Origin of the sequence: Enterococcus sp. AZ009, from assembly GCF_050548785.1 — a bacterium.
GTDB lineage: Bacteria > Bacillota > Bacilli > Lactobacillales > Enterococcaceae > Enterococcus_D > Enterococcus_D entomosocium.
Map to the genome: position 1 here is coordinate 288,358 of NZ_CP172960.1, position 406,643 is coordinate 695,000.

Consider the following 406,643-nt stretch of genomic DNA (forward strand, 5'->3'; position numbering starts at 1 on the left):
ACAGCTCATCCAGAAGGATTGTATTTGGTTCACGTTGCCTATGAATAAGGAAAAACACAAGCTTCGCTGCTCTTGTCCAACAAGAGAAAGCGAAAGCTTGTGTTTTTATTTTTTCTCAGGCAAAACAGGGGCTGTTTCTTGCCAATCTTCAGTCCTTTCCGCAGCGTTTTTAGGCGCAGCAGTGGTGGGTGTTTTTTCTAAGGTACTGGCAGCGACTAAGGCAGCGATCGCTACTAAAAATGCAAAAAGCAAGTAAAGCAGCCAGCTCCAAGCAACGTGATAGCGATTGCCGATGCCTAAAAAGACCATTTGACCGACGGGTCCCCCTAGCATCACAATGGTGGAAAAGATCCCGCTGCTGATGGCGAGATGTTCTTCATCGATCTCACGAATCAGATGTGCCGAAAAGCGGGGATTGATTTTTCCAATCAGATAGCCTTCAGCAAAGAGCAGCACAATCATGAGCCAACGGTTATGCAGGAAGAGAAAATTCAAGGTCAACAGACATAAAACGAAAGAGGTATACGCAATCAAGCGAACCAAACCGGTATTCTTGAACCAGTCGGCAGCAAACAAGGCGCCAGCGACCATACCGATCGAAGTAGCGATGCCTGCCATCGCAACGGTGTTGCCATAATTGGCAAACCAAAGCGCAAGGTCATCCAACAGCTGGAGATTTAGTAGACCGCTCGTACTAGCAGCTAAGGTATTGATCAGTAAGGCAAAGAGGATCATCTTTTTAAGAAAAGCCGTACCAGTCAATAATTTAAAAGTATCCGAGAAATTCTGAAAGAGTGGTGTTGCTGCTTGATTGATTTTCCCTGGCACCGCATAGAAGAGCGAGCGGTTCAGGAAGATCACGATCGCGGCTAAGAAAAACGTCACGGCATTGATCAAACCAAAAGCCGCAAAGTTATTATTCAGTAAAATGATCCCCCAAGCACCGATGCCTTGAAAGACGATTTGAACGGTGGTTTGACACGCCATTTGAAAGCCCATGGCACTGTCTAAGGAATCAGCAGGCACAAGACGGCGAACATAGGGCAGCTGTAACCCAGAACAATAAGCGCCCAAACAATCAGATACAATGTTGATGCCTAGCAAAAGGAAGAAAGACCATAAACTAGGCGGCAGTTGGATCAAAAAAGCGAGTGCCACAAAAAGGACTCCTTGTAATAGTCGACTGCTGATCATCCATTGCACTTTGTTTTTGGTACGATCGGCTAGATAGCCGGTCAGGATCCTTAAGAGATCAGGGACTAACAGTGCCATGGAGGCTAAGGAAACAGCAAGGGCATTAAAGGGTAATGTACTGGCATAAACTACAAAGACGATATTAAATAAACTCATGCCGATGCCGCTGAGTAAGGCGGCGTTGACTAAGGCACGATAGCCGTTGTTTTGTTGATATTCTTTCATCGAAATCATCCTTTCACGTTCTACGTTGTAAAATCAGTATAGGATGCTTTATACTAAGAAGAGAAAATAATCCACTATAGTGGAATTTAAATGTACCAGGAGCGTACCAGAGGTTACTGTCACGAGTGGTTAACAGCTAAAAGAGTGGCATGTAAATAAGGTGCCGCAGATTTTGTTCCTCAACATTTTATAGGTTTGAATCTAAATTTGAATCTAGAACAGGAAAATTTAATTGCGGAGCTTCATTCGTGAAGTGGGATTGGTTTGGTGTTTGTAGACCGATCGTTGTGAGGAGGATGGTTATGGAAGAAGGAAAACTGTACCGACAATTGCGCAAAGAGCGCGGCTATACGATCGCTCAAGTGGCGGATGAACAAAACAGTCGCTCGTTTATCAGTAAATTTGAGCAAGGTGCTTCAAGTATCAGTATTCATCGATTGGAACGCTTATTAGAAAATATCCATGTCACAGTGGAGGAGTTTTATTATTTGCGTGCGCAACAAAAGGGCGTAAAAGGTCACGACAACCTGATGAGCTTTCCCAGCTATATGACGAGCGAATTTATGGATTTACTGGATCGAATTTTAGGGATCAACAAAGAAGCTTATTTGAGTAACGCCCACGCCCAGAGAAGCAAAGAAGGGCTGGAGGAAATGCGTAGCGAACTGATCGCCGCTTCCAAACAGCATTCTTTTGTTTTTCTGTACCTTGAGATCACAAAGGAGATACATGAAATCAATCTCTCAGGTCCTAAACCCGATCACTCTTCTGGCGACTATATGGAAAAGCTACGCACCAAAACCCGCCCCGTCATTTCCTACCTTACGAAAGTAGACAACTGGGGCGTTTATGAGATTTTGCTGTTTCGTTATTTTCAATTCTTGTTTCCTGTCGAAACCTCCTATCACTTACTGCAGATCGCTATCTCTCGCACAAAAAAAGAACAAGGTTTGTCCTTGATGCGAGAAATTCAAATGGATTTGATTTTTAGTTGTTTTACGACGTTTGTCAATTTTCGCCGCCTGGAGTGGGCAAAAGAGGTGTTGACCATTTCAGAGGAATTATTGGCAGATCGCGGAGACATGCTAAACAGTACGCATCTTCTTTGCTATCAAGGATGGTACTGGTATATTTATGGCGATCAAGAAAAAGGACTGTTGAAAATCGATCAAGGGCTTTCGATCTTTCGCGTCTTAAAACAAACCAAAATGGTTAAATTATGGGAGCGATCGTTGCACTCCATCAAGAAAAATGCGGAAGAACCCAACAGTTATCTTATGTTTCGCTAAACGCTCTAAGGGCTAACGGGCTAGGCATTGCTCCCCGAATCGAAGGGGATCTAGCGGGTAATGGATGCTAAGACCACTAGAGCGAACAACTGCGGAACCTGAGCACAAAAAAGAACCAAACTCACCGATCATTGAGCGACACCCATAAGTCAGCTTTTGCTCTAACTTAAGGAGATCGCCTCAAAAAGACGAGTTGGTTCTTTTTCGATTAGGTTTCTGGTGGTTGATCCATGAGTTGGCGTTGGTTGTCCAAGACTTGCTTTTTGGCTACTTGTTTCTGGTAAAACCAAGCAAACAAGATAAACAATGCGATGCAGCCAAAGAACAAGCAAACACCGATAACAAAGCCTTGCGGTAAGAAGGACAGTTCCAAGTGATGGGTGCCACTTGGGATCGTCACACTGATAAAGCCATCTTGAAAGGCCGTGATTGGGACTTCTTTGCCGTCAAGCGTAGCAGTCCAGCCCTTGTCATAAGGGATGGTTGTTACAAGCTGCTGCTCTTTTTCAGTCGTGATGTCGGCTTTGGCACTGCGTTTGCCGACAGTCATAGCGACCCCTCGTTCTTGGATCGCATCAATTGCTTGTTGGTAGGCGTTGGTATTCAAGGTCACGACTTGCGGGTTTTGGAAGGAGATTTCAGGCGTTCCGTAGAAGCTGACGGTGAATTGAACCGTCGTATCGGTCTCATAATGTCCTAAGTCGTAGTATTGACCGTTGATACTGATTTGCGTTTCTCGCTGCTGACCGTTGACTGTCACGGTGGCAGATGAGCTTTCCAATTCTCCGAAGTTGGCAGGGAAGAGACTCAAGTACGCTTGCGAGTTCGCCGGAACCTCCACTTGCCAAGTCACTTCTTTTGCGACATTGCTTTCTTGCTCAGTAAATTTCATATACATGCCGTCATTGGTGATATCTGTATTTTTACTATGGATCACCGTGATCGGCTGAAAGGCAAAATACTCTAAATTTAAATCGGCCAAGCCATTGAAAAGATTTTTCTGGCTCGTCAAGTTGTCGTTTTGCGGCTGTTCAATCGATTCGATGGTCGGTTCAGCCAAGAAACCTAGAGGTAACGCATTTTGATTTTCATAGAGCTTGTATTCACCAGATTCTCCGACTCGTTGAAAGCCGTATTTGGTGAGATTTGGCTTGGAGATATTGTATTTGATTCCTGTAAAAGCATCCATCAGCAAGGTATTATTCGGATAGCGGATATTTAAATTGGTGCCGCGAGACCGAAAGCCCAGCTTATCCAGGTAGCTTGAGGAATTGCGGTTACGAATTGAAGAAAACATGCTGACCCCGCTGTAGCCATAATTGATACTGTCGTTGGAAGAAACAGGATCAAGGTTTTCTAATCGGAAAAAGGTATCATTGTCTTCGTTGGCTTGAGTGACTAGTTTTTTGATGTCCGGATAAGGTTCTGTATACAAACTACGAGAAGCATAGTTCCAATCATTCAAAATTCCGCGAACCATGCCGCTCGTATTGACGGCCATTTCTCCGCAGACGAAGATCAGCATCAAGATCGTCACTCGTTTTTGTGTTAAAAGACCTAATTGCCCGAACCCAATACATAACAAGTAAAGAACAAAGAATACGATCGTTAGCGCAAAGGAAGTAGCGGAAACATATTCATAGGTTCCGGCTCCTTTCAATGCGTAGGAGAGGGCAAATACCACGATCGTAGAAAGACCAATAATGAGAAACAATCCGCGATCTTTTTGCTGAAGTTGCTCCCATCCGTATCCCGCCAGCATGATCACTAAGAAGGAGAACAAATAGGCATAGCGGAAAAGGAACATATTTGGGGCATGCATCCCATGCCAAAAAAGATTCATCGGCACGATATAAAAACTGGCGATCAAAACAGCAAACATGCCAGCGTATAAGAATTTATCTTTCAAGCGGATTTTCTTCGAAACAAAATATAAAATACACAACAGCAACGGCAATAAGCCGATATAGATGAAGGGAATGGAGCCGTATTTTGTCGTATCGTAAACACCGATCATGTTTTTCATCACGAGATCAAAGACATCGGTGGCTTCGGTTTTAAAGGAAGAAATCGTCGTCAATTCTTCCCCGTTCGACCGCAAATCTAATAAGGCAGGTAAGATGATCACCATTGAGGCGCCGCCAGCTAACAAAGAGGTGATGCCGTAAGGAATGATCGCCCCGCGAGCTTGCTTCCAGTTGCGACCCAATTGAACCAAGAAATACATCACGGAAAAGAGACCGATCATAAAGCCCATGTAAAAACTGGATAAAAATAACAGCAGATAACTGATAAATAACACGACTGTTTTTTTCTTTTTCACTAACCGGTCAATACCTAAAATCACTAGCGGTAGATAGATCATGGCATCAAGCCACATGATCAGTTCCGAATGGGCGGTGATGAAGGACATCAAGGCATAACAGACTGCTAAGGTCACATGCTGCCAACGTTGGATCTTAAAGGTTTGGCTGGCATAGAACCAAAACGCCAAGCCCGCACTGCCGATTTTGATCAAGGTTAAAAAGTACAGCGCATCTGGCATTAGCTGATTTGGGAAAAATAAGACGAGGGGAGTGAAGATTCCCCCTAAATAATAGGAGATCAATGCCAGATAATTTAAGCCTAAAGAGGCGTTCCATGTATAAAAGATACTTTGCTTGCCTAAGAGCATATTGCGAAAGCTGGCATGAAAGTTTGAGAATTGCGAAAAGGCATCACTGGCTAAGACACTGCGGCTGCTGCCGGGGTAGATACCGATGGTCAAATAGATCACTGCCATGATAAGAAACGGCAAGAAGAAACTAGCAAGCATATAAGGCCAATGTTGTTTGGCAAATGTTTTTATTTTCGTCACAAGAAGTCACCTGTTCTTTATCAATTTTTTCTTAGTTTACCACAGGTGAATCGATTAAAAAAACAAAGACCTATTTTCTTTAATGAAAACCTAAGTGAAAGCGCACCAAAGAAAAAAGGGTACAAAAAAAGCCGTTCAAAACGAACGGCCGAAAAGGTCTAATTATACGCGCTCAACTTTTCCAGATTTCAAAGCACGAGTTGACACCCAAACTTTTTTAGGTTTTCCGTCAATCATAACGCGAACTTTTTGCAAGTTAGGTTTCACAGTACGTTTTGTCGCATTCATTGCGTGAGAACGATTGTTTCCACTTGCAGTTTTACGTCCAGTAAAGTAACAAACTTTAGCCATGTGGTTATTTCCTCCTTTGCCTTGATGTTGGAGCGCTATTTCAGCTCATACCATCTGAATTTATCACAGAAAGGTGAAAAAAGCAAGAGTAATCTTCAAGAAACATTGACTTTTCCCAGTAAACATTGTAAATTAAACAAGGTCGAAATGCAAGACGTTTGGTCAGAAAGCCCCTTTTCATATGTCTCATCCTTTTATTTGCGGTACAGCTATGATAAAATATGTAAGAAGAAAGATGGGTCATGCCCATTGAAGGAGGCTATAAAATGGCTGTAAAAATTCAAACCTCATCAGGTATTATTGAAATCAGCAATGAAGTCATTGCAACAGTGGTCGGAGGCGCAGCAACAGATGTGTTCGGCATTGTTGGTATGGCTAGCAAGAAACAAATCAAAGATAACATCAATGAAATTTTACGAAAAGAAAATTATTCTCGCGGTGTCGTTGTCCGCCAAGAAGAAAACGGCATTGCAGTGGATGTATACACGATTGTTAGCTATGGAACAAAAATTTCCGAAGTTTCCCGCAACGTGCAGGAAAAAGTGAAATACAACTTAGAAACGATGCTAGGTGTATCTGCGAACTCGGTAAATGTATTTGTTCAAGGCGTACGTGTACTGCCAGATTAGGCAAGGGATCCGTTCATGGCGGATGATTTTAAGGAGGACTATCTAAGTGAAGGTAACGAATATCAGCGCAAGTCAGTTTCAAGAAATGGTGCAGGCAGGCGCGGCTCGTCTACAAGTTAATGCAGAGTTTGTCAACTCATTGAATGTGTTTCCTGTTCCAGATGGAGACACCGGGACAAACATGAATCTATCCATGACCAGTGGAGCAAAAGCTGTCGCAGATGCGACTTCAGAAAACGTCGGCGATCTTGCCGCTACACTTTCAAAAGGACTATTGATGGGCGCACGTGGGAATTCCGGCGTCATTTTGTCTCAATTATTCCGCGGTTTTTCTAAAGCTATCCCGACCGCAGAAACACTCACTGCACCAGAATTGGCTCAAGCCTTTACTCATGGAGTAGAAACCGCCTATAAAGCAGTCATGAAACCTGTGGAAGGAACCATCTTGACTGTGGCACGCATCTCAGCTGAATATGGCGAGAAAAAAGCACAAACTACCGATGATTGTATCGAAGTGATGAAAGCCGTGGTTCACGGCGCAAAACGTTCATTGGCGAAAACCCCTGATCTATTGCCCGTCTTAAAAGAAGTCGGCGTGGTAGATAGCGGCGGTCAAGGATTGTTGTTTATCTATGAAGGCTTCTTAAATGCATTGACTGGGGAATACCCAGCCGATGAAATCTTCGAACCTTCCCCAGCGGCTATGGACGAAATGGTCAATGCCGAACATCATCGCAGCGTTCAAGGGCACTTAGCGACAGAAGACATCACCTTTGGTTACTGTACAGAAATCATGGTGAAGATCGGTGAAGGTCCGACTGTAGATAGTGAATTTGATTATGAAACATTCCGTAATTACTTAAACGAGTTAGGGGATTCCTTATTAGTGGTCAATGACGATGAGATCATCAAAGTCCATGTCCATACGGAACATCCCGGCGAAGTTATGAATTATGGTCAAAAATTTGGCTCGTTGGTGAAAATCAAAGTCGATAACATGCGTCTTCAGCATGAAACGATCTTGGAACACGATCAGCAAGAAGCAAAAACTGCACCAGTAAAACGTCCGCGGACACCATTTGCGATCATCGCGATCGCGGCTGGCGAAGGCTTGAAAGAATTGTTTACTAGCCTAGGCGCTTCTTATGTCATCAGTGGTGGCCAAACGATGAACCCAAGTACAGAAGACATTTTGGTGGCAATCAATGAAGTCAATGCTGATCAAGTGATCGTATTACCGAACAACAAAAATATCTTTATGGCTGCGCAGCAAGCAGCGGAAGTTTCCGAGATTCCAGTAGCGGTTGTTGAAACACGGACGATCTCTCAAGGGATGACGGCGATGCTAGCCTTCCACGAGCAATCCACACTAGCTGAAAACCAGCAAGCGATGACTGATGTCTTAGCAAGTGTTGTCAGTGGCTCAGTGACCCATGCGATCCGTAATACATCAATTGATGGCATCGAAATCACAGAAGGCGACTTCTTAGGAATGGTGGACGGCAAAATCGTTGTTTCTGTTCCCGATCGTTTCTCTGCTTCTATGACTACCTTAGAAAAAATGATCACAGAAGATACTGAGATCGTCACCATCATTATCGGTGAAGAAGGCAAAGCCAAAGAAGCAGCGAAAATCGAAGAAGCGATCGTTGAACTGCATCCTGAGATCGAAGTAGAGATCCATCAAGGAGATCAGCCGGTTTATCCATATCTTTTCTCAGCAGAATAAACAAATTAGGCGGCGGGGGCAAAAATCATAGATGATTTTTGGCTCCGTCTTTTTCTATGAATGCAGGAACCTCTGCAATAAACAAAATCACTTTGGAAAAGGAGGGTACCTATGCTAAATCAGCCACTTACGGTATTAAAGGGTGTCGGGGAAAAACGCGCCCAAGACTTGGCAAGTTTAGGGATCGAAACCATCGAAGACCTGCTGAAGTATTATCCGTTTCGTTATGAAGACATTCAAGAACGGCAATTAGCGGAGATTCAAGACCAAGAAAAAGTAACGATCAAGGGGATCGTCGTTTCCCCGCCGGTCGTCAATCGCTTTGGTTATAAGAAAAGTCGGTTGCAATTTCGCATGATGCAAGACCACGATGTCTTTAATGTCTCCTTTTTCAATCAGCCTTATTTGAAGGATAAAGTAGAGGTTTCAGAAGAGATCGCCGTCTATGGCAAATGGGACGCCAAACGCAAAGGACTGACGGGGATGAAAATTCTCGGCAGCAAGAGCGCAGAAGACTTTGCCCCAATTTATCATGTCAATAAAGTCGTGCGTCAAAGTGTGTTGATCGAACTGATCAAACAGGCATTTCTTGATTTTGGTGATCAGATCACAGAGATCTTGCCTTTGTCATTGATCGAAAAATATCGCTTGTTGGATCGGAAATCCGCGATGTTTGCAATGCATTTTCCCAAAGATCCCCAAGAGAGCCATCAAGCGAAGCGTCGGGTGATTTTTGAAGAGTTCTTTTTGTTCCAAATGCAGATCCAAGGACTGAAGAAAAGCGAAAAAGCCGAGAAAAACGGCTTGGCGATCGATTATGATGTGCAACGCTTGAAAGAATTTACTCGTAAACTGCCCTTTGAATTGACGAATGCGCAAAAGCGCGTGACCAATGAAATCTGCCATGACCTGAAAAGTCCGCAGCACATGCAGCGGCTCTTGCAAGGAGATGTAGGGAGCGGGAAAACAGTCGTTGCGGCGATCACCCTCTATGCTACGATGACGGCTGGCTTTCAGGGCGCACTGATGGTGCCGACTGAAATTTTGGCCCAACAGCACCTAGAAAGCTTGAATCAACTCTTTGACCCCTTAGAAGTGACCACCGCTCTTTTGACAGGCTCGACCAAACCAAAAGAACGGCGGGTCATCTTAGAACAATTAGCAGCCGGGGAGATCGATATCATCGTTGGGACCCATGCGCTGATCCAAGAAGGGGTAGACTTTGCACATCTTGGCTTAGTCATCACCGATGAACAACACCGTTTTGGGGTCAATCAGCGAAAAGTCTTAAGGGAAAAAGGCTATCTGCCTGATGTGCTCTTTATGACCGCCACACCAATCCCACGTACGCTAGCGATCACGGCTTATGGCGAAATGGATGTTTCGGTGATCGATGAGATGCCGGCAGGACGGATTCCTGTAGAGACGCGCTGGGTCCGGCCACCGCAGTTTGAATCGATCTTAGAGTGGGCGCAAAAAGAATTGGCCCAAGGGCATCAGATGTATGTCATCTGTCCTTTGATCGAAGAATCCGAAATGCTGGATGTCAAGAATGCCACGGAGATTTATGAGCAGCTACAAAGTTATTTTTCCCCAACCTATCAAGTAGGGATGCTGCACGGGAAAATGAAGAATCAAGAAAAAGACACTATTATGGAAGCATTCAAAGAAAATCAACTGCAGATCTTGGTTTCCACGACGGTCATCGAAGTAGGGGTCAATGTTCCCAATGCGACAGTGATGCTGATCATCGATGCTGATCGTTTCGGATTAGCCCAGCTCCACCAATTACGTGGACGGGTAGGACGCGGCGCCGATGCTTCTTACTGTATTTTGATCGCGAACCCGAAAAATGAGACGGGGGTCGAACGAATGAAAATCATGACAGAAACCACCAACGGCTTTGTAGTCAGCGAAAAAGACTTGCAGTTGCGGGGGCCAGGAGAAGTCTTCGGCAATCGACAATCGGGCTTGCCAGAGTTTGCGGCTGCCGATTTGGTCGCGGATGCCCATATTCTAGAAGTGGCACAAGTCGAAGCTACCCAGCTTTGGCAAAAAAACGGCTGGCAGCTGTTGCCAGAATTTTCGGCATTGGCGAACTATTTGGCAGCAAAAAAAGCAGACAAACAATTTTTTGATTAAAGAATATGCTATACTGATTGGGAAAATGAAGGGAGTGGCAGCGAGATGCGGATTGCTGTTGATGCAATGGGCGGAGACAACGCCCCAAAAGCGATCGTAGAAGGAGTCATGCTGGCGAAAAAAGACTTTCCAGAGATTGAATTCCTCCTTTACGGAAAAGAAAATGAAATCAAAAAATACATGACGGATGATAAAAATGTCACTATCATCCACACAGATGAAAAAATCAATAGTGATGACGAACCCGTCAAAGCAATCAGACGGAAAAAAACCGCTTCAATGGTCTTAGCGGCACAAGCAGTGAAAAATGGCGAAGCAGATGCGATTTTTTCAGCTGGAAATACCGGTGCCTTGTTAGCGGCTGGTTTGTTTATTGTCGGTCGGATCAAAGGAATCGATCGTCCAGGATTGATGTCCACAATGCCAGTGATCGGCAAAGATGCTGGCTTTGATATGCTGGATCTAGGTGCCAATGCCGACAATAAACCAGAACATTTGGCAAACTATGCCGTCTTAGGATCCTTTTACGCCCAAAAAGTTCGTGGGATCAATCGACCACGGGTCGGCTTGTTAAATAACGGAACGGAAGAAACCAAAGGTAGTGAATTAACGAAAAAAGCCTTTGAACTGCTGTCAGCGGATCCTACGATCCACTTTATCGGCAATGTCGAAGCCCGGGAATTACTGGATGGTGCAGCTGACGTCGTCGTGACAGATGGCTTTACTGGGAACGCTGTTTTGAAATCGATCGAAGGAACCGCCTTGAACTTGATGGCGTTGTTGAAACAATCGATTCTTGATTCAGGTACCAAAGGAAAATTAGGCGCATTGTTACTGAAAGATGCATTGCGGAAAGTGAAAAATGAAATGGATTATGCGAAACATGGCGGGGCCGTATTGTTTGGTTTGAAAGCACCAGTCATCAAAACCCATGGTGCGACAGGACCAGAAGCGGTAGCGTACACCATCAAGCAGATCCATACGATGCTAGCAACAGATGTCGTGGCACAATTGGTCGCCCACTTTGAAGAAATGCCGGCTGCAAAAGACGAAACGCAATCATAATGCAATCATTGTAATGAAATTGCAAAAAAATCTAGACAAAAAGCATAGAAAGCAGTACAATGTTTGTTAGCCATTCTATGTTTTGTGCAAACGCGTGGAGGTGAAGCCAGTTGACACGAGATGAAGTATTCAAGAAAGTTGCGGTCGTGATCGCCAATCATTTTGAAATTGACGCAGAGAACGTAACGGATACGATGAGCATTAAAGACGACTTGAACGCTGATTCGATCAGTGTGATGGAATTCGTCCTTGAACTAGAAGATGAATTTGGTACCGAGATTTCTGATGAAGATGCCGAGCAGATCGAAACAGTCGGTGGAGCGGTTGATTATATTTCAAGCCATCTTGCTTAAGACAGACATAAGAGCTAAGTCCTAGATGACTTAGCTCTTTCTTTCTCATAATTGATCCGCTGTGATTTGGGCGGCTTTTCATTAGAATCGAAATCAAAAAAACGATCGTTAAACCTGACATGACGGCGTTGGAAGCGTAATGTAAATTTTCTGAAAATTCAGTGTATTAAGTTTTCTGGGACTTGCATTATTGTTAGCATTTCTATATAATTATTAAGAATATATTATACAATGTTAAGAAAGCTTTTGGAAATGAAATGCATGTTCCTTCTTTTTTACATTAAAACGCAAGACATCTTAGAAAGTAGAGAGGGGTATTCGATTGTCCAGAGATAATCAATTACTAGATGTTCAAAACCTTCACACAGGTTTTCGTATCAAAGACGATTACTATGACGCAGTAGATGGTATTTCTTTTACACTGGATCGTAATGAGATCTTAGCAATCGTAGGAGAATCTGGTTGCGGAAAAAGTACGTTGGCTACAACGATCATGGGGCTACATGACCCAAACAACACGAAAATCACTGGGGAAATCTTATATAAAGATTTAAACTTGTCAAACTTAAATGAAACGTTATACAACAAAATTCGCGGAAATGATATTGGGATGATTTTCCAAGATCCGTTGTCTGCACTGAATCCGTTGATGCGGATCGAAGACCAAATCAAAGAAGGTTTGTCTTATCATACAGATATGAATGCCGAACAGCGCCAAGCACGAGCATTAGAATTATTAGAACAAGTTGGGATTCCAAATCCGCCACGTGTAGGACGTCAATACCCTCATGAATTGTCTGGTGGGATGCGTCAGCGGGTCATCATCGCGATCGCGATTGCTTGTAAACCGCCAATCATCATTGCGGATGAGCCAACGACAGCGTTGGACGTGACGATCCAAGCACAGATCCTTGATCTACTAAAAGATTTGCAAGAAGAAACGCAAACGGGGATCATTTTGATCACCCACGATTTAGGTGTCGTAGCAGAGATGGCCGACCGAGTAGCCGTAATGTATGGGGGACAGTTTGTGGAAGTCGCATCAGCCGAAGAGTTGTTTGCCAATCCGAAACATCCATACACCCGCTCATTGCTTAACTCGATCCCTCAAGAAAATTCTCAAGACAGTGAACTGCATGTGATCGAAGGGGTGGTTCCTTCCTTGAAAAATATGCCTCGGACTGGTTGTCGGTTTGCTGCACGGATTCCTTGGATCCCTGAAAGCGACCACGAAGCAAACCCAGTCTTGCATGAAGTAGCACCTGATCATTTGGTCCGTTGCACATGCTACAAGCATTTTCATTTTAGAGACGAAGAAGGAGAAGTGTAGATGACAGAATTAATTACAATCAAAGATCTGAAAGTCCACTATCCTATTCGCAGCGGATTCTTCAACCGCGTCACGGATCACGTGTACGCCGTTGATGGTGTGGACTTCGTCATTGAAAAAGGAAAAACCTACGGATTGGTTGGTGAGTCTGGTTCTGGTAAATCCACAACTGGGAAAGCTATCGTTGGGTTAGAAAAAATCACTAGCGGCGAAATCATTTATGATGGGCAAGACGTGACTAAACGTTCTGTCCGCAAGAAAATGAACTACAACAAAGATGTCCAAATGATTTTCCAAGATTCAATGTCTAGCTTGAATCCTAAAAAACGTGTGGTGGACATTATCGCAGAACCATTGCGCAACTTTGAACGCTTAAGCGATCAAGAAGAGAAAACACGTGTGAAAAGTTTGTTGGATATCGTTGGGATGCCAGAAGATGCCCTATACAAATATCCTCATGAATTCTCTGGCGGACAACGTCAACGGTTAGGGGTTGCCCGTGCGGTAGCTTCCAATCCAAAACTGATCGTCGCCGATGAGCCGGTTTCAGCTCTTGACTTATCCGTGCAAGCACAGGTACTGAACTTTATGAAACGGATCCAGCAAGAATTCGGCTTAAGTTTCTTATTTATCTCTCATGACTTAGGGGTCGTAAAACATATGTGCGACAATATCGCCATCATGTACAAAGGCCGCTTCGTTGAGATCGGGACTCGGGAAGATATCTACCAAGACCCGCGTCACATCTATACAAAACGTTTATTATCAGCGATTCCTCAAATCGACGTAAAAAATCGCGATGCTCACAAAGAAAACCGCCGCAAGGTCGAGTTGGAATATGTGACCCATCAAAAAGATTACTACGACGAATCTGGCAGAGTGTATGACTTGCGTAAAATCACCGAGTCGCACCAAGTCGCATTGAAAAACGGGGGTGCTGAATAATGTGGAAAACAATTCTACGTCGTTTGTTGTTGATGATCCCACAAGTCATTATTTTGAGTATCTTGATTTTCTTGATCGCACAAGCAATGCCTGGGGATCCATTTACTGGTTTGATCAATCCAAACCAAGATCCAGCTGTTATTGAGCGGATGCGTGAAGCCGCTGGTTTGAATGACCCATGGTATACCCAGTATTTCCGTTGGATCGGAAATGCCTTAAAAGGGGACTTTGGACAAAGCTTCATCTTTAAATTGCCTGTTTCAACATTATTAGCAGGACGTATCAGCAATACATTGTGGTTATCTTTATTGACGGTCATTTTGACTTACGTGATTGCCATTCCTTTAGGGATGTGGGCAGGACGTTACCAAAATTCATTGCTTGATAAAGTCGTCGTTGTTTACAACTTCTTCAGTTTCGCCGTACCGTTGTTTATCTTTGCGTTGATCGCATTGTTCATCTTCGGTTACCGATTGGCTTGGTTCCCAACGGGTGGTTCCGTTGCACCGGGGGTCAGCGGCATGGCTGAGTTTTGGAGTCGCTTGTATCACCTACTATTACCGGCAATCACTTCTGCATTATTAGGAACAGCAGTGACGATCCAATACTTGCGAAGTGAAGTCATTGATTCGAAATCATTGGATTTCGTTCGTACCGCTCGTTCAAAAGGGGTACCAACGAACAAAGTCTTCTCACGTCACGTTTTCCGGAATGCATCGTTGCCGATCGCATCACAAATGGGCTACGAGATCACGTCATTGATCGCAGGTTCTGTGGTCATTGAGAAAATCTTCGCCTACCCAGGTGTCGGAAAACTGTTTATCGATAGTATCGTCCAACGGGACTATGCCGTGATCACTTCACTGACATTGATCTTAGGACTAGCGACCTTGATCGGTACGCTGCTGTCAGATATCATCATGAGTATTGTCGATCCAAGAATCAGAATCCAGTAATAGGAGGGGATAAATGTGTCTGAAAAGAAAGAAAAAGTACTAAAACAAGAGAGCATCCCGCCTATGGGATTGAAAATGATTTTTCGCGAATTCTTAAAAGATAAAATGGCGATCTTTTCATTAGTTTTGTTAGTCGCAGTTTTATTATTCGTGTTTATCGGCTCGGCAGTTATCGATCAATCACAAGTGATGCGTGTCAGCATCCTTGATAAATACGCTGTACCTGGCGCGATTTCGCCAAACGGCGGCACCTACCTTTTAGGGGCGGATGAAGGTGGCCGTGATGTTTGGGGACAATTGATCATCGGTGCGCGTAACTCAATCTTGATTGGTTTTTCAATCACGATCATTACGTCGATCGTTGGGGTCGGACTAGGGATCATCTCAGGTTACTACGGCGGCATCATTGATAACATTTTGATGCGTATCGTTGACTTCGTTATGATTTTGCCGATCATGTTGATCATTATCGTTATCGTATCGATCGTACCTCGTTATAACGTTTGGACCTTTATATGGGTCATGAGTGCCTTTTACTGGGTCGGAAAAGCAAGGCTCTTCCGAAGTAAGACCCTTTCAGAAGGCCGTCGCGACTATGTTAGTGCATCGAAAACCCTCGGAACCAATGACTTTGTCATCATGTTCCGCGAAATCATGCCGAACCTTAGCTCATTGATCATCACCAACTTAACAATGAACTTTGCAGCGAATATCGGTATTGAAACGACACTAACATTCTTAGGTTTTGGTCTGCCGACCAATGTTCCAAGTTTGGGAACACTGATCGGATATGCCAGCAGCGGTGATGTGCTGGTCAACAGACAGTGGATCTGGTTACCCGCATCAATTCTAATTTTAGTCTTGATGTTGAGTATCAATTACGTTGGTCAAGCATTTAAGCGTTCAGCGGATGCGCGTCAACGACTAGGATAAACAAGGAGGATACAGGATGAAGAAAAATATTTTTGGTATGGTCACTCTTTTGTCAGTGTTAGCATTGGCAGCTTGTGGCAGCAACGGCGGCGGAACCGATTCTTCTGGTGGCGGCAATGCAGCAAACGATACGGAAGATGTAAGCAACTTCCCAATCGAAGTTAGCAATGATGCAGAGGCAATCGAAGGTGGTACTTTGGATGTTGCAGTAGTGATGGATACGCAATTCCAAGGGTTGTTCCAAACAGAATTTTATCAAGATAACTATGATGCACAATTTATGTTGCCAAGTAATGAAAGTTTATTCGTCAATGACGCTGATTTCAAAATTGTTGACGGCGGGGCTGCAAATCTTGAGCTAGATGAAGACAACAACACAGCAACAATTACTTTACGCGACAACCTGAAATGGTCTGATGGCGAAGATGTTACGGCAGATGATATCATCTTCACATACGAAGTAATTGGTAACAAAGATTATACTGGTATTCGTTATGATAGTAACTTTACTAACATTGTTGGTATGGAAGATTACCATGATGGCAAAGCTGATACTATTTCTGGTATCACCAAAGAAAGTGACAAAGTCGTTAAAATCGAATACAAAGAAGTTCACCCTGGTATGATGCAAGCAGGTGGTGGTATTTGGGCTTCTGCATTACCAAAACACGCCTTTGAAGGAATCGAAGTCAAAGATATGGAATCAAGCGATCAAGTTCGTAAAAATCCAATCGTCTTCGGACCATATGTAATGTCAAATATCGTAGCTGGTGAATCCGTAGAGTACGTTCCAAACGAATACTATTATGGAGATAAGCCAAAACTAGATAAATTATCATTTAAAGCAGTTCCAACTTCATCTATTGTTGAAGCGATGAACGCAAAACAATATGATATGGCTTTATCAATGCCGACAGATACGTATCCTACTTATAAAGATACTGATGGTTATCAAATCTTAGGCCGAACAGATACTGCTTACACCTATTTAGGTTTCAAATTAGGTAAATGGAATGCTGATGAAGGAAAAGTAGAATATAATCCTGATTCAAAAATGGCTGACAAATCATTGCGTCAAGCAATGGGGTATGCATTAGATAATGATGCTGTCGGAAGCCGTTTCTACAATGGCTTGCGTACAAATGCAACGACATTGATCCCACCAGTATTTGGCTCATTACACAATACAGATGTTGAAGGTTATACTTTAAACATCGACAAAGCAAATCAATTACTTGATGATGCTGGCTACAAAGATGTCGATGGCGACGGTATGCGTGAAGACAAAAATGGTGAGAAATTGACCATCAACTTTGCTTCAATGTCCGGTGGCGAAACAGCACAACCGTTAGCAGATTACTACATCCAACAATGGAATGAAATCGGACTTGATGTACAATACACAACAGGTCGCTTGATCGACTTCCAAGCATTCTATGACAAATTGGAAAATGATGATCCTGAGATTGATGTTTACCAAGGTGCATGGAATACTGGCTATGACCCATCACCAATGGGCTTGTATGGACCTAACTCTGCGTTCAACTACACTCGTTTTGAATCAGAAGAAAATACGAAATTGCTAGAAGCAATCGATTCAAAAGATTCGTTTGACGAAGCAAAACGTAAAGAAGCGTTTGATGCATGGCAAGAATATGCTGCTGATGAAGCATTTGTTATCCCAACACTTTACCGTAGTGCGGTGTTACCTGTATCAAATCGTGTCAAAGACTTCACATGGGCCTATGATGTGAATTACAATCCTTGGGCAACAATTTCAGTTACAGCTGAATCTCGTTAATCAATGATCGATGAAAAGACGTCCTTTCTGGGACGTCTTTTTTCTTGTTTTTTTGCAGGTATCTGAGGAAAACAGGCTTTTTTTATACAGGAGAAGAATAAGTAGATAAAATTTTATTACGGTCTTTCCAAGAATTTGGAGGAAACATTTCATAATTCGGCAAAAACCAGTATAATAGGGAAGTGTCGATAAACTAATGAAGGAATGTGACAAATGAATACACAATTAACGAAAGAACTAAAAGAAAAGTTTGATATTGTGTTCCATGATGTAGATCTGCTTGAACAAGCGTTTACGCATTCATCTTATGTGAATGAGCACCGCAACTTGCACTTGTCAGATAACGAACGTTTAGAGTTTTTGGGCGATGCTGTCTTAGAGTTGATCGTTTCACGGTATTTGTATCGTGAATTGCCAGATCTGCCCGAAGGTAAGCTGACGAAGCTACGGGCGGCAATCGTTCGCGAAGACAGTTTATCCATGTTTGCCAAAGATTGCCGATTCGATGAATACATTCGTCTAGGCAAAGGGGAAGAAAACTCTGGCGGTCGTAAACGACCTTCTTTGCTTTGTGATCTATTTGAAGCCTTTTTAGGTGCGTTATACTTGGACCAAGGACTGGAAAGTGTCAGCGGCTTTTTGACGAAAGTTGTTTTTCCAAAAGTAAAAGCAGGTGCTTTTTCCCATGAGATGGATCACAAGACCCGCTTGCAAGAAGTCTTGCAGCGTGGCGGCGATGTTTCCATCAACTATCGTTTGATCAAAGAAGCAGGCCCCGCCCATGAACGGATTTTTTGGACGGAAGTCTATTGCGATGATACCTTGATCGGAAAAGGACAAGGAAAATCGAAGAAATTATCAGAACAGGACGCCGCGGCGAATGCCTTGGCAGATCTTGAACAGTAAGAGAGGACTGGCGGAGTGTATTTAAAACGAATAGAGATTGCCGGCTTTAAATCCTTTGCCGACCGCACAGTCATTGATTTCGAACATCGTGTGACTGCAGTCGTCGGACCAAATGGCAGCGGCAAGAGCAATATTACCGAAGCGATTCGTTGGGTTTTAGGAGAACAATCTGCCAAAAATCTACGTGGTGGCAAAATGCCTGATGTTATTTTTGCAGGTTCTGACACCCGCAGAGCGCTAAATATAGCGGAAGTGACGATCGTTTTAGACAATAGCGATCATTACTTACCGATGGATTACAGTGAGATCAGCGTGACTCGCCGCTTGAGAAGAACCGGCGAAAGCGACTTTTTCTTAAATAAACAAGCTTGTCGCTTAAAGGACATCCAAGAGTTATTCATGGATTCTGGGTTGGGGAAAGAATCATTTTCGATCATTTCCCAAGGCAAGGTAGAAGCAATTTTCAGCAGCAAACCAGAAGACCGTCGTGGGATTTTTGAAGAAGCGGCGGGGGTATTGAAGTACAAACAGCGGAAAAAGAAAGCCGAGCAAAAGTTGTTTGAAACCGAAGACAATTTAAGCCGTCTACAAGATATCATTTATGAACTAGAAGATCAGTTGGTGCCTTTGGCAGCCCAAAGTGACGCAGCCAATCGCTTTTTAGCGTTAAAAGAAAAATTGACGACGGTTGATGTGGCCTATGCGGTCTTAGAGATCACGAAAGCAAAAGAAGCGTGGGAGACAGCCAAAGCTCAACTGAGTACCTTTAACCAAGAACTGGCGCAGATTTCCGAAAAGATCAACCAAGGGGAACTGTCGCTACATTCTTTGCGGCAACAACGTACCGCCTTTGATGAAACGTTGGAGCGTTTGAATCAGCAGCTTTTAGAGGTCACCGAAGGACTGAAGCAAGCCGAAGGGCAAAAAGAAGTCTTAGATGAGCGATCAAAACATACGCAAAAAAGCTCCGCGGAATACCAAGAAACCCTAGAGGAAGTTACGGAACGGGTCACGCTTTTAAATGAAGAAAAAGCGGAACTGATTGGCTTGCTTTCACAAAAGAATCGGAGTGTGCAGGAAGTTGAAGCAGCGATGCTGGCGTGTCAGCAAGAGCAGGAAAAGTACCAACGTTCAGCAAAAGAAATCATTGAAGAATTGCGTAGCCAATATGTCGAAGCCATGCAAGAGCAGGCAACGATCGGAAACGAATTGAAATACTTGGAGCGTCAATACCAGCAAGAAGCCGCGAAAAATCAAACGGCGTTGAGCAAGCAGACGCAAATGAATACGTCGTTGAAAGAAAAGACGACGGAAGCGCAAATCGTGGAAGAACAGCTAACGCAGGCTAAGGCGATTTTAGAAGAACAACGCAAGCAATATATCCATCTTCAAGAAAAAGCTCAAACCAACAAAAAACGCTTTGATGAAGAACAAAAGAAAATGTATCAGTTAATGAGTCAAGTGCAGCAAGTACGTGCGAAACAGCGCAGTCTGCAAGACATTCAAGAAAATTATAGCGGTTTTTATCAAGGCGTTCGCTTGATTTTGAAAAACAAACAACAGATCAGCGGCATCGTTGGCGCAGTAGCGGAGTTGATCGATGTGCCACAAGACTATACCGTGGCGATCGAGACCGCACTAGGCGCCGCTGCACAGCATGTCGTCGTTGAAAATGAACGAGATGCACGGGCAGCCATCACGTATTTGAAAGAAAATCGCGGCGGTCGTGCCACTTTCTTACCGTTGACGACCATCAAAGCCCGTCATTTGCCAGATTATGCCCGCAATCAAGCCAAGCAAGTGTCTGGCTTTATCGGTGTTGCCAGCGAATTGGTCCAGTCGCCTGAACACGTCCAAACCATTACGGATAACTTGTTAGGCAGTATCTTGATTGCCGAAGACTTGCAAAGTGCCAATGCGTTAGCACGGGCATTGAACTATAGCTATCGGGTCGTTTCCTTAGAAGGGGATGTCATGAATGCTGGCGGTTCCATGACAGGTGGCGCAACGAAGAAAAATGCCGGTAGTTTGTTTAGCCAAAGCAATGAGCTACAACAATTGACGGCACAAGCGGCGCAATTGGATGAGCGGCTTTTAAAAACAGAAAAGCAAGTCCAGCATTTTGAAGCAGCGACCAAAGAAGCACAAGCAGCACTAGAAGAATTGCGGACGCAAGGGGAACAGGCTCGTATGACGGAGCATGAGCTGCAAAGCCGCTTACAAAATCTTGAGAATGACCTGAGCCGCTTGAAGCAAGAGCAGCAAGTGTTTGATTTTGAACATCGCGAAGTGCAAGCCTTCTTTGAAGAATATGATGAGAAGAAGACGAGTTTGGAAGAACAGCAAAAGAATATTGCGGCGCAATTGGCGAAAATCGATCAAGATATTCATCAAATGAATGCCGAAGAAGACTTGATCGAGGAAAAACGCCAAACCTTAGCACAAGAAAGTGCGCGCTTGCAGGCAGCTTTCGCCGTTCAAAAAGAACAAGTGGCGCATTTGCAGCAAAAAATTGCCGCTACGAATCAAGCATTGGAAGAAAACGAAGCGCGTCAGCACTCCTTAGAACGGCAGTTAGCTGCCTTGACAAGTAACGTCAGCGATCATGAGTTTTCAGAAGAAAACATTCTTCAGCGAATTGAAGCATTCACAAAAACCAAGCAGCAGGTAACAGCGGAATTGACGGTGATTCGTGAACAACGGCAAGTGGTTCAACAAGAAATCGGCGCATTAGACGAAGCCCTGAGTGCTGAAAACTTAACGCAAAAAGAAAAGCTGTCAGAAAAAACTGAAGTTGAGATCGAAAAAAATCGCGCAGAATTGGTGATGGACAATCGTTTGTTGTATTTACAAGAAGAATACAATCTCACCTTTGAAAAGGCCGCGCAAGATTTCCTTGAAATCGAGGATGCAGAACAAGCCAAAATCGACATTCAGGAACTAAAACATGCGATCGAGCAAATTGGTCCAGTCAATTTAAATGCGATCGAACAATATGAACAAGTCAATCAACGGCATTTGTTCTTGACGAGCCAGCGAGATGATCTGCTGTCGGCTAAAGCACAGCTGTTTGATACGATGTCTGAAATGGATGAAGAAGTCAAAACCCGTTTCGGCGAAGTCTTCGATGCGATCCGTCTGCAATTCAAACAAGTATTTCCTAATATGTTTGGCGGCGGTCATGCGGAATTAGTCTTAACAGATCCGAAAGATTTATTGAACACTGGGATCGAGATTGAAGCCCAACCACCGGGCAAGAAATTGCAAAACCTCAGCTTGCTATCAGGGGGCGAACGGGCGCTGACTGCGATTGCGTTATTGTTTTCCATTATTCAAGTTCGTCCAGTACCATTTTGTGTGCTTGACGAAGTGGAAGCAGCATTGGATGAGGCCAATGTCTCTCGTTTCGGTCATTACTTGAGTGCTTTCCAAAATGATACGCAGTTTATCGTCGTGACCCACCGCAAAGGAACGATGGAAGCCGCAGATGTGTTGTATGGTGTGACCATGCAAGAGTCTGGAGTGTCGAAGACCGTGTCCGTGCGCTTAGAAGAAGTGCGTGAAGGCGGTAGTTTTGCAGCAGATCAAGCATAGAGGAGGAATGGTATGATTAAACTGATTGCGATCGATTTAGACGGAACGTTATTGAATGACAAAAAAGAAGTGACTCCTCGCAACAAAGAGGTACTTGCTCGTGCCAAAGCACAAGGCGTAAAAATCGTCATTTGTACGGGACGTCCATTACGGGCGATCCGTCCCTATTTAGAAGAATTATCGCTGAAAGAACCCGGCGACTATAGCATCACCTTTAACGGCGGTTTGGTTCAAAAAAATGAGACTGGCGAGATCATTGAAAAAGCAGCGATGCAGCTGGCAGATATCCATGAATTGGTTTCAGTGGCGGAAGACTTAAATTTGCCTTTAGACGTGGTATCAGAAGAGATCGTCTTGAGTTTGCCGACTTCAGCAGCGCATCCATCGATTTATGGCTCCTTGAATCCTTTATTGGATTGTCGTCCTTTTGCCGTAGCTGATCTGGATGAATCGATGCTCTATAATAAAGCGGTGATCGCCTACCATCAGGAAGTTTTGGATCCTAAGATCCCTGAGATTTCCTCAGAGATCCGCGAGAAATATGAAATCATCAAAAGCCGGAATAACCTGTTGGAATTTATGCCTAAAGGAATCACCAAAGCCTATGGTATCAGCCTATTGGCGCAAGATTTAGGGATCAAGCAAGAAGAAGTGATGGCGATCGGTGATGAAGAAAATGACTTGCCGATGATTCGCTATGCAGGGATTGGCGTAGCGATGGCCAATGCCGTGCCAATCATTAAAGAAGCGGCTGACGTTGTCACCCTTTCAAACCAAGAAGACGGTGTAGCAGCAGTGATTGAAGAATATGTCTTAAAAGGAGGTGCGTAAGATGGGATTTTTTGACAAAATCAAAAAAGCGCTGATTGGAGAAACCAAAGAAGCAGAGCAAGAAATCGACAAACCGATAGTCGATGCTGACTCACCAGAGGCACAGCGTTCAGAAGAAAGCCAGCCAGCACAAACTCCTGCTGAACAAGGCGCTTCAGAACCAGTGGCACCTGCAGAAGCCGCCGACTCCAGTGATTTGGAGGCAGAGCAAGAAACTGCGGAAGTGTCCCCGCAGCAAGAAGCAACGACAGCGAATAAAGGAGAAGAGGCACCAAGTATTCCAGAAGAAGTGGCTAAGGATACACCATCAGAGGAAGTACCAGCTTCTGAACCAATCCTTCAAGCAGCGCCAGAGACGGAAAGTGTGCAGGACAAATACACCAAAGGATTGACGAAATCACGGAAAACCTTTGGGCAACGGATGAACGAATTGTTTGCCAACTTCCGTACGGTGGACGAAGACTTCTTCGAAGAAGTGGAAGAAACGCTGATCGGCGCAGACGTCGGCTTTGATGCGGCGATGAAGATCGCGGATGCATTGAGACAAGAAGTCAAATTGCGTAATGTGAAGAAAACGGCAGATGTCCAAAATGTCATCATCGAAAAATTGGTTGACCTATATGGGGAAGCGGGTGTCGGTGAAGTCAACGAGTTGAACATGCAACCGGGGTTGACCGTCATTTTATTTGTTGGCGTGAACGGTGTTGGAAAAACCACCAGCATCGGGAAATTAGCCCATCAATTCAAAGCCGAAGGCAAGAAAGTCTTATTGGCTGCAGCGGATACTTTCCGTGCCGGTGCCATCGATCAATTAGTGGTCTGGGGTGAACGGGCTGGGGTTGAAGTCGTTCGTGGCAATGCAGGAGGCGATCCAGCAGCGGTTGTGTTTGATGCGATGGAGCGCGCAAAACGAGAAAATGCTGACGTTTTATTAGTAGATACCGCTGGTCGTTTGCAAAACAAAGTCAATTTGATGAACGAATTAGAAAAAATCAAACGGATCATTCAGCGAGTGGACCCAACGGCCCCTCATGAAGTCTTGCTCGTGTTGGATGCAACAACGGGGCAAAATGCCATGAATCAAGCAAAACAGTTTAAAGAGACGACGGATGTTTCTGGCCTCGTCTTAACCAAACTTGATGGCACAGCTAAAGGAGGGATCGTCTTGGCGATCCGTAACGAGCTGCGGCTGCCAGTCAAATTAGTGGGACTTGGAGAAGGCATCAACGATTTAGAACCATTTGATCCAAATGAATTTGTCGTCGGCTTATTCAAAGGCTTGATCAAAGAATAAAAAAAGAAGAGCCCTGTGTCAGGTCAAATACCTGCACATGGCTCTCCTTTATTGTTGCTTTTGTGAGATCAAAGGGAAGAGAAAACGGGTCGTCGTCTCTTTCCATGAGCTTGACTTGTGACGGAAAGCTGAGAACACTTGGCGTGGCAAATGTGGGTACAGCGATGCACGACTTTGCCAAAAATCAGGAAAAGCAGTTTGAACGATTCGTTTTCTTCTGCGCTGTCTAAAAACTTTGGGAAGTATCAGGCAGAATACAACGAGTTGAACGAGGGGGAAAGATTATTTCTTAAGTTCCCCTTGGCGCTCAGTGATCATTTTTTCCAAGTTGTTCAACGTATCGATATCTTTATTGGTTTCGATAAAGTTCGTAATCAAATTCAATAAAGATTGATCAGACAATTCTGCTGCTAAGAAGTCTTCTTGGGTCACATTCGGAGAATACAACCGAGTCAAAACAGTACCGCTGTAGCCGATATCTGCTACTTTCAATAAGTCGTGGTTTTTTAGTTTACGTACGACTGCTTGAATGGTATTCTTGCTTAGATCTTGCTGTTGGACAGCAATGTCATTTGCAGAAAGAGGTTTGTCTGAATTCCAGAAGATATTCATGATTTGACGTTCGCGTTTGGTAAGATTAAGTGGCTTCATTCACTATTCTTCCTTTCAAAAAGAGTAATATGGACATAATAATTTACTGTTCTATAAGCAGTATACTTTATTTTGAAGGTAAATATCAAATTTATTCAAGTATTTTATAAATTCTTGGTAATTTTAGTAAGAGATATTACAAGTGAAGAGCAAATTTCTGCATTTTTCACCATTTTTCACTATAATAGATGGAAAGAAACAGAATATAAGAAAAAAATAGTAGAAGAACATAGAGGGCAGTCGAATGAAAATAAAAACATTGTTATCACATAAAGAGCTTTTTCCCTATTTATTGAAAGGACGCTATGGGATTGAGCGTGAAGCGCAACGGGTGCGGCTCGATGGGACGTTCGCGGGAACCGATCATCCGAAAGCGCTGGGCAATCGGCGCTTCCATCCGTATATCCAAACAGATTTTGCGGAAAATCAACTGGAACTGATCACGCCGGTCGCTGATTCAGTGGATGAATTGTTCCGTTTTTTAGGGGCTATTCATGATGTGGCGTATCGTTCGATGTCAGCAGAAGAAATGCTCTGGCCATTGAGTATGCCACCGGCTTTACCAGAAAAAGAAGAAGACATCGTCATTGCTAAATTAGACCAATTTGAAGATGTGCTCTACCGCCGCTATTTAGCCAAAACTTATGGTCGCCGCAAGCAAATGGTCAGTGGGATTCATTTCAATTTCGAATTTGCGGAAGACTTTTTACAGCAGCTGTATGCTTTGTCTGAAACGAAGGAAAGCTTCCAGACATTTAAAACGGCACTTTATTTGAAAGTAACTCGCAATTATTTGCATTATCGCTGGTTTTTGACGTATTTCTTTGGGGCGACCCCTGCTTCAGAAGCCAATTATTTTACGACAGAAAATGGACCGCAAGAACCAGTCCGCAGTATTCGCAATAGCCGTTATGGCTACACGAATCACGAAGACGTCAAGGTATCTTATGCTTCGTTAGAGACCTATCTTGCAGATATTGCCAACTTAGTGGAGACGGGAAAGCTTTCAGAAGAAAAAGAATTTTATGCGCCAGTGCGTTTGCGTGGGGGAAAACGGGTCGCAGATCTAGCCTCAGCTGGTATCCGTTATATTGAGTTAAGAAATATTGACATCGATCCCTTTGCCCGCTATGGGATTTCCAAAGAGCAAGTCGCGTTCTTGCATTTCTTCTTATTGTTTTTAAGTACAAAAGAAGAAGGCAACGATGCCGATGAGTGGATCGAAGAAGGCAATCAGAAAAATGATCAGGTCGCATTAGAACACCCACTTGCACCATTGACTTATCAGCAAGAAGCGCAAGCGCTGATTGCTGAAATGATGGACTTTGCCCAAGCCCTTGAGCTGCCGCATCCGCCATTTTTGGATCAGCTTTCTGAGATGCTGGCTGAACCAGAAAGAACCTTCGCTGGACGTCTTTTCTCAGCGAGTCAAGCAACCAGCCAAGCGCAGACAGCAACATTGCTGGGACAAAAGTATCATCAAGCTGCTTGGGAAAAACCGTATCAATTAGCTGGCTTTCGAGCAATGGAATTGTCGACCCAGATTCTCTTGTTCGATGCGATCCAAAAAGGAATCGAAGTGACGGTACTGGATGAAACGGATCAGTTCTTGAAATTAGCCGTGAAAGACCACATCGAATATGTTAAAAATGCCAATATGACTAGTAAGGATCAGTACATCGTCCCATTGATCATGGCGAATAAAACGGTCACCAAAAAAATCTTAGCCGAAAATGGCTTTCATGTACCAGGTGGTGCTGAATTCGCTTCGACAGAAGAAGCGATCGCGTTTTATCCGCAAATCGCCCACAGCGGGTTTGTGGTAAAACCGAAAACCACCAACTATGGGATCGGTATCTCGATTTTCAAAGAAGGCGCCTCTTTAGCGGATTATCAAGCGGCGGTCGCCATTGCCTTTGCGGAAGATGATTCGATCCTCGTTGAGACCTTTTTATCAGGGACGGAATATCGGTTCTTCGTGATCGATGGGCGAGTCGATGCGATTTTATTACGTATCCCAGCCAATGTCGTGGGTGACGGCAAGCGTACGATCACGGAACTCGTCGCAGAGAAAAATCTCGATCCATTGCGCGGCACCCATCATCGGACTCCATTAGAGTTGATTCAATTAGGGGAACTGGAACAACTGATGTTAAAAGAGCAAGGGTATCAAGTTGATTCAGTGCCGGAAGAAGGGCAGATCGTTTATCTGCGAGAAAACTCGAATATCAGTACTGGCGGTGATTCTATCGATGTAACGGATGACTTCAACGATGACTACAAACAAGTAGCAGTCGATGCGGTCGCCGCATTACAAGCGTCTATCAGTGGAATCGATCTGATTATTCCAGATAAAACCAAGCCAGCCAATGAACCGGGGGCTTATGGAATCATTGAAGCCAATTTCAACCCAGCGATGCATATGCACGTTTATCCATACAGCGGGAAAGGCCGCCGCTTAACTATGTCTGTTTTACGCCTGTTGTTCCCTGAAGTCTTCGAAAGCTGATGGAAGCTTAGAGAGCAAAGAACTGCACACTCTGGAAGGTGATTCCCTTCGAAAGTGTGCAGTCTTTTTTATTAGGATTCAAAAGCAGCGATCTCAATCGTTTGTTTTGTTTCTTCCACCTTGAGACCCGTTCGGGCTTCCCACCATTGTTTCATTTCTTTTTCATACGTGGTAGGAAAACGTTGGATCAAGGTCAATAACGGTACGCCTTGAATCGAGGCATAGGGAAAGTTTAAAACGAGATTGTACTTCAGTTCCGACAGGAGGCTATAATATTGAAACATCATAAAGTTCATTTCATTCTGATCCTCCAGCAGGAGCACTTTCGGAGCGCGATCCAGCATAAAACCCAAGCTGCGCATCATGAACAATACGCCATCTAGATGGCTGGATTCGATCGTAGGGGCCGTTTTCAACAAATCGATATGCAGATCCAAAGCATCAAGCAGTTCTTTCTTTAATGAAAGGTAGGGCGGTGTTGATTGTTCCATGATAGTTCCTCCTTTTAATGGAAAAGTCGTTTCCAAAATGACATTTTCTCTGGTTGTTCCTGCTCTTTATCCGATGGAGCGGCAGCTGCAGGGTATTTTTTTTCGATATCGATGACGTCTTGATTGACGGCTTCTTTCCCGGCAATCAGCAAGCCAATACTGTCTGGATCGGCATCTTGGGCATCGGAGACGATCCGAAATTCCATCTGTTGTTTGGTCAGTAAAGTGATGTAATCGGTCTGGATCGATTCTGGCAATTTTCCGTTGAGCAGCACGAGTGCTCCTTGATAATCTGGTAAGGCGTTTAAGAGCGTTTTCTGGTTGTCCTTCTTCTTCATTTCTGTTACTGTCATACTAAGATAACACCGTTCACGAAACGTGCCTAAATACTTGCGCTGTTCATCTGGGTTGACGCGAGGCGTCCCATACATTCCTGTATCAAGGCGTTTTTCTAATTCGTCTGACATTGAAGTATCCTCCTCAAAGCGTTTACTTATGCTTATTATAGCATATCCAACAAATAGCAAAAGAGGGGTGCGATCGTGAGAGAGTTCTGATAGAAAGTAGGGATCCTATGACAACAAAAGAACGACATTTGCTATTATTAGCAGAAAATCAGCGGTTGGAGACACCGAGGCTGCTCTTGCGCCCCGTTTCCTTGGCAGATGCAGCAGACATGTTTGCCTATGCAAATGATGAAGAAACGACGACCTTCGTCTTTGCTAGACATGGGTCGGTTGACGAAACAAAACTGCGCATTGCCGAGTATTTTGTTGCTGCACCTTTAGGGAAATATGCGATCGAAGAAAAAGACTCAGGCAAAATGATCGGGACCATCGATTTACGGGTGGAATCTGAAAAAGAGATCGCTGAGCTTGGTTATACATTAAGTCGCGATTACTGGGGGCAAGGGATCATGCCAGAAGCGGCAATGACACTGCTGCATTTTGGTTTTGAAACACTCGAATTGATTCGGATTTTTGCTCGACATGATGCCCGAAATCCCAAGTCTGGACGGGTTATGGAGAAAATTGGGATGAAATTGGAAGCAACGATCCCAGCTGCCCGCAAATCGGGTGAAGAAATCATCGATGAAGTCACGCGCGGCATCACCCTTGAGGAATGGAAAAAACGTATTATGTAAAGGAGGGCTCTCGTCATGGAACTGAACATTGAGCCAGCAGCAATTGAAAAAATAACCCCTTATGTGCAGCCAGACGATCGTCTCTATTTGGATTTTGAAGACGGCGTCGGTCCGTTTCCCGCAACGGAGATCACCTGCCGTTTGGACATCCATTTTCGCCTGATTATCGTGCCGCAAAGCTATCCAGAAGAAGGATTGGCGATCTATGACACCCCTTTAACGACACCATTAGGCACGATTTGGTTGAAGCAAGGGGCACAGGTGTATTTAGAAGAACAGACCCGGTTGCAGGTGGAACCGACCTATCAACGGTTGCAATTGATTGGAAATAGCGGGATCTTAGCTAACGATGTCCAATTGTTACGGATCGAAAAGCAGACGGCAGGCCACTGATATGGGCACGCTGGCGGTTATTAGCGACTTGCACGTCGATATCAACCAATTATTCGACCCCCATCTGAAGCTGATCGCTGATTATTTGCAGCAAAATCAGGTGACCCATCTGCATCTGGCAGGAGATGTGGCGAATAAAAAGCAACGGCTATTAGACGTGGTCGCATTTTTTCAAAGTCGACAGGTGCCAACGACCTTTCACTGGGGCAATCATGAAATGGTGGACTTGACGGAACAAGAGATCGAGGCTTTCGATGATCCCGCCTTTCTTAATTTTCAGACGTATCGCTTATCAGAAAAAACACTGCTGTTGGGAATCAATGGCTGGTATGACTACCAATATTCTGATCTGACCAGTGAATCTGAGATCTTGCGGCTGAAAAATTTGTTTTGGTATGACCGCATGATTCAGCGAAAGGGATCGGATAAGGAAATCAGCCAAGCCATCAATGAGCGTTTAGCGGAAACATTGGCCCGTTTGCCGCAAGACCAAGAAATTCTTCTTTCTACCCATTTTGTGCCCCAAGAAGCGTTTATTGTTCGTCAGACCGGCAAGTATGCCCGCTGGAACCACCTAAATGCGTTTTTAGGGTCGCCCGATTTTGGCGCAGTGATCGACCGCTACGCCAATGTTCGGGCAGTCGTCTTTGGGCATACCCATCGACGCTTTGAGAAAAAAGAACTTGCGGGAACCAGCTACTATTGCCGCCCCTTCGGCTACTATTATGAATGGCAGTTGACCCGACGATTCGTTTTGGAAAATCACTTAGCAGAAGCATATTCGCCAACGAAAGTTCGGACGCTGCTGCGAAACCATCATGAGGCATTTGAGGACTATAAAACGACGCATCTTTTAGAAGAATTGGCGCAAGCGATCACACTACTGCCGTATTAGCGCAGCAACCGAGTCCTGCTTGTTTTCGTAATTGAATTTCCAAGCAATTTAAACCATTAGAAGAAAAACACAAAGGAGAAAAATTATGACATTTGAAGAAATCTTACCAGAATTAAAAGCCGGCAAAAAAATCATCCGTGAAGGTTGGGGCGGTTTTGAACTTTATGTGACATTCGTTGAAGGGGAAGTGTACGACAATGCCCCAGTCACCCCATACTTTTTGATCAAAACAGCAGATGAGGGATTCTCGAGTTTCGCACCGACTGTTTGCGACATTCTTGCGGAAGATTGGAAAATCGTGGAATGACAGCATCGTGGATCGATGACAAAACGATTGTGTTTGTCACAGGAGCTGCTTCAGGCATCGGCAGAGCGCAAGCAGAGGCGTTTCTTGCAGAAGGCGCTCAAGTATTTGGGGTTGACTGCCAATCGTTTCCTGATACGCTTTTAGCCCAGCCCCGCTTTTTCGGCACGTGTTGCGATTTAGCGGTGGAAGAAAATTGTCTTGCAGCGATCCAAGCTTGTGTTACACACTTTGGTGGCATGACGATCTTGTTGAATACAGCCGGGAAACTAGATGGCTATCATACGATCGCTGAGACGACCTCAATGGAGTGGGAGGAGATATTTCAAACCAATGTCTCCAGCATGTTTTATTTAACGAAAGAAATTTTGCCGCTGATGCAAGCCAATGGTGGCGGAACGATCATTAATATGGCGTCGATCGCTGGAATGGTCGCAGGTGGAGGTGGGATCGCTTATACAACCGCAAAACACGCGATCGTCGGGTTTACCAAACAGTTGGCATTGGATGTTGCAGATCAAGGGATCTCGGTGAAGGGCATCGCGCCAGGTGCGATTCAAACGCCGATGAATGCGGCTGATTTTGCCGGTGACGGAAAAATGGCGCAATGGGTGGCAGAGGAGACGCCGGTCAAGCGTTGGGCGCAACCAGAAGAAGTTGCAGCGCTGACCCTTTTTCTTGCCAGCCCGCAAGCTAGTTACTTGCAGGGGGCGATCGTGCCCATCGACGGTGGTTGGACCTTGAAATAACTAGCCTGAGCCCATTAGAGGAGGACGCCAATGAAGGAACAAGCGATCCAGAACTTGTTTGCAAAAAATCGTGAATGTCGACAACTGCTTACGATCATTGAAGCGTTACAGCTTCCGGATTGCTGGCTGTGTGCCGGGTACCTGCGGAATTATTTATGGGGTTTTCTCAGCGGAAAAATAGCGGAGGTGCCGATAACCGATATTGATGTCGTGTTTTATGATCCGACTGTAAGCTTAGAAGAAACAGCAGCGATCGAAGCGCAACTGCGCCGTTCGTTTCCCGAATTTCCTTGGGAGGTTCGAAATCAAGCATTGATGCACCAGCACAACTTTGCCGAGGAACCCACTTATACAAGTACCTTCGATGCTTTAACGAAGTTTCCAGAGCGTTGTACAGCGGTGGCGGCACGAATGAAACAAGGCGAGATTGAATTGATGGCGCCTTTCGGTTGGCAGGATGTTTGCAGTTTTCGGGTGCGTCCAACACCGCATTTCGCCCAAAATGACCAGTACCTTGCGGTTTACCGACAACGCCAAGCGATGAAGCAGTGGCAGAAAGTTTGGCCGCAGTTGTTGATTGAAGAGATCGACAACTAAAAAAGAACACTCGCGTGATGTGGCGATTTCCAAAAGTTAGACGAAAAAGCTAACTGATGGGAATCGCTGCATATGACGCGAGTGTTTTTTATTAACGTAAAGCCAATGGTTGCGCCAAGCGGTTTCTTAAAAAGATACCTAGATAAGCTGCGGCAACGGCTTTGATGATCCCGGGGATAATAAACAAAACAAAACCACCGTTAAAAGCCGCCGGCCATGCCATGCCAGTGCTCCATTTCAGCCATAATGTACCAAACAACAAAGTTGCCAGCGCACCGACAATATTGCCGATCACTGCTCCTGTGTAGCGAAACGCCGTTTTTTCTACGACCAATCCAGTAAGCAATCCGTTAAAGAGGAAGCCGACTAAATAGCCTCCGGTTGGTCCTAACAAAACACCGACACCGCTGGAAAAACCAGCGAAAACGGGCAAACCGATCAATCCTAACAGCAAGTAGATGATGATCGCCATCGTTCCTGTTCGCGTGCCGAGGAAAGTCACCGCCAGTCCAATCGCAAAGGTTTGTCCTGTCAATGGGATCAAACCTAACGGAATCGTCAATTGGGAAAGAACAGCAATAATGATCGCAAATAATGCGGCATGGATTTGTTCACGTAATGATAATTTCATCGAATCCTTCTCTCTAGTAATAATTTCGTTAACCTAAAAAAGATTTATTTGGTTAACGAAATTATAAACGGTGGTTTACCAAAAGTAAAGAAGAATCTTGTTTTTTTAGTGTCCTTTTTTTAATAGGACAAGTAAGTTCTTTGAGGAGAGGAAAGGGGCGATTTCTTCCAATTCATCTGTTGAGAAGGGCAGTGCTTGAACGAGACGGCAGATCGTTGCTTCTGTCAGAAACGGCAGCAGTTCTTCGATTTCATCATAAGACAAGCGTTCTGATGCGGTAACGTTTGGCTGTTCCAGGGCCGTCTGCAGGAGTTCATCCAGATACGGTGCAGGTAAAAAGGGAAGCAGTTCTTCAATCTCAGAAAAGCGAAAGTCAGGGGTTTCAAGCCAACCTTTGATTTCTCCCGCCAAAAAGTTGGGGGTTAAAAAGGGCGCCGCCTCTTCCCAAAAAGCCATGGAATAGTGGTTGCCTTTAAGGAGCTCTTCTATTTGGGGCTTTTTCAAAAACGGCAAGAGTTCTTCCATGACATCTTCTGGGATATTTTCGGCGCCATTAAGCAAGTGCTGCAAGTCAGCACTATTCAAATGAGGAGCTAGTCTAGGCAATAAGTCTAGGTCTAAAGAAGATTCTTGAAACGGTTCTTCTTGAATCAGTGCCGATAGTTCTTGCGGTTTGATCAGCGGAGCTAGTTCGGCGATTTCTTTTGGCTGCGCGGTTCCTGCTTGATAATGTTGAATCGCAGCTGCTGGCTTCCCTAACAGCTCATCGATCGATAGGCCTAAAATCGCCGCTAGCTGCGGCAATTTTTCTATGTCCGGCAGTGAGTTGCCCCGCTCCCAATTACTGACCGCCTGATAGCTGACAAGTAATTGGTCTGCCAAGTTGCTTTGGGTCAGATTTTTTTCTTTGCGTTTGGTAGCGATCTGCTGACCAATTTTTCTCATGTTGAATTCACTCATAAATGAATTCCCCCTTTCATGCTCTAAGTATAGTTTCTCAGAAGGTGGAAACGCAATCAAGCTGCGGTTGAGCAGGCAAATGCCGACTCAATCACAGCTTGAGTTTACGAATGGATCAGCTGAAGGAGGTGTTCACCAAACGCTTGTGTCGTTAAACAGACCGCTTCGGGCATCAACTGTGCGAAGTCGGCAGTGACGTGTTGATTTTGCAAGGCTTGTTCAATGGCTTGCGTCAGTATTGCAGCAGCTTCCGGCCAGTTCAAATGTTCTAATAGCATGCACGCCGATAGCAGCAGTGAACAGGGATTGGCTTTGCCAAGTCCTGCGATATCCGGTGCCGTTCCGTGGGTAGCTTCAAAGATGGCTGCCCCAGTATCGTAGTTGATATTGGCGCCGGGGGCGATCCCGATGCCGCCAACTTGTGCAGCGAGTGCATCAGAAATGTAGTCGCCGTTCAAATTACAAGTGGCAATGACATCGAATTTTTCTGGATACAAAAGGATCTGCTGTAAAAAGTTGTCGGCGATCACATCGTTAACAACGATCTTTCCAGCCGCTTTGGCCGAGGCAAGGGCGGCTTCGGCTGCCTTTGAACCATTTTCTGCTTTGATTTTGTTGTATTGATTCATTGTAAAACACTGGTCGGCGTACGTGGTTTCTGCAAGCTGATAGCCCCAGTTTTTAAAGCCGCCTTCTGTAAATTTCATGATATTGCCTTTATGCACCAGTGTCACCGTGGGCCGCTTTTGAGTAATCGCATACTCAATGGCAGCAGCGATCAAGCGCTGACTGCCTTCTAAAGAGATCGGCTTGATGCCAATAGCGGAAGTTTTAGGAAAACGAATCGCCTTGACGGCAAAGTCTGCTTGCAGTGTCTGGATCAAACGCTGTGTTGCGTCGTCGTCTTTGGCAAATTCGATGCCAGCATAAACATCTTCAGTATTTTCGCGAAAGATCACCATATCGGTTTTTTCTGGCTGTTTTAAAGGCGAAGGGACCCCTGTAAAATAGCGAACAGGTCTGACACAGGCATAAAGATCCAGCGTCTGCCGTAAGGTGACATTCAAGGAGCGAAAGCCCTCGCCAATCGGGGTAGTCAACGGTCCTTTCAAGGCGTATTGCTGGGCCTTGATCGTATCGATGGTTGCTTGCGGCAGCCATTCCCCTGTCTGTTCAAAGGCGGCTTCTCCAGCGAAAACTTCCAGCCACTCGATGTGGCGCTGATTGTCATAAGCTTTATTCACAGCTGCATCAATCACAGGTTGCGCAGCCTGCCAAATCTCGGCACCGATGCCGTCTCCTGCAATGTAAGGAATGGTGATCGTCGTTGCTTCATGGGTTGTTTGGTTAGACATGGGCAGCTCCTCCTAATTCCGCTTTTTTTCGAATGACCATTGGCAAAATTCCTTGATGCTTCCAATAGCGAATATCTGCCGGGGCATCAAAGCGTAGACGGGTCATAAAGGAGACAGTCCCTCCGTCGGTCCGTTGCGCAGTGACTTCGACCAGCTGCTTGACCGCTGGCTCTTCTGGCAAAGCGATCGAGAATGTTTCGCTGCCATCTAAAGAAAAAGAGGTGGCACTTTCACCAGCCAGATATTCAAGAGGAATGATCCCCATCATGACCAAGTTGCTGCGATGGATCCGTTCGAAGCTTTCTGCTAAGACGACTTTAACGCCTAACAATTGTGTCCCTTTGGCGGCCCAGTCGCGAGAAGAACCCATGCCATAATCTTTACCAGCTAAAATGATACAGCTTTGGCCGGCTTTTTGGTAATTCATAGCGGCGTCAAATATCGACAAGGTTTCCCCAGTTGGAAAATAATGCGTGACACTGCCAGTACTGCCAGGAACCAGCTGGTTTTGCAGACGGATGTTGCCGAAAGTCCCCCGCATCATAATCTGATGATTGCCGCGCCGCGAACCAAAGGAATTGAATTCACGATATGGAACTTCTTTTTCTTGTAAAAATTTTCCAGCTGCTGAATCCATACTGATGCTGCCGGCAGGAGAAATATGGTCAGTGGTGACGGAATCACCCAATTTTGCCAAGACTTTCAGATCGGCTAAGACATCTGCTTTAGGCAATTCTTTGGTCAATGTTTCAAAGTAGGGTGGATGAGCAATGTAAGTAGATTGTTCCTCCCATTCATAACATTCGCTCGTGGTGGTTTCGATCGCATTCCAGCGTTCATTGGCATCAAAAAGATGCTCATAGGCAGCGCGAAATGCTTCTGGTCCGACGTATTCTTGAACGTAAGTATTGACTTCTTCATTGCTAGGCCAAATATCAGACAAATACACCGGCTCGTCATTGACGATAGCTAATGGTTCTTTTGTAAGATCTTTGCGAGTGCTGCCAGCGATCGCATAGGCAACAACTAACGGCGGCGAAGCCAAATAATTGGCTTTGATCTGTGGATGGATTCTTCCTTCAAAATTCCGATTGCCTGACAGAACCGACGCCACCAGTAGATTTTCCGCCTCAATTGCTTCAGCGACCGGCGCTTCTAAAGGACCGGAATTTCCGATACAGGTGGTACAACCGTAGCCCACTAAATAAAAGCCGAGTTGCTCTAAATACGGCAGCAAACCACTGTTTTGCAAATAGGTGGTCACGATCTGGGAGCCAGGTGCAAGGGAGGTTTTGACCGTACGAGGGACGGTCAAACCTTTTTCAATGGCTTTTTTGGCCAATAAGCCTGCAGAGAGCATGACGAAAGGATTGCTAGTATTCGTACAGCTAGTGATCGCCGCCAAAACGATATCGCCGGTCTCTAATTTGTCTGCTGCAGCATCTGGCCAAGTAACGCTGGTTTCTTTTTGCCATTCATCCTCCGAAAGTCCAAAGCCCTTGGGACCAACGGCTGCCGTGACTGATTGTTCAAAATCCTGACGGACTGCTGGAAGCAAAATCCGATCTTGCGGGCGTTTGGGGCCCGCTAATGCCGGCTGAACTTCTGCTAGATCAATGGTGATCGTCTTAGTATAGGTCGGCACGGTCGTTTCATCATAAAAGAAATGGTTGGCTTTGGCGTAAGCGGTAACGAGTTCGATCAGCTCGCTGGAGCGCCCGGTCGTTGCCAAGTAGTTCAAGGTCTCTTGATCGATCGGACAAAAACCGCAAGTGGCACCATATTCAGGGGCCATGTTCGCTAATGTCGCCCGATCGGCTAAGCTCAAATGACCATAGCCTGGGCCAAAGTATTCGACAAATTTTCCAACCACTTTTTCGATCCGCAGCACTTCGGTTACTTTTAGTGCTAAATCGGTTGCTGTGGTACCTGCAGGCATCTCGTTGATAAATTTCACCCCGATGACTTCAGGTGTAGGAAAGAAAGAAGGTTCGCCAAGAATCGCAGCTTCCGCTTCAATACCGCCAACCCCCCAACCGAGGACCCCCAAACCGTTGATCATCGTGGTGTGAGAATCGGTTCCTTGCAATGTATCAGGAAACAGCAGACGTTGGTCTTCGTGTGTTTTTTGCAAGATCACATCAGACAATGATTCGATGTTGACTTGATGAATGATCCCTGTTTCAGGCGGAACGACTTCGAAATTGTCGAAAGAACCTTGTGCCCATTTCAAGAATTGATAGCGTTCTGCGTTGCGTTCAAATTCCCGCTCCGTATTAAAAGCGATCGCCCCAGGCGTACCGGCTTGATCGACTTGCACAGAGTGGTCGACGACGAGTGTGACGGGGATCTCAGGATTGATGTCTTCTGCGGCACCGCCTAAAGCGACCATCGCATCCCGCATGGCAGCCAGATCAACGACTGCAGGCACCCCAGTAAAGTCTTGCAAGACGACCCGCTCTGGTTTGAATGGCACGACACCGGTAGGGCTTTCTGCCTGCCAATTCGCTAAAAATGGTAAATAATCCTCTGTAATTTCCTCGTCTTGATGACGAGCAACACTTTCCAATAAAACTCGAATGGAGTAGGGCAAGCGAGATAAATCAGCCCCTAAGTCTTGGGTGATTTTCGCTAAGTCAATATACGTGTATTGGGTGTCATTGACGGTGAGTTGAGTTTGCCACTTCATAAGAATCCTCCTTTTTACGAAGATAATCGTACTTATTAGGAATAATTATACGTTGATAATTTAAAAAATCAATTAAATTTATGAAAAATATTTCATTTTCTAAACATCGTGCTATAATGTGTGAAAGTTTGTTAAAAAGCAACGATTTTATATGATGACTATTTTAACGATGTTTGTATACGGTTAAATAACATTGTAGTCGATAGTTTGTAGAAAGATTGGAGGTAACATCACCGTGGAAAGATTAGAAAAGAAAGAGAAATTGTCCTATCTTGCATCGCAATGTCAGAAATACAATTTGATAGATATGAATCTTTATTCAGAATATGATGTAAAGCGTGGACTGAGGGATTTAAATGGCACGGGGGTCTTAGCAGGTCTTACGACGATCTCCACCATTTATCCAGAAAAAATCATTGCTGGCAAGCCAGTTGAAGCTTGTGGCGAGCTGCGTTATCGCGGAATTGACATCAATGAGTTAGTAGCAGGGTTCGTCAATGAGAAACGTTTTGGCTTTGAAGAAATTGCATATTTATTACTTTTCGGCGAACTGCCAAACAAAACAGAACTTGCGGCATTTCATTGCCTATTAGCAGAAAAACGTACTTTGCCGACCAATTTTGTTCGTGACGTCATTATGAAAGCACCTTCTTCTGATATCATGAATAGTTTATCTCGCAGTATCTTGACACTGGCAAGTTATGATCCGCAAGCAGATGACATCAGTATTGAAAATGTGTTGGAACAAAGTCTGATGCTGATCAGTGTCTTTCCACTCTTGGCAATCTACGGCTATCATGCCTACAATCATTACAATCAAGGGGAGAGCATGTACATCCACCGCCCGACCGAAGAGTTGAGTACAGCTGAAACGATTTTGACTATGCTGCGTCCAACGAAAGAATATAGCTTCCAAGAAGCCCAAACATTGGATATGGCACTTGTTTTGCATATGGAACATGGCGGCGGGAATAATTCGACCTTTACGACACGAGTCGTTACCTCCAGTGGGACGGATACCTATTCAACGATTGCTGCAGCGCTAGGTTCTTTGAAAGGACCTAAACACGGTGGCGCCAATATCAAAGTGACGGAAATGATGGGAGATTTGAAGCGCAACGTTGCTGATATTACCGATGAACAGGCCGTCCGCACTTATTTGGAAGCAGTCCTAGATAAAGAAGCATTTGACCGTAAAGGATTGATTTATGGCATGGGCCACGCGGTTTACAGCGACAACGACCCTCGTGCGGCGATCTTTAAAAATTATGTAGCCAAACTGGCACAAGAAAAAGGATCAGAAGCTTGGCAAGAATATCAATTGTATACGATGGTCGAACGCATTGCTCCTCAAGTCATCAATGAAAAGCGCAAAATCTACAAAGGAGTCAGTGCCAATATCGACTTTTTCAGCGGGTTTGTTTATAACATGTTGGATCTACCAGAAGAACTGTATACACCAATGTTTGCTATTGCACGGATCGTTGGTTGGTCCGCCCATCGGATCGAAGAGCTGGTCAACGCACAAAAAATCATGCGCCCCGCCTATAAAGAAGTGTCAAATGATCGCGAATATATCGATATAGAGTCAAGATAGATCAAAACAGCAGGGAGGACGCTCGCTGCTGTTTTTGTTTTGGACATTTGAAAAGATGGTATTGAGCTGTTTTTGCGTATTTTTACTAGAGAGCAAATGAATGGCTTGGATCATTCATTCGTTAGAAAAATCAAGTATTTCTCCTTTTTCATATAGGAATGCAAAAATTGATTACAAAGTTTCTTGCATTTTTTGTATGATAGAGGGAGGAATAAAGGAGGAAAGTTCACGAATGAAAATAAAGAAATGGATGGCAATTGCCATTATTACCAGTCAATTTTCAACATTGCTGCCAGTATCAGCGGCTGCGGCTGTTTTAACGAGCGAGTCTACTGCTGGTCAAAATACAGCTGAGTCAACGGTTCCGGGAGTGAACGGGCCAACAATGGGCTTGGTCCCTGAAGATGCCGCAACGGTACCAGGAGAAAACGGCGAAGTAGTTCCAGGAGAGTCAACACCTGTTCCTGAACAGCCAACACCAGAACCATTGCCAGAACCGGAACCAACCCCGACGCCAGAACCAACACCAGAAGAACCGGTACCAAATCCTGATCCAGAGCCGAATCCAGAGCCGAATCCAGAGCCAGAACCAACACCTGAGCCGGCGCCAGAACCAGAAGAACCAGCACCAAACCCAGAACCAGAGACAACACCAAATCCAGAGCCAGAATCAACACCAAGCCAGCCTTCGCCTGACATCAAAGAAGTACCGAACGTACCAGAGTTGACGGTAACGCCGCCGCAAGAAGATGAGCCAGCAAAATTTGAAGTCACGCCAGTCAAAGAAACGTGGGACTTTATTATGGAGATTGGAGAAGATGCTCGTAAAGTTGGACAAGAAGAAGATCTTTACGCATCGGTCATGATTGCACAAGCGATTTTAGAGTCTGGTAGCGGAAGAAGTCGTCTGAGCCAGGAGCCTTTTTATAACCTATTTGGTATTAAGGGACTTTATGAAGGGAATGGGATTTCCTTCCAAACGCAAGAAGACGATGGTTCCGGTAATTTATACACAGTTCATGCCACGTTTCGCCAATATGACAGTATCGAATCTTCTTTGAAAGATTATGCGAAATTGTTGAAAGAAGGATTGGACCACAATCCGAATTTTTATAAAGGTGTTTGGAAATCAGAAACGGAGTCTTATGAAGATGCCACGGAATATCTGACCGGGCGTTATGCATCAGATACACAATACAATGAGAAGCTAAATGCGCTGATCGAAGCATATGCTCTGACGAGTTATGACAAAGAGAAACCAGAATTACCGACAGGCAGCGAACAGATGATCTATCCTGTCAGCAATCCAGTTGTCTCTTCTGTCTTTGGTCCACGAGGCAATGGGTTTCATCGTGGAGTGGACTTCGCCGCCCCGCAAGGAACGCCGATCATGGCTAGTCTTTCAGGAACGGTGATCCGCTCAGAATATCATTCTTCATGGGGGAATTATGTTGCTATCGAGCACAAAGATGGGCTGACGACATTGTATGCGCACAATCATCGCAATTTAGTGGAAGTCGGTCAAACGGTCGAACAAGGCGAAGTGATTGCTTCCATGGGAAGTACGGGGAACAGTACAGGTCCTCACTTGCATTTTGAAGTTAGTCTTTCACCTAGTTTAGCCCGGCATCAACTGGTTGATCCATTAGATGCCTTGTCAAAATAACAAAGAATAAAAGAGAGCAGTGTAGCTGCTTTCTTTTTTTTGTCAAGAAAAACGAATCATTTCAAGAAAATTATGCTTCGAGATTTTTTTAGCGCATTCATTTTATCTTGCACGATAAATTTATTCCGAAAACAAGTGTTTTTCTTTGTAAAAAAAACAAAAAGAATTTATGCTAGAAAGGTAGGGAAAAAAACTCCCAAGAGGAATGTCCACTTTAGACAAGGTCGTGTATGCGACTTTGCGATGTCTCTAGTATCCTTTCTTATTTAACCAAGGAGTGTGAAAAATGACTGACGATCAGCAAACAACGAATTTGTCTAATGAAGCAGCGCAAGCAAGTCCACTGTCCTTTGAAGAAAAAGTCATTGAAACAATTGTTGGTGTCGCTTTGCAGTCAATTGATGGCTTGATTAGTGTAAATGGCAGATTTCTTTCAGATATGACCGAAAACCTTGAAGAACAGCCGCAAGTCGCTTCTGGCATCGATGTGGAAGTTGGCAAAGAAGAGGTTGCAGTTGATTTGGAAGTAATCGTGGCTTACGGCAAAGATATCCCTAAACTCTTTGCGCAAGTCCAAGAAGTGGTTTTAGAAGAAATCAGTCGCTTGACTTCTTTAAAAGTTAAAGAGATCAATATTCGAATCGCCGATATCGTCAAACAGGAAACGATCGATCAAATCGAAGGTTGAGCACCACGCAAAAAATCGAAGTACATCAAAGAGAAAGGAAGAATAAACAAATGATATCACTATATACAACACCCAGCTGTACGTCATGTCGTAAAGCCCGTGCATGGTTGACCGAAAATGAACTGCCATTTAAAGAGAGAAACATTTTTAGCGATCCATTAAATAGTGATGAACTAATGGAGATTCTTTCTTTAACAAAAAATGGAACGGAAGACATTATATCTACTCGTTCGAAAGTGTACCAAAAGTTAGACATCGATTTAGAAGAGTTGAAGCTAGAAGAGCTGCTTTCATTGATCGAACAATACCCGAACTTATTGAAACGGCCAATTATCTTAGATGAGAACAAGCTCCAAGTGGGGTACAATGAAGAAGACATTCGTAAATTCGTGCCACGAAACTTACGAAAGATCATTTTCAAACGACGCCAAACAGAGCTGCTCATGTTTAATTATCGCCAAAAGCAAGAAGAAGGCGAATCTGTTGCGAACTTTATCTAATAATAGGAACAAAACCGGCAAATGAATACAGCGATGTATCATTGTCGGTTTTTTTGGTATTTTTTCAAGGGTCTTCTTAAGAGGATCAGTAAATCCGTTGATTCCACAAAAAAACACGATTCCAAAAAGGAATCGTGTCGGTTGAAATCTTAAAGTTTTTGGTTGTAGAATTCAACGACTAGTGCTTCGTCAACTTCTGCAGACAATTCATCACGCTCAGGTAAACGAGTTAATGAACCTTCTAATTTTTCGCTATCAAAGCTTACAAATGACGCGCGGCCAGCTGTTGCTTCAACTGCTTCTTTGATTGTTGAAATGTTTTGTGATTTTTCACGAACGCTGATGACTTGTCCAACTTCAACGTGGTATGAAGGGATATCAACGCGTTTGCCATCAACTAAAACGTGACCGTGGTTTACTAATTGACGTGCTTGACGACGAGTAGTTGCTAAACCTAGACGGTAAACAACGTTATCTAAACGTTGTTCTAGCAAGATCATGAAGTTAACACCGTGTTTACCTTCTTTGATTTTGCTTGCTTTGATAAACAATGTACGGAATTGACGTTCGTTCATGCCATACATATGACGCAATTTTTGTTTTTCAGTTAATTGCATGCCGTATTCTGATTTTTTGCCACGGCTGTTTGGTCCGTGTTGTCCTGGAGCGTAAGGGCGACGTGCCAATTCTTTTCCAGTTTCTGATAAAGAAATTCCTAAACGACGAGAAATTTTCCATGATGGTCCTGTATAACGAGACATAATTTAGTTCCTCCAATAAAATAGTTTGGAGTAAAATAATCCGTTGAAAAACTCACATTCGTGCAGTTCGTTCTTCAATCTTCACCTTTGCAGCCGCGGTTACGCAATTGCACCCGAGGGGCAACGAACTGGTGACGAGCTGTTATTTTCCTGCTGCATTATTTTACACAAGGAATAGTATACGACAAACTAGGGGCAAAAGTCAAGATGGAGCTGGCTTTGGATTTGATGAAAACAAATCTTGAAATTTTTCATTAATTACTTATATTTTCAAATATCTCTTTACAAAACAGCTTTTCGTCATTAGAATATGAAAGTATTGTGCAAATGATAACGAAGTGAAATTATTCATAAAAGGAGTAGAAAAAATGAATCCAGTATCCCCATTATTTGAGAAGATCGATTCTTCCATAGAAAAGAAAATCGATCTGATCAAGAGTAGTTATTTGCGTTACGCTGTACGTGCGATGATGGCTTGTTTATTCTTGACCCTCGGAACAGCTATTGCTTTTGCGATCGCTATGAAAGGTGAATCGATGGTTCACGGGTTAGGGAAAATTCTATATGCATTTATGTTTAGCTGGTCTTTAGTCATGATTCTTTATATGAACGCAGAATTAGGAACATCAAATATGTTGTATATGACTGTTGGGGTTTATCGTAAACGTCTAAGTATTCCTTTGGCATTGAAAATTTTGCTTACGTGTGTCTTGTTCAACTTGATCGGCGGGGTGATTTTCGGCTCAATCGTTGCACTGACAGGTCCTTTTCAAGGGCTGACCGCAGACAACTTTATGCTGACCTCGATCACTGCGAAATTAGAAAAATCGACCATCCAAATTTTAGTAGAAGCGATGTTCGCCAATATCGTTGTAAACACAGCTGTGCTAGTAAGCATGCGGATGAAAGACGATGCCGGAAAAGTTGCAGCAATCATTTTCATCATCTTCATCTTTGCTTTCTTAGGATTCGAACACGTTATTGCTAACTTCCCAGCGTTTACCTTAGCTTTCTGGGCTTCAGGCGGACACTTGGCAGGTATGACTGTCGGCAGTGTGATCCATAATTTAGTTTTTGCCTTTATCGGTAACTATATCGGCGGTGGCTTGGTCATGGGGCTGGGCTATGCATGGTTGAACAACTCAAAATCGACCTATGTCGACTAATTAGAACCTACCAAAAGAAGCAGCGATGCTTCTTTTTTTTCTTTTCTCTAACATTTCTCCAGGAAGAAGCCATCATCCCTTAACGGAGCGTTGAAATCAGCGCCTATTTATGTTAAGAATAAGTATGTACGGTTTTTCTTGCTGTTTTTTGTAAAAATGACCGCAACCAAGACCAAAATCTTAGTTACTTCTTAATAGAAAGCGAGCCTTAACCTTTTATGAATCGGAAATTCTTTGCCTTTGATATTGATGGAACCTTGCTTGACTCGAACAAACAGCCACTCGACAGTACGCTAAAAGCCCTTGATCTTTTACGAGATGCTGGCCATTTCGTGACCGTTGCCACTGGACGCAGTCGTTTCCACGCTCAAGATATTATTCGTTCGTTGTCCTTTGATAATTACATTTTATGTAATGGCGCAGCTGCTTTTCTTTCGCATCAGCAGGTGTATAAAAACTTACTCGATGAAACGCAATTGGCTGCTTTCGTGGCAGAAGCCCAAGAGCTTGGGATCGACACGGCATTTGTCGGGATGGATACAGCGAAACGAGCGTCTTCTTTGGATATTGCTAAAATGGAAGCAGCGATGCATTCTTTTGGTGCCCAACTTCCTGAGTTGGACATGGATTTTCCCGAAGAAAAAGAAGTCTATCAAGCATTGGCTTTTTACGGAAAAGAGTATGAGCATTTCTTTGACGAGAAATACAGCAAACTGCGTTTTGTGCGTTGGCATGAAAACAGTGTGGATGTCGTTCCAAAAGAAGGCTCCAAAGCAGCAACGATCCTGTGCGTCGCGGAACAATTAGGGATAGCGCAAGAAGATGTGATCTGTTTTGGTGATGGCCAAAATGATCGTGAAATGCTGACTGCCGCAGGTGTCGGTGTGGCAATGGGCAATGCGGTCCCTGAGATCCAACAAGTCGCAGATATGGTGACCGCTAGCAATGATGAAGATGGCATCTGGTTAGCCTTGAAAGAATTACAACTGATTTAAAAAGGAATCCTTTAGACATAGCACAGTCGGTTTACGGCATCTGTGCTATGTTTTTTTGTTTTTTCTCGGTCGCAAAGAAAATAAATTGGTACAATAGAAAAAAGGGGGAATGCAGCAAATGAAAATCGCATTGATTGCTCATGATCGAAAAAAAGATGTAATGGTAAAATTAGTGACTGCCTATCGAGAAATTTTAGCGCAGCATGAACTTTTCGCAACAGGAGCTACGGGGAAGAGGATCGAAGAAGCAACCCAGTTGCCTGTCCACCGCTACAAATCAGGGCCGCTGGGAGGAGATCAGCAAATTGGCGCCATGATTTCGCAAGATGACTTGGACATGGTGATCTTTTTGCGCGATCCTTTAGCCGCGCAACCCCATGAACCAGATGTAACGGCATTGATTCGCTTGTCAGACGTGTACGAGATTCCTTTAGCTACCAATATGGGAACGGCAGAAATCTTGTTGCGGGGGTTAGCAGCTGGCTTTGCTGATTTTCGACAAGTGATCCACGAAACGGACAATCGTCCCTTGTCGTTATAAAGATAGTAGAAGAATTGAAGAAAAAGGACGTGCAGAATTGAAAGCAATCTTAAAGGATTTTTTGACCTATGCAAAAATGAATACTCGCTCAGATGCGACGAGTCAGACCATCCCAACGACGCCGGGACAAGTTGAGTTGGCTCTTTTATTGAAAGATCAGTTGATCGAGATGGGGGTAGCGGATGTTGCTTACTATGAAAAGAATAGTTTTGTGATCGGACGTCTACCTGGTAATCCTGAAAAAACGGCGATTGGCTTTATTGCCCATGTAGACACGGCAGATTTCGAAGCTGAAAATATTCAGCCGCAGATCCATGAAAATTACGATGGTAAGGATGTTTGTTTAAATAAAGAAAAAGCCATTTATATGACAACTGCTGAATTTCCTAATCTCAAAGACTATGTCGGCGAAACGCTGATCACAACGGATGGAACGACCCTGCTGGGTGCAGATGATAAAGCTGGTATCGCAGAGATCATTGACGCGCTGCGAATCTTACAAACGATGGATGCGCATAAACGTGGCGATGTCTGGGTCGCTTTTGGGCCTGACGAAGAGATCGGGACTGGCGCTGATCGCTTTGATGCGGCGGATTTTCCAGTGGCATTTGCTTACACGATGGACAGTGGTCGTGTGGGGCATATGGAATATGAAACCTTTAATGCTGCTCGTATTGATATAACGATTGATGGTACGAGTGTGCATCCTGGAACTGCTTACGGTCGTTTGGTCAACGCCTTGAAAATCGCGCATCAAATCGACGATGCCTTACCAGCAGAGGAAGTTCCTGAACGCACCCGCGGGTATGAAGGTTTTTACCTACTGCACAATTTGACGGGACATATTGGTCGAGCAGAAGTTTCTTATATCATTCGTGATCACGATCATATGCTTTTTGAACAGCGAAAAGCCAACATCGTGGGGATCATTGACGAATTGAACACAGCCTATGGGCAAGAACGCATCACCTATACGCTGTATGACCAATATTACAATATGGGGGATTTGATCAAGAAAGATCCCCGCAGTATCGAAGCTGCCCGAGCAGGGATGCAAGCGATTGGTGTGACACCGATCGAAGCGCCGTTTCGTGGCGGGACCGATGGCTCGAAAATCACCTATAAAGGCATTCCAACACCGAACTTATTTGTTGGCGGTGAAAACTTCCATGGCCAGTATGAATTTATTACCGTGGAAGCGATGGAAAAAGCCCGTGATTTGATCGTGGCGATCGTGGAACATGTCGGGAAAGAAGACACTACCGTTTCCTAGAGAACGCGGCAACACGCTAGACTAAAGCGAAAAAGTCTAGCGTGTTTTTTTGTTTTGCTGCAAGGAAGAACAGCAAGTGAAAGAACCTTTTTTTTCTGGACCAAAACCCTTATAATAGAAAAGAAGCTAAAAGAGAAGAGGAAAAATGTGTGCGGGTATTATTCATTGGAGATGTAGTTGGTTCATTAGGAAGAGAAACAATCACGGAGTACCTTCCCAAATTAAAGAAGGCGTATCGACCACAGGTGACGATCGCGAACGGCGAGAATGCGGCGGCGGGTCGTGGGATCACTGGTAAAATTTATAAGAAATTTTTGCAAGATGGTGTCGATGTCGTGACATTAGGCAATCATACATGGGACAACCGTGACATTTTTGAATTTATTGGCGATGCGAAGAAAATGATTCGTCCAGCCAATTTTCCAGAGGGAACACCGGGGGTCGGCATGGTGTTTGTGAAAGTCAACACCATTGAGTTGGCGGTGATCAACATGCAAGCTCGCTCGTTCATGGTAGACCTTGATGATCCGTTTCGCAAAATGGATGAATTGGTTGCGATTGCCCGCAAACGTACACCGTTTATCTTTGTGGATTTTCATGGGGAGACTACTAGCGAAAAACAAGCGATGGGCTGGTATTTGGATGGCCGAGTTTCGGCAGTCGTCGGCACGCATACCCACGTCCAGACCAACGATGCGCGGATTTTGCCCCAAGGAACGGCTTATTTGTCAGATGTCGGCATGACTGGTCCTTATGATGGGATTTTGGGAATGAAACGCGAACCAGTCATTGAAAAATTTTTGACGGCGTTGCCGCAACGGTTTGAAGTGATTGAAAAAGGCCGCAGTATTTTGTCGGCTTGCTTGCTTGAGATTGATGAAGCCACTGGTAAAGCAAAATCGATCCGTCCGATCCAAATCAGTGAAGATCGCCCGTTTACAGAATAGGAGAAGCATGGAAGAGCAATTAACCAAAGAATCAAACGTTGCCCAAGAGTTGGCTGCTTTGCAAAAGCTTTTGTCTAATCATCCGATCGTTCAAGAATTTCAAGAAATTCAAGTACGAGCCTTGCAAAACCAAGGGCTACTGGAGTTGGAAGAAGCGCTGAAGCAAGCGCAAAAAGAAATCGTTCAATTTGAGCATTATGAGAAACCCGAAGCAAAAAAAGCTGCGGAGCAGCGTTATGCGTCATTGACAAACGAATACGAGCAGCACCCCTTAGTGGTTGCTTATCGCCAAGCGTTACTGCAAGCAGATGAATTGCTGCAATATGTCACGACGGAGATCCAAAAGAAAATGAATAAAGCCATCGAGGAGGATGAAACCAATGCCTCAAAAAACTAAAAATACCCCGATGATGGAACAGTATTTAAGCATCAAGGCTCAGTACCAAGATGCTTTTTTATTCTATCGTTTAGGAGATTTCTATGAATTATTTAATGAGGATGCTGTCAAGGCAGCACAAATTTTAGAACTGACGTTAACCAGCCGCAACAAAAATGCGGAGGAACCGATCCCTATGTGTGGGGTGCCTTACCACGCCGCCAGCAATTACATCGACACCTTGATCGAGCAAGGCTACAAAGTAGCGATTTGTGAGCAAGTGGAAGACCCAAAAACCACCAAAGGAATGGTCAAACGCGAAGTCGTTCAACTGATCACGCCGGGAACGGTGATGGACAGTAAAGGCCTATCCGCCAAAGAAAACAACTTTTTAACAGCTGTTTTGCAGCAAGGGGAGCGTTTTGGCTTTGCCTATGTCGATCTAAGTACCGGTGAATTAAAAGCAGCGCAATTGGAAGATGAAGAAGCCGTCGTCAATGAGGCCGCCGCTCTGCAAACGAAAGAAGTCGTTTTGTGCAGCGAGATCCCTGAGTCATTGCAAACAACACTGACCAATCGCTTGAATGTCGTGTTTTCTAAGCAAGAAACGTTGGAAGAAAATGCCGAATTTCAATTTTTAACGGAACCTCTCTCCCAAGGGTTAGAAAAAGTAGTCACAGGGAAATTGCTAAGTTATTTGGCGATCACCCAAAAACGCAGTTTAGCGCATATTCAACAAGCCGTGGAATATCAGCCCGATCATGCCTTGAAAATGGATCATTATTCCAAATTCAACTTAGAATTGACGCAGTCGATTCGAACTGGCAAAAAACAAGGGACTCTTTTGTGGTTGTTGGACGAGACAAAAACCGCAATGGGGGGACGTTTGTTAAAGCAATGGTTGGATCGTCCCTTGATCCAGCCAAAGAAAATCACTGCCCGCCAAGAAATGGTCCAATCGTTACTGGACAGTTTCTTTGAGCGAGCGGATCTGCAAGAAGCGTTGACGAAAGTCTATGACATGGAACGCCTAGTCGGACGGGTCGCCTTCGGAAATGTCAATGGCCGCGATTTGCTGCAGTTGAAATCTTCTTTGGAGCAAGTGCCTTTGATCGCGCAATTGCTGCAGGGGATCAACCGTGGCGAGTGGAATGACTTGCTGCTGGAATTAACGCCTTTAGATGATTTGGTTGCACTGATCGAAGCGGCGATCGATGAAGATGCCCCGTTGCAGATCACAGAAGGCAACATCATCAAAGACGGGTTCCATCAACAATTAGATGAATACCGTACGGCGATGCGTAACGGCAAGCAATGGTTGGCGGAATTAGAAGCCAACGAACGTCAAGCGACGGGGGTCAAAAACCTGAAAGTTGGGTTCAACCGCGTCTTTGGCTATTACATTGAGATCACGAAAGCCAATCTAGTGAATTTAGATACCTCTCGCTACGAGCGCAAGCAAACCTTAGCCAATGCGGAACGCTTTATTTCACCCGAGTTGAAAAAACTGGAGACTTTGATTTTAGAAGCCGAAGAAAAATCGGTGGATTTGGAATATCGCCTCTTTCTTGACGTTCGTGAAGAAGTGAAAAAGAGTATCACACGTCTACAAAAGTTAGCCAAAGCCGTCAGTGCGGTCGATGTCTTACAAAGTTTCGCCACGGTTTCGGAACGCTACCAATACGTGCGGCCGACAGTAGCGAAAAAACGAGCAGTATCGATCATCGATGGCCGTCATCCTGTAGTGGAAAAAGTCCTTGGTCACCAAGAGTACATTCCAAATAGTATCGTGATGGATGAAGAAACAGAGATCCTGTTGATCACAGGACCAAATATGTCTGGGAAAAGTACGTACATGCGGCAGTTTGCCTTGCTAGTCATTATGGCGCAGATCGGCTGTTTCGTACCCGCACAATCTGCAGAGATGCCGATTTTTGATCGGATCTTTACTCGTATCGGTGCCAGCGATGACCTGATCGCCGGTCAAAGCACGTTTATGGTGGAGATGATGGAAGCCAACCAAGCGCTGCGTCATGCAACGCCTAACAGCTTGATTTTGTTTGATGAGTTAGGGCGTGGGACTGCGACCTATGATGGGATGGCATTGGCACAAGCCATCATTGAATATATCCACAAAGAAGTTCATGCCAAAACACTTTTCTCCACCCATTATCATGAGCTGACGGTTTTAGATGAGGAATTGGCGCAATTGCGCAATGTCCATGTCGGTGCCGTTGAAAAAGAAGGCGAAGTCGTCTTCTTGCATAAGATGATGGAAGGGCCCGCAGATAAAAGCTATGGGATCCATGTAGCCAAAATCGCTGGACTGCCAAGTGCACTCTTACAGCGCGCAGCCACGATCTTAAAAGCGCTGGAAGAACATGAACCGACGGTACAACCAAAACCCGTCGTCGAAGAAAGTCAGCAGTTGTCGTTGTTTAGTGAAGTATCTACGGAAGAAATCGGCGTCATCGATCAATTGAAGAAATTGAATCTGTTGGAAATGACCCCGATGGATGCTCTGAATACATTGTACGAGCTGCAAAAACGAATTTAGAAAGAAGGTCAGCAGATGGGAAAGATCCAAGAGCTATCCGAACGTCTGGCGAACCAAATCGCGGCAGGAGAAGTTGTTGAGCGACCGGCTTCTGTCGTCAAAGAATTAGTTGAAAATGCCGTGGATGCCGGCAGTACCCAAATCGATATTTTTATTGAAGAAGCAGGCTTGCGTAAAATCCAAGTCATCGATAATGGCGAAGGAATTGCAGAAGAGGATGTCTTGACTGCCTTTAAACGCCACGCCACCAGTAAAATCCACAATCGAGATGACTTGTTTCGAATACGTACCCTCGGGTTTCGCGGGGAAGCTTTGCCTAGTATCGCTTCGGTTTCGATCCTCTCGATTGAAACGGCAGTCAAAGGCGCCCAACAAGGCTCCTTTGTGCGCTTAAAAGGCGGCGCTGTTGAGGAGCATCTGCCTGCCAACTTGCGACAAGGAACCAAGATCACTGTCGAAAACCTCTTTTACAATACACCGGCACGTTTGAAATATGTCAAGACGCTGCAAACGGAACTTGCGAACATCGGCGATATCGTCAATCGGATCGCCCTGAGCCATCCAGAAGTGGCTTTTCGCCTCGTTCATGAAGGCAATAAGATGTTGAGCACCACTGGAAGTGGGCAGTTAAAACAAACCATCGCCGGGATCTACGGAGTGGAAACGGCCAAAAAAATGATTGCGATCGATACTGAGGACCTCGACTTTAAAGTCACTGGCTTTGTGTCACTGCCAGAAGTCACCCGAGCCAGCCGCAACTATTTATCCACGATCATCAATGGTCGTTATATTCGCAACTTTGCTTTGAATAAAGCGATCGTAGCCGGTTACGGGTCAAAATTGATGGTCGGTCGTTTTCCATTAGCTGTCCTTGAAGTCAAAATGGACCCCTTATTAGTCGATGTCAATGTCCATCCGACTAAGCAAGAAGTTCGTTTGTCAAAAGAAGAAGAGCTAACGAAACTAATCAGTAAAGCCATCAATGAGGCGCTGCGGGAAATCAATTTGATTCCTAACGCGGCTGACAATCTGCGGTTTAAGAAAAAAGTTGCCGATCAGCCAAAAGCCCAGCAGCTTGGCTTGGAACTGGAGTCAGCAGGAAATTCGACTTCTGGGTTGTCTTATAATCGCGAAACCGGGAAATTTGAGGTTCAGGGCAGTACTTATCAACAGACTGTGGATAACTCTGTGGAAAAACCTGTGGAGGAAGGTGGAAAACTTCCAGAAATGCCACAGGAATCTAGCGAAAACCTGTTGGAAGAAACCGAGGAAACCTTTCGCAGTTTGGAAGAGACGCTGCCAAATAAGCCTGTCCGAAAACCATTTGTGGAAGACCAGACGGAAACAAAAGCGCCGCTGCCAGAAGCGCCAGCCTTTCTCCCAGATGAGACACCAGAGCTTACGGCGCAAGATCTGCAAAGTCAAGCGACTCTGCACCCTGAAATGCATGGGGATGACCGCAACTACCTGAAAACGGTCGAACGGTTGCTGGAAGAAGAACCAGCGAAGGAGCGTTTTCCCCAACTGGATTATTTTGGGCAGATGCAGGGGACCTATTTGTTTGCCCAAAGCGAGGCGGGGCTCTATATCGTCGACCAGCATGCGGCACAGGAACGAATCAAATATGAGTATTACCGCGAAAAAATCGGCGAAGTGACCAATGACCTGCAAGAGTTGTTAGTGCCGATCGTTTTGGATTATCCCAACAGCGATGCACTGCAATTACAAGAACAAAGCGACAAGCTGGCAGAAGTCGGGATCCATCTGGAATCTTTTGGGACCAATAGTTTCATCGTCCGGGCGCACCCGACGTGGTATCCTAGCGGTGAAGAAGAAGCCATCATCCGCGAAATGATCGATATGTTATTGACCACAGGAAGTGTCAGTGTCAAAAAGTTTCGTGAAGCAACCGCGATCATGATGAGCTGCAAACGATCCATCAAAGCCAATCATTATTTGAATGAAGCACAAGCCCGGATCTTGTTGCAAGATTTAGCGAAATGCGAGAATCCCTTCAACTGTCCCCATGGTCGCCCGGTGCTGATCCATTTCACCAACAGCGACATGGAGCGGATGTTCAAACGGATTCAAGATCCTCATCGAGCAAGGAGTGGCATGGAATGATTATTTTGGCTTCACAGTCGCCGCGACGCAAAGAATTATTAGCGGAGTTAGTCCCGGAATTTGCGGTCATACCAGCGGATATCGACGAGTCGGTCCGACCAAACGAAGCGGCGATCCCTTATGTCCAACGGATGGCAGCAGAAAAAGCGGCGGCTATTACGCAAGCATATCCTGAAGATCTGGTGATCGCGAGCGATACCACGGTCGTGGTGGATGAAGAAATCTTAGGAAAGCCAGCCGACCGTGAAGATGCTCGGTCGATGTTACGAAAAATGAACGGACGGACCCATTGGGTGCATACCGCCGTCGTTTTACAAAAAGGCAAACAACAGCGCCAAGCAGTGGTTTCGGCGGAAGTTGTGTTTCGTCCTTTGACGGATCAAGAGATCGACCAATATCTTGTCTTAGATGAGTACCAAGACAAAGCGGGCGCCTATGGGATCCAAGGGGCGGCCAAAGTATTTGTCTCATCGATAAACGGCGATTTTTATACAATTGTGGGGTTTCCTGTCACTACGGTCTATCAGTTGTTGCAAGAGTTTATGGAGGAGGAATAAGGATGGATGTTTCTGGTAGTTGTCTTTGCGGCAAAGTCACGATTGACTTGACTGGAGTTTCGAAAGAAATCACGGTTTGTCATTGTAGTCTCTGCCAGAAATTTCACGGCGGACCGATGTTTGCTCTTGCGCCATGTTCTGAGAACCAGATGGCTCTTCAAGGAGCGAAGTGGCTGCGACGTTATGATTCTTCTAAGTGGGCACAGCGAGGATTTTGCAGTCAATGCGGCTCGAGTCTGTTCTTTTACCTCAAAGAAGCACACACCTATTTTTTTGCGGCCGGGTTATTTGGCAACTTGCCAGAAGCTGTCTTAACCGAAGAAATCTATACAAAAGACCAACCGCAGTTTTACCATTTTGCGGAACCAACGACTCGTTGGGAAAAGCTGCAAAACCCTTAAATAATTTGAGCAAGTCATTTTACATTCGCTAAGAAAAAAGGCATGATAGAGCATACAGGATGAGTCTAGAGGGAAAGCAGGTGAAAAAATGACAGATAAAAAAGAATTAAAAGAAAAATTGTCACCGATCGAATATGCGGTGACCCAAGAAAATGCAACTGAACGCCCCTTTACTGGCGAGTATGATGATTTTTATGAAAAAGGGATCTATGTTGATATCGTCAACGGAGAACCATTGTTTGCTTCTACTGATAAATATGACGCCGGTTGTGGCTGGCCTTCCTTTTCGAAGCCGATCAGTCGCCAAGATATTCAAGAAAAAGCCGATTTTTCTCACGGTATGCATCGGGTAGAAGTCCGCAGCAAAGAAGCTGACTCTCATTTAGGACATGTTTTTTCAGACGGTCCTCAAGACAAAGGCGGTTTGCGCTATTGTATCAACTCGGCAGCATTGAAGTTCATCCCTTTAGCAGAAATGGATGAAAAAGGCTATGGCGAATTCAAATCACTCGTTGAGTAAGTATTAGGAACTGTGTGCGAAAAAAAAGATGCAGCAGCATGTCTCGTTTGAAAAAATGCGACTGAAACAACGGTTTTTCCTCCGTTTGTTTCCTGCTAAGCCTTTTCCTTCGTTCACAGTCCTTTTTTTGCCCTCTCGTCTGTGCTACAATAAAGGGAACATATGTACAGAAAGGAAAGCACATGTACGAATATATCATAGGGAAAGTAACGGATATCTTTCCGGCGTATATCGTCGTTGAGACCCATGGCATCGGCTATCAGATCGCTTTTGGCAATCCGTATTCATTTAGCGGCAAGTTAAACCAAGAAGTAAAAATCTATCTGCACCAAGTGATTCGTGAAGATGCCCATAGTCTCTACGGCTTTGCCACGATCGAAGGCAAGCAGTTGTTTTTAAAATTGATCAGTGTCTCAGGCATTGGACCCAAGAGTGCGTTAGCAATTATGGCCAATGAAGACCATACAGGGTTGATCACAGCAGTCGAAAATGGGGACGTCAACTATTTGACTAAGTTCCCAGGTGTCGGTAAAAAGACGGCGCAGCAAATGATCCTAGACTTGAAAGGCAAAGTGGCTGAACTGGTTGGAGAAGAAGCGATCGTTCCTCTAAGCGTGGCAACGACTGCTTTAGATGAAGCGATGGAAGCCTTGAAAGCATTGGGTTATAGCGAAAAAGAAGTCAAGAAAGCCGAAAAACAATTAGCGGCGAATACGACAAAATCGACGGATGAGTACTTGCGGGAAGCTCTCCGATTGATGATGAAAAAGTAAGGAGCAAGTAGACGATGGATGAACGAATTGTTTCGCCAGAAAGTACTGAACAAGAAGAGATCATCGAAAAATCCTTGCGTCCGCAAACCCTTGCCCAATATATCGGACAAGACAAAGTCAAGCAGGAGCTTTCGATTTATATCCAAGCGGCGAAAAATCGAGAAGAAGCGTTGGATCATGTCCTCTTATATGGTCCGCCAGGCTTAGGGAAAACGACGATGGCAATGGTGATCGCCAACGAGATGCAGGTGCAAATCAAGACGACCAGCGGTCCTGCGGTCGAAAAACCGGGGGACTTGATTGCAATCTTGAATGAGCTGCAGCCGGGGGATGTTCTGTTTATCGATGAGATCCATCGCTTGCCTCGTGTCGCCGAAGAAATGCTTTATTCGGCAATGGAAGATTTTTATGTGGATATCATGGTGGGGCAAGGAACAACGGCTCACCCGGTTCATTTTCCGCTTCCGCCATTTACCTTAGTCGGCGCAACGACGCGGGCGGGGATGCTCTCGGCGCCACTACGGGATCGCTTCGGAATCATTTCTCATATGCAATATTATGAAGACCATGATTTAAAAGAGATCGTGCAGCGGACTGCGTCGATTTTTGAAACGGATATCGTGGAAGAAGGGGCGATCGAAATCGCCCGCCGATCTCGAGGCACTCCACGGATCGCCAACCGTTTGCTTAAACGAGTTCGCGATTATGCGCAAGTGCAAGCAGATGGATTGATCGATCGCACCGTTGCTGACCAGGCATTGGCGCTTTTGGCAGTCGATCATGCCGGCTTGGATTATATCGATCAGAAATTGATCCGCACGATGATCGAATTGTATCAAGGCGGCCCGGTGGGATTAAGTACGATCGCTGTCAATATCGGGGAAGAAACCGAAACAGTGGAAGATATGTACGAACCGTTTTTGATCCAAAAAGGATTTTTGAAACGCACCTCGCGTGGGCGGATCGCAACACCGTTAGCGTATGACCATTTTGGCTATCCCCAAAGAAGTGAATAGAACGAAGCAGCAATCAACGATGATTGCTGCTTTTTTGTGCTTTTGGTGAAACGTTTCTTTTTATTTTTTAATAATTTCTGAGAATCAATAGATGTTGAAAAAATACATTATTTGTGAAATTTGATTAAACGGAAGTGTTTGGAAAAATGATTTCTTATGAAAATGTTGATATAATAGCTTTTGTGTTTGTGAGGAACTCAACGAAATTTGTGAAAAAAGAAAACCTGAAAAAAATAATTGGAAAGGCTTGCATTTTCGAATGGCAGCGGATATAATCTTTTTGTAGAAACGTTTCACCAAAATGTGGAGATATACGTAGTGTTGCGAGGATAGAAAGAAGGAGATTTTGTGTATGAGTAAACTGCAAAAGTTTTATAGTCAACGGCAGCTTCACTGGATGGTTTTTCCCGGCGTGGCATTTATGATCGTATTTAATTATATTCCGATCTACGGAATTATAATCGCTTTCAAAAACTATACGGTGATTGACACGATTTCATCAGCACCATGGGTTGGGTTAGAGAATTTCCGTATCATTATGAATGACAGTTTTTTCTGGGAAGCAGTTAGAAATACGTTAGCCATCAGCTTATTGAAATTAGGATTAGGTTTTGCGATCCCGATTGTGTTAGCCATTATGATTTTTGAAATGCAAGATGGCCGCTTGAAGAAATTTATTCAAACGGTTTCATACATTCCCCATTTTTTTTCATGGATCGTGCTAGGTGGGATGATGATCTCTTGGCTGTCAACGAACGGCTTTATCAACCAAGTGTTGATGTCCGTAGGATTGATGGACAAAGGGGTCAATCATCTATTGGATCCAAGCAAATATTGGTGGATCGCGGTCCTTTCTGATCTATGGAAAGAAGTCGGCTGGGGAACGATTCTTTACTTGGCAGGTATGTCGCGGATCGATCCAACGTTTTATGAAGCCGCACGAATCGATGGTGCCAGCAAGCTAAGACAGATTCGTTCGATCACATTGCCATTACTGACACCGATCATCTCCTTAAACTTGATTCTGAATGTGAGCGGTATCTTAGGGTCAAACCTAGATCAAACATTAGTTTTAATGAATTCACAGAACCAAAACCGTTCAGAAGTCATCAACTCCTTCGTTTATAAAATGGGGTTGACGCAAGGTGATTTCTCTTATGCAACTGCTGTCGGCTTGGGGATCGCGGTCATTTCCGTCATCTTATTGGTGATCACGGATCGAGTGACCCGCAAGTTGAACAACGGCAATTCAGTTATCTTATAGGAGGAAAAAACATGATCAAAAGAAAAGCAAAAGAAAACACGTGGTTTTACTTCTTCAATACCGTGATCTTGATTTTATTCTCATTGATGATTATCGTACCGATTTGGAATATCTTGGTTTCCTCCGTGTCTTCTAGTTCTGGATTAGCGGGCAACGGCCTCGTGTTATGGCCCAAAGGCTTTACCTGGGAAAACTATCGGAAAGTTTTTTCCGACGCAAGTATCCCCCGTGCCTTCTTGATCTCAGTGTTAAAAACGGTTCTTGGGGCTGCGACCCATACCTTGTTTTGTGCGATTGTGGCTTACGGATTGAGTAAATCACGCTTGGTTGGCCGCAACATTTATACAACGATGGGGGTCATCACCATGTACTTCAGTGGTGGGATGATTCCAACGTACTTGCTGATTCGCTCGCTAGGATTACTGGATTCTTTCTGGGTCTACATTATTCCAGCTTTGTTCAGCTATTATGATGTCGTGATTTTAATGAACTTTTTCCGTGAGATTCCGCCTTCACTCGAAGAATCGGCGAAGATCGACGGTGCAAGTGAATTCCAAATCTTTTATAAAATCTTCTTACCATTAACGAAACCGGCATTGGCAACCATCATCTTGTTCAACGGGGTTGGCCAATGGAACGATTTTATGACAACAAAACTGTATATCACAAAAGAGTATCTCTATCCGCTGCAAATGAAGATTTATGAAATCATCGTCCAATCCAACTTGAGTACGATGACTGAAAGCGGTAGTACCGACTTTATCGTCCAAGCAACGACCCGTGGGGTTCAGTTGGCTACGATCGTCATCACGACAGTGCCAATTTTAATTATATATCCATTGCTTCAAAAACACTTTATCGGCGGTATGATGGCCGGTGCAGTAAAAGAATAGAAAGAGGGATAGACATGAAAAAAGTAGTAGGCGGTTTATTGGCAGCATCAGCATTACTCAGCTTAGCAGCATGTGGCGGCAGCTCAGACAATGCCAGCAGTTCGGATTTTTCTATCAAAGATCGGTATGAGTTAGATGAAAAGACACCAGCATGGAAACTCGATACCAAAGAAGAACCAACCAAGATCACATGGTACATCAATTCAGACTGGACAGCATTGCCATTTGGTGAAGATGTGACGACAGCCCAAATCAAAAAAGATTTGAACATTGATATTGAATTTATTTCAGGTGATGATTCGAAATTAAATGCTTTGATTTCAAGTGGTGATATGCCTGATATCGTGACGTTGATGGATAAAACCAGTCAAGCAGCCACAAAAGCTGATAGCTGGGCATACTCATTAAACGATTTAGCGGAACAATACGATCCGTATTTGATGAATGTCGTGACCGAAGATACCTTCAAATGGTTTGCTTTAGATGATGGCAAAACTTATGGCTATCCAAACTATTCCAACACAGCAGCGGACTACGAAAGCGGCAATATTCCCGTCAACGACAACTTTGTGATCCGTGAAGATGTCTATGAAGCATTGGGCAAACCAGATGTTTCGACTCCAGAAAACTATGTGAAAGTCATGAAAGAAATCAGCGAGAAATTCCCTGATTTGACACCGATGGGCTTCACAACGATCGGCGAAACAGCAGGACCATTCTTAGATAAATTGCAAGACTTCTTAGGTGTTCCGTTAGAAGATGAAGATGGTGCTTTCTACGATCGTAACTTAGATGAAGAATATATCTCATGGTTGAAAACCTTTAATCAAGTGTATCGTGACGGCAACATCAGTGATGACAGCTTTACCGATGACGGTCCAACCTATGATGAAAAAGTAAAACAAGGGGACTATGCAACGATCTTAGTAGCAGGAACGAGCGGACAAGGTGGGAACTTCACCGAATTCATGAAAAACTCTGACACGCGTTACATCGCAATCGACGGACCTGCCAGCACTTCTGGTCGTGAAGCAACCTTGAACCAAACAGGAATCTCTGGCTGGTTGATCAACTACATCACAAAAGATGCGGCGGATCCAGCAAAAGTAACTCAACTCTTCACGTACTTGATCGATGAACCAGGACAAATTTTGACAAAATTCGGTGTTGAAGGCGTGACGTATGAATACAACGATGAAGGCAAAATCGATTACTTGCCAGAAATCAAAGAAATGGAACAAACCGACAACGAAGGCTACAACAAAAAATATGGTATCAGCCGTTTCAACTACTTTAACAACGACCGTGTCAATGCACTGAAAGTCAAAACCGAAAATGCGTTGACTCAAATGCAAGAATGGGGCGAAGGCAAATTGTATCCACACTTTGTGATCGAAAATACGGATCCAGATGCCGGAACTGCAGAAGCACGTTCAAACACAGCCATCAAAACCAAAATCAACAGCACGATCATCTCATTGATTCGTTCAAAAGATGAAGGAACATTTGACAGCACACTAACCGACTTTGAAAGCTTCTTAGATTCAAACAACTGGGACGCAATCAAAGACATTAAAACTGAAAAAATGGCCGAAAACCGCGAACGACTAGAATAACCCCCATAGGAGAGGAAAGGAAGCCAAAAAAAGACCTTTCCTCTCCCTTTACTTTGAATCACTGCGATTGGCTCACGTAGTGAGACAGAGCAGATGATGAAAAGTACTAGGCGACCGCAGGGAGCGTAGTGTCCATACAAAGAAGCACTGCGATTGGCTCGCGTAGTGAGACATGCAAGCTGCACTTAGTGTGTTTTACTTAGTGCAACTGTAGGCGAAGCGAAAGCGGAGACGAGCAGATGATGAAATGTACTAGGCGACTGTAAGGAGCGTAGTGACCAACCAAAGAAACACAGGTTTTGCGCGCACTTTGCGCAAAATCTGATGTTTCAAAGTACTAGGCGACCGCAGGGAGCGTAGTGTCCATACAAAGAATCACTGCGACTGGCTCACGTAGTGAGACCTGCAATCAAGAAAACGGTACGATGAGAAACGACCCAAAATCACAAGAAGGCAAGAAACAAGTTTACGCAGCACCCGCAGCACAAATCAGCAAGTTTTGATTGGAGGATCATAATGAATCGACTATTTTCTTATGAAGGATGGTACTATCGGGTCTTTGCTTTTTTAGCAGATATGATCATTGTTAGTTTTCTCTTTATGATTCCAGCAATGACGCTGATTCTCGCAGGGCCAGCATTGATCGCGCTGTATCAGACGATCGATCAATTGTACAAGGAACGAGATGTCCCGATTTGGCAACGATACAAGCAAGCATTCTTAAGCAACCTCAAACGTGGTCTCTTCTTAGAAGGTCTTGTTATTGCGTATGTCGCAGTCTTTGCCGGTTTGATCTATTCCTTGATGATGCTTACACCTTACTTTGGCGTTTTAGCCGTGATCCTCGTCAGCTTGGCTGCGCTGTATCTCGTCGTGTTCGTTCTCTTGTACAGCTTGTTTGCGCAATCATTGCAAGAAACAGCGAAAGAAACGGCGTATGCGGTTCTTAGCAGTACGGCGAATGCGATCATTTTACTGGTGATCCCAATCATTGTTTTTGTATTGTGCAGCAAAGTAAACCTATTCTTATTTGTTTGTTTAGGCATTTCAGGATCAGCCTTTGTACAGGTGTTGTTTTTCAATAAAGTATTAGCGAAGGGGGAAGAGACAAATGACTGAATCGACCGCAATTGATCGATCCTGCTTTTGGGCTTCGGTCCAACAAGAACTTGACGCCCTTCCGCTAGCCTTTGAAAGAACCAAACAAGCGCCTTTGCTGAAAGGGATCGATTGTTTTACGATTTCTTTTCAAAGTCTTGGTAATGAAACGATCTATGGGCATCTGCTGCTGCCAGAACAAGCGGCAGATTGTCCAATCGTGATTGATTTTTTAGGCTATATGAATCATGTGCAAGAACCGTTCCAATTCGCTCATTGGTTACTGATCGGCTGCGGCTGTCTTGTCATCGACAATCGTGGACAAGGAGGACGCACGCAAGATCAGGTTCCCTATGAAACCACGCAGCATGAAGCACCTTTTGGACGCGGCATCTTGAAAAAAGAAGATTTTTATATGAAGCGATTGGTCGCAGATAGTTTGCGCACACTAGAAGTCCTTCAACAGATACCGGAAATCGATCCGCAGCGGATTATTTTAAGAGGCGGCTCGCAAGGAGGCGGCATCGCCTTATTGGTCAACGCATTAACGAACGTCCCGATTTTTGCGACGTTTGCCGATGTGCCAAGCCACTCCAATCTTGTCCATCGGATCGAACAAAAAACAGGAAGTTACCATGTGATTCAAGAGTATATCGAACAATTTCCAGAAATGCGGGAAACGATCTATCAAGTCATGAGTTATTTTGATTTGAAGTATTTTGCTCATCAGATAACTGGTCCTGTTTATACATCGGTCGGCAGTGCTGATCCAATCTGTCCCATGGAAGATTTCTTCGTTTCCTATAAAAAGATTCCTGGACCGAAAGAATTGCGTATTTACTTAAATAAAGGGCATGGTGGCGGCGAAGCGAAACAAATCCGTCGTGAAATGCAGCAAATCAAAAAATTACTCAAAGGAAATGAATGAAGATGAAAGTAGCAACCTACAATCTACGAGTCGATACCGACTATGACCAAGAATGGCAATGGCACTATCGATCGGAGGCGGTTTGCTCCTTGATCGATTACTACGACTGGGATGTTCTGGCGATCCAAGAAGCTCGTCCCAGCCAATTTGCAGATTTAGCAAAGTTAGCGCAGTATGCTTCCGTCACGGCTGAACGAGATGGTGATGGCTTAGGCGAAGGCATCGGACTGTATTATCAAAAAGAGACTTTCGAGTTATTAGCTTCAGGTTCGTTTTGGTTGTCATTGACACCGACTGAACCAAGTATTCATCCAGAAGCTGCGTATTCACGCTTATGTGTTTGGGCAGTCTTACAGGAAAAAAAGAATCCGCCGTTTCTTGTCATCACGACCCATTTAGATAATATTTCAGAAATGGCTCGTTTTGAAGGGATGAAAGTGATCTTTGAGCAGCTGGCAGATCAGATCGAACGCTATCCTGTATTACTAATGGGCGACTTGAATGCGGAGCCAACCGAGCGGGTGCATCGGTACTTAGAGCAGCATTTTCGAAATGCCAAAGAACACGGACAAAAGCCTCATCACGGACCCAAAGGCTCCTATCAAAATTTTATTTATACGTTACCATGGCAAGAACTAGAAGAAATTGATTATATCTATACGAAAGGCTTCACGGTGGTCAAAACCGCCTGTCTAACGGATTCTTGTGATCGTCGTTTTCCTTCCGATCATTTCCCTTTAGAAGCAGAAGTCCAATTTGAAGAAAGCAAAGGATGAATAAAAATGGAACAGCAGAAATTAACCGAACTACTTTCAGAAATGACCTTAGATGAAAAAATCGATCAGTTGCTGCAACTGGCAGCGGCTTTTTATTCAGATAAAGCAGAAGAGAAAACCGGCCCAATGGGCGACTTAGGACTGACACAAGAGAACATCAACAATGCGGGAACAACGCTAGGTGTTTCTGGTGCAAAAGAAGCGATCCGCGTCCAAAAAGAGTATATCGAAAATAACCGCTTGAATATCCCGACGATATTGATGGCGGACATCATTCACGGCTTTCGGACGATTTTTCCGATTCCATTAGGATTAGGTAGTTCATGGGATTTGGCAGCAGCGGAGAAGATGGCGGAAGTATCTGCCAAAGAAGCAGCTGTTTCTGGCTTGCATGTGACCTTTTCACCGATGGTGGACTTAGTAAGAGACCCACGCTGGGGCCGTGTTATGGAATCAACGGGGGAAGATCCTTACTTGAACAGTCGCTTCGCTGAAGCCTTTGTCAAAGGCTATCAAGGGGATGATCTGCGAACGGATTTCAACCGCGTGGCTGCTTGCGTCAAACATTTTGCGGCTTACGGTGCGGCTATCGGTGGTCGCGACTACAACACGGTCAATATGTCAGAACGCCAACTGCGAGAAAGTTATTTGCCAGGCTATAAAGCAGCCCTTGATGCTGGTGCCAAGCTGGTGATGACCTCCTTTAATACGGTAGACGGCATTCCAGCCACGGCCAATCGCTGGCTTTTCCGTGATGTTTTGCGAGAAGAATTCGGGTTTGAAGGCGTTGTGATCTCTGACTGGGCAGCAATCAAAGAAGTGATCGCTCATGGCGCAGCGGAGGATGAAAAACATGCCGCTGAACTAGCCATCAAAGCTGGGGTCGATATCGAGATGATGACGACTTGCTACACTGATAACTTGAAAGAGCTGATCGCAGAAGGCACCGTTGAGGAAGCCTTAGTCGATGAAGCCGTGCTAAGAATCTTGACCTTGAAAAATGAACTAGGTCTATTTGAAAATCCATACCGCGGCGCTGATGAAGCCGCTGAAGCAGCCACTGTTCTGTCTCAAGAACACCGAGAGATCGCCAGCGATATCGCAAAGAAATCAATGGTGTTGTTGAAAAATGAAGGTGTCTTGCCGTTGCAGAAAACCGAAAAAGTGGCGATCGTGGGCCCAGGTGCTCACTCCCGTGATCTATTAGGGGCTTGGTCTTGGCAAGGGAAACAAGAAGAAGTAGTGACCTTAGTGGAGGGTGCTCAAGCCTTGGGTGCGGATCTGTTGATTGGTCAAGAGCCCTTTGATTATTTTGCACCGTCTGAAGCGGCGATCCAAGAAGCGATCGAATTAGTGAAGGCAGCCGATAAAGTGGTCCTAGCACTAGGAGAGCAGGAATGGATGAGCGGCGAAGCTGCCAGCCGCAGCGACATTCGCTTGCCGCAAGCCCAATTGTCCTTGGTTGAAACCTTGAAAGAATACAACGAGCAATTGATCGTAACCCTTTATAACGGTCGTCCTCTTGATTTGCAAGGGGTTGATGCAGCCAAAGCGATCGTTGAGGCTTGGTTCCCTGGAACCGAAGGCGGAAACGCACTTGCTCAGATCCTGTGGGGAGAATACAATCCAAGCGGCCGCTTGAGTATGTCATTCCCAGAAACCGTTGGACAAGTTCCTGTGTATTACAACGTTGACAATACCGGTCGTCCTTATGAAAGTGCACCGGATGAAAAATATGTCTCAAAATATTTGGATGTCTCCAATTATGCCAAATATCCATTTGGCTTCGGCTTGAGCTATAGCCCAGTTGCGTATTCTGCGGTGACGTTGGATCAACCGACCATGACCAAAGATCAAACAGTCACGGCATCCATCACGGTTACGAACCAAGGAACAGCAGCGGTCTGGGAAACGGTCCAATGCTACATTCGCGATTTAGTCGGTGAAGTGGTTCGCCCAGTGAAAGAACTGAAAGGCTTTAAGAAAATTTGGCTAGAGGCTGGCGAATCAGCAACCGTTCAATTTGAGATCACGGAAGAACTGCTGCGCTATGTCCACAGCAACCAACAAGCAAGCAGTGATCCAGGGAAATTCCACATCATGATTGGTGGGAACAGCCGAGACACCCAACAAACAACCCTGCAATTAGTTAGGTAAGATAGGAAGGTTTCTATGACGAAAAAAATAGTGATGAATAACGCAAATACGACCGTGACATTTTTACCAAACGGTGATTTATATGAGATCCAAAGTCACGGTGTGATGATCAATCAGTTGAACGGAAATGCGCTAGATGGCAGTTTGAATCAAATCTATCTACGTCTGCGTGAGGCGGGGGAGTTGTCCTTTATTCCCTTGATCGGTTCAAATGCTAACAGTGCCTTTGCTTACTCAGACAAACAGCTGACTTGGACTGGAACGTACCAGTCTATCAGTTACCAAGTAGATTTCCAATTGGCACAAGATTGCTGGTTCTGGCGAGTTCAATTGAGTGGTTCTGGGGAAGCGGAATTGGTTTACGGACAAGATCTTGGTAACGCAGCCAAAGGTGCTGTTCAATCCAATGAAGCCTACGTTTCGCAATATATCGACCATCATGTTAGCCATGATAAGGATCAAATCGTGCTATCTTCTCGCCAAAATCAACCACAAAATGGTCAATTTCCATTGGTGGAACAGGGCAGCTTCCAAGCCTTAAAAGGCTTCTCGACGGATGGCTATCAATTTTTCGGTCGCAGCTACAAAGAAACGAATCAACCAACTGCACTCAGCCAAGAGACATTAGCCAATGAAGTGTATCAATACGAATTTGCCTATACGGCACTGCAAACGCAATGGTTGACAATAAGTGAGACACCTACGGAAATCGTTTTTTACGCAGCGGTCAAAGCCAATCAAGTGACGGCAGTCAATGAACCGCAGTTTGCACTTGAAACGTTGAAAGAAACGTATCAAGCCTTGTCCTTCGACTCGTTGCAGGCAACGGCGCAGGCTCGAAAAAACTTCGGTCGACCGCTCACAGGGCTGACATTTTCCACAGAAGAAATCAACGTGCGGTTCCCTCAGCAAGAAGCAGTGGAAATCGTTGACGAACAGCTGTATTCCTTTTTTACCCCTGACTATCACCATGTCGTGTTGAAGGAAAAGGAAGGACAGATGGAACGCTCCCATGGGCATATTTTGTTGAGCGGACAAGATCTGATCGTCGATCAACCCATTTTGAGCACGACTGTTTACATGACGGGGATGTTTAACTCCCAAATCGTATTAGGCAATACAAACATGAACAAATTATTGAGTAATAGCCGCAACTCATTGAATCTTTTCAAACGTTCCGGTCAGCGGATCTATCTGAAAGACGGCGATCAATGGCGGATTTTAACGATGCCATCTGCTTTTGAAATGGGCTTAAATTCGGCGACGTGGTACTACAAAACAGCCGATGATGTCATTCAAGTAACGACCTTCACGAAAGCAAATGGACGCACGATCGCAACCACCATCACTAGTGAACAAGGTCGTGCCTACACCTGGGCCATCACTAATCAATTTGTGATGGGGATCGATGAAGCGGTACCGACTGTTACCATTACGCAAGATCAACAGTTGCTCACCATCAAAGGATCAGCGGATTCACCGATTGCAGAAACATATCCAGAATTGACGTATTATCTCCATGCGGCTCAACCTTTTGAACTGACCGATGAAACGATTTTCAATGTGGCAGCCGACGATAGCACGACCGTATTGACCTTTGCAGAACAGGCGACGGTTTCCTTCGTGATCCAAGGCACACTGACTGGTGAACCCTTTGTTTCCGAAACGTTAGATCGCCAGCAAGAAGACACTGCCTATACGGCCTTTGTCGATGATTTGTTGAATCAGTTTGAATTGAAACATTCGCAGGCGGATGTCGCATCCTTCAATCATTTGGCACGTTGGTACACCCATAATATGCTTGTTCATTACTTGTCTCCTCATGGTCTTGAACAGTACGGTGGTGCTGCTTGGGGGACTCGAGACGTTTCCCAAGGACCGACTGAGTATTTCTTAGCACTTAATCGTCCTGAGATGGTGGCGTCCATCATCGAGCATTTGTTTGAAAATCAATTTGCAGATGACGGCAACTGGCCACAATGGTTTATGTTTGATCGCTATGAGAAACAAAAAGCCGATGAGAGCCACGGAGATGTGATCGTCTGGCCAATGAAAGTCGTTAGTGACTATCTCGAAAAAACCAAAGATTTTGCGATTTTGGAAAAAGAACTGCCTTATACGGATCGCGCAACCTTCTTGAAAACCAAGACCAAAGCTTCTTTGTTTGATCATTTGAAAAAAGAAGTGGCGTATATCGAAGCGAACTTCTTGGAAGGAACGTACCTGTCTTGTTATGGTGATGGCGATTGGGATGACACCTTGCAGCCGAATAACAGCAAGTTGAAGAAACAAATGGCCAGCAGTTGGACCGTTGCCTTGACCTATGAAGTATTGAAAAAATTAGCCAGCCAGTTGCAGTCAGTTGACCCAGAGTATGCCAAACATTTAACGGAACTGTCTGCGGGAATCAAACGTGACTTTGAAAAATACATGTTAGCTGATGGGACTTTGCCAGGATTTGTCTATATGGAAGATAGCGAGCACGTGGAACTGATGGTCCATCCGACTGACAAGAAAACCGGTATCCAATACCGCTTGCTGCCGATGCAGCAAAGCATGATCGGTGAGCTGTTATCTCCCGAACAAGCCGAGCATCATGTGGCGATCATCAAGGAGCATTTGCAATTTCCAGATGGGGTGCGCTTGATGAATCGTCCAGCGACTTATGAGGGGGGTGTCAGCACCAACTTCAAGCGGGCAGAACAAGCAGCCAATTTTGGACGAGAAATCGGTTTGCAGTACGTTCACGCCCACATCCGCTTTACAGAGGCCATGGCGAAATTAGGTCGAGAAGAAGAGACTTGGCAAGCACTTGGGGTCATTAATCCGATCCAAATCGCTCAACGGGTCGAAAATGCGGAAATCCGTCAAGCAAATGCGTATTTCAGTAGTTCTGATGGCGATTTCAAAACAAGGGTTGAAGCCCAAGAAAATTTTGGTAAACTTAAGGAGGCAACAGTCGGCGTCAAAGGCGGCTGGCGCATCTATTCTAGTGGACCGGGGATCTATATGAATCAGTTGATCAGCAATGTGTTAGGCATTCGGACCTTTGTTGATCACGTTGAACTTGATCCCGTCTTGCCAGCGGAATTAGCAGGATTGACACTGACGTATCGACTCTATGATCGGCCGGTCGAAATCGTCTATCATTCGTCAAGTACGCCGAAAATATTGATCAACGGCGAAGAAATGTCCACTGGGTTTGCGGAAAATCGCTACCGCCAAGGTGCGTTTGTCCTGAAGAAAGCAGCGCTTTGCGCCAAATTAAACGAAAACCGAACCAATACGATCGATATCTATCGTTAAGAAAGGAGAAGCCATGGTAGGAATCAAAGATATTGCCCAAAAAGCGGGTGTCTCCATATCCACCGTTTCGTATGCATTGAATGGCAGTCCAAAAGTGACCGAGGAAACCCGTGCGCGGATTCAAGCGATCGCAAACGAATTGAACTATGTTCCGAACATGGCTGCTCGCACACTGAAACGCAGACAAACCAACATCATCGGTGTTTATCTCGCCGATTATGCCGGAAGTTTTTATGGGGAATTGCTAGATGGCATCAAGAAAGGGCTGGAACTTTTCGGCTATGAAATGATCGTCTGCAGCGGCAAGAAATCACACTTGTTTATTCCTGAGCGGATGGTGGACGGTGCCATCATTTTGGATTGGACGTTTCCAGCAAAGGAAATCGAGCAATACGCCCAACGAGGGCATCAAATCGTCGTGTTAGACCGTGTCTTGTCTCATGAAAATATCCATCAAGTCTTGTTAGACAATAAAGGAGGGGCGGCGCTGGCGATCGATCGCTTGATCGCTGGACAAAGCCAAAAAGTCTTCCTCTTAGCAGGGCCAGAAAAAGGCTACGACAGTCGGGAGCGCTTGGAAGCCAGTACGAAAGAATTGACGCGCTTTGGTATTCCTTATGAAGTCATTCCTGGTGACTTCACGGAACCTTCTGGTTATCGAGCGGCAAAACAGCTCTTAGCAAATGAACCCCAGTTTCCCATTGATATCTTTGCCTTCAATGATGAAATGGCGATCGGTGTCTACAAATATGTCCGCGAGACCGACTATCGCATCGGAAAAGAGATCCGCATCATCGGGTTTGATAACACGGAATTAGGCGCTTTTGTGCAGCCGCGCTTAGCGACGATCTCCTATTCGAAACATCGATGGGGGATGGTTGCAGCTGAGAAAATCGTACAATCGATCCAAGGGGAACCAGTGGCGGACGAGCATATTTATACCACTTTTGTGGATGGTGGCTCGTTTTAACAAGCAATACAAAAAAAGTATTAAGCAGTGAAGACTGTTTGATACTTTTTTTGTTTTATAAATATCCGCATTTCTTAAATATTTATATAATACATCATCCTAAAAGTATTTTTGCAAAAAAAAATATTTTTTTTTTTTGTTATTTTAAATATAGATGATTAAAAAAACTCTCTAATTATTGTTGTAACATTATAACCATTATATTGTTTAGGGCGAGTAAGGATTGATTGAGTACTAATTATTAGTTAGTTTTAGCTATTTAAATTATAACTGATGTTCTATTTGTCAATTTTTTTGGATTTTAATTTATTTTTCTAATGTAACGCTCATTTTCTCTCTTGATTTATTCCTCGTTTTTTGTATTATCTGTAAGGATGAATGAATCCTTGATACTCATTGTTTGCAAAAAAAGGTTTTTAAAATAGGTTTTCTTCAAAGAAGTTTTTAAATTAAAAATAAGTTCATTATAAATGGAAATTGTTAGATATTTTTAATTATGAAAAAACAATTATAATCATAATTTTGAGTGGGAGAAAAAAAGAATTATAATTTTTTTTCTTGAAATCGCTAAACTAAGAGTTGTAACACAGGGCGTGCACTGCGCGATACGTTCATTTTTTTAGATAGGAGGGATAAAGTGAAACGGTTTTTAACAACTTTGCTTGTTTTTCTACTAACATCAGGTCCTTGTTTTTCATATGCAATGGTAGTGGCACAAGCCGAAAGTGTTACAAAAACAAGTGAAGAACAAATGATTTCTTCTGCTGAGCCGGTCGCTTCATCAACCGACAATCAGGAAGAAACCAATCAAACGGAAATACAAGAATCTAGCGAAGCTGCTTCGGCAGATTCGACTGCAGCAACCACTGAGACATCTTCTTCTGAGACAGAAGAGTCATCCGAAGCTGTAGAAGAAGTCCAGGTGACCTTTCTAACAGATACTGAGCATGTATTTGCTACCAGAAAAACTCGCATCCAGATCAGCAAAAATAAAGGGGAAGCATTAAAAGAAAGTGAACTGCCGGCTTTTGAAGATGATAGGAATTTTGAAGGATGGGCGTTAGACGGTACGGTCTATACAAGTCAAGCGCTGACCGAATTGATTCTCACGGAGAATCAAACCTTGACCGCTGTTTTTAAACCGACTGTTAAGGCAAGAGCGGCGGACATCTCGTTGGCAGAACAATCGATCAAAGAGATCATTGCAGAAGCCGATAAAACGAAAGTGATCGCTGTACCAAGTCCAGCTGGAGATGATTCAGCATATGCAGAATACACCAATAGTGCTGAAGGGATTCGTCAAGCGTTGTTTGATATGTATCAAAACGGCAATGGTCAAGAATTTGCTTTGTATGTCGGCTCTGGCTCAGCGTTACTGAATTTGCCAACGAATCTGACTTCAAAAACGATTCCAGATACAGTGGATAATACCAACATGACTTTTTATGCACTACAAGGAAAAGTCAGCCGCTTGATCATCACAGGGCATAGTGATGATCCCATCGCAGATGCAACAACGTTGACTTCTGGTAGTCGAACAGTTGCACTTGGCACGGATATCTACTTCGGTTCTGATGTAGTGATTCGAAACCTCAACTATACGGGGACGAGAATGTACATGAATGGACATAGTCTTTCCTTGAACGGTGGTTCCACCGGCAATGGCCTTTCTATTTATGGAGGAAGTAACAATGGCGACCTTACTGGAAATCCGACGATCACTGTAAATGCGACAGGCTCTGGAACTTGGAACATCTATGGTGGGAATCAAAGCGGTGGTACATTGACTGGGAATACAGCGATTGTCGTAAATAATACGGTGGGCGGCATCAGTACGATTGCAGGAGGTGCCAATATTGGTACGATTGATGGGAACACGAATGTTGCAATCAATCGCTTGAATGGGACATTAGGCAGTTATTATGGCGGTGGTCTTGGAACAAATGCTTCCAATACAGCCAATGTGACAGGAAATGTTGAAACGACGATCCAGACGACCAATACAAGCTTTCGCTTAAGTGCTTTTACTGGTGGCGTTCAATATGGAAATATCGGTGGCACCATCCGTAGTACGATCTCTGGTGCAGGCGGTTGGTCAGGCACAGCCAATCGTTTCATAGGCGGTTCATTTTATGGCAACATCGGCTCTGATCGTTCTAAGGATGCCATCGTGACTAACCTAGATGCTAGCAGTTATTCCACTGGACGTAGTGATTTTGAAGGTGGCAATCGGAATACTGGTACCATCACAGGGAACATCGTTAACACCGTGAAAGCAGGACCGAGTGCGAGCGTCGGTGGGATTGGTGATTTTAACGGCGGCGGGGGAAACAACGTTAGTACCTTGACTCAAAGTTCAATGGGGGCTTCGAATACGACGACGTATGACAATTATACCCCGGAACAACGAGCAGCACTGGCAGAAGCAGCGGCAAGTTTTAAAGTTTATGGCGATATCACTTCTCATCTAGTCAGTGGTTCCTTTTCAAATGGCGCGATTTATTCGACGGCAGCTGGTCGAGGCGGCTATGTTGAAGGAAATACGACGATTGAAGTTGGCACGATCACTTCGGATGGTAGTCCTGGTGGAGATGGGATTGCTTACACAGGAACCAGACCAACGAATCTAGATTACTCAACAACCAACAAAACAAGAGGAAACGCCTCTGGTTGGGACATCGTTGGTGGCGGTGGTTATCCTGGTACGGCTTGGGATATCTATATTAAAGGAAATACCAAAACGATCTTAAATAACACGGTTGCTCGCTGGACCTACGGTGGCTCCTTCTCAGGTGTCATTGAGGGGAATTCTTCCAATACTTTGAATTCGGGGATCGTCGATACGCTAGAAGGAACAGGGTATACTGGACGCCGCGTTTACGGAGATGGACGAACGACAGTAAATAATGGGCAAGTAGACTGGTTTTTATCTGGTGGCGGCTGGGATGACTTATTAGTGACCGGCAATGTCGCAGTAACGGTTTATGATGGGGTGATCAATGCTTCACTCGGTGCCTCTTATGGTGTCGCTTCTTCCCACACTATTAACGGAAACTCAGATAATCGAGTGTTTGGCGGGAACTTCTCAGGCACCCCGCGTACAGGGTCTAATGGTTTTTCAGGCGGTGTTACGAACAATGGACGGTTATTAGGAAATGCTAGTTTGACATTGGATTTGAGAGATTACGATGGTGAGTTTGCCCTTCCTTCAGGAACGAATATCTCAGGAGGTAATCCGTTTAACAGTACGAATATCGTTGGGACCGACAGCTCCAATACGATTACATTGAACATATACACAAAGCCGGGCTCAGATGCACTGAATGGTGCAACGATCTATGGCGATGGTGGACGGACTGCTAGCAATACAAGAAGCGGTAAAATTTATATGAATATCCAGGCAGAAGGATCAAGTATCGGGAATTTATACACCACGTACTATTCCAATATTTCTTCCAGCCAAATTTTAAGAGATGTCGAAATGCGGGTTCAAGGAGCCAAAAGTATCAATGGGATTTCAGGCGGAAATGCGTCAGACAACTTTACGAACACGATCGTAGCCAACAGCAGCAATCAAGTGAAGATGAGCTTTGGTGAAAATGTCGATGGGACAGCTTCTTATCAAACTGATCCAATCGCTGTGACGGGTCTGGGAATCGTCAACTTTACCGAATTGAATGTGACAAACGGCATCAAGCTAATGGCCAATGGGGGAGACATCAAGAATGGCCGTTCAGCCACTGCTGTCAATCACGCAACGACCTATCATCAGTTCGGTGACATCCATCTTTCCAAGGATGCCGGTATCGGTATTTCTTCTGCAACGAATTTGATTTCAGGCGCGAAGTTAACGGTGGAAGACAAAGGGACGATTGAGTCACCGCCGGGAACGGGGCGAATCAATCTTTCAGATTTCGCAACACCAGATACGGACAAAGATCATTTAACGTGGCTGAAAACGACGACCAATGATGCAGGTTCTCGAGTCAACAGTCAAGGGACGTGGTTTGGAGCGGTTAGTGCCTATCAAGTACTGACTATAAATCCAACTGCTGCTAATGCTGCAGCGATCACGCCAATCAACTTCAGCGGGATCGAAAAAGCGACTGGGAAAACCTTCATCGGGGACAACGATGTGACCAATGCAGCCAACGGGTACGGTATTGCGATACCAGGTTCGATCATTAACTACGAAGTCGAAACACCGGGAGTCGCTAACGGGATTGGCGCCATTAGTCACAATGTAACGGCAGTCAAAGAGAACAATACGCCGCTGACCTTGCAAGCATGGGGAACTGAGCAGGCGGGGACACAGGTGCAAAAAGGGCGTTTATTGATTCCCTACACGGTAACGGAATTGCCAACATTGACGTTTACACCAGAAACCCAAACGTCCGGTTCATGGGTCTATGCGGGGCAAATCAAATCCAGCAAGCTGGATAGCACGGATCAGCAGTTGACGGAACAACCAGATTCAGAGCCAGTTGACTGGACGAGTCCTGATGGGGAGTATAGTTACGATATTAGTGTCCGCTACTCAAATAAGGCGGAAGTCCAAGCCCGCAATGTGATCCTTACAGAGCAAGAGGCACAATCGCTGACCAAAGAACAAGCCGTGACTTATCTCGAAGCCAGCGGGCGTCCTTTCTTTAAGGATACGCTGACAGATGAGGTCTTAGCTGCGATTCAAGAACCGTTAGAAACAGCGGTCTACCGCAAACAAGCGATCACTTTTTCAGTAGGGGAAAACGATCAGAATCAGGAAGAAACTACCGTGAATCTGGTGGTGGTCAAAAATGAAAGTGTCATTTCTGCTGATCGGCAATTTGCCGTCTATGCAAAAGATGTCCGTTTGACCTTACCAGAAGCAACGGCGCTGACAGATGAAGCCGCTTTGGCAGACTATACCCAAGCAACCACGATTTTTGCAGATAATCGAGCAAATATACCACCGACTGTCGATCCGCAAGCTTTTGCCGCGATCCAGCAAGCAACGGAAGATGAGCTGTTGAAAAATGTATCAACGGCTTACCATTATGAAGCAGGCAGTCAACGGGCAGAAAAAGTCGTCAATGTCGCAGTTGCCGGCGAGCTTATTTTAAGCAGTGTGCCAACAGACTTTGATTTTGGGCAGCAGAAAGTTGCCACAGAAACACAAGATTATTGGCCAACGATCACAGGTGAGCTAGCGGTGAAAGATACGAGAGGGTCCGAACGGAGTCCATGGCGCTTGACGGTCAAAGAGCAACAGCCATTAACGGATGGGACAGATCAATTAACCGATGTCTTCCGCTTTGTGACAAACGGTCAAGAACAGATGATAACCAGTGGGGAAATGATCATCGAGGAAACGGAATTGACAGAAAATGGCACATACGTCGTGAATCAGCACTGGGGCGAAAGTCAGAATGAAGGAATCAAGCTTACCGTTCCAGTCGAACAGCAAAAAGTTGGGGACTATCAAGGAACCCTGAGCTGGCAGCTGGTTTCGGCACCTGGCAACCCATAAAGGCAGGAAAACAAATGAAAAAAATCATGATCGGTATTATTGCTGGCTGTCTATTAATATTTCCTCAGCTCGTTTCAGCAGCCGAAGCAGGTGCTTATGACAGCAATGGCATTACTTCCTTTTTCGGCGTCTATGAAGAACCAGTTGAGGAGCCAGAAGAGCCCGTAAAAGAACAGCCAGGGAATAAACAAGTTAATCAAAAAGGCAACAATATTCTGCCGGCAACAGGATCAGATCACTTCAATAGCTATCAAAGCAGTGGTCTTGTCGTTTTGTTGGCAGCAGGAATCATTTTAATCAAAAGGAGAACAAAAAATGAAAAAACTTTTCTTGACGGCAGGCATTCTATTGATGAGCACTGCTCTGTTACCAACAACCGTTAATGCCGCTGAATACACTTCAAATGGAGCAATCACTTTTGAAGCGGACCCGAATCCAACCAATCCAGTTGATCCGACCGATCCAGAAAAACCAGTGGATCCCGTCGATCCAACCGATCCAGATGGACCAAATCCTGGAACAGCTGGACCATTATCGATTGATTTTGCTTCAAGTTTTCAATTTGGCAACCAACTGATTACTTCTGAAACAAAAGATTATTACGCACAGCTGCAAGAGTTCACAGCTGGCGCTGCTGGACCAAACTATGTGCAAGTAACAGATAAACGAGGAACGCAAGAAGGTTGGTCATTGAGTGTTGTGCAAAACGGACAATTCAAAACGGCTGATGACGAAGAGCTAGTCGGCGCTTCATTATCGATCGCCTCAGGTGCAGCAACTTCAGTCACCGATATGCAGTATGCACCAACAGTTACTGCAAGTCATACCTTTGTACCCGATAGTGAAATCACCTTGGTCAATGCACCTGTCGGAAAAGGAATGGGAACTTGGATTTACAAGTTTGGGAACGATGCAACGGAAGGGTCAACGGCAGTAAAATTAAACGTACCAGGCAGTTCCGTAAAATTAGCCAAAGAGTATCGGACGACATTGACTTGGAATTTAAAGAATGTCCCTGAAAGCAATTAAAATCACTGATTTTCAGTAAAAAAGATAAAGGAGTGTCAAATAGAAATGAAAAAAACAGCATGGGTCTTTTTAAGTCTTGCCGTATTGGCAGCAGCGAGTGCAGCAACCGAGGTTTCAGCAGCCGAAGCGGCTTCTTACACCTCAAATGGGGCGGTTGATTTTATTCCAAATACCGATCCGACGAACCCAGTCAATCCAGAAAACCCAGATCCAGAAAACCCGGTCAATCCTGTGGATCCAACCGATCCCGATGGACCAAATCCTGGAACAAATGGCCCGTTATCGATCGATTATGCCTCTAGCTTAGATTTTGGTGTCAATAAAATCTCCAATAAAAACGAAGTTTATTATGCACGAGCACAAGGGTACTTGAATGACGATGGCACAGCTTCTACATTAAAAACTGCCAATTATGTCCAAGTAACTGATAATCGCGGTAGTAATGCCGGTTGGCGGTTGTCTGTGAAGCAAAATGGACAATTTAAAAATGAATCGACGTTGAATCAAGAATTGACTGGTTCTGTCATCACCCTAACAAGCCCTGCCGTTAAATCAAATGCGATTGGCGTCACTGCTCCAGTGGCAGAAGCAACGATCACGTTGGATGCAGCCGGTGCTGAATCAGTGGTGATGACCGCAGCAAATCAAACAGGTGCTGGGACATGGGTCAATGCTTGGGGAAGCGTTGAGTCGATCACTGAAATAGACAAAGATGATCAAGAAGTACAAGCCGATATTACCAAAGCAGTCGCACTTTCTGTACCAGGCAGCACCCCAAAAGATGCCGTTAGCTACACGACTACATTGACTTGGGTATTATCAGATACACCAGGAACGGAAGGATAAGGAGTATAGACATGAAAAAAACACTAGCATTTCTCTCAGTATTAGGCTTAAGCCTAGCAGCACCAGTGCTGGCACAAGCAGCGGACAGTGCAGAATACAACTCAAATGGACAAATCACCTTTGAACCAAATACGGATCCAACTAATCCAATCAGCCCAACGGATCCAGATCCAGAAAATCCAATCAAACCAGTGGATCCAACGGACCCAGATGGACCAAATCCGGGAACGAACGGACCGCTATCGATTGATTTTGCTTCAAGCCTTTACTTTGGCACACAAAAAATCACCTCAAAAACAGAGATCTACCATGCGGAAACTCAAAAATATGTGGATTCAGTTGGTGATAATCAAGAAGGACCGAATTTTGTCCAAGTGACAGACAATCGGGGAACAGAGAGCGGTTGGACATTGAATGTTCGCCAAAATGGTCAGTTCAAAACAGCGGAAGATCAAGAATTGACTGCTGCGCAAATTCGTTTGACGAAGGGAACTGTGGTAACTCCTTCATTGTCACCAAAACCATCAAATGTGAGCGCAACGATCACATTGAATCCAAATGGTGCCCAATCCTTAGTGATGAGTGCCCAAGATGGCGAAGGGGCAGGGACCTATTTAATGAGCTGGGGCGATAGTTTAGCTGCAGCCATGGATAGCATTGAGTTGGAAGTTCCAGGCTCAACGACGAAATATGCCAGCCAATACAACACCACATTTACTTGGTTACTAACAGACACACCAACCAACCCATAAGTACCAGCTTTCTCCTTGAACCTCGAAAGGGTTCAAGGAGAATACATAGAAAGAAGGGACATCCATCATGAAAAAAATCAAACAGCTTTTGGCGCTCCTATTCGCAAGTATTTTCTTTTTTGTACCAACCATAGGAACCGCTTCTGAATTTAACTTTGCCGTCAATCCAGTGATTCCAGAGAATCAAATCGATAAAGAAAAGACTTATTTTGACTTGAAAATGGAGCCAGGAGCGGTTCAAACTGTAGAAGTCCAATTGCGCAATGACACCGATCAAGAGGTCGTCATCGCGCCAGTGATCGCTTCTGCTACTACGAATCTAAACGGGGTCGTGGAATATGGCGAAAACGACATCGAAGCGGACGAAACCTTGCCTTATGATATGGCTGATTTGATTGAAGTGGAGGAAGAGATCACGATCCCGAAACAATCCCAAATCACCTTACCCTTAAAGATCAGTATGCCCTCAGAATCGTTTGAAGGGGTTATTGCCGGTGGTTTGACCTTGAAAGAAACGACAGCGGAAACCGATACTGCTGACAGTGAAGAAGACCAAGGGTTAGCCATCAAGAATGAGTATGCCTATGTCGTTGCGATTTTACTCCGTCAAAATACAACAGAAGTCACGCCGGATCTAAAACTGCTGGATGTTGGACCGGGACAAGTCAACGCTCGCAATACCATCAATGTTACGTTGCAAAATCCTGAATCAGCTTACTTAAATTCCTTACGGTTGATCAATGAAGTGAAGAAGAAAGGCGATAGTGACGTCTTGTATGCTTCAGATACCTCACGAATGCAAATGGCACCTAATTCAAACTTCTCGTACCCAATTTCCTTGGAAGGACAACGTTTAGAAGCAGGGACCTATGTGTTGACTTCCGTGGCCTATGGTGGGAAAAGCGATGAAGGACAATACAAAGTGGAGAATGAAGAAGGCGAGGAAGAAAGCTATCTCTATAAATGGAGCTTCGAAAAAGAATTCACAGTGACTGGCGATGTTGCTCGTGATCTTAATAAGAAAGATGTGACGATCGAAACAGATTACACGTGGCTTTACTTCTTGATCGGCGGTCTCTTGCTGCTGCTCGCCTTACTGCTGCTTTTATGGTACCGACGAAAGAAAAAAAATGAAACGGATGAAGCGTGAGCACCTTGAGAAATACTTGATCGATGGCTTGATCATCGCAGGTATCCTCTTGTTGGCACTTCCTTTTTTAAAAGAAAGCATCGTCAGTTGGCAATTACGCACAAGCGAATTGACGATAGCGACCCAGCTGCCGACAACGATTCCAGAAGAAGAAACGATTCAAATGCCGGCTCTAGGGGATGTATTGGCTCCGCAGTCGGCAACGATCACCGGGTACGGCTTTGTTGCAATTGAAGCGATCGAGTTCCAGCAGCCGCTATTGGTGGGGATAACCAATCAGCAGCTGCTGAAAGGCGGTGTCGTGATGTTTCCGGAACGTTTGTTAAAAAATAACAATTTTGTCGTTTTAGGGCATCATCTCGGTAGACAAAGTTTGTTATTTGGTCAATTGCTAGAAGCACAGGTGGGGATGGAAGTGTCCGTAACCTACCTCGAGGAACGCCAGCAGTATATTATTATCGATAAAAAAGTCGTAGATGAATCCGACTTGTCGGTTCTAACAGATGACCAGACACCAAAGTTGACATTGATTACTTGTCCCACACCTACTCGAACAGAAGAACGCTACGTGCTGACAGCGATTCCTGTTGAGCAAGCAACTGCCGGGCAGTCGCAAAACACAGCGACCATGGGCAGTACGTCACAAGGCGCAAGAGTGTTGGCTCAAAAACAAGAAATGTTATGGAAACAACAATCTGAAAAAAATTGGTTTCTTTTATTTGTTATTTTATTTATAATTAGTGGATGTCTGCTTGGCGTTCACAAACTGTTGAAACGTTCAGCGCCGTAGAAAGAGCATCAAAAAGAAGCTCTGTTGATAAGGAGGGTGAAGAAATGAAACGCAGATTTGGTTTTGTCATTGGTGCCTGCATGATTATTGGAATGATCGATCTTGTCACAGAACAAGTTGTTTTTGCGACTATCTATAATCCGCTAGACCCCTCAGAAGAAATCGTCCCAACGGATCCGCCAGAAGGAAGTACGGAAAAAGCAGATGAACCGCCTGCAGAAAAGGAAGAATCCAAAGAATCGCCGGCTCCTGAACCGGAACCTGTTCCGAAAAAAGAACAGGAACAATCCGCATTTCCAGAGAGCAGTTTTTTGGAAAAACAGAAGCACTTAGCACAACGAGTCATGTTAGAAGATGTTTTTGCGTCGGATCGTTTGGCTGTCGATTTAGCACTGCCGGGAAATAATACGGATGGTGACGGGGATGACAAACCTTCGTATCTTGCCAGCTTATGCTATCTATTTTCAGGAAACGTTCTTTATGGCCAAAAAAATAACGGAGGCTTGAAAACGCATGTTTGTGACATTTTTGAATAAGGCGGACAAACGAAAATTGATGATGCTGCAATATTTGGAAAACGCAGTCGCTCTTTCTGAAACGAAGGAAACATTGATGGACCAATTGACCATGTCGGAATTTCTGATCAATAAGACCGTTCAAGAATTGAATCTTGATTTTTATGAACTAGGATTGAATGAGGAATTTGAGATCGTGACCGATGGGACGGTCATTAAACTGAATGCCTCCGGGCTGGCAACTTCAGACACACTACTGACCTATTATCTAGATCAAGCGTTAAAATTTTCTATGTTGAAAGAATGCTTTTTTGAGCAATTGTCTTCTTTATACGAATTTGCTACCAATCACTATCTAAGTCATAATCCCGTCTATAAAGAATTTAAACAGTTTAAACTGATCTTGAAAGAATACGACATTGAAGTGACGAAAGAGTTTCAGCTGGTGGGTGAAGAAAGTGAGATTCGGGAGTTTATTTTTCTCTTTTTTATGAAGGAATATTATTTGAACCATTCCCCTTTCCCAAAAGGTATCTTGGACAAAGAAAAAACCTTTGATCGATTCAATGAAAGTACTTGGCTGAATCCAGAACAGTCTGCCCGCATGCGGATTCGCAAGAAACATTATCTAGGTATTGTTTTGGCGCGGATGTCTAAAGGACATTACATGCAAAACAATGTGGAAAATGATTTAGTCTTACCCAAACATTTAGTGATTATTGAAGAATTGAAGCGCTGGTTACAAGAGATCTTGACGATCACCGATCAAGAAGTCCTAGAACGTGAGGCACGAGATATTTTGCGCTTCTTGATCGTTGAAGGCTGGTTGATCGACAACAATAGCTACATCGACCAAGAACAAACCTATATCCAACAATTAAACGAGCAGTTTATTCAGGCAGTCCAACAGCAGTTTTCGCTAGCCACGGACACGTTGGCACTGCTTCATGCCGAAACGACTACGATTCATTACCAGCTCCTGTCGTTTTCTTTTAGTTCTCGCTATGAGTACCAATACATGGATGTCACGTATTTTCTTGAGACGTATCCTGAATATGCTGCCTTTTGCCGCAACTATCTGGAAGAAAGTCGTAATCGACCGATCTTATGGAACAATAAAGAGTTTTTGTTTTTTAGATACCTTATTTTATTAGTTTCTACGATTCCATTAAAAGAGATTTTGGTTCCTTTATATGTCTGTGTTGATTTTTCATTTGGTGATTCCTACAACCAGATGATCAAAAAGAATATTGAAAAAATTCTCGATTTGAATGTGCAATTCCAGAGTTACCCAGATGATCACACGCACCTGATTCTTTCAAACCTGCCATTTTATGGTGCGTTGGGGATCGACCATATTTTATGGCTAGCACCACCTAGACCCATCGATTGGGCCAATTTTACTGAAAAAATCAGCGTGATTCGCAGAGAACAATTTCAAACCAAAATGGCACAGTGAGCATCCTGCCGTTTAACTATCAAAAGCAGCGTCTGCCTCAAATGAAGGCAGGCGTTTTTTGCAGAAATCTGCCATATGCAAAAAGCACACAGGGATCTATTGCCCTGACGAAGTGTTCGGATAAGGTCTGTGAAAAAGGACCATTTGATAGGATTTTTTTTTGCTAGAAAATTTGGTATGATAGAAAGAGAAGAAAAAGAGGTGCCCTATGATGGATGGGAAACAAACGAAGGCTGTGATTGGCCAGACATTGATCACCCTTTGTGAGACCAAAGAAGTGAATAAAATCAGCGTACAGGAGATCGCCGAAAAGGCGCAAGTCAATCGGCAGACGTTTTACTACCATTTTCCTGATAAAAAAGCTTTGATCCAATGGATCTATCGGCAAGATGCCCTGATTTTTTTGACGACAGAAGATGTCTCCCTTGATAACTGGGAAGAAGCCGCCTTGCGCATGCTGAAAGCAATGAAACAAGCGCCGGCCTTTTACCGCAAATCACTGGCTTATGACCGCGAGATCTTAATGAACGGTTTTTTACAGATCACAGAACCGCTTTTTCAGCGCTTGTTCTTGGAGGTCGATCAAGAGCAGCAATTGACGAAACAAGACATTCTATTTTATAGCCGATTCTTTTCCTACGGCTGCGGAGGCATTTTGGAAAATTGGATTCACAACGACTTTCCAGAGACCCCATTAGAGATTGCGACGCAATTGTTTCGTTTGGCGAAGGATGTGGAATTTTTTGGCCACCAAATCTATGAAAAAGAGGAGCAGTAAGCGATGACGAAAGTTTTATTTGTTTGTTTAGGTAATATTTGCCGTTCCCCCATGGCAGAAGCTATTTATAAAGCAGAAATAGCAAAACACAAGTTGGATTGGCAGATCGATTCGGCAGCGACCAGCTCATGGGAAGTCGGACATTCTGCTCATCCCGGAACCAAAAAAAGACTGCGTCAAGCAGGGATCTCTAGTGACGGTCTTATTTCAAGGCAGATCATTGAAGCGGATTTTGCCACATTTGATTGGATCATCGGCATGGATGCGAACAATGTTGAAACACTTCAAGCGCTAGCACCTGCCGATACGACCGCAAAGATCCGTTCGTATTTGAGTGTTGTTCCTGGCAAAGAGGCTGAGGAAGTACCAGATCCTTATTATACAGGAGATTTCGAAGAGACCTATCAACTGCTGCAAGAGGGGATTCCTTATTGGCTAGAGGTTATTTCTTCTGAAAAATAAGGCGTGTTCGCTTGTATTTTATCAAAAATTTGCTAAAATAGAACCATGAAAATGCGAACGTATGTGTGGTTTTAGAAACTGCTGCAACGCGCAGAAAGGAATGTCCAATGGAAAAGAAACCATCGCCCATCAAACAATTGGGCAAACTCATTGTGATGACATCCACAACGTTGCTGGATACCTTTTTCAGTGATGATGCTGACAAGAAGAATCAGTCTGAGAAAGTCAAAGAAATCCGGCGAACGCTGCAAGAGGCAGCCGCTGCCAAGCATCTGGTCGTGCTGCAAGTAAAAACAGAGAAATTGGGTGGTTTTGAAACCGTTACCGGCTGGATCGTCGGCAAAACGGTAGCAAAAGAACAAGTTGTCTTGAAATTACAAAGCGACCGTCAGCAGCTGCGGATTATTCCCCTGCATCATGTGCTGAAAGTTAGCACCTTGAATACAAAACCCGGCTTGTAAACAAGCCTGTGCATAGCAAAAAAACCGCTGCGTCATTAGACATAGCGGTTTTTTAATTGCTAGTTACGCGTGCTTGTTTTTGACTTCTGCGAGTCGCCAAGCGGTCATCACAGCGATCAGTTCGTAAGGGATCGGCTGTGCAAAAGAAAACTGGACCGCCCCTTTACTGGTCTTGTATGGTTGTAAGTCCTCTTGGAAGGCCGTGATCGCAGAAGGCGTGGGATAAAAGCCTAGATGCTGTTTGGCGCAGGCAAAATGTACGATATTTTCTCCCTGATGATAGGTAGGCATTTGATAACTGATCTTTTCAACCGCTTCAGGTAAAACGGCTTTGATGGTTTGACGGACCTTTCTTAAAATCGCTTGTCGTTCTGCTGGAGCTGCTGCAATGTATTGGTCAACTGTCGTAATGGCTGTTGTCATAGGCCACCTCCTGCCTTTAGTATACGGCAAACCCCGTAAGAAAAAAAGGAGCCTGTCAGTGGGTAGCTGACAGGCAAGGAGTAAAAATGAAAAGTGTTAGTTAGGGTTGTTTGTTGGGTTATGTATACTATACTGTCCAAATATGAATTTTTTGTGGAGAAAAGATTGGAAAGTGTTTAAGTTTGCTGCTGCGAAAATAAGTAAAAAAAGACCCGTCGGTGGGTGGCCGACGGGAAGGAGTTAAAAATGAAAAAGTGTTAGTTAGGGTTGTTTGTTGGTATACATAGAGTATACGAGATAAATATGAATATTCTGTGACAAATCTTTTCGGAAGTTCTTAAGAAACCGTAACGGTTTGGTTACAGAGAAAGGTTCTTTTCATCAAAACGGTTTTTCAACGTACGATACAAATCAATGTATTGCCGATCGTCTGCCGCATAATCCCAAATATAACTCATTTTTTCTGGTTTGAGTTTTTTCATCAACTGATTGGAACTAACGATGACATCATAATTTTCTTGCTGGTTTAGATCATAAGGTTCTGCTGCTACGAAGGTCAAGTCATGTAGGAATTGATTCAATCCTTGAACGACTAAGAAATTATCTTCTAACGCAACCCCTACCCGTAAACGATTCGAATAACGGATTTGATCATAAAACGGCAGCAGGGCGTGGGTATACATCGTTGCCATCTGCTCTTGGTTTTCATCATTAATATAGTCCACCGCTGATTCTTCGCGATAGTTCGTTAAGAATTCATCAATTTTTTGCTGCAGCTGCTCTTCAGCAGACCCGCGATTGATCGAGGGTGTCAGCAAGCGATAGATATTTGGAAACGGCTGACGGAAAACGTAGTTGCCGAAAGTCACATTGATTAAATTACCCACGACCAATGGCTCGTCTAACAGGCCAGGTTGTGAAGCAAAGAAGGTTGCTTTCATCTCTGCTAACAAGTCTGCGACTAACGGATAAACTGGGTTTTGTTTGCTTGAAAAGAATTGCAAGGTTTGTTGCAAAGCTTCTTCTTCAGGACTCAAGTAGAATGGGAAGATTTGCGCCATCAAATAAATAAACCCTGATTCGCCTTTTAATTGTTTGTCTGTCATTGAAACTTCAGGATCAACGACTTGTGTCAAACGCTCAAAATCGAAATATGGATTATTTTTCATCAGGAAATTGTACCGCTTGTCGTATTTGGCAAAATTCCCTTTTTTGATTCGTAAAAGAATCAAGGCGGCGAAATACTTCAACTCTAATCGGCCAAGATAAGAATGAGTCATTGGGAAATACTCCGTGAATCGATCCACCATTTTTTCTGTCTCACTCTCAGCGATCGCAAATGGCCATTCTATTCCACGAGTACCTAACCAAATGATATTGAATAGGGAGAGCCGCACAAGACGCTCATCGCCCACTAAGTTTGATTCAGTGTACGTAAAGCGAAGCTGAAATTGCTTCAAATGTTTTTTTAGATGTTCAAATTTGCGAGACACCGTTGAACGACTGACATCGTATTTTGCACAAAAATCCGTGATCGTAGGATTGTCTTCATTCAGCATGTAAAGAACATATAAGAACGGAACGCTTTTATTCAATAAATAGAAGCGGTATTCATCGATCGTTACCGCGATATTCTGAGGCTGTAATTTACCGCCACGACCGAGTATCGACATATGATCCGGAGTTAACTCAGTTAGATCTTGGTCGATCTCAGTCAACTCTATAAAAGCTTGTTGGTAGCTTAACTCCATTTCCTTTGCCAATTGTGCGATTGGGTGGCTAGGGTTTTGCAGAGTCAGCATACGCCGGAATATTTTAAATTTAATTAATGTTTGCGGGTCCATCATAAGTTCTTCATAAAACATAGGTATCCTCCTTTGTGGCTCTATTGTATCTTTTTTTTACGAAACTGTCAGTCTTTTTAATCAAAAAAATAGCCTACCCTTTAAAAAAAGGTAGGTTATTTTCATCTTTTTAACTAATTTAGGCTGAAACAGGGTCTTTTTTGAACCACGACCATAGCAAACCGATCAAAAATCCGATCGCAGCTGGTACGACCCACCCCATCCCGATTTGGAAAAAGGGCAGATAATCTGACGCAAAAGACAAGATACCTTGCACGAAAGCGTTGTTGGTAATCACTGCAGGACTCGCATTTAAGCCGTCGATGATTGCAGCGATCAACGTGAAGTATGTCGTCATTCGATAGACACTGGCACGATGGTTAAATAATGGACTGATGATCGCCAACAAAATCAAAGTGATCGCCAGTGGATAGATAAACATCAAGACTGGAATAGAAAACTCGATGATATTGGTCAAGCCGACATTAGCGAAGATCGCTGGTAAGATACTTGTCAAAGCGATAAAGAATCCGTAGCTTTGCTTTGGAAACAATCCAGCAAAGGTTTCGGAAAAGGCCGTGATCAAACCAATGGCGGTTTTTAAACAGGCAGAGATGACGATCAATGCCAATAGCAGACTGCCGACAGTGCCAAGGTAATGGTTGGCGATTTGTGCCAAAGCGATCCCACCGTTTTCGCTGATGGGAAACTGGCCTAAACTTTTGGTTCCCATATAAGAAAGTAAGGTATAGATGATCCCCATCAACACGATGCTGACAGAGCCGGAAAGGATCGTGTCTTTTGCGACCGTCGCAGGTTTCTCAACCCCCATATTGCGAATCGTTGAGACGATGATGATCCCGAAGGCTAAAGATGCCAGCGCATCGAGAGTATTGTAGCCGTTTGTGAAACCAGTAAAGAAAGCATCGCTTTGATAGCTAGGATAGATCGGCGCATCGCTGATGGTTCCTAGTGGTTGCCAAAAGGCAAAAAAGAGCAAAACTCCTAGTAAGACCAGAAACAAGGGATTTAGAAACTTCCCTACATAATCTAAGATTTTGCTAGGTTTGCGTGAAAACCACCAGGCAGCTCCAAAAAATAGGGCAGAGAACAACGCCAATAACCAAGTTTGCATGTCTGATGAAACATGGGGAGCGATCCCGATCTCATAAGAAGTAGTAGCCAAACGAGGCAGAGCAAAGAATGGCCCAATCACTAAATAAAGCAAAATCGTAAATATCATTGCATAGCGGCGATTGATCCGAGAAGCTAATTCAAAAACACCGCTGCTTTGGGAAACGCCAATAGCAATGACCCCTAAAAATGGCAAGCCGATCCCTGTAACTAAAAAGCCAAGGTTGGCTAAGCCGACATTCGCGCCCGCTTCTTGTCCCATGTGAACGGGGAAAATCAGATTTCCGGCACCAAAGAAAAGACCGAAAAGCATTGATCCAACATACATATAATCCTTAAACTGTAACTTTTTTTCCATAAATGAAAGCTCCTATAATTCCTTAGTTTTAAAAAAAATAACAAAGTTTCTAACAAATAGCAATGGTTTTTTGTGATTTTTTGATAAATTCTGACAATTCCTCCTCCTGCAATAAAAAAACACTTAGCATTGAATTCTTCCAAGCTTACTGAAAAAGGACGAAAAAGCTCGGAAGAAGACCGCTAAGTGTTTCAAGACAGAAAATTAATTCAACACACGGGAAAGGAATTCTTTGGTGCGTTGCTCTTTTGGATGAATAAAGATATCTTCAGGCGTCCCTTGTTCGGCAATGACACCTTGATCCATAAAGATGACCCGATCAGACACTTCTTTGGCAAAGCCCATTTCGTGGGTAACGATCACCATCGTCAAGCCAGTATGAGCTAACGTATTCATGGTCTTCAACACTTCACCGACCATTTCTGGATCTAGCGCAGAAGTCGGCTCATCAAACAACATGACATCTGGATTCATCGATAAGGCACGGGCAATGGCTACCCGTTGTTTTTGTCCACCTGAAAGCTGGGAAGGCTTGGCATTGGCATATTGAGCCATACCGACTTGCTCCAGATTTTCTTTGGCAGTCGCTTCTGCTTCTTTGCGATCACGTTTCAAAACAGTGACTTGGCCCGTCACGCAGTTTTCTAATACATTCATATTGTTGAATAGGTTAAAGGATTGGAAAACCATTCCTAGATGCGTACGGTATTTCGGCAAGTCATAGCCTTTTTCCAGCACATTTTCACCTAAGTAGATGATTTGCCCACTGGTTGGTTTTTCTAATAAGTTGATGCAGCGAAGAAGTGTAGATTTTCCTGAACCAGAAGAACCGATGATCGTGACAACTTCTCCTTTATTAACAGACAAACTGATGTCTTTTAAGACTTCGTTGTCGCCAAAACTCTTTTTTAAATGGTCAATTTCAATGATTGCTGACATGTTCTTCCTCCTTATTCGTTCGGGTTGATGTCTTCTAATTTGACATACGCACTGGGACCATCCATTTTGCGTTCAACAAAGCGCAAGATCTGGGTGGCACTGATGGTCAAGACTAAGTAGATCACACCGATGATCGCAAATGTTTGGAAGTATTGGAAGTTCGTTCCAGCGGCTGATGTACCTTGGAAGAAGAGGTCTGCAACACTGATAACACTTAAGACGGCAGTATCTTTGATATTGATAATGATCTCATTCCCGGTAGCTGGTAAAATGTTGCGCATCACTTGCGGCAACACGACCTTGATCATGGTTTGCCAATGGGTCATTCCGATGGCTTGAGCTGCTTCAAATTGACCGTCATCTACAGCAAAAATCCCCCCACGAACGATTTCAGACATGTAGGCACCCGTATTGATAGAAACGATCAGCACGGCTGCCAGCGTGCGATTCATGGAGACACCAAAGGCTAGAGCAGTTCCGTAGAAAATAACCATTGCTTGAACCATCATTGGGGTGCCGCGGAAAACTTCGATATAAATGGTCAGTAAACCATTGACGATTCGTTGGAAGAAACGTCCTACTGGATTTTCTGAAAGCGGCAATGTCCGGAAGATACCGACTAAAAGACCGATAATCAATCCGATGATCGTTGAAAGGATCGCGATGAATAAGGTCAAGCCAGCGCCTCGTAAAAAGAGCATGCCGTAATCATCAATGATTTTTTTAAAATCAGCGATCAGACCTTGATCCGCCGTTTCTCCGCTAGCATCTGCAGGTTGATCTAAGACTGCTTGATCCATCAGGGAAACCCGTTCTTCTTCAGAAATTCCTGCAAGAATCTCATTGACTTTTTCAACATCAGGATCGCCTTTGCGCATTCCGACTGCTACTTGGACGTCTTCTGGATTGGTTTCAAAACCGGCGCCTTCATCGAACTCGACCATCTTCAAATCAGGATTTGCACCGACGGCAGTGACGCCTTCTGGACGTTCGCTGACGTAGCCGTCAATGATGCCCGAAGCTAAAGCAACGCGCATGGAGGAGAAGTCCCGCATGGCTTGTTCTTTTTGGACCTCAGGGATTTGATCTATGACGGTATAATGGAAAGTATTCAGCTGGGCAGTGATTTTTGCCCCCGAAAGATCAGCGAGGCTTTTGGCATCGGCGAACTCGCCATCTTTACGAACCACTACCACCAAATCTGATTCATAGTAAGGATCGGTAAAATCAATTTGCTCGCGACGTTCGGCCGTTGGTGACATACCAGCGATCACGGCATCGATAGTCCCCGCTTGCAAAGCTGGCGGCAAACCGTCCCATTGAGTTTTGACGATCACTAATTCTTTGCCTAAGCCTTCAGCGATTCGTTTGGCGATCTGGACATCGTAACCGCCGGCAAACGCCGAGCCTTCTTCCCCAGAAATCGGCACGGCACCATTGGCGTCCGTCGTTTGCGTCCAGTTAAATGGGGCATAGCCTGCCTCCATACCGACACGGAATTGTTCCGCAGGCGTTTGGTCATCCGCTTGCACGGTTAGGGGCAGCTGAATGAGGGTTAGACAGAGGGCGAAGACCGCCCAGATCCAATTACTTTTTTTCATTTTTTCTCTTTCCTTTCACGAGTTGGACAAGCAGGTAAGGATGAAAAAGCAAAAAAACAGCCGTACTCCATGATTGGAAAACGGCTGTTGACAGGTCATCGTCGACAAACCTTTCACAAAACATAGCGCAACTTAGACAAGCTAAGACAGTCCGCAAATTGTTCATTTGCGGCCCAACAAAATCGATGCAAGCAAAACCGACCTTGTTTCGGCGATGTTCCCTAGCTCTGCTGTAAACGTGTTGCTTCACTCAGCAGGATTAATGAACCTCGCGACCTCTACCTAAATGTTAAAGGGTACTCGTATTTAATTTGATTCTTCTCAGAGTTTAGAAGAAAAGCACCCAAATGTCAATTCTTTTTAACAAAAAAACGACCATTTCCCTATTTTTATCAAAGAGAAAGCGGATCGTTTTTACGAGTGTCTATTGGAACCCTTAAGCGACTTTCGCTTTTGGTTCACGGCCTAAAACAGCTTGGATGACTGTCAAAGCAAGCAATAAGCCAAGTGCTAGATAGATGAGGCTTGAGTATTGTGTAACGCCCCAATCTTGTCCGAAGGTACGGTAAACCACAAGGACGATGGCTTGAATGATTGCTGTGATGACATTTAAAAAGCCGAATGCCCATAAATTGCCATTTTCTTTACGTGCTAAATAGAAGATAGAGAAATATAAGCTGACTGCCAACCAACCGAAACTGATAATGATCATTGCCCAATAAATAATAGCTGCTACCAATGTATTTCACCTCACTTTGATTCGTGACTAGTTTACCACGTTTTTTGTTCCTTGTCATGAAGGAATCTCTTTCTTTGTGAGGCAAAAAACAAAGAGCAAAAGCAGTAATGAAAAGATCATCTGCTATTGGTTGGTTTGCTGAAAAGGGACGGTTTTTCTAGATCGGTTCATTTTCAGCTGTGTATAATAGAAATAAACTGTTTTTTGGAGAAAACTACGAGTTAAGAATCAATTAATAATTAGTTAATAGCTGATTTAGATCTGCTTGCTAGAATGAGCACAGAAGCAAGCAAGGAGGAAGTAAAAATGGAAAATGTTCTTAAAATCAAAGGATTAAACAAACGTTACGGCAAACAGCAGGCGCTACATGATGTCGATCTAACGATCGCTAAGGGAGATATTTATGGATTGGTGGGGAGAAATGGCGCTGGGAAGACGACCCTATTAAAAGCGATCGTTCAGTTGATCCAACCAACTAGTGGCAGTCTGCAGTTGTTTGATGTTGAAGGCGGCAAAGTGTACACTCAGATGCTGAAACGGGTCGGTAATGTGATTGAGACCCCAGTTGCTTACGACCAATTGACCGCAGAGCAAAATTTGAACTATTATTGCAAAATCAGCGGGGTGGTGGAACCTGAGGCGGTCAGTAAAGCATTGGCGTTTGTCGGATTGACCAATGTTGGCCACAAGAAATACCGTGATTTTTCTTTGGGTATGAAACAAAAGCTAGGCTTAGCCATCGCTTTATTGAACCAACCGGATTTTCTAATACTAGATGAGCCGATCAATGGCCTGGATCCTGTAGCGATCGTTGAGTTTCGGGAGCTGCTTTTACGATTGAATCAAGAACGCGGCATGACGATTTTGATTTCCAGTCATATTTTAGAAAAGTTGTACTTAGTCGCTACACGTTTTGGGGTCATTAGTGAGGGGCGTCTGATCAAAGAGATGACCAAACACGAATTCGATCTGATGGCGAAACGGTTTATTCAATTAGAAGTGGATGATGTAGCCACAGCTAGCCGCTTGCTAGAGAGTCAGCTGATTTCCGAATATAAAGTCGTCAGTGACCACAAAATTCATATTTATCAAGAGAATGTGTTGATTCGTGACCTGGTCCGTCAGCTGGTTTATGAAGGGATCGCTATCGACCGGATTTCTTTTGAAGGGGAAAATCTAGAGTCGTATTTCAAAGAGTTAGTAACAAGTGAAGGGGGAAATTAAGATGTTGAATTTTATTCGAGCCGATTTGTATCGTTTATCAAGAAGTAAAAGTTTTTGGATCACAGAAGGAATTATTTTATTGTTGGTGATTTTATCCGTTGTTTCCAATGGTAGTGTAGGGGTCACTCTTGGGGATAGTACGCAAACAGCAGGCAGCCTTACGGAAATGACTGGCTTTCTGGCGATCCAGACCAGTCTGTCTTCCATGTTGCTGTATTACTCCTTGCCATTGGTGATGCAGGTCTTAGGCAGTGAGTACACGAAAGGGACCATGAAGAATATCATTACCGTTGGTGTCTCCAAACCCGCTTATCTTTTTGGGAAATTCTTGGTTTATACATTGGTGCTGGTCTTACAGATCGTCGCGATTTGTTTGGTGAGCTTTGTAGCGGGAACGGTTATTGGGGGGATTGGTTATAATGACCTTTCACAGATAGAAAACTTGTTGTATTATTTCGTTAGTTTTGTACTGATTTTATTAGCGACTTCCTCTTTTGCAGTGCTAGTTTTGTATTTGACCAAAAATACAGCGGTCAGCGTGTTGGCGACGATTTTTATTCCGATGGCCTTTGCGATTGCCCGAATCTCTTTACCCAACTGGAAGTTTTTAGAATACTTGGACTTTCAAGGCGGGTTAGAGATGGTGACCATGACTACTTTCCAAACATGGGAAACAGTCCAACCCATTTTTCTTGGGAGCCTGATCAGTTTATTGCTTTGCCTCTTGGCTGCGCATCTGGTGTTTAAGAGACAAGAATTGTAAGAGCAGAAAAACGCCCAACCGTATCGACTAGTGAAGGTCGAGCGATTGGGTGTTTTTTGTGTATAGCCATGAGTTAGTGGGGTTCAACGGACTGCTGCCAAAAAAGGGTCAAACGAAACGTCTCTTCGGTTGTATCCAATTGGATCTTGCCGTCTAATGTATTAGTCAATGCCGCGATGATATACAGACCAAGTCCGGCTTGCTGTTTATGCCGTGAAAGGTCTTCCGTATAAAAGCGGTGAGTCAATTTTTCTGGGTGCTGGATCGGTGTCCTCAGCTGATTTTCTTGTTGGAAAACGATACGATCTCCTTGCTGATTCAAGCGGATCGTCCCCGTTTCACTGCCATGTTCCAGCAGGTTACCAAGGACATTTTGGAAAATTCGTTGCCAGCTTTTTTTATCTGAAATGATCATGATGTTGGGTTGGATCGCAACCGTCAGTGATAAATGGTTTTCCTCAAAAGAAGGATAAAGCTGGAGCAGTTCTTCTTCCAATAAACGAGAAAGATTGAATTCTTCCAAAGTCAAAGCGAGCTGATTGTCTTTGAGACGCTGATAGGTCAACAACTGTTCCAGATGATTTTCGACTTTTTCTAGGTTGCTGCTGACTTTATCCAGCAGCTGTAGTTGTTGCGGGGTGAGGGTCGCATCGGCTTGCAGCAGTTGTGTGTAGCCGCTGGCGACCGTCAAAGGTGTGCGTAAGTCGTGAGAGATATTTTGAATGGCTTGTTCCAACTGCTGGTTTTCTTGCAGCATTTGATAGTGTTGCTGCTTATTTTTTCTAAGTATCTGATTGTTTAACAAGGCGATCGCTTTTAAAGCGGGGACGCGGGTCTGTAAATGGATCTCTTGATTTGTTTCGATTTCGCTGATTCTTGTTAATTGCTGGTGGTACTTTTTTAGATCATATAGTAAGAAAAACCAATAGCCAAACAATAACACAACGATCAGAGCGGCGAAAAACTGAAGTATATGCATGAGGTTCCTCCTTTTTAAGCTAGCTTGACGCCGATGCCCCAGACAGTATCGATATACGCTTCATCTGGATCGAGTGTTTTGATTTTGCTGCGTAAATGGCTGATATGGACATTGATCGTGTTTTCTTCACCGTAGTAAGGTTCTTGCCAAACAGCTTCATAGAGCATTTCTTTGGTATAAACTTTTTTGGGGTTCGCTAAGAGCAGGGAAAAAATCTCAAACTCCTTTTTCTTTAACTGAACCGTTGCCTCTCCTCGTTGCAGCTGAAACGAGTCAGGCAACAGTTGAATGTTTTTATACGAGTGGCTGCTGGCAACTGGAGGGGGTTGTTTATTTGTTCGCAATTGAACAATGATACGTGCCTTTAATTCTTCGACATTGAAGGGTTTGGTCAAGTAATCATTGGCCCCCGCCAGCAAAAGGGTGGAAACATCGGCTGGTTCATCTAAGGCAGTCAAGATAATGACGGGGACCGTGGAGGTTTGGCGAATCTCTTGCAAGACTTGTGTCCCATCTTTACCGGGGAGCATTCGATCTAGCAAAATCAAGTCGAAAGCATCTTGCTGAAAAAGCAGCAGACCTTCCGTGCCTGAATAGGCTTGCTGGACGGTATAGTCAGCTGCTAAAATAGTAGCCAACATTTCGCTGATCTCATTGTTGTCTTCGATAATCAAAATTTTCATTTGGTTTTCCCATTCTTCTTGTATTTATTGCATTTATTATAAGCAATTCCGCAAGAAAAAGCATTAGTTGCTTTTAAAAAAGAAAATGGCTGATTTTTCGCAAAAACGGTTCTTTTTCGGTTAGAATAAGAGAAAAGCCATAAAGGAAGTTAGAACGATGAAGGTATCTATTGAGCAAGCAATCGCAACGGTCACCGCCGCATCATCCGTGACCTTTTTGACGGGTGCCGGTGTTTCAACCCCATCGGGCATTCCTGATTACCGTTCCTTAAAAGGGGTCTATCAAGGACTGGTCCAGCCAGAGTATTTGTTAAGCCATGACTGTTTAGAAAACGAACCGGAAACATTTTATCAGTTCGTCAAGCACCTCTACCATCCTCAGGCCCAGCCGAACATCATTCATCAAAAAATGGCTGCGCTGCAAACGAAAAAAACAGTTTGGGTCGTTTCACAAAACATCGATGGACTGCATGAAAAAGCGGGGAGTCACCAAAGAATCGATTTTCACGGCTCCTTGTACAACTGTTATTGCCGAAAATGCGGTAATCCGGTACCTTGGCAAGCGTATTTGCAGGATTGGCACCATGCAGGATGTGACGGTCAGATTCGGCCGGCGATCGTGCTTTATGGGGAAGGATTTACGGATGAAACCATTGAGGGAGCCATTCAAGCCGTTGCTCAAGCCGACCTGACGGTGGTCGTGGGGACTTCGCTGCAAGTCTATCCTTTTGCAGGGCTAGTCGATTACAGCCAGCAGGTGTTGGTCATCAATAAGGAACCATTGGCGATCCCGAATGAATATGGCATGTTGACCGCAGCAGCCGAAACGTTTTTCCAGAAAATTGAATGAAGGAGTTTATGATATGACACAACGTACCGAAAAAGAGAAAATGATTGCTGGCGAATTGTACTTTTCCCCAGATCCAGAATTGGTGGCAGACCGGAAATATGCCCGTGAACAAATGAACCTGATCAACCAAGAAACTGATACAAAAATCAAAGAGCAGTTACTAAAAGAAACTTTCGGCTCTGTGACTGGTCGAATCTATATCGAACCGAATGTCCGCTTTGATTATGGCTACAATATTTCTGTCGGCAAAAACTTCTATGCTAACTACGACTGTGTGCTATTAGATGTTTGTCCAATTACCTTTGGTGACAACTGTATGCTGGCACCCAATGTTCGGTTGTTTACGGCGACTCATCCATTGCATCCGGTCAAACGAAATAGCGGCTTAGAATTAGGGGCACCGATCGTGATTGGCGATAACGCGTGGATCGGTGGCGCGGCCACGATTTTGCCGGGGGTGCGCTTAGGTAACAATGTCGTGGTGGGGGCTGGCAGTGTGGTCACAAAATCATTCCCAGACAATGTTGTGCTGGCGGGAAATCCGGCACGGGTCATCAAGACGATCGACTTGGAAGAAGAAAACAACCAGCAAGATCCTTTGGCTGTTCAGCGAGCGGCAATCGATGACATTGATTGGCAGCTCACGCATCTTTTAGAAAAACGCATGAGTACAGTTAATGAAATCGTGCAATTGAAGAAAAGTAGTCAGTTGCCGGTTTTAGATGAAAATCGTGAAGAGAAAGTGCTGGAAAATATTCGGCAGGCGATTTCAAATCAAGCCTATGAGGAAACGATTTTAGCCATGTTTCAATCAATTATGAAACACTCAAAAACCTATCAAGAGAATCAATTGGAGGAATGAGTATGGATGGAGCAACACGTCGAGAAACGATTTTAGCGGCATTGAAGCAAGCGGACAAAGCGATCAGTGCCAGCAAACTGGCAGAATCACTAGGAGTCAGTCGCCAAATCATCGTTGGGGACATTGCCTTGCTGCGAGCAGCCGGTGAAGCGATCGCGGCCACTGCTCGCGGCTATCGACTGCAAGCACTGTTGAATGAGGCGGGGCATGTCAGCAAGCTAGCGGTGCAGCATCGGCCTGAACAAACCGAAGAAGAATTGCGGATTTTTGTCGCTTGTGGCGTGGAAGTGGTCGATGTCATCGTTGAACATGAAATCTATGGAGAGATCACTGGCAATTTGCAGATTCAAACAGACCAAGACGTGACTGATTTCATCAACAAAACCAAACATGCAGAAGCCCGCTTGCTCTCAGATTTAACCAATGGGGTACACTTGCATACGTTGCGTTACACCGATCCTGCGGCTCTGGAAAAAGCCAAACAACAGTTAGCAGAAAAAGGCATGCTCTATCAAAATTGAGGCGTAAACCATTCTGGCAAGGACGCTATCGGCAGTCTTGGGGAACACTTAGATGAAAAAATTGTGATTTTTTGTTGACAAGACGTTCATTTTCCAGTAAAGTACAACTCAACAAGAATAATGAATCTGTTGAGAAGGAAAGTAACCGCGGATACTTTAAAGAGAGACTCTGGTTGGTGGAAAGAGTCAAGTCAGAAGCGATGAAAAATGGCCTTGGAGGATTGATTGTCGATAAGTAGGCAATCACGGATGCGCACTACCGTTACAAAGTGCACCAATCTCTAGCACGGCTAGACGTTGGGTTGAGGGAAGGGAAACCTTCTAAACAAAAGGTGGTAACACGAGTATTCGTCCTTTTACTAGCAAACGCTGGTAAAAGGACTTTTTTTATACACAAAAATCAAATAGCACCACACACGAAGAATTGGTAAGTACAAAAGCACGTTTTTTCAACAGAGAGCTTCGGTAGCTGAAAAGAAGCATCAAACGACTTTTAGAAAATGGCCAAGGAGTGATTCGTTCCGAGCAGTAGTTTGCAAGGCGACGACGGTAGCGACCGTTATCTGGCTAGAGTATGATCGTACTCGAAAAGGAGCTGTATGCGAGTACAGCTTAAACTGAGGTGGTAACACGCAAAAAGGCGTCCTCAAACAAGTCACAGGTGACTTGTTTGAGGATGCCTTTTTTTTATTGAAAAAGACAAGAACTAGGGGGAAGACGATGATTTCATTAAAAGATATATCAGTAACATTCAATCAATCAAAGAAACCCGCGATCCAAGCGGTCAAAAACGTATCGATCGAGATCGACAAAGGGGACGTGTACGGCATCGTGGGTTACTCAGGCGCCGGGAAAAGTACACTCGTCCGTGTGATCAACTTATTGCAGCGCCCAAGCAGCGGCAGCGTCGTCGTCAACGGCACGGAGCTGACCACACTTTCTGCGAAAGACCTGCGAGAAAAACGGAAAACGATCGGAATGATCTTTCAGCACTTCAACTTGATGGACAGCCGCAATGTTTTTGATAACGTGGATTTTTCCTTGAAATATGGGGGACGGTCCAAACAGGAACGTCATCAAAAAGTAACCGAGCTGCTGGCGCTTGTTGGATTGGAAGAAAAAGCCCAAGCGTTTCCTAGCCAACTATCTGGAGGGCAAAAGCAGCGGGTCGCCATTGCCAGAGCTTTGGCAAATGATCCAGAGATCTTGCTGTGCGATGAGGCAACTAGCGCCCTTGATCCGAAAACGACCTTACAGATATTGGCTTTGTTGAAAAAATTAAATCGGACTCTCGGTTTGACCATCGTGATCATTACCCATGAAATGCAAGTTGTCAAAGAAATCTGCAACAAAGTGGCAGTGATGGAAGACGGTGAAGTTATTGAGCAAGGTTCGAGCGTTCAGATTTTTAGCCAACCAGAAAAACCATTGACCAAAGATTTCATCCGAACGGCGACGCACATCGACCAAGCCTTAGAAACGATCCTCGGCAGTTCGAAGTTTTCTTCCTTGGCACCGAATGAATGGCTGGTGGAGCTGTCCTACGTGGGGGATCAAACCAATGAACCACTGATCGCCCAATTGTACAGTCGCTACAAAGTGACCACCAATATTCTTTACGGTAACGTGGAGATCTTGCAAGAAGTGCCGATCGGCAGCTTGGTCGTTAGCTTATCCGGAGAGTACCAACAGCGCAAACATGCCTTAGAATATTTGAAGTCTCAAGGAGTGTACACCAATATTTTAAAAGAAAATCATGCAGAACCATTAAACAATGTGATTAAAGGAGGATTCTAGATGGCTGCCTTATTAGAAAGATATTTTCCCAATGTTGTTGCGATCCAAGATGAATTTGTCGCAGCAACGATCCAAACCTTATATATGGTTTTTTGGACCTCTTTGATTGCGGGCATCTTAGGTATCTTGTTAGGGATCGTCCTAGTAGTGACGCGACCGAACGGGATTTTAGAAAATCGACCGCTCTTTGAATTTCTCGATAAAGTCATCAATGTGGTCCGCTCGATCCCTTTCATTATCTTATTGACGTTACTAGGAACCTTTACCCGATTTCTTGTGGGAACGACGATCGGCGAAACAGCAGCATTGGTTCCTCTGATTGCTGGGATCATTCCTTTCTTTGCTCGGCAGATCGAGATTGCCTTGCTAGAAGTTGACCCCGGTGTCGTGGAAGCAGCCGAAGCGATGGGCACCAGTCCTTTCGGCATCATTTTTCGGGTCTATTTGCCAGAAGGCGTGGCGGGAATCATTCGGGTCTCTGCATTGACCGTGATCAATGTGATCGGATTGACCGCCATGGCAGGAGCAGTTGGCGCTGGCGGTTTAGGTAACTTAGCCATCACCCGCGGGTACAACCGATTCCAGACCGATGTCACGATCATGGCGACCTTGATCATCTTAGTATTCGTTTTTATCAGTCAATTTGTCAGCAACCTACTCATTAAACGAGTATCACACTGACCACCACTTACGTACAAATAAAAAAACAAGCAAGTCTATGGAGGAAGAAAAAATGAAAAAAATCGTACAATCAATCGTCTTAGGGGCAGCATTATTATTTATTACCGGATGCGGAAACAATGGCAGTGCCGCAGCCACTGATCAAGAAGAAGTCACTGTGAAATTAGGAGTGATTGGCGCGGACACCGATGTCTGGGATGATGTCAAAGATCGTTTAAAAGATGAAGGCATCAATTTAGAATATGTCCAATTCTCTGATTACAATCAACCCAACGCAGCATTAGCTGATGGTTCCATTGACCTCAATTCATTCCAACACCAATTTTTCTTGGACAATTATAATAAAGAATTTGGTACCGATCTCGTATCGATCGGCAATACAGTCAACGCGCCATTAGGCATTTATTCCGACAAAGTGACGGATGTCAACGACTTGGCTGAAGGAGCTAAAGTTGCGATCCCGAATGATGTGACCAATGGTGGTCGGGCATTGCTCTTGTTACAATCAGCTGGATTGATCAAAGTGGATGAAGCAGCCGGACAAACACCAACGGTCGCGGATATTACTGAAAACCGTTTGAATTTAGAAATTTCGGAACTTGATGCAGCGCAAACAGCCCGGGCACTTTCCGATGTCGATGTTTCTGTTATCAATAGCGGCATGGCGGTAGATGCAGGATTTGTGCCTACCGAAGATGCAATCTTTTTAGAGCCTGTTGATGAAACGGCCCGTCCTTACGTCAACATCATTGCCGCCCGTAAAGAAGATGAAGACAATGAAGTTTACCAAAAAGTGGTTGCTGCTTACCAAACAGAGGATACGAAAAAAGTCATCGAGGAAACGTCAAAAGGATCAAGTGTTCCTGCTTGGGAAACCTTTGGAGCAAAATAAGTGCTATGTAATTTGATAAAAACACTGAAAAAAACCATGTAAGAAAAAGGAGAGATTTGATTATGACAACAGCAACTATTACAAAAGCAACGATTAAACCATTTATCCAAGAGCGTTTAGCCGCTTATCAAGCCTTGGCATTAGATATCCATAATCACCCAGAAGTCAGCAACTATGAGTTTTACTCAGCCGATGCCCTGATCGCCCAATTAGAAAAAGAAGGCTTTGCTGTTAAAAAGGATGTCGCAGGACATCGCACCGGCTTTGATGCCCGCTATGTCAGTGGAAAACCGGGCCCGACGATTGCCTTTTTAGCTGAGTACGATGCGTTACCAGGGATCGGTCATGCTTGTGGGCACAATCTCTTCGGGACTTATTCCGTCTTAGCAGCCAGTGCCCTGCAACCTTTCATCGATGAGCTAGGCGGGGAGATTCGAGTCTATGGGACGCCAGGAGAAGAAGGTGGGGAAAATGGTTCCGCTAAAGGCAGTTTTGTCCGTGAAGGGTTCTTCAATGATGTCGATGCCGCTCTTTGTGTCCATCCAGCCCATCGCTATGGCAAAACGACAGCGTCATTAGCCAATGATCCAGTGGATATCAAGTTCTATGGTCGAGCTTCCCATGCGGCAGCTGCACCAGAAAAAGGCATCAACGCGTTAGAAGCATTGCTGCAAGTCTTTAACGGGATCAATGGATTGCGTCTGCACTTACCAAAAGACGTCAATATTCATGGTGTGATCACCGATGGTGGCGTGGCAGCCAATGTCGTGCCAGAATATGCAGCCGGTCGTTTTTATTTACGAGCAGCCAATCGTGCGACCTTGAACGATGTCTACGAGAAAGTCGAAAACATCGTCAAAGGAGCCGCTTTAGCCACGGGAGCGACCTATGAATTCGGCTTGTTCCAAAACTCCGTCGACGATGTGATCGTGACACCAAGTTTTGACGAGATCTTCTTTGCCCATGCCCAAGAAGCGGGCGTACCTGCCGATGAGATCGATACGGAAGCCAAAACAAGTCTTGGTTCTTCTGATGTCGGCAATGTCAGTCAAGTGATCCCGACGATCCAACCCACCGTTTCGATTTCAGATGACTACATTGCGGGTCATTCGGAAGAATTCAAAGCCGCTGCCAAGAGTGAAAAAGGCTTGCAGTCGATCGCTATCGCGGCTGAACTTTTAGCGCTGACCGCGTTAGATCTTTTTGAACAACCGGCGTTATTAGAAAAAATCAAAGCCGATCATCAAGAAAGCCTAGCAAAAGGCAATTAACGCCAAAACCTTGAAGGAAGATATCCAGAGGATACTCAATAATATAGAAGAAAAAAAGTCTCTGCCGCAAAATGTCGGTAGAGACTTTTTAGTTAGTCGATGACTAAAATGCCTTCTTTCAATGAAAAAGGATTTTGTTGATTGATATGATCGTAGAACATGACCCCGTTCAAATGATCGATCTCATGCTGAACGACGATCGCAGGATAGTTCTTTAAACGAACTTTTTTCTTTTTGCCGTTGATGTCGTAATAGCTGATCGTGATCCGGGCATGGCGTACCACGTAGCCAGGGACTTCACGGTCCACGGACAGGCAGCCCTCGCCTTCACCCAAACAAGCTTCTTGCACGGAATGACTTAGAATTTTAGGATTGTAAAGAACATCTTTAAAATCAGGTTCTGCTTTTTCTGGGTCGCTGCTAGGGACGAGGACCGCTGTGATTCGTTTTGAAATATCTAATTGAGGAGCTGCTAGACCAACACCACCTCTTAATTCGAGTTCTTCTGCCTTGACTGGGTCTTGGCTGTTTTCTAAAAAGGTCATCATTTCTTTTCCTAGTGCGATATCTTCTTCGCTCAAAGGAAAAGGTACTTCTTTTGCTACTTCACGCAAGGTTGGATTGCCTTCGCGAATAATATCATCCATTGTAATCATTGATGATGTGATTCCTCCTACTATGTAAAAATGACGAAAGCAAGTTTCGTTCCTAATAAAGTGTACCACAAGTGCAGAAAGAAGGGCATAAGAAAGTTTAAACGGTAAAGCTTTCTTATTAAATGAAACGATATTTCTATATTGATGATTTAATTATGAAATATAGTTGCGAACAGGAAGAGAATCAGTTATAATGCTTTTATAGAAAACGGTATCACGAAAGTGACTCACCAAGGAGGCAAAGAGATGTTCGGCTTTTCTGTATTTATGAACGAAGACTTGACGGCAGCAGAACTTGAGCAGATGACTGCGATGGCATCAGGCTTTAAAGGGATTTTCACCTCCATGCACATACCAGAAGACGATCGCAGTACCTATCGGCAGCGTCTGACGGACTTGGGAGGTTTCGCAAAAGACCATCAGCTGTCTTTAATGGTAGATATTTCTGGAAACGCCTTAGCAGAAGCGGGCTTTTCCATCGACAATCTGGCGGAACTAAGGGAGATCGGTGTCACTGGTTTACGAATGGACTATGCCATCGACAATCAACAAATCGCTGCTTTTTCAAAAGAAATGACCATTAGTTTGAATGCCAGTACATTAACGGAAAAAGACATTCGAGAGCTGCAGACGTATGGAGCTGATTTTACTCGTTTGGAAGCTTGGCACAATTATTACCCCCGACCAGAAACAGGACTGGATGCTGACTGGTTTCAGGAGAAGAACCGCTGGTTGAAAGCACAAGGCTTTTTCGTCCAAGCCTTTGTTCCAGGAGATGCCAAGAAACGCGGACCGTTATTTCAAGGATTACCCACACTGGAAAGACACCGCAACTGGTCGCCTTTTGCCGCAGCGATCGACTTGTTGGCTACTGGCTCAGTTGATGCTGTTTACATTGGTGATGGGATGGTTTCTGCAAAAAGTGCGCAGCAGTTTGCGACGTATCTGCAAGAAGCGCGGATCGTTTTGCGGGTCAAAGATCTTGGTTCTACTTACTTTGAACACGTACTAGGGGATCACCAGAATCGTTACGATGAAGCTCGGGATGTCTTGCGCAGTGCTGATGCCCGTTTCAATGCCATTCCAGAAGTCAAACCTGAACTTAGTCAAGAGCGGACAATTGGTGCTGTGACGATCGATAACCAAGAGTATTTGCGCTATATGGGAGAGATTCAAGTGTGCAAACGTCCTTTGCCAGCAGACCCAAAAGTCAACCTCGCCGCTCAGGTGATACCAGCTGATCTGCCTTTGATCCAACAAATCAAAGCAGGGATGCGATTTAAATTAGAAAGAGATGATTCCAATGAATAAAATCAATTTAGACAAATTAACGACTGAACGACGCAATAGCGAAACGAGTAATTTAGATGAAATGACAATTTTAGAAGCGTGTCAAAAAATGAACCAAGAAGATCAAAAAGTTGCCTATGCGGTGGAAAATGAAATTCCTAGTATTGAAAAAGTGATTGAACAAACTATCGCTGCTTTTAAAAAAGGCGGACGCTTGATTTATCTTGGCGCTGGGACAAGTGGTCGATTAGGCGTCTTGGATGCGGCCGAATGTGTCCCAACCTTTGGGGTATCACCTGAGATGGTGGTCGGTCTGATCGCCGGTGGCGAAGAAGCGATGACGGTTGCTGTCGAGGGAGCAGAAGACTCCTTAACGCTAGGGAAACAAGACCTTGTCGATCTGAAGTTGAACCCAAATGACATGGTGATCGGGATCGCTGCCAGTGGTAGAACGCCTTACGTGATTGGGGCTCTTGATTACGCCAATGAGCTTGGTGCCACAACGGCTACGATCGCTTGTAACAAAGATGCGGAGATCTCTCAACATGCCAGCTTTCCAATTGAAGTCGATTGTGGCCCAGAGTTTCTGACGGGTTCGACTCGTTTGAAATCTGGGACTGCCCAAAAATTGATTTTGAATATGATATCGACGTTATCGATGGTAGGGATCGGTAAAGTCTACAATAATTTGATGGTCGACGTGAAAGCGACCAACGAAAAATTGGTGGAACGCTCAAAACGGATCATCATGCAGGCAACTGAAGCTGATTATGAAACAGCCGCCGCGGCATTTGAAGAAGCAGATCAGAATGTCAAATTGGCGATCGTGATGCTGTTGACGGATAGCACGAAAGACGGAGCACAAGCAAAACTTGCCACGGCACATGGGTTTGTCAAAACGGCGTTAGGAGGAGAAAAGTAATGGCAAAAGAAACACTGACGGTAGAAGAGCTAGCGGAGAAGATTTTTCAAGAAGCCGGCGGAATGGACAACGTAGAAACAGTCAATCACTGTATGACTCGCGTACGAATGACCGTCCGCGACCACGACAAGGTCGATCAACAAGGGTTAAAAGAGATTCCCGGTGTGATGGGTGTCGTCAATGACGAGCAGCTGCAAGTCATTATCGGACCAGGGAAAGTCAACAAAGTAGCCAACGCAATGGTGGCAAAAGCCGGTGTTGATTTAGGGCAAGAGATCCCGCAGCAAAAATCAGGCAAAGAGGCGTTATCAGAAAAAACGGCAGAGATGAAAGCAGCCCAAAAAGCCAAACAAAAATCATCACCATTGAAGTCGCTGCTGAAAGACATTTCAAATATCTTTGTTCCAATGATTCCAGCCTTCGTTGGTGCAGGACTCGTTGCAGGGATCGCCTCCGTTCTGACCAACATGATCACTGCTGGAACTTTAGATGGAGACACTTGGAATTATTATGTCATGATTTTAAACGTCCTAAGAAATGGGATGTTCACCTATTTAGCGATCTTTACTGGGGTCAATGCTGCGCAGGTCTTTAAAGCCAATCCAACCCTTGGTGGAGTGATCGGTTCGATCATCTTGCTGACAGGTATGAACCCAGAAGCCCCGATCCAAAACTTGTTCACTGGCGAAGCTTTAGCTGCCAACCAAGGGGGGATCATCGGTGTGATCTTCGCTGTATGGCTTTTGGCGAAATTAGAGGCAGTGCTGCATCGAGTGATTCCTGAAGCGATCGATATTATCGTGACCCCAACGTTGTGTTTGTTGATCATCGGTTTGACGGAGATTTTCTTGATCATGCCATTGGCAGGTCTGATCTCTGACAGCTTAGTCGGTTCAATCACTTGGGTCTTGAATGTGGGCGGTGCGTTTTCTGGGTTTGTCTTAGGGGCGGCCTTCCTACCAATGGTCATGTTTGGTTTGCATCAAATTTTGACCCCGATCCACATCCAAATGATCGAGGCAACAGGCAGCACGCAATTATTACCGATTTTAGCCATGGCTGGGGCCGGTCAAGTCGGAGCAGCTTTCGCCTTATGGGTACGACTACGTAAAGACAAAGAGCTTTCTGAAATGATCAAAGGTGCATTGCCAGTTGGGATCTTAGGCATCGGCGAACCATTGATCTACGGAGTGACATTGCCATTAGGTCGACCATTTATCACTGCTTGTATTGGTGGTGGGATCGGTGGTGCGGTCATTGGCGCTTTGACAAATATCGGCGCAACGGCGATTGGACCATCAGGGCTAGCTTTGATTCCATTGATTGCCAACGGCCGTTGGATGGGTTATATTTTCGGCTTGTTAGCAGGCTATGCTGGCGGCTTCGTTGCCACCTACTTCTTTGGGATTCCTAAAGATCGCTTAGAAGCAGTCAAAGAAAGCGAGGCAGAGGAGGCAAAACCAGCTGCAACCGTCACTGTGCAACCGCAACCAAAAGAAACGAGTGAAACGGCTGCAAAGGAAACGGCAGCAAATTCATCAGCAACAACGATCGATACACCCTTATACGCAGTAGCAACAGGTACGACAAAATCGATCAGCGCGTCAAGTGATCCGGTATTTTCGCAAAAAATGATGGGCGACGGGTATTTTGTCTTGCCAGACAATGGAGCGATCTTTGCACCAGCAGCAGGAACGATCACGACGATTTTCCCAACGAAACATGCATTGGGGATCAAGACTGCCAGCGGGCTAGAGATTCTGCTACACATGGGTGTCGACACCGTGGAATTGCAAGGAGCACCTTTTGAAATCCTGGTGGAGGAAGGCCAAGCCGTGACACCAGCCACCCAAGTTGCCCAAGTCGATTTGGCGCAGTTGACAGCTAAAGGCAAAGCTTCTGAGATGCTTGTCATTATCACCAATATGGACCAAGCTGCCAACGTTGAACTGTTACCGATCGCGGAAACAAACGCAGGTCAAGCAGTCATGCATGTGGCAACGATAAAATAATGGTAAAACCTCTATCTGATAAAGATGGAGGTTTTTTTTAAGAAGTTACTAAATTGATTGCGGAAACGAGGCCTTTATGTTACAGTTTCGTTACAAAGGGAGAAATCCCATTCGAGGAGGCAATGACGATGAAAAAAATAATTTGGTTCGGACTAATGACGCTGGCATTTTCACCAATGATGGTTCATGCAGATGAAACGGCTACGAGTGGAAGTGACAATCCGGTTGCCGTTAGCGAGACGCTTTCATCAGAAGGGCAAACAGACAGTGAGCAGATTCAAAATTCTGCCCAAGAAAGTACAGATGAAAACCAAGAAACGGATCAATCCGCTACTTCAGAAACTACAGCTGACGAGAATCAAGAGCCAGTCGATTCCGAAGCCGTTATTGCCTCGATCCAAGCAGAGACAGGGACGCAAAACGTCAATGAGATCAACACGTTAGCCGATGAACCTAGTTCGCTTCGTAGCGCCTTAACCCAAGGGATCACTGAAGGCAGTGTGACCGCATTTACCCAAGAACAGTTGGACCAGTTGACAGATGAAGAATTGACCAATGGCAATCGCCTAGCGTTACGTTATTCTAGTGATGCGATGGGCTTTGATATTGCTTACTTGGCAAAAATCATCGGTGCCTTGTTTGTCGATCAGACGTTATCCTGGGAAGCCATTGAGCCGCAACTGGCTTTTGATGCGAATAGCTACGCCAGTTTTGCTGACTTGATTCCTGTCGTGGATCAGTTGCAGGAATATTTAAGGGTCGTCTATCCAGCAGACGGAGTCTTTTTACATTTGAATCAAGCCGTTTCCAACGAATGGATGATTTCAATTTTGACCAATTTGAATCAGATGGAACAAGAGATGCAAGTTGATCCAGGTGCCTTTGTCCCAGGAAGGATCTCTTATATCATTCAAGCGGCAAATGATTCCATGTATCTGCCTACAGGCACGCAAACGAGTACGACTGAAGAAGCGACGGCAACATCGACGACTGCTCAAGAAACAGCGACAACGACTTCTTCGAAAGAGGCCAACGCTACTGCCGATGGTGAAAAAACATTACCTAAAACCAATGAAGCGCCAAGCTATACCTTACTGATCGCCGGTGTTATCCTGCTGCTGATCGTTTTCTTGATTTTATGGCGCCGAAAGAAAAAATGATCGTTATTTATAATCGGCAGAATGAAAAAATAGCAACCTTCGTTTTCCATCAGGGAAACGAAGGTTTTTTATTTTCAGAAATTTCACTCGTGATTTCTTTTCAAATAACGCCTTTTATAAAAAGACCAGAATTGATTCCTTCATAAAAAAGTCAAATTTAAATTCTTGCATTCTCTGGTGAGGGGTGTATAATGACACAGTGTCATATGACATCGTGTCATATCGAGAGCTGTGATTTATTTTAAATTAGAAAGGAGTTGCTTGTGATGCCGACCGATACATTTTTTCACTTGCCGCCAGAAAAACAAAAGCGCATCTTAAATGCGGCGAAAAAAGAATTCTCAAGACTGCCGCTGAAAGACGCCTCGATCGCCAACATCATCAAAGATGCCGAGATTCCTCGCGGGAGTTTTTACCAATACTTCGAAAACAAAGAAGATCTTTATTACTATTATTTCCATACGTTGAAAAAAAATAGTCAGCGAGATCTGCTGAAATCGATCCAACATGAAAACGGGGATCTGTTTGCGGGGTTCGAATGGTACTTTTCACGGATGATCGCCGAGGTTTTCAAAGGCAAAAACGCAAACTTTTACCGCAATTTATTTATGAGTATGGATTATCGTTCCTTCCATAAAGTCGTGCCAGAGATGCAGCACAAGATGCATCAAGAACACAAAGCCGATCGGCAGAAGCAGCAAGCCATCTTTTTGTCAGAGGTCGACAAAGATTTATTGAAAGTCAAAGACGACCATGAGTTGAAAATGCTGATCCAGCTGCTGATGCATACCGTCTTTTCGACGATTGCCGAAGCCTATCGCCAATCAGCATTTGATCCAGACTATGATCCTGCCGAAGCGATCGCTGATTTCAACAGTAAAGTCCGCTGGTTAAGAGAGGGCGCAAAAAAAGAAAGAGGGGAAACCTATGATTAAGCTGATAAAACGCGTATCCCTCATTTCCATAATCATGGCAGTGGTGTTTATGGTGATCCAAGTCGTTTCTGATTTGTATCTACCGACATTGACTTCCAATATTATCAACAATGGGGTGGCGACAGGGGACATTGATTACATTTGGAAAACCGGCTTTTACATGATCGGCTTTTCATTGATCAGTATCATCGCCGCTTTAGGAAATACGTATTTCGCAACAAGAGAATCACAAAAATTAGGACAAAAACTACGTTCGGACATTTACCAAAAAGTTGAGAATTTTTCTTCTCGTTCTTTCGATAAATTTGGGACCGCATCATTGATCACACGAACCACTAACGACGTCAACCAAATTCAAATGGTGACGCAAATGTTTTTACGTATGATGATCAATGCACCGATCACACTGATTGGGGCGAGCTTCTTGGCCTATCAAAAAGATGCCCAATTAACACGAATCTTTTTAGTCGTTATTCCTATCATGCTAGTATTAGTTGGCGGTATTATGTATTTTGCCGTTCCTTTATTCAAAAGTATGCAAAAGAAAACTGACCGTTTGAACTTAGTCTTTCGTGAAGGCTTGACGGGGGTCCGCGTTATTCGGGCATTTGACAAGACGGATTATGAAGCGAATCGCTTTGATCAAGCCAACAAAGATTACACCCACACCGCGATCAAAGTAAATACCATCGTGGCCTTGATGATGCCTTTGATGACGTTGATCATGAGTGGAACGAACATTGCCATCACATGGTTTGGTGGTCATTATATTGCCGAAATGACCTTAGAAGTCGGGAACCTGATTGCGTTTATGACTTATGCGATGCAAATTTTGATCAGCTTTATGATGCTGTCCATGATCTTCGTGATGGTGCCAAGAGCCCAAGCATCAGCTGACCGGATCAACGAAGTCTTAAATGAAGAAGATGAAATTCTCGATCCAAAAACACCAGCGACATTGAGCTTACAAGGGGATCAAGCAACCTTGACTTTTGACCATGTGGCGTATCGCTACCAAGGCGCTGAGAAATTGGCGTTGGAAGATATCGACTTCCAAGCAAAATCTGGTGATTTTGTTGCCATCATCGGTGGGACGGGCTCAGGGAAAACGACACTAGTCAATCTCTTGCCTCGTTTGTACGATGTGGAGTCTGGTGCAATCAAAATCAATGGGGTCAATATTGCAGAAATCACCCAGCACAATCTACGAGAAGTCGTGGGCTTTGTTCCGCAAAAAGCGGTACTGTTTTCCGGTACCATTCGTGAAAATATGAAATACGGAAAACCTGATGCGACAGACGAAGAAATCTGGCAAGCATTAGAGATCGCCCAAGCCAAAGATTTTGTCTCCGAACTGGCAGATGGCTTAGATAGCCGTGTAGAACAAGGCGGCGGCAACTTCTCTGGTGGACAACGTCAACGTTTAGCGATTGCTCGTGCGTTAGTGAAACAAGCAGATGTCTATGTCTTTGATGATTCCTTCTCCGCATTGGACTTCAAAACCGATGCAAACTTACGAGCAGCGCTGAAACGCGACATGCAAGACAGCATCATGGTCGTGGTTGCCCAACGGGTCAGCACAGTCATGGATGCCGATACGATCTTAGTATTAGATGAAGGACAACTCGTAGGGAAAGGGACCCATGAATCATTAATGGCAGACAATGAAACCTATCAAGAAATCGTTTCTTCACAATTGAGAGAGGAGGATCTTGCATGAGTGAAAAGAAAACAACAACACAACACCGTGGCGGACCAATGGGTGGCGGCCCGGGCCGTAACATCGGTGCCAAAGGACCAAAACCAAAAAACTTTTGGGGGACGGTCAAACGGCTTTTCGGGTACATGTCGAAACGCTCCATCGCTATCATTGCCGTCTTCGTTTTAGCGATCGCAGCCGTGATCTTCCAAATCCAAACACCGAAAATTTTAGGGGAAGCGACCACTGAAATTTTTAAAGGGGTCATGATCGGTACGCAGCAGATGCAAGCCGGCCAACAGGTGACAGAATTTCCTATCGATTTTGAGAAAGTTGGTCAAATCATTTTGATCGCGATCGGCATGTATGTGATTTCAGCCGTCTTCAACTTTCTACAACAGTTTATTATGACCCGTGTCTCTCAACGAACGGTTTATGAGCTGCGTCGAGACTTAGATGAAAAAATGAACCGCTTGCCGATCTCTTACTATGATACTCACTCAAATGGGGATATCATGTCACGGGCAATCAATGATATGGATAATATCGCAAGTACCCTGCAACAAAACTTGACCCAATTTATTACGAGTGTCGTGACCTTTATCGGGGTTTTGTGGATGATGCTGACGATCAGTTGGCAACTGACTTTGATTGCTTTAGCAACGGTTCCTTTAAGCTTGATCGTCGTGATGATCGTCGCACCAAAATCGCAAAAATTCTTTGCGGCCCAACAAAAAAGTTTAGGATTGCTCAATGACCAAGTCGAAGAAACTTACGGCGGTCATACAGTAGTCAAAACCTTCAACCATGAAGCTGCCGATCAAGTCGTTTTTGAAGAAGAAAATGACCGTCTGTATTCTGCTGGTTGGAAAGCCCAATTTATTTCAGCGATCATTATGCCCTTGATGAACTTCATTAAAAACTTAGGCTATGTCTTCGTGGCTGTCCTTGGTGGGATCAAGGTGGCCAATGGGAACATGACGTTAGGGGATGTGCAAGCATTCTTGCAATACACCAATCAATTCTCTCAACCGATCACTCAAATCGCTAGCTTGCTAAACACCATCCAATCAACCGTTGCATCTGCCGAACGGGTCTTTGAAGTCTTGGATGAAGAAGAAATGAATGATGAGCCTTCTGGTTTACCAGTGGAAGACAGTGAATACAAAGTTCGTTTCGATCATGTTCAATTTGGTTATGCCCCAGACAAATTATTGATGACCGATTTTAATTTGGATGTCAAAGCTGGTGAGATGGTGGCTATCGTAGGACCAACCGGCGCTGGGAAAACCACGCTGATCAATCTCTTGGAACGTTTTTATGATGTTTCTGGCGGTAGCATTCGTTATGATGGCAGAGATACCCGAGACTTGACTCGTGATGAATTGCGTAGTAATATCTCGATGGTGCTGCAAGATACGTGGTTGTTTACCGGCTCCATCTATGACAACATTCATTATGGAAATGAAAAAGCGACCAAAGAACAAGTGATTGCTGCGGCGAAGGCTGCCCATGTGGATGATTTTGTTCGCAAATTGCCAGAAGGCTATGATACGGTCTTGAATGAAGAAGCCAGCAACATCTCCCAAGGTCAACGTCAGCTGATCACGATCGCCCGCGCCTTCTTAGCGGATCCGGACGTCTTGATTTTGGATGAAGCAACTTCTAGTGTCGATACGCGGACTGAGATCTTGATCCAGAAAGCAATGGGGCGTTTGTTAGAAAATCGGACCAGCTTTGTGGTTGCTCACCGTCTCTCTACGATTCGTGATGCTGACAATATCATCGTGATGAATCACGGATCTATTGTTGAAACTGGAAACCATGAGGAATTGATGGCGCAAAACGGTTTCTATGCAGACCTTTATAACAGTCAATTTTCAGAAGAAGTGGCGTGATCCACTGTTTGTAATGAAAGAAATTCTTCCCCAAATGATGATAAACAGACCGCCAAAGGTTGACTGAAAGAAAGCAGTGATTGTCACTGCTTTCTTTTTTTTATGAATTTATATGGCTTTATTTTAAATATTTATTGCAATTATCTAGATAAAAATGTATATTAATACATAATTTCGAATGATCCAAGACAAGGAGTGAAATCAATGAGCCATCTTTTTCCTAATTACAGTCGTTTGCCCATCGATATCCAGCAAGGCAACGGCAGCTATGTGGTAGATTCGCAAGGGAACCAATATTTAGATTTAACAAGCGGCATCGGGGTCGTTAATCTCGGTTATGGGCATCCCAAAGTGCAAGCCGCGTTGATGACCCAAGCAGAGCAAATTTGGCATGTGCCGAATTTGTATGACAGCCAGCTGCAAGAAGAAGTTGCCCAAAAGCTGACCCAAAATCAAACGAGCGCCTCAGACGAGCCGTATCTGGCTTATTTTTGCAATAGTGGCGCTGAGGCGAACGAAGCTGCTTTAAAGCTGGCTCGCAAAGCGACTGGCCGTAGCAAAGTCATCAGTTTTGAACAATCTTTCCACGGTCGGACCTTTGGCGCGATGTCTTTGACTGGGCAAAGCAGTATTCACGATGGGTTTGGTCCGCTGGTACCAGAGATGGTTTATGTACCGTTTAATGACCTTGAGGCATTGCAAGCCGTTTTAGATGAGCAGACGGCAGCCGTGTTTTTAGAATTGATCCAAGGCGAAGGCGGCGTGATCCCTGCCGAGGTGGCGTGGGTCCAAGGGGTGGCAGCCCTTTGTCAGGAGCAGGGAGCACTGCTGGTGGTGGATGAGATCCAAACCGGGATGGGACGGACAGGAACACTGTTTGCTTTTGAAGGATATGGCATTGAACCTGATCTTTTTACCGTAGCAAAAGGGCTTGGTAACGGGATCCCTGTCGGAGCAATGCTAGGCAAAAGTCATTTGCAAACGGCTTTTGGACCCGGTAGTCACGGTTCGACCTTTGGTGGCAATAAATTAGCGATGGCCGCTGCTAGTGCCGTCTGCAGTGTGTTGCAAGAAGAGGACATTCAAGTCAATGTTCAATTGCGTCAGCAGCAGTTTTTCGACGGATTGCAAGGACTATCTAAGGTGCAGGCGATTCGTGGGAAAGGATTGATGATTGGTATCGAATTAGCAGATTCGGAAAGCTTGCAATCCGTGTTGACTCAACTGCGGAACCAAGGCCTCCTCGCATTAAAGGCGGGTACCAAGGTTTTGCGCTTGCTGCCACCCTTAACGATCTCGCAAGAGGAAACGAAAGCAGCCTTGGCGATTTTACAAGCGATCTTAGCATAATTGTATAAAAATAGATTTTTTGGGCATTTTTTCTTATAAAAACCGAATAACAGCGAATTTATTTTGAATAGTTTTATAAATAATCATTGACAGAGCAATGGGAGTTTCTTATAATCTTAAGTAAATTCTTTTGAGGAGTGACGTGTTTGAAGGCAGCAATCGTTGGTGTAACAGGGTATACCGGAATTGAATTGATTCGTTTGATCCAGCAACATCCCCAATTGGAGGTGGGCACCTTGCATAGTCATTCTATGCATGAAAATTCATCAGTTTTGTATCCTCATCTAGTTGGGCTGACAGAGCAGCTGATCGAACCTTTTGATGCAGAAAAAATCCAAAAGGAAAATCAACTCGTGTTTTTTGCGACTCCTGCTGGAATCAGCAAAGAACTCGCAGCGACTTTTGTCGCAAATGACTTTCCAGTGATTGACCTTTCTGGTGATCTGCGATTGAAGGATCGGGATAGCTATCAAAAATGGTATCACCAAGAAGCTGCCCCTGCCGAGTTGTTGGCACACGCGACCTATTCGCTGCCTGAGTTTGCAACGACTCCTGGCAATTTGATCGCCAATCCAGGCTGTTATGCGACTGCTGCCATTTTAGCTGCTGCGCCGTTGGTTCAGCAAAAACTATTCAGCGGTACGTTGATTTTTGATGGCAAGTCGGGTTTGTCGGGTGCTGGTAAGAAATTGACGGACAGCAGTCACTTTGCAACCGCTGCGGATAACATGACGATGTATAAGCCAAATCAGCATCAGCATATTCCTGAGATCATGCAGCAGTTTCAGCAATGGGATCAGGCAATGCCGCCGATCCAATTTTCTACCAGCTTACTGCCTGTCAAAAGAGGGATCTTTATGACGCTTTATGCGCCTATCAAAGACGCGATTTCGCAAGAGGACATCTATGAGCTGTACGTAAAAACGTATCAAGACCATCCGTTTGTCCGAGTGCAACCGTTAGGAAAGCTGCCCGAGCTGCGGCAAGTGACGGGAACGAATTTTTGTGACATTGGCCTATGTTTCAATCCGCTGACCCAAGTGTTGACCGTTGTCGCAGTGATCGATAATTTAGGCAAAGGGGCTGCTGGCCAAGCGATCCAAAACTTCAATCGATGGGCAAAGATACCAGAAACGACTGGTCTTATGCAAGCACCGTTATATCCATAAAATAGCCAACAGACGCGTGAGGATACTCGTGTCAGCCAGTGGACAATCCGCAAAAAGGTGACAGTAGGAGGAAAGAAAATGAAAGAAATCGAAGGAACGATCGCAACCCCCAAAGGTTTTTTTGCCGACGGTCTGCATTGCGGTCTGAAGAAAGAGAAAGTCGATCTTGGTTGGATCGTCTCTGAAGTGCCAGCCAGTGCTGCGGCAGTCTTTACCACCAATCAAGTACAAGCGGCACCCATTCTCGTTACAAAGGAAAAAATGCAAGCAGGCACCTTGCAAGGCGTGATCGTCAATGCGGGCAATGCCAATGCTTGTACCGGGGAGCAAGGTTTAAAAGATGCACAAGAGATGGCAGAATTGGCAGCAGCCCAGCTGCATACGAGTCCCGAAGCCTTTGCGGTAGCCTCCACCGGGATCATTGGTAAGAGCTTACCGATGGAAAAAATCACGGCAGGGATTCAGCAACTAAACAGGCAAGGGGATGCCCACCGATTTCAAAGAGCAATTTTGACGACGGATCTGACTGAAAAAAGCAGTGTCATCCAATCAACGATCGCTGACAAAACGGTGACTGTTGCGGGCTGTGCCAAAGGGTCTGGTATGATCCATCCTAATATGGCCACGATGCTGGCCTTTGTTACGACGGATGCAGCGATCTCGTCAGCACTCTTGCAAACACTGCTGAAAGAGTTGACCGATGTCACCTTTAATCAAATCACGGTCGATGGTGATACATCTACCAATGATATGGTGTTAGTTTTAGCCAACGGGTTAGCCAAAAATCCAACGATCGAAGCCGATACGCCAGCTTATCATGAGTTTAAAGGGATGCTTAAAGCAGTTCTGACCGCCTTAGCCAAAGCAATTGCGAAGGACGGAGAAGGCGCCAGCAAATTGATCGAAGCTCACACGAGTGGAGCTGTGACCGATGAAGCAGCCCGCATGATCAGCAAAACCATCGTCGGTTCGCCGCTGGTCAAAACAGCCCTCTTTGGCAAAGACCCAAACTGGGGGCGTATCTTATGTGCAGTGGGTTATAGTGGGCAACCCATCGATCCAGCAACGGTATCGATCGCATTAGCCGACATTCCCGTCTTTGTCCAAGGGACGCCGGTAGCTTTTGACGAAACCATCATGCAAGAACAGTTGGCGGAAAATGAAGTCAAAGTCGCTGTTGAGCTGAAAGAAGGGGCAGGTGTTGGCACCGCTTGGGGCTGTGATCTGACGTATGACTATGTGAAAATCAACGCACTATATCATACCTGAAACAAATCAGGTACTAGACAAAAAGGAGCGAGTAGATGGAAACGATCGTAGTAAAAATCGGCGGTGTCGCCTCAGAAAATTTAACCCCGTCATTCTTTGAGACGATAGCAGATTGGCAAGCTGCGGGCAAAAAAGTGGTCATCGTCCATGGCGGTGGTCACTACATCTCAGAAATGATGGAGAAAATGGCGTTGACAGTCAAAATCAAAGACGGCTTGCGGGTGACCGATCCCCAGACGCTTGAAGTGACTAGAATGGTCCTTTTGGGACAAGTTCAACCGCTGATTACGACTGCTTTCCAGCAAGCTGGCTTCCATGCCGTGGGACTGAATGCTGGCTGTGATCAGCTGATCCAAGGAGAAGTTATCGATGAGGAGAAATTAGGGCAAGTAGGGAAAGTTCAGCGAATCAACGCCGCCTTCTTGCAGCTCTTGACAGAGAAAAAACATGTCCCGATCTTGGCCCCACTAGGAATTACGCCAGAGGGGCAATGGTTGAACATCAACGCGGATGAAGTGGCTTGTCAGGTCGCAGCCAGCTTACAAGCCGAAAAACTGTATTTGTTGACGGATGTCCCTGGGATCAAGCAAGAAAGCAAGTGGTTGTCGGCTGTTTCTTTTGAGGAGATCCCCCAACTGATCGCCGAAGAAGTAGTCACGGGCGGCATGCTGCCAAAACTAAAAAGTGCTCAGAAAGCCTTAAAAGCAGGGGTAGCTGCCGTTTGTATCACCGATCGGATCGATCGTTTAGGAACCCAGATCCTCGCGGCAAGTCCAGCAGCAGCTGGCTGTAGTTGAAGCCATTAGCGACACCCAAGCGCCTCCTCTCTACTCATAAAAATGCAAAATTCTGACTTTTCTGTGCGTTTCTTCTTATTTTCTCTAAAAAAAGAATAAAAGAGATAGGGATTTCATTTGCTAGAATTTCGTTTTATCAGTACAATGAGTACATATGTAAGTAGGGGGAGAAACAATGACAGATTTCTTATTGGGGAGCAGTACGAAGTTGCTGACTGTTGCAATTCGGGTAAAAGACCGCGATCAAGCGATTGCCTTTTATCGCGATGTACTTGGCTTTGAGCTGAAAAGAGAAGAAAATGAGTTGGCCATCTTTGGTCTAAAAGGATTAGATAGAGAAGTTTTATGGTTGGAAGAAAGCCCGCGTGCCAACGACCATTTCGGTGAGATCAAAAAGATGCAGCGCATCGTTTTAGCCGTATCCTCGCTAGAAGAAGCGGCAACTATCGCGAGCAATGCCCAACAAAAAGCGATTGCTTTCGAAGTAGCTCGTTATGAAGCGAATCAATTAGGCTTCCTGATAGCTGATCCAGAAGGAAACAAAATCGAAGTCTTATTTACAGCACCCGCAGGAACTGCGGTACCAAAAGACGAAGCAGAATTGATCAAAGCGGCACCTGCAAAAGCGGCTGGCTTATCAAAAGAAGCTCATTTTGGCAAGCTGTATTTAAACGTCAGTAATCTAGCCAAAGAGCAGCTTTTCTTAGAAGAAAGCTTAGGCTTGAAAACAAAAGAAGCCGAAACGAAGGAATTTATCCTCAATGATGGTGACTTCCAAGTTGGCTTGACGGAAGCACAAGGTGGTACGATCGATTTACCGACCCATGAGGTGCTTGGCTTAGACTTCTTGAAAATCTCCATCAGTCAAGAAGATATCGATACATTGGAAAAACACTTGTCTGAGAAGAATCAAGAGTTTTTCATCGACAAAAAACGGCAATTGTTGACGACCTACGATGCGATCGGTATCGAATGGTGGTTTATCGTTAAAAAATAATAGATTATGAAAGAAAAAGCAGAGAGGGCGATTCTCTGCTTTTTCTTTTTTTTGTCAAAAAAAGAAACTTTTGTTTTTATTTCGCACGAAAGAGTGTAAAAAACTGTTACATCGATTCGAAGACCAATCATTGAAAAAACGGTAGTTTATCTGCATTAGTAGAACAGGTCCAATCTATTTTGAATTTCTTATTTAGTTATTTAATATTTGAAACGCCTGTCTTAAAACTTAATATAATAGCCATTATGATTCAAAAATCGCAAACATTATATTGAATTGTGGTTATTCTTAATTTATAATAAAAAAGAATCGAGATTCGATGGCTCTGGACGCAGAGGTTATTTGTTGTTATTAATGTATGCGGTTTCTTTTGGTGGTGAGCAGTAACGGGAAGACAAGGAGTAGATGTGATGGAAAAAAAGTGGATACACCGATATTTTGCTCAGTGGGATCTGCAGATGATGGTACTGCCGGCGATCTTACTGGTAGGCATTTTTAGCTATATCCCAATGTACGGGATTTTGATGGCATTTCAACAGTACAATATTTTTGAAGGTATGACAGGCAGTCCATGGATCGGCTTTGATAATTTTCGGCGCTTTTTTAGTGAACCACGTTTTTGGGAAATTTTACGGAATACCATTATGATCAGTGTGCTAAAGATTGCTATTTGTTTTCCAGCACCGATTTTGCTGGCGTTGATGCTTAACGAGGTCAAGAACGTTGCATTCAAACGTGTGGTGCAGACGATTACTTATCTCCCGCACTTTTTATCATGGGTGATCGTGGCGGGGTTTACGATGTCGATTTTATCGATGGATAACGGTAGTTTAAATATTGCTTTGGAAAGTTTAAACCTGATCGATGAACCAATCAACTTTTTATCGATCCCTCGCTATTTCTGGACGATCATCGTTACGACAAATCTTTGGAAATCGATTGGCTTTGGCTCGATCGTCTATATGGCAGCCATTGCTGGGATCGATCCGCAGTTGTATGAAGCAGCATCCTTAGATGGTGCGACGAAATTTCAGCAAGTTTTTTTGATCACGTTGCCTTCGATCGTTCCAATCATTACGATCTTCTTGATCTTAGAAATTGGCAACTTGTTGAATGCGGGCTTTGAAGATTTGCTTTTACTGGGGAGCAATCCAGCTCTTAGAAATGTGGCGGATGTCATTGATACCTATGTGTATCGGGTAGGGATCAGCAACTCTCAATATTCATACGCAACAGCTGTTGGTTTGTTCAAAGCAGTCATTAGTGTCACTCTTTTGAGCGGAGCAAACTTTTTCGCACGCAAAGTGGGTCACAGCTTATGGTAATCAGCAGAGGAGGAAATGAACAATGAAGAAAAATTGGGGCGACCAAGCGATGATGATTTTTATCTACCTTTTCTTGATAACGCTTGCATTCTTGACATTTTATCCCTTCTGGAATTCACTGGTGATTTCCTTTAATTCTGGACGTGACACGGTGACCGGTGGGATCACGTTTTGGCCAAGAGAATTTACGTTGGAAAACTATCAGATCGTCTTTCAAGATCAGCGCTTGATGAATGCCTTTTTCATCAGTGTCTTACGGACAGTGATCGGGACGTTTTCATCGATCATGCTGACAGCGATGGCAGCATATGGAATGTCAAAAAGAGAACTGATAGGGCGAAAATTTATTACGATTTTTTTCATCCTCACGATGTTCTTCAGCGGCGGCTTGATTCCAACTTTTTTAGTGGTACGTTCACTTGGACTGATGGATTCTTTTTGGGTAATGATCATTCCTGGTCTGATCAGTGTTTGGAATATGATCATCTTCCGTACGTTCTTTCAGCAACTGCCGAAAGGATTGGAAGATTCAGCGAAAATTGATGGTTGTGGTTATTGGGGCACGTTTTTCCGAATCATTTTGCCGTTATCAGGTCCAGTCATTGCCACTTTGTCGCTATTTACCGCCGTTGGGCATTGGAATGATTGGTTTATGCCAAGCATCTACATTACTTCAGATCATCTGATTCCCTTGCAGACCTTTTTGCAACGAGTCTTGAATTCGAACACGGTGAGTTCGCAAATGAGTCAAATTGATTCTGGCTCAGCAGCACGTTTGGCGGAAATGACTGGTGTCACAGGAAAATCCTTGTCGATGGCGATCATGATGGTGGCGACTTTGCCGATCGTAATGGTTTATCCGTTTGTCCAAAAGTATTTTGTAAAAGGTGTATTGATTGGTTCGTTGAAAGATTAGCAGAGCAGGAGGAACTCTCTTGATTAGAGGAGAGAAGGAACGAAACGTTGAAAGGGGATAAAAGAATGAAAGCAAAGGTATTAAAAGGCGTGCTGTCAGTGACTGCGATGAGTCTCTTACTGGCTGCTTGCGGCAGTGAGTCAGGGACAAAAGAAAGTGATGGGGCGGCAGCGAATGACCGTGACAGTTCGGAGGTCTTTGAATTAGGTAGTGAACCGTTGGAGATCACGATGTTTGGTAATTATGATTGGTACACGATGGATCGTTGGGGAGATGATCCAGCAACTGCTGCTATCAAAGAACTGACCAAGGTAGATATTCGCGCAATCGATGGTGGCGGGAATGCAGCACAGCGGCTAAGCACAATGATCGCTGGCGATGATCTACCTGATTTTATTTGGCTTGATCGAGGGTCGGATGTGGAACGGCTGCGAGAAGCGGGTGCCTTAGTGCCATTTGATGATTACTTGGATAAGTATCCGAACTTGAAAGAATGGGCGGGAGAAGACATCCTGAACATGCTTCGTTCAGAAGACGGCAAACTTTATCAGTTTCCCAACTGGTATAGCTCGGAGCCTTTCGGGAATGCGGGTTATGTCGTCAATAAAGAGATCCATGATGCTTTAGGTGCGCCAGAATTGAAAACAACCGATGATCTTTATGAGTATTTGAAAGAAGTTCAAACAGAGTTTCCTGATGTTATTCCATTTGAAACAGATGTCAGCGGACAAGGGATCAATGTCTTATACTCCGCCTTTGCAGAAGGGCGTTCACCAGCAGATATCCGCATTCGCGCTGTTCCTGAAGGCGACGTGTTGACCTCGATCTTTGCCAATGAAAACTACGTAGAATCGATTGAATATGCGTCAAGATTGTACCGTGAGCGCTTGATGACCCAAGATACCTTGACCCAAGATGCGGATATGGTTGCAGAAAAAGTAACTAGCGGCCGCGTAGCAGTTTACGCTGCTGCTAGTCCATCGAATCATGCTCGCGATGCCCACTATATCTTACAAGAGCAAAACCCAGATGCGGGGTATTTCTATATCGAACCAATTGCTAAACCAGGACTAGATCCTGACAATATTTTCCCAGGTTCCTATGAAATGCTAGGGTGGAATGTCAGTGTCATTACTAGAAATGCAGAAGACCCAGAAAAAGTCTTTGCCTTCTTAGATTGGTTGACAGGACCGTTGGGCCAATCGATCTTGATGTTTGGTCCAGAAGGCCAGTATTGGGATGGCTTTGATGAAGAAGGCTATACGAAATTTACGGATGCCTATGCAGAAGACAGTGCAGGCGTTTCGGAGATCGAGCAAGCAACTTCAAGTTTCCAATGGAACGGCAACTCCGCCTTTTTAGACAATACCAAAACAAAATTTGAGTTAAATCTTCCAGAAGATCAAATGAACTGGGCAACGAAATGGCAGCATGCCATCACTTGGGACACGCAAAAAGACGACACGGAATTTGCGGCGATCAACCCGATGCCAGACTCACCAGAAGGAATCATTCAGCAACGGATCAACGATATTTTTGAAGAAGCCAATGCTTCAGCGATCTTTGCTGACAGCGATGAAGAAGTGCGTGCCATCTTTGCTGAGGCGGAAGCCCAAGCACAAGCAGCGGGCTATCAAGAGTTGCTGGATTATCAAACAGAGAAATGGCAGCAAAATCTACAAAACTTAGCCCGCTAGAGGGTAAATCAGCTGATTAGAGAAAGGAGGCGGACTGATGGGAAATGAACGATGGTATCGTTGGTATGGTGCCAGTCAAGCGATAGCTAGTATGTTGCTTTTGAATGGCTACTGGTTACTGTTCAATCTGCCCGTTCTATTGCTAGCTTTGGGGCTGATTTTCCCCAGCTCTCCTCGTCAGTTTCTTTTCTCTTTGGTTGGTTTGATCATTAGTTTTCCTAGCATTCTTTTGCCAGCGACCTTTGCTTTATTTGGGGTCATGCGGCGCTGGTTGTACTATCAAGAACCACGACAGGCCATCGGAGGGACCTTTTGGCGGCTCTATCGGGAAAATTATCGGCGCAGTGTTGCCGCAGGTCTCTTTTTCGGTAGTCTCGCTTTGCTGCTGTTAGGCTCTTATCGCCAAATCGATTCCTTTCAGTTGCCCTTATTGGCTGTCGGCTATTTGTTTTTAAGTATCATTTTACTCGTGTGGTTGCTGTATTTTATCTGCGACAGTGTGCATTTGGCGGCACCCATGCGGCTCGCCTTGATCAAAAGCTTTTTCATCATCTTTTGGGCACCGTTGCAGACACTGATGTTGCTAGGGCTGTTGAGTGGCCTCGCTTTACTGCTCGTCTTGATCAATCCCTTACTCGCGGGATTGATCGTAGGGGGACTAGGTAGTCAATGTGCGTGTTACAGTTATTTGAGAATCGTCCAAAAGGCGCAAGCAAAAGCTGCACCAGCCGATGAGTAATCTATGTAATACTGATTAGAAAAAAATCTGAAAACTATCCTTAATGGGTAGTTTTTTTCATTGGCGAAAAGTGCTAAAGTTAGAAGCAAGACAAGCCTGAAAGGAGCGAGTATGGAACGATGACAATGTACCCAAAAACAGTACAGCTCATTCAAGAAAAAATGCCGACCGTTTTCCCAGGAGCGGTGCTGCGTTTTATCGCTGGTGAAACCCAAGAGACCCAGGTATTCGGACAGGCAGCGCTTCTTCCGAAAACCGAACCTATGACGAAAGATCATTTGTTTGATTTAGCCTCATTGACGAAAGTCGTTTGTACAACGAGTGTTCTGTTAAAATTGTGGGATCAAGGAAAAATCGAGATGGAGGCGCCGCTTACTCGTTGGTTGCCAGCGTTTAAAGACGATCGGGTAACGATCAAGCACTTGCTGACGCATACGGCAGCCATCAACACGTGGATTCCTCATCGAGACCAGTTGGATGCTGCTGCCTTGCGCAAGGCGTATTTGCAGCTTGAAAGCAGTGATACGATCGGTCAAACGGTCAGCTATACGGATACTGGGACGATTTTGCTGGGCTTTTTATTGGAGGAGCTGTATCAAAAACCAGTGACCGAGATTTTTCAAGAAGAAGTCTTGACGCCTTTAGGCATGAAGAACAGCGGCTTTCCGCCTTTTCCTCCTTCACAGCTGCCATTGATCGTGCCTACCCAGCAGCAGCCAGACGACAGTATCCTTAGAGGAATCACCCATGACCCAAAAGCACGAGTGCTGGGAAACCATGCCGGCAACGCCGGGTTGTTTTCTACCGTGGATGATTTGACGCTGTTCGTTCAACTGTTATTGGCAAATGGTCAGCAGCAAGGTGCGCCGTTTTTCTCAGAAAAAGTGATGCAGGCGCTGGCTCAGAGGCAGACGCCTGAAAGCACAAAGCCCCGCACCTATGGCTGGGACTTATTGGGTGCGCCGTACCAATTATTTCATACAGGCTATACAGGCACGTTTCTCGCAGTAGATATCCCTAACAAAAAAGCGTTTATTTTCTTATCGAATCGGGTCCATCCAGTGGATCATCGAGAAAGCTACTTGGGTCATCGTGACGAAATCCTGCAATGTTACTTAAAAGAATCTGCCGAATAAGCGGATTCATGCTATAATATGCACGAACAACTAGAGAGGGGAACAATTATGGAACCATTGTTTATGAAACCTGTTTTTCAAGAAAAAATTTGGGGCGGCAGTCGCCTGCATTCTGTTTTTGGTTTTGATTTACCGAGTGACAAAATCGGTGAAGATTGGGCGATCAGTGCGCATCCTCATGGGGTGAGCGTCATTGAAAATGGTCCGTTTAAAGGCAAAACATTGGCGGATCTTTGGCAAGACCATCAAGAACTGTTTGGACATTCAGACGAACCAGTCTTTCCATTATTAATTAAAATTCTAGACGCGGAAGATGATCTATCCGTTCAGGTCCATCCTGATGACACGTATGGGCTAGCCCATGAAGGGGAATTAGGGAAAACGGAATGCTGGTACATTATTGATGCCGAACCAGGTGCGGAAATCATTTATGGCCACCACGCACAAACCAAAGAAGAACTTGCGGAAATGATCGAAGCGGGTCGTTGGGATGATTTGTTAACAAAAGTCCCTGTGAAAAAAGGGGATTTCTTCTATGTGCCAAGTGGAACGATCCACGCCATTGGGAAAGGGATCATGATCTTAGAAACCCAACAAAGCTCGGATACGACTTATCGGGTGTACGACTATGATCGTACTGATGATCAAGGACAAACACGGGAGCTGCATATCCAACAATCAATCGATGTGACGACGATTCCTGCACGGACGCCAGAATTATCGATCCGTGAAGTCAAACAAGGACAATCAGCAGTCGTTACCTATCTTGAAACGCCATTTTTCAATGTGTATGAATGGGAAGTACGTGGAAAATTATCGTTGGCACAAAAGGCCGATTATACCTTGATGACTGTGATCGATGGGTATGGGCAGTTGATGATCGACGGTCATTCCTATGAACTAAAAATGGGCACGAGCTGCATTTTGCCAAACCCGATCAAGAAATGGGAATTGGTTGGTGAATTGACTGTCATTGCCTCTGAACCTGGAAAAAAATAAAACGATCAGTAAGTGACGTGATTCGCACAAGCAAAACAGCACACGTTCCTGATTTTTCGTAAGGCTGAACGCGTTCAGCTGCCTGTCATCATTGGCGATTTTTCCGCTTTTGACTGACAGGTTTTTTCGTATGGACACTCACGATAGACGTCTGAGGAAGATTTGTTATAATGGCAGTAATGAAGGATAGGTGAAAAGAATGGTTTACTTAGATCATGCAGCAACGACACCGCTGCACCCAGAAGTGATCAAAGTGATGAGTGAAACGATGCAGACATTTTTTGGCAATCCATCAAGCATTCATCATTATGGTCGAGACGCCCACACCCAATTAGAATTGGCTCGTCAAGCGATCGCTCAGCAGCTAGGGGTCAAGGAACATGAGATCATTTTTAACAGTGGAGGTACCGAAAGCGATAATACAGCGATCATCGGTACAGCCCTTAGCAAACAAGCACAAGGCAAACATATCATTACGACCCAGATCGAACATCCGGCGGTCATTGAGAGTATGCGCTATTTAGAAGGCTCAGGCTTTGAGGTGACCTATTTGCCCGTAGATCAAAAGGGGCAATTGGCCGTCAGTGAAGTTGAGGCTGCCTTACGTCCCGATACGATTTTAGTATCCATAATGACGGCAAACAATGAAACGGGCAATTTGCTACCGATTGCAGAAATTGGCGCCCTTTTACGGGAGCATCCCGCCGTTTTTCATACCGATGCCGTGCAAGCTTATGGCAAGATCCCGCTTGAAATCAATGAAAATAGCATTGATCTCTTAAGCATTTCCGCTCACAAAATCAATGGACCAAAAGGGATCGGTTTTTTGTATAAACGAGATGGCTTGTCGCTACCTTCGCTACTCCATGGTGGCGAACAAGAAGAAAAACGGCGAGCAGGGACGGAAAACTTGGCAGCCATCACGGGGATGGCCAAAGCAGCTTCTTTGCATACCCCCGAAGCACAGCAAGCAGCGGCAGAACAATATCAAACGTTTGCCGATGTACTGATGGAGACCTTAGCAGCACAAGGCATCGATGTTCAGTTGAATGGTGACCCAGCACACAAATTGCCGCATATTTTGAATCTGCGTTTCCCAGGGGTCAGCAGTGACTTGTTACTGATGAAATTGGACTTAAAAGGGGCCGCCATCTCGACAGGCAGCGCTTGTACGGCGGGCAATGTGGAACCCTCCCATGTGCTAGAAGCGATGGTGGGCAAAGAGCATCCAGCTATCCGGGAATCGGTCAGAGTCAGCTTTGGCTATGGCAACACATTGGCGGAAATCGAAGCATTTGCTCAGCTATTAGCAGAAACTGTCTTAGCAACGAAAAAGTAGGAGAACAGCTAGCAATCTCGCTGAAAACTATTTATAATGAAAGAAATGATGTTAAAGAGGTGAAGAACATGGCATTTGAAACAACAGCAACCGTTTTAGGCGCAGCAACCCAATACCGCATTGCTCCTGAAGCAAAAAAATATACGTTGCGGGATAATGGCTTTACAGAAACGAACGGCGGCAACTTCCAATTGATTCGTGGCCTTGAAGCAACACCCCAAAGCAAAGAAGGCTTTAAATTAAAAATCACTGTTGCAAAAGATCTGCAAACCTTCAAGATGTCGATCACGACAGCCAATGGATTAAAAGCAGTCAATATTTTCAAAGATGAACAGCACAAAATGCTGCAAGAAAAATTTTACTTTTTAATGGATGGTTTTATCAGCCGCGGGTTGTTTGTCAAAGCGTAAGCTTTTGTCAAAAGCAGCTATACCGTTCAAAGGGCAAGAAGTGTGTCACTCCGCCAAGCAGGCAAGGGATTGATACACTTCTTTTGTATCTTTGCCGGTTTCTTTTTATACTAAAGTAAACAAACCTAAGCCGTTCTCAGAAAGTGGATACGTTGAGACGAGAAAGAAGGAATCCAGATGAAACGAACCTTAAACAAGCAATCCGTGTTAGCCGTTGGAATGGGGACTTGGCATATGGGGGATGACCCAGCTAAGGAAAAAGCCGAGATCGATGCGCTGCAAGCGGGCATCAAAGCCGGAGCGGCTGTCATCGATACCGCAGAAATGTACGGCGAGGGAAACGCAGAAACGCTAGTTGGCAAGGCGATCCAGCCCTTTACACGAGCAGATCTTTATTTGATTTCAAAAGTCTATCCCTGGAATGCCTCCACCGATGAATTGCCAAAAGCTTTAGACCGCAGCTTAGCGCGTTTAGGCACCGACTATCTTGATCTGTATCTGTTACACTGGCGAGGGGATGTACCGTTAGCAGAAACAGTTGACGCACTAGAAGCTGCCAAAGACTCTGGAAAAATTCGCGCATGGGGCGTCTCTAATTTTGACGTGGCAGATATGGAGGAGCTGTTGCGGTTAGAAAACGGCGATCAATGTGCCGCCAACCAAGTACTCTATAATTTAGGCGCCCGCGGGATCGAATACGATCTTTTGCCTTGGCAGGCAGAGACGGAGATTCCGGTGATTGCCTACTCACCAATTGCTCAAGGCGATCGGTTAGGGCACCACTTTAAAAATGATGAAGTCTTGAAAGAGCTGGCAGAAGCCAAAGGCTGCACGATTTTTCAGCTGCTTTTGGCATGGACCCTCCGACAACCCCACGTCTTAGCGATCCCACAAACCAGTGACTCGCTGCATATGCTGCAGAACATTGAAGCTGCCAAAATCGTTTTTTCCAAAAGCGAATTGGCGACAATCGATGCACGCTTTCCGGAGCCAACGAAAAAGCAGCCGCTAGCGATGATTTGAAGACCCTAATCACAGAAAAAAGCAGTAAAGTAAGGAGCGACTATGAAATTTTTTACGTCTGATACCCATTATTTTCATGCAGCCTTGCTCGGGGACAATGACTTTGCCCCACGCCCCTTTGAGACAGTGACGCAAATGCATGAAACGATGATCGCTAGCTGGAATGAGGTGGTTGCGGATAAAGATGTCGTTTATCATTTAGGGGATGTCGCGATGCACCCTGCTTATGAAGCAGGCTTTCCAGAAATTGCTGCGCTGTTAGCACAGCTGCAGGGCAAAATCGTTTTTATCAAAGGCAATCATGATACCCGGGCTTTCTTTGCGTACTTGCGCAAGCATGATCCTGGTTGTTTGGGAGCCCAAAAGTATGCGTTTGAAGATGTTGGTGTTTTGCTGAAGTTTGCTCACCAGCAATTTATATTGACCCATTATCCTATGCTGCTGGGGATCACCAAAAACAGCCGCAATCTGCATGGGCATATCCATCATCACAGTGTTCCAATCGCTGAGAATCTCAACGTAGGAGTCGATGCGCCGGAATTGGCGTTTCTGCCGCAGCCGCGTCCCTTCGGTCGACCAGTTTCCGAAAATGAACTGGCGGTGCTGTATCATGCAAAACAACAAGAACTTGCCAAGCTAGCTCGTTAACAGATAACAAGAAAAGCAAGCGTCAAGACAACGTCGGACGGCTTGCTTTTTTTGTGATGACTTTGACAGCAAGCTTTGATTAAGGAAATTTTTTTGATAAAAATAAACTTTATATGTAAAAAATAATCGATTCCAAGAGTTATTATTTGATGGATATTTAAGAAATGTGTATGCTTTAAGTAGAAAGCAGTAAAGGAGGTTGCCAATGCGTAAGATTTCTAAAGTGATTTTTATCATCGGATTACTTTTACTCTTACTTGTCTTTTATTTTGGGATCATCGCCAATCAGCAAGCGGCTTCATTGCCTGTTTACTTGATTCCTTTGGATGAATATCCTTGGGTCGGATCTTCCATGAGTATGCTGCTCTTTTGGTTATCTGTTGGCTTTGCTATTTTTACAGTGATCGCACTCTTTGTCGTTTTGTTTTATCCAAAACGCTCAGACCGCTTGATCATTCCCCATAAGACAGGCGATTTAGTGATTCAGAAGAAGGCGTTAGAGCATTTTGTGCTCGAGCGGGTGAAACAAGCAGATTTCATCCATCAGCCATCGGTAAAAATCAAAATCGTCAAGAATAAAGTAGCGGTAAAAATCGATGGAGAAATGAAACAAACAGCAGCCATCCCGCAAAAACAAGAAGCTTTGGTTGGTGAGATCAGCAGCAGTCTGCAGCAGCTTTTCGGTATCGAAAGCAATATCCAAACGGAAGTTGTTTTAAAAGATACGCAAGAAACGCCAGCAGCCCATGACCAACCGCGTGTAGTTTAGGAGGAACAGGTATGAGTGAATGGTTCTACCACTATAAGATTCCGCTTATCTTTGCAGGTTTCGGTTTGATCCTAGCGATCCTGTTTCTAACGATCGGCTTTTTGAAAACCATACTGCTGGTGCTATTTACGGCACTAGGTACGTATCTGGGATTTTATCTCAAAGAAGTCGGATTCTTTGAACAATTTCAAAGACCGCGCCGTTAACTTTGGTAACATTATTAGTTTAATTTATATCAAGATTATAGTAGGAGGAATGTACGATGGAAAACCAAACAAAACCAACAACAGGTGTTAAAGGAGAATTAACTTACGAAGATAAAGTGATTCAAAAAATCGTAGGCATTGCATTAGAATCTGTAGACGGACTCTTAACAGTCGATGGCGGTTTCTTCTCAAATATTGCAGGTAAATTAGTCAACACCGATGATGTGACTTCAGGGATCAACGTTGAAGTTGGGAAAAAACAAGTGGCAGTCGATCTTGATATCGTTGCAGAATATGGCAGCGACATGACCACGATCTACGACCAAATCAAAGAGGTTGTTTCAACACAAGTCAACAAAATGACGAATTTAGAAGTCATCGAAGTAAACGTGAATGTAGCAGATGTCAAAACACGTGAACAATTCGAAAAAGACTCTGAAACAGTTCAAGACAAAGTAAGCAGTGCGGCAGAAACAACTGGCGACTTTGCGTCAAAACAAACACGTAAAGCCAAAGGTGCCTTCAACCGGACAACGACGCGTATTCAAGAAAACAACGAACCACGCGTTCAATAATAGCAAGATAAGCAAAAGACTAGCTGCGGCTAGTCTTTTTTTGTCCCACAAAAGGTGTATTTTTGCAGCTTCAGCCGATCAGAACATCAAAGCCAAAAGCTCCAATAATGGATTCCTTCTGCTTGAAAGACATCGTTAGGATAGCTTTTCTCATAATGGGCTTTTTCGGGGGAATCATTAGGATCGAATACTTGAATCGTTCCTTCTTTGTTCAAAGCCAATACCATGATATGTCCGGATGTCGTAAAGGTTCCTGCTTGAACCGAGACCACAACGGGGATGCCTTGTGTCATTTTCTCATAGGCAGCCTCAAATGAATCCCCTAAATCGGCAAATTGGTAACCAAAAGCTTCGGCAAACTGAGGAAAGATTTGCCAACTTGTTCCTTGTTTGGGAAGATAAAATTGATCGCCAGCCCACTCCAATAGTTTGTCAGGATTCGGCGGAAGATCCGTCCAAAAAGCATCGATCATGGCTAAAGAAGCAATAGCGCACCCGTTTGCCGCAAAGGTGTTTTGCTCTTCTCCATATCCATACGTGTTATTGCCCCAGCGTTGATCGGTTTGTACAATCAACGGCAGTTGCTGCGTGTCTGCCATCGCTTGTTGAATCGCTTGATTGGCTTGACGAGTGAACTGTTTTGAGACAAGCGCTGTCTGATCAAACGCAGCATCCCTGACCTGATCAATCACGTAATGAATGACAAAAACACCACCGATGAGAAAAAGCAGCAGTGCAAGGCTCTTTTCTTTCTTCCCATCATTTCTCCTCGTTTTCGATATCCTTGTGTGCGATCGCATGAAATGCCCCTCCTCGTAAAGTAGTATCTAAGAGAAGTATAGTCTTTTTCTAATAAGAGCATTTCTGCATTTCCTGAAGAATTTCATACGATTTTATGACAACCACCATTTGAAAAGTAAGTTGTTACTGTTTGGACAGCTGTCGATGACAGACACAAAAGCAGCGCTTCCTCTATTTGGCTGAGTAGGTGGAATAACGAACAGTTACTTCTCTCCAGATGTCTTTTCTAAAAAAGGAATTTTTAAGAAAAGACAGCAAACAGTGAAGTTTTTTGTGTTTTGTTGTATAATGCAAATTACTGAAAAGTTGCGACCTTCAAATCGTAGATGATTTCAGAATCTATAATTGAAATGATGGTGAAACAATCATGTCTAACGAAAACACCCGGGTGGTGGTTGGAATGAGTGGCGGGGTAGACTCGTCAGTAACAGCACTTTTGCTGAAAGAACAAGGGTATGATGTTGTCGGGATCTTTATGAAAAATTGGGATGATACCGATGAAAACGGTGTTTGTACCGCAACAGAAGACTACAAAGACGTAGCCAAAGTGGCTGCGCAAATCGGGATTCCTTATTATTCAGTGAATTTCGAAAAAGAATATTGGGACCGTGTATTTGAATATTTCCTTGCAGAATACCGTGCCGGACGGACACCTAATCCAGATGTCATGTGTAACAAGGAAATCAAGTTCAAAGCCTTTTTGGATTATGCGATGGATCTTGGTGCCGATTATGTAGCAACCGGCCATTATGCGCAAGTGACCGTTGATGAAAACGGCGTAACCCATATGTTACGAGGCGTGGATAACAACAAAGATCAAACGTATTTCTTAAGCCAATTGTCACAAGAACAATTGAGCAAAACCATGTTCCCATTAGGTGGCATGGAAAAATCAGAAGTACGAGCGATCGCTGAACGGGCAGGTCTAGCAACAGCCAAGAAAAAAGATTCCACTGGTGTCTGCTTTATCGGAGAAAAGAATTTCAAACAATTTTTGAGTAATTACTTGCCAGCGAAAAAAGGCAATATGGTTACATTAGATGGTGAAGTCAAAGGACAACACGATGGCTTGATGTACTACACCATTGGACAACGTCAAGGCTTAGGCATTGGCGGCGGCGGTGCCACTCAAGAACCATGGTTTGTCGTAGGAAAAGACCTAGCCACTAACACCCTGTATGTAGGGCAAGGATTCCATCATCCCGCATTGTATGCAGATCGCTTGGAAGCAAGCCAAATCCACTTTACTACAGAACAAGACCGCGGAACGGAATTTTCATGCACAGCAAAATTCCGCTACCGTCAACAAGATGTACCGGTAACCGTGCGTCTATTAGATGGAGATCGCGCAGAAGTGATTTTTGACGAACCAGTACGCGCCATCACTCCTGGACAAGCAGTCGTTTTTTATGACGGCATGGAATGCTTGGGCGGCGGTTTGATCGATGCAGCCTACAAAGAAGCCAAAGAATTACAATATGTTTAACCACTAACACAATCAGCCCTAGCTAAGAACACTGAACCAATCAGTTGTACTTAGCTAGGGCTTTTTTTCTTTGTACCAACGAATGTTTTGCGTAATCAAGAGAACCAAAAAAATAGGTAGCCGTTTATTCTTTGATCTTGAAAAGGTGGATCTTTTCGCTAAATGCAGCGACTTGTGCAGGATCGATCGTACCGTTTGTTTTCGAAAGCGCATTAGACATGCCACAAGCCATCGAATAGATCAATGCTTGTTCCATTGGAAACTGTTTATTCAATGCAACAGCCATACCACCAACGGTTGAATCACCACAACCAGTCGTATTAACGATGGCGATTTTAGGGATCTCGATCTTAAAAAAAGTCGACTGATGTTTAACGATTGCCCCATCGTCGCCTTGAGAAACCATGACGGTGTCGATCCCTTCGAAGAGAGAGCTCTCTAAGACAGAGAAAATGTCTTGCGATGAATGCAATTTTTGACCCATTAGTTCTTCTAATTCCTGTTGATTTGGTTTAATAAAATTCGGACGAGCATTCGTTTGAGTCAAACAATTTTTTAGTTGTTCCCCAGCTATATCCATGAGGATCGGGACTTGTTCACCTAATGATTGACGGATGAATTGAAGCAATTGATCGTGAAAATGCCCATTATCAGAATTTACTGATCCAGAAATACAGACGACCGTGATGGGGTGTTGTTTAATTATTGCTGCAAGGTGTTGGTAAAAAAGTTGTTCGTTTTCCTCCGACAGATAAAGTCCTTTTTCTACTAGCTCAGTATGGGTGTTACCGTCATGCATGATCGTGATCGCATTGCGAGAATTGCCGTCGATGGTGAGGAAATCCAATACATAACGTTCTTCAGCTAGTAAAGAATCAAGGATCGTTTTGCCTACAGGTCCACCTAAAATACCTGTTAATAAAACGGCTTCCCCAGATTGTGCGATGACTCTGCCAGCATTGATGCCTTTTCCTCCAATTGATGTATGTGGGTTATCTACCCGATTTACTTGATCCAATTTTAGCGAAGGAACAAGATAGTTGTAGTCCATGGAAGGGTTCATTGTGATGGTTAAAATCATTTTTGTTCCTCCTTGAGGATCTCTGTAAAGGAACGATAATAGTCAAAAGTAGTCTCAGAAAGTTTATCATCAGTGATCAAATAGTCGATATCTGAAAGCGAGTAGAAGGTATAAACGTCAGAGCGATTAAACTTGGAACTATCTGCAACGATGCATTTTTTGCGGGAATGTTTGAATGCGACTCGTTGAATCGAACCTTCAACAAGATTTGCAGTGGTGATATTATTTTCAAAGATCCCATTTGTAGCAGCAAAAGCGATATCGATATTTAAATTTTCAAAACTCTTCTCTGCTGTTTCCCCATAAAATTCTTCCGTCGTGCGGGAAAATTCTCCACCGGTCAATAAGACACGATAGTCTGTGTTGTAAATCAAATAATTAAAAGCAAGTAAACTATTTGTGATCACGAATAAGTTTGCTTTTTTTAGTTCAGGTAAAGCGTGGAGCATCGTAGTTCCCGCACCGATATAGATAGTATCGTTGTCTGATATGATACTGTTCATTACTTTTCCGATGAATTTCTTTTCGGCAACGTTCGTATCGATTTTTTCTTGAGTAGAAAGCTCGTGTTCGATTTTTTCGAGTTTTTGGGCGCCACCATAGATTTTTACCAATAAAGATTGATTCGCTAACTCTGTAATATCTCTACGAATGGTCATATCGGAAACGTCTAATGTTTTGGCTATTTCTGCAATGGATAAGTAATCGTGCTGATTCACTAGCGCTAGAATTTTTTCTTGCCGTTCTTTCTTTAACATAGTTTCACCTCTGGTTGATTAACGATTTTTTTAAGTTTCTTTTTTATCGATGTTCTTTATACATTAATTAATAGCATTTACTTTTGGAAAAAGCAAGGGAAAATGTTCATCTTTGTTAAAGTTTGATAGTTTCGTGTATTGGTGAAAGGAATCAGTTTGAAAAAAATACCAAAAGAAAGCGTTGACAAGAAAAATTAACTATTGTATATTTACATTGTAAAACATATTGTAACAAACTTTAACAATATTTATCATTTGAGTTGAACAAGGAGGAAGAATAGGTGGGCTATACGAGCATGTTTGATGAAAGGCTAATTTTTCTCGATGTGGAAGGAGAGGAGTTGAAAGAACTATTTGAAGAAATAGCAAAACGATTACAGCAACAAGGTTTTGTGAATGAACAGTATGTAGAAGGATTACTAGCAAGAGAACAAGCTTTTCCAACTGGACTGATTACACAGTATTTGAATATTGGCTTGCCTCATTCAGAACCAGCGTATGTCGAAAAGCCTTTTATTGCGATCGTGCGTATGAAAAACGAGGTGAAGATGAAGCAAATGGGCGACAGTCAAGAAATGCAGGTCAAGGATCTCTTTTTTCTAGGAATCAAAGAACCAAAAGAGCAAGTCGGCTTACTGCAATCGTTAATGGCATTATTTATGGATGAAGGATTTGTAAAGGCATTCATTGAAACACAAGAAGTGCAGGCAATTTATCAGCTAGTTACACAGTATACAAAATAAAATTTTTGGAGGAATTTAAGATGAAAAGAAGATTGATCGTAGCATGTGGAAGTGGGGTTGCAACAAGTCAAACGATCGCAAGTAAAATTGCTGGAATGCTTGAAGATGACGGAATCGATTTCCCCGTTGAAGCAGTTGATTACAAGTCGATCCAAAATGAATTGCCGTCGACAGGAATTTATGTGTATGTTGCTCAGCCAGATGATGAAGTATTGGAAAAAGCCGCTGAGCTAGGTGTACACGTTTTTACTGGGATTCCGTTTCTTACCGGTATGGGTATGGATACGATTTATGAAGAAATCAAAGAATTGATTGGCTAGTACAAAACATCCTATCAAAAGAAAGAAGTGAAAAAAATGCAAGTATTTCAAGACATTATCAATTATATCTTAGGTTTAGGTTCCGCTATTTTTGTGCCGCTAATCATTTTAATCCTAGGCTTGGTTGCAGGGATGAAATTCAAAAAAGCCTTTATGTCTGCAATCACGTTAGGTATTGCTTTTACTGGGATGTCTATGGTCATTGGCTTTATGTCAAATGCAGTTAGTCCAGCTTCCGAAGCATTGGCAAAAAATACTGGCTTGAACTTGCCTGCGCTAGATTTAGGGTGGACAGGAGCGGCAAGTATCACCTGGTCATGGTCCTATGCATTTGTTTTCTTTGCCGTCGTTCTTAGCGTGAATTTTGTCATGTTGATTTTGAACTGGACCAAGACGTTGAATGTCGATATGTGGAATGTATGGGGCAAAGCGCTGACTGCCTATCTGGTCTACTTTATCAGTGGAAGTTTACTTGCTGGGTTTATCACCGCCATCGTACAGGTTATCTTGGAACTTAAAATGGGGGATATGTTCCAACGCCACATTGAGGATTTGACTGGTATTCCTTTAGTAACAGTGACCCACTTGATGAATATTTCAGCAGTGCTTTTATTACCGATCAATGTGATTATGGATAAAATTCCTTTCTTTAATCGACGGGCCGATACCAAAGCCTTAAAAAAGAAAATCGGTATCTTCTCTGAAAATTCGGTGATGGGCTTTCTCATTGGTTTGGGCTTGGGATTAGCTGCAGCTTATGGCGTGTCAGGCTCATTGAACTTAGCTATTCAAATCGCGACTGCAATGGCTTTGTTCCCAATGATCTCAAAAATGTTTATGCAGTCTCTTTCACCACTGGCTGATGCAATGTCGGAAATGATGAAAAAACGCTTTAAAGATCGGGAAGTTTACATTGGGTTAGATTGGCCCGTATTAGCTGGTCGCTCTGAGATTTGGGTCACTGCTATCTTGTTGGTACCTGTCTTTATTGGCTATGCTATCATCTTGCCGGGAAATGCTGTGTTGCCTTTAGCAGGAATCATTAACTATTCGATCGCAGTAGGTGGATTATTGCTCACCGGCGGAAACTTGGTTCGTATGCTGATCATGGGGGTTATTTCGATGCCAATCTATCTATATGCAGCTACGTATTTGACGCCGATCCTAACGGGCTTAGCAGATCGAACCGGCGCAGTAGAAGGAATACAAAAAGGGCAGCAAATCACTTGGTCTTCGATCGAAGGACCGGAATTTCGAATTTTATTTGCAGAAGCGTTTAAAGGAAATATCTTGGGTATCGTCGGTTCCGTTGTGTTTATCGCAATGTTTGTCTGGTTGTATAAATATATGAATAAGGTAAAGGTACCAAGTCAAAGATATGAAGAACAAGGGACCCCATCGACGCAAGTACGTGCGACGAATGGCTAATATTTTCAAAAAGGAAAGGACGACAGGAATGGGAAAGAGCGAAAAAATAAAATGGCAATTGCTTCTTTTTCTAGCAATTGGCTGCTATCTCTTAGCTTTGGTGACACAACAGTACCTATTTAATGTCGTAGCGATTGGTCTAGCAGTCTGTGTATACAAATATGGCAGTCCAGTACTTTTTAAAGAATACGATGAACGAAAAAAGAAAAAAGAGGAAGAAGCAGCTAAAGTAAGGGAAGCTGTACAAACAATCTTACGCAACAAAACGTTTGAAAAATAAAAAAGGTGGTCTTGAATATGTCAGATGGACGGATGATTTTTGAAAGAGAACGGGAAGATTTAGCACGAATCGTAAAATTGATTTTTACCCGGAAGAATACAAATGTTGCAGGCGGTAATTTTTCTTTTAAAACAACCGATGAAACTGGAAAAGAATACATTATTATGACACCAACTATGATGTCAGAAGCCTATTTAGGAGAGGTCTCACCAGCCCAGATTTTAGTCGTTGAGCCTCATACGAGAACAGTGATTGATGGGGTTGGTCAGCTGACACGAGAAATCAACTTACACGAAGCGGTTTATGATACGAATCCAGCGATAAAAGCAGTTTTACATGCCCATTCTCCTCACTCGATGTTTTGGGCAACCGCCGGATTGGATATGCCTAACTTAACAGAAGCGACCCAAAAAATTGGCTATATTCCTGTACTAGACTTTGAACCTAATTGCTCACCAGAATTAGCAGAATTAGTTTCTGATTACATGAAAAAAGAACAACTCGCCTTACCGAATATGTTGCTCCTCAACAGTCATGGGGTACTGATCAGTGCGCCAGGAGCATCTGGCATCGAAGCAATCCATAAAGCTTTGCAAATACTAGATACCACGGAATGGAATGCGGAAATTGCCTATAAGCAAACGATTTTTCAATCTTTAGGCTTGTTAGATGGTTTTTACTCCAAAGGGAGACAAGTAGGAACACTTGAAGACTTGAAAAAACATACACCGATTTATAATAAAGAAGAAATTTTTGCTGGTGGTGACTAGCCAGCAAGTAATCATCTTTTTCGATTGATAAAAATCCAAGAACATTCGTTTACGAGTTCTTGGATTTTATTTTTTTATTCAAAATATGCTATAATTTAGTCAGAAAATGAATGTTTTTGATGCATTGGCATTTTTAAAAGAAAGGGGGAGGTGCATGAATCGTACAAGAGCCAACCTCATGAAATGAGGGGAGGTTAGTGCCGTAGGGTTGGTAATGCTTCATCAGACTCAGGTCATTTCAAGCCAAATCAACCATCTTGCCTTAGCTGTACTATGGGGTTTAGCCGGGTATTTGCTTGTTTTTAAAAAGTTCTACTTTTTGTCCGCTCAGATTGCGGGGCATTCTGATCAGTATAATCAAGCAGAAGTCAAGTGGGGCAAAATTGCGGGAGTGGTCGCCTTCTTTATTGCTCTGATCAATTTGATTTTAGTCTTTGTGTGAGTGTGGCGGAAAAAAAAGCCGCCAAAAGAAATCTTTGACGGAAACTGGGTTGCTTGGCTCATGATCGATCATCAAATTCGGCTTGGTGTGCTTGAAAAAAGCGGTAATACTGCTGGACACTAGCTAACTGGGTCCACTTCCGAACATCGACGGGCGTTTGATCCAAATCATAGATTTTGGCTTCCTTTAAAGATAAAACGAAAGGACTATGGGTAGCAATAATGAATTGGCACTGTTCATAGCGGACAAAATCTTCCAGTAACTGCACTAGTTCCAACTGACGATCAGCAGAAAGGGAATTTTCTGGTTCATCTAATAAGTAAAGGCTGTCGGGACGAATCTTTTCTTGAAAGAAGCGAAAGGCACTTTCACCATTGGAATATTCTCGGACGTTGTCGATCAAGTGCTTGCGGGTGAATTTGGACTGTGTGTTGGATCGTGCGAGATTGATTTTCTTCAATTCATGGTAATCGTCAAAACCTGTGAAACGAAAGTCCGCATACTTTGCTTGGTAGTATTCTTGAAACACTTCTTCTCGGCGATGATCGATCCCTTGATTTAAGTTTCGAATATCCAGCATGAAGTCAAAGACGTCATCGCTGGTCAAAAGCACTTTTTCTTGCGGTTCGTCGTTGCTACGAGCAGTACAGTAGGATAAATAGTCCTCGAAAAAATTCGACCGATTATACGCAGCAAAGCGCTGAGCGTGGATCTTTTCTGCAATCACGTTCAATGCAGTGGTTTTGCCAGAACCATTACCGCCATATAAAATCGTGATTGGTTCAAAATCGATCTGCTGAAAACGGCGGGCACTGAGAATCTGAAAAGGGTAGTAAGAATCATAGACAGTCCGTTGGATAGAAAGGAAAAAATCAAACTCGGTTTCTTGATCGGGAAAAGTGATTTGTTCGAGATACATGGGGCACCTCCTAGCAGTTTCGTGGTTGCCATTATTGTAGCATATCCATCACAGATAAAAATTTTTTTGCGAGGTTAAAATAAATCTTGTTTGATATTTTTTTAATCTTTTACTGTTATATTCACAACAGGAAACTTCTGTGCTAGACTATAAGGGCATAGAAATGATGTAATCTTAAGCAACCGATAAAACGTACAAAAAAACGAAGGTTTAATGAATTCTTTAAGCGATGTTTAAATGCTGAAACTTATTCCTTGCAAGTTTAAGTAAAAGTGACTAATATGGGGAAGGAATCGTGAAAGGAGCAATGGAATGTATCAAGTAGTAGTCATGTATGGGGACAATGAACCGTGGTGGTTTTTTGAGGGATGGCAGTCAGATATTCAAGAGGCGTTCACATTTGCAACTTTCAGCGAGGCGCAGTCATTTTATGAACAAAAATGGCAAGAAATCAGAGAAGAGTATTCGTACATAAATGCAAAATCAAACTTTATGACGGCTTTTTGGAATGAAGAAGACGAACGCTGGTGCGAAGAATGCGACGATTACCTCCAACAATATATTGGACTGGCATTGCTCAAAGAATATCAGCAAGTCGTCGACGAAAGCAGGAAAGATTTTTATGAAACAACTAATTCTAGCGGAAAAGCCAAGCGTTGCCAAAGACCTCAGCAAAGTTTTGGGCTGTGAGCAAAAACATAAAAATTATTACGAAGGACCCAAGGCGATCGTTACTTGGGCCCTTGGTCATTTATTGGGCTTGAAAATGCCTGAAGATTTAAACAAAGAGTGGGCATCATGGCAGATGGAAACGTTACCGATGATCCCTAAGTCCATCGGGATCAAGCCGTTGCCAAAAACCGGTCATCAACTAAAAGCCATCAAACAATTGGCTCAAAGAAAAGATGTCGGGGAAGTCGTGATCGCTACCGATGCGGGAAGAGAAGGGGAGCTAGTCGCTCGCTGGATTTTGGAGTGGGTTCGTTTTGACAAACCAGTCAAACGTTTGTGGATTTCTTCGCAAACCCCTAAAGCCATCAAAGAAGGCTTTGCAAAATTGCAGTCAGCCAAGCACTACGACAATCTTTACTACTCCGCCCTTGCGCGGGCAAAAGCCGACTGGCTGGTAGGGTTGAATGTCACGCGGGCATTGACGGTCAAATATCAAGACAATCTTAGTGCGGGTCGGGTCCAAACCCCTACCTTAGCTTTGGTGCGCAGTCAGGAAATGCAAATCGAGAGTTTCCGTCCGCAAACCTATCATGTGATTACCCTAAACGTAGGCGATGCCAAGGCCCGCCTGCAGCAAAAAAATCCCTATCAACTAAAAGAACGCAGCGACGCCGAAGCATTGGTCAAGCAAATGAGTCAACAAAATGGTCGCGTGACAGCGATCGAAGAAAAGGTCAAAACAGAAAGTGCACCATTGCCCTACGATTTGACCGAGATCCAACGAGAAGCCAATCAGCGTTATGGATTTTCAGCCAAGAAGACCTTGTCGCTTGTTCAAAGCTTGTATGAAACCCATAAAATCGTCACTTACCCAAGGACGGATTCCAAGTATTTGACTAATGATATGAAGGCAACCATGAAGGAACGCCTGCAGGCAGTTGCGGATTTTGCCCCAGAAGTCAAAGGATACTTGAAAAATGGTGGACAAGTGGTGCAGCAAGCTGTCTTCAATGATAAAAAAGTCACGGATCACCATGCCCTGCTGCCAACGGAACAGCGGGCACGTTATGAAAAATTAACTACCGATGAACAACGGATCTATCAAATGATCGTTAGTCGTTTCTTAATGCTCTTTGCGAAACCTCATAAAAAACAGCAACAGAAAGTGACAGTGACCTTTGGTTCTGAGACCTTTGTGTTCAACCGCAATACCGTGTTAGAAGCGGGATGGAAAACGACTTCCGAAGAGGAAACCAGTGATGTGGCTTGGCAAAAAGGCAGTACCATCAAGCCTGAGTTCACCATCCAAAAAGAGTTGACCACACCACCGAAACCGTTGAATGAAGGAACTCTTTTAGGAAAAATGGAAAAACACAGTCTTGGTACGCCGGCAACCCGTGCGGAGATCATTGAAAAGCTGATCAAATCTGAGCTGATGGAGCGGACCCCAAGCGGCTTGCAAGTATCGCCAAAAGGCAAGCAGTTGTTAGTCTTAGTCAATCCTTCCTTGGTGACACCAGAGTTGACGGAAAAATGGGAGAAGGAACTGGAAGCCATCGCGAAAGGCACCTACTCTGCCCAAACCTTCCTCGCGCAAATCGAAGCAGACACTAAACAATTGGTTAAAGAAATCAAGCAAAGTGAGAGCAAGTACCAAGATTTCTCATTGACCCAAAAACGGTGTCCAGAATGCGGCGAACCATTGCGGGAGAAAAATACCCGTGATGGCAAGATCTATGTTTGTTCCAGTGGCACCTGCAAGTACCGTCGTCGGAAAGACCCGAAAGTTTCAAACCGACGTTGCCCGCAATGTCACCGAAAGATGGAGATCATTGAGGGCAAAAATGGCGCCTATTTCCGTTGTAAATTCGATGGGACCACCGAAAAAATGGCGGATAAAAAAGAGCGCAGCAAAAAGCTGTCGAAACACGAAGAACGCCGCTTGATGAATAAAATCAATCAAGAAGAACCGCAAGAAAGCCCATTAGCAGCTGCTTTAAAAGCTGCTATGGAGAAGAAATAACTGAATGAGGTAGAAAATAAAAAAGAGTGAGGACGATTTTGCTGTCTCTCACTCTTTTTTTGTATCCATTCATTCAACTAGGCATTTTTTTGACGGTATTCTTTCGGTGAGATTTTTTCTTTCTTCTTGAACAAAAAGGAAAAATAATTTGGGTCATTATAGCCAACATCAAAGGCGATCTCAGATAGCCGTAGATTTGTCGTTAACAGCAGTTCCTTAGCTAAGGTCAATCGTTGCTCGGTCAAGTATTCGATAAACGTAGAATCAGTGGCTTGCGAGAAGATGGTGCTGAAGTGCGCCGGACTCAAATGAACTTTTTCAGCAACTACATTTAAGGAAATATTGGGATCAGAAAAGTGCTCACTGATAAAGGCTTTGGCTTGATTGATGACGCTTTGATATTTCGCCATTGCAGGATTGATGGGTTGTTTGGTCAATAGCGGCAACAGTTCTGCCAGAGTCGTTTGATAGTTCTCTGGCTCATGGGTCAATGCCGCTAGATAGTCTAAGTCATGGGCGTGCTGAACGATCTGGGGCAGCGATTGACTGTCTTTTTTCTTCAATAATGCCAGCAATTCGACCAAGACGAACAAACGGTACATTTGCGTTCGCTCAACGGTCCCTTGAGGCGCCATCAATTCATCGGTCAGCTCAGGGATCGTCTGTTTCCCAGCATTTGCCAGTCTTGAAGCAAGATCGGTTTTGAAAGGATTGGTGGGAGACAGTTCCCCTTCCCGAATGTCATCTTCATAGCTGATGATTTTTTCCTTGCGGATGCTGCCATAGGTTTTTAGCATGTCACGAGCTTTCTGATAAGAAAGAGGGATGCCCGAGAAACGATCTGCTATAGGTCCGATCGCCACTGCTACTTCTTCCCCAGAACCATGAACGAGGCTTTGAGCGATCTGATAGGCCTTTTCTAAAACTTGTTCGCGGTCATGGTCAAAAAGTAAAAACTTGATGAAGCGGCTAGAGACACTGGAGAACAAGACGGCATCATCTTGCTCATAGGCTTTGGTCAGCTGCTGGCTAAAGCGAGTGTAGTCAGAAAAACTTTGATTGAAGGGGGTTTTTGCTAACAGCACACAAAACTGTTTGCCTGAAAAGCGCCGTCCCAGTTCTTCTGCTTGCAAAAAAGCTTCTGAGATCGTGATTTTTTGTTTAAAAAGATGATTCAGAAAGTGATTTTTTTTGATTTCCATTTCGAATAAATCGTCTTCTTTGGATAATTGCTGATGGGTGGTTTGTTGTTCATCTAAGTGTTGAACGACGGTTTTGATGGCTTGTTCTAATTCTTCGTTTTTGATGGGCTTGAGTAAGTAATCGTCTGCTTGCAGCTGCAGTGCCGTTTTTGCATAGTCAAAATCATCAAAGCCGCTAACAAAAATAATGCGAACTTGCGGCAATAATTTTTTGGCTTCTTTCGCAAAGACCAAGCCATCCATAAACGGCATTTTGATATCGCTGATAATAATATCCGGACGCAGATCAAGGATCGAAGCTAGCGCCAATTCGCCATCGGCGGCTTCATCGCTATAAACGATCGGGTATTGTTTGGCGAGAGTCATGATTTGGTGACGCAAACTATCGCGAATCAGATGTTCATCTTCAACTATGAACACTTTGTACATGGTTGGGTTCCTCCCTTTTTGGTACTGTGACGTTAATCGTGGTGCCTTCTTGGTATTGACTGTGGATCGTCAGTTGCGCTTCGCTGCCGTAGTTCAGCTGGAGACGGCGATAGACGTTATATAGGCCATAGCCGCTCTCAGAGGCGGGATCAGTGGTTTCTTTAAGGTTACGACGAATCTCCTCCAAACGCTCAGGGGCGATCCCAACGCCGTTGTCACTGATGGTCATTTGAATCTGGTGAGGCAATTCTGACACTGTGATTCGAATCATGCCGACGCGACGGACAAACTTGGTGCCATGATAAACGGCGTTTTCAACCAGAGGCTGCAGGACCATTTTCAAAACCTGCAGTTCTGGACTGACGGTTTGATCTTCGATGGTGTAAGACAGCATCCTACCATAGCGAATCTGCAAAATCTTCAAGTAATCGCCCACATGCCGCAATTCTTTTTCCAAAGGAATCCAGTCTTGCCCTTTGCTTAAGGAGATACGGAAAAAATCCGACAACGCATAGGTCATTTCCGTTGCTTGCTCGTAACGGGCAGCTTCAATCAAAGAAACGATCGCATCTAAACTATTATAGATGAAATGTGGGGTAATCTGGGCTTGTAAGACCCGCACCTCACTTTGGGCTAAGTGATACTGTTTCAAGGCATTTTCTTCCAAGAGCCGGGTCAAGTCATCTGCCATTCGATTCAAGCTACTCGTCAAGGTCCGCAGCTCTGGGGTCTCGGGCAGTTCTGCTCGGTAGCTCAAATGTCCTTGGGATAGTTCGTTGGAAAGATCTAATAACCGATCCAGCGGGTCTTGCAGGTTGTCCCGAACAAAGCGCCGGTTTTTATTGATGATCGCAAAGATGATCAAAAGTAACACGACTTGAAAAAGGATCAGTAACAATACCGATTGGACTAGTTCGTGATTGGTTTGGCTGGCTAAGCTGATCTCTACCCCGACGAATTGCTGCAAAATATCGGATAGCAAATCGATCACCGAATCCACTTGGATCATGACGTATTGGTTTTTTTCCACCGGCTCATCCTTGAGAATATTGTCGATCAACTGTTGCTGATAGGTTTCTAAAGAATCGAGCGTCCGAAAGGCGACCGCTAAAATATTGAGCTCTTTCGCAGTGCTGGTATTTTCTTGGATGTGTTGCAGGTCGCTCCTCAATTCCTCAATTACATTGGTTTCTTGGACTTGTGCGACGGTTTTTTGGCCAAAGACTAAGTCCCACATCTCCTCCAAGACAATGGCATCGACTTTTTCCGATAGTTGATTGGCTTCTTCAATATTGTTGATGGTATTTTGGTAAATGAAAATCTGCCGCGAGTAAAACACACTGCTTAGTACGAGGGGAATAAAGGCGACGAGGATCATCAGTTTATTCGTCTGTTGAAAGATGCCCTTGATACTTTTTGTTTTCATCTTCATCTCCTCAATAATTTCTCGGTGGAATCTGATCGAAATCCATGTCACTGGAAAAAACTGTTTCATGGACATAGATTTCACGAGGAATGGCATCGGCGCCGCGAGCCAAGTAGCGAGAGATGGCATTTTTGACGAACACCCCGGCATCTGGGTTGCACTCAACGACACAATTGACCACTCCTTGCTTCAATTTATCGATCATTTCTTTTTGAGCATCGATCGATACGATCACTAAATCCTTCCCCGGCTCAATATCGGTTTTTTCTAAGGCTTCTAGGGCACCCAACGTCATCTCATCATTGTGGCTGAACAAGACATCAATCTGTTCCATTTTGCCTGCTTCGATGTATTGTTCGATGACTTCTTTGCCTTTACGGCGGATGAAATCGCCGTTTAATTCGTCTACGACTTGGATCGTCACATTGTTATGGGCATAATCACGCTTGATGGTTTCTCGGAACCCTTCTGAGCGCAAATACGTCGGGGACGTAGCATCCAGTCCCGTCAATTCTAAAACATTGACTGTTTCGTTCTCATGCTCTTTATAATAATTACTAACGTAGAGACCTGCACGATTGCCCTCGGCTTTGAAGCTTGGCCCGATATGGGTCAAAAATAAAGAGGGATCGCTGACATTGACATGTCGATCTACCACGAAAACGGGAATCCCAGCTTGGGCCGCTTCTTCCAAAATCGGTTCCCAATTGTTTTCCTGAATGGGGGTAAAGACGATGGCATCGACTTGATACACGATAAAATTACGGATATCTTGGATCTGTCGCTCTTGATTCATATAACCGTTACGATAAAGGACTTCATAGCCTTCCTTCTCTAATTCAGTGCGGATCGATTCCGTATGGCGTTTACGCCAGCTGCTTTCTGTTCCCGATTGAGAAAAACCGATCACGATACTTTCTTCCGCTGTTTCAGCGGTCGTTTCTTTGACTGCTTGGCAACCAGCCAAGAAAGACAAACACAACCAAAGGAGTAACCCAATTTTTATATTCCTCATTTTTTTCACCTCTATTGTCTATTCTACTAAAAAATACGGAAGCGCTTTACACAAAATATCAAATCAAATAAAAACCAAGGGAATCTTAAAAAATCCAAGATTCCGAAGAGAAAAGGGGGTAACTGGGCCGTTTTTTCTCAAGAAATCCAAGAAACCTCGAAAAAATCTAAATGTAAGCGATTCCTTAAATAGCTATACTGAATATGTAAGAAAAAGACATGGAGGGATCACAATGAAAGGTACTTTTGGTAAATTGGTCGTCCTAGCATCCACCTTATTGGTTGGTGGATTGTTAGCAGCTTGTGGGAGTGGATCAGATAGCGGGGCAAACGGTGACGGAGACAAAGGATTTGTTGGGATTGCGATGCCGACCAAATCGGCAGAACGATGGATCGCAGATGGCGACAATATGGTAGAGGAATTAGAGAAGCTTGGCTATAAAACTGACCTGCAATATGGAGAAGACAAAGTAGAAAACCAAGTGGCACAAATTGAGAACATGATCACCAAAGGCGTTGATACTTTAGTGATCGCCTCGATCGATGGTTCGGCACTGACGGACGTGTTGGAAAAAGCCCATAACGAAGACATCACAGTCATCGCCTATGACCGTTTACTGATGAACTCGGAATACGTCGATTATTATGCCACCTTTGATAATTTTGGAGTCGGCGTGCTGCAAGCGTCTTATATTGAAGACAAATTAGGTCTCAAAGACGGTGAAGGACCATTTAATATTGAATTATTCGGCGGCTCTCCAGATGATAACAATGCATTGATCAATTATAATGGGGTCCTTTCGGTCTTCCAACAATACTTTGACAGCGGACAGCTAGTCGTTCCTTCTGGTCAAACCAACTTCAACCAAATCGCTACCTTGCGTTGGGATGGTTCAACCGCGCAAGCTCGGATGGACAACTTGTTGAGTGCCAACTATACGGATCAAACATTGGATGCTGTTCTTTCACCGTATGATCCAATCAGCCTAGGAATCATTTCATCGCTTAAAGGTGTGGGCTATGGTTCCTCTGATAAACCACTGCCTGTGATCACCGGTCAAGATGCGACGGTGGCAGGAGTGAAATCAATCATCGCGGGCGAACAAACCCAAACGATTTTTAAAGATACACGAGTGTTAGCGAAAAACACGATCGAAATGATCGAAGCCATCACCAATGGCGAGGAAGTGCCAGTCAACGATACTGAAACCTATGACAATGGCGTCAAAGTCGTACCAACCTACTTGTCAAATCCCGTTTCTGTGGATAGCGACAACTACAAAGAAGAACTGATCGATACCGATTACTATACAGAAGAAGAGCTGGGCATTTAAGCAAGGAGTGCAGATCCAGCGAGAAAAGATGCTAGTTTCCCCTAAAGCAGCAGGGAAGAACGAATCATCCCCAGTATTCGTTCTTTCCGCTTTTCTTGCAAAGGGAGCGCATCACTTTTACATAAAAAGGAAAAGGGTGAAAGAACATGGCAGATAATATTTTGATGATGAAAGGCATCGTCAAAGAGTTTTCAGGGGTTCGCGCCCTTGATAACGTCAACCTCTCGATCGAGCGAGGAGAGATCCACGCACTGTGTGGAGAAAATGGCGCCGGAAAGTCCACGCTGATGAATGTCTTAAGCGGACTCTATCCTTACGGCAGCTATGATGGAGAGATCTATTATGAAGGGGAGTTATGCAAGTTCAAAGATTTGCGGGACAGTGAGGACAAAGGAATTGTTATTATTCATCAAGAGTTAGCCTTAAGTCCTTACCTGTCGATCAAAGAAAATATCTTTCTAGGAAATGAACAAGCCAAGCACGGCATTATTGATTGGGATCTGACCGAAAAGAAAACAGATAACCTCTTAAAGATCGTTGGCTTGAAATTAGACCCGAATACGCTGGTTTCACAAATCGGTGTCGGGCATCAACAGCTGGTGGAAATTGCCAAAGCATTTTCAAAATCCGTCCGATTGTTGATTTTAGATGAACCAACCGCGGCGTTGAATGAAGAAGAAAGTGCCAATCTGTTAGAGCTGATCAAAGAGTTTCGCAACCAAGGGATCACCTCGATCATTATCTCCCACAAGCTGAATGAAATCGTCAATGTGGCGGATCGCATCACGATTTTACGAGACGGGCAAACGATCGAGACGCTGAGCGGGGCCGAAATCTCTGAAGAGCGTATCATTCGCGGCATGGTTGGGCGAGATTTGACCAATCGTTACCCAGAGCGGAAACCCGCTATTGGTGAACCGTTTTTTGAAGTCAAAAATTGGACGGTCCATCATCCAATCGACCATACCCGTGTGGTGAATGAAAATTTGAACTTGATGATCCGCAAAGGAGAGATCATCGGCATCGCCGGTTTGATGGGTGCGGGACGGACAGAGTTTGCCATGAGTGTCTTCGGTCATTCCTATGGCAGTTCGATTTCGGGGGAAGTCTATAAAGACGGCCAACCGATTTCTGTCAAAGACGTGCCAACCGCCATCAAAAATGGGTTAGCCTATGTGTCGGAAGACAGAAAAGCGTTGGGCTTGAATCTGCTGATGGATATTCGCGAGAACACCACCATCGCTAGTCTTGCCAAAATCAGCCGCCAAGGGGTCATCGATAAAGAAAAAGAAGTCACGATGGCAGAAGAATTTCGCAAAAAAATGCGGACGAAAACCAATTCAATCTATCAAAACGTCGGCAGCTTGAGTGGTGGGAATCAGCAAAAAGTCGTTTTGGCAAAGTGGCTGATGACCACACCAGATATCTTATTTTTAGATGAACCGACCCGCGGGATCGATGTCGGGGCGAAGTACGAAATCTATACGATCATCGAAGAGATGGCAGCAGCTGGCAAAGCCATCTGTATCATCTCCTCGGAGTTACCAGAACTATTAGGCATGTGCGACCGGATCTACACGATGAACGAAGGCCGCTTCACGGGCGAAGTGTTACGGGAAGAGGCCGACCAAGAACGATTGATGAATCTAATGACACTAGAAGAGAGTGGGGTTTGAGATGGAAACAACCAATAAATTAAAAAAAGAACGCAGCCATTCGCTGAAAGAAAAGGCACTGGAAATCTTTAGCAAATACAGTATGATCATTATCTTAGCAGTGCTGCTGGTGGCCTTTCAGCTCATGACCGACGGGATTTTCTGGCGGCCGCTGAATATCACCAACCTCGTGTTGCAAAACAGTCATATTCTCGTTTTGGCAGCTGGTATGCTTTTGGTCGTCTTGTTAGGACACGTTGATTTATCCGTAGGGTCCGTGATGGCGTTTGTCGGTGCGATTGCAGGTGTCTTAATGGTCAATAACGGCATCAGTCCTTGGCTGGCAGTGCCTCTTTGCTTACTGATGGGCGCAGTGATCGGTGCTTGGCAAGGCTTCTGGGTCGCGTATGTCGGTATCCCAGCATTTATCGTGACCTTGTCTGGTTTACTGATGTTTCGAGGACTGACCCAAGTCGTATTAGGCGGTCAATCATTGGCACCGTTTCCCAAGGCATTCCAACAAATTTCCACCGGCTATTTGCCAGATATTGCAGGCGGTCAGATCCATTTACTTTCCATGATTTTAGGTGTAGTGATCACGGGCATCTTGATTTTAGGCCAATGGCGAACCCGTGAGCGTCGCAAAAAAAATCTTTTTGAAGTGGAATCAATGGCAGCCTTTACCTTTAAAGCCGTCTTTACTGCGGTCGTATTTCTCGGCGCTACCTACATCTTTGCCTCTTACCAAGGGTATCCGATCATTTTGATCGTCTTAGGGGTGATCGTGGCTGCCTATGGCTTTTTGACTAACAAAACCGTCGCTGGTCGTCAAATCTATGCAACCGGCGGCAACAAAAAAGCAGCCGAACTTTCTGGGATCAAGACGAAGAAAATCACCTTCTGGGTCTTCGTGAACATGGGGATGATGGCAGCTTTGGCGGGCTTGGTTTTAGCCGCTCGGTTGAACGCAGCCACCCCGCAAGCAGGAACGTCAATGGAATTAGATGCAATGGCCGCAGTGTATTTCGGCGGGGCTTCCACCTCAGGCGGTATTGGTACTGTGATGGGTGCGATCGTTGGTGGGCTCGTGATGGGTGTCTTAAACAATGGGATGTCGATCTTAGGAGTCGGTGTCGATTGGCAGCAAGCCATCAAAGGGTTGATTTTGCTGCTGGCCGTCGTGTTGGATATCTACAATAAGAAAAAGAAAATATCGTAGGAGGGCCTGTTTATGGAGGAACAAGCACAAAAGACGATTTTATTGATTTGTACCGCAGGTATCACTACGGGTCTCTTAGTGAAAAACATGCAGCGGGCCGCAGATGAAAAAGGGCTAGCTGTGCATATCTATTCGGCACCAGCCATCATTGCTGAACAGATCCTGCAGCAGCAAACAGTCGATGCTTTGTTGATCGGTCCGCAGTCGAAGTACGAAGTCAATCGATTAAAAGACTTTCTCATGGTCAAAGCGGTGCCATATAAATTAATCAAAGAAACAGATTACGAGCTGTTAGATGGCGAAGCTGTCCTTACAGACAGCCTGACCCTCTTACAAAACGATCACTAGGCTCAAAAAAGAGCTATGTGTTTCAGCGTTTGAATATGTTGTTTAGAGTAGTGCCTTGCGAATCCCCCAAGCAAGCACTACTCTTTTTATCGTAAAGTAGTTTGATCACCTGATAGGGAAGAACCGTCGATTGAATGCTGCTTCGGTCAGTTCTTGAGCTTTGTTTGCCAGTGAGTGGACAGGTGGCGAAAGTACAGTAAAGGCGGCGGATCTTTTCCAATGAGGAAACAGTCAAGAATCGACCTTGTATCTGTTTCCTTAAAGCGGCAAACAACTAATAGAAAGGAGGAACTGTTTATCGAACCAACAGAACTTACTCAGATTCGCCCCAGTAAACGACAACTACAGTGGCAGCAGCTGGAATTTTATGGCTTTATCCACTTTGGTCTCAATACGATGACCAATCGTGAATGGGGGCTCGGCAATGAGTCGCCAACGGTATTTGACCCGCAAAAGCTAGACTGTCATCAATGGGTTTCTGCAATGAAGCAAAGCGGTATGCAGGGAATCATTTTGACCTGCAAACACCATGACGGCTTTTGCTTATGGCCAAGCCAGCACACTGCTTTCACAGTCGCTTCAACGCCCTGGCGCAATGGTCAAGGTGATTTAGTGAAAGAACTTTCTGATGCTTGCCGTCAAGCAGACCTGAAATTTGGCATTTATTTATCGCCATGGGATCAGCATGAAGCTTGTTATGGGATGGGGCAAGCCTATGATGATTTTTATACGGCGCAGTTGACAGAACTTTTAACCAATTATGGTGATATATTCGAAATATGGTTAGATGGGGCCAATGGTGAAGGACCCAATGGAAAACGCCAAAACTATGATTGGGAACGGTATTATCAAGTGATTCGAGAGCTGCAACCCAATGCAGTGATTGCGGTTTGCGGACCGGATGTCCGTTGGGTAGGAAACGAAGCGGGGCAAACCAGACTTCAAGAATGGAGTGTGGTGCCAGCAGCATTAAAGGATGCTGAAAAAACAGCGAGTCATTCGCAAAAAGCCGATAGCACAGCGTTTCGGCAATCGATTTCCAGTATGGAAATGGATTTAGGAAGCCGACAAGCGCTGAAAAAGTACGGCATTAAAGAAGCTGCCGAATTGGCTTGGTACCCTGCTGAGGTCAACTTATCGATTCGCCCCGGCTGGTTTTATCATCCATCAGAAGACCAACAAGTAAAAAGCGGCGCTGAGCTCTGGTCTTTTTACAAGCAGATCGTTGGGGGCAATAGTTCTTTTCTACTTAATGTGCCGCCGATGCCGGATGGTATGATCCATCCAACGGATCAAAAGGCATTGCAGCAATTAGGTCACTCGATTAAACAATTGAAAGAGGTGACGGCTGAAAGGACCGGCACGTTTGCGAGCTCTTCAACCAGTGTGTCCAGCAGAATGGATAAGCTCCAACTATCTCAAGCGTTTGGCCAGTATTGGAAACCGGACTTGGAAGACAAACGGCCATGGCTGACCCTACATTTTGCAGAACCGGTCGTCATCAATTCACTTGTATTGAAGGAAGCGATTCAATATGGGCAACGGGTAGAAAAAGCAAAAATTTTTCTGCAAACTGTAGCAGGACCACAGTTACTGACCGAAATAGTGACGATCGGCTATCAAAAAATCATCAGCTTTGAAGCGGTCGGCGTGTCTGCTGTCAAAATCGTTTTTACTCAAGTTCGGCAAACACCGATCATTCAAACCATGGCCGCGCGCTATGTGCCTCAGGAAGAATAAAGTAACCCAAAAACAGACAGTCGGCTGACTGTCTGTTTTTGAGGGATACAAATAAGGAATAAAAGTGGATATTAGTTAAATGCGACTGCCTAGGGGGCAAATCCGAGAACAGTGCATGGTAACTACAAATTAAGGAAGTGTGATGACATTTTCTGAATCTTTGTCGAAGAAATGCGCTTTGTTGATGTTGAAAGCTAAATCAACTGTTTCACCTGGACGGTGGAAGTCGCGGGCATCAACTTTCGAGATAAATTCAGTCGCACCTACACGTGTATAAAGCATTGTTTCTGCACCTAATAGTTCAGATACGACCACTTCAGCACGTACAGTTGCTTCAGGAGAAGCTTCCAATGCGATTTGTTCACTGTGGATATCTTCTGGACGAATACCAAAGACTAATTGTTTGCCTTCGTAGCCTTTTTCAACAAGAATCTTATTCTTGCCTTCAGGAATACGTAAATTCAAACTTTGACCATCAGAGATCATACCGTTATTCAACGTAACATTGAAGAAGTTCATTGCTGGTGAACCGATAAAGCCGGCAACGAAAATGTTTTTCGGTGTGTTGTAGACTTCTTTTGGTGAACCGATTTGTTGAATGAAACCATCTTTCATGATAACGATCCGGTCAGCCATGGTCATCGCTTCTGTTTGGTCATGGGTTACATAGATCGTCGTTGTTTCTAAACGTTGGTGTAATTTTGCGATTTCCGCACGCATGGCAACCCGCAATTTCGCATCTAAGTTTGACAACGGCTCATCCATCAAGAAGACTTTGGCATCACGAACGATGGCACGGCCTAAGGCAACCCGTTGACGCTGACCACCTGAAAGGGCAGCAGGTTTACGATCTAAGTATTCTGTCAAACCTAAGATCTCAGCGGCATTTTCTACGCGTTTTTTGATTTCTTCTTTGTCGTATTTACGCAATTTCAAACCAAATGCCATGTTGTTGAAAACAGTCATATGGGGATACAATGCGTAGTTCTGGAAAACCATCGCGATGTCGCGGTCTTTTGGTGCTACATCGTTCATTACTTTTCCACCGATGCTCAATTCGCCTTCAGAAATATCTTCTAAACCAGCGATCATTCGAAGGGTTGTTGATTTTCCGCAACCAGAAGGTCCAACGAAAACGATAAATTCGCGATCCGCGATATCTAAATTAAAATCAGTTACCGAATACGCATCATTATTGTCATATTTTTTGTGGATATTTTTTAAGGCCATTTCTACCATTGGGATTACCTCTTTCCATTTAGTTTACATGAATAGCATAAATGAAAACGCTTCGAATGCGCAACGGAAACCTGCACAAGAAAAAAACGTTTTCTTGTGCAGGTTGTTTAATTGCTCTGATGGGTGAATTGGTCGATCAGTAAATAGCAAAGCAGCAGATCATCCATATTTTTTAAATTTAAACGTGTCAGTGTTTGAAACTTATCGATCTTGTATAGGAGAGAATTCCGATGCATAAACAGTTCTTTGGCAGTGGAACTCGCATTGCCTTGATTGCGCCACAGTGATTGAATGATCGTTTCGGTCTCTTCTTCAAACCAATCTAGATACAAGGTACGAAACAAGGAAATATACTCGGAAAAGCCATTGCGAAAAAGAGCGAAGACCACTTTGGGCAGATCCATACTTTTACTGGTAGTTTTCGTTTTTAACTCATTTTTAAACAGGGTAGATTCACTCGTCCATAAGGTAGTGAAGTCGTGGCGTGGGTGATGGAAGGGGCCAACGAACAGCTGGGAATAGCAGTCGAAATCCATATCCAAAGCCACGAATAAGCCGTCGAGATCTTCGATGGGTAAATTAGTGTCGTCTTGTTTTTCTACGATCACCGCATGGTCTTCGGTGAGGAAAAAAAGATCCACCACGCTAGGGAGCATTTGCTGGATCTCTGCGAGCCATTCGGATTGCAAGGAGTCAATGGTTCGGGTGAAATGAACTTGCAGCATTCGGACCCACGTTTGGTCTTGAACGGGCTGATGTTCAAATAAAATCGGATACCATGGATGGTTTCGGTTATCGATTTCTGGTTGCAAAGAGCCGTTTCCCAGTTGGATCAGCAGTTTTTCACTGTCACTTAATTGGTCAGTTGGCAGCCAAATATATTTTTTGCCGAAAGCGATGGATTCGATGTCCTTCGTTGTGGATACTTTGTCATGCAGCGTTGCCTGGGGGAAACGCGCTTTGATGTCATTAAAAGAAAAAATGAGAAAGACCTCCTTTGAGATACTCTACGTATTCTTCATTTAGTATAGCATGTTCTAAAAAAACCGTTCAAAATTTTCCCAGAAAAAAGCACAGCCCTTCACCGAAATCTCTGCCTTTGCATGGCAGGAGGACTGCTTTTTTCCCGAAGCGATGGCTTCTATAATCCTAACAGTTGTTTTTTCTTTAAGGCAAATTCTTCTTCAGTCAAAATTCCTTCGTCGACCAGCATTTTCAGTTCGCGAAGATCAGCAATGACCTGTTCCGTCGGGGTTACAGTTGGTCGCGGGGGCAGTATCGCATGCTCACGGGGGAAGTTAGTGAGATAGCGCTGTATGATCCGAGCAATCAGCAGGTCTTTTTCGGCAAAGCAAAGGGAGTGGTTTGGTTCCGTCCTTCTGCGAGAATGGGTTTCTCTGATTGCCCCGCCGCCAATATACAGTTCCAAGAAGCCATTGCCTTTCCAAAGACCAGATTCAGCAACTTCTTTCAGACTGACACTGGTGATCTGGGGAATCTGCAAAACCTGCTTTTCTTTCTTTTTGTAGTCGATGATCGTGAGGGTATCTTCTGCGATGATCCAAGCATCACGATATTGATAGGAAAGTAATTTGATTTTACCAGCCTCTTCATCCACGTAACTTTTGGCTGATTGTCCGCCAAGTGCTGCCAAATGATCCGTTAAAAATTCATAGGCTTTTTGGGCATCGATTCGATTGGTGAAATAAAGCAGATGAGAATTACCTGGTACCTGCAGTCGGAGGTAGTCCACTAAGAGACCTTTGCCTATATGTAATTCCACATCGGCAATTTTTGCCATGGGAATCTTTTCATCCGGGATTTTTGGATGGGTGTTGTTTATCCAGACGCCTTTTTTCGTAATGAACCAACGACAGCTAGCATCATGTCTGCGATTCTCTCGATATTTTTTTGAATACAGAATGATTGGTGCCTCATGATTTTCATTCATATTTCTCGTCAAAGTGTTTGCCTCCTTCATAGAAATAACTAACTATTTATTCAATTATACAACAAATTTAATCTTGTTTATTTTTATTATGAGTAAAATCGAGGTGTATTATCGTTTGGAATTTTTTCTCTATTACTTTTTCAGAAAAATTAGTATAGCAGCAATTGACAAGGAAGCGGTTTCTTGGTATCTTAGATGTACGGACAACTTTTGAAAGATGGGATTAAAATGGCGAATAAGTACGAACAACTTGCGGATATCTTAAGAGAAAAGATCCGCTTAGGCACCTATCAAGAAGGCGATGCGATCCCTTCAGAAGCAACCTTACAGGAAGAATTTCATTATAGCCGCCACACGGTGCGCCAAGCGATCGCTGTTTTGGTCAATGAAGGCTATTTAAGAAAAGAACGGGGCTCAGGCACCTACGTTTCAAAACCTGAGACTGTCAATCATAAAAACCGCAAAACGATCGGGATCATCATGACCTATTTGTCTGATTATATTTTCCCTTCGATCATGCGTGGCGTGGAGCAGACATTGCGGGAGCAAGGCTACTCACTGCTTTTAGGCTCAACCAACAATGACCATGAGCAAGAAAGAGCGTGCTTGCAGCAAATGATGGATCAAGGGGTAGATGGGTTGATCGTTGAACCAACGAAGAGCAGCCAGTACAACCCGAATCTTGCCTATTATGTCGCCCTTCAAGAAGCTGGGATTCCTCTCGTCATGATCAATGCCTATTACGAAGAACTAGACTTGCCGCATATTTGTGTCAACGATACACGTTCTGGGTTTTTAGCAACCAATTATCTATTAGAGCAACAGCATCAGCAGTTGATGATGATCACGAAAATCGATGACTTACAAGGGAAATATCGGATGAAAGGGTTTGTCAAAGCGTTGACCCAAGCCAAGCGGACGTTTGCAGCAGAAGACGTCTTGACGTATACGACGGAGTCAAAAGAAGCCGTTATTGAACAAGCGATCCAGCGCTTGACGGCTGCCGATAATCAAGTCACAGGCATCGTTTGTTACAACGATGAGATCGCGCATCGCTTGATTCAAGCATTGACGGCTGCGGGGAAGAACGTTCCTACTGATTTTTCGATCGTGGGTAACGATGATTCGCCCCTTAGCACCTTGTCCACACCGACGATCACCACACTGACTCACCCAAAAGAAGCGATGGGGGAATTGGCAGCACAATGGATCACTACAGGTAAGGCAACAGAAGCGCAACGCTTTTATTTTGAACCGGAGCTGATCGTTCGCGGTTCAGTCAATAACCAAAAAGGAGAGTAAGAAGATGACGCAACAAGTAAGGCAAGCAATTATTGACGGGCGCACGTCTCTTGGGATCGAGCTAGGCTCGACACGGATCAAAGCTGTCTTGATCGATGAGCAGTTTCAGACGATCGCTTCCGGCAGCTTTGAATGGGAAAATCAATTGGAACAAGGGATCTGGACCTACTCACTAGAGGCGATTTGGCAAGGACTGCAAGCCAGCTATCAAGAGTTAGCGCACAACATTCAGCAGCAATTCGAGGTGCCTTTGACGACGATCGGCAGTATCGGTTTTTCTGCAATGATGCACGGCTATATGGCCTTTGATCAGCAAGGCACGCTGTTGGTCCCTTTTCGGACATGGCGCAATGCGATCACGGAAGAAGCAGAAAAAGCCTTGACGGCATTGTTCCAATACAACATTCCGCAGCGTTGGAGTATCGCGCATTTGTATCAAGCGATTTTGAATCAAGAAGCCCACGTCCCAGAGGTTGCTTTTTTCACTACCTTAGCCGGCTATGTCCATTGGCAGCTGACAGGGGAAAAAGTTATCGGAATCGGCGATGCATCAGGGATGTTCCCAATCGACAGTACGACAAAAAACTATGATGCGAATATGCTGCAGCAATTTGATGCACAAATCAGCAGTCAGGGGTATCCTTGGCAGATCAAAGACCTTTTGCCGCAAGTGTTGACAGCAGGCGAACCAGCCGGCACATTGACGGCAGAAGGGGCAAAAAAACTCGACCCAACTGGTACTTTGCAAGCTGGCATCCCGTTATGTCCGCCAGAAGGCGATGCGGGCACTGGCATGGTTGCCACGAATAGTGTGGCACAGCGAAGCGGGAATGTTTCAGCCGGGACGTCTGCTTTTGCCATGATCGTCTTAGAAGAACCCTTAACTAAAGTGTATCCAGAGATCGATTTGGTCACGACGCCTTCTGGTGATTTGGTGGGGATGGTCCATACGAATAACTGTACCTCGGAGATCAATGCCTGGGTCAAACTTTTCCGCGAATTTGCCGACGCAGCTGGAATGAAACTCTCCACGGAAGAATTGTTTACGACCTTATTCAACGAAGCATTGAAAGGGGATTCAGACTGTGGCGGGATGCTTTCTTATGGCTATTATTCTGGTGAAAATATCACTAAGATCCCTGAAGGACGGCCGCTTTTCGTCCGATCGCCAGAGAGTTCTTTTACTTTAGCAAATTTCATGCGCTTACATCTGTTTAGTGCCTTTGGTGCGATGAAGATCGGGATGAAGATTCTGGAAGCCGAAGACGTCGCTATTGATCGAATCGTTGGTCACGGTGGGATCTTCAAAACGCCAGAAGTTGCCCAACGTGTCTTGGCAGCTGTCATGGAAGCCCCAGTCACGGTCATGGAAACGGCTGGTGAAGGCGGCGCCTGGGGGATCGCCCTTTTAGCAGCGTACCTTCGCCGTCATACGCCAGAACAATCCTTGGCCGCATTTTTAGCAGATCAAGTGTTTAAAAATGACCACGGCGTGACGTTAGCCCCAACGGAAGCCGACATTCAGGGATTTACCGTCTTTACCCAACGTTACCAAGCAGGGTTGCCGATCGAGCAAGCGGCAATTGATGCGTTGATTTAAAAAGAAAGAAGGGAATTTTGTGTTAGAAGGATTAAAAGAAGAAGTCTTTCAGGCCAATTTGGCATTGCCGAAGCAAGGATTGATCAAATACACCTGGGGCAATGTGTCAGCAGTGGATCGCCAACAGCAGTTGTTTGTCATCAAACCTAGCGGTGTTGACTATGAAACCATGCAAGCCAGTGATATGGTGGTTTGTGATTTTGAGGGCAACGTAGTGGAAGGAGCAAAAAATCCTTCCTCCGATACGCCGACGCATGCCGTTTTATACAAAGCATTTCCAGAAATTGGTGGGATCGTCCATACCCATTCTACTTGGGCGACGAGCTGGGCTCAGGCAGGACTCGATCTGCCAGCGATGGGCACGACCCATGCCGATACGTTTTATGGAACAGTCCCCTGTGCCCGCTTTTTGACGCAAGCCGAGATCGATGAAGGCTATGAAGCACAAACAGGACAGGTGATCGTCGAAACCTTTAAGGAACGAGGCATCACGCCAGAAGAAATTCCTGGTGTCTTGCTTCACGGTCATGGACCGTTTACCTGGGGCAAAACGGCGGATGCGGCGGTGATGAACGCAGTGGTCTTAGAAGAAGTCGCTAAGATGAATTTTATCACGCGCCAGCTGAACAGTTACGCACCCGAATTGCCGCAGCGGGTCTTAGACAAACATTATTTACGCAAACATGGAGAAAATGCCTATTACGGGCAAAAATAACGAAAAAGGAGCAAGTAGAATGTTAGAAATCGGGAAAAAAGAATTTTGGTTCGTCGTAGGATCACAGCACTTATATGGAGAAGAAGCATTACAAGAAGTACGGGATCATGCAGAAGAAATGGTCAAAAGCTTAAATGACAGCTCAAAGCTGCCTTATCCAGTTGTTTTACAAGAACTCGCTGTTACTGCCGATACGATTACGAAAATCATGAAAGAAGTCAACTATCGGGATGAAGTCGCTGGGGTGATCACCTGGATGCACACCTTCTCACCAGCAAAAATGTGGATTCGCGGCACGAAATTATTACAAAAACCATTGCTGCACCTTGCCACTCAATACAATGAACAAATTCCATGGGAAACCATCGATATGGACTTTATGAACTTGAACCAAGCGGCTCATGGTGACCGAGAATACGGATTTATCAATGCCCGTTTGAAAAAGCAAAACAAAATCGTTGTCGGTTATTGGAAAAATGAAGCCATCCAAAAAGAAATTGCTGCTTGGATGGACGTGGCAGTCGGCTACAATGAAAGCTTCCAAATTAAAGTCGCTCGTTTTGGCGACAACATGCGTAACGTTGGGGTGACGGAAGGCGACAAAGTCGAAGCACAGATCCAATTTGGTTGGACCGTTGATTATTTTGGGATCGGCGATTTGGTACAAGTTGTCGATGCGGTGACTGACGAAGAAATCGATGCACTCTTTGAAGAATACAGCCAGCTGTATGATTTCGATTATGGCGATTACGACAAAGAAGAGTGGGCACGTCATGTCAAAGCACAAGCCAAACAAGAAATCGGTCTGCGCCGCTTCCTTGAAGCAGGCGGCTATACGGCATTTACCACGAACTTTGAAGACTTGTATGGTATGCAGCAGTTGCCTGGTTTAGCTGTACAACGCTTGATGGCAGAAGGCTATGGGTTTGCCGGTGAAGGGGACTGGAAAACAGCCGCTATTGACCGCTTGATGAAAATCATGGCTCACAATAAAGCGACTGGCTTTATGGAAGACTACACCTATGAGCTGACACCAGGAAAAGAAGCCATCTTGCAATCCCACATGATGGAAGTCGATCCGGTATTAGCAGCCAGCAAACCAAAAATCGTGGTTTCGCCATTGTCGATGGGGGATCGTGAAGACCCAGCCCGGCTCGTGTTTGACGGCCAAGGCGGCGAAGGTGTCGTGGTTTCGATGGCCGACTTTGGCACTCACTACAAATTATTGATCAATGAAGTCGATGCCTTTGAGCCAACTGAAGAAGCACCAAAACTACCGGTTGCACGAGTAATGTGGACGCCAAAACCAAACTTCCACGATGGCGTCAAACAGTGGATCGAAACAGGCGGTGGCCATCACACCGTTGTCTCACTTGTCCTAAATTCTGATCAGATCGAAACATGGGCGAAACTTGTAGGATTAGAATACGTAACGATCAAATAAGTACCCAATCACAAAAGGAACCGTTGGCGATGCCGGCGGTTTCTTTGCGTTTTTCTTAAGCTTTCTTGCCTTCTGGCTGTAAAGTGCGGGCAAGCAAACCCTTGAAAGCACCAGCAATCAGCAAAATTGACTTTTAAATATAGGGGGCATAGACTTTTATGTAAGAGTGGAACAATGGACTAAAAGGAGGAGCACAATGAAGACAACCTACGATACACCAGAGTATTATCAGAAAATGAACGCTTGGTGGCGAGCAGCCAACTACCTTTCCGTTGGTCAGATCTATTTGAAAGACAATCCCTTATTGCGCCGCCCCATCGAAGAAAAAGATTTGAAAGTGAATCCAATTGGTCACTGGGGAACGATCGCCGGACAAAATTTTATTTACACCCATCTCAATCGCGTCATCAATAAGTACGACTTAAACATGTTTTATATCGAAGGACCGGGCCATGGCGGACAAGTCATGGTTGCGAATGCTTATTTAGACGGCAGCTACAGCGAGATCTATCCAGAAGCCACCCAAGACGAAGCAGGGATGAAACATTTATTCAAAACTTTCTCTTTCCCAGGTGGGATCGCTTCTCATGCGGCACCTGAAACGCCAGGTTCGATCCATGAAGGCGGCGAGTTAGGCTATTCCATCGCCCACGCTACCGGAGCTATTTTAGACAATCCTGATGTCATTGCAGCAGTAGTGGTCGGTGATGGCGAAGCAGAAACCGGACCATTAGCGGGCAGCTGGTTTTCAAATACCTTTATCAATCCAGTCAATGATGGCGCAATTTTGCCTATCTTGCATTTGAATGGCGCCAAAATTGCCAATCCAACGATTTTGGCTCGTAAAAGCGACCAAGATCTCACGAAATATTTTGAAGGCATGGGTTGGACCCCTTATTTCGTAGAAGGGGACGATCCAGAAGCGGTTCATCCGCAATTGGCACAGAAGATGGATCAAGCCATCGAACAGATCCACGCGATCCAAGCAGAAGCCCGCAAAGGTTCTGCGGAAGAAGCCGCTATGCCTCATTGGCCTGTTTTAATCGTTCGCACACCAAAAGGGTGGACTGGACCGAAAGTCTGGGATGGCGAGCCGATTGAAGGGGGCTTCCGTGCCCACCAAGTGCCGATCCCTGTCAATGCGAAACATATGGAACACGTGGATGCTTTGACGGATTGGCTGCAGTCTTATCGTCCAGAAGAGCTTTTTGACGAAAACGGCCGCATCAACGCTGAGATTCAAGAATTGGCGCCAAAAGGGAAGCAACGGATGGCTGTCAACCCAATCACCAACGGGGGGATCGATCCGCAACCGCTACGCTTGCCAGATTGGCAAGCACATGCTATTGCGATTGAGACACCAGGGGAAACGACGGCCCAAGATATGATGGTCTTTGGGAAATTTGCCCGTGACATCATCAAAGAAAATCCTGACAACTTCCGCATTTTTGGCCCAGATGAAGCCAAATCCAATCGGTTGAACCATGTGTTCGAAGTCACGGACCGCCAATGGTTGGAGCCAAAACATCCTGATTATGATGAATGGCTGTCTTCAGTGGGACGTGTGATTGATTCACAATTATCAGAACATCAAGCAGAAGGCTTCTTGGAAGGCTATGTGCTGACGGGGCGTCATGGCTTCTTTGCCAGCTACGAGTCATTCCTAAGAGTCGTTGATTCTATGATCACGCAGCACTTCAAATGGTTACGAAAAGCCCATGATCTTGACTGGCGCAACCCGTACCCCTCATTGAATTTGATCGCTTCATCAACGGTCTTCCAACAAGACCATAATGGGTACACCCACCAAGATCCAGGGATCATGACCCATATTGCAGAGAAAAAAGCCGACTTTGTGCGGGTCTACTTGCCAGCCGATGCCAATAGCTTGATGGCTGTCATGGCAGAAACGCTCGCTTCTGAAGAAAAGATCAATCTAGTGGTCTCTTCGAAACACCCACGTCCGCAGTTTTATTCGGCGGATGAAGCGAAAGTGCTTGTCAAAGATGGCTTGAAAGTCATCGACTGGGCATCGACAGATGAAGGACAAGAACCGGACATCGTGATCGCAGCTGCCGGGACGGAACCGAATTTGGAAGCATTAGCTGCTGTTTCCTTGCTGATTGAAGCCTTCCCAGAGTTGAAAGTCCGCTTCATCAATGTGGTCGATCTATTGAAATTGCGTCGTCCAGAAGTCGATCCTCGTGGGTTGAGCGATGAAGCATTCGAAGCCTACTTTACGAAAGACAAACCGATCGTGTTTGCTTTCCACGGGTATGAAGGACTGATTCGCGACATCTTCTTTGGCCGTCGCAACCAACAGCTTCATATTCATGGGTACCGAGAAAATGGCGACATCACGACACCGTTTGATATGCGGATCCTTTCTGAATTGGATCGCTTCCACTTAGCCAAAGACGCCGCCGAATGGGTCTATGGAGAAAAAGCAACGGACTTTGCCAAAAAAATGGCAGACACCGTTGCGTATCACCATGACTTTATTCGAGAAAACGGCTATGATATCGCCGAAGTCGAAGAGTGGGAATGGAAACCATTGCGTTGATTTTTTCTCCACAACACCAACGTAAGACAATTTAAGAACAAAATAAGTACAAAACGATCCGCAACAGGGTCGGGACGCCTTACCAAGGAAGCCCGACCGACTGACTGCGGATCGTTTTTTTAAAAGACGTCGAAACCGTAATTTTTGATATGCTGTTTCAACAAGGCGAGATAGTCCAAAGCCATCTCACTCAGTTCCATTTTCTTGTGTTTGAGGTAACCTAGTGTCATCGCATCATCGACTTCCAAAGGAATCGCAACGATTTTTTCATCATTCAGCTCACTGCTGATGATCCCAGAGCTGATGGTATAGCCGTTGAGACCCACCATCAAATTGAAGATCGTGGCACGATCGCTGATGCGAATGTGTTTTTTGCGTTGTAAAGTGCTTAAGATCTCTTCAGAAAAGTAGAAGGAATTGGTTTCCCCTTGTTCGTACGACAAATAGGTATAAGGTTCCAAATCAGCTAATGTGATGCTTTTTTTTTGAGTCAGTGGATTTTCTCGGCCGATGAAGACGTGGGGTTTGGCTTCAAATAAAGGAATGAATTGCAGGTCTTTTTCGTGGATCAAACGGGTGAGGACCGTCGTGTTGAAATCATTCAGATAAATGACCCCCAATTCGCTCTTAAACGTCTGGATATCATCCAATACATTTTGTGTTTGGGTCTCCCGCAAGGTGAATTGAAATTCATCTTCCCCTAACTGTTTGACCAGCTCTACGAAGGCGTGGACGACGAAGGCATAGTGCTGTGCAGAAACACTGAAAACATGCTTGCGATGGCTGTCTTTGCGAAAGCGTTCGTCCAAGAGATTGACTTGGTCTAAAACATTTCGAGCATAGTTGAGAAAGGAACGGCCATCATCGGTCAAGGTCACCCCTAATTTACTACGGTAAAACAGCTGCAGATCATACTCTTTTTCCAACTCTTTCATGGCTTGGGAGAGGGAGGGCTGACTGATGAAAAGCTGTTTGGCGGCTTCATTGAAAGAGCCGGTCTCTACGATTTTTTCCAAATATTCAAGCTGCTGGATACGCATGGGAAGCAACCTCCTTTTTGTGTTATAGGTATTGCCTATGGAATATATAAGTTTATAAGTATTATCTATAGTATAAGATGTTTGCTAGAATAAATCTAACAATTTTGAAAACTTTGTATAGGAGGAATGGATATGGCAACAGACAAATTTCAGCTTGTGGGGTCATTGTTACGACCACAAGATTTATTGGACTACAAAAATCAAATCGAGCATCGGGAGGACATCCGCTACCCGTTTTATGATGCGTTTCCTGGCTACCAAGAAACGGAAGCAAAAGCGATCGCTGACATCATTGCAGCGCAAAAAGAACACGGCATTACAGTCATCACAGATGGCGAACATGGCCGCTCGATGTGGCACCTGGATTTTCTCTGGGGATTAAAAGGCGTTGAGCGCTATATCTCCGATCATGGGTATGCCTTTGAAGATTTGGACGGTGGACATTTTGAAACGCGTAAAGACATCGGCATCCGGATCACAGAACCATTATCTGGCAAAAACCATCATTATTTGACATTGTTTAAAGAAACCAAACGCCAAGCTGGCGACCTGCCAGTCAAAATCACCGTCTGGGGGGCTGCCCACGCGTTTACCGAGCTGACTGTCTTTAACGACCTCGTTGGTGAAGGTCAGGTATATCCAACGAAAGAAGCCTTGCGGGAAGGGCTGCTTAACGCCTACAAGGAATTCTTGCAGGAATACCGAGAAGCCGGTGGTGAGATCGTTCAGTTCGATGATTGTTTATGGGAACTATTTGCTGAAGACAATGACAAGAGCTTCTTTACCCAAGGCAATGACGGCTTAGAAGCGTTAGCCGATGAATTCGTGGCGATCAACAACGAAGTCGCTGATTACGCCCACGAATTAGGATTAAAAGTCTGGACCCACAATTGTCGTGGCAATTACCAAAGCCGCGCGGCAGCCAGTGGTACCTACAAAGCGATCGCCGAAAAATTCTTGCGTGACCAGCATTATGACCGCTTTTTCCTAGAGTGGGATGATGACCGTGCCGGTGATATCTCGGCTTTAGAAGCGCTGAAAGATCGTCCAGAAGTGGAGGTTGTCTTAGGCTTATTATCCAGCAAAACCGCCACATTAGACGATGAAGAGCGAGTGATTGCCTTATTAGACAAAGCTAGTCAAATCATTCCTAAGGATCGGCTTTATCTTTCTCATCAATGTGGCTTTGCCTCTTGTGACTGCGGCAATGAGCTTTCGACTGAGCAGCAATGGGCAAAAATCAAGCAAGGGCAAGCCTTAGCTGAAGCATACTTCGGTTAAGCAGTTGCGTCTTCTTTTCCCTGAATCTTCCCCTCGAAATCGGTGCATGCGACAAAGTTTCGAAAATTTCAGAAAAAATGTTTGACATTTTCTTTAAGAGCGAGTAAAGTAAGACACAACTTAATGAAACAGACATCGAAAAGAAGAGTAGCAAGGCTTGCTGTTTGAAGAGAGTCTCTGGTTGGTGCAAAGAGATAACGCATGGTTGTGAAACACATCTTGGAGTCGTTTTTCCGAAAGAAAAGTAGGAGAGACCGGGTTTGCCCGTTACAGCAGCAGTCATTGATTGATGACTTTCTGAGTTCAGTTGCTGTGAAGCACTGATAAACAAAGGTGGAACCGCGTTGATAACGTCCTTTAGCTGTAATGGCTAGGGGACGTTTTTTTTCTCTTTTTTTGCGGCTCACCGAAAACCGAAAGTGGAAGGGTCACAAGGACTGCACGAGGCCTTTTCCTGTGAAGGAAAGGCAAATTGAGGTGGAACCACGTATCTAGCGTCCTCTGGCAAATGCCAGTGTGCGCTTTTTTGTTTTTCTTTTTTAGAAAAATGAAATTTGCCAGTTGCCCTCACCAGCCAACGTGCAGCGCCACATAAGCATCGGAGTAAGCCGTCGCTAAGCTGTTTTTCTGCCAAGCGAAATTGAAACCTATCAAGGAGGAAGTCACCATGTTTGAGTATTTAGTCAATGTTATGCCCCAACTGATTTCAGGAACTGGAATCACCGTTAAATTGTTCGCACTGACCTTAATCGGGTCCATTCCCTTAGGCATCTTGTTGGCCTTTGTTTTAGCCAGTCGCCTGCGTATTTTGAAATTGATCGTGCAAGTCTACGTTTGGTTGATGCGAGGAACGCCTTTATTGCTACAGCTGATCTTCGTATTCTACGGTCTTCCGATCTTAGGGATCGTCTTTGACCGCTTTGAAGCAGCCTTGATCGCCTTTATTATCAATTACGCTGCTTATTTTGCCGAGATTTTCCGTGGAGGGATCCAATCGATTCCAGCCGGACAATACGAAGCCGCGAAAGTCTTGCGTTTGTCCCCAATCCAAACGATCCAAAAAATCATCATCCCACAAGTCGTCAAGATCACCCTGCCATCTGTCGGCAATGAAGTCATCAATCTTGTCAAAGACACATCTCTGGTCTACATCTTGGGCTTGTCAGACGTGATGCGAATCGGAAAAATCGCCATGGAGCGAGACAGTACCTTGCTTCCGTTAGTTGGGGTCGGCTTGATCTACTTGGTGATGACGGGCGTCTTCACGTTATTGTTAAAACAAATCGAGACCAAACTGGACTATTACCGTTAGGAGGAACCACGTATGTTAGAACTAAAACAAGTATCAAAATCATTTGGCGCTAAAAAAGTCATCGATCAGCTAGACCTGACGATCGAAGACGGCAGTATCTTAGCAGTGGTCGGTCCTTCCGGTGGCGGGAAAACCACCTTGCTTCGGACACTGGCTGGGTTAGAAACGATCGATTCTGGAAGCTTTTTGCTGGATGGCAAAGCCTTTGATCCCACCGACACAAAAGAACAAGAACAAGTCGTCGGTGTCGTCTTTCAAGACTTCCAATTGTTTCCGCACTTGTCGGTTTTTGAAAACATCACTTTGGCACCAAAAATGGTGCTAAAACAAGACAAGGCCGCGTATACAGCAAAAGCCGAACAGTTGGCAGAAAAACTAGGGTTAAGTGACCTACTAGGCCAATATCCCTTCCAATTGTCCGGGGGACAGCGGCAACGAGTGGCTATTGCACGAGCGATGGCGATGAATCCCAAAGTGTTGGCTTATGACGAGCCTACCAGTGCCTTAGATCCAGGCTTGAGACAGCAAGTCGAACAGCTGATCTTGGATCTGAAAAAAGAAGGAGTGACCCAGATCGTGGTGACCCATGATTTGGTTTTTGCCGAAAATATCGGCGATCAATTATTAAAAGTAGCAGGAGAATAAGGGGGAGAAAAAAATGAAAAAATTACTATTGACGGGAATCGCAGCAGCAAGTGTATTTTTATTAGGGGCGTGCGGCAGCAGTAATGACACCACAACCAGTGCCGCTGACAAAGAAGAAGTGATCGTCGGGCTAGACGATACCTTCGTACCGATGGGCTTTAAAGACGACCAAGGCAACATCGTTGGGTTTGATGTGGATTTAGCCACAGCGATTTTGGATCTAACAGGAACCAAAGTCAAATTTCAACCAATCGATTGGTCCATGAAAGAAACCGAACTAAGCAATGGCACCATCGATATGATCTGGAATGGTTATACCAAGACCGCAGCTCGTGAAGAAAAAGTATTGTTTACAGATACTTATATGGAAAACAAACAAGTCTTAGTCACAGCAAAATCAAGCGGCATTACTAGCTTTGATGATATGGAGGGCAAAGTCTTAGGTGCCCAAGAAGGTTCTTCTGGTTATGAGACCTTCAACAACCAACCGGAAGTTTTGAAGGATCTCGTAGACGGCAATGACGCAACCTTGTATGCCAGCTTTAATGAAGCCTTTATCGATCTAGAAAACGGTCGGATCGACGGTCTTTTGATCGACCGCGTCTACGCAGAATATTATTTGACTCAAACAGGCAAAACCGCTGACTTCAACGAAATCGAAAGTCCTTTTGAAGCAGAAGATTTTGCTGTAGGTGTGCGGAAAGACGATCAAGCCATGGCAGATAAAATCAATGATGGTTTGAAAGAATTGCAAGACAATGGCACTTTTGCTGAAATCTCTGAAAAGTGGTTTGGCGAAGACGTCACACCAAACTAAAAACAAGTCAACAAGAGGCACTGGCTGCTTAGCAGCTGGTGTTTTTTTATACATTCATTTCTTTTGCGTATCTAAGTAAAGAAGGAACGATTGAAGTATATACTTGTGTATACATATGCGTGCTCATGTTATAATGATAGGTAGTAAGGAAAAACCGATAAAAAGGGGTGAGCCGAATGGAACATTATAAAGAGACCGCTCATTTGATTAAGTGGGGCAACGGACAAGGGGTTCGCTTGTCTAAGAAAATGATTCGAAAATTGGATCTCCAGGTAGGTTCTGAACTAGAAATGGAACTGGCAGAAGAAGTCAATGGCAAAAAACAGTTAGTTATTACAGAAAAGCAACCAGCAGGGGAGTTGTCCCCAGAGGAGAAACTTCGTTTAGTCGATTCTTTGCAAGGCATTTTAGCAGATTCATTTGAAACACCTGACGTTGTGGACATCAAAAAAGTAAGAAACGAACGGCGTAGGAAAAAATATCTGGGAGAATAAAAGGAACATGACCAAATACAAAGCCAAACGAGTCGTGATTGACACCAATGTGATCCTTGACTATTTATTAGGAAGAGGGTCTAAAAGCCATCAAGAAGCCATCAAACTGATATACAACAGTTCTATCTATGGACTTTGCGAGGGCGTGATTACGGCAAGTACATTAACGGATCTTTTCTATATTCTCGATGGAGCAGCAGGAGTCGATGCTCGGAGGGAAGTCAAAAAACTGATCCAAGTGCATACCGTCTTAACAGTCACGGAAGCAGATTGCGTTCAGGCGCTTGATTCAACAATGACAGATTTTGAAGATGCTGTTTTAGCAGCTTGTGCGAAGCGAAATCAAATCGACAGTCTAGTAACGACCAATACAGCTGATTTTAAATCATCAGGACTGATTGTCTATACAGTCGCTGAATTTGTTCACCAACTAAAAAGAGGATGATCACTGCTCTATCTGGCAGACATCCTCTTTTTTCCTTAAATTCCAACAGCTAACCAAAATTTCTCACAGGAAAACTTTTGTTCGCCTTCTTTTTTCGTTATAATAGGGAAAGATGAAAAGAGGGATAGAAATGGCGCAAAAAAAACGCGCAAAGAAACGCAAAACAAAAAAACAACAAAAACAGCAAGAGAAATTAATGCTGGTCGGCGTCGGCCTGCTCTTTGTCTTGTTTTCGATATTTGGCTTTTTCCATTTAGGTTTTTTAGGAACCTTGATTGCCAACGGGTTTCGGATCGTTGGCGGAAACACGTACCAATTTTTGAGTGTTGCCCTAGCCGCTTATGGTGTCTGGTTAGCGATCAAAACGACCGATGCTCGGTTTAAGAGTATTCGGCGAGTGATTGGCTGTGTATTGGTGTATTTTGGCTTACTGATCATCCTCCATGCGCAAATCTTTAGTAATGTGGTGGGAGAACAAGCCAATGTCTTCCAAACGACGTGGATGACGCTGTTAGGCGATATCCGGCGCAGCCAAGTGACCCAAAATGTCGGGGGCGGAATGATTGGCGCCATGCTTTATGGGGCGACCTATTTTCTTGTTTCCCAGATCGGCAGCTACATCATCGCTGTTTTACTCATGCTGATCGGGGCGTTCTTGTTCAGCCAAATGAGCAGCCACGAGTTAGTGGGGCACCTGCAAGCAGCTGGTGACAAGCTGCAGCGGTTGTTAGAAGGCTCTCCAGAAAAGCAAGCCGAACGAGAAGCCCGCAAAGCGGAACGAGCAGCAGAGAAACAAGCGGCGAAAGAAGCCAAAAAAGAAGCCGAGCGAGCAGCAGTCATGGCGGAGATCAAAGAAAAGAATCAAGTCCGACCAATGACAGAAGACGAAAAATCAGCAAAAGAACAGCAGATGCAAGCGCCAGTTGATTTTGAACCAGAGCAGCTGAGCTTTGTACCCATCGACCACTTCCAAGAATTGCCGCAAGCGGCGGCACCAGAGGCCGCTCAAGCACCGCATCCAGCAGGAAACAAACCGGGACCAAGCAAAAAGGTCAACGAAGACGGGGAGATCCTCGATGACGATGGTGAAGTATTGGAATTTGAGATTTCGGAAGAAGCTGAAAATCGTGATTATGAATTGCCTTCAGCGCAATTACTCGATTCGATCCCTTCAACGGATCAAAGCAGCGAGTACAAAAAGATCGAACAAAATATTGGTGTGTTAGAAACCACCTTCCAAAGCTTCGGTGTTGACGCAAAAGTCGTCAAAGCTAGCTTAGGACCAGCAGTAACCAAATTCGAAGTTCAACCAGCAGTAGGGGTCAAAGTCAGCAAAATCGTCGGGTTGACCGATGATATCGCCTTAGCCTTGGCCGCCAAAGATGTGCGGATGGAAGCGCCGATCCCAGGGAAATCATTGATTGGGATCGAAGTTCCAAACAGCGCAGTCAGCATGGTTTCATTCCGAGAAGTGATCGAAGCCCAACCAGATCATCCAGATAAACTATTAGAAGTACCTTTAGGACGCGATATTTCTGGCCGTGTCCAAACGGCAGACTTAACGAAAATGCCCCATCTCTTGATTGCCGGATCGACCGGGAGCGGGAAGTCCGTAGCCATCAACGGCATCATCACCAGTATTTTGATGCGGGCAAAACCCCATGAAGTCAAACTGATGATGATCGACCCGAAAATGGTTGAATTAAATGTTTACAATGGGATTCCCCATCTCTTGACACCCGTTGTGACCAATCCTCGCAAAGCGGCGCAAGCGTTGCAAAAAGTGGTCAAGGAAATGGAAGAACGCTACGAAAAATTTGCGGCAACTGGGGTCCGAAACATTACTGGCTACAACGATTTAGTAATCAATAAGAATTTAGAAGATGGCGAAAATCGTCCGATCTTGCCATTCATTGTGGTGATCGTTGATGAGTTAGCTGACTTGATGATGGTTGCTAGCAACGAAGTCGAAGATGCCATCATTCGTTTGGCACAAATGGCGCGGGCAGCTGGTATCCATATGATCTTAGCAACGCAACGACCAAGTGTGGATGTCATTACAGGGATCATCAAAGCCAATGTTCCATCACGGATGGCGTTTGCTGTTTCCAGCGGTGTCGATTCTCGGACCATCATTGATGGGAACGGGGCCGAAAAACTGCTGGGCCGCGGCGACATGCTGTATCTGCCGATGGGTGAGAACAAACCGATTCGGGTCCAAGGGGCCTTTATTTCCGACCAAGAAGTCGAACGAGTGGTTGAATTCGTGACAGATCAGCAAGAAGCCAATTATGAAGAAAAAATGATGGTCACTGAGGAAGAAACGAGTGCCGGCAGCAGCGGACAACCACAAGATGAGCTGTTCGAAGACGCCAAAGCCCTTGTGGTGGAAATGCAGACCGCCAGCGTTTCTCTCTTGCAGCGACGTTTTCGCATCGGCTATAACCGAGCGGCTCGGTTAGTGGATGAATTAGAAGATCAAGGCGTCGTTGGCCCTTCTGAAGGCAGCAAGCCACGGAAAGTCTTGATCGAGCCGCAACCAGAAGACATTCCTACCTTTGATGAATAAGGAGAACACCAGACCAATCCAATGAGAGAAAGGCGAGATAGCAATGAAACGCAAACACATTCTTTACCGTGATGTTGCCGATAAGCTCAAAGAAGACATCATGTCGGGTCGCTACCCGATTGGTTCATTTTTACCGACGGAAACAGAATTGGAAGCTACCTTCAATGTCAGCAAGATCACTGTCCGCAAAGCCATCGAATTGTTAGCGGCAGATGAGTATGTGGAAAAACGCAGCGGACGTGGGACGACGGTTTTAAGCAATCGCCCCTACAACAAGCTGTCAAAAGGCACGACGTTTAGCCAATTGCTTGAAAAGACCGGCAAGGAATACACAAAGAAAAACCTCAGCTATGAATTAGTCGAACTTGCGCCTGAACACCCTGCGTATTCTTTGATGGGCAAAGAAGTCATGCGTTTACGTCGCATGTACTATTTTGACCACCAACCTTTTATTTACTATGAGTACCATTTGCCAAAGCAACTAAAGGGAACCTCCATCGAGGTCTTTGAAGAAAAATCATTGTATCGCCTATTGGATGAACATCGAATGATCATCGATCGCTTTCAAGATGCGTTTGTGGCAACGACGTTGACTGAAGAGCAACAGAAGTTTATGATCACGCCGGAGGTCGCTGCCTTGAAACGAACCCGTTATTCGTATGATCTACAAGGAGAAGTGGTAGAATATACAGAAGGGATCTATAACACTGCCTTGCATCCGTATATGATCGAATTTGAAGCCTAGTCATTGATTAGGCTTTTTTAGCAAAAAGTGGTACCAAAATCAGAAGTGGAGCGTGAAATACATGAGAAAAATCGCCTTTTTAGGAGCCGGTAACATGGCAAAAGCTATCATTAATGGCTTGATTGCAGCAAAGCTGTATGAACCAGCAGAGATCTTGGTTTATAACCATCGCTACGAGCCGACTTTGGCACAATTAGAAAAAGAAACCGGGATCACTGGGACAACTAAGCTGGCGGATGTCACAGAAAAAGCAGAGATCTTCGTCTTAGCAGTCAAACCTTTTGTCTTTCCCCGCTTGCTTGCTGATTTAAAAGCAGGATTGACTGAGGAACATTTGCTAGTATCCATTGCCGCGGGTGTGACGATCGCGCAAATGGAAGAAATCATCGGTGCGCACAAAATCGTGCGGGTCATGCCAAATACCCCCGCACTTGTCGGCGAAGGGATGTCTTCTATCAGCCCCAACGGTCAAGTAACGGAAGCCGAAGCCAACGAAGTCAAACAACTTTTTGAAAGCCTTGGGAAAGCCGAGCAAGTACCAGAAAGCATGATCGATGCAGTCATTGGTGTCAGTGGTTCTTCGCCAGCCTACACGTATTTATTCATTGAAGCTTTGGCAGATGGAGCAGTGGCAGAGGGTATGCCGCGGCCGATGGCGTATGAATTTGCTGCTCAAGCGGTATTAGGCGCAGCGAAGATGGTACTAGAGACGAAGGAACACCCAGGTGTCTTAAAGGATCGTGTCAGTTCGCCTGGGGGCACAACGATCCAAGCAGTCAAAACCTTAGAGGAAAATGGCTTTCGTGCGGCTGTCATCAAAGCAGTGCAAGCAGCTGCTGACAAAAGTCGGGAAATGTCTTGATACCCAGTGAGTGAGGGGAAAATCTTAGCAAAACGAAGGAGCGTTTATGAAAGAACTTTTGATTTTTGATTTTGATGGATTGTTAGTCGATACTGAAAAAGTCTATTTTGATGGGTGGTTGGCTCTATTTAAAAAGTATCAGCTTCCGATTACAGCCGCTGATATTTTTGGTTGGCGTGGTCAAAGTTGGCAACAGACGGCTAGTAAATTAGCCGACCTCGTAGGTGGTCAGCAGCGGGTGCAGGAATTACGAGCAGAACGGGAAGTCTATATTGCCCAGCAAATAACTGATGGCACCTTCAAAACTAAACCCTATGCGAAAGAAACCATCGCATTGGCTAGGGAGAAAGGCTTCCAAACGGCACTAGCCACCTCGACGATGAAAAAAAGAGCCTCTGAATTGTTGGCGCATTTCGATTTGTTGCAGGCCTTTGACTATCAGACCTTTGGCGATGATGTCTCCGCCCATAAACCTGATCCCGCACCTTACTTGCTGACTTTAGAAAAAGCGCAAGTCGCAGCAGAAAAAGCATTAGTCATGGAAGATTCTCTTGTGGGAGCAACAGCTGCGACGCGTGCGGAGATCGATGTCGTGTTGATTCCCGATCAAAGTTTTGATCAAGTCTACTCCCCAGAAGAGAAGGCCGGACTTCAGTTATATGGCGAAGCCACCTCACTGAAATATGTGTATGATTTATTGGCAAAGGATCAACTGAAATAACACCTAAAAAAGCTTCCTTTTCGTTGCAGAAAAAGGAAGCTTTTTTTGTGAAGAAAAGACCGGTAAAAAAAACAGTTCAAAGGATATGAGTGGTTTGTTTTTCGCCATCATGGTAAAGTTAAAGAAAGTTTAACAATAAGCGAAAAAAAACAAAAAGTAAAGGGGTTTCATTTTGACAAAAACGTCCATTTGTCAAAAGGACTTTTCTTGGTCGATCGTAGCCGTTGGCGGCGGGGGAAAAACATGGTAAATTATCCTTCGACGAAGAACTAGTGGGGGAAGAAAAAAATGAATAAACTAAAGAATGTTTTCTATTTATATAAACTGGACTGGAAACGAATTTTCAGCAATCCAATCTCTGCATTTTTGATCATTGCCTTAATGATCTTACCCTCGCTTTATGCGTGGTTCAATATCAAAGCACTTTGGGATCCATATGGCAACACCAGTGAATTGCCAATCGCCGTGTATAGTGCGGATAAAGGGGCAGAATTTCAAGGCAAGCATATCGATATCGGTGATGAAGTCATCGACACCCTCCATGATAACAAACAGTTAGGCTGGCGTTTCGTGGATTCAAAAGAGGACTTGGTAGAAGGAGTCAAATCAGGAAAGTATTACGCCGGTATTTATCTGCCAGCTGATTTTTCAGATGATCTGATCAGCTTTACCAGCGGGACAATTGAAAAACCGACCATTGAGTATTACAGCAACCAAAAAATCAACGCCATCGCACCAAAAATCACCGAGAAAGGAGCTAGCAGCCTTCAAGAAGAGATCTCACAGAACTTTATTGAAACCGCCAGCTCTACGTTAATAAAAGTCTTCAATGAAATCGGCTATGACATTGATTCCAACTTAGTCAGCATCAACAAAGTCAAATCCATGATCTTAGATACCGATGACAATTTGGCTACGATCGACGGTTATACGAAAGAGATCGTCACCTTGCACGATAAGTTTCCAGAAATCAAAGAAAAGATCGCAAAAGCCGAAGAATTTACCGATTATATTCCGCAAGTGGATGCCATGGGGGAAAAACTGATTGGCCTAAACGATAAGCTGCCGACATTGAAGAAGGAAGCCAGCATCATTTTGACCTTGCAAGAGAAGATCCCAGAGATCCAAAATGCCGGCAAACAATTGAAGATGATCGATGATGATTTTGATGACATTGCCAGCACCATGACGGACGGCATCGATACCGCCAAACAAGGACTGCAAGTCATCGAACAAGTTCAAGCCGCGTTACCACAGATCGAACAACTAGGCGACCAAGCCGCCAGCTTCGCCACAGCGACCAAAGATGGGGCGCAACAGTTGCAAGATGCCCTGCCAAGTATTTCTAGCAGTGTGAAGGTGACGATTGAGTCTATTCGTCAAGTGGCAACAACCACAGCAAAGTGGTCGCAAGCACTGAATGATTCAATCGATCAAGATCAGTTGGACCAAGATCGAGAATCAATTTTACAAACGATTGATGGGTTGCAGCAAAGTATTCAGCAACAACAAAGTATGCTAGATGCCTTAATTGCATTTTTAGGAAATATTGAAGGCTCAGCTGAAAATGCCCAAATTCAAGGCGTAATCGGTCAGTTAACTGACGTAAAAGGGCACTTGACGAATGTATCTGGATTGTTAACTAAGGTTAGAAGCGCTGTGCAAAGCGGTGATGTTAAGGCAGCTAAGCAATATCTTAGTGAAGTCACCGCAGCTGCTCAAAATGTTGCTGATCTTCTGGATCCTAAGAGTTTTAATGTTGATGCCATTACTAAAACCATCAACGACATCCTAACCAAACTAATCGAAACCATCACCACCGCCGAAGATGTCTTGAAAAAAGCCCAAGAGATCGATTTTGACTCGTTGCTGTCTTCCACCAAATCAGTGGTCAGCAATGCCGTGACGATTTTGGAAAAATACCAAAAAGAATTGCCTGCCATCAAGCAAGAATTGCACGATGCCAATACGATGCTGAATGGTCATATGGATGAAATCGTCAATGCCATCAATAAAGGAGCCGACCTGTACAACAACGAATTACCAGTTGTCGAAGAAAAATTAGGGCTGGCCGTAGACTTCTTGCAAAACGATTGGCCAACCATCAAATCAGAAATCAGTTCTACGATGGCGATGGTGGATGAAAAACTGCCAGAAGTTGAAAAAGCCTTGGATGCGGCTGTCGATTTAATCAATAACGATTGGCCAAGTATCAAAGCAGGCATCCACAAAGCCGCTGATGCGATCCGAGCAGGAGAAAATGAAGTCGATCTCGGGGAAGTCATCAAATTATTGAAACTTGATGCCACGGATGAAGCCGACTTCTTCAAACAACCAGTGGAATTAAAAAGCAATGAAATCTACCCAATCGCCAACAATGGTTCAGCTAGCACACCATTTTATACCGCATTGTGTTTGTGGGTAGGGGCATTATTGTTGTCAAGTGTCGCTACAACGGAGTATCATTTAGAGAAGAAAGACAAAAAACGCTTTACACAACGTGAAACCTTTGTGGCACGGATGCTGACGTTCTTGACGATGGCAGTTGCCCAAAGTTTGATCGTGACCCTAGGAAATATGTTTTTATTAGGCGTCGATGTCCACAACCCTGTGTACAGTGTCTTCTTCGCATTACTCGTCGGACTCGCCTTTATGATGATCGTCTACGTACTGGCGGGACTGTTCGGCAACCTCGGGAAAGGGATCGCCATCATTATTTTGGTTCTCTCCATTTCAGGTGGGGGAGGAAATTACCCAATCCAAGTCTCTGGGAAGTTCTTCCAATTCATTAATCCGCTACTGCCGTTTACTCATGCGGTCAATCTGTTAAGAGAATCAGCCGGTGGGATCTATTGGCCAAATGCTATCCCGCAGTTGATCATTTTAACGATTTTGTTCCTAGTCTTTGGGATCGTCGGTACGTACGCGTATCCTTATCTAGTCAACTCTACGAAGAAACTAAGTGACATTTCCAAAGAAAGTCATTTCTTCCACTAAAATCTTAAAGCAGAAAGAGCATTTGTTCTTTCTGCTTTTGTGCCATCACGTGAAATTTCTAATAATCAAAAGAGGGAAAAAGGGTCGTTTTTTCATCTGATTTTCATTGACTTTTCGTGGTTACAAGAGTAGCATACAGTCTTGATAATTCAATATTTGTGAGGATATCGTTACAAGTTTAACGAAGGATTTTTTCATGAAAAGGAGTGTAGAAAAAGTGGAGTATTTGAAACGTTTGTTGGTCGGACGTCCATTGAAATCCGCAGAGAATGATGAACAAAAACTGAGCCGGACGGCGGCCCTTGCGTTGCTATCTTCTGATGCTTTGTCTTCGATTGCTTATGGGACAGAGCAGATCGTTGTCGTATTAGTGGCACTTTCCGCTGCTGCTATCTGGTATTCATTGCCGATCGCTGCTTTTGTTATTATTCTTTTGATTTCATTGACCTTGTCTTACCGCCAGATCATTCATGCTTACCCTCACGGCGGTGGGGCATATGTAGTAAGTAGTGAAAATTTAGGGAAAAATGCGGGCCTGATTGCCGGCGGCTCTCTATTAATCGATTATATGCTGACAGTGGCAGTATCCGTCTCAGCAGGGGCAGAAGCCATCACTTCAGCTGTGCCGGCGTTGTTCGGTCATCAAGTGGCCATTTCTGTCGTGATCGTAATCTTGATCATGATGATGAATCTGCGAGGGTTGCGAGAATCAGCTAGCTTCTTGATGATTCCTGTCTACACCTTTATCGCAGTGATCACAGTCTTGATCGTGGTCGGTTTGTACAATATCGTAACGGGTGCGCAACCGTTAAATGCAACCGCACTACCGGGAGCGGTCGTACCTGGGGTATCCGTGGCCTTGATTTTACGGGCTTTCTCATCGGGTTCCTCTTCTTTGACAGGGGTCGAAGCGATCAGTAACGCGGTGCCGTTTTTCAAAAAACCACGGGCGAAAAATGCAGCTGCGACCTTGACAATCATGGCGTCGATTTTAGGATTCTTCTTTGTCGGCATCACTTTTATCAACTATTGGTATGGTATCGTACCAGAAACAGAAGTGACCGTCCTATCTCAAATCGGCTCTGCCGTTTTTGGTCATGGGTTTATGTACTACGTTTTGCAATTTGCTACGGCACTGATTTTAGCAGTTGCCGCAAATACCGGATTTTCAGCTTTCCCCGTGTTGGCGTATAACCTAGCGAAAGACAAATATATGCCGCATATGTATCAAGACCGTGGGGACCGTCTTGGCTATTCGAACGGAATCATCACCTTGGCTGCTGGTTCCATCGTATTATTGTTTATCTTCCAAGGATCGACCGAGCGTTTGATTCCTTTGTATTCCATTGGGGTATTTATTCCTTTTGCCTTGTCCCAAAGCGGAATGGTGATCAAATGGAGAAAAGAAGGCAAAGGCTGGTTCTTTAAATCGATCGCCAACATCGTTGGGGCTTTGATTTCCTTTGCGATCATTGCCATCTTGTTCGTGTATCGCTTAGGCGATATTTGGCCATTCTTTATTATCATGCCGATCCTCTTGTATATCTTTTACAAGATCCATGATCATTATAAGAAAGTCGCAGAACAGCTGCGGTTGGAAAAACAAGAAGCATTACATGTTTATGAAGGAAATACTGTGATCGTTTTAGTCGGAAATGTTACCCGAGTAAATATCGGCGCATTGAACTATGCCCAATCGATTGGTGATTATGTCGTAGCGATGCACGTATCGTTGGATGAAGATGTGAAGAAAGAAAAAGAAATCGAACAAGAATTTAAGCAAAAATTCCCAGACGTGCGTTTCTCCGTCGTTCATTCTTCTTATCGTTCGATTGAAAATCCCATCTTACGTTATGTGGATCTAGTCAGCCGCAATGCAGCCAAACACAATTACACAACGACCGTCATCATTCCACAGTTTGTCCCAAGACGTCGCTGGCAAAATATTTTGCACAACCAAACAAGCCTGCGCTTGCGTTTCAGACTCTCTTGGCGTGAAAACATCATTGTAAGTACGTACAGTTACCATTTGAAGAAATAACAAAAACGCTAGTTTAGCGACCTGATTCCCAAAAGAAATGTTTAGGTCAGCCGCTAAGACTAGCGTTTTTTTTAGCTATAAAACATTTTTAGTTTGATATCTTGATCGTAATTTCCAAACCCCTTGCCAAAGAGGGTACAACCGCCGACATGCTCGGCATCTTCTTTGACTTCCACTTTTAAATGCCACGTATCTTCGTAGGCAGGTATATCCTTGATCGTAATGTCGGAAAGAGGAACACCTTCCATGTAGGTTCCATGATCCATGATGCGGATCGTCTTCAATAACCCGTACTGATTAAGATTGTCTGGATACCAATCCGGTGTATACTTTCCACGAATGTCTGCAAAATCCCCTGGGCTAGTCCATGTACCAAGCTCCACACCATTTAAGCTGAAGGTGATGTCTGAAGGCCAGTTGTTATTGGAAAAAGGAAATTCAGACGAAACCTCCATTGAAATCTCCATCATTTCGAGTTTTTCTTCTTTTGCTAAGAAGTTTGGCGATTGGTATTCGACAAATCCTTTCGTAAACCACAAGATGCGGGCATCCATTCGTCGGGGATCCATGAAAAACTTCGGTTCATCTACCATTCCCACAAAATCAGCTGAAGTAGCAAGCCCGCACGTTGGTTCTACCGAATAATTTGTATAATGACCGATCGGTATCGCCGTTTCTTTCGTATCAAAGGCATTAAAGATTTTCTCAGGAAAGTTGATATCGATATGATCCACTCTCAAACTGGAAATCTTTTTTTGCCCTACACGCTCTGTTTTGATGATTTTGGCTTCTTCTAATTTTTTGATATGCATCGTAATGATAGCGCTGCTTAAGCCTAACTCTTGTGCCAACTCTTTGACATTCATCTTGTTTTTAGCCAGCAATTGAATGATTTTGATTCGCACGTTACTGGCAAGTGCCTCATAGACAGGCAATGCTTCTTGATTGATTTCTAATTGCATCGTGTCACCTCCGCTTAAACTGTTTGATTTACTTGAATGTTAACATATTTGCTAATTTGTGTAAATAGCGTTGTTTATTTCGCTAGTTATTAATATATTTATTAATTAACATAGATATTATCCTTGATAAATTAATCAAAATATTGTTGACAGCGATTACAAATCAAGTTATGATTTATTTGTAAATTGAAAGTGTTTGCAAACATCAATTTCTATGTTTTGTTTTTGTGAATTGTTTATAGGCTTCTTTATAGGAAATATCTTAGGTGTTAGGAATTATTATGAGCAGTTAGTAAGGTCTTTTTTTAGAGAGGTCAATGAACAAATGTGATAACGTACCTGCAAATATCTATAAAACTTGAGAGGATGGAAAAGATGAACATCAAAAAGGTTATTTTTTCGGGAGCAGTTCTAGGTTTAAGTAGTTTGGTATTAGGGGCCTGCGGAAACAGTAATAATAGTTCTGGTGATGATAGCGGAAGTAAAGAAATTACGTTTATGTTTCGAGGCGGCGAGGACGAGAAGAAAGCCTATGAAACAGCAATTAAACAATTTGAGGAAGAAAATGATGTAAGCGTTAAGATTATTGCTACAGATGCTGATCAATATGCAACAAAACTACAAGCGGCAATCTCAGGCGGTAATATGCCCGATGTTTTCTATGTAGAACAAAGCAATCTAATGGCTTACGTTGATAATGGTGTTTTGCTAGATATTACGGATGAAATTGAGAATTCAGATTTTGATCTTTCAAACATCTGGGAATATGGGGTAAATAGTTATCGGTATGATGGTGAAAAAGTTGGTAGCGGTGCTTTGTATGGATTACCAAAAGATGTTGGACCATTTGCTTTAGGATATAACAAAGACATGTTTAAGGAAGCTGGTATTGATTTGCCTGATACAGATACGCCTTATACATGGGATGAATTCGTTGAAGTATCTAAACAGTTAACGAAGGATTCTGATGGAGATGGAAATCTTGACCAATGGGCAACAGGATTTAACGTAAACTGGAGTTTACAAGCTTTTGTTTGGAGTAACGGAGCAGATTGGATCAACGAAGCCAAAGATACCGTTACAGTCGATACACCAGAATTTGCGGAAGCATTGCAATGGTTTGCGGATCTGCAAAATGTGCATGAACTCACCCCTTCAATTTCTGATGCACAAACATTGGATACGTATCAAAGATGGATGAATGGTGAGATTGCTTTCTTCCCTGTAGGACCTTGGGATATGAGTACGTATGCAGGATTGGATTTTGAGTATGACTTGATGCCTTGGCCAGCAGGCTCTACAGGTGAATCTGCAACGTATATCGGTTCTTTAGGTATTGGTGTTGCTAGCAAAACCAAACATCCAGAAGAAGCAGTGAAATTAGTTGAATATTTAAGTGCATCTGAAGAAGGTCAACAACAATTAGTAGACGCACAGATTCAAATTCCTAACCTGATTGATATGGCTGAAGAATGGGCTTCTGATAAGGACAGTGTACCTAATAATAAACAGGAATTTATTGATATCGTCCAAGATTATGGTCGCGCATTGCCAGTGGCAACCACGTACAATGCAGAATGGTACGATGAATTCTTTATCAATATCCAACCTGTGTTAGATGGAGATCAAACGGCAGCGGATTATTTGAAAGAAGTTCAACCTAAGATGCAAGAAAAACTAGACTCAGCGATTCGCCAACAAGAAACAGCAAGATAGACTCACTGGGGTCACATATCTATGTGACCCCAAAGATTTTTATGGAGGGACGCGTAATGGAACAAGTGGAAATAAAAAAAACAAAAAATAAAAATAGTCTTTATGCAAAAGAGCACAAAGTTGCTTTCTTGTTCGTTCTACTTCCAGTTTTAGGATTTATTTTGTTTTCATTGATACCTTTGGGCTATTCGGTTTATGCTGCCTTTACAGATTGGAACGGTCTAGGGCAAATGAATTTTATCGGTCTTGAGAACTTTCAGAAGCTTTTTAGAGATGAGTACTTCTATAAGACGATGTTTAATACCGTCTTTTTGATGTTAGGAATTCCAATCGGTTTGATTTTGTCATTTATGCTGGCATCAGCACTGAGCAGAGGAATTAAAGGAACGACGATTTTTCGAACAATCTATTATATTCCAGTCATCTCATCATTAGCAGCCATTTCGATTTTGTGGCAATGGGCTTACAATGGTGATTTTGGTTTAGTCAATCAGGTCTTGGATATCTTCGGTATCAGCGGCCCTAACTGGTTGCAAAACCCATCAACAGTCAAACCGGCAATTATTATTATGTCTGTTTGGAAGGGCTTGGGCTATTCGATGCTCTTGTACTTGGCAGCGATTCAAAGTGTGCCAAAAACCTTTTATGAAGCAGCAGAATTAGATGGTGCTTCTTCTTTTCAAAAGTTTCGCAATATCACTTGGCCGATGGTTAGACCAGTCACTTTCTTTTTAGTCGTTACGAATATTATCGGCGGCTCACAAATCTTTACGGAAATAAACATTATGACACCAACTGGCGGACCACAATATAGCAGTGCTACGGTCGTTTGGTATATCTGGCAAAAAGCTTTCAGAAATTGGCAAATGGGTTATGCAAGCAGTATGGCGTTGATTCTAGCAGTATTGGTTTTTGTGATAACAGCATTCCAATTCTATATGAACAATCGTTCAAGCTATAAATTAGATTAGGAGGGAAAAGAATGAAAAAACTGAAAATAAGCAACGTACTCATTATTTTAATTCTCTCCCTTGGAGCAGTTATTATGGTGGGGCCGTTACTTTGGATGATCTCAACATCGCTAAAAGACCGAGCTGGCGTCTTCCAGCTGCCACCTCAATGGATTCCAGACCCAGTACAATTTGATGCGTACAAACGTTTATCTGAGCTGGACACTTTGTTCTCAGGGATTAAAAATACAGTGATCGTTTCACTTTCTGTAACTGTTGTAGGTACTCTGACATCCAGTTTAGCTGCCTTCTCATTTGCCAAATTACGGATGCCGCATAAAGATGCGCTATTTCTAATTCTTTTAGCCGCTTTGATGATTCCCTATCCAGCAGTGATGATCCCGCAATTTATGATGTTCTCCCAAATTGGCTGGGTTGATACGTTATTACCATTGATCATTCCGGGAATGTTTGGGAATATCACGATGATTTTCTTTTTGCGACAATATTTATCTAATATTCCTGATTCGATCGTTGAGGCGGCAAAAATTGATGGGGCGGGCTATTTACAAACCTTTATCCAATTGATTTTCCCGTTGATTCGTCCAGCAGTTGCTGCTCAATTTATTTTATGGTTTATGGGCGCTTGGAATGACTACTTAGCACCATTGATCTACTTGAATAGTCCAGAAAAACAAACATTGCAAGTAGTGATCGCAAACTTAAATGCCGCCTATGCAATTCAAACGGATTATCCGTTGATTATGGCAGCTTCCGTTGTTTCATTACTTCCGGTTTTGATCGTATTTATTATTTTCCAAAAGCAAATTATTGAATCAGTTGCACTTTCTGGAATGAAAGGGTGAGTAGATGTTTCTAAAAGCAATGAACTGGCTAAATGCATTCGTACTTCTGATAGAACTAAATATTTTGTGGCTTCTAGGTATTTTAGCTGGTTTTTTTGTGGTCGGCTTTTTTCCCAGTACTGTTGCTGTCTTAACGATTCTAAATAAAGAGGATCTATTTACAGGCTATTACTCTTATATAGAAGTATTGACTTTATTTTGGAAAAACTATGTGTCAGCCATTCGCTTATACAAATGGCGGGTCTTTATATTTCCACTTATTCTAGGCATTCTCTATTTGGAATTGCTGATTGTGCAGCAAAGTGATCTAATGAGAGCATTTTTCCAATGGCCACTTTTGTTTTTGTTCAGTTATGTGATTTTAGTATTGATCAATTTATCCTTAGTCACTCGATTGAGTAAAGATAAGTGGAGGAAAAAAGCCGTTTTTTCATTGACGAGTCCATTCTTGTTACCAAAAGAATCGTTTCTTTGCCTTTTGATGGTTCTCACATTTTCAATTGTTAGCATGGCGTATCATTGGTTCTTTTTTGTCGCAATTTCAATCTTTTTGTACAGTGCCAGCAAGTGCTTGTTGTCAGGCTATAGCAAGAAAGGATTGTTAAAATCATGATCAAAAAATTTCTTTTCTCGTGTGTTCCTCTAATGGTTCTTTTATCTGGCTGTACTGCTTCTGCAGTTGAAGAAGTCTTGTCCCCTCCTGAGTTTGCCGATGTTAGTGTCCATGACCCATCGGTGATCAAAGCGGATGATACATTTTATATTATTGGATCACATATGCAATTTGCCAAGTCTCAGGATTTGATGAAGTGGGAGCAGATATCTAATTCAGTATCTGAAGATACACTATTTGAGAATATTCGAGAAGAATTGGCAGAAGAGTTTGAGTACGCACAGACAGATACGTTATGGGCTAGTGATATCCAACAGTTTAAGAATGGAAAATACTATTTGTACTATTGTTTGTGTCAAGGAACTTCACCGCTCTCCGTAATGGGAGTGGCGGTATCTGACTCTATTGAAGGTCCTTATGAAAAAGTCGAATCTTTTCTTTATTCAGGAACCTCTCCGCAGTTTGGTGAAGCGTACAATGCAGCGATTCATCCAAATGCGATCGATCCTCATGTTTTTTATGACAATGAAGGAAAATTATGGATGGTCTATGGATCATACTCAGGTGGGATTTTTATCCTAGAAATGGATGATGAAACGGGTTTGCCTAAAGATCGCAATTCTTACGGAACACATTTGATGGGCGGAAATCACAGTCGCATCGAAGCACCATACATTCAATATAATCAAGAAAATGGCTACTATTACTTGTTCACTTCATTTGGTGGGCTAGATGCAGACGGTGGATATAACCTTCGAGTCGCGCGGTCAAAGAATCCCGATGGTCCTTATGAAGACAGCCAAGGAAATCCAATGGCTGAGGTCAAAGGGAAATTTGGAACGGTTTTTGATGACGCAAGTATTCAAGACTTCGGAACTAAAATTATGGGGAACTTCCTATATACCGAAAATACGAGCAATGAAGGGGTGGGCTATGTTTCGCCAGGTCACAACTCGACCTATTATGATGAAGAAACCAATCAATATTACCTGATTTTCCATACACGTTTTCCAAATAGCGGAGAATACCATTCTGTGAGAGTCCATCAAATGTTTTTCACAGAAGCAGGCTGGCCGGTTGTTTCTCCATTGAGATACAGCGAAGAAACGATTGCTGACTATACAAAGAATCAAGTTACGGGTGCCTATACGCTGATTTCCTTTGACAAGTTTTTAACGGATGATTTGAAAGAACCACAGGAAATTACAGTTGAAAAAAATGGCACGATCAAAGGTGATCGCACTGGAACATGGGAACTAGCGGAAAAGAATAGTCAAGAAGATTCAAGTGTGGTTATCGATGACACTGTTTACAAAGGGAAGTTTCTTTCCGGCTGGGATGAAAATCAGCAAAAGCAAGTAATGACATTTACAGGTACCTCCGAAACAGGAGTACCATTATTTATTGTTAGGAATGAGGAGTAAGGTATGGCAAAAGCAAATGCAGAGACAATACAAAATCCAATCGTGTATGAACGAGCAGACCCTTGGGTATATTTACATTCCGATGGTTACTATTATTTTACAGGTTCAGTTCCTGGGTATCAGTCGATTGAACTTAGACGAGCGAAAAGCCTCAATGAACTGGAAGATGCGGAAAGAAAGACGGTTTGGCAGGCACATGAGTCGGGACCAATGAGTGAATTGATTTGGGCACCAGAAATTCATTTTATCGCTGATAAGTGGTATATCTATTTTGCCGCGAGTGATAATGAAGAGATCAGAAATGAAAATCATCATCATCGAATGTTCGTGATTGAAAATAATGCAAGTGACCCTTTTGAAGGGGAATGGGAAGAAAAAGGACAGGTCATCACGCAATTTGAAAGCTTTAGTTTGGATGCAACTGTGTTTGAACATCAGGAGAAACTTTATTATGTTTGGGCGCAACAAGATCCAAGAATTCCAGGAAACTCTAATCTTTATCTATCAGAAATGGAAAATCCATGGACGCTAAAAGGAAAGCAGCTTTTACTATCGATCCCTGAATACCCTTGGGAACAGATTGGTTTCATGGTGAATGAGGGACCAGCCGTGCTTAAGCGAAATGGTAAGATTTTTATCACTTATTCTGGCAGTGCTACAGATGAAAATTACGCTATGGGATTATTGTGGACAGACGAAAATAGTGATTTATTGAATGGATTTTCTTGGCACAAATCCCAAGAGCCAGTCTTTCAAACGTCAGAACGGAATTCTCAATATGGACCGGGACATAACTCTTTTACAAAAGGGGCAGATGGTGAGGACATTTTAGTTTATCATGCAAGACCAGAAAAAAATCAGGTAGGCGATCCTCTGGCAAACCCGAATCGACATGCAGTTGCACAACCATTCACTTGGGATGAAAAAGGATTCCCAGTCTTTGGCGAGCCGGTCGCAAACAATAAATTAGAGATGAAGGTGAACTGATTGACGATTAACATTCAAAACACAAAATCAGGAACAACGATCAGCAAATATATCTACGGTCATTTTGCAGAGCATCTAGGCCGTTGTATCTATGAAGGATTATACGTTGGAGAAGATTCGCCGATCCCAAATAAAAATGGGATGCGGATTGATGTGGTTGAAGCACTGAAAAACATTCAAATCCCTGTGCTACGTTGGCCAGGCGGCTGCTTCGCCGATGAATACCATTGGAAAGACGGGATTGGTCCTAAAGAAAACCGCAAAACGATGGTCAACACCCACTGGGGCGGCGTGACTGAAAACAATCATTTCGGGACCCATGAATTTTTTGAATTGATCAAGCAGCTGGAATGTGATGCGTATGTCAACGGCAATGTCGGCAGCGGAACGGTGCAAGAAATGTCGGAATGGGTGGAATACATCACGATGGATGGCATTTCTCCGATGGCTGATCTTCGCAGAGAAAATGGCCATGAAGAAGCGTGGGAAATGAAATTTTTTGGCGTAGGAAACGAAAACTGGGGCTGCGGCGGCAATATGCGGCCAGAGTATTATGCGGATCTGTATCGCCGCTATCAAACCTATGTCCGCCAATACGGCGACAAAAAAATCTACAAAGTCGCCGGCGGAGCGAATGTCGCAGACTATCATTGGACAGAAACGCTGATGAAAAACGCCCATTGGTTGATGGACGGCCTAAGCTTGCATTACTACGTTCATCCGCAAGGCTGGGAAGAAAAAGGTAGCGCCTTGGAATTTGATGAGGCAGAGTGGCAAGTGACCTGTGAAAAAGCAGCCTACATGGATGAATTATTGACCCGCCACAGCGCGATTATGGACCAGTATGACCCAGAACAGCGTGTGGGAATCATTGTTGATGAATGGGGCACTTGGTTCTCAGCAGAACCTGGTACGAATCCAGGCTTCTTATACCAACAAAATACGATCCGTGATGCCATGGTCGCAGCGATCACCTTGAATATTTTCCATAAACATGCCAAGCGAGTGCATATGGCAAATATCGCACAAACCGTCAACGTCCTGCAGGCGATGATTTTGACAGATGGCGAACAAATGGTGAAAACCCCAAGCTATCATGTCTTTGATTTGTACAAAGTCCATCAAGATGCTGAAACCATTGATAGCCATGGAACCAGCAGCGATACCATTACGTATACGATTTCGAAAAAAGAAGATACGATCCATCTATCGGTTTGTAATTTTGCTACCCAAGGCACGGAAGAATTATCCTTCTCCCTGGAAACAGCGATCAATGAAGTGAAAGAAGCTCGTTATATCGTGGGGGACAAAATGAACGCACACAATGATTTTGATCATCCTGAAGATGTGGTGATCCAAGACTTCACCGCTTACGATGTTAAAGAGAACAAAGTCAGCTTGCGGGTGCCAGCAATGAGTGTTCTAACGATCTCATTGACAGTCTGATCCCATGACTTGTAAAGGATGCGAAGTGAAAGATGCTGCTGCAGCAGCACAGGAAGACATTGAATCCTTGATTGCAGAACAACTTTCTTTAGAAAGCGACTTGGCTTCGCCGGAGATCGTCAGTAGGAGAATCGTTGTTTGTGAGACTTGTCCACTGCGATTGAATCATACCTGTACCAAATGCGGCTGCTTTTATCGGTTTCGCGCAAATTTAGCTAAGAAAAACTGTCCTGCAGGAATGTGGGAACAAACAGGACAGCTCGCCAAGTAGCTGTCCTGTTTTTATAAAATAGCATAAATCAATTAGGAGATGAGGGAAGACATGACAGCGATCAATGGGGTTCATGATCCTACGATTATTGAACATGAAGGCACCTTTTATTTATATTCAACGGACACCCAACAGCCCAAAACGGCAGGTGTACCAATTCGTCGTTCAAAAGATTTGATCCATTGGCAATTTGAGAAACAGGCATTGTCAGAAATGCCTGAACCAGCAGTAAAATGGAGCAAAGCTCAAGGACTATGGGCACCGGAAGTTATCCGCTACAAGGACGAATTCCGTATGTATTATTCTGCTTCGACATTCGGCAGTACCACTTCTTTTATCGGCTTAGCTACAGCATCAGATCCTTTGGGCCCTTGGGAAGATCAAGGAGAGGTTGTTAAAACCAATGCAACTCTTGCACAGCATAACGCGATCGATGCCAATATTGCTTTTGACCGCTCGGGTGAGCAGTGGTTTGTCTATGGTTCTTTCTTTGGCGGAATCTATATTGCTCCATTGAACAAAGAAACTGGAAAACTTCAAGAAAAGAGCTATGGTCAACGGATTGCTTTTCGTCCGAAAACAGTTGATACTGCTATTGAAGGCCCATTTATCTATTATCATCCTGAAACCGATTATTATTATTTGTTTGTTTCTTTCGACTCCCTTAACGATTCGTATAATATCCGTGTCGCCCGAGCAAAAGAAATTACAGGGCCATATCTGGACTGGCATGGTACGGCCATGACGGATCAAGAAAAGACGTCCACCGAAGTAGGGACTAAACTGTTGGGCAGCTATCAGTTCTCAGAAGAACCAGTTGTATACGCTCCTGGTCATAATTCGATCTTTACGCAAACCAATAAAGAAAGCTTCGTTGTGCATCATGCACGGAGAAAACCATTCAGTGACCAATTCCATTTACAGATACGTAAACTCTATTGGCTGGAATCAGGCTGGCCAGTAATCTCTGCTTCAATCTATCAAGGAAGTGTTTCACGAATGCCAGAGCAGGAAACTCTGTTAGGAAAGTGGGAAATCATCCAATTTGATCATGAATCTCAAGTTATATCTTCTCAATTGCAAGAAATAACAGCATTAAAAAAAGAAGGACGAAGTTACTTGTGGGGAGAAAACGAATTTGTCCCATATTATGAGTACATCGACCAAAAAGAAAGGTTGTTTTTCTCTGGAATCAATGATCAAGGCGTAGCGTTTCTTGGTCGAAAAGTGTACGAAGAATAAAAAACAAGCAGCACAATGAGTAGGTTGCATTGTGCTGCTTATAAACGTATACTGCTGCCGGCTTTACTAAATATTGCCTTTTAATAATCGGACACCATGAGTAGGAACCTCAGCATCGGCAATTGTTTGTTCTTTTTGTTGCCATAACTCAGTGCCGCTTTTAATTGGTAGTAAAGCAGCGATCGATTTTGGGATGGTTTGCGTTTGATCAGAAACATTGAAAATGGCATAGTAGACGGCTGTGTCGCTCAACGCCTCCCAAATGATCCACTCTTGATCACGATAGAACTCTTTTTTCGTATGGATTCTTCGATACATTTCTAAGACTTCAGTATTCGTCAATAAACGTAACGTAAAGGGATCGATGTCTGGTAAAGTACCACCGAACATCAATGGAGATTGGAAGATCGTCCATAAACTCATCAATAAGTATTGCTCGTCTTCCGTAAAACGTGTCCAGCTATCACCACCGCCACCATCAACTGCCCGAATGCCGATATGACCCAACGGCAGCATATCACAGTCAGGCCAGTTACCTGGACGGACGAAAGGTGCCCACTCTGCTGCTCGGTCAAACATGGCGTAAAGGGCGTCCCAATGATCCCAAAAGTCATCCGTCAAGCGCCACATATTGGCATGATTTTGAAAGAAACTACCATTTTTGAGGGCAGCTGGTCCGGGAGACAAAGAAAGGACGATCTCTCGACCCGATCGATCGATCGCACGGCGAATCGCTTTGATTTCTGCTTTATGGGCATCACCGTAAATTTTCGAATCGCCGATATCATCCACCTTTATAAAGTCAACACCCCAAGAAGCATATAATTCGAGCAAAGAATCATAATAAAGCTGTCCTTCAGGCAATGAAACATCGACCCCATACATATCGGAATTCCAAGGGCAGATTGAATTCATAGCAATGTCCCGTGCCCGTTTATCTGTTCCTTTGATCGGCGTATTTTGATGAACTGCTTGTCGTGGAATGCCGCGCATGATATGGATACCAAACTTCAGCCCTTTTTGATGCAGATAGTCACCAAGTTTTTTGAAACCAGCGCCATCTTTTGCTGAAGGGAAACGGTTCTCAGCAGGAATCAAGCGAGAATAGTCGTCCATACACAACGGATAAAAATCATTGTACCTTGTAGACTTTGCTTCTGGTTCGCTCCATTGAATATCCACGACGACGTACTCCCAACCATAAGCTTTCAAATGCTCTGCCATAAAATCTGCATGGGCGATCACTTCTGCTTCGGTTACAGAAGCGCCATAGCAGTCCCAAGAATTCCATCCCATTGGGGGTGTTTGTGCAAAATGTAAAAAAGACATTGATTTCCTCCTAGTACGTTTTTCTTATAGTATAGTAAGCAATAAAAAAGAGAGGGAAAGTTTTGTCTACTAGAAATAAAAAAGAAAGAAATCGTCAACGAATGAAAAAGGAGTTGATCAATGGTGTTTCCACAAGAAACAAACTATGCGAAGATTACAGCATACTATAGTGTTGCCCTTGAGCGTTTTTCCATGGATCCACATCAACACCCAGCGTGTGAGATCATGTTTGTGACCAAAGGGAAGTGTAAGATAAAGGTGCAAGATCAAGTAATTGTTCTGGAAAGAAATGATTTCGTTTTCATAAATGCGTTTGTGGAACACGCCTTACTCGTTGAAGGAGATTCCTGCACCTTACTGAATATTGAATTTCTTCTGAGTGAGACACCGTCCGCCCTTTGTGTTCGTGATGTTTTTTCATACATCAAAGGAAATGTACAATTGAATGAGCCTTACGCGAAAAGTCGCGATGTCCGCCAATTTGGACAAGCGATCAAGTCATTGCTACAACTGCTAATGATCGATGATACTCAGGAGCAACCGTCTGCTGAACGGCAATTTACGATCGAGCTCTTGTTTAAGCGGATGTTGATGGAATTAGCCTTTTCATTACGTACGAAAGAAACCAAACGGGGCAATTGCTATGTGAACGCTGCGATCAACTATATTCAACAGCATTTTGATGAAGACATTCAAGTCTCCCAAATCGCAACGGCGGTGGGGATTACGAAAGCCTACTTGCATAAACTCTTTCATGAGCAACTGGGAGTGACGGTCAACCATTTCCTCACTAGTGAGCGTCTGAAGCAGGCAGCATTTTTACTAAGCAATAGTCAGCTGCCGATCGTCGAAATTGCCGCTCAAGCAGGATTCAACAGCAGGCAGCACTTTACCAATACCTTTAAACAGAAAAAAGGCATGAGTCCTAAAGCCTACCAGCTCTTATATAAGCAAACGATCAAAGAGGAGGCAGGGCAACATATCACAGGAGAGGATCCGAACTTTTTATTAATGAAGTAAATATGAAACGAATGATCAAGCATAAAAAAGTAAAAGAATAGGAGAACGAAATGAAAGAATTCGCAATAAACAAGATCCAGCTCACGGACGAGTTTTGGCAAGGATACCAAGAGCTTGTTCGCAAAGAAACGATTCCTTACCAATACCAAGTCCTAAATGATGAAATCGATGTAGATGTTCAAGCAGAACGGGAAGATCCTAATTTGCCAGCTGGGAAAAGCCATGCCTTGGCGAATTTTCGCATCGCTGCAGGGCAAATGGAAGGAGAACATTTTGGCTGGTTTTTCCAAGATAGCGATGTCTACAAATGGATCGAGTCGGCTGGGTATAGCTTGTTGAATACCAGCGATCCGCAATTGGAAAAGACAGTAGATGAAGTGATTGACTTAGTTGCTGCGGCGCAAGAAGCGGATGGCTACTTAAATACCTTCTTTCAATTGACCCGACCGAAGTTAAAATACCGTCAGTTGTATTTCAGTCATGAACTTTATTGTGCGGGGCATCTAGTCGAAGCGGCTATCGCTTATGATCAAGCGACGGGCAAGGATAAATTACTGACCGTGGCAGAGAAAAATATCGCCAATATTTGCACGCATTTTGGGCGGGAGCCTGGAAAAATTCAAGGTGCAGATGGCCATCAAGAGATCGAATTGGCGCTGGTGCGTTTGTATGAATACACTGGTAAACAAACCTATTTGACATTCGCTGATTTCTTTCTTGAAGTACGTGGGGAAGATCCTGCCTTTTACGAAAAAGAAATTTTGAAAAACCAAGCGGATGGCTTATCAGATGAAACGCCAAGGTTAGACCTCACCTACTTACAAGCCTACGATCAACCTAAAAAGCAGCATGAAGCCAAAGGTCATGCGGTACGAATGCTGTATATGGCAAGCGGGATGGCAAAAGTCGCCCAGCATACTCAAGACCAAGCATTAAGAGGCGCTTGCGAAGCGATTTGGGAAGACATCGCCTGTAAGAAAATGTATGTGACCGGGGGCGTCGGCTCAACCGTTCACGGGGAAGCCTTTGTCGGTCCCTATGATTTGCCGAATGATACGATGTATTGTGAAACTTGTGCAGCTATTGCATTGGTGCAATTTTCTTTTGAGCTGTTCAAACTAACCAAGGAACCAAAATATTTAGCGACGATGGAACGAGCGTTGTATAATAACGTCCTTTCTGGTGCGGCAATTGACGGCAAACACTTTTTCTACGTGAATCCTTTGGAGGTTAATCCCCAACGAGATCAAGAAAATCCTGACAAAGGCCACGTCAAAGCCCAACGACCTGATTGGCTCGGTTGTGCGTGTTGTCCGCCGAATTTTGCGCGGATGGTCGCTTCGCTGCAGCGCTTGGTTTACACTTGCGATCAAGAGAAGCTTTACGTGAATTTATTTGTAGCAAGCCGTTTAGAAGAACCTGATCAATTTACGTTTGAACAAACGGGCGGGTTTCCTTTTACAGAGGACCTCACGATTCGCTATCAAGGCATTCCAAAGACGCTCATCATCCACAAACCTAACGGACTAAGTAAGTTTCAAATCGATAGTGAACACGAATGGCAGGAGACGAACGAGGCAATCATCTTTGAGGCAGTCGAAAACGTGACGGCCAATATCCGTTTTGAACAACCATTGCAAATCTTGCGTGCGAATCCTCAAGTTATTCAAGACATCAATCAAGTCGTATTGCAACGTGGCCCCTTCGTGTATTGCATAGAAGAAGCCGACAATGGTCAAGCACTCTGGCGTTGCCGCATCGACCCACAGGCGCTGGAGGCGACCTTTGCGAAAGAGGATACGTTGTTGCCAACTACTTTACGTTTGGCGATCAAAGGCTACCAAAGCGAAGAATGGTCGGGAACAACCCTTTACGAAGAACGAGCGGAAACGGTCATACCTCGTACGTGGCAACTGATCCCATACCATTTATGGGGCAATCGGGGCATTGGCGAAATGCGCGTTTGGCTGCCGCTCGTTGGAAAGGAGTAAGAAGTAAGCATGGCCAAAGAGCTTCCCTAAAAGGGGCTCTTTTTTTCTATGTAAAAATAACGGGAAAAGTTCGCTGTATATGAGTACGTTATTGTATTTTTGATGTACTCAATCAGGTACGCTATAATTATATCAAGAAAAGGAGGAGTGGCAATGGCTAATACAACGATGAATCCTAGCACTGCTCGTAAAAATTTTTATCAGTTATTGAAAGATGTAAATGAAAACCATACTGAAATTGAGATTATTAGTGATCGTAGTGGAAACAATGCGGTGTTGATTGGGCTAGAAGACTGGAGAGCGATTCAAGAAACCCTTTTTCTTGAGCAAACAGGTACTCTAGAAAAGGTACGAGACCGCGAAAAGACGACAGTGGCTTTACGGATATCGATGATATTGATTGGCAAGCTCTTTGATGAGGAGCGATACAGTCACAATCAAAAACTCTGCGAAAGTGGATCTAAGGAAAATCAAACAATCGAATTTAAAAAAAACAGTTTGAAGAAGTGATTCAGGCCTTGAAGGAAGATCCATATATGCCCACGCAGTCTTTTGAAAAGCTGAGACCTACACATGAAGGCAGATATTCACGTAGGCTGAATAGGCAACATCGAGTGGTTTACAAAGTTGATGAGGAAAATAAAGTTGTGGAAATTTATTCTGCATGGACACATTATGAATGAAGTGTGAAGAGCTGATTTTTTAGCTAGTTGACCAAGAGCTTCCCTAAAAGGAGGCTCTTTTTTCTTCGAAACCTAACCTTCTTGGATTTGTTGCATGATTTCTTTAATTTGTTCCTATATTCCTATCTTTGAAAGCGTTATCGTTTTAGTGTAGGAATGTTGGCGAGTTTATGTAAAACAAGGAGGAAGAAGTGTGACAAGGAAAATCAGTAAAGTTGGCGCATCTTTGTTGGTGTTGGCAGCGGCAACGGCAATCGGCGGCTGCACCCAAAGTGAGGCGAAGACAACTGGAAAAGTCGTTTACCAGGAAACAGCCAAAAGTACGTTGGAAAAAGCGATGGACAATCAGCCGGAGTCGTCTTATTGGTTCCCAGAGGATTTGTTGGCATGGTCTTTTGAAAAAGATCCAGATGCGAAATATAATACCAGCGTTGTTCCATTAGCGCAGCGGGCAGCTAAAGAGACGTTGCCGAAGATGAATGACACGCAAACGGCAGAAACCAAAGTCGTAGCGCTTTCGATCATGAATAGCAGTACGAGCGGCAATGCACCACGAGGGATCAATACCTTTGATGCCAATGTCTTTTCTTATTGGCAATACATCGATCAATTGGTTTATTGGGGCGGCTCTTCTGGCGAAGGGATTATCGTACCACCAAGTCCTGATGTAACGGATGCTGCTCATAGGAATGGCGTGCCGGTTTTAGGAACGATCTTCTTTCCACAAACTGCCCATGGTGGGAAGTTGGAATGGCTAGATACGTTTTTAGCTAAGGATGAGGACGGCAATTTTCCGATCGTAGAAAAAATGATCGAAGTTGCCAATACGTATGGCTTTGATGGCTGGTTCATCAATCAAGAAACCGATACGGCGGTCACTAGTTTTGATGATGCAGCGGAAGGTGTCGAACAATCGGGGGCTGATGGTAAAGGACTAAATGAAAGCCACGCCAAAGCCATGCAAGAATTGATCGCCCAATTCAAAGAACAAGCCGACGAGCATTTAGAGATCATGTGGTATGATTCCATGACGAGTGATGGGAAAATGGATTGGCAAAACGCTTTGACGGATAAGAACAAAGCCTATTTGGTGGATGCAGAGATGAACCCATTGGCAGATAGTATGTTCTTGAATTTCTGGTGGACCACTGACAAACTGGCGGACAAAGAGCTGTTGAAGGCCTCCAATGAAAAAGCCCGTGAAATCGGCGTCGATCCTTACGATCTTTTTGCTGGGATCGATGTACAAGAAAATGGCTATGCAACGCCTGTGCGCTGGGATCTGTTTACGGATGAAAAAGGCGTTCCTTATACCTCATTGGGCCTGTATGTGCCTAGCTGGACCTATTCTTCTGCTAGTACGCCGGATGATTTCCAAAGCAAAGAGAATGCTTTTTGGGTCAATAACACGGGCGATCCTCGGGAAAGCCAGCTGCCAGAAGCGACAGAGTGGCCTGGAATCTCCACGTATGCCCTGGAACAGACCGCTATCACAGAGCTGCCTTTTGTGACGAATTTTAGTCTGGGTAATGGCTACAACTATTTTATCGACGGAGAAAAAGTGTCCAGCCGCAATTGGAACAACCGAAGCTTGCAAGCTGTTTTGCCGACCTATCGTTGGGTCTTTGATCATGGAAAAGATAATGATTTGGCTGTATCAATCAATTATGCGGATGCCTACAATGGCGGAAATGCACTGAAACTACGTGGACAGATGACAAAAGGCAGTACCAGTCACATGGCATTGTATCAGACAGCATTTCCTGTGACGAAAAAGACGAAGCTAACAACGACTGTCAAAGCAACGGTACCGACAACTCTTGATTTGGTCGTGACCTTAGCCGATGGTTCGACACAAACAATCAAAGGAGACAAAGGGGTCGCAACAGACTGGACGACGATCACCTACTCATTGAAAGACATCAAAGGAGAAGTGACAGCGATCGGTTATGACATAACCACGAAAGAAACCAGTGATGTCTATGAATTGAATTTAGGGCAATTAACGATCGGAGATCAGAAAGCGGAGAAATTCGCTGCCGAAGCATTGACGGTTGAGGATGTGCTCTTTGATGAGGAAGAGGGCAACTATGCGGGTGTCCGTTTAACGTGGGAAGCTGCCAAGGACAAGACAGCTGCGGTTTATGAGATCTACCAATTGAACGATGACGGCTCACGCTCTTTCTTAGCAGCTACGCCAGCAACCAACCACTATTTGAATGCCGTTGAACGTCCAAAAGGGACGAAAACCAAGTTCGCGGTGGTGGCAGTGGATCGCTATGGCAATCGTGGCAAGCTATCAGATACGGTGGAGATCACTTGGCCGAACAATCAGCTGCCAAAAGCGGCCTTTACAGCCTCTAGAACCTTGGCAGCACCGGGGGAAACGATCACCTTCACGAATACCTCATCTGCGAATGCTGAAGCATTCGAATGGACGTTTGAAGGCGGCGATATCACGAGCAGTACAGAAGAAAATCCCCAAGTGACCTATTCGGAACCAGGTACCTACAAAGTCACGCTTGTTGCCAAAAACGAAGCAGGAGAGACCCCTCTGGAAATGGCGGGATTGATCACGATTTCTGCTGATGCGCCGAAAGAGTTGCTGCTGCTTTCAAAAGATGCCGAAGCAACTGCTTCATCGTTTGTCAATGATGCCGAAGCACCGGCTTTTGCCCTCGATGGTGATTTGAGTACGAAGTGGTGTGCGACAGGCAATGCGCCTCATGAGTTGATGATCGATCTCGGTCGGCCACAAACGGTCAGTGAAGTACGCCTCGCTCATGCGGAGGCTGGTGGAGAAGGTCCAGACATGAATACGCGGGCGTATACGGTGCTCGTCAGTGAAGATGGCAAAGACTATGAGCCAGTTTCACGAACGTTGAAAAATGAAGCCGGCAATAGCACCAATACGTTTGCCGTCCAGAAGGTGCAATATGTAAAAATCAGTATCGATAAACCAACACAAGGAGCAGATTCGGCAGCCCGAATCTATGAAGTCGAAGTATACGGAATGGATAAATAGCGAAAAAGAGCAGGGCGTTAAACCTAAGAAGGGAAGCGTCTGAAGCATGCTTTTCTGAAAAATGACCAAACCCAAAAAGCCGTTGCGACCAATAAATGGTCACAACGGCTTTTGCTTTTTGCAAATAAGTTTAGCGTGACGTACGGCTGGCTGGATCTAAGCGGCGTTCAATAAAGCTCAATCCAAGATCCGTAATGATCGCCATCAAGGCAGTTGGTAAAGCACCGGCTAAGATGATCGATGCACCATCCGTCGCATTGGTTCCACGGATGATGATGTCCCCCAGTCCACCAGCACCAACGAAAGCCCCAATAGCGGTGATACCGATCGCCACGACTAAGGCGTTTCGAATCCCTGCCATGATCACCGAAACAGACAATGGCAATTCGATCATATACAATCGTTGCCAGCTAGTCATCCCCATCCCTTTGCCGACATCTAACGTATTGCGGTCGACTTGGCGCATGCCGGTATAGGTATTTTTGATGATCGGTAACAAAGAATAAAGGAAAATCGTTAAAATCACGACATTCACACCTAAGCCCATGCCGATCATTAAAATCGAGATCATCGCTAAAGATGGAATCGTCTGGATGATATTGGCGAAACGAATCACCCAATCTGCCAAACGCATTTTTTTAGAAATCAAGATCCCGATTGGAATCCCGACGATTGAGGCAAAAAGTACCCCGTAGATTGAAATCAAGAAGTGACGAATGAACTGGGCAAAAACATAGCCGCCATTTTCTTGAAAATAGAAAAGAAATTGTTGGAATAAATTCATGTCTGCCATTTCGTCACTCTCCTTCGAAGTAATTATTTTCTTCTAAGAAACGTTCGGCAACTACCGTTGGTTCTAGAAGGTCATTATCCACTTGGTAATTCAATTCTTGCATTTTTTCGGTATCAATTTTGCCTGCTAATTTGTTCAGGGCATCGCCGATTTCAGGTGTTTCTTTCAATAATTTGTCATCGACGATCGGTGCGGCATCATAAGGCGGGAAGAAGTTTAGATCATCTTCTAGCATCACGAGATCGTAACTGCCGATCCGGCCGTCGGTTGAGTACCCTAAAACGATATCCATTTTTCCGTTATCAACAGCATCATAGACGAGACCGATCTGCATCGGTAGGATATTTTGGAAAGAGAATCCATAGGCTTCCTGGAAGCCATCGTACCCATCGCCGACCCGTGTGATCCACGCGGTATCGACCCCTGCGACCAATTGATCTGCGACATCTTTCAAGTCACTGACTTTTTCCAATCCGTATTTTTCGGCAGTGTCTTTCCTGACAAGAAAGACATATGTGTTATCAAAGCCGTAAGATGGGAACCAAGTCTGTTGGTATCGTTTCTCAAATTCTGATTTGACTTTGTCAAAGGCGGCTTGCGGATCAGATTCTGGTTCCAACCCTAACGTCGTGGTCAAGTCAGTTCCTGTGTAGCGGGCAGCTGAGATCGACGCATCGCCATTCATCATCGCTTGGTGATTGATGGTCGTTGTTGCTAAGTTGTTAATGACGGTTGTGTTTTTATCCGTATAGTGTTCGACCATACCGGCAACCACCGCGCCAAGAATTTGGGCTTCGGAAGTGATCCCGCCTGTGATCGCCACGGTATTCTCATCAGAAGTCGATGCTAAACCGGGAAAGGAACAGCCAGACAGTAAAGCGACACTTAAGGAAAACAACAGCGCTAATTTTGAAGTTTTTTTCATTACGCATCCCCCCTTAAGGCAGCTGGTGTCAGTTTGTTTTCTAACAAACCCAGTAACCAGTCAGCTAATAAAGCAAAGATCGTCACTGGAATCGTCCCAGCAAAAATCAAAGGCGGTTGGTAGTTGTTTAGTCCGCTAAAGATCAAATCACCAAGTCCACCGGCACCGATGTAAGAAGCCAAGGTAGCCCAGGCTAAAACATACACGGCCGATAAGCGGATCCCTGCCATGATCGTTGGGATCGCTAGAGGTAATTCCACACTGATGATCGACTGCAAGTTGGTCATCCCCATCCCTTTGGCAACATCGCGGTAATTCCAATCGACTTTTTTCATTCCAATGTAGGTATTTCGCAAAATCGGCAACAAGGAATAAATGAAAAGAGCGACGATAGCAGGGACTTTTCCGACACCTAAAATCGGGATCATCAATGCCAATAGGGCCAAAGAAGGCACGGTTTGCAACGCACTGGTGATGCCGATCACGATCGTTGCTGCTTTGGGGAAACGGGTCAAGATCACACCGATCGGTACGGCAACAAGAATCCCTAAGAGCAAAGCCGCAAAGGAAATATACAAATGTTCAAGACTTTTGGTGACCAATTGGCCGCCATATTCATTAAAGAAGCTTTGCATGCGCTAGACCTCCTCAGTTTCTTCAGGTTTCGCCGACTCAATGGCTTCCATGATCGATGGCTCATCGCCCCAAATCACGTCATAAACGATATCAACTAAGGAAGCACGGGTCAAAATCCCAACTAAATGTTTGTCGGCATCTACTACTGGGACATATTTTAAGCCGCGTTTTAAGATGCGTTGCAAGGTATCCCGCAACAAGGCGGTTTCGCGAACGAAAAAGACATCTTTGTTCAAGATATCGCCGACACTAGTAACTTTGCCACGGTTGCGGTCGATGGATTCGACATCGATGTAGCCTTTTAGCACGTTGCTATTGTCGGTAACAAGCAAGGTATCGACCCGTTTTTCCCGCATCAAGTGAATCGCTTCTTGTATGGATTTTTCTGGTGTGATAGCGATCGGGGTATTTAACATTACGTCTTTGACTGGCGTCGTGTCAGGTTTTGCTTGTAACAAGCGGTCTTCACCGATCAATTCTTCCACAAACGGTGTTGCTGGGTGTTGCAGAATATTTTCTGGTGTATCAAATTGAATGACTTTTCCTTCACTCATGATCACGATACGGCTAGCAAGCTTCAATGCTTCGTCCATATCATGGGTAACGAAGACGACGGTTTTTCCAAGCCGTTCTTGCAAGTCTTTAACCAAATCTTGTAAGGAGTCACGAGTGATTGGGTCTAGTGCGCCAAAAGGCTCATCCATTAAAATGACATCTTGGTCAGCTGCCAAGGCACGGACAACACCGATCCGTTGCTGTTGCCCTCCAGACAATTCGTTGGGGTAACGGTCGAGCATTTCTCGTGGCAATTCCACTAAGTCGATCATGCGCTCGGCAGTTTTGTTGCGTTCTTCTTGGCTGACTTTTAACAATTTTTGAACCAATGTGATGTTTTCCCGAATCGTCATGTGAGGCATCAAACCGATGCTTTGGATCACATAGCCGATTTGACGGCGTAACTCCACTGGGTTGATCTCTGTAACGCTTTTTCCATTGATCAAGATTTTTCCTTTAGAAGGATCCGTCATACGGTTGATCATCCGCATACAAGTCGTCTTTCCGCTACCACTTGTCCCGATGAAGCAAATGAATTCGCCTTTTTCAAAGGAAAGATTCACATCTTCAACAGCGACTTTACCACCTTTGTAAATTTTGGATACCTGCTGAAACTCAATCATGATGTCACCTCTATTTTTATTTAAGCAATCTGAATAATGGCTTATAATCTGTACTAAGTATGCCGAAAAGTCACGTGTTATTCAAATAATCTGCCCATTTTTTTCATAATTGTATAGACAAAAACGAAAATAGCGCCATAAGCAAGTCCAAATTAAGGAGCGATGCATAGAGAAAAGAAGCAGCGAAAATATGTCGTTATTTTTCATTGGAAAAAGGGGTGCTTTTTTGCTGAAGGCCTTAGCAGCAGTCTCTTTATTTTTTTCTAAGAAAGGGCAGAATTAAAAGCTGTTTTTTCAATTTTTATAAAAACATGCTAGAATAGAGAAGAATTTAGGGAAAGAGAGGAACAACATGCTTACAACTGAAGATTTTGATTTTGACTTACCGGAAGAACTGATCGCTCAAACGCCATTAAGTGATCGCTCAAGTTCCCGTTTATTAGTGGTTGACCGCGAGACTGGCAAATTTGAGGACAAGCACTTCTATAACATCATTGATGAATTGGAACCAGGGGATGCCTTGGTGATGAATGATACGCGGGTATTACCAGCTCGTATCTATGGCGAAAAACAAGAAACAGGTGCCCATCTGGAAATCCTTTTACTGAACAATATTGAAGGGGATACGTGGGAAACCTTGATCAAGCCAGCCAAAAGAGCCAAAGTCGGCACGAAGATCACCTTCGGCGACGGACGATTAGAGGCAGTGGTGGAAGAAGAGCTCGATCACGGCGGCCGGATCATTCGTTTTCAATACAAAGGAATCTTTTTAGAGATTCTGGAATCGCTTGGCGAAATGCCGTTACCGCCTTACATCAAAGAACGGCTAGAAGACCCAGACCGCTATCAAACGGTTTATGCCAAAGAAAACGGCTCAGCGGCCGCACCAACTGCCGGCTTGCATTTTACCCCAGAATTGCTAGAGCAGATTGCAGCGAAAGGCGTCAAGCTGGTTTATCTGACTTTGCACGTTGGTTTAGGAACGTTTCGTCCAGTCAGTGTCGATAATATCGCTGATCATGAGATGCACAGCGAATTTTACCGTTTGACAGAAGAAGCTGCCGCACAATTGAACGAGGTTCGGGCAAATGGTGGCAAGATCGTTGCAGTCGGAACGACTTCGATCCGTACATTAGAAACCATTGGGACCAAGTTTGATGGGCAAATCAAAGCCGATAGTGGGTGGACGAGTATTTTTATCACGCCAGGCTATCAGTTTAAAATCGTGGAAGCTTTTTCTACCAACTTCCACCTACCAAAATCAACCTTAGTGATGTTAGTCAGTGCCTTTGCAGGACGCGACCTAACACTTTCTGCCTACCAGCATGCCATCGATGAGCGATATCGCTTCTTTAGCTTTGGCGATGCGATGTTCTTAAAATAAACAAAAAAACTGAGCGACGTAAGCGGCTCTTTAAGTTGAATCAATTTCTCAACTTTTAGAACTGCTTTTTTTGTCGCCCAGCTTACTACTAGAGGAAGGTATAAGTGGTGGTCGCTTTTTGTGGTCCATGCAAAGCAATGTTTCTCGAAAATTTGTTTTCATTTACAAACTTACACATGTTTCGTGTATTCCGATACAAAATGAGACGTATCATTTTTCGATATGGAAATGTTCGATCCTTGTTACGTTTTTCTTCTTGTTACTTTACACGTTTGGTACTAGGTGAAACTTGTACGTTCAACAACTTTTAGTAGATTGAGTTTGCGATATTTACGAAAACCACCAACAGAGTTGCTACCTTCCTTACACGTATACTATAACACGAAACGGAAGCGTTTGCAAAAGAAAACGATTCTTTTCTTCAAAAAAAAAGACCGGCGAACCGATCTTTTAAGCAAGTGCTCGTTTAGGCAGATTGTCATAGAATGCTGCTTTGGTTGCACTGATGTATGGCGTCAACCATAAGTAGCCAATTCCTGCTGTCATGATGGCCAAAATGTGCCAGCCGATGAAGCTCAGATCAAGGATGAACAGTTGACCTTTGTAGCCTTTCATTAAATGACGGCTACCTGTGATGCAGCTGAGAAAATCTGGCCGCATGCCCGTTTCTTCATAGGTATCATAAAAGACAAAATATGCTTGAGAATAAGAATAAGCTTTAATGATCCCAGGAATGATAAACAGGAACGTCCACAACGTCGTGAAAATAGTCGACAGAATATAGATGACGATGATCCCTAACACGAAAGCGCCACTGAAGCCGCGAAAGACATCAGAAAAAGGCTGGATCGATTGCTTCTTACCGCGTAAAATGTCAAGGAAAGTCCAAGAGATCCCAGCACCGAATAAGGCAGAAAATAGACCGCTGATCAAACCGCCACCACTGCCGCTGCCACTTCCTCCTGCGGAATTGACTGCGTCAGTGGAACCAAGATCATTAAACATACCGCTTTGATACAATGGAATAACAGCAAGAACGATAATGACGAGTGCGATAGCGATCGAGATCAAAGTCGGTACAATACACATCAAAACACTGTCTTTCCAGCGGCCTCTCAGGATTGCTTTTGCTTCTGCTTTTAGTTCTCTATTTGATTTCATTTCAAAAAACCTCCCTTCAATATAAATAACATGATAGCAAACTTTCGCTAAATCTTCAAAAAAAAGTAATAGATGTTTCGCATAACTAGGAGAAAATACTCTTAGTTTCTTTAAACTTCCTTGCAAAATGTAAGGGCAACCCTTATCATAGATAGCGTTGCACAGTTAATTGAGTTTAGAGAGAAAGTAGGGAAATGAATGACGGAACCAGCCATTCGTTATCGTCTGATAAAGAAAGAAAAGCATACCGGTGCCCGTTTAGGCGAACTGATCACGCCTCACGGAACCTTTCCAACGCCAATGTTCATGCCAGTCGGCACATTAGCAACGGTTAAAACCCTTGCCCCTGAAGAGTTGAAAGAAATGGGTGCAGGCGTCATTTTAAGCAATACCTATCACTTGTGGTTGCGTCCAGGAGAAGACATTGTTGCAGAAGCAGGCGGCTTACATAAATTTATGAATTGGGATCAACCGATCTTAACAGATTCAGGTGGTTTCCAAGTCTTTTCATTAGCCGAAATGCGCAACATCGTCGAAGAAGGTGTCCATTTCAAAAACCATTTGAATGGGTCGAAAATGTTTTTATCTCCTGAAAAAGCGATTGATATCCAAAACAAATTAGGATCAGATATCATGATGAGTTTTGATGAGTGTCCGCCATTTGATGAAAGCTATGACTACGTCAAAAAATCGGTGGAACGGACGTCTCGCTGGGCAGAACGTGGCTTGAAAGCTCATGCCAATCCAGATCGTCAAGGCTTGTTTGGGATCATTCAAGGTGCAGGCTTTGAAGACTTGCGCAAGCAAAGTGCCCAAGACTTGATTAGTATGGACTTCCCAGGGTATTCTATCGGCGGCCTGTCAGTTGGCGAACCAAAAGCGGAAATGAATCGCGTGTTGGAATTTACGACCCCTTGGATTCCAGAAAATAAACCACGTTACCTAATGGGCGTTGGGGCAGCCGACTCCTTGATCGATGGCGTGATTCGCGGTGTCGATATGTTCGACTGCGTTTTACCAACACGGATCGCAAGAAACGGTACCTGTATGACTTCAAAAGGTCGTTTAGTCGTGAAAAATGCGCAATATGCCCGTGACTTTCGACCAATTGACGAGAAGTGTGATTGCTATACATGTAAAAACTATTCTCGTGCGTACATCCGCCACTTGATCAAATGTGATGAAACCTTTGGTATGCGTTTGACGTCTTACCACAATGTCTACTTCTTATTGAATCTGATGAAAAATGTCCGTCAAGCCATCATGGACGACAACTTGTTGGAGTTCCGTGAGCATTTTATTGAAGAGTATGGGTTCAACAAGGAAAATGCGAGGAATTTCTAACATTCTCTACTAAAATGGTGGGAATAATAGAGGAATTCTGATAAAGTATCTTATAGAAAGAAAATAAATCGAGGTGAAAAAAATGGCACAATCTTTACCAATGCTCTTTATGCTGGTTGCTTTAGTGGCAATGTGGTTCTTTATGAGTCGTTCACAAAAGAAACAACAGCAAGAGCGTAAAAATCTTTTAGAAAATATGAAAGCTGGCGATGAAGTCGTAACCATCGGCGGACTCCACGGCGTTCTTTCTGAAGTCAACACAGAAAAAAGCACCGTGATCATCGACTGTGAAGGAATTTTCTTAGAGTTTGATCGTTCAGCGATCCGCACAGTGAAACCTGGAACTGTTGCATCCGTTGAGACACAAATCGAACCAGCTGATGTCGAAGACGCAACGAGCATCCAAGACGAAACCAAAGAATAAGCACAAACGCACCGTCGCTTTCTCAGAAGCGATGGTGCGTTTTTTTAGTAGTCGGACAGTTTCTAAAATAAAACAAGCACCGCAGCAAAACAGAGATCGCTCGTTTTGCTGCAGTGTTTTGATTGCCTTCGCTACTCGATCGGAATCAGTTTCTTTGACGCTTGTTTGCCTTGATCTTTTGGCAACGTCAATTTCAAAATTCCTTCAGCGTAAGAGGCTTTGATTTCATCCTCTTTGACGTTTTCTAACAGGTATTGTCGCCGAACGCTTGTCAAGCTGCGCTCGCTGCGAACCAGACGTCCTTTTTCATCTTCGGTCGCATGATCCGTCTGGTGTTGTCCCGTAATCGTTAAAACCCCATTCTCATAGGTTACTTGAATATTTTCCTTAGGGATGCCAGGCAGTTCTGCTTCAACGAGAAATTCCTTGTCATTCTCGTGAATATCGGTTTTGATCAGGTTCGATGGAAACCCATCAAAAAAACTGCGGCCAAAATCTTCAAAGAAATCAAAAGGTGTCATACTGTATGAATCTGAGCGGCGTGGCACAATCTCATGTGTCATAAGAATCATCCTTTCTTTATTCTTTTGTTTTTACACTTTTTATTTTATTCATTTTTTAGCGAATTTCAAGTGATTTACTCGCTTTAAAAAAATCTTAAAAAACCTTTGATACCAACGTTTTACTCCTTGATTTTGGCGTGTTTTTACATTGATTCGTTCCTGTTTTTCCCCTCATTTCTCCTGCTTTTTTCGCGTGACAGTATATACTTAATGATATATACTAAAAGCGAAGTGGAGGAGGAAAAACATGGCACGTTATAGAAAACGAATGCTTGTTGCTTTGATCTATGCATTGTTGTCGTCGATTGCTTTAAATCTCTTTTGGCTGCCGGGAAATATTTATGCGAGTGGGATCACTGGTTTGTCGCAATTGTTGTCGCAGCTTTTAGACGAGCAGTTGAATCTGCAGCTTTCGATCCCGCTTTTGGTGCTTTTTTTTAATGCGCCATTGTTAGCGGTTGCTTGGGTCAAAATCGATCGAGAATTTACCATCATGACGGTTTGTACCGTCGTCCTGTCTTCTGTTATGATGAAGGTGGTACCGGTCATTGCTTTAACGACCGATCCGGTGATCTGTGCCGTGTTCGGCGGATTGCTGCACGGGGTGTCGGTGGGCTTGACATTGAACGACGATTTTTCAACGGGTGGGCTTGATATTTTAGGGATTTTAGTGAAAAAAGCCACTGGTAGAAGTATCGGCAGTTTCTTTATCGGCTTCAATGTCAGTTTGCAGCTAGCAGCCGGGCTGATCTTTGGCTGGCCCTATGCTTTTTATAGTGCCATTTCCTTCTTCATCAGTGGGCGGATGGTCGACTACGTCAACCTGAAGCAGCGGCGTGTGCAGCTGCTGGTCGTTACAGAAAAAGCAGAACCCGTCATTACGACGCTGCAATGTGCCTTGCAGCGAGGCATCACGGTCATCAACGATGTCGAAGGTGGATTTGATCATCAACAGAAAAAACTATTATTACTTGTCATTTCCCATAGAGAACTCAAGACCGTCGAAGGCATGATCCAAGGAATCGATGAACAAGCGTTTGTCAGTGTTTCTTCTGGCGTCAGTGCCAATCGATCGTTTTATGAATGGTAGCAAAGTGAAAGAAAGTAGGAGAGACGTTGAAAAAACAAGCAGTATTTCAAGAAGTTGCCCAGCAGATTGCGCAACGGGTTCATGAAGGTACGTACGTGACGAGCCAAAAACTTCCTTCCGATTATGATTTAGCAGAGGAATTTCAGTGCAGCCGTTTAACGGTGCGCAAAGCCATCGATTTATTGATTGCCCAGAATTTGTTAGTGAAAGAAAAAGGCAAAGGAACCTATGTCATGAAACAGCCCAAGATCCAAAGCGGCTCTGGCGGCCTCCAAAGTTTTACCGAGACCGCCAAGATCCAAGGGAAAAAGACCCGTACGGAAGTTTTGCATATCGAAACCGTCAAAGAGCTCCCGATAGAGATTGGTCAGTTGTTTGGTGATTACGCCAAGGAACCGATCGTTTATTTGGTGCGCTTGCGTTACTTTGATGATGAGCCGATGACGGTGGAAAATCTTTACGTACTGAAACGCTATCTGCAAGAAGGCACCGCAGAACTCACGAAAGCTCAATTAGAGTCGTCTTTATATCAAGTCATTGAAGCCAACATCGAGATTGGTTATTCCCATCAAGAGGTGGAAGCTGTGAAAAGTCCTGCCGATATTGCGAAACTTTTACAGGTGCCTCAAGAGGAACCGATGCTTTTGGTCCATTCGATGACCTATTCCGCATCAGCCAAACCGATCTTATACGATACATCCTATTACCGAGCAGACAAATATACCTTCAAAAATACATTAGTGCGTCAAAAATAAAATCAATCCTTTAGAGGTGAAGACAATGGATCCACTCACAGCAAGTATTGAAGCCAATTGGTCAGAATTTCTCACGCTTTTGAGCGAAGTGATGCAGATTGCAAGCGTCAAAGGTGAGCCGGCGCCCCATGCGCCTTATGGCAAGGGACCACGAGAAGTGTTAGCATACGTCATGGAAAAAAGCGCAGCATACGGGTTTCAAACAACGGTCATTGATGATGCAATCGGCTATGCCCATTGGGGACCAACGGATACCGACTATATCGGTGTGTTAGGACACTTGGATGTCGTGCCGGCAGGTTCTGGCTGGAGCTATCCACCGTTTGCACTAACTGAAAAGGACGGCAACTTTTATGGCCGAGGGATTTTAGACAACAAAGGCCCGATCATCAGCTGTTTGTTTGCCATGAAATTGTTGAAAGACCTTGGTCATCAACCGCAATTACCGCTGCGGATCATTTTCGGTACAGATGAAGAAAGCGGTATGTCGGATATCCCGCATTATCTAGCGGCTGAGCAGCCACCGCGTTTTGGTTTTACGCCAGACTGCAAGTACCCAGTGGTTTACGGCGAACGAGGTGTCGTCAATGTGCAACTTGATTTTCCGTTGCCCGCCCAAGAACAGCAGCTGTTAGCGGCGTTTTCTGGCGATCAATTCCGCGATCATGTGCCAGACCACCTATCGGTAACCATAGGCAGCCAGTCCTTTGAAGCACTAGGCAAACGCTCCCCTAGCAATGCCCCTGAGCTAGGGGACAATGCCATTACAAAGCTTGCCCAGCAAGCAGCACCGCAACTAGCGGCGACACCGTCCTTGCAAGCAGCTTTGCAGTGGATCGCCCAAAGTTTTCACCAGCAGCACTATGGCGAAGGCGTTGATTTGGTACTAGAAGATGCTGATTCAGGAAAGTTGATCTTGGCCCCTGTGGTTCTCCAAAAATCCGCCAGTGGACTAGCGTTAGAAGTGGCCTTTCGCTATCCTGTATCGGTAACGGAGGAACAAGTACTCGCTGGGGTGCAAAAGGCATTGCCAGAAGGGGCAAGCCTTACGATCCTTCGCAGCATTCCGGGGTTCTGCCGATCAAAAGATGCCCCCGAAATCCAAACGCTATCGACGATCTATCACCAAGTAACGGGCAATGATCCAACCCCCGTGACCACTACAGGAGCAACCTATGCCCGCAAGATGCCAAATATCCTTGCTTTCGGTCCGTCTTTTCCAGGGCAAAAAGGGATCGCTCATAACCAAGATGAGTACATGGCGGTTGCTGATCTACGGATGAATCTTGAAATTTATCTGCGCAGCTTACAAGCACTGACAAAATAAGCGAAGACGCGAACGAAGAAGAGTTTTTCCAATTTTTTTGAGAAACTCTTTTTTTAGTATAGACATAGTAGTATATACCGTATAGAATATACTTGAAAGCGCTATGAAAAATGGAGGGATATTTATGTGGGGAATGATTGCTACATGGCGGATGGCACACGATGGCGTGCTCGCTGCTAAATCAATATTAGAACAACAAGGCTCCTGCCAAGATGCAGTAGAAACAGCCATTAAAGCAGTGGAAGATTATCCATTTTATAAATCGGTGGGGTATGGCGGGCTGCCCAACGAAGAAGGCGTGTTGGAAATGGACGCTGCCTTCATGGATGGTGATACCTTCAAAATTGGTGCCGTCGCTGGGATCGTCGATGTGGAAAATCCTATTTCCGTGGCACGCCGCCTAAGTGAGGAAAAATTCAATAGTTTTCGGATCGGCCAAGGAGCGGTCGCTTATGCGCTTGCCGAAGGATTCCAGCCCAAAGCGATGCTGACACCGCGAGCCAAAACCATTTGGGAAAAGCGCAAAGCAGAGATCGCTGCCAACAACCTCGATCCCTATGACGGCCACGATACAGTGGGAGTAGTTGCGCTAGATGAACACCAAAGTATGGCAGCAGGAACCTCTAGTTCTGGTTTATTTATGAAAAAAAGCGGTCGTGTCGGCGATTCACCTTTATCTGGTTCTGGTTTTTATGTGGATAGTGAAATCGGCGGTGCCGCTGCCACAGGGTTAGGGGAAGACTTGATGAAAGGCTGCCTTTCCTACGAAATCGTCCGTTTGATGGGAGAAGGGCTAGCACCGCAAGAAGCATGTGATCAAGCTGTTTACGACTTTGAAGCGCGATTGAAGAAGCGCTATGGCAAAGCCGGCGCCTTCTCGCTGATCGCCTTAGATAAACAGGGGCGCTGGGGCGTGGCAACCAATGTAGAATTTACCTTTAGTGTCGCAACCACCAATCAAGCGCCAGCTATTTTTATGGCAACGCCAGGACCTGAGCAGACAACCATGATCGAGCCTATTACGAAAGAATGGTTGGAAGCGTATGAAGAACGAATCAAAGCGCCGGTCTAACAACCGCGATTGAGAAAAACAAACATTGGAGGAATGGATATGGCAACGAAAAAAATCTATTTGTTTTGTGAAGCTGGAATGTCAACGAGTATCATGGTCAATAAAATGATGGAAGTCGTCAAAAAGCACAACATGCCTTTGACGATCGAAGCATTCCCTGCAATCCATGCAGAAGAAAAAGTCGAACAAGAAAAACCAGTTGCTATTTTGTTAGGTCCACAAGTACGACACTTAGATAGCAAAATGAAAGCAACTTTCGAGCCAATGGGGATTCCAGTCGGCACGATCGCAACAGAAGCATACGGCATGATGGATGGCGAACGAGCATTGAAAGATGCCTTAAGCTTGATCAAAAAAGCCAAAGCAAAGTAATAAAAGTGTTGGAGTAACAGGGGACTACGTGTTATCTGCCAGATAGCACGCAGATGGGAGGAAGAAAAATGCAGAAATTTTTAAACTGGTTAGAAAAAGTGTTAACACCGATGGCAAAGACGATCGGTGAAAACAAATATTTGATTGCGATTCGTGATGGTTTCTTATTATCCACACCGTTGTTGATCGTGGGTTCACTCTTTTTAGTCTTGACCAATTTTCCGATTCCAAATTGGAACGAGATGATGAGCAGTTTGCTGGGAGACAACTGGGCAACGATGTTGAATATGCCAGCAACAGCCAGCTTTGACATTATGACGATTTTAGCCGTTGGTGGGATCGGGTATAGTTTGGCAAAACAGTTTAAAGTTGATGCCATGCAAGCAGCCATTATTTCACTCGTTTCTTTTTTTATCGTGACACCATTTACGACCGTTTTCACACCAGAAGGCTCTACGGAAGTGTATGAAGTTGGCAGCCTGCCATTACGGTGGATGGGTTCCAGCGGTTTGTTCTTAGGGATGGTCGTTGCCTTGATTTCCACCAGAATGTTCGTTGCGTTATTACGCAAAGGGTGGACGATCAAAATGCCTGACGGTGTTCCCCCAACCGTGGTGAAATCCTTTGAGGCATTGATTCCCAGCTTTGTGATTGTGACGGTTTTTATGATCGCCAACTGGTTAGCCAACTTAACGTCTTATGGCAATCTGCAAGAGATCCTCTTTAAGTTCTTACAGACACCGTTGTTAAGTTTAGGAAATACTTTAGGTGCCATGATCATAGCCTACCTATTTTTGCATTTTTTCTGGTTCTTTGGGATCAATGGTTCCAGTGTGGTCGGCGCTGTCTTCAACCCTATCTTACGGGCATTATCTATTGAAAACTTAGATGCTTTCAAGAATGGCGCAGAAATTCCTAACATCATCACCGGTCAATTTCAAGACATGTTCGCGACCTTTGGCGGGGGCGGTTCGACATTGTCTTTGATTTTAGTCATGATCTTAGTCTGTAAAAGCCAACGGGTCAAAAAACTATCACAGTTATCGTTGATACCAGGTATCTTTGGGATCAATGAACCAATCATCTTTGGGTTACCGATCGTCTTGAATCCAGTTCTGCTGATTCCTTTTGCTTTAGTGCCAACGATCAATATTATTATCTCTTACTTCTGTATGGATCTTGGGTTAGTCAACTATACCAATGGAATTCAACTGCCCTGGACCACGCCACCGATTATTTCTGGTTTCTTAGTCAGTGGTTGGCAAGCGGCCGTGTTACAAGTCTTGTTGATCCTCTTAGGAATGGCTATTTATTACCCGTTTATCAAAGTCTTAGATAATCAATATCTAAAAGAAGAAGCGGATGCCGTTGAACAAGAAGAAGAGGAAATCAATTTTGATGATTTCGATTTTGATGATCTGTAAGAAAAGAGGCACCGCTCATGAAAAAAATAATTTTGATTCTTAATCATGTCACTGCAGGGATGGGAAGTGATGAAAATGCTCAGTTGCCGCCAAGCGGCAAAAAAGCTGCCCTTGGTCCAGGTCGAACCTTGAATCCACTTTTTCAAGAGCAAGACGCACAAATCGTTGCAACACTTTATTGTGGTGACCAATATTATCACGAGCATCAAGAAGAAGTGAATAAAAAATTTGTGGGGTTTGCTAAAAAATTTGACGCCGATGCCGTTCTTTGCGGACCTGCGATGCATTATCCTAATTTTGGCGAAATGGCAGCAGGATTGACGAAAGTATTCAATGCACAAGGAATTCCAGGGGCTGCAGCGATGTCAGAGGAAAACCCAGCAGTGGCAATCTATGCCAAAGACATCTATATCTTGAAGATGCCGAAAAAAGGCGGAATCGGATTGAATGATTCCTACAAAAAGATGGCGCACGTTGTTTCCCAGCTTGCCCACGGGAAGCCTCTAACAGAAGTAGACCAAGAGGATTTGTTTTAAAGAGAAAGACGATCAGCGATGGCTGGTCGTTTTTTTATGAATCAAGCCAAGCATGTTCGATGTAAGACATAAATCGACTAAGCCTGTTGATGATTTGTTTTGATTTACGTAGAATAGATACAAGTTAGGAGGGATTCGGTTGTACCATACCGCATTTGGAGTATATGGAATTTTGTTTCAAGGCAACTGCTTGGCCGTCATCAAAAAGAAGGCGGGACCTTATCAAAACCGCTATGATTTGCCGGGCGGCAGCATGGAGGCAGGTGAATTGCTGGAAGACACGCTGTGCCGAGAATTTAAAGAAGAAACCGGCATGACCGTCACTAGCTATCATCAATTAGGGGCAATTAATTTTCTTTACCCCTGGCACTATCAAGGAACATCTATGAATAATCACATCTGTGTCTTTTATGAGATTCAAACAACCGTTGGAAGTCTTGAGAAGAATGTTCCTCAATTTACAGGCCAAGATTCATTGGGAGCAGTTTTTTTCCCCATCGAGCAGCTAAATGAACAAAATGCATCACCTCTTGTAATAAAAGCTTGTGAGGTGTTTAAACAGAAGGCATTTACGGCAAGAAGCCAACGCCTAATGAAATGGGATGTATTAGAGGACCCTTCTTATGAATAATCCTTTCAGATCATATGACGTTTGACAGAAAAAGTGAAAAGAGCAGATGATCATATTTAGTAGGGATAAGGTGTTTTCGTAAACCCCTCCATTGTTCAACTTAGCACATGACATTTTTCTTAATAAAAACCGAAACTTTTGTCCACTTCTTTTCCTTAAAAGCTCTTGAAAACGCTTAATTTAAAGGGAGTTTAATAAAACTGTGAAAAAAATCACAAAAACTATTTACAAACAAAAAAAGATGTTGTATGATTTGTATGTGAAGTAGTTAACAAACAAAACATGTTTAAAAACTAGGAGGACAAACAATGGCTAAGACATTGGAAAAAGAAGTGACAATCGACGTACAAGCAATGATCGACGATTTAGCAACGAAGGCAAATGTGGCGTTAAAAGAAATGGAAAGCTTTGATCAAGAAAAAGTGGACCACATTGTTCATGAAATGGCAATGGCAGCATTAGACAAACACATGCCTTTAGCTAAAATGGCAGTAGAAGAAACTGGCCGTGGTATCTATGAAGATAAAGCAATCAAAAACATGTACGCTTCAGAATATATTTGGAACAGTATCAAACATGACAAAACAGTCGGCGTGATCAATGAAGACAAACAAAAAGGCTTGATCGAAATCGCTGAACCAGTTGGTGTCGTTTGTGGGGTAACACCAACAACCAACCCAACATCTACAACGATCTTTAAAGCAATGATCGCTTTGAAAACACGTAATCCGATCGTTTTTGCTTTCCACCCATCTGCACAAAAATGTTCAGCAGAAGCTGCACGTATCGTTCGTGATGCAGCCATCGCTGCTGGGGCACCTGAAAACTGTGTGCAATGGATCGAGCATCCATCAATCGAAGCGACTGGCTTATTGATGAACCACCCAGGAATTGCGATCGTATTAGCAACTGGTGGCGCTGGCATGGTCAAAGCAGCATACTCAACTGGTAAACCTGCATTAGGTGTTGGACCAGGGAACGTACCTGCTTATATCGAAAAAACAGCGAAAGTGAAACGAGCAGTCAATGATTTGATCGTGTCAAAAACTTTTGATAACGGAATGATCTGTGCCTCTGAACAAGCAGTGATCGTTGATAAAGAAGTCTATGCCTCTGTGAAAGCAGAATTTGAAGCACATCAAGTATATGTTGTAAAAGCAAAAGAATTACAAAAACTTGAAGATGCCGTGATGAACGAAGGGAAATATGCCGTAAATCCAGCAATCGTTGGTCATTCAGCAATGGATATCGCGAAATTAGCAGGCATCAACGTACCAGAAGGAACAAAATTATTGATCGCTGAACTTGACGGTGTCGGTGCTGATTACCCACTATCAAGAGAAAAACTTTCTCCAGTTTTAGCAATGATCAAAGCAAACAACACAGAAGACGCGTTCGAAAAATGTGAAGCAATGCTTGATTTAGGCGGATTAGGCCATACAGCGGTGATCCACACTGAAAACGAAGACTTGCAATTAGCCTTCGGCCTACGCATGAAAGCTTGCCGTATCTTAGTTAACACACCATCTGCAGAAGGTGGTATCGGAAATATCTACAACGAAATGATTCCATCATTGACACTTGGTTGTGGTTCATACGGGAAAAACTCTGTATCACGAAATGTTTCTGCTGTGAACTTGATCAACGTGAAAACTGTAGCGAAACGGAGAAATAATATGCAATGGTTTAAATTGCCACCAAAAATCTTCTTTGAAAAGAACTCTCTAATGTACTTGGAGAAAATGGAAAACGTTGAACGTGTCATGATCGTTTGTGACCCTGGTATGGTTCAATTCGGCTATTGCGATACGGTTCGTGAAGTACTTGCTCGTCGTAAAAATGACGTGAAAATCGAAGTCTTCTCTGACGTAGAACCAAACCCATCAACAAACACCGTTTACGCTGGAACAAAAATGATGGTTGATTTCAAACCAGATACAGTGATCGCCCTTGGTGGTGGATCAGCAATGGATGCTGCCAAAGGCATGTGGATGTTCTATGAGCACCCAGATACTTCATTCTTCGGCGCGAAACAAAAATTCTTAGATATCCGTAAACGGACATACAAGATCGACAAACCAGAAAAAACGCAATTCGTTTGTATCCCAACAACGTCTGGTACTGGTTCTGAAGTAACCCCATTTGCGGTTATCACTGACAGTGAAACACACGTGAAGTACCCATTAGCTGATTACGCATTGACACCAGATGTAGCAATCGTTGACCCTCAATTCGTAATGTCAGTACCTGCGTCTGTTACAGCAGACACTGGAATGGATGTTTTGACTCATGCGATCGAATCTTATGTGTCCGTAATGGCCTCTGATTACACTCGTGGATTGAGCTTACAAGCAATCAAGTTAGTCTTTGACTACTTAGAAAAATCAGTGAAAACACCTGATATGGAATCTCGCGAAAAAATGCATAATGCCTCAACAATGGCAGGTATGGCCTTCGCCAATGCATTCCTAGGTATTTGTCACTCAGTAGCCCACAAAATCGGTGGTGAATATGGTATTCCTCACGGACGTACAAATGCGATTCTTTTACCGCACATCATCCGTTACAATGCCAAAGACCCGCAAAAACATGCAATGTTCCCTAAATATGACTTCTTCCGTGCCGATACAGATTACGCAGACATTGCGAAATTCTTAGGCCTTAAAGGCAAAACAACGGCTGAATTGGTTGAAGCATTGGCAACAGCTGTTTACGAATTAGGACAATCTGTTGGTATCGACATGAGCTTGAAAGCGCAAGGCGTCACTCAACAAACACTAGATACAACAGTTGATCGTATGGCTGAATTGGCTTACGAAGACCAATGTACAACAGCAAATCCAAAAGAACCACTAATCTCTGAATTGAAACAAATCATCGTTGATGCCTATAACGGCTAAACAATGAATCAAGAACACCCTGCGGTATCTTAGCTGCCGCAGGGTGTTCTTTTGTCGTCTCATTTTTTTGAGAAAGTAAGCTGGCAGTTGCCGCCTTCTTGCCCAGATCAGTTAAGAATGCGAAAAATAGCAATTGAACAGGGCGGTGGATCGTAAAAAAGGAGTGGATGTCTCCACTCCGTAAAAGTCTCATTTTTTCAGGATGTCACCAAGGCTGCTGCTTTTTTGCTCAAACAGATAGGCTCGTTACTTGCTGCCGTTTTTCTTCAAGCGTAGCATCTGGAAGCTTTGTTTTTCCAAGACGACACGCAAAATGCCGTCATTCAATTCCGCTGTTTTTCCATTGACGGGTACAACGTTGTTCGGGGTTGCTTCGGTATTGACGGCATGCAAGTCTGGGTGGTGCAACACTTGATGGGTAGCGATTTGCAATGAATCATATTGACGCAAGTCGCAAGTGAATTCGTTAGCATCCTGCAAATCCTTATTTACCAAGAAAAAGGTTAAATAGTCATCTTCGTTTTCGATCGCAATGGCATCCACATAAGAAGCTTTTCCGTGGCTGCTATCGAAATCAGCTCCTCGAAGGATGCTATGCAACACGTGACCGCGACCATAGTTGCTGATCATTTCATAGGGATAAAAAATCGTTTGTTTCCAAGCGGCAGTATCGGAAGTCATGATCGGTGCGATCACGTTGACCAGCTGTGCCATGCAGGCGATTTTGACGCGATCTGCGTGCTGAAGCATCGTGATCATCATGCTTGCGACGAGTAACGCATCTTCAAAGTGATAGACGTCTTCTAATTGTGGTGGGTGTTGACTCCAAGGTTCAATTTTTTGATCCTGTTCATTTGAGTGATACCAGACGTTCCATTCGTCGAAGGAAATATTGATGGTCTTCTTGCTTCGGCGTTTGGCTTTCACCGCATCACAGATCGCTGCGACTTGGCTGATGAACTGATCCATTGCGACATTGCTTGCTAGATAATCTTGGCTATCGCCGTTACGGTTGCCATAATATTGGTGCATGGAAATGTAGTCGACTTGATCGTAACAATGACTTAATACTGTATCTTCCCACATGCCAAAGGTCGGCATCGTGAGAGAAGAACTACCACAAGCGACGGTTTCGATCGTTGGGTCCACCAGACGCATCGCTTTGCCAGCTTCTTCTGCGAGACGGCCATATTCATCGGCTGTTTTATGTCCTTCTTGCCAAGGACCGTCCATTTCATTGCCTAGACACCAAAGTTTGATGTCATGAGGATCGGCCACCCCATGGGCACGACGGAGGTCACTATAATAGCTGCCGCCTTTTAAATTGGTGTATTCAATCAAGTTTTTCGCTGCTTCGATTCCTCGTGTCCCAAGATTGATCGCCATCATCGGTGCCGTATTGACTTCTTTGGTCCAATCCATAAATTCGTTTAAGCCGAACTGATTGCTTTCGATCACCCGCCAGGCCAAATCGATTTTTGCTGGCCGTTGCTCTTTAGGGCCGACGCTATCTTCCCATTTATACCCAGAGACGAAATTGCCTCCTGGGTAACGGACGATCGGCACATTCAACTGCTTGATCAAGGCAGCGACATCTTGACGAAAGCCTTGCTCATCGGCAAAAGGACTTTCTGGTTGATAGATCCCTTCGTACACACAGCGCCCTAAGTGCTCCACAAAAGAGCCGTAGATCCGTTCGTCGACTGGTGCCAAAATAAAGTGTTTGTCTAAATACATCGTAGTTTCCTTCAATTTTGCAACCCCTTTCTTTTCTTTCATTGTAGCGATAGTCCATGAAAATAAACACTACATTCTGTCTTATTCTATTGACGTTTTGTCCGTTTTCTTTATACTAAAGGCAAGTAGGAAGGAGTGAGAAGTTGAACGTAACCTATTCAGGATTTCAAATGCACAATGCTGTTTCCGATCATATTTATCGACCCTCTGGCTTAAAGCATTATCTTTTCGTGTTGACTTTGTCTCCAATGGTTTTCACTTTTGAAGATGGTCATCAAGAAACTAGTGAAAAAGGTAGCTGCATTCTTTTTCCTCCAACCGTCTATCAAAATTATCGTGGCAAAGAAGATTTTTTTAATAGCTTTGTTGAGTTTCAAACGGATCAGGTGATCGAAGAAACCTATGCGATCCCTTGCAACCAATTGTTCCAGCCGAAAAATATTCAACAAATCAACAAATTGATCCAAAAGATCAATCATGAATCCTTGTTGCCACAACGGCACACGGAAGAATTGATTGCGGCGTATATGACAAATCTATTGGTCTTACTTGAACGCAATTTTGAAGAAAGCATCCCGCAACCACAAAATGAACACTATCAACTGTTTCAAGCGATGCGGTTGAAAATGTTAGTCAATTGCGAACAGCAATGGGATTTTTACCAGTTTAGCCGAGAGCTTTCCATCGGTAAAAGCCAATTCTACAAGCTCTATCAACAGTTTTTTCATACCACGCCCAAAGAAGATTTATTGCAAGCTCGGTTTCAAAAGTTTTTTTATCTACGCAGCAACGAAACACTGACGATTCGAGAGGCGGCGTTTCAATCTGGGTTCCAAAACATCAACCATTTTAATCGGCTCTTTGCGAAGCGCTATGGCTGTGCACCGACAAAGTACCAACAGGAGCAATAGGCAGGTCTGATCGGTAAAAACGCTGAAAAAAGTCCGACGAATTCTTGACGGATGAAAGAGAAAACGGGACAATGTCATTAGGAGGTGGCGTATGGATACAGAAACGATCGTAAGCGAACTTTCTAAACGTTCAAGCGAATTGGAAGCGCTACAAAGAAAATTGAGTCAAAGTCAATTAACGAACAATGAAGCGGCACAAACGTTCATTTTTGACTTAAAGGATTATTTAGATAGCTTAAAGCTCGTAACGGATTTAGTACCGTCAGCGGCCACTACAACAGTGGAAGTTGACCAGTTGTCGTACGTCTTAGGTGAACAAAATCAAAGCATCCAGCAGCTGCTGGTTATTTTGGAAGAAGCCGAAGCAAATGACGACCAGCGCTTTTTCGGCAAAAGTGCGGGAGAAGTGCGGCGGATGATTGGCAGTCTGTCTGGGATCCTGGAACTAAACGGTCTGTTGCTGCAAGACAATCGTGGCTTTCAGCAAGTCGTGAAGGAAACTGGACCGCTTCAGGTGACTGAAACAAAGGAAGTCTCTGAGAAAAAAGGATTTCTCCAAAAGCTTTTCGGGAAATAAGCACTGATCGTCAATCACAATACGTTTACTTATATCTCAAACGGTTCTTCACAACGCGTGAAGAACCGTTTAAGGAGACGACTTTTCTAGGAGAAAGGAGGGCTTGAAGATGGCAGAAACAGTCACACTTCAACCGATTACCGAAGAAATGCTTGCTGAACTTTGGTCGATCAGCTATGGACCAAAGGCAGATTTAGAATGGAAAAAATGGGATGGACCGTATTTCCAAGACCCCGTATTGACGTGGGAAGAATTTCGAACGGGGTTTGGCGCTAGCTGTATCGACAACCCGTTACGTAAAGCGATCAGCTATCAAGGTAGAATCGTGGGGATCGCGACCGCTTATTGGGAAGACAATACCTTGCAGCAGTGGTTGGAATTCGGGATAGCCATCTATGATGCTTCCCTTTGGAATCAAGGCATTGGCAGCCAAGCAATTCGCCAGTGGATCAATGAGTTGTTTGAATCACAGCCTCATATCCAGCGTGTCGGGTACACCACGTGGTCGGGCAATCACCGCATGATGAAACTAGGAGAAAAGCTAGGGATGACCAAAGAAGCCCAGATCCGCAAAGTCCGTTTCTGGGAAGGCACCTATTATGATTCCATCAAGTATGGCATCTTGCGAGAAGAATGGGCACAGCAGAAGTGAAGGTAGGGGATGCGAAATTTTTTCGTGTCCTCTTTCGTTGTTGATGATTTATCAGATGCATTTTGCGTATAGTAAAGTACCTAGTAAAAAAGGGGCTGATCTCCTAGCTGTATTTTGTAATTACAGTAATTACGTGGTAAAATAGACTATACATGTTATGAAGGAAAGGTGATTGTTTTGGATACAGTGAAAACAAGAAAGCAAGGAAATGCGGTAATGGTCACGCTAGCAAGTAAGTTTGAGATTCCTGCTGGTAAGACCTACTTTATCAGCAAAGAAAACGATGGTACGATTTCCTTGATTCCTAAGATCGATGATTATTTTTTAGCTGCGAAAGAGAAAGAATTTGTTGATGAAGAAGATATGCTAGCTGCTGATTTTATTGTTGAAGGCAGGCAGCTTGATGAATAGGCTCGAACAAGGGACTCTTGTATTTATTGATTTTGATCCCTCGAAAGGGAGTGAAATCAAAAAGCGCAGGCCTGCTTTAGTCATCAGCAGGGATGAGTACAGTTACACCTCAAATTTGATCATTGTTTGTCCAATAACGAGTACAGATCGGAAGCGTCCTTACTTTGTCGATATTCAACACGATAAATTGAAACCTGGGAGTAAAGTAAATACAAAGCAAGTTTATACGCTAGATTATTCCGAGCGTGGCGGTAGAAAGATTGAAATTTTAGGGAAACTATCAAAAAAAGAACTGATTAACGTTGCACAGCATTTTATGATGAACTTTAATTTTCCATTATAGTTAAAAAAACAGCAGGATGGAAAAAGTGAAGGACCCTCACAAAAAACGAGTGAGGGTCCTTCACTTTGATTTCCTAAGAATACAAGGTTTCAACAATAGAGAAAAGAAGATAGTTGAAAGATAAAAGTAAAATTTCAAAAATAGTCGACTTTCTGAACAATAACCATGTACTATCTCTATGTAATACTTTATAATAATTCCAATGTACAGATTAGAAATATTTTAAAAAAGTCGGGAATAGCGTTTGAAGTTCATTCTCAATTAGTCTAAAATAGTGAGAAAGAAAAGATACTGGAGGGAAAGAAATGTCAGTTTTAGAAATCAAAAATCTACACGTCCAAATCGAAGATAAAAAGATCTTAAAAGGCGTTGACTTAGTGTTAAAAACTGGAGAGATCCATGCCATCATGGGACCAAACGGTACAGGGAAATCAACCTTGTCCGCTGCCATCATGGGCAACCCGAATTATGAAGTGACAGAAGGAGAAATTTTGTTCGACGGCGAAAACGTCTTGGAAATGGAAGTGGATGAGCGAGCTCGCTTAGGTTTGTTCTTGGCGATGCAATACCCAAGTGAAATTCCAGGCATCACCAATGCAGAATTCATGCGGGCAGCGATCAATGCCAAACGTGACGAAGACGACAAAATCTCTGTCATGGATTTCTTGAAAAAATTAGATGAAAAAATGGATTTATTGAATATGCCCGAAGAAATGGCGGAACGCTATCTGAATGAAGGCTTCTCTGGTGGAGAAAAGAAACGAAATGAAATCTTGCAATTGTTGATGCTAGATCCAACCTTTGCGATTTTGGATGAGATCGACTCTGGTCTAGATATCGATGCCTTGAAAGTCGTAGCAAAAGGCGTCAATGAAATGCGCGGCGAAGGCTTTGGCGCTTTGATCATCACCCATTACCAACGTCTGTTAAACTACATCACACCAGACGTGGTTCATATCATGATGGAAGGCCGTGTCGTGATGACCGGTTCGGCAGACTTAGCCAAACGCCTAGAAGCAGAAGGCTATGCTGGGATCAGTAAAGAGTTAGGGATCGACTACAAAGAAGAAGAAGCGTAAGGAGGCAAGGTAAATGGCAAAATTACAGGATTATCTTGAACAAGTCAACGTTTTTTCAGCGTTAAAAGAAGAGCCTGAATGGATGTTGGAATTACGCCAAGCAGCCCTTGCGAAAGTGGATGAACTTGCGTTTCCAAAAATCGAGCGGGTGCGTTACGAGCGTTGGCCATTGTTCAATATCGACGAACAAGCACTTGCTGGTGAGTACGCTTTGTCAGAAGAAGAAGTGGCAGGCGCAGTTCCTGCCTTTGACGCGATGGATAACCATCCGACCCTCGTTCAGTTCGATGGCACCACGATCTTTGAGCAATTACCGCAAGAGTTGATCGACAAAGGCGTGATCTTTACCGACTTGTTTACAGCAATGAAAGAAGTACCAGAGTTGGTTAATCAATACTATATGACCAAAGCAGTGCCAATGGACGAAGACAAAATGACCGCAGCACATGCGGCGTTTATGAATAGCGGCATGTTCTTGTATGTACCAAAAAACGTGGTGATCGAAGAACCCCTTGAAGCGATTTTCTACCACAATGGCAATAGCCAAGCGCATTTCTTCAAACACATTTTGATCGTTGCCGATGAACACAGTGAGTTCAGCTACTTGGAACGTTTCCAAACCAAAGGCGACCAAGCGAAAAAACTGTCAGGCAATATCGTAGTGGAAGTAATTGCCAAAGCAGGCGCGAAGGTCAAATTCTCTGCGATTGATCAGTTAGGTGTCAACATTACTACGTACATGAATCGTCGCGGCTACGTATTACGAGATGCGATGGTAGATTGGGCGATCGGAGTCATGAATGACGGCGACGTCGTGGCAGACTTTGATTCTGATCTTGTAGGCGAAGGCGCGCATTCGGAAGTCAAAGCGGTCGCAATCAGTGCTGGACGCCAAACACAAGGAATCGATACCCGCGTAACCAACAAAGCACCGCATTCCATTGGTCATATCCTGCAACACGGCGTTATCAGAGAACGCGGCGTCTTAACCTTTAACGGTATCGGACACATTTTAAAAGGAGCCAAAGGGGCGGACGCGCAACAAGAAAGCCGTGTCCTAATGCTTTCAGACCAAGCCCGTGGCGATGCTAACCCAATCCTTTTGATCGATGAGCACGAAGTAACAGCCGGACACGCAGCCAGTGTGGGACGGGTCGATCCAGAAGAAATGTACTACTTGATGAGTCGTGGGTTGCGCAAAGAAGAAGCGGAACGTTTGGTGATTCGTGGTTTCTTAGGATCCGTCTTGACCGCGATCCCAGTCAAAGAAGTGCAACAAGAATTGGTTGCCGTTATCGAAGGGAAGTTGCTCGCATGATCGATGCCCAAAAAGTGAAACAAGCGTTTCCCATCTTGGATCAGCTCGTAAATGACGAACCATTGATCTACCTCGACAATGCCGCCACTACGCAAAAACCAGAGGCGGTGCTGCAGGCAATCACCGATTATTACCATCAAGACAATGCCAACGTTCATCGTGGGGTTCATACCCTCGCAGAACGGGCGACCCATTCCTATGAAGGCGCACGAGAAAAGGTTCGCCGTTTTATCCATGCGAGTGAGACGGCGGAAGTGCTGTTTACTCGAGGGACGACCACTGGTTTAAATTGGGTCTCCCGCAGCTACGGCGACCGTTTTGTCAATGAAGGCGATGAAATCGTGATTTCTTATATGGAACATCACTCCAATATCATCCCTTGGCAGCAATTAGCTGCTCGGAAAAAAGCTACCTTGAAATATATCCAGTTGACACCAGAAGGCACCTTGGACATGGAAGATGCCAAGAAACAGATCACAGACAAAACCGCCATCGTTTCGATCGCGCACGTTTCCAATGTTTTAGGCGTGATCAATCCGATTGCAGAGCTAACCAAATTGGCGCATCAGCACCAAGCCGTCATGGTGGTGGATGGTGCTCAGGCTGTTCCACATATGGCAGTTGATGTCCAAGCACTGGATTGTGATTTCTATGCCTTTTCTGGCCATAAAATGTGCGGACCAACTGGCATCGGTGTCTTATACGGCAAACGGCAATGGCTGGATCAAATGGAGCCCGTCGAATTTGGCGGTGAAATGATCGATTTTGTCCATCTGAAAGAAAGCACGTGGAAAGAACTGCCGTGGAAATTTGAAGCGGGCACACCAAATATTGCCGGCGCGATCGGCTTAGGTGCAGCGGTCGATTACTTAACAGAAATCGGCTTAGAAAATATCCACGACCATGAAGCAGACTTAGCTGCCTACGTTTTGCCCAAACTGCAAGCCATTGAAGGTTTGACCATCTATGGTCCCCAAGAAGCAGCAAAACGCACGGGAGTGATCGCCTTTAATCTATCTGGCATCCATCCTCATGATGTTGCCACCGCTTTAGACATGGAAGGCATCGCGGTACGGGCCGGTCATCATTGTGCCCAACCCCTCTTGACCTATTTGCAAGTCCCAGCGACTGCACGGGCCAGCTTTTACCTGTATAATACAAGAGAGGACGCCGATCGACTGGTTGACGCCATCAAGCTGACGAAGGAGTTTTTCCAACATGGCACTAACGAAATTAGATAATTTGTATCGACAAGTCATTCTGGATCATTCCAGCCACCCACATCATCGAGGCACCTTGGATGATTCAACGTACAAAGTCGAATTGAATAACCCTACCTGTGGCGACGTGATCCACTTGGAGCTCGCTGTCGAAGGAGACACCATCAAAGACATCGCGTTTACTGGCGAAGGCTGTTCCATCAGTACCGCCAGTGCATCCATGATGGGGGATGCGATTATCGGTAAGACACTAGCAGAAGCTGGTGAACTATCAGGCTTGTTTTCTGAGCTCGTCCAAGGAAACGACATTCCCCAAAGCGATCGCTTAGGCGATGCTTCCATGCTTGGGGGTGTGGCGAAGTTTCCTGCACGCATCAAGTGTGCGACCTTAGCTTGGAAAGCATTAGAAAAAGCCATTGCTGCCGACAGTACACAAGCATCTGTCAGTCACAGCCACGCCAATGAATCTGACACTGAAGAAACCAGCGAATAGACAACCGCACTACAAAAGGAGTGAGAACCATGGGTGTACCCGAATTAGAAGAATATAAATTTGGCTTCCACGATGACGTGCAGCCTGTTTTTAGTACCGGCGAAGGATTGACCGAAGACATCGTCCGTGAAATCTCACGGGTCAAGCAAGAGCCAGAATGGATGCTTGAGTTCCGCTTGAAGTCTCTTGAAGCCTTCAACAAGATGCCCATGCAAAACTGGGGCCCAGACCTGTCTGACATCGATTTTGATGCCATCAAATATTACCAAAAACCAAGTGATCGTCCTGCCCGTGATTGGGATGACGTACCAGAAAAAATCAAAGAGACCTTTGAGCGCATTGGTATTCCAGAAGCCGAGCGGGCATACCTGGCTGGCGCTTCTGCCCAATACGAATCAGAAGTCGTTTACCACAACATGAAAGAAGAGTTTGAAAAACTTGGCATCGTCTTTACCGATACCGATTCAGCCTTGAAGGAATACCCTGAGCTGTTCAAACAATACTTCTCAAAATTAGTCCCACCAACCGATAATAAGCTTGCTGCTTTAAACTCAGCCGTTTGGTCAGGTGGTACCTTTATCTATGTACCAAAAGGCGTTCGTGTCGATGTGCCATTACAAACCTATTTCCGAATCAATGCCGAAAATACCGGTCAGTTCGAACGCACATTGATCATCGTTGACGAAGGCGCCAGCGTCCATTACGTCGAAGGCTGTACCGCCCCAACCTATTCAAGCAATAGTTTGCACGCAGCCATCGTTGAAATTTTTACCCTAAAAGACGCTTACTGCCGCTACACCACCATTCAAAACTGGTCAGACAATGTTTACAACCTAGTAACCAAACGGGCCAAAGCCTTAGAAGGTGCTACCGTTGAATGGATCGATGGCAACCTAGGTGCCAAAACAACGATGAAATACCCTAGCGTGTATCTTGATGGCAAAGGCGCACGGGGCACGATGCTTTCCATTGCCTTTGCAGGTGCCAACCAAATCCAAGATACTGGTGCAAAAATGATTCACAATGCACCAAACACCTCCAGCTCCATCGTCTCAAAATCAATTTCTAAAGATGGCGGTGCAGTAAACTACCGTGGACAAGTCACCTTCGGCAAGAAGAGCGCAGGCTCTATCTCCCATATCGAGTGTGACACTATCATCATGGATGACCTATCGAAATCCGATACCATCCCATTCAATGAGATCCACAACAGCCAAGTGTCCCTAGAACACGAAGCCAAAGTCTCCAAAATCTCAGAAGAACAACTGTACTACCTAATGAGCCGCGGCCTCTCCGAAGGCGAAGCAACCGAAATGATCGTCATGGGATTCGTCGAACCATTCACCAAAGAATTACCGATGGAATACGCAGTCGAATTGAACCGGTTGATTAGTTATGAGATGGAAGGCAGTGTAGGTTAAAACTGTTATAGGAGCTAGAACCCTTGATATATAAGGATTCTAGCTTTTTTAGTTTACCTTGATAACAGAAACGAACAGCTTTTGACCAGCTTTTTTACTGATGTGCCATCATATCAGCAAACTCTTGACCAGTTTTCTTAGGTGCGTTGTTTGTAATGTGTGCATAGATGTCTAACGTCACTTTACTATTTTCATGCCCTAATCGTTGTTGAACTACCTTAACAGATTCTCCAGCTTCTAATAGCAAACTAGCATGGGTATGTCTGAACCCATGAGGCGTAATACGAGGTAAGTTATACTTTTTCAAAATATATCTTAACCAATCATTCACAGTGTTTGGAATGTATAGCGTGTTTTTAAGTGTTGTAAAAACATATTGCTCTTCTGAGCTCGTATTATAGCCTAGTTTAAGATATTCAGTTCTTTGTTGCATCTTCCAGTCATTTAAGATTGCTAAAGTCCCTTTATCAAGAGAAATCGTTCTTCTTGAGGCTTTGGTTTTAGGCGTTTGGATTATGATATTCTTATGTTCATCAATCGCAACTGTTTTGTTAACATGCAGTTCCTTATTAAACATATCAATATCTTTCCACTGTAATGCAAGAACTTCGCTTTTTCTCATCCCAGTATATGCTAGTAATCTGAAGAAAGCATATTGCTTAGTGTTTCCAAAGTCCTTGAATGCATTTAGCAAGGTATTCAATTCATCCTTAGTATAGAACTTTCGTTTTTCCTCATACTCTTTATGCTTAGGACGCATTGTTTTTCTCATAGGGTTACTATCAATATATTCCATAGAAACGCCATAGGCTAAAATTTGTCCAGTCTGTTTTCGAATAGAATCCCACATCTTATATTTTGCATGCCATTTGCTTAAGACTTTCTGGCAGTATGGGACAGAAATATCCGTTAACTTCAACTTACCAAACTCAGGTAGTATTTGATTTTTAGCAAACCTAACAGATATAGCTACTGTCGAAGGTTTAACACTTGATCGTTGATGGGTTATCCATTCTTCATACAAGTCCTCGAAAGTCATATCAGAAGCTTTCTTCTTGACCCCGTACTTTATCTCGTATGCTAGTTCATCAAGTGATTTTTTTGCATCTTGCCTAGTTTTAAAGCCTCTACGTGTGGTATTTACTTTTTCACCAGTTCGTGGATCAGTGGCTACATGTCCTTTGAACATCCATGCTACTTGACCGTTATTCTTTTTGTACTTTGATATTTTTGCCATTTTCTTTCCTCCTAGATATCGGTCAATAGATATAGTCTATTGGGAGCAATAGTAGGAGTAAATCTAAATTTTAGTTTCTGTTTATTTTAAGATGTTACACTTAGTATCGCTCCATCTTATACACCTCCATTATTCTGATTTGTAATTGCTTCTAAATATTGATTAAGACCTAATAGCTGTCCATCAGTTAGTAACGTATTTTTAAAAAGTACTTTGTTTTCCTTTTTGACACCTTTATTAATTATTTTTGAAAGACTGATATTATTAATAGAAGTTACTGGCTCTATTTTAGTATTAGAGGGTGTCTTATTATCTTGGTATTGCTTTGTACGCAACTCTATTGCATCTAAAAATTCTCCAAGATGATTATGAAAATTAGTTTTATCAAAAGTAATATATACATCTCTGAAAGCATAAGCTTCGGGAGTGCCAATGGCTTCTATTTGTTCATTTGATATTATTTCTTGGGAATTATTACCTGTTGGTAGAGTATATTTATCTAGTAATTCATTTAAAACAGATAAATTAATTAGTGTTCTTAATGTTACGCCTAAACTATTTGCAATCTTTATGAGAGTGCTTAATGAAGGAGTACGTTTATTGGTTTCTAAACTACCTATATATGAGCGGTCGACTCCGATTGCTTCTGCTAGGTCTGCTTGGGTATACTTTATTTTACCCTTTCTTAGGTATTTTATTGCAAATCCAAATTCCATGTTATCAGCCCCTTCTTCTCTATAATCATATAATATCATAAATTCTACTTTTAGTCAACAAATAATTTTTGATGTATACTTGGTGTTTACAAAAATGCGAATTTGTGGTATACTATATTTTAGAAACAATTTAAAGAAGCTTACAGCACAGACTTTCAATGCTTCTTGTCTAATTAAAGGTTTTTTACTTTATTTTGATGAGAGGAGGGAGTATGTGTTTTTTTCTGTGGAAGGATTTGAAGAAACCATAGCAAACGTGATTGCTAAAGAGTTTGAACAACAAATATGGAAATTAAGTATTGAGAATAATCAAACAGGATGGTTAAGCCTAAAACAGGCATGCGAATATGTTGCTGTTTCTAGAGGGACACTTGAAAAATGGATAAGTGAATATGGTTTGAGTGTCAGCGTAATAGAAGGTACCAAAAGAATAAAAAAATCAGATCTAGATGAATTTATGCTTAGTAAACAGTGTTGATTATGTCTTACAAATATCTTTATTTATTACTAGTAAGAGAAATTAAAACAAAACTATTAAAAATTATAGGGGGATAAGTATGAAAACTAAATATACAAAGCAGGTAGAAGATAAAGTAGTAAAGCAAATGGATAGACTTTTAATTAGTTATAGAAAGGAATATCTTTTCCAAGTGAGAAAAGGAGAAAATGTTGAATTTCTGACAACTATTGACAACAAGGTTCAGTTAAACGAGTGGAAAGTTAGAAAGCATTTAAATGGAGAATACACATTAGGAATAAAATTAGGTTCTGGTGGCTTGACTAAATTCTTGTGTTTTGATGTCGATATTATAGATGAGGATGACAGAAGATGGACAACTGTAGAATTGATAGAAATGCTTCATTCTTATTATGGTATTCCTATGAGAGACATTCATGTTTGGTATTCAGGATTAAAGGGGTATCATGTTGATCTTTATTTTGATGGATTTATTCGAGAACAGGAGCTTGAAAACTTCTATTATGAAGTCCTTTCCCAGATGGGAGAAACAATTCATCGCATTGAAAGAAGACCTACTACAGGACTTGGAGTCAAATTACCTTTGGGTATTCATTTGAAAACAGAAGAATTTTGTTACTATGTTGACAATCGGACGCTGGAACCATTGCCTATAGATTATTTTTTGTCTATAGAACCCCAGTCTTTGAATGAGTTCAAAGAAAATGTCCTGAGCGATTGTTCAACTATGACTAGAAATCGATTAACAACTAACAAGAAAAAGAACGTACATCGTAAAAATATCAGTATGAAGAAGCATAATAACCAAAGTGTTTATACTTACGTAAAAAAAATTCTTGAAGATGGATACTTATCAGAACCAAGTAGTAGGAACTATTTTACGTTCCACGCATCTCGCATCCTAAAGCATCAGGGAAATGACAAAGAGGCTACGTACCAAGTGGTCTTCAATGTAATCCAAAATACGTTTGAAAACTCTGAGACAAGAAAATTCTTAGATCAAAGATGGAACTTGCGAGAATTGAAAGATGAAACACAGCGTGTAATTGAGACAGTTTATGATGGGGATTATTCGTTTACCATGAAGTCTAATAATGTTACTTTTTACAGACAAGAGTTAGATGTTATCTTATCTATCCAAAGAAAAAATCTAAGATATCTTCTTTTTAGTTTACTGTGTCATTCAAAAAAATATAGTGGCAGTGATGGAGTATTTTATTGTACTCACGCAACTTTAGCTGACATGGGCAATGATAGCAATACTGGAAGAAGTGCTAAGAACATCAGATCACTAGAGAAAATGGGCTTTGTTAAAGTGATATCTTCCAGAGTATTTAAGGGAGGAAATTGGCTTCCTAACTACTATAAGATAACTTTAGGAGAACTGGGTATTGTTGAGGGTAAGGGGATTACGTACAATTCTGATGAGCCTCTTAATCTAGTGAAGGTAATGAATGACCTATTTAGTAAAGAAGAGTTAACTAAAATTGAAACTACTGGTGATAGGTTTATTTACCAGTTTAATATAGAGAACAAAAAACACCCTTCCTAATCGGATGGGTGTTTCTATTTGAACTCATTGCGTTCCATTTCTTGCCTCTTTAATAACCTCATATATTCTAAGGTTTTAACCTTATCTTCGGATGATAAGGAGCGATACAAAGCGTTGAAATCGTCATCTACTATCTCTGTTTGCCTGTCAATAAAATGGCTTAGAGGGACTCCCAGAGCCTCTGAGAGTGCTTGTAAATTTTCAGTTCTAGGTTCAGTAACTTCGTTTTCCCAACGAGCAATAGCCTGCTGAGAGGCATGGATTTTCTGAGCAAGTTGTTTTTGAGTCCAACCTAATTTTTTTCTGTTTTCTCGTATGGTTTTAGCATATTGCTTCATTTAGTCTATCCCTCCGATACTTATACTATACAACGAACTGTTGTTTATTCCTGTTAAAAATGATGTTTAATCACATATAATTGTTGAAATACTACAAAATGATGTATATAATGTTTGTGAGGAGGAAGAAGATTATGAAAGAGAAAAGAAGACTTAGTTTGTACAGAGAAGAAAAAGGGTATTCTCAAATTGAAATAGCTGAGAAAATGTGTGTCACTCAGCAGTCAATTAGCTCATGGGAAACTGGTAGGACAGTACCTAAACCTTACCAAATGAAACTATTATCGCAAGTGTTAGAAGTTGATATGGATGAGCTCTTTTATGATATTTTTAATATAAATAGGGAGGAAAAAACAAATGTATTGTAGAAATTGTGGAAGTCAAATGGAGGAATCAGCAAAGTTTTGCCCATCTTGTGGCGCATCTCAGGAAAATAAGGAGTTATACACAGAACAAATAAGCCCTAAGATAGAAAAATCGCTCAGTGAAGTTAAAATCCAGATTAGTAAGGGAAAGCAAAGTGGAAATCTGTATAAGATTGCTGGGTGGATTTCAGTTGCCATCTCACTCCTATTTATTCCTGTATTATTTGGTGCTATTGGAGTTATTATGGGGTATTTGTATAGAGAACATGACGAAAAGCATGGGACTATTTTAATGATTGCTGGTGTAGCAGGTGGTATTCTAGGAACACTTCTGGGCTTATCATCTGGATACTGAGGAGGTCAAAAGATGACAAAAATATTAGGTGGAATAGGTCTTGTTTTTTTCGGAATTGCAATAAGAAAGCTTCTCAAAACACATCATCACCCAAAAGATAGAAGAAAAATACTGATAGTGGGAGGCTTGTTATTATTAGGTTGTTTTTCAATGTTATTTAGTTCGGATGGTCTATCAGAGAAAGAATACGTACAAGAAGTTGTGAATATAGTCGCTGATAGTGATGTGAAAATCAAGCAGACAGATGTCTATTCTGATGAAGACATGCAGTACACAGCAGACTATTTAGGTAAACAAATGAAAAAATTGAAGGGCATCAAACCTCCAAGTTCTTTACCTAAAGAGATTAAGGATTCTCATGAAACTCTTTATGAGGGCATAGATAAAATAAGAACAGGGATATTGGAGCAAGATATCGAAAAAATTCAAGCAGGGCAAACGATTGTTTCTATGACAACTGTGCTTTACAATGATTATATAGATAAAAATCCAGATAAGTTTAATAAGGAGTAACAGAATGAAAAAAGTATGGGTGTTATTAGCTCTACTACCCACTATTTTGATGGCATCTTGTCAAAATAAAAAAGAACAACCTACCTCATCTACCTATAGTGAAACTACTGACAGACTTAGTTTTGTAAAAGAGAGCTCTAGCAGTAATTCTTCGACAGAAGAGAAGATAGTTAACGAAATGTTATGGAATGATGATAAAGATAAAAAGCTTAATGACTTTATGAATACTTGGGGACAAACCATGAACCAGACGTATAAACAGTATAGTCCGAATAATAATGTTGATCTATACGGTTTACAACTCCCTGACTGGGTTCTGAATAACAATAAGTGGCAGGCGGTTATTGGTAACACACCAATAGTTTTAAACTGGTCAGAAAGTGGTGAGGAAGAATCAGGTTACTCTTTAGTAGCTGTTTATTCGGATGCAGAAACACAAGATTATTTATCGAAGCACGTTTACTTCTTTACCATTAATTCAGGAGTACCCAAAGTGTTAATAACTAGCCAGAATCAAGGGAATCCGAATAATTATTTATACTTTAAAGAAACAGAAAATAAAGAGCTTAAAGATAGTTTTAGTAATATTGTTAATAGTAGTGTAACTTTTGATGATGCTAAATCAAATTTTACCAAAGATGAACAACTCAGCTACTTTATCAGCAACTATGGTCAATTACCTTATAAAGGCTATCTAACGACTGAAAATGATGGCAATGGTACGAGGATTACTTATTATGTTGATGAGTATATTCCAAATGATCAGCAATCTATATCAGAAGCAATTGAACATCTGAAAGCAATTAGCCTATCCGTTCAGCAGAAGGTGGGAGAAGGGATAACAGTAAGCTTAAAAGAGCCGCTGGAAACGGAGTACACCCTTACCCTAATTGATGGACAACCAACTCAAGCTAATCATATCTTTGGCAGAATCATACAAGGAATTGAATAGGATAGATAACCCCACCCCGTTGTTATTTGACCGTACTAAGGGTACCCTTTAAATGAGCTACATGGCTCACTTAGGGTACTCTTTTTTTGCAATTTGCAAAAGGTTAATAAATATTTATACATGAAACGAAATGAAACACAGCTTTATAAACATTGATATACAAAGGTTTCTATGTTTCATATGTAAATGAAACGAAAAATAGTTTTTGGCTGAAAATCCTTAAAAAGTACTACATAGTTGTGGGAGTTATTGCAGATGAAACAGACCTACAAATATCTCAGGTATATCTGCAAGCAAAAGTTGTAAACGCCTACTAAAAGTGTTTGTTATAAAAAAGTTTGGATAGTATAATAGTAATTAGCAAATAAATTTTAGATATGAGGACTTTTATGGAAAGCATAAGTGAGAGTATAAAAAATTTTGATTATATTAAGACAGATGAATATTGGAATTTCGGTGAAAAAGATGAGGACAAAATGCATAGAATACATACGTATCCAGCAAAATTTCCTTCATTTATTACTATCAAGGCATTAGAATATGCCAGAGAAAAAAAAGTTAATGTAGCAACAGTGGGAGATATTTTTTGCGGTTGTGGTACTGTTGCATATGAAGTTGCAAAGCAAGGATATGATTTTTGGGGATGTGATGTCAATCCCGTTGCATCGTTAATTGCTAGAGTTAAAAGTAAGCGACTTGAACCTCAAAAATTAACAGACTATTTTGAAAAAATAATAGGATTGTATACTGGTTTTAAAATGTGCATTCCTATTGAGTATAAAAAGGTGAATAGTCGAATATTATATTGGTTTGAAGAAGAAAGAATAGAAGAATTAGAAAGATTACTCTATTTTATTGAAAGTGTTTGTGGGAAAGATGAGGATTACAAGGAGTTTTTCCTATGTGCTTTTTCTAATATATTAAAATCAACATCTAGATGGTTAACTAAGTCAATCAAACCGACTGTAGATTCTAAAAAAATAACTAAGTCAGCTTTATATTATTTCAAAAGGCAGTATAAAAAAATGTATATCTCAAATTTAGAATCCAGAATAACTGGAAATACTGTTGTTGATATAAAGGTAGTAGATTCTTTAAAAATACAAGATAGAGAAAAAATCGATCTATTAGTCACAAGTCCTCCATATGTAACATCCTATGAATATGCAGATCTTCATCAGCTTTCTTTACTTTGGTTGGGCTTTACTGACGATTATCGAGAATTTAGAAAAGATACTATAGGTAGTGTTTTTGAAAAAGAGATTGATACAAAATTAAAATTGAATAAAATTGGAGAAGAAGTTCTTAAACAATTAAATGATAACAAAGAATCTAAATCACGTTCAAAAGCTGTGAGAAAATACTATTTGGATATGGAAAAAATAGTATTAAACTCTTATAGACTTCTAAATGATGGAGGCATGGCATTATTTGTTATTGGAAATACAGAATATAAAAATGTCAGAATTAAAAATGCTGAACATTTAGCGCTTGCGATGATCGAGAACGGATTTAGTAATGTTGAGGTGACCAAAAGAAAAATATCAAATAAAATCCTAACTCCTTATAGGAATAGTCAAGGAAAATTTAGTAAAGAAAAGACAGGCAAAAAAATATACTCAGAAGAGTTTATCGTTGTAGGGAGGAAATAATATTGGTTGAAGTAATGAAGATTGCGCCCGAAACAAGGATTTTGAAAATGCTTGGAGAAGATTTAATTAAAGATGAAAAAACAGCTTTGATAGAGTTAGTAAAAAATTCATATGATGCTGATGCTACAGATATTAAAATCTTTTTTAAAAATTTTGAAGATAATTTTGAATTGAACGATGGCTCAGAAATCTATATTGTTGATAACGGTGATGGGATGACCAAGAATGAAATAGTAAATAATTGGTTGAGTCCGGGAACTGCTAACAAGAGAAGAAAAAAGAAAATGGGGGAAAAAACCAAATTAGGAAGAGTTTATCAAGGGGAAAAAGGGATTGGTAGATACTCCATGCTTAAGTTGGGAAAAACCGTTGAACTTTTCACAAAAACTTCATCAGAAAAGAAATGGAATCATGCTAAATTAGATTTGTCAACATATGATTCGGAATACTTTGAAAGCCCAGAAGGGACGCATTTATTATCAGAATTAGAAGTTGTTTATGAAGAAAAGAATTGCGATGATGAGTTAGTTTTGTCGCATTTAGAGGATAAAGGAACTATTTTGAAATTGTCTAATTTGAATGGAATATGGAATGCAAAAAAAGTAAATGAAATTTATGATGATTTAGCTAGACTAGAACCTATATCCAAAATCATACATGGTTGGAGCTCTAATAAAAATATTGAATCCTATGTGGAAAAATTCAGTATAAATCTATTTTTAAATGGTAAAGAGACAAGCCATAAAAAATTATTTCTTGAGGACGTAGTAAAATTTTTAAATTTGTTGGAGAAAAAATGTTTAGTGTCAATAACTAATGGTAAGTTTGATGATAAAACAGGAAACTTTGAATTTTATTTAAACGGAAGTCCACATATTATAAATTTCCAATCAACTTCCTTTACAAAATATCCAGCATATAAACGCTATTTTTTAGAAAGAGAAAATTTCAAAATTGAGGATTTGAGATGTGGAGGATTTAATTTCGAGTTTTATGCTTTCAATTTTTCATCTAGAGGTAACTATTTAAAAAATTATGTGTTAACAGCTGAAGAAAAAGAATTAGTTGAAAAACACAGGATATATTTGTACAGAGATAATGCGCGAGTTTATCCATATGGAGAAGCTAAAAATGATTGGCTTGAAATAGATGCTTTGAGAGGTCTGATTAGAGCCAATGAATTTCTGACAAACGGACAAACAGTTGGATTTATTTCTATTTCTCATAGTGAAAATCCTTTGTTACGAGATAAAACTAACCGTGAGGGTTTAATTGAGGATGGAGAAGTTACATTTGAATTTGTAGCACTTCTTCAAAGTTTTTTGAATTATCTGAGAAGAGATATTTATGAAACGGTACTTGATGGATTAAAAGAAGAAGAACTAAGAGTGAAACGTGAAGCAGACCGAAAAGCGGAAGAAATGCGTAAGGTCAAAGAAGCGGAAGAAATGCGTAAGGTCAAAGAAGCGGAAGAACAAAAAGCGGAGGAAATAAGAAAAGCACAAGAAGTTGAAAAGAAAAAAACTACAGAGGGACAATCTAATAGGGAGACAATAAGTGAAAAAGAAAAACTAGGAAAAAAAGAATTGGAACTAAGTGATAGAGAAAAGCGATTAGCTGAGAGAGAGAAAGAAGTAAGGAAACAAGAAAGAAGAGTAGTAGACAATTATATTGGGATGAAGGTTGAAAAAACAGAGTTCTTTAAACAGTCTAACATAGTCACGGTACCTGCGAATTTAAAAGTAACAATTGATTACAATGAACTTTTAAAGCAAGTAACAAGTCTAGACTATGAAACGCATTATTTGGTATATGTAATGGCTTTTAGAGCTCTAACTGAGGATTTGGCAAAAAAATATATAGGAGCCAGAGAACTCACTTTAAAGGCTGGTTTAGGGGAGAAAATTGCAAGTGTAATAGATGATTTGAAAGATATAACGAAGCAAAAAGATACGACATTAACTAAACCTCAAAAAGAAGAGTTACAACGCTTTTTTGGAGGGTACAATCCATTTAATAATCAATTGGATGTTATAAAAGACAAATTTCATAAAGAAGGACAGCAACAAATACTCGCAACAAAACTAAACACTTTTGCTCATACACCAGTTTGGATGAACCAAAGAGAGGCTTTAGATATTGCAAATAACGTTATATTACCGTTAATGTTGTTGTCTGACCGAGTGATAGTTTTTCTTAAAGAAAATCAGAAATAAATAAATTATTTCTGATTATGATTGCTCCCAATAACATATCTAAATTGACCAGATTTTGACCATCTTAATTTGATAATTAATGATGGTTAATGACTAAGTGACCTATTATGAGTGACCTTAATTACTTGTTTTGACAATGAATGACACTGGTTAGTAAGCCGATTCCAATATGGAAGGTAGTGTAGGGTAATTGAATTGATTAAGCTAGAAATGCCTACTTGCAGGTGTTTCTGGCTTTTTTTATTTTGGGTGTGTATAAAGTAACACCATTTGGATATAAATTTTTAGAGAGATTTAACTACTATGCAGTTATTTTTGCATTGTTAAGCCTAAATAAAATAATTAGTAGCGCCCAATTATGAAAGTATACGTTTGCTGAATATATGAATGATAAAGGTAAAGAGACAAAACTATGGTATGTTACAAAAGATAATTTTGGAAAAGATGCAGCAATTGAGTCTGTTTTAGTATTTGATAAGGATAATAAAATTAGCAGATATAAGAATACTAAGTTAACTATCGGCGAAGTCTCTAATATGACAGATGTAGAGATATTAGAAAAAGATAAGCAAGATGAATTTGATTATCAATCAGCTAGGGTTCAAGGTGTACGAGAAGATATTGCAATAGCGGAGGAGCTATTAGAGAAAAGCGACAGTTCCATAGTAAAATCAGGAAAAGAAATCCTATCCAAGATAAAATCAGTTAATAATTTGAACCCAATTGATATCTAACCATCAGATTTTTATTTCAATTATTATCACTTATTCTTCAGGAAATCCGACGGATAAGGAAGAGCTTTCATTTATTATTCATGAAGTGAGTTACCCTGATTCTAGTTATACAGGATTATATAATGTGGGAGGAGATTTGTATGCGGTTGGGGACGATTATGTAAATGATGAGACAATCAACGAGGCAATCACTAACAAAGAATATCAAATGCGCACAGTGCAAAACGAGGTAACTTATGAAATTACGGCTCCGAAGGTAGTACGAGCGCCCAAAGTTTATGAAAGTACGTATAATTATTTTCCTATTGAGCCTCTGGGATGTCTATAGCCTTCAGACCAAAAGATTTGGTATCAATTCAATTTGATCAACCAGATACGGATATTGAGAATATTACCATTGATGAATAGTCTTGTGCTCCACTTTTTTTATGAATGAGGATTTTTTGTTTATTTTTTACTACAAGAAAAAGTATTTTTTAGAATTATTGAAAATATTCCACGATTTTTATTCGAAATGCTAGAAAATGGACAATGTGACTAAAAAAGTATGGTATCATAAGTGAAAACGCTCACTAAGGGGGTTGTATTATGCTTTATTTACCTGTTCCATCCTAACAACGTAGGAATTTGAATAGTTAGTAAAAAAAGGAGAAGCTGTCTCTACTAGAATCTGTCCAAAATTTCGACTCAAACTCACTTAAAAACTTAAATTGTTAAACAAGGAGACAAACTATATTAAGTCAACTAAAAACTAACAGTTTTTCTGGTTTTTTAGACGTTTTTCGCGCATAACAAATAAGCCTAGCCTGTCTAAAAAATTTTAAAAGTTCAGTTGACGACCCTCTTGTTTTTTCGTATGGTTCGCCTGTCTTCAAAATGCGAAAGATTATGCGTACCATCTTTTTGACGACATGGGAAATCGCAACGTGTAGAGGAACTAATAACAGGAATAAGAGCATATAATCTAAAAGCTTACCAAAGGTACCAAGAACAATTTACTCAAAAAAATCAATAAAATGAAATGATGTGTGAGCAGATGACAAATGTATTTAACAAAATTCCAAATGATTTTTTTAAAATTTTAACTTCTAAACACAAGGAAATATTTTTGGAGTCTCTCTTCCATATTGATGCTTTACTACAAGGGAATATCTATTTTTCTCGAGATAAGGTTGTTGATAGTCTTCAGAACCATCTATCTTCGTTGGGGGTTACGTTGAATGGGTTAGAGTATGCAGATGAGTATGAAGAAGAAATAAAGACATTAAGAATGCTGGTCCAAAGCATTTTAAGACAACTGGAAAAAAAAGGTTGGTTGAGAGTTAATTTAGAGGAAGGTTTTACTCAGCAAGTTTCTTTCCCAAGTTATGTAAATAGTTTCATTCAAATATTGAGAGAAATTAATTCAAATCAATCGGCCTCTTATTCAAGCTACGTGTTTTCTACTTATTCTGCTTTAAAAACTGGTTTAGAGGATCCTAGTAATCTACTTGAAGCTCTCGAATCAGCTTGGACTTCTACAAAAGGATTACAACGGGCTATTCAAAATGCTTATTTCGATTTATCAGAAATGTATACTCAAATTGTTGATGATTTATCTACAAGTGAAATGCTATCTCAACATTTTGATATTTACAAACAAGAAATTATTGATCAAGTCTTATTTCCTCTAAAAACAAGAGATTCCCTGCCTCGTTTTAAAAATACAATCCTGACTTTAATCACTAAATATAATAGTGACGAGGTAATCGAACTATTAATTACACAGAATTTAAAAAATCAAATTCAATCGATTTCCGGATTCGAATTGGAAGCTGAGAAACAGGTTCTCACGTATTTAAATGGAATTGCTGATTTTTATCGGGATGTCAGTTTTTTGATTGATAAGATTGATAATAAGAAAAATGAATATACTGAAAAATCAATTGGAAAAATTCAATATCGTTTGCGTTCTGATTTTCAGTTAAAAGATAAAATTGATCGGTTGATTCATCAAATTAAAGCAGATAAAGATACTCAAACCTATGATTTAGCAAATATTGTGGAATTTCAACTCATTGATCAAGAGTCCTTGTTTGAACCTAGAAAGAAGAAGGAAGATATTAGTAATAAAACTCGAAAGAAGATTGAAGTGTTTAAGAAAAAAGAAGATGGTTTTGAGCAAGAGCAGTACCAATTATTAAAAAAGCTAGCTAATCCTAGGTACTCTTCGAAAAAGGTTGATCAGTTTATTTTAGAATTGCTAAAGGAGAAAGAACCCATTTCAACTTTAGACTATAAAATTAGTTCTTATGAGGTGTTTATCTTGACTATTATGGGAGCGATTCGTGGATATGAAGAAAATGGAAGCGGTTATATAGTTGCTATCAAAAAGGAGTATGTTCGTAATGGCTACTATAAATTACCAAAGCTGATTTTTAAAAAGGAGAATCGAAATGTATGAGTTAAACTTTGTTGAAGCGTACGACAATTTGACGTCGGAGGCTGTGTTAAAATTTCAAAAGGCTGTTACCAGATTGTTGAACTGTACGTATATTAATCGTATTAAAAATGATGGACAAAACTGGGATGAAGATTATTTATTCATAGAAGAAAAATTTGAGCTTTTTGAGGAGTATTTTAAGTTTGGAGGGTACGAAGTGCGTATTAACCGCGATATTAGTGTTATTTCCATTCAGGGTCAATTTTCATCTGCTAGAAAAAAATTAGATAAGGAAACAACTCTTTATATTTTAGCCTTGAGGTTATTTTTTGATGAAAAAATAAAAGAGTTTAATGGTTCTTCAACAATTGTTGTTCGAGTAGCCGAATTCATTGATAAGTTATTGGAATATGGTATTAAGGATAAGAAACCTAATTTACAAGCGCTGAGTAGATGTTTGCGTTATTTATCAACAGTTGGAATTTTAGGGAAAAAGTCAGGGAAATGGGAAGATGCTGATACCCTGTTCATCATTTATCCATCAATTAAACTGTTGTTGCCGAATGAAAGATTAGATGAAAAACTTAAACTGATTGTGGGAGGGCAATAGTTCATGATCAAATTAAAAAGATTACTCTTAATTCATTGGCAAGCATATGATTTTCAGCTTGTCGAATTTGAAGGTATTACTCTAATTACTGGACAAACTGGAGTAGGAAAATCGACTATTATTGATGCATTGAATGTTATTCTGTTGGGAGAAAAGCAAAAGCATATTTTCAATAAGGCAGCCAATGAAAATTCTAGACGGACATTGGAAAGTTACTTGTATGGAAAACTCGGAGATGATGGTGGGGATGGATTTTTCTATTTGCGTGAGGAAAACTTTACTAGTTATTTGGTAGCAGAATTTGAAAATGAAGAGACTTGCGAGTATTTTTGCTGTGGTTTTGTGGCAGATTGTAGTTCAGATCACAGTTCTCCTAATGTACAATGGTTGACAACTAAATCTAAATTACCAGCTGATTATTTTATTAATGAAGAAGAGAGAATACCTTATTCAATAAATGAATTAATTTATGAGAATAATTTTAAAACTGAAAATGAAAAGGTCACACTAATTGTAACTGATAAAGATTATAGGAAAAAAATTGCTGGGTTGTTTGGGCAAATTCGTGATGACTATCGAAGATTATTGAAGCAATCTGTTAGTTTTACCCCTGTGAAAGACATAGAAATGTTTCTGACCGATTTTGTAAGTGAAACGGAAAGCCCTATTAATGTAGAAGAGATGCAAAAAAGTATTCGTCGTTATAATGATCTTGAACAGGAAAGTGATAAGATCAAAAGTAAGGTTGCTAAACTGGAAGATATTAAGAGCGAATTACAAGGTCTGGAAAAACGCAAGTTACTTGAGTTACGCCAAGAATATTTCATTGAAAAAGCTAAGCTAGATGCACTCCAAGAGCAAAAAGAAAATTATCATATCGATGTTGAAAACTATCAACGACAGATTGAAAAAAATACTCGGGATATAGTTGATTCTTCAAAAAGAATAGATGTGCTGGGTGCAAAAAAAGAGGAGATGCGAGATAAGCGGGATTCTCTAGTTGTTTTAAAAGATAAAGTTTTTTTAAACAATCAGATAAAGAGCGTGAATGAACAGGTTCAGACGATTCAAAATCAAACAGAGCAAGGGCAAGAAGCAATTGCTTTAATGAAATACTTTATTAGAGTAGTCAAAGCTTTACCAATTGAGCTTCCGTCTATTACAAATCTAGTTAAAGTATTTGAAAAATATAATCAAGAACAGAAATTAATTAGTAAATTTGTTGAAATGAATGATTTACTGGATCAGATAGTAAAAGAGCTTGTTAGTTACAAGCATTTCGTTAATGAGCAAGAGAAAAGGCTTAAATCTAAAGTTTCTGTTCTTTTAAATGAGGAGGAAAGATTAAAAAAAGGGATTAAAATGGTTCCAGAGCAAATACGCGTGTTTAAGGAAGCACTACAAAAATATTTGAGTAACTATGATAAAAACGCTCAGGTTGAGTATTTATCTGATGTGATTGACTTTAAACAAGGTGAAGAGAGTTGGCAAAAAGCAGTTGAAGCTTATCTTGGGGGGCAAAGATATTATCTCGTGATTGATCCTAAATTTTATAATAAAGCATTACAATACTATCAGTCCGTTCAAAAGCAAAAAGAGATTTATGGTATCGGAATAATTAACTTAGAGAAATTAAAGAAAAAGCATTTTAATGTAAAAAAAAATTCACTAGCGCGGAAATTAAAAACAGGTGATCAGTTAGTTCAAGCATACATTAATTTTCTTTTGGGACATGTTATTGCTTGTGAAGATATTTTTAGTTTAGCAAAATTCTCTACTTCAATTACTATAGATGGTTTTTTATATAAAGGTTTTGTTACTCGTAAGCTGCAATTTAAAAATTTGACGATGTCAATTGGAAGTACTGCTGTTAAAAAGCAACTACTTGATGTTCAAGAAAAACTCAATGGATGTCAAGAAGAATTACGAACGCTAGAAAAGAAACTCACTATTCTGAAAGAAGTAGAAAATTATCAAAAAAAAGATTCCTATTCATGTGAAATAGTTACTGAATATGCTGATAGTGAGAAACTGAATCAAAAATTAGCAGATTTAAAGACGTTAGAAAATAAGTTGAATAATTTAGATGACTCTGAGCTTGTAGAGTTAGATGAAAAAATCAAGCGTTTGGATAAAGAAGTAAGTGACTTAACTGTTCAGATTACTAAAATAACAACAAATTCAAATACTAGCCAAGAAACAATGAATCAAATAAATCAGACCCTCCTTCCTCAATGTTTAGAAAAAATCATGGCACAAGAAAAAATTTTTCAAACCAAATTTGAATCATGCCAACAACTACCAAGTTTTGAAGAAGCGTATAGAGTGGCAGTTAATAAATTAGATATTCTTGTCTATCAAAAATTTATTACAAATTACGAAAATAATCAGAAACAAACACAAGTTAGTATTAATGAATTAGAAGAAAAAATAAGAGAAAAAATGAATGATTATAATCAAATGTTTACTGAAAATTTGTCAATTAATCTTAAACAGTCTAATCTGTATTTGGAAGAATACGAAAAATTTACGAATAGTGAATTGCCAAAGTTTGAATTGGATATTAAAGATGCCAAAGAAAAAGCTGTCTATGAATTCAGGTATGAATTTTTAGGTAAGTTAAAAAGTAATATTGAGAATATACAGCGGCAAGTAAATGAAATTAATGACGCTTTAAAGAATCGAAAATTTGGAGAGGACACCTATAGATTTAAAATTACAGCGGCTAGTAATAATAAAGAATATTATGAAATGATTATGGATGAAATGTTAATGGACAATGGAGAGTGGAATTTATTGAGTGCTGCTTTTGAAAGTAAATATGCTCAACAGATAGAAGTGTTATTTTCTATTTTATCTGGAAACGACTTGGATAATGGGCAAAGTAAAGAGAGTAGAATTCAAGCTTTTTCTGATTACAAAACTTATTTGACCTTCGATATGATAGTTACAAAAGGAGATAGTACACAACGATTATCTAAAACTTATGAGCAAAAATCTGGTGGAGAAACGCAAATTCCATTATATATATCATTGTTAGCAGCATTCTCACAAGTTTATCGAGTGAACAACACGCGTAGGAATAATACACTTAGGCTGATTATAATGGATGAGGCTTTTAATAAAATTGACGGAGAAAAAATCAAGCAATGTATTCAAATGATTAAAGGCTTCGGTCTTCAAGCGATTTTTTCAACACCGCCAGAAAAAATTTCTGAAATTATGGAAGAAGCAGATAAAGCACTTGTTGTATTCAGAAATCAAAATCAGGCAACATTACGAGAGTTTTCATCATTGTATGAAATGATTGGTGAACCTTATGAAGTATGATGTGTATCTTCTTAGTCAATTATTGAATAAATATGAAGCTTCTGTAGGGTTTGTAAATGGAGTTAGTCTAAGACGTGTGCTTTATAAACCGGAAAAAGATCTCAAATTAAGTAGAAAATTAGAAGATCCCATTGAAAAAAGAGTGTTTTTTAAAGTGATAAATAAACTAAAAGAAGAAAAGGTAATCGATTTTAAATGGGAGAAATTTGAAGAAAATAATTTGATTAGTGAAATATGGCTAATTACAGAAGAAGCTTCTTTGGTAAATGCTTATGCACTTTGTCAACGTGTCTCAAAAGATAAAATAGCTACTCAAAGCATTAAAATACTTCGAGAGAAACAGCTAACTATTAAGACACCATGGATGCTTGAGCTTTTTTCAATTATTTTGGGAGAAGCTGACAGCATTGGGAAAAGTTGGAAGTTTATTTTATCACCCAAACAGACAAGTGAAGTTTGTAATGTACTAGAATTGCTGGATGATTATCAAGGAACCAATATAGATAAGCGTATTTTGAGTGTGAATTTATTTTCGGATAGTAAATATTTTGAGCAAAATGTCCAAACAAAACTGTTACAGCTAATAACGCGTTACTTATTTGATTGTAGTAGTACTTTGACCGATCGAGAAAAGCTTCAACAAATAGGGATTGGTTTCGCTCCAGAACTCCTATATTTTACAGGCCCCGTTGAATTAGTTTTGAAAAATGGTGAGAAGGTCAATTGTGAATTCCTGTCAAAAGGTAGCTATTTAGGGGCTGATATGTTGGCAGAGATAGAAACAATCAATTGTTTTTATAATAAGATTGTTACCATTGAAAATTTAGCTAATTACTATTGGTATATACAAAATGAAAGAGAACACGAAACTTTTATTATTTATACTGGGGGCTTTTTAACTAGACATCAAACTTTGTTTTTTAAAATGCTTAAAATAGAAGATCTTTCTGAACTGTATCATTGGGGTGACATTGATTTAGGTGGGTTTCGAATATTACTTCAGATTCAAAAGATTTGGCCTGAAATTCAACCATTAAAAATGAATGTAGCGACTTTTGAAAAATATTCAAATGTTCGTAAAAAGGTTAGTAATGAATATATTCAAAAAGTTAAAGCTGCACTTGAAAAGAAAGAGTTTGCTCTTTTTAGAGAGTCTTTGATAAAAATTGTGGAAACGAAGCAGATTCTTGAGCAAGAAGCGGAGCTATACTTTTGAAGTTGCGTAGGTCTATTAAAACTAACATCCAAACTAGCTCCGATCCCGAAAAATCATCAGAACTTCAGGAAACCATCTAAAATAACAGAGGTGGATATATCAGTATTTTGAAGCTGTTGAAACTTATAGAAAACATTATCCCTTTACTGGAAGGGTCTGTGGGGGAATAGGGGTACACCATTACATTCAAAGCTTCATTGACTTGATTAGTATGTTACTGTTTTCCATAAAATAATATGAAAAAAGGAGTGCTCTTAGGAGTGCTCCTTTTTGTCGTTTTTTTATTTGATAAAAGAAATATGGAGCACCACGAAAAAACTGTATCCAAAACCACACCATGTCTATTTTCCTTACCTTATCTGGAACTCAAACAAATGAATTGGCTTGATCGTTGTACTAACAGAAGAAAATACCAACTAGGAGATAAAAAAGATCAACAAAAGTTGATCTCACTTACTCTTTATAATGAATACTTCCATCTGGCTCTAATCTTGGTGTAAGTGCAACACTTTTTCCACTAGCACCTGTAACTATCGTTTGAATATACTGCACTTGTGTCTCAGGGTCGGTAATAATAAAGATTTCATTGGTGCTTTTTTTATAGACTTTTTCAACTGTAAACTCTGTATTGGTGGTCATACAATCACTCCTTTTAAATTCAGTATCAACAAAGGTATCAAACTCAAAAACTTTTTTAAGTAAAAAAGGCAACTCAAGAGTTCCCTTTTTCCGATATATTCTGTTTATTTTTCCTGTCTATGCCATAAGTAGCGAAAGCAGGGAGAAAGAGGACTGCCAAGAATATACCTACCCATTTGAATACTTTAGGAACTTTACTCACTAAAAAACGCCTCCTTGATAACAATGATCATAGACTGAAATAGTTATTAGACGTGTTCAAAAAATAAAGAAAAGACCATTTTTGCAAGAAAGGAACCAGCGGCAAAAGCAAGCGCAATCAGCAAAATTTTCCAGAGACTTAACCGAGTACTATTCTTTTTCATCTAATCACCTCTAGAAAAAGAATACCACGATAAATAAATAATATCAAAAGTAAATGGTACTAAATAAACAAACATCCAATTTATTTAAATAAAAAAATGCGTTAAACGAGTAGTACGTAAAAGGTAGTATGCTAATGCGAGGTCATGACCATCCATGTGATACCATATTTATCTTCAACCATACCATAGAGCGAGGCCCAGAACACTGGTGCAAGAGGGTCAATCACTTTTCCGTCTATCGAGAGGCTATTGAAAATAGTAGTAACATCATCAGCGGATTCTTTCACAAGACAAAAGGAGAAAAAATCATTTGCTGGTCTATTTAGTCTGCCGTCTGTCATCATGATTCTCTGACCGTCGATGATGATTTCTGAGTCCATAACGAAATCATCAGGCATTTCAGGATCTAAACCTGAATTTACCGGAGCTTCACTCGCATAAACGATGGACTTAATTTGAGCGTCTAACGCCTCTTGATAAAATTTTATTGCATTTTCACAATTTCCTTGAAAACTTATAGCTGGGATAAGCATACAAAAATTCTCCTTTTTATTGATAATATCACAAAGAAGTTACTCGCTTCTTTCAGTTTTTTCGTAGGAATCGGAAAATTTTGAATTGGTTATCCAACAAAGGAGCAGAATACGTCGCGACAACTAAATGACAAAATAATGTCTTGGAAAAACCTCAGTCGGTTTTTCTACGTTATATTTGATGGTCATTGTATTGCCCACACCATATCTCATTGGGATAGGAATACTATTTTCTGAGATATAATATTTTCATCATGAAGTAGCTAAAAGTTGCAAGTTTTGAATTGCGAAAATCCATCAGATCGGGAAGAAAAGTAGTGAATGCGACAATATTTCATAAGCCTTCCTTTTTTCAATTTTATTCCTAACCAATCACGCTCTTATTTTAATCTTTTTATATGAACTATAATAAAATGTAAGGGTGTGTGCTAGGATAAGTTGTTCTCATGAATCCGATTTTATAGGTTCATTTAAACGATTGTTCTAGCAATAAAACAATCAGCAAACCAAAGAATTGCTTCATGAGATAAAAAGATTGCCGGTCGTGTTTTATTAGAACGAGAGGTTAGGTAATGTTGAACAGGGAAAATAGTATGCTACTACTTCTAACACTATGCAAGAAAGCGATGAATCCTTGTTTCTCAGAATGTTCTCCTACTAGACGTACCCTACTAGAAAAAGATTTTTCCCGCAAACGCGACCATCCCAAAAGGGCAAGAAAAAAATAAAGTGTATCCACTACGTTTGATCGAAAAATCGAGCGTAGTGGGTGCACTTTATTTTGATTTTCTTGCAGCGGAGACGAAAGGCTCTCGCTGCAGTTCAAAAAGCTCCGGCTATTTTTTGCAGTAGTCAAAATCATTAGATAGATAAAATTTGTTTTGTTATTTATGATAAATAACGTTATAGATGCTTAAAAAAAATAGGGGGAAGCTGTTTTGATCATCGATCTCGTCGGGTGTTTTACGAAAAAGTATGCTTGCCTTTTAAATCAAAATAGTAGGAAGCCGATTCCTTCACGATCGGTTCAAACCTTAAATCTAAATCGTGGTTTTCTAAAAAATTGATGGCGCTGAAACTATCAAAGTTAAAGTCCGTTTCATGCAAATAGATCTCGACCATCTGTTCAATCATAAATTCTTCGGCTTCTCGTTCCATTTTTGAATGCAAAGAGAATGCTAAGTTGTATAGTTCATAATTATTTTTGTGCTTTGCTGCATGGCCCAGTTCATGCAACAAAGCCTTGGTTCTTTCGCGCTCGTTCAGACGAGCATGTAACACGATGGTATTGATTGCTGCGATGTAATGACCATGAGCATCAAGCTCTGGGACTTCGAGGACCGTTACACCTAATTTTTCTAAAATCTGTTCAATCTTATGGTACACAGAACCACCTACTTCTTACTACTCTTTTCGATATATGCTTCAATAATGCCGGATAAAACTTCTCTATCATGTTCAGAAAGCGGCTTGCCATCGCTGCTCATGACAGAGGCCAGAGCTTCATCAACTGTCAGAGGTCGGGGAGTTGTAGACTCTGTGTTAGGGGTGTTCGTTCTGCCAAGAAGATAATCGACGGAGACATCAAAATAGTCTGCTACTTTTTCAAGGTCGCGGGCTTTCGGTTCGCTGTTTTTCCATTTGTAAAAAAGATTTTCACTAAAACCAAGCAATAAGGCAATTTCTTTTACGTTTTTATTCCTTTGACTAGCTAATTTTTTAATCCTTTCAAATAGTGTCATCGCAAAGTTTCTCCTATTCCTATAATATAAAAATATCTTTTCGGGTACTTTTGTTTGACTTTAGTATCCGTTTGTATTAATATTTGTTTGTCAGCTGACCTGTTCAAAACAAGTATGAGCGCCACTATTGAAGAATTCTGATAGAAGTAACGGTCAAGCAAAGAAGCTGAAGGGATTATTTCCCACGCCATCATAGTATACGAACGAATACTTTTAGTCAATAGATTTACCTGGTTTTACATCTTTTTCTTTGAGTATGTGTGCTTGCTAGCTATGGTTGGTGTTTTTGACCAGTCATTTGGTAGGGTTCCTGAAATGCCTTTGGACGAATCAGCAAAGTATCCATTTAGAAATGGAGGTCGAGGGATTAACGTGGATGATAAAAAACTGAAAGCCAGTGAACGAATAAGGTGTACCAGATGGAATGAAGGGCAATTGATTTGGAGTATAGATCAGTATGGTCGCTCAATTGTGCGCAATTGTCCCCGCCACTATCTGAGTGGGGCGGTAAATAAAGAAAGGAGTCGGAAAATGGACATTATCAATCTTTTTTGGGAAAACGTGGAGTGGCATCTCGATAATAAGGAACTATGGCTAAGTGAGCATTATCAAACAGCGAGACAGGAGCGTGCCAGCATCACATTAGCAGAGGTCGGAGAAATTGCCGCTGCCTTAGCCATCGATGATTACGCCATTTTATTTGAAGAAATTGAATGATAGGTCTAGATCATCCTCCGCATGTTAATAAGGTCAAAAAATGGAGATGAAGTGGCCATACAACAATTACGAAGGACAAAAACCTATTTTTCATTAGCAGGATGCTTTCAAAACGAGCCAGCAAGAAGTAATTTCAGCGGATCGTGAATAGGGCTAGCAGAGAGTGGTCAGGTTTTAATAGAAAAAAGCAAAGAATAAGGAGGAATCTCAGTTATGTCATTATTTGATATTAGTAAATACGAAATACCGTCCAATGAAGAAGTCGATATGGTTTTGACCAAAAGAAACTTTGAAATTTTTATTGGTGCGTATAAAAGTTCACGGGAGAAAATCGGTCAACCCCGTGTGCCAAAAGTCACCCAATCTTATAGCTTGCTTCCCCCCTCAACAGCGAAAGGGCATTCTGGAGAGGCGGAGCGACTATTGATCCAAAAAGAAGAGGATCTCGCAGAATTTGAAGCCCTCCATCAATTGTTTTCGAAAGGTTTTTCTGTGGTCGCCCATCCCTTTAAGGCAGAAGTCACGGAAAGAAGACGACAGATTTTTGTCCTGCGCTATCTTCAAGGCTTGACGGTCAACGAGATAATGGAACGAGCAGCAGTCAGTAAAGATATCGTCACGGATGAATCCAAAGAAGCCATGCTGCAATTTAGTATGGAGCTACAGCTTGTCGTCAAAAAGTCGGAATCAACTCCACCTATTGCCTGCCACAGTTAGAAGAGACGTCTAAAAAGTTGCGGGGCAGACTCTGCGAGAAAAGAAATATGATAGTAGTGTCAAAAAGATTAAGAGAAACACCTTCCTGGGGGGGCGTTTCGCAACGGCGCATAAAATAGCGTTACTTAATCGGACAAAGAAAAAGTCTAGCATGCTAGGCTTTTTCTTTTGACAAAATCGACCGGGATGTCATGAAACGAACAGATTGCTCGCATTAGCAGCGATACATGGAGAAAAGGAGGCGAAGATGAAGCGAAGAAAAAGGCAATTCGACCGCTGGCGAACAACTACTCGCTGATGGTTTTCGGCGAGCCAAAGCGGTTATCAAGCAAAAAAAAAGAAAGGATTTGGTCACCCATGATTGAGATCACCTCAGCCATTGTCAATGAGTTAAAGCGAATCATGCCAGATGCGACGATCTATCGCGAATATCCGGAACAGGGAATTAATGGGCCAGCGTTTTTTATTTACGAAGAGAAATCTGAAAGCCAAAAAGAGTTGATGGCTTATGAAAGCCGCCGACACGATTATTGCGTCATGTGGTTTCCAGACAGAAAAAGCACGATTTCTGGGATTCAGGAACAGTGTGAGCAAATGCGCAGTCAACTGTTGGATAAGTTCCAGCGTTTAACAGATTTAGCCCTCGGCTTGTTCAACAAAGAAACTAAAATCGAGGAGGGTGCCTTGCACTTTACTTTTGCTTTACGCTACCGCGTCTTACCAGTGGATGAAACGCCGAAGCTAACAACATTTGAACAGCAAGGAGGAGTAAAAAATGGTTAGAAAAACAACGAAGAAGACTGGGTCTGAATCCACAGATCCAGTACCACAAGTGGAAAAAAAGTTTCTCAAGAGTGACCTTATGAAAGCGAAAGCTTTTACAAAAATCGAAGCAGATTTTTTAGGCGCTTTTTTAGCAGAGGAAAGCTATACCCTTGAAGAAGCAAAAAAAGAATTGAGCAAATTACGAAAGGAACAGGTGAAGTAAATGGCAGGAGGAACATGGACAACACAAAACAAAGTAAGACCCGGTGCATATATCAATGTCCGCTCAAATGGAGGGATCGGCGCGGCTGAATCGATTTCAGGCGTGACAGCATTGCCTCTCGTACTAGATTTTGGTCCAGAAGAGGAAGTAGTGACCATCACTGCTGCTTCTGACTTAACAGCTTTTGGCTATGATTTGAATGATCCGCAGTTATTATTGCTGCGCGAAGCGTTGAAGCAAGCGGCGACCGTACTCGTTTATCGCGTCAGCTCAGGCGGGAAAGCCGCTGCAACAGAGGGCGATCTTTCTATTACGGCACGTTACGGCGGTACCCGAGGGAATGCCATTAGTGTCGTCTCAAAAGATAATGTCAACGTCACAGGTGCTTACGATGTAGAAACGTATTTGGCGGGGCGTCTCGTTGATCGTCAAACCGCAAAAACGATTGAAGAACTAACAGCAAATCGGGTAGTAGATTTTTCAGGTTCGGGGGAATTAACGGCCTTTTCAGTTGTTTTAGAAAATGGCTCAAATACTGCAGCAACGGTGAATCATTACATGACCTTCTTCAGTAAAATCCAATTGTTTGATTTTAATACCTTAGCATTGCCGGTTCAAGATGCGGTCATCAAAACGGCTGGGGTCTCTTTTATCAACCGCATGCGTAATGAGGAAGGTAAAAAATGTCAGTTGGTCGTAGCAGGTCATGCAGCCAACAATGAAGCAGTGATCAACGTTAAAAATGGGGTCATTCTATCAGACGGTACCCGTATCTCAGCAGAACAAGCGACTGCTTGGGTAGCAGGAGCATCCGCCGCCGCTGGTGTTGCAACTTCCTTGACCTATAAAAAGTATGACGGCGCAGTTGATGTGACACAACGATTGTTAAATACGGAAATCATTGAGGCTTTGGAAAAGGGCGAGTTCGTCTTTACGGAACAGCGTGGCGAAGTCGTGATCGAGCAAGATATCAATAGCTTGACTTCATTTACAGCAGAAAAAAGCAAAGAGTTTTCCAAAAATCGGGTGTTACGCTGCTTGGACGATATTGCCAACAACTCGAAAAAAGCCTTTGAAGACAATTTTATTGGTCAAATCAATAACGATCAAGATGGACGTGAGCTTTTCAAAGCGGATCGAATCAATTACTTCAATGCATTGCAAGGGGCTGGCGCAATCACCGGTTTTTCTGCCGATGATCTTGAAATCAGTGCAGGTATCGAGAAAGATTCGATCGTTTTAAACGTGCAAGTCCAACCAGTGGATGCAATGGAAAAACTTTACATGACTGTAGAGGTCTTATAAGAAAGGGGTATAGTCAATGAGTGGATTTTTAAAAGCAGGCGATATTATTTCAGGACGTGAGGGGACCGCCTTCATGACCATCGACGGACGCAATGTCCCAATGTTTTGGTTGAAAAACATCGAGGCGATGGTGGAATTGATCAAAACAGAGGTGCCAGTCTTAGGCAAACGGATGAACCAACAAAAAGTTGCTGGAGCCAACGGGACAGGATCAATGGTGATCCATAAAGTAACCAGTGAGTTTGCAAAAATCGGGATCGATTATTTAAAATCAGGAACCATTCCAGAAATCACCATCAAAGTCACCAATGATGACCCAAATAGCACCATTGGTCGTCAATCAACCTTGATTAGCGGGGTCATCTTTGATTCAGTGCCAATCGCAAAACTAGATATCGAATCTGAAACGTTGGACGAGGACGTGTCTTTCACCTTCTCAGATGCCGATTTACTAGATCAATTCAATCAGCCGACACTTGGATAATTTGGGAGGAATGCAAGCAATGGATATTAAAAGTTTTATGATGGAAGTAGTTGGGGATACAAAAGAAGTCATCCTCGAGCGCTTCTCGGCACCCTTTGTCATCGAAGCCATTTCAGAAACGGAAAATGATCGTTTGAAAAAAGTTCATACGAACAAGCGACGCAGCAAATCTGGCAACACGGTCAAGGAACTGGATACGGATAAATATGGGGATGCATTGTTGGCACGGTGTGTGAAAACCCCTGATCTTCACGATGCGCAGCTGCAAGCCTATTACAAAACAGAAGGTTCAGCGACGGATACGCTCAAAGCAATGCTATTAGCTGGAGAATATGCCAATTTGACCAAAGAAGTGTTGGAACTAAATGGCTTTAACGAATCTGAAGCCGAGCTAAGAGATGACGTAAAGGAATAATGGCTTCCGGTGAATCCGGTGAGATGTGGTACGCCTATCATGCGTACCACACCGCTGGATTAACACCGGAAGCTTTTGCGTCTTTACCGAAACGTGAACGAGCGATGATCATGGCATTTACCGATCTACGGATCGAAGCAGAAGAAAAAGCAATGAAAAAATCAAGAAGAAGGTGAAAAAATGGCAACACTCGAAGCAAACCTCAAGCTTCGAGATCAGTTTACCGACGTTCTCACAAAGATTGATGCGAGCTTGAACAAGGCAACACAGTCGATGCATTCTTTCAAGCAGCAGGTGACGGAATTAGAGCAGGTACTGCAATCCGCCTCAGCAGCAATCACGCAAATGAATGCCGCGCTGCAATCCAGTATCGATCAAGTCTGGAACATTATCCAGCCAATAACCGATCGGTTGATGGCGCTATTTGGGAACTTCGGGGATCAGATTTCGTCGCTTGTAGCTATCAAAGACTTCACCTCAAAGCTGATGGAGGGGTTGAATGAGATCACCCAAGTGTTTGATAAGATAGGAAAAGCCGTCCAATCGGATCTCTTTGAGGCGTTGATGTCAGGCTTTGACCACTTTGACCAGCTGCCAGCCCAATTAAGTGAATTGGTTAAAAGCAGTCTGGAAAATCTCAAACAGGCGATGACAGGGACTGATTTGTTTCAAACGATTTTCGGAAAAATAAAAACCGCAGTTGCCCAAGGAGTAGAAGGTGTTACCAGTAAGTTCAAGAAATTCACTGAGGTGTTCAATGGGAAAACGATCACCAAACAGCTAGAAAGCGGCAAGAAGCTGTTCTTTGATTTTTTTGAAGCCATCAAACGTGGCACAGGAGAAGGCGGACAGAAACTGTCAGAAGCGATGGGGAAAATCTCTGGGGTCGTTAAGAAAGCCAAACCGCAACTGGTTCTATTGACACAGGCTTTTCAAAAGATCAAAGAGCCGATTAGTGATGTCATCACAACGATCAAAGAGCAGTTTGCTAAATTACCAGAGCTCTTTGATCGCTTGAAGGGCTTTTTGGGTTTTGGCGAAAAAGTGGGTGGGGCATCCTCTGCAGCTGACAATAGTTTTTTGACAGAAGCATTTGTTGAACCAATCAATACCTTCTTCGATACCATCAACGGCTTTGCCAAGAAAGCAGCGAACCTTGCTTTGGTTTATGGGGTTATTCTCTTGATCAAGGAAGCTGCTCAGGCATTGAAGGAAGTCAGTGAGAAAGTCCCCGATGATTTAGGGGACTTGGCAAAGAAATTTGGCATCATGGCATTGGCACTAGCAGCCATGGGTGGCATCGTCGCTGCAGCAGGCTATTTGGCAGACAAGAATCCCGAAAAAGCACTTGCTGGCTTGTTGGTCGTAGCGGGATTGTCTGTCAATCTAATGATCGCAGCCGAAGCCATGAAGCACGTGGATGAAAAAGTGCCAAGCGATTTTGGTCGTTTCGCTGCCAAACTTGGAATGATGGCACTGGCATTGGTTGGTATGGGCGGACTGGTGGCTGCCGCTGGGCTGCTGGCTAGCTTAAATCCCGCCGCAGCGATTGCAGGCTTGATCGTCATTGCCGCAATTAGCCTCGAGCTGATGTTAGCGGCTGAAGCCATGAAGCAGGTCGATGAAAAAGTTCCCGATAATATCGGCAGCTTCTCAAGCAAGTTGGCGAATATCGGTATTGCGATCGGCGGCTTTACAGGACTTGCGGCTACCATCGGAGCAGTGATGGCAACGGGGATCGGGGGTGCGTTGATCATCGCAGGGATGATTGCGATCGCGGGGGTTGCGGCAGAATTGATGCTCATGGCAGAAGCCATTTTGCAAGTGGACGAAAAGGTCCCCGATGATTTTGGATCAGTTGAAGAAAAGATCAATAACTTGCTGGCCGTCATTCAATTTTTTACTGATTCAGATCTAGGCTCAATCGGAGATGCGTTAAAAAATGTGATCAGCGGAATCAATACAGCGGTCGTTGCTGAGATAGTCAATCAGTTAGTTTCAGTTGCAGAAAATCTAAAAAGAATTGAAGAAATAGAACTATCAGAAAGTATCGGCGAGAAAATGCAAGAAATCCTAAGTGTTGTCGAGACGATCAATGGACAGAAAGGCTTTTTCCAAGCGATCGGCGATACATTCAAGAGTGGGTTTGACAAGTCGATGTTTGAAAATGTTTCGGAGTCAGTGGATACGTTAACTCAAATAGCCAGCGATCTTTCTGCATTGAGTCAGATAGATTTACCTATCGAGGCGATCACAGAAAAAGTAGAAAACCTATTAAAGGTCTGCGATCTTATCGTGGGTGAGGGAGAAACAGGTTTTTGGTCTTCATTAAAAGCCAAGTTTACGAGTGGGTTTGATTCCTCCACCTTTGGTAATGTCTCAGAGTCGGTTGAACAGTTGGGCCAAATAGCCAGCGACTTATCCATGATAAGTCAGATACCGTTACCGATCGATTCGATCACACAAAAAGTAGAGGATTTATTGAAGGTCTGTAATTTGATCGTCGGGGAAGGGGAAACCGGTTTTTGGTCCTCACTAAAAAATAAGTTTACGAGCGGTTTTGATACTTCGACGTTCCAAAATGTCTCAGAATCAATGGATCAACTTCTCCAAATCGCTTTCCATTTAGCAATTTTGGCGGCAGTCCCCCTAAACACAGAGGCGATCACAAAAACCGTCGAAGATCTGCTGGAAATCTGTGAGATGATTATCGGATCAGAAAAGGAAGGCAAGGGCTTTTGGTCTTCCTTACGAGATAAGTTTACCAGCGGATTCGATACATCAACCTATAGTAATGTGCTTGATTCCGTGAATTATCTTCTTAACATAGCAAGGAAATTGTCTTCGCTGGCAGAACTTTCGTTTGATAAAGAACAAATTGAAACGAGAGTAAGTGATATGCTGAAAATCATCAATCTGCTAGGAGATGGAGAAGATAGCTTTTGGGCGAAGTTAACGAAAACCTTTGGCACACAATTTGATGCCACTGCGCTGAATAATGTTTCAGATTCCGTTCATCATTTGATTCGAATCGCGAATGCGCTACTGTTACTTTCGCTTATTCCTTTAGAAACAGAAGCTGCCATTCAGACAATCGAAGATCTTGGGAAAGTCATTGAAGCGTTGAACGAATTTCCTGATTTGATCGGTTTAGAAGGCATCGAGTCGATGGTCAGTACCTTCAATACACTGACTGAAGCACTCCAACTGTTTATCTCAACGACAGAAATCAGCCTTGATGGATTAGCAGGCGTGGCGGCTGCCTTTGAAACCAACATGGCCACTATGCAAACAAGTACAGAAACAACCATGACAGCGATCCAAGAAGCGGCGACGATCGGCATGGAGCTATTCGTCATTAGCATTGAGAGTGGGATGACACAAGCTGCAGCTGCGGTGGAAACGGGCAAATCAGCCATTATTCAAGCCTTTACTGGCTTACAAGCAGAGCTTCATGCAGCGGGACAACACGCAATGAGTGGCTTAGCCATGGGCATTCAAGCAGGAGCAGGAACAGCGATTGCTGCTGCGCAATCAGTGGCAGCTAGAGTAGCGACGGTTGTTCGCCAAGCACTAGATATACGTTCACCCTCTCGAGTCATGATGGAAATTGGCGGGTTTGTTTCCGCTGGATTGGCAAATGGAATCCAAGCCGCACAGCAGCTAGTAGAAAACGCCAGCGAGGCACTAGCGCTCGCCACTATTCCCGATCAAGCAGCGATCATTACTGAAAATGGCGTGATTGCCAGCAGCGTGCAGGTCGATGACAAGGACATTTCCCGCATCAAAGCCTCAACGAATCAAGCAGTGATCGTGCAGCACAAACAAGTCGTCCCGCAAGTGACAGTCAATGTAGAAAACAACGCCGCAGATACACTCAACGTGGAAGACCTTGTGGAACGAGTAGAAGAAGTGATCCTAGAGGCAATGGCAGCCGATTTAAGTTAGGAGGCAGGTATGGCAATTAAGTTTTATTTAGAAATCAAAGGCAGGCGCTATATGCTTCCTGTCAATCCCGGCGCAATCTCGGTCGATGTGCCAGGGCGCAATGAATCAAATGAAGTAGTCAAGCTGGGGGAAATCACCCAGTTTGCAGCCAAAGGATTAAAAGCGCTCGCTTTAGATTGCTTTTTTCCAGCGGACAAAAACAATCGCTTGATTTTAAGTGGCAGTACATTTATGCCACCAACGGATTTTGTCACATTGATTGAAAAAGCCATGGATGATCAACAGGCGATTCGCCTGATCGTCACAGATACCAAAATCAATCTGCTGGCATCGATCGAATCTTTTCAGTGGTCCATGGTGGATTCAACAGGGGACATTGACTATTCACTCTCGCTAAAAGAATATCGTGAGTATGCTGCAAAGTTTGTCAAAACCGTTGCGAAACAAGTCAGCCAACAACCCGCAAGACCAGTCGTTAGTCAAGAGATCACGATTGGCAGTACGGTGATCGTCAATGGACGACTCCATCGGGACAGTTATGGCTCAGGACCGGGTCAAACAGAAGTCAATGCGACGAGAAAAGTTAATTTTATCGCAAAAGGCCGCAGCCATCCTTACCACGTCACCTTAACGAGCGGCGGTTGGCGTGGGTGGGTCACGGCAGGAAGTGTGAGGCGCATCAAATGAATCTGCAAATTTTAGAAACAAGCATGGTGAATCGCCAGATGTATGATATTTCCGAAATCGTCAGCGACCCTCGGTGGACGACCGGGATCGCTTCGCAGCCGGGCAAGCTTGAGTTTACCATTCTTGACGATCGGTCAGTCTACCTTCGCAGTGGAGACATCATCGAAGCAAAAGCCGATGGCAAAACGTTTTTTAAAGGGAAAGTATTCATTCGGAAAAAGCAACATGCGAAGCTTTGGCAGATCGTCGCTTATGACAATCTCCGCTATCTGAAAAATGAGGATACGATCGTCTTTGGCGCATCCAGTGTTTCTGCACGCTTTAAACGGATTTGTGAAACCCAAGGAATGCCCTATCGGATTTTAGATCATGTCCCCTATAATTGTCCTGCAGCAGTGGTGGATAACAAGACTTACTTTTCAATGCTGGAGGATTCTTTGGCAGATACTTACTTAAATTATGGCGGCATGCGCTATAGCATTCGTGATAACGCTGGAACCTTGGAATTTGCCACCTTTAACCGTTTGATCACGAAACTGGTCTTAGGGGATGCGTCGTTGCTGACAGATTATACCTATGAGGCAACGATCGATCAGGCAGCCAATGCCGTAAAAGTGATCCGAGAAGATTCTGAGAAGAATACACGGGAGATCTATACGGCATCACATGGGGGAAATATTGAAAAGTGGGGCCGTCTACAAATTGTGGAAACCGTCAGCGAAGCGGATCTGAACGCCTCGCAACTGCAGCAACAAGCCAATGCTTTATTACGGGCGAATAACGAAGAAGTGAAAAAAATCAATGTCGTAGCAATTGGATCCATGGAGATCAGTGCAGGCAATAGTTTTATTTTGCGGCTAAAAGAACTAGAGCGAGAAGGCATCGGCAATGACAATTTAGCATTGGTCACCAGCTGCACGCATCGTCTTGGGAAAACTCACACGATGAATCTAGAAGTGGAGGTGGTGGCGTAATGGCAGGAGAACAACTCGCACGTATCATCAAAGACAGTAAACCGAAACCAGCTGATTTATCGGATATGCTCTATGGTGTCGTAACCAGCGTAAGTCCATTGACAATTCGTGTCGATAATCGCTTCAGTATCACTAGCCGACACTTATTATTGTCACAAATGGTTCGTCCGCTATCAGTGTCTGTATCGATCACCATCGATGGCAAGACTGGCACGGGTTCTGCACAAGTGTTTCGGGCGTTGCAGATTGGCGATCGTGTCCGTATGCTGCGAGTAAGTAAAGGTCAAAAGTATTATGTTTTGGATAGGAGCTGATGAGATGGACGAAGAGATTTTGGCACAAATACCATCAAGGACATATCGTTTGCAAAATGGGCGCATCGCTGGCTGGATCGATGAATTGGCGGCGATGCGGCAAGCCATCGAAAAAGTATTGCATACGGAACGCTTTACTTGGCTGATCTATACGGACAATTACGGCGTTGAATTAAAGAATTTGCTTGGAGAAGAGCTAGATCTGGTCATGGCGGAGATGGAACGAATCGTGAGAGAAGCCTTGTCAGTTGATGAACGGATCATTGAAATAGAAAATTTTCAAGTAACCCAAGAGAGCAGAGATACCCTTCTGGTCTCTTTTTTTGTCACAACGATTTTTGGTTCAATCCAAATGGAACAGGAGGTGGGGATTTGAATCCAGAAGAAATCCGGAATTATTTAGAAGAGTATGATTATGAATACTTTATCAATCAAGCATTATCAAAGGTACCAGAAGGCATCGATACGCGAGAAGGATCGATCATTTATGATGCATTGGCCCCGACATGCTATCAGTTAGCAGCGTTCATCATGCAATTAAAGAATGTCTTATTGGAGACATTTGTAGTGACAGCAACCGGAGAATACTTGGATTACCGTGCGCAAGAGACTGGCTTAGAACGTATTGAAGCCACAAAAGCGATCGTCCGCGCGCGCTTAACGAGAGAAGACGGCAGTCCGTTTTCTGTAGCCATGGGGAGTCGCTTTTCTTCAATCGGAGATGATCCAGTCTATTACACCGTTATTGCGGCAGAAGAAGAAGGGGTTTTTCGTTTGCAGGCAGAAATTGCAGGAGAAAGTGGCAACAAGTATATCGGTGTTTTACTCCCATTGAATAATTTCAACGGGTTAGCAGAAGCAATGGTGACGGAGATCTTGATCCCGGCACGAGATACCGAAACCGATGAAGAACTGCGCAAGCGAATCATCGACTCAAAAGAAATCGTGACATTTGGCGGCAATATTACGGATTACTACTACCTTACATCGGGGATCCAAGGGGTCGGTGCGGTCCAAATCTATCCTGTTTGGAATGGTGGCGGGACCGTTCGGTTAGTGATTTTGGATGATACCTATAAAGCTGCTAATGAGGTCTTAGTTGAACGAGTTCAGCAAATGATCGATCCAACCAGTAATCAACAAGGGATTGGCTATGCCCCTATCGGACACCAAGTAACGGTTGCTGCTCCGACAAACAAAACGATTGATGTGGAATTTGAGCTCACATTGAATCTAGGGGTTTCGTACCCTCAACTAGCAGACACCATTCATCAAGTAATTGAAGACTACTTTGATAAAGTTCGGCGAGGGTGGGATGAACGAACAGATGCGGGCTATGAATGCTGGGTGTTTCGATCCCAGATAACCGCCGCGATCCTATCAGTTTTAGGGGTCGCCAATGTTCAAGGTCTGAAATTAAATGGTCTAGAAGCAGATGTGCAGCTGGAATTGAGTATTGACAAACAGGAACTGCCGTTATTAGGAGAGGTGAAGGCGAAATGAGTATAAAAGAATTACTTCCCGATTACTATGATAGCGTTCGGGAGTTCGAGGTGCTTTTTGCCGTGGAAGATGCATTGGTTGATCAAGTGGATCAGCAGATCCAACGAGTCAAAGCAAATCAATGGATCCAAACAGCAGATGAACAGACGATTGGCTTTCATGAACAGCTCCTAGGTATTTTAGCAAACCCAGAAGTAGAGGACCTCACGTTTCGCCGCCAACGAATTTTGCATCGACTGCAGTCGATGCCGCCTTTTACCGTGCCTTATTTACGGGACCATCTGAATCGGCTCTTTGGGCGAGGAAACTATCTACTCGTTGTCGATCATGAGAATTATCGAATGGTTTTGGAATCTAGTGCCGAAAATGCAAATTGGTTTCAAGAAGCCAACACGATCATCGATAAAATCAAGCCAGCCAATCTCGTGTATATCCAAAGTCCAACATTTTTTCAAAAAATAGGGATCGCAGAATCGGCAGCTATTGCACCATTGACTTACTTTCGAATTAGTCGAAGTCGTGTGGGAACAGATCAACTGTTGAAGCGTGCAGAAGAAATTGAGGTGAGTATCACTTGATTACATCGGATTTAAAAACAAACTTGAACAATAGTTTCATGGAAATGATCAGTCACATTATTTTGAACAGTTCTGTTCGGTTAGATGAGTTTTATGCGAATGTTCAAGATGAAATTCTTTCAATCGAATTTGATATACCACTAAGCATTGATACTCTCAGAAAAATCGAGTTTTTTGAAGGTAACAAATTGCTTTCTGAATGCAGTGTTTTTGTTCCAGTCACTGGCGATACCCTTTTTAAGTATAGAGTTGAGGTGAAATAATTGGTAAAACAATGGAGAAATGAAGATATTATAGCACCTACAGATGCACAGCGATGGGAGGATGGTGTTGACAAATCATTAAAAGAAAACGTGCAAAATGCAGGTGATTTGAAAAAGCATGCGGAGGATAAAAGCAATCCTCATTGTGTAACGGCAGCCCAAGTTGGATTAGGAAATGTCCTTAATGTAGAACAGTATTCCAAAGCACAAACTGATAGTCTAATCAATGGTGTAAAAGATTCAATCTATCTGGGGCAATATACCAAAACTGCTGCCGATTTAATCCACACATATCCAACTGGTACCAGTACGACTTTTGTACGATCAAATGAAGGTTGGCTAAGTTTCGGTACAGTGGTGACTATGAAAGGAGTATCTGCAGGGGGTGGTTCATTGCAGATTTATACTCCATACAATACCGAAACAGGTGCTTATGGCGGTAAGGCGATTAAGTATCGAACAGCATTATATGATGCTAATTCCCCGGGTGCTCTTCCATGGAGCGAATGGAAAGATTTAGCCACAACTGATGGTAATGTAGCTACCGCTACTAAATTACAAACACCTCGCACGATTGCAGGAGTTGAGTTTGATGGATCAAGAGATATCAACATTCCGGCTGGAAATGTAGACGCCTATACAAAAGCACAGTCAGATACGAAAGTTGCTGCGGCCAAAAGAGAAGTCATTGATGGAAATGTCGCATCAGCTACTAAGTTGCAGACTGCCCGGACAATTTCTCTGACTGGTGGAGTAACAGGCTCAACCACTTTTGACGGATCGGGCAATGCATCGATTTCGGCAACAGTTGCCGGGAATGCACCTAGTGCTGCACGGTTGGCTACACCTCGTAAAATTGCCGGTGTTGACTTTGATGGTACAAGAGATATTGCGATACCCGCAGGAAATGTAGGGGCTTATACGAAATCTGAAACAGATGACAAGTTTGACGACATTTCAGTTCCAACTAGGAATTATTTGATGAATTCCGAAGCGCCACTGATGGCCGGTTACATGGGGGCAACTGCGATATATACACCAAATCAAACGGTCGAAGAATGGCGAGCGACAAATGCAGTTAGGCATGAAGTTTCCGGAGGAACAAATACTATCTTTGGTACTTTATCGGCCGGAAGAACCGTCACTCCAAGCACAAGATATATTCACAGTATTTTTATTAAAAACATCGGAACAACAAATGTTCGAGTCAATAATAATCTGGGCACAGTAATCATTGTAACCCCGGGAGAATCGAAAAGAATTGTATTTCCGCCTGGTGGATCAGCTGTGGGTTCTGCATCGATGCAATTTGTTTTTACTCGTGATCGTGTTGAAGATATCTGCGATTTTATCCTTTGGCGAGCAATGATTGGGGAGGGCAGTGTTGTTGGAGATTGGGTTCCCAATCCAGATGAACTTGTGTTTAAAAATGATGTGGATATGAGTATAGTGGCAAGAAATTTATTAGTTAATAGCTCTCTTTATAACAACACAAATGGTTGGGACATATCACAATTTGTTTCTGTTGAATCAACAGGAGAATATACACGTTTTACAAAAGGAATAACTGCTACTCGAGCAACAATCGGTCAATTCCCTCCTATTGAGAGAATTATACCATCGACAAACTATGACTTGAGTATTCAAATATATGTTGAGGAAACATCGAATAGACAGGATCAAACTTCAACAGTTTTTCTTAGGACCAATAATGGAACAATGCTCGATTCCCCAATAGGGGTTATTGACATGTCTAAAGTAGGAGAGTGGCAGACTATTAAAGCAACTGGTATGACACGTCCTGCTCCTTATGCAATAGAGCCACGTTTTGTGATAGCAATCACAGCAGATACAAGTTGTGTTTTACGAGTGAGAGAAGGATTTTTAGGTGGGCCGGATAAATGGCAGCCAGCACCGGAAGATAAGGCTGGTAAATCAGATCTTGAGATTGTTAAACAAAAAGTCCAAAACCTCGAAGAAAATACGATCCGTCTCACGAATCAGTTCCCTGACCCAGATTTCCAAAAACGTGAACCAAGTCCATTTAACGAAGGAAATTTTGCAATGACCTATGATTCAAACGGTGTTGTATTGAACAATACAACCGCAACTAAGGGAAGAGTTTATTGGGCGACTCCACCACTGAACCTAGCGATAGGAAGGTCTTACAATGTAGAAATGCTTGTAAATACAGATCATGCATCTGTAAGAAAACCAATTGAGGTTGGAACTGTAACAGGGGAAAACATCAAATTTGAACTGCAAAATACCTCCCCAGTTTGGATACAAGGAACAATAAAGCTAACCACTTTTGCTGCATTCTCAATTTGGCTTGAGCCGTCTACTGTTCTACGAATCCGAGAGCTGCATATCTATGAAGCTAACACCGATATCACTACGTCTCGAATTGAGAGATTAGAAAAGGATAATTCATTGCCGCCAATAGAACCTAGGTTTGAGCTTGGTTTTATGAATTATAGTAGTGCAAGCGGAGTTTGGTATTGTCACGCCGAAAGAAGAGGTGACATTGTTGCATTAAGTGGTGCTATTGCTAACTCCGTGTCGATTTCAACTACAGGTTTCGATAAAATACTGATGGCTAGGCTGCCTGTTGGTTATCGTCCAAAAAAGACGGTTAATAGAGTTATGGCCGGATCAGGAACAGCGATTTTTAACATGGAGATTGATCCAACTGGCGAAATCTATATGGCTCGGTATCGAGGAGCTACCACGAGCTTTACTTACGCTCCTATTGAGTTTGTAGGCGCGTGGTTGAACGTTGGGACAACCTATCTCGGGGAGGATATGTGATGGACATTGATAAATTTTTGATTGAATTACGTAAGTCACACCAGAAAGACGCTTTTACAGATTATGTAAAAGAACACTGGCATGAAGCGGTCAGTGAGATTGAAAATCATCAGATGAGTATGGATGATGTAAATGTGATGATAGCAGGCACAAGAGACGACGCTGATTTCTCACTTGTCAAAGAAAACCTGATCGAGGAGTTAGAGGATTTGTAAGAAGGGTAGGTGACAGGATGGATTTTAGCACTTTAACGGTTACTGAGTTGATCGCCGTAATTTCATTTTTGGGTGGACTTTTATTCGGGATTTCAAGGTTCTATGCGATTTTTACACGACTAGGAAATACTTTAGAAAAGCTGGAGAAGGCGATCAGTAAGCTTGAACAAAGCCAGATTGATTATGGGCAGCGGCTTTCAACAATTGAGGCACAAATAAAATCGCTGTTTAAACAAGTTGGAGGATAAAAATGAAAGAAATTTTACTAGCAGCAACAGTTATTTCGCCGTTAATTGTCGGAATAACTGGGCTGATCAAAACACAAATCGATAATTATCAAATTTTGCCAGTAATCAATCTGATTGCTGGTATTTTATTGGGGAGCCTTTATGCTTTATCTTTTGTTCAAGAAAGTATCATCTTATATGCTTGGGCAGGAGCTGTGGCAGGGTTAGCGGCAAGTGGTTTATTTGATTTAGGAGATAGTATGGGAAATCAACAGACTACGTCTTTAGATTATGGCGATGGACAGTCAGAAACCGAAGTGGCACATTATAAGACTGAATTAAACGATGAAGAGTAGTCATTCGACTGCTCTTTTTTATAAATAAAAGGAGGGAAAATAATGGGAATTTCAAGTTTAGCAACCAAGTATCAATTTGAAAACTTCGGTACAAAATGGTCGGGTACACGAAACGCTTCTGCAATCACAACAGTTGTAGTACATCACCAAGCAGGCACAAACTTTGATAATATGCCTGAGATTTGGAAAAATGTTCAGGCATCAGCACACTACGGGATTGGGCAAGATGGAACGATCAGAGCGTATATCGATGAGCTAAAGACCGCTTGGCATGCAAATAATGCTAACAGCTATTCGATTGGAATCGAGTGTACCAATACAAACGGGGCGCCAAATTGGCAAGTGGCTGAAAAAACAATTGATGCGTTAATAAAGCTGATTCAGGATATTGAAAAACGTTATGGACGGAAGATGATAATTATCGGACATAAAGATGCGCCAGGTGCTGCAACTGCATGTCCGGGTCCATTTTTATATGAAAGATTAGGGGAAATAAGAAGCCGGGTAGCGAATAGTTCTGCTGCGTCTACTAATCCCAGTTATGTAGTAGAACCATGGAATGTTCAGCAAGTCGTAAGTACCGATGTATTAAATGTGCGTGCTGCACAAAATACTCATTCGGCTATTTTACGACAACTAAAGCGAGGGGACACGTTTCAAGCGACTAGAATTACCAGAAATGGTGAAAACGTGAGCGGTATCACGACATGGTTTGAAGTAGCGGGCAATGGCTGGGTATCAGGAGCCTTGGTTACGCCTGTCAGTAATACCGTCACCGCGCCGCCTGCAAATATTTGGCACAGTCGTTCAGGAACGGTCAAAGTCACTGCAAGTGCTGGCATCAATTTAAGAGGAACCTCCGCATCTGACACGACAAACCCAGGAAATTTAGGGATTTTAGCTCTATTAAGACCTGGAGAACAAGTCAAATACGATCGAGTATTGGTGCAACGCAATGGACATGCCTTTGTTCGTCAACCACGAACAGGTGGCTATGGGTGGCTGGCAATAGGACCGACTAAAGATGGTGTTGTTGTTTCTTATTGGGTTTCTGGGATTAGGGTTTAATTATTAGTATTAGAAAGATTTTCTAGTATAACAGAAGGAATTAGGGGATAGTCAATAATTCCTAAATCATTAAGACTATAATAGATTTTTCTTAAGGTTGATGAGTGGAAAAAAACTCCTCAATCTTTTTTGTCGTTAAGCTTTATAACAGAAAAATATTGTTGCCTTTTATTCAAATTAATTTAAAAAAAAATAAATATTTATGTTATTATGATTTTAAATATTTTTGTAAGGCTTGTTATAGTATAGGAGGAGTATATTTTAATGTTTGAAATGGTTGATAGTGGACTGGGAATTATAGTAGTAGCTGCAGGGCTATGTAGTGCTGCAACTAATCTGGTTTCTAATAAAATCTATATGACGAATATTGAAAGAGCTATAGAAACCAATCATTCTAAAGCCAAGAGAAGTGTTGTGGAATATACTTACGTTACTTTCTATACTCTTTTGGTTTTGGTTATTATTGGTGTTTTAAGCAACGGATTATTTCAAGGAGAAAATAGTTATCAAGAGATTAGTCAGGAGCAGTGGGAATTGATTGTAAATAATGAGGAGGAGCAGAAAAAAATACAAGTTTCTTTAATAGATGAAATTGAAAAAAGTAACAAATTAAACAATATACAGAAAATAGAAAAAAAAGAGACAGTGAATCAATTTTTTAGAGAATACAGTAAAGAAGATTCGGAAGCAAATTTGGTACGATATAATAATATGATCAGAGATTTGGAAGGTATAAGAGTTAGCTCACTGTCTGAATTTATACTTGTCACAATTATATGTATATTAGCGATGGTTTTCTATTATTACCAATATAGAAGTTTTAAAAACAAATTCTATGTTAGAAAAACATACATTAAAGGTATAAATGATGAGAAATTCTACATAATTAAAAGAATAGAACCTGAGTTAGTACTATTAGAAATTGCAGAGGGGATTAATAAAATAGTGGAAATGAAGCAAATACAAGATAGACTTATTTATAATGAGACGAAAGAAGAAGTTAGGAAGAAAAGACAGAAGTATTTTTTCAAATTCATCAAAGATACTATTTTTGATAAAACAATATTCAAATTTAGGATAATAACATACATGAGTGCTTTTTTTGTATTAATTTCTTTATTTGCTATAGATACTATTTTTATCTCAGACAAAAAAATAGGTTGGATCGACTTGGGCCCAATTATAAGTATTGGATTTGCAATCAATCTATTATATATAACATTTCAAACTTGGGCTTATTCAAACTCAAAAAAAAATAATGATTAGAATTCATTATTACGAACAAATCACATATCAGCAAGAATGTAGCTTGTCAAATGAGGAAAACCCAAATAATGATAGATTGATTTGATAAGTACGCGGAGTTTGAGTAGCATATAGCAATTAGAAGTGCGCTAGTTATTTGAGCTAAAGGCAAGCAATGTTATACTAAAATCAGGACCATTCAATACATGCAAGTATACACAAAATCAAGCGAACAACGGAGAAATAATTGATGACCAACCAACTAATCATAGAAGATCATCATTTCAAGAAAGGTGAGCTATCTAGCATAACGACGGCTTATATCGATCAGTACCCAGTCGTTTACATACTCTACAACCGAAATGAAAAGAAAAGGCCTGTTGCGTACATTGGTCAAACGGTTCAAGTGAACAAACGATTGAAGCAGCACTTGAATAACTCTAAGCGCAGAGAAATTAAAGAAGTCTTGCTGATTGGACATGAAAAATTCAATCAATCAGCGACCTACAATATCGAAACCAATTTGATCAATCACTTCATTGGGGATGAGCAGTTTCAGTTACAAAATGTCAGTCAAACAAGACAGGTGCAGATGCATCAGTATTATGAAAAAGAGTATTATGATGAAGTGGTCTTCCAAGAGTTATGGGAAGAATTGCAAAGGCGTCAATTGGCGAAGCACTCAATCGATACGATTCGCAACAAAGATGTATATAAATTATCCCCTTTTAAAGAACTGACGCCAGAACAGTTAGATATAAAACTTGAAATCATTGAGTACTGTAAACAAGCGATTCAGCAGGATGAGACACAAAAAGTCTTGATGATCGAAGGAGAAGCTGGAACGGGAAAGAGCGTCCTTTTGGCATCTCTCTATAACACCCTTCAAGACTATACAAAGTCAGAGCCTGTATTAAAAGGCACCGATAACTATTTGTTGGTCAACCATTCAGAAATGTTAAAAACCTATCATACAATGGCAGAAAGTTTGCCAAATTTAAAAAAGAATCATATGCTAAAGCCAACTTCCTTTATTAATAAAACAGATAATCAGAAGTTGCACCCAGACATCGTTATTGTGGATGAGGCCCATTTGCTTTTAACGAAGAAAGACAGCTATAACAGTTTTCACTATGAAAACCAACTAGAAGAGATTATCAAGCGAGCAAAAATCACGATTTGTATCTTTGATCCGAAGCAAGTATTGAAAATCAAAAGTTATTGGGATCAGGACAAATTGGATCAGTTTCAGAAAAGGTACAATGCTTCTCGCTTTAAGCTAAAAGATCAATTAAGAATGAAAAGTAGTCCACAAATTATTCAATGGATCGATGATATCGTAGAAAAACGTGTAACACCGATTCCAGAATCGACAGCATCTTTTGAGCTTCAGATTATGGAAACCCATGATGCGTTGAAGAACAAAATCTTTTCTCTCGATAAAAAGGAAGGTCTGTCACGGATCATCTCAACATTCGATTATGTTCATAAGAAAGACGGAGCTTCATATCTTGTAGATCCTGGTGGGATCAACCTGCCATGGAATACGACCGATACGAAGCGAACATGGGCGGAGCGACCAGATACAATCAGTGAAGTCGGTTCAATCTACACCGTCCAAGGGTTTGATTTAAACAATGTAGGAGTCGTCATTGGCCCTTCCGTTGATTACGATCCAGAGACCGACCAGCTTGTCATCGATATCGATAAATATGAGGACAAAGGGGCGTTTACGGGACGTGACGATATGAACCAAGAATTGACGAAGAAAGCCAAAGAAACGATCATCCTTAATTCATTGAATGTATTAATGAAACGAGCAATCAAAGGGCTTTACATCTATGCAATCAATCCCAATCTGCGCCAAAAACTCTTAACCCTACAAAACGAAAGGAGCCAGGCCTACCATGCAAAACCAACCCTCTTCAATGGAACGGATCAATAAATTCCGAGATGATCGCAATTGGCGACAATTTCATAATGAAAAAGATCTAGCTATTTCTATCTCCATCGAAGCCGCCGAATTGTTGGAGATTTTTCAATGGAAAACACCTGAAGAAGCCACTCAAGATTTCGAACATCTAAAAGAAGAAATTGCCGATGTTCTGATTTATTCTTATATGCTGGCAGACAATTTGGGGCTTGATATTGATGAGATCATCAAAGAAAAGCTGGAAAAAAACAACATGAAGTATCCGGTGAGAGAAAGTAAAGATTCGAAAAAGAAGTATAATGAATTGTAACAAAAAAAGAACCAAGGACGCTGCAAGTTCTTGCTTCTTTTTTTTGATGGAATAGGAGCAACAACGGCTTTCTGAATTCATCAGTGATTGGTTACGAACGTTAAAAATCTGACATAATTGAGAAAGTTGAAGATAACTTCAAATTGGTTACAATTTTTCGGAAATTTGAAGTTAACTTCAAATAAGCGCAATTTTTGATAAAAAATGAAGTTAGACCTAGTTTCTGCTAGAGCAAAAACAAGATTATCCTATCCGAAAATGAAGACAAGATCATCGGTAAAAAATCGGCAACAATGAAGGCCGTTTTCTATCAAAAATATTTCTCCCCAAAAACCTAAAAAACCTATTGCCCCCCAAGCCCACTTACTGTATAGTAAACAAGAATATTTCATGAAAATAACCAAAAATAACTAATTAAAAAGACTTCGTTATTGAAAATTGCGATTAAACGTTGCCGCAAACGGAATATAAGAAGGGGAAAACAATGACGTATTTAACAAATAATTTTGTGAATTGCATGATCACTTTAGGGTTTATCTTCATCCATCTATTTTCAAATGTTATCTCATCCAGAAAACTAAACGTGCAATACATGAGCTCCTTTGCCGCTGGGGTAGGGATCTCCTATGCGATCGTTCATCTATTGCCCCATTTGGCGTATTTTCAAACGGTGTTGATCGATGAATTTGGCTGGGATTCGGGGATTTTTTATAGTCATGGGGTCTATGGCATCGTTTTGTTTGGCTTAGTCTTCAGTTACGTGATCTACAAAATCGATGAGCGGACGTTTATGGTGTTAGAAAAGAAAGACATCACCAGTGCCAAAAACGCCTTTTTTTGGTCGGATATCGCTTTTCATGTGATCTACAATATCATGATCGGCTATATCGTGATTGCCAATACGCTATCAGAGCGTTTTTACATTTTGACCTACTTTATTGCCTTTGGTTTGCACTTTCTCATGAACGATTGGCTGCTCTATCACCATCATGGTGCCCTTTACAACAAATATGGTCGTTTTGTGCTTTCCTTCAGTATTTTCGCGGGAGCTGCGTTCTCCCTCTTTGTTTCATTGCCTTACTATCTGGTGGTCATCATTGAAGCCTTGATCACCGGGGCTTTGCTGGTGAATATCATCAAATTTGAGTTACCCAATGAAGGGGAAGGCAGTATTCGTGGGCTATTGGTAGGCACAATCTGTTCTGGAATTTTGTTTGTATTTGTCTAGCGCGAAAAGGAGGGCTGAATCATGGATGATTCGGTCCTCCTTTTTTTATAAATACGTAAAGCAATCACTATTTTCTATTTTAATCGAACAAATCACAATAGTTTTTTATTTTTTTGACCATTATTTACAATTTTGTTACGATGTTCGCTTGCTTTTCCCAAAAACATTCTATAAAATGTAAGCGAATAGAAACTAAAAAAATAGGCACCTCGTATCTCTGCGCCAACAGATTTACGAGGCCCTGATCAGTCAGACCCCTAAGCAGGATGACCAATCAAGTTGCCATAGTTGATCGCCAAAGGCATCAACGTGTTTATTGTACCCGATTTCCTTGTCGATTTCTAGTAGATTCAGGCAGGTTTTTGGGCAAAAACCGTGGGATGCTGGACGCTTATTTTGCTATGCCAAAGGCATTGGACAATCTTGTCCAATGCCTTTTTTGTCGTTTGAAACGGTTCATGCGCAGGATCGTTTGCGGCAAATAAAAGGTGTGAAGATCAGTTGAGAACAGTTGCATGGAAAATAGGCAGTCATAGTTGAGAAATCCAATGCCTTGCGTTCTTACTGTGTTCATAACAATAGCGTTTTGGCGATCAGCACTTCAATCCTAGGTTCTTGAAGGTGGCAAGCCTTGGTTTCTATTCACACTTCGAAAAGATACCTGAACGCACTCTTTCAGCGATCTTTTAAGGTTAAGGAGGAAGCTTATGAAGGATTCGTTAAAGAAATTTATGGAAGAAAAAATGCTGCCATGGGGAATGAAAATTGGCGGTGAAAAGCATCTGGTTGCCATCCGTGATGGACTTGTCACCACGATGCCTTTGATTATTATCGGCTCCATTTTTGTTATTTTATCTAACGTTCCATGGGAAGGCTTTAACCTATTTGTTACGAGTATTTTTGGCGGGGAATGGCGCAGCAAATTAGACTTTGTCGTTCAAGTGACCTTTGGTGTGATGGCGCTGTTCAATTCCTTTGCTATTGCGTATAGTTTAGCAACCACATACCGCGTCAGCGGTTTATCTGCCGGTGTATTGGCAGCGTCGGTTTTTCTTTTAGTCACTCCGATTGAAGACGGCGGCATTCAAATGTCTTATCTTGGTAGCCGCGGGCTGATCGTAGCAATCATCACCAGCCTGATCACGGCGGAGATTTTCCGATTATTCGTACAAAAGAATATCGTGATTCGCATGCCAGAAAACGTTCCCCCGGCGGTCAGTCGCTCCTTTATTGCATTGATCCCCTCATTCTTTTGCCTCTCGCTTTTCTGGGTGATTCGTTTATTAGTGGAATCATTCGGCAACACGAATGTTCATGATCTGCTGTACAGCCTTGTGGGACAGCCATTGTCGATCATTGGCGGAGGCTTTATAGGTGGACTGTTTGCCATCATGTTTACGTCATTGTTTTGGTCAGTGGGCATCCACGGTTGGGACTTGGTCCTGAGCGTCCTGCAGCCGACATGGATTCAAATGATCGATGAGAATCGGATCGCTTTTCAAAACGGCGAAACGATTCCGCATATCATCAATTATACCTTTATGAATACCTTTGTCTGGATTGGCGGTAGTGGGGTGATTTTGGGCTTGGCGATCTTGCTTTTAGTCAGAAGTAAAAGTAAGTATTTAAAAGAGTTGGGGAAACTCGGATTTCCATCAACGGTTTTTAATGTCAATGAACCCATCATGTTTGGGTTGCCCGTTGTCATGAATCCATTGATTTTGTTCCCATATATTCTGACACCGGTTGTTTGCTATATTATCTCTTATACGACAGTTGCCATGGGGATCGTCCGACCTGCCGTCGTTTTGGTTCCCTGGTCGATGCCGCCAATCATCGGTGGTTATCTAGCCACAGGCGGACATATTTCGGGGGCAATCTTACAGCTGGTGAATCTGACGGTTTCTATCGCCATCTATTATCCATTCTTCAAAATGCTGGATAATCGGACATTAGCCAGTGAACTCGGTTCAGAAAGTGGGGCGTAAAATGAAGACAAAGCGATTTTTGAATTGCACGGCAGCTGATTTTAAATCATTTGATAAAGACCAACTATTGGAAAGTATTCGAGGAAGTGCAGGTCGGACGATCGTAGCAGAAAATGACGTCCAGATCGATCCGATGTCTAGAGGAATCACCAATGCTGAATTCGTCGCTGCATTTGGGGCGGATTTGATTTTGCTGAACCTTTTTGATTGCGAAAACGGCGCTATCAAAGGTTTACCGACAACGGATGACCCCATTCGCTTTTTGCAGTGCTTAACGGGGCGGCCTATTGGGGTCAATCTTGAGCCTGTCGACGATTGTGCGGAGCAGATGGAACAGTTGACAACTATCGCTACTGGGCGTTTGGCAACAAAGAAAAACATGGCTCGTGCAGAAGCACTTGGATTTGATTTTATCTGTCTGACAGGAAATCCTTCCACTGGCGTTTCAAATAAGGAAATCACAGCGGCAATCCAACAAGCAAGAGCCGTTTTCTCTGGGATCATTATTGCTGGAAAAATGCACGGAGCTGGTGTCAATGAACCCGTGTTAGATGAAGAAATTGCGTCTGCATTCATTCAAGCAGGAGCCGATGTTATTCTTGTACCCATTGCAGGCACGATTCCTGGTCTGAGTGAACACCGCATGAGTGATCTTGTAGCCTTTATCCACCAAAAAGGGAAGTTGGTCATGGGCACCATCGGTACTACACAAGAAGGTGCAGATATAGGCACGATCCGTGCCTTGGCATTGACTAGCAAACGTGCCGGCTGCGACCTTCATCATATCGGAGATGCGGGTTTTTCTGGGACCGCTGATCCCGAGAACATCTTGCAACTATCCATCGCCATCAGAGGTAAGCGCCATACCTATCACCGAATGGCCGTCTCAGTGAATCGATAGGTGGAAAAAATCGGCACATGACTATGAAATGCAAGAATTGTTAGAAGAATTTTTCGTTGAATGTTGAATAATGAAGCAAGACCGAAACAGAGAGTGAACTCTTTGTTTCGGTTTTTTATAGTGAGTAGCATTGAAGTGTGGATAAAGTGTTTTTATAATAAATCTATCGGAGGTGCGTATGTTTAAGATAGGTGAATTTTCAAAGCTCTCTCAAGTGAGTATCAGAATGTTGCGTTACTATGATGAGATGGGTCTATTAAAGCCCGATAGGATTGATATGTTTACTGGTTATCGACTGTATTCGGCTGCTCAATTGCCTGAACTCAATAAAATACTCTATTTACGTGATAGCGGCTTTAGTGTAGCAGAAATTGCGGTGTTGCTGAAAAACCAAGAGCAGGACTTCCTTGCAGAACAATTAGAAAGAAAAAAAGATGAAATTGAGACAACTATAGAGGTGGAAAAACAAAAATTAATCAAACTAGAAGTGGCTAAATTAGAATTGACGAAGGAACGAACAGAGCGCCATTATCAGGTTACAATGAAAGCAGTCCCGAGTTATCATGTGCTCTCCCTTCGCAAAGTCATACCAAATTATTTTTCTGAAGAGGAACTGTGGAGAGAACTAGCCACTTTTATGGAAAATCAGAAAATAAAGAAATTCGAACAATCATTTTCGATTTATCACGACCAAGAGTTTAAAGAAAAAAATGTCGATGTTGAATTGTGTGTGCAAGTGAAAGCAGGCCTGCAGGTAGATTCCAAAGTATTTTCCATCTACGAAACGGAGGCAGTGCCAATTATGGCGTGCACGATGGTGTACGGTGCATTCTCCAACATAGCCAACGTCTATTTGTCCTTGGCTGAGTGGCTACAAGAACATCCTTATTACCAAATGGACGGACCAGACAGGCAAATCGTGCATCGCGGTCCTTGGAATGAGAAGGAAGAACGTAATTATTTGACTGAAATACAAATACCGCTCATAAAACGTTGAGTAGCAGATTTTTTCTGTTTTTTCTTGACTCTCACACTGTGTCAGGCACTATTCTGAGAGCACAAAGAGGAAATGGAGGAAAGAAAATGACAGAATATAAACTACAACCGATTGGGATCATTCAAAACAATGAGGAAGGATGCTTGCTCAAGCTTAAGAAAGAATATATTCCAGCTTTAGCAGGGATTGAAGGATTTAGTCACCTTCAATTAGTATGGTGGTTCAGTGATTTTGCGGATGCAAAGTATCGAATGATTTTGGATGCTGAGCAACCCTATAAACATGCGCCTGAAAAAATGGGGATTTTTGCTACGAGATCACCCATCCGACCAAATCCAATTGCATTAAGTGTTGTTCAAGTATTATCAGTCGATGTTGAGAAAGGAATTCTTTCTATTCCTTATATTGATGCAAACGACCAAACGCCACTAATAGATATCAAACCGTACACACCAAGTTTGGATCGAGTAGAAGTGCCCAGAGTTCCTTCCTGGTGCCATCATTGGCCGAACAGTTTAGAAGAATCTGCTGATTTTAATTGGGAAAATGAATTTAATTTTTAGAGGATGAAAAAATAGAGGAATCAATCGGAAGATTGTTGGCGCAACAATGAAAATTTAAGCAATGTCGATGTTCGATTCAAGTAAAGAAAAAACGCGGTTTGTTTTTAAGGGACATCCTCCGCTATAATTGGGGGGAACATTAGGAAGAGCGAAAGGAGTACACCACATGCTAACAGGCAACAAAGTCACTTTAACCCCTGCGGAAATCAAAGATAAAGAAGCGGTCTATCAATGGTGTTTTCACTCTGAAACCACAAAGTATCATTCTGGACCACCTTCTTATCCTAATGCACCGATCGCCACTGAAGCAGAGTTTTTTGAGGACTATCAAGAGTATTACTTTACTGGTGCCCAACCGCAAGATGGCAGAGGCTTTTTGATTCTACATGCAGGTGAACCGATTGGCTTTATTAGTTACTCCTCGTCTCATCTAAAAGACGGCATAGCAGAATTGGATATCTGGTTGAATCGAGAAGCTCATTGCGGCAAAGGATTTGGTACCGATGCGATCGTCACCCTCGGTGATCATTTACATGAAACATTCGGCATTCAAAAATTGATGATGCGGCCGTCGAGAAAAAATATCCCTGCAGTCAGATCTTACGAAAAGGCTGGTTTTACGCAATCTACCCAAGACCTTGCTGACTATTTGTTGGAAGAGTATCTTGCTTTATATGCCGAAGGGGATTATGGGGCAGAAGAAACGGTGACATTGATCAAAATGTTTCCGTCAACTGTATTGAGCTGATCTGGCTGATCTGGCCGATCTCTAACATTCGGCTTCAAACGATTAAAGGTTATTTCATGAAAACAGTCCATTTCACTTTGCAAGCAAGGGGAAATGGACTGTTTTTTACCTTTTAGCAATTTAAGGTCATTCAAAATACTCCTTCTTCGCTCTATCTTCTAACTTCGTTCGCACTCTAAATTCCTTCCTATGCAACAGTTATTGAAAAATTGCATAAGCCCTCTATCCTTGCTATTCCAACATTGAGAACAAAACATAAAATAAACATAGTTTTTTACAAAATTCCGAGAAACAGCGAGAATGTTTGTGCTATAATGGTCGCTCACTGTAAAAATTCAATAGAATCTGGGAGGGTATAGCATGCAGGAATACATTACGATCCACAACGCCAGGCAGAACAATTTGAAGGGCTTTGACTTGAAGATTCCCAAAAGAAAAATCACGATTTTCACGGGTGTCTCTGGTTCTGGCAAGTCATCGATCGTCTTTGACACGATCGCACAAGAAGCAGGTCGACAGCTGAATGAGAACTTTTCGAAATTTGTCCGCAACTTTTTGCCAAAATACAGCCAGCCCGATGCGGATGCCATCGACAATCTTTCGATGGCGGTAGTAGTTGATCAAAGCCGTTTAGGCGGCAATTCCCGCTCTACATTAGGGACGATCACGGATATCAACCCCTTGATCCGCTTGCTTTTTTCTCGTCTTGGTCAACCGTATTTAGGTCCTGCATGGAATTTTTCCTTCAATGACCCTCATGGGATGTGTCCCACTTGCGAAGGGATTGGGCGGATCGTCGGGTTAGATTTAGAAAAGGCACTGGATCTTGAAAAGTCCTTGAACGAAGGGGCGATCCTGCTTCCTGGCTACAAAGTCGGCTCTTGGCTACTGAAGTCCTTCACCAATACGGGCTTTTTTGACAATGACAAGCCGTTGAAAGAATATAGCGAAGAAGAAATGAACCGCTTTTTGTATGTCCAAGGAGAAAAAATCGATTCCTTGTATATGGAAGGCATGAGTTCCACCTATGAAGGCTTAGTCGCTCGTTTTAATCGCTCCAATATCAAAGGCGGCAATGAAAGCTCCGCTGCTACGCAGAAGAAAATCGCTTCTTTCATGAATGAGCAGAAGTGTCCTGACTGTCAGGGAAAACGATTCAATCCACAAGTACTCGCGTGTAAAATCGCGGGCTATTCGATTGCGGACGTTTTGGCGATGCAAGTGGATGAACTATTGACGGTTCTTCAAGAAATCTCGGAGGAGAGTGTCCAACCCCTGCTTCAAAACATCCAAGCGAGAATCACTGATCTGATCAATATCGGGTTGGATTATGTTTCCTTAGACCGTGAAACAACGACGCTTTCTGGTGGGGAAAGTCAGCGGGTAAAAATGGTCAAACACTTGTCTTCTAGCTTGAACGATGTGATCTACATTTTTGATGAACCGAGTATTGGGCTGCATCCAAGGGATGTCCACCGATTGAATGAATTGTTAGTCAAACTACGGGACAAAGGGAACACCGTCATCGTAGTGGAGCATGACCCAGATGTCATTAAAGCAGCCGACCATATTATCGATGTTGGTCCTAAAGCTGGAAAAAATGGCGGCTATATTACTTACGAAGGAACCTTTGAAGGATTGCTGCGCTCAGATACACTGACTGGCAAAGCCTTTGGACAGATGGTGGATTTCAAAGAAACCCCTCGCAGAAGCCAACAGTTTATCGAAACGAAAAAATCGACGCTGCATAACTTGAAAAATACAGCACTGCGGGTGCCATTAGGAGTATTTACAGTGGTGACCGGTGTCGCTGGTTCTGGAAAGAGCAGTTTGGTGAATGGGGTTTTTGCTAAAGAATACCCCGGTGCCATTACGATCGATCAATCAGCGGTGGCGGGAAATATCCGCTCCAATCCAGCGACCTATTCTGGGATCATGAATGATATTCGGAAGTTATTTTCCCAAGAAAACAAGGTCTCAGCAGGTCTTTTTTCCTACAATTCCGAAGGCGCCTGTGAAACGTGCAAAGGCCACGGGACCATCAAGATGGAACTGTCCTTTATGGATTCCGTCGAGGTTTTGTGTCAGGCCTGCGGCGGCAAACGGTTTAAAGAAGAAGTCTACCAGTATCGCTTGAAAGGCAAGTCGATCGATGAAGTCCTTGCCATGAGTATCACGGAAGCGGTGGAGTTTTTTGAGGAAAAAGCGATTCAAAGAAAACTAAAACAGATTTTGGCTGTAGGTCTAGGATACATGACCCTCGGACAGCCATTAAATACCTTGTCTGGCGGTGAATGCCAACGACTGAAGTTAGCAAAAGAATTAAGCAAAAAAGGCAATATCTACATTATGGATGAACCAACGACCGGATTGCACATGGCCGACATCAAAAGCATCTTGGCGATCATCGAACGATTAGTAGAAAAAGGCAACACGGTGATCGTGATCGAACACAACCTTGAGGTCATGAAAGCAGCGGATTGGCTGATCGATGTCGGTGTTGATGGTGGAATTCGTGGTGGTGAAATCTTGTACGAAGGAACCCCAGAACAACTGATCAATTGTCAATCGTCGATTACTGCGCAGTATTTATTTTAACGAAAAAACCAAGACTAGCCGTAAGCAGCTCTTTTCATCGAGTGTTGCTTGCGGCTTTTTTTCATTCCATCGAAGAAGCGATTACAAGTTAGAAAATAAAATTCAGAACGCTATTTTTTTCATTATTAGTAGGTTTTTTGATAAAAATACTGTAAATTTGAGTATATAATTACCAAATAGTGGTCTATTTATGTAATAGTATAGAAAAGAATCTCTTGAAAAAGGAGTGGAGTGGATGAGAGAGCTGCAATTGGCCTTCATCAGCAACCGCACAACCGCGCGGTTGTTTCGGCTGTTGAGTACGATTGAGCGAGATCGGGTGTTTACGATTGGCGACTTAGCTGAGCGCAATCAGGTAACTCAGCGGACGATTGCCAATGATATCAAATACATGAAAGAATATTTTGGGGACAGTATAGTTCTTGTTTCCGGCAATAGCGGGTTTGTTTTCGAAGAGAAAAAGCCTACAGAATATCAAAAAAGAAAACAAAGTTTGTTAAAAAATGAATGCTTATTTGAAATTATCGGGAATATCTTTCATGGCAAGTTAGCTAAGGTGGATGAGCTAGCACATCATTACCATTTTTCAGAGAGTACATTTCGGCGCTTACTTAATCAGCGCAACCCTATTTTGAAAAGCTATGGCTTACAATGGACCTCCAATCCTTTAACGATTGAAGGAAGCGAAGCCAACTTACGTAAGTTTTTCAAAGATTTTTATTATGAAGGGGTCGAAACGATCTATACGTTGGTTCCAGATCAAGCCTTGCATGATTTGATCTTAGGTCAATTGGAGGACAAGTTCGGCTATTATGAAATCGGATCTGGGGCGACCCCCGCAGCGTTTTACTATACGTTTTATATTGCCATCAAACGCGCGAGCCTTGGCTATCATATCACTGTGCCCAAAGAACTGGTCAGGCAAGCGTATAAAGGGAATAGTTTCGCCAAACTTTATTCCTTGAAAAAAGGCATTGAAGAAATCTATCAGACCCAGTTGCCCAAAGAAGAATTTGCTTGGATTTACTTGGTCACCCTGTGTAAGCGAACCTTGGATCAAGAAGAACGAGAGCAAAAATTTTACCGTCAGTTTCATCAAGGTACAGCGATTGCAAACGTGGCCGAATTGTTTCTGCAGAACCATGATGTGCCCAAAGAGCAAGCCATTACGGTGGCGACGTTTTTACGTTCTTTCTTTTTATCGAGGAAAATAAACCATGCGATTGCGCCGGTTTTGAACAAGGAAATGGATGATATCAAAGAAGTGATCATGCGTTCCAACAGCGAGAATTATCAAAAGAACTTACAATTTCTTAAGGAGCAGAGCAAAAAACTCTCTTTGTCTAGTGCTTACTTAGAAGACATCTGTGTCAGTTTAACAATTTATAGCGAGTTGATTTTCGATTATTACGCACCAGCAAAAACCATTTATTTTCTCCTAGAAGGAGATCATTTTGTGTGCCAGCACATTCAAACTCGAGCAATCCAGCGGTTTGGCAGCAAGCACGAGTTGACCTTTGTGCAGCTGCAATATTTAACAAAGAAGACGCTAAATGGATCACATATTGATTTGATCGTGACCAATTACAATCGCTATCTCGTCGATTACAAAGTCAAAACAGATTATTTATTATTAAAATCTCTTCCAGATGATCGAGATTGGGAACATCTTGAACGGAAAATAAACCCGTATCAAAAACCGCTTTTTTAAACCCATTCCCGTACCTTTCACACAGTGAAAGAGGTAGGTTATTTATTCATCTATTTCAGGTGTTTATGAAAATAATGATTTTCTTTTGCTAAAGGACCACGCTATTCTTAGTTTAGTAAGGACCACGCGTGATACACTTACAGTTTTTTTCGTCTCAATAACCTTCGTTTTTAAGAAATCGGAACTCGTATGTAGATATTATTTTACAAAAACCCAATCTAACAACTTTCTTCAGACATTTGATTCGTCCAAATGTCTTTTTTTGTCGTTCCCCCAAAAACGAAGAATATTGAGACAACTTTGTGCGAAAAGGAGGAGGCTGTTTCTTAGCTTCAACCTTCTTGATGCACCAAAGACTTGAAGAAAGGAGGATATGATGAAACTACTTACATTGTTTTCTGCAGTATTCCTACTAAGCAGCACGGCGGTCAACACGACGCTGGCGTTCCAGCAAGTTGCTTATGCAGAAACAGAGTCACTTTCTGAAGAGACGCAACACTCCTCAACTGAGGAAACCACTAATTCTGCTGATCGATCGGAAGACCAAGAAACAACCGAAGAAAGCAGTGAAGAACAATCTTCTTCGGAAGCCACGGATGATTCCACGACAGCTAGCCAAGAAGAAGCAGAGGAAAATGAAGCACTGCCCGAAGCAGAAACGCCAGATAGCTCAGAAGATGAAGCGGAAACAGAAGCTGAGAATGAGCAAGTCGAAAGGTTTGATGCTGAAGCTTCAGCGGTCGCATTGACTGTAGCAAGTGAGGCGCAATTGCGGGCAATTTTACTTGGGGAATCCTTCACCGATGAAGATGGCACGGAGTATCATTACGAAGAAATCGCCAATGATCAATCCTTGGTGCTTACTTTTGCCAACAACTTGGCATTAACTGAGCCAATCAGTGGTATCCAACGGGCAGACGTTACTTTTCGTAGTCAAGATACACCTGTGATCGTTTCGCAGACGGCGGCAGAGAACCTGATGCAGTTTGCGGCACCTGTTCAACTGACTTGGCAAGGGGTGCAACAACAAGGCATTCAGTCGGCGCAAGGGCTGGCTCAAACAACTGGGGCTTCAACGATTACCTTTGAAGATACCCAACTGGAGCTGACCACTAACGCAGGACGCGTGGTGAATAACAACCAAGCACATCTTCATTTCAAAGGAACCAATGTGGTGACGACAGCGACGTCTTCCATTCCAACGTTATTCACGGCTGAAGGACTCTTGGTCGAAGGCCAATTGACGATCAATCATCGCTCATCAAATGCCACACCAATCTTTGAAATGAATCAAGTAGCAGTCGCTAGCCAAGCTGAAATTTCTGTCACCCGAAGTACCAACAGCAATACTGGCACTGTCTTTCACATGACAGGTACCGCAGCAAGCCTTGATTTTGGTCAAGGAAGTATGACCACGATTCGCCAATCTGGCGCAATGGTTTCCCTACCAAATGCCAATCAAGATAGTCGGTTGACGCTAGCAACCGGGGCAACACTAGATGTTGGCACGGGACAGGGGCTTTCTGGTAATTCCACCAGCACGCTAGGCGAAGTAAGGTTACAAGCAGGGAGTCAGTTAAAATTATCTGAGTACGGGACGGTCAGCGGGACGCCCGCCATCAATGTCGGACACCGCTTCATCGTTGAAAATAGTACCGCGGACCAACCTACCATTATTGAAGGAACGCGGACGGGCACAACGACCGGAGCTTTTATCCAGCTCCAAAGTGCAAATTCCTCCATCGATTTTGGGGAGAATACACAAACGCGAATATCGCAGCATGGACCGATGTTTACGGGTGTGGCTAGTACCACGATAGTGATTCAAGACCACGTGAAAATGAACAATCAGCATAGCAACGGGTTTAATGGCAACGTAGCAGTCAACAGTATTGCGATTGGTGATCAGGTGGATATAACCATAAGTGAACCTAGTAATGCCACTGTTGGTCAAGCGTATCGAACCTTTTTCGCAACGTCTTCGGTTCAAATCGGAAGTCATACAACAATTGACGTGCCGAGAACGCGAACGACCTCTTCAGCAAGTACATCGAATGTCGTCATCGGCTTAGCATCAAGCAACGGGAAAATCACCATTGGTGACTATTCTGAAATAGCCGTGAACCAGCGAGGGGCGTTTGTCAACGCAAGTTTGTCCCATGTCACTTTAGGGAAATACTCAAAACTAACGGGCGTATTAGGGAATGGCTTTACCGCTGGAACGATGGTCGATCAATTTGAGCTGCTTGAAGGGGCTGAAATCAATGTTGCTGAGCATTCAACGAGCACAGCAGCCAATTCTTTTTCCGTGCAACGACGTTTCTTCCTAGGAGAAAAAGCAGCGATCAATTATTCTCGCACATCATCAGCAGCCAATCCTTTCATTGCACTGGGTTCAACGTCGACGGCTTCACAATTTTTGTCAGAAGCAAATGCAACCATCACCCTCAATCAAGTAGGACCATTGGTGACTGGTCGCAGCACAACAGATATCTATATTGGTGAAGCAAATACGATCAGCCTACAAACCGCACAAGGCTTTACCGGTGGTACCTCATCTGCTGCTTCTTCAACCATTCGCCGGTTGCATGTGGGCGATCACTCTGAAATCACCGTTTCTGGACGAAGCAATGCAAATGTTGATTTTTTCCGGTTTAGAGAAGAAATCAAACTAGGTCGTGAAGCGGAAGTAACGGTCAATCATACAACGCGACAAGCTGCACGAGCCGTTTTTCGTTTAACCTTGGCGAATTCGAAATTTACGATGGAAGAAGGAAGTAAAGTCGAAGTTGATACTGGTGGACGATTTCTACAGGGAGTCGGAACAACAGATCTGTTATTCGGCGAAAATTCCTATACGAGAATAAACGCTGCTAGAGGAATGACAGGAAACACCACTGTTCGTTCAGTTACGCTTGCGCAACATGCTGAAGTGCATTTGACAGAGCCAACAACGACGGCGATTCAAAATTCAGCAACAAGTCAAAATTATTCCAGAATCCGAGTATCACAAAGAGTGGAGTTGCAAGACAATGCTACCATGACGTCAAGAAGAGATCGAACGACTTCAGATTCCCGATTTATTTGGTTGACTGCTAGTAATTCATTTGTTCGGATTGGTAAAGGGGCTACCCTCGACGTGGATCAATCTGGAGGAATCTTTAGAGTAACGACTTCCTCTAATTTCATTCTCAATGATGAGGCAACATTTAAAGGTGTTGCGAGAGGTTTAAATACTCAGGCGGGAGGCAATGCCTCAAGCAATCATTCGAATTCATTTGCGAATATCACAGTAGGGGCCAGAGCTAATTTTTCCATGACCGATAATCGGACAGGCATGGGAACATCGGCGGAATTTATCAATCGCCCGTTAGTCAATGTGCGGAATTCATTTTCGGCAGGAGAAGATTCTACGGTTGTATTGGAAACCATAAGAAATAAATCTGAAGTTCTTTATTTCAGACTTGCCAATGCACGATTGAATATAAACAATGTGAATTTGTTTGAAATTAGTCATCCTACGACAAGAACTGGTCAAGCCAATGCGCAATTGCAGCGTTTGATACGATCTGCACAAAATACGGTTGCGAACGGTTTGAGAATCAATGTTGCGAGTCAAAAACTAGCAGTTTGGGAAAATGCTTCTTTAGATGAACCAACAGAAGAATTTATCAATATTTCCGGAACGATGCGAATCAATCGAAATGGGGGGAATACATTCCCTTATGGCGGCACAGGAAATGGCGAAGCGCGTTCCAGATTACTGAGTGGCGAGCAATTAGAGGGTTCTTTGGAAAGTCTGGAAAAACAAACGGATATTTACCAAGTGATTGCTAAGAATAACTTCAATAAGATTCGTTTTTCAGAACCAGAAGGCCTCATTGCCAGAATTGATGCATTGAGTGATCAGTCGACTGAAATCACTGGTTCCATGTACGAGGATACCGATGTCACCTTGATCTCTTATACAAATACCGATGGAGAAATCGTCGAATTGGACAAAAACTCTGAACGAATCGAATGGGGCGACTATCGGGATGAAAATCAGCTGTATCGCTATTTCCGCATTCCCTTAAGAGAAAATGAGCGATTGGAAACAGAGACAGAAGTGTCGATTTTCTTATCGAAACCTTCGATTGAGACCTATGTCGATGTGACCGCTCGTCAAACCGTGATTAAAGGTGTGAATTTTGAAGCATACAATATCACCCTAGATCGCTATAAAATTAATGAATTAAGCACGCAAGAAGAATTAGATGCTTTGATCCTTCAAGAAAGTCGCGCGCAAGCCGTAAATGTGTTGACGGAAGCGGATATGACGGATGACTTTCGCATCGTAGAAACGGATCTTACACGAGAAGTGGACGAAGACGGCAGTTACTTCGCTGTTCTTGAGGTGGGGAATAAAGCCTACCAGATGACCATCGGTATCGATGTGACATCGAAACTGGAGCATATGCGAGTGACGATCCCGACCAAAATGGTCTTTGAATCCTTGTACAATACGGCGGAATCGAATCGTAATTTTGAAAGCCAAGCGTATGAGATCCGCAATCAATCGCCACTTGCTGTGGATACCTATATCAATCAATTGGCGATCGATGATAGTGCCGGAATCGTCTTGTTAGAAGCGGGAGAAGATCCCCTCGATTACGCTGAAAGTGAAAGCGAAGAGGAAGACCCAACCCTTACTTATGACGATATCTCAACCCCGCTGTTGCGACTGAACCTAAAAACGGAAGAAACCCAGATTCAACTCTATGAAGCGATGGAAGAACAACACTTGGTTCGCTTAGAAGAAAGAAGCCGCGTGCCGATTTCCTTAACAGGGGATTTCTATGGGGACTATCCCCAGTGGGTCGTTGATTCAGAAGCCGATCAAGGCGGGTATTATGAAGACTTGCTTGTACCGAATTATCGCATCGTCTTACGCTTTGTTCCACGAGACTAAAAAAAAAAAGATCGTACCAAATGTGAAGGAGGTGAATCCATTGGAGCAAACGAATCAAACCGAAAACAAAAAACGACGGAAATGGCTCTGGTGGTTGTTGCTATTGGCCGTACTTGCCGGTGGACTCGGGTACTATTTCTATCAATCAAAAGAAGCGGTTCCGTTGATCAGTGCAGACCTTTTGCCTGAATCTGGCGATGCCACCGATCAGCGATTATCTGAACGGGCCCAGGAAATTGCAGATGCGAATTATTTCACCCTGCAAATCAATCCAGAAGCCATTTTTGAAGATGGTCAAAGCACGGGATCCATCGAAATCGTTAATCCAGGCACCAATGTGTACCCAATCGCCGTGGACATCTCTTTACTGGCGAGCGGGGAAGTCATCTATTCTTCCGGTGCGATCTATCCAAATCAATTTGTTGAAAATGTCGCCTTAGCGACACCATTGGCAAAAGGCGAGTATCCTGCCAAAGCCACCATCAATATTTACGACCCTGAAAGCAAAGAAAAACAAGGGGTCACTGAAGCTGAATTAACGATTATCGTTAAGAATTAAAAAAAGGAAAAGTGAGGAAATAAAAATGAAAAAATTTGTAGCAGCTATTCTAAGTACAGCAACGATCGCAGGAGTAATCGCAAGCGGCACCACCGCTTTTGCGACACAAACTATTGACGGACGTGAAGGCGATACGTCAGGAGATGTCCAAGTAAACGGGATCATCGGTGAATTCGATAATACAACACCTGGACCAAATCCCGATGATTTGAACCAATGGATCAATGTAACGATTCCAACGACTGCTTTGTTCTATACGACAGAAGCGTCAAGTCATACAGAGATCGTTTCGCCTACGTACACAGTGACAAATAACTCAGCAGTTGGTGTGATCGCTTCTGTTGCAGGTGTTGATACACCATTGAATATGTCTGAAGTAGACTTGTTAAACGTAAACGGGATTGAGTTGTTTGAAAACGGCACACCAACTGTAACAGAAACAGAATTGTTTACCCTTGAAGGCAACCAAGGAACGAATGAAGGGACGTTTGCGTTCACTGGTGAAGCAACTCCTGTCAATGCATCAGAAGAATCAAACCCAAGTTTCAAATTGGTCTTGAGTTTTGCGCCGGATGTAGAGGAAGACTAAAAACTGAAATCCCAGTAAAGAAGGGATCTATCGTATGAAAAAACGAAAAAGAATCATTTTTTTCATCGCTGCATTACTGGCTCTGACTGTCTGGGAGCTATCAGAAACCGTTGTCGCAGAGGCGACAACAGGGCAGGTCACTGTGACTGGTCGAATTGGTGAAACAGCGAAGGAAGAGGAAGAAGCAGACGATGACAATAAGAAAACGATCGTCGCAGATGCTTCTCAAATCGGACAAGGGAAATTACCGCAAACAGGTTCTTCAAACACCACTCGTTTGATCATCCTTGGGTATGCACTCTTAGTACTGTTTGTCATTGCAGCGACAAGAAAAAAGAAGCACGGTGAAAGCGTCGCTCCTTAACTATCGTCATCGCTAGAAGCGTAAAGGAGAAACTGTGAGGAAAACTTACAGTTTCTCTTTTTTAATGAAAGAGTAGAGCGGATAAAAAATGAATCAAAAAGGTAAGCAGTCCTTAGTGATACCACAAACGCTGTATAAGTGAGGTCAGTGATAGTTTTGAAAGGATACAGAAGATGAAGATCAGGAAAGAAGCGTTTGAAAGAACCATCATAAATAGTGAATATATTGGCTACTATTATCATCTGCTGACTGCAGATTCTAGCCCCTATCCCCAAGGGGAACAAATAGATAAGATGCGTTACTTATTAGAAAATAATCACATAGAAGAAATAAAAGCGAATGCTCGCTATTTGTTCATTTTTCGTACGTATAAAGTACCTAGTGTCCTACAAAAAGAGTATCAGTTGTTGGAAGAATGCGTCTCGTACATCTCAAATTTGAACACCCATTTGTTGATGCCTCAAGAAGCAATTGAGCAAAGTCTTTCAATCAAGGCAGAAGATGAGGCGAAGGATCAAAAAGAGCATTACAAGCAGCTGGTCAGAGGGTTGCTGGATATTCTTCATTGACTACTGGACCTTGGTGTTTTTTCAGTAGCTAGAAAAAGTAGTGAATAGATAACGAGAAAGAATAGGCTGAGACTTAGGAAGAAAATAAGGGGGCTTGTTCCCCTCAAAGAAAGGAGCAAAGAAGCTTGACTGTATTTACTTCAAAGATAGAATATCTTGATGGATTTCAAAAGAAATTTACGGATTCCAATCGTGAAAATGGTGCCTTAGCCTCTTATGTAGAAAAGCAATTAACGTTACTTGATCAATTGGTAGCAGGGATTTCTCCAGAAACATTTTGGGCGATCACCCCAGATATTCTGGGAATCGATGCCAAACTGGTTTTAGTCACAGAAATGATGCGATTTGACGATTTTTCCGATGACGAGATCATCCGAATCGTCGAAAAAGATTATCGCTTTTATCTGAAAGAATTGTGCGGTTACAATCTAGGAATGGAAACGAAGCATTCTCTGGTTTTCAACGTGAGATAAATCAAGGAGGGGAATAGCCGGAATCACTTCTAGCAAAACGATTTGGTAAGAAGTGATGAGTATTTTTAATGTTTCTGCAATTAGTAAAGGTGAGCGATTGAAATAGAAGGTTTGTATCGAAAAAAAGGGTGAATAGACAAAAAGCATTCAGGAATTGGTTTCTTGAATGCTTTTTGTCTATTCATCTATCTGAAAAAGGTCTTTGCTTTGGTTTCTACTCCCTCTCATGTAAAATCACCGTTAAAACGATGCCGAATCAGTAAAAATTCTGCAAATAAAATTATTTGTGTTATATTTGAAGGGCATCTGTTCATTTTTTTAATATTCGTTTATTTTTAATCGCGTATAGTGAGAAAAATAAACGACGCGATGGCTATTTTTTTCGCATTAATTGATTAGCTGGGGAAGGTTTGTCCAAATAAAACCCTTGTTGAAGAAAAATCTCTTCTTCAAGCAAGTACTCATGGATATCCGAGGTTTCGACCCCTTCGACAATAAATTGGATTTTACGATTGCTGGCGATATTTCGCCAGAAGTCGATCAAAAAGAAAATCTCCTTTTGGGACAGCACTCGCAACGAGATAGGCGAAAATTTGATCACATCGATTTTATCCAGCATCGGTGCAATATTTGTCAGTGAATGAATGCCTGTCCCTACATCATCCAATGCGACAGAAAAGCGCATCTTTTTTATTTGGTTGATTTTGTTCATAAGAAAAGACTTGGGATCACAGGCGATAGAAGGTTCCGTATCGTCTTCGGTGATCTCAATCAAAATACGATCATGGTAGGGTGCTAAGTCAGCTAACATCAGAAAGGTTTCTGGGTAGCTGAGTTGTTGCGGGTGGATATTAAGACTGATTTTTGTTTCTTCATTCGGGTGAAGTAAGCTGAAAATTTCATTTCGGTACCATTGCAGTAAGCGAGTGTGTAGCTTTTTGTATTTGATCACTTGCTGGAAGAAGGAAAGGGGAAACCTATTTCTTTCGGTACTTCTCAATAATAATTCGTAGCCAATCACTTTCTGACTATCTGCTTTCATTTGAAAGATAGGCTGGGCATCAAAATATAATTGAGGAAATATCGATAAGAGTTCTTGTTCTATTTTCTCAGACATTGGTTTCTGCTCCTTTCTGGGGTAGTTTTATTTTTGGTTTCATGAAGTGCAGGAAAGGAAGATCGAGTTCTTTACCTGCATTGTTAAAGAATCGAGCCTTTCAAAATCATGGGCGAAGGATTTTAAAGAAAAATCTATGAAAGAAAGAAGGAATAGTGTGTTTGTCCATCTGATTTATGCTGCGATCTATTCTGTTTTAGTTGTAAGCTTGCTCATTTCGTATGATCTGTTTATCAAGAACTTCAAAGAATTGAATTTACGCTTGTCATTTAAAATTCTTATCGGTGTCGTTCTGTTCATTTCGCAAGTCTACTTTATTATATCATTTTCTTTGAACAGTATCGGTTATGTTGCGTATGAATATACGATTCCAATCTTTATTTATTATTTTGGTATCCTCAAAGAAAAAATATATCTGATTGGGCTGGTCCCCGTCATCTTGCTAACTTTTTTTGCATTGATCAATAAATTCGAATGGGGAGCCATGCTCTTTATTATCGGATTAAATTACATCATTTTAATCATTACTTGCTTATTAAAGAAAAGATTTTACGGACAGACAAATCATACTGTCTTTTATCTATTTTCGATTGTGGTTACGGTTGTCTCGCCGATGGTCAATGCATTGCTTTTTCATCGCCGTGAAGTTGGTCTTTGGGATGCTGTCACTTTAGGGATTGGATCAGTGGCAATCGTTTCTTTATGGAAGTATTATCTGCAGAATCAAAAAAACTTTCTCGAAAAAATCAATACGAAGATCATTGAGCGCAATTATGATGAGTTGACGAAGGTAAAAAATTTCCGTAGTTTGAACGAAGATATTTCAAAATTGGTGATAAACGAGAAGGATCAGCTGGTCGTGGTGATGATGGATTTAGATCATTTTAAGCAGATCAATGATCACCATGGACATCAAATCGGCAATCAAGCCTTAACCTTCTTTTCGGATAAACTGACGACATTTCTCTATCAAAAAAGTCCTTCCCATTTAGTCGAAGTCTATCGGTATGGTGGCGAAGAATTTTTAGTCCTATTTAAAGAGAATACTTCCGTGTCAGTGAAAAAAATTATTGAAGAATTTCATTTGTTCTTAAGCAATGAACAGTTGAAACTAGAGGGAACACAACTGACCCTTTACTTTTCAGCAGGGATTTCAGAAGCAGGTCCTACGTTAGACATTTCAGAAATTTTTTATCAAGCGGATCAAGCATTGTACGAAGCCAAAAGGAAGGGCAGAAACCGCACGATTATATTTTCTTGAGACGTTTTCTTTTCTAAAGAAGGTTCAGCAGTCTTTTCTCAAGTGGATAGGTGTTGTAGGAAGCCAAAAGGAGAGACAAGGCCGTATGATTTTTTTAGACGAATGCTTTTCAGAAGAAGTTTTAATAAAGAGACAATGTTCGCAGGCTTCTTTTTCCAGCGTCGTGTCTTTTTCAAAGGGAAGAGAGGAAGCAATCTGGTAAGTATAACGGTTTACTAAACGGTTTGCCGATTATCTTGAGAGGTTAAGCGAGGATAGAAAGGCAAGGAGAGTGCTTTTTAAGAAGTGGAAAGAAACCACTTCTTTTTTTGCACCAAGCATTGGGTAGCCGCGCTTGGCAGCATCGACTTGGTTTTCTGGCGTGTTTACAGTCTTTAAAAGCAATGGTATATTTATTTGATAAGTAAATAAAATTATTTTGTGCCTGTGCGTAATGATTACTGACTAAGGAGACTTCCCTATGAAACCAATTCGGCGAACACTGTACCAAAGTGCTTTGTACGTAGCTATTCCTTTGATCGTGAGTCTACTGATTGGTTACCTAGCCAAATGCTCACTCCTGATTCCTGCATCCATTATTTATGGCGTTCTTTTGGTGTTTATGATCCCTTCCGACAGCTTTTTATCAAGCAGCGTGGATTACCAAACGAAAAGCATGAATCCAAGTTTTCGTCCTCCGCCATTAAAGAGAAGGATCGAAGGTGCGCCAGAAACGATCAATTTCCTCTTCGTTTTAACGGCACTGGTTTTGTGTTTGCTGCTCTTGTTGGTTGGGTAAAGGGAATTCATAGAAATCATGTACTAAGAAGAATGTCGAAAAGAAAAGGAGAACAGCGATGAAATTACTCAAACAAATCAATTTAATGGATGATCAAAAAACAATAAAGAGATTGAATCTCGCGGCGATCCCTAGTTTTATTTTTTTCTATGTGTTCTTTACACTCTTTGTCTTAGGTGGTCATGGGTCAAATGCTGAAACTTCGTTTATTTTCGATCTTTTGCTCTTAATGGTTGCTTATTTTATTCTCATCATTATTCATGAATTGATCCATGGTGCCTTCTTCAAGCTTTTTGACCCTAAAGGGAAGGTAAAGTTTGGGTTCAAAAATGGGGTAGCATATGCCACGAGTCCCCATTCCTTTTATTCAAAAGGGAAATTTGCCATCATTTTATTGGCGCCATTCCTTGGCATTTCTGTGGGTCTCTTTCTATTTTATTTATTTGGCTGGTTGACGGCATCTCTTTTCACCTTGATTGCTGCCGCACATGCCGCTTCTTGTGTGGGAGACTTTTACTTTCTTTTTCTGATTGTTAAAGCACCAGCGAACAGTTGTGTAGAAGATACTGAAGTGGGGTTGAATATTTATCAAGGAGAGTAGTTTATTTTTTCAATTGATCTTGGCAAAATCAAAGAGAAAGAAAATGTATGCTAGAAAATCTCTTACAAAAAAACAAACACCTCAAAAGTGTTTGTTTTTTTGTAGGACTGTTTATAAATAACGTATATAGCAAGAAGACTGTTCGGCCGACAAAAAGAAAATTTGTTTTAAACGACCGTTTTCTTACTAGCGCTTTACCGATACAACGGCAAACTACCAGCGACTTTATTGATACTCTTTTTCTTGCCTTTTAAACAAAGACCAAAATAAGCCAGTGTTTCTGTGGGAATTGTCTCAAGCGTCTGACGGTATTGCTCGTAAGAATTGGTGGTCTGAGCAACATCGGAAAAATCAATGATGGTTACTTCTGGATCTGCTTGCTGACTGATCGATTCACGAATGGTCTGCAACTGCTCCTTGTTCGTTTTTAAGATAGGAATGGGAAAGTTGACAATGCCAAGGTGTTTTCTGCCTGTCGAATCGTAAATATCTTCTCCGATTCCTTCGGGAAACAATTTGCCCAAGGTTGCGCCTAAAATTGCAGCAGTATTTGCAACTAAGCCAATCGGTAATTGTTCATCGATAATCATGACACATTTTTCTTGGTTATTCATACGTTCTCACTCCATCTTCTTGGTAAATTGTTTGGTAAGCTTTCGGGGTGACCCCAATCAAGCTTTTAAAGATACGGGTAAAATGACTTTGGTCACTAAAACCTGTCAGAAAAGCGACTTCTGCAATTGCTTCTTGTGCTTCCAGTCTTTTCTTGGCAGCACTGATGCGCACCGTACTTAAATATTGAAACGGCGACAGCCCATACGCTTTGGTAAATTGCCGAATCAAGACGTACTGATTCATTCCAAGAACGTCACTTAATTCACTCAAGGACAATTTTTCGGCATAATGTTGATCGATATAGGCTTTTGCCGCTGCGGCTTTATTTGAAACCGGATCTGTTTGTTCGTGGGTGAAATCCGCATACTGAACAAGCAGGTCGTGAAGGAGACAAGTAAAGCGTTCTTGCTTTTCAAACTCATCGCCGCGATCCGACAGCAACAGCTGGTGCACTGCATGAAATTCCTCTTTTTCTTTCACTTGGCGAATGACCGGTTCAGGAAAGTGCGGCGTCAATTGAGTGTTAAAAATTTTTTGTACTTGTACCGCCATGTTCTCCGGGGTTAAGTGGATATTGCGGTAAACCAGCTTTTCCTCCGTGAGTTGCTGGCAGCGGTGGGCAGCCTTTGGCGGAATCAAAATCAAGTCGCCTGCTTCAACGATATAGCAGGTATTTTGACAGGTGAATTGACGCGTCCCAGCTTCCATCAAGCCAATCACATAATATTCGTGCCAATGGTTAGGAAACCCTGCTGGATGCCGTTAAATAATAAAGCCTCTACACCAAGGGTGCTATCTTGAATGATTTTTCGTTCATTTCTCATCTGCATTCTCCTTTTTGTTACTATAACAAAAGTGGTTTTTGGTGAATAGAATGATATTGACTTTTGACTATTTTTCTTGATGGAGGCCCTTGATTGGGACTGAGAAAAGGGACTGGAGAATGTCGGGAAAGAGCGGATCAGCCTTGAAGAAAGAACAGCAGGTTATTTTGACGATTCTATGGAATGAATCAAAGCAAATAGACCATGCACCGTGAAAAAAATAACGATAAATCCTTGGCATTTGAAAGTTTTATTGATGGAAGTATGGTACCATTTGACTGCAGTAAAGTTTGTGACGGTGGCTATCTTTGAAAGGTGGTGGTGCTTATGAATGTAAGTACTAACTCTTCAGAAAGGAGAAGCCTTTTTGTCCACAGCGGAAGCAATCGGGCTAATGATCAGTTTTGGTACATTTACCGCCATGCTGATCTTTGGTATCCTAGCCGCAGTGAAAAATGACAAAAAAAATAACCGTCGACTTTAACAGGGAAACGGTTATCTTTTAAGTTAAAAAACCTGTCGCCGTCTTAAATGGCGCTGCAGAGGGGTTGTGGCAACAACTCCTCTTTACATAGTTAGTATAGCAAGAAGAGAGTGATTTTTCAACTTTAACAAGGATATTTTCAAACAAAATCGATAAGCGACATAGGCAAAACCTTATTCTCAATTGGAATAAGGTGTTCGATGTAGTCATTTTTGAAAAGTGTTCGAACATCTAAAAACGAATGCAATGTTTAAAGAAAAGGGAAGCATTATTATCGAAACTAGCGGCTAATAAGTTCCAGATAAATTCTGGTACATTTATTGCCGTGCTGCTCTTTCGTATCCTAGCCACAGTGAAAAATAACAAAAAAGTAACCGTCGACTTTAGCAAGGAAACGGTTATTTTTTTACTAATAAAACCCTGTCGCCTTCTTAAAAGGTGCTAGAGAGGAGTTGTGGCAACAGGTTTCTTCTATACAGATCACTATCGATCATATTCGTGAATGCTAATCTACCAATCGCTCGAGATCGTAGGAAAAACCGTTTTGCTTACTTAGTTCCTTGTAAAACAAGCCACTTTTCTTTATTGTACGTTTCTGTGTGGCTAAATCTAAAGAAACTAAGCCGTAGCGGTTTTTATATGCATTGATCCATGACCAACAATCAATGAATGTCCATAGATGATACCCTTTTATATTACAGCCATCTTGAATTGCTTTCCATAAATAGGCGAGATGATCTTGGATAAATTCAATGCGATAGTCATCAATCACCTGACCATTTTCATCCATGAACCGTTCTTCATTAGCAACACCCATACCGTTTTCTGAGATAAAGGATTCAATATTTCCATAGTTATTTTTGATGTCCATACATAAATCATAAATTCCTTTTTCATAGATTTCCCATCCACGATATTCATTCATTCGACGACCAGGCATAATATGCGGTTCAAAGAACCATTCTGGTAAGAATGGACTTTCTAAATTAACGGCAGAAGTTCTTGCTTTGACACGGCGTGGTTCATAGTAGTTTAGACCAAGTATCTGCGCGGTATTCTCTTCAATAATTTTTAGGTCTGTGTCATTGAAATCAACGGGTAATTGGTCATATTCCTCCAGCAAAGAGACTAGTTTTTCTGGAAATACTCCTTTGACCATGGGATCTAAGAAACTACGAGTATAAAAAAGATCCGCAATTTCTGCTGCTTTTTTATCTGCTGAATTTTGGCTTCTTGGGAAAGTCGGACTCAAATTGAGAATTACTCCGATTTTGCTAGATAGCTGGTATTTTTTAAAAGTTTGAATGGCTTTTGCATGGGCTAATATGGTAAAGAACGCTGCTTGAGCACCACGTTTAAAATCAATGAGATTTGGATAGTGAAAATCTTCTAAATAAGAGCCCAAGATTGGCCCCAAAGGTTCGTTAAAGGTGAACCAATGATAAACTAAGTCGCCAAACGCTAGAAAACAGGTATCAGCAAAATTTACATAAGCTTCAACAACTTCACGTGATTCCCATCCCCCTTTATCTTGTAATTTTGCTGGCATGTCAAAATGATAGAGATTCGCAAAAACTTTGATATTATTATTTTTCATTTCGGTAAAAAGATCTCGATAATAGGCTATCGCTTTCTCGTTCGCTTTACCAACCCCATCATTTGGAAACATTCGTGCCCATGAGATAGACACCCGAAATGAATTGTGCCCGGTTTGTTTCATCAATTGAATATCTTCGTGGTAACGATGGATATGGTCTGTCGTAATACTAGGTCCAATTCGTTTATAAAAACGATGAGGTTCTTCGTGAAACCACCGATCCCATACGGTCTCTGCTTTTCCTGTTTCTCCACGCCCTTCAGATTGTTCTGCTGACCAAGCGGATCCCCACCAAAAGTCAGCTGGAAATGTTAACTGAGTATGTATTGACATTATCGTTTCCTCCTGTTCGTTTTTAACAGTGTAACATTGCTTTTGATATAAATAAATACTTTTTATTAAAAATATATATCTTTTTGTGGTGGGTATGGTTTTAGCTGTAAAAAGACAATTTTTATGTTAAAGTATAAGTAATAGAGATGAGTATGAGGGAGTAAGTTATGAAGAAACAGCCAAAATATATGGAGGTTTATACGGAGGTAAAGAAAAAAATTGCCAATGGAACCTATCAAATCGGTGAAAAATTACCTACGGGCGATGAACTTGCGCATGAGTATCAAACAAGTAAGCTCACTGTGAAGAAAGGTATTGATATGCTAGTATCAGAGGGAGTTTTACGAACACGTAGTGGATTTGGAACGGAAGTTCTACGCAGACCAATTGATAATTCGAAAGTGTTTGGACCAAATGAAGGTCTTTTTGATTTAGTAGGGGAAGAACATGTGACTTCTGAAATCCATACGTTCTCAATTGAGTTGCCATCGAATGAAGTTGCAGAAATTTTAGAAATAAATCAAAAAGAGTATGTCTATAATATTATTAGAAGTCGTTTTATTGATGAACAGCCTTATTCTATTGAGCAAACGTTTATGCCACTTTCTGTTATACCGGGGTTAGAACCAAAGCATTTGAAACGTTCTGTATATGGCTACATTACAAATGAGCTTAGTCTAGAGATTAAATCTTCCCATATTTGGATCAAAGGGGATGTGGCAAATGATTTCGATGCGGAAATTCTTTCTGTAAAACCAGGCGAGTTTATGATAGAGGTAGACAAAGTGGTGTCATTGTCTTCTGGTATACCGTTTGAATATTCTCTTTCGAGACATTTATACAAAGATTTTATTTTTGAAGCAGTTTTTGTTGAGAAGTGAAGACTAACGAATTTCGTTGGTCTTTTTTTGACTTTCAAAAAAAGATATATAATTTTAAATAAAGATATTTACTTTTTAGAAGAGCTGGTGTATGATCATCCCATAAGCAATCGCTTACAACTAAAAAAGGAGACTGATTGGAATTATGAGTAAAAAAGATGCTATTTTTGAAAAGTTCGGAATAATAGCCACAAGGTTAGGGAACCAGATTCATCTTCGAACACTAAGGGATGCTTTCGCCACTTTTATGCCTTTTATGATGTTGGCGGGATTTGTTACATTGATCAACTATGTTATTTTAGAGCCAACAGGATTTATGGGAAATATTATTGATCCAGCAACATTAACGACGATTCAAGAGATCGGGACTTCCATCAGTAATGGAACGCTAAGTATAACGACACTATTAGTTGTTGCGGCAGTTTCTTATCATATGTGTGTTAGCAGAAATTATACAAATCATATTGCTGCTGTTCTAGTCGCTATTTCAACGTTTATTGTTCTCACCCCTATGATGACGATGTTTACACCAGAAGGAAGTCAAGAAGCGCTGGAAGTAGGTGGGGTTATTCCTGTCACTCATACTGGTGCGTCAGGAATGTTCGTTGGAATTTTTGTGGGCTTAGCTGCTACGGAACTCTTTATTAAGTTATCTAATAATAAAAAGTTACAAATTCAATTGTCAGGAAATATCCCTCCAGCTGTGTTGAAGTCTTTTAACGTCCTTATTCCAATCATGATTACCGTGACTACCTTCGCAATTGGTTCATTTGCTGTCAATCAATTATTCAATATGGATGTTAATTCGTTGATTACTACTCTAATCACTGGGCCTTTAAGTAGGGTAACGACAGGTTTACCAGGGTTTCTCTTAATTACCTCAATTGCAAATCTCTTTTTTGGGTTTGGAATTCATCAAGCAGTGATATCAGGTTCACTTCTCGATCCGTTCTTGATTCAAAATATGCAAGAGAATATGGCTGCTTATGCGAATAGGGAAGATATTCCACATATCATAAACATGGCATTTAAAGATACGTTTGCTGTTATGGGAGGGTCAGGAAATACTATTGCTTTGCTAATTGCTATTTTTATCTTTAGTCGTCGTAAAGATTACAAAGACTTTGCAAAATTATCCGTAACTCCAGCACTTTTTAATATCAGTGAACCAATCATTTTTGGTTTACCAATTGTTTTCAATATTAGTTTGATTATTCCATTTGTATTGGCGCCGATTTTTTCCCTAACAGTTGCATATTTTGCGACAGCTGTTGGTTTGATCAATCATGTAGTCGTGCAGATACCTTGGACCACTCCTCCCGTCATATCTGGATTTTTAGCAACTGGTGGCGATTGGCGAGCATCAGTCTTACAAATTGCGATCATTGCTGTGAGTGTTTTTATCTACTTACCATTTTTACGTATCGATGAGAAAGTTACCTCAACAATAGGAAATGAAGAGGCAAATGATTGAGAAGAGGAAACTTCACAAGATTTTTTGAAGTCGTCTCAAACCAAAGGGAAGTGAAACAAATAAACTGAACAAATTTGTATATCAAAAAGAGACCACATAGATGTATGTGAGTCTCTTTTTTTGTGGAAATATCGGTCGGTGAACTTGTGTTTAGACGGAAAGAATTACCTGAAGAATTTTTTTTACAAATCTATTGAGTTTCCATTCTATTTCTCACGGTTTTGGCTAACTTTTCAATAATATACATTGCCGGTATCTGGGTTGTAATATCAGCTTCATTAATTTTTTCTAGCGAAATATTATAGGTTATTGAAATATCAGCTAATTTAGAAAGTGTTGAATTAGAGCTGCTGGTAATTCCTATTACTGAGCTTTCTGATAGATTCAAATGATTTAAATATTGAATGATTTCTGTGGTCTCGCCGGAAACGGATAAAGCGACGATACACATTTTTTTTGCTAACTCAGTGGATAGGTAATTAATAGGATAATTACTAGGATCTTCAATGCGAATCGCCATGTTAAATAGTGACGAGAAATAAAGAGAACCATATTCAGCAACAACATTTGAGGAGCCTACGCCAATAAAAATAATCAGCTCTTTTTCCATCAATAAGTGAACTGCCTCATCAAATTTATCTTCAAAGAATTTGTCTTGTGTCCGTGCTAAAAAATTCAAGAGTTCACTCTCAAAATCAAGTGTTTTTACCTCTTTTTCTTCTTTAAGAGATTCGAGATACGCACTAAGGTAAATTTTAAATTCAGAAAAACCGGTACAGCGAAATTTTTTACAAAAGCGTAATACGCTGGCAGTACTCGTATGACTTTTCTCAGCTAATTCTCGAATACTCATGGAAGCAACTGCATTTACCTCTGAAATAATTGCTTTATATACCTCAATATCCGTTTCATTTAAGTCTGGTTGATAGTCAAGAAACAACATAGTAATCCCCTCCTGTTACAAATTGTAACAGGATTGTAACCGGTGTCAATCGTCTGTTTTTGTAACCGTTTACTTAAAAGCGGTATTTAAGGGGATAAAAATAATCTATACTGACCATGTAGTTAAGTTAAAGGAGTGTTTCAGGATGGATAAAGGAATAAAAATTGCAACAATTGGCGGTGGATCAAGTTATACACCAGAATTGATAGAAGGATTTATTAAACGATATGCTGAATTACCGATTTCAGAATTATGGCTTGTGGATATTGAACAAGGAAGAGAGAAATTAGAAATAGTTGGGGAACTTGCTAAACGTATGGTAAAAAAAGCGAACCTTCCAATGAAAATTTATATGACTCTTGATCGTGAAGCGGCATTAAAGGATGCGGACTTCGTTACGACGCAATTTCGTGTAGGTCTTTTGGAAGCGCGAGCGAAAGACGAGAGAATTCCTTTAACATATGACACGATTGGACAAGAAACGAATGGTCCAGGAGGGCTTTTTAAAGGATTACGCACGATTCCTGTTATCTTAGAAATAGTGAAAGATATGGAGCGCCTTTGCCCAGAAGCATGGCTGATCAACTTCACTAATCCAGCTGGCATGGTGACAGAAGCTGTCTTACGCCATAGCAATATGCGTAGAGTAGTAGGTTTGTGTAATGGACCAATTGGAATAGAACGTGGCATTGCAGAAACATTAAAAGTACCCAAACAAGAATTATATGTTGAATTTACTGGGCTAAATCATATGGTTTTTGCGAAAAAGATTTATCATAAAGGGATTGATGTGACCCAAAAAGTACTTACATTGATGACGCAAGATACTGGCGATACAGTTGGTCTGAAAAACATTGCTGATTTAGAATGGGAACCAAATTTTTTCCGAACACTTGGCATGATTCCCATCGGCTATTTAAGGTATTACTATCAAACAGCTACTATGTTGTCTGAGCAAAAACGATCAGCAGAGAAAGAAGGAACTCGTGCAGAAGTTGTGCAGAAAATCGAACATGAGTTGTTTGAACTTTATAAAGATGAACATCTAGCAATCAAACCACCTCAATTGTCAGAACGTGGGGGCGCTTATTATAGTGAAGCAGCATGTAATTTAATTAATTCCATCTATAATGACAAACGTGATATTCAAACGGTCAATACAAGAAATAATGGTGCCATCAGTGATATCGATTGTGATTCAGCGGTTGAAGTAAATTGTTTGATTACAAAACAAGGACCGATCCCTTTGACTACAGGTGAATTACCTATTCCTATCAAAGGACTAGTTCAACAAATTAAGTCTTTTGAACGTATAGCGGCCCAAGCAGCTGTTACGGGAGACTATAACACTGCTTTATTAGCGATGACGATCAATCCCTTAGTTCCAAGTGATAGGACAGCAAAGCAACTACTTGATGAAATGCTTTTAGCACACAAAGAATATCTGCCGAATTTTTTTAAAGGAGAATGACAATGAAAGTAAAATACTATGTTGAGACAAATTACCAAGAAGTCAGTAGGATCTGTGCAAAACTCATTTTAGATGTCTTAAAAGAAAAGCCAAATGGGTTATATTGCTTTGCAGGTGGTGATACACCCGTAGGAACGCTTAACATCATTGCAGAAGCAGCAATCAACAAAGAAATAGATTTATCCCAGGCAAAGTTTATTGAACTAGATGAATGGGTTGGAATCGATCCGAAAAATGAAGGCAGTTGTCTATCCTATTTAAAAAGAAACTTATTCAATCGGGTTCCTATTGACCTAAAGCAACTTCACACATTTGATCCTTTAGCCGATGATTTAAATGAGGAATGCAAAAAAGCTGATAAATTTATCGAGGAGAATGGAGGATTAACACTGAGTTTGCTTGGGGTTGGAGTAAATGGTCACTTAGGTTTTAATGAGCCTGGTTCGTCCTTCGAAGATAAAGCTCATATAGTGAATTTAGACGAATCAACCCAAAGTGTTGGGAAAAAATATTTTTCAGACGAGAAAGTTGATCGTACGAAAGGAATTACGTTAGGGATAGGACAATTATTACAATCTGGAACAATGATCGTACAAGCTAGTGGAGCAAAAAAGAAATCTGCGATACAACAGTTTCTATGCGGTACGATTACAAAAGAGTGTCCAGTTACTTCTCTATGGTTGCACAAAGATCCTGTATTGGTGGTTGATAAGGAAGTCGTGAACTAAAAGGAGGAAAAAAGATGCAGGTCATTGAGAACAAGGTATTGCCTATATTGCTGAAAATAGGCAATAGTAAACACTTAGTTGCTATAAGAAATGGGATTTCCATGACGATTCCTTTTACTATTGTTGGAAGTATCTTCCTAATCATTGGTAACTTTCCAATACAGTCATGGATGGATTTTGTGTCAAATTGGGGGCCCCAGTTGAATGCACCAGTCAATGTTACGTTCGGAATCCTTGGACTGATATCAGCCATTGGTATAGGCTATCATTTAGGAAAAGAGTTTGGTGTTGATGCTATTTCTAATTCGATGCTCACAACTATCGGCTTTCTTCTAGCAACATTAAACGATGACTGGACGATAAATTTGGCTAATTTTGGTGCTAGTGGTATGTTTACCGCGATCATTGTTGGGGTCTTTGTTACTCATGCTTTTAAATGGTTTGTCACTCACAATATTGTAATAAAAATGCCAGAAGGTGTGCCGCCCACTGTAGCAACCTCTTTTGCAACGTTAATCCCAGGGGCATTTATTCTGACCGTTATATGGATCGTCAGAACTTTATTAGGGGTTGATATCAATGAAATCATTACTATTGTTTTCCAACCTTTAATGCAAGGGATGGGAACACTCCCAGGCATGCTGTTATACACACTTCTCGTTTGTTTGCTATGGATATGTGGAATCCACGGAGACAATGTTTTGTCTGGAATTGCGACCCCTGTTTTCCTAAGTTATCTTGCTGATAATACGGCAGCTTTTCAAAGTGGTGCAGAAGTACCTCATGTTTTTGCCGATGGATTTTGGATTGTCTTTATGTGTTTAGGCGGAACTGGAGCAACACTCGGTCTAGTGTTAAATATGCTCCACTCCAGAAGTAAGATGTATAAGTCGATTGGACGATTATCTTTGCCGTCAGCTATTTTTTGTATCAATGAACCGGTTATTTTTGGTTTGCCTATTGTGATGAATCCTGTAATGCTTATTCCGTTTATAGCAACGCCTATGGTCCTATGTATCGGTACGTATATCTTAATGAATATTGGTATAGTAGGACCGATTGTTATTCAAGTTCCATGGACTATTCCTCCTATTATTGGTCCTTATTTAGCTACTAATGGTAGTATTGGAGCAGCCGTTTGGTCTTTTGTATCGATTTTCATTTCATATTTTATTTATATGCCATTTTTCAAAATATTGGAAAAGCAGCAAGTGAAAAATGAAACCGCAGAGGCGCAAGAAACGGGAACAACGATTCCTGTGAGTATAAGTGAGTAGATAGAAGAAGCCTATTTTCCATCATTCATTAAGATAAGTATTTTTAGGTATTAGAAAATAACTTTAAAAAAGTATATTGGAAAAAAGACGATTGTCCTTCATGATTCTGATAGTTTCAATAATAAAACAACAAATAGCATCATTATCTAAGCGAATCAGTAAATGATTCGCTTTTTTTAATGTTGTATTTTTTATCATTTGCTTCTATCAATAAAACCTTCTCGAATACTTTATTGGATGTTATGGTAATCCTTGAAATCTCCTCTTCGGTCCATCGTTAAAAAAAAACGGAGCTTCAGTTGTACCGAGAAATGATGGCGATTTCATTTTGTGCAAGCTATAGTTTAGGTGGGGGTAGCAAATATGATTCATTTCAAATTGACGTATCTGTTTTCAGAACCAAATATTGAGGCGTTTCTTCAGTTGACGAAGTGGAGGGATGAGGAATTTCTGGCGGAGATTGCCAAGATCAATCAAATCACTGAACAGCGGTTGAATCAACGAATCACGATGCATGAGGGAGAAGTTTTGATTCCTTCGCTGATTCAACGAAAATGGGCGGAAATTCTTTTCGATGTCCAGAAGAACACGTTGTTTTTTTCGGAAGAAGAGCGGCGGTCCATGATTTATCTTCTGACTTTTTCAGCAGTGAAAGACTTATCCGTCTACCAGTTTCAAGAGCTGTTCTATGTCAGTAAAAATACGATTTTGAAGGATTTAAAGGGGATCAGAGAGGAACTTGCAGCTTTCAAGATTCAACTATTGTACTCTCGAAAATATGGCTTTTATCTAGAGGGAGAGGAATATCAGATTCGCGCTCTTGCTTTTCGAAAAGTCAGTGCGTTATCCAATACGAAAAATGGGAATTTGCTTTTATTTGAGGGAATCTATGAGCAGAATAAAACGATGTATATTCAAATAAGAGATCGTTTGTCCGCAACATTGACTGCCTTCAATCTGGTGATCGTACCGAGCCGCTTCGAAGAAATGCTTTATTTTCTTAATTATTTATCCTTTCGGATGGCAGAAACGGCTGTTTCTTTAGCGGAGACAGAAACATCGCTGCTACAGTCGCTGCATATCCATCAAGTTAGTCAGCAGTTTTTAGCAGAATTTCCTGCCATCAAAGATCGGAAAACAGAAGAACTTTATGTAACGATCCTGTTGAAAACGATTCTGCAAGGAGATATCGAAGATACTTCATTAGAGTTTTTATTGGAATGTGCCAGTAAGATCATTCATGAAATGGAACGGCTGGCAGCTATCGAGTTTGTGGACTATCGCACCCTTTTGATGAACACATTCTATCATCTTGTCCCGGCGTATTTTCGAATCCGCTACGGTTTTCCACTGGAGAATGTACTGATTGAAGAAATCAAGCTGCAATACAATGAGTTGTTTGAACTGACGAGACGAGCACTGGGTTCTTTAGAAGACCTAGTCGGTACGATCCCTGATGAAGAAATCGGTTATTTTACGATTTTGTTTGGTGGAGAAATCAGTAAACAAAAGGCCAAACGTGATTACTTCCAATTGAATGCATTAGTTGTCTGCCCAAGCGGCATCAGTTCATCCTTGATTTTGGAATCAGAATTAAAGGAACTGTTTCCCCAGATCCATTTTTTGCCGGCTCGTTCGATCGAAGAGTATGAAAATGTTCGCTTCAATGAAGAGATTGATCTGATTTTTTCCAGTGCCCCGATCAAAACCAAACGGCCATGTTATGTGATCAATCCGATTATGACGCCCATTGAGAAGGATGAACTGCTTAGAAACGTACAAGCGGCATTCTTTCCTTCAAAAACTGGCTTGCATTCCATTGACGATGTGTTAGAAGTGATTTTGCCCTATGTTGATTTAAAAGCAGGCATCAGTAAGCAAAAGCTGAGAAAAATTTTGCAAAGAAAAATCAATCGAGAATTGAATAGAAGGGAAGACCAACGTCCGATGTTATCAGATTTATTAACAGCAGAAACCATCCAATTTACTGAGGTGCCGCTGGCTTGGCAAGAAGCCATTCGAGAAGCTGCTGCGCCATTAAAAAAGACCAATAAAATTGAGGAACAGTATATAACCGCCATGATCAATAAAGTGGTGGATCATGGGCCTTTTATCCATATTGGAAAAGGCATCGCTTTGCCTCATGCGCGTCCAGAAGATGGGGTCAATGCGATCGGGATGTCGTTATTAAAAGTCAAAGAGCCAGTGCTTTTGAATGATGATCCGCAACACCCCATTCAAGTGTTTATATGTTTGGCAGCAGTTGACAATGAGCTCCATCTAAAAGCGTTAGCGAGTTTAACAAAAATTTTGTCGAATAATGAAAAACTAACTGCGTTACTTTCCGCAACCAATGCGGATCAAATAATTGAAGTGATCAGAGAAGGAGAAGATGAAAAATGAAATTTGCAGCAGTGTGTGGATCAGGATTAGGATCAAGTTTTATGGTGGAGATGAATATCAATTCTGTATTAAATAAATTGGGTGTCTCAGGTGTGGAAGTGTCCCATTATGATTTAGGAAGTGCCGCACCCGATATGGCGGATGTTTTCTTCGTTGGTGGCGATTTAGCCGATAGTGCGCAGCATCTAGGTGAGATCGTGGTGTTAGACAGTATTATCGATCTCGATGAATTGAAGCAAAAGGTTCAAGCCGTTTGTCAGGAAAAAGGATTACTATAAAAAGGAGTAGACAGTCATGAACGAATTTTTAGATATTCTTGTTGATATCGCGAGTACCCCAGCGATCTTAGTTGCGCTGATCGCTGTTTTGGGGAATGTACTGCAGAAAAAAGACATTGCCACGATCGTCAAAGGGGGCATCAAAACCTTTGTTGGGTTTCTCGTGGTCACTGCCGGGGCTGGGGTGATCGAAAGCTCTCTGGCGCCATTTGGGGAGATGTTCCAAGCAGCCTTTAACATGCAAGGGGTCGTCCCAAATAACGAAGCGATCGTTGCGCTGGCTTTGACGACTTACGGCACCTATACCGCACTTATTATGTTAGCCGGAATGGCCTTCAATATTTTGATTGCCCGTATCACTCGCTTTAAATACATTTATTTGACTGGGCATGCCACGTTGTATATGGCGTGCATGATTGCGGTGATTTTGAGCGTTACTGGAATGAATACTTTTAATCTAGTTTTATTTGGCGGCTTAGCGTTAGGGATCTGTAACACGATTTTCCCAGCGATCGCACAACCGTTTACTCGAGAAATTACTAAAAATGATTCCGTCGCATTGGGGCATACGGGGAACTTCGGCTACGCATTGAGCGGGTTGATTGGGAAATACGTGGGCAATAAGGAAAAATCTACCGAAGACATCAATTTTCCGAAAGGCCTGTCTTTCTTGCGGGACTCTACTGTTAGTATCACGATTACGATGGCTGTTGTATACGTGATCGTAGCAATTTTTGCTGGGAGTGAATTTATTACAGAAAATCTTAGCAATGGCACGAACTCGATCATTTATTCGTTGCAGCAAGCCGGTTCGTTTGCCGCTGGTGTCTTTGTGATTTTAGCTGGTGTCCGTCTGATTTTGGCAGAAATCGTACCAGCCTTTAAAGGAATTTCCGAAAAGCTTGTTCCTAATGCGATTCCTGCATTGGATTGTCCGATTGTCTTTCCTTATGCGCCAAATGCTGTTCTGATTGGTTTTCTAACCAGCTTTGTCGGTGGAATCGTTAGTTTGATCATCATGGTCTTCACTGGAACAACCGTTATTATTCCAGGTGTCGTGCCCCATTTCTTCTGTGGCGCAACGGCAGGTGTTTACGGCAATGCAACGGGTGGTGTGCGAGGCGCCGTCATTGGTTCCTTTATTCATGGGATCATTATCAGCTTCATGCCGATCTTGTTGATGCCAGTCATGGGGGATCTTGGGTTCCAAGGATCAACTTTCTCTGATACCGACTATGGAGTTGCAGGGATCTTCCTAGGAAACTTAGCCAATATGGGCGGTCAAATCGCCATCTTCTCAGGGATAATTGCGGTAGTCGCGGTCTTGATCGGATTGACGATTTTCAAGAAAAACAGCCGGGCAAAATCTGTTTCTGAATAAATAGAGGATGGAGGGATAAATAGTGGCAATCAGTGAACAAGAATACCACGAACTCGAAAGATTAGCGGCAAAGATTCGTTTAGATACCCTTTGCAGCATCAAGAAAATGGGGCAAGGCCATCTGGGCGGTTCCTTTTCAATTGTTGAATTATTGGCCGTTTTGTACGGCAAACAGCTGCGGGTCAATCCACAAGATCCACAGTGGGCGGATCGTGACCGACTCGTTTTATCAAAAGGACATGCTGGCGCCGCACTGTACAGTGCATTAGCAAATACGGGCTATTTTGATCGGTCGTGGTTATGGACGATCAATGAGGGCGGCACGAGACTGCCTTCCCATCCGGATCGCTGGAAAACGCCGGGGGTTGATGCCACCACAGGTTCACTGGGGCAGGGGACTTCCATGGCTGCCGGGATCGCGACGGGTCTGCGCTTGGCAGGGAAGGACAATTTTGTTTATTTGATCGTCGGGGACGGCGAACTAAATGAAGGACAGTGCTGGGAAGCCTTCCAATACATTGCCCACTTCAAACTGAATCACTGTATCGTCATTATTGATGACAATAAAAAACAGCTAGATGGGCCAACCAAAGACATTCTTGATCCCTTTGACATCCAGCAGAAGATGACTGCATTTGGCTTTTATACAGAAAAAGTTCCAGGAGCAGACATGCAAGCCATTGATGAGGCAATCGAGCGCTGCAAAGCGATCGAAGACCAAGCGGTTTGCATTGTCTTGGACAGCGTGAAAGGACAAGGCATTCCTTTCTTTGAAGAATTAGATGCCAATCAATCCGTGAAGTTTACCACGGATGAAATCAATCAAGCGGCAGAAGCGGCAATCAAAGAGTTGACGATAAAAATCGAAGGAGGACGCTAAGGCATGTTTACATTAAGCAAAACCACTGCTGCCGGTAAAGAGCTGCGAACATGTGTCGTTGACACATTGGTGGAACTCATGGATGAAAACAACCAGCTAGTTGCGTTGGATGCCGACCTTGGCTCTGCCAGCGGCTGGACAGCGATTGCCAACAAACATCCCCAACGCTTTATCAACATGGGGATCGCGGAAGCCAATATGGTTGGCGTCGCTGCTGGCTTGAGTTTAACTGGCTATACACCTTTTATCCACACTTTTGGGCCATTTGCAACGCGCCGGGTATTCGATCAGTTGTTTATTTCTGGCGGCTATGGCGGCAATACGATCAATATTTACGGTTCTGATCCAGGGTTTGCAGTCGGGCACAACGGCGGCACCCATACGACATGGGAAGATGTGGCTTTGATGCGAATGATTCCCCAGTCGATCGTCTGCGATGCAGCGGATGAAGTCCAAATGGCATGGATCATAAACACCTTTAGCCAATTATCCGGCATTCATTACGTACGAGGCAATCGGAAAGCGGTTCCGACGATTTATGAAAAAGGCTCGACCTTTGAACTAGGAAAAGGCAATGTTTTAAGACCAGGCGATGAACTGTTGTTGATTGCCAGTGGCCAACTGGTTTCTGAAACACTGCAAGTGGCAGAAGAATTAGCAGAAATAGGAATCAGCTGCGAAGTGATCGACATGTTCACCATCAAACCGATCGATAAAGAATTGATCATCCGCGAAGTTCAGGGAAAACGGCAAGTCATCACCATCGAAAATCATTCTATCACCGGTGGACTAGGGAGTGCCGTCGCCGAAGTGCTTGCTGAAACTGGCAGTGCTGTCCCCTTAAAACGTATTGGTGTCAACGAACGATTCGGTCAAGTCGGCACACCCGATTTCCTGCAAAAAGAATATGGCTTAGATGCTGCTTCAATCAAGCAGCAAATCGTCGAGGGGAAGGTCAGGGGATAGAAAAAAGAAGCATCAACGAATCAATGGTTGGTGCTTCCTTCTCATTTATTTCAGGACTTGCAAAAAACGTCAAACAACGCGTCAGTTCTGCTGTTTGACGTTTTTTTATGAACTACGACAAAAACCAGCGCCGTAACTTTTCTGCTTCGGTTAATGGGAAGTAGAAAAGCTTACTTTCGGTGAAGGTATCTTCGGTTTTGATGGTCAACTGTGACTTGCCCAGACCTTTTTTGTGCTGCCAATACGTCGTGGTGACGGTGAAATCTTGGATTTTATTTTTCTTCAGATAAGCGGTCACCTTTGTTAAGCCGCGAATCGTTTGACACAACAATACATGGTTATCTAAAAATTGATACCCTTGTATTTTGCCCCGCCAGATGCTTGATAACACGAAGGAGCCAAAGAACACGAAGAAAATCAGCGCTAACCACCAGAAAAAGAAGGCGGAGATTCCTACAACAAGCAGCCCGATAAGCAGTGGCCAACGGCAAAAGTACCAAAAGTTGGGTCGCGGATTTTTCACTAGAGCGGTTTGTTGAAACGACCATTCAGGTAAAAAGCGGGCCAATGTTTCGGTCAGCTGCGCCTCTTTCAAAATGGGGAACAGATAGACCGTATCATCGCTTTCTGAAGAACTGCCAGCAGCCAGCAGTAACTTGACGGAGCTTAGATGAAAGATTCGGCGATAAAGATTTTGTTCGACACTTAGCCCTTGGATCCTAGCGAGGGGTATCGTTTGGTGTCGTTTAGAAAACAAGCCTTGCGTGATCAGCAGCTGTTGTTGGTTCGTTTCCACCGTAAAGCCATAATAGCGGAAAATATTTCTAGCAATCGCAAGAAAGAAAAACAAAATTAACAGCCCCAGCAAAAGCGCAGCACCAAATAAAAGGCCGAGTTGCTGCAAATCCGATGCATAGGCAAAGAGATTGGGAATGTTGTCGATCACGTTGTAGCCGATGACTAGAACCAAGGTGAAAACAGAAAAATCAGTGATAGAAAACAAGAAAATCTCCTTGAATTTCAAAGTGAATGTTTCTAACGGCGGATTTGCTGTTTCCTCACCCGAAAAAACAGTAGCGTAATTATTGGTTGGTTCTTCTCCACTAGCTGCTTGGGCAGTCGGCTCTTGTGGTGTCGCAGCTGCTTTTTTTGACGCTTCGATGGAGGCAATGAGAACCAGCGGCAACGCTGGGAAAAGAATTTCGGCTTCGCCACTCGAACTTGCGGCGCTTTCCAATTTCACTTCAGCTAGTTTAAACGGACGTAAATAAAAGTAATGATTCTCTTGAATGGTTTGGATGCGTTCAAACGGCAAAATCGTTTGTTTTTGGATAAAGAGTCCTTTGTTGACTAGCACACTCGTTTGATCGATTTGAAAGGTAAAGCGGGTGTATGACAGTACCGCAAAAATCAAACAGACCAGTAAAAATAGCAGAATGCCGCCCAGAATCATTGGCAAAGAAGGGGCGTCGTTGAATAATTTGAATACAAGCAGAAACGCTAGTACCAGAAAATTTTTGCAATTTTTGAACCAATAAAGACCGATACACAGCAACGGCAGTCGTTGTTTTTCATAGATCATCTTTGACCACCTCGACTAAAGTCATAATGGTTTCTCGCAAGCGTTCGGCTTGCGCCACTGGTAGGCCTTCAATGGTGTGGTTGGTGGCAGCCGTATGGATCTGTAAGGAGACTAAGGAGTATTTTCGCAAAAAGATCCCTTGGTCTGTTTCGATATGCTGGATTCGGCGGATCGGAATATACGTGGTGCTGCGGAATAGATAGCCGTGTTGAATGGCGATATCATTTTCTTGGATCTCGTAGCGATGGAATGTGTAACGGTAGCTCATCAGCACAAAAGAAAGCAGATGGCTGATCAAAGTCAGCGCCAATAAGCTTGACCAAAGGGTGATCACCCAGAAATGCAGCCAGTTTTGCGTGGCTAGAAACCAAAAAGAAGCAGCGAAAATCAGGCTGAAAATAATCAGTGACGTAATCCTTCGCAACCGCCAAACACGAATGATGGTCTGAGGCATTTGTTCATTTAATAAGGGATAATTCAAGGGAAACATCCTCTCTACATAGAAATAAATAGGGTTACCCACAAATATAGTGGAGATAGAAGAAAAAAACAAGGTCAGGAATTAAAAATAGTTAATTGTGATTTAAATATTGTTGCGAATAGGTAAAAAAAGAAAAAGCCACGTTTAGCTAACCAATGAGAATGAGTTTGTTCGTCATGAAAAAAGCGAATCTGCTATTGACTCTCCCTCAAGAGGAGACAGTATGCTTTAGTAGAAAGGGGCGATTGCTGTGGAAAAAATGATTGAGGTTGCTGGGCTGTCAAAAGAAATCAATGGACGCAAAACAATTGATCAACTGACCTTTTTGGTATTGGAATACCGCTGGTCGTACTATTTTTGACCAATAGGATTGGTGGAGATAAAGTGAGGGGGGCTGTTTCTTATACATCACAAGATAGTGGCAGATAGAAGAAGTACCAGAAGCAGTTTGTACGGTCCATAGAGGAGCCTATGCAGAATTTCCGAAAGCCTATGCTGCAGTTATCCAGTTTGTTGAAAGCAACGGCTATCGAATCAAAGTGCCTTTTCGTGAAAGCTATATTGATGGTATTTGGAATAAAGAAAGTGAAGAGGAAGGGCTGACTGAGATCCAGCTTCCTGTTGAAAAAATCAGCAGGCGACAGTAAGCAAAGACGTAGTTTGATGCAGTTTTTTTGTTAGGCAAGGTGTGAATTGCAGTAAGAACTTCTTTTATCGAAGGAAAGCAGGCGATTCCCATTGACAAATCGACTAGCGCCTTCTAAACTAAAAGCAGAAAAACAAGAGAAAAAGGTGATGGCTCCGGCCTATCTGCTGTTATTCCTTCGTTAACAGGGGTAGGACTGGAAAAGAGTAAATAAAATCAATTTCATAGGCAAAAAATTGACTGCATGCAGTTTTATTTGAAGTGCCTATCATTGATTTTATTTTACTCTTCGCTTTTTGATCTTCATCGTTTGAAGGTTGACCGCAGAGTGAAATCTGCGGTCTTTTTTGTTTTTCAATTATTTTGAAAGGAGAAAATAAGATGTACCAAGAATTGAGAAAGGCAATCGAGCGGCCACCGCTCTATAAAAAAATGGCAGAGGCGTTTTGGGACGATGCGTATATTTCCAAGCAAATGTTAAAGGCTCATTTGGATCCTGATTTTGAGGGAGCTAGTAGAAAGGTTGACTTTATCAACGAATCCGTTCGATGGATCAGTCGCCTTGTTCCGCCAGAAAAACAGACGCAACTTCTTGATATCGGTTGCGGACCAGGGATCTACGCGGAAAAATTTGCAGCGCTGGGCTATGAAGTGACAGGCGTTGATTACTCCAGAAGATCCCTTACCTATGCGAGAGATTCTGCGAATAAGCGGGAACTAAATATTACCTATCTATTTGATAACTATTTGGAGATGGCATTGCCTCAGCAATTTGATTTTATTACCTTGATTTATTGCGACTATGGTGCCTTAAATCCAGAGGAACGCAAACTACTGCTAAAAAATGTGCTGGCGCATCTAAAACCGGGTGGCAAATTTTTGTTCGATGTATTTACGATTGCACAGTTTTTAACGCTTAATGAAGAGCAGACCTGGGAAAGTCACGAATCAGAAGGGTTTTGGCGGGGGGAGCCCCATCTTGTGCTATATCAACGATGGAAATATCCTGATCACGTCTTGCTGGAGCAAACAACGATTTTAGCAGAAGGTGAGACCACAAATTATTACTTATGGACGACCTATTTTACAAAAGATGCATTGCTGAGGGAAGTTCAGGCTGCAGGCTTTGATATCTGTGAGGTATTTGGCGATGCTAAAGGCAGTCCTTATAGCGAAGAAGATTCAACAATGGCGATACTTTTGAAGAAGCCACAACTGAAAGAGTAGTTTTCTGTAAATAGAAACAAAAAGAAACGATGATTTTTCGTCGTTTCTTTTTGTTTGGCTCGGAACTGATCGATCAATTTTTTCGTACTAATGATCGGGCCTATTCAACACTACTCATTCAGCGAAACGTCGAACCATCGTAATATCTGTTTCCAAATAGCCCATTTTTTTGTATAGCTGATACGCAGATTGATTATGGGCAAAAACGTGCAAGCCGATCTCAGTGATGCCTTGCTGGATCGCCCACTTTTCCAAAGCTTGTAACGCTTTGGTTCCATAGCCTTTTCCTCGCTGGTCTTCCTCGATGATAAAGTCATAGATGAAGGCTTTCTGGGCAGCTGTGTTGATCCAAATCACCCCGATCGGTTCACTAAAATCAGCTGCAAATAAAGAAAACAAGTGATTGTTTTCAGTGGCAGTCCCTTGAGGAAGTAAAGAAGCAAAGCTTTCTTTGGCGAGGGAGAGGGCCTCGTCTTTGGCCCATGTGCCTGCTTGGACTTTGTCATTGGCGTATTCGAAAACAGCATTGGCTAAGTAGGCAGCGTAGTCGCTGTCTTTCATTGGTATTAAGTTCATCTATTTCTCCTTTCGTCCTTTTGGATTCTCCCTATCTTGCAGAATGATTGCAGTAAGGGGAAATGGGGACGCTTGATTGGTAACTATTTGTTCCCCCTTCAGTTGAAGGTCTCTGACAGCGGGTCTCGTCGTTGAAACAAAAACAGGTCATCCGGTGCAAACTGGTGGCGTGCATTGCAAGTATAGCCTCGTAGCCAGTCAACCCCATCGATGCGGCGAACGTAGAATCCTTTGGGGAAATCGTCGGTTTTTTCCAAAGGCACAGAAGCGATCGTGATTGCGGCAGCTGGCGCTTTTCCTTGGGATTTCAGTCCGGTACTATTTGCCAGTTGACGATAGCTAAGACGAAAGTGTAAGGCCATTTCCAAGGTACAACAAGTCAATCCATAAGGAGGCGCAGCTGCAAAAATCTCCGTCAAAGAGCCGCCTTGGGGGAGTCCCAGTTCTTTAAGGGGAACAATCACACAAGCAGCACGCTGTTTATCGGCACTGAAGGAGAGCTGGGGATGGCGCAAGAGCTGGTTGGCATACGCGTTTAAGTGAATCTGATTTTCTTCCAACTGCTGGCAAAGGCGGTTTAGCGATACCCCGCCATACTGTACGATCACTTCCTTCAAATCAAACACTCCTTTCAATAGGGATCTTTTTCCTAAAAAATCAGTTCGCGCCCTCGTTCTCAGACAAATTGGCATAAATCGCAGCAACTTCTTCTTGGTAACGATTCTTTAGTCGAGGGGGACTTAAAATGCGTAGGCTTTTTCCAAAAGAGAACAAATAGGGCACTACCCAGCTTTCCTCGGGCAAATCAACGGTAACCACAGCAGTGCCTTCCTCCGTCAAAGTAATATCCTGATGATCGAACTCATCATATACCCGATAAAGAACGTCGGCTTGAAAGAATAGACGCGCAGGATAGGTGGTAACAGTCAATTCAATGGCAGAATCAGGCGCAGTGACCGGAAAAAAATGCTGTTCAGTGACGTGGACCTGACTCATGCGGCTGATTTTAAATGTCCGAAAGGCATTCTTTTGCTGGTCGAAGGCTTGCAGATACCATGCTTGCGAACGAAAAAGCAGTTTGTAAGGCTGACAGACGCGTTTTTGCGGTCCCTGTTTACTGATATAGTCAAAGGTGATCACGTGGTTCGTTAAAATACTCTTTTTTAATAAATCAAACGTGTCGTTGCCGTTTTCTCGCCGATGCCAAGTGGAAAAATCAACTTCTAGCCAGTCTGCATCGTTTTGCTGGAATAAGGATTGCAGTTTTGCCAATGATTCTCCGCTGATCTGTGGCGTTAGCTGGCGAATCCCTTTCAACGCCAAAAGTAGGTTTTTTCGTTCTTCCTCTGATAATAACACTTTATCCAACACAAAACTGCTTAACAGATAAACGCCGCCATTTCGACCCGTTTCGGTATAGATGGGCACGCCAATACTGCTTAGGGTATTGATGTCTCTTGTGATGGTGCGAGTCGAGACTTCAAATTGTTTGGCTAATTCAGATGTCGTTGCTTTTTCATGATTCAACAGGTGGTAGATAAGGCCGAACAGGCGTGTCGTGCTCACTTGGTTTACTCCTTTTATAAAAAGATGATAAAACACTGACAGAAGGTGTCTAGGTTTTTATCGTATCATAAAGACAAAGAAGGAGGAACTCTAATGAAATTTTCGATAATGGCAACGGAAAGAACCAATAATTTTACTGATCCAGCGATTCAAGCAAAAATCACTGGCTTATGGGAGAAAAACAGCGAGGCGGTCAAGAAAGCCTCAGAAAAAGGAACGGTCATCGCTTGCGTTTACCACGAGTATGAGTCAAACTATCAAGGAGACTATGCCGTTTCGCTTTGTTTCGAAGAAACGGAGCAAGCAGACTTTGATACAGACAAATTTACTTGGAAAAAGTATCCGATCGATCGGCGCGATGCGCAGGGCATTCTGACTACTTGGCGTCAAGTCTGGTCAGAGGAAGAAAACCAGCAGTTGCAGCGCAGGTATTCCTTTGATTTCGAACAGTATGCGCCAGACGGCGAAGTAACGATTTTTATCGCCATTGAAGAAAGCGACAAAGAGTAACCATTTTCCTGAATAGGAGGACAGTCAATGAGACAGTACGAAAGCAAAGCAGACTTGATCCAAGAGATCACAGAACGTTACCAAAAATTTCGCCAAGAATTTGTTGAAATTCCCGAAGCGTTACGAAATCAGCGAACAGTTGGGGTCGATAAGACGCCTTCAGAAAACTTGTCTTACCAAATCGGCTGGGTCAGTTTGTTATTGTCATGGGAAGCACAGGAACAACAAGGGATGAGCGTTCACACACCTGCTGAAGGGTATAAATGGAACAACCTTGGCGGATTGTATCAATCCTTTTATCAGACATATGGCAGTTTGACCTTAGCACAGCAGCAAGAGCTCTTAGACCAAAAAGTGACGGCCCTTTGCCAGTGGATCGAAGGCTTATCCGATCAGGAATTGTTTGAAGCAGGGCAGCGGGATTGGGCAACCACCAAAGCACAGTGGCCAGTCTATAAATGGATCCATATCAATACAGTAGCACCCTTTACCAATTTCCGAACGAAAATCCGAAAATGGAAAAAGGAAGCACTGCATTGATCAATAGAGAAATGAATGAATCGAACAGGAAAATCACACCCTTTTCATAGTGTGATTTTTTGCTGTACATAAAAAAACGGTTCATTGAGAAACAATGGCAAAGAAGCGCCAGCGACTTGCTATCAATTGTGAGAGACTGAAAATCGTGCTATGATGGCGTTAATCAGAGCAAGGAGGAAAAAGCTGATGTGTGGTGGCATTATTTCCCAAAAAATTGCCTAAGCCCATGTAGATCAAGACCAGCAAAAAACGATTTACATGGGAGGAACAAATGATGAAAGAAAACAAATATGATGACCAAACGTTTTTTACTAAATACAGTGAAATGACTCGTTCACAAAAAGGCCTGCAAGGAGCTGGAGAATGGCAGACGCTAAAACAAATGTTGCCGGATTTTAAAAAGAAGCAGGTGCTTGACCTAGGTTGTGGGTATGGATGGCATTGCCAATATGCTGTAGACCATGGAGCGGCAGCAGTACTAGGAACGGACATTTCTCAACGGATGCTTGAGGAGGCCAAGAAAAGGAACCCTGATCCGAAAATAACGTATCAATGTGTCGCAATGGAAGAAGTGACACTTCCCCCAGCCACAATAGATGTTGTTTTAAGTTCATTGGCGTTTCACTATGTGGCAACGTTCGAAACATTGATCAAAAGCATATCGGTCTGGCTGAAACCTGGTGGTGTACTCGTATTTTCGGTGGAGCATCCGGTTTATACTGCGGAAGGATCGCAAGATTGGCAGTATGATAGGCAGGGGGAAATCCAGCATTTCCCAGTCGATCATTACTATTATGAAGGCAAGCGGGAAGCGCAATTTTTAAATGAAACGGTGACCAAATACCATCGTACCCTGACAACCTATTTAATGACCTTATTGCAAAACGGCTTCATTTTAGAAAAAGTGATTGAGCCGCAGCCGCCAGAAGAATTACTGGAAGTACCGGGAATGAAAGACGAAATGCGCCGACCAATGATGCTGCTAATAGCTGCTAGAAAAAGCTGACTTAAAGAATTGTTAAACAGTTGATCTGTGAAGATCAGCTGTTTTTTTGTTTTGTGTCATCGTAAGAAACAACCGATGAAGCCTGTGATCGCTTGATGTGTAGTGGGTTGAGTTAACAAAATAAACTGTTATTTTAATTGCTAAAGTGACGCGAAGGTGACAAAAATGAAACGCCATTACTTAAAAGGGTATGCTATATTTTAGACAGTACTTGTTTTTTTACGGAAAAAAGCCGATAGATGATGGCGTAACTTACGCAATCGCCGCCAATTGGTTTTATAGAAAAAACGCAAAACCATTCCCAAGTCCAATGCACGTTTGCTGAATATTCAGCAAACGAAAAGTAAATGACTATGATTAGAAAGGGTGAGGATCATCGAAAACAACCAAACCATTGGCTTAACGTCAGGGGAAGTCAAGGCGCGGGTGCAGCGCGGTCAAGTCAATAAGACAAAAAAGGATACGACGAATACGTACCCGAAAATCCTGTTTACCAATATCTTTACCTTTTTCAATTTAATCAACTGTGTCCTATTCTTTCTCGTCTGTTTGACGGGTTCTTATCAAAACGGTTTGTTCGTCTTTGTTGTCTTCAGCAATGTGATCATCAATCTCTTTCAAGAAGTTCGTTCCAAACGAACGCTAGATAAGCTGGCACTGCTAAAAGTTGCCAAAGCCGATGTTTATCGGGATGGTAAGCTGGAGAATTTGCCGATCCACAAACTCGTAATGGATGATGTGTTACGACTGAAAAGCGGGGATCAAGTGCCGACGGATGCCAAAGTCATTCAAGGATCTTTAGAAGTCAATGAATCCTTGCTGACTGGTGAAATGGATACGATCCACAAACAGCCGGCAGACGAGTTGTTTTCTGGCAGTTTTATCACTGCTGGTGAAGCGTTGTGCCAAGTGATCCACGTAGGCGCTGATAACTATATCGCAAAAATCAACAAAGAAGCCAAGACCATCAAACGACAAAAATACTTGATCCAAGGCAGTTTGAATAAAATCATTCGTTGGATCAGCTTGATTTTGGTACCGTTATGTACCCTCTTGTTTGTCAAACAGTTCTATTTCTCTCATGCGGCTTTCAACACCGCCATCTTACGGACGGTGGCGGCAGCTGTAGGGATGTTCCCCGAAGGTTTGTTTTTATTGACCAGTGTCACATTGACCATCAGTGCCGTCTATCTGGCGCGCAAAAAAGTGATGGTGCAGGAATTGAACTGCATTGATGCTTTGGCACGGGTCGATGTTCTTTGCTTAGACAAAACCGGCACGATCACCGAAGGCAAGATGACGGTGGAAAAGACGATTTCCTTACAATCGGAAACACCGTTGGCAGAAATCACCGGCAACTTAATGGCGCAGCTACCCGATCAGAACCCAACGGCAATGGCGCTACGAACCTTTTTTTCAGAAAAAACGACTTACCAGATGCAGCAAGTCGTCCCCTTTTCATCTGACCGCAAATTCAGTTGTGTCACGTTTGAAGGGCAAGGCACTTATTTCATCGGAGCTGCGTCGATTTTACTGGGAACCAACCATGAAGCTGTCTTAAAACAGGAAAGACAGCTGGCAGAAGAAGGCTATCGGGTGATCGTTTTGGCGCACAGTGCGCAAGGCTATGAGGAGGCAGGACTGCCGACGGATATTGAACCGTTAGGATTTTATTTACTGTCAGACACGATCCGTGAAGATGCCAAAGAGACCTTGGAGTATTTTCGTTCACAAGCAATCCAATGCAAGATCATCTCTGGCGATGATCCAGTGACAGTCAGTCAAATCGCGAAAAAAGTCAATCTACCAGGGGCTGCTGATTTTATCGATGTATCAAAATTAACTGCAGCCGAATTAAAAGAAGCTGTCAGCAACTATCAGATTTTTGGTCGAGTGACGCCGCAACAAAAGAAAGAAATGGTACTCTACTTGAAAGAACAAGGGCATACTGTCGCGATGACTGGCGATGGCGTCAACGATGTTTTGGCGCTGAAAGAAGCCGACTGTTCCATCGCGATGGCTTCCGGTGTCGATGCTGCGCGTCAAGTATCAAATTTGGTGCTTTTGGAAAATCAATTCGATGCTTTGCCATCGGTCATGGATGAAGGCCGCCGAGTAATCAATAACATTACTCGCTCAGGTTCATTGGTGCTAGTGCAAGTCTTATTCTCCATCATGATCACTATGGGGACGTTGTTATCAGGAACGACCTATCCTTTTGAGCCGATCCAATTAACGATCATCAATGCCTGCTTTGTCGGCATTCCGACCTTCTTTTTAAACTTTGAACCAGACTTCAATCGGATCAAAGGGGAATTTATGACAACGATTTTCAAAAATGCTTTTCCAACAGCATTGACGATTACGGTAGGAACTCTGCTGATCATCAACTTTGGCTATTGGTTCAACAGTAGCAGCAAAGCTCTATCGATCATGAGTATTATTTTTACCGCTTGGAACTATCGCTTGATCCAGAAAAAAGTCTATCCAGCTATCAACAGCTATCGAACGATGATTTTTTTCAGCACCCAGATCTTGTACTTTGCTGCCTTGATCGTCGGTCGTGACCTCTTTAACCTAGGCAATACCAGCTATCTCAACCTCATTCTCTTGATTGCCTTGTTGAATTTTTCCGCCTATATGCAACGCTTTGCGGATAAGGGCATCGAGTTACTGATGCGAAGGTATACGAAGAAACGTAAAAGCTTGTCAAAAGAAATGATTCAGTAAATGGTAGAAAAACTGATTGCTTAAGTAGCGCTTGTAGCTTGCTAAGCAATCAGTTTTTGTTTATAAATAAATTTCTTTTATTTTCAAGGAGTCTAAGTCTTGCTATGAAACTCGTTTCATACCGTACAATCAACCGAGGGACCTTTTCAGAAAATTTGTCGAAAGTGAATCAGTAAATTTTCTATGGTAGACTTAGGTCAATCGTAAAACAAACAGATAGGAATGAAGGAAATGGCAACGATACGCGATATAGCAAAAATCACTGGTTTTTCGATCACGACAGTCTCTCGTGTGATCAATGGCCATCCTTATGTCGATGAGCAAAAGCGAGCAGCGATTTTGGCGGTGATGGAAGAACTGGATTACAAACCGAATAAGATCGCCCAAAAGCTCAGCTCGGGGAAAACCTATAATATTGGGGTCATCGTGCCGTTTGTCAATCACGCCTTTTTTGATGGGATTCTAAATGGCATTATGGAAGAAGCCTTTGCTAAAAAATACAAAGTGACGTTATTGCCGACCAATTTTGATCGGAAATTGGAACTAGAATATCTAGAAGAATTCGCTGCAAAAGGGTTTGACGGATTGATCGTTATTACCCGTGCAAATCATATCGAGACGTTTTATCCCTACATGGAAAAAGGACCGATCGTTTTTTGTGAAAATTCGACCGGTACTGCTGTTCCTTTCGTTGCGATCGACTTGGTCGGCTCTGTGACAGCTAGTATCAATTATTTAAAAGAACAAGGCGTAAAACGTTTGGGACTGACGCTCGGGCGCAGCAAACGTCTTAGCTGCAATTCAGTCAATACCATCGCAAAAGCCAAGGAGCTGTTTCCTGCTTTTTCGGAAGCCGATATTTATTGGGATTGTATCAAAGCACAAGACGGGATTTCCGCAGCAGCCTTTTTTAAAGAACGAGGAATCGATGGGGTGATCACAAATGGAGACGAAATCGCAGCAATGATTTTGAATCAATACTCCCACGGGACAGCACCCATCGTGATTGGACAAGAAAACCTGCTCATCAGTCAAATGCTGCATTTTTCTTCCGTTGAGTTTCATCTGAATCAGTGCGGCAAAGAAGCCTTTCGCTTGTTTCAAGAAAGAAAACAAGAACAGATCATTCTGCCTTATGAACTTATTATTCGTGAATAATCATTGTCAAAAAAAAGAACACACCTTATTACGAGAGGTGTGTTTTTGCCTGATTTTTAAAGGGAATTTGAGGAGATAAAATAAAAAAATAAAGAAAAAATCAATTTTGAATGCTTGCTTTTCACAGAGTAAAGGGCTACCATTGGTCTGTGGCTTTTTCGCCACAAAAATAGGAAACGTATCAGACAAGAGTACTTGGGGAAGATTCTCTTGGGGGAAGCCTGATACGTTTCCTTTTGTTCATTCTAACACTATTTATATATAAAGTAGAGAGATATTGAGTAGATAAATAAAAATACTGCTGTAATTGATGAATAGGAAAAGAGCAAGCTCACAAAGGACTACTTTCAAATCGTTTTCCTACAACATGTTGGATGGCAAATGGCTCCTCATGTTTTGGTTAATAAAAGAGGATCAACTAACTAATTGTGTGGCACCAACTAGAAAATTACATAGCTTAGCAACACCTGTTTCAGCTGTTTCTTTGATTAGAACAGTTGCAGTATTCTCGTAAACATGAATCACACTAACTTCTTGTAAACCGGTAAAGCCAATAACATTTGCCTGATAGTTTTGACCAGGGAACACTTGGTATTTTTCCATGTTTTTATCTCCTTCATTATTCTTATTTCAAAAGAATAATAATTAAAATTTAAGGAAAAGTAAAGTGAAACGATTTTTCATTCAAAAACACAGCCCTTTGGCGTTTGTCTCGAGTAGTTTCGATCTTTTTCTGCAATTTTTCATTATTTTTTTCAATAAATATGCGGTGGCTTATTGAACTTTATTCAAGAATATGTGCCTCTTTTTTTAGCAGCAACCACAGATTTCATCTAAACGAATGGGAGAAAACAGCAGCTGAATTGTTTGTTTTGTACCGGATTGGGGCTTATAATAAAAATAGGAAGAAGGATCGACGTCACCGCTTCCTAAATCAATTGAAAAGGGCGTGGAAGTTATGGAAAACGTATACCGAAATAACTTTATCAAAAGAACTATTCAACTGATGTTTGCACCAAAAAAGATCAGAAAGCGTCCACCAGAACAATGGATCAAAATGCCTACCGACCGAGGTATTCGGAGAAAGGACGCGTGATCCAGCATCTCGCAGCTATGCGTGAAATAGTATTTGAAGAGAAAAGAACGTTAGGAAGTCCCGAACGCGGGACTTCCTTTTTTGTGTCAGTGACATTGGGGATTTAGCGAGAAAGCAGTTGCCAGCAGGTTCTCTTGTGAAGGGCTCCTTTCAGAAAAGGATATAAAAGGAAGCTTGCACTTTTTCCTAGCGCTCAATAGACGAACGGAAGAAATCAATAGATAGCAGTGTTAATGGATAAAGGATCGAAAGGATTCTTTCCAGCTGTTTTAAATTTTAAATTAGGTTTTCCAAAAAGCATGATATTCAAAGTGGCGTTAGTCTACCTACGTGATCAGAATGGATGATTGATAAAAGAAGGGGAATATAAAAGCCACTTTTTTCGCACATAGATTCTGTTAAAATAAACTTAGAGGTTCAAACCTGTAAAATAATCTTATAATTTTTAAAGAAGGTGAAAGCATGGACTACCCAGAAATCGCAGGTCATTTCCAGACAACATCCTTTGATCCCCAACCGTTTGTGCAAACGGCGATCGATGATTGAAAGGTAAGAGAGAGGCTAGTGGAGAATATCGTTGATGGTCAAAATCATATCAATGAGTATTTTAATAGTTATTTGATCATTAAAGAAGTAGCCGTTAAAAACCCTGAGCTGATTTATGATGAATGGGAACGGATCTGGGCATTGCATACCCATAAAAACTCCTATCATCGGTGGATCGCTCATGATTTGATCACTCAACTTTTGGTGATTGATCATGAAGACAAGTTTGAAGGGATCAAGCAAGAGTATGTACTGCTGCCTAAAGGAGAAAAAATTAGTAATTTCTTGAAGATGACTGAAAACATCCAGGAAGCCAGTCGATACAAAGACCTTCAGCAAGAGATTCAGCGTTTACTTGCGGATCAAGAATGGCTGTCCCACTTCAATGAAAAACAAGTGAAGCGTATTGAAAAAGTCCTTCAAACCCTTTTGGCTGAATGAATCAAGAAAAGCAATAAAACTTGTTTCAGAAGGAATTTTTCTACTATTTTTCTTGATTACTAGGAATAGTAGTGAGCAATGGGGAACACATTGCAATGATAGCTAACAATTATTTGCATGTATCGAATGCAAAATCTCCCTTAAGTCCTTGTAAGAAGCTAAGTGAAACTTTATACTAGAATGTAATACTTATTCAAAAAAAGGACAAATAAAATGAGGACATGAGCTTTTATGAAGAAATATTGTAAGGATAATGTGCTGGAAGCGGCGATGACGCGCCTGGAATATATTTTTGATACCTTTCCCCATGTTTATTTCTCTTTCAGTGGTGGAAAAGATAGCGGTGCCATGATTCAGTTGGCTGACCAAGTCGCCCGACAAAAAAAGAAAACTTTTGATCTGCTGATTTTAGATATCGAGGCAAATTATGATGCTACGAGAACGTTCATGGAAAAAATCAAAGCGTTACCAACTATCAATCAAACCTTTCACTTCTGTTTGCCCTTTTACGAGGACAACAATACTAGCGTATTTCAGCCACAATGGCTGATGTGGGATGAACAAGAACGTGAGAAGTGGGTACAGATGATGCCAAAAGATGCGATTTCACTTGCTGATTTAGATGAATCATTGATGCAAATCTATCAGAGTGCAAATATGAATCCAGATAAGTTCTTACGAAACTTTGCTCACTGGTACGCAAACTATCATCAGTGTGAACCCGTTGCTTGTGGCGTTGGCATCCGAACACAGGAAAGTCTATACCGATATCGGTCGATCACTTCGCCAAAGTATAACTTTCGGAAGCAATGCTGGATCAAACGGCAAGTAGCAGATTCCATGGTCGTCAATTTTTACCCCATCTATGATTGGAAGACAGAAGATGTCTGGGGCGCCTATGCCCATTTTGACTGGCCGATCAATGGCTTTTATGAAAAATTATATGATCATGGCGTTCCGATTCATCAAATGCGAATCTGTCAGCCTTATGGTATGCAGCAACGAAAAGGCTTATACCAATATGCTCTGGTGGAACCGGAAACGTGGGAACGGGTCGTCAACCGCGTGTCAGGAGCCAATTTTGGTCGATTGTATGCCCAGACGGGATTATTGGCGCATTACAATACGAGAAAGCCAAGTCATATGACTTGGCAAGAGTATGCGGTCTTTTTACTGGAATCAATTGGACTTTATTCAAAGAAATTACAGGACCATTATTACCGCAAAATCACGATCTTGATTGATCATTATCGAGAAAAGCACGGAATCGAAGTGGAAGACATTCCCGATGTGACCAAACGTAAGGAGTGGCTGAAAAACGAAGTACTCTGGCATGACTGGAAAGGGATCGCTCGTGCGTTAGAAAAAAATGATTTTTCTTTGAGCACGCGACAATACAGTCTGACGAAAAAAGATGAGACGGAATTGTATGAGTTGGCGGTCGATTTTGGGGCGGCGTTGGGAATCGAGCATTTACCCAAGTATCAGTTAAAAAAATTGAATGCCAAATATGAGTATTTAACGAAAAAAATCACCTAACGATGGACGAATGTGTCCCTAGAGAGGAAGGGTTTTGTGAACGAACGATTGGTTTTATTTTTTCCACCGTATAAGAAAAGCCAATTCTATCAATTGATGGGGGCATTTTTTGCGGAACGGGTGTATCAGCAGCAATTTCCGTACTTAGTCAATGATGAGAACTGCTACTGGTATGTGATTCTTGATGACGAAAAACGGGTGACCGCTTTTTCTTATTATGAAAAAGGCGTCAATAAAGTGGAGCTAGGGGAATTTTATGAAAAAGATCCAACTGCTCAATTTAAAAAGTTTCTTTTACGGAAAATGTTGGTGGATATCAGCCGCAACTACCCAGAAGCAGAGATTCTCGCTTCTAGTAACCAGCCTAGTGAAATTGCACTTTTGGAGTCAAAAGGGTTTGCGGTCTATCGACAAACAAAAAATTATTCATTTCTAAAAAGGAGTGTAGTACCTCATGAGCGATATCGATTTTCCAGTGTTAGCGGCGAAGCTGATCCCAGTCAGCAAGATTCACGCGAATACGTATAATCCCAACACCGTGGCTGCTCCAGAGATGGATTTGCTGGAACTGTCGATTCGGGAAGATGGCTTTACGCAGCCACTGGTTTGTTATCACGATAAGGAGCAGGACAAGTATATTTTGATCGATGGGTTTCATCGGTATGTCGTAGCAAAAGATCGCTTAGAATTGCCAAGCGTTCCGGTCACAGTGATCGATAAGCCTTTTGAGAATCGCATCGCTTCAACGATTCGCCACAATCGAGCACGTGGTACCCATGGCATCGAGAAGATGGGAAACATCGTGCAGCAGTTGGTCGCTAACGAGTGGTCGGATGAACGAATTGCCAAGGAATTGGGGATGGACCGCGAAGAGGTCTTTCGCTTTAAGCAGCGCTCAGGCTTAAAAAGTGCCTTTTCCAACCATGAATTCAGCAAATCTTGGATTGAGTTTGAAAAAAGATACTATAAAGGCAAAAAAGAGACCTGAGAGGTTGAAAAAACTATCTAAAAAAGCTATCTATTAGAAGACAGCGATTCGTTAATAATTCTTTTTAAATTTTGAATAGGTGTTTTTTACAACGATAACGATCAGATTGATCACCATCGACAAACAAAGCGTCCCTAAGAGAATGGCCAGGATCACACCTAATGTGTCTCTTAGAAAGCTGAAGATCGCTTCAATGATAAACATAGTTTTTCCTCCTTTTCTCATCGTCTATTTTTTCTGACAATTGCAAAAATAGGCTCCTTGAGCAATAACTGCCTGCTACTAAAAACATGATCGAACGGTTTTCAAGTCCAGCCTTTTTTGGTGATTGTTCTTTTCCAAAGTAGAGTATACATTGGAAAGGATGAAAGAACGTTTCTATTTTTTATAATCGGTAAAAAATTCTGAAATGTAAAGAACAACAGTGGCTTTTTTATCTCCTGCGGATAGCATGAATAATCGTACCAGTTTGCATAAAAAAAGTAAAATGATAACAAAAAGTGAGTGGCGAAACAAGAGGTAATCATCTGATTGAATAATAATAAGCGAAATGAAAAGCTATGCTGCACAACGTCTGTAGAACAGAAAGAGGTTGTGCGGCTATTTGTTTTCACGCTGCTTCTTTGCTGCTAGAATAAATACTATCATTTTTTTTTGAAGAATAACTGCATAAAAATCGATCGTGATCAAACTGGTTTTATAACAATTACAGTAAGCGCATTTTTAACTCAAAGACAAACTTTTTTGTAATATTCGGGAAAAGTGTCAATGGTTGCTTTGACAGTAAGCCAATCGTCATGCGGAGATTCGGTAAAGGCAGTGATAAAATTTTTACTTGAGCGCATGTTTGATCAATGATCGAACGCGGGACTAGACCGCAGAAGCCTGTTTGTTCAATCAAATAAGGAATCGTCGTGCTGCTGCTGACATATTCCCATTGGAGCGAAGGTACACACTGGTCAAGGTAGCCCTCGATATTTCTAAGTGCAGGACAGTCACCGCCGGAACTGTATAGATGGATTCCTGTAAGGTCGGCTAATTCCTTAATGATCAATGGGTTCGTGATCGAAGTGATGCAGCAGATTTCTTCTTGGAAAAGTTCTTCATAGACAAAGGAATCTTCGTGAGGAAGTGAGCATAACGCAAAATCAATACGATTTTCTTTTAATGCATCGGCTAATGCCAGCGTGGATCCCACCATGATCTCGAATTTTATTTTTGGGTATTGGTGGGAAAATACATGGAGAAGCTCCGGTAAAATCAACATGTCATAAGGGGGGACGATGCCCATCCGTAAAGAATATTCGACTGTGTTCGAAGCATTGAGCAACTGTTCTTTGACCTCCTCCCACTGAGCGATCAGACCAGGAACCGCCTGTTTCAACAATTCACCTTCCAACGTGAGTACATTGCTTTTTCCTTCCAAAAATAACGCTACTTCTAACTCTTCTTCTAACTTTTTGATATGGTTCGTAACCGTCGATTGGGCATAGTTTAATTTAGCAGCAGCTTTCGTAAACGTACCTTCTTCAACGATCGTTTTAAAGGAGTGCAGCTCTTTGATAAAATCCACATTGGTCCCCCTCTCTTTTTCCAAATTATACAAAAAATGTCAGAAGAAAAAATTTCTTTTTTTTAGAGTAAATCAAAAAAATAGATACAAATGTTATTTAAAACGTGTATCCCCCTTCTGGTAAAGGATATAAGGGTTTTAAAATAACGGAGCTTACATCGGCTCACTAGGGAAACTGAGGGGTCGTTCCTTTCTTATCCCCAAATTGATTTTGACCACCGATCTCAAACAGCCAAAAGTAACTGGTCTCTAAGACACTGATGTTTAAAAAGTAGCTGATAGAAGGGTATTCAAGCAAAATGATTCTGATTTTTTTCTGAGATAAAAAAATAGACAAGCTAAAAAGTAGAAAAAATGACTACTTAGTAAGGGGCAAAAATAGCAGAAACTATTTCTGATAGCGCCTAACTAAGTAATTGAGAAAAAACTGACGGAGCTCTGGTTAAGAAGACCGTCAGTTTTCTTATTTCAATGAAGTGGAGTAAACCGTGGCTGAATCAATTTTTCAATCGTTTTGTGAATGATCGTCCAGTCCGACAGGGTGGGAACATTCGAAATTCGTAATTGCTGAAATTTGGGGTTGCTTTTCAGATGCAAATCAAAATTGCTGACGATCAAATCAATTTCTCTTTGGATCAATTCCTGCTCGTCAGGAGCCACTTCAAAAAAGTAACTGATTTCCGTATGGTCATTTTTGAATAGCTCCGTTGATACCGCTAAAAAGGTATCTAATCCAGCACCTCCTTGAAAAGCAAAGGCAACTTTTAAATGTTTTTTCAGCTGAGTGCTAGGGGATAGTTCGCTTAACAAGGTCAGCGTGACTGCGACGTGCTCCAAGTGAGTAAATGAAAAGAAGCGGCTTTGGTCATTGAAATGTTTCAACCATTCATTCCAAGCAAGATAATCTGTCTTGAAAGTCGCTTCAACAAAGGTTTTGATCTGGGGATCGGCAAACTCGTAATTTGCCGAAATCATCGTTAACAAGCGAAGATTCACGAGATAAGCGATGATTTTATGTGCTGCTGCAGGAGGAATCGCTATCCCGGGTTTCTTTAAAAAGGCAGTCACTTCAGCGAGAATTTCTGGTTTTTCTGTATGGTGAAAAATGTAATCCGCATCGCTTTCTCCATTAATATCCATCGTACTATACGAAATGCAGTGGAGAGCATTGACGAAGATCCAAAGGAGTTCTTGCTGCGGCAAGTGGATGATCCGATATTTCTTTAAATAATGGTCATTCAGCAATTGTGAGAAAATGCTATAACGTTCTTTCTCCAATAGATTTCGTTCTAAAGAAGGTGGCAAGGTCAAAAAGTAAGAATAGCGCCATCTGCGCTTGGCAATACTCAGCCATAGAGCAAGGCGATAATGGCTGTAATGCAAATCTTTTTTGTTGGCTTCCTTGGCTTTTTTAACCAGCAGACGCGCATCAGCGGGGCTGTCTTTATCTAAGATCGTGCTATCGCCGTAAGCAGAGAAGAAGACAAACAGACAAAAGCGAATATCGGCTTCGGTACCGATAAAGTCAAGATGATTCGTGGCGATGGTCACAGAATAGGTTTGTAAAGACTTGTTCATGTAACTGATCGTTCGCAACAGATGGCTGCGGGAATAGCCGAATTCGATCGTTGCTCGGTGAATAGAGTATTTTTTATTATCAATGATACTAGACATGATTTTAAACTCCAGCGTTTCCATGCCCAAAAGCTGAATGGCAGAATTGATCGACGCATTTGGGGCATACTCGATCGAAACGAGGTTGCTTCCAGAAAGTTTGATCTTGACCAGATCTTTCGGCAAGCTGTCGCTTAAAATACTTAATTCTTTAGTGACTGTAGGCAAGGAAAGTCCTAATAATGTCGCCAACTCTTGCGGATGATACCCCGCTGGTGCGGCATTTAGCACTTGCAGAATTTTTACTTGACGGGAAAATGCCTTGTCGCGATGCAGGTTGATGGATAAATTCTCTAACATTGATGTCACCGCCTTTTAAGATCCTGTGGGAAGAATCAAGGATTGAATAAAAAATCGTTCGTTTTAAGTAAATTATATAATACTCTGGGCCAATCAAGAAGTCTAATCCCTTGAAAATTGAAGGATTTCATGTTAAAGATGCATCACTCATTTAATCTCTTGAAGAACAATCCTTTATGTTAGCTGTTTTATAGAAAACAGCCTCAGCATTCCCGAGATTTTTTTCTTAATCGATGGGATGATCTTTTTTATCGAAAAAAATCACGTAGAAAATAGCAGTTGGATCAACGAAGCTACCGGCTAAATTTCAACTTGTTCCTTTATCTGCGAGGGTAGTTTTCTATTAAGGAACGATTGAATTGTAGTTTAAATTCGTATTTGGGTAACCAGTCTAGAGGAATGACAGGGTTCATCAGTAGAATATAGGAGAGGAATAGAGTGACAGCAGATAAAGGTGCTGTTACGCTATTCCTTATTTGTTAGTAACAAATGATTCAGGATACAAAATTGGCAATATTCGTTTTGCGATAGCTGTTTGGTGAAACGCCTACCCAATTTTTGAATTGTCGACTAAAGTGTGCGGGGTGCGAATAGCCAAGTCTTTCCGAGATACTTTCTATCGTAATATCAGGGATAGTTAACAGTCGTTTGGCTTCTTTTAATTTAAGTGAGTCCAAATAATTTTTTGGTGAAATACCGTAAATTTTTTTAAAAGCTTCAAGACCATAACTTGGAGACACATTCGCTTCAGCATAAATTTTTTTAATCAAGATATCGATCTTTTCAGTATTTTTTCTTTCAAAAAAGTGATGAAAATTGTGATTGATAACTTCTGCAATACTTCTAGCGATACTAAGCGTTTGAATGTTGGCATTTTTTTTAGGATCCAGTTCAGTGAATCTTATAAGTTCAAAAATCAGTTTTGTTAAAATTTGAATGGTTAAGATTTTATCAGAAAGTGAAAAACTAGGTGCTTTATCATAGAGATCGATCCATTCATTGATGATTACTTGGAGTGTAGTGTTCTCAGCTGTGTTTTTTTCGAAGATCAAGGGAATATTCTTCATTAGTACATAGCGTAAAACGGGTTCATCGATATCGAAATGTGCGGTAAAGTAGCGTAAGCCATTTTCTGAGTAACAGGCATTTAAGTGGAGCATACCCGGAGGGATAATCAAGATATCTCCTGCATCCAATAAATACTCCTTTTGGTTGATCGTGGTTTTCTGCTTCCCAGATAAAATAAGTAGGATTTCAAAAGCATTATGAGAGTCTAAGTAGCTAGTCCAGCCATAAGGAACTTTTTGTGTATGCGCAGAAAAGAAACGGACACTAGTATCTAAATTCGGTAGAAACGCTAGATGATTATATAAGCTCTTTTTCATAGTTTGATCTCCGTGGTTTTTGGTAAGTTTAACGTGGTAAAAACCATTTCTAAATTTATTAATAAAAGTATACTTTAGATAGGAACTGAATGAAAGTGGTTTCAAAAAAAGGGGATGATTTTATGATTCAAAATCCAATATTAAAAGGCTTTAACCCAGATCCATCAATTTGTAAAAGGGGGGATACTTATTATATTGCCACATCGACATTCGAGTGGTTTCCCGGTGTACAGATATACGAGTCGAAAGATTTAAAGAACTGGCGTTTACTTGTTCGTCCGTTAAATAGAATAAGTCAGCTGGATATGGTTGGTGTTCCAGATAGTGGTGGCGTCTGGGCTCCTTGTTTGACATACGAAGACGGAAAATTTTGGTTGGTGTATTCAATTATGCGTGAACACCGTGCCTTTAAAGATGTCCGCAACTATTTAGTAACCGCTGATGATATAGAAGGTCCATGGAGTGAACCAATCTTTCTAAATGCGAGTGGTTTTGATCCGTCGCTTTTCCACGATAATGACGGGAAAAAGTATCTATTGAATATGATCTATGATTTTAGAAATGATCATCCTTGGAATTACGGAATCGCTATTCAGGAATTTGATGAGGGAAAAGAACAATTGGTAGGAAAACCAGAAATTATTTTTAAAGGAACCCATTTAGAGAAAACAGAGGGGCCACATATTTATTTTATCAATGGTTATTATTATCTTTTCACAGCGGAGGGAGGATCCCAGTGGGGGCATTCAGTTACTGTAGCCCGCTCGAAATCATTGTATGGACCGTATGAAGTACACCCTGATAATCCTATCCTGACCGCTTGGTATTCTCCCGAAAATGATTTGCAAAAAACGGGACATGCGTCATTAATTAAAACGGATAGTGAGGAATGGTATATCGCATACTTAGCAAGCCGTCCAATTAAACGAAAAGGAAAAGGCTTATTTGAAGAAAGAGGATTTTGTACCTTAGGGCGTGAATCGGCATTAGCAAAAATTGAATGGACACCAGACGATTGGCCGATCGTGACTGGTGGAAAAGTTGCGCAAAAGTATGTACCCAAACCAAACTTACCAGAGTGCCCTTGGTCCAGCAAACCTAAAAAGAATTATTTCGCTTCGGGGATTCCTTCTGAGTTTCAAACCCTAAGAATTCCGTTTAGCCAAAAAATGGGGCAGATAACAAAGAAAGGATTGATTTTATACGGACAGGAATCCTTGTATTCAGTTTTCGAACAATCCTTACTTGCCCGTAGATTTGAATCTGTAAATTTTGTAGCTGAAACGGCGGTTGATTTTTCCCCTTCGTATTTTCAACAAAGTGCTGGTTTGGTCTGTTACTACAACAGTAAGAATTGGACCTCGCTACAGGTAACGGCTAACGAGCAATTAGGGAAAGTTTTGACAATTTTAAAATGTGAAGGAGCAAAACTTAGTTGGCCCTTGAGAGTTCCGATCGTTTTAACTGAAGAAGGGAATGTGTATCTGAGAGTTAAGGTCAATGCTCGTTTTTATCAGTTTTTTTATTCATTGGATGGGAAGAATTGGAAAGAACTTTCTTTCATTTTTGATACTTACAAACTTTCAGATGATTACATTACAAAACCATTCTTGGGACCTACAGGAAGTGCGTTTACGGGTGCTTTTGTAGGCGTTCACTGCAATGATTTAACAGGGATGAGGCAAGAAGCTGCTTTTGAATATTTTAGTTATCAAGATATAGAGGAAGACGAAGTCACTAAAAATTAAGGATAGAGGAGAAGAAGATGAATAGGACAAATATGGTGTCAAGTGCTGGGATCCGGGTAAAACTTCAAAAAATGGGCTCATTTTTAAGCGGTATGATCATGCCGAACATATTAGCTTTTATAGCTTGGGGACTATTAGCGGCATTATTTATTCCCACGGGTTGGCTTCCTAATGAAAAATTTAATGAAATCGTGCCACCTACGCTAAACTATTTGCTACCATTGCTAGTAGCGTATACAGGTGGGAAACAAGTGTATGGCACTCGAGGGGCAGTAGTAGCTTCAATGGTAACTATGGGGTTGATCGTAGGTGCTGATGTTACGATGTTTTTAGGCGCAATGATAGTAGGACCGAGTGCTGCCTGGGGGATGAAAAAAATCGATTCCCTTTATGAAGAAAAGGTAAAAACTGGGTTTGAAATGCTTGTTAAAAACTTTAGTGGGGGCATTTATGCTGCTATTTTGACAGTTATTAGCTATGTATTAGTAGGTCCAATATTCAATACATTGAACTATATGATGACTGATGCAGTCAATGTACTTGTTGAAAACCATCTTTTGCCCTTAGTAAGCATCTTTATGGAACCAGCAAAAGTCTTGTTTTTGAACAATGCCATTAACTTTGGTGTTTTTGCACCAATCGGTTTAGAGCAAGTAGCTGAAAATGGTCGTTCCATGATGTTTGCAATTGATAATCCAGGTGTTGGGCTAGGTATTTTGTTGTCATATATGGTTTTTGGAAAAGGAACAGCTAAGAAAACCGCTCCTGGGGCCATCGTTATCCATTTTTTTGGAGGAATAGCAGAAATTTTCTTTCCTTATGTACTGATGAATCCGTTATTGCTGATTCCAGCTATATTAGGAGGAATGAGTGGCGTTGCAACACTAATGATTACTGGAGCAGGAATGATTTCCCCAGCTTCGCCCGGCTCTATCTTTGCCTTCATGGCTGTGACTCCTCGGGGGAGCCACTTTGGTATTTTATTGGCAATCACTGTTGCAACTGCGGTCACATTTATTGGTGCTTCCCTTGTTCATAAATTAACAAATCGAACGTCGGATAAGAACAATGAAGAATTTCTCCTAGCAGAAGAAAAGACCAAGGAAATGAAGCGAAAAGGGAAAATTAGCAAAGATTTTTCAATTAAAAAAATTATTTTTGCTTGTGATGCAGGAATGGGCTCTTCAGCAATGGGGGCAGCGATAGTTAGAAAAAAAGTTCAAGAACTAGGTTATGATATTGAGGTTACAAATGTTGCTATTCGTGATTTAACAGCAGATGAAACGTCATTAGTGATTACTCAAAAAGAGCTTCAAGAAAGAGCAAAAAAAGCTGCACCATCTGCGCATTTTCAGTCAGTAGATGAGTTTTTGAATAGCGAGCGATACGATGAGATTCTCGCTGATTTGAGATAATCATCACCTTTGGACTAACTAATGTGAAAGCCTATGATCATAACGATAAAGAGTACGATCATTTAACAATTTTCATTCCAAATAAAGGAAAGAACAATAAATAATCGAAAAAATCACAGGAAGAGTTAGGAGATAGTTCTCTTCCTGTGATTTTTTGCTACTCGTATTTACATAATTTTCCTGATCTACCCTGATTTGAACTAAAAATCTAGAAGAACCTATTCCTTCAAGAAACGATCTCCTCTTTTTCCAGACTAAGATAACGATAAAAAGTTGATCGTTTTAACCCTGTTTGGGCACAGATATCCACAACAGCTTTTCCTTCTTTTTGATAAAGGTTCAATGCGTGTTGAATCAGTCCAGGATCGATTCGTGGGCGACCACCGATATTTCCTCTAGCACGAGCGGATTCTAAGCCTTCTTTGGTCCGTTCGACGATGATGTCTCGTTCGAATTGGCTAAAGGCTTGGAAAACAGTCATCATCAATTTCCCTTGTGGGGTTTGCGTATCAAAATTTTCTTTGATACTGATAAGCTTTACTCCTTTTTTTTCAAAAAAGTAGACAAGATCAATGAGATCTTTGGTACTTCTTCCTAGTCGCGAGAAACTTTCAATGATGATTTTATCGTTTTCTTTCACTCGTTTTTTTAATTTATTTAATTCAGGACGATTCGCACGAACACCACTGATCTTTTCCGTATAAATTTTATTGCACTCATACCGGTCAAGTAAATCTAACTGACGCGAGAGATCCTGTTGTCTTGTGGAGACACGTGCGTACCCATAAACCATATTTGTCATACGAATTCCTCCAGTTGCACAAAAATAAGTCTACATAGAGAATACCTTGTTTGTTCACTTAAGTACACATTCAAGAAGCTTCTTAATGTGAATTTGGGAAATAGGAAGGTTTTTTTATGCACCTAAATATTGTACTATAGTAAAGACACTAGTCGGTGAGGAAGAAACACGGAGGGGAAAATGAGAGAATTGCAGTTAAATTTTATGCTAAATAAGACGACCGTTCGCTGGCTTCAAATGTTAAATACTTTTGAGCGAGAACGGACTTGTTCCATCGCAAGTTTAGCAAACAAACTTGATGTGACCCAACGGACGATCAGCTCGGATATCAAAGAATTGAAAACCTATCTACAAGAGGCAGCCGAATTTTCGCTTGTAGCCAATGGCTATCATTTTAGGGAAACGAATCCGAAAAAATACTTGTCCCAAAAAAAGGAGCTTGTTGCAGAAGAAGGAATGTATCAAATCGTGGAAGCCATTTTCCACGGTGAATTCTGTTCGGTTGAAGAGTGGGCGCAGCGCTTGTATGTATCAGAAAGTACGATGCGTCGTTATTTGAATACTGCTTCTGTGACGTTGCGAAAGTATCATGTGGAGTGGATCTTGCAACCGGTTAATTTGAGTGGCTCCGAAGCCAATATTCGCAAGTTCTTTAAAGATTTTTATTATGAATCAGATGTCACCCCTCATACGCTATTGCCCCCCAAAGAACTGATTGCACTAGTCAGTGATGTCTTCTCAGAAATGCCCGCAGAGCTGGTGAATACAGGCGTTTCTCCGAGTGATTTTTATTATAGCTTGTATATTGCGATCAAGCGTTACCAATTGGGAAAGACGGTTCAGATTCCTCAATCGTTGGCAAAAATCATCGAAACCCATGAGGCATTTGCCGTAATGAATGACTTAGCACCTAAAATCGAAGCGCTATACCGAGTAAGACTGCCGCAACAAGAAATTATGTGGCTTTATTTAGTGACCGTGATGAAACGGACTTTGACCGAGCCTGAAAAAGAGCAGCAATTCGTTGCATCGTTTGGACTGTATCCTGAACTCGAAGAACTGAGTCAGCGCTTCGTTCAAGAATGGGGCATTTCCTTTCAAGAGCCCCAACGGGTCAAGACGATGATCCACGCCTTTTTCCTGTCAAAGAAAATCAATGAGCAACTGGCGCCCGTTTTAAATCACTTGCTAACAGAAGTAAAAAATGAAGCGCAGAAGCATCGTTCTGCCGCTTATCAAAGGAATCTGGCATTTATGAAGCAGCACCAAGCGATTCTTGGGATCAAGCAGGAGTATCTGGTAGATATTTGTGCGGCACTGACCCTTTACAGTGAAGCAATCAGGGAGCTCTATGCTCAAAAAGTCAGACGGATCGCATTGATAATAGAAGGTGATCTCTATGCCTGTCACACGATTCGTGCGCGCTTTTTGCGTTATGTCGGCAATGATCATCTGGTATTTTTTCCAAAAATCAATGAATTGACGACCGATTATTTGAAGGGAAATGCCATTGATCTTGTGGTTACAAATTATAGTGAATATTTATCAGAGTTCATCTTATCGACTGATTATCTTTTGCTCAAAGCAATCCCCGATCATCAAGATTGGCAAAGAGTGATTGAAAAAATCGATCCTCAGTTAGGGCAAGCGTTAAACGCTCCCACAGCCTAATATACGTGTTGAAAAAGAGCATGACGAGGACATGTGTGGATAAATTAAAAGGAAAAGCCGCAACCGTTGCGATCAACGGTTGCGGCTTTTATTCGTTCATCTAATAAAAAAGGGAGTTATCTGAAAATAGGCCCACTGTTCCTGAATACCAAAAGATTGGGTTATTTTGGTGAAAGAACAGCCTACGTTGAAACAGTTAGTTGGCATTTACTAGTTTATCAAAAATTGCTTCAAAGGTTTTGAACGTATCACTATCTAACTGACAAAGCCATAAAAGGTAGCTTTTTTCTTTGAATGTCCATTCGATCGAAGGGTAAGAGGCAATCAAGGCATGGTATTTCTCTCGTTGTTCACTGGTAGCTAATAACCACCGCTTCTCAAAAATCTTTTTCTCTTCCATTTTTATCTATCCCCCATAAAGAAACGTTGCCTGAAACTTCACTAACGGGCAACGTAAATCTAATGATATGCAGATCTATGTTTAGTATACCAAAGAAAAATGAATTTTTTTAGAAGATGTGTAAAATTACATACAATTTCTTTTATTTTGCTTTTTTTGGGACCTTTTTTGAAGAAAAGAAGCGTTCTGTTGAAAGGAACTGTTGTTAAAAATGTTTGTGATAATACTAAGAATTAGTAGGCAGAAACCTTGTATCCATCGTATTGAGTTAAGTGGTTACAGGTAATAACAAAAATGGACGATCCTTTTTAAATGATAAGGAATCGTCTTTTTTTATAACACTTTTTTTTGCACAAACTTTTAAAATGCCTTATTTAAAAAGAAAATGAAAATCAATTTATTCATACAGGTTTGCAAATCTTGATTTATCGATTGATGATCAACCATGGTAAATTTAATCTCGTTAAAAACGATAAAATTTCGTCAAAAAAGCATTATTTTATAGCTCTAATTTAGGTTTTTAGAGAGTTTGTATCGAATAGGTTGTTCCGATAAGAGCTATAACTGATTTTTTTCGAGGGAGTAAGAAAGGGTGACTGATAAAAACGTGAAATGAATCTTTAAAGTACAAGAGAAAGAATAGAGAAAAAGGAGTTACTTATGAATAACAAATTTAGTAAAAAAGTCACAGGTTTATTGTTGATTAGTCATTTAACTTTATCGGCGTTGCCAATAAATGCGATGGCGACAGAAAAAACTGATAATTCTTCAGGAGTGACACAAGAGAGAATAGAAGCTCCAAATTTATTATCAGATAGTGAAGCAACTCAAAGCACAGAAAATGACCATACAGCAACCAATGAGCAAGCAGTTCAGGAAACAGAGGGTTCTCCTACTGAAAGTGAAGAAGCTCAAACAGAAGTTTCTACTGAGAACTCTTCAGAAAATAATGAAGTCGCAGAAAATGATGAACAAGCGGATGCACCAAATGAAGAAACCTCAGAAAGTAATTCTAACGAATCATCAGAAGACGCTGCTGAAACCCGTTCAACAAGGGCAAGTGTCCAAGTAACATCTGATGCTGAATTACGGACAGCGTTAGCCAATGCGACGGTTACACAAATCAGCTTAGCCAATAACATCACGATGACTAGTAGTGTGACATGGACAGGGACGACCAAAACGATTGAAGGTAATGGTCATACGTTAACCTTCGGGAATAATGTTCGGTTGTATGGAAATACGGTAAATCAAGGATTAAGTATCAGAAATGTGAGAATCGTGGCTCATGCAACAAATACGATCTATCAAAATAGAACGTCCAGTGTTTCCTTCACAAACGTTACTCATGAAAATAGTCATGCAACGGGGCGCTTACTCTATTTAGCCGCTAGCAATTCTTCAGCTAATTTCTTTGGCGAAAACCGATTAAATGCAGGTTCCTTGATTTGGGCTACTTCGAATGTCCGAATGAATATCGGCAGTGGTGCTTCTGTAGTTGCAAATAACAATGGAACAGCTCGTGCGATTTATCTTGCAAGTGGTGGTCGAATTGATTTAGGTGAAGGCAGTTTATTAGACGTTACTCAAAACAATCCTTCAAATACAGCAAAAGCAGTCTTGATCGAAGGAAGTGCCTCAAGCGTAGTAGTTAATTCGAATGCAACGTTTAAGATCACAAGTGCGCCAAATACGCAAAAAACACAAGAAGCATTGGGGTTGCGAGGTGCTTTGACCGTATTATCTGGGGGAACACTGGATGTCGTGGGAAGAAGCACGTATTCAACGGTAAACGTTGGACAATCAAGCACTTTCCACGAAGGATCAAATGTTCGAATCCAAAACAATCATACGAATGGAACCGCAATTGGGTCCTATCCAGGAACAACGAACTACACGATCCACTCATCGACAGGAATGCAAACTTGGAGAAGATCAGCTGATTTTTCAGGAGAGCCCAGCTTTAATTATCCAGAGTTTAGACAAGGTTCTTTCTCACTAAATACTTATACGAACAAACAAGTTACTTCGCGAATTGAATCCAATGACTCAATCTTCAACGCAACATTCAATAGTTCTCAAATCGGAAAAATCGCTTTTGGTGACTTTGTGGATACCGCAACGATTCAACAAACGACCATTGACGACTTAACCACAAGCTCAACGCACATTACGGGGCGAGCTGAGCCAAATGCCGATTTAGCAGTCACTATTGAAGGACAAGGAAGTTTAACGGGACGCGTTGCAAGTGATGGAACTTATCAATTTGCGATTCCGAACGCACCATTAGCAGTTGGAACAAAAGTGACTGTTACCGCAACGTCCAATGGTATTCAATCGGTTGCAGAAACAGTTGTAGAGGATAGTGAAAAAGAAACGATTGCCGAAACAACGATTTCCGAGCTAAATACTGACTCCACAAGTGTGACGGGAACGGCTGAGCCGAATGCTGAGATTACGATCAAAGCCGGTGACACGATCATTGCGAATGGACGAGTGGGTAGTGATGGCATCTATGCATTGACGATTGAGAAACAACAAGCTGGTACGGTAGTTACCGCCCAAGCAACCTTAAATGGCATTTCATCAAATATTGCAGAAACCATGGTTGAGCGAGCAACGATCGCCGAAACAACATTGAATGAGGTGACAACCACATCCACTACCGTTAGCGGAACAGCTGAACCCGATGCACATGTGGAAATCACGATTGGTGATGAAACGAAAAATGCCACTGTTGACAGTGATGGCAATTTTGAAGTAGAGATTGATCAACAAGCAGCGGGAACAATTATTACTGCTCAAGCAAGCATCGATGGATTGCAATCAAATATTGCTTCAACGATCGTTGTCACTGATCCAGCAAACACTGAAGGCACGATTACACCAGCAAGCTACAATGTTTCTTCGGCCGATCAGTTCCTGAGAGGGTCGTATACCGGTGATGTTGTATCTGCCCGTGTGTATGTAAATGGATCATCCGTTCGTGGTGGGAATTTTGCTGATGGTTCGTTTGAATTCTTTATCGGCAATCGCATCCAATCCGTAGATGATGTCGTAGAAATCGAAGCCTTGGATCAATATGGCAAAGTACTTGATCGGACAACCGTTGAATTAACTAGAGATTTGGCTGGTTCGATCACACCGGATCAATACCGTGTTGGCGAAACAATGATTACAGGGACCTTTACGGGTGATGTCAATTTTGCACGTTTAGTGATCAATGGCACGCCTTCTAATGCATGGGGTGGTACCTTCAATGCCGATGGCACCTTCTCGTTTTATGTAGCGAATCTTGGAATCAAAGCGGGCGATAAAGTTGAGATCCAAGCGTTGAACCGCCAAATTAACGGTAACACGGAAGCCATCGAAGTGCTAGAAACCAAAGAAGTAACAGTGATTGATCAACTTCAAGGGACGATCACACCGGATCAATACAGTTACACCGATACCATGATTACGGGAACCTTTACGGGAGATATCAATTTTGCCAACTTAGTGATTGATGGACAGTCAGTAGGGAACTGGGGTGGCACATTCAATAAAGAAACTGGCCGCTTTGAATTCTTTGTTCACGCACAATTTAGAGAACAGATCAGAACGGCAACGAAAGTAGAATTGCAAACCTACCATCGTGAAACAGTCGATGGACAAACGATTGATCATAAGCTGGTGTTGCAGCCGATAGAAATCGTCAAAGCAGCAGGCACGATTCAACCAGCAGCCTTCAAAGTGACAGAGAGTGAAATTACTGGAACCTTTACAGGCGATGTGAATTTCGCCAACTTGATCGTTGATGGACGTTCAATTTCATGGGGAGGCACCTTTAACACCGCAAACCAGACGTTTACTTACTTTGTCAATCAAACGACCCGCGACTTGATTCGCGATGCGGAAACAGTTGAATTGGTTGCTTACCATCGGGAGGTTGTTAGTGGCCGTCCGGTAGACACCGAATTGGATCGTAGTGTAGTCACTATCGACAAAGAATTTGTTGGCACAATTACGCCAAACCCTTACACATTAGGTGATCGAATCGTTACGGGAACCTATACAGGAGATGACATCAACTTTGGTCGACTTGAAATTGATGGCATGATCCTGTGGGTGAGCGGTTTTGCGGATGGTACCTTTACCGCCTACTTGAACCAAGAACAAGCCAACAGTGTGACAAAAGACAGCCAGATGACGATCTATGCATTGCATCGCTTTGCTGACTTAAGTACACGAGAGATTGCACAAGCAACCGTTTCAATCACAGAATAAGAAACAGAAACTACGAGAGCCCCTTGTACCTTGCCTGTTGCAAGGGGCTCTTCATTGATAGAAAGAGAGAAAGCAAATGAACATGAAGAAAAAAATCGTTAGCCTCTTTAGCCTTGCCCTCATGGGGAGTTTTTTAGCGGCTTGCTCGACGGATGACCAAGCAAAGACGGATACTACCCAAGGCAGCGAACCAATCGAACAAATCACGGATCAAAGCAATGCCGAGCCGCAATCGATCATTGGTGGATTAAAGATCATCATCGACAAACAAGAAATCAATCAAAAGAAAACAGAAGATGGGGAACAAGTATTACATACATTTACCATCACAGCAGAAAATATGGGATCAGTTGCCGCTGGATTAGGTTCGATTGATTTTCTTTTAGAAACTGAAGAGGGAGAATTTCTTGAACTTGATCATACCATGGCGATGTTTGGCAATGAGATCGCTGTAGGTGAAACCATCACTGGACAAGTTTCCTTTGCTTTAGAAGAAGGACAAGTGGCGAAAAAACTGATTTATAAACCCGGTGAAGAACAATTAGCAGAATGGGATGTTAAGAGCGAATGAAGGTAAACGTTATTGGATTGGGGTATATCGGGCTACCCACAGCACTTACTTTTGCAAACCATGGGATTGAAGTCGTTGGGGTTGATGTGTCAGAAACAGTCGTTCAATCACTTCAAGCAGGTCAGGCACCAATCGAAGAACCCGACATTGATCGCTATCTAGCACAAGCTTTAGCGAAAAAGACATTCAAGGCACAGTTGGTACCAGAAAAAGCGGATGTCTTTATTATTGCCGTACCAACGCCAAATATCGCCGATCAATTTGGTAGTTGCGACTTGTCCTACGTGAAAGCGGCGATGGCTGCTATCTTACCCTATCTTGAAAAAGGCAACACAGTCATTGTTGAATCGACCATTCAACCCCGCACGATGGAAGACATCGTTGGACCCTTTTTTGAAAAAGCAGGTTATACCATTGGAGAAGATCTCTATTTGTTGCATTGCCCAGAGCGAGTTTTGCCAGGGAAAATCTTTGAAGAGCTGGTGATGAACAATCGAATCATTGGTGGCATGACGAGCGCTTGCACCCAACAAGGCAAACGCATTTATCAGTCCTTCGTCAAAGGAAACGTGCTGGAGACTTCTGCAAGTATCGCTGAGCTATCGAAATTGATGGAAAACACCTATCGCGACTTGAACATTGCACTAGCCAATGAATTGGTCCAAATTGGGGATCGCCTAAACATTGATGCACTCCAAGTGATTGAGTTAGCCAATCAGCATCCACGGGTCAATATCCATCAACCGGGACCTGGTGTCGGCGGTCATTGCTTAGCAGTCGATCCGTATTTTGTTGTCGCGGCAGCACCTGATGACGCGAAGTTAATTCAATTGGGGCGGATGATCAATACAGAGATGCCTGAATTCATTATAAAAAAAGTCGAAGAGATCTTAGCGATTCATGGTGGAAACAAAATCGCGGTCCTAGGGTTGGCGTATAAGGGCAACATTGACGATGCCAGAGAAAGTCCGGCTGTTGAGATCGCCAAAAGATTGAAACAAAAGAAAGCTCTGCAAGTCACTACCTATGATCCTTATGTCGCCACTTCTGATGTTGCACAAATTGAAGCAGCACTAACAGACAGTGATCTGGCATTGATCCTCTGTGACCATGATGCCTTTAAAGACATAGCGCCGGCAGCCATTCAAGCGATGAAACAAAAAATCGTTTTTGACACGAAAAATATTGTGACAGGTAAAACGAGGTTCGAGGCTGCCTATTCTCTTGGGTCATTACCAAGCGCCCAGTAAATGGTTTGATTGCTATTTCTGTTATTGAAAGGGAAAACCAATGAATAAAGAAATAAATATGAAAAAATTGAAGCAAGTCCTTCAGCAACGAATAGGCTGGATCCTCATGATCATTAGTATTCCCTTACTAGCGATGTTGCTTTATCTAACCCTGTTTGCTGAACCCATTTATCAAAAAAGTGCACAGTTGCTGATTAGTCAGTCAGAAACGATAGCTGGCAATCGTCTGGAAAACCAGACGATTCAGGCAGACCTTCAACTCGTCAGTACCTATAGCACCATCATCATGAGTCCTCGCATCTTAAATGAAGTCAGTGAGGCGCTAGAGGAAAGCTACGATGTGTCTGAATTGTCGGAGATTTTGAGTGTTACCAATGCCACCAACTCGCAGATCATCGAAATCAACGCTTACCATCAAAGTCCGAAGATCGCAGCCGAAATCGCCAATACGACCGCCAGCGTTTTTAGTGAAGAGATCCCTAAAATCATGAACATTGATAATGTCACGATCTTAGCAGAAGGAACCGTTTTGCCACAAGAAACGCCTGCTCGTCCAAACAAGTTTTTGTTGTACAGTTTGACCACTTTTTTAAGTCTTCTTTTCGCTTTTACGTATGTGTTCCTCCTGTTGGTTTTTGAGCGCAGTTTTGCTTCGAATACGGAAATCGAAGAGGTCTTAGGGGTAAAGGTCATCGGAGAGATAAGCAAAGAAAAACGAGTTGCTTCGTTTAAAACCATCCAGTCGAGAAGCTTTAGAGGAAGGAAGCGTGTGTGATGCGTAGCATGAAGGAAAATTATTCCATCATCAGCGAACAAGTCAAGTTGATTCGCGAAAATGTCGACTATTTATGCCAACAACAAGATGCTCAAACGATTTTGATTACTTCAGGAGAAAGCGGTACGGGAAAATCCACGGTCTCGGCAAATTTGGCGGTCGCCTATGCCCAAAAAGGGAACCGAACCTTATTGATCGATGCGGATCTGCGTAAACCCACCCAACATTATTTGTTTTCACAAGAAATGCACGTGGGCTTGTCCAACTATATCCGACGGGACATCTCGATCAAAAGCTGTGTCCAACAAGTGATTTTAGAAGATTGCGAATTTTCAATCATCACTAGTGGAGCCATTATGTCAAACCCTAATGATCTGCTCGCTTCTTCGAAAATGACCGCAGCCTTGCAAGAGGTCAAACAACTATACGATGTGGTCATTATTGATACGCCACCAGTCAATGTCGTTTCGGATGCCTTGATCCTAGCCAAGAAAGTCGACGGTGTACTTTTAGTCGTTCATGCGGATAAAACGAACAAACAATCCGCAAAAAATGCCGTCAAAAAGCTACGCCTAGTTAACGCAAACATCTTAGGTGTCGTGGCGAATGGCACGGACACGGGTGAAAATTACTATTATTAAGGAGGGGAACTTTGTGGAAAGACCCGCTTTAGACAAGCAGTCAAGGGTTCAAGCGACTAGCTATTTACGTTGGAAACGCACGATAGAAACTATCTTTAGCTTGGGCTTATTAGTCGTCCTTAGCCCGCTGTTACTGCTGATTTGTATAGGGATCAAATTTTCTAACTGGCAGGCACCGATTATTTTTAAGCAAGTTCGTGTTGGCAAAAATGAGGCCACGTTTGTGATGTACAAATTTCGAACGATGGTGCCTGATGCCGATCAATTATTAGGGCGATACCTTGATAAAAACGAAATTGAAGGGGCCATGTTCAAGCTGAAGAAAGATCCGCGAGTGACGCGCTTAGGCCGTTTTTTAAGAAAAACGAGTCTTGATGAACTGCCCCAATTGATCAATGTCTTGAAAGGGGAGATGGCACTGGTCGGCCCCCGTCCTCCTTTAGAAAGAGAAGTCGTCAGTTATTCAGAAAAAGACAAGCAACGATTGTGTGTCACACCCGGGTGCACAGGGTTGTGGCAAGTCAGTGGACGAAACGAATTGAGCTTTCAAGAGATGGTCGCATTGGATCTCTATTACATCAATAACCTGAGCTGGTTATTGGACTTGAAAATAATTATGAAAACGATTGGCGTTGTTTTCTTACCCAAAGGAGCATTCTAATGGAGCAACAAGTACGTGTATCACTTTTAGGCAGCAATCTCGATTCCTTAAACTTTCAGGAAACCATTACTAAGATCGAGGCAATGATCGAACAGGGGATGCCCGCACAGCATGTTTCAATTAACGCGGGAAAAATAAACTTGATGCGAAAAGATCCCTCGTTGCGATCGATCGTCAATCGGGCAGCTTTGATCACGGCTGATGGGCAGTCGATTGTCTGGGCAGCGAAATATTTAGGGTGCCCGGTACCAGAAAGGGTAACAGGCATCGATCTTTTTCGCGAGCTGGTCAAATTGGCAGCAGAAAAAGGCTGGCGTCCTTATTATTTAGGAGCAACTGCCGAAGTCGTAGAAGCCGTCGTCAAACATGACCAACAGCTCTATCCCGACCTGAACATAGCGGGTTTTCACCATGGCTATTTTTCCGAAGTCGAATCATTGGACGTGGCAAAAGAGATTGCACGGACGCAACCAGACTTGCTGTTTGTCGCTTTTTCTAGCCCGCAAAAAGAGATTTGGCTCGATACATTCAGCGAAGTGTTGCAAGTGCCATTTGCGATGGGCGTTGGCGGCAGCTTTGATATCGTCGCAGGCAAAACCAAACGAGCGCCTTTGTGGATGCAGCGGGCAGGTTTGGAATGGTTTTATCGCTTTGCGCAAGAGCCAGTCAGGATGTTTGATCGCTATATCATAGGAAATTTACGCTTTTTACAGTATGTGTGGGGAGAAAAAAGAAGAAACGCATGAAATCAAAACAGCAAAGCCATCACCGCTTCTTCCTGGGGATTGTGGCCATTTTTCCGATAATCGACGTCTTAAACGGCTTATTTCTAAGTCTGGGCATTCCTTTTCCCATTGGCGTGTTCTACCGTTTGCTGTTCTTTTTGTTCTTAGTGATTATGATCGTGACAGAAAAGATTCCCCATAGCTACTATACATATTTAACGTATGGGTTTATCGCTGTGACGCTTACGATTTTTCTGTTACAAGCACTTTTTCTAGGGTACAGCTGGCAGTGGGTGATCGAGGATCTATCGGTGTATATCAAATACCTCTTATGGGTACTGATTCCTTATTATGTCTATCAACGAAAAAACGACTTCTCCAAACTGCACTACGACAGCTTGTTTATTGTTATCAGTGTCTGCTTCACCTTGGGGCTACTGATTCCTTATTTTTTAGGGCTAGGCTACCAAACTTATGACAATTCTGATGCTGGGTATAAAGGCTATTTCTTTGCCAATAATGATACGAGCTTTGCCTTTATTGTTTCAATCACCTTTACAGTCCAGGCACTAATTGTTTCGATCAAAGAACAGACCCATAAGTTTTCACTGTTTTTGGCTAGTTTATTCGCTGGAAATTTCGTCTGTTTGGTCTTGGTCGGTACGAAAACCGGCGTGTTTTATGGTGTCGGTGTGTTGTTCTATCTTTTAATCCGATTGGTGCTAGGCATTGAACGTAAAGCATTTCTGCAACAATTGTTTATCTGGTTTATGAGTTTTATTACGATTGCTTGGCTGCTTATTCAAGGACTACCATTGCTGATCCAAGCCGTCGAAGGAACCTATCTTCGCATGGTGTATTTTTATCATCTTTTCGACGGGGACTTGATCCGGCTATTTTCTAGTTCAAGAAGTGATTTTTTGATTGGTGGGATGAACGCCTTCTTAAATGATGAGGCCCGACACTTTACCATGATCTTTGGCCAAGGCTTTGAATACCGTTTGGCACACTTTGGTCGTCTTGGCTTAATTGAAATGGACTTCTTCGACACCCTTTTCGGGCAAGGCCTACTGGGAATAGCGTTATTGCTGCTAATGCTCGCCTATTTTGTCTATTTGGCCTTTCAGCCACGAAAACGATCGGTTTATAGTTTTGCCTTGATCGTGGTGCTTTTTTATAGTTTTTTTGCCGGGCATGTTTTGTATTCGGCATTGTCTTCCACCTTTTTAGGATTGATTTGTGGAGGCATTATTTTAACAGAGAAAGAGTGAACAACTGATTGAAAAAATTACTTTTGAGGCTGGGCTTTTTCTCCCTCGGTTCGTTAGGTTCGGCGGTCTTAAACTTGGTGCTTTTGCCCGTAACGACCAGCTTTTTGACACCCGAAGAATATGGGAAGACCAGTATGTTTTTCCTTGCACAGACCTTTTTGATATACGTGATCTATCTCGGTTTCGACCAAGCCTTTACGAGGGAATACCATGACCACGAAAACAAACGCGAGTTATTGCAACAAGCGATGCTCGTCCCGTTGCTCGGTTCATTTTTCTTTCAGCTGATCCTAGTGGTTTTTGCGGCAGATTTTTCGCAGCTTTTATTTGAATCTCCACAGTACACCCGTGCGATTTATTTATTTGCTCTTTCGTCGGGACTGCTGATTTTTGAACGGTTTCTTTTGTTAACGGTTCGAATGCAAAACAAAGCGATCCAGTTCTCCGTTTACAGTATTTTGGTGAAATTCATGGTCTTGTTCATCACGTTGCTGTTTCTCTTTTTTGGTCCGCCGACGTTTATTACGGTGGTCTATGGCATGCTCTTCGGTCAGATTATCGGTGATTGTCTGTTGATTCTGGCAAACCTGGCGCTTTTTATGCCGCTCATTCGCCAAATCGATCGCAACCTGATCAAAAAGCTGAGTCGTTTTGGCTTGCCGACGGTGGTGGGAACGTTCCTCTATAGCCTGTTAATGATTATCGACAAAATGATGCTGCGCTATTTTGCTGATTTTGCCGCTTTGGGCATCTACACGGCTGCATTCAAAGTGGCAAGTGCCTTGATGATTCTACAAGTTAGTTTTGCCAATTTTTGGATTCCCACCTCCTATGAATGGTTCAAAAAAGGCAAACCATTGATTTATTACGAACGAGTCAGTCACTTTATCATGTTCGTCTTGTCGATTTTCTTTTTACTGATGGTCTTTTTCAAAGAAACGATCGTCATCTTATTGTCGCAAGACTACTTAGAGGCCCAGTACTTGTTTCCCTTGTTATGTTTTTATCCCTTGATGATGACGATCAGTGAAACGACCAATCTCGGGATCGTTTTTTATAAGAAAAGTCATTTGAATATTGCTGCCTCTTTGCTGGCGGTCTTAGCCGCATCCCTTGGTCATCTCCTACTCGTACCGACAATTGGCGCCACAGGAGCGGCTTGTGCTACGGCATTAGGGTACTTGGTCTTCTTTTTTGCCCGTACATATTTTTCGATGACCTATTGGCAGGGGTTCTCAGTCAAACGCCAAATCAGCCTTTCGATCATGCTGTATTGCTTTGCGCTGTTTACGGCATTCAATCGGACTCTTTGGCTGGAAAAGAGCCTCGTTTTGCTGCTGATGCTCTTCGTCGTTGTTCTTTATCGCAAGGAACTAAAGCAGGTAACTAGATTTGTACAAGAAAGGAAAATCAACAAAGCATGAATATCTTACTTATCGGTCCAGATCCAGCAGCAAAAGGGGGGATCGCAACGGTCATTCATAATTTCCAAAAAGCAAAAGCGCCAGAGGACGTGCGTTTCGTCGTCCATAAGACTTGGTCGGAAAAAGGAAAATATTGGACGCAGATCAAAGCGTTTCTTACGTTTCGTCGGCACATCAAAAAAGAAAGGTGCCAGATCCTTCATTTCCACGTTGCGCAAAAGGGCAGTTTCTATCGCAAGAGTTTGCTGTTGTTGCTAGCACCAAAACATTGCAAGACGATTTTTCATATGCATGCTTCGCAATTTGACCAGTTTTATCAAAACAGTCCTTCGTGGGCAAAGTGGTGGGTCCGTTTTACCTTAGCTCGGGTGGATCAGCTCGTAGTGCTAAGTAGTAGCTGGTCAGCATTTTACCAAACGATTACCGATACCTCAATCGAGGTCTTGCCAAATGCCGTAGCGGTGCCGGAGGAATCCTTTTATGACCCCACCGCAAAATGGATCATCACTCTTGGCAGGATCGGGCAAAGAAAAGGCAGCTTTGATCTGTTGGCAGTTGCAAAAGCAATGGCTGTTTCCTTTCCCGAGATTCGCTTTATGTTATTTGGCGATCAAGAAAATCAACAGGTTGCCCAACAGCTCCAAGAAGAGGCTCTCACCAATGTGTTCTTAAATGAGTGGGTAGCAACCGATGCGTTACCAGCTGTTTTTCGTAAGGCAGCCATCCATTTTCTCCCTTCTTATCACGAAGGCTTGCCGATGGCGATCTTAGAAACCATGGCGGCAGGTATCCCCAATGTAACGACGAAGGTTGGGGGAATCCCAGAGTTGATCCAATCGGGTGAAAACGGCTACCTAGTAGCTGCCGGTGATATTCAAGCAATGATCGAGACGTTGAGCGGTCTGTTAGCTAACGAGGAAGAACGAATCAAAAGCAGCCAACAAGCCAGAGCAACGATTGAGCAACAGTATGCCTTAACGTCGTATATGAAGCGCTGGCAGAAGATTTACAAAAAGCAACTTGATTAATGCTCAAATTGCTGAAAAAAAGGAGAAGTACGATGCAAAAAATAAAGGTATTATCTATTTTTGGTACACGACCAGAAGCCATCAAGATGGCACCGGTCATAAAAAAACTAGCAAATGATCCACGCTTTCTATCAAAGATCGTCGTGACAGGGCAGCATCGAGAAATGCTTGAGCAAACATTAGCGGCGTTTGAGCTGACCCCTGATTACGACTTGGCTATCATGCGAGAAAATCAAACCTTGTCTAGTATCACCAGTCGTATTTTAGAAGGACTCGAAGGTATTTTTCAATCAGAAGAACCAGACGTAGTGTTGGTCCATGGCGATACGACGACGGCAGTGGCAGCTGCGCTGGCCGCTTTTTATCAGCAGATCTTGATTGGTCATGTGGAGGCTGGGCTACGAACAGGTAACAAGAATGATCCGTTTCCAGAAGAAATGAATCGCCGGTTGATTGATCAACTAGCAGATTTTCTCTTTGCCCCTACAGATCAAAGCCAGGCAAATCTGCTAAAAGAAAATCATCCACAAGACCGCATCGTCGTTACTGGCAATACGTCTATTGATGCTTTGTACCACACCTTGGCACAAAAAAAAGACCGAAAACCAATCAGTGAGAAAAAAATCCTTTTAGTTACGATGCACCGGCGAGAAAATATTGGGCAACCCATGGAACAAGTGTTTCGTGCACTAAAACGCATCGCTATTGCTTATCCCGCACTGACGATGGTCTTTCCGATGCATAAAAACCCTCGTGTCCGTACACTAGCCAAGCGCTATTTAGAAGGGCAGCAAAATATTGAGCTGATCGAACCATTGGATGCCCCTGCATTCTATCAGTTACTGGCAGGCAGCTACCTTGTTTTGACCGATTCAGGAGGGATTCAAGAAGAAGCACCCTCCTTGGGGATTCCTGTCTTGATCGTACGTGAAACGACGGAACGCCCAGAAGGAGTGGCAGCAGGGACTTTGAAACTTATTGGTACCCATGAGGAGCATGTGTATTCAGAAATCGTTCATTTATTGTCTGATGAGGCAGCATACAAACAGATGGCGCAAGCCAAAAATCCCTATGGAGATGGACAAGCCAGTGAGCGAATCGTGGCTGAATTAAAAAGTTATTTCGAGTAGAGGAAGGCGAATCTATGAGACAATTCCAATCATCTTTTGTCATTAGTAAAACGACGCTAAGGTGGCTACATTTGCTAGAACATATGGAGCACGCTTCTCATACACCGATCCGTGGGTTGTCAAAAGTGATCAAAAGCTCTAGCCGAACCATCATTGAAGATTTACAAAACATTAAAGAGTATTTCGAAGATGCTATCGAAATGGAAACGTCAAATAGTGGCTATCAGCTACAAGTCATCGATACAGAAAGCTACTTAGAAAAAAAACGGAATTTGATCAGTAACGAGCCGTTGTTTCGCATCTTTGAGAGCATTTTTTTAGGGGAAATATTGACCATCAATGAGTGGTCAGACATTTTGTTTATTTCCCCTGCCACGTTGATGCGGTATTTTCGAAAGATCGACCCAATTTTAGCACAGTACCAACTGACATTAAACAAAACCACCGTTGATCTTATTGGTGAGGAAGTCAATATTCGCCATTTTTTTCTGAACTTTTATTATGAATCCGATAGTACGCCGCATACCGTATTTCCGCCGTTGATCATTCATGAGATCGGTTTAAACTTGAAAAAAGAAGAATTCGATAGCAATTTCTCTAATCTTGCCTTTGAGGAAATCAGTTACATGCTTTATATCATTTTAGAGCGAACCTCTCATGGCCATTACGTCACGATCGATCCAGCCATCGTCAAGCAGTTTCGTAAAGAGTATTATCTTGAGCTGAAAAAATTAAAGACGATGCTATCGAACCATTTGCAAACGACGATCGCCGAAAAAGAAATCATCTACTTTTATGCGTTATCGATGGGAAAACGGACGGTGTTTGATATTGATATGGAAAGGGACTTTTGCAACAAGTTAGGCAAAGACTCGCAGATCCTGCAACTAACCCAACGTTATCTAAAGGAGGCAGGCGTACCGCCGTATGCGCTGGAATATAGTACGGTTTTGATCCAGTCTTTTTTTGCGACGATCTTACTAAAAAATAAACTTTCACCGGTCTTGAACAAAGTGATTCCCGATTTGATCTCATTTGTAAAAAAACATTTTCCAGAGGAAATGGCACAAAACACAGCGTTCTTACAAAAACAATTCAAACAACTGAAGTGTCTGTCTTTAGACATGATCGTAGATATCAGCGCAGTGTTTACCATTCACATGGACTGTGTGAAAGAATTGTACTGGGGGAAGCCTAAAAAAATTGCGTTCCTGTTAGAAGGGAATCAATTTATCTCGCAACGAATTCAGGTCACTGCTCGTAAGTATCTAGGCAGTTATCAGAAACTCTTTTTTCCGAATGTATTAGATATCAATCCCGGCTATTTTGAGGCGAACCAATTTGATATCGTCGTCACAAATTATAATGAGCATATGTCGAATTTTTCTTGTTCTGGCGTGTATTTATTGTTCAATAAAATCCCGAACTCAACCGATTGGCGCAGACTCATGTCATTGATCGACTTTAAACTTTAACAATGGTCCAGGTGCAAAATAATTCTCAGATGAAAGATAGGAATGATGCAATCATGATGAAAAAAGGACATATGACACCAGAAGCCTATTTAAAAAATTACAGCGAACTTTGTTACTTGCAGGAATTTCCCTTAATCAAACAAGTATGTACAGAGTTGCAAACACGATTCAAAGAAATTTGCTATACCGAGTACGATAATGTGCTACAACAAATGGCGGATTTGCTAGAAATCGATGCCCAACTGCAAATGTTTTTAGATTTTTTCCGACACGACTTTTTTAAAGAAATCGAATTAGCAGAAGAAGAGATCGTCGAAATGATCAAAAAGGACAAAAATGTCTATTACCGACAAATGGCAGGGATCGGCACAAACCAGAAAGCGCCCCATGGCTTGATTTATCTCAGCGAGAAATGAACACTGTGATCGCTGAGATAAATCAGAGTGTCAACCACTCGTTGGGTAAGAATGGTTTTTATAAAATAACACTTCGAAATGCTTTGTGACCGTAATGATTCCACAAGATAGTGTCTAGCAAGTTGACCTACGCATTGTCCAACACAACCAGACGCAAGATCCGTGGATTGATTTGATTAAGTAATCGATTCCAATCTGTCGCATCTGGAAAAGATTTTAGAAGAACGCATTCTACTTCCAGTAAGTATTCTGTCGTATACTCCGAATAATTGGTGACTAATAGATCAATTTGCTTTTCTTTTAAATAGGTTGGAGAGAGTTCACTGGCATTAGGATAATACAATGTATGGAAGCGACCCAAATATTTTCGCACGATACTTTCGGCATATTCACAAACATATTCGTTTCCTTCAAAAATCACGGCGATCGTCCGTTGTGATCCCCAATTTTCTTCTTTGATCGCTTCCATATGAATCGTTAAGCTGGCACAGAAATCGTCAAGATAGGAGGATGAATACAGCTTTTTGACTAGCTTGTGTTTTGCCAAAAATGCATAGTTTCTCTTATATTCGTAGGAAAACTTCTCTTTGACGAATTGCGTAAGATCGTCAATATTGACATTCATGATGGGCGAGAGCATATCGCGTATTTTCACAATCGTAAAAAATGATTCTAACCAGTGTAAATCTTTTTGTTCATCATAGGAATTGCCTTGATTTAGGGCATAGAAATCTTTTGTCACTTGTTGGATCTCAGGCCAGCGATTATACTTTCGGCAAAATTCTTCGATCGAAGGATGATTGATTTTTCGGCGACAGATGAGACAAAGTAACAAATAAATGATTTCGTCCTCTGGCAGATGGTAATGAAAATAGGAATAAAGGATCTCTCTTAACGTATCTGGAGCAATCAATGAATGATAAGCATAAAAGATGTCCTTTAGTTCAGGTGAAAGTTCGACTTGTAACCCTTTCTTGCTGCGTTCCAGTGTAATGTAGAGAATATAGGAAAAGTAAGAAAAAGTAGAAGCCGGTTGCTTTTTTGAATGCAAAAGATTGGTGATCTCAATGACAGCATCTTGGACATCCAGCGATGGGAAGATCGTATTGACATTGATATCTGACTCATAATAAAACAGACAAAAAAAGCGGCGAATATCGATTTCGGAACCTATCAATGTGACAGGGTTTGTTGATAGACGAAGTTTGAAGGGCTTTAATAATTCGTTCATTTTTTTTAAGTAACTGAGCAATGCTTGTTCAGAAAGATTAAGGGTCAAGCTCCAATCCAGAGCAGATTGTAATTCATCAAAAAAAATACTCTCCAAAATCATAAAAAATGGCTCGTCTTTAACTAAATTTTGTTTTTGTTTGATATACCCCTCGGGATCAAGTTCTTCAAATAAATACCCAAACTTAGAGGAATAGATTTCGATCGCATCATTAAAATGTTCGCGAATCATGGCAATATCCGCAATGATCGTACGGGTACTGCTTTTTGTTACTTCTGATAAATCGCCCAATGTTGCAGATGGATTCTTCTCAAATTCATTTAATAATTGCAATCGTCGGATTAAAGAACGATTTTTGATAAATTTTAGCTGAAAATTTTTCATAGTTGCCCCCGTTGAATTTAAAAAAGAAATAAACACATTATAAACAATTGGTTAAAAAACTTCAATTTCTATATTTAATTTTATTTTATTTGACTAAATATTCGATTTTTATTATTCTGGTGGATGTAAACGGTTGAAACGAATTGATACAATGTAGGTTTTTTCACCGACAGGTGAAAATTGCTATTTTTTTTTAAGGATATTTGACGCTATAGTGAGACCATAGTCCGATGCTTAGGAGTATTTGTTTTTTCTCAAGAGGAAACCTGTGAACTGTTGGTTGGATCAAAAGGGAGAAAATAAACAGTAAATGTAACTAGCAAATGAGTGAATGTGCCATCAATACCTAGAAATGCAGTGTACTTGAGGGGTATCCACGAATGAGAGAGAAAGAAAATAGAAGACATTGATTGGTTGAAGAACATCTACGGTTACCAGAAAGTGTAAACTGGAAACGAACATGCAGATAGATTACGAGGAGGCTAATATGCTGGCAGAAAAGATAGCGGGAGCAGAAGAATATTTGGCGCATTTTCAAACAGAGCTAGAAAAACAAGGGGTGTTACGCTTTTTTCCTAAAATAAATGCCTTTTATCATCGGTTAGCAAAAGAGTTTTTAACGATTTTTCATAGCAAGGAAGAAAACCTGTTTGTTCAGTGGGGCCACTTATTGGCGATTGATGCACAATTGCAAATATTGATGGAAATCAGCAACAATCGCAAAGAGGGATTGCTAGATGACCTTGGGATGAGTGAGGAAGAAGTCATTGAAATGATAGAAAATGACCATAAGTATTTTTACCGTGAGATCACGGGGGCAAAGTTAACGCAAAAACCCAAAATGGGCTTGATTTATTTGAGTGAACACTTAGCGGAGTCCTGAAGTTTTATGTCTAATACGTCGAGTAGACCTGAGATTTAGGAAAAAAATTGAGATAAATGGGAAACGATGATGTTCAATAGACTATTGGGGAAGTTTTATAGATAGTTTTTTGGAGAAATAAATGGAGAGTAGTAGTGGGGCTAAAAGGATGATTTTCAGGTGGAACGTACCCTTGAGAATGACAGAGAGCAGATGGACTACTCAAACAACGCAGTGGGGAAGGCAATTGGTTGGTCTTCCTTGCTTGAGTAAGAGTTGTTTTTAAGAAACAACAGATTGACCGCTAAAGTCAACGACAAAGACGAATGTTTTTTTCTCTTCATTAAAATAATTACTGTGTAAGACGTGAAAAAAAGCAAAAAGCGCTTGAAGGTAGGACATGAACGGAATGAAACTTTTTATTATTTTTGCCTCCTTGTCGGTAGGCATATCGGTGGCACAATACGGCATGTATGATTTCTTCCCAGCATATCTGCGATCCTTCGCAGCTGGCTTCAATTGGGGCAAACCATTCTTTTGCTTGGCTATTTCTTTCTGCTGGTTATGTATTTTTGGGTCCAGCGTGGCAGAACAAGGAAAGAGAAGCAATCTTTAGGAGAATGATCAAGAATTAAACAGCAATGATCAGCAAAGAAGCGTTTTTTCATAGGAAGAAATCGCTTGTTTGTAAGCAAAAGTATACATAAATAGTACGACCGAGACGAGCCTTTCGCGGGCTCTTACTTAACATAAACAAATCTGCAGCAAACGTTTGCTTCTTTTGGTGAAACCAAGAAGGGATCGTTTGCTGTTTTTTTGTGCTAACAAATAGGCCTGTTTTCAAATGTCCCGTGGAGAGCTTTTTTCAAGGAAATGAAAAATTCTTAAGGGGGAGGCTGGAAGAATCGATTCGTTCTGTAAATAGTAATCAAAAAATGGATGGCCGAAGAACTACATACGAGAGAGTCAATAAAATGCTTCATGGAGGAATGGCTGATTTAGCCAAGCGGCATTTCAAGGGAGTACCGAAGGATATTAGATAGAGAAGATAAAGCAATGGACAGAGACGCCAAAGTTTTTAGCGCTGCAATAGCTATTGGAGTATGCGTTGGTTTGGCTACATCTGTATTGGCAACAACAGAGTACCGGGAAAGGGCTGGATAAGTGAAAATGAATGGGAAAGGTGGCGCTCCGAAAGAAGAACCATAGCTGATGATCCGCCAATCGTCGAGGAACCACCCAACTGTATTCCGTAGTGAAATACCAAACGAGCAGGAGATGACCACTGACAGGCATGCTTCATGTTCTTATCAGTTTAGTGATTCTAAGAAAAACAACATAAAAGAAAGAATACCCGACAAACGTAGCTTGGGGGATCAGATGAAAAGAGAGGAACGTTCTTAATAAGGATAGTCCCCCCCTCTTTTTTTACCGTTATTTTATTGTGGCTTTTATAGAATGGAGAACTGCAAGTGCTTTGGAGATTGATATATGATTTTTCTATGGTAACAAGCGTTTTGGTAGATGTTAAGGATTTCTCACTTTAGCCATATCCTATGTTGAATAATTTATTTAAAACGGGGGTTTGTTTTTTTATTTAGGCATAGATTTCATCAGCCAGTGAATTTATTGATTTTTCCCGCATCACAAAGATAGCTATAATGAAGTATATCGAGGATAAAACCCAGCGATTTTGGAAGCCAACTGAAACAAAGACCAATCGACTTTGTTCAAGGTTACCGTCTAAGTAAAGGTGTCTAAAAAAGGGTGGTTTTTAGGCTTGATGATGTCAAAAAGGGGGAGGGAGAATGAAAAGAGCGAGGGGGAATTTTTGGGTCAAACTGATGATCTTCGCTGCTTTTTTTCAAGTGATCAGTGCTTCGACGATTTTAGTTTCGGCACAAGAGGAGCGTTCCGTCGATACAGAAGGCTCAGTCCAGTTCACGGGTGTCTATGAACCAGACAAACCAGAACCTTCACCACCGACCGGACCGACACAACCTGGCGGGGATGGGGGACGTTTGCCGCAGACGAATACCCGAAAAAGTTCCAGTGCCACGGCACTCGGATCATTGCTGCTATTGATCGCTGGCTATTCAACAGTGAAGAAGACACGCAGGTACCAAAAAGAACGAACAACCTCAAGAACACAAGAAAAGTTGAGTAATAGAGAATAAGGGAATGATCTTATGAGATTTTTGCGATTTGCAACGAGCACCGTACTTGCCGCAACCCTTTTGACTGGCGGGATCCAAGGGACCGCCGCTGAAGTAAGAGTCGCTGAAACCGATGGGCAAGTCAGTTTTGTGCCCAATGATCGAGACCCGACGGAAGTGTTACCGCCTGATCCAGGCCCCGATGTGGAGATACCGCCGATCGGACCAGATGGACAAACAGGACCATTGACGATCGCTTATGCGCCGACTTTGGATTTTGGTACCCAAGAAATCTCCAACCGAGATGCCGTCTATTCGATGGTGGCAGAAAAGCAACAATTAGCGGATACCCAAGGGGAAGAAAACCAAGTACCGTATGTTTCCTTCGCCCAAGTACAAGATACCCGTGGGTCAAATGCTGGCTGGCGTTTGACTGTAGCACTAAGTGCGTTTGAATCAGGGACGCAACACAACGAACTGCGAGGGGCACAAATCATCTTTACCTCACGAGAAGTTGACTACAATAGCCACAACCAAGAAAACGCACCGGCCGCACATGAAGCAGGCTTGCGTTTGGATGCCAATGGTTCAGCACAAGCTGTTCTGACTGCTGATGACGGCAAAGGGGCAGGCACATCATCCGTCGTTTGGGGCTATCAAGATGAATTGAATGCGCAGGTCCAAGCCCAGGCGCCGGTGGTTCGCAATGAGGCGATCCAATTGTTCGTCCCGGGAGCGACTGCTAAAGATGCAGCCTTGTATGTGGCGACTTTGACGTGGCAATTGACGACCACTACCTCGCAATCAGGAGAAACAGTTCCAACGGCGCAAGCCGATGAAACAAACTAAAAGAAAAGAAAGAAGGAATAAAAATGAAATGGATTCGCTTAGCAACAGTCGCAACACTGACCTCTACGATCTTCGCAGGCGGTGTACAAGCAGTAGCAAATGATGAACCAACACCGAACCCAGAGCCGAGTGGAGAAAGACGTCGTCAGAATACAGAAAATAATATTGAGTTCCGAGCTGGTGATGGGGAGAGCGTAGAGGTCGTTCCTCCTGTACCGTATCCACCAGTAACAATCGTTGATCCAGATCCACCAACCGGACCGTTAACGATTGCCCATGTACCGAAAAAATTTGATTTTGGCATACAAAGAATTTCAACTACTAATGAATTTTATCCAATAATCGCTGAACAAGAAAAGCTTGTCACCGGTGATGATGAGGGGGAGGAAATCTCAAGAGATAATGGCGAAGAGGTAAGAGTACCATATGTATCCTTCGCGCAAATCGTTGATACTCGCGGATTGGATGATCCACAGTGGGGACTGCATCTTGATTTAACAGAGTTTACTACATCCAGCGGGAGTAATTTGAGAGGGGCTTATTTAGAATTCCTTAATCCAACCATTGTTCACAATGGCGCTACTGAGGAAGAGCTGAAGGCACTGCCTGATGACCATGAGGATAGGGATTATTTACTGCAGTTACTTCCTAATGCCTTTACCACACCAGACGAATTAGGAAACCAGAGTTTGATTGTCCCTGCAAACTCGACCAACGTTACAGTGATGGCTGCTACCGATGGGCAAGGGCAAGGTGTATCGTCTATTTATTGGGGGGATCAAGAAGAATTAAATGCTGCTCACGAGTCAGAAACAGATCCAGTTTTGAATCAAGCCATTCGCCTGCATATCCCGGGAACGGCTACACCACAAGCTACTGAATATACGGCAACACTAACTTGGCATTTAACAAGTACGATGGACGCCGATGGTGAAACAGTGCCAGACTAAGACGACTAATCTTCAAAGCAACGCAACAATAATGTGAAACAACTGGCAGGAGTAGACCGTTATTCCTGCCTTTTTTGGAAGGAGAAACAACAGTGATTGAACAACCAACAAACCAACGCTGGCTGCGGCTTTTGACTGCAATGATCGTGCTATGCTCATTGATTGCTTGGCCGACACCAGTAAGAGCAAATGATGACATTGAATCAGAGTTGAATTTTTTTGTAACCCCGATATTCCCTGACAGTCAGATCGAAGGCGGTGCTAGCGGTTATTTTGATCTGAATTTAGGCGCAGGGGAACAAGAAGAATTGCAGCTGCGCGTCCAAAATACATCGGAAGAAACCATCGACGTCGAAGTATCGGCTCATACTGCTTTCACGAATGTCAATGGGGTAGTAGAATACGGTCGTGATGCCGAAGCTCCTGACCCGACATTGCCTGCCTCGATTGCAGAATTGATTGAAGCACCAGGGGTCATCACCTTAGAAGCCCAAGAAGAACGGATCCTTACACTGCCTCTGACGATGCCTGAGGAAGAATTTGATGGGATACTGGCAGGGGCGATCCGAGTAGAAGAGGTCCGCGATGCTACGGCAACGGAGTCAGAAACAGAAGGCATCGGGATTCGTAATGAGTTTGCCTTTATTTTAGGAGTCGTCGTAAGCAATAACCGCTCGTCAACGGATCCGGGCCTTGAATTGCTGGACGTTTTTGCCAGTCAAGTCAATTATCGGAACGTGATCAGTGCCAAGATTCAAAATTACACACCGACTTTCGTCAACCACATAGAAATTGATGCTGAGATTCGTGCCAGCGGCAGTGACACCGTCTTGTATGAAACGCAGCGCACAAGCATGCAGATGGCCCCAAATTCGCAGATGGATTTTCCGATTCCTCTAAATGGCGAGCGTTTCCGTCCGGGAGACTATGTTCTAACTATGACGGCCCGTTCACAAGGGGAGGAATGGCATTGGGAAGAACTCTTCACGATTGCGGCTGCTGATGCCCGACGTTTAAATGAGGAAGACGTGACATTGGAACCAGAAACCAATTGGTGGCTGATTGGCGGAATCGCCGCACTTGTTTTGTTATTGATCATCGTTGTTGTTTTAATCATTAACAAGAAAAAAAAGACAAAGGAAGGTGGGGATCAGTAAAATGAAAAAAAAAACACTAAAGATAGTACTATCACTTATGGTAGGACTATTTAGTGTTTACTTGTTTTTTCCGTCTATTCGTGTGTTCTTTTTTGAACCACTACATGCATGGCAAGGAAGAGAAGGTACGTTAGGCGAGGTGTTCACTGGATCTTCTTTTGAAGAATCTTTAGAGGATCAAGAGGAGTTGGTGGTTTCTTTTCTGGAAGAAATCCAGCAAGCCTATGTTGGAGAAGTGTTTCCGATCATGTTTTTAACAAACCGCCCACTAACAAGCATCGACATCCAGCTGCCTGCAGCCACGATCATAGAAGAAACATTTTTAATGGAAGAAATAGTGATCACCCAAACCGAGGATCCCGAGCAATGGCTTCTGAACTCCGAAGTGCCGTTGACGTCGTTTAGTCTACCACTGACGATAGAATCCGTAGGTACTTATGAAATAACGGTAGCAGAGACAGTGCTTACCTTGAACGTGGAAGAAAGAAAATCCGGAGATGAGGGGGAGAGGCCCCCTATGGAAACGGACGACCACCCGATTGGCACTAACTTAGCAGCGGATCCTGTCAAATCAGATGGTTCATTTTTTGATGACATCGAGGTGGATGAAGGCAATCTTGATCTTTTGGAAGATAGGCGAAGAGAACAAGAAGTAGGCTCCTGGCTAGAATTTTTAGAAGCTGTCATGGACCCAGAGGTGAATCATATAAAGTTGATCGACAGCTTTGAATCTAGTGATAATCCGATTGAAGGTATAGCTTCAGGCGTATCAGGAAGTACAATTAATATTTCGAGTGGAGACTCTTATGTCTATATCAGCCAACCGGGAATCTCAAGAACTCTTATTATTGATGGACAAGGAAAATACCAAATTGATTTTCGTGCGGTTGCTGTTGGCTTCTTGGATAGTACGATGGTACCAGAATCTCCTTGGGATATTTCGTATCAAAATATTACCCTTTATCATGGGAATTATTACGGACCTATGAACGTTACTACTTTGGGTGTTAACAATCAAGCCATATCGACCATGCGGTACCATAATGTTGAAAACATTGGGAATCAGCTTTTGCATTCCGTTGGTACAACCGCAGTGCTTTCAGGAAAGGTTACCTCACATCAAGCACGAAGCTACCGTTCGACTTTTAATGAAAATTGGCAGATCAATGCTTGGAATCAAGCAAATTTTGAAGTCCATCGACTTTTGATCAGTCCCAATGCAGAAGTAGAATTGTCGACCATCAGTTCAGGAAATTTATTTTATCATGGTTTGAATCATCCAGAACTGGTTATTGGAGAGAATGCCAAAGTTTCCATGAAAGCAAATTTTGAAGGGACTAGAGGGGAAGCCGATGGTGTGAATGTCTATTTTGGAAATGGTGGTGGGAATCTGACTGTTGGCAAGGGAGCAGAATTAAAACTTGACACTCAGATCAACGCCTCTGCGATTTCCACACTTCATGGAAACCATACCATCGATCTCTTGGAAGACAGCAAAGTGCATATCCAATCCTTAGAGAATCGAAGCCACACGAATGGATGGAATTGGAATATTCTTTCATTTCAAGGAGGCAACACCCATATCAATCTAAAGGAACGTAGTATGTTAAAAATTGATGCGGAAAATCAACCCAACTTATCGGCACATGTTGTTGGCTTCTGGGAACCTCAAAACAGTATCACTGTTGGTAAAGATGCTATTTTAGATATTCGTTCGGACAGTCGCAATGATTCTCAAAATTTGATCTTTTTTGGAAATCTTTCGAAGTTGACGTTCAATGAGGCCCGAAAGGTCAATTTAGAACGAACGGCGCCGCTTTCTTTTAATAACGGAAGTTTGATCAACTTAAATGGAACCAATGAACTGGAAATCGAATTTCAAGGAATCAAACAATGGCAATACGGTGAGTTTGATGAGGTGCAGTCTACCCATGAGTGGATGCCTTTGATTCATATGAGTACCAACCTTACTTGGATCAATCCAACAATCAACAGTGTCGTAACTTTGGATCCAACAGTGGAACAAGGGGTACGTAGTCATTTTTCGACTCATAGCCAACGATTGCTTTTCGAGCAAGTTTCTGAAGTTGAAATAGAGTTGAATCCATTAACGGAAGATCCGACCTTATCAAATTCTCGGATCATCTCTGGAAGAGCAAATCCCAATAGCTATATTCGTTTTGAGCGGGAAGCATTTATGCCCGAACCAAATCCTTCCCTTGGTACTGTAACGGATCCAGATGGACGCAGAGAATTCTTTCACGTCCAAGCTGATGAAGAGGGAAACTTTCAGTTTGATTTATCCGAATTTCCAAACTTCCAACATTTTCGTCACGAAGAGCTAGTGACAGCCGAGGCGTTTTTGAATGGGAGATGGGGAAAGGATTCGGTGATTGTAGAGAAAATCGACATTGTGGATCCGCGGGATCCTTTTCGCCCGGATGAAACGGTCGATCCTGTGAATCCTCCTGTTTTGCCAGAAAACCAGGGATTTGTCAGCATCGACTTTATTTCTCAATTCGATTTTGGAGAAGTACCAATTCTTTCAAGTACCACTCGATATCCAGCAAAGCCGCAGGCGTTGCGGGAAGTTTATGAGGATGTGCATGAAGGGGACCGTCCCAATTATATCCAAGTATCGGATCGGAGGGTCGCTACTACTGGTTGGACACTGAGTGCTCGCTTATCTGAAGAGGGTTTTGTGGGTACGCATGATGAAAGGCAACGACTAAGAGGGGCAAGCGTTTATTTGTCAAATATCCATATGGTAACCACTGGTTCGAATGAGTCGGAGACGCCAGACTATCAAGAAGCCATTGAACTTATTGCAGGTCAAAGTAAAACCTTGGCTTCGGCTCAAGAGAATCATGGTGGAGGGACGTGGATCCAACATTATGGCTCAAGTGAAACAATGGAAAACAGTGTGGAACTGGAAGTCCCGATTGGTGCCAACCCCCAAGCAACTGCTTATCGCGGCACGATTTATTGGGAATTAAGCTTTGTTCCGAGACCTGAGTCATAAAAGTTTGAATAAGAAGGAAGCAGAAGCTGCTGGAAGTCGCCTGCAGCTTCTCTTCTTTCGAATGTGTGGGGAGGTGAAACGATGAGAAACAAGCCGTCTTTATTGATGAACAGTTTATTTTCAATGACGTGCAAGCGGCAATTGACGATTTTGCGGCAGTTGGAATGTTGCGGTCCTTTAAGTGGGCAACAGCTGGCACATGCTTGCGGCGCTTCTCGGCGGACGATTATTTCAGACATTGAGGAACTGCGCCAACTCTTTGGGGCTTCGACGATCCTCGCATCTGCCAGCAATGGTTATGAATTGATGATCCAAGAATTGGCAGAGTATCAGGAAAAAAAGCGAGCATTGTTGGCGGATGACCCGAATCTGTTGTTTCTGCATTTCTTGTGTCAGCAAGAAACGGCGATACCGGAAAAACTTGTTGCAATCACCGGATTAGGCAATCAAACCTTTTTGAAACAATGTCGTCAGCTTCAGACCTTGTTCGCTGCTTATGAACTGACCTTGAATAAAAAGCAGTGGTGCCTAGAAGGGGCAGAAGGAAACATACGGTATTTTTATAAAGCCTTTTATTTTGAAGAAGAGGAACAGCCCTACCAAATCTTTGAGCAGCTGGCTGAAACGTTGACACTGCGGTATCGTCCGTCCTTGCCGATCGATCCAGTGGTTTCGTTGCAGTGGACGAAGGTCTTTCTTTTACGGGCGCAACAAGGTGGACGCTTGGAAGGAAATTGGGAAATGGCTGACTTTTGTCGGTTGTTTCTAGAAAAAACGGGTTTTGTCATCGAAGGCTTGGAGGTCTGCAGGTCCTTGTCGCAGCAAGAACGGTGTGTCCTATTGTTTTTGATGATGGCAGATGAAGGGGTACTTTCGTTTTTATTGAAACATCCGTGGGTCGAAGAAACGGTGCCCTTTGATCCAATCGATAGCTTGCGAGAGACGTTTCCCAAGCAAGCAGAGACATTGAGAGAAGATCGCGTATTCGTGCAAGTGACGTTAGCAGTCATGTTACTGGATCGGCTCTTCCATGTGCCACCTCCTTTGCTGCGGGATCGTCGAAAGCCAGAAGTGTCTGGTATTGGAAAGACGAAGGCACTTTCTAGCGCTGCTTCTCACTATTTGCTGACAATAGGCGAGTCCTATCTAAAGAACCAGCAGTTAAAAAACAACCAGCTGATGATCACCTATCATTTGTGTGGAAATGAGAAAATCAAAGGCTGGATCAAACAACGTCTGAGTGATTGGCTGGCTGCCCAAGGAGTGGATGTCGTCGTCGAGACTACGAGTGAGCTGTCGATTTTCACCGCCCGCCAGGTGGTAGTCACTGATCAACCGCTCTTTTTGCTGGAATTGGAACAGCCCATCTATCGGTTGGAACGACCGATTGAGCCAAATTCCATTGAACGTCTCGGCAAGGCGATTTTAGCCGATTTTCTTGGTCAATGTAAAGGCTCTGTTCCTAGTGAAGAGCTTCAAGCAGCGTCTGCCTCTCGCTAAAAACGGTAGAGCCAACGGTAGAATCAGTCAAACGCTACGTACGACGTAAAATTATGGTAGAGGAGCAACAGGTATCATGGGTCGATTCCAAAAGCAATTGGTACTTCGTGTGTTGGGGATAAGTTGTCTGCTACTGCTGCTGTTCTATTTCTTTTCAAACTACAAAATGGCTCGTGTCAGCGGTGATTCGATGGCCCCCATTATTCAAAACAACGAGTTAGTCGTTATTCAAAAGAATCAGTTGCCGCATCGTTATGATCTCGTCGCTTTTGAGCATGAAGGGCTGCTGATCGTAAAACGAGTGATCGGGGTTCCTGGGGATTCCTATGCGCGCAGTGGCAATCGTTTGCTATTGGGTGCATCAGGGTCCTATTATGATTTTTCCTATACCTTTACACTGACGCAAGAAACGGCGAGGGAATTGCCGGTCGGAGGCATCTTGCAGCCAGGAGAGTATTTCGTCGTTGGGGATGCGATCATGCACTCGATCGATAGTCGTGAATTTGGTATGGTGACGAGCGAGGCGCTTCGTGGGGTCGTCTTGAATTTCTTTTAAGGATTCAACGTGGTCAGTCAGCGTGTCTGTTTGAAAATCGAGGCTCAATTATGGACAAAAGATGGAAAGGGGGATGTCCGTGAAGATTGTTTATGTCAGCATACTGCTGCTTTGTTTTGTGGCGATCGGGGTGCTTGCTCAACGGGGATACCTCGAAATCTTTGTTCGAAGACTTGAGCGACGAACAAATATGACGGAGTTGGAAAAAAGAAAACTGGCTTTTTTTAAGCATAAGATTCGTAATGAACATCCGTTAGCGTTACTGATGGTGAGTGGTCTGTTTCTTATGAGTTTGCTGCTTTTGACTTTTACTCATGTTTCCATACATGCGCAAAGCCGCAGGGTAGCAGAGGAAAGGGAGCAGATGAAACAGGAAATCTTACATTTACAAAAAGAACAGATTGAAGGGACGCAACGACCGTTATCGGTGTACCCGTCTGCAGGTCTCCCTTTTGAAAATCTTGCTTGGCAGACGCTGCTGATGGCGGATGATCGAGAAGCGCGTTTTCAGCTAGAAGAAGAATTTGGGACGCAAGTGACGCCTTTTTTAGGACCGACAGTCGTGCTGATCCATATTGACCAACCGCTGCAAGAAATCACCCTAACGAGTTCAAGTCATTTGAACTCTTCTGCGGACTTTCCTGCTTGGGAAGCTAATTTGCAGCGAATCATCGATGATCTATCGCAGGCGCAAGGCGTGAAACGGTGCCATTTCGTGTTGCAAGTAGCAGATACGCCCGATACGTCATTTGAACAAACGATCGTCCGCAATGCTCAGGGACAGTGGCAAGTACTCAACCGAAAAGAGCTTGTCCAAGCTTCAGACACGGGAACTTAGAATGAAACAATCAAAAGAGTTATTGACGAAAGGGAGGGATTCAAGGGATGAGTAAGAAGAAGGGACGTGGGTGGTTTTCTGCTCAGACGCTATTCGACGAAATGAACCAAGTGTCATTGAAAGAATTAAAAGGATTTGAAGAAACGTATGAGAAAGAAAACAGAACCGCTGAGACAGCTGTTGCCAATGGACCGGCGAAAGAAGCCTTCGCCGATACCGCAAAAAAGAAAGCTACTAGCAATGATCAAGAAATGACGGGTACCAGTAGTAAACCCCAAAAAGGCAAAAAACAAGGGCAACGAAGTGGACAGGCGCCGGCACCGTCTCCTTCAGTACAAGCGGAACTAGAGGAACGATTGGAGCCAGAAGGATCGCCTAAGCACTCGATGCAACCCTGGTCCTCAGAAACGGGCATGCCACATCCAGTAAGCAGTAAAGGGAAGAGAAAGCGTAAAAGCACCAAAAAGCGTAATGAAACTGTCAATGCGCCCTTGCCTAGCTATCAAGAAAAACGCTCTTTTGAAGCGTTTACCGCGGAAGCGAACGGGGAGCAGATGGAGCTGGCGCCTGTCTCACCAGCAGATATGAGCTTTGAACAAACTCATCAAGAGTTAGTGTTGGCACGAACGAGAATCACAGAACTTGAAAAGCGGCTCCATGCAGAAACCTTGCATCGCTCACAGTCGGATATCCAGCAAGTGAAAGAAAAAGCGATTTTTGAACGCTTGGATTGGGCAAGAGAAAAACAATGGTATGAAAGCAAAGCCCAAGAACAAAAACAGCTGCTGCTCCAAAAAGAAGAGGTCATCACAAATTTGGCGAACCAACTCGCTGAAAAAGAAGCACAGCTGGAGGAGCAGGCTCGAGGCCCTCAGGAAGAAGAAGCCGCTGCGCTTCGCAAAGCGGTCAATGAGCTGCAAAAAGAAAACCAAGAGTTACAAAAAGAAAATCAGCAGTTTCAAGCGGAGATGCGAGAGATCTTGCTGTTTGCTAGAAAGAAAGCAGACCGGACACTTGAAGAAGCGCAGGTTGAAGCAGAACGGATGATCTACAACGCTGAAATGCGCTTGAATATCGCCCATCGTACGGCAAAAGAGATCCTTGATGAAGTGAGCGATACGAAAGAGAACATGAATACTCTCTTTGATTATTTGTATGAACAAGTTTATTCACTAGCAGACAAGCAAGTATTTGAAAAGTACCAAGAATAGGTTTGCTTCGGATCACTAGAAGCAGGCAGATAGTCCTGTGAACGTTACATAACGTTAGCGATCTTCGCTTTGGGCGGTGATCGCTTGAAACTTTTCTTTGTTTCTCAACGACATTTTGATTGGGAAATGGATTTGTTCTGTACCGGCTGCGATCGCTGATTCATAATACCAGCACTTATGGTCGATCAACGCCATCGATTGCTGCAAAGCGTCTATCTGCGCTTGCAGCGCTTTTTTTTGTTCAAGAAACATTTTATGGCGTTCTTGCAGCGAGTCATCACCAAGGCGTGTCAATTGTGCATAATCTTTGATCTCTTTAATGGTCATGCCTGTTTCCTTCAGACATTCGATCAATTCCAGCATCTCAATTTCGGTATCTGAAAATAAACGGTAGCCAGATTCTTTGCGCGCTAACGTCGGCAAAAGGCCTTCTTTGTCGTAATAGCGGATGGTTGACGTGGGGATATTTAAGGCTTTCGCAACTTGGGATATCGTATAGGTCATTTTTTTCACTCCTTAACGTTGACTTTAAAGTTAACTTTAATGTTAGTATGACAGTAAGCAAAGGAAAAAGCAATGAGGAGGAAACAGAGATGACAGAAAAAAACATGAAAGCTGCTGTATTAAAAGGACCAGAAACGATCGAGGTCAAACAAGTCCCTGTGCCAAAAGTGGAAGAAGGACTGATCGAGATCCAAGTTTCAGCTTGCGGCGTCTGAGGCAGTGATGTGCATATGTGGCAAGCGGGGAAAGGTTGGGGCAAAACAGGGGAGTCCGATTTTATCATGGGTCACGAGTTTTGCGGTGTCGTGACGGATGCAGGCGATAGTTCCTTTAAAATCGGCGATCGCGTCGCTTTTTGGGCAAATCTTTATTGTGGAAAATGTGAGATGTGCCAAAAAGGGCAAGAGCATTTGTGTCGGGAAGTAAACGGCACCAATTATATCGGCTTTGTCTGCAATGGCGCCTATGCCGAACGGTTTGTCGGAAAAGCGTCCAATGCTTATAAATTGCCAGATACAGTTTCAGATACAGCAGCTAGCTTGATTGATCCCTTGATGGTTGCCTATCATGCCGTCCGTAAATCCAATATTAAGTTAAATGACAAAGTCTTGGTTTCTGGAAGTGGGATCATCGGGCAATTGATTGGCGAATTGGCAAAAAAAGCTGGGGCTTCTTATGTGGCCATGTCCAAAATCAACGATACAAAAATTGAGAAAGCCAAGGAATTGGGAATCTTTGACGATTACTTTGACGCTAAGGATCCAAACCGCGGGGAAGTATTGAAAGACGCGTCTGCTGGTGGGTTCGATTTGATTTTTGAAGCAGTCGGTTCCAGCAGTTCCTTAGCGACATGCATTGAGGCTGCTCGTCCTGGCGCAACGATCGTGGCGATCGGAAATTCCGTTGCTCCCGAAATTCCTTTTTCATTAAATCGGTTGGTCTTGCAAGAAATCAAGCTCATCGGCAGCGTTTCATGCACCCGCCAAGAGTTTGAAGAAACGATCGATTTGATTGCTAGTGGCATGATCGATCCCACAAAATATATCACGGATGAATACCCATTGGAAAAACTGCAAGAGGCGCTAGAACGCCAAACGTTAGAAGATGATCCATTGGTCAAAGCGGTTGTGAGGTTTTAAATCCGATCCAGAGAAGAATACCAAATGAAAATCGGGCACCGAGTATTGAACAAACATAGAATGATAGCTGATTCTGCTTAACATCTACGAGGTGTTAAGCTTTTTTATTTGAATCTGCAATAGAAAATCTGTTGCGCACAGGCAAAAGGTTGTGTGTATACATGGGTGTCAGCACTTTTCTTATTTGTCGCGTGTCGCAGTGCTATCATTTGATCCAGGAAAAGAATGGTGCTTGCCTTGCTATGGATTGAAAGAAAGCCCGCAGCAAGTTCAAAAAAGCAAAAGCGAACTTTTCTGACAATGGATGTTTCGTGCCACATCTTATGTTTTTAGAAAGAAGTTCATTTGACGTAGCGAAGAAAGGGGTTTCTGTTGTATGGTAGAATGAATAGAGCCAAGTCAGAAAAGGAAATGAGTGAAGAAATGGCATGAGGGAACTTCAGATGTCTTTTATTACAAGTCCGAGTACAAAGCGTTGGATGCAGATATTAACGATTATTGAACGAGAACAAGTTTTTAAAGTTGGGATTCTTTCTGAGCGATTGGCTATTTCTCAGCGGACATTGGTGAAAGACCTACGCTTGATCAAAGAGCATTTTGGCGAATGTATTGAATTGGTATCAGGTAATAGCGGATTTCATTTCGAAGAACGAAATCGTGTTCTCTTTAAAGAAAAAAAAGAGCAGCTATTAAATCAGGAAGTTTTATTTGAAATCATTGGGAACATTTTTTATGGAGAAGTAGTTGATCTGAATGAATTGGCTTATCGATACAATTATGCGGAAACAACATTACGAAGGTTTATTGCACGTGTGCAACCAGCCTTAAAAGAGTATGGACTTTCTCTAAGTTTCACACCGGTTACTTTGGTAGGCGATGAAGCAAATATTCGTAAATTCTTTTTTGATTTTTACTATGTAGGTGAGCCCACCCCCTATACGATCAGACCACCAGAAGGCCTGCATCATGTAATTCTAAAGGGACTTTCTGATAAATTGGGAAAATATGAAGTAGGGACTGGCTTGACGATCTCGGCTTTTTATTCACTGCTGTATATAACGATTGTACGGGCGCAAAAGGAGCACTATGTTTCGATTCCTGACTGGGCAAAAGAGCTTGTCTATCAAGAAAATGATTTTAAATTGCTAGAGATTCTGAAAGAAGTCATTTTCAAAGAGTATGGGGTATCTTTACCCAAAGAAGAACTTGCTTGGCTTCACTACATGATTATATGTACGCGGACAATCAATCAATACGATCGAGAAAAAACTTTTCTAGCTCGATTTAATTTCTGGCCAGAAGTGAAGCCGATCGTAAAAGCGTATTTTGCTGGTGCCGAATTTAAGGGCTGGGATCAGTCACTGCTAGAAGATTATCTAACCTCCTTTCTGGTGTCTAGAAAACTTAATGAAGTGATTTGTCCATCTTTGAACAAGCGACAAGCTGAAGAAGTCGCCTCAATAAAAACATACCATCGAGAGTCTTACTACAAAAATAAAGCATTTTTGGAAAAGTACAAAGAAGAGTTAGCTTTTGCGACAGAATTTATGGAAGATATTGCTATCAGTTTTACAACGGTAAGTGATTTACTGCGCGACTATTATCAGCCGAAAAAAAATATTTTGTTTCTTATAGAAGGGGACTCAATGGTCGTTCAAATGATTCGACTACAAGCAATTCGGCTCTTTGCAAACAAGTATCAAGTCATTTTTCTTTCATTGCACGAATTAACAGAAGAACGATTAAAAGCGGACCAGAAGGTTTTGATCGTCACAAATTATCGTCCCTATATCCTGGATTATGGTTTGACGGATGATTATATCTTGTTAAGTAGCATACCAACGAAGAAAGATTGGGAGCGTGTGATTTGTCGATTGTATCCCCAAACTAAAGAGTGCCCTCTGTGAAGTGAACCAAGTGAAGCAATAGTGAATGGGAAGTTAGGTAGTATTTTTTCGGACTGTCTTCTGGGAGGAAACTTTCGATTAACTGTAAAATCCGACACAAAAATGTACCGACTAGTTTTCATAGTCGGTACATTTTTGTAGCTATTTTTCATTTTATTGGTATCAAACAACTAGCGCTGCAGTCACTAATGATACCAATCTATTTAATCTTTTTTCCCCGCATTCTTCACGCTTTCTGCCACGACTTTAGCGACATCAGGCTGAAACGCATCTGGAATGATAGTGGTTGGAGTCAAAGCTGATTCGGGGATCAAACTAGCGATCCCTTGTGCTGCTGCGATCTGCATCTCGATCGTGATGTCTCTTGCTCGAGCGTCTAATGCGCCTCGGAAGATTCCCGGAAAGGCCAAGACATTATTGATCTGGTTAGGGAAATCACTGCGACCAGTACCGACGATAAAGGCGCCAGCTGCCAGTGCTTCATCAGGGAAAATCTCTGGCGTTGGATTCGCCATAGCAAAAATCACTGGTTTTTCTGCCATCGTTTTGATCCACTCAGGGTGCAGCACACCGGGAGCTGAAACGCCTACGAAGACATCTGCTCCTTTGAGGGCATCTTCTAGTGTTCCTGTTAGATGTTGACGATTGGTGACTTTGGCAATTTCTGCGTGATGGGGCGCAAGTTCATGGTTCGTTTCTGAAATGATCCCTGCTTTGTCGACAACAGTGATGTGTCTGATGCCAGCAGCCAAAAATTTTCGGGTAATGGCAAGGCCAGCAGAACCACCGCCGTTGATCACGATTTTGACCTCTTCAAAGGATTTTTCGATCAGCTTCAGGCTATTGATCAAAGCGGCTAATACCACGATGGCAGTTCCGTGCTGGTCATCGTGGAACACGGGGATCGGTAATTCTTCAATCAAGCGTCGTTCGATCTCAAAGCAGCGAGGGGCGCTGATATCTTCTAGGTTGATCCCACCAAAGGTTGGTGCGATCGCTTTGATCGTTTGAATGATTTCTTCGGTGTCTTGCGTATCTAGGACGATCGGAATCGAATCGATTCCGGCAAAGCGCTGGAACAAGGCCGCTTTGCCTTCCATGACCGGCATAGCTGCTTTGGCACCGATATTGCCCAAACCTAACACCGCTGAGCCATCGCTGATCACGGCGACAGTATTTTTCTTGGTGGTCAAGGTGTAGGCGAGTTCTTCGTTTTCAGCAATTGCTGATGAAACAGCTGCGACTCCTGGGGTGTAGGCGATACTTAAATCTTCTTTTGAATCAATAGTGACTTTAGAAACGACGGCTAATTTGCCCCCATTTTCCTCGGCTTGTTTCATAGCTGCTTCTTTGACATTCATCGTTGACATTCTTGATTTCTCCCTTCCGATTTCAAACAATTAAAATAATAGTCGTAAAAGTGCGGTCATTGAGATAACCGTGATCGCGCCACCCAAACGTGTAGCTACTTGGGCAAATGGCATCAAATTCATGCGGTCGGCGGTACTTAAGATCGCGACATCGCCGGTTCCACCCATTCCGCTTTGACAAGCAGAAACGATGGCTGCTTCGATGGGGTACATGTTCATAAAGCGAGAAACGATAAATCCCGTGGCAATCACAGTGAAAACGACGCTAATAACGACTAAAAAGTATTGCCAGGTCAGCATACCGACGACATCTTTCAAAGGAATATAAAGCAGTCCTAATCCTGCCATGAGTGGAAATGTAAAGTTACCAGAGATGAATTTGTAAAGCTGTTTTGATCCTTTTTGTGTTTCTTTTGGTACGACATTCAAGTATTTCAAGAAAGCGGCTGCTACGATCATGAGAACAGGTCCAGGAAACCCAGTGACGTGTTCCAGCAAACCGCCGAGAATAAAGAGCGTACAAGCGGTCAGCACACCGGCACCCATCAATTTGACGTCGATCGGTGATTGATCTTCAACCAACGCATCTTTCAAATCATCCCCATCACTCATTTTGACGAGTTGGCCTTTTCCTGAAAGCTGCGGTTTTTGTTCCCCTAAGCGAGTCAACAAGCCAGTACAAACGATCGCGAAAAAGTTGCCGATGATAGTGGCTGGAATCAACTGACCGACCAATTGCTCGCTACCTAAACCAGTGATGGCACTATAGCCTAAGGAAAGCGGTAAAATTCCTTCCCCAATACCGCCGGCTAAAACAGGAGTCACAATAAAGAACAAAGTGTGTTTCCAATCTAGCCCTAACAGGACACCGACAAGGGTACCTACGCCCATCGCTAAGACCATGCCTAACATCATAGGAATGATCATTCGCATCAACCCTTGGACTAAGATTTTGCGATTCATACCTAAAATGCTGCCGCAAACCAGACAGGCGATATAGAAATAAAGGAAGTTTGCTTGCTTCATTAAGATATTAGTTGAATCCAATACGTTTTGATTGATGAGATTAAAAAAGACCAGGATTGACGGAATCAACAAAGAAAAAATAGCGGGACCACCAAAATTCTTGATGATGGGGATGTTGGCACCAATCGTTCCTAATAACCAGCCTAAACTTAGGATAACGGCGAACCCTCCCAACATATTGACAGGCAGTTGCTGTAGAAAAGCAGTGATCAAGATAATGGCAGACATTACCAGATAGACGGGCAAAGTAACGGAACCAACATAGAAAGACCACCACTTTGCTTTGGTTTGCTTTTTTTCAACAACGGGTTGTTTTGCGACGACTTGTTTCATTCAAATACCTCCTTTGGATGTTTCCAGTATAAGGAAGCGCTCACAAACAAAGAAGATTATTTAACTAATTTAATTAAATACAACTTAAAAAAAGACCTTCGGAAAAAGATTCCTATGTTAAAATGAGCGTGTAATGAACGCTTATTAGCAATTGAGGAGGAACGACTATGCGAGAGCGGCCAGTTCGGCTGTGGGTGCTGTTAGTAGGAATTTTTACCAGTACCTTATGTATCGTTCTAACATTATTTTATGTACTGATGATGATGGAACAAAAAGAGCAAATGCACCGGGATGAAGAAACACTGCTGCTATCGATCGGTCGTCAGTTAGCATCAGAAGCGGAGGTCAAGCAAGCACTGCGGGAAAAGAAAGCCAGTCCCCAGTTGCAATCATATACCAATGAATTAGCAAAAAATTATGGGTTGGATTTTATTGTTTTGATGGATCAAGACGCTATTCGGATCACGCACCCAGACCCTGAAAAGATTGGTCAACCTTTTACAGGTGGCGATGAAACACCGGCAATTGAAGGCAAGGAGTCTCTCTCCATTGGCAACGGCACCTTAGGACAGTCCTTACGTGGGTTCGTTCCAGTGAAAGAAGATGGAGAACAACTTGGCGTCGTGGCATTAGGGATTAAAATGACTTCACTGCAATCGCTAATCTTACTATCGCAAAAAGGCTATCGGAAAGCATTGTTCATCAGTTTGCTATTAGGCGGGGGGATTGCATTATTCGTGGCATTTTATTTGAAACGACAACTGCATAATCTGGAACCGCAAGAAATCTCACGTTTGTTAGAAGAACGCAATAGTATGCTGGAAGAAACCAAGGATGTTGTTTTTGTCTTAGACTTAGCGAAGAACATCTTGCTGGCAAATCGAGCTGCCACGGCATTGCCGCTTGCTACTGCATCAGAAGATGGCTTGGTTGGCCAATCCCTGCTAACGATCTTGCCTGCTTTGCAGCACGTCGATTTTGACAAGAAGCAAGAGCGGTTAGTACAGCAAGAAGGGCAGAACTATGTCTTTTCATCGGCGCCGATCATCGTGAGAAATCAGCAGATAGGGCATATTATTTTTCTAAGAAATGCGACAGAGTCTTTATTTATTGCGGATCAGTTGGCAAATACGACAGCCTATGCGACGGCACTGCAAAGTCAAGCCCACGAATTTATGAACAAGCTGCATGTCATCTATGGTTTGGTGGATTTAGAAGCCTATGAAGAGTTGACGATCTATTTGGATGATATTTTGAAACCAGAGAAAGAATTTGCTCATCGGCTAGCGATTCTTATTAAAAATCCGTTGTTGGCAGGGTTTTTGATTGGCGAGCGGCAAAAATTTTTAGAAAAGAAATGCCAGCTATTGTTAGAAATTTTTCCAGAGATTCCCCAAGGGGCCGTTGCACATGAAACCAAAGTCTTATTAAACCTTTATCAATATATACATCATCTTTTGCTGCAAAAGCATTTGACTCAAGAGGTATTTATGAAAATCGAGTACCAAGAAAATCAGTTGCAAACGAGTTGGCAGCTAGCGGAAGAAATGTTGACACCAGCGGAACAAGTGACTTTACAACAAGTAGGCTATTTTCAGCAATTACTGCATGAAGTCAATGGGACGATTACTTTTCAGGAAGCGCAAGGTGTTTTGGAAGTGACGATCACGAATGATTATCGGAAGGAGCAGCTATGAAAGCCAATATTTTGATTGTTGAAGACGATCCGATGGTTCAATTTATTCATCGCAGCTATTTAGAACGTTTAGCGGTTTTTGAGCGAATTTTTTCGGTGGAAACAGTGGAAGAAGCACAAGAAATGCTGCAAAAAGAAACCATTGAGCTGCTCTTGTTGGATATCCATTTGAAAGATGGCAATGGCTTGGAGCTGTTGCAAACATTACGGGAACAACAACAGGCTGTGGATGTGATCATGATCACGGCTGCCGATGAAACACGATTGATCAGCCAAAGCCTACATTTGGGGATGTTGGATTATTTGATCAAGCCGTTTTCCTTCGAACGATTTGCCCAAAGTATCCAAGTATTTCAGCAACGACGGGAAAGCCTCAAACATCCACGGATCGCTCAGCAACAAATCGATCTGCTGCTGCAGGGAAACCAAAAAAGTCCGTGGATCGAACTAGAAAAAGGGTTGACAGAAGACACTCTTCAGCTGATCCAAGAAACGATTCGTACCATCAAACAGCCATTTACAGTCCAAGAATTGGCGCAAGCTTGCGCATTGTCCCATGTATCGGTAAGAAAGTATGTCGCCCACTTAGAAAAGACCAAAGCCATTCGCAGTGAAAATGTGTATACAAAAATTGGGCGTCCGTATAAACAGTATTTTTTGACATATGCAGAAAAGCAGACAACGGATTGAAAAATGAGCTCTCATTATCAGCTGCGATAAATGCATTTAATAATCAAAATACGAGTATTTTTCTATTTTTGTTAAGATTTTATGATTATTATTTCAATTAAACCTATTCTTTATTAGACTGATTGATAAAGAAGGAGGAATAAAATGAATAAAAAAACACTGATTTTACCAATAATCTTAGTTACTTTAACAGGGTGTGGGGCTCAAAATGAAGACGACACAGCACAAGCAGATACGGTTGAAGTGCCAACGATCACTCTCGCTGCAATCGAAGAAGCACAAGAAGCTTGGGCTGAGAGCATCGTAGCTATTGGGGAAGCAAGTACGCAGAGTGAGGAAGCTGCAGAAGAACAAGCTAAAGAAACCCTTGATACGTTGTATGCATTTGATGAAGGAACAGTCCTTTTTAAACCAACGAAAGCTGCTGAAATTCCTTTCCGCTCAACAAAGGAAGAAGCTTTGTCTTATTTCGTTGGTGGTGATATTGAAGAAGACAGCGGGTTTGCTTTAGAGCCGTGGACAAATGTACGCTTTGACAATCACGATACGATTCTAAATGGTGATACAGCACTTTCTTCAGGAAACTATTATTTTACATCCGGTGAGACCGGAGAAGAGGTAAAGGTCGAATATACATTTGGGTATATGTTGGATGAAGACGGCAACGTTCGAATCCAGTTGCAACACTCGAGTGTTCCTTTTCGTTAAAGGAACTAGCAACAGATTTAACTATTGGTTGTATAAAAGTAATACTGTATTGAATGAATGAAACAAAACGAGACGACGAAGTACCTGCTTTCATTACTTCGTCGTCTCGTTTTGTTGGAGTGATTTGAGCAGAGCAATCATTATTTTTGCGATTGGAATACTTCAATCGCCTGATGAATTGCTAACAAATCAGGGACGGTGACTTGTGCATTGATCAATAGGACCGGTGCTTTTTCATAGGTTTCAGACAATGGAGTGGTGCTTAGACAGAGATCGTAGTCGTCGTCGACAAACTGATCACGAATATCAAGGTTGTAGAACCCTTGAAAGGGCGCTTTGATCAGTTCTCTGATGGTCAGTGAAATCGCCAGCGGCAAGTCTGTTTCCAGTTTGATCTTGATTTTCTGCTGAAAAGTAGCTGGCGGTAAAATCAGCGTCCACGCCATAGCGATATGAAGAGAAAATCCGCTTTGTTTCAGCGGCTCTTTTTGGTATAACGAAGTTTTTATCACTAGCTTTTCGGCTTGCTTTTGCAAATCAGGAAAATGTTCTGTTAAAAACTGTGCAGTATTATAGCCGGCTAATGTATGGTCGACCGGTCCAAACAATTCGACAGTCAAAAGCCCATTCAAGAGGGTATTCACGATCCTACTTTTGCAAGGGCGGGTCAACTCGGATTTTGGTGCGAACGCGGTCATCGACCAGAGAAGTTTTTGGATGCTCGTCGTTGGTTTTTTTGGGGAAAACGCAGCGTCCAGTTGCGCATCGGCAAACGTTCGATCGAGATTCGATGTTAGCCATAGAAAACAAAAGCGGCGTTCATTCTCATCAAGAAAGAAGTGTTCCGCTAGTTCTGACGATAAATGATTGTAGATGGCGGTCTCTTCATCAATCAGGGATTGAAACAGGGAAAGATCTTCCCCAATCAAAGGGGCTTCGATCGCTACTGCTTCTGCTGAAATCCGTTGTCCTTTGCGAAACCGCAAAATAGTGACAGCCAAAATGTATGTGGTCATTTTCAATTCGATCGGGTTAAAGGGAATCTGATTGTTTTGGTAGAAGTCTTGTGCGATGGTTTCACATTTTTTCTGGGAAAGACCAGTAAAGGGCCAATGCAGACCGGCAAATGTTCGCCAAAAGAAGACCATCATAAAGTAGCGGATACGGGCTTCGCTGCCTACGAGTCGAACCGTCCCTTTTTGCTTTTGCAGCTGAAATCCAAATGGAGCAAGCAGTTTTTGCAACGCATAGATTCGTTTACGAACGGTTGATTCGGAGAAGTAATGGTCAGCGGCGAATTGGATCAAATTGATCTCACTTTGCAGCAAAAGGGTTTCCAGTAAATAAAAAAAGGGATTCGCTTCCAGCAACTGCCGACTCAATCGCTTGTAGTCTCGCTTAGTCCCAATGAAGGATAACCCAAAGCCGTGTTTGGCAACCAAAAGCGGTGAGGGATCGTCTTGTAAGGAAAGCGAGCGTTTGCTTAAAGTGTCGAAGCTTTTTTGGATGGAGCGGCGATCAAAAGCCAACGCTTGACTGATCTCTTCAATGGGAACAAAACGTTTTTGAAGATACAAAAACCGCAACAAGTCGATATCTCTCTTGAGAGTGTGTCCAAAAAATGGATAAAACCGTTCCATAATTCAAGCTCCGTTCTAAAGGTTTCTCTATGTACTCGATTCTCTTATGATAGCACAAAAAACGTGATTTTTTTGTAAATGAAATCAGCAATTTTTTGTCTCCTTTTCGCAGCAAAACCTTCTATACTGTTTTCTGACAAAGACTCGCTTTCCTCAGCATTCATGGATCTGCTGAGGAAAGCAGTGCGGAAATAAAGGAGCGAAAGTGATGAAACACAAAAGAGGTTGGCAAAAGCATGCAGGGATTTTTTTCCTGTTGTTGATGGGGGTTCTCATGGGCAGTCTGACTGTAAACAGTGAAACCACCACGTATGATTTTGACTATCAAACTGATGCGACCGGACAGTATTTGACAAATGGAACGGCGCAAGGAGATACGTACAACTACAAGTATGGACAGGCGCCGGGGGTTGCTTTTGATGAAGAGAACTATGTCAATTATGCTGATGAAGCTTATCTGAAAAAGAGTGTCAAAGAAGCTGCGGGTCAAGGACTATTTGATGTAACGTTAGCTATCAAAGGCAACCAGACCAGTACCCCTGTTGATCTGGTCATGGTGATTGATTACTCATCCTCCATGACTGGAGAAAAATTGACCAACGCCTTGTTGGGGCTGCAACAGTTTGGAAATGAATTAGCTGATTCGCTAGCGAATGGCTCCATTCGGATCGGGATCGTTGCCTACAATCGAGAAGTTTACACTACCAACGGTTTTTCTACCGATATCGCCTACTTGGAACAATTTCTGCGTGAGACGGCCGAGTCCCATTCTGGAACTTTTATGCAAAAAGGCTTATTGGCTGGACAACAACTGTTACTGGAAGAAAGTCGTCCAGAAGCGGAAAAGCTGTTTATTCATATCGGTGACGACAGTGCCAATCGTAGTTATTTGCCAGTAGATGATGCAGCGGTTTATCAAAATACCGGCGCAATCAGTGACTATAACGGTTATCACACGGAAAGCTATGTTGAAGAATTTCAAACGTCAGCCAATGCTTACCATACGACAAGTAAAAATCCATCAGATTCGCAAGCCATTCCTGTTAGCAACACTGTGGTGACAGACGAGACCCTTGGCACGATCGTCGCGCTTAAAAAATCTGGTTTCACCTATTATTCGGTAGCAACGGCGCCTTCCGCACGAGGGGAATACATTGGGCGCAATCTGGCGTCTGCACCGAGCAATTACTTAACGACGGATGAAAACCTGAGCGGGTTGGGTTCAGCATTGACAGAAATCGCCAATCATATCGATAAAACCATCCCTGATGGGACGATTACAGATCCGATGGGAGAGGGCATTCTTTTGCAAGGGGCAGGTAATTTTGATGCTGATCAGTATCAGTTAGTCGGATGGCGCAAAAATGCGCAAGGAGAGTGGGTCGAGGCGCCGGAAGTTGCAACTGGAGTAACCGTTTCTGAAAAGGATCAGACTATTACCGTCAGTGGGATAGCCTTAGGTGAAAATGAAAAATTGACCTTGACCTACCAAGTTCGCTTGAATACGGAAGCCCCAGATTTTAAAGGAGAGGCGTGGGTGTTGTGCAATGGCCGTACGACCTTAACACCAGCAAGCGATGATGAAGCGTTGGATTTTCCGATACCTTCCATCAAGGCACCCAATGTTTCCCTTGCTGTTCTCAAAAAGTGGGTCAATGTCTCAGCAGCTGAGATTCCAGACCAAATCGATTATCAAGTCAAAAGAACCACCACTACGGCAGCAGACAGTTGGCAGCAGTCAGACCGTTTGACCCTTGAAAAAGCCAATGATTTTCAAGCATCATTAACAAAGATACCCGTTGCTGGTCAAATGGCAGACTTACCAAAATACAACAATCAAGGGGAAGACTTCGTGTATCAGGTTGAAGAAGTCAATATCCCCGACGGCTTCGAAAGCAGTGTGACGACTGAGGGAGATACCCTTGTAATCACCAATACAAAAAAAGAAACCGAACCAAGTACCACGGAACCAAGCACAACCGAGCCAAGTACCACAGAACCAAGCACAACCGAACCAAGCATTACCGAACCAAGTACAACGGAGCCGAGTACCACGGAACCAAGTACCACAGAACCGAGTACGACGGAGCCAAGTACCACGGAACCAAGCACAACCGAACCAAGTACAACGGAGCCAAGTACCACAGAACCAAGCATTACCGAACCAAGTACAACGGAGCCGAGTACCACGGAACCAAGCACAACAGAACCGAGCACAACAGAACCAAGCACAACGGAACCAAGTACCCCAGAACCAAGCATTACCGAACCAAGCACAACGGAACCAAGTACAACGGAACCAAGTACAACGGAGCCAAGTACCCCAGAACCAAGTACGACCGAGCCAAGTATAGCAGAACCAAGTACAACGACCACAAACCATGACGGTGCCACGCTAGTAAATCCCCATGAGAGCCAGTCTACTGAAACAAGTGCTAGTAGCGAAACCACGAAATCTTCCAGTCAAGAAAAAGCAAAGGCTCTTCCTCAAACGAATGAGCAACGAGCTGCATGGCTGGTGATTCTAGGCGCAATCATGGTAGGCGGTGTGTTTACAAGCGTACTGAAAAAGAAATAGGAGTTAGCTCTAACTTATAATTCTATAAAGTCAGCTAGACAAGTGTCTAGCTGTTTTTTTGTGCTTTAGGCAGTTGAAATCGGCGCTGTTACTAAAAAAGCTGCGGCTTATTGGTGAGTACAGCTAGCAATTTATAAAAGAGAAACAATAAACAAAAACGTATCTGAACTATTTAAAATAACACCTAATATTTACCGTTGAGAGCCCGCAGAACAAATGATTCTTTGCGGAAAGTCAATATTTTTGCACCCTCGTGTGCAAATGCTGGATAAAAAATAGGTGGTAATTTTGTTAGAATCAAACAAGAAACATTGCAATGACTCGAAGGCAGCACTAAAGGAGGGACCTACGATTTGATGAAAAATTTATAGGAAATTTGCTAAAGGAGATTACGCCCGTGAACAGTCTTACATTCCAATTGGTAACGAACTCAGTGAATCGAAGAAGCCTTATACTATTGGCGTACATGGAAAACGAACAGATTTTGAGTGTCAAACAGCTCTCAGAAAAAGCGAGTATTTCTCGGCGGACGATCTTAACGGACTTAAAAGCACTACGCACATTTTTTGGTGATGCGATCTCTCTTGAAGGGACCCATCACGGGATGAAGTTGGTAATCAATGATCATGGTGAATACTATAAAAAACGACGCTCCTTCTATGAGCGAGAACCACTTATTTTATTAGTACAAGCTTTTTATGCGGGACAAACGTTTCCTTTTTTAGCTTGGATTCGAGCCATGCATATTTCAGAATCAACGGCAAATCGACTCATAAAAAAATTACAGCTGATTCTTGATGAATACGGTTTGGTGGTAACCAAAGCACCGATTGGGCTGATGGGAGAAGAGATCAATCAGCGAAAGTTCTTCTGGGATTTTTATTGCGAAACGCACTATTTTGAGTTGCCGGTCATTGAACATCAGCTTCAAGAAACGCTTTTAAGAAGAATTGAGCAAAACGTGGGGATCGTTTCAAGAAAAAAGGTCATCAATATTATTCGTTTGTCTGTTCAGCGTGCCACTTTTGGAACCTTGATATTTGATCCTGAGATCCTAGCATTGATCCAGCAAGATCCGCTTTTTTTGACGATCAGTGAAACACTTCAAGAAAGCAGCAGTCTCCAACCCATTGCGAAAAAACGGCTCGTTCAGGAAGCGTGCTTTATTTACTTAATGCTTTATGCGCAGTGGGCGCTTCGAGGGAAAACGAGGATTCCTCTCAATACCTTTTCAAAAACGAGTAAGCGATTCGTTGAACTCTTTGTTGCTTTTTTTGAACAGCACAATACTTACCTTGACGAGCCTTGTGGAATTCAACAGGTCGTGGAAGATTTTTTAGTCCGGCAATATGCAAAAGTTGGCTTAGCACCTATCTACTTAAAAAATCCGGATAGTACGAATCAATTTGTGTTTTCTTTGCCTTTTGATCTATATGAGCCTTTGATTAGGTTTATGGAAGTGAATGAGATTCCGCAATGTTTCAAAAATCAATTTTTGAGGGACTTTTGTTGTTCCTTCGTTCTCTATCTTTTTGGCAATCAATTGATCCGGGTTTCACAAAAAATCGTGGTGTTGCTTGCCAATAATTATGTGATCGATGAATGGGTCTACAGTATTTTTGAACATCATTTTAGTGGTCGAATGGCTGTGCTCTATGAAGAACAATTAACATCGGAACAGATCAACCAGCTTGACTGTGATATTTTGATCACCAATATCATTCCATTTGATTACTCCATAGAAAAGCAACCGCAGGTATTTTTTTTGCCTAAATACATTGGGTATAAAGAAGCGATTAAAATGGTTGTCTCCATCTTAAATGAAGGATTGGAGGACTTCGTCTGTGTCTGAAGTATGTTTTTTGAAAGAGAAAAAGGGGCGAAAGGAAAATGAGGGGGAATACATGCCGCTTCATAAATTGAGGTATTTCATTGTAGCGATGTTGGTTTTAAGTTGTCTGCTAGTCGCTGATTTCGTAGAAGCCAAAGAAGTGTCCACCGCTAGAACAGAAGGGGTCATCCGTTTTGTTGGTGGCCAGGAACCTGAAAAGCCAGAGCCAAAACCGCCGACAGGGGAATGGCGAGCACCTGAAGAAGATTCGTCTGATAGCGCAAAAAATGATCGTTTTCCGCAAACGAACAGTCACCAACAACTGCTTATTCGCTGGATAGGTCTGCTGCTCGTCCTCTTGAGTGTGGTCGCTTACTTGAAACGATGCGCACGAAGATCAGCTAACGAGAAAAATGACCTTTAGGCAATACGGTCGCACGCTTGTTTTAGGAAAAGACAGTTGTGGTTTTTGAAGAAGTGAGAGGATTAGTAAGCCAACTGGCAACCAGTTCTAGCGAAAAAAGGTTTATGCATCAATCAATAGTAATCATCGTAGATTCTTTCTGCGAATAATAGTAAAAGGAGTAATTTTTTATGAAACGTATTTATTTAGCAACAATCGGTGTCATGAGTATCGCTGTGTTATCTGGGGGAGTGACCGCAGCAGCAACCCCCATCCTGGAAGGAAATACCGAAAATGAAGTAGATTTCATCCCTGGGGAGGAGGAAGAGATCGATGTTGAGTTACCTGAAAAAGAGCCAGAGGTAGAAATTGATCCGATCGATCCAGAGGTAACCGGTCCGTTCACTTTGGTGCATGTGCCAAAGCGCTTCGATTTTGGAACCCAAGTGATCAGCACAGGCCCTGGAAAATCCGCAATGCTTGCAGAGCTGGAACGACTGTCTGATGGGTCAGGAACCGCACCATATGTCTCTTTTGCTCAAGTATTGGATACCCGTGGTGGACACAACGGCTGGACGTTAAATGTCGATTTGGATCAATTTACAAGTACAGATGCCACTTCGAATCATGTATTACGTGGGGCTTATATCGAATTTCAAAATCCACAGATTCGTTCGAATGCATTAGATTCGGCTACTTTCCCAACAGCACCTAGCGATCAATTTAACCATCAAACCATCGATGTTGGAACGGAAGGCAACACCTTGATGTCTGCGGCCCCTGGCCAAGGGGCGGGACTTTCAACGGTTCAATGGGGCAATCAAACCCTGCTAAATCAACAGCATGCAGCTGGGGAAGAGGATATTCTCAATGAAGCGATTTGGCTCCATATACCGACAGGAGCGAATCCGCAAGCAACCGCTTATACGGCTACTCTGACTTGGCATTTAAGTGCCACTCCTGGGAATTAAGGGATAAGTTTTTTGGAAGAACACAGCAAAGAAGCCAGTCTTTTAGCTTGGCTCAGAAGCATGAATAAAGGCACATGATTTTAACGAATCATTTTACCAGTAAGCGCGATAGCGAATGATACGCGTGTTGCGATTAGGGAAAAACGAATCAGGAAGTGAGTAAGGGATATAGGGAATAGGCAGGAGACGAGTTGTTCCTGCCTATTTTGAAAGGAATGATTCATTATGAAGACACAAAGCAAGAGATCAATCAAGAATAGGCTAGTAGCTGGGTTTGTTTTACTGGTGATGGTACTCGTTGGATTGCCGATGACAGGTTGGGCAGAAACACAATCAGAATTGCCATTTCATGTGGTCCCCAATTTGCCGAAAAGCCAATTGCCAGATGGGAATAGTGGCTATTTTGATCTAGAACTAGCACCAGGGACCGATGATGTTCTGGGGGTGACGATTCAAAATCGCGCGGAAAAGGAAATCACGATCGAAGTTTCCGCACATACGGCGTTCACTAACGGAAATGGCGTCGTGGAATATGGCAAAGATGCCGCAGAACCTGATCCGACTTTGCCTTATTCGATAGCTGATCTAATCGAATCACCTGGAGAGATTATTTTGTCAGCTAAGGAAAAAAAGACGATCGAGTTACCCATACATATGCCTGAAGAAGCCTTTACTGGTAGTCTAGTCGGCGGTTTACGTATTCGAGAGGTCATCGCAGAAGCGACTGGATCAGAGGAAGAAGGTGTTGCGATCCAAAATCGGTTTGCTTATATCCTAGGCGTTGTTGTCCGCAATGAAGCGTCTATTATTGAACCAGAGCTTGCGTTATTGGATGTGTTTGCCGGTCAAGTCAATTATCGCAATGCGTTTCGGGCAACGCTACAAAATCCGTTGCCGCGTTTTGTCAATCGACTAGAGGTAGAGGCAACTGTTCGACGAGCGGATCAGGAAGAAGTCTTATATGAGGCGCAGCGTGAAGGGATGCAAATGGCGCCAAATTCACATTTTCATTTTCCCGTTTCATTACAGGGGGATCGTTTTTACAGCGGAGAATATGTAATGAGCTTAACAGCTCGAGCTGAAGGTGAGGAGTGGACATGGGAATATCCGTTTACTGTGGAAGCAGACACAGCACGACAGTTGAATCGTGAGGATGTCACCATTGAAGAGGGGCAAAACTGGAGGTTGATCAGCGCATTAGGACTAGTGATCTTCCTTATTGGAATAATCATTTGGCTGTTATGGAAGAACAAAAAGCCGACCATGGATACGTAAGAAGTAAAGGAGAGCATGGAATGAAAAAGCAAAACTTGAAATATTGGATTCGCTTGCTGCTTGTTTTTATGGGATTACGCTTGATGAGTGTCCCGCTCATCGTTGTTTTTGCTGAAACCGAGCCGCCATACCTCGCACAACCGCTAGCGGATGAGGGAGGTATGGAGGAGTTTGCCACAGGAACATCTGAGCCTGAAGGGACGGTGCAGTTCAAAGAGCCTAAATTTGCTGGTACGGTAGGTCAACCACTTACGATCGATTTGGTCAGCGACCAAGCGGTGGCAGAAATCTTCCTAGAATTACCAGCAGAAGTCAAGCTGATGACTGATGTATTGGCACCCGGACAAACAGCAGCAAAACAAAGCGATCAATGCTGGCAGATCAAAGCAAGTCAAGCACGGCAGACATTTTCTGTTTTGATCGTTGCCGAACTTCCTGGAAGTTTTGTTATAGCCAGTGCAGGGAGCGAAGCGATCGTTGAAATAGCTGCTGCAGAGACAGACACTGAGGAAACACCGAAAGACTTGGAAAATGAGTCCTTAGAATCGCAAGAAACGGATAGTGATCCTGCTGAAAAAGTAGCAGACATTGAGCGTCCGCAGGAGGAGTCAGCGGTACAGGCGGCTAGTGAGATCGTACCAAGCGCCTTTGATGGTGGCACAGCTTACGTAACGACCATGGCGGAGTTTATTAGTGCTGTACAAGATCCAGCCGTATCCATTCTTTCCTTACAAGCGGACCTTGTCCAATCTACTTCCAGCATAATGACCATCGATCGTCCGATAATGATTCAAGGAAATGGTCATGCATTGACCCTCAATAACAATAGTGCTTATTTTCAATTATTAACCGTTAACGAAGAAACGATTTTTCGTATCGAAAATCTCACTTACCAAAAAACAGGCACTACCGCTTTGATCCAGACCACCAATGCGTTGAGTAAAAACTGGGTCGTTGAACTAGAGGAAGTAGAAGAAGCCTCGGAGAATCGGTCACCTTTTATTTTAGCACGAGAAGCGAAGGTTCACTTTACTGGTGGGATCAATCGCTTCGAGGCAATGACGATGGCTTCCGATACCTTGTTCAATCTGAAAGAAGTGGAGGTCGGAAATCAAGCGCAAGTGATTATTAATAAGCCGAATATGTGGATTTTTTATACAGCACCAGATATTCAAGATCCTAGGTTGTTGATCGATGAGGGTGCGCAAGTGAGCATTACTACGCGACTAGGGGATGCGAATACAATCGATTTACGTGGCGATAATGGTCAAATGGAACTCAATCATGGTGCTCGTTTAACTATTCGCAGTCCAGGAACGACTGCTGCTCCGACCAATGGTAATAATAATGCCGTTATTCTGTCTGGGAGAAATCCTCGCTTTATCGCAGCAGAGAATTCAGTTTTTTCAATCGAGGTTACAGAAAGAAAACGCGGGCTTGTTCTGACTGGAGAGCAGCCAGAATTGACGATCCAATCTGGTGCAAACGTAACGATAAACACAATGAATGCGAGCGCCATCCTCTTAAATGGTTTCTTTCCTTCTGCTACGATCGCAGGAGATGAAACACAAGTACGGGTGAACAATGAGACGGCGGCAGATGCCAATGCGATCGAACTAGTAGGAGACAACAGCAATTTTTATCTTTTTGATGGTGGTACGCTCATTGTAGAAAGTCAGGGAGCAGCCACAGCAATGTCGGAGGAACAAAATATTGCACTATTTATGAAGGGGGCGGATCCAACAATGGTTGTGGGGGATGCTGCCTTATTGCAGATTGAAACGACACAAAGAAGGCGCGGCGTATTTCTGACTGGTGAGAATCCTAAGTTGACGATCCAGAACGGCTCAAAAGTACGCTTGACCGCCGAAAATGCGAATGCTTTACGGGTCAACGGAAAAAATGCCGACGTCACCATTAGTGGCGAAGAGACACATGTACGGATTTTCAGTGAGATTGCAGCGGCAGAAGGAGCAGCATCCTTTGTTTTATCGACACCGTCGAATGCGGCAGAAGCTGGGGCTCTTACTTTAAGTGAATCAGCAGTCTTAGAGGTCGAAAGCATCACTGCTAGTGCGATCAATATCACTAGTCTGAACTTTACTTTTAAAGTTAAAAGCAATGGACAATTAATAGCTAGCAGCCATGAGGCTGACGGGGACCATGCAGTGATTCGATTTTTATACTTTGGTTTGGTGACCTTTCATGTAACGGATGGTGGAATAGTAAAAGTTCGTAAAATAGGGGGGAGCGCACCCTTGATCCGAATTCCTAGTGGAGGAAATTCTTTTGAGATCACAGAAGGCGGCATCGTTGACCTTTATAATCCGGGAAACGGCAGCGCGCATGATGGGAATGTCGCTGGAGGAAATCAAGGAATTTTTTATGCGAGAGGCATCCATGATAACGGGACAGAGAATAATTTTTCAATCGTAGGTGTCGATAGTAAATTTATGTGTGTAGCAGATAGTGGTCCGGGGATTGACATGCATACCTACTTCAATTCAACGATCTACGTTGAACAAGGATATTTCCAAGTGGAAGGGCGGACAAGTACCCCGAATGGTGGCGTGTTTCGTTCAGGTAAACTATCTGTCTTCTTGAACGATCCAGTCTTTTTTGATTTTCGTAATGAGCGGCTTGATGGAGGAAACATCTTTAGTGTTTCTAATCTTTCAACTTTAACAGCGACGAATAGTGACTTAGCTGTTTGGAAAAACGGGTCAAATCTCTTAGGAGATCCCGATCTAAATTTCCCAACCCTCGATTTTGCTTTTTCAGGAGCTGATTTTGGCACGTTAGGTTTGACGAATAAGCCAGAGATATTGAATACGGAGACATTTGGCAATCAGGGACTGACAGCGTATTCTCGCGTAAGTTCAAACAATGCGCGTTGGGCGATCGTCGATGAGTTACGGGTGCCGACGAATGCGGACAAAAAAATTCATGGGCGAGTCAGCTTGCCTGTTGGTTTTGATGGCACTCGCCCTGCTTGGGATGATGAAGCGAAAGTGACCGTTGAAATTGAAACAGCAGATGGTGAGAAGGAAGAAGTCACTGCGAAAACCGTCGGACATACAGAAGAAACACCGGGGATCAGTATCTATGGAGAAGAGCCGCAAGGAGGGATTTTTGAGATTCCTCTTGAGGCTCCTTTGGAAGCAGGAACCATCGTCCGAGTCGTCGCTGTCGAATTAACCAGCGGCGAACTGACAGAAGGTGCCCAACATCAAATACGGACCGAGTCTGTGCAGGTTTTCCCTATTTTGCCGCCAACGCCCGCAGCTTTTGCTTCCTACGTACTTCTTGAAGAAACAACTGAGATCCATGGCCACACGGAAGACAAAGAGGTTGAGCTAAGTGCTGCACATAATGGTGCCTGGTTTGATACAGAGGCGGTGGTTATCGATGAAGATGGAACATTTACGATTGATGTAAGTGATCGGCAGTTAAAAGCGGGGGATGAGATCCAAGTCTTTCTGAAAGATTCTGCTGGTTCGGCAAAAGAAGCTGGAGTGATCAATCCGCCGACAACGAATGACGAACACGGCAATCAGAATCCAGCCTCAGAAGTTGTTTTTCGGGACGCTGTGTTTCCCGCTGCAACTACCCTGCGAATCGCCCAGACTGGACCACTGCCACCGGTTGATCCATTAGAACCGGATGTAGAAGTGAATCCAGAAAATCCGTCGGTCATTCCTGAGAACCAAGGGTTGCTCAGTCTTGATTTTGTTTCCCAGTTCCGATTTGGTCAGGTGCCGATCCGCAGTGCCAAAGGAACGTATCACGCACTGCCTCAGCATATGAATCTTGCCGAAGGGGCAACCGAAACTAAGGAACGTCCGAATTATGTGCAAATCACGGATCAGCGTAACGATGCAGAAGAGACGAGTTGGCGTTTATCGGCGACTCTTGATTCGCAGGGCTTCCAAAATGAAGACAATGAGCCCTTGATCGGTGCTCAAATCAGCTTAGCCAATCAACGGATTATGACGACCTCAGCAAATTCCAATGCCAGTATGCCAGAGCTTTCCACGGTGAATGATAGTGTAACTTTGACGCCAGGTGAAGCGCAGCCTCTACTAACTGGCGACAGTCAGAGTACGGGAACATGGGTCTATCGTTTTGGTGATCAAGAGACGGCAGCCACCAGTGTCGCCTTGGAAGTGCCTGCTGGTGCAAATCCCAAGTTGGGATGGTACCGTGCAACGATTGAATGGTCGTTAAGTAGTGTGCCAGAGTGAAGAAAGAATACTAGTCGGCAATAAGAAACGAATGGAAAAGACGTGTGCGGCGTTCAAGTGCCGCACACGTCTTTTCACTTATAAAAGGTGCTTTTTTCGATGTTTCGCAACGCAAAATTATGGATGATTTTTGGGTTGATGATTTTCAAGAAATTGTTCCAATCATCTGCATCTGGGATCGATTTTATCAGGAGGCATTCAACATCTAAAATATACTCTTCCAAATACTCTGCGTAATTCGTCACGACTAGATCAATCTTGTTTCGTTCAACATAATCTAAAGAAAACTCACTGGAATCAGGAAATTGCAAAATATGATATCGACCAAAATATTTTACGGCAAAAGCATTGATATGAAGACAAATATGCGCATCCCCCTCTAAAAGAAAAGCGATTCGGCGTGGATTGCCCCAGTATTTTTCTTTTAATCCTTCAAAGTATAAAGTGAAGCGGGCACTGATTGCTGACAGAGCGGTTGCTTCAAAGAGGGGCTGCCTAAAAAGAAACTCTGTATTTTCCTCATACTCTTTAGGGTATTGCGTTTGTGCGTAACTGGAAATTTCTTCCATACTTAGATTATAGGTAGGGGAAATCAGCTGTTTTATTTTTTCTGTTATAAAGAAAGAATGGAGAAAAATAAACTCTCGGGACTGATCATGATCGGATATTTGCTGAAACTGGCAAAAATTGGCAGTCAGTTCTTTTAGCTCAGGCCAATGGTCAAAGCGGTTAACAAATGATATTTCCCTGAGATAGTTGTTTATCCCACGGTTACTTGCTAGTAGAGCGAAAAGGTAGACCAGCTCCTCTGACGGTAAAGACAAGGAAAAAGCCGTTTGGAGTCGTTGATTGAGGGGCTGGATTTCTTGGAAGAGCTCATCTGCCAAGACGATCTTTTTTAATTGATCGGAGACAATGACAGTTTCTCCTGCTTGAGTACGCTCAAGGACAATATACAACCAATAACTGATATACCAAAATGAAGCCGTATTATTGGTTTTGCCGCGTATATTTCGAAAAAAATCTAAGACGATGTTTTGCACAGCGATCGTTGGACGTACCGTATGAGGCGTAGCGTCTGACTCATAATAAAAGGTATGAAAAAATTTGCGAATATCCGCTTCTGATCCGATCAGACGGAAATTCTTGTGATCAACAGATAACTGAAAGGGCCTCAGGGCTTTTTCAAAAAGCGTTAAATAGCGTAAAAGGGAACTTTCAGAAAGATAAAAATAGTCTGCCCATTCAGAAACTGTCCGATATTCTCCCTTAAACAGATGCTCAAGAATAACGAATAATGGTTCATTCTGAAGGAGCGCTCGTTTTCGTTCAAGATATTCCTTCGGTAGTAATTCGTGAAGAGAATAGCCATTCGACGTGGATTCGATCATTAAAGTACTTCCAAAGTAGCTCCGTAGCCCCTCCATATCATAAATGATCGTGCGCCGCGAACTCTGGACAGCTTTTGATAATTCACGATTCGAAAGGGTCTTATGCCGTTCCAAAAGATTCAATAGTTTCAACCAACGAATGGTGGTAGTAGAAGTAATAAACGTCATCTGAAAATTTTTCATTCGTAACACTCCCATATGGTCTGTTTGGTGGATCGTCTCTCACGTCTGATTATGGAATATGGATACTGGCAAGGCAAGGGAAAGGTTTTTAGTAGGTAACAAGTGTTTCTTGTACAGGAACACTTGTGCTACTCAGGGATGAAAAGCAAATAACCGAAAAGTCCAACGATTCGTCATAGACATCGTTGGACCTTTCGGCTTTTTTATCAAGCTGTTGCAAACTGGCTGTTATATAGTTGGGCGTAAAGGGAATCTTGTGCCAGCAATTGAGTATGGGAGCCTTTTTCGACGACGGAGCCGTCTTTCATCACTAGAATCAAGTCGGCATTTTTGATGGTAGAAAGACGATGGGCGATGATAAAACTGGTCCTTCCTTGGGTCAAACGATCCATTGCCGTTTGGATCATTTGTTCCGTCCGAGTGTCGACACTGGAGGTGGCTTCATCAAGGATCAGGATCGTTGGGTCCGCTAAAATCGCCCGGGCGATCGTCAATAATTGTTGTTGTCCTTGAGACAGTTCGCTTTCGGAGCCAATGACGGTATCGTAACCGTTGGGCAGGGTCCGCACGAAGTGGTCGCATTGGGCGGCTTTGGCTGCAGCCAAGATGTCTTCCCGAGTGGCGTCGGGATTGCCATATGCGATATTTTCAGCAATGGTTCCTTGGAACAGCCATGTATCCTGCAGCACCATACCGAATTTTTTCCGGACTGCCGGTGCCGAAAAGGACATCATGTCTTGATCGTCCAGCAAAATCTTTCCACCGTTCAAAGGATAAAAGCGCATCAAAAGATTGATCATGGTGGTTTTTCCAGCGCCTGTTGGTCCGACGATCGCCACCGTTTGTTTTGGTTTGACGGAAAATTCGACGTTTTCCATCAAGAGTTTTTCCTTGTTGTAGCCAAAGGAGACGTGTTGGAAATCGATTTTTCCTTTGATGGTTTGCGGTACCGGCAGTTGCTGGGTCGCTGATTCTTCTTCAGGATAATCAAGGATCTCAAAAATTCGTTCGAGAGATGCTAAGGCACTTTGCAAGGTATTCATAATATAAGAAGCTTGCGTGATCGGTTCAGACACTTGGTTGATGTATTGCAGATAGGCTTGTACGAGACCAATGGATAATTGCCCTTGCAACACCATCAGACCACCAACGACGGCGCTTAAGATAAAGCCGATTTGATTGATAAAGCGCACGAAAGGATTGATCGCTGCACTGACGAACTGTGCTTTCCGAAAAGCTTTAAATTGGGCTTCGCTCAATTCCGCCATTTCCGCTTCAACGGCAATTTGCTGGTTGTAGGATTTGATCAGCGGATTTGCGGTATAAAACTCTTCCGCACGACTGCTGACTGCACCTAATGTTTCTTGGTTTTTGGTAAAGTAGCTCAAGTTTTTTCGTGCGAGAACGGTGGTCACAAAAGCACTCAAAAGCAAAATCAGAACCACGCCGATCGTCAGTAATGGGCTGAGATAAAGCATGGCGATCAAGCCGAAGGTAATGCTGATGGTTGCGGTGATCAACTGCATCAAACCGACTTGCAAGACTTCAGATACTTTATCTAAATCGAGAATCACTCGGCTTAAAATATCGCCAGTATGATGTTTGTCGTAAAAACTGATAGGCAGGCGATTGAATTTGTCACTGATTTGTTTGCGTAAAGTCAAGGTCAGGGTTTCACTGACACTGGCCATCGTATACTCTTGCAGCAAGGAAAAGAGACTGATCAAAAGCCATGTTCCCGCTAAAAGGACGACTGGACCTAAAATACTTTGCCAAAAATCATTGATTTGCCAGCCTTCTTGTTGAAACAAGGCGATCAGATTATCCAGTCCACGTCCCAAGATCAAAGGGGCGATGGACATTAGTAAGGAAAAGAACAAGGCAGAGACGATGATCAGTAAAAAGCGGGCTTTTTGTTCCATTAGTAATCGAAGTAGGCGCCGGCTTGTATGTTTCATGTTTTTTGGTGTATCCATTGTTTGTTTACTCATCCTTCATTCCTCCCATTCCTTGAGATGAGGCAAACTCTTGATAAGTTTGGCAAGTGCGTAATAATTCTTCGTGGGTTCCTTTACCGACCATCTTGCCGTTATCCAAGACAATGATTTGATCGGCATTTTTAACGGTCGATACCCGTTGAGCAACGATAATGACGGCTGCATCTTTCGTGTATTCTTTCAATGCACGCCGCAAGTTGGCGTCTGTTTGATAATCCAAAGCAGAAAAGCTGTCATCAAAGAAGTAGATTTCTGCGGGCTTTGTTAGCGCTCGGGCAATACTCAGCCGTTGCTTTTGACCGCCGGAGAAATTGCTGCCTTTTTGAGCAACTAGACTTCCATAACCTTCAGGCAAGCCTTCGATAAATGACTTGGCTTGGGCAACTTCAGCGGCTTTTGCCATCGCCTCATGGGTTGCCGGACGATTGCCGAAACGCAGGGTTTCTTGAATCGTGCCGCTAAGCAAGAGCGCTTTTTGCGGGACATAACTAATTTGGTCCCGTAATTCGGCTTGAGAGATCTCTTTGATGTTGCGGCCAAAAAGCGTAATCGAACCAGCAGTCACATCTTTGAAACGCAGCAAGGCTTTGGCAATGGTGCTTTTTCCAGAGCCGGTTCCGCCAACGATCGCTGTCGTTTTGCCTCGGTGGATCTCGAAGCTGATATCTTCTAAGACAGGTTCTTCGGCGCCTTCATACGTAAATTGCACGTGATTGAAAGCGGCGATCGTTTCTGACAAGGCGGATTTGTTTAAGGTTTGGTCACCGTCAATCAAATCAATTGGTTCTTCTAAGACTTCTTCGATTCGTTGTAAGGAAGTCAAGCCTTTAGGCACCATCACGATCACCATCGCTGCCATGGTCAAAAACCAAAGACTCAGGATCGTGTATTCGATGATGGCAGTAATACTACCAATAGCAAGGTGACCCTGAAGACTTTGATAGCCGCCGTAGACAAGGATGGTCGAAATTGAAAGCCCCATTACTAAATTGACGGTCGGATTCAAGACAGCAAAGAGGCGATTGACTTTAATCATGGTTTTCGCATATTCCGTCAAGGTTTGATCTGTCCGTTCTTTTTCGTAAGCCGCTTTGTCAAATGCCCGAATCACCCGAGCGCCGGTAAAGGTTTCTCGTAAGATCCGCATCATGTTATCGACTAGTTTTTGCGTGATTTGTGATAATGGGATCGCTTTGCGAATCACCCCATAAGCGATCATTGAAAAACATAGGATCGCTACGATTGGGACCCAAATCATCCGTAAAGAGACGGTGCCGGTTAGAAAAATCGAAGCTGCGACGATCATTGGGGCTGGCAAAATCATTTGCAGCGCCATCATCAAAATTTGTTGGATGTTGTTGATGTCGCTGGTGGTACGTGCCAGCAAAGTGGGTGTACCATAGCCATCAACAGCGGATACAGAGAGTTCTTGTGTTTTTTTGAAAAAGCGCATCCGCAAAAAATGCCCGAATTTTCCTGAAAGGTGGGCAGATAAATAACTACCGCCTACCGAGACGATCACGGTGCCGATGGCAATGGCAAACATCCACCAGCCATTGTGCCAAATGGCCGTCGTGTCGACTTTTAAGATCCCTTCATCAATGATTTTTGCCAAAAAATACGGCAACAAGAGTGTGCCGAAGGATTGGACTAGCATCAAAAGAAATAAACTGAAAAAGAAGCGTCGTTCTTCTTTATAAAATAACTGTAATTGTTTCATGATTTCCCTCCAAAAATGTCGTTCTATGGTAGAATAAACTGTAACGTTACGTTACAGTCAAGTAAGGAGTGAAATTTTTTTGAAAAAACAATTGACCATCAGTGAGATGTCCGCTTATGCTGGCGTGAGTCGGCGCACATTGATTTATTATGATCAAATCGATTTGTTCAAACCGCAATCGATTGGTGAAAACAGCTATCGCTATTACGGCTTTGAACAATGCCTTGAGTTAGACGTGATTTTGATGTTGCGTTCTTTAGACATGCCCTTGCAAGACATTCGCCAATTTTTGAAAAACCGCAACCCGGAATATACGCAAAAGGAACTTGTGGAACGGCGAGGACAAGTCCGTGACAAAATCGCTGCGCTACAAGAATTGGAACGAACCTTCGATCGCTACATCCAGCGCTATGAAAAAGTACAGAAAGCCGATTTTGAGACCTTTACGATAGCGCAGCACGAAGCAGAGGCGTTTATCGTTTCCGAAGAGATCGCTGGCGATGATCCAGAATCTGCTTATCAAGTGTACGCCCGTTTTTATCCGCTAGTGGATTATAAAGATGCCTTCAGTGGCTATCCCATCGGCTTTTTAAGTGCAGGAACGACGTTGGAGGATCAGACTTTTCACGCATCGCCTTATCGGGCATTGATCTTGATTCCCCAAGATCGGCTACATCTCTATCCGGAAAAGCTGATCATCACACGTCCCGCTGGTACGTATGTTTCTGGATTTGTCAGTGAGGGAGAAGAACAAATTGCCGCTTTTACCCACCGCATCCAAGCCTTTCTAAAAGAGAAGCAGTTGAAAATCGATGGCGATGTTTGGGAATTGTTATGGCAAGATGAAGTCTTTACCACACAAAAAGAATTGCAGATATTTGAAGTGATGGTTCCAGTGAAGCCCGAGTAATGGACGAGGCACGCGTATCTGTAAGAACTGGAAATCAAGACACGTAATAGCAATGATGGTTGCCGCTGGCTTTTCATATAGAAGCAAAGGAGATGACTAAGTCAGATCCCTTCCCTACAAAGAGCCCTGTGAAGCGTTGAAATTCCCATTTTCCTTTTTTCTCGTTATACTTGAGAGAACAGATGAGAAAAAAGGGGAAATTTTAATGAAAAAAGAAACAGGATTACGCTCGCTTTATGCGTTGATTGGTGTCGCCATTTTAGGATTCGGGGCGGCATTGCTGCGGGTTGGCGGAGTGGGGCTAGACCCATACACAGCAGCCAATATCGGTGTCGGCGAGCTGCTAGGGTTATCCCTTGGGGTCTATCAATTGATGATCAATATCGCTGTCCTAGTATTGATTTTTATCTTTGGCCGTCGCCATATCGGCATCGGGACGGTCATCAATATGGTGCTGACAGGATTCTTCATCGACTTTTATACCAATGTTTTTGATTGGTTATCCGTCGGTCCAAATAACTGGTGGCAGCAAGGCTTGTTCTTGTTGATCGGGATCATCTTCTTTACCTTCGGTGCTTCGTTTTATATGTCAGCGAATTTGGGTAGCGCCCCCTACGACGCGATCGCCCCAACCATCGTCGATCAGACGAAAGCCAACTATCGAGTGGTGCGGGTGATTCAAGACGTTGCCTTTGCCTTGATTGGGCTCTTCACAGGCGGGCCAATCGGGATCGGAACCTTCATCAGTGCCTTTTTAGTGGGCCCACTGATCAAATTCTGGGACAACCGTGTCTCTGAGCCATTCATCGAAAGCAGTGTCAAAAAAGCGATTTTTAAATAAAAAAAGGTCTGCAGCAAAGAGAAGTCGAAGCGATTTAATCGCCCACTTCACTCAGCTGCAGTTTTTTTGCCATTTGCTCAAGGAATTCTTGCATAATTGCTTCTCAGTCGCTAGAATAAAAAAGCCGAGGAGGGGTAGTATGCAATTACCAACACCATTTATTGAAAAATACCAACGGTTGCTAGGAGAAGAAGCACCAGCTTTTTTTACCGCTTTAACCGATAATCAGCCAGTCAAAGGCTTTCGCTTGAATGTTGCTAAGCCGCACGCACAAGCGATGCTGGCAAAATATGGACCAGCTGCTGTACCCGCCCCCTATGCAGAAGCGGCTTATATTGGCGAAGTCAAAGGCCGTTCGTTGCTCCATCAAGCTGGCTATGTCTACAGCCAAGAACCTAGTGCGATGATCGTGGCAACGATCGCAGCCGCTCAACCAGGGGAGCGGGTCTTAGATTTATGTGCGGCACCGGGAGGCAAAACAACGCAGCTGGCAAGCCAATTACAAGGAAAAGGGCTGCTTGTAGCAAATGAGATTTTCCCGAAGCGTGCCAAAATCCTATCAGAAAATGTGGAGCGTTGGGGCTTTCCGAATGTAGTCGTCACCAATCAGGCTCCACAAGAATTGAGCCGCCATTTTCCTCAGTTTTTTGACAAGATCGTGGTGGACGCCCCATGTTCTGGTGAAGGGATGTTTCGTAAAGATCCCGTCGCCTTAGAAGAATGGCAGGCAGAAACACCTGATCAGTGTGCGATCAGGCAAAAAGACATTTTGGCACAAGCCGTTGCGATGCTAAAACCGGGGGGCCAGCTGATCTATTCCACCTGTACCTTTGCCCCTGAAGAAAACGAAGCGATGATGGCTTGGTTAATGGAGGAGTATCCCTTCACAATCGAAGCGATCGACTTGGCCAATGTATCTCATGGGCGCAGCGAGTGGGGAGCTGCATCTGGGATCGAGAAAACCATCCGCTTATGGCCGCATTTAAACCAAGGAGAAGGTCATTTCGCTGCGAAATTGACCTCCCAAGCAGAAGCAGCGCCAGTGAAAAAGAAGAAAAAAGGCAAAGGAGCGACAGCCAAGAGCCCATTGGATGCAACGACTCAAAAGTTGTGGCAAGCCTTTCGCAAGGAGTTTCCTTTTTTACAGGCACTGAATGCGACACCTCAGCTGCTAGGAGAAAACCTCTGGCTCGTTCCTGAAGAAATGCCTTCTTTAAAAGGGATCAAGTTTATGCGCCCAGGTTTGCATGTCGGCGTCGTTAAAAAGAATCGGATCGAACCTAGTTATGCGTTGGCATTGGCGATCCATGCAGAAGAAGGGGCACCGACAGTGCCGATCACTTTGCCGCAATGGCAGCAGTATGTGGCAGGTGAAACCATGAGCGTGCCAGGAAATGCTGGATGGGTGATTTTGACAGTCGATGAGATCCCCGTCGGTTTTGGAAAACAAGTCCAAGGAACTGTGAAAAACTTCTTTCCAAAAGGATTAAGATTCAAAGCGATTTAAACGAAATAGTGTTTTTATTTCAGTCCTCGTGCTATGATGGAAGTAGCAAAATAAGGGAGCTGATCGATATGAAAACATCATCAAAAGTAACGATTGGATTAAGCATTGCAGCGATCGCTGGGATCACTACTGCCGTCGTTGTATCAGACAAAGTATTCAATAAAGTACGCTTCGCTTGCAACCGACACAAAGTAAAGAAATTTGTCGATGACAAATTCAACGGCAATGAAAAATTGTTGGATGTCGTAGACGGCTTGTCTGACAATGAATTGGATTCGTTGTTAGGTGTGATGAAAAAAGTCAATGAGGGCCGCAACAAAATCTCTGTTTACGGAGACAACATCAAAGATTCGACAGAACATGTCAAAGACAAGTTGACGAGCTTTGTTGATTCCGTCTTTTAAGCCAATCATTCCATTTGAAACTCGCAGGGACATCGGTCTTTGCGAGTTTTTCTCGTCTTTCTAAGCGTTTTTCGTTATACTAACAAGGAAATGCACGAAATGGTGCGAGGTAGAGGAGTGAAAGTGAAGTCGTGGAAAAAACAAGTACCTTGACTGCCGAGGAAAAAGCGTTCTTTATGGAAGAAGCAATCAAAGAAGCCCGAAAAGCAGAAGGTGTGGCAGAAGTACCGATCGGTGCTGTCGTCGTCTTGGATGGCAAAATCATTGGTCGTGGGCACAATCTACGAGAAACGCAGCAACAAGCCGCAGCGCATGCGGAGATGTTTGCGATCGAGGAAGCCTGTCGCACTGTCGGAAGTTGGCGCTTAGAACAAGCGCAGCTGTTTGTGACCTTGGAACCATGCCCGATGTGCAGTGGGGCGATGTTATTGGCACGGGTGGAAGAAGTGTATTTTGGTGCCTACGATCCCAAAGGCGGCACTGCTGGTACATTGATGAATTTATTGGAAGATGAGCGCTTCAACCATTGGTCCTATGTGGAAGGCGGCATTTTAGAAGAAGCATGCGGCCAGCTGCTAACAGATTTTTTCCGAGCATTACGAGAAAAGAAAAAACAAAAAAAGGCTGGCAATCTCTAACGAAATACGTTATACTAAGTTTTGCCGAAAGGCTAGGACAATGGAGGTCTTGTGAAGCGTGTCAGATCCGGAAGGAAGCAGCACTAAGCAGGATTCTCCATGTGTCTGATTGAAAAACTGCCTGCTTTTGAAGAAAGCAGTAGTACTAATTGAATCGATGATCATTCAAACCTGAGACAGACTGTCTTAGGTTTTTTTATTGTCTGAAAGTCTTTGTGATACCAAGGGCTGTTCTAATTGTATTCTGCTTTAAATCTAGGCAATCGATAGCAGCTCTCAGAGGGTTAAGTTGTATTTTTGATACAAAGGCTTTATTCCTGTTTAGAACCTTACTCTGATAACTTTTCCGTTGGCGATTTTTATACTCTCAAAGAATCAGTAGTTCTGACGAACTGAAACATGGATTACCTGCTCTCGATATTCGATAGAATCTTCGTTTCAAGAACTCTTTATTTTCGCTTCAACGAATTGCCTCCGCCGTGTTATCGGTTGCAATTCCCCCAAATAACCAGAAAAAATCACTTTCCTTTTTACAGTCAGAAAAGTGATTTTTTCTTTTGAACAACTGTCACTGTAACTGTTTCTTTTTTACAAAAAGTCACCATTCTTTTCCAAGCATTCCAATGGTTTCCCAGAGATTTTATGCTATGCTTATTTTGTAGAGAATTCCGTCGTCTTTCTACTGGCAACCCTTGATGCCAAGAGAAACGGATAGTGATTTCAGGCGACGTATTTGAAAAGAGGCGCACAATGGAAAAAATTACGATTATCCATACCAACGATCTGCATTCCCACCTAGAACATTGGCCGAAGATGCGGCGTTATTTGGATCAAAGAAAACGAGAAGCGGATACGACCGAAGAGACAGTGATCGCGGTCGACTTAGGCGACTTTGTCGATCGCTGGCATCCTTTGACAGAAGCAACTGACGGCAAGGCGAATGTCGACTTGATGAATCAAGGGCATTATGATGCGGTGACGATTGGGAACAATGAGGGAGTCGGCAATCCCAAAGAGGTCTTGCAGCATCTGTATGACCAAGCAGCATTTCCGGTCATTTTAGGCAACTTATTTGATAAAAAGGATTTGCGTCCGCCAAAGTGGGCACAAGAATACAAAATCATGGAAAGCAATCAAGGAGCCAAAATCGGCTTGATCGCTTTTACGGCACCGTTTCTGCTAACATATGCCCCCAACGGTTGGGACATTCGCGAACCCTTGGAGATTTTGCCTTCATTGGTGCAGCATTTGCGCCCCGAGGTCGATCTGCTGGTCTTGATGAGCCATCTAGGCATCAATGCTGACCGCCAGATTGCGAGGGACTTTCCAGAGTTAGATGTTATATTAGGTTCCCACACGCACCATTTGTTTGAAAAGGGCGAAGTCATCAATGGGGTTCAAATTGGCGCAGCTGGCAAGTTTGGTTTTAACATTGGCGAAGTCGAAGTGGTCTTAGATGATCACCACCGCCCGATCAAGCATCGCGCACGTGTGATTCCGACGGATTCGTTGGTGGCTTTTCCGCAAGATGAGGACGAGATCGCCGAATATCTATCGATCGGCCATCGCTTGCTGCGGGCAAATCAGGTGGCAGAAATTCCAGCAGCGTTTACGAGGGATTGGCAAAGTGAACATTCCTTGGTTCGGGAGGCTCTTTTGGCATTATGTGCCAAAGGACAGACGGATGCCGCCATCTTAAATACGGGGCTATTTTTAGATGATTTACCACAAGGACGGGTCGATCAAGATCAGCTGCACACGATTTTGCCCCATCCGATGCATTTGATTCGAGTGACGCTGCAAGGCGCGGATGTCATTCGATTGGTCTTAGAGATGGAAAAAAATCGCAACTTTTTGCGCAATTTCCCAATTATGGGGATGGGCTTTCGAGGGAAGATTTTTGGCGAACTGGTTTATGAAGGCATTCGCTTTGATGAAAAAAACCACCAAGTTTTGTGGAAGCAAGAACCAGTTGATGTCTCTCAAAGCTACACGTTGACTCTTGTGGATCACTACTTGTTTATTCCGTTTTTCCCGACGATCGAGATTGCTGGAACTGTTGAGTTTCTTTTTCCAGACTTTATTCGGACGGTGGTCGGTGATTACTTGAGTCAGAAATACCCTATTCAGTAGTTGGTACCCCTCCAGTGGTTTTTTGAGGAAAACCGCGACTATCATTGAGGAATAAAACAAGGTATAATAAACAGCAGGTGGTGAAAAAATGACCGAAAAACAAACGATCACAGATGAAATGACATCTGTACTAGAAGAAATTATTGAAGAACCAGCGAAACAACCGCAAAAAGGCGAGTTGGTGACTTTGTTGAATGATGAAGAATTAATGATTGGCAATCGACAATACAAATTGGTCATGGATTATCGTGAAGGCTTCGATCCTGAAAAACTTGGTGAGCGTTACAGTGAAGTTTTGGCACGCTATGATTATATCGTAGGTGATTGGGGTTATGAACAGCTACGCTTGAAAGGCTTCTTTGAAAAGGATAACCGCAAAGCATTACCCGATCAGCGCATTGACATGCTGGAAGACTATTTGTATGAGTATTGCAACTTCGGTTGTGCCTATTTCGTGATCCAACGAGTTGGCGGCAAGAAAGAAAAAAGTACCTCCCGAAGACGTAAGAAAAAGCCAGCTCAAACGAATCAAAATCAAACTACACAACAAAACGCACATATAGAAGAAAAGCGTGAAGCAATTCCGCAGAAGAAAAGCAAACCAACGATCAAAAATCGTAAACCAAAAGAAAAAAACGTCAAAAAAACCGAAACAACTACGGTGAAAAAAGGCAAAAAAGAGTTTACGATTCGACAAAGGGAAGAATAAGATGAAATATAAAGGCTATTTGATTGATCTAGACGGCACGATTTATTTAGGAAAAGAGCCGATCCCTGCTGGGAAACGCTTCGTAGAATCCTTACAAGAAAAAGGACTGCCCTATTTATTTGTGACCAACAATACGACCCGCAGTCCCGAAGTCGTGGCACAGCGATTGGCGGATGAATTTTCGATTCACGTGGCACCAGAAACGATCTATACCGCAAGCTTGGCAACGATCGATTTTATGAAAGACCATGGCAAAGGCCGCAAAGTGTTTGTGATCGGCGAAGCGGGGTTGATCGATTTGATCTTAGCTGCTGGATTTGAGTGGGAAGAAACCAATCCGGATTATGTCGTGGTTGGTTTAGACAACCACGTGACGTATGAAAAATTTGTTTTAGCAACGTTAGCGATCCAAAAAGGAGCTACCTTTATCGGGACCAATCCAGACAAAAATATCCCGACGGAAAGAGGCTTGTTGCCAGGTGCGGGTTCACTGATTGCAATGGTGGAGACTGCCACCCAAACGCAACCAATTTTTATTGGCAAGCCAGAAGCCATCATTATGGAAAAAGCGGTGGCACACATCGGCTTATCAAAAGAAGAGGTCTTGATGGTGGGGGACAATTACGAAACCGATATTCGCTCGGGGATCCAAAACGGGATCGATTCTTTGCTCGTATTATCTGGCTTTACCCCGAAAGCGGCGGTTCCGACATTACCGGTAGCACCAACCTATGTGGTTGATTCTTTAGATGAGTGGGATTTTGAACAATGAAAAAACAAGTGTGGCTTGAACGCTTAGGATTTGTCTGCTTGTTTTTGTTTTTGGTCAGTCTAGCGATCACCCTAACGATCAATTTTCGACCGTTATATTGGTTTGATGTCGATCACTTAAATCTGCTGGATTATACCTCGCTAACAAGAGAAGAGTTGTTGAAGAACTATGGCTTATTGTTAGATTTTCTAAACAATCCCTTTGCAAGTACGCTCGCCTTGCCAGATTTTCCAATGTCTGAAGCGGGGGCTGGTCATTTCTACGATGTAAAACAGTTGTTTCTATTAAATTATGCTGTGATGATCGTCACGTTGCTGCCGAGTATCTGGTTCGTCAATCGGCTACGACAAAACCAACAGCAATGGCGCTTGATTCGTCCTTTTCAATGGGGGATGATATTGCCGCTGATTTTCGGGTTTTTGATGGCAGTCGGCTTTGATCGCTTTTTCGTTACGTTCCATGAGATTTTCTTCAGTAACGATGATTGGCTATTTAATCCAGCCACCGATCCGATCATCAACGTATTGCCAGAAACGTTTTTCATGCATTGCTTTATTCTCTTTTTTGTCTTGATTGAAGTCTTCTTTTTTGCTTTCTATTGGTGGGGCAAACGAGGCTTGAAAAAAACAGCGTAATGAAAAAAAGACCAACGATCCACTTCCTTTGAAGAAGGCGGATCGTCGGTCTTTTTTTATTGCGTAATGTAATGAGATTTACTTGGGTGTTGATGGGCTAAGCGACTTGCGGCAGAAGCGGCAATGGCACCTACGATATCATCTAAAAAGGTGTGAACGCGGGGACCGTCGTGCTTATTCAGTTCTTTCAAAATGCCCGGTTTGACTTTATCAATGTATCCGTAGTTAGTAAAACCGATGGAGCCGTACACATTGACGATGGATAGTGCGAGGATCTCATCGATCCCATAAAGCCCTTCGTCTTCTTTGACGATTTCTTGCAGTGGATGCAGCAGTTGATTTTCTTCTGCCAAAATATCCAATTGGACACCCGTCAAAATCGTGTTGTGGACTTCCCGCTTGCTTAAGACAGCGTTGACGCTTTCGATACACATCTCCAACGTGATGCCTTCAATGTAATCTTTTTGCAAGAACATCACCAATTCGCCGATGTCTTGCAGTGAGACACCGCGGTCGGCCAACAATTCTCTTGCTTTGTCTTCAAGTGTTTTGCTTTCTAATACCATATAGTTCCCCTCCATGTAAAAATAGTTTATTCAAAAGTCAACATGCGACTGATGGATTGCAATCATAAGTAGTGCCTTATTCCAGTTGCAGCCAATGCCATTTGGGTTTTAGTCCCTTCTGACATCCATTGAAGCACAGGTTTTTGCTAGTTCTGCTTTGGCTGCCACTGCCCAAGGATGGGGGACCACTAAGTCACCGGCAAAGAGCCAGTCCATATAATAGCCAGCGGCAGATTCCAAGGAATCATCGAGGCGCTCTAATAAACCGGTTAAGAAAGGTGCTTGATCTTTGCGATCCCATTTGATTTTGTCGGCTAAAAAAACGATCAGATCGAGACGACTATATTGGGCCTTTAAGGTGGTATGACAGCTGATGGCGGACAGAATGTCTGGATCAGACACCTGAAAAACCGTTTTTGCCAACAAAGCGGATTGCTGCTGATGCAGCAAAAAAGGTGCTTGCCGCTCCGCATCTAAGATCGGTTCGCCTACTGCTATCTGCAAGGCGATTCGCTGGTCATTAGGGATGACGACGCTGACATCGTGCAGCAGTCCTGCCAAGTAAGCTTTATCCGCATTGACTTGAAACCGTTCTGCCAATCCTTTGGCTTCTTGGGCAACGGCTAGATTGTGGACCGCCGTTTCGGCATGATCGAAGGCTTCCAGATACTGAACCATTTGCTCAGTGAGGGTCTCCCCCTGTAAAGGGAGAGTATAGGTGGCAAGACCAACTTGTTTCATCTCAGCTACTCCTTAAAAAGACTCGTACTGTGGGCGGGTTGCGTCCGCGTTTTGGGATCAATGTAATGGAGTGCATTGTTCACCGCAGTTGGGGCTTCCCCGAAACCAGTAGCGATCAGGTCGACTTTTCCATCGTATAAAACGACATCCCCACAGCCATAGATCCCAGGAACAGACGTGCTCATATCTGAAGAGACGAAGACTCCTTGGCGGCTGCTTTTCATGCCCCAATCCTTGATGTTCAATGTGGAAGAAAAACCGTAATTGACGATCAAAGCATCCAATGAAAGGCTGACCGTTTCATCACCTTTGACTTGCTGCAACGAGACACCAGTCAAACGTTGCTCTCCTTGGAGCTCTTGAATCACATAAGGAGTCAGAATGTTGACGGCAGAAGCTTGTAATTTGCTGACGCTATGTTCATGAGCACGAAATTCAGGACGGCGATGGATCAAGTAGACTTCACTAGCGATCGGCTCCAGCATCAATGCCCAATCGATGGCAGAATCGCCGCCACCGGCGATCGCTACTTTGCGTCCGGCATACTTCATCAAATCGGTGACAAAATAGTCTAAGCCGTATCCTTCAAACCGCTCGCTTTCTGGCAAAGTCAGTTTGCGCGGCTGGAAGGAGCCGTTTCCTAAAGCCAAAATCACGGCTTTCGAGTAATGGATTCCTTTGTCGGTAGTGACTTCGATATAGTCTTCTTGTTTTTCGACCGACAAGACGGTTTCTTCTAAACAATATTGGTGATTGAAGGTCGTCAACTGTTTTTCCAGGTTTTGGACAAGATCGCCCGCTTTGATTTTCGGATAACCTGGGATATCGTAGATGTATTTTTCTGGGTATAAAGTAGCAAGCTGACCGCCTAATTGCGGCAAGCTATCGATGATTTTGGTTTTGGCGTTACGCATACCGGCATAGAAAGCAGAAAACATCCCGCTAGGTCCCGCGCCGATAATCGTTATATCAAAAATATCCATGTTATTCCTCTTTTCTAACCACGTTGGGGTGAAGCGTGTTCGTAGTGTACGAATAGCTTTATTATAGCAAAAATTATCCAAACTAGCATTTTTTCAATTTTCTGCTATCATGGATTTATGAGAGAGAAGGAGGAGTTAATGTGTCTGAATTTCCACAGTTAGCATTAGAAAAACAAACTGGCCATAAAGCAGTCATCAAAACCAATCGTGGGGATGTAGTTGTACAATTGTTCCCAGAATTGGCACCAAAAACAGTGAAAAACTTCGTTGAATTAGCGAAAAAAGGGTATTACGATGGGATCATCTTCCACCGTGTCATTCCTGATTTTATGATTCAAGGCGGCGATCCAACTGGTACAGGGATGGGCGGCGAAAGCATCTATGGTGGCAGCTTTGAAGATGAATTTTCAAAAGAATTGTTCAATCTTCGTGGCGCTTTATCCATGGCAAACGCTGGTCCGAATACTAACGGCAGCCAGTTTTTCATCGTAAACAATCAAAATGTTCCTAGCAACATGTTAGGTCAATTAGAAGGTGCTGGTTATCCAGCTGAAATCATCGAAGCGTATCAAGCAGGTGGTACTCCTTGGTTAGATTTCCGTCACACAGTCTTCGGTCATGTGATCGAAGGAATGTCAGTCGTTGATGAAATCGCTGGCGTGCAACGGGGACCACAAGATCGTCCGGTGCACGATGTAGTGATCGAAACGATCGAAATCAGCGAATAAAACAAAAAGAACCCAAAAGCAGTTTCAACGGTCATCCTCAGGAGACCGTTGAAATGGCAGCTTTAGGGTTCTTTTTTTACACGTAAGCGTTAATCGATCGGTTGGTCTTTAAACGCAGCGGCGATTTGATTGAGTGCTTTTTCTAATAGCTCTTTAGGACAGGCAAAGTTCAGCCGCATATGGTGACTGCCGTGGGGACCAAAGATATTTCCTTGATTCAATACGACATTGGCTTCTTTAATCAGTTTTCTTTGTAGCTGATTATCCGTTAGGCCATAGGCAGAAAAATCCAGCCAGATCAAATAAGTACCTTCGGGCTTTTGAAACGTCACTGCTGGGAGTTGTTCAGTCAAAAAGTCGCAGACAAAGGTGCGATTTGCTTCTAAGTAGGACAATAGTTCTTCTAACCATGCTTCAGATTCACGATACGCTGCTTCAGTAGCGACCAAACCAAACGTATTGATTTCCCCTTGAACGTTACGTTCCTGTGTTTTTGCAAATTGGCTGCGCAAGGTTTGGTCTTTGATAAATACCATCGAATTTTTGATCCCAGCTAAATTAAAGGTCTTGGTTGCTGAAGTCAAAATGATCGAAAAATCGGCAAAGCTTGGCTCGACTGTTTGGAAAGAGACAAAGTGATTTGGCGCAAAAACGATGTCTTGATGGATCTCATCACTGACAACGACCACCTGGTGCTTTTGACAAATCCGGCCGATCATCAGGAGTTCTTCTTTTGACCACACGCGTCCGCCAGGATTATGAGGATTACATAGAAGAAACAATTTTACTTTCTTTTCGATGATGGTTTGTTCCATCGCCTCAAAATCGATGACGAAGTGGCCATCTTTTTCCAGTAACGGTTCTTGAATTAAGGTACGCTGATTGTTTTTGACAACCTGGGCAAAGGGATGGTAGACCGGATCGTGGATCAGTACGGCATCTCCTTCTTGGGTGTAACTTTGGATCGCTAGTGCAATACTAGGGACGACACCGCTATTAAAAAGGATCGCTTCTTTATTGATGGTATAACCATGACGTCTTTGCTGCCAATCGATGATGGATTCAAGCAGCGAATCAGGGATGGTGGAGTACCCATAGATCCCTTGGGCAACTGCTTTTTCTAAAGCTTTTTTCACTGGTTCTGGTGCCAGAAAATCCATGTCGGCTACCCAAAGCGGCAATAAGTTTTCTTCCTTATAGGTTTTTGCAATCGTATCCCATTTGACGCTATTGGTATTTAAGCGCGGATGAACTTTGTCAAAATTGATCATGCGTTTCCCTCCTATATTGTGTAACGTTGTTTCTGATGCTTCAAATCTACCACTAGTTCAAGTATAATGAAAGTGGAAAAGAGAGGAAAGACTATGAATTATCAAATCGGGAACATTATAGAAGGAACAGTCACTGGGATTCAACCCTATGGTGCATTTGTTTCGTTAGATAAAGAAACGCAAGGCTTGATCCATGTTTCAGAGATCCAATCCGGGTTTACTAAAAATATCCATGAAGTCTTACAGATCGGCCAAAAAATCCATGTACAAATCATTGATATTGACGAATACAGCCAAAAGATCAGTTTGTCCCGCCGTACATTGGAAACAAGTTTTGTTCAGCCACCCTTTAAGCGTAAACGCTACTTTACAAATAAGAATAAGCGGATTGGTTTCCGTACGGTTGGAGAAGCTTTACCAGTGTGGGTGAAAGAAGCTAAAGAAATGTTAGAAAAAGAAAACAGCAACAGATAATCGTGCATATTTTCTGAAAATGTGCTAAAATTAGTTTACAAACAGATGAATAACTGAGGTGGGTATTTTGGGATCCAAAAAAGTAGCGGGTACAGTTATGATGCACTTAACAAATGGTTCGAAACGATTTTTGATGCAAATACACGAAGGCACTGCGGAATTAGCGTCAACGGATTTTTCTGAAGATAAAACCGGCTTGGCTACGATCTTACAATTGTTTAAAGACCGTATCCACCTTGATGTGACAGCGATCGAACTCGTTGAACTCACAAATGGCAACATTGATACGCAAAACATTCCTTTATTTGTTTTTGAAACACAAGAAGCAGGACAAACGCAACAGCTGCCAGAAGGGTATGCGTGGGAAGAGCCCAATATCTTTCGTAAGATCATCGAAGACTATAAGATTGAAGGCGTTCCGTTCTTTTAGCAACTGTATACTAGTGAAAAGACTGAAGACCGTTATGACGGTCTTTTTTTATTGAAAACTTTTTGTAAATAAAATGAAATATTTCCTTGACCTGAGTCAAGAAGAATGGTAAATTAGTCAACGTTGGCAATTGAGTCAGCGGGTCAAAAATGCTTTTGAAAAAACTTCAAAAAAAGACTTGACCAAAAATGAAACAGATGATATTATAACGAAGTCGCAATTTTAAAACAGTTAATCGATGTTGATACATCAACAAAATTAATTAAAAAAAGTTGTTGACAAATAACAAATCATTTGTTATTCTAATGAAGTCGCTGAGACAGCCGCTGCGAAGTTGAAAAACAACGAGCGAAAAAAACTTTTAAAAAAGAGTTGACAATCAACTGTCACTCTGATATGATATAAAAGTTGCTAACACAGCACGGTAGACCTTTGAAAACTGAACAAAGCAAGCAAACGAACCAATGTGTAGGACGTTTCAATTTATTGAAACAAATACATGCAAGCAATAGCTAGCAAAGTTAATTTTTATGAGCTTAATGACCGTATGGTCATTCAAACAAATCATTATGAGAGTTTGATCCTGGCTCAGGACGAACGCTGGCGGCGTGCCTAATACATGCAAGTCGAACGCTTTTTCTTTCACCGGAGCTTGCTCCACCGAAAGAAAAAGAGTGGCGAACGGGTGAGTAACACGTGGGTAACCTGCCCATCAGAAGGGGATAACACTTGGAAACAGGTGCTAATACCGTATAACACTATTTTCCGCATGGAAGAAAGTTGAAAGGCGCTTTTGCGTCACTGATGGATGGACCCGCGGTGCATTAGCTAGTTGGTGAGGTAACGGCTCACCAAGGCAACGATGCATAGCCGACCTGAGAGGGTGATCGGCCACACTGGGACTGAGACACGGCCCAGACTCCTACGGGAGGCAGCAGTAGGGAATCTTCGGCAATGGACGAAAGTCTGACCGAGCAACGCCGCGTGAGTGAAGAAGGTTTTCGGATCGTAAAACTCTGTTGTTAGAGAAGAACAAGGATGAGAGTAGAACGTTCATCCCTTGACGGTATCTAACCAGAAAGCCACGGCTAACTACGTGCCAGCAGCCGCGGTAATACGTAGGTGGCAAGCGTTGTCCGGATTTATTGGGCGTAAAGCGAGCGCAGGCGGTTTCTTAAGTCTGATGTGAAAGCCCCCGGCTCAACCGGGGA

The 406,643-nt window shown here is 42.9% G+C and carries 361 protein-coding genes, 1 rRNA gene, 1 other RNA gene, 4 pseudogenes, 1 riboswitch and 2 other annotated features (2 of these 370 only partly in view); of the genes and pseudogenes, 291 read left to right on the forward strand and 76 right to left on the reverse strand.

The features are described 5' to 3' along the window. A protein-coding gene (gene truA / locus IGJ74_RS01415; protein ID WP_010748617.1) for a tRNA pseudouridine(38-40) synthase TruA crosses the window boundary here: on the forward strand, window positions 1-48 show its final stretch. Its footprint begins 699 nt before the window's first position; only the last 48 of its 747 coding nucleotides appear in the window; its start codon lies beyond the left edge, outside the window; the stop codon is at window positions 46-48. A gap of 57 nt (window positions 49-105) precedes the next feature. On the opposite strand, the gene IGJ74_RS01420 is transcribed toward truA, so the two are convergent. Beyond that, window positions 106-1,419 (reverse strand): MFS transporter, encoded by a 1,314-nt coding sequence (locus IGJ74_RS01420; RefSeq protein ID WP_218193347.1) that lies wholly within the window; start codon window positions 1,417-1,419, stop codon window positions 106-108. A 302-nt stretch (window positions 1,420-1,721) separates the two neighbouring features. Between IGJ74_RS01420 and IGJ74_RS01425 the strand changes: the two genes are divergently transcribed. Next, a complete protein-coding gene (locus tag IGJ74_RS01425; protein ID WP_087664792.1) occupies window positions 1,722-2,708 on the forward strand; it encodes an Rgg/GadR/MutR family transcriptional regulator in 987 nt (328 codons plus the stop codon). Window positions 2,709-2,916: 208 nt separating this feature from the next. On the opposite strand, the gene IGJ74_RS01430 is transcribed toward IGJ74_RS01425, so the two are convergent. Continuing rightward, window positions 2,917-5,565, reverse strand: coding sequence for a YfhO family protein (locus tag IGJ74_RS01430; protein WP_087664793.1), 2,649 nt, complete (start codon window positions 5,563-5,565; stop codon window positions 2,917-2,919). A gap of 162 nt (window positions 5,566-5,727) precedes the next feature. Further along, window positions 5,728-5,916 (reverse strand): 50S ribosomal protein L28, encoded by a 189-nt coding sequence (rpmB, locus tag IGJ74_RS01435; protein ID WP_005232504.1) that lies wholly within the window; start codon window positions 5,914-5,916, stop codon window positions 5,728-5,730. Between the two features lie 266 nt (window positions 5,917-6,182). On the opposite strand from rpmB, the gene IGJ74_RS01440 reads away from it, so the two are divergent. From IGJ74_RS01440 to ftsY, 14 genes are all read left to right on the forward strand, one after another. Further along, on the forward strand, window positions 6,183-6,545 hold the full coding sequence (locus IGJ74_RS01440; protein ID WP_005227125.1) for an Asp23/Gls24 family envelope stress response protein: 363 nt from the start codon (window positions 6,183-6,185) through the stop codon (window positions 6,543-6,545). Between the two features lie 46 nt (window positions 6,546-6,591). Continuing rightward, window positions 6,592-8,274, forward strand: a complete 1,683-nt coding sequence (locus tag IGJ74_RS01445) for a DAK2 domain-containing protein (protein ID WP_005232500.1) — start codon at window positions 6,592-6,594, stop codon at window positions 8,272-8,274. A 111-nt stretch (window positions 8,275-8,385) separates the two neighbouring features. Next, window positions 8,386-10,416 (forward strand): ATP-dependent DNA helicase RecG, encoded by a 2,031-nt coding sequence (gene recG, locus IGJ74_RS01450; protein WP_034878138.1) that lies wholly within the window; start codon window positions 8,386-8,388, stop codon window positions 10,414-10,416. A gap of 45 nt (window positions 10,417-10,461) precedes the next feature. Further along, complete coding sequence (gene plsX, locus IGJ74_RS01455) at window positions 10,462-11,481, forward strand: phosphate acyltransferase PlsX (RefSeq protein WP_005232496.1); 1,020 nt, start codon at window positions 10,462-10,464, stop codon at window positions 11,479-11,481. Window positions 11,482-11,591: 110 nt separating this feature from the next. After that, window positions 11,592-11,834, forward strand: coding sequence for an acyl carrier protein (gene acpP / locus IGJ74_RS01460; RefSeq protein WP_005227129.1), 243 nt, complete (start codon window positions 11,592-11,594; stop codon window positions 11,832-11,834). Window positions 11,835-12,156: 322 nt separating this feature from the next. Continuing rightward, a complete protein-coding gene (locus IGJ74_RS01465) occupies window positions 12,157-13,164 on the forward strand; it encodes an ABC transporter ATP-binding protein (protein ID WP_005232494.1) in 1,008 nt (335 codons plus the stop codon). Then, the gene (locus IGJ74_RS01470) at window positions 13,165-14,109 is read left to right on the forward strand and encodes an ABC transporter ATP-binding protein (RefSeq protein WP_005232492.1); all 945 of its coding nucleotides are present in this window, start codon (window positions 13,165-13,167) and stop codon (window positions 14,107-14,109) included. Further along, complete coding sequence (opp4B, locus tag IGJ74_RS01475) at window positions 14,109-15,065, forward strand: oligopeptide ABC transporter permease (protein WP_005227132.1); 957 nt, start codon at window positions 14,109-14,111, stop codon at window positions 15,063-15,065. Before IGJ74_RS01470 ends, opp4B begins: the two co-directional genes overlap by 1 nt. A 63-nt stretch (window positions 15,066-15,128) precedes the next feature. Further along, window positions 15,129-15,998 carry an ABC transporter permease gene (locus IGJ74_RS01480; protein ID WP_153883525.1) on the forward strand — a complete coding sequence of 290 codons (870 nt, stop codon included), beginning with the start codon at window positions 15,129-15,131 and terminating at the stop codon, window positions 15,996-15,998. Window positions 15,999-16,014: 16 nt separating this feature from the next. Further along, complete coding sequence (locus IGJ74_RS01485) at window positions 16,015-17,799, forward strand: oligopeptide ABC transporter substrate-binding protein (RefSeq protein ID WP_008376345.1); 1,785 nt, start codon at window positions 16,015-16,017, stop codon at window positions 17,797-17,799. 213 nt (window positions 17,800-18,012) lie between these two features. Next, window positions 18,013-18,705: a ribonuclease III gene (gene rnc / locus IGJ74_RS01490; protein ID WP_005227136.1), complete on the forward strand. Its 693-nt coding sequence runs from the start codon at window positions 18,013-18,015 to the stop codon at window positions 18,703-18,705. 15 nt (window positions 18,706-18,720) lie between these two features. After that, a complete protein-coding gene (smc, locus tag IGJ74_RS01495; protein ID WP_218193348.1) occupies window positions 18,721-22,299 on the forward strand; it encodes a chromosome segregation protein SMC in 3,579 nt (1,192 codons plus the stop codon). Window positions 22,300-22,311: 12 nt separating this feature from the next. Continuing rightward, a complete protein-coding gene (locus tag IGJ74_RS01500; RefSeq protein WP_016619609.1) occupies window positions 22,312-23,130 on the forward strand; it encodes a Cof-type HAD-IIB family hydrolase in 819 nt (272 codons plus the stop codon). Between the two features lies 1 nt (window position 23,131). Then, window positions 23,132-24,424, forward strand: coding sequence for a signal recognition particle-docking protein FtsY (ftsY, locus tag IGJ74_RS01505; protein ID WP_087664795.1), 1,293 nt, complete (start codon window positions 23,132-23,134; stop codon window positions 24,422-24,424). 282 nt (window positions 24,425-24,706) lie between these two features. Here ftsY and IGJ74_RS01510 read toward each other — a convergent pair whose 3' ends face one another. Then, a complete protein-coding gene (locus IGJ74_RS01510) occupies window positions 24,707-25,075 on the reverse strand; it encodes a BlaI/MecI/CopY family transcriptional regulator (protein ID WP_005227140.1) in 369 nt (122 codons plus the stop codon). 244 nt (window positions 25,076-25,319) lie between these two features. Between IGJ74_RS01510 and gshAB the strand changes: the two genes are divergently transcribed. Then, window positions 25,320-27,584: a bifunctional glutamate--cysteine ligase GshA/glutathione synthetase GshB gene (gene gshAB, locus IGJ74_RS01515; protein WP_087664796.1), complete on the forward strand. Its 2,265-nt coding sequence runs from the start codon at window positions 25,320-25,322 to the stop codon at window positions 27,582-27,584. A gap of 71 nt (window positions 27,585-27,655) precedes the next feature. Here gshAB and IGJ74_RS01520 read toward each other — a convergent pair whose 3' ends face one another. Beyond that, complete coding sequence (locus IGJ74_RS01520; RefSeq protein WP_005232469.1) at window positions 27,656-28,075, reverse strand: hypothetical protein; 420 nt, start codon at window positions 28,073-28,075, stop codon at window positions 27,656-27,658. Between the two features lie 14 nt (window positions 28,076-28,089). Then, the gene (locus IGJ74_RS01525; protein ID WP_087664797.1) at window positions 28,090-28,542 is read right to left on the reverse strand and encodes a YueI family protein; all 453 of its coding nucleotides are present in this window, start codon (window positions 28,540-28,542) and stop codon (window positions 28,090-28,092) included. A 107-nt stretch (window positions 28,543-28,649) separates the two neighbouring features. On the opposite strand from IGJ74_RS01525, the gene IGJ74_RS01530 reads away from it, so the two are divergent. The 6 genes from IGJ74_RS01530 to IGJ74_RS01555 all read left to right on the forward strand — a co-directional run bounded on the left by IGJ74_RS01530 (window position 28,650) and on the right by IGJ74_RS01555 (window position 32,157). Then, entirely contained in the window at window positions 28,650-29,219 is a 570-nt protein-coding gene (locus IGJ74_RS01530) for a GNAT family N-acetyltransferase (RefSeq protein WP_005232465.1), read from the forward strand. Window positions 29,220-29,234: 15 nt separating this feature from the next. Then, complete coding sequence (locus tag IGJ74_RS01535; RefSeq protein ID WP_086316797.1) at window positions 29,235-29,612, forward strand: iron-sulfur cluster biosynthesis family protein; 378 nt, start codon at window positions 29,235-29,237, stop codon at window positions 29,610-29,612. Window position 29,613: 1 nt separating this feature from the next. After that, the gene (locus IGJ74_RS01540; protein WP_087664798.1) at window positions 29,614-30,507 is read left to right on the forward strand and encodes a metallophosphoesterase; all 894 of its coding nucleotides are present in this window, start codon (window positions 29,614-29,616) and stop codon (window positions 30,505-30,507) included. An 85-nt stretch (window positions 30,508-30,592) separates the two neighbouring features. Further along, window positions 30,593-30,814: a DUF2829 domain-containing protein gene (locus IGJ74_RS01545; protein WP_005227147.1), complete on the forward strand. Its 222-nt coding sequence runs from the start codon at window positions 30,593-30,595 to the stop codon at window positions 30,812-30,814. Beyond that, window positions 30,811-31,560, forward strand: coding sequence for a 3-oxoacyl-ACP reductase (locus IGJ74_RS01550; RefSeq protein ID WP_087664799.1), 750 nt, complete (start codon window positions 30,811-30,813; stop codon window positions 31,558-31,560). Before IGJ74_RS01545 ends, IGJ74_RS01550 begins: the two co-directional genes overlap by 4 nt. A 30-nt stretch (window positions 31,561-31,590) precedes the next feature. Next, window positions 31,591-32,157, forward strand: coding sequence for a nucleotidyltransferase family protein (locus tag IGJ74_RS01555; protein ID WP_008376325.1), 567 nt, complete (start codon window positions 31,591-31,593; stop codon window positions 32,155-32,157). A gap of 91 nt (window positions 32,158-32,248) precedes the next feature. On the opposite strand, the gene IGJ74_RS01560 is transcribed toward IGJ74_RS01555, so the two are convergent. From IGJ74_RS01560 to acnA, 4 genes are all read right to left on the reverse strand, one after another. Further along, entirely contained in the window at window positions 32,249-32,788 is a 540-nt protein-coding gene (locus IGJ74_RS01560) for a biotin transporter BioY (protein WP_087664800.1), read from the reverse strand. Between the two features lie 105 nt (window positions 32,789-32,893). Next, on the reverse strand, window positions 32,894-33,748 hold the full coding sequence (locus tag IGJ74_RS01565) for a helix-turn-helix domain-containing protein (RefSeq protein ID WP_086332915.1): 855 nt from the start codon (window positions 33,746-33,748) through the stop codon (window positions 32,894-32,896). Window positions 33,749-33,852: 104 nt separating this feature from the next. After that, window positions 33,853-35,103, reverse strand: coding sequence for an NADP-dependent isocitrate dehydrogenase (icd, locus tag IGJ74_RS01570; RefSeq protein ID WP_086332916.1), 1,251 nt, complete (start codon window positions 35,101-35,103; stop codon window positions 33,853-33,855). Beyond that, entirely contained in the window at window positions 35,096-37,792 is a 2,697-nt protein-coding gene (gene acnA / locus IGJ74_RS01575) for an aconitate hydratase AcnA (protein ID WP_218193349.1), read from the reverse strand. Before acnA ends, icd begins: the two co-directional genes overlap by 8 nt. Window positions 37,793-38,027: 235 nt before the next feature. On the opposite strand from acnA, the gene IGJ74_RS01580 reads away from it, so the two are divergent. From IGJ74_RS01580 to spx, 4 genes are all read left to right on the forward strand, one after another. Continuing rightward, entirely contained in the window at window positions 38,028-39,389 is a 1,362-nt protein-coding gene (locus IGJ74_RS01580) for a citrate/2-methylcitrate synthase (RefSeq protein WP_086332918.1), read from the forward strand. Between the two features lie 232 nt (window positions 39,390-39,621). Then, complete coding sequence (locus IGJ74_RS01585) at window positions 39,622-41,055, forward strand: peptidoglycan DD-metalloendopeptidase family protein (RefSeq protein ID WP_278251905.1); 1,434 nt, start codon at window positions 39,622-39,624, stop codon at window positions 41,053-41,055. 286 nt (window positions 41,056-41,341) lie between these two features. Beyond that, window positions 41,342-41,743 (forward strand): Asp23/Gls24 family envelope stress response protein, encoded by a 402-nt coding sequence (locus IGJ74_RS01590; RefSeq protein ID WP_008376312.1) that lies wholly within the window; start codon window positions 41,342-41,344, stop codon window positions 41,741-41,743. Window positions 41,744-41,793: 50 nt separating this feature from the next. Further along, entirely contained in the window at window positions 41,794-42,243 is a 450-nt protein-coding gene (spx, locus tag IGJ74_RS01595; RefSeq protein WP_008376310.1) for a transcriptional regulator Spx, read from the forward strand. Window positions 42,244-42,392: 149 nt separating this feature from the next. Here the strand turns inward: spx and rpsD are convergent, their stop codons facing one another. Continuing rightward, entirely contained in the window at window positions 42,393-43,004 is a 612-nt protein-coding gene (gene rpsD, locus IGJ74_RS01600) for a 30S ribosomal protein S4 (RefSeq protein ID WP_005227158.1), read from the reverse strand. Window positions 43,005-43,372: 368 nt separating this feature from the next. Here rpsD and IGJ74_RS01605 point away from each other — a divergent pair, with 368 nt between their 5' ends. The 35 genes from IGJ74_RS01605 to IGJ74_RS01775 all read left to right on the forward strand — a co-directional run bounded on the left by IGJ74_RS01605 (window position 43,373) and on the right by IGJ74_RS01775 (window position 83,009). Beyond that, window positions 43,373-44,170, forward strand: a complete 798-nt coding sequence (locus IGJ74_RS01605; protein WP_005227159.1) for a formate/nitrite transporter family protein — start codon at window positions 43,373-43,375, stop codon at window positions 44,168-44,170. A gap of 218 nt (window positions 44,171-44,388) precedes the next feature. Further along, window positions 44,389-45,165: a Cof-type HAD-IIB family hydrolase gene (locus IGJ74_RS01610; protein WP_005227160.1), complete on the forward strand. Its 777-nt coding sequence runs from the start codon at window positions 44,389-44,391 to the stop codon at window positions 45,163-45,165. 118 nt (window positions 45,166-45,283) lie between these two features. After that, window positions 45,284-45,706: a methylglyoxal synthase gene (locus tag IGJ74_RS01615; RefSeq protein WP_430608678.1), complete on the forward strand. Its 423-nt coding sequence runs from the start codon at window positions 45,284-45,286 to the stop codon at window positions 45,704-45,706. 37 nt (window positions 45,707-45,743) lie between these two features. Continuing rightward, window positions 45,744-46,979 carry a peptidase T gene (gene pepT, locus IGJ74_RS01620; protein WP_008376304.1) on the forward strand — a complete coding sequence of 412 codons (1,236 nt, stop codon included), beginning with the start codon at window positions 45,744-45,746 and terminating at the stop codon, window positions 46,977-46,979. Window positions 46,980-47,128: 149 nt separating this feature from the next. Further along, on the forward strand, window positions 47,129-47,926 hold the full coding sequence (locus tag IGJ74_RS01625) for a TIGR00282 family metallophosphoesterase (RefSeq protein WP_010748642.1): 798 nt from the start codon (window positions 47,129-47,131) through the stop codon (window positions 47,924-47,926). A gap of 7 nt (window positions 47,927-47,933) precedes the next feature. Further along, the gene (locus IGJ74_RS01630) at window positions 47,934-48,323 is read left to right on the forward strand and encodes a YlbF family regulator (RefSeq protein WP_008376299.1); all 390 of its coding nucleotides are present in this window, start codon (window positions 47,934-47,936) and stop codon (window positions 48,321-48,323) included. Continuing rightward, window positions 48,307-50,859 (forward strand): DNA mismatch repair protein MutS, encoded by a 2,553-nt coding sequence (gene mutS, locus IGJ74_RS01635; RefSeq protein ID WP_087664802.1) that lies wholly within the window; start codon window positions 48,307-48,309, stop codon window positions 50,857-50,859. The genes IGJ74_RS01630 and mutS overlap by 17 nt, the downstream gene beginning before the upstream one ends. Before the next feature lie 15 nt (window positions 50,860-50,874). Next, window positions 50,875-52,983 (forward strand): DNA mismatch repair endonuclease MutL, encoded by a 2,109-nt coding sequence (gene mutL / locus IGJ74_RS01640; protein ID WP_087664803.1) that lies wholly within the window; start codon window positions 50,875-50,877, stop codon window positions 52,981-52,983. Next, the gene (locus IGJ74_RS01645; RefSeq protein ID WP_016619623.1) at window positions 52,980-53,540 is read left to right on the forward strand and encodes a Maf family protein; all 561 of its coding nucleotides are present in this window, start codon (window positions 52,980-52,982) and stop codon (window positions 53,538-53,540) included. The genes mutL and IGJ74_RS01645 overlap by 4 nt, the downstream gene beginning before the upstream one ends. Window positions 53,541-53,542: 2 nt before the next feature. Then, the gene (locus IGJ74_RS01650) at window positions 53,543-53,941 is read left to right on the forward strand and encodes a GFA family protein (RefSeq protein ID WP_008376290.1); all 399 of its coding nucleotides are present in this window, start codon (window positions 53,543-53,545) and stop codon (window positions 53,939-53,941) included. Window positions 53,942-54,029: 88 nt separating this feature from the next. After that, window positions 54,030-54,461, forward strand: coding sequence for a peptide-methionine (R)-S-oxide reductase MsrB (msrB, locus tag IGJ74_RS01655; RefSeq protein ID WP_008376288.1), 432 nt, complete (start codon window positions 54,030-54,032; stop codon window positions 54,459-54,461). 182 nt (window positions 54,462-54,643) lie between these two features. Next, complete coding sequence (gene ruvA, locus IGJ74_RS01660; protein WP_005232405.1) at window positions 54,644-55,234, forward strand: Holliday junction branch migration protein RuvA; 591 nt, start codon at window positions 54,644-54,646, stop codon at window positions 55,232-55,234. A gap of 14 nt (window positions 55,235-55,248) precedes the next feature. Further along, window positions 55,249-56,250 (forward strand): Holliday junction branch migration DNA helicase RuvB, encoded by a 1,002-nt coding sequence (gene ruvB / locus IGJ74_RS01665; protein WP_005232402.1) that lies wholly within the window; start codon window positions 55,249-55,251, stop codon window positions 56,248-56,250. A 352-nt stretch (window positions 56,251-56,602) separates the two neighbouring features. Further along, the gene (locus IGJ74_RS01670; RefSeq protein ID WP_005232388.1) at window positions 56,603-57,514 is read left to right on the forward strand and encodes an ABC transporter permease; all 912 of its coding nucleotides are present in this window, start codon (window positions 56,603-56,605) and stop codon (window positions 57,512-57,514) included. A gap of 11 nt (window positions 57,515-57,525) precedes the next feature. Further along, a complete protein-coding gene (locus IGJ74_RS01675) occupies window positions 57,526-58,407 on the forward strand; it encodes a carbohydrate ABC transporter permease (protein WP_005227173.1) in 882 nt (293 codons plus the stop codon). Window positions 58,408-58,421: 14 nt separating this feature from the next. Next, window positions 58,422-60,023 carry a sugar ABC transporter substrate-binding protein gene (locus IGJ74_RS01680; protein WP_008376282.1) on the forward strand — a complete coding sequence of 534 codons (1,602 nt, stop codon included), beginning with the start codon at window positions 58,422-58,424 and terminating at the stop codon, window positions 60,021-60,023. A gap of 359 nt (window positions 60,024-60,382) precedes the next feature. Beyond that, window positions 60,383-60,526, forward strand: coding sequence for a hypothetical protein (locus tag IGJ74_RS01685; protein WP_176374311.1), 144 nt, complete (start codon window positions 60,383-60,385; stop codon window positions 60,524-60,526). A 13-nt stretch (window positions 60,527-60,539) separates the two neighbouring features. Next, on the forward strand, window positions 60,540-61,142 hold the full coding sequence (locus IGJ74_RS01690) for a DUF624 domain-containing protein (protein WP_005232377.1): 603 nt from the start codon (window positions 60,540-60,542) through the stop codon (window positions 61,140-61,142). Beyond that, a complete protein-coding gene (locus tag IGJ74_RS01695; RefSeq protein ID WP_016619627.1) occupies window positions 61,135-62,049 on the forward strand; it encodes an acetylxylan esterase in 915 nt (304 codons plus the stop codon). Before IGJ74_RS01690 ends, IGJ74_RS01695 begins: the two co-directional genes overlap by 8 nt. After that, complete coding sequence (locus tag IGJ74_RS01700) at window positions 62,046-62,825, forward strand: endonuclease/exonuclease/phosphatase family protein (protein WP_087664804.1); 780 nt, start codon at window positions 62,046-62,048, stop codon at window positions 62,823-62,825. The genes IGJ74_RS01695 and IGJ74_RS01700 overlap by 4 nt, the downstream gene beginning before the upstream one ends. Window positions 62,826-62,831: 6 nt before the next feature. Beyond that, on the forward strand, window positions 62,832-64,982 hold the full coding sequence (locus tag IGJ74_RS01705) for a glycoside hydrolase family 3 N-terminal domain-containing protein (RefSeq protein ID WP_087664805.1): 2,151 nt from the start codon (window positions 62,832-62,834) through the stop codon (window positions 64,980-64,982). Between the two features lie 15 nt (window positions 64,983-64,997). Beyond that, entirely contained in the window at window positions 64,998-68,288 is a 3,291-nt protein-coding gene (locus IGJ74_RS01710; RefSeq protein ID WP_087664806.1) for a GH36-type glycosyl hydrolase domain-containing protein, read from the forward strand. Window positions 68,289-68,301: 13 nt separating this feature from the next. Beyond that, complete coding sequence (locus tag IGJ74_RS01715) at window positions 68,302-69,258, forward strand: LacI family DNA-binding transcriptional regulator (RefSeq protein WP_087664807.1); 957 nt, start codon at window positions 68,302-68,304, stop codon at window positions 69,256-69,258. A 637-nt stretch (window positions 69,259-69,895) separates the two neighbouring features. Next, on the forward strand, window positions 69,896-74,767 hold the full coding sequence (locus IGJ74_RS01720) for a WxL domain-containing protein (RefSeq protein ID WP_254910626.1): 4,872 nt from the start codon (window positions 69,896-69,898) through the stop codon (window positions 74,765-74,767). Between the two features lie 14 nt (window positions 74,768-74,781). After that, complete coding sequence (locus tag IGJ74_RS01725; RefSeq protein WP_008376260.1) at window positions 74,782-75,150, forward strand: LPXTG cell wall anchor domain-containing protein; 369 nt, start codon at window positions 74,782-74,784, stop codon at window positions 75,148-75,150. Next, the gene (locus IGJ74_RS01730; RefSeq protein WP_016609549.1) at window positions 75,083-75,796 is read left to right on the forward strand and encodes a WxL domain-containing protein; all 714 of its coding nucleotides are present in this window, start codon (window positions 75,083-75,085) and stop codon (window positions 75,794-75,796) included. The genes IGJ74_RS01725 and IGJ74_RS01730 overlap by 68 nt, the downstream gene beginning before the upstream one ends. 45 nt (window positions 75,797-75,841) lie before the next feature. Then, window positions 75,842-76,642, forward strand: a complete 801-nt coding sequence (locus IGJ74_RS01735) for a WxL domain-containing protein (RefSeq protein WP_008376256.1) — start codon at window positions 75,842-75,844, stop codon at window positions 76,640-76,642. 11 nt (window positions 76,643-76,653) lie between these two features. Further along, a complete protein-coding gene (locus IGJ74_RS01740; protein WP_005232357.1) occupies window positions 76,654-77,394 on the forward strand; it encodes a WxL domain-containing protein in 741 nt (246 codons plus the stop codon). Window positions 77,395-77,461: 67 nt separating this feature from the next. Beyond that, on the forward strand, window positions 77,462-78,544 hold the full coding sequence (locus IGJ74_RS01745) for a DUF916 and DUF3324 domain-containing protein (protein WP_016611453.1): 1,083 nt from the start codon (window positions 77,462-77,464) through the stop codon (window positions 78,542-78,544). Further along, window positions 78,534-79,334, forward strand: coding sequence for a class A sortase (locus IGJ74_RS01750; protein ID WP_016611452.1), 801 nt, complete (start codon window positions 78,534-78,536; stop codon window positions 79,332-79,334). Before IGJ74_RS01745 ends, IGJ74_RS01750 begins: the two co-directional genes overlap by 11 nt. 44 nt (window positions 79,335-79,378) lie before the next feature. Further along, window positions 79,379-79,870 (forward strand): hypothetical protein, encoded by a 492-nt coding sequence (locus IGJ74_RS01755; protein ID WP_016611451.1) that lies wholly within the window; start codon window positions 79,379-79,381, stop codon window positions 79,868-79,870. Continuing rightward, window positions 79,848-81,308, forward strand: coding sequence for a helix-turn-helix domain-containing protein (locus tag IGJ74_RS01760; protein ID WP_016619638.1), 1,461 nt, complete (start codon window positions 79,848-79,850; stop codon window positions 81,306-81,308). The genes IGJ74_RS01755 and IGJ74_RS01760 overlap by 23 nt, the downstream gene beginning before the upstream one ends. Before the next feature lie 208 nt (window positions 81,309-81,516). Beyond that, window positions 81,517-82,086 carry a TetR/AcrR family transcriptional regulator gene (locus IGJ74_RS01765; protein ID WP_005227190.1) on the forward strand — a complete coding sequence of 190 codons (570 nt, stop codon included), beginning with the start codon at window positions 81,517-81,519 and terminating at the stop codon, window positions 82,084-82,086. A gap of 3 nt (window positions 82,087-82,089) precedes the next feature. Further along, window positions 82,090-82,548, forward strand: coding sequence for a low molecular weight protein-tyrosine-phosphatase (locus tag IGJ74_RS01770; RefSeq protein ID WP_430608679.1), 459 nt, complete (start codon window positions 82,090-82,092; stop codon window positions 82,546-82,548). Between the two features lie 107 nt (window positions 82,549-82,655). Beyond that, the gene (locus IGJ74_RS01775) at window positions 82,656-83,009 is read left to right on the forward strand and encodes a hypothetical protein (RefSeq protein WP_005232346.1); all 354 of its coding nucleotides are present in this window, start codon (window positions 82,656-82,658) and stop codon (window positions 83,007-83,009) included. 63 nt (window positions 83,010-83,072) lie between these two features. Here IGJ74_RS01775 and IGJ74_RS01780 read toward each other — a convergent pair whose 3' ends face one another. The 6 genes from IGJ74_RS01780 to IGJ74_RS01805 all read right to left on the reverse strand — a co-directional run bounded on the left by IGJ74_RS01780 (window position 83,073) and on the right by IGJ74_RS01805 (window position 90,047). Beyond that, window positions 83,073-83,432 carry an iron chaperone gene (locus tag IGJ74_RS01780; RefSeq protein WP_005232344.1) on the reverse strand — a complete coding sequence of 120 codons (360 nt, stop codon included), beginning with the start codon at window positions 83,430-83,432 and terminating at the stop codon, window positions 83,073-83,075. Window positions 83,433-83,791: 359 nt separating this feature from the next. Then, entirely contained in the window at window positions 83,792-85,297 is a 1,506-nt protein-coding gene (locus IGJ74_RS01785; protein ID WP_005232342.1) for a helix-turn-helix domain-containing protein, read from the reverse strand. A gap of 118 nt (window positions 85,298-85,415) precedes the next feature. Beyond that, complete coding sequence (gene brnQ / locus IGJ74_RS01790; protein WP_008376239.1) at window positions 85,416-86,768, reverse strand: branched-chain amino acid transport system II carrier protein; 1,353 nt, start codon at window positions 86,766-86,768, stop codon at window positions 85,416-85,418. A gap of 204 nt (window positions 86,769-86,972) precedes the next feature. Beyond that, window positions 86,973-87,707: an amino acid ABC transporter ATP-binding protein gene (locus tag IGJ74_RS01795; RefSeq protein ID WP_005227196.1), complete on the reverse strand. Its 735-nt coding sequence runs from the start codon at window positions 87,705-87,707 to the stop codon at window positions 86,973-86,975. A gap of 11 nt (window positions 87,708-87,718) precedes the next feature. Continuing rightward, complete coding sequence (locus IGJ74_RS01800) at window positions 87,719-89,308, reverse strand: ABC transporter permease subunit (protein ID WP_016619640.1); 1,590 nt, start codon at window positions 89,306-89,308, stop codon at window positions 87,719-87,721. Between the two features lie 115 nt (window positions 89,309-89,423). Beyond that, window positions 89,424-89,597, reverse strand: a riboswitch (Lysine riboswitch). Between the two features lie 147 nt (window positions 89,598-89,744). After that, window positions 89,745-90,047 (reverse strand): hypothetical protein, encoded by a 303-nt coding sequence (locus IGJ74_RS01805; protein ID WP_005232333.1) that lies wholly within the window; start codon window positions 90,045-90,047, stop codon window positions 89,745-89,747. Window positions 90,048-90,353: 306 nt separating this feature from the next. Here IGJ74_RS01805 and IGJ74_RS01810 point away from each other — a divergent pair, with 306 nt between their 5' ends. Both IGJ74_RS01810 and IGJ74_RS01815 read left to right on the forward strand, forming a co-directional pair. After that, window positions 90,354-91,271 carry an ABC transporter ATP-binding protein gene (locus tag IGJ74_RS01810; protein WP_218193150.1) on the forward strand — a complete coding sequence of 306 codons (918 nt, stop codon included), beginning with the start codon at window positions 90,354-90,356 and terminating at the stop codon, window positions 91,269-91,271. Between the two features lies 1 nt (window position 91,272). After that, the gene (locus IGJ74_RS01815; RefSeq protein ID WP_080555166.1) at window positions 91,273-92,034 is read left to right on the forward strand and encodes an ABC transporter permease; all 762 of its coding nucleotides are present in this window, start codon (window positions 91,273-91,275) and stop codon (window positions 92,032-92,034) included. A gap of 73 nt (window positions 92,035-92,107) precedes the next feature. On the opposite strand, the gene IGJ74_RS01820 is transcribed toward IGJ74_RS01815, so the two are convergent. Then, window positions 92,108-93,013: a sensor histidine kinase gene (locus IGJ74_RS01820; RefSeq protein ID WP_087664808.1), complete on the reverse strand. Its 906-nt coding sequence runs from the start codon at window positions 93,011-93,013 to the stop codon at window positions 92,108-92,110. A 14-nt stretch (window positions 93,014-93,027) separates the two neighbouring features. Continuing rightward, window positions 93,028-93,696 (reverse strand): response regulator transcription factor, encoded by a 669-nt coding sequence (locus tag IGJ74_RS01825; RefSeq protein ID WP_005232327.1) that lies wholly within the window; start codon window positions 93,694-93,696, stop codon window positions 93,028-93,030. 157 nt (window positions 93,697-93,853) lie between these two features. Here IGJ74_RS01825 and IGJ74_RS01830 point away from each other — a divergent pair, with 157 nt between their 5' ends. From IGJ74_RS01830 to IGJ74_RS01860, 7 genes are all read left to right on the forward strand, one after another. Then, window positions 93,854-94,546 carry an NAD-dependent protein deacylase gene (locus tag IGJ74_RS01830; RefSeq protein ID WP_218193151.1) on the forward strand — a complete coding sequence of 231 codons (693 nt, stop codon included), beginning with the start codon at window positions 93,854-93,856 and terminating at the stop codon, window positions 94,544-94,546. Between the two features lie 13 nt (window positions 94,547-94,559). After that, entirely contained in the window at window positions 94,560-95,408 is an 849-nt protein-coding gene (locus IGJ74_RS01835) for a chorismate mutase (RefSeq protein ID WP_008376222.1), read from the forward strand. Continuing rightward, the gene (locus IGJ74_RS01840; protein ID WP_016611442.1) at window positions 95,405-95,929 is read left to right on the forward strand and encodes a transcription repressor NadR; all 525 of its coding nucleotides are present in this window, start codon (window positions 95,405-95,407) and stop codon (window positions 95,927-95,929) included. The genes IGJ74_RS01835 and IGJ74_RS01840 overlap by 4 nt, the downstream gene beginning before the upstream one ends. A 120-nt stretch (window positions 95,930-96,049) precedes the next feature. Next, window positions 96,050-96,288, forward strand: a binding site (T-box leader). Window positions 96,289-96,649: 361 nt separating this feature from the next. Beyond that, window positions 96,650-97,726, forward strand: coding sequence for a methionine ABC transporter ATP-binding protein (locus tag IGJ74_RS01845; RefSeq protein WP_008376218.1), 1,077 nt, complete (start codon window positions 96,650-96,652; stop codon window positions 97,724-97,726). Continuing rightward, window positions 97,727-98,407 (forward strand): methionine ABC transporter permease, encoded by a 681-nt coding sequence (locus IGJ74_RS01850; protein WP_008376215.1) that lies wholly within the window; start codon window positions 97,727-97,729, stop codon window positions 98,405-98,407. 52 nt (window positions 98,408-98,459) lie between these two features. After that, a complete protein-coding gene (locus IGJ74_RS01855) occupies window positions 98,460-99,299 on the forward strand; it encodes a MetQ/NlpA family ABC transporter substrate-binding protein (RefSeq protein WP_008376213.1) in 840 nt (279 codons plus the stop codon). Window positions 99,300-99,361: 62 nt separating this feature from the next. Next, on the forward strand, window positions 99,362-100,570 hold the full coding sequence (locus IGJ74_RS01860; RefSeq protein ID WP_005232314.1) for a M20 family metallopeptidase: 1,209 nt from the start codon (window positions 99,362-99,364) through the stop codon (window positions 100,568-100,570). Between the two features lie 92 nt (window positions 100,571-100,662). On the opposite strand, the gene def is transcribed toward IGJ74_RS01860, so the two are convergent. Then, window positions 100,663-101,226, reverse strand: a complete 564-nt coding sequence (def, locus tag IGJ74_RS01865) for a peptide deformylase (RefSeq protein ID WP_008376209.1) — start codon at window positions 101,224-101,226, stop codon at window positions 100,663-100,665. Between the two features lie 246 nt (window positions 101,227-101,472). Here def and IGJ74_RS01870 point away from each other — a divergent pair, with 246 nt between their 5' ends. From IGJ74_RS01870 to IGJ74_RS01990, 25 genes are all read left to right on the forward strand, one after another. Then, entirely contained in the window at window positions 101,473-102,537 is a 1,065-nt protein-coding gene (locus tag IGJ74_RS01870) for a DUF871 domain-containing protein (protein WP_034878114.1), read from the forward strand. After that, on the forward strand, window positions 102,530-103,438 hold the full coding sequence (gene murQ / locus IGJ74_RS01875) for an N-acetylmuramic acid 6-phosphate etherase (RefSeq protein ID WP_087664809.1): 909 nt from the start codon (window positions 102,530-102,532) through the stop codon (window positions 103,436-103,438). Before IGJ74_RS01870 ends, murQ begins: the two co-directional genes overlap by 8 nt. Next, window positions 103,438-105,450 (forward strand): glucose PTS transporter subunit IIA, encoded by a 2,013-nt coding sequence (locus IGJ74_RS01880; RefSeq protein ID WP_087664810.1) that lies wholly within the window; start codon window positions 103,438-103,440, stop codon window positions 105,448-105,450. The genes murQ and IGJ74_RS01880 overlap by 1 nt, the downstream gene beginning before the upstream one ends. A gap of 128 nt (window positions 105,451-105,578) precedes the next feature. After that, on the forward strand, window positions 105,579-106,610 hold the full coding sequence (locus tag IGJ74_RS01885) for an LPXTG cell wall anchor domain-containing protein (protein ID WP_034872070.1): 1,032 nt from the start codon (window positions 105,579-105,581) through the stop codon (window positions 106,608-106,610). 266 nt (window positions 106,611-106,876) lie between these two features. Next, on the forward strand, window positions 106,877-107,545 hold the full coding sequence (locus IGJ74_RS01890) for a TetR/AcrR family transcriptional regulator (protein WP_005232294.1): 669 nt from the start codon (window positions 106,877-106,879) through the stop codon (window positions 107,543-107,545). Beyond that, complete coding sequence (locus tag IGJ74_RS01895; protein WP_087664811.1) at window positions 107,538-109,265, forward strand: ABC transporter ATP-binding protein; 1,728 nt, start codon at window positions 107,538-107,540, stop codon at window positions 109,263-109,265. Before IGJ74_RS01890 ends, IGJ74_RS01895 begins: the two co-directional genes overlap by 8 nt. Further along, window positions 109,262-111,142: an ABC transporter ATP-binding protein gene (locus IGJ74_RS01900; RefSeq protein ID WP_061053672.1), complete on the forward strand. Its 1,881-nt coding sequence runs from the start codon at window positions 109,262-109,264 to the stop codon at window positions 111,140-111,142. Before IGJ74_RS01895 ends, IGJ74_RS01900 begins: the two co-directional genes overlap by 4 nt. Window positions 111,143-111,346: 204 nt before the next feature. After that, window positions 111,347-112,492: an acetylornithine transaminase gene (locus tag IGJ74_RS01905; protein WP_087664812.1), complete on the forward strand. Its 1,146-nt coding sequence runs from the start codon at window positions 111,347-111,349 to the stop codon at window positions 112,490-112,492. Between the two features lie 146 nt (window positions 112,493-112,638). Further along, window positions 112,639-113,661: an N-acetyl-gamma-glutamyl-phosphate reductase gene (argC, locus tag IGJ74_RS01910; protein WP_194199309.1), complete on the forward strand. Its 1,023-nt coding sequence runs from the start codon at window positions 112,639-112,641 to the stop codon at window positions 113,659-113,661. 78 nt (window positions 113,662-113,739) lie between these two features. Then, on the forward strand, window positions 113,740-114,930 hold the full coding sequence (argJ, locus tag IGJ74_RS01915; protein ID WP_034872069.1) for a bifunctional glutamate N-acetyltransferase/amino-acid acetyltransferase ArgJ: 1,191 nt from the start codon (window positions 113,740-113,742) through the stop codon (window positions 114,928-114,930). A 35-nt stretch (window positions 114,931-114,965) separates the two neighbouring features. Then, on the forward strand, window positions 114,966-115,727 hold the full coding sequence (gene argB / locus IGJ74_RS01920; RefSeq protein WP_087664814.1) for an acetylglutamate kinase: 762 nt from the start codon (window positions 114,966-114,968) through the stop codon (window positions 115,725-115,727). Window positions 115,728-115,902: 175 nt separating this feature from the next. Continuing rightward, window positions 115,903-116,724: a VOC family protein gene (locus IGJ74_RS01925; RefSeq protein ID WP_218193152.1), complete on the forward strand. Its 822-nt coding sequence runs from the start codon at window positions 115,903-115,905 to the stop codon at window positions 116,722-116,724. A 410-nt stretch (window positions 116,725-117,134) separates the two neighbouring features. Next, window positions 117,135-118,049, forward strand: coding sequence for an ABC transporter permease (locus IGJ74_RS01930; protein WP_005232278.1), 915 nt, complete (start codon window positions 117,135-117,137; stop codon window positions 118,047-118,049). Window positions 118,050-118,071: 22 nt separating this feature from the next. After that, window positions 118,072-118,965: a carbohydrate ABC transporter permease gene (locus tag IGJ74_RS01935; RefSeq protein WP_005232275.1), complete on the forward strand. Its 894-nt coding sequence runs from the start codon at window positions 118,072-118,074 to the stop codon at window positions 118,963-118,965. 65 nt (window positions 118,966-119,030) lie between these two features. Beyond that, window positions 119,031-120,662 carry an extracellular solute-binding protein gene (locus IGJ74_RS01940; protein ID WP_086332938.1) on the forward strand — a complete coding sequence of 544 codons (1,632 nt, stop codon included), beginning with the start codon at window positions 119,031-119,033 and terminating at the stop codon, window positions 120,660-120,662. A 37-nt stretch (window positions 120,663-120,699) separates the two neighbouring features. After that, window positions 120,700-121,401, forward strand: coding sequence for a DUF624 domain-containing protein (locus IGJ74_RS01945; protein ID WP_087664816.1), 702 nt, complete (start codon window positions 120,700-120,702; stop codon window positions 121,399-121,401). Window positions 121,402-121,520: 119 nt separating this feature from the next. Further along, window positions 121,521-122,537 carry a serine hydrolase domain-containing protein gene (locus IGJ74_RS01950; protein ID WP_087664817.1) on the forward strand — a complete coding sequence of 339 codons (1,017 nt, stop codon included), beginning with the start codon at window positions 121,521-121,523 and terminating at the stop codon, window positions 122,535-122,537. A gap of 45 nt (window positions 122,538-122,582) precedes the next feature. Then, the gene (gene manA, locus IGJ74_RS01955; protein WP_176257035.1) at window positions 122,583-123,536 is read left to right on the forward strand and encodes a mannose-6-phosphate isomerase, class I; all 954 of its coding nucleotides are present in this window, start codon (window positions 122,583-122,585) and stop codon (window positions 123,534-123,536) included. Between the two features lie 199 nt (window positions 123,537-123,735). Beyond that, entirely contained in the window at window positions 123,736-124,875 is a 1,140-nt protein-coding gene (locus IGJ74_RS01960; protein WP_087664818.1) for a cysteine desulfurase family protein, read from the forward strand. A 68-nt stretch (window positions 124,876-124,943) separates the two neighbouring features. Further along, window positions 124,944-125,285 carry a DUF1831 domain-containing protein gene (locus tag IGJ74_RS01965; protein ID WP_005232263.1) on the forward strand — a complete coding sequence of 114 codons (342 nt, stop codon included), beginning with the start codon at window positions 124,944-124,946 and terminating at the stop codon, window positions 125,283-125,285. Window positions 125,286-125,462: 177 nt separating this feature from the next. Next, complete coding sequence (locus IGJ74_RS01970) at window positions 125,463-126,308, forward strand: aldo/keto reductase (protein WP_016611429.1); 846 nt, start codon at window positions 125,463-125,465, stop codon at window positions 126,306-126,308. A 42-nt stretch (window positions 126,309-126,350) separates the two neighbouring features. After that, window positions 126,351-126,956 carry a metallophosphoesterase gene (locus IGJ74_RS01975; protein WP_087664819.1) on the forward strand — a complete coding sequence of 202 codons (606 nt, stop codon included), beginning with the start codon at window positions 126,351-126,353 and terminating at the stop codon, window positions 126,954-126,956. Window positions 126,957-127,161: 205 nt separating this feature from the next. Then, a complete protein-coding gene (gene amaP / locus IGJ74_RS01980) occupies window positions 127,162-127,725 on the forward strand; it encodes an alkaline shock response membrane anchor protein AmaP (protein ID WP_005232260.1) in 564 nt (187 codons plus the stop codon). A gap of 11 nt (window positions 127,726-127,736) precedes the next feature. Next, window positions 127,737-127,931, forward strand: a complete 195-nt coding sequence (locus IGJ74_RS01985; RefSeq protein ID WP_005232259.1) for a DUF2273 domain-containing protein — start codon at window positions 127,737-127,739, stop codon at window positions 127,929-127,931. Between the two features lie 56 nt (window positions 127,932-127,987). Beyond that, window positions 127,988-128,506, forward strand: a complete 519-nt coding sequence (locus tag IGJ74_RS01990; RefSeq protein WP_005232258.1) for an Asp23/Gls24 family envelope stress response protein — start codon at window positions 127,988-127,990, stop codon at window positions 128,504-128,506. Window positions 128,507-128,592: 86 nt separating this feature from the next. Here the strand turns inward: IGJ74_RS01990 and IGJ74_RS01995 are convergent, their stop codons facing one another. Continuing rightward, window positions 128,593-129,306, reverse strand: coding sequence for a C39 family peptidase (locus IGJ74_RS01995; protein WP_086316826.1), 714 nt, complete (start codon window positions 129,304-129,306; stop codon window positions 128,593-128,595). Window positions 129,307-129,674: 368 nt separating this feature from the next. On the opposite strand from IGJ74_RS01995, the gene mnmA reads away from it, so the two are divergent. Next, window positions 129,675-130,793 carry a tRNA 2-thiouridine(34) synthase MnmA gene (mnmA, locus tag IGJ74_RS02000; RefSeq protein WP_026008140.1) on the forward strand — a complete coding sequence of 373 codons (1,119 nt, stop codon included), beginning with the start codon at window positions 129,675-129,677 and terminating at the stop codon, window positions 130,791-130,793. Window positions 130,794-130,917: 124 nt separating this feature from the next. Here the strand turns inward: mnmA and IGJ74_RS02005 are convergent, their stop codons facing one another. Together IGJ74_RS02005 and IGJ74_RS02010 are read right to left on the reverse strand one after the other, a co-directional pair. Beyond that, window positions 130,918-131,874 (reverse strand): 1-phosphofructokinase family hexose kinase, encoded by a 957-nt coding sequence (locus tag IGJ74_RS02005; RefSeq protein ID WP_087664820.1) that lies wholly within the window; start codon window positions 131,872-131,874, stop codon window positions 130,918-130,920. Beyond that, on the reverse strand, window positions 131,871-132,632 hold the full coding sequence (locus IGJ74_RS02010; RefSeq protein WP_008376158.1) for a DeoR/GlpR family DNA-binding transcription regulator: 762 nt from the start codon (window positions 132,630-132,632) through the stop codon (window positions 131,871-131,873). The genes IGJ74_RS02005 and IGJ74_RS02010 overlap by 4 nt, the downstream gene beginning before the upstream one ends. Before the next feature lie 281 nt (window positions 132,633-132,913). On the opposite strand from IGJ74_RS02010, the gene IGJ74_RS02015 reads away from it, so the two are divergent. From IGJ74_RS02015 to IGJ74_RS02040, 6 genes are all read left to right on the forward strand, one after another. Then, window positions 132,914-133,375 carry a PTS sugar transporter subunit IIA gene (locus IGJ74_RS02015; RefSeq protein ID WP_087664821.1) on the forward strand — a complete coding sequence of 154 codons (462 nt, stop codon included), beginning with the start codon at window positions 132,914-132,916 and terminating at the stop codon, window positions 133,373-133,375. A gap of 20 nt (window positions 133,376-133,395) precedes the next feature. Beyond that, entirely contained in the window at window positions 133,396-133,695 is a 300-nt protein-coding gene (locus tag IGJ74_RS02020; protein ID WP_087664822.1) for a PTS sugar transporter subunit IIB, read from the forward strand. A gap of 36 nt (window positions 133,696-133,731) precedes the next feature. Continuing rightward, window positions 133,732-135,123 (forward strand): PTS galactitol transporter subunit IIC, encoded by a 1,392-nt coding sequence (locus IGJ74_RS02025; RefSeq protein WP_087664823.1) that lies wholly within the window; start codon window positions 133,732-133,734, stop codon window positions 135,121-135,123. Window positions 135,124-135,151: 28 nt separating this feature from the next. Then, window positions 135,152-135,403 (forward strand): hypothetical protein, encoded by a 252-nt coding sequence (locus IGJ74_RS02030; protein ID WP_008376154.1) that lies wholly within the window; start codon window positions 135,152-135,154, stop codon window positions 135,401-135,403. A 17-nt stretch (window positions 135,404-135,420) separates the two neighbouring features. Beyond that, window positions 135,421-136,173 carry a class II aldolase/adducin family protein gene (locus tag IGJ74_RS02035; RefSeq protein WP_061053679.1) on the forward strand — a complete coding sequence of 251 codons (753 nt, stop codon included), beginning with the start codon at window positions 135,421-135,423 and terminating at the stop codon, window positions 136,171-136,173. Between the two features lie 214 nt (window positions 136,174-136,387). Beyond that, window positions 136,388-136,615 (forward strand): hypothetical protein, encoded by a 228-nt coding sequence (locus IGJ74_RS02040; RefSeq protein ID WP_242691824.1) that lies wholly within the window; start codon window positions 136,388-136,390, stop codon window positions 136,613-136,615. Window positions 136,616-136,673: 58 nt separating this feature from the next. On the opposite strand, the gene IGJ74_RS02045 is transcribed toward IGJ74_RS02040, so the two are convergent. Next, complete coding sequence (locus IGJ74_RS02045) at window positions 136,674-137,534, reverse strand: AAA family ATPase (protein WP_087664824.1); 861 nt, start codon at window positions 137,532-137,534, stop codon at window positions 136,674-136,676. A gap of 312 nt (window positions 137,535-137,846) precedes the next feature. Here IGJ74_RS02045 and IGJ74_RS02050 point away from each other — a divergent pair, with 312 nt between their 5' ends. After that, window positions 137,847-138,224 carry a DUF1033 family protein gene (locus IGJ74_RS02050; RefSeq protein ID WP_005227251.1) on the forward strand — a complete coding sequence of 126 codons (378 nt, stop codon included), beginning with the start codon at window positions 137,847-137,849 and terminating at the stop codon, window positions 138,222-138,224. Further along, window positions 138,157-140,229, forward strand: coding sequence for a DNA topoisomerase III (locus tag IGJ74_RS02055; RefSeq protein ID WP_087664825.1), 2,073 nt, complete (start codon window positions 138,157-138,159; stop codon window positions 140,227-140,229). The genes IGJ74_RS02050 and IGJ74_RS02055 overlap by 68 nt, the downstream gene beginning before the upstream one ends. A 77-nt stretch (window positions 140,230-140,306) precedes the next feature. On the opposite strand, the gene IGJ74_RS02060 is transcribed toward IGJ74_RS02055, so the two are convergent. The 3 genes from IGJ74_RS02060 to IGJ74_RS02070 are packed head-to-tail and all read right to left on the reverse strand — an operon-like array spanning window position 140,307 to window position 144,301. Next, the gene (locus IGJ74_RS02060; protein WP_087664826.1) at window positions 140,307-141,860 is read right to left on the reverse strand and encodes a response regulator; all 1,554 of its coding nucleotides are present in this window, start codon (window positions 141,858-141,860) and stop codon (window positions 140,307-140,309) included. Further along, window positions 141,838-143,286 (reverse strand): histidine kinase, encoded by a 1,449-nt coding sequence (locus IGJ74_RS02065; RefSeq protein WP_218193153.1) that lies wholly within the window; start codon window positions 143,284-143,286, stop codon window positions 141,838-141,840. The genes IGJ74_RS02060 and IGJ74_RS02065 overlap by 23 nt, the downstream gene beginning before the upstream one ends. Window positions 143,287-143,296: 10 nt before the next feature. Next, window positions 143,297-144,301, reverse strand: a complete 1,005-nt coding sequence (locus IGJ74_RS02070; RefSeq protein ID WP_087664828.1) for an ABC transporter substrate-binding protein — start codon at window positions 144,299-144,301, stop codon at window positions 143,297-143,299. A 232-nt stretch (window positions 144,302-144,533) separates the two neighbouring features. On the opposite strand from IGJ74_RS02070, the gene chvE reads away from it, so the two are divergent. The 5 genes from chvE to IGJ74_RS02095 all read left to right on the forward strand — a co-directional run bounded on the left by chvE (window position 144,534) and on the right by IGJ74_RS02095 (window position 150,596). Beyond that, window positions 144,534-145,634, forward strand: coding sequence for a multiple monosaccharide ABC transporter substrate-binding protein (gene chvE, locus IGJ74_RS02075; RefSeq protein WP_087664829.1), 1,101 nt, complete (start codon window positions 144,534-144,536; stop codon window positions 145,632-145,634). Between the two features lie 146 nt (window positions 145,635-145,780). Continuing rightward, window positions 145,781-147,310 carry a multiple monosaccharide ABC transporter ATP-binding protein gene (mmsA, locus tag IGJ74_RS02080; protein ID WP_005232243.1) on the forward strand — a complete coding sequence of 510 codons (1,530 nt, stop codon included), beginning with the start codon at window positions 145,781-145,783 and terminating at the stop codon, window positions 147,308-147,310. 1 nt (window position 147,311) lies between these two features. Next, on the forward strand, window positions 147,312-148,508 hold the full coding sequence (mmsB, locus tag IGJ74_RS02085; protein WP_034872066.1) for a multiple monosaccharide ABC transporter permease: 1,197 nt from the start codon (window positions 147,312-147,314) through the stop codon (window positions 148,506-148,508). Window positions 148,509-148,520: 12 nt separating this feature from the next. Beyond that, on the forward strand, window positions 148,521-148,856 hold the full coding sequence (locus IGJ74_RS02090; RefSeq protein WP_087664830.1) for a PTS sugar transporter subunit IIB: 336 nt from the start codon (window positions 148,521-148,523) through the stop codon (window positions 148,854-148,856). Window positions 148,857-149,075: 219 nt separating this feature from the next. Continuing rightward, the gene (locus IGJ74_RS02095; RefSeq protein WP_087664831.1) at window positions 149,076-150,596 is read left to right on the forward strand and encodes an alpha-L-fucosidase; all 1,521 of its coding nucleotides are present in this window, start codon (window positions 149,076-149,078) and stop codon (window positions 150,594-150,596) included. Between the two features lie 129 nt (window positions 150,597-150,725). On the opposite strand, the gene IGJ74_RS02100 is transcribed toward IGJ74_RS02095, so the two are convergent. The 3 genes from IGJ74_RS02100 to IGJ74_RS02110 form a co-directional block, all read right to left on the reverse strand. Beyond that, window positions 150,726-151,835, reverse strand: a complete 1,110-nt coding sequence (locus IGJ74_RS02100; protein WP_008376142.1) for an ABC transporter ATP-binding protein — start codon at window positions 151,833-151,835, stop codon at window positions 150,726-150,728. Window positions 151,836-151,942: 107 nt separating this feature from the next. Further along, a complete protein-coding gene (locus IGJ74_RS02105) occupies window positions 151,943-152,647 on the reverse strand; it encodes a helix-turn-helix domain-containing protein (RefSeq protein WP_223272959.1) in 705 nt (234 codons plus the stop codon). A 329-nt stretch (window positions 152,648-152,976) separates the two neighbouring features. Beyond that, complete coding sequence (locus IGJ74_RS02110) at window positions 152,977-153,816, reverse strand: SHOCT domain-containing protein (RefSeq protein WP_087664832.1); 840 nt, start codon at window positions 153,814-153,816, stop codon at window positions 152,977-152,979. A gap of 165 nt (window positions 153,817-153,981) precedes the next feature. Between IGJ74_RS02110 and IGJ74_RS02115 the strand changes: the two genes are divergently transcribed. The 5 genes from IGJ74_RS02115 (at window position 153,982) to IGJ74_RS02135 (ending at window position 161,410) form a co-directional block, all read left to right on the forward strand. After that, window positions 153,982-155,088, forward strand: a complete 1,107-nt coding sequence (locus IGJ74_RS02115) for a GntR family transcriptional regulator (protein ID WP_087664833.1) — start codon at window positions 153,982-153,984, stop codon at window positions 155,086-155,088. 4 nt (window positions 155,089-155,092) lie between these two features. Then, window positions 155,093-156,688, forward strand: a complete 1,596-nt coding sequence (locus tag IGJ74_RS02120) for a xylulokinase (protein WP_060792370.1) — start codon at window positions 155,093-155,095, stop codon at window positions 156,686-156,688. A gap of 19 nt (window positions 156,689-156,707) precedes the next feature. Beyond that, window positions 156,708-157,403 carry an L-ribulose-5-phosphate 4-epimerase gene (locus IGJ74_RS02125; protein ID WP_087664834.1) on the forward strand — a complete coding sequence of 232 codons (696 nt, stop codon included), beginning with the start codon at window positions 156,708-156,710 and terminating at the stop codon, window positions 157,401-157,403. 19 nt (window positions 157,404-157,422) lie between these two features. Further along, on the forward strand, window positions 157,423-158,847 hold the full coding sequence (araA, locus tag IGJ74_RS02130; RefSeq protein WP_034878099.1) for an L-arabinose isomerase: 1,425 nt from the start codon (window positions 157,423-157,425) through the stop codon (window positions 158,845-158,847). A 196-nt stretch (window positions 158,848-159,043) separates the two neighbouring features. Further along, window positions 159,044-161,410 (forward strand): phosphoketolase family protein, encoded by a 2,367-nt coding sequence (locus tag IGJ74_RS02135; protein ID WP_087664836.1) that lies wholly within the window; start codon window positions 159,044-159,046, stop codon window positions 161,408-161,410. Between the two features lie 119 nt (window positions 161,411-161,529). Here the strand turns inward: IGJ74_RS02135 and IGJ74_RS02140 are convergent, their stop codons facing one another. Next, window positions 161,530-162,450 (reverse strand): LysR family transcriptional regulator, encoded by a 921-nt coding sequence (locus IGJ74_RS02140; protein WP_005227268.1) that lies wholly within the window; start codon window positions 162,448-162,450, stop codon window positions 161,530-161,532. 126 nt (window positions 162,451-162,576) lie between these two features. Here IGJ74_RS02140 and IGJ74_RS02145 point away from each other — a divergent pair, with 126 nt between their 5' ends. The 12 genes from IGJ74_RS02145 (at window position 162,577) to IGJ74_RS02200 (ending at window position 177,379) form a co-directional block, all read left to right on the forward strand. Beyond that, entirely contained in the window at window positions 162,577-163,731 is a 1,155-nt protein-coding gene (locus tag IGJ74_RS02145; RefSeq protein ID WP_176273453.1) for a cobalamin-independent methionine synthase II family protein, read from the forward strand. Between the two features lie 126 nt (window positions 163,732-163,857). After that, window positions 163,858-164,092 (forward strand) — a binding site (T-box leader). 306 nt (window positions 164,093-164,398) lie between these two features. Further along, a complete protein-coding gene (locus IGJ74_RS02150; protein WP_010748717.1) occupies window positions 164,399-165,043 on the forward strand; it encodes an amino acid ABC transporter permease in 645 nt (214 codons plus the stop codon). A 12-nt stretch (window positions 165,044-165,055) separates the two neighbouring features. Next, window positions 165,056-165,688, forward strand: coding sequence for an amino acid ABC transporter ATP-binding protein (locus IGJ74_RS02155; RefSeq protein WP_086299043.1), 633 nt, complete (start codon window positions 165,056-165,058; stop codon window positions 165,686-165,688). Between the two features lie 13 nt (window positions 165,689-165,701). Further along, complete coding sequence (locus IGJ74_RS02160) at window positions 165,702-166,505, forward strand: amino acid ABC transporter substrate-binding protein (RefSeq protein WP_086293899.1); 804 nt, start codon at window positions 165,702-165,704, stop codon at window positions 166,503-166,505. 176 nt (window positions 166,506-166,681) lie between these two features. Beyond that, entirely contained in the window at window positions 166,682-166,999 is a 318-nt protein-coding gene (locus IGJ74_RS02165; RefSeq protein ID WP_086316834.1) for an AbrB/MazE/SpoVT family DNA-binding domain-containing protein, read from the forward strand. A gap of 7 nt (window positions 167,000-167,006) precedes the next feature. Next, complete coding sequence (locus tag IGJ74_RS02170; RefSeq protein WP_016611400.1) at window positions 167,007-167,444, forward strand: PIN domain-containing protein; 438 nt, start codon at window positions 167,007-167,009, stop codon at window positions 167,442-167,444. Window positions 167,445-167,574: 130 nt separating this feature from the next. Then, entirely contained in the window at window positions 167,575-170,013 is a 2,439-nt protein-coding gene (locus tag IGJ74_RS02175; RefSeq protein ID WP_430608680.1) for a DNA translocase FtsK, read from the forward strand. 43 nt (window positions 170,014-170,056) lie between these two features. Further along, the gene (locus IGJ74_RS02180) at window positions 170,057-170,758 is read left to right on the forward strand and encodes a GntR family transcriptional regulator (RefSeq protein ID WP_005232219.1); all 702 of its coding nucleotides are present in this window, start codon (window positions 170,057-170,059) and stop codon (window positions 170,756-170,758) included. A 61-nt stretch (window positions 170,759-170,819) separates the two neighbouring features. Then, a complete protein-coding gene (gene proC, locus IGJ74_RS02185; RefSeq protein ID WP_008376116.1) occupies window positions 170,820-171,620 on the forward strand; it encodes a pyrroline-5-carboxylate reductase in 801 nt (266 codons plus the stop codon). Between the two features lie 46 nt (window positions 171,621-171,666). Beyond that, on the forward strand, window positions 171,667-172,341 hold the full coding sequence (locus IGJ74_RS02190; protein WP_005232216.1) for an HAD family hydrolase: 675 nt from the start codon (window positions 171,667-171,669) through the stop codon (window positions 172,339-172,341). Between the two features lie 288 nt (window positions 172,342-172,629). Next, a complete protein-coding gene (locus IGJ74_RS02195; protein ID WP_087664839.1) occupies window positions 172,630-175,338 on the forward strand; it encodes a YhgE/Pip domain-containing protein in 2,709 nt (902 codons plus the stop codon). A gap of 217 nt (window positions 175,339-175,555) precedes the next feature. Continuing rightward, window positions 175,556-177,379, forward strand: a complete 1,824-nt coding sequence (locus IGJ74_RS02200; RefSeq protein WP_034872061.1) for an APC family permease — start codon at window positions 175,556-175,558, stop codon at window positions 177,377-177,379. A 71-nt stretch (window positions 177,380-177,450) separates the two neighbouring features. Here IGJ74_RS02200 and IGJ74_RS02205 read toward each other — a convergent pair whose 3' ends face one another. After that, a complete protein-coding gene (locus IGJ74_RS02205; RefSeq protein WP_008376111.1) occupies window positions 177,451-178,341 on the reverse strand; it encodes an ArsR/SmtB family transcription factor in 891 nt (296 codons plus the stop codon). A 375-nt stretch (window positions 178,342-178,716) separates the two neighbouring features. Between IGJ74_RS02205 and IGJ74_RS02210 the strand changes: the two genes are divergently transcribed. The 9 genes from IGJ74_RS02210 to IGJ74_RS02250 are packed head-to-tail and all read left to right on the forward strand — an operon-like array spanning window position 178,717 to window position 187,856. After that, window positions 178,717-180,057, forward strand: coding sequence for an ABC transporter substrate-binding protein (locus tag IGJ74_RS02210; RefSeq protein ID WP_176374312.1), 1,341 nt, complete (start codon window positions 178,717-178,719; stop codon window positions 180,055-180,057). Between the two features lie 56 nt (window positions 180,058-180,113). Further along, the gene (locus tag IGJ74_RS02215) at window positions 180,114-181,028 is read left to right on the forward strand and encodes a carbohydrate ABC transporter permease (protein WP_034872060.1); all 915 of its coding nucleotides are present in this window, start codon (window positions 180,114-180,116) and stop codon (window positions 181,026-181,028) included. A gap of 11 nt (window positions 181,029-181,039) precedes the next feature. Then, on the forward strand, window positions 181,040-181,873 hold the full coding sequence (locus IGJ74_RS02220; RefSeq protein ID WP_005232200.1) for a carbohydrate ABC transporter permease: 834 nt from the start codon (window positions 181,040-181,042) through the stop codon (window positions 181,871-181,873). 4 nt (window positions 181,874-181,877) lie between these two features. Further along, window positions 181,878-182,486: a DUF624 domain-containing protein gene (locus IGJ74_RS02225; RefSeq protein WP_218193156.1), complete on the forward strand. Its 609-nt coding sequence runs from the start codon at window positions 181,878-181,880 to the stop codon at window positions 182,484-182,486. Beyond that, window positions 182,483-183,910 carry a glycoside hydrolase family 43 protein gene (locus tag IGJ74_RS02230; RefSeq protein WP_218193157.1) on the forward strand — a complete coding sequence of 476 codons (1,428 nt, stop codon included), beginning with the start codon at window positions 182,483-182,485 and terminating at the stop codon, window positions 183,908-183,910. Before IGJ74_RS02225 ends, IGJ74_RS02230 begins: the two co-directional genes overlap by 4 nt. Window positions 183,911-183,913: 3 nt before the next feature. After that, entirely contained in the window at window positions 183,914-184,897 is a 984-nt protein-coding gene (locus IGJ74_RS02235) for a glycoside hydrolase family 43 protein (protein WP_218193158.1), read from the forward strand. Then, window positions 184,898-186,343 (forward strand): alpha-N-arabinofuranosidase, encoded by a 1,446-nt coding sequence (locus IGJ74_RS02240; protein ID WP_218193159.1) that lies wholly within the window; start codon window positions 184,898-184,900, stop codon window positions 186,341-186,343. Window positions 186,344-186,347: 4 nt separating this feature from the next. After that, window positions 186,348-186,614, forward strand: a complete 267-nt coding sequence (locus IGJ74_RS02245) for a DUF6171 family protein (protein ID WP_087664842.1) — start codon at window positions 186,348-186,350, stop codon at window positions 186,612-186,614. Between the two features lie 51 nt (window positions 186,615-186,665). Next, window positions 186,666-187,856 (forward strand): arabinan endo-1,5-alpha-L-arabinosidase, encoded by a 1,191-nt coding sequence (locus IGJ74_RS02250; RefSeq protein WP_218193160.1) that lies wholly within the window; start codon window positions 186,666-186,668, stop codon window positions 187,854-187,856. Window positions 187,857-187,922: 66 nt separating this feature from the next. On the opposite strand, the gene IGJ74_RS02255 is transcribed toward IGJ74_RS02250, so the two are convergent. Continuing rightward, window positions 187,923-189,185: a glycoside hydrolase family 27 protein gene (locus IGJ74_RS02255; RefSeq protein WP_087664844.1), complete on the reverse strand. Its 1,263-nt coding sequence runs from the start codon at window positions 189,183-189,185 to the stop codon at window positions 187,923-187,925. Between the two features lie 120 nt (window positions 189,186-189,305). On the opposite strand from IGJ74_RS02255, the gene IGJ74_RS02260 reads away from it, so the two are divergent. The 5 genes and pseudogenes from IGJ74_RS02260 to IGJ74_RS02280 all read left to right on the forward strand — a co-directional run bounded on the left by IGJ74_RS02260 (window position 189,306) and on the right by IGJ74_RS02280 (window position 195,904). Further along, on the forward strand, window positions 189,306-190,205 hold the full coding sequence (locus tag IGJ74_RS02260) for a helix-turn-helix domain-containing protein (RefSeq protein ID WP_087664845.1): 900 nt from the start codon (window positions 189,306-189,308) through the stop codon (window positions 190,203-190,205). A 50-nt stretch (window positions 190,206-190,255) separates the two neighbouring features. Beyond that, on the forward strand, window positions 190,256-192,196 hold the full coding sequence (locus tag IGJ74_RS02265) for a glycoside hydrolase family 127 protein (protein ID WP_087664846.1): 1,941 nt from the start codon (window positions 190,256-190,258) through the stop codon (window positions 192,194-192,196). A gap of 153 nt (window positions 192,197-192,349) precedes the next feature. After that, window positions 192,350-192,612, forward strand: a pseudogene (locus IGJ74_RS02270) (type II toxin-antitoxin system Phd/YefM family antitoxin). After that, window positions 192,612-192,879 (forward strand): annotated as a pseudogene (locus tag IGJ74_RS02275) (Txe/YoeB family addiction module toxin). The pseudogenes IGJ74_RS02270 and IGJ74_RS02275 overlap by 1 nt, the downstream one beginning before the upstream one ends. A gap of 193 nt (window positions 192,880-193,072) precedes the next feature. After that, a complete protein-coding gene (locus IGJ74_RS02280; RefSeq protein ID WP_087664847.1) occupies window positions 193,073-195,904 on the forward strand; it encodes an endo-beta-N-acetylglucosaminidase in 2,832 nt (943 codons plus the stop codon). Between the two features lie 130 nt (window positions 195,905-196,034). On the opposite strand, the gene IGJ74_RS02285 is transcribed toward IGJ74_RS02280, so the two are convergent. The 4 genes from IGJ74_RS02285 to IGJ74_RS02300 are packed head-to-tail and all read right to left on the reverse strand — an operon-like array spanning window position 196,035 to window position 199,436. Continuing rightward, on the reverse strand, window positions 196,035-196,697 hold the full coding sequence (locus IGJ74_RS02285) for an ABC transporter permease (protein WP_005227316.1): 663 nt from the start codon (window positions 196,695-196,697) through the stop codon (window positions 196,035-196,037). A 4-nt stretch (window positions 196,698-196,701) separates the two neighbouring features. Continuing rightward, complete coding sequence (locus IGJ74_RS02290) at window positions 196,702-197,622, reverse strand: osmoprotectant ABC transporter substrate-binding protein (protein ID WP_008376082.1); 921 nt, start codon at window positions 197,620-197,622, stop codon at window positions 196,702-196,704. Then, the gene (locus IGJ74_RS02295; protein WP_005227319.1) at window positions 197,622-198,257 is read right to left on the reverse strand and encodes an ABC transporter permease; all 636 of its coding nucleotides are present in this window, start codon (window positions 198,255-198,257) and stop codon (window positions 197,622-197,624) included. The genes IGJ74_RS02290 and IGJ74_RS02295 overlap by 1 nt, the downstream gene beginning before the upstream one ends. Before the next feature lie 3 nt (window positions 198,258-198,260). Beyond that, window positions 198,261-199,436, reverse strand: a complete 1,176-nt coding sequence (locus IGJ74_RS02300) for a betaine/proline/choline family ABC transporter ATP-binding protein (RefSeq protein WP_008376079.1) — start codon at window positions 199,434-199,436, stop codon at window positions 198,261-198,263. A 352-nt stretch (window positions 199,437-199,788) separates the two neighbouring features. Here IGJ74_RS02300 and queA point away from each other — a divergent pair, with 352 nt between their 5' ends. Continuing rightward, window positions 199,789-200,820, forward strand: coding sequence for a tRNA preQ1(34) S-adenosylmethionine ribosyltransferase-isomerase QueA (gene queA, locus IGJ74_RS02305; protein ID WP_008376077.1), 1,032 nt, complete (start codon window positions 199,789-199,791; stop codon window positions 200,818-200,820). 450 nt (window positions 200,821-201,270) lie between these two features. Here queA and IGJ74_RS02310 read toward each other — a convergent pair whose 3' ends face one another. Beyond that, complete coding sequence (locus IGJ74_RS02310; RefSeq protein ID WP_005227331.1) at window positions 201,271-201,981, reverse strand: DUF975 family protein; 711 nt, start codon at window positions 201,979-201,981, stop codon at window positions 201,271-201,273. A gap of 198 nt (window positions 201,982-202,179) precedes the next feature. Between IGJ74_RS02310 and tgt the strand changes: the two genes are divergently transcribed. Next, window positions 202,180-203,325, forward strand: a complete 1,146-nt coding sequence (gene tgt, locus IGJ74_RS02315) for a tRNA guanosine(34) transglycosylase Tgt (RefSeq protein WP_005227333.1) — start codon at window positions 202,180-202,182, stop codon at window positions 203,323-203,325. 82 nt (window positions 203,326-203,407) lie between these two features. Then, window positions 203,408-203,749 carry a preprotein translocase subunit YajC gene (yajC, locus tag IGJ74_RS02320; RefSeq protein ID WP_005232170.1) on the forward strand — a complete coding sequence of 114 codons (342 nt, stop codon included), beginning with the start codon at window positions 203,408-203,410 and terminating at the stop codon, window positions 203,747-203,749. Between the two features lie 131 nt (window positions 203,750-203,880). On the opposite strand, the gene IGJ74_RS02325 is transcribed toward yajC, so the two are convergent. Then, the gene (locus tag IGJ74_RS02325; RefSeq protein WP_005227339.1) at window positions 203,881-204,312 is read right to left on the reverse strand and encodes an Hsp20/alpha crystallin family protein; all 432 of its coding nucleotides are present in this window, start codon (window positions 204,310-204,312) and stop codon (window positions 203,881-203,883) included. 247 nt (window positions 204,313-204,559) lie between these two features. Between IGJ74_RS02325 and IGJ74_RS02330 the strand changes: the two genes are divergently transcribed. From IGJ74_RS02330 to adhE, 9 genes are all read left to right on the forward strand, one after another. Next, the gene (locus IGJ74_RS02330; protein ID WP_005227341.1) at window positions 204,560-205,402 is read left to right on the forward strand and encodes a YitT family protein; all 843 of its coding nucleotides are present in this window, start codon (window positions 204,560-204,562) and stop codon (window positions 205,400-205,402) included. A gap of 26 nt (window positions 205,403-205,428) precedes the next feature. After that, window positions 205,429-206,157, forward strand: coding sequence for a GntR family transcriptional regulator, LSA1692 subfamily (locus IGJ74_RS02335; RefSeq protein WP_087664848.1), 729 nt, complete (start codon window positions 205,429-205,431; stop codon window positions 206,155-206,157). Window positions 206,158-206,182: 25 nt separating this feature from the next. After that, complete coding sequence (locus IGJ74_RS02340; RefSeq protein ID WP_218193161.1) at window positions 206,183-207,484, forward strand: Sapep family Mn(2+)-dependent dipeptidase; 1,302 nt, start codon at window positions 206,183-206,185, stop codon at window positions 207,482-207,484. A gap of 124 nt (window positions 207,485-207,608) precedes the next feature. Next, window positions 207,609-208,556, forward strand: coding sequence for a N(4)-(beta-N-acetylglucosaminyl)-L-asparaginase (locus IGJ74_RS02345; protein ID WP_087664850.1), 948 nt, complete (start codon window positions 207,609-207,611; stop codon window positions 208,554-208,556). A 39-nt stretch (window positions 208,557-208,595) separates the two neighbouring features. After that, on the forward strand, window positions 208,596-208,928 hold the full coding sequence (locus tag IGJ74_RS02350; RefSeq protein WP_005227348.1) for a PTS sugar transporter subunit IIB: 333 nt from the start codon (window positions 208,596-208,598) through the stop codon (window positions 208,926-208,928). A gap of 68 nt (window positions 208,929-208,996) precedes the next feature. Continuing rightward, entirely contained in the window at window positions 208,997-210,352 is a 1,356-nt protein-coding gene (gene celB, locus IGJ74_RS02355) for a PTS cellobiose transporter subunit IIC (protein ID WP_034872054.1), read from the forward strand. A 17-nt stretch (window positions 210,353-210,369) separates the two neighbouring features. Then, the gene (locus IGJ74_RS02360) at window positions 210,370-210,888 is read left to right on the forward strand and encodes a GrdB-related putative oxidoreductase (RefSeq protein WP_087664851.1); all 519 of its coding nucleotides are present in this window, start codon (window positions 210,370-210,372) and stop codon (window positions 210,886-210,888) included. Window positions 210,889-211,027: 139 nt separating this feature from the next. Beyond that, complete coding sequence (locus tag IGJ74_RS02365) at window positions 211,028-211,519, forward strand: NUDIX hydrolase (protein WP_005232154.1); 492 nt, start codon at window positions 211,028-211,030, stop codon at window positions 211,517-211,519. A 308-nt stretch (window positions 211,520-211,827) separates the two neighbouring features. Then, complete coding sequence (adhE, locus tag IGJ74_RS02370; RefSeq protein WP_008376050.1) at window positions 211,828-214,419, forward strand: bifunctional acetaldehyde-CoA/alcohol dehydrogenase; 2,592 nt, start codon at window positions 211,828-211,830, stop codon at window positions 214,417-214,419. Window positions 214,420-214,665: 246 nt separating this feature from the next. Here adhE and IGJ74_RS02375 read toward each other — a convergent pair whose 3' ends face one another. Further along, window positions 214,666-216,198 carry an alpha-N-arabinofuranosidase gene (locus IGJ74_RS02375; protein WP_087664852.1) on the reverse strand — a complete coding sequence of 511 codons (1,533 nt, stop codon included), beginning with the start codon at window positions 216,196-216,198 and terminating at the stop codon, window positions 214,666-214,668. A gap of 101 nt (window positions 216,199-216,299) precedes the next feature. Between IGJ74_RS02375 and IGJ74_RS02380 the strand changes: the two genes are divergently transcribed. The 10 genes from IGJ74_RS02380 (at window position 216,300) to sufB (ending at window position 224,581) form a co-directional block, all read left to right on the forward strand. Beyond that, window positions 216,300-217,067 carry a helix-turn-helix domain-containing protein gene (locus tag IGJ74_RS02380; RefSeq protein WP_087664853.1) on the forward strand — a complete coding sequence of 256 codons (768 nt, stop codon included), beginning with the start codon at window positions 216,300-216,302 and terminating at the stop codon, window positions 217,065-217,067. Window positions 217,068-217,158: 91 nt separating this feature from the next. After that, window positions 217,159-217,644, forward strand: coding sequence for a hypothetical protein (locus IGJ74_RS02385; protein ID WP_087664854.1), 486 nt, complete (start codon window positions 217,159-217,161; stop codon window positions 217,642-217,644). Between the two features lie 109 nt (window positions 217,645-217,753). Further along, window positions 217,754-218,296: a GNAT family N-acetyltransferase gene (locus tag IGJ74_RS02390; RefSeq protein WP_008376042.1), complete on the forward strand. Its 543-nt coding sequence runs from the start codon at window positions 217,754-217,756 to the stop codon at window positions 218,294-218,296. 186 nt (window positions 218,297-218,482) lie between these two features. Beyond that, window positions 218,483-218,707: a type II toxin-antitoxin system PemI/MazE family antitoxin gene (gene mazE / locus IGJ74_RS02395; protein WP_371860490.1), complete on the forward strand. Its 225-nt coding sequence runs from the start codon at window positions 218,483-218,485 to the stop codon at window positions 218,705-218,707. Beyond that, window positions 218,700-219,050: a type II toxin-antitoxin system PemK/MazF family toxin gene (locus IGJ74_RS02400; protein WP_005232114.1), complete on the forward strand. Its 351-nt coding sequence runs from the start codon at window positions 218,700-218,702 to the stop codon at window positions 219,048-219,050. The genes mazE and IGJ74_RS02400 overlap by 8 nt, the downstream gene beginning before the upstream one ends. Before the next feature lie 305 nt (window positions 219,051-219,355). Then, window positions 219,356-220,129, forward strand: coding sequence for a Fe-S cluster assembly ATPase SufC (gene sufC, locus IGJ74_RS02405; protein WP_005232112.1), 774 nt, complete (start codon window positions 219,356-219,358; stop codon window positions 220,127-220,129). Window positions 220,130-220,142: 13 nt separating this feature from the next. Further along, on the forward strand, window positions 220,143-221,447 hold the full coding sequence (gene sufD, locus IGJ74_RS02410) for a Fe-S cluster assembly protein SufD (protein ID WP_087664855.1): 1,305 nt from the start codon (window positions 220,143-220,145) through the stop codon (window positions 221,445-221,447). Next, window positions 221,444-222,688 carry a cysteine desulfurase gene (locus tag IGJ74_RS02415; protein ID WP_008376033.1) on the forward strand — a complete coding sequence of 415 codons (1,245 nt, stop codon included), beginning with the start codon at window positions 221,444-221,446 and terminating at the stop codon, window positions 222,686-222,688. The genes sufD and IGJ74_RS02415 overlap by 4 nt, the downstream gene beginning before the upstream one ends. After that, window positions 222,666-223,160 (forward strand): Fe-S cluster assembly sulfur transfer protein SufU, encoded by a 495-nt coding sequence (gene sufU, locus IGJ74_RS02420; RefSeq protein ID WP_005232105.1) that lies wholly within the window; start codon window positions 222,666-222,668, stop codon window positions 223,158-223,160. The genes IGJ74_RS02415 and sufU overlap by 23 nt, the downstream gene beginning before the upstream one ends. Before the next feature lie 29 nt (window positions 223,161-223,189). Continuing rightward, complete coding sequence (gene sufB, locus IGJ74_RS02425) at window positions 223,190-224,581, forward strand: Fe-S cluster assembly protein SufB (protein ID WP_016619705.1); 1,392 nt, start codon at window positions 223,190-223,192, stop codon at window positions 224,579-224,581. Window positions 224,582-224,675: 94 nt separating this feature from the next. Here the strand turns inward: sufB and IGJ74_RS02430 are convergent, their stop codons facing one another. Further along, complete coding sequence (locus IGJ74_RS02430; RefSeq protein WP_087664857.1) at window positions 224,676-225,818, reverse strand: site-specific integrase; 1,143 nt, start codon at window positions 225,816-225,818, stop codon at window positions 224,676-224,678. A 116-nt stretch (window positions 225,819-225,934) separates the two neighbouring features. Continuing rightward, window positions 225,935-226,534, reverse strand: a complete 600-nt coding sequence (locus tag IGJ74_RS02435) for a helix-turn-helix domain-containing protein (protein ID WP_207462956.1) — start codon at window positions 226,532-226,534, stop codon at window positions 225,935-225,937. A gap of 214 nt (window positions 226,535-226,748) precedes the next feature. Here IGJ74_RS02435 and IGJ74_RS02440 point away from each other — a divergent pair, with 214 nt between their 5' ends. Continuing rightward, complete coding sequence (locus IGJ74_RS02440) at window positions 226,749-227,012, forward strand: excisionase family DNA-binding protein (protein WP_207462957.1); 264 nt, start codon at window positions 226,749-226,751, stop codon at window positions 227,010-227,012. 79 nt (window positions 227,013-227,091) lie between these two features. Then, window positions 227,092-228,564: a TOTE conflict system archaeo-eukaryotic primase domain-containing protein gene (locus IGJ74_RS02445; protein WP_207462958.1), complete on the forward strand. Its 1,473-nt coding sequence runs from the start codon at window positions 227,092-227,094 to the stop codon at window positions 228,562-228,564. 14 nt (window positions 228,565-228,578) lie between these two features. On the opposite strand, the gene IGJ74_RS02450 is transcribed toward IGJ74_RS02445, so the two are convergent. After that, window positions 228,579-228,902, reverse strand: a complete 324-nt coding sequence (locus IGJ74_RS02450; protein WP_207462959.1) for a helix-turn-helix domain-containing protein — start codon at window positions 228,900-228,902, stop codon at window positions 228,579-228,581. A gap of 134 nt (window positions 228,903-229,036) precedes the next feature. Here IGJ74_RS02450 and IGJ74_RS02455 point away from each other — a divergent pair, with 134 nt between their 5' ends. The 11 genes from IGJ74_RS02455 (at window position 229,037) to IGJ74_RS02505 (ending at window position 243,267) form a co-directional block, all read left to right on the forward strand. Further along, the gene (locus IGJ74_RS02455) at window positions 229,037-229,270 is read left to right on the forward strand and encodes a helix-turn-helix transcriptional regulator (RefSeq protein ID WP_087664858.1); all 234 of its coding nucleotides are present in this window, start codon (window positions 229,037-229,039) and stop codon (window positions 229,268-229,270) included. Then, a complete protein-coding gene (locus IGJ74_RS02460; RefSeq protein WP_087664859.1) occupies window positions 229,260-229,622 on the forward strand; it encodes a zinc-ribbon domain-containing protein in 363 nt (120 codons plus the stop codon). Before IGJ74_RS02455 ends, IGJ74_RS02460 begins: the two co-directional genes overlap by 11 nt. Before the next feature lie 12 nt (window positions 229,623-229,634). Then, complete coding sequence (locus IGJ74_RS02465) at window positions 229,635-230,135, forward strand: hypothetical protein (RefSeq protein ID WP_218193162.1); 501 nt, start codon at window positions 229,635-229,637, stop codon at window positions 230,133-230,135. A gap of 4 nt (window positions 230,136-230,139) precedes the next feature. Then, entirely contained in the window at window positions 230,140-231,087 is a 948-nt protein-coding gene (locus tag IGJ74_RS02470; RefSeq protein WP_087664861.1) for a DUF4767 domain-containing protein, read from the forward strand. Between the two features lie 389 nt (window positions 231,088-231,476). Beyond that, a complete protein-coding gene (locus tag IGJ74_RS02475; RefSeq protein WP_242691821.1) occupies window positions 231,477-232,739 on the forward strand; it encodes a methyltransferase in 1,263 nt (420 codons plus the stop codon). 2 nt (window positions 232,740-232,741) lie between these two features. Continuing rightward, window positions 232,742-234,955, forward strand: a complete 2,214-nt coding sequence (locus IGJ74_RS02480; RefSeq protein ID WP_242691820.1) for an ATP-binding protein — start codon at window positions 232,742-232,744, stop codon at window positions 234,953-234,955. Window positions 234,956-235,338: 383 nt separating this feature from the next. After that, a complete protein-coding gene (locus tag IGJ74_RS02485) occupies window positions 235,339-235,689 on the forward strand; it encodes a hypothetical protein (RefSeq protein ID WP_207462961.1) in 351 nt (116 codons plus the stop codon). 1,036 nt (window positions 235,690-236,725) lie between these two features. Then, window positions 236,726-238,132, forward strand: coding sequence for a Wadjet anti-phage system protein JetA family protein (locus IGJ74_RS02490; protein WP_207462962.1), 1,407 nt, complete (start codon window positions 236,726-236,728; stop codon window positions 238,130-238,132). Further along, window positions 238,125-238,721, forward strand: a complete 597-nt coding sequence (locus IGJ74_RS02495; protein ID WP_207462963.1) for a DUF4194 domain-containing protein — start codon at window positions 238,125-238,127, stop codon at window positions 238,719-238,721. The genes IGJ74_RS02490 and IGJ74_RS02495 overlap by 8 nt, the downstream gene beginning before the upstream one ends. A gap of 3 nt (window positions 238,722-238,724) precedes the next feature. Further along, the gene (locus tag IGJ74_RS02500; RefSeq protein WP_207462964.1) at window positions 238,725-242,051 is read left to right on the forward strand and encodes an SbcC/MukB-like Walker B domain-containing protein; all 3,327 of its coding nucleotides are present in this window, start codon (window positions 238,725-238,727) and stop codon (window positions 242,049-242,051) included. Then, complete coding sequence (locus tag IGJ74_RS02505) at window positions 242,041-243,267, forward strand: Wadjet anti-phage system protein JetD domain-containing protein (RefSeq protein WP_207462965.1); 1,227 nt, start codon at window positions 242,041-242,043, stop codon at window positions 243,265-243,267. The genes IGJ74_RS02500 and IGJ74_RS02505 overlap by 11 nt, the downstream gene beginning before the upstream one ends. A gap of 453 nt (window positions 243,268-243,720) precedes the next feature. Here IGJ74_RS02505 and IGJ74_RS02510 read toward each other — a convergent pair whose 3' ends face one another. From IGJ74_RS02510 to IGJ74_RS02525, 4 genes are all read right to left on the reverse strand, one after another. Next, complete coding sequence (locus tag IGJ74_RS02510) at window positions 243,721-243,906, reverse strand: DUF6440 family protein (RefSeq protein ID WP_015508919.1); 186 nt, start codon at window positions 243,904-243,906, stop codon at window positions 243,721-243,723. A 496-nt stretch (window positions 243,907-244,402) separates the two neighbouring features. Continuing rightward, the gene (locus tag IGJ74_RS02515) at window positions 244,403-244,804 is read right to left on the reverse strand and encodes a VOC family protein (protein WP_087664863.1); all 402 of its coding nucleotides are present in this window, start codon (window positions 244,802-244,804) and stop codon (window positions 244,403-244,405) included. Between the two features lie 963 nt (window positions 244,805-245,767). Then, entirely contained in the window at window positions 245,768-246,190 is a 423-nt protein-coding gene (locus IGJ74_RS02520; RefSeq protein WP_087664864.1) for an ImmA/IrrE family metallo-endopeptidase, read from the reverse strand. Between the two features lie 8 nt (window positions 246,191-246,198). Next, a complete protein-coding gene (locus tag IGJ74_RS02525) occupies window positions 246,199-246,546 on the reverse strand; it encodes a helix-turn-helix domain-containing protein (protein ID WP_087664865.1) in 348 nt (115 codons plus the stop codon). A 531-nt stretch (window positions 246,547-247,077) separates the two neighbouring features. Here IGJ74_RS02525 and IGJ74_RS02530 point away from each other — a divergent pair. The 38 genes from IGJ74_RS02530 (at window position 247,078) to IGJ74_RS02715 (ending at window position 285,843) form a co-directional block, all read left to right on the forward strand. Then, window positions 247,078-247,263 carry a hypothetical protein gene (locus IGJ74_RS02530; RefSeq protein ID WP_087664866.1) on the forward strand — a complete coding sequence of 62 codons (186 nt, stop codon included), beginning with the start codon at window positions 247,078-247,080 and terminating at the stop codon, window positions 247,261-247,263. Between the two features lie 213 nt (window positions 247,264-247,476). Next, the gene (locus IGJ74_RS02535) at window positions 247,477-247,980 is read left to right on the forward strand and encodes an ArpU family transcriptional regulator (RefSeq protein WP_087664867.1); all 504 of its coding nucleotides are present in this window, start codon (window positions 247,477-247,479) and stop codon (window positions 247,978-247,980) included. A gap of 357 nt (window positions 247,981-248,337) precedes the next feature. Then, a complete protein-coding gene (locus IGJ74_RS02540) occupies window positions 248,338-248,763 on the forward strand; it encodes a phage tail terminator family protein (RefSeq protein WP_087664902.1) in 426 nt (141 codons plus the stop codon). Next, on the forward strand, window positions 248,756-248,968 hold the full coding sequence (locus tag IGJ74_RS02545; RefSeq protein WP_087664868.1) for a hypothetical protein: 213 nt from the start codon (window positions 248,756-248,758) through the stop codon (window positions 248,966-248,968). Before IGJ74_RS02540 ends, IGJ74_RS02545 begins: the two co-directional genes overlap by 8 nt. Next, window positions 248,969-250,273, forward strand: coding sequence for a phage tail sheath family protein (locus IGJ74_RS02550; RefSeq protein ID WP_087664869.1), 1,305 nt, complete (start codon window positions 248,969-248,971; stop codon window positions 250,271-250,273). It abuts the gene before it with no gap. A 16-nt stretch (window positions 250,274-250,289) separates the two neighbouring features. After that, window positions 250,290-250,757 carry a phage tail tube protein gene (locus tag IGJ74_RS02555; RefSeq protein WP_087664870.1) on the forward strand — a complete coding sequence of 156 codons (468 nt, stop codon included), beginning with the start codon at window positions 250,290-250,292 and terminating at the stop codon, window positions 250,755-250,757. A 19-nt stretch (window positions 250,758-250,776) separates the two neighbouring features. Next, window positions 250,777-251,172: a phage tail assembly chaperone gene (locus tag IGJ74_RS02560; protein WP_087664871.1), complete on the forward strand. Its 396-nt coding sequence runs from the start codon at window positions 250,777-250,779 to the stop codon at window positions 251,170-251,172. Then, window positions 251,172-251,348, forward strand: a complete 177-nt coding sequence (locus IGJ74_RS02565) for a hypothetical protein (RefSeq protein ID WP_016620772.1) — start codon at window positions 251,172-251,174, stop codon at window positions 251,346-251,348. The genes IGJ74_RS02560 and IGJ74_RS02565 overlap by 1 nt, the downstream gene beginning before the upstream one ends. 4 nt (window positions 251,349-251,352) lie before the next feature. Continuing rightward, window positions 251,353-255,120 (forward strand): hypothetical protein, encoded by a 3,768-nt coding sequence (locus IGJ74_RS02570; RefSeq protein WP_087664872.1) that lies wholly within the window; start codon window positions 251,353-251,355, stop codon window positions 255,118-255,120. Window positions 255,121-255,129: 9 nt separating this feature from the next. Beyond that, window positions 255,130-255,807: a hypothetical protein gene (locus IGJ74_RS02575; protein WP_016620770.1), complete on the forward strand. Its 678-nt coding sequence runs from the start codon at window positions 255,130-255,132 to the stop codon at window positions 255,805-255,807. Beyond that, window positions 255,804-256,781: an XkdQ/YqbQ family protein gene (locus IGJ74_RS02580; RefSeq protein WP_087664873.1), complete on the forward strand. Its 978-nt coding sequence runs from the start codon at window positions 255,804-255,806 to the stop codon at window positions 256,779-256,781. Before IGJ74_RS02575 ends, IGJ74_RS02580 begins: the two co-directional genes overlap by 4 nt. Continuing rightward, window positions 256,781-257,095 carry a DUF2577 domain-containing protein gene (locus tag IGJ74_RS02585; RefSeq protein ID WP_016620768.1) on the forward strand — a complete coding sequence of 105 codons (315 nt, stop codon included), beginning with the start codon at window positions 256,781-256,783 and terminating at the stop codon, window positions 257,093-257,095. Before IGJ74_RS02580 ends, IGJ74_RS02585 begins: the two co-directional genes overlap by 1 nt. Before the next feature lie 4 nt (window positions 257,096-257,099). After that, window positions 257,100-257,471, forward strand: a complete 372-nt coding sequence (locus IGJ74_RS02590; protein ID WP_140405529.1) for a DUF2634 domain-containing protein — start codon at window positions 257,100-257,102, stop codon at window positions 257,469-257,471. Then, the gene (locus IGJ74_RS02595) at window positions 257,468-258,598 is read left to right on the forward strand and encodes a baseplate J/gp47 family protein (RefSeq protein WP_087664874.1); all 1,131 of its coding nucleotides are present in this window, start codon (window positions 257,468-257,470) and stop codon (window positions 258,596-258,598) included. Before IGJ74_RS02590 ends, IGJ74_RS02595 begins: the two co-directional genes overlap by 4 nt. Beyond that, window positions 258,595-259,176: a putative phage tail protein gene (locus IGJ74_RS02600; RefSeq protein ID WP_087664875.1), complete on the forward strand. Its 582-nt coding sequence runs from the start codon at window positions 258,595-258,597 to the stop codon at window positions 259,174-259,176. The genes IGJ74_RS02595 and IGJ74_RS02600 overlap by 4 nt, the downstream gene beginning before the upstream one ends. Beyond that, the gene (locus IGJ74_RS02605; protein WP_087664876.1) at window positions 259,173-259,439 is read left to right on the forward strand and encodes a hypothetical protein; all 267 of its coding nucleotides are present in this window, start codon (window positions 259,173-259,175) and stop codon (window positions 259,437-259,439) included. The genes IGJ74_RS02600 and IGJ74_RS02605 overlap by 4 nt, the downstream gene beginning before the upstream one ends. Then, window positions 259,440-262,250: a hypothetical protein gene (locus IGJ74_RS02610; protein ID WP_087664877.1), complete on the forward strand. Its 2,811-nt coding sequence runs from the start codon at window positions 259,440-259,442 to the stop codon at window positions 262,248-262,250. Beyond that, window positions 262,250-262,465 (forward strand): hypothetical protein, encoded by a 216-nt coding sequence (locus IGJ74_RS02615; protein ID WP_087664878.1) that lies wholly within the window; start codon window positions 262,250-262,252, stop codon window positions 262,463-262,465. The genes IGJ74_RS02610 and IGJ74_RS02615 overlap by 1 nt, the downstream gene beginning before the upstream one ends. 17 nt (window positions 262,466-262,482) lie before the next feature. Further along, on the forward strand, window positions 262,483-262,713 hold the full coding sequence (locus IGJ74_RS02620; RefSeq protein WP_087664879.1) for a hypothetical protein: 231 nt from the start codon (window positions 262,483-262,485) through the stop codon (window positions 262,711-262,713). A 2-nt stretch (window positions 262,714-262,715) separates the two neighbouring features. After that, a complete protein-coding gene (locus IGJ74_RS02625) occupies window positions 262,716-263,048 on the forward strand; it encodes a holin (RefSeq protein ID WP_087664880.1) in 333 nt (110 codons plus the stop codon). Between the two features lie 42 nt (window positions 263,049-263,090). Then, on the forward strand, window positions 263,091-264,116 hold the full coding sequence (locus tag IGJ74_RS02630) for an N-acetylmuramoyl-L-alanine amidase (protein ID WP_087664881.1): 1,026 nt from the start codon (window positions 263,091-263,093) through the stop codon (window positions 264,114-264,116). 264 nt (window positions 264,117-264,380) lie between these two features. Then, on the forward strand, window positions 264,381-265,382 hold the full coding sequence (locus IGJ74_RS02635; protein ID WP_207462966.1) for a hypothetical protein: 1,002 nt from the start codon (window positions 264,381-264,383) through the stop codon (window positions 265,380-265,382). A gap of 229 nt (window positions 265,383-265,611) precedes the next feature. Beyond that, complete coding sequence (locus tag IGJ74_RS02640) at window positions 265,612-267,306, forward strand: DUF2075 domain-containing protein (protein WP_087664882.1); 1,695 nt, start codon at window positions 265,612-265,614, stop codon at window positions 267,304-267,306. Next, a complete protein-coding gene (locus IGJ74_RS02645) occupies window positions 267,269-267,604 on the forward strand; it encodes a nucleotide pyrophosphohydrolase (protein WP_086299081.1) in 336 nt (111 codons plus the stop codon). The genes IGJ74_RS02640 and IGJ74_RS02645 overlap by 38 nt, the downstream gene beginning before the upstream one ends. A gap of 484 nt (window positions 267,605-268,088) precedes the next feature. After that, window positions 268,089-268,832: a hypothetical protein gene (locus IGJ74_RS02650; RefSeq protein ID WP_008377866.1), complete on the forward strand. Its 744-nt coding sequence runs from the start codon at window positions 268,089-268,091 to the stop codon at window positions 268,830-268,832. A 707-nt stretch (window positions 268,833-269,539) separates the two neighbouring features. Beyond that, window positions 269,540-270,820, forward strand: coding sequence for a PTS cellobiose transporter subunit IIC (celB, locus tag IGJ74_RS02655; RefSeq protein ID WP_077453683.1), 1,281 nt, complete (start codon window positions 269,540-269,542; stop codon window positions 270,818-270,820). A gap of 1 nt (window position 270,821) precedes the next feature. After that, window positions 270,822-271,721: a PEP phosphonomutase gene (locus IGJ74_RS02660; protein ID WP_087664883.1), complete on the forward strand. Its 900-nt coding sequence runs from the start codon at window positions 270,822-270,824 to the stop codon at window positions 271,719-271,721. A gap of 178 nt (window positions 271,722-271,899) precedes the next feature. After that, the gene (locus IGJ74_RS02665; protein ID WP_087664884.1) at window positions 271,900-272,718 is read left to right on the forward strand and encodes a MerR family transcriptional regulator; all 819 of its coding nucleotides are present in this window, start codon (window positions 271,900-271,902) and stop codon (window positions 272,716-272,718) included. Window positions 272,719-272,804: 86 nt separating this feature from the next. After that, window positions 272,805-273,281: an SAM-dependent methyltransferase gene (locus IGJ74_RS02670; RefSeq protein WP_081118989.1), complete on the forward strand. Its 477-nt coding sequence runs from the start codon at window positions 272,805-272,807 to the stop codon at window positions 273,279-273,281. A gap of 166 nt (window positions 273,282-273,447) precedes the next feature. Beyond that, window positions 273,448-274,029 carry a GNAT family N-acetyltransferase gene (locus tag IGJ74_RS02675; protein ID WP_086332996.1) on the forward strand — a complete coding sequence of 194 codons (582 nt, stop codon included), beginning with the start codon at window positions 273,448-273,450 and terminating at the stop codon, window positions 274,027-274,029. A gap of 360 nt (window positions 274,030-274,389) precedes the next feature. Next, window positions 274,390-276,627: an ATP-binding cassette domain-containing protein gene (locus IGJ74_RS02680; RefSeq protein ID WP_087664885.1), complete on the forward strand. Its 2,238-nt coding sequence runs from the start codon at window positions 274,390-274,392 to the stop codon at window positions 276,625-276,627. A gap of 235 nt (window positions 276,628-276,862) precedes the next feature. Continuing rightward, a complete protein-coding gene (locus IGJ74_RS02685; protein ID WP_087664886.1) occupies window positions 276,863-278,338 on the forward strand; it encodes a helix-turn-helix domain-containing protein in 1,476 nt (491 codons plus the stop codon). A 373-nt stretch (window positions 278,339-278,711) separates the two neighbouring features. Next, window positions 278,712-283,289 carry a hypothetical protein gene (locus IGJ74_RS02690; RefSeq protein WP_430608681.1) on the forward strand — a complete coding sequence of 1,526 codons (4,578 nt, stop codon included), beginning with the start codon at window positions 278,712-278,714 and terminating at the stop codon, window positions 283,287-283,289. A gap of 40 nt (window positions 283,290-283,329) precedes the next feature. Next, on the forward strand, window positions 283,330-283,848 hold the full coding sequence (locus IGJ74_RS02695; protein WP_087664491.1) for a hypothetical protein: 519 nt from the start codon (window positions 283,330-283,332) through the stop codon (window positions 283,846-283,848). Window positions 283,849-283,873: 25 nt separating this feature from the next. Continuing rightward, window positions 283,874-284,437 carry a hypothetical protein gene (locus tag IGJ74_RS02700; protein ID WP_008377887.1) on the forward strand — a complete coding sequence of 188 codons (564 nt, stop codon included), beginning with the start codon at window positions 283,874-283,876 and terminating at the stop codon, window positions 284,435-284,437. A gap of 34 nt (window positions 284,438-284,471) precedes the next feature. Beyond that, window positions 284,472-284,801, forward strand: a complete 330-nt coding sequence (locus tag IGJ74_RS02705; RefSeq protein WP_086332999.1) for an LPXTG cell wall anchor domain-containing protein — start codon at window positions 284,472-284,474, stop codon at window positions 284,799-284,801. 173 nt (window positions 284,802-284,974) lie between these two features. Next, window positions 284,975-285,370, forward strand: a complete 396-nt coding sequence (locus IGJ74_RS02710) for a hypothetical protein (protein ID WP_061053740.1) — start codon at window positions 284,975-284,977, stop codon at window positions 285,368-285,370. Window positions 285,371-285,495: 125 nt separating this feature from the next. After that, a complete protein-coding gene (locus IGJ74_RS02715; RefSeq protein ID WP_016611346.1) occupies window positions 285,496-285,843 on the forward strand; it encodes a DUF7006 family protein in 348 nt (115 codons plus the stop codon). Between the two features lie 373 nt (window positions 285,844-286,216). Here the strand turns inward: IGJ74_RS02715 and IGJ74_RS02720 are convergent, their stop codons facing one another. After that, a complete protein-coding gene (locus IGJ74_RS02720; protein ID WP_061053741.1) occupies window positions 286,217-286,960 on the reverse strand; it encodes an EAL domain-containing protein in 744 nt (247 codons plus the stop codon). 136 nt (window positions 286,961-287,096) lie between these two features. Here IGJ74_RS02720 and IGJ74_RS02725 point away from each other — a divergent pair, with 136 nt between their 5' ends. The 3 genes from IGJ74_RS02725 to IGJ74_RS02735 all read left to right on the forward strand — a co-directional run bounded on the left by IGJ74_RS02725 (window position 287,097) and on the right by IGJ74_RS02735 (window position 289,600). Further along, on the forward strand, window positions 287,097-288,221 hold the full coding sequence (locus IGJ74_RS02725; RefSeq protein WP_225869344.1) for a GGDEF domain-containing protein: 1,125 nt from the start codon (window positions 287,097-287,099) through the stop codon (window positions 288,219-288,221). Between the two features lie 460 nt (window positions 288,222-288,681). Beyond that, window positions 288,682-288,999: a hypothetical protein gene (locus IGJ74_RS02730; RefSeq protein WP_008377898.1), complete on the forward strand. Its 318-nt coding sequence runs from the start codon at window positions 288,682-288,684 to the stop codon at window positions 288,997-288,999. Window positions 289,000-289,057: 58 nt separating this feature from the next. Next, window positions 289,058-289,600: a DUF3267 domain-containing protein gene (locus IGJ74_RS02735; protein WP_005231440.1), complete on the forward strand. Its 543-nt coding sequence runs from the start codon at window positions 289,058-289,060 to the stop codon at window positions 289,598-289,600. A gap of 194 nt (window positions 289,601-289,794) precedes the next feature. Here the strand turns inward: IGJ74_RS02735 and IGJ74_RS02740 are convergent, their stop codons facing one another. Both IGJ74_RS02740 and IGJ74_RS02745 read right to left on the reverse strand, forming a co-directional pair. Further along, window positions 289,795-290,214, reverse strand: coding sequence for a DUF2000 domain-containing protein (locus IGJ74_RS02740; protein WP_005232083.1), 420 nt, complete (start codon window positions 290,212-290,214; stop codon window positions 289,795-289,797). Beyond that, the gene (locus IGJ74_RS02745; protein ID WP_255324141.1) at window positions 290,207-290,923 is read right to left on the reverse strand and encodes an AraC family transcriptional regulator; all 717 of its coding nucleotides are present in this window, start codon (window positions 290,921-290,923) and stop codon (window positions 290,207-290,209) included. The genes IGJ74_RS02740 and IGJ74_RS02745 overlap by 8 nt, the downstream gene beginning before the upstream one ends. 483 nt (window positions 290,924-291,406) lie before the next feature. Between IGJ74_RS02745 and IGJ74_RS02750 the strand changes: the two genes are divergently transcribed. Next, on the forward strand, window positions 291,407-291,523 hold the full coding sequence (locus tag IGJ74_RS02750) for a putative holin-like toxin (RefSeq protein ID WP_080646931.1): 117 nt from the start codon (window positions 291,407-291,409) through the stop codon (window positions 291,521-291,523). A gap of 505 nt (window positions 291,524-292,028) precedes the next feature. Here IGJ74_RS02750 and IGJ74_RS02755 read toward each other — a convergent pair. Next, complete coding sequence (locus tag IGJ74_RS02755) at window positions 292,029-293,453, reverse strand: glycoside hydrolase family 1 protein (protein WP_016619910.1); 1,425 nt, start codon at window positions 293,451-293,453, stop codon at window positions 292,029-292,031. Window positions 293,454-293,620: 167 nt separating this feature from the next. On the opposite strand from IGJ74_RS02755, the gene IGJ74_RS02760 reads away from it, so the two are divergent. Together IGJ74_RS02760 and IGJ74_RS02765 are read left to right on the forward strand one after the other, a co-directional pair. After that, window positions 293,621-294,334 carry a GntR family transcriptional regulator gene (locus tag IGJ74_RS02760; protein ID WP_008377910.1) on the forward strand — a complete coding sequence of 238 codons (714 nt, stop codon included), beginning with the start codon at window positions 293,621-293,623 and terminating at the stop codon, window positions 294,332-294,334. Between the two features lie 145 nt (window positions 294,335-294,479). Further along, complete coding sequence (locus tag IGJ74_RS02765) at window positions 294,480-295,808, forward strand: PTS sugar transporter subunit IIC (protein WP_005227522.1); 1,329 nt, start codon at window positions 294,480-294,482, stop codon at window positions 295,806-295,808. A 190-nt stretch (window positions 295,809-295,998) separates the two neighbouring features. On the opposite strand, the gene IGJ74_RS02770 is transcribed toward IGJ74_RS02765, so the two are convergent. Next, the gene (locus IGJ74_RS02770; RefSeq protein ID WP_005232077.1) at window positions 295,999-296,751 is read right to left on the reverse strand and encodes a MurR/RpiR family transcriptional regulator; all 753 of its coding nucleotides are present in this window, start codon (window positions 296,749-296,751) and stop codon (window positions 295,999-296,001) included. Window positions 296,752-296,896: 145 nt separating this feature from the next. On the opposite strand from IGJ74_RS02770, the gene IGJ74_RS02775 reads away from it, so the two are divergent. The 8 genes from IGJ74_RS02775 to IGJ74_RS02810 all read left to right on the forward strand — a co-directional run bounded on the left by IGJ74_RS02775 (window position 296,897) and on the right by IGJ74_RS02810 (window position 306,135). Continuing rightward, a complete protein-coding gene (locus IGJ74_RS02775; RefSeq protein ID WP_016611333.1) occupies window positions 296,897-298,222 on the forward strand; it encodes a 6-phospho-beta-glucosidase in 1,326 nt (441 codons plus the stop codon). Window positions 298,223-298,224: 2 nt separating this feature from the next. Further along, the gene (locus IGJ74_RS02780) at window positions 298,225-298,950 is read left to right on the forward strand and encodes a glucosamine-6-phosphate deaminase (RefSeq protein ID WP_034871903.1); all 726 of its coding nucleotides are present in this window, start codon (window positions 298,225-298,227) and stop codon (window positions 298,948-298,950) included. 14 nt (window positions 298,951-298,964) lie between these two features. Continuing rightward, the gene (locus IGJ74_RS02785) at window positions 298,965-300,227 is read left to right on the forward strand and encodes a PTS sugar transporter subunit IIC (RefSeq protein ID WP_005232072.1); all 1,263 of its coding nucleotides are present in this window, start codon (window positions 298,965-298,967) and stop codon (window positions 300,225-300,227) included. Between the two features lie 363 nt (window positions 300,228-300,590). Further along, the gene (locus tag IGJ74_RS02790) at window positions 300,591-302,630 is read left to right on the forward strand and encodes a BglG family transcription antiterminator (protein WP_061053744.1); all 2,040 of its coding nucleotides are present in this window, start codon (window positions 300,591-300,593) and stop codon (window positions 302,628-302,630) included. Further along, window positions 302,627-302,908 carry a PTS sugar transporter subunit IIB gene (locus IGJ74_RS02795; protein ID WP_061053745.1) on the forward strand — a complete coding sequence of 94 codons (282 nt, stop codon included), beginning with the start codon at window positions 302,627-302,629 and terminating at the stop codon, window positions 302,906-302,908. Before IGJ74_RS02790 ends, IGJ74_RS02795 begins: the two co-directional genes overlap by 4 nt. 16 nt (window positions 302,909-302,924) lie before the next feature. Further along, entirely contained in the window at window positions 302,925-304,289 is a 1,365-nt protein-coding gene (locus IGJ74_RS02800) for a PTS ascorbate transporter subunit IIC (RefSeq protein ID WP_005232062.1), read from the forward strand. 22 nt (window positions 304,290-304,311) lie between these two features. Then, entirely contained in the window at window positions 304,312-305,169 is an 858-nt protein-coding gene (locus IGJ74_RS02805; RefSeq protein WP_087664888.1) for a transketolase, read from the forward strand. Window positions 305,170-305,172: 3 nt separating this feature from the next. Continuing rightward, complete coding sequence (locus tag IGJ74_RS02810; RefSeq protein WP_061053747.1) at window positions 305,173-306,135, forward strand: transketolase family protein; 963 nt, start codon at window positions 305,173-305,175, stop codon at window positions 306,133-306,135. Window positions 306,136-306,247: 112 nt separating this feature from the next. Here the strand turns inward: IGJ74_RS02810 and IGJ74_RS02815 are convergent, their stop codons facing one another. Beyond that, the gene (locus IGJ74_RS02815) at window positions 306,248-307,717 is read right to left on the reverse strand and encodes a PH domain-containing protein (protein ID WP_061053748.1); all 1,470 of its coding nucleotides are present in this window, start codon (window positions 307,715-307,717) and stop codon (window positions 306,248-306,250) included. Beyond that, the gene (locus IGJ74_RS02820) at window positions 307,707-308,198 is read right to left on the reverse strand and encodes a PH domain-containing protein (RefSeq protein ID WP_086299101.1); all 492 of its coding nucleotides are present in this window, start codon (window positions 308,196-308,198) and stop codon (window positions 307,707-307,709) included. Before IGJ74_RS02820 ends, IGJ74_RS02815 begins: the two co-directional genes overlap by 11 nt. Window positions 308,199-308,701: 503 nt before the next feature. Here IGJ74_RS02820 and IGJ74_RS02825 point away from each other — a divergent pair. After that, on the forward strand, window positions 308,702-308,845 hold the full coding sequence (locus IGJ74_RS02825; RefSeq protein WP_369596798.1) for a hypothetical protein: 144 nt from the start codon (window positions 308,702-308,704) through the stop codon (window positions 308,843-308,845). A gap of 380 nt (window positions 308,846-309,225) precedes the next feature. Then, window positions 309,226-310,071, forward strand: coding sequence for a class I SAM-dependent methyltransferase (locus tag IGJ74_RS02830; RefSeq protein WP_086316882.1), 846 nt, complete (start codon window positions 309,226-309,228; stop codon window positions 310,069-310,071). Between the two features lie 114 nt (window positions 310,072-310,185). Here the strand turns inward: IGJ74_RS02830 and IGJ74_RS02835 are convergent, their stop codons facing one another. The 3 genes from IGJ74_RS02835 to IGJ74_RS02845 form a co-directional block, all read right to left on the reverse strand. Beyond that, a complete protein-coding gene (locus IGJ74_RS02835; RefSeq protein WP_005232035.1) occupies window positions 310,186-310,647 on the reverse strand; it encodes a GNAT family N-acetyltransferase in 462 nt (153 codons plus the stop codon). A 98-nt stretch (window positions 310,648-310,745) separates the two neighbouring features. After that, window positions 310,746-311,264: a helicase gene (locus IGJ74_RS02840; protein WP_255324139.1), complete on the reverse strand. Its 519-nt coding sequence runs from the start codon at window positions 311,262-311,264 to the stop codon at window positions 310,746-310,748. Window positions 311,265-311,304: 40 nt separating this feature from the next. Next, window positions 311,305-312,213, reverse strand: coding sequence for a helix-turn-helix transcriptional regulator (locus IGJ74_RS02845; protein WP_218193227.1), 909 nt, complete (start codon window positions 312,211-312,213; stop codon window positions 311,305-311,307). 93 nt (window positions 312,214-312,306) lie between these two features. Between IGJ74_RS02845 and IGJ74_RS02850 the strand changes: the two genes are divergently transcribed. From IGJ74_RS02850 to IGJ74_RS02870, 5 genes are all read left to right on the forward strand, one after another. Then, window positions 312,307-312,723: an effector binding domain-containing protein gene (locus IGJ74_RS02850; RefSeq protein ID WP_218193226.1), complete on the forward strand. Its 417-nt coding sequence runs from the start codon at window positions 312,307-312,309 to the stop codon at window positions 312,721-312,723. 27 nt (window positions 312,724-312,750) lie between these two features. Next, a complete protein-coding gene (locus IGJ74_RS02855; RefSeq protein ID WP_218193225.1) occupies window positions 312,751-313,263 on the forward strand; it encodes a ClbS/DfsB family four-helix bundle protein in 513 nt (170 codons plus the stop codon). Between the two features lie 274 nt (window positions 313,264-313,537). Continuing rightward, entirely contained in the window at window positions 313,538-314,269 is a 732-nt protein-coding gene (locus IGJ74_RS02860; RefSeq protein ID WP_218193224.1) for a class I SAM-dependent methyltransferase, read from the forward strand. A gap of 366 nt (window positions 314,270-314,635) precedes the next feature. Further along, a complete protein-coding gene (locus IGJ74_RS02865; RefSeq protein WP_086372616.1) occupies window positions 314,636-316,999 on the forward strand; it encodes an HAD-IC family P-type ATPase in 2,364 nt (787 codons plus the stop codon). 231 nt (window positions 317,000-317,230) lie between these two features. Beyond that, window positions 317,231-318,157 carry a LacI family DNA-binding transcriptional regulator gene (locus IGJ74_RS02870; protein ID WP_008377949.1) on the forward strand — a complete coding sequence of 309 codons (927 nt, stop codon included), beginning with the start codon at window positions 317,231-317,233 and terminating at the stop codon, window positions 318,155-318,157. Between the two features lie 414 nt (window positions 318,158-318,571). Here the strand turns inward: IGJ74_RS02870 and IGJ74_RS02875 are convergent, their stop codons facing one another. Beyond that, window positions 318,572-318,760, reverse strand: a complete 189-nt coding sequence (locus tag IGJ74_RS02875; RefSeq protein WP_005227564.1) for a hypothetical protein — start codon at window positions 318,758-318,760, stop codon at window positions 318,572-318,574. Window positions 318,761-319,715: 955 nt separating this feature from the next. Between IGJ74_RS02875 and IGJ74_RS02880 the strand changes: the two are divergent. From IGJ74_RS02880 to IGJ74_RS02895, 4 genes and pseudogenes are all read left to right on the forward strand, one after another. After that, window positions 319,716-320,240: pseudogene (locus IGJ74_RS02880) on the forward strand (hypothetical protein). A gap of 231 nt (window positions 320,241-320,471) precedes the next feature. Continuing rightward, window positions 320,472-321,779 (forward strand): DUF3440 domain-containing protein, encoded by a 1,308-nt coding sequence (locus IGJ74_RS02885; protein ID WP_194187935.1) that lies wholly within the window; start codon window positions 320,472-320,474, stop codon window positions 321,777-321,779. Between the two features lie 36 nt (window positions 321,780-321,815). Further along, entirely contained in the window at window positions 321,816-322,307 is a 492-nt protein-coding gene (locus tag IGJ74_RS02890) for a hypothetical protein (protein WP_050790962.1), read from the forward strand. Then, entirely contained in the window at window positions 322,234-322,767 is a 534-nt protein-coding gene (locus tag IGJ74_RS02895) for an IbrB-like domain-containing protein (protein WP_005232014.1), read from the forward strand. The genes IGJ74_RS02890 and IGJ74_RS02895 overlap by 74 nt, the downstream gene beginning before the upstream one ends. A 51-nt stretch (window positions 322,768-322,818) precedes the next feature. Here the strand turns inward: IGJ74_RS02895 and IGJ74_RS02900 are convergent, their stop codons facing one another. The 4 genes from IGJ74_RS02900 to IGJ74_RS02915 form a co-directional block, all read right to left on the reverse strand. Continuing rightward, complete coding sequence (locus IGJ74_RS02900; RefSeq protein ID WP_008377957.1) at window positions 322,819-322,971, reverse strand: hypothetical protein; 153 nt, start codon at window positions 322,969-322,971, stop codon at window positions 322,819-322,821. A gap of 502 nt (window positions 322,972-323,473) precedes the next feature. Further along, on the reverse strand, window positions 323,474-324,340 hold the full coding sequence (locus IGJ74_RS02905) for a LysR family transcriptional regulator (protein WP_016611302.1): 867 nt from the start codon (window positions 324,338-324,340) through the stop codon (window positions 323,474-323,476). 468 nt (window positions 324,341-324,808) lie between these two features. Further along, complete coding sequence (locus IGJ74_RS02910) at window positions 324,809-326,314, reverse strand: helix-turn-helix domain-containing protein (protein ID WP_005232010.1); 1,506 nt, start codon at window positions 326,312-326,314, stop codon at window positions 324,809-324,811. Between the two features lie 494 nt (window positions 326,315-326,808). Continuing rightward, entirely contained in the window at window positions 326,809-327,699 is an 891-nt protein-coding gene (locus IGJ74_RS02915; RefSeq protein WP_005232009.1) for an AraC family transcriptional regulator, read from the reverse strand. Between the two features lie 122 nt (window positions 327,700-327,821). Between IGJ74_RS02915 and IGJ74_RS02920 the strand changes: the two genes are divergently transcribed. Together IGJ74_RS02920 and IGJ74_RS02925 are read left to right on the forward strand one after the other, a co-directional pair. Continuing rightward, window positions 327,822-329,447, forward strand: a complete 1,626-nt coding sequence (locus IGJ74_RS02920; protein WP_034878065.1) for a glycoside hydrolase family 43 protein — start codon at window positions 327,822-327,824, stop codon at window positions 329,445-329,447. A gap of 17 nt (window positions 329,448-329,464) precedes the next feature. After that, window positions 329,465-330,862, forward strand: a complete 1,398-nt coding sequence (locus IGJ74_RS02925; RefSeq protein ID WP_218193223.1) for a PTS mannitol transporter subunit IICB — start codon at window positions 329,465-329,467, stop codon at window positions 330,860-330,862. Window positions 330,863-331,088: 226 nt separating this feature from the next. Here IGJ74_RS02925 and IGJ74_RS02930 read toward each other — a convergent pair whose 3' ends face one another. After that, window positions 331,089-331,664, reverse strand: coding sequence for a recombinase family protein (locus tag IGJ74_RS02930; RefSeq protein ID WP_005232006.1), 576 nt, complete (start codon window positions 331,662-331,664; stop codon window positions 331,089-331,091). A 180-nt stretch (window positions 331,665-331,844) separates the two neighbouring features. On the opposite strand from IGJ74_RS02930, the gene IGJ74_RS02935 reads away from it, so the two are divergent. Further along, window positions 331,845-333,335 (forward strand): helix-turn-helix domain-containing protein, encoded by a 1,491-nt coding sequence (locus IGJ74_RS02935; RefSeq protein WP_016611298.1) that lies wholly within the window; start codon window positions 331,845-331,847, stop codon window positions 333,333-333,335. 196 nt (window positions 333,336-333,531) lie between these two features. Here the strand turns inward: IGJ74_RS02935 and IGJ74_RS02940 are convergent, their stop codons facing one another. Next, window positions 333,532-333,735 (reverse strand): hypothetical protein, encoded by a 204-nt coding sequence (locus IGJ74_RS02940; protein ID WP_005232004.1) that lies wholly within the window; start codon window positions 333,733-333,735, stop codon window positions 333,532-333,534. 660 nt (window positions 333,736-334,395) lie between these two features. On the opposite strand from IGJ74_RS02940, the gene IGJ74_RS02945 reads away from it, so the two are divergent. The 13 genes from IGJ74_RS02945 (at window position 334,396) to IGJ74_RS03005 (ending at window position 349,368) form a co-directional block, all read left to right on the forward strand. Continuing rightward, window positions 334,396-338,001 (forward strand): immunoglobulin-like domain-containing protein, encoded by a 3,606-nt coding sequence (locus IGJ74_RS02945; RefSeq protein ID WP_086372619.1) that lies wholly within the window; start codon window positions 334,396-334,398, stop codon window positions 337,999-338,001. Window positions 338,002-338,077: 76 nt separating this feature from the next. Further along, window positions 338,078-338,572 (forward strand): hypothetical protein, encoded by a 495-nt coding sequence (locus tag IGJ74_RS02950; protein WP_008377972.1) that lies wholly within the window; start codon window positions 338,078-338,080, stop codon window positions 338,570-338,572. Beyond that, window positions 338,569-339,822: a nucleotide sugar dehydrogenase gene (locus IGJ74_RS02955; protein ID WP_087664711.1), complete on the forward strand. Its 1,254-nt coding sequence runs from the start codon at window positions 338,569-338,571 to the stop codon at window positions 339,820-339,822. The genes IGJ74_RS02950 and IGJ74_RS02955 overlap by 4 nt, the downstream gene beginning before the upstream one ends. 40 nt (window positions 339,823-339,862) lie before the next feature. Continuing rightward, window positions 339,863-340,597, forward strand: a complete 735-nt coding sequence (locus tag IGJ74_RS02960; RefSeq protein WP_086316894.1) for a YveK family protein — start codon at window positions 339,863-339,865, stop codon at window positions 340,595-340,597. After that, complete coding sequence (locus tag IGJ74_RS02965) at window positions 340,597-341,238, forward strand: CpsD/CapB family tyrosine-protein kinase (RefSeq protein ID WP_218193222.1); 642 nt, start codon at window positions 340,597-340,599, stop codon at window positions 341,236-341,238. Before IGJ74_RS02960 ends, IGJ74_RS02965 begins: the two co-directional genes overlap by 1 nt. Before the next feature lie 13 nt (window positions 341,239-341,251). Beyond that, window positions 341,252-341,899: a sugar transferase gene (locus tag IGJ74_RS02970; RefSeq protein WP_008377982.1), complete on the forward strand. Its 648-nt coding sequence runs from the start codon at window positions 341,252-341,254 to the stop codon at window positions 341,897-341,899. Further along, window positions 341,899-342,645, forward strand: coding sequence for a WecB/TagA/CpsF family glycosyltransferase (locus IGJ74_RS02975; protein WP_008377984.1), 747 nt, complete (start codon window positions 341,899-341,901; stop codon window positions 342,643-342,645). Before IGJ74_RS02970 ends, IGJ74_RS02975 begins: the two co-directional genes overlap by 1 nt. Next, window positions 342,642-343,895, forward strand: a complete 1,254-nt coding sequence (locus IGJ74_RS02980) for an O-antigen ligase family protein (RefSeq protein ID WP_008377986.1) — start codon at window positions 342,642-342,644, stop codon at window positions 343,893-343,895. Before IGJ74_RS02975 ends, IGJ74_RS02980 begins: the two co-directional genes overlap by 4 nt. 8 nt (window positions 343,896-343,903) lie before the next feature. Then, on the forward strand, window positions 343,904-345,319 hold the full coding sequence (locus tag IGJ74_RS02985; protein WP_061053766.1) for a lipopolysaccharide biosynthesis protein: 1,416 nt from the start codon (window positions 343,904-343,906) through the stop codon (window positions 345,317-345,319). After that, window positions 345,316-346,347 (forward strand): glycosyltransferase family 4 protein, encoded by a 1,032-nt coding sequence (locus IGJ74_RS02990; RefSeq protein ID WP_016619486.1) that lies wholly within the window; start codon window positions 345,316-345,318, stop codon window positions 346,345-346,347. Before IGJ74_RS02985 ends, IGJ74_RS02990 begins: the two co-directional genes overlap by 4 nt. A gap of 32 nt (window positions 346,348-346,379) precedes the next feature. Next, the gene (wecB, locus tag IGJ74_RS02995) at window positions 346,380-347,477 is read left to right on the forward strand and encodes a non-hydrolyzing UDP-N-acetylglucosamine 2-epimerase (protein WP_061053768.1); all 1,098 of its coding nucleotides are present in this window, start codon (window positions 346,380-346,382) and stop codon (window positions 347,475-347,477) included. 14 nt (window positions 347,478-347,491) lie between these two features. Then, a complete protein-coding gene (locus IGJ74_RS03000; protein WP_008377994.1) occupies window positions 347,492-348,952 on the forward strand; it encodes a helix-turn-helix domain-containing protein in 1,461 nt (486 codons plus the stop codon). A 53-nt stretch (window positions 348,953-349,005) separates the two neighbouring features. Next, a complete protein-coding gene (locus tag IGJ74_RS03005; protein WP_008377996.1) occupies window positions 349,006-349,368 on the forward strand; it encodes a DUF7006 family protein in 363 nt (120 codons plus the stop codon). A 127-nt stretch (window positions 349,369-349,495) separates the two neighbouring features. Here IGJ74_RS03005 and IGJ74_RS03010 read toward each other — a convergent pair whose 3' ends face one another. Then, a complete protein-coding gene (locus IGJ74_RS03010) occupies window positions 349,496-350,983 on the reverse strand; it encodes a helix-turn-helix domain-containing protein (protein WP_008377998.1) in 1,488 nt (495 codons plus the stop codon). 487 nt (window positions 350,984-351,470) lie between these two features. Here IGJ74_RS03010 and IGJ74_RS03015 point away from each other — a divergent pair, with 487 nt between their 5' ends. From IGJ74_RS03015 to IGJ74_RS03065, 11 genes are all read left to right on the forward strand, one after another. Continuing rightward, a complete protein-coding gene (locus IGJ74_RS03015) occupies window positions 351,471-351,866 on the forward strand; it encodes a DUF7006 family protein (RefSeq protein WP_008377999.1) in 396 nt (131 codons plus the stop codon). A gap of 379 nt (window positions 351,867-352,245) precedes the next feature. After that, window positions 352,246-352,461, forward strand: a complete 216-nt coding sequence (locus tag IGJ74_RS03020; protein ID WP_228085392.1) for a hypothetical protein — start codon at window positions 352,246-352,248, stop codon at window positions 352,459-352,461. A gap of 1,192 nt (window positions 352,462-353,653) precedes the next feature. After that, on the forward strand, window positions 353,654-354,022 hold the full coding sequence (locus tag IGJ74_RS03025) for an LPXTG cell wall anchor domain-containing protein (RefSeq protein WP_008378002.1): 369 nt from the start codon (window positions 353,654-353,656) through the stop codon (window positions 354,020-354,022). A 12-nt stretch (window positions 354,023-354,034) separates the two neighbouring features. Next, entirely contained in the window at window positions 354,035-354,850 is an 816-nt protein-coding gene (locus IGJ74_RS03030) for a WxL domain-containing protein (protein ID WP_218193221.1), read from the forward strand. 23 nt (window positions 354,851-354,873) lie between these two features. Then, on the forward strand, window positions 354,874-355,800 hold the full coding sequence (locus IGJ74_RS03035; protein WP_016611276.1) for a WxL domain-containing protein: 927 nt from the start codon (window positions 354,874-354,876) through the stop codon (window positions 355,798-355,800). Between the two features lie 92 nt (window positions 355,801-355,892). Continuing rightward, window positions 355,893-356,957, forward strand: a complete 1,065-nt coding sequence (locus IGJ74_RS03040) for a DUF916 and DUF3324 domain-containing protein (RefSeq protein ID WP_034871881.1) — start codon at window positions 355,893-355,895, stop codon at window positions 356,955-356,957. 1 nt (window position 356,958) lies between these two features. Next, a complete protein-coding gene (locus IGJ74_RS03045; RefSeq protein WP_016611274.1) occupies window positions 356,959-359,979 on the forward strand; it encodes a WxL domain-containing protein in 3,021 nt (1,006 codons plus the stop codon). 81 nt (window positions 359,980-360,060) lie between these two features. Next, window positions 360,061-361,479 carry an HTH domain-containing protein gene (locus IGJ74_RS03050; RefSeq protein ID WP_087665095.1) on the forward strand — a complete coding sequence of 473 codons (1,419 nt, stop codon included), beginning with the start codon at window positions 360,061-360,063 and terminating at the stop codon, window positions 361,477-361,479. A 76-nt stretch (window positions 361,480-361,555) separates the two neighbouring features. After that, on the forward strand, window positions 361,556-362,035 hold the full coding sequence (gene lepB, locus IGJ74_RS03055; protein WP_008378013.1) for a signal peptidase I: 480 nt from the start codon (window positions 361,556-361,558) through the stop codon (window positions 362,033-362,035). A 73-nt stretch (window positions 362,036-362,108) separates the two neighbouring features. Next, entirely contained in the window at window positions 362,109-362,873 is a 765-nt protein-coding gene (locus tag IGJ74_RS03060) for a hypothetical protein (RefSeq protein ID WP_176374325.1), read from the forward strand. A gap of 47 nt (window positions 362,874-362,920) precedes the next feature. Next, window positions 362,921-364,084: a hypothetical protein gene (locus IGJ74_RS03065; RefSeq protein WP_087665097.1), complete on the forward strand. Its 1,164-nt coding sequence runs from the start codon at window positions 362,921-362,923 to the stop codon at window positions 364,082-364,084. 54 nt (window positions 364,085-364,138) lie between these two features. On the opposite strand, the gene IGJ74_RS03070 is transcribed toward IGJ74_RS03065, so the two are convergent. Beyond that, window positions 364,139-364,588 (reverse strand): MerR family transcriptional regulator, encoded by a 450-nt coding sequence (locus tag IGJ74_RS03070; protein WP_008378019.1) that lies wholly within the window; start codon window positions 364,586-364,588, stop codon window positions 364,139-364,141. A gap of 47 nt (window positions 364,589-364,635) precedes the next feature. Between IGJ74_RS03070 and IGJ74_RS03075 the strand changes: the two are divergent. After that, window positions 364,636-365,727, forward strand: a pseudogene (locus IGJ74_RS03075) (zinc-dependent alcohol dehydrogenase). Window positions 365,728-366,155: 428 nt separating this feature from the next. Further along, complete coding sequence (locus IGJ74_RS03080) at window positions 366,156-367,634, forward strand: helix-turn-helix domain-containing protein (protein ID WP_086372631.1); 1,479 nt, start codon at window positions 366,156-366,158, stop codon at window positions 367,632-367,634. 203 nt (window positions 367,635-367,837) lie between these two features. On the opposite strand, the gene IGJ74_RS03085 is transcribed toward IGJ74_RS03080, so the two are convergent. Then, entirely contained in the window at window positions 367,838-369,004 is a 1,167-nt protein-coding gene (locus IGJ74_RS03085) for an NAD(P)-dependent malic enzyme (RefSeq protein WP_087665098.1), read from the reverse strand. A gap of 30 nt (window positions 369,005-369,034) precedes the next feature. Continuing rightward, the gene (locus IGJ74_RS03090; RefSeq protein ID WP_087665099.1) at window positions 369,035-370,363 is read right to left on the reverse strand and encodes a 2-hydroxycarboxylate transporter family protein; all 1,329 of its coding nucleotides are present in this window, start codon (window positions 370,361-370,363) and stop codon (window positions 369,035-369,037) included. A gap of 167 nt (window positions 370,364-370,530) precedes the next feature. On the opposite strand from IGJ74_RS03090, the gene IGJ74_RS03095 reads away from it, so the two are divergent. From IGJ74_RS03095 to IGJ74_RS03105, 3 genes are all read left to right on the forward strand, one after another. Next, window positions 370,531-372,060, forward strand: coding sequence for a Spo0B domain-containing protein (locus tag IGJ74_RS03095; protein ID WP_042890088.1), 1,530 nt, complete (start codon window positions 370,531-370,533; stop codon window positions 372,058-372,060). After that, entirely contained in the window at window positions 372,057-372,749 is a 693-nt protein-coding gene (locus tag IGJ74_RS03100) for a response regulator (protein WP_008378031.1), read from the forward strand. The genes IGJ74_RS03095 and IGJ74_RS03100 overlap by 4 nt, the downstream gene beginning before the upstream one ends. Window positions 372,750-372,893: 144 nt before the next feature. After that, window positions 372,894-373,457 carry a hypothetical protein gene (locus IGJ74_RS03105; RefSeq protein WP_087665100.1) on the forward strand — a complete coding sequence of 188 codons (564 nt, stop codon included), beginning with the start codon at window positions 372,894-372,896 and terminating at the stop codon, window positions 373,455-373,457. A 140-nt stretch (window positions 373,458-373,597) separates the two neighbouring features. On the opposite strand, the gene IGJ74_RS03110 is transcribed toward IGJ74_RS03105, so the two are convergent. Then, window positions 373,598-375,097 (reverse strand): helix-turn-helix domain-containing protein, encoded by a 1,500-nt coding sequence (locus tag IGJ74_RS03110; RefSeq protein ID WP_087665101.1) that lies wholly within the window; start codon window positions 375,095-375,097, stop codon window positions 373,598-373,600. Between the two features lie 208 nt (window positions 375,098-375,305). On the opposite strand from IGJ74_RS03110, the gene IGJ74_RS03115 reads away from it, so the two are divergent. The 6 genes from IGJ74_RS03115 to IGJ74_RS03140 all read left to right on the forward strand — a co-directional run bounded on the left by IGJ74_RS03115 (window position 375,306) and on the right by IGJ74_RS03140 (window position 386,399). Then, complete coding sequence (locus IGJ74_RS03115; protein WP_207491136.1) at window positions 375,306-377,675, forward strand: VWA domain-containing protein; 2,370 nt, start codon at window positions 375,306-375,308, stop codon at window positions 377,673-377,675. 397 nt (window positions 377,676-378,072) lie between these two features. Continuing rightward, window positions 378,073-379,527: a helix-turn-helix domain containing protein gene (locus IGJ74_RS03120; RefSeq protein WP_008378039.1), complete on the forward strand. Its 1,455-nt coding sequence runs from the start codon at window positions 378,073-378,075 to the stop codon at window positions 379,525-379,527. 52 nt (window positions 379,528-379,579) lie between these two features. Continuing rightward, the gene (locus tag IGJ74_RS03125; protein WP_242691927.1) at window positions 379,580-379,930 is read left to right on the forward strand and encodes an LPXTG cell wall anchor domain-containing protein; all 351 of its coding nucleotides are present in this window, start codon (window positions 379,580-379,582) and stop codon (window positions 379,928-379,930) included. A gap of 170 nt (window positions 379,931-380,100) precedes the next feature. Next, window positions 380,101-380,880: a WxL domain-containing protein gene (locus IGJ74_RS03130; protein ID WP_008378042.1), complete on the forward strand. Its 780-nt coding sequence runs from the start codon at window positions 380,101-380,103 to the stop codon at window positions 380,878-380,880. A 225-nt stretch (window positions 380,881-381,105) separates the two neighbouring features. Then, window positions 381,106-382,155, forward strand: coding sequence for a DUF916 and DUF3324 domain-containing protein (locus IGJ74_RS03135; RefSeq protein ID WP_061053781.1), 1,050 nt, complete (start codon window positions 381,106-381,108; stop codon window positions 382,153-382,155). Window positions 382,156-382,175: 20 nt separating this feature from the next. Further along, window positions 382,176-386,399 carry a WxL domain-containing protein gene (locus tag IGJ74_RS03140; protein ID WP_255324137.1) on the forward strand — a complete coding sequence of 1,408 codons (4,224 nt, stop codon included), beginning with the start codon at window positions 382,176-382,178 and terminating at the stop codon, window positions 386,397-386,399. Window positions 386,400-386,473: 74 nt separating this feature from the next. On the opposite strand, the gene IGJ74_RS03145 is transcribed toward IGJ74_RS03140, so the two are convergent. The 3 genes from IGJ74_RS03145 to IGJ74_RS03155 all read right to left on the reverse strand — a co-directional run bounded on the left by IGJ74_RS03145 (window position 386,474) and on the right by IGJ74_RS03155 (window position 391,690). After that, on the reverse strand, window positions 386,474-387,973 hold the full coding sequence (locus IGJ74_RS03145; RefSeq protein ID WP_086316919.1) for a helix-turn-helix domain-containing protein: 1,500 nt from the start codon (window positions 387,971-387,973) through the stop codon (window positions 386,474-386,476). Window positions 387,974-388,179: 206 nt separating this feature from the next. After that, complete coding sequence (locus tag IGJ74_RS03150; RefSeq protein ID WP_218193220.1) at window positions 388,180-389,964, reverse strand: ABC transporter ATP-binding protein; 1,785 nt, start codon at window positions 389,962-389,964, stop codon at window positions 388,180-388,182. Continuing rightward, window positions 389,957-391,690, reverse strand: a complete 1,734-nt coding sequence (locus IGJ74_RS03155; RefSeq protein ID WP_218193219.1) for an ABC transporter ATP-binding protein — start codon at window positions 391,688-391,690, stop codon at window positions 389,957-389,959. Before IGJ74_RS03155 ends, IGJ74_RS03150 begins: the two co-directional genes overlap by 8 nt. 106 nt (window positions 391,691-391,796) lie before the next feature. Between IGJ74_RS03155 and IGJ74_RS03160 the strand changes: the two genes are divergently transcribed. The 10 genes from IGJ74_RS03160 to IGJ74_RS03205 all read left to right on the forward strand — a co-directional run bounded on the left by IGJ74_RS03160 (window position 391,797) and on the right by IGJ74_RS03205 (window position 400,239). Next, window positions 391,797-392,600: a MerR family transcriptional regulator gene (locus tag IGJ74_RS03160; RefSeq protein WP_016611256.1), complete on the forward strand. Its 804-nt coding sequence runs from the start codon at window positions 391,797-391,799 to the stop codon at window positions 392,598-392,600. Between the two features lie 205 nt (window positions 392,601-392,805). Further along, window positions 392,806-393,441 carry a hypothetical protein gene (locus tag IGJ74_RS03165; protein ID WP_255324136.1) on the forward strand — a complete coding sequence of 212 codons (636 nt, stop codon included), beginning with the start codon at window positions 392,806-392,808 and terminating at the stop codon, window positions 393,439-393,441. A 139-nt stretch (window positions 393,442-393,580) separates the two neighbouring features. After that, window positions 393,581-394,948, forward strand: a complete 1,368-nt coding sequence (locus IGJ74_RS03170; protein ID WP_008378065.1) for an RsmB/NOP family class I SAM-dependent RNA methyltransferase — start codon at window positions 393,581-393,583, stop codon at window positions 394,946-394,948. 68 nt (window positions 394,949-395,016) lie between these two features. Next, window positions 395,017-395,352 (forward strand): hypothetical protein, encoded by a 336-nt coding sequence (locus tag IGJ74_RS03175; RefSeq protein WP_005227636.1) that lies wholly within the window; start codon window positions 395,017-395,019, stop codon window positions 395,350-395,352. Between the two features lie 131 nt (window positions 395,353-395,483). Next, window positions 395,484-395,990 carry a tRNA adenosine(34) deaminase TadA gene (tadA, locus tag IGJ74_RS03180; RefSeq protein WP_005231990.1) on the forward strand — a complete coding sequence of 169 codons (507 nt, stop codon included), beginning with the start codon at window positions 395,484-395,486 and terminating at the stop codon, window positions 395,988-395,990. A gap of 29 nt (window positions 395,991-396,019) precedes the next feature. Beyond that, an RNA gene (gene ffs / locus IGJ74_RS03185) (signal recognition particle sRNA small type) lies at window positions 396,020-396,106 on the forward strand. Window positions 396,107-396,740: 634 nt separating this feature from the next. After that, a complete protein-coding gene (locus tag IGJ74_RS03190) occupies window positions 396,741-398,123 on the forward strand; it encodes a bifunctional metallophosphatase/5'-nucleotidase (RefSeq protein WP_218193217.1) in 1,383 nt (460 codons plus the stop codon). Window positions 398,124-398,211: 88 nt separating this feature from the next. Then, window positions 398,212-398,832: a YutD family protein gene (locus IGJ74_RS03195; RefSeq protein ID WP_005231988.1), complete on the forward strand. Its 621-nt coding sequence runs from the start codon at window positions 398,212-398,214 to the stop codon at window positions 398,830-398,832. Window position 398,833: 1 nt separating this feature from the next. Further along, window positions 398,834-399,604, forward strand: a complete 771-nt coding sequence (locus IGJ74_RS03200) for a TIGR01457 family HAD-type hydrolase (RefSeq protein WP_061053784.1) — start codon at window positions 398,834-398,836, stop codon at window positions 399,602-399,604. Then, window positions 399,601-400,239: a TIGR01906 family membrane protein gene (locus IGJ74_RS03205; RefSeq protein ID WP_008378077.1), complete on the forward strand. Its 639-nt coding sequence runs from the start codon at window positions 399,601-399,603 to the stop codon at window positions 400,237-400,239. Before IGJ74_RS03200 ends, IGJ74_RS03205 begins: the two co-directional genes overlap by 4 nt. Window positions 400,240-400,295: 56 nt before the next feature. Here the strand turns inward: IGJ74_RS03205 and IGJ74_RS03210 are convergent, their stop codons facing one another. The 3 genes from IGJ74_RS03210 to IGJ74_RS03220 form a co-directional block, all read right to left on the reverse strand. Then, window positions 400,296-400,805: a phosphatidylglycerophosphatase A family protein gene (locus tag IGJ74_RS03210; protein WP_005227653.1), complete on the reverse strand. Its 510-nt coding sequence runs from the start codon at window positions 400,803-400,805 to the stop codon at window positions 400,296-400,298. Between the two features lie 108 nt (window positions 400,806-400,913). After that, window positions 400,914-401,546 (reverse strand): bis(5'-nucleosyl)-tetraphosphatase (symmetrical) YqeK, encoded by a 633-nt coding sequence (yqeK, locus tag IGJ74_RS03215; RefSeq protein WP_087665108.1) that lies wholly within the window; start codon window positions 401,544-401,546, stop codon window positions 400,914-400,916. Window positions 401,547-401,551: 5 nt separating this feature from the next. Then, window positions 401,552-402,529 (reverse strand): NAD(P)/FAD-dependent oxidoreductase, encoded by a 978-nt coding sequence (locus tag IGJ74_RS03220; protein WP_008378083.1) that lies wholly within the window; start codon window positions 402,527-402,529, stop codon window positions 401,552-401,554. A gap of 140 nt (window positions 402,530-402,669) precedes the next feature. Between IGJ74_RS03220 and IGJ74_RS03225 the strand changes: the two genes are divergently transcribed. Next, complete coding sequence (locus IGJ74_RS03225) at window positions 402,670-403,257, forward strand: peptidylprolyl isomerase (RefSeq protein WP_005227659.1); 588 nt, start codon at window positions 402,670-402,672, stop codon at window positions 403,255-403,257. A gap of 89 nt (window positions 403,258-403,346) precedes the next feature. On the opposite strand, the gene IGJ74_RS03230 is transcribed toward IGJ74_RS03225, so the two are convergent. Next, entirely contained in the window at window positions 403,347-404,528 is a 1,182-nt protein-coding gene (locus IGJ74_RS03230) for a MalY/PatB family protein (protein ID WP_087665109.1), read from the reverse strand. A 93-nt stretch (window positions 404,529-404,621) separates the two neighbouring features. On the opposite strand from IGJ74_RS03230, the gene IGJ74_RS03235 reads away from it, so the two are divergent. The 3 genes from IGJ74_RS03235 to IGJ74_RS03245 form a co-directional block, all read left to right on the forward strand. Beyond that, window positions 404,622-405,002 carry a CvfD/Ygs/GSP13 family RNA-binding post-transcriptional regulator gene (locus IGJ74_RS03235; RefSeq protein WP_087665110.1) on the forward strand — a complete coding sequence of 127 codons (381 nt, stop codon included), beginning with the start codon at window positions 404,622-404,624 and terminating at the stop codon, window positions 405,000-405,002. Window positions 405,003-405,069: 67 nt separating this feature from the next. Continuing rightward, a complete protein-coding gene (locus tag IGJ74_RS03240) occupies window positions 405,070-405,432 on the forward strand; it encodes a hypothetical protein (protein WP_008378091.1) in 363 nt (120 codons plus the stop codon). A gap of 565 nt (window positions 405,433-405,997) precedes the next feature. Continuing rightward, window positions 405,998-406,643: ribosomal RNA gene (locus IGJ74_RS03245) — 16S ribosomal RNA — on the forward strand (it continues 914 nt past the right edge of the window).

Bases quoted from the DNA above. Each gene is read 5' to 3' on its own strand.
- IGJ74_RS03130 (WP_008378042.1), top strand. From the start codon at position 380,101: ATGAAACGTATTTATTTAGCAACAATCGGTGTCATGAGTATCGCTGTG.
- IGJ74_RS02540 (WP_087664902.1), top strand. From the start codon at position 248,338: ATGATTGAGATCACCTCAGCCATTGTCAATGAGTTAAAGCGAATCATG.
- IGJ74_RS02050 (WP_005227251.1), top strand. From the start codon at position 137,847: ATGTATCAAGTAGTAGTCATGTATGGGGACAATGAACCGTGGTGGTTT.
- IGJ74_RS02450 (WP_207462959.1), bottom strand. From the start codon at position 228,902: ATGAAGCAATATGCTAAAACCATACGAGAAAACAGAAAAAAATTAGGT.
- IGJ74_RS02485 (WP_207462961.1), top strand. From the start codon at position 235,339: ATGAATGATAAAGGTAAAGAGACAAAACTATGGTATGTTACAAAAGAT.
- IGJ74_RS01800 (WP_016619640.1), bottom strand. From the start codon at position 89,308: ATGAAAAAAAGTAATTGGATCTGGGCGGTCTTCGCCCTCTGTCTAACC.
- IGJ74_RS02235 (WP_218193158.1), top strand. From the start codon at position 183,914: ATGGCAAAAGCAAATGCAGAGACAATACAAAATCCAATCGTGTATGAA.
- IGJ74_RS01440 (WP_005227125.1), top strand. From the start codon at position 6,183: ATGGCTGTAAAAATTCAAACCTCATCAGGTATTATTGAAATCAGCAAT.
- ruvA (WP_005232405.1), top strand. From the start codon at position 54,644: ATGTACGAATATATCATAGGGAAAGTAACGGATATCTTTCCGGCGTAT.
- IGJ74_RS01725 (WP_008376260.1), top strand. From the start codon at position 74,782: ATGAAAAAAATCATGATCGGTATTATTGCTGGCTGTCTATTAATATTT.
- IGJ74_RS01690 (WP_005232377.1), top strand. From the start codon at position 60,540: ATGAATCGACTATTTTCTTATGAAGGATGGTACTATCGGGTCTTTGCT.
- IGJ74_RS02990 (WP_016619486.1), top strand. From the start codon at position 345,316: ATGAATATCTTACTTATCGGTCCAGATCCAGCAGCAAAAGGGGGGATC.
- IGJ74_RS02160 (WP_086293899.1), top strand. From the start codon at position 165,702: ATGAAAAAATTACTATTGACGGGAATCGCAGCAGCAAGTGTATTTTTA.
- opp4B (WP_005227132.1), top strand. From the start codon at position 14,109: ATGTGGAAAACAATTCTACGTCGTTTGTTGTTGATGATCCCACAAGTC.
- IGJ74_RS02575 (WP_016620770.1), top strand. From the start codon at position 255,130: ATGGCAATTAAGTTTTATTTAGAAATCAAAGGCAGGCGCTATATGCTT.
- IGJ74_RS03050 (WP_087665095.1), top strand. From the start codon at position 360,061: ATGAGAAACAAGCCGTCTTTATTGATGAACAGTTTATTTTCAATGACG.
- IGJ74_RS01510 (WP_005227140.1), bottom strand. From the start codon at position 25,075: ATGAAGCCACTTAATCTTACCAAACGCGAACGTCAAATCATGAATATC.
- IGJ74_RS02250 (WP_218193160.1), top strand. From the start codon at position 186,666: ATGACAGCGATCAATGGGGTTCATGATCCTACGATTATTGAACATGAA.
- IGJ74_RS02730 (WP_008377898.1), top strand. From the start codon at position 288,682: ATGAAACCAATTCGGCGAACACTGTACCAAAGTGCTTTGTACGTAGCT.
- IGJ74_RS02570 (WP_087664872.1), top strand. From the start codon at position 251,353: ATGGCAACACTCGAAGCAAACCTCAAGCTTCGAGATCAGTTTACCGAC.
- IGJ74_RS01895 (WP_087664811.1), top strand. From the start codon at position 107,538: ATGATTAAGCTGATAAAACGCGTATCCCTCATTTCCATAATCATGGCA.
- plsX (WP_005232496.1), top strand. From the start codon at position 10,462: ATGCGGATTGCTGTTGATGCAATGGGCGGAGACAACGCCCCAAAAGCG.
- IGJ74_RS02350 (WP_005227348.1), top strand. From the start codon at position 208,596: ATGGCAACGAAAAAAATCTATTTGTTTTGTGAAGCTGGAATGTCAACG.
- IGJ74_RS02100 (WP_008376142.1), bottom strand. From the start codon at position 151,835: ATGGTAGAAATGGCCTTAAAAAATATCCACAAAAAATATGACAATAAT.
- IGJ74_RS01500 (WP_016619609.1), top strand. From the start codon at position 22,312: ATGATTAAACTGATTGCGATCGATTTAGACGGAACGTTATTGAATGAC.
- IGJ74_RS01965 (WP_005232263.1), top strand. From the start codon at position 124,944: ATGGCATTTGAAACAACAGCAACCGTTTTAGGCGCAGCAACCCAATAC.
- lepB (WP_008378013.1), top strand. From the start codon at position 361,556: ATGGGTCGATTCCAAAAGCAATTGGTACTTCGTGTGTTGGGGATAAGT.
- IGJ74_RS02465 (WP_218193162.1), top strand. From the start codon at position 229,635: ATGACAAAAATATTAGGTGGAATAGGTCTTGTTTTTTTCGGAATTGCA.
- rpmB (WP_005232504.1), bottom strand. From the start codon at position 5,916: ATGGCTAAAGTTTGTTACTTTACTGGACGTAAAACTGCAAGTGGAAAC.
- IGJ74_RS02165 (WP_086316834.1), top strand. From the start codon at position 166,682: ATGGAACATTATAAAGAGACCGCTCATTTGATTAAGTGGGGCAACGGA.
- IGJ74_RS03095 (WP_042890088.1), top strand. From the start codon at position 370,531: ATGCGAGAGCGGCCAGTTCGGCTGTGGGTGCTGTTAGTAGGAATTTTT.
- IGJ74_RS02920 (WP_034878065.1), top strand. From the start codon at position 327,822: ATGATTCAAAATCCAATATTAAAAGGCTTTAACCCAGATCCATCAATT.
- acnA (WP_218193349.1), bottom strand. From the start codon at position 37,792: ATGAAGTGGCAAACTCAACTCACCGTCAATGACACCCAATACACGTAT.
- IGJ74_RS02230 (WP_218193157.1), top strand. From the start codon at position 182,483: ATGATCAAAAAATTTCTTTTCTCGTGTGTTCCTCTAATGGTTCTTTTA.
- mutS (WP_087664802.1), top strand. From the start codon at position 48,307: ATGCCTCAAAAAACTAAAAATACCCCGATGATGGAACAGTATTTAAGC.
- IGJ74_RS02045 (WP_087664824.1), bottom strand. From the start codon at position 137,534: ATGTATCTCGAACAAATCACTTTTCCCGATCAAGAAACCGAGTTTGAT.
- IGJ74_RS02470 (WP_087664861.1), top strand. From the start codon at position 230,140: ATGAAAAAAGTATGGGTGTTATTAGCTCTACTACCCACTATTTTGATG.
- IGJ74_RS01850 (WP_008376215.1), top strand. From the start codon at position 97,727: ATGGCTGCCTTATTAGAAAGATATTTTCCCAATGTTGTTGCGATCCAA.
- IGJ74_RS01710 (WP_087664806.1), top strand. From the start codon at position 64,998: ATGACGAAAAAAATAGTGATGAATAACGCAAATACGACCGTGACATTT.
- IGJ74_RS02495 (WP_207462963.1), top strand. From the start codon at position 238,125: ATGTATGAGTTAAACTTTGTTGAAGCGTACGACAATTTGACGTCGGAG.
- IGJ74_RS02640 (WP_087664882.1), top strand. From the start codon at position 265,612: ATGACCAACCAACTAATCATAGAAGATCATCATTTCAAGAAAGGTGAG.
- IGJ74_RS02095 (WP_087664831.1), top strand. From the start codon at position 149,076: ATGAGGAAACAGTCAAGAATCGACCTTGTATCTGTTTCCTTAAAGCGG.
- IGJ74_RS02650 (WP_008377866.1), top strand. From the start codon at position 268,089: ATGACGTATTTAACAAATAATTTTGTGAATTGCATGATCACTTTAGGG.
- IGJ74_RS02430 (WP_087664857.1), bottom strand. From the start codon at position 225,818: ATGGCAAAAATATCAAAGTACAAAAAGAATAACGGTCAAGTAGCATGG.
- IGJ74_RS03205 (WP_008378077.1), top strand. From the start codon at position 399,601: ATGAAAAAACAAGTGTGGCTTGAACGCTTAGGATTTGTCTGCTTGTTT.
- ruvB (WP_005232402.1), top strand. From the start codon at position 55,249: ATGGATGAACGAATTGTTTCGCCAGAAAGTACTGAACAAGAAGAGATC.
- IGJ74_RS02980 (WP_008377986.1), top strand. From the start codon at position 342,642: ATGAAATCAAAACAGCAAAGCCATCACCGCTTCTTCCTGGGGATTGTG.
- argB (WP_087664814.1), top strand. From the start codon at position 114,966: ATGGAAACGATCGTAGTAAAAATCGGCGGTGTCGCCTCAGAAAATTTA.
- IGJ74_RS03105 (WP_087665100.1), top strand. From the start codon at position 372,894: ATGAATAAAAAAACACTGATTTTACCAATAATCTTAGTTACTTTAACA.
- IGJ74_RS02975 (WP_008377984.1), top strand. From the start codon at position 341,899: ATGGAGCAACAAGTACGTGTATCACTTTTAGGCAGCAATCTCGATTCC.
- IGJ74_RS02935 (WP_016611298.1), top strand. From the start codon at position 331,845: ATGAGAGAATTGCAGTTAAATTTTATGCTAAATAAGACGACCGTTCGC.
- IGJ74_RS02945 (WP_086372619.1), top strand. From the start codon at position 334,396: ATGAATAACAAATTTAGTAAAAAAGTCACAGGTTTATTGTTGATTAGT.
- IGJ74_RS01760 (WP_016619638.1), top strand. From the start codon at position 79,848: ATGTTTGTGACATTTTTGAATAAGGCGGACAAACGAAAATTGATGATG.
- IGJ74_RS02525 (WP_087664865.1), bottom strand. From the start codon at position 246,546: ATGACACTATTTGAAAGGATTAAAAAATTAGCTAGTCAAAGGAATAAA.
- IGJ74_RS02035 (WP_061053679.1), top strand. From the start codon at position 135,421: ATGTCAGATGGACGGATGATTTTTGAAAGAGAACGGGAAGATTTAGCA.
- sufD (WP_087664855.1), top strand. From the start codon at position 220,143: ATGGCAAAATTACAGGATTATCTTGAACAAGTCAACGTTTTTTCAGCG.
- IGJ74_RS01630 (WP_008376299.1), top strand. From the start codon at position 47,934: ATGGAAGAGCAATTAACCAAAGAATCAAACGTTGCCCAAGAGTTGGCT.
- IGJ74_RS02070 (WP_087664828.1), bottom strand. From the start codon at position 144,301: ATGAGGAATATAAAAATTGGGTTACTCCTTTGGTTGTGTTTGTCTTTC.
- tgt (WP_005227333.1), top strand. From the start codon at position 202,180: ATGACGGAACCAGCCATTCGTTATCGTCTGATAAAGAAAGAAAAGCAT.
- IGJ74_RS02885 (WP_194187935.1), top strand. From the start codon at position 320,472: ATGAAGAAATATTGTAAGGATAATGTGCTGGAAGCGGCGATGACGCGC.
- IGJ74_RS01550 (WP_087664799.1), top strand. From the start codon at position 30,811: ATGACAGCATCGTGGATCGATGACAAAACGATTGTGTTTGTCACAGGA.
- IGJ74_RS03135 (WP_061053781.1), top strand. From the start codon at position 381,106: ATGAAGACACAAAGCAAGAGATCAATCAAGAATAGGCTAGTAGCTGGG.
- IGJ74_RS01525 (WP_087664797.1), bottom strand. From the start codon at position 28,542: ATGTCAGACGAATTAGAAAAACGCCTTGATACAGGAATGTATGGGACG.
- IGJ74_RS02140 (WP_005227268.1), bottom strand. From the start codon at position 162,450: ATGCGTATCCAGCAGCTTGAATATTTGGAAAAAATCGTAGAGACCGGC.
- IGJ74_RS02340 (WP_218193161.1), top strand. From the start codon at position 206,183: ATGGATCCACTCACAGCAAGTATTGAAGCCAATTGGTCAGAATTTCTC.
- mmsB (WP_034872066.1), top strand. From the start codon at position 147,312: ATGGAAACAACCAATAAATTAAAAAAAGAACGCAGCCATTCGCTGAAA.
- IGJ74_RS01940 (WP_086332938.1), top strand. From the start codon at position 119,031: ATGAAAGCAAAGGTATTAAAAGGCGTGCTGTCAGTGACTGCGATGAGT.
- IGJ74_RS01605 (WP_005227159.1), top strand. From the start codon at position 43,373: ATGAATCCAGTATCCCCATTATTTGAGAAGATCGATTCTTCCATAGAA.
- IGJ74_RS02545 (WP_087664868.1), top strand. From the start codon at position 248,756: ATGGTTAGAAAAACAACGAAGAAGACTGGGTCTGAATCCACAGATCCA.
- IGJ74_RS01880 (WP_087664810.1), top strand. From the start codon at position 103,438: ATGGCAAAAGAAACACTGACGGTAGAAGAGCTAGCGGAGAAGATTTTT.
- def (WP_008376209.1), bottom strand. From the start codon at position 101,226: ATGATTACAATGGATGATATTATTCGCGAAGGCAATCCAACCTTGCGT.
- IGJ74_RS02860 (WP_218193224.1), top strand. From the start codon at position 313,538: ATGAAAGAAAACAAATATGATGACCAAACGTTTTTTACTAAATACAGT.
- IGJ74_RS03060 (WP_176374325.1), top strand. From the start codon at position 362,109: ATGTCCGTGAAGATTGTTTATGTCAGCATACTGCTGCTTTGTTTTGTG.
- IGJ74_RS03190 (WP_218193217.1), top strand. From the start codon at position 396,741: ATGGAAAAAATTACGATTATCCATACCAACGATCTGCATTCCCACCTA.
- IGJ74_RS01755 (WP_016611451.1), top strand. From the start codon at position 79,379: ATGAAACGCAGATTTGGTTTTGTCATTGGTGCCTGCATGATTATTGGA.
- IGJ74_RS01905 (WP_087664812.1), top strand. From the start codon at position 111,347: ATGAGCCATCTTTTTCCTAATTACAGTCGTTTGCCCATCGATATCCAG.
- IGJ74_RS02815 (WP_061053748.1), bottom strand. From the start codon at position 307,717: ATGATCTATGAAAAACAACGACTGCCGTTGCTGTGTATCGGTCTTTAT.
- IGJ74_RS02260 (WP_087664845.1), top strand. From the start codon at position 189,306: ATGGTGTTTCCACAAGAAACAAACTATGCGAAGATTACAGCATACTAT.
- IGJ74_RS01815 (WP_080555166.1), top strand. From the start codon at position 91,273: ATGTTGAATTTTATTCGAGCCGATTTGTATCGTTTATCAAGAAGTAAA.
- IGJ74_RS01420 (WP_218193347.1), bottom strand. From the start codon at position 1,419: ATGAAAGAATATCAACAAAACAACGGCTATCGTGCCTTAGTCAACGCC.
- IGJ74_RS01840 (WP_016611442.1), top strand. From the start codon at position 95,405: ATGAGTATGGATGGAGCAACACGTCGAGAAACGATTTTAGCGGCATTG.
- IGJ74_RS03175 (WP_005227636.1), top strand. From the start codon at position 395,017: ATGAAAACATCATCAAAAGTAACGATTGGATTAAGCATTGCAGCGATC.
- IGJ74_RS02455 (WP_087664858.1), top strand. From the start codon at position 229,037: ATGAAAGAGAAAAGAAGACTTAGTTTGTACAGAGAAGAAAAAGGGTAT.
- IGJ74_RS02585 (WP_016620768.1), top strand. From the start codon at position 256,781: ATGGCAGGAGAACAACTCGCACGTATCATCAAAGACAGTAAACCGAAA.
- IGJ74_RS01990 (WP_005232258.1), top strand. From the start codon at position 127,988: ATGGAAAACCAAACAAAACCAACAACAGGTGTTAAAGGAGAATTAACT.
- IGJ74_RS02005 (WP_087664820.1), bottom strand. From the start codon at position 131,874: ATGATTTTAACCATCACAATGAACCCTTCCATGGACTACAACTATCTT.
- IGJ74_RS02285 (WP_005227316.1), bottom strand. From the start codon at position 196,697: ATGGCAGACATGAATTTATTCCAACAATTTCTTTTCTATTTTCAAGAA.
- IGJ74_RS02710 (WP_061053740.1), top strand. From the start codon at position 284,975: ATGAAGATCAGGAAAGAAGCGTTTGAAAGAACCATCATAAATAGTGAA.
- IGJ74_RS02530 (WP_087664866.1), top strand. From the start codon at position 247,078: ATGGACATTATCAATCTTTTTTGGGAAAACGTGGAGTGGCATCTCGAT.
- IGJ74_RS03080 (WP_086372631.1), top strand. From the start codon at position 366,156: ATGAGGGAACTTCAGATGTCTTTTATTACAAGTCCGAGTACAAAGCGT.
- IGJ74_RS02360 (WP_087664851.1), top strand. From the start codon at position 210,370: ATGAAAAAAATAATTTTGATTCTTAATCATGTCACTGCAGGGATGGGA.
- IGJ74_RS01560 (WP_087664800.1), bottom strand. From the start codon at position 32,788: ATGAAATTATCATTACGTGAACAAATCCATGCCGCATTATTTGCGATC.
- IGJ74_RS02910 (WP_005232010.1), bottom strand. From the start codon at position 326,314: ATGTTAGAGAATTTATCCATCAACCTGCATCGCGACAAGGCATTTTCC.
- IGJ74_RS03210 (WP_005227653.1), bottom strand. From the start codon at position 400,805: ATGGTATTAGAAAGCAAAACACTTGAAGACAAAGCAAGAGAATTGTTG.
- gshAB (WP_087664796.1), top strand. From the start codon at position 25,320: ATGAAAATAAAAACATTGTTATCACATAAAGAGCTTTTTCCCTATTTA.
- mnmA (WP_026008140.1), top strand. From the start codon at position 129,675: ATGTCTAACGAAAACACCCGGGTGGTGGTTGGAATGAGTGGCGGGGTA.
- IGJ74_RS02175 (WP_430608680.1), top strand. From the start codon at position 167,575: ATGGCGCAAAAAAAACGCGCAAAGAAACGCAAAACAAAAAAACAACAA.
- IGJ74_RS01715 (WP_087664807.1), top strand. From the start codon at position 68,302: ATGGTAGGAATCAAAGATATTGCCCAAAAAGCGGGTGTCTCCATATCC.
- IGJ74_RS02620 (WP_087664879.1), top strand. From the start codon at position 262,483: ATGGATTTTAGCACTTTAACGGTTACTGAGTTGATCGCCGTAATTTCA.
- IGJ74_RS02265 (WP_087664846.1), top strand. From the start codon at position 190,256: ATGAAAGAATTCGCAATAAACAAGATCCAGCTCACGGACGAGTTTTGG.
- IGJ74_RS02120 (WP_060792370.1), top strand. From the start codon at position 155,093: ATGACGCAACAAGTAAGGCAAGCAATTATTGACGGGCGCACGTCTCTT.
- IGJ74_RS03125 (WP_242691927.1), top strand. From the start codon at position 379,580: ATGCCGCTTCATAAATTGAGGTATTTCATTGTAGCGATGTTGGTTTTA.
- IGJ74_RS02765 (WP_005227522.1), top strand. From the start codon at position 294,480: ATGAGTAAAAAAGATGCTATTTTTGAAAAGTTCGGAATAATAGCCACA.
- IGJ74_RS01535 (WP_086316797.1), top strand. From the start codon at position 29,235: ATGGAACTGAACATTGAGCCAGCAGCAATTGAAAAAATAACCCCTTAT.
- IGJ74_RS03005 (WP_008377996.1), top strand. From the start codon at position 349,006: ATGATGAAAAAAGGACATATGACACCAGAAGCCTATTTAAAAAATTAC.
- rpsD (WP_005227158.1), bottom strand. From the start codon at position 43,004: ATGTCTCGTTATACAGGACCATCATGGAAAATTTCTCGTCGTTTAGGA.
- IGJ74_RS02760 (WP_008377910.1), top strand. From the start codon at position 293,621: ATGAAGAAACAGCCAAAATATATGGAGGTTTATACGGAGGTAAAGAAA.
- IGJ74_RS02310 (WP_005227331.1), bottom strand. From the start codon at position 201,981: ATGAAATCAAATAGAGAACTAAAAGCAGAAGCAAAAGCAATCCTGAGA.
- IGJ74_RS02550 (WP_087664869.1), top strand. From the start codon at position 248,969: ATGGCAGGAGGAACATGGACAACACAAAACAAAGTAAGACCCGGTGCA.
- IGJ74_RS02735 (WP_005231440.1), top strand. From the start codon at position 289,058: ATGAAATTACTCAAACAAATCAATTTAATGGATGATCAAAAAACAATA.
- IGJ74_RS03145 (WP_086316919.1), bottom strand. From the start codon at position 387,973: ATGAAAAATTTTCAGATGACGTTTATTACTTCTACTACCACCATTCGT.
- icd (WP_086332916.1), bottom strand. From the start codon at position 35,103: ATGTCTAACCAAACAACCCATGAAGCAACGACGATCACCATTCCTTAC.
- IGJ74_RS02460 (WP_087664859.1), top strand. From the start codon at position 229,260: ATGTATTGTAGAAATTGTGGAAGTCAAATGGAGGAATCAGCAAAGTTT.
- IGJ74_RS02025 (WP_087664823.1), top strand. From the start codon at position 133,732: ATGCAAGTATTTCAAGACATTATCAATTATATCTTAGGTTTAGGTTCC.
- IGJ74_RS01745 (WP_016611453.1), top strand. From the start codon at position 77,462: ATGAAAAAAATCAAACAGCTTTTGGCGCTCCTATTCGCAAGTATTTTC.
- IGJ74_RS01985 (WP_005232259.1), top strand. From the start codon at position 127,737: ATGAGTGAATGGTTCTACCACTATAAGATTCCGCTTATCTTTGCAGGT.
- IGJ74_RS01700 (WP_087664804.1), top strand. From the start codon at position 62,046: ATGAAGATGAAAGTAGCAACCTACAATCTACGAGTCGATACCGACTAT.
- IGJ74_RS02615 (WP_087664878.1), top strand. From the start codon at position 262,250: ATGGACATTGATAAATTTTTGATTGAATTACGTAAGTCACACCAGAAA.
- IGJ74_RS02925 (WP_218193223.1), top strand. From the start codon at position 329,465: ATGAATAGGACAAATATGGTGTCAAGTGCTGGGATCCGGGTAAAACTT.
- IGJ74_RS01540 (WP_087664798.1), top strand. From the start codon at position 29,614: ATGGGCACGCTGGCGGTTATTAGCGACTTGCACGTCGATATCAACCAA.
- IGJ74_RS02745 (WP_255324141.1), bottom strand. From the start codon at position 290,923: ATGGAAGCTGGGACGCGTCAATTCACCTGTCAAAATACCTGCTATATC.
- amaP (WP_005232260.1), top strand. From the start codon at position 127,162: ATGCGTAAGATTTCTAAAGTGATTTTTATCATCGGATTACTTTTACTC.
- mmsA (WP_005232243.1), top strand. From the start codon at position 145,781: ATGGCAGATAATATTTTGATGATGAAAGGCATCGTCAAAGAGTTTTCA.
- IGJ74_RS02030 (WP_008376154.1), top strand. From the start codon at position 135,152: ATGGGAAAGAGCGAAAAAATAAAATGGCAATTGCTTCTTTTTCTAGCA.
- IGJ74_RS02345 (WP_087664850.1), top strand. From the start codon at position 207,609: ATGTGGGGAATGATTGCTACATGGCGGATGGCACACGATGGCGTGCTC.
- IGJ74_RS03140 (WP_255324137.1), top strand. From the start codon at position 382,176: ATGAAAAAGCAAAACTTGAAATATTGGATTCGCTTGCTGCTTGTTTTT.
- IGJ74_RS03015 (WP_008377999.1), top strand. From the start codon at position 351,471: ATGCTGGCAGAAAAGATAGCGGGAGCAGAAGAATATTTGGCGCATTTT.
- IGJ74_RS01585 (WP_278251905.1), top strand. From the start codon at position 39,622: ATGAAAATAAAGAAATGGATGGCAATTGCCATTATTACCAGTCAATTT.
- IGJ74_RS02800 (WP_005232062.1), top strand. From the start codon at position 302,925: ATGAACGAATTTTTAGATATTCTTGTTGATATCGCGAGTACCCCAGCG.
- IGJ74_RS03045 (WP_016611274.1), top strand. From the start codon at position 356,959: ATGAAAAAAAAAACACTAAAGATAGTACTATCACTTATGGTAGGACTA.
- IGJ74_RS02870 (WP_008377949.1), top strand. From the start codon at position 317,231: ATGGCAACGATACGCGATATAGCAAAAATCACTGGTTTTTCGATCACG.
- IGJ74_RS02325 (WP_005227339.1), bottom strand. From the start codon at position 204,312: ATGACACATGAGATTGTGCCACGCCGCTCAGATTCATACAGTATGACA.
- IGJ74_RS01645 (WP_016619623.1), top strand. From the start codon at position 52,980: ATGATTATTTTGGCTTCACAGTCGCCGCGACGCAAAGAATTATTAGCG.
- IGJ74_RS02215 (WP_034872060.1), top strand. From the start codon at position 180,114: ATGGAACAAGTGGAAATAAAAAAAACAAAAAATAAAAATAGTCTTTAT.
- IGJ74_RS01830 (WP_218193151.1), top strand. From the start codon at position 93,854: ATGAAGGTATCTATTGAGCAAGCAATCGCAACGGTCACCGCCGCATCA.
- IGJ74_RS02195 (WP_087664839.1), top strand. From the start codon at position 172,630: ATGAATAAACTAAAGAATGTTTTCTATTTATATAAACTGGACTGGAAA.
- araA (WP_034878099.1), top strand. From the start codon at position 157,423: ATGTTAGAAATCGGGAAAAAAGAATTTTGGTTCGTCGTAGGATCACAG.
- IGJ74_RS02010 (WP_008376158.1), bottom strand. From the start codon at position 132,632: ATGTTAAAGAAAGAACGGCAAGAAAAAATTCTAGCGCTAGTGAATCAG.
- IGJ74_RS03010 (WP_008377998.1), bottom strand. From the start codon at position 350,983: ATGAAAAATTTTCAGCTAAAATTTATCAAAAATCGTTCTTTAATCCGA.
- IGJ74_RS02930 (WP_005232006.1), bottom strand. From the start codon at position 331,664: ATGACAAATATGGTTTATGGGTACGCACGTGTCTCCACAAGACAACAG.
- IGJ74_RS01775 (WP_005232346.1), top strand. From the start codon at position 82,656: ATGGAAAAGAAACCATCGCCCATCAAACAATTGGGCAAACTCATTGTG.
- IGJ74_RS02225 (WP_218193156.1), top strand. From the start codon at position 181,878: ATGTTTCTAAAAGCAATGAACTGGCTAAATGCATTCGTACTTCTGATA.
- IGJ74_RS02515 (WP_087664863.1), bottom strand. From the start codon at position 244,804: ATGCTTATCCCAGCTATAAGTTTTCAAGGAAATTGTGAAAATGCAATA.
- IGJ74_RS02780 (WP_034871903.1), top strand. From the start codon at position 298,225: ATGAAAGTAAAATACTATGTTGAGACAAATTACCAAGAAGTCAGTAGG.
- queA (WP_008376077.1), top strand. From the start codon at position 199,789: ATGCTTACAACTGAAGATTTTGATTTTGACTTACCGGAAGAACTGATC.
- IGJ74_RS03100 (WP_008378031.1), top strand. From the start codon at position 372,057: ATGAAAGCCAATATTTTGATTGTTGAAGACGATCCGATGGTTCAATTT.
- IGJ74_RS01795 (WP_005227196.1), bottom strand. From the start codon at position 87,707: ATGTCAGCAATCATTGAAATTGACCATTTAAAAAAGAGTTTTGGCGAC.
- IGJ74_RS02915 (WP_005232009.1), bottom strand. From the start codon at position 327,699: ATGAAAAAGAGCTTATATAATCATCTAGCGTTTCTACCGAATTTAGAT.
- IGJ74_RS01945 (WP_087664816.1), top strand. From the start codon at position 120,700: ATGGGAAATGAACGATGGTATCGTTGGTATGGTGCCAGTCAAGCGATA.
- IGJ74_RS02220 (WP_005232200.1), top strand. From the start codon at position 181,040: ATGAAAAAACTGAAAATAAGCAACGTACTCATTATTTTAATTCTCTCC.
- IGJ74_RS01770 (WP_430608679.1), top strand. From the start codon at position 82,090: ATGACGAAAGTTTTATTTGTTTGTTTAGGTAATATTTGCCGTTCCCCC.
- IGJ74_RS01730 (WP_016609549.1), top strand. From the start codon at position 75,083: ATGAAAAAACTTTTCTTGACGGCAGGCATTCTATTGATGAGCACTGCT.
- IGJ74_RS01835 (WP_008376222.1), top strand. From the start codon at position 94,560: ATGACACAACGTACCGAAAAAGAGAAAATGATTGCTGGCGAATTGTAC.
- murQ (WP_087664809.1), top strand. From the start codon at position 102,530: ATGAATAAAATCAATTTAGACAAATTAACGACTGAACGACGCAATAGC.
- IGJ74_RS01480 (WP_153883525.1), top strand. From the start codon at position 15,129: ATGGGATTGAAAATGATTTTTCGCGAATTCTTAAAAGATAAAATGGCG.
- IGJ74_RS01885 (WP_034872070.1), top strand. From the start codon at position 105,579: ATGAAAAAAATAATTTGGTTCGGACTAATGACGCTGGCATTTTCACCA.
- IGJ74_RS02630 (WP_087664881.1), top strand. From the start codon at position 263,091: ATGGGAATTTCAAGTTTAGCAACCAAGTATCAATTTGAAAACTTCGGT.
- IGJ74_RS01610 (WP_005227160.1), top strand. From the start codon at position 44,389: ATGAATCGGAAATTCTTTGCCTTTGATATTGATGGAACCTTGCTTGAC.
- IGJ74_RS01995 (WP_086316826.1), bottom strand. From the start codon at position 129,306: ATGCGATCGCACACAAGGATATCGAAAACGAGGAGAAATGATGGGAAG.
- IGJ74_RS02675 (WP_086332996.1), top strand. From the start codon at position 273,448: ATGCTAACAGGCAACAAAGTCACTTTAACCCCTGCGGAAATCAAAGAT.
- IGJ74_RS02415 (WP_008376033.1), top strand. From the start codon at position 221,444: ATGATCGATGCCCAAAAAGTGAAACAAGCGTTTCCCATCTTGGATCAG.
- IGJ74_RS02660 (WP_087664883.1), top strand. From the start codon at position 270,822: ATGAAGACAAAGCGATTTTTGAATTGCACGGCAGCTGATTTTAAATCA.
- IGJ74_RS02790 (WP_061053744.1), top strand. From the start codon at position 300,591: ATGATTCATTTCAAATTGACGTATCTGTTTTCAGAACCAAATATTGAG.
- IGJ74_RS03165 (WP_255324136.1), top strand. From the start codon at position 392,806: ATGAAAAAAGAAACAGGATTACGCTCGCTTTATGCGTTGATTGGTGTC.
- IGJ74_RS01890 (WP_005232294.1), top strand. From the start codon at position 106,877: ATGCCGACCGATACATTTTTTCACTTGCCGCCAGAAAAACAAAAGCGC.
- argJ (WP_034872069.1), top strand. From the start codon at position 113,740: ATGAAAGAAATCGAAGGAACGATCGCAACCCCCAAAGGTTTTTTTGCC.
- IGJ74_RS02720 (WP_061053741.1), bottom strand. From the start codon at position 286,960: ATGTCTGAGAAAATAGAACAAGAACTCTTATCGATATTTCCTCAATTA.
- IGJ74_RS02740 (WP_005232083.1), bottom strand. From the start codon at position 290,214: ATGAATAACCAAGAAAAATGTGTCATGATTATCGATGAACAATTACCG.
- IGJ74_RS02150 (WP_010748717.1), top strand. From the start codon at position 164,399: ATGTTTGAGTATTTAGTCAATGTTATGCCCCAACTGATTTCAGGAACT.
- IGJ74_RS01470 (WP_005232492.1), top strand. From the start codon at position 13,165: ATGACAGAATTAATTACAATCAAAGATCTGAAAGTCCACTATCCTATT.
- IGJ74_RS02705 (WP_086332999.1), top strand. From the start codon at position 284,472: ATGAAAAAACGAAAAAGAATCATTTTTTTCATCGCTGCATTACTGGCT.
- IGJ74_RS03200 (WP_061053784.1), top strand. From the start codon at position 398,834: ATGAAATATAAAGGCTATTTGATTGATCTAGACGGCACGATTTATTTA.
- IGJ74_RS02170 (WP_016611400.1), top strand. From the start codon at position 167,007: ATGACCAAATACAAAGCCAAACGAGTCGTGATTGACACCAATGTGATC.
- IGJ74_RS01825 (WP_005232327.1), bottom strand. From the start codon at position 93,696: ATGAAAATTTTGATTATCGAAGACAACAATGAGATCAGCGAAATGTTG.
- IGJ74_RS03025 (WP_008378002.1), top strand. From the start codon at position 353,654: ATGAAAAGAGCGAGGGGGAATTTTTGGGTCAAACTGATGATCTTCGCT.
- IGJ74_RS02725 (WP_225869344.1), top strand. From the start codon at position 287,097: ATGAAAGAAAGAAGGAATAGTGTGTTTGTCCATCTGATTTATGCTGCG.
- IGJ74_RS02835 (WP_005232035.1), bottom strand. From the start codon at position 310,647: ATGAACTTAATACCAATGAAAGACAGCGACTACGCTGCCTACTTAGCC.
- IGJ74_RS03090 (WP_087665099.1), bottom strand. From the start codon at position 370,363: ATGAAACAAGTCGTCGCAAAACAACCCGTTGTTGAAAAAAAGCAAACC.
- IGJ74_RS01785 (WP_005232342.1), bottom strand. From the start codon at position 85,297: ATGTTTTATGAAGAACTTATGATGGACCCGCAAACATTAATTAAATTT.
- yajC (WP_005232170.1), top strand. From the start codon at position 203,408: ATGGCACAATCTTTACCAATGCTCTTTATGCTGGTTGCTTTAGTGGCA.
- IGJ74_RS03155 (WP_218193219.1), bottom strand. From the start codon at position 391,690: ATGAAACAATTACAGTTATTTTATAAAGAAGAACGACGCTTCTTTTTC.
- IGJ74_RS02580 (WP_087664873.1), top strand. From the start codon at position 255,804: ATGAATCTGCAAATTTTAGAAACAAGCATGGTGAATCGCCAGATGTAT.
- wecB (WP_061053768.1), top strand. From the start codon at position 346,380: ATGCAAAAAATAAAGGTATTATCTATTTTTGGTACACGACCAGAAGCC.
- IGJ74_RS03020 (WP_228085392.1), top strand. From the start codon at position 352,246: ATGAACGGAATGAAACTTTTTATTATTTTTGCCTCCTTGTCGGTAGGC.
- IGJ74_RS02040 (WP_242691824.1), top strand. From the start codon at position 136,388: ATGCTTCATCAGACTCAGGTCATTTCAAGCCAAATCAACCATCTTGCC.
- IGJ74_RS02445 (WP_207462958.1), top strand. From the start codon at position 227,092: ATGAAAACTAAATATACAAAGCAGGTAGAAGATAAAGTAGTAAAGCAA.
- IGJ74_RS02135 (WP_087664836.1), top strand. From the start codon at position 159,044: ATGAAGACAACCTACGATACACCAGAGTATTATCAGAAAATGAACGCT.
- mutL (WP_087664803.1), top strand. From the start codon at position 50,875: ATGGGAAAGATCCAAGAGCTATCCGAACGTCTGGCGAACCAAATCGCG.
- IGJ74_RS02060 (WP_087664826.1), bottom strand. From the start codon at position 141,860: ATGTACAAAGTGTTCATAGTTGAAGATGAACATCTGATTCGCGATAGT.
- IGJ74_RS02900 (WP_008377957.1), bottom strand. From the start codon at position 322,971: ATGTTTATCATTGAAGCGATCTTCAGCTTTCTAAGAGACACATTAGGT.
- IGJ74_RS02700 (WP_008377887.1), top strand. From the start codon at position 283,874: ATGAAAAAATTTGTAGCAGCTATTCTAAGTACAGCAACGATCGCAGGA.
- IGJ74_RS02940 (WP_005232004.1), bottom strand. From the start codon at position 333,735: ATGGAAGAGAAAAAGATTTTTGAGAAGCGGTGGTTATTAGCTACCAGT.
- IGJ74_RS02855 (WP_218193225.1), top strand. From the start codon at position 312,751: ATGAGACAGTACGAAAGCAAAGCAGACTTGATCCAAGAGATCACAGAA.
- IGJ74_RS01555 (WP_008376325.1), top strand. From the start codon at position 31,591: ATGAAGGAACAAGCGATCCAGAACTTGTTTGCAAAAAATCGTGAATGT.
- IGJ74_RS02950 (WP_008377972.1), top strand. From the start codon at position 338,078: ATGAACATGAAGAAAAAAATCGTTAGCCTCTTTAGCCTTGCCCTCATG.
- IGJ74_RS03065 (WP_087665097.1), top strand. From the start codon at position 362,921: ATGAGTAAGAAGAAGGGACGTGGGTGGTTTTCTGCTCAGACGCTATTC.
- IGJ74_RS02535 (WP_087664867.1), top strand. From the start codon at position 247,477: ATGTCATTATTTGATATTAGTAAATACGAAATACCGTCCAATGAAGAA.
- IGJ74_RS01750 (WP_016611452.1), top strand. From the start codon at position 78,534: ATGAAGCGTGAGCACCTTGAGAAATACTTGATCGATGGCTTGATCATC.
- IGJ74_RS01590 (WP_008376312.1), top strand. From the start codon at position 41,342: ATGACTGACGATCAGCAAACAACGAATTTGTCTAATGAAGCAGCGCAA.
- IGJ74_RS01765 (WP_005227190.1), top strand. From the start codon at position 81,517: ATGATGGATGGGAAACAAACGAAGGCTGTGATTGGCCAGACATTGATC.
- IGJ74_RS02505 (WP_207462965.1), top strand. From the start codon at position 242,041: ATGAAGTATGATGTGTATCTTCTTAGTCAATTATTGAATAAATATGAA.
- msrB (WP_008376288.1), top strand. From the start codon at position 54,030: ATGACAGATAAAAAAGAATTAAAAGAAAAATTGTCACCGATCGAATAT.
- IGJ74_RS02330 (WP_005227341.1), top strand. From the start codon at position 204,560: ATGGCACGTTATAGAAAACGAATGCTTGTTGCTTTGATCTATGCATTG.
- IGJ74_RS02205 (WP_008376111.1), bottom strand. From the start codon at position 178,341: ATGCAATTAGAAATCAATCAAGAAGCATTGCCTGTCTATGAGGCACTT.
- IGJ74_RS01925 (WP_218193152.1), top strand. From the start codon at position 115,903: ATGACAGATTTCTTATTGGGGAGCAGTACGAAGTTGCTGACTGTTGCA.
- sufB (WP_016619705.1), top strand. From the start codon at position 223,190: ATGGGTGTACCCGAATTAGAAGAATATAAATTTGGCTTCCACGATGAC.
- IGJ74_RS01935 (WP_005232275.1), top strand. From the start codon at position 118,072: ATGAAGAAAAATTGGGGCGACCAAGCGATGATGATTTTTATCTACCTT.
- IGJ74_RS01615 (WP_430608678.1), top strand. From the start codon at position 45,284: ATGAAAATCGCATTGATTGCTCATGATCGAAAAAAAGATGTAATGGTA.
- IGJ74_RS02795 (WP_061053745.1), top strand. From the start codon at position 302,627: ATGAAATTTGCAGCAGTGTGTGGATCAGGATTAGGATCAAGTTTTATG.
- IGJ74_RS02245 (WP_087664842.1), top strand. From the start codon at position 186,348: ATGACTTGTAAAGGATGCGAAGTGAAAGATGCTGCTGCAGCAGCACAG.
- IGJ74_RS02555 (WP_087664870.1), top strand. From the start codon at position 250,290: ATGAGTGGATTTTTAAAAGCAGGCGATATTATTTCAGGACGTGAGGGG.
- IGJ74_RS02295 (WP_005227319.1), bottom strand. From the start codon at position 198,257: ATGCAAAGCTTCTTTAATGAATATGGCGGCCAATTGGTCACCAAAAGT.
- IGJ74_RS02500 (WP_207462964.1), top strand. From the start codon at position 238,725: ATGATCAAATTAAAAAGATTACTCTTAATTCATTGGCAAGCATATGAT.
- IGJ74_RS02055 (WP_087664825.1), top strand. From the start codon at position 138,157: ATGAAACAACTAATTCTAGCGGAAAAGCCAAGCGTTGCCAAAGACCTC.
- IGJ74_RS02300 (WP_008376079.1), bottom strand. From the start codon at position 199,436: ATGATTGAGTTTCAGCAGGTATCCAAAATTTACAAAGGTGGTAAAGTC.
- IGJ74_RS02565 (WP_016620772.1), top strand. From the start codon at position 251,172: ATGGCTTCCGGTGAATCCGGTGAGATGTGGTACGCCTATCATGCGTAC.
- IGJ74_RS02400 (WP_005232114.1), top strand. From the start codon at position 218,700: ATGAATAGGCTCGAACAAGGGACTCTTGTATTTATTGATTTTGATCCC.
- IGJ74_RS01650 (WP_008376290.1), top strand. From the start codon at position 53,543: ATGGATGTTTCTGGTAGTTGTCTTTGCGGCAAAGTCACGATTGACTTG.
- IGJ74_RS03110 (WP_087665101.1), bottom strand. From the start codon at position 375,097: ATGGAACGGTTTTATCCATTTTTTGGACACACTCTCAAGAGAGATATC.
- IGJ74_RS02020 (WP_087664822.1), top strand. From the start codon at position 133,396: ATGAAAAGAAGATTGATCGTAGCATGTGGAAGTGGGGTTGCAACAAGT.
- IGJ74_RS02210 (WP_176374312.1), top strand. From the start codon at position 178,717: ATGAACATCAAAAAGGTTATTTTTTCGGGAGCAGTTCTAGGTTTAAGT.
- celB (WP_077453683.1), top strand. From the start codon at position 269,540: ATGAAGGATTCGTTAAAGAAATTTATGGAAGAAAAAATGCTGCCATGG.
- IGJ74_RS02830 (WP_086316882.1), top strand. From the start codon at position 309,226: ATGTACCAAGAATTGAGAAAGGCAATCGAGCGGCCACCGCTCTATAAA.
- IGJ74_RS01520 (WP_005232469.1), bottom strand. From the start codon at position 28,075: ATGGAACAATCAACACCGCCCTACCTTTCATTAAAGAAAGAACTGCTT.
- IGJ74_RS02690 (WP_430608681.1), top strand. From the start codon at position 278,712: ATGATGAAACTACTTACATTGTTTTCTGCAGTATTCCTACTAAGCAGC.
- IGJ74_RS01565 (WP_086332915.1), bottom strand. From the start codon at position 33,748: ATGAGTGAATTCAACATGAGAAAAATTGGTCAGCAGATCGCTACCAAA.
- IGJ74_RS03170 (WP_008378065.1), top strand. From the start codon at position 393,581: ATGCAATTACCAACACCATTTATTGAAAAATACCAACGGTTGCTAGGA.
- yqeK (WP_087665108.1), bottom strand. From the start codon at position 401,546: ATGAAACAAGTTGGTCTTGCCACCTATACTCTCCCTTTACAGGGGGAG.
- IGJ74_RS02590 (WP_140405529.1), top strand. From the start codon at position 257,100: ATGGACGAAGAGATTTTGGCACAAATACCATCAAGGACATATCGTTTG.
- IGJ74_RS01950 (WP_087664817.1), top strand. From the start codon at position 121,521: ATGACAATGTACCCAAAAACAGTACAGCTCATTCAAGAAAAAATGCCG.
- IGJ74_RS01900 (WP_061053672.1), top strand. From the start codon at position 109,262: ATGAGTGAAAAGAAAACAACAACACAACACCGTGGCGGACCAATGGGT.
- IGJ74_RS02850 (WP_218193226.1), top strand. From the start codon at position 312,307: ATGAAATTTTCGATAATGGCAACGGAAAGAACCAATAATTTTACTGAT.
- IGJ74_RS02625 (WP_087664880.1), top strand. From the start codon at position 262,716: ATGAAAGAAATTTTACTAGCAGCAACAGTTATTTCGCCGTTAATTGTC.
- ftsY (WP_087664795.1), top strand. From the start codon at position 23,132: ATGGGATTTTTTGACAAAATCAAAAAAGCGCTGATTGGAGAAACCAAA.
- IGJ74_RS02375 (WP_087664852.1), bottom strand. From the start codon at position 216,198: ATGAAAGAAAAGAAAGGGGTTGCAAAATTGAAGGAAACTACGATGTAT.
- celB (WP_034872054.1), top strand. From the start codon at position 208,997: ATGCAGAAATTTTTAAACTGGTTAGAAAAAGTGTTAACACCGATGGCA.
- IGJ74_RS03150 (WP_218193220.1), bottom strand. From the start codon at position 389,964: ATGAGTAAACAAACAATGGATACACCAAAAAACATGAAACATACAAGC.
- IGJ74_RS02775 (WP_016611333.1), top strand. From the start codon at position 296,897: ATGGATAAAGGAATAAAAATTGCAACAATTGGCGGTGGATCAAGTTAT.
- IGJ74_RS02600 (WP_087664875.1), top strand. From the start codon at position 258,595: ATGAGTATAAAAGAATTACTTCCCGATTACTATGATAGCGTTCGGGAG.
- adhE (WP_008376050.1), top strand. From the start codon at position 211,828: ATGGCTAAGACATTGGAAAAAGAAGTGACAATCGACGTACAAGCAATG.
- IGJ74_RS01695 (WP_016619627.1), top strand. From the start codon at position 61,135: ATGACTGAATCGACCGCAATTGATCGATCCTGCTTTTGGGCTTCGGTC.
- IGJ74_RS02955 (WP_087664711.1), top strand. From the start codon at position 338,569: ATGAAGGTAAACGTTATTGGATTGGGGTATATCGGGCTACCCACAGCA.
- IGJ74_RS02785 (WP_005232072.1), top strand. From the start codon at position 298,965: ATGCAGGTCATTGAGAACAAGGTATTGCCTATATTGCTGAAAATAGGC.
- IGJ74_RS01670 (WP_005232388.1), top strand. From the start codon at position 56,603: ATGAGTAAACTGCAAAAGTTTTATAGTCAACGGCAGCTTCACTGGATG.
- IGJ74_RS02645 (WP_086299081.1), top strand. From the start codon at position 267,269: ATGCAAAACCAACCCTCTTCAATGGAACGGATCAATAAATTCCGAGAT.
- IGJ74_RS02770 (WP_005232077.1), bottom strand. From the start codon at position 296,751: ATGTTGTTTCTTGACTATCAACCAGACTTAAATGAAACGGATATTGAG.
- IGJ74_RS02065 (WP_218193153.1), bottom strand. From the start codon at position 143,286: ATGAAAACAAAAAGTATCAAGGGCATCTTTCAACAGACGAATAAACTG.
- sufU (WP_005232105.1), top strand. From the start codon at position 222,666: ATGGCACTAACGAAATTAGATAATTTGTATCGACAAGTCATTCTGGAT.
- IGJ74_RS01485 (WP_008376345.1), top strand. From the start codon at position 16,015: ATGAAGAAAAATATTTTTGGTATGGTCACTCTTTTGTCAGTGTTAGCA.
- IGJ74_RS03030 (WP_218193221.1), top strand. From the start codon at position 354,035: ATGAGATTTTTGCGATTTGCAACGAGCACCGTACTTGCCGCAACCCTT.
- IGJ74_RS01810 (WP_218193150.1), top strand. From the start codon at position 90,354: ATGGAAAATGTTCTTAAAATCAAAGGATTAAACAAACGTTACGGCAAA.
- chvE (WP_087664829.1), top strand. From the start codon at position 144,534: ATGAAAGGTACTTTTGGTAAATTGGTCGTCCTAGCATCCACCTTATTG.
- IGJ74_RS02110 (WP_087664832.1), bottom strand. From the start codon at position 153,816: ATGAAGGAGGCAAACACTTTGACGAGAAATATGAATGAAAATCATGAG.
- IGJ74_RS01975 (WP_087664819.1), top strand. From the start codon at position 126,351: ATGAAATTTTTTACGTCTGATACCCATTATTTTCATGCAGCCTTGCTC.
- IGJ74_RS01970 (WP_016611429.1), top strand. From the start codon at position 125,463: ATGAAACGAACCTTAAACAAGCAATCCGTGTTAGCCGTTGGAATGGGG.
- IGJ74_RS02685 (WP_087664886.1), top strand. From the start codon at position 276,863: ATGAGAGAGCTGCAATTGGCCTTCATCAGCAACCGCACAACCGCGCGG.
- IGJ74_RS01960 (WP_087664818.1), top strand. From the start codon at position 123,736: ATGGTTTACTTAGATCATGCAGCAACGACACCGCTGCACCCAGAAGTG.
- recG (WP_034878138.1), top strand. From the start codon at position 8,386: ATGCTAAATCAGCCACTTACGGTATTAAAGGGTGTCGGGGAAAAACGC.
- IGJ74_RS01870 (WP_034878114.1), top strand. From the start codon at position 101,473: ATGTTCGGCTTTTCTGTATTTATGAACGAAGACTTGACGGCAGCAGAA.
- IGJ74_RS01545 (WP_005227147.1), top strand. From the start codon at position 30,593: ATGACATTTGAAGAAATCTTACCAGAATTAAAAGCCGGCAAAAAAATC.
- IGJ74_RS02155 (WP_086299043.1), top strand. From the start codon at position 165,056: ATGTTAGAACTAAAACAAGTATCAAAATCATTTGGCGCTAAAAAAGTC.
- IGJ74_RS01680 (WP_008376282.1), top strand. From the start codon at position 58,422: ATGAAAAAAGTAGTAGGCGGTTTATTGGCAGCATCAGCATTACTCAGC.
- IGJ74_RS02190 (WP_005232216.1), top strand. From the start codon at position 171,667: ATGAAAGAACTTTTGATTTTTGATTTTGATGGATTGTTAGTCGATACT.
- IGJ74_RS02145 (WP_176273453.1), top strand. From the start codon at position 162,577: ATGGATATGGCAACAGACAAATTTCAGCTTGTGGGGTCATTGTTACGA.
- IGJ74_RS02180 (WP_005232219.1), top strand. From the start codon at position 170,057: ATGAAACGCAAACACATTCTTTACCGTGATGTTGCCGATAAGCTCAAA.
- IGJ74_RS02510 (WP_015508919.1), bottom strand. From the start codon at position 243,906: ATGACCACCAATACAGAGTTTACAGTTGAAAAAGTCTATAAAAAAAGC.
- IGJ74_RS01855 (WP_008376213.1), top strand. From the start codon at position 98,460: ATGAAAAAAATCGTACAATCAATCGTCTTAGGGGCAGCATTATTATTT.
- IGJ74_RS02490 (WP_207462962.1), top strand. From the start codon at position 236,726: ATGACAAATGTATTTAACAAAATTCCAAATGATTTTTTTAAAATTTTA.
- IGJ74_RS01860 (WP_005232314.1), top strand. From the start codon at position 99,362: ATGACAACAGCAACTATTACAAAAGCAACGATTAAACCATTTATCCAA.
- IGJ74_RS01780 (WP_005232344.1), bottom strand. From the start codon at position 83,432: ATGACAACAGCCATTACGACAGTTGACCAATACATTGCAGCAGCTCCA.
- IGJ74_RS01820 (WP_087664808.1), bottom strand. From the start codon at position 93,013: ATGCATATACTTCAGTTTTTCGCCGCTCTGATCGTTGTGTTATTGTTT.
- IGJ74_RS02810 (WP_061053747.1), top strand. From the start codon at position 305,173: ATGTTTACATTAAGCAAAACCACTGCTGCCGGTAAAGAGCTGCGAACA.
- IGJ74_RS02965 (WP_218193222.1), top strand. From the start codon at position 340,597: ATGCGTAGCATGAAGGAAAATTATTCCATCATCAGCGAACAAGTCAAG.
- IGJ74_RS02390 (WP_008376042.1), top strand. From the start codon at position 217,754: ATGGCAGAAACAGTCACACTTCAACCGATTACCGAAGAAATGCTTGCT.
- IGJ74_RS03000 (WP_008377994.1), top strand. From the start codon at position 347,492: ATGAGACAATTCCAATCATCTTTTGTCATTAGTAAAACGACGCTAAGG.
- IGJ74_RS03115 (WP_207491136.1), top strand. From the start codon at position 375,306: ATGAAACACAAAAGAGGTTGGCAAAAGCATGCAGGGATTTTTTTCCTG.
- IGJ74_RS02670 (WP_081118989.1), top strand. From the start codon at position 272,805: ATGACAGAATATAAACTACAACCGATTGGGATCATTCAAAACAATGAG.
- brnQ (WP_008376239.1), bottom strand. From the start codon at position 86,768: ATGGAAAAAAAGTTACAGTTTAAGGATTATATGTATGTTGGATCAATG.
- IGJ74_RS02680 (WP_087664885.1), top strand. From the start codon at position 274,390: ATGCAGGAATACATTACGATCCACAACGCCAGGCAGAACAATTTGAAG.
- IGJ74_RS02560 (WP_087664871.1), top strand. From the start codon at position 250,777: ATGGATATTAAAAGTTTTATGATGGAAGTAGTTGGGGATACAAAAGAA.
- IGJ74_RS03160 (WP_016611256.1), top strand. From the start codon at position 391,797: ATGTCCGCTTATGCTGGCGTGAGTCGGCGCACATTGATTTATTATGAT.
- sufC (WP_005232112.1), top strand. From the start codon at position 219,356: ATGTCAGTTTTAGAAATCAAAAATCTACACGTCCAAATCGAAGATAAA.
- IGJ74_RS03220 (WP_008378083.1), bottom strand. From the start codon at position 402,529: ATGGATATTTTTGATATAACGATTATCGGCGCGGGACCTAGCGGGATG.
- IGJ74_RS01705 (WP_087664805.1), top strand. From the start codon at position 62,832: ATGGAACAGCAGAAATTAACCGAACTACTTTCAGAAATGACCTTAGAT.
- IGJ74_RS02635 (WP_207462966.1), top strand. From the start codon at position 264,381: ATGTTTGAAATGGTTGATAGTGGACTGGGAATTATAGTAGTAGCTGCA.
- IGJ74_RS02960 (WP_086316894.1), top strand. From the start codon at position 339,863: ATGAATAAAGAAATAAATATGAAAAAATTGAAGCAAGTCCTTCAGCAA.
- IGJ74_RS02090 (WP_087664830.1), top strand. From the start codon at position 148,521: ATGGAGGAACAAGCACAAAAGACGATTTTATTGATTTGTACCGCAGGT.
- IGJ74_RS02665 (WP_087664884.1), top strand. From the start codon at position 271,900: ATGTTTAAGATAGGTGAATTTTCAAAGCTCTCTCAAGTGAGTATCAGA.
- IGJ74_RS03085 (WP_087665098.1), bottom strand. From the start codon at position 369,004: ATGTCAACGATGAATGTCAAAGAAGCAGCTATGAAACAAGCCGAGGAA.
- IGJ74_RS03035 (WP_016611276.1), top strand. From the start codon at position 354,874: ATGAAATGGATTCGCTTAGCAACAGTCGCAACACTGACCTCTACGATC.
- spx (WP_008376310.1), top strand. From the start codon at position 41,794: ATGATATCACTATATACAACACCCAGCTGTACGTCATGTCGTAAAGCC.
- IGJ74_RS01530 (WP_005232465.1), top strand. From the start codon at position 28,650: ATGACAACAAAAGAACGACATTTGCTATTATTAGCAGAAAATCAGCGG.
- IGJ74_RS02475 (WP_242691821.1), top strand. From the start codon at position 231,477: ATGGAAAGCATAAGTGAGAGTATAAAAAATTTTGATTATATTAAGACA.
- IGJ74_RS02435 (WP_207462956.1), bottom strand. From the start codon at position 226,534: ATGGAATTTGGATTTGCAATAAAATACCTAAGAAAGGGTAAAATAAAG.
- IGJ74_RS01845 (WP_008376218.1), top strand. From the start codon at position 96,650: ATGATTTCATTAAAAGATATATCAGTAACATTCAATCAATCAAAGAAA.
- IGJ74_RS02875 (WP_005227564.1), bottom strand. From the start codon at position 318,760: ATGGAAAAATACCAAGTGTTCCCTGGTCAAAACTATCAGGCAAATGTT.
- IGJ74_RS03195 (WP_005231988.1), top strand. From the start codon at position 398,212: ATGACCGAAAAACAAACGATCACAGATGAAATGACATCTGTACTAGAA.
- IGJ74_RS01425 (WP_087664792.1), top strand. From the start codon at position 1,722: ATGGAAGAAGGAAAACTGTACCGACAATTGCGCAAAGAGCGCGGCTAT.
- IGJ74_RS02255 (WP_087664844.1), bottom strand. From the start codon at position 189,185: ATGTCTTTTTTACATTTTGCACAAACACCCCCAATGGGATGGAATTCT.
- IGJ74_RS01675 (WP_005227173.1), top strand. From the start codon at position 57,526: ATGATCAAAAGAAAAGCAAAAGAAAACACGTGGTTTTACTTCTTCAAT.
- IGJ74_RS01740 (WP_005232357.1), top strand. From the start codon at position 76,654: ATGAAAAAAACACTAGCATTTCTCTCAGTATTAGGCTTAAGCCTAGCA.
- IGJ74_RS03070 (WP_008378019.1), bottom strand. From the start codon at position 364,588: ATGACCTATACGATATCCCAAGTTGCGAAAGCCTTAAATATCCCCACG.
- IGJ74_RS02115 (WP_087664833.1), top strand. From the start codon at position 153,982: ATGTACGGACAACTTTTGAAAGATGGGATTAAAATGGCGAATAAGTAC.
- IGJ74_RS03230 (WP_087665109.1), bottom strand. From the start codon at position 404,528: ATGATCAATTTTGACAAAGTTCATCCGCGCTTAAATACCAATAGCGTC.
- IGJ74_RS01930 (WP_005232278.1), top strand. From the start codon at position 117,135: ATGGAAAAAAAGTGGATACACCGATATTTTGCTCAGTGGGATCTGCAG.
- IGJ74_RS02385 (WP_087664854.1), top strand. From the start codon at position 217,159: ATGGATACAGAAACGATCGTAAGCGAACTTTCTAAACGTTCAAGCGAA.
- IGJ74_RS02895 (WP_005232014.1), top strand. From the start codon at position 322,234: ATGAGCGATATCGATTTTCCAGTGTTAGCGGCGAAGCTGATCCCAGTC.
- IGJ74_RS03235 (WP_087665110.1), top strand. From the start codon at position 404,622: ATGAATTATCAAATCGGGAACATTATAGAAGGAACAGTCACTGGGATT.
- IGJ74_RS02290 (WP_008376082.1), bottom strand. From the start codon at position 197,622: ATGAAAAAAACTTCAAAATTAGCGCTGTTGTTTTCCTTAAGTGTCGCT.
- IGJ74_RS02755 (WP_016619910.1), bottom strand. From the start codon at position 293,453: ATGTCAATACATACTCAGTTAACATTTCCAGCTGACTTTTGGTGGGGA.
- IGJ74_RS01735 (WP_008376256.1), top strand. From the start codon at position 75,842: ATGAAAAAAACAGCATGGGTCTTTTTAAGTCTTGCCGTATTGGCAGCA.
- rnc (WP_005227136.1), top strand. From the start codon at position 18,013: ATGAATACACAATTAACGAAAGAACTAAAAGAAAAGTTTGATATTGTG.
- proC (WP_008376116.1), top strand. From the start codon at position 170,820: ATGAGAAAAATCGCCTTTTTAGGAGCCGGTAACATGGCAAAAGCTATC.